This is a genomic window from Actinoplanes solisilvae, assembly GCF_003999975.1.
Taxonomy (GTDB): Bacteria; Actinomycetota; Actinomycetes; order Mycobacteriales; family Micromonosporaceae; genus Actinoplanes; species Actinoplanes solisilvae.
The window spans coordinates 1-351,403 of the sequence record NZ_RJAC01000007.1; the positions used below are offsets into that span (position 1 = coordinate 1).

Genomic DNA, 351,403 nt, shown 5'->3' on the forward strand with positions numbered 1-351,403 from the left:
GGGCCTCGACCGCCAACCGGGTCGCACGCTCACGCAGCTCATCGGGGTACTTCTTCGGTGCCGGCATAGCTAAATCTTCTCCCAGGTTTCGATGTCTCCATCAAACCCGGGGCGAAACATTGAACCCGCGGAAGCGGGGCCGTTGGGGCAGGGTGTTGCGAGCGTCAGAGCGGGGTGGCGCTGAGCATTCGGGTCAGCCAGTTGGTGCGGGTGTGGCGGGCTGCGGCGGAGAGCGGGGCCTGGGGGTGCAGGGCGTCGAAGCCGTGGAAGCCGCCGGACCAGATGTGCAGTTCGGCCCGGCCGCCCGCGGCCCAGATCTGGGTGGCGTAGGCGACTACTTCGTCGCGGAAGACCTCTGCGGAGCCGGCGTCCAGATAGGCCGGGGGCAGGTCGCTCAGGTCGTTCGCCAGCGCGGGGGAGACGTACGCGGGAATCTCGGTCAGGCCGTTCAGCAGTGAGGACCAGCCGAAGGCGTTCATCTCTTGGGTCCAGACGCCGGGCTCGCCGGAGAACTGGTGGCTTGATGTGGTGTCGTTTCGGTGGTCGAGCATGGGGCCGATGAGGATCTGGGCGGCGATCGGCGGGCCCTGGCGGTCGCGGGACATCAGGGTCACGCCGGCGGCCAGGCCGCCGCCCGCGCTGGCGCCGGCCACGACGATGCGGGCCGGGTCGATGCCGAGTTCGTCGGCGTGGTCGGCTACCCACCGCAGGCCCTGGTAGCAATCGTCGACGAGTGTCGTGCCGGTGGCTTCCGGGGCCAGGCGATAGTCGATCGAGACGACTACCGCGCCCAGCTCGTCGAGCCATTCGAGGGGGATGTCGATCTGGGAGTAGCGGTTGCCCATGATCATTCCGCCGCCGTGGATCCAGTAGACGCAGGGAGCGTCCGAGGTGACGTTCAACGGGCGGATGATCGACAGGGGGAGCGGGGTGCCGTCCGGGGCCGGAATGGTGATCTCGCGCTGGTCGAGATCGTGGCGCGGTTCCATCGTGGCGGCGGCGTACGGGCGGATCAGGGCGAGCGTCTCGCGGTCGAGCGTGGGCACGAGCGGCAGGTCGGCGAGGAGCGTACGCAGGTCAGGGTCGAGCTCGGGGCGGGTGTGCACAGGGGTCTCCTGAAGGTCGGCGCGGAAGGCGGGTCAGAACGCGGCTTTGCCGCCGACGGGCACCTCGTCGGTGTACGCCGATTCGCCGGTCAGCAGCGGCTGCAGTGAAGCGACGAACGCCTGGGCCCGCTCGCCGGCGAAGAACGCGGCGTGCGCCTCCCGGCTGGTCCAGCCCTCGGTGACGTGCACGACGTCGGGGTCGGCGGCGGACCGCCCGACGAGAAAGACGACGCAGTTCTCGTCGGGCAGGGCCGGCGCCGCCAGCAGAAGCGACGTCAGCTCCTCGCCCCGGCCCGGAAATGCGGTCATCGAGGCGTGGAAGCCGTGCTGGACGTTCATGATGAACCTTCCCGATAGTGGAACCGGCGTGAACTCCGGTAACTTCAGGAAACCATCGTGAACAGGTCAAACACGAGAAAGATCTTCTCGGTTACTTGCCCAATCCTCTCAGCGCGGCTGACCCGCCTCGACCAGCGCGGCGGCGGCGTCGCGTGGGCTGGCGTTGGTCACGAGGCCCTCGCCCACGAGCACCGCGTCGGCTCCCGCCCCGGCATAACGCAGCAGGTCGTCGGGCCCGCGTACGCCGGACTCGGCCACCTTCAGCACCGAGCCGGGCAGCCTCGGCGCCAGCCGCTCGAACACGCCCCGGTCGACCTCGAGGGTGCGCAGGTTGCGGGCGTTCACGCCGATGATCCGGGCGCCCGCGTCGACCGCGCGGGAGACCTCGTCCTCGTCGTGCACCTCGACCAGCGCGGTCATGCCCAGCTCGTCCTCGACGAGTGTCCGAAGCCGGGTCAGGGTCGGCTGGTCGAGCGCGGCCACGATCAGCAGCGCCACGTCGGCCCCGAACGCGCGGGCCTCGTACACCTGATAGTCGCCGTACAGGAAGTCTTTGCGCAGCACCGGGATGCCGACGGCCTTGCGCACGGCCGTCAGGTCGGCCAGCGAACCCCCGAACCGCCGCTCCTCGGTCAGCACGCTGATCCACGTCGCGCCGCCCGCCTCGTAGTCGGCGGCCAGCCCGGCCGGATCGGCGATGGCCGCCAGATCACCCTTCGACGGCGACCGCCTCTTGACCTCGGCGATCACCGAAACCCCGGGCCGGGCCAGAGCCGCGTACGCGTCCAGGGCCGGCGGCGCCGCGGCCGCCCGCCGCACCATCTCGTCGTGGTTCGTCAGAGCCCGACGTTTCGCGACGTCCTCGCGGACCCCGGCCAAGATCCCATCCAGCACACTCATGCCCCGAACACTAGACACCGCCCGGCCGGGACAGCCCAGTGATGAAGATGACCGGTGCGCCGAGACACTCGACGGTGGACGGCACGGTATCGAGCAGCGCCGTGCGAATCGGACCCTTCGTCTGTTGGCAAGCGCACAGCCGAGCGGTACGAACGAAGGCGCGGGTGTCTATCGGAGAGGGGTGGGCCTTGACCGACGAACGGCCGCGCCCGCAGAGCTCCACCTCGGCGTCCGAGACCGGTTCGATCGACCTGACCGGCCTGCGCGGGGCGAACGTGGCGGTGTCCGGTGTCGTGCACGGCGCGATCACCGTGCTCAGCTTCGCCGGGCCGCCGATCACCCTGGCCGCGGTGCTCGGGCCGGCGATCATCGTCCCACTCCAATGGCAGGCCGTCGTCGCCGACCAGGTCGGGGCCGTGGCGCTGCTCGCCGGCTACTGGCTGGTGCTGGCCGCACTGCGGATGACCCTCGAGATCGCCTCGCGCCGGTTCGACTCGGTGAGCGCCGCCGCCGACGGGATCCTGGGCCGCTCGATCAGCCGATATCACCACCACTACCGGGCCTGGGTCGTGCGCCGCAACCGGTACCCGCAGTCGTCGCGACCCCTGCCCACGACCGGCGCGGTGAGTCCCGAGCTCGACGACATCTTCGTCGACGTCAGCGTCGTTCCGCGCCCGACCCACCTGGTGACCAGCGGCCTGCTCGACGACGCCCCGACCGGCGTGACCGACCGTCAGTCGATCTGGCAGTTCCTCAACCGGCGGCGCGCCGAGACGCTGATCCTGCTGGGCGCGCCCGGCAGCGGCAAGTCCACCCTGCTGCGTCACATCGCGCGCCGCATCGCGAACCGCCCGCCGCTGCCCGGCCGCCGCTGGGTGCCCGTGCTGCTCGAACTGCGTACACACGCCCACCTGATCCTCGCCGACCGCACCATCACGCTGCCCGACCTGGTCACGGCGGCCATGCGCGGGCTGCCGGTCGCCGAGCCGCCGGGCTGGTGGCGCGGCAAGCTGCGTCGCGGGCTCTGCGTCGTGCTGTTCGACGGGCTCGACGAGGTGCCCAGCATGCAGGACCGCGCGGCCATCGTGGACTGGCTTCGGCGCCAGGCCACCGATTACCCCGGCAATCACTTCCTGATCACGTCACGGCCGTACGGCTTCGATCGTCTGCGGGCCGACGAGTTCAAGACCCTGCAGGCCCGGCCGTTCACCGAGACCCAGGTGGGGGAGTTCATCGGCAAGTGGTACCTGGCCACCGAACGCGTGGAGGGCCCCGACAAGCGGAGCGCCGACGCGCGGGCCGCGACCGGCGCCACCGACCTGGTCGAGCGGCTCACCACCACCCCGGCGCTGCACGACCTGATGGTGAACCCGCTGCTGCTGACCATGATCGCCAACGTGCACCGCCACCGGAAGACGCTGCCCGAGAACCGGGTCCGCCTCTACACCGAGGTGTTCGAGGTGCTGCTCGGCCCGCGCGCGGAGGACGACCCCCAGGAGGCGAGCCGCCACGCCGAACAGGTCCAGGACGAGTTGTCGTACGTGGCTTTCGAATTCATGCGGGCCGGCGCGCTGCAGCTTCGCCGCGACGAGATGCCCGACCTGCCGCAGGCGATCGAGACGGGCAAGCGCAACGGCATCCTGGTCGAGCTCGACCACGACGTCTTCGCCTTCGCCCACCTGACGTTCCAGGAGTATCTGACCGCCTGCCACGTACGCCACCACAAGCGCGTCGATGTGCTCATCGCGGGCATCTCGACGACCTGGTGGCGCGAGACGATCCTGTTGTGGGCGGGCGCGCAGTCCGCGGACGAGGTCGTCGTCGCCTGTCTGGAGGCGGGCGGCGTGGGCGCGCTGTCGCTGGCCGTCGAATGCACCGACCTCGACGACGCGGTCCACCCCTCGCTCCGGCGCCGCCTCCAATTCAAGATCGACGAGGCGTACGCCGACGGCGCCGGCGACGAGCACCGGCGGGTCGTCGCCGGGGTGGAGGCCCTGCGCTACGTGCGGCGCAGCGTTCTGACCCCGGGCGGCAGCCGGCTCTGCGTCGGCCCGGTGCCGGCCCGGCTGCACTGGTTGTTCCGCCGGCTCGAACACGAGGATCCCGGCCCGGCCCCGGCGGCGGACGTGCCCGCGTACGGTCTCGGCGGCCGCGAGGTCCTCGCCTTCGTCGACTGGCTCAACCGGATGATCAGCGGCGGCGACCCGGACACCTCCTACCGGCTGGCGACCGCCGCCGAACTCGACACCCTCGCCGGGCGCGGCGACGACCTCGCGGCCGACCTGCGCCGCACGTCCCCGGCGGTCTGGGTGGCCGGCCGGCGGTCCGACCTGCCCCGCCTCTGGACCGCGCCCGGCACCCCGTCGCCCGCGGTGGTCAGTGGCTCGGAAATGGGCGGCTACCTGCGCGGCATCTTCGTCAGCCCGGCCCTGCTGCTCGACGTGCTGTCGGTCGGACTGCGGGCCCGTGCCGCGCTGACCCTCACCGCGATCGTCAACGTCGCCGACCTGGCCCGGCAGAACAGCGACTACATCGTTCTGCTGGCCTCACGGCCGTACGTGACCTTTCGGACCCCCGGGAACCGGGTCACCGGTCGGGCCGAGGTCGTCTACACCGAGCCGGTGAAGGGCAAGCACCCGTTCCGCGAGGACGCCGAGACCGCCCGGCAGAACCTCGAGGTCATCCTCCAGCTGCAGGATGCGATCTCCGTGCTGGCCGACGTGATCGGCGAGGAACGTGACATCGGGGGAGACGCGAGCATCGCCGGCATGGCCAACGCGATCCGCGCCGACCTCGTCCTGGCCGACCTTCACCGCCGCTGCGGCGAACTGGAGTCGATCGCCGACGTCTGGCGCAGGAGCACCCTGCAATCCCTGCGCGACATCAACCGCATCCGCGAACAGACCGATGTGGTGTCGAAGAGCTGCTCCTACCTGCTGCACAAGGCCGAGATGGCGACGAAGTCGTTCCGCCGGGTCCGCCTCGACACCGGCCGCCCGTGGAGATCCGCCGCCGACTACCTGGACGACGGCCTGTGGACGGTCTCCGGTCGTGACCCCGGCGCCCTGTTCCACTCGCTCCTGCAGCTCACCATCGGCCAGCACCTCGAATCCGCCCGCACCACGGCCCTCACGAACCGCAAACCCGAGGACGCCGACCGGGTGCTGACCGACTTCACGCACAACCTCGTCGCTCTGGCCGGCCTTCGCGAGAACCACACGATCGAGGCGTACGTCGACCAGGTGCGCGAAGGCCTGCCAGGTTTGATCCGGCGGTCCATGGACCTGCCCGGCGCCCTGCGTCCCCTGGTCGAGGGCCTGCGCGGCGCCGGGGAGCGGGCGTTCGCCCCGTCCGGCGGGTCCACCGACGATCACCGTGAGGCCCGGGTGATGGCGCTGGGCCTAGCGGCGTGCGCGTGGCCCAACGAGGACTACTTGTCGGTCGTGGCGGCTACGCTCATGCTGGAACGGCGGGCCCAGAACACCGCCCGCGAAGTCATCCACCTGGCATCCACCTAGGGCGTGTTTTGGAATGGTGCCGGGCCGCGGCCGCGGCCGAGGCCCAGCCGCCGCCTGGACGCACGCCGAAATCACCCAGATACAACACCGGTATCAGTGCAATTCCGGCGCACGCCCAGGCGACACCTGGACCGCGCCCGCGACTCGACCCCATTCCAAAACACGCCCTAGGAGACCCGATGACCCCCGGCCGCAAAATCCTCGCTGTCACCGGACTCGTGGTCGCCGCCCTGGCCGTGGTCTTCATGGTCGTCGGCTGGCGCACGGCGAGCGCCGTCGCTCCGGCGATCGCGGCGCTGGCCGCGGTCTCGGGCGTCGGCGTGACCGCGTGGGCCACGTTCGCCAGGGCCACCCAGTCCAAGCCGACCACCAAGCGCCTGACCGTCAGCGACACCGGCACCATCAAGACCGACGGGGCCGCCGAGGGAGTGACCGGTGCTGCCCTGGGCGACCGGCCGGCCCCCGACGAGGTCATCGTGCGCCGAACAGGCTCGATCGAGGGCGGCGGCGGAGTCACCGGCTACCGACAGGAATAGCCGGTTCATCTGCGACGGACCTCAACCCGAAGGCTCAGGCCATGTTGTCTGGTCAGCCCGTGGTGTTGCGGACGTCTTGGCCCTGCTCGGCGAAAGCCTTGAAGTCTTGCATGTGTTGCCGGGACTGTTTGCGGAAAGCGCCGGGCATCAACAGCCCGACCAACCGCATCAGTACGCCGCTGAAGCGGTACTCGTTTTCGCTCTGCCAAAGTGTCTTCTGCGGGCCGGCTTCAGTCAGACGCTCGCGGGCGGCGCTCCACATGCCCGCGCCGACGATCTCGCGCTCGAACTGAACGACGGCCTCACTCGGGATTTCGTGCAGGTCGCCCGGTTCCCGGCGGGTGATGGTCTCGGTGGCCTCCATTTTCTGCTTGCCCATCTGCAGCACGACTCGCGACACGGTGCCGACCTGCCCGTGGATGCCACTGATCGGCTCGTGCAGCACCAGGCCCCGCAGCCATTGCGGAAGAACCGCGGGGTCGGCCAGGAGCTGGGCCACCCTTTCTCTCGGCAGGGCGATCTCCATCTCGACGGTGTACTTCATCGCTCCCCGCTCACTTGCGGTTGTACTGATTTGCGCGGTGTCCTGACCTGCGCTGATCCGTGAATATAGCCGCTGACCAGCCTGAACGGCGTCACACGATGTCTCGGTAGGTCACGGCGTGTCCCGCTCTGGTGTGCCCAAAAAGTGCCCACCTACGTGCCCACGCAAGTCGACCCCCGGCGGTGTAGCGAGCACCGGTCCGGGGGCCTTGATCGCCCCAGGAGGCGACCAATGACCAGCATGCCCGAATCCATCACCAACGGCGACCAGATCAACGACAACACGGAGGTGATCGAGGTCGCCGACGGGCACGTCGTGCACATGTGCTGCGGCAAGCTCGACGACGCGGCGCACAAGAACTTCTGCCCGAACTGGCCCGGTGACGGCGGTTTCGCCGAGCGGTTCCTTGATGAGATGCGCGCCGCCCACGCTGCCCGCACGCCGGAGCAGGTGCAAGACGATCTCGCCGAGCGGGCCATGTCCACGCTCGTTGGCCTCGGCATGGTCGACCCCGAGGCTGGCGAGGCGCTGGTGAGCCTGTGGCGCCGTCGTGATCGGTTCTCGGCTGCCGAGCTGGAGGCGATCACTGTGGCGGCCAGCGCCCCCGTTCCCACGGTGAGGATGGCCGACGGAACCGCAAGGCGTGCCGGCTACGCGGATGGCCTCGTCGAGGGGTACGCGCGCGCTCGCGGCTTCACGGCCCGCATGCGCGACTGAAATCCGTCTCCGCGTGACGCATTTGCGGCCCGCTCCCTCACCGGGGGCGGGCCGCTTCGTATTGCGCAGGCGGCTGCGGAATCTGTCGCGCGTGGACCTGGGCCGACGGCTTACCTCGAGCACCACGCGACGTGTCGCGTCCCGCCACGGCGTGGCGGGAATTGCGCAGGCGCTTGCGCAATCGCGCAGAGGTCTGCGCGATCAGGATTCGGAACGCGGGTGCCGAATCCGTCGCATCCGGCCGCGCTCGACGCGTCGCCCACCGCGGTACGCGACGGATCGGCGGCCGCACTACGCGACGGATTCTCAAGAGCTCTTGCTGAAAGCGCCGATCAGGTCTACCGAGGCCGACGTCAAGCCCGCGCAGGTGGAGATGAGTGTCGCGTAGAAGATCGCCCGGTTCCGGCCGCTCTCCTCGACCGCCTCCTCGAGTGCAGGCGAAGCCGGTCCAGCATCGGCAGCCGACGGCTGGCCGGCGCGCACCGGTCGGGGCCTCGGCTTACGGCCGAGACCGATGAAGCCGAGCGGTCGCAGCCAGAGGTGATGCCGCGCTTGACCACACCCGAAGAAGAGGCCCTCTATGTCGTTCGGACAGTTGCCCGGCTTCGTCTTGAGCAGCACTCCGCAGTGACTCGGGATTTTCGTCATGACGAGCCACAGCACGACGGCGAGGATCACGCACACGGCCCCGAACCCGCTTCGCCAATGGGTTTGCCGGAGTTCGTTGATCGCGTACGCACTAGCGGCGAGCACCAGGCCAAGGACCCAGAGGCCGCGGTCGCGTGCCGTTGCTTTCCTCGATCTGCCCACCGTGACGCGTCCTTTCGGGCTCACGTCCGGGCGGTGAGCACCGATTCACGCTATGGAATCGCGTCGATGGGCACTGTCCATGATTCGACCGTCCAGCGAACTACGCGAGTGTTATTCGCTCCTCGGGTTCTCGGCGGGGGCTTGGGGGCCCGATCGGGGGCTTCACCATCCCTTGGCGCGAATCGAGCTCGCGCGTCCCCCGGGAGTACCGTCGGATTCGGCGGCCAGTTGTAGCGGCTGGCCGCCTCACCCTGACCGCTACCAGGGAGCACCGATGGCCGAGATCGGGCAACGTATCCGTGACCTGCGGACCGAGCGCATACCGCGCCTGACGCAGCACCAGCTCGCCGAGCGCGCCGGCGTGTCCGTCGACGTGATCCAAAAGCTTGAGCAGGGGCGCAAGGTCAACGCCCGGATCACCACGCTGTCCGCGATCGCCGAGGCTCTCGACGTCGACCTGGCGTCGCTGCTGAGCAAGCCGACCCACCTGGAGACGATCCCGCCCGACGGCGGCCTGCTCGCGCTCCGGCGCGCACTGACCCCGGTCACCGACGACGGAGGCGAGCCGGTCGACCCCGAGGACCTCCGAGGCCAGATGACCGAGGCATGGGCGGCCTACTGGAGCGGCGACTATGACCTGCTCAGCGGCTTCCTGCCGGGCGTCATCACCGGCTCTCGCGCGACCGCCTCCAAAGATCTGCTCGCCGAGGCGTGCCAGATCGCCGCGTGCACCCTGGTCCACCTCGGCCACTCCGACCTGTCGCTGGTCGCCGCCGACACCGCGCTGCGCACCGTGGAGAGCCCGCTGCTGCACGCTGCCCTGGTCGGCACGCAGTCCTGGGTACTGCTCAACCAGGCCCGGCCGGCCGACGCCGCGGTGACGGCCATCCGCGAGGCCGACGAGATGGAGCCGCGCCGCAAGGCCGAGCCCGCCGAGGTGTCGCTGTGGGGCAACCTGCTGGTGACCGCCGCGACGGCTGCGGCCCGGGCCGGGGACGACAGCGAGGCGGGCGACCTGCTCTCGGTAGCGCACGGCGCCGCAGTGCGGCTCGGCGGCCCGCGCAACGACTACGAGACAGCCTTCGGCGTCGAGCAGGTCGTGATGCAGCGCGTCGACGTCGCGGTCGTGGCCGGCGACTACGCCCGCGCCCTGGGGGCCGCCGCCGACATGCCGCCCGTGTCGACGCTGCCCCTCGCCGCGCAGGCTCGGCATCGTACGGACCTGGCGCACGCCCATGCCGCCCTCGGTCGGTTCGCGGACGCCGAGCGGCTGCTGCTGGAGATCGAGCGCATGGCGCCGCGCTGGATGCGCTACCAGGTGTTCCCCCGCTCGGTGGTCGGCGAGCTGCTCAACGCACGCCGACCGACGACGACGTTGCGCGCGCTGGCCCGGCGCCTCGGCGTCGAGTAGGACGGAACGTCCTATCTGGTCATGATCCGGCCGCACGAAAGTAGTGCGCTGCGTCCGTTCCTCTGAGTGATCGCCGAACCTACCTTCCGTATAGGAGGAGGCGCCTGCCTGCGAGGAGCCCGCGGTGGGCGCCGCCTCGACAATGGGGGCGGCGGGCGCCGAACACCATCTCGATCCGGGGCGGTAAAGGCAGGCGGCACCCGCCGCGCCCTTCAACGACGAGGGGGCCCCGATGCGCAGGTCACACGAGATACTCCGCCGGATCGTCTGGCGGCGCCGAGTCCAAGCCGCCCACGCCTGGCGTGACGCCGAACGCCACCAGGTCGCCCGGACCAACGCCATGGTCCGCTGGATCGTCGACCACCCGGTCATACCGCAGCCCGTTGTCGAGCTCGAGAGGGGAGACCGGCGGTGAGCAAGCTGTCCGACCGCAACCGCCGTCTCATGTCCGTGCGCGGCCGCCGCTGGCCGGACGGCGCCGTCGAGGCCTGCGAACGGCTTGAGCGCAGCGCTGGCGGCGACCTCGTCGTGTGGTGGCACCACGAGTGGACAGTGCCCGGCTTCGAGTGCAAGGAAGGCTTCTACGCGTGGCCGGCTTCCGCACCGGCCGGCACGATGGACTACAGATACGACCTGCCCGGCGGCCGGTGGATCAGGCGGCACGAGGTCTACGGCGCCACGATCGAAGAGCTGAAGCGCAGCCTGCGGTGAGCGCCCTCGGCGGCATGGCCTTGGCTGAGGTTGCCGAGTACCTCCGTGTCGACCGGCGTAAGGCGTACCGGATCACCAACCGCCCCGGCTTCCCGGAACCGTACGCGCGGCTCGCCCTCGGCCGGGTGTGGCTGGCCGCCGACGTCGAGGCGTGGGCGGCCGAGCACTGGCCGATGACCCCGCCCGCCACATCCTGAACGGGCGGGGCCCCCACGTCAGCTCGCCGCCAGGCCCAGGTGCTGCTTCATGGTCGCGGTCAGGCCTGCGCTGGTGCGCATCTCCTTGACGATCTGAGTGCCGAGGGTGCCGCGGCCTTCGAGCACGATGCGGTGCTCGTGGATGATCGTCTGCGTCGTCGACGCGGGTGCCCGCATCACCGTCGACTGCGAGACCGGGGTGGCCGTGCGCATAGGTCCGGAGCCGACGGCCTCTCGGCGGAGCCGCATCATCGCCGCGTGGCCGCCGACCGCGTCGACCTCCCGGGCCGTCCACACGTGCTCGCCCGGGGCCAGCATGCGGATCTCGGAGTCCTTGCCCTTCGGGCCGGGCCCAGTGACCGGGCCGCCGTAGGCGAGACCGCCGACTTGGCCGCGCGCGACACCGTCGGGGCTGTAGGGCTTGCCGAAGGTCAGGAAGTTCTGCTTGATCGTGACGGTCCACTTCGTCTTCATCGACGCGAGCTCGCCCTTGAGGTCGCGGATCTGCTTACGGGCGGTCGCCGCGCCGGGGGCGCTGACGTTGGCCTTGTAGTTCCCGGCGTAGCTGTCGGCCGCCTTCTTGGCCTCGCCGAACTGCTTCTCGACGTCGCCGATCTGCCGCTCGGTGAGGCCAGCGTTCAGCAAGGTCTGCCGCAGCGACGGGCTGAGCTTGCCGTCGAACGTTGAGCCCAGCGCGCCCACCTTGCCCTGCAGGTCGATCGCCGCGAGCGCGAGGTTGACGGTTGCCTCCTTGGCCTCAATGGAGTTTCGGCCGTGCTTCTTGACCGCCGTCGCCGCGGCAGTTTGCGCCTCGGTCAGGTCGCGTTGGCTGGCCAACAACCCGAAGACCGGATCGGCCTCGGCCTTCATCTGGTCGGCGAGCTGAACGAGGGCCTCGCGGTGGCCGTCAGCTGCGCCGGCCGCGGACTCGGCCGCGGTCTTGTACTCCTTCGTCTCCCTGGTCGCGTCGGCCATCGGGCCGGGGATGTTGGCGGTCGCGTCGGCCAGGCCGCCAGTGGCCCCGGCAGCCGTCTCCAGCGCGGCCGCGTACGACGGGAACTGCTTCTTGAACTCCTCCATCGTGACGCCGCCGGTCGCCAGTTCCTGCGCGAGCTTCTGGAAGACGTCGTTCGCCGCTTCGGCCTTGCCGCCCTGCACCAGCGAGGCGAGCGCCGCGTCCATCGCCTCCACGCGCTCGCGCGTCTTGGTCAGCGAGGTGGCCGTGCCGTCGAGGCCGGGGATCAGGCCCTCCAGGCCGTCCTGCATGTTCTTCACGGCCTGGCGGCGGTTGTTGTCCTCGTCGGCGAGGAACTCGAAGCCGACCTTCAGGTCCTCCAGGTTGTCGCCGAGCACGCGCGACGACTCCCCGGCGAGCTCGCCGGTCTCGGCGTATCGCTGGAGGCCGGTGGCCATCGCCTCGACCTGCGGGTTGAGGTCCTTCTGGAACTGGTTGATCACCGTGCCTGCGAGCTCCAGGGCCACGAAGGCGAGGCCGGCCTTGGTCGCCGCCGAGCCGACTCGCTGCAGGCCCCTGGCGGCGCGCTCGCCCGTCGGGCCCATGTTGGTCAGCTCCTCGCGCAGCTCGGCCGAGGTCCGGCGCGCCTTCAGCATGCCGGCGCCGACCAGTAGGCCCGCACCGGCCAGGCCGCCGAGTGCGACAACCGAGTTGCTGAGCCATGTCGGCATCTCGGCGAACTGGTCGACCAGCTCGTTCAGGGCCTTGGTGATCAGCCGCAGGCCACCGGCGCCGCCCTCGCCGGACTCGATCGCGAGGGTCTCGAGCGAGCCCTTGAGGCGCTCCAGATCACCGATCAGGTTGTCCGTCATCGTCTTCGCGGTCTCGGCCGCGTAGCCCGAGTCGTTGACCTTGTCGATCCAGCCCTGGATGCCCTGCTCGCCCTGCTCGTACAGGATCGACGCCGCTCGGATCGCGTCCGACCCGAAGATCGTGGCCAACGCACTGTTGCGCTGCTCCTGGGTGAGCGTCGACAACTGCGTCTTCAGCGACCCGGCCAGCTTGGTGATGCCGACGAACTTGCCCTGCGCGTCGTAGACCTGGATCCCCAGGTCCTCCATCAGGCCCTTCGCCTTGTCGGTCGGGTTGGCCAGCATCAGCATCGCGGTCTTCAGCGACGTGCCGGCGTCGGAACCGAGCAGGCCCGCGCTCGCGAAACTTCCCAGGGTGCCGACGGTGTCCTCGATCGTGAGGCCCATCTGGGCGGCGACGAGGCCGGTCTGGTTCAGGGCCATGCCCATGTCGTGGACGGAGCCCTGGGCTTTGCCGGCGGCCGCGGCGAGCAGGTCGGCGATGTGCGGGACGTCTTTGCCCTTGAGCTTGAACTGGGTCATGGCGCTGGCCGCGGTCTCGGCCGCCTCGGCGACGTCGAGCTGGCCGGCGGCGGCGAGGTTCAGCGCGCCGGACAGGCCACCGCCGAGGACGTCGGCTGTCGCCACACCGGCCTTGGACAGCTCGGTGATCGCCCCAGCCGCCTCGGTTGCCGAGTAGGAGGTGGACTTCCCGGCCTCCAGCGCCGCCTGCTTCAGCGCGTCGATCTCGCCCGCGCTGGCGTGGGTCGCGGCCTGAACGCCGGACATCGCCTTCTCGAAGTCGGCGTTCGCCTTGACGGCGTAGCCCGCGATGCCCGCGATGGCGAGGCCGGCCATGCCCGCACGGTCGGCGACCGCGTCGAGCTGGCCGGCCTGGGCCGCCTTGTCGAGCTCACCGACGAAGTCCTTCGTCGCCATGCCCGCGCGCTTGATCCCGGACACGTAGGCCGAGACGTCGGCGAGCAGCTTCACTCCGACGGTGCGCATATCAGCTTGCCCTCGTCTCTAGAGCTGTTTTGTCGTAGCAGGGCCGGCCATAGGCCTCAATGCATGTCCTGGACCCCGGACGGCTGCAGCCCTTCGTCGCGCACCACTCGTCCCGCGCGTCGTGCCACGCCGACCAGGCGCTCACCGGCACCCCGCCGCTCACGTCCACTTCCTCGTGTTCGACCCACAGGAGGAAGCCGCATAACCAGTCCGGCGGGGGGATCCGATCACCGCTCGGCGACAGTCCGCCGTCGGCAATCAGGGGCACGCTTCGCCTACGTGCCATCCGAGGCCACTTTCGGCCGGTGCCACGGGTCTGCTGCCCATCGGGCATGGGCGGCCTTCCGGGCACGCGCCTGCACGAGGCTGGGGATCGATGAGCCGTCCTCGTCTGGCAGCTCCAGTTGCGCCAGGAGGCGACCGAACAGCTGCCGGGTCGCTCGGCTCTGCGCGAGCGCCGGATGGACACGCATCTGCCCCGTTGAGCCGGTTACGCGCACGCCGTCGTCGGCGACCAGGCGGCGAAGCGCGTCGAGCTCGTCGAGGCAGCGGCATGCCTCGGCCAGCAGCTCGACCTCGGCGACCGTGAGCTCCCACGTGACGATCACGCGGTCCCAGAATTCGCGGCCCCGTTCGCCCAGATCGGGGGGCGCTGGCGGCCGATCGTCTTCACTCACGGTTACCTCCACCGGGGGGAAATTGGTGCCATGCAGTGCCGCACCACAGAGAGCCCTCCCCGGCGGTCCTCCGTTTGAGGCTTCGAGGGGGTCACCCCCCACCCCCTGTGACGCACCGTCACCGTTCCGAGTGACTCGGACAGGTAGTCCGTTGCCCATCGACGGCGAACCCGTTGACGATCATCAGTGGCGACCAGGGTGGTCTTGGTCGTGAAGGGGGGACGCGTGGTCATCCACGCTTTGCACGAGGTTGAGATCCGGTTGAGGGCCGAGCCAGAGGAGGTGCTGGGCACGGTGCGTCTGCCCAAGCGATTCACTGGATTCGAGATCGCGTTCGGCGAGCAGCGGTTTGCGGTGGTAGAGGATCGGGTGGGCGCGATGGGCAACGTCGTCTTCGTGGTGCCGGCGGTAGAGCGGTGAGCATGTGGCATGAGGCGGCCGACGCACTCGGCCAGGTGGATCCGGAGACCGAGGAGCTGACGGTCGACCAGCGACTCAAGTACGCCGAGGTGAAGGCGCTGCTGTCCATTGGGCAGGAGTTGTCGAGGATTCACGAAGAGGGGATCAACCCGAAGTTCACCAGCATCTGACTGCTGTTGTGGCGCCCGGCCCAGCTCCCGCCTAGCCGAGCGCGGGAGCTGGCACAGCCGTCGCTGACCGGTATGCACGCGGGTGATCGCCGCGCTTACGGCCATCGCTCCTCGGGCCAGCCCGGGGCGGCCAAGAGTGACATTGACGGCGGGGGTGCAGCTCATCGCTCGGCCGAGCCTCAGGCGAGGAGTTGGTCGACGGTGATCATCGGACGCAGGGGGACGCCCGGGCCGCGGTGCCTGTTGAACGCCTCGGCCTGGTTGTTGGCCGCCTGCACCAGGCTCGGCAGGGTGCGCACCTCTTCCGGAGGACGGATCAAAGTGAACATCTGCTGCTCGAACAGGGCCTCGACCTCGCCGGTGTAGCCACCGATCAGGCGGTTGAGCTTGCGCCACTCACGGGCCAGGGCGCCAGAAGTCGGGCTGTGTTCACTGGCCCAGCGATCGAAGGTCCTCCAGTCGCTCTCGTCGAGCGCTGCGGTCAACGTGGCGCGCAGGGTGGATTCGTCACCAAAGCGCTGGGCGTCGGCGAGCACGCGAGCCCGCTTCTCCGCTCCAGCTTGCCGCTCGAACGCCGCGGTGAAAGCGCTGAGCAGAACAACGCGGTCTGCGGGAGACGCGTCAGTGGGGATGCCTGGACCGAGAGGGAGGCCCGTGGAAGTGATCCAAGTCATCCGGCGCGCGCGCCGGGCGTCGAGGTCAACCCGAAGTTCGCCGAGCCGCTGCACGCACGTGTTGTACGCCTTGACGACGCCGACGGCGCGGTAGAGGTCCGTGAGGGAGTGATCCATGCGCGCCATCTGTGCGGCGCGGACGAAGGTGTCCTTCGCCTCTCCGGCCGCGATGAACGCCGGGTCTTCCCGTACTTCAGGCAACGATGGGGGCTCGCCGGGCGTCGGGGGCCTGCCGGCGTTCAGCGCGTTCAGGACCGGAAGGTCGGGCATGACTCTTAGCTCCTTCGGGCGACAAGGGCCTCCACGTCCTCGCGGGCCCAGGCGTTGCGGGTGACCGGCTCGATTCCCTCGGCCCTGGCCAGCCGGCGTGCGTGACGGGGAGACACGCCGAGCCGGTCGGCCAGGGCCGAGGTCGGCACCGGGCAGGTAAGGGCCGAGCGTGGATCAATGTCCGCGGATGTCCGCGATTCGTGTCCGTTCGCGTCCGTCAGGTGGCTGAAAGCCGCCGCCCGCAACACATCCAGCGCCTCGGCGATCTCGGGGCGGACCCGTCCGCCGTCGGCCCGGCGGCGCTCGACGGCTTCGCGCAGCGCACGCCAGACCGGATCGGCGATGGCCGGCGACAGCCACACTCCGCCGCCGATCGGCACGGCGGCCCTCCGGTCCGGCTGCACGGCTCAGCCCTCGGCGCGTACGAGCTCGCGGCCGACGTGACGCAGCGCGCCGAGCACGTTGGCCCGGTACGCACCGCGGAAGATCTCGGGGACCGTCCCGGCGAGCGCGTCGAGCATGCCGAGAAGGTTCGGGGGCAGTGGCGCCGTTCGCGCTTCGGGCAGCCAGCTCGCGCACGGAGGGCAGACCCAGCAGTCGCCGGCCGACAGCTGAGTTCCGGCAAAGTCGACGGGCGACGGCAGCCTCGCGGCGAGCCACTGCGTCAGATCGGGGTGATCGTCGCCGCTTGCGGGACACAGCACGCAGCGGCGTTCGGGCCTGGTCGTGGTGACGAAGTCGGTGACGGCCTGGCGGATGGCGTCCTCGTCGCCCGCGGCGACCCGGGAGCCGAAGTCCTGCATGGTGCTCTCCTTCAGGGAGTGGCGGGCTATCCGTTCGGTGGACGGTGATCTAGGGGGTGCGGGCCGTACCGTGCGGGCCATGGAGTCGAATGCGCGCTCGCGGTGGTCGCTGAGCTTCACCGGGAACCGGGTCATGCTCGGGGTCGTCCTCGGCCTGGTCGTCTTCGTGACGACGCGGAGCATCCTCGGCGGCGTGGTCGTCGGCGGGCTGGCGTTCGTCATCGCGACGGTTTTCACTCGCCTGCGCTCGTAGGCGTTCGGCTCGCGGCTTGGCCGACTTGACCCGGCCGCTCTCCGGTACGACGGTCTGAGGGCTGCGGTGGGCGCGGGGCCCGTGCTGGCGGTCGACGCGCGCCGCCTGCTGGTGCTGGGGGCACGGCGGTTCGTCGACCTCGGAGCAACACGGCGGTAGGCGCTTGGCCGCGCTGTCGTTCACGGCCGGTCCGTGCCGGCGACGAGGCCGAGCCGCAGGGCCAGGCGCGCGGCGGCCGTCAGGTGCGGGCGGCAGAGCGTCGAGGTGGGGACGGCCGCGACGGGGCACATCTGTCCCTCGTCGACGAGGTACCGGCAGCGGCCGTTCGGCTTCGGGATGACTGCGGCGGCGACGTCGCGGGCGAGCCTGGCGGCGTGGCGTCGCTCCAGGCCGGCGGCCCGGCGTGCGGCGAGCTCCTCGCGTTCCCGGCGCCGCTCACCCCGGGCCTCGAGCGTCTTCTCAACCGCAGTGCGGAGACGGTTCTCCCAATCGATCGGTTCGACAGCAGGCGAGGCTGAGTCGAGGTGTGGACGCGTCTCATCCGGATGTGGACATGTGGACGTGTCCACATCGGGTCCGGGCTCGCGCGCTACGCGAAAGAGAGTATTTGCCTCTTTTCTATACGGAGCGTCGAATTCGCTCTCACTCTGAGTCGATATTTTTCGATCCGTCATGTCTCGCGTCCGTCCACACGTTGTCCACATGTCCACATGTCCACGTCGCCTCAGAGGGCGGTCAGGAGGTTGTCGTCGAGCCAGACCCATCGCTGCTTGACCGCGTGCTCGACCGCCGCGTCGAACAGCGGGCGATCACGGCCCGCGAGCTTCCGGCGTGCCTCGCCGAGGGTGAGGGACTCGTCTTCGGCGAAGGCCTTGAGTCGCCCGGCGACCCGCTCGACAGCCGCGGAAGCCTGGAGCCCAGCGGCGGTGACAGCGCGGGCCTCGCGGGTCTTGCGTTCAAGCTGTCGCTCGGCCTCCTCGTCGGCTTGGCGCTGCTGGAAGCGCAGCAGCGAGTCGCGGATGGCGCAGGAGGTGGCCCAGATCAGCCCGGAAAGCCGCCAGTCCTCGCGATCGACGTGCATCCGGCCGTCGAGCAGGCAGAGCAGGGCGGCGAGCTTGCACCGCATCAGCGGCTCGTGGGAGTCGAGCGGGTCGACCTCGATCTCGCCGAGGTGCTTCTGCCGGGTCTGCGCGCGCAGTGCCTGGCGAATCTCCGGCGGGAAGGTCACGACGCCCTGCTTCGGCCAGCGCGGGAGATCGACCGGGCCCGGCCACTCGTGGTCTTCCTCGGGCATCTCGGTGTCCTGCGCGCCGATCCACAGGAACCTCTGCGGTGTGCCCGGCCCGACATCGGAGAGCAGGCCGGCGGCGACCTCGGGCTGGAAGCCGACAAGCAGCCCCATCGAGTAGTCGCCGTTCGGGACCATGCGCGTCGTCTCGTCGCGGGCGTTGGCCTGGCCGAGGGTGCCGCCGACCCACGCCGTGCGCAGCGTGGCGCCAAGGATGGCGCCCTGGCGGTCGCGCATCAGCTTCGTGAGGGTCTCGCCCTCGTCGACGTAGAAGTACGCGTTGTGCCGCACCTGCGCGCGGACCTTCTCCATGATCGGGTCGCCCTTGAGCGGGCCGCCCTTGTGAACGCGGCCGGTGTCCCGCTCCTTCGAACCCATGAAGACCTCGGCCAGGCCCTCGCCCGTGCCGACGCCCACGCCGTCGCGGAACACCTCGAAGTCGGCCTTGCCGTCCAGCGTGCCGAGGGGGTGCGGCACCTTCACCAGCTCGCTCGCGGCCCGCGAGGCCTCGCTCTTGCCGATTCCGGATCCGGCGAGCAGGCACGCGAACAGGTTCATCGATCCGGACGGGCCGCGGCCCGAGTCGAACTTCACCCCATGCGGGACCATGCCGGCGGACCGGGCCAGCACCGCAGCGAGCACGGCGTCCGGGTGCGTCATGGTTGCCCACGCGGCTTGCCGAATCTGCTTGAGTAGCGGTCGGGCCTCCCAGAACTCATCGGGCAGTCGGCGCGTAGCGACAACGATCGTCTCGGGACTGTCGGCGTGCTCAGGCTCGGGGGCGTAATGCACCGCGGGCGGCTGCTCGGGCCAGACGTCGAGCTGTTTGCTGGCGTCGTCACGGGAGCAGTGCCAGCACGTACCGTCCGGGTCGAGGGTGACGCGGCATCGGCCGCACTGCGGGAGCGAGCCCGTCACGATCGGCTCCGACTGACCCACTCGGGGCCGTAGGTGTGCGCGATGAAGCGGTCCATCGCGTGCGTGGCAGAGCGCTGTGCCCTGGCTCTGTAGGCAGCGATGCGCGCGAACCGTTCGGCACTCGCCCGCAGTCCTGTGCGTGGGAGGGCGTCGGTGCCAATCGGTACGATCACGGCGGTCGAGGTGTTGTCGGGGCGGTCCTGTCGGGGGCCGTCCTGCTCGTCATCGGGCGGCACGAGCGCCCCCGTTGCTGTCGCTCATGTCAGGCGACCGCCGACTCCCGATCCAGCCACTCCTCCACGTCGGACCACCGGTAGCGCACGAGGTGGTTTGCCAGCTTCCGGTACGCCGGTCCTGTCCCGAGGTAGCGCCACTGGCGCAGGCGTGACTCTGGGACGGCGAGGAAATCCGCCACCTCTTGCGGCGTGGCCAATGGCCGGGGGGCCTGCACTTTCTGCACAGCCATGCGTGCTCCTAAATCACAGAACGTGCCACAGGATGTCGTAAACGATCATGCCGCGTCACCTGGCGTTGTGTCCAGTGATGGCGTAACGTGCTTTTCGATGTCGCTCACAGGGGAGATTAAATGGAATCGACGGAGTTCTTCGCCCGACAGGTGAAGGCCTACCGGAAAGATCGTGACTGGACCCAGCCGCAGCTCGCCGACCGCTGCAAGGCCGCCGGGCTGGACTGGGACCGCTCGATCGTGGCCAACGTGGAAGGCAACCGTCGTTCGTCAATCGCGGTGCACGAGGTCTTCACGCTGGCGCGCGTCTTCGACGTACCCCCCGCGCTGCTGCTGTTTCCGCTCAAGTCCGGCGAGCCGATCGAACTAGTTAAGGGCGAGGCCCTCCAGCCTGGGCTCGCACTGAGGTGGTTCAACGGCGAGGACGACCTGGCCGCCGACACCAATTCGACGTATCGCCATTACGCGAGCACGGTGGAGGTCTACGGCAGGCTGAGTCGCGCGTTTGAGACCGTGCTCGGTGAGCGCGGCAACATCGATGCTCAAGTGGCAGTCCACGGTGAGGGCTCCCCAACGGCCGTCGCTGGCCGCGCACGCTATGCCGAGGGACTGGCCGGGCTCCGAAACCTCCTGCAGTACATGGCTGACCTTGGGGTCCAGCCGCCGCCGCTGCCCCGGTGGGTGTTCGACGATGCTGCCCGCTTCGGCAGTCCGCTGCCAAAGTTGGTCCCAGTGGAGCCGGAGGCCGACGATGGCGAGCGTTGAGAAGGATGTCAGCCGGGCGAAGACTCCGTGGGTCGTCCGGTGGCGCGACGAGGCGGGCAAGCAGCGCAAGCGCGGATTCGCACGCAAGGTCGACGCCGACCGCTTCCGCGCGGAGGTCGAGCACAGCCTGAACGCTGGCACGTACCGCGATCCGGCTGCTGGCCGCGTGGCCTTCGAGCCGTACGCCGAGCAATGGCGTCGGGCCCAGCCGCACCGGCCGAACACCGCGTCACGGACCGAGTCCGGCCTCCGTAAGCATGCGTACCCCGCCTTCGGTACCCGGCCGATCTCGTCGATCCGCGAGAGCCAGCTGCAGGCGTGGGTCACCGGATTGCCGCTGGCGCCGTCGTCGGTGCGGACGCAGTGGTCAAGCGTGCGGGCCGTCTTCGCCGCGGCGAAGCGGGACCGCATCATCACGATCGACCCGACCGAGGGCGTGAAGCTTCCCGAACTGGACATCGTCGAGATAGTGCCGCTGCTGGTCGAGCAGGTCGACGCGCTCGCCGAAGCCGTGCCCGGTCGCTACCGCGCCCTGGTCGAGGCGGACGCCGGCAGCGGCCTACGCCAGGGCGAGGCCTTCGGCCTCGAGGTGCCGCACGTCGACTTCCTCCGCGGCACGATCAAGGTGCAGCAGCAGATCCAGCCGGCCACCGGCCACCGGGTCGAGATCTGCAAGCCGAAGAACCGGCACAGCGTCCGCACAGTCCCGGTCGGCCGGGTCGTCACCGATGCGCTCGCTCGGCACCTCGCGGCGTACCCGGCCCGCGACCTTCAGGTGGTCGACACAACCGGCCGCCACCCGGTCACGCGGCCGGCCCGGCTGATCTTCACGACCGAGCGTGGCCTACCGCTGCATCGCGGCGAGTTCAACGAGCGAATCTGGGGCCCTGCAAGGGAATCGGCCGGACTGCCCGGTGCGGGCATGCACGACTTGAGGCACTTCTTCGCCTCGCTGCTGATCCGTGCCGGCCTCTCGCCGAAGGTGGTGGCGAAGTTGCTCGGGCACGCGAACGCGGCGATGACCCTGAACGTCTACAGCCACCTCTGGCCGGACGACGAGGACCGATCCCGTGAGGCCGTGGACGCGGTGCTGCTCCGCTCTGATGTGCCCATCCTGCGCCCAAAGCGGGAGGCGTGACCGATGAAACAGCAGGTCAACGCCCCCGCGAGAGGCCCACCGCTCACTTGCGGTTGTAGAGGCGCATGGTCAGGGTGCCGAAGACGAGGATCAGCAGGGCGCTGGCGATCAGCGTCCACATCATCTCGGTCATGTCCGGGGTGCCGGCCATGATGGAGCGGATCGCGGTGACCAGGTGGGAGATGGGGTTCACCTCGACGAAGGCCTGCAGCCAGCCGGGCATCGTGCGCGGGTCGACGAAGACGTTGCTCAGGAACGTCAGCGGGAACAGGACCAGCATGCTGACGCCCATGACGGATTTCTCGGAGCGCAGGAACAGACCGAACATCGTCCAGATCCACGAGAACGCGAACGAGAAGACGACCAGCAGGGCGATGCCGCCGACGACGCCCAGGAAGCCGCCCCCGGGACGGAAACCGAGGATCAGACCGACGATCATGATGGTGGTCGCGGCCAGGATGTAGCGCAGGACGTCGCCGAAGATCATGCCGACCAGGGCGGCGGGGCGCCACACGGGCAGGGTGCGGAAGCGGTCGAAGACGCCCTTCTCGATGTCGGTGTTGAGGCCGACGCCGGTATACATCGTGATCATGACGACGCTGGTGACCATGATGCCGGGCAGGAAGAACTGCAGATATTCGCGAGTGGAACCGGCCAGGGCGCCGCCGAACAGGTACGTGAACATCAGCGTCATGATGATCGGGAAGGCGGTCACGTCGAACAGCTGCTCGGGAACGTGCTTGATCTTCAGGATCGCGCGCCAGCCGAACGTCGTCGACGCGGACAAGGCGCTCGGGCGGCGGGGCCGCTCGCCGCGGGTCAGCACGGCGCTCAGCGTCTCGCGCGAGGGCGCATAGGCGGTGACGGCCTCGGGAGTCACGGTCGTGGTAGTCATGCGACGGCCTCCTCAGCAGGCTGCGTGGGACGGTCGGTCAGGGCCAGGAACACCTCGTCGAGACTGGGCTGCCCCAGCGAGAAGTCGTCGACGACGATGCCGGCCGACGCGAGCTGGGCCAGCGCGCGCGAGGCCAGCTCGGCCGCCCCGCGCTCGGAGCCGCCCGCTTCGGCCCGCGCGGTGAGCGCGACCGGGTCGGACCCCTGCTGCACCGTCGTGCGGAGTGCGGCGGCCAGCACCCGTTCGGCCTCGGGACGCTGGGCCGCGTCACGCAGGCGCACGTGGACCGTGCCCGCGCCGATCGACGACTTCAGCTCGCCCGGCGTGCCCTCGGCGATCACCCGCCCGTGGTCGATGACCGCGATGCGGCCCGCGAGCTGGTCGGCCTCGTCGAGGTATTGCGTGGTCAGCAGGACCGTCGTGCCGTTGGCGACGACGATGCGCACGATGTCCCACACCTGGTTGCGGCTGCGCGGGTCGAGGCCCGTCGTCGGCTCGTCGAGGAAGAGCAGGTCGGGCGTGTTGAGGATGCTGGCGCCGATGTCGATGCGCCGCCGCATGCCGCCGGAGTATTTCTTGACCTGCCGGTCGGCCGCGTCGGTGAGCCCGAACGCGGCCAGCAGCTGGGCCGCCCGCTCGCGGGCCTGCGGTTTCGAGTAGCCGAGCAAGCGCGCGAGGAGCACGAGGTTCTCGGAGCCGGTGAGGTCTTCGTCGACCGACGCGTATTGCCCGGTCAGGCTCACCCGGCTGCGCACGGCATCGGCTTCCCGCACGACGTCGTGGCCGAACACGCGGGCTGTGCCGCCGTCGGGGCGCAGCAGGGTGGCGAGCATGCGGACCACCGTGGTCTTGCCCGCGCCGTTCGGCCCGAGCAGGCCGTAGACCGTGCCGGGCGGGACGGTCAGATCGACCCCGTCGACCGCTCTGTTGTCTCCGAACGTCTTGATCAGACCGGCTGTTTCGATGGCCGGTGAGTTCATGGCTCGTCCCTCCGTTGGGCGTAGGCCACATCCTCGCGCGAGGGTATGACAATTCTTATGACTCCGCTTCACGCTCCAACTCATCGGCGGGCAGGTCGCGTTTTCGGCTCAAACACGCGTGTTCCTATCGGCCGGCCAGCCGCTCGGTTACTTCTTGCAGCAAGAAACCGTTGCCGTCCGGATCATGGAAAGAGGCGAAGGACCCGTACGATCGACGCCCGGGGTAGAGGCCCGGGACCCGCTTCTCGTCCCCCGCGTGGTGGAACACGCCCTCCGCGTCGTGGAAGATCTCGCTGACCTCGACGCCGCGCGAGACGAGGTCGGCGCGCGCCTGTTCGATGTCGCCCACCACGAGGTGCAGGTTCTCGGCCGAACCGGGCGCGGCGTGGCCGATGCCCGAGCCGACGACGATCGAGCAGTTCGAGCCGGGCGGGGTGAAGTGCACGACCCGGAAGCCGCCGCCGTCGCCGTAGTCGAGGTCCTCGCGGAAACCGATCCGCTGGTAGAACTCCTTGGCCCGCTCGACGTCGGAGACCGGCAGCACCACCAGTTCGAGCTTGTACTCGACCACCATCAACCCACTCCTCCACGCGCTGTCGCGGCCTTCACGATCGCGCGCCGGAGATCGTCATCGCCCCAGGGACCTCCCTGGGCCGACCACTGGGGTCACAGGCGAAGCTCGCGCCGGGACGCGATGCCGAGCTTGGCGAAGATCTTGCGCAGGTGCCATTCGACCGTACGGGGACTCAGGTACAGCTCCGCGGCGATCTCGGCGTTCGTGCGGCCCCGTTCGGCGAGCTGGGCGATCTGCGCCTCCTGCGCGGTCAGCTCCTCGGGGTTCGCCGTGGCCCGCTTACGCACGGTCTCGCCGGTCGCCAGCAGTTCCCGCCCGGCCCTCTCGGCGAACGCCTCGGCGCCCATCGCGCTCAGGGTGTCGTATGCGACCCGCAGTTCACCCCGGGCTTCGGCGCGCCGGTTCTCGCGCCGCAGCCACTCGCCGAAGCAGAGACGCGCCCGCGCCTGCAGCAGCCCCACGTGCCCCTCACCGAGGTGTTTGATCGCCGCCCGGTAGTTCTCCTCGGGCTGCAGCCCCACCAGCGCGTCGGCGAACGCCTGTGCCCCCAGTGCCCACGGCGTGCCGGCCGCCGACGTGCGTTCCCGCAGCCGCTCGCCCGCCTCGGCCGCGACCGCCGGCAGCCCCGACCGTGCCGCCGCCTCGACCGTCTCGCTCAGCGCCCAGCTGTAGACGCCCAGGTCACGATGCTTGGTGGCCTGCCGTGCCGCCGCCAGCGCCTCGTCATAGCGCCCGAGACCGTTGCCGAGAACAGCCCGGGTGTACGCGGCGATGCCCAGCAACCGGCCGATGCCGCGTGGCCGGGCCTCGCGCTCGGCGGCCTCGATGCGTTCCCGGGCCTCTTTCTCCCGGCCGCGGTGCGCCGCCAGGATCATGCCGGTGCTGAGGTGGGTGCCCGCCAGCCCGGCGACCTGCCCGCTCGCGACGGCCTCGTCGAGCAGCTCGTCGGCCTCGGTGAACCGGCCCTCGAAGACCAGCGCGCCGGCCCGGTAGCTCAGCGCGCCCGGCAACAGCGACAACGCACCCGCCTCCCGGGCGAAACGCACGGCCCAGCCGCTGATCCGGTGCCACGTACGGTCGTCGTAGACCTCGATCGCCGTCATCGTGACCGACCACGCCATGTCGAGGTCGTCGTCGGAGCTGATCGCGTTCAGCGCGCGGGCCAGGTGGGGGACGCTGGGCACGTAGCCGTCGAGCGCCCACGAGCTCAGCGCGGCCAGCATGCGCCCGGCCGGCTCGGAGCCGGACGGCAGCGCCCGCGCGGCCTCCGCGATGTGCCTCAGGTCGCCCGGGCCCGCGAGTCGCCCGGCGTGCAGGGCGGCGCCGAGCGTGGCCAGGTAGGTCTCGCGGGCCGCACGGCCGTCCAGACCGGCGAGCGCACCGGCCGCCGCGAGCAGCGGGGCCACGCAGTCCTGCCCGGGGTTGAGCACGAAGGCGGCCGTGGCCCGCAGCCGGGCCGCGTCGGCGCGCTGCAGCTCGTCGAGCGGGCCCAGCTCGGCCGCGGCCAGCAGGTCGGGCACGAGCGCGGGCGACCCGGCGCGCAACCGGGCTCCGGCCGCGGCCAGGGCGCGTCCGGCCCGTGCCCCGGGGTCGGGGGTGAGGGCGGCCGACCGTTCCAGGAAGGCGGCCGCCGCGGACCGGCCGCCCCGCGACAGGGCCCGTCCGGCGGACTGCTCCAGCTCGCTCGCCACGTCTTCGTCGGGGCCCAGGGTGGCGTGGGCGCGGTGCCAGGCGTGGCGGTCGGGGTCGACGGCCGGGTCGATCGCGTCGGCGAGGGCGGCGTGCACACGGCTCAGCTCGGCGGCATCGGCGCAGCGCCAGGTCGCGGAGCGTACGAGGGGATGGCGGAACCGCACCCGGGCGCCCATCTCGAGCAGGCCCTCCTGCTCGGCCGGGGCCGCCGCCTCGGGACCGACCCCGAGCGTGCCCAGCGCGCGCCACAGCAGCAGCACGTCGCCGACCGGTTCGACGGCCGCGGTCAGCAGGAGCGTACGGGTGGGGTCGGGCAGGGTCTCGATGCGGCGACGGAAGCCGTCCTCGACCCGGCCGGTCAGCGGCGCGGCGCCGTAGCCGCCGAACCCGAACGCGAGCTCGGCGGCGGACAGGCCACGCGGCAGCTCCAGGAGGGCGAGAGGGTTCCCCCGGGTCTCGGCGACGATGCGATCCCGTACGCGGGAATCCACCGGCCCGGTGAGCACCGAGTCGAGCAGGGCGCGTGCGTCGGCCTCGGGCAGACCGTCGAGCCGCAGCTCGGGCAGGCCGCCGAGAATCTGTTCGTCGCCGGGGCTGCGGGCGCTGAGCACCATCGCGACCGACTCGGCGCTCAGCCGGCGGGCCACGAACGTCAGGATCAGCGCGGACTGCCGGTCGAGCCACTGCACGTCGTCGACCACGCAGAGCAGCGGCCGGGCGGCGGCGGCCTCGGCGAACAGGCCCAGCACGGCCATGCCGAGCGGCAGCAGCTCGGGCGGGTTGCCCGCGCTCAGCCCGAAAGCGGTCGACAGGGCCGAGCGCTGGGCCGGCGGAAGGTCATCGAGGTGCGGCAGCAGGGGAACACAGAGGTGCTGAAGGGCGGAGTACGAGATCTCGGCCTCGGGCTCGACGCCGGCGACCCGCACGACGCGCAGACCCGCCGTGAGGCCGTGCCCGGTGAGGTGGTCGAGCAGGGCCGTCTTGCCGATGCCGGCCTCGCCGCGCAGCACCAGGACCCGGCTGTGACCCTCGCGCACGTCCCGCAGCAGACGCCCGAGAGTGTCCTTTTCCCGCTGTCGTCCCCGCATGTGTCTCCCTCCGCGGCGGCACCGTACCCCGCAGGTCACAGCGGCTATGCGGACCCGTAACGAGGCTCACGCCTCAACTTTGGTGAAGATCTTTCGAACTTTCGGGCGCTTCCGCGACGTACAGTGCGATCGGGAGCATGTGTGCCCGACCTTTGCCCGACTAGGAGGTCGATCGGGATGAGCACCGAGGACAAGCGCAGGGAGTTCGACGACATAGTCGCCCGCCTGACCACGGACTACCCCACGCTGACCCGACAGCCCTGGCCCCGGTGGCCACGCCCGGTGCTGATCGCCGTGCTGGCGGTCGCCGGTGTCGTCTGGGGGCTGCTCTCGGTGGCGATGGTCGCCTGGGGTCTGCGCGGCTTCGCGCTCACCTGCGCGGTCGTCACCGTCGCGGCGTTCGCCGCGGTCCTCGACGCGCGAAAGCGCTAGCGCCTAGTCGTCCCCGCCGCCGTGCTTCGGCTCGACGACGGGGACGCCGCCACGGCAGAAGAACTTGAGCTCGACGCGGCCGTCGGCGCCCTCGAAGCGCACCTCGACGTCGTCGTCCGGGCCCCGGTCGTAGTCGCGTGCCTGATAGCCGGGGTGGGGTGACCAGCTGTCCAGGAACGCCAGGTCGCCGGGCTCGCAGTGCACCGTGGCCGTGCCACCGGCGCTGGTGAACGACGTGCCGCTATTTGTCGGTTTTGCGCTGGTCGGCCCCTGAACCGGCGGCGGGGTCGATGCCTGGGCCGGGGCCTGCGAAGGCGTCGGCTGCGTGGTGGCCGGGGTCGCGGCGGCCAGTGCTCGCGCCACCTCCGCCTCACTGCGCACGCCGCCCGGCGTGCTGGTCAGGCTGTCGCCCACCAGCCGGATGCCGATCAGCCCCGCGAGGGTCGCGATCAGGGCCGCCGCCAGCCACCCGGCGCCGACGACCAGGGCCCGCGGAGGCTTCAGCGACTGCATGACCCGAAACTATGCCGCAGAGCCGGCTAAGACTGTCCCGCCCCCGCGCTAAGGGAAGGTAAAGAAGCAGGTACGCCGTCCCGCACGGATTACCCTCGGCGAATGGCCCGGCTGCTGTTGATCGAGGACGACGCGACGATCCGTACGCCCCTGATGCGCGCCCTCAAGGAGCGCGGTCACGCCGTAGCCTCGGTCGGCACCGCGATGGAGGGTGTGCAGTCCGCCCTCACCGACCGGCCTGACCTGGTCGTACTCGATCTGGGTCTGCCCGATCTCGACGGCCGCGAGGTGCTGCGCATGCTTCGGGCGGTCAGCCAGGTGCCGGTGATCGTGGCCACCGCCCGTGACGACGAGACCGAGATCGTCCGGGTCCTGGACGCGGGCGCCGACGACTACGTGGTCAAGCCGTTCACGGCCGCGCAGCTCGAGTCGCGCATCCGGGCCGTGCTGCGCCGCGGCGCCACCCCGAACGTCAACCCCAGCATCACGGTCGGCGAGCTGGTCATCGACCCGGCGAGCCGGCAGGTGCGGCTGGCGGGCGAGAGCGTCGAGCTGACCCCGCGCGAGTTCGACCTGCTGCACCACCTGGCGACCCGCGCCGGACAGGTGGTCACCAAACGCGAGCTGCTGACCGAGGTGTGGCAGATTCCCTACGGCGGCGCCGACAAGACCGTCGACGTGCACCTGTCGTGGCTGCGGCGCAAGCTCGGCGAGAACGCGACCACCCCGCGATACCTGCACACCGTACGGGGTGTCGGGGTTCGGTTGGGTGAGCCGCAGCAGTGAGGAGCCGCCTGACACTGCTGGTGCTGGCCACCACGAGCCTCATGATCATCGCGTTTCTGGTGCCGCTCGTGCTGCTGCTGCGCCAGGTGGCCGAGGACAGGGCGACCGTGCGCGCGACCGCCGACGTGCAAAGCCTGGTCGCCGCCGTCGGCACGGCCGACCCGGCCAGCCTGCAGCAGACCGTCGAGCAGTTCGCCGCCACCTCGCCCCGGCCGGTCACCGTCTTCCTGAGGAACGGCACGGTGCTCGGTATCCCGCAGACCCGTACGCCGGCCGTCGAGCTGGCCAGCCTCGGCCAGGAGAGTCTGACCGTCGAATCGGACGGCGGCGGGCGCGAGATCGTCGTCGCCGTGCAGGGCAGACCCGAGGGCACGGCGGTCATCCGTACGGTGGTCTCGCCCGCCGAGAGCGGCGCCGGCGTGGCTAGGTCGTGGGGGATCCTGTTCGGGCTGGGCGCGCTGCTGGTGGCCCTGGGCGTGTTCGTCGCCGACCGGGTCGCCCGCAACCTCGTACGCCCGATCACCGACCTCTCCGACGTCTCGCACCGCCTCGCCAACGCCGAGCTGACCGCCCGCGCCTCGCCCGAAGGACCCGCCGAGCTGCGCGAGGTCGCCGGGGCGCTGAACCAGCTGGCCGGACGCATCCAGGAGCTGCTGCGCGCCGAACGGGAGCAGGTGGCGGATCTGTCCCATCGGCTGCGGACCCCGTTGACCGCGCTGCGGCTGGAGGCCGAGGGTCTTCGCGACCCGGACGAGAGCGCTCGGCTGAGCGGCGCCGCAGATGCCCTGGAGCGGGCGGTGAGCGGCATCATCCAGCAGGCCCGCCGTCGTGGTGACGAGCCGCAGCAGTGCGACGCGTCGGTGGTGGTGGCCGAGCGGGCGGCGTTCTGGGCGGTGCTGGCCGAGGACACCGGCCGCGAGATGACGGTCGACCTCGTGCCGGGCCCGCAGCCGGTCGCCGTGTCGGCCGACGAACTGGCGGCGGCGGTCGACGCCCTGCTGGGCAACGTTTTCGCCCACACCCCCGAGGAGACCCCCTTCTCCGTACGGTTGTCAGCCTCGCCATCGGGCGGTGTGCTGCTGACCATCGCCGACCGCGGGCCCGGGATGCCGGCCGGGCTGGTCACCCGGGGAGCGAGCGGCGGCGACTCGACCGGGCTGGGGCTGGACATCGCCCGCCGCGCGGCCCAGGCGACCGGCGGTCGTCTCGACATCACCGGCGGCGCGGAGGGCTCGGTCGTGACGATGGTGCTCGGGCAGCCTTAACCCCGCTTTATCGATCATGCAGCGCGGCGCTATCCCGGACGGCGCGATGCTCCAGGCATCGGATCGCAACACCGACCTGGAGGATCCCATGAAGCGCTCGTACATGATCGCCGCCGCGATCGGGGCCGCCGCCGTCATCGCCGTCACCGGCACCGCCCTGGCCGCCGCCGACGACAGCTCGACCCCGACGGCCGGCCCGACGTCAACAGCCAGCCCGTCCGACGACAGCGCCACCCCCACCGACGACAGCGCGACCCCTACCGATGACAGCTCGAGTCCGCCTTCGTCCGATCCCACGGAATCGCCGTTGCCGTTCGAGACGGTCGAGCCCGGCTCGGTGACGCCGACGCCGCGCAGCAGCAGCTCGGCGACGTCCGGCCTGGGCAGCCCCGCCACCAGCTCGGTCAGCGCCGAGCAGGCCCGGGCGAAGGCGCTGTCGGTGGTCGGCGGCGGCCGGGTGACGAAGGTCGAGGCGGAGACCGAACACGGCCGTCCCGTGTGGGAGGTCGAGGTCATCCACAAGGGAATCGAGCACGACCTCGACATCGACCGCAGGACCGGCGCGGTCACCGACCACGACCGCGACCACGATGACGACGGCCGGGGCCGGGGCCACGGCGGCCACGACGACGACTGACCGCCAGAGGGGTGGCCGGGTCCACGGGACCCGGCCCACTGTGGCCTACCGTTGCCGTTCGGCGGTGTACCAGTACGCGCCGGCCGTCGTGCGGGTCCGCGCGAACCCCGATTTCTCCAGCACGCGGTGAGAAGCGACGTTGTCGCGGTCCGGGTCGGCGTCAAGCCTGTGTACGTCGTCCCGGGCGAACGCGAACGCGGCGATCGCCCGCAGCGCCTCGGTCGCGTACCCGGCGCCCCTCGCCGACGGTACCAACCCGTACCCGATCATCGCCGTGCCGGCCGTGTCGGGCGCCCCGAAGAAGCCGATCGTGCCCACCGCCAGTCCGGTGGAACGCTCCACGATCGCGTAGCAGCCGAACACCGGGTCGTAGTGGCGGAGCGCCATCCGTGCGGCATCCCGGTCGTCATCGCGCGGGAAGCCCGCACTCCACCGCTGCCCGTCGCGCTCGTCCTCGGCGACCGCCCGCAGCGCGGCCTCATCGAGCGGTCGCAGTTCGAGCCTGTCCGTCATGATCACGGCCTGGAGCCTAGAGCCTCCGGGGTCGAGGTCTGCCCTGGCGGAACCCCGGTGCCGGCGTCCGGTTCGCGTAGCCGTTCCCCGAGGCCCAGACCGCCTCACCCATGACGGCCGGTCGCGGTGACTGGTTGGTCGCGCAGGCCTTCCGGGCCGGCCGCCGTCGTGGGTACCGCGGCCGGTTGCGGTGATCGGCTGGTCGCGCAGGCTATCCAGGCCGGCCGCCGTTGTGGGTGTCGCACTGGTGCGGCCGGTCGCGGTGACCGGTTGGCTCGCCGCCGTGCCTGATACCAGGAAGCAGGGCTCTCCCCGGCTTGATCGTTGAGCTGATCCTTGATGCAGGGGCCTCGATCGCGTTCCAGGGGCCTGAAACCAGGATCTCGGATCGATCATGGGCGGGGAGGGGCCTGTATTCCTGGCCTTGGGAACTGTCATCCAGCTTGACCGCTTGTCAGCGCAACGGGCGGCGCCGCGCGGCACCACGACGCCGGCCTGCCTGGAAGCCTCAGTGACCACCCTGCCGACGCGACCGGCCACGGAAAGCGGATGACCGGCCCTGGCCGAATCCCCGGCCCTGGCCGAATCTCCGACCCGGGATAGCCGAGGGCTGACCTACGCGGCAATGCTGTCTGCCGCCGATCTCGACCCTGGCCCCGGGGCCGACCTCGGCTCAGCCGTGCCGGCGCCACCGTCTGAAAGACTGATCACGCTCGCTTGCCGGATCCGCGCAACGGCGGCGACCCGCGCGACCGGCTCGACAACCGGTGGCGTCTCTGGGTGCGTGATGTCCAGCGCGGATGTCGCGGGGGAGGGCTGGTTTGGAGGAGCAGGATTTCTGGGTGCGGCTGGAGTATCGGATCTCGGCCGAGTTCACCGGATTCGACGACAAACAGCTGAGGTGGTTCTGGTGTGACGGCCTGATCCCCGAGGAGTACGACCTGGCCGGCTCGGCGCCGAGCATCCGGGGCCGCGCATGGTGTGGTGCGGACGGGCAGGATCGCTGGCGCTTCACGTTGATTCTCGCGCCCGGAACCGGTACGCGTGAGCGCATCGACTGGCCGGCGCTGTTGCCCGGCGACCGGCTGACCGGATGGCTGTCACCCGACCCGGAGGCCCGAACCATGATCATTGACCCGTCGAGCGCGTATCCAGACTGAACATCGATACCGCCGCCGCACATACCACTGGCGTCCGACCAATAGGCTGAAGATCCTTTGACGTTAGAGGTGGGCGTGGAACGAACCGATCTGATCGTCCCGGCGGAGGTCGTTCCTCGCCTGGTGATTCCGCCGCTGGCCATCACCACCGGGGCGGAGGACCCGGAGTGGGTCGAGGTGCCGCTGGGGCGTTGGCGGTTTCAGCGCACGCCGTCGCTGCGCCTTCCGATGGATTCCGCCAGCGCCAAGGCCGTACGCCGCTGGATGCGGTATGCGCCCTGGTCACCGGTGCCGATCGTCGTCGCCCTCGGCGCCTGGGTCGTAGGGAGTCTCGTCGACCTGTCCGGTGCCGCGTTCCAGGTGCTACTCGTGGTCGTGGCCGCCACCGCGGTCTCGTCCCTGCTGCGCGGCCAAGGGTTGCCGGACCAGACGCCGGACCGTTCCCGCTCGGGCGACCTGCGCGTGCCGCGCGTTCCGTTGACGGTCGCGATGGATTGGGTCGCCGGTAACCCGGGCGTGAGCATCTCCGACGATCCCGCGCCCCGCCCGTACAGCCGGCGGTTCTCCACGACCTGGGCGGTGGCCCTTCTTGTGGCGGCGATCGGGCTTGGTTGGACGTTGACCGCCGACCATCGCGAGAACCCGGTTCTGCTGTGGCAGCTCGACATCGCCCTGTTCGTCGGCGGGCTCGTCATGGCCTACAAGATCCAGCCCCCGGCCGCCGGAACGGACTGAGGTCAGCCGGCTACGGGGCCGGCTCGATCGTCCGCTACTCGCCCCACCTGGCGCCAGTCCGGTGATCCCGATGCCGGCGGGCACCATCGACCCAGGAAGAGTGAGGAGCGGGTCGCGGCGTCAGCCGGCCAGGGCCCGGATCTCGCGGACCACTGTGGGCCAGACCTCGCGGGGCAGGTCGTGGCCGGTGCCGGGTAGTTCGACGTAGCGCGCGCCGGGCACCGTCGCGGCGATGCGGCGGCCGGCGGCCGGGCGGATCAGCGGGTCCTGCGCGCCGTGCATGACCAGCGTGGGGGCGCGGAGCTCGCGCAGGCGGGGACCATGCCAGGTGGCGCTGGTCTGCCGGGCCTGGGCGCGGCTGTCGCGGACGCCGCTGGGCAGCCCGGCGGCGAGTTCGCGTTCCACGCGTCGGCGGGCGTCCTGCTCGTCGAACGGGTAGCCGGCCGAGGCGACCATCCGCAGCAGATTCATCCCGGCTGCGATGTCGCCGTCGCGGCCGGCGGGGTGGCGCATGCGGGCCAGGCGGGCCAGGAACGGCAGGTGCACGTACCGGAGGACGGCCGCGCCTCGCACGTCGCTGGGCACCGCGGCGTACGTGGTCAAGCTGTGGACCCGTGCGGGGTGGCGCAGCGCGGTGCGCTGGGCGACCAGGCCGCCCTGGGAGATGCCGAAGAGGTGGGCGCGCTGCCAGCCGAGGGCGTCGAGCACGGCCACGGTGTCGTCGGCCATGTCCTCGGCGGTGTAGGCGGGCGGCCGCCGCCGGAACAGCCCGGTCACCGGGTTGCCGGCCGGGGCGTCGTCGAAGTGGGTGGAGCCGCCGGAGTCGCGCCCGTCGAACGAGGCGACGCTGAAGCCGGCGTCGATGAGCGCGGCGACCAGGCCGTCGGGCCAGTAGAAACGCGAGACGCCCAGCCCCATGATCAACAGCAGCGGATCGCCGCCGGCGCCGCCGAGGTCGTCGACCGCGAGGTGAACGGAGCCGTTCGTGGCCATCTTTACCTCTTTGATTCGGGAACAGCGTTCGCGAACACCGTATCCAGAACGGTAAGCTCGGCGCAACGAGAGGGGTGGCATGGAGGCGGTGCCGGTATGGCTACGGGAACGGCGTACGGGAGTGGGCCGCCCGGCCGAGCGGTCTCGGTCGGAGGTGACCACTGCGGCGATCGCGCTGGCCGACCGCGAGGGTCTGGCCGCCGTTTCGATGCGCCGCGTCGCCGCCGAGCTGGGCACCGGGGCGGCGTCGCTCTACCGGTACGTCGACCGCCGCGACGACCTGCTCGACCTGATGACCGACGAGGTGGTGGCCGGTTATCAACTGCCGGCGCCCGGCGGTCCCTGGCTGCCGGGCCTGCTGGAGGTCTGCCGGCAGGGGCGCGAGCTGATGCGGCGGCACGGCTGGCTGCCCGAGCTGGTGCTCACCCGCTCGGCGCTCGGCCCGCACGGCACCGACCTGCTGGAGCACGTGCTGGCGCTCCTCGCCGAGCACCCGGCAAGCGTGGGCCGCAAGCTGGAGGCGTTCGCCGTCATGAACGCGCTCACCGCCGCGCTCACGCTCAACGAGCTCAACAACGACTCCGGTGCCCTGCAGCGTCAGGGCGCCTACCTGGCCCACACGGTCGCCGCGGGCCGCCACCCCCACCTGACGGCCGCGCTGACCGGTGGTTCACTGGAACCGGCACCACAGTTCGAGGACACGATGTCGCGGGTTCTGACCGGGCTGCTGGGAGATTGATCAGTCGATGCCGTAGATGCTCAGCTCCAGCGCGTCCGCCTGGTGGGCGACCTGATAGCAGTGCGCGGCCAGGTGTTTCGCTGACGCGCCGTCGAGCGGCGTGAACGACTGCGTGACGATCTCGGCGTTCCCGTTGACCCCAGCGACCAGCGCGACTCGACCATAACTCGACGCTCCGGCCAGCAGCCGCTCCGGTGTGAGCAGCGCCGACATCGGACCGACGCGCGCTTGGAGGCCGCAGAGTTCGACCCCTTCGGCGTACGGGTCGGCGCTGTCGACGACAAAGACTTGGACCTTGTGCGTACGACCCTCAGGCAGCGGAACCGTGACCTCGTAGTGCCCGTCGCCCTTCGCCCACTCGGCGCCGAGGAGGTGCGCGAGGCCCCGTACGCGGTCCTTGAGGCCTTTGGTCCGGCCCTTGACCTGCGGCGGAACCGCGCGAGGGTCGGGGGCCGACGGGACGGGGGTGTCGGTGAGCAGCCAGCGCTCGATCAGGTTGTCGAGGCCGTTGTCCGCGTCGAGGAAGTCGACGGCGCGGTCGAGCGTCACCGGGCGGCCCCAGCCGGCCACGAGCGGACGACCGCCGAGGGCAGCACGCCAGGCCGCCGCGTGCGCGCCGACGTAGCAGGCGCCGAGGACGGCCAGCCGCAGGTCGGGGGAGGCCGTCGCCGGGTCGAGGTCGCCCGGCGAGACCAGGTCGCCGTCGCAGCACTGCAGGCTGCCGTCCTCGCCGCCGTGCGAACTCCAGTAGAAGCCCGCGGTGCCCTCGGCGGCCACGGCCTCGAGCAGGTCGCTGCGGATGGCCTGCTGGTCGACAACGACGGTGTAGCCGGCTTCGCGCAGGACGGCGATGTCGTCGTCGATGTGGGCGAGTTCAGCGGCCAGCATGGAACGGTCCTGCTCGCTGGCCGTCCGATAGCCGAACAGGAACAGGAACGTCTTGCCGTCACCCGGCCCGGCGCCGGTCGGGGCGTGCACGACGCGCTTGGCCGGGTCGTCGCCGCGGGCGTCGGGGGACCAGTGCTTGATGCCCGGCTTGGCGGCCGCCCAGTCGGCGGGGAGGCTGGTCATCAGTAGTCGTCCAGGGCGGTGTGGGCCTTCTCGAACTGGTCGGCGATCGCCGGGAGCACCTCGAGCGGAAGGGTGAACTCGTCCTGGTCGAGAGTGGCCAGTGGCGCCTGATAGGTCAGCATGTAGTCGCCGTCCTCGTCGAGCGCGAGCGCGCCGAGGGCCAGGTCGGCGTTGTGGCGCAGCGCCACCCGCGGGCTCATCTCCGACTCCTTGCAGACAAAGCTGCGATAGGCGACCCACTCCCGGTCGTACGCCTCGTAGCGGTTCACCAGGATCCGCTGCGAGCGGTCGTCCCCGGTCGGCAGAACCAGCGAGAACCAGTCATCGCCGTCGGTCGGCTCAAGCTCGTAGCGGGTCCGCGCGAACTCGCGCAACTCGTTCCAGGTCGGCATGCGCGCATTTATACAAGAGCCCCGGCCCGGGGTCGCGCGTGCCCCGAGAGTCGTTGCGTGCCAAGGCAACCATCCACCAGCCGCCGCCCGCACCGTGCGTGCGTCACGGCCTTTGCCCCCCAGCCCGCAGCCGCCGAAGCCGGAGCTCGATCACCCAGCGCATTCGAAAACCCGACGAGGCGTACGTCCACGGTTCGCTATTGAGCCGCCGGGAGATCCGAACCTACCTATCCTCCTAGGATGCTCTAGGCCGTGTGTGGTGCGGAACCGGGCAAGCGGATCATTGGCGCGTGGAGACTCCCTACGTGGCCGTCGATGTCGCGGTGCTGGATCGCAATGTGCGGTCGATGGCAGCCGCCGCCGGTCAGCGCGGCCTGGCCCTGCGGCCGCACGCCAAGACGCACAAGACCGTCGAGATCGCGCGGCGGCAGATCGAGCACGGCGCCGCCGGCCTGACCGTCGCGACCGTCGCCGAGGCTGAGGCGTTCGCCGACGGCGGCATCGAAGACCTTTTCATCGCCTACCCCGTCTGGCCCTCACCCGCCCGGGCCCGTCGCCTGCGCGCCCTCGCCGACCGGGTAGCCCTGCGTGTCGGCGTCGACTCCGCCGAGAGCGCCCAGGCCCTCGCCCGATCGGTAGGCCCGCTCGATGTCATGGTCGAGGTCGACAGCGGCCAGCACCGCAGCGGCGTGCGCCCGTCCGACGCGAAGGCCCTGGCCGCCGACGCCGAGCGAGCAGGCCATCGTGTCAGCGGCATCTTCACCTTCCCCGGCCACGGCTACGGCCCCGGCCTGCAGCACCAGGCCGCCCGGGACGAGGCCACCGCTCTTCTCGAGGCCGATCCCCAAGCCCCCGTACGCAGTGGCGGCTCCACGCCCACCGCCGCGTTCGCCGAGGCCGGCCCGCTGACCGAGATGCGCCCGGGGGTCTACGTGTTCGGCGACGCCCAGCAGGTCGAGCTCGGCACCTGCACCTGGGACGACGTGGCCCTCACGGTCGCCGCCACGGTGGTGAGCCGCCGCGGCGACCGGGCGATCGTCGACGCCGGCAGCAAGATCCTCGGCGCTGATCGGCTCGCGTGGGCCACCGGTTTCGGCCGCCTCCCCGATCATCCCGACGCGCGCATCGTCGCCCTCTCCGAGCACCACGCCACGATCGAGTTCCCCGGCGGTGCCGTGCCCGCCCGGGGCGACCGCCTACGGGTGGCGCCCAACCACGTCTGCGCCACCGTCAACCTCACCGACGAGCTCGTGGTCGTCGAGGCCGGCCGGGAGATTGATCGCTGGCGCGTCGCCGCCCGCGGCGCGAACACCTAAAGAAGCCAGCGCTGAGGCAGAGGGCGTACCCGGTTCGGCGTGATAGACCACCATCATCAGACGGTCAGCGCCGATCACCGCGAGTTTTTCGCGGCGCAGGCGCAGATCGCCGAGCCGGGGATGCCGGATCACACTGGTGTCGTTGCCACCGCGCTGAATGTCGTGCCGCGCCCACAGCTCGCGAAACAGCGGGCTGCGCCGGTTGAGCTCGTCGATCAGCGCGCGATACCGGGGGTCGTCCGTGTCGGTGCCGATCTCCGCGCGTAGCTGGGCCACGTAGCCGGCCGCGTTCTCGTCGAGATCCGGGTGGTAGTCGCGGGCCAGCGGGTCGGTGAACACGGCCAGCACCCGGTTGACCCCGGTCGCCATCAGCGGCGACAGCGCCACGGCGAGCGCGTTCGCGGCGACGACGTCGCGGTAACGGTTCACCACGAAGGCGGGCACGTTCAGCGTCGCCAGCAGCATCTCGATACCGGCGGGCACGGCCGACTCGACAAGCGGCGGCCTGCGGCGCGGTTGAGCCAGAGCCAGGGCGTACGAGGTGGCGTCGGCATCCAGCCGCAGCACGCGGGCTATCGCCTCGACGACCTGCGCGGACGGCGTACGGTCCCGGCCCTGTTCCAATCGCAGGTAGTACTCCGCGCTGATGCCCGCGAGCAGCGCCACCTCCTCGCGGCGCAACCCCGGCACGCGGCGTAGACCGTTGCCGGGCAGTCCCACGTCGGCGGGCCGGACGAGCCGGCGCCGGGCCCGCAGGAAGTCGCCGAGTTCGCTGCGCATCCCGCCACCGTAGGCCGCTGCCTGTCCCCGTCACTACCAGGAACGACTAGGACTGCCACCACAACGGCGGCCCGTGGACGGTGGATGGTGAACACACCAGGAGGAACGAACATGGCAACGTGGTTCATCACCGGCGTCAACAGCGGCCTCGGGCGCGAGATGACCGAGCAGCTGCTGCAGCGCGGCGACCGGGTGGCCGGCACCGTGCGTAAGCAGGGGTCGGTCGACGATCTCGCGGCGAAATACGGCGACCAGTTCTGGGTGGCCCACCTCGACGTCACCGACCTGCCCACCGTACGGGCTGAGGTGGATCGCGCCTTTGCCGAGCTCGGACGCATCGACGTCGTCGTGAACAACGCCGGCTACGGGCTGTTCGGGGCGGCCGAGGAGCTGACCGACGAGCAGATCGTCGCGCAGCTCAACACGAACCTGCTCGGCTCGATCGCGGTGGTTCGCGCGGCCCTGCCCCATTTGCGCGGGCAGGGCGGCGGCCGTCTGATCCAGATCTCGACGTACGGTGGTCAGGCGACCAACCCGGGGGCGTCGCTCTATCACGCGAGCAAGTGGGGCATCGAGGGCTTCATGGAGGGCACCGCGAAAGACGTGGCCCCCTTCGGCATCGGTGTGACGATCGTCGAGCCCGGTGGCGCCCGCACCGAGTTCCGTTTCGACAGCCTCCAGCTGGCAACCCCGCATTCCGCGTACGACTCCACGCCCGCGGCGATGGTGCGGGGCGCGAAGGACCGCAGCCGTCCGCCGCTCGGGGACCCGGCGAAGATGGCCTCGCGGATCATCGCCGGCGCGGCCGAGGAGCCGGCTCCGCCACGCTTGGTGCTGGGCAGCGACTCGTACCGTTTCGTGACCGCGGCTCTGCGTGAGCGGCTGGCCCAGGTCGAGCCGCAGGAGTCGGCGGCCGCCGCGACCGACTGGGTGGACGCGCAGTAACTTGGTCGGGTGCCGACCCCGTACCGCCTGGAATTTCGCACCCGCCTCGACGATCCCGCCGCGCAGCGTGAGGCGATCGACGCCGGTTTCCGCCGGGAGGGGATCGCCCGGGGGGCCGGCCCGAACCGGGAAGATCTGATCATGTGGGCGCGGCTGGCCGACGATCCCGAGGGTCCGTCGCCGCGGGCGCTGCCCGATCTGCCCGGCGGCGAGCTGACCGACGGCGTGATCCGGGTGCGTCCGCTGCACCCCGACGACCTCGACGGTTACTACGAGTTGCGTAGCCTGCCCGAGGTGGTGGCGAGTTCGGTGCCGCCGGTCGCCCCGCCCCGCGACGAGGTCGAACGCCATTTCGCGTACGCCGAAGGTCGTTGGCTGGCCGGCGAGGCGGCCGCGATGAGCGTCGTCGACGCGCGCAGCGGCTTGTTCGCCGGCCAGATCGCGCTGTACTACTTCCAGCCGCACCACCGCGAGGGAATGCTCGGGTTCGGGGTGCTGCCGGCGTTCCGCGGGCGGGGTTACGCGCGGCGGGCGGTCGAGCTGGTGACGCGCTGGGCGCTGCACGAGGCGCGGCTGGCCCGGGTGGTGGCGGGCGCGGCGGCCGACAACCTGGCCTCGCAGAAGACGCTGCAGGCCGCCGGGTTCGAGCTCGAATGCCGGCAGCTCGGCATGTTGCCCGCTCCCGGCGGGGGACGGATCGACGCCGTGCTCTATGTCAGACGTCGTCTCTAGGGTGGGGACATGATTGCGCACCCCGGTCTACGTTTCGCCGACCACACCGTCACCGTTCCGCTCGACCACGGCGACCCGGGCGGCGAGACGATCGAGGTGTTCGCGCGTGAGGTCGTCGCGGCCGACAAATCGGGCGAAGACCTGCCGTGGCTGGTGTTCCTGCAGGGCGGTCCGGGTGGCAAGTCGCCGCGGCCGCTGCGCGCCGAGGGGTGGATCGGGCGGGCCGTGCAGACCCACCGGGTGCTGCTGCTCGACCAGCGCGGCACGGGTCGCAGCACGCCGCTGAACGCGACCACCGTGGGTGACCGTCCGGCGGCGGAGCAGGCGGCCTACCTGAAGCTGTTCCGGGCCGACAGCATCGTGGCCGACGCCGAGATCCTGCGTTCCCGGGTCGCGGGCGGGGCGCCGTGGGACTCGCTGGGGCAGAGCTACGGCGGTTTCATCACGATGACCTACCTGTCGTTCGCGCCCGAGGGGCTGCGCACCTGTTACGTGACCGGCGGGCTGCCCGGGCTCACGGCGACCGCCGACGACGTCTATGCCCGCACCTATCCGCGGGTCGCCGCGAAGAACGCCGAGTTCTACCGCGACTTCCCCGGCGATGTCGCCGCCGTGCGCCGCGTCGCCGACCACCTGGCCGCGAACGACGTGCGGCTGCCCGACGGCGACCGGCTCACCGTCGAACGGTTCCGGGTGCTGGGCAACTCGTTCGGCATGAGCGACGGCTACGCCCAATTGCACTGGCTGCTCGACGAGGCCTGGCACGGCGACCGGTTGTCGGCCACGTTCCTGCACCAGGTGATGGAGTTGACCGGCTTCGTCGACAACCCGCTGTGGGCGCTGCAGGAATACTGCTACGCCCAGGGCAAGGGCCCGACCGGGTGGGCCGCGGCCCGCGCCATGGCCTCGCGCCCCGAGTTCGCCGCCGCCGCCGACCCGCTGCTGTTCACCGGTGAGATGATGTACCCCTGGATGTTCGAGCAGATCACCGCGCTGCGCCCGTTCGCCGGCGCCGCCGCCCTGCTCGCCGAGGCCGACGACTGGCCCACGCTCTACGATCCTCGCCGTCTGGCCGCCAACGACGTGCCGGTGCTGGCCGCCGTCTACGCCGACGACATGTACGTCGACGCGGGCCTCTCGCTGGAGACGGCGGCGAACGTCGGCAACGTCCGCACGTGGGTCACCAACGAGTACGAACACGACGGCCTGCGCACCGGCGGCGAAGCGGTTCTCGGCCATCTGATGGACATGGCCAACGGTTTGCGCTGACGCGGCTTAGAGGCGACGGCCCGGCCCCTGTGTCCGCCGGGCCACCGCGATTCAGTGGCTCAGGATGACTTTGCCGTGCACGTCGCCGGCGTGGTGGCGGCGGTGGATGTCGGCGGTCCGGGCGACCGGGTGGCGTTCCGTGATGCCGAGCGTGACTGCGCCCTCGTCGACCAGGCGGGCGATCTCGGCCAGGTCGGCGGGATTCGGCCGGACCGTCATCGTCGACACGCGGACACCGCCCGGGCGGTGGTGAGGGATCGATGCGATCGACAGGAACGCGCCACCCGGCCTGATCAGCGTGGCCAGCCGGTCCAGTTCGCTGGTGGGGGCCGCAGCGGTGTTGAAGACCGCGTCGAACCGCGGAATGGGTTCGGGGTCCGCCGGCCGGTCCCATCGGTGGTCGGCGTTCGAGGTCCGGTCGAGCACCTCGTTCGCGCCGGCTGTGCGGGCGTGCTCGATGCTGGAGGGGCCGGCCACGCCCACAACGGTCGCCCCGGCGCGTTTCGCGAACTGGACGGCGAACCGGCCGACCCCGCCCCCGGCGCCGTTGATGAGGACCTGTTGTCCGGCGGTTACCCGCAGATGCTGGTGGAATGCCTGCCACGCGGTCAGGGCGGCCACCGGCAGCGCCGCCGCGTCGGCGAGCGGGATCGTTGATGGCGCCCGCCCCAACCGGTCCACCGCGGCGACGGTGTATTCGGCCGCGGCGCCCTCGCGAGGTCCGCTCAGGTAGCCGATCACTTGGTCGCCGACGGCGAACCCGGTGACGCCGGGACCGAGCCGCACCACGGTCCCGGCGGCGTCGATGCCGGGCACGAACGGGAAAGTGCGCGGCAGGACGTGATGTGCGCCGCCGGCCCGCACGAACGTGTCGCCCGGATTGAACGACGTTGCCGCCACCCGCAGCAGCACCTCCCCGGGGCCGGGGGAGGGCACCGGGGCGTGCTCGTAGCGGAGTTCCTCGGGGCCGCCGTAGCGGTACAGCCGTAGGGCTCTCATCTGATTCTCAGTCATGGGTCTCGCCTCCGAGGCCCCACTGTGTCCCGCCGAAATTGGACCGGCAAGTCCAGCGGTGGGATCATGCGCGGGGGCGCCCAGTCCGCGGTGGGTCCGCGCCGCGGGGGGAGCGCCGAGCGCGGCGGTGGGAACGCGCCCTGGGCAGAGTGAGGGTGCGCGGCTGGACCGTGCCGGAGGGAGTGCCGAGCCCGGCGATCAGACCGTGCCGGGGAGAAGGCCGAGGCCGGAGCGGGCGACGATCTCCTGCAGGGCGGCGACGTGGGCGGCGAAAGCGTTTCGGCCGAGCGGGCTCAGGCGCACCGACGTGCGGGGGCGTTTGCCGACAAAGCTCTTGCGGATTTCGACGTAGCCGGCCTCTTCGAGCGTCGTGAGCTGTTTGGACAGCGCCGAGTCGGAGAGGCCGATCTGGTCGCGGACGAACTTGAACTCGGCCCACTCGGTGGCGGTCAGCAGGCTGACGATCGACAGCCGGGTCGGCGCGTGGATCAGTTCGTCGAAGCGGGGCTCCACGGTCACCGGGAACCGGCCAGCGGGCGGGCGAGCATGAGCTTGCGCAGGTGGCTCATCAGGACCGGCCCGCCGAACGCCAGCCCGGCCGCGACCGGCACGCAGGCGATCGTGGCGGGGGCGGGCACGCCGAGGGCCTCGAGTGCGAAGCCGAGCCCGATCCCGGCGGCGACCAGGGCCAGGGTGAAGGCCGCGATGGCAAGCCCGCCTCGTACGCCCAGAAGGTCGTTGCGGACCTGGATGCGGGCGTGGCGCACAATCGAGATGATCAGCGCCGACAGCCCGAGGGCGTAGGCGACGCTGCCGGTGGCGACGAGCCACGGACGGCCGCTCTCGACGGCTCCCACGAACAACAGCATGAGAACCCCGAGCGAGGGCCAGAACCAGCCGGGTACGAGATTCGCGTCGATCACCTGCTCGCGGCGGGCCCGCACCTCGGCCAGGGCCAGCTCGGCGTCGATCGGCCCGATGCGTGGAGCGTCCATCGTTTCCTCCTCGGCATCAACTTGCCTACCCGGAAAGTATGCGACTCACTTTCCTGATTGGCAAGTACTTACCTGCTTGGCTTTGGCGCCGGGTTTCGCCACCAGGAGGAAATCCGCGAGGAACGAAACGATCAACAGGATCGGCGGGCGGATGGGGGAGGGCTGTGGATCTGGCCGTCGAGAGGGGACAACGTAGGTCACAAGGACGGTCGGCGGAATGAGCTATGAGGACGGTGGGCCGCGAGGAGGGCGAGTGCCGTCGGCCCGAGGAGGGCGGGAGAGCCCGGGCCGAAGAGGGCGAGAGGCGCCGGCCCAGGGCGGTCAGCGGCCGGGGCCCGCGGCGGGGCGGCCGTCGCGGCGGGCCCGGCCGGGGCGGGGGCGGTCGTTGGCGTCGGGCGGGTCCATCGCGGAGCGCAGCGACTGCAACGCGTAGAAGGCCCTCGACTTCACCGTGCCCACCGGCACCCCCAGGCGCTGGGCCGTCTCGCGGGTGCTGTGGCCCTCCAGGTAGAGCTCGGCCAGGATGCGCTGGTGGGTGCGGCTCAGCGAGTGCAGCGCGACCCGCAGCGACTCCATCGCCACGACCGTCTCGGTGATGTCGTCGCCGCCGGGACCGGCCATCGACTCGATCAGTTCGACGCCCACGGGACGCACCCGGGTGCGGCGGACCGCGTCGATGCCGACGTTGCGGGCGACCGTGAACAGCCACCGCCGGGTTCCCTCGGTGTCGGGCGGCAGGTCCTCGACCTTGCGCCAAACCCGGATCATCGTCTCCTGGAGCAGGTCCTCGGCGCTCTGCCGGCTCGACGCCGTGAAGCCGGAGAGGTAGCTGAGCAGCGCGGTGCTGTATTCCTGGTGCACCTCGGTGAGGCGGGCCGAGGCGGTCGCGGTGGGTGCCACGTCAAGTCCTCCGAACTTCCTGGTTGCTGTGCCTCTCACGTTTCCCTCCAGGGCCCCCGGGCCGAACCCGTGCGGCACCCTGGTCGGCGCACGGGGGTTGCCCTGGGGTGTGTCCGAGGCCACCCGGCGCACCCAGCTTTGGACTTGCGGGTCCATTTTTCGGACGCCACAGTTGCCGCCGTAACCGGCCCACGGGGGGCCGGAGAGGAGCGCCACGATGAACCAGTACTACCTGCTCGGCCGGTCCGGTCTGCGCGTCAGCCGCCTCGCCCTGGGCACCATGAACTTCGGCGTCGACGGTTTCCACAAGGCATACGGAAAGACCGCGGAGGAGGCCGAGCCGATCTTCCGCGCGTACGTGGAGGCGGGCGGCAACTTCATCGACACGGCCGACTTCTACACCGCCGGCGAGAGCGAGCGGATCCTCGGCGGCCTGATCAAGAAGATGGGCAACCGGGAGCGCATGGTGCTGACCGGCAAGTTCACCAACAGCATCGACCCCAGCGACCCGAACGCCAGCGGCAACGGCCGCAAGCACATCGTGCGGGCCGTCGAGGCGTCGCTCAAGCGGCTCGGCACCGACTACCTCGACCTCTACCTGCTGCACACCTGGGACCGGATCACCCCCGTCGAGGAGGTCGTGCGGACCCTCGACGACCTCGTGCGGGCCGGCAAGATCCGCCACGGCGGCCTGTCGGACACCCCGGCCTGGTACGCCGCCCGCGCGCAGAGCTACGCCGAGGCGCACGCGATGAGCCCGCTGGTGACCGTGCAGCTGCCGTACTCGCTGGTGACCCGAGACATCGAGGCCGAGTTCGTGCCGATGGCCCAGAACCTGGGCATGGGCGTCATGGTGTGGAGCCCGATCGCCAGCGGCCTGCTCACCGGCAAGTACAAGCGCTCCGGCGACGGCCTCGACGGCAGCGGCCGCCTGACCAACCCCGAGGTCGGCGGGGCGCCCGTCTCGGAGCACAATTGGCAGGTCGTCGAGGCCTTGGAGAGCGTCGCGGCCGACCTCGGCCGGTCGATGGCCCAGGTCGCCATCAACTGGGTCGCCACCCAGCCCGGTGTCGCCTCGGTCGTGATGGGCGCCAGCAGCGCGGGTCAGGTGGAGAGCAACATGGCCGCGCTCGACTTCGAGATCCCGGCCGACGCCCGCCGCCGGCTGAACGAGGTCAGCGCCGTCCCGGCGGCGCTGCCGTACGCCATGTTCACCCCGGAGTACCAGAGCTGGATCGTCAGCCCCGGCCTGGGCATCGGCGACAAGCCGGCCGGATACCACGAGCCGGTCTACAACGGCGTCAAGGCCTGATGCGAGCCCGCCCGGAGCGCCGGACCGGGATGCCGTCCGGCCCCGGGGCGTGGCACCATCGAATCGGCCCACGAAACCGAGGTGCGACGATGCCGACCCTGTCCCGACCGCTGACCCGCAAGGGCGAGCAGACGCGCGAGCGCATCGTGCTCGGCGCCGCGGCCGAGGTGCTCGAGCGCGGCGTCGAAGAGGTGCGCCTCGAAGACGTGATGGCCCGCACAGCCACCAGCAAGAGCCAGCTCTTCCACTACTTCCCGGGCGGCCGGGAAGAGATCCTGCTGGCCGTCGTGCGCCACGAGACCTCCCGCGCCCTGGCCGATCAGACGCCGATGCTGCAACAGCTCGACTCGTGGGAGGGCTGGCAGCGCTGGCGCGACAACCTCATCGACTGGTATCTGAAGCGTGGCCTGCGCTGCCCGCTGCTGGGCCTGCTCGGCGCCGACGCGACCCGCCGCATGCCCGAGGCCCAGGCCGTCATGACCGCGTTCATGGTCGACTGGCAGGCCGCGCTGACCGACGGGCTGCGTCGCCTGCGGGCCGGCGGTGCGGTCCCGCCCGGCCTCGACGTCGAGCAGGCCGGGGCGGCGCTGCTGGCCGGCATCCAGGGCGGTGTCCTCATGATGATCACCACGAACCGCATCGACTTCCTCGAAGCCGCCCTCGACCAGGCCGCCGTGGGTCTGCGCGCCTGACGAGCTCAGCGCAGCCTGACGAGCTCAGCGCAGCCTGACGACCTCAGCGGGGCCTGACGAGCTGGCTCGCTGCACGCGCGAGCCGGACCTGTGAGCGTTTCGGAAGTGGGGGCGAGCCTGACCCCCGTACGGGATCAGTGGGGGCTGACCTTGACCCGGGCCTCGGCCCAGGCCGCCGCGCCGATCGTGTCGAGGATGCGCTGCTGACCGGCCGCGTCCTGGTGGTCGATGAACAGCACCCCGTCGAGATGGTCGGTCTCGTGCTGCAGGCAGCGGGCCAGCAAACCCGCGCCCACGACCTGAACCGGGTCGCCGTGCTTGGTCAGACCGCGCGCCACCACGTTCAGGCGCCGCTTGGTGTCCAGATAGATGCCCGGGATCGACAGGCAGCCCTCGGGCCCGTCCTGCTCCTCGTCGTCGGGGAACTCCAGGCCCGGGTTGACCAGGTGGTCGAGCTGCTTGTCGTTGCCCGGCAGGTCGGGGTTGATGGCGAAGACGCGCAGGCCGACCCCGATCTGGGGCGCGGCCAGACCGGCCCCGCGCGACTGGGCGAGCGTCTCACCGAGGTCGTCGACGAGCCTGTGCAGCTCGGCGTCGAAAACGGTCACCGGCTCGGCGACCTGACGCAGCACCGGGTCGCCGACCTTGCGAATGGAAATCACGGTCATGGAGCACCTCCGTGGATCGACGGTAGCGAAGTCAACCGATCCGACGTTTTCCGGTCCGCCCGGTTCAGCATGTGAGATCCGGCACCACGGCCGGGGCCCGTACCGGTGAACTGACCCCTCTTCCGGTCGTCGTAGGCGCTGGAACCCGAGGGAAGGCACGCTAGATCATGCGACTCCGCAACGCCCACGACTGGCCCGTCCGCGGCGCCCGCCGCCCCGCCGCCGCTCGCTGCCCCGTCACGTTCCGGCTGAGGCACGCCACCCTGCTGGCCGCCCGCCGGTCCCCACGCTGCCGTGACGCCGCCCGGCGGCTGTTCCTGTCATGAGCATCGCCTTCGTCGGGCGCGCCAACGTCGACCTCACCCTGCGCATCTCGCACCGGCCCGGCCCCGGCCGCGCGGTCTTCGCCCCGCCCCTGATTCCCACGCCCGGGGGCAAGAGCCTCAATCAGGCGTACGCGGCCGCGCGCCTCGGTGGCGACGCCGCGCTGATCGCCGGTGCGGGCGACGACGACTGGGGCCTGATGCTGCACCGAACCCTGACCCGGGCGGGCGTGAACCTGGACGGTTTCCGCATCGTGCCCGGCGTGGCCACCGGAGCCGCGGTCGTCGAGGTCACCCCCGACGGCGAGTCGTACGTCGTGCTCGCCCCGTCGGCCGACCTCACCGGCGACGACGTGAGCCGGGCCCTCACCGCCCGCCCGGCCCCGATCGTGGTCGCCCAGCTCGACCTGCCGTGGGCGCCGCTGCTGGCCCTGCTCGAGCTGCCCCGCCCGCGGATCCTGATCGGCAACCTCGTGCCGCACCCCGACTTCGACCTGTCCACGCTCGATGTCTTCGTCGTCAACGAGTACGAGGCCGCCGCCGCGCTCGGTGTCACGGCGATCGCGGCCGACCGGGCGGCGGCCGCGCTGCGCGACCGGGGCATCCCGTCGGTGGTCGTGACGGCCGGGCCGCGTGGGGCAGCGTACGCGGGGAAGGCGGAAACCGGCACCGTGGCCGCACCCCGGGTGGACGCCGTCGACACGACCGGCGCCGGCGACGCGTTCCTCGGCGCCCTGGCCGTGCACCTCGACCAGGGCGAGCCGCTGGCCGACGCCGTGATCGCGGCGGTGCGCGTCGGCAGCCGGGCCGTCACCCAGCCCGGCTCCCTGCTCGACTGACCTCGGCCGCCCCTTCTGGCCGCGCGGTCCCTGGTCAGCCGTTGACGCCGGCCGCCTCGGCCAGATACGCGCCGTACCGGGCCGGCCAGTCGGCGCCGCTCGGCTCGCCGTGCGTCTCGGCGGCCTCGCGCAGGGCCTGCTCGAGGTCGCCGACCGTGCGGTAGACGACCTGCGTTATCCGGCCCGGGTGCCGCTCGGTGACCTCCTGCAGCACGAACAGGTTCCCGTCCGGGTCGGTGAACGACGCGAACGAGCTGTACGACCGTCGCCCGGGCGCGAACCCGGGCACCCGGTCCGTGGTGCCCGCGTGGTGGAACACGCCTCCCGCGTCGTGGAAGACCTCGCTGACCTCGATCCCGCGGCCGACCAGCTCCTTGCGGGCGACGTCGAGGTCGTCGACGACCAGCAGCACGCTCTGCGACGTGCCCGGGGCCTCCTCGGTGATCCCGCTCCCGATGATGATCGACGTCGGTGACCCCGGCGGCGTGAAGTGCACGATCCGGAACCCGCCGGGTCCCTTGTGGTCGGCCTGCTCCTTGAACCCGGCCCGGTTGTAGAACTCCCGGGCCCGCTCCACATCCGACACCGGCAGAACCACGACCTCGATCCTGAAGTCCACCATCGCCCGCTCCTCGCTGTGCTCGTCCTGGCGTCCTGCCCCGGCTCTCGCGCGCCGCCGGCCTCGCGCGCCCCAGGATCGAACCCTGGCCCCGACCCGGGCCGACCAGCCCGGGGTGCTGCGCGTCACCCGGAGTGAACCACCGGGGCGGGCGCCGCGTCGGTTCGAATCCGTTTGCCCGGGCGGGCCCGCAATGGCATCATCGCGGCCATGATCAAGAGAATCGAGCCCTCCGCCCGCCGGTGAGCGAGACGCCCGAGCCTGGACTGCTCGGACCCCCGACCACCCTGTTCGACCACGCCTTGCGCCTTCGTCGAGAACACCCCGACGAGCCCCTGCCGCGCGACGGCTACCCGTTTCCGGACGAGGAGCGTCACCGCTCACGAACCCGTCCGACCGCGGACGATCCTCGCCGCGCGGGAGCCGACGTCGCCGCCGTCCTCGATCGGCATTTCGGCCGATCCGACTCGCAACCGAGCGAGCTGGCCGACGCGTTTCACGACCTGTACGTCCCCATTCACCGCAACGAGCACATCGCGGCCGCGGCTCTGCGCGCGAACCGCAAGCGGGTGCGGCGAACCGGCCGCTGGCTGGTGCGGCACAGCACCGACCGATGCGCCGCCACGGTGGGGCTCGCGCTGCTGGCCGCCGACTGGGATGAACGCGACATCTCCCTGATTCAGGTGATCGGCCTGCTGTCGAACCATTTCGGGCCGCTGGCCGCGGACGCGCTGCAACGTCGCCGCGGAGGCGAAGAGGCCCTGCAGTGGCTGGCCGAGCGCGTCGCCGGTTGGGGCCGGGTCTACGTCATCGAGGCGTTGTGCCGTCGTGGGGTCCACAGCTCTCGATCGTGGCTGCTCCGTCACGCCTGCGACGGTGACTACCTCAACGGCTACTTCGCCGGCCAGGTCGCCACCGCGGCCCACCTGCACGCGGCGATCACCGGCCCCGATGTCGACGACGAGCTGATCGATCACACCGGCCTGCTCCTGAGCACGATGGCCGACTGCGGCGGCATGGGCAGGACACTGCAGCACTACCCGCCGGCACCCACCGTGCTAGCAGCGCACGCCGCCTACCTTTTCCGGCAGACGCCCACCTGGAACCGGTACGTCGTAGCCGCGACCCTCGCCGACCACCTGGCCGCCAAGCCGGCGAACCGGTCCGGATGCACCGCAGAGGAGCGGGACGATGTCGTGCGGCAGTACCTCGCCGCGCTGGAGCAGCCCGACTGGGTGGCGGTAGCACGCGCGGGTCTCGACCCGGCCGGTGAATTCGGCGTCTGGTTCGCCGGCAACGTGGCAGCGCGACTGCGTCTGAGCGCATTCGTTGATCAAGCAGGAGGTGATGACCGATGAACGAGGCCGCGGATCACGACCTGATCGAAGCGGTGCGGGCCGGCGACAAGGCCGCCGTCGAGCGGGCGCTGGCGGACGGGGCGGACCCGGATGCCGCGGTGGATCGCCGCCGCGCGTCGGTGCTCATCGAGGCTGCGCGCGGCGGCCGGCTGGGAATCGTCAGAGCTCTCGTGGAGGCGGGCGCAAGCGTCGGACCGTTCGGCCAGTTCGGCGTGTCACCGCTGCGCGTGGCGATGCTGCAGGCACACGCCGACGTGGCGGAACACCTGATCGCTCACGGCGCCCTCCCACTGGAACCCACGAGAAGGACGAGCCTGCTGACGGAAGCCGTGACCTACACGAGGCACCGTCCCCGGCCCGCCGCCCTGGCCATGCTGCGGGTGCTGCTGGAAGCGGGTGCGACGCCCCTGCCCGGCGAGGAGACGCCGCTGATCACCGCGGTCATGCAACCGGTCGCCCCCGCGGTCCTGCGCCTCCTGTTCGCGCAGGGCGCCGACGCCGACCAACTGCGTTCCGACGGCACACCGGCGATCGTCGTGGCCGCCCGGCGCGGAGACCACGCCGCCGTGGACACGCTTCTGCTGGCCGGCGCGGATGTGAACGCGGGCGACCGGCAGGGGCGGACGGCGCTGATGCACGCGGTCGAACGCAACGAGCAACGGGTCATCGCCGTCCTGCGGGAGGCCGGTGCGGCCGTTGACACCGTCAGCGCCGACGGAATGACCGCGCTGCGACTGGCTCAGGGCTGGCACCGCCAGAACGTCCAGTTCATGCTCGGCGAAATGCGAGTCGGTATGGACGACGTGCCGATCGTGCGTACCGTCGTGCGGATCAGCCCGGTCGGCGTCCGGCTCGCCGGTGATCCGCCGATGTTCCGGCTGATGGCGAGCGTCATCGATGTCGTACTGGACGATCTGGGCGACGACGAGTGGGCGGTCCGCAGCGGTTCGAGCACCGAAACGGCGAGGGCCGTCGCCCAGCGGTTCCGCGACGACATCGCCCCGGGCCTTCATGCGTCGTGGTTCGAGCTGGAGGTCACCGCGCACGAGTTCGCCGCCGCCCGCTCGGCCCTTCTCGAACTCGCTTACGGCACTACGCCCGGCGGTGTGAGCAGGCTGGAGATCGTCGATCTGCTCGAGGAGATCGAGCGGCAACTCGGTCGCTAGCCGCCGCCGGTGATGGCGGCCACCTGGACCGGGCTCATCGCGTCGGACGGGCGGTCCTGCACCGTGCGGGTGTCGACCGTCTCGGCCGTGTCGGAGGGCAGGACCCGGGCGGGCAGGCGGCCGAAGCGCTCGCGCCGCTCCTGTTCCAGGTCGGATGTCGTCAGGTTGTCGTCCTTCCCCATCTCGTCATTGAACCGCACCGGTGCTCGCCGCGACAGCTGTCGCGGCAGCCCGGGATCGAAGGCCGCACCCTGGTGGCAGGTGACCAGTGACTCGACCGGGTGCCCAAGAAGGCGTCGGGGGTCAATCATTGAGGCATGCAGAGTTATGACGTGGTGGTGATCGGAGCCGGGCCCGGCGGAGAGGTCGCCGCCGGGCGCCTGGCCGAGGCCGGTCTGAGCGTGGCGATAGTCGAGGGTGATCTGGTCGGCGGGGAGTGCTCCTTCTATGCGTGCATCCCCTCCAAGGCGCTGCTGCGCCCCGGCGAGCTGGTCGAGGAGGCCAAGCACGTTCCCGGCGCGGCCCAGGCGGTCAGCGGCAAGCTCGACGTCGCCGCGGTGCTGGCCCGCCGTGACGAGCTGATCGGCCACCTCGACGACGCCGGTCAGGTTCCCTGGCTCACCGACCGCGGCATCACCCTGGTGCGCGGCTGGGGCCGGCTCGTGGGGGAGCGGCAGGTCGCGGTCGGCGACGAGGTCCTCGAGGCGCGTAAGGCGGTCATCCTCGCCGGTGGCACCCGGGCCGCGCTGCCCGACATCGAGGGCCTGGCCGAGGTCAACCCGTGGACCAACCGCGAGGCCACCACCGCGGGGCAGATCCCGGCGTCGCTCGTGGTGATCGGCGCGGGCGTCGTCGGCACCGAGATGACCCAGGCGTACGCCTCCCTGGGCGCGCGCGTCACCCTGGTGGCCGGGCGTGCCGTGCTGCCCCGCGAGGAAGACTTCGCCGGCGAGCAGGTCGCCGCGCACCTGCGCGAGCAGGGTGTCGACGTGCGCGTCGGGCACCGGCCCCGATCCGTACGCCGGGACGAGGCCGGGGTGACGGTGACCCTGACCGACGGCAGCAGCGTGACCGCCGACGAGATCCTGGTGGCCACCGGCCGCACGCCGCAGGCGGTCGACATGGGCCTCGAGGTAGTGGGCCTCAAGCCCGAGGGGTTCGTCGAGGTCGACGAGCACATGCGCGCGCCCGGTCTCGACTGGCTCTACGTGATCGGTGACCTCAACGGCCGCGCCCTCTACACCCACATGGCCAAATATCAGGCCGCGATCGCCTCGGGCGAGATCCTCGGCAAGCCGATGGTCGCCGACCACCTGGCCGACGGCCCCGGCTCGCCGCGCGTGATCTTCACGTCGCCGCAGGTCGCCGCCGTCGGCCACACCACCGCGACGGCCGCCGCGGCCGGGCTCGCCGTACGCGTGGTCGACATCGGCACCGAGGCCAACGCGGGCGGCTCGTACTCGGGCGGAACCGTCGGCACGGTCCGTTTCCTGGTCGACGAGAAGCGCGGCGTCCTGGTCGGCGTCACCTTCACGGGCACGGCGGTGGCCGAGTTCCTGCAGGCCGCCACGATCGCGATCGTCGGCGAGGTGCCGCTCACCCGCCTGCGTCACGCGATCCCGTCGTTCCCGACCCGCAGCGAGATCTGGCTCTACCTGTTCAACGCTCTCGGCATCTAGTTCGGCGGCTGGTCGTCGTACTGCCCGGACGGGCCGTGGTACAGGGTTCCGTCCGGGTAGGGCCACGGGTTGGTCGTGCAGCCGTGCATGCCGAGCGTCTGCTGCTGCATCACCGGCGCCGGTCGGCCCTTGGCCGGGCACTTCTCGTGGCCGTGCCCGAGCCGGTGCCCGACCTCGTGGTTGACCATGTATTCGCGGTAGCGCGCCAGGTCACCCTTGTAGAACGGCACCCCACCGGCCCAGCGGGCGACGTTGAGCACCACGCTGGCCCCGTTGCGGCACGACGTGTAGCCGTCCGCGACGTCGCCGCACAGCTTGTCGCGGGTGACCGGCGTGGCCAGGTAGAGCGTGAAGTCGTACGCCTGACCGGGCCCGACCCGGCGGAAGCGCCAGTTGTCGCCGGCGGTCCAGCCGTGCGGGTCGGCCAGCGTCGCGGCGGCCGCGGCGGCGAACCCCTCCGGCGTGACGCCCGTAATGTCCCGTTCGACGGCCACGCGGTAGCGCATCAGCCGCCCACTGTGCCCAGCCGTGGCCGTGCCCGCCGGGGCGACCCGCCAGCGACCGCCGCCCTTCTCCGGAAACGTGATCTTGACCGGCGGCTTGGTGGTCGCCCGCGCGGTGGTGACCGGCGCCGGGGCGTCAGCGCTCGGCGCGAGCCACTCCGGCGACGGCGGGTCCGGGGCGGCCGCGTCGGTGCCACAGCCGCCCGTCAGAACCGCCGTGACCAACACCGCCGCGCAAAGGTACCTGCGAATCGTCATGCATCCCTCCGACCGAGATGACGATCGCTGGTAGGGGTTCCGGTTGCGTCCTTACCGGAAAATCACTCCGCCGATCCTAAGGACGGGCCATCGCTCCAGGTCGGACAACATTCGCCGATCGTGCGTGGCGATGATCACTGTCGCCGCGGCGGAGGGCAGGGCCGCGGTCAGCTCATCCACGAGCGTCGCCGAGAGGTGGTTGGTCGGCTCGTCGAGAATCAGCACGTCGGGCCGCGCGGCGAGGATCTCCTCCAGATGACGGCGACGCTGCTGACCGGGCGACAGGCGGGCTGCCGCGCTCAGCTCCTCCTGCGCGAGGTAACCGACACGGGCGTCACCCAGACGCCGCACGGTTCCACTCGACGGAGTGAGCACGCCGGCCAGCACCGACAGCAACGTCGACTTGCCGGCGCCGTTCGGGCCGGTGACCAGCAAGCGATCGCCGCCCTCAAGACGTACGGAGACGGGTTCGGACAGACGGCCGGTGACCGTGACGTCCTGGGCGTCGAGCAGCGGCGCGCCCGCCCGGGTGTCGCTCGGCGGCCACCGCAGCGGACGAGGCGGGGGCGGCAGGGTCACCCGGTGCGCGGCCAGGGCCTCCTGCCGGCGTCGCAGCGCCTGCACGACACCCGGCGCGCGGGTCTGCCGCTTGTGCTTGCCGGTGCCCTTGTCGGGCCGCCATCCGGTGGTGAGCCGCCCGCGGGCCTCGTCGACCGCGCCGGCCAGCCGACGGTGCTCGGCCTGCTGGGCGTCGTACACCTGCTGCTTGCGCTCCCGGTCACGCGCCCGGCCCTCCTGCCAGCCCGCATAGCCGCCGGCGTACAGGCGAGGCTCGTCGTCGAGGTCGAGGAACTCCTCGGCCACGTCGTTCAGCAGCGCCCGGTCGTGGGTGACGACCAGCACCCCACCGTCGTGCTGCCGCAGCCGCTCGGTGAGGAACGCCAGCCCGGCCGCGTCCAGGTGGTTGGTCGGCTCGTCCAGCAGCAACAGGTCGTAGACCGCGCCGAGCACGCAGGCCAGGCGTACGCGATAGCGCTGACCGACCGACAGTGTCGCGAGCCGCCGGTTCCGGTCGGTGCACGCGCCCAGCGCCTCCAGGGCCACGTCGACGCGACGCTCGGCATCCCAGGCGTCGAGCCGGGTGGCCAGGTCCAAGGCCAGGGCGTACGTCTCCGGAGCGCTCTCGACCGTCTCGAGCGCGGCGTCCAGCATCTCGAGCGCGCGTTGCGCCGGCCGGATCGCGTCGGCGACCAGCGTGGCCACGGTCGCGTCGCCCCCCGGCTCGAGCTCCTGCTCGGCGACGCCGAGGGTGCCGGCGCGGTGCACGGTGCCCTGGTCGGGTTCGGTCAGGCCGGCCAGCACGCGCAGCAGGGTCGTCTTGCCGCTGCCGTTCTGCCCGACGACCGCCAGCCGGGACTTGGCGGACACGGTGACGGAGAGGTTGTCGAGGACGACGCGGTCACCGCGCACGACGCGCACGGCTTCCGCCCGTACATGGGCAGTGGTCTTCTCAAGGATGTTCACGGGATCTGCTCTCAGCTCGTCTGGGAGCCGGGGCAGCGCAAAGGGGCACCGCCCGGCGGGAACGCCAGGACGGCGGAGCATGCCGCCGTCAGCGGCTGGAGCGCGTCCTCATGAACATGAACATGCGCAGAACCGTATCGGCCGGTCGCTACGAGCGCATCCGAGATACCGCCCGGTTAGCTAAGACACAGCTCAGGGGCTGAACGAATGAATCGCGAGGCCGTCACGTTGGGGAGGGCAGAGTACAGAAGGAAGTTATTAAAATGAAGCTTCACGCCGCGCTCGCGCGCGCTCTGGCCGGCTACCGGGTCGGCACCATGTTCGGCCTGATCGGCGACGCGAACCTGTTCATGGTGCACAGCTTCGTGCACGATCACGACGGGCATTACGTCGGCGCCGCTCACGAGGCCGGGGCGACGTTCATGGCCTTCGGCTACGCGGAACGAACCGGCAAGCTGGGCGTGGTGACCGTCACCCACGGGCCGGCGCTGACCAACACGCTGACCGGGCTGGTCGAGGCCGTTCGCGCCCGCACGCCGATGCTGCTCATCGCCGGCGACACCGCCACCCGCAGCCGCACCAACATCCAGGACATCGCTCAGCGTGACGTCGTGCTGCCCACCGGGGCCGGGTTCGAGCAGGCCCGTACGCCCGACAGCGCACTCGACGATCTGGCCCTGGCCATCCGTCGCGCGCTCGTCGAACGGCGCCCGGTCGTGTTCAACGTGCCGTCCGACTTCATGGCCGCCGACGTCGAATACCGCGAGGTGCCGCTGCGGCTGCCGCGCGCGCAGAAGGCGTACCCGGACCCGGCCGCCGTGCGCCGCGCGGTCGACCGCATCACCGCGTCACGCCGCCCGGTCGTGCTGGCCGGGCGCGGAGCCATCGACTCGCGCGACGCCGTGCTGCGCCTGGCCGAGCGGATCGGCGCGCCCGTCGCGACCACGCTCAAGGCCCGCGACCTGTTCCGCGGCGAGCCCTACACGCTGGGCATCGCGGGCAGCGTCGGCGACCCGGCCGCCCAGGAGGTCATCGACTCCTCCGACCTGATCATCAGCTTCGGCGCCGGGCTCAACGCCTACACGACCCGCAACGGCGCGCTGCTCGCCGGCGGTCGCGTGCTGGCCGTCGACAACGACCTCGAAACGCTGCCCGAGCTGGTCGGCGACTCCGGGGCGGCGGCCAACGCGCTCGTCGACGCCCTCGACGACCGCGGGGTCGCCTCGCGCGGCTTCCGGGCCACGATCCCGCCGTTGGTTGTCGAGGCAGCCGACCGCCCGCAGACCGCGCCCGGCACGGTCGACGTCGGGGCCGCGCTGCGCCTGCTCGACGACCTCCTGCCCGCCGACCGCACCCTGGTCAGCGACGGCGGCCGTTTCATGATGGAGGGGTTCCGCCACCTCACGGTCACCGACCCGCGCCACTTCGTGCTGCCGGCCAACTTCGGCTCGATCGGTCTGGGCATGGGTGCCGCCATCGGGGCCGCGGCAGCCGACCCCTCCCGTACGACCGTGATGGTCAGCGGCGACGGCGGGTTCATGCACGGCGGCGTGGCCGAGTTCAGCACCGCCGTCCGCGAAGGTCTCGACCTGATCGTGGTCGTCTGCAACGACGGCGGCTACGGCGCCGAGCACATCCAGTTCGTGCGGCGCGGCCTCGACCCGGCGTTGTCGCTGTTCGCGTGGCCCGACCTGGCCGAGATCGCCGAGGCCCACGGCGGCGAGGGCTTCACCGTCCGTAACCAGGACGACCTCGACCACCTGGCCAAGGTGATCGCCAACCGCCGCCGCCCCCTGCTGATCGACCTGCGCCTGGACGTCGACCACATCGCGCCCATGCCGTCCAACAGCTGACCCCTCTCGGGATCGCGGTTCGGCCTGATCGTCACTATCGTCGCGGCATGGCCTCGCTGATTCTGCCGACGACACGGCTGCACGCGGCGTTCCTGGACTGCCGGGACGAGTGGGGCCCGGGGGTGCACGAGGACGGCTTCGGGATGACCCCCTCCGACGAGGTGGACTCGCCCGAGGGCTTCGCCGCCTGGGTGAGCGAGCGCACCCGCTACGTTCACCCGGCCGGCACGCCCTGCCCCGCCGAACCACACGGCTCGCCGCGATGGATCGTCGAGGACGAGCGCGTGCTCGGCGGCATCGCTCTACGGCACAAGTTCGACGACAGAACCGGCCACATCGGGTACGGGCTCCGGCCGTCCGCCCGCGGCCGGGGCCTGATGGCGTGGGCACTGGGGCAGATGCTCGACGAGGCCCGCGCGCTCGGCGTCGGCCGCCTGCTCATGCTCTGCCACGCGAACAACCTCGCCTCGGCCCGCACGATCGAACGCAACGGCGGCATCCTCGAGGACATCCGTCTCAGCAGCGCCGGCCCGATGCGCCGCTACTGGATCAACGCGGCCTGATGCTCTCCGCCGTAGTCTTCGACCTCGACGACACCCTGGTCGACCAGCGCACCGCGGCCCGGCGCGCGGTGGTTTCCTGGGCGAGGTCGCTCGGGCTGCCCGACGACGGAGTCGCCCAGCGCTGGAAGGACACTTCCGACCGCCAGTACGCCCGCTACCAGCGACGCGAGATCACCTTCAATGAGCAGCGGCGCTTCCGCGTACGGGAGCTTCTGGGCCTGACCCTCACCGACGCGGAAGCGGACGAGTTGTTCGCCGGCTATCTGACCCGTTACGAGGCCGGCTGGGCCGCCTTCGACGACGCTATCCCGGCGCTGCGGCAAACTCGGGCCGCCGGCCTGACCATCGCGATCCTCACCAACGGCGACGAAGCGCAGCAACTGCAGAAACTCGACCGCCTGGCCCTGCGCCCCGAGATCGACCTGATGATCGCCTCGTCCTCCCTGCCCGCCGGCAAACCCGACCCGCGAGCCTTCGAGCACACCATCGAGCGCCTGGGCGTCAACCCCGACGAAGCCCTGATGGTCGGCGACTCGTACGAGAAGGACTACCTGGGAGCGCGAGCCGCGGGCCTGCAGGCAGTGCTCCTGGACCGCGACGACGCCCACACCGTTCCCGAGGTGCCCCGAATCCGCTCCCTGCACGCCCTGGCCGACCTTCTCGTGGACGATGTCGTCACAACGCCGCGATGAGGAGAACAAAGATGAACAGAACTACGAAGAACGCCATTATCCAGTAGTGAATATTCGAGCTCCGGTCTCGAGGAGCTGCCGGATCGTTATCCGATGTGGAGGGTAGTGCTTCGGCCGTGACGGTGCTGGTCGCTGATTCGGTGGAAGCGGGCTCCGGATCCGGGGACAGCTTCTGTGCCGCCGCTCGGTCGCGTCCGGCATCGTCGGGTCTGTCCAGCAGGTCGTACACGTCCGCTCTGAGCAGCAGGAAATCAGGGACATCGGGGGCGAGCCGAACGGCGTGACCGTAGTCCTTGGAAGCGTTCTCGAGATCGTCCAGGTCTCGGTGGACATGCCCGCGCATCGCGTATGCCGTCTCATCCGGTAACACGGCAATCGCGGCGTTGACGTCGGTGAGTGCCTGATCCACGTCGCCGATCTGCCGGAGAATTCTCGCCCGGCCGAGCAGGGCTCTCTGGCGAATCTCCGGAGACGGGGATTGTGCAATGATTGTATATTCTTGAATGGATTTGCCTGGCTTATTGGCATCGTCGAAGATATCTGCGCGAAGCATGTGGACCATCGTTTCGTCCAGGCCCAACTGCTCGGCGCGCTCCACGGCGTCGAGCGCGCCGTCGAATCGTCCCGTTCGCTGCCGTGCATCGGCCAGGGCCGCGTGCCCGTCCGCAATGTTCGGGTAGCGATCGACGAAGCTGGTCGCCTGGGCCAGGAAATGTCCATCGTCGTCGGACTGCGAGGCTTCCTCCAAGGCCGCCACCGCTCGCATCAGGCTCCGATCACTGGAATTGCGGGCCGCGGTCCGAAGTCCGGAGATCGCTGATCCGACAAGCCATCCGGCTGCGGTCGCCGCCCCTCCGACAATTGCACCGGCCGCCTCGTTCTCCCAGGTCGTGCGGTCGCGGTAGTGGCTGCCGCCAGGCAGGCGATCGTCTCTGTACAGGGGCATGATCCCTCCCTTGTCGAGGTTCCCTCGTCCACTCTTCTCGGCGAAACGGACGACGGCAATCCATCATTGAGACGATAGGTGGAGCCCCACCGGAAAACGATCTCAAGCCATCCGAAAAGCGCGGCCACACCGCATTCGTGTCGATCGAATAGTGCCGACGGAGATCGTTTCCAGGCTGGGTCGACCGTGATCCCGATGAGGGAGATCATTCGGCGTAATTACAATTTGTACGACGCCGCCGAACGCGGCGGCGATCACGGCCACCGTTGTCCCCGGCCTATCGGGTACAGCCGACGACATCACCGATCAGATGCAGCGCTGAAGGCCGGCCGCCATCGCTGACCGGCTCAGCCCAGAAGCCGCTGCGCCCAACGGATCGACCGCCCAGGTCCACGCTGATCAGCGCGACCAGCAGGTCGTCCACCGTCACCGGCGCCGTGGGCACCCGCAGCTCGCCCGGTGTTCCGGGGCGGGCCACGTTGAACACGGTCTGGAACGTCACCGGTGACGCGCCGACCGACTCCACGAAGATCGCGTCGCCCGAGGACCGATACGACCCGTTGACCTTCTGCGTGCCCGCCCCTCGCAGCCACGGATAGCGTTCCTGGGCGGCGTCGAGGGACCCGACCGACCCGGTGCTGACCGGCGCCGGGCTCGGCCTAGGTCACCGCGATGAAGCCGGGCTTGAGGTGACTGCGCGTGTCCAGCGGGACGATCCGGAAGGTGTTCCCCTCTTGCGGGTCGGGCGGCCGGGACCAGGTGACCCGTCCCAGCGGCTCGCTACACACGAGGGCGTCGGCCACGGTCGGCAGCTTCCACCGGAGCCGTTACCTGTGATCCGCCAATTCCCGGTCGGCGTTGCTGTCTTCGGGGCTGTGGGCGGTCGCGTCGGGGATGAGCGCGGAGGCGGCCAGGCCCAGCGCGGCCGCCCCGGCGAGGACGGCGAAGGCGACAACCCAGCCGGTCTCGGTGGGGAAGCCACCCGGTGCGGTGTGGGCGGCCAGGACGGCGGAGACGGCGGCTGCGCCGAGCGCTCCTCCGATCGTACGGATGTTGGCGTTCATGCCGGTCGCGGCGCCCGTGTGAGCCGGCGGGACGGCGTGCACGATCAGGGCTGACAGGGCGGACAGGCCCAGGCCGAAGCCGATCCCGGCCAGCGCGGTGGCCAGGATGACCTGCCAGACGGCGTCGTGGGCCAAGGTCAGCAGGACGAAGCCCGCCACGATGGGGACGCCGCCCAGCAACAGGACCAGTTTCGCGGGGATGCGGTTCGACAATGGCCCGGCGGCGACGCCGAAGACGAACTGGGCGATGGTGACGGGCACGAAGATGAGGCCCGACACGGTGATCGACTCGCCCAGGCCGTACCCGGTGGTCTGGGGCAGTTGCAGGAAGGTGGGGAGAAAACCGAACGCGGAGTAGAGGGTGACGCCGAACAGCAGCGAGGCCAGGTTGGCTGTCCACACCGGACGCAGACGGAAGATCTGCATGTCGATCAGTGGAGACTTGGAACGCAGCTCGGTGCGCACCCACAGCGCGCCGGTCAGCACGGCCAGCGCGAACGAGCCCAGCGTCAGCGGCGACAGCCAGCCCCAGTCGCCGCCCAGGCTCAGCGGCAGCAGCAGCAACACCAGCGAGACGGCCAGGAACGCGCCGGCCACGAAGTCACCCGGGCCGGTGCCGCCGCGGCCGGTGTGCGGGACGAGCCGCAGCATGGCCAGCGCGACCACCCCGTTGGCGATGGCCGGCAGCCAGAACAGCCACGGTATGCCCAGGTGGTCAATGATCGGGCCGGTGACCAGCACGCCGACAGCGCCGCCGACCGAGCTGACCGCGGCGATCGTGCCGACAGCCGAGCCGATCCTCTGCCGGGGGAGCAGATCGCGCATGATGCCGAAGGCGAGCGGCAGGGTGGCCCCGCCGGCGCCCTGCAGCACCCGGCCGACCAGCAGCAGCGGCAGGTTGTGCGAGAGGGCGGCGACGACGCTGCCGATTGTCATCAGGGCCATCACGACCAGCAGCACCCGCCGCTTGCCGAAGTGGTCGCCCAGTCGGCCCAGCACCGGGGTGAGAACGGCGCTGGCCAGCAGGAACGACGTCAGCACCCAGCCCACACCCAGGTGGTCGGTGTGCACGTAGTCGCGCAGGGACTCCAGGGCCGGGTTGACCGTGGACTGCACCAGCGCATAGGACACCGCGGCGACCGAGAGGATCGTCAGGACGAACCCGGCGGCCCGCGCCCGGGTGGAAGGTTCCGCGACATCGACGCTCATTCAGCCCGCCCCCGGAAGGTACGGCGGGCGTCGGCGGCCCACTCGTCGGGGACCTCCCACGTGCCGAAGTGGCCGCCGCGCGGGTGCGCCGACAGGTTGACGTGGTTGAACCAGCGCGCTTTGGGGCTGTCGAGGAAGTCCTGCACGCGGGCTTCGGTGGTGACGCCGGGCGGGTTCTCGTAGCCGACGAACGTGATGCCGGTCGGGGCCTCGATGACGGGCGTACGGTCGTGCGAGGGCTGCCACGGGTAGCGGGCCGCGTTGGCGTACAGACGCATCGACGTGCTGATCGAGTTCGTGACCCAGAAGATCGTCGCGTTCGTCAGGATCTCGTCGCGGGTCCAGACGTTCTCGATGTCGCCGTCGTTGTCCGACCAGTTGGTCCAGCGCTCGAGCACCCACGCCAGCATGCCGGCGGGGGAGTCGGTGAGCCCGTGCCCGATGGTGGCCGAATCGAGCACGTGTACGGCTACATGCGCGACGAACCGTTTCTGCCAGGCGAGGATCTGCTGCCGCAATTCGTCCGGGACGCCCGCGGGAATGGAGGCGCCGCCGGTGAGGTCCCAGGGGCGGTCGCCGTTGAACATGGTCAGCGGGATCGACGAGCCGAGATGGATGGCGTAGACCTCGTCCGGGTATTTGTGGCCGAGTTGCTCGGTCACCATCGCACCCATGTCGCTGCCGGCGGCGAAGTACTTCTCGTAGCCGAGCACCTCGGTCATCAGCTTGTGCCAGAGGTCGGCGGTCTTCCAGAAATTCAGGTCGGGGCGGCTGACCGGGGTGGAGAATCCCGCGCCGGGAATGGTCGCGACAATGACGTCGTACGATTCCTCGCCCGGGGCGGCCAGCCGGTCGACCACGGGCAGCAGGTGGGTGACGACCCAGGGCCAGCCGCCCGTGAGGATCAGCGGCTTGGGGTCCGGGCCGGCGCCGGGCTTGCGCAGCAGGTGGATCTTGACGCCGTCGACCTCGACGAAATAGTTCTCGTACTCGTTGAGGCGCTTCTCGGCGGCCCGCCAGTCGTAGTCGTTCTGCCAGTGCTCGACGAGCTCCTGCAGATATTCGCGGGGCACGCCGTAGAACCAGTCCTCGTTGCCGAGATCGTCGGACCAGCGGGTGTTCGCGAGACGGTTCTTCAGGTCGGTCAAGACCTCATCGGGTACGTGGATGGGGGTCGGAGTGAGCGGGAAAGCGGACATGGGTGGGACTCCTCAGAGTTCGATTTCGAGGCGGAGACGAGTGAGGTCGAAGCCGGCGATACGCCATTCGCCGTCGATGCGGCGGTAACGCTCGTGGTAGTGGCCGTAGCCGTGCATGGACGAGAACGGCGCCTCGGGATGGGCCTGCCGGTCGTGGAAGATGCGGTCTTCCATCGCCCAGACGGCGGTCGCCTCGTCGCCGTCGACGGCGATCTCGGCGGAGAACACGTGGTGGATGGGCTGGCCGGCGGCGACGCGGCCGCCGATCGTGGTGGCGAAGGCGGCCGCCGTGACCTCGTTGGCGAGGGTTCCGTCGACGTCGAAGAAGCGGAAGACCGCGTCGTCGGTGAAGAGGGTGGTGGCCAGTTCGTCCCATTGCTTGGTGTCCGCGAGGCGGCAGTAGCGCGCCTTCAGATCGCGGATCTGCTCGAGGTCGAGCACATGAGTGGACTGCATGGTCCAATAATGGATCGAGACTTCTGGACCGTCCAGTCCAGCATGGGGTTCCGTGCGTCACTGCCGCATGTGAAGCGACGAGTGCGGGGGCCTACTCCGGCTTGCGAAGGGGCGTGAGGGCCAGGTCGAGGCCGGTTTCGAGGTAGGCGACGCGGCCGGTCGCGCGGAGCATGACGACGCCGCCCTGAATGGCGACCAGGATGCTGCGGGCCACTTCTAGCGGCCGCTCGATGCCCATCGCCTGGGTGCCCCGAGCCAGGGCGCTCTCCCACGTGTCGTACAGGGTGCTCACCACCTCGCGCGTCTCGGGTGACGTCTTGCCCAGCTCGGCCGTGAGCACCCCGAGCGGGCAGCGGTCGCCCAGCTCCACGTAGTGCCGCATGACCGCGCCGCGCCACTTCTCCCACGAGACGGCCGTGGTCAGGTCGTCGAGCCAGGGCTGCTGAGCTGCGAGAACCTGCGCGGCCTCGTGTTCGGCCACGGCGAGCAGCAGGTCGGCGCGGCCGTCGGGGAAGTAGTGGAAGAGCTGGCTCTTGCTGGTTGCCGTGGCGGCGCGCACGTCGTCGAGGCTGGTGTCGGCGGCGCCGTTGTCCTGGATGAGCCGGGCGGCGGCGTCGACGATGCGCTGGCGGGTCGCGAGCCCCTTGGCGGTCAGTGTCACCCGCCTATGGTCCCTCGTTGGACGGCCTGGTCCAAACGGCGGCGCGACGCGAATATGGGGCGGCCCCCGGCGGAAGGGTGCCGGGGGCCGCGGTATCGGGAAGGGTCAGCGAACGCAGCGGTAGTTGGCCGCGTCCGTCGTTGAGCCGTGACCCGTGTAGCGGGCGGTCGACGGGTACGAGCAGACCGGGTGGCTGACCGTCACGCCGGTGGACGACTTGCCCGCGGCCGGCAGCGTACGCGGAGCCTTGCCCTGCTCGACCCAGGTGGTCAGAGCGGCCAGCGCGGCGTCGTCGGAGATCGACGGCCCGGTGGCGCCGCAGTGGTCGACGCCCGGCACCAGGAACAGCCGGTAGAAGTCGTCCACGTTGCGGTTGCCGCCGAACACCCGGTTGACCCGCTCGCGGTACTCGACCGTGGCCTGCGTCGGGATGAGCTGGTCGGACTGGCCGTGCCAGGTCAGCAGCTTGCCGCCGTTCTTGGCGAACGCGCGCAGGTCGGCGTCGTTCGTGCCGATGACGTTGTTGTACTGCTTAACCGACGAGCCGAAGAGCTGGTAGAACGTCTTGTAGTTGATCTGCGTCAGGTCGAAGCCGGGGTTCTTGGTCACGAAGAACTTGACCCACGCGCTGGAGACGAAGAACGGCGCCCCGACCTTGGCGAGCTGGGTGAGGTCGGCGCCCTTGTTCGGGCCCGGGTAGCCCTTCGGCCCGGCCCAGATCTTGTTCATCGCGTCGGCCACGGCCTTCGTCACGGTGATGGTCTTGCCCTCACAGACGACCTTCTTGCCGACCAGCCCGCGGGCGTCGAAGTCGCACGCCTGCGGGTTGTCGATGATGCCGTCCTTGACCCCGTCGTTCGTGTCGCACTTCGCCACCGCGGCGGTGTTGAAGGCCTTCAGCTCACAGTCGCTCGGCGCGACCTTCAGCTCGTTGAAGACGGCCTGCGACCAGGCGGTGCCGACCGCGAACCGGGTCCAGTTGACCGCCGGGGCCTTGGCCAGGATGCCGTCGAAGTCCGCCGGGTGGACCTGCGCCTCCTCGTAGCCCTGGCGGCCGCCGGTCGAGCAGCCGTTCCAGTACGAGTAGTTCGCCGACTTGTCGTAGAAGCCCTTCGTCACCGACTGGCCGACGACCGCCAGGTCGTGCAGCGAGCGGGAGGCGAAGTTCGTCACGAGCTGGGCGTTGCCGGCCCACGAGCTCGGGTCGATCGGGTTGGTGCCGACGCCCGCGTCGGTGGCGGCGGTGGCATACCCGCCCTTGACCCCGACGACCAGCGGGTGCAGCAGCTCACCGGCGAGATAGGCGCTGCCGCCGGTGGCCTGGAACCGGCCGTTCCAGTCCTTCTTGTTCTGCGGCAGGGAGACCTTGATGGTGACCTTGTCGTTGGCGCCGGGATGCGACACCACAACGGAAATGTCGCACCAGGCCGGCACGGCCGGGATGGGCGGGTAGTCGGGCAGCGGCGGAGCGGACGGGAACGTGACTTCGCCGCCGGCGTTGGCGACGGCCGTCACCTTCTCCACCTTCGTGCCCTGAGGCGCGGAGACCGGAACGGCAGCACAGGTCGTGGCGGCCTGCTGGCCGCCGGTGGTGGTGCCGGCGTTGGCGGCCAGCGGCACCAGCAGCGCGACGGCCGGCAGAGCGGCAGCCGCCATCAGGACGATCAGGCGTCGTTTCATGACCGACACCGTCGCCCGGGGAGTCGCCCGGTCGCCCCAGGGAGCACCCCTGGGGCGACCACGGGTGGGACCCCGGCGTAGAGGCCCGGATATGCCTCCGGTCACAAGAGTGAATTATTCCGCGGCCCAGAGCGTCGTTTCCCGTGTGCTCAGTAGTGGTCTGATCGGATTCGCCGGTGGCGTGATAACCGGCCTGTCCCCGTGCATCCTCCCCGTCCTCCCCGTCATCTTCCTGTCCGGCCGCGGCCGCGTGGTCGCCGGACTGGTGACCAGCTTCAGCCTGCTCACCCTGGCCGGCGCGGCGCTGATCGCGGCCCTGCCCATCCCCGACGGCGCGATCCGCTGGGCCGGCCTGGCCGCCCTCGTGCTGCTCGGGCTGGGCCTGATCGTGCCGCGCATCGAGGCGATCCTGGAGGCCCCGTTCTCCCGGCTCCCGCAGCGCGCCCCGGGGCAGGACCGCGGCGGCTTCGTGCTCGGCCTGGTTCTGGGCACGGTGTACGTCCCCTGCGCCGGCCCGGTGCTGGCCGCGATCACGGTGGCCGGAGCGACGGGTCAGGTCGGCTGGGACACGCTCGCCCTGACCGGCGGTTTCGCCGCCGGCACCGCGCTGAGCCTGCTGGTCTTCGCGGTCGCCGGCAAGACCCTGACCAAGCGGGTCGCCGCGTTCCGCCGCCGTCAGCGCGGCATCCGGATCGCCTCCGGCGTCGCCGTGATCCTGCTGGCCGTGGGCCTGAGCTTCAACGTCATCGGCTCGGTCCAGCGGGCCGTTCCCGACTACACCACCGCGCTGAGCCACACCGTCGAGAAGCTGGTGTCGTCGAGCCCGCACACCACGTCGACCGCGAGCACGACCCTCGGGAGCTGCGTCGGCGAGGCCCTCTACAGCCTGCCGACCGGCGAGGCGCAGGACTGCGGGCCCGCCCCCGCCCTGGCCGGCATCAGCCGTTGGATCAACACCCCGGGTGACCAGCCGCTGACCGTCGCGAGCCAGAAGGGCAACGTCGTCCTGGTCGACTTCTGGACCTGGGACTGCATCAACTGCAAGCACGTCCAGCCGCACCTCAACGACTGGTACGCGAAGTACCACGACCAGGGTCTCGAGATCATCGGCGTCCACTCTCCCGAGTACAGCTTCGAACGCGACTACGACGGCGTCGTCAAGGCCGTCGCCCACGAGGACATCAAGTACCCGGTCGCCATCGACAATGACTACAAGACCTGGTCCGCGTACGGGTCCCAGGCGTGGCCCTCCCTCTATGTGATCGACGCCCAGGGCGTGGTCCGGTCGATCACGATCGGCGAGGGCGGCTACGACGAGACCGAGAAGCTGATCAACTCCCTGCTGCCCGAACGGATGTGAGCATCATGAGCCGACCACTCGTCTTGCTGCACGGCCTGACCTACGACAAGCGCCACTGGGACCCCGTGCTGGGCGAAATCGCCAAGATCGACCCCGGGCGTACGGCCCTCGCGCTCGACCTGCCCGGCCACGGTGACGCCCTGCGGCGAGACTCGTACGGCATCACCGACGTGGCCGGCGTGCTCCACGACCAGGTGGTCGCGGCCGGCATCGACGGGCCCGTCGTCCTGGCCGGGCACTCGATCGGCGCGGTCGTCGCCACCCGGTACGCGGCCCTCTACCCGGCCGCGGGGGTGCTCAACGTCGACCAGGTGCTGCTGCCCGGCCGGTTCTTCGCGACCCTGCGGGCGGCCGAGCCCACCCTGCGCAGCCCGCAGTGGCGCCAGGTGTGGAACCAGATGCTCGCCGGCATGGCCCTCGACACCCTGCCGCCCGACGCCCGATCGATCGTCGACACCGCCACTGACCCGCGCCCCGACCTGCTGCTCGGCTATTGGGACGAGGTGCTGCACGGCGACGACGCCGCCATCCGTGCGGAACGGACCGCAGACCTGCGCACCCTCGCCACGAACGGCACCGAGTACGAGTGGGTGACCGCGAAGGAACCCCCGGCGCCCTACGTGCAGTGGCTGACCGCCGCCCTGCCCCAGGTCAAGATCACCGTCATCCCCGGCAGCCACTTCCCCCACCTGGCCGGCCCGGCCCGCATCGCCCGAATCCTCACCGACGACCTGAGTTAGGACGGGCGCAGCGCAGAAGCGAGCTCGCGGCGCGACGTGATGCCGAGCTTGGTGAAGACCTTGCGCAGGTGCCGTTCGACAGTGCGCGGGCTCAGGAACATGGCGGCCGCGATGTCGGGATTGGTGCGCCCGGCGACGGCCAGCTTGGCGATCTGGCTCTCCTGCGGGGTCAGCGCGGCCACGGCGGCGGGCGCCCGGCTGCGGACCGTCTCACCGGTGGCGCCCAGCTCGCGACCGGCGCGGGCGGCGAAGCCCTCGGCCCCCATCGCGGTGAAGGCCTCGTGGGCCGCGCGAAGCCCGACCCGGGCCTCGGCACGCCGGTTCTCGCGGCGCAGCCACTCGCCGTGGAGCAGCCGTGCTGTCGTCGGCAGGGCCGCGATGCGCCGCTGGAAACCCTCCTCGACCCGCCCGGCCACCGGCTGGCCGCCGCCGCGCGCCCCGAACCCGAACGCCAGCTCGGCCGGGGTGAGCCCGCGCGGCAGCTCGATCAGCGCCAGGGGGTTGCCGCGGGTCTCGGCGACGATGCGGTCGCGCACACGGTCGTCGACCGGGCCGGGCAGGGCCTCGTCGAGCAGCGCGCGGGCGTCGGCGTCGCCCAGACCCTCGACGGGCAGCTCGGGCAGGCCGTCGAGCAGGTTCGCGGCCTCCGGCGTGCGCACGGCGAAAACCATGCCGACCGGTTCGGCGTCGAGGCGGCGGGCCACGAAAGTCAGGATCGTCATCGACATGCGGTCGAGCCAGTGCGCGTCGTCGACCACGCACAGCAGGGGCCGCTCGGCGAACAGGCCCAGCACGGCCAGGCCGACGAGCAGGGCCTCGGGCGGATGGCCCGCGCTGAGGCCGAACGCGGTGGCCAGCGCGTCGCGTTGCGGGCCGGGCAGGCGGTCGAGGTGGGGGAGCAGGGGTGCGCAGAGCTGCTGCAGGGTGGCGGGCCCCTAGGGTTTCGCGTGGGTCGTCCGCCGGGGTTCGTACCAGTCGGTTCCGACGGGCTCGCCGGCCAGGTTCCAGCTCCACGAGACGGTCGGTGTGATCCGCAGGAAGGTACCCGGCCCGATCATGCCGACCCGCTCGACGGGTCCGTCGGCGGTGCCGTAGACGCGGATCGAGCGGACGACGAACGGGTCGAAGGACACCAGATCGTCGACCACGAGAGCGACCCGCACATGGCCGGCCCGCACGTTGCGGAACTTGCGGGTGCCGAGGACGGTCCGTCCCGAGCCGCCCACCCAGAAGTAGCTTCCGTCGAACTCGAACGCGACCGGAACAACGTCCGGCTGTTCCTCGGCGCCGACGGTCGCGAGCCGGGCGATCGGCTGCGAGCGCAGGTACGCCACTTCTTCCGCGGTGAACGACATGACCGTTCCATCCCTTCCGTGCTGTCGAGTTCGGAACTTACCGGGTCAAGGCCGTGCGGAGCGCGTCGCGAGCCCTCTCCCGGAGCCAGGCGTGGCCGGTGTCGGTGTCTTCCCCGGCGGCTGTTCCCTCGCGGGGTGAGCCGGGCGACGGTGGCCGCGGCGATGGTGGAGGAGGCGGTCCGGCCGCGATTCCCCGGCGAGACCGTGACCGTGGTCCCGAGTTGAAGTGACCGCCGCGCCGGCGTGACCGTGGTCCCGAGTTGAAGTGACCGTGGTGCCGGGCTAGAGCGCCAGGCGTCGGTCGACGGCCGCCGGGCTGAAGACCTGCTCCCGCACCATCACCACGGCCCCGGCCACCCCCGCCCGGTCGCCCAGCGTGCTGGTCGTGACGACCAGCCGCCCGGTCGCCAAGGGCTGGGTGCGCTGCAGCAGCGACTCGTGCACGCCTCGCAGAAACTGTTCCCCGGTGTCGGCCAGGTCGCCCCCGACCACCAGCACGCGCGGGTTCAGCAGGCTGATCGCCGTGGCCAGCACCTCGCCGACCAGCAGCCCCGACCGGCGCACGACCGCGACCGCGGCCGGCTCGCCCTGGGCCACGAACGACACCACGTCGCGGCTCGTCAGCGCGGCGAAACCCTGGTCGCGCAGCTCGCGGGCCATCGCCGCCCCGCTGGCGATCGCGGCGAGGCACCCGACCGCGCCGCAGGCGCAGACCGCCGTCGAACCGCTTACCCGCACGTGCCCGATGTCGCCGGCCGCGCCGTCGGCGCCCCGGAACACCTCGCCGCCCGCGATGATGCCCGCGCCTAGGCCACTGCCGACCTTCAGGTAGAGCAGCGTCGACTCGTCCGGATAGTTGGCCTGGTGCTCGCCGAGGGCCATCAGGTTGGCGTCGTTCTCGAGGAACACCGGGGCGGCGAAGCGCTGGGCGAAGAAATCGCGTACGGGGTAGTCGCCCCAGCCCGGCATGACCGGTGGACGCACCACCCGGGCCTGGTCGAACTCGACCGGGCCGGGAACCCCGAGCCCGATGCCGCAGACTGAGCTGACCGTGCGGCCCGCCTTCTCGAGGAGCTTCCCGAAGCGCTCGGACACCTCACCCAGCACCGATTCGGGCCCGGCCGCGATGCGGCTCTCGAGCACCTGTTCGGCCAGGATCTCGCCGCGCGCGTTGGTCACCGCGACCCGCCCGTGGGTCACGCCCAGGTCGGCGGCGAGCACGGTCGGGGTCAGATCGTCGAACGTCAGCAGCGTCGGCGGGCGGCCGCCGGACGAGTTCGCCGTGCCGGCCTCACGCAGGTAGCCCGCGCCGATGAGCGCGTCAAGCCGGGCGGCCACCGTCGACCGGGACAGGTCGGTGATCTCGCCGAGCTCGCGGCGCGTGCCGACCCGCCCGTCCCTGATCAACTGGAGAAGATGACCGGCGCTGTTGGACGACACCTTGCTCAACCCTTCTCCGCTCCGGCGCTGAGCCCCTCGACGAGGAACCGCTCCGTGAGAAAGAACAACGCGATGATCGGAAGCGTCAGCACCACGGACCCCGCCATGAGAACCGTGGTCGGCACCTCGATGCTGCCGGACAACTGGGCGAGCCCGAGCGACACGGTCCACCGGTCACGGTCTTGCACGAGGAAGAGCAGCGCGAACAGGAACTCGTTCCAGGCGATCATACAGACGTACAGGGCGGTGGCCATGATGGACGGCATCGCCAGCGGCAGGCTCACCCGCCGGATGACACCGAAGCGGCTGCACCCGTCGAGCAGCGCCGCCTCCTCGAGACTGGTCGGGATCGTGTCGAAATAACCGCGCAGCATGTAGACCGCGACCGGGATGGTCTGAGCGACATAAACGATCGCGAGACCGACCAGGCTGCCACGCAGACCCACCCGGGCGAAGATGACGAACAGCGGGACGGCGACGACCACCGACGGGAACAGGTAGACGCCGAGGAACAGCGCCGAGATCTGCCGCCGGCCCTTGAAGACCAGACGACTGACCGCGTACGCCCCGGGAATGCTCACCGCCAGGGTGATGACGACGGTTCCCAGCGCGACCAGCAGGCTGTTACGGATGAGGGTCAGGAACCCCTGCCCGCCGTTGCTCGTCGAGCTCAATACCTGCTTGTAGGCGTCGACCGAGATGTCGACCGGGTTGATCGCCAGGTTGCCCGGGTCGAGCAGCAGGTCCTGAATGCTGCGTACGGACAGCAGCAGCATGTAGTAGAACGGCACGACCGACGCGAGTACGAGCAGCGCGATGACGATCCAGCGCACGTACGGAAGGACGGCGCGTTCGACGCGGTCCCGGGTGAGGCTGGGATCGCGGTCGGAGGAACGCGTCTTTTCAGGAGCGGGCCGGCTCTGGGTTGCCACCATTGCTACGAGTCTCCGTTCCAGCGGCGGGTCGCGCGGCGCTGGATGACCAGGAAGACCACCAGCACGAGGGCGAGGATGACGGCCTGCGCGCAGGCGGCGCTGACGTCCTTGCGGGAGGTAAGCAGCTCGAACACCCGCACGCTGACCACCTCGGTGCCGGAGCCGCCGCCGGTGAGCAGGTAGACGTCGTCGAACTTGCTGAACGTGAAGACGAACCGCAACGTGAACAGCACGACCATCGTCGGCAGCAGCTGCGGCAGCAGGATGTGCCGGAACTGCTGCAGCGGCGTCGCGCCGTCGACGTGGGCGGCCTCCTCGGTGTCCTTCGAGACCGCCTGCAGGCGCGCCATCAGGAACAGGAAGGCGAACGGGTAGTACCGCCAGGTCTCGAAGACGATGACGGTGAGCATCGCGGTCGAGTGCTGCGACAGGAACGGGATCGCCTCGCTCCAGCCCAGGAAACGCGTGCCCCAGTTGTTCACCACGCCGAACTGCGGGTTGAGCATCGTCGTCCACACGAAGGCCACAGCGACGACCGGGGCCACGTACGGAAGAAGGATGAGCCCGCGCACGATGGCGCGGCCCTTGAAGGGGCGGCGGACCGCGAGCGCGGCGATCAGACCGACCAGGATGGATCCGGTGGTCGCGCCGAAGGTGTAGAGCACGGTGTTCCACAGCGCCGACCAGAAGCCGGACGACTGGAAGACCTCGACGAAGTTGTCCAGCGTGTACTGGCCGAAGAACCCGGCGTACCGGATGTTGATCAGCTTGATGTCCTGGAACGCTATGGAGATCGCCCACAGCATCGGCACCAGGAGCACCAGGCAGACGATCAGCACGGTGGGCGTCACCAGGCTGACGCCGGCCCGGGCGTCACGCTGACGCAGGGTCAGTCTGCGGTTGGGCATGGATCCTCCCGCGGCCGGGCCCGCTCGTGGCGGGCCCGGCCGGCTGTCACTTTTCGATGGACTTGTCGATGTCGCGGACCGCTTCGGTGGCCTTCTTGGCCGCCTGCTCCGGGGTGCCGCCGTTGACCATGTCGTTGATGGCCTTCGGCACCGGCAGCTCACCCTGGGTGGCGCCGACCAGCGCGCCCTTGCCCTGGGCGAAGCCCCAGCGGTCGAACTTGTCCGCGCCGGCCTCGATGGTCTTGATGACGTCGGGGGAGTAGACGCTGCTCAGCGGGGCCTTCTTGTCGACGCCGGCGGAGAGCCCGCTCCACGCCTTCAGGTATTTCTGCGGGTCGTCGGTCGTACCCTTGCGGGTCGGGACCTTGCCCTCGGGGGCGAAGCCGAGCCAGTCGGTGTAGGCGTCGCTCATCATGTACTCGACGAACTGCTTGGCCGCCGACTTGTTGGCGTCACGGGTGATCGCCCACGAGACGACCTGGCCGAACTGGGCCGGCTGCCCGTCGGGGCCGCTGACCGGGCCGATGACGCCGGTGTTCTTGGCCAGGTAGGACGGGTCCTTCTTGCACTCGGGGCAGGTCGGCAGGGCGTCCTTGCGCAGCCCGGCCAGCTCGTCGAGCAGGAACGACGACCAGACGACCATGCCGGTCTTGCCGGCGAAGTAGTTGGCCCGGGTGGTGTCCACGTCCTGGTTGCCCTTGACCGAGTACTTGGTGGCCAGGTCGTTGTAGAAACGGAACGTGTTCACGCACTGCGGGCTGTCCAGCGTGACCTTGCCGGAGGCGTCGACGAGCTGGCAGCCGTTGCCCAGAGCGAAATACTCGAACGACTGGTGGGTGAACGAGTCGCCCGGCGTGGTGGAGAGCGCGATGCCGGTGTTGCCGCCGGTGGTGAGTTTCTGCGCGGCCGCGGTGATCTTGTCGAGCGTGTCCGGCGCCGGCAGGCCCGCCTTGGCGAACAGGTCCTTGCGGTAGAAGAGCAGCTGGGCCCAGGCGTCGCTGGGGACCGAGAGCTGCTTGCCCTCCGGGCTCTGGGTCAGCTTCAGGGCGGCGGGCGAGAACGTGCCGGCGCCCAGGTCGTTGACGATCTCGCCCGGCGTGGTGGTGTCGAGCAGCTCGTTGACGGCCAGCGACTGCACGCCCTCGGGCTGCAGCGCCGCGATCACGTCGGGCAGCTTGCCCTCGGCCGCGGCCGACGTCATGACCTGGTCGAACTGGTCCTCCGCGACGGCCACCACGTTGACCTTGATGCCCTTGGCCTCGCCGAACTTCGCGGCGATCTTCTTCATCGCCTCGACGCGGTCCTGGACGTCCTCGGTGGTCCACATGGTGATGGTCTTGCCATCGCCCTTGTCACCGCCGCCGTCCCCGTTGGCGTCCGGTCCGCTCGTGGTGCAGGCGGCGAGGGACGCAACGAGGGCGGTGGCTACGACTATGGATCTCGCGCGCATCTGCACCCTTTCTCCGAAACAACTTTCGCCACGGGCGGCGGGTTGTTCGGCTACATACGAGCGCAACTTTTGTGCGAGCGCAAGACGTAAGTCGAGAAAAGTTTCAGGCAGGTTTCGTGGCGGCCGGTGTCGAGGTGGCCGCCCCGGAGGCCGTCGCGACGGCGCTGGCCAGGGCGGTTTCGAGATTTTTGCGGGCCAGCAGGATGCCGTTCTGCACCGCTTCGACACTGCCGCTGTGGACCGGATCCTCGTGCTCGATCGACAGCACGCCGTCGAAGCCGCCGGCGACCAGTGTGCCCACGACGCCGGTCCAGTCGACGACTCCCAGACCCGGCAGCCGGTAGCGCCACCAGGCGTGATCCCACTCGTTCGACCGGTCCACGGCATTGCCGAGAAAACCGAAACGATCAACGCGACCGGCCAGAATCTCCACGTCCTTGGCCTGGGCGTGCCAGACCTTCCCCACGTACGGGGCTAGGGCCGCGACCGGGTCGATACCGATGCCGACCAGGTGCGACGGGTCGTAGTTGAGCCCCACGCCCAGCTCGAACATCCACTCCCAGAGTTCGGGCGAGTAGGCGAGGTTGGCCGGGTACCCGTCGGGGTGCCAGCCCGACATCAGGCAGTTCTCGATCACGATCTCGACCCCATTTTTCCGGGCCCGGTCGAGGAACTCAGGGAAGATTTGCTCCGCTTCACGCAGATTGTCGGCAACGGTCGCCGTGACGTCGCGGCCGATGAACGTGCCGACGGACGGAATCTCGAGCGCGGCTGCGGCGTCGATGCAGGCCCGCAAATGGTCGTGCCGGGCGGCCCGCTCGCGGCGGTTGTGGTGCAGGTGGTTCTCGTAGTAGGCGATCGACGAGATGCGTACGCCGGCCTCGCCGAGCTGCTCCTTCAAGCGCGCCACCGCGCGGTCGTCCAGGTTCTGAACGTCCAGGTGAGCGGGGTTGAGGCGACGAGGATCGTCGATCGGCCAGGCGGCCACCTCGATTGCCGGGAAGCCGGTCTCGCCGGCCCAGCGCACGATCTCGGGCAGCTCCAGGTCGCGGAGCGCGGCGGTCAGGAAACCGATCTGCACGGTGCCTCCTCGGATTTGCGGCTTGTGACGGCCGCAACTTGACTGATCGAAACGAGGGTTTAGTCTAACGGCCAGTCAAAAGTGGAGGCGTGATGCGACAGGTCGTGGAGTTCACCGGCCCGAACCAGGTGCGGCTGGTTCCCGAGGAGGCGCAGCCGCTGCGGCCCGGCATGATCCGGGTGCGGACCTGGTACTCCGGCATTTCCGCGGGCACCGAGCTGACCGCGTACCGCGGCACGAACCCGTACCTGACCAAGACCTGGGACCCGGTACGGCGGCTGTTCGTCGACGGCGAGCCCACGTTCGCCTACCCGGTCGCGGGCTGGGGTTACGAAGAGGTCGGCGAGGTCGTCGAGGTCGCTGACGACGTCACGACGTACGCGGTGGGTCAGCTTGTCGCCGGCATCTGGGGGCACCGCTCCGAGGCCGTGATCGACGCGGCCGCCCCGATCCACCGGCCGCTGCCCGCCGGGGTCGACCCGAAGCACGGCATCTTCGCCCGGCCCGGCGCCATCGCACTCAACGCCGTGCTCGCCGCCGACGTCCGTCTGGGTGAGACCGTCGCCGTCTTCGGCCAGGGCGTCATCGGCCTGCTCGCGACCCAGCTCGCCGCGCTCTCCGGCGGCACGGTCATCGCCGTCGACGCCATCGAGGGCCGGCTCGAGCTCGCTCTTCGCTTGGGGGCCACCGACACGGTGAACGCCCTGCACCCGGCCGGCGCCGGTGACGAGATCCGCAAGCGCACCGACGGCGGCACCGACTCGGCCATCGAGCTGTCCGGCAGCTACCGCGCCCTGCACGAAGCGGTCCGCAGCGTGCAGGTCGAAGGAAAGGTCGCCGCGGCCGGGTTCTACCAGGGCGACGGCGTCGGGCTGCGGCTCGGCGAGGAGTTCCACCACAACCGGGTGCAGCTCGTGGCCAGCCAGATCTCCGGCACGCCCATCCCGCTCGGCCGCCGCTGGGACCAGCCGCGCCTGGTCCGCACGTTCCTCGACCAGGTCGCCACCGGCCGGCTCGACGTCGCCCCCCTGATCAGCCACGTCGTCGACGCCACCGAGGTGGCCGACGCTTTCGCCCTGCTCGACGAACGCCCCGCGGAAGCGCTCCAAGTGGTCCTGCGCTTCCCCGCCGCTCGTCAACTCGAAGGAGAAACCCGATGACCTCGCTGGCCGACCGCATTTCCTGCCAGGAGCAGCTGCTGCCCGGCGACACCCTGCAGCAGAAGTGGGACTTCGCTCAGCAGGCCGGGTTCGCCGCCATCGAGCTGCGCGGCAAGGGCGACCTCGCGTTCGAGGCGCGGCTGCCCGAACTGCGCCAGGCGGTCGCCGACGGCGTGGTCATGCCGACCGTGTGCGTCGAGATGCTGCACTTCATCGGCGACTTCGACGCCGATCGCCGCAAGGACGCCATCAAGCAGATGCGCTCGCAGCTCTCGGTCATCGGCGAGGTCGGCGGCATCCTGGCGATGACCCCCGCCTCGTACGGTCAATTCTCCCGCCGGCTGCCCCCGTTCGAGCCCCCGCGTACGCCCGAGGAGGACCGCGCGGTGCTGCTCGAGGCGCTCACCGAACTGGGCGAGCACGCCGCCCGCGAAGGTGTGACGATCGGGCTCGAGCCGCTCAACCGATACGAGAACCACATGGTGAACACCCTGGCCGACGCGGTCTCGCTGTGCGCCGAGGTCGGGCTCGCGTCGGTGAAGGTCGCCGCGGACACCTACCACATGAACATCGAGGAGGCCGACCCCGCGGCGTCGTTCGTGGCCGCCGCGCCGTGGATCGGGCACGTGCAGGTCTCCGACTCCAACCGCCTCGAGCCCGGCGCCGGCCACATCGACTGGGCGCTCACCCTCGGCACCCTCGACGCCATCTCGTACGCGGGAACGCTCGCCTTCGAATGCCGCCTGTCCGGCCCGAACGACGAGGTGCTGCCCCGCGCCGTCGCCAAGCTCCGAGGCTCGGCCCTGTGACCACGGTGGAGGCTGTCTCGACGGACTCGTTGCGCCGGGACGCCGTACGCACCCTGATCGGAAACTGGCGTGGCGGGTCAACCGTGCCCACCGCGTCGCTCTACCCCCACCAGTGGAGTTGGGACTCGGCCTTCAACGCGATCGGCTGGGCCCACATCGCGCCCCGCCGCGCCTGGGCCGAGCTCTCCGGCCTGCTCGGCGCGCAATGGGCCGACGGCCGCGTACCACAAATTGTCTTTGATCCAGCCGTACCGGAGGACGCCTACTTCCCGGGCCCCTGGTACTGGCGGCCGATGCCGCCGTCCGGCCCACCGCCAGGGGTTCGGACGAGCGGCATCGTGCAACCACCCATGCACGCGGGCGCCGCGCTGGCCGTCGCCGGGCACGACCCGTCGGCGCTGGGGCGGCTCTATCCCCGCCTGGTGCGCTGGCACGACTACCTGTGGGAGCGCCGCCTGGTGTCCCGCTACGGGCTGATCGCGATCGTGCACCCGTGGGAGTCCGGCCTCGACAACAGCCCCGCCTGGGACGCGCCCTTGCGGGCCGTCCCCGCCGTGGACGTCGACGTGATCGCCGGGCACCGCCGCGACCTGCTCCACTCCCGGTCGGCGCACCGCCCCAGCAACGAGGACTACGCTCGGTATTCGCTGCTGGTGCGCGAATACCGGGACGGCGGCTACCTGGACAACTTCACCGACCTGCGCTTCTGCGTCCTCGATCCGCTGATGAACGCGGTCTTCGCGTGGTCGTCCCTGGCGCTCGCCTCGATCGCCACCCGCCTGGGTTTCGACCCTTCACCCCACCACGCGCGGGCGGCGCAACTCACCGAAAGCATCGAGGAGCACCTCTGGTCGCCGTCGCTGCGCTCGTTCGCCGCTCTGGACGTGCACACCGGTGCGCTGCAACCCGTGCGTACGGTCGGGGGTCTGACGCCGTTGCTGCTGCCCGGTCTCTCGGCCGGCCACGCGGACGCACTGGTGTCGACCCTGACCGGCCCGGCTTTCGCCCTCGGCGCGGGTGCGACCGGCGTCCCGAGCTACGACCTGACGGCCCCCGATCTGGACCTGTCGCGCTATTGGCGGGGCCCGACGTGGGCCAGCACGAACTGGCTCGTGTGGAAGGGCTTGCAGACGTCGGGCCGCGAAGACCTGGCCCGGGTGCTGGCCTCGAACATGGTCGACCTGGTGGCCGGTGCGGGCCTGCGCGAGTACTTCGACCCCACAACGGGCGAGGGCCTCGGCGGCGCCGACTTCACGTGGACGGCCGCCCTGCTGCTCGACGTGCTGTCCTCCTTGAAGGACGACAGGTAGGGCGCTCCTAGGTGCGGCCGGGTGGTCGCGGGCTTGCCGTGCCCCGCGACCACCCGGCCGCAGCAATCGCAGGCAACGATGTCCGCCCGCCTGGGAAGTCGCGCAACCACCGCCCCGCAGCAGCCCTCGAAAGCTAAGCCCCCGCCAACCGGGCGAAGTGCTCAGCGACCCCCCGCCGAGAATTGACGCCCCACTTGGCATAGATGTGTCGAACATAGGTGACCACCGTGTGAGGCGACACGAGCAGTTCGTCGGCGATCTGCTGGGTGGTGAGCCCGGCCGAGATGCGCTGTGCCACCTGGAGTTCGCGCTGGGACAGCCCCGACGGATCGTCCTCGGGCGGCTTCGGGCGTTTGTGGACTCCGCGGCCTCGCAAGGTATGCAGGACCCGGTTCGCGTCGCGGGTCGCCCCGTGTTCCTCGAAAAGTCGCAGGGCTTCGGAGAGAGCAAGAACATCGTCGTCGGCCAGCATGCCGGCTGCCTCCAGCAGGCGCGCCGTCACCAGCGGCCGCCCCACCGGCCGCACCTCCTCAGCCGCGGTCAGCAGCAAGGCGGCCGAGCCGTCCCGGATACCCCGGGTGGCGGTGGCGACAGCGGAAACCAGTGCGTTGCCCGGGTTGAGAGAGGCCCGTTCGCCCGCCACCGAGGCCACCAGTGAAAGCGACGCACGATCGTCCACGAGCCGGCAGATGTAGGCCAGCGTGATGTCGTCCGCGAAGTCGGACGGGGTAGTCATCGACGGCACGGGCTCCCGCAGCGAGGCCAGCGCCGACGCGGCCTGAGCATGGGCGTCCGACGGCCGTCCCCGTTCCAGCGCCTCAAGGGCCAAACTCCACCGCCCCGTACGCGTGAGCCCGACCCCCGAAGCCAGTTGCTGAATGAGCGGCCGTACGGTGTCCCGCAGCGAGATGTCCCCGGTCCGCAGCGCGATCCGGTGCAGCACAACCCCCGCCGTGGCGTTCGCGAAATCTCCCAGCCCGAGCTGCGCCCCCAGATCGAGCACAGTCTCGGACTGGGTGCGCGCGTCGTCGAGCCGCCCGAGGTCATACAACGTGCGGGCACGAACCATCATCCAGTACGCCTCCGCGATCACGTTGTGCGCCGCGCGCGCCGCGGTGACCCCCTCGTCGGTGAGCCGGAGCGCTTCCGAGCACTGTCCCGTGACCGTACGCATGAACGCCGTCCACAAACCCTCAGGCAGCCACAGCCCCGCCACCGTTCCCGCGCGGGCCACGCGTTCCAGCGCTTGCCGCTGCAGGCGGTCGGCCGCGTCGAAGTGTCCTTGGTTGAAGGCAAGTACCGACGAAGTGGCGTCGATCGTGGCCAGGGCCAGCCCGTCGCGGTCCTCGTCGGCGACCGCCCGGGCGGCTTCCAGGCTGCTCAGCAGGCCGGCCGGGTCGGCCTTGTTGGCGAAGTTCAGGGCCCGTACGGCCAGCAACTGCACCCGGGTCTCGTCGGAGATCCCGGGAATGGCCAGGGCGGCCCCGGTTTCGGTGATGGCCGCGTCGAAATCCGATTCGGTGAGCTGACGGGCCACGGCCAGCCCGGCGCGGGCCCGCGCGTCGGCGCTCAGCAGCGGCCGCAGCGTACGGCTGATCTCCATGGCCTCTTCGACCTGACCACCGGCCAGCACGAGCGGGAGCAGCGCGGCGACCCGGTCGGCGTGCTTGGGGTGGCCCGCTGTGAGCCGGGCGCCGAGAACGGCCAGGTCGGCCGCGCCCCGCATGTCGGTGCTGGCGAGCTGGTTCGCGGCCAGGAAGAGCAGTTCGAGGGAGTCGTCGTCGCCGGCCTCGGCGACCGAGGCGATCGTCGCGGCCAGGGTGGCGACCCCTTCGCCCGCGTGCAGGCGCCGCCGCAGCACTTCGCGGGCCATGGCCCGGCGCAGCGTGGGGGTGAGGCTGTGGGTCGCCGCCGTGTGAACGGTGTCGTGCCGGAAGGCCAGCGACGTCCCGGTGTCCACGAGGAACCCGTGATCGAGCAACTCCTGGATCGCTGGGGCCGCTTCGGTGGCCGTCCGGCCGATGATGTCGAGCACGCCGCCGAGCGGGAAGTCGCGACCGTAGAGGCTCCCGACCTGGCAGATCCGCAACGCGTCCTGACTTACCTGCCGCAGGCGGTCGCGGGCCGACATGCCGAAGCGGGCGGGCAGCGTGTCGTCCACGATGTCGATCAGACCGCGGGCCGGCCGCAGCAGGCCTTCCTCTTCGAGCCCGCGCAGCAGTTCGAGGACGAGCAGCGGGGAACCGGCGGCCCGCTTGATCGCGTTCTCGACGCCCGGGCCCGGCATTCCGCCCAGGGCGTCCAGCGCTATCGCGTCGACGGCGGCCTGGTCGAGGGGCGGCAGCTCGACGACAGGGGAGATCCGTGAAAGGAAGCGCTGATGGGCGGGGCTGTAGACCCCGGTTCGGGTGGCCAGGAGCCAAGAGACCGGGACGCCCTGCAGATCGTGGATGAGCGCGGTAACAGCGGAGAGGGAACCGGCGTCCAGCCACTGCAGGTCGTCGACGACGACGAGTATTCCCGTACGCCCCGCGGCGACCTCGAGGCGGTCGGCGAGCAGGCGGGTCAGCCAGTACTGCGGGGCGGCCCCGCGCATGACCGTCTGCAGATCGTCGGGGGTGAGCAACCGCGACGCCGCGTCGACGAGAGCGCCGAGTGGTGTCAGCGCCGAGTCGGCGTCGGGCGTGACGACCATCGTCGCCCACCCGCGCCCTTCGGCGGCCTGCAACCCGTACTGGAGCAGTCTGGTCTTCCCGATGCCCGGCTCGCCGGCGAAGACCGTCACCGCGCGTTCGCCCGTGAAGCCCTGATCGATCTCGCGGGTCTCGTCGGCCCGGCCGCGAAGGGGCACGTGGTAGCGGTCGAACACCGGATAAAAGTAGCCTGCCCGCCTCGAAAAGACCACGTGACCAGGGCGTACGCAAGATCGGAGGTGGACTGCATGCGAGGTGCGTGCTGTGTCCGGGGGATGTGGCGCGCGGCGTGAGCGGCGAACGTTGCCGTTGTGGGTGACACGGGGTCACCCCGCACGATGGAAGGACTTTTCCGATGGCTGCAATGGTTCGCGACGACCTGGTGCTCTCGCACGCGGTGGTGACCGCCGACGTGACCGCACCGTTCGAGTACGTCGACATCGAGCAGTGGCTGAAGACGTTGCCCACGCACGAATACCAGCGCTGCGCGCCCGGCGATCACAAGGCGGCCGGCTACACCGTGGACGACGACGGCACACCGATGTCCATCAACGTCGAGATGATCGGCACCGGGCTGGTCATCCAGCAGTACCGGTTCGAGGTGGCCAGCCCGCACTACTGCAAGATGGTGTCGATCTCCGACGTGCTCTCACCGGCCGGCTGGACCACCACGCAGGTCATCTGGGAACTCGGCATCGAGCAGCTCCAGGGCGACCAGCTCCGGTATGTGAACACTGTCACGTCGCACCCGACCGAGGACTTCCTGAAGTTCATCACCGCGAGCGGTCAGACCTTCGAGGACGCGGCGGCCGCTCGTCAGCACGCGTCCGGTGAGCACTGCGAGGTCGAGACCCCGCATTACGCGCAGAGCATCGCGAACTTCGCGAAAGCCCGCGCCGAAGCCGCCTGATGATCTCGGCGATCCGGTTCAACCACCCCGGCGGCCCGGCCGTGCTGCGTCTGGTGCGGGTCGAGCGGCCCGAGCCGGGGCCGGACGAGGTACGCATCGGGGTCGCGGCAGCCGGCGTGAACAACGCCGACCTGCTCGAACGCCGCGGCCAGTACCCCGTACCGCCCGGTGTGCCGCCCGGGCTGGGCCTGGAGGTCGCGGGAACGATCACCGCCGTCGGCCCCGACGTGACCACCTGGCGCCCGGGGGATCAGGTGTGCGCGCTGGTGGCCGGGGGCGGCTACGCCGAGGAGGCGATCGCGCCCGCCGCGCAGGTGATGCCGGTCCCGGAGGGCCTGAGCATGGTCGAGGCGGCGGCCCTGCCCGAGGTCGCCTGCACGGTCTACTCCAACCTCGCGATGATCGCCGGTCTCACCGGCGGACAGACGGTGCTGATCCACGGGGCCGGCGGCGGAATCGGGTCGTTCGCGATCCAGTGGGCGACGGCGATCGGCGCCCGCGTCATCACCACCGCGGGCAGCGAGGCCAAGACGAAGGCGGCGCTCGCGCTGGGCGCGGTCGCCGCCGTCAACTACCGGACCGACGATTTCGTCGCGGCGGCCCTCGACGAGACCGGGGGCCGCGGCGTCGACGCGATCCTCGACATCGTCGGAGCCACCTATCTGCGCCGCAACCTGGAGTGCCTCGCACCGGACGGGCACCTGGTCGTGATCGGCGGTTCGGTCGGCCCGGTCAGCTTCGACCTGTGGGAGCTGCTGTCGCGGCGGGCCAGCATCTCGGCCACCCTGCTGCGCGGCCGCCCGGCCGGACAGAAGGCGGCCATCGTCGCCGGAGTCACCCGCGATGTGCTTCCGCTGGTCGCCGCGGGCAAGATCCGGGCGGTCGTCGACACCGTCTTCCCGCTGGCCGAGGCCGACCGGGCCCACGAGCTGCTCGAGTCGGGGCAGACGGTCGGCAAGGTCGTGCTCAGCCTGCCCGGAAGGCGTTGAGGACGAGGCCGGCGTAGCGCCGCCAGCTCGCCGGGTCACGCTCGTCGAGCGTGATGAGCTGGCGGACCGCGCCGCAGAGGATCACCCGGACGTCGGTGCGGCCGGCGTCCGGGCGGATCGGGCCGAACGCCTTGGCCCGCTCCAGCAGCTCGCCGATCAGGTCGAGCAGCTCGGCCGCCTGGGGCAGCTCACCGGCGAAGAACGCGTCGGCGAGCACCCGGTCGGCCGCCAGCACCTCGAACAGGTGGGGAAGATAGGAGACCAGTTCGGCGTACGGGTCGTCGCCCTCGAGAGCCTGCCGGGTGGCCGCGTCGAGGGTTCCGAACTGCGCACCCACCACCGCGATCACCAGGTCTTGCTTGGAGGGGTAGCTGCGATAGACGGTGGCCTTGCCGACCCCGGCCCGCTCGGCGACCTGCGGCACGGTCACGCCCAGCCCGTGCTCGGTGAAGAGTTCCCGCGCGGCGGCGATCACCCGGGCGTGGTTGCGCCGGGCGTCGCTGCGCCGCGCGGCCGGTGAAGTGGTCACGCTCTCAGTGTGGCCGACGCGCGCGGGATCAGGGTGGCCGCCACCATCGCGATCACCGTCGCGGCCGCGCTGAACAGGAACGCGATCGTGAAGTTGCGCTCGTGGGTCACAGCGCCGGCCGCGAGGATGCCGGCCAGGATCTGGGTGCCGACCGACGAGCCGACCGAACGGACCAGGGCGTTGACCCCGGCCGCCTCGGCCGCCCGTTCCGCCGGCACCTCCCCGACGATCATCGTGGGAATGATCGCCAGCGCCAGGCCGACGCCGACCAGCGCGACGAACGACCAGGCCAGCACGAGAACCTGATTGCCGTGCCACACGCCGAGCAGGGCCATGCCCAGCGCCGTGATCCCGGCCGCCGCGGCCAGCGTGGGCCGGCCGCCGTACCGCTTGTGCAGGATCGCGGCGATCGGGCCGCCCGCCATCATCGCCAGGCTGCCCGGCGCGAGCAGCAGACCGGCCCGGGTGGCGTCCACGCCGAAGCCGTAGCCGGTGCTCACCGGGGCCTGGGCGAGCTGGGGGACCAGCACGAAGGCGCCGAACATGCCGATCCCGACCAGGAACGTCGTGATGTTGGTGACCAGCACGGCCGGGCGGGTCAGCAGGCGCAGATCAGCCAGCGGGGACGCCGTACGCCGCTCGACCAGGCCGAACAGGACCAGCACGGCCAGCCCCGCGAAGAGCAGCACGAGAGTGCGTCCCGACGTCCAGCCCCACTCGTTGCCGCGGCTGACCGCGAGCAGCGGAAGCGTCACGCCGAGGCCGAGCAGCAGGGCGCCGGCCAGGTCGAGGCGCCCACCGGCGGGCCTGGCTTCATCCGAGGGCAGCGCGAGCGCGACCGCGAGCCCGGAGCCGGCGGCCAGAACCGCGGTGATCCAGAAGATCCAGGTGTACGAGGTGTGGTCGACGATCAGTCCGCCGAGGACCAGCCCGAGGCCAGTGCCGACCCCGAAGATCGCCGAGATGATCCCGATCGCGTGGGCGCGCCGCTCGGCCGGGAAGGCGGACCGGGCCACGGCCACGCCCAGCGGGATGATGCCGCCGCCGGCGCCCTGCAGCACCCGTCCGGCGAGCACGAGCCCGAGGTTGTCCGAGACCGCGCTGAGCACCGAGCCGGCCGCGAAGACGATCAGGATCGCGATCAGCAGCCGGCGCCGGCCGAACAGGTCGCCGAGCCGGCCGATCACGGGGGTGAACACGGCCGACGCGATCAGATAGGCGGTCAGTGTCCAGGTGACGCTCTGGCGGTCGGTGTGCAGCGCGGAGGCCAGGGCGGGCAGCGCGGGCAGCACGGTGGTCTGGGCGAGCGCGGTGGCCAGGGTACCCAGCCCGATCGCGGCGAGCGCGGGGGTCGCGTTCTTCATGGTTCTCCCGAGGAGCAAGTGGACTCGCAAGTCCGTTTCTGTCAGAGTAAACGGACTCATGGGTTCGTTTAATCCTCGGGGAGGTTTGCCGTGACCGAGGTCTACGGACAGGCGGCTGTAATCTGGGCCACCGCGCTGAACTCTCGCGCCCACCGCACGTCGGACTCTGGTGACAGAGGCGGAGCGGCGCCGACGTCCCCAGAGCCGCCGGAGCCGGGTGGCGAAAACCTCGCACGTCACCCGGCTCTGGCATCCAACCTCTACGGACGGGTCAACAGGCCCGCGTGATTACCCTTGATGATCTTCACGCCGGCCTTGCGGAACACCGCCTTGCGCACGAAGCCGGGCAGGTTGCGGGCCTTGTCGCGGCGGTGGTTCTGCTCGAGCACGAAGGCCACCCGCTCGGAGCGACGCGCCCGGTAACGGTCGAGCGCCTCGGGCACCGGGCCGTCGGCCAGTTCGTCGGCCAGCACGAGCGCGTCCTCCAGGGCCATCGCGCCGCCCTGGGCCATGCTCGGCGAGCAGGCGTGCGCCGCGTCGCCGATCAGCACGACCCGCCCCGAGACCCAGTCGGCGCCCTCGATCTCGTGCAGCGGCGCGAAGTAGGCGTCGGCCGCGTGTTCGAGCAGGTCCGCGACGTTGAAGTCGGCGAACAGCTCGCGCCAGTCGCCGGCCGGAGCCGCCGGGGAGGCGCTGTTGATCGCCGCGAAGCAGTAGACCTGGCCGTCGCCCACCGGCACGGTCAGGAACGTGCGGCCACGATTGCCCAGCCGCGCCACCCACGTCTCACTCGCGTCGCCGGTCGGGGCCAGGAAACGCCAGCAGATCTGGTCGAGGAACTTCCTGCCCGTACGGGGGAAGATCGCGCGCCGTACGGCGGAGTCGATGCCGTCGGCGCCGATGACCACGTCGTAGCGGTCCTCGGAACCGTCGGAGAACTCGACCGTGCCGTCCGCGCGGGCCTCGGTGACGGCTGCGCCGAGGCGTACGCCCGAACTGCCGGCCGCCGCACCCAGCAGAGCGTGCAGGTCGGAGCGGCGGATGGCCCGGCTCTCGCCGACCTCGCTCCAGATCTCGCTCAGGTCGAAGCCGGTCAGCAGCGCGCCGGTGCGGTCGCGGATCTCCTGCCGCCGCACCGGCGCCGAACGACGGTCGAGCTCGTCGCCGAGACCGAGGTCACGCAGAGCCCGTACGGCGTTGGCGGGCAGGTAGAGGCCGGTGCCGCCGTCGCGCGGGGTGGTGTCACGTTCGGCCAGGTCGGCGTCGACACCGCGCGAGGCGAGGGCGAGCTTGGTGGCCAGGCCGGCGAGGCCGCCGCCGGCGATGAGGATGCGCAAGGTGGTCACCGGGTGGATTCTCCTCCGAAGGCCGCGGGACCCCACTCCCACTCCACAATCCAGCGAAATGCGGCACGTACCGACTCGTCGTCGTCGAGGTCCACCGTGAACGGCCGTTCCGGCAGCGGCTCGGCCATCGGGTAGAACGGGCCGTGGTCGTCCTCCGCGAGGGAGGCGAGGGCCTGCAGCAGGTATTGCGTCCAGCGCCTCATCAGGAGGCCTCCTCGAGCCGGCTCAGATTCGCCTCGGACCAGTTCTCGATCGCCCGCAGCACCGGGCCGACCGAACGGCCGAGGTCGGTCAGCGAATACTCGACTCGCGGCGGATGCCGCATGTAGAGCTCGTGCGAGACCAGCCCCGCCGCCTCCAGCTCGCGCAGCCGCTGGGCGAGCATGGCCGTGCCCAGCGGGCGCAGGCGGCGCAGCAGGTCGGCGAAGCGCAGCGGGCCACTCTGTTCGAGCAGCCAGAGGATGTGCGGCGTCCATCGCGGGAACAGCAGCTCCAGCGCCGGGGACAGCGGGGTTCCGCTGGTCAGGACTGATCTGGTCACACCCGGATCTACGCTTTTCGGCCTCGCATGTTCACCGGCGCAACCGTGAGACCGCCCACGTCAGGCGGCCCGCAGCATCGTCCAGTCGGAACGGGTCTTGAAGCCGAGCCGTTCGAAGAAGGGCACGGTGTCGTCGCCGGAGTGCAGATAGGCCGTGTGAGCCCCGGCCGACGCGCCGCGGCGCAGGATGGCCTCGGTCAGCACGCGGCCGTAGCCCTGCCCGCGATAGTCCGGGAGTACGCCGATGTTGGCCAGCCCCCAGTGCGACTGGGTGAGCAGACCGGCACCGGCCGCGACGGCCAGGCCACTGGTGGTCTCGGCCACATAGGCCCCGATCTGCGGATTGGCCAGCACCTCGGCGGTGTAGACGCGGGCGACAGCCTCGGCCGGGCAGCCGAACGAACGGCCCACTACCTCGGCGAACGTCTCGTACTCGTCGCTGGCGAGCCGGCGGATCAGGGCGAGATCGGACGGCACCGAGCCGGACGAGGTGCGACCCTCCAGCTCGGTCACCATGAACATCTGTCCCTCGCCGCTGGTCAGGCCGAGCCGGGTGGCGGCGGACCGCTGCCGGGGCCGGCTGCGCAGGTGAGCGCGGTGGCGGGAGGTGGCCAACATCTCGACGGCGGCGCGGAAAGCGCGAGCGGCCGATTCGGTCGAATTATGGCGTTGCATGGGACCCTCGGGTGATGCGAAACCGGCGGTGTCAACGGTGACGCCTCTTTCTTTACGCCGGGAACAGTAGCTCGCAAATGACCCCGCGTGGTCGTGACTGGAATTTCGTCACAGCGCCTCGAGGCCGCCGCCGGTCTGCACCATCTCGCGCAGCAGGTCCTTTCTGACCTTGCCGGCGTTGTTGCGGGGCAGCCGTCGCATCACCTCGAGACGGCTCGGCTGGTACCACTCGGTCATGCCGGCCTCGGTGAGAAAGGCGCGCAACTGCTTCAGCGTGGGAACCGGCCGGTGGGCGGCGATGACCGCGCAAGCCCGCTCGGCGCCCGCCTCGTCGAGGTAGCCGACCACCGCGACGTCGTCGATCGCGGGGTGCTCGCGCAGCAGGTTCTCGACGTCGCTGACCGGGATCATGAAGCTGTCGCCGATGCGGTCGGCGACCCGGCCCATGATGCGGATGCCGCCCCGGCCGTCGTCGACCGCGAGGTCGCCGGTGTCGTACCAGCCGTCGTCATGATCGTCGAGCACACTCAGGTGGCCGGTGTCGCGGCCCATCGTGGCCAGGGTGACCCCGGCCCCGCGAACGAACAGCCGGGCGGGCCCGTCGTCGGGCGTACGCAGATCGATCTCCAGGCCGGACCCCGGCGAGCCGTCGCTGCGGGCGCCCCACCCGGCGGGATCGGTGTCGCGGGTCCACGTGTGCGCCGCGACCTCGGTCATGCCCCACAGGGTGCGCAGCGGCAGACCGAGGGCCCGAGGGACGTCGCGGACCAGGTGCGTCGGCACTGTGGTGGCGCCGGTCACGGCGAGCCGCAACGGCGGGCGGGGGAGCGGGTCGCGGCTCAGCGCGCGCAGCAGATCGTGGAAGAACGCGGGCGCGGCGAACATCGCCGTGACGCCGGTTTCACGCACCGCGCGCAGGGCGGTCTCGCCCTTCCAGTCGTCCAGCAGCACCGAGCCGACACCGGTCAGCAGCGGGATGGCGATGCCGTAGAGGATGCCGCCGATGAAGGCGAGCGAGTGCGGGATGAACAGCGTGTCGCCCGGCCGGATGTCCTCGGCCGACGACATCGCCGACACCCCGGCATAGATCGTGTTGAAGCTGTGCAGCACGGCCTTCTGCTCGCCCGAGGTGCCGCTGGTGAACAGGATGAGGGCGAGCCGGTCCGGGTCCTCGTCGGCGTCGGCCAGCCCGGTCGGAAAACGCTCCTCCCAGGGGGTGCGCTCGAAGTACTCGCCGAAATCGATCTCATCTTCGGCGGCCTTCCCGACGACCACGCGGTGCCGCAGCGCGGGGAGTTTCGGGGCGACGGAGGCCAGCGCGGCGGCGTGCCCGTAGCCGGCCCACTCGTCCATCGTCACGCAGACGGTCGCGTCGAGCCGGGCGAGAATCCGGCCCAGTTCCCGCGCACGGATCGTCGGCAGGATCGGTGCGGTCACCGCGTCGATCCGCGCGCAGGCCACCATCAGCGCGCTGACCTGCCACAGGTTGGGCAGCCAGATCGCGACCACGTCACCGGCGCCGACCCCGAGCGAGCGCAGGGCGGCGGCGAAGCGCTCCACCAGGGCGGCATATTCCGCGTACGTCACTCGCCGCGACTCGGCGCCGTCGCGGTACTGCACGATCGCCGTCGCGTCCGGTCGCTCCTGGCTCCAGCGCAGCAGATCGGAGACGGGGCCGGTCTGGCGCCACAGTCCCGCGGCACGGTATCGCCGGACCAACCGGGCCGGCGCGCGGAAATCCCGCAAGTTCGGAAACACACGGGTACTACGGAGGTGACCTACAGAAGTTCATTTCTGTAGTGACCGGCACACCGCCCCGGCTGTTCTCGACCGGCGCCGGCAACCCCGAAAGCGGATCAACCGTCAACGGGACGTGACAAGCACTGAAGTAGAAGCCGACCTTACCCGGGGCCGGCAAGCTTTGAAGCGGCGACGACGACGCCGGCACAACGCCCTGGGCACGACGGCCACGGTGATCGCCCTGGTGGCTGCCTGGGTCGGCGGCTTCCACCTGGCCCAGCGGACACCCCCGGACCCGACCGTCGCACAGCCTCCGTTGTCGTCCGGAACCGAACTGACCTGGTACCGCGGCCCCCAACCCAAGGGCTTCACCCTCACCCGCATCCCGGCCGGCTGGCGCCCCCAACGCGACGACGCCTACGTGCTGCTGCTCGCGCCGCCCGTCCCGGTCGCGCCTTCCGGTTCCCTTCCGCCCTCCACCTCCGTTCCGCCGTCTGGTTCCCCTCCCGCCTCCGCATCTGTTCCGCAGCCCGGTTCCCTCACGCCTCCCGGTTCCCTCACGCCTCCCGGCGCCACCCCTCCGCCCTCGGCTCCGCGCGTGTCCTCCGCTCCGCGCACGCCCTCCGCCCACCTTTCGCCCGGGGCGGGCGGTCCGGAGGACTTCAGCGGCAAGATCGCGGTCATGTTGTCGTCGACCGATGTCGATGAGCCGGGGCGGGCGGGGCTGCGGGTCGGGGTCGGCGGGCAGGAGGGGGTGCTGGTGCGCAGCCTGCTCGGCGAGTCGGCCGACGGCGCGCCGTCGGTGAGCGCGGACGGCGAGACCGGATGGGAGCTGTGGGTACGGGAACCCGCCGGGCCCTACCTGGTGATCCAATTCGGTCAGGGCGTGGGGCTGAGCCGCAGCCAGATGATCTCGTTGGCGGCCGGTGTTCACCCGCTGCCCGGCGCGATGCAATCCTCTGGTTGAACTTCTGTAGAAACCTCCTACAACGGTCAACGGATGGAAAGGATCAAGGTTCAAATCGATGTTTTTCTTGACCTCTGACTACTGCGCACACGACAAGGGGCGCGGTGGCTACCGTTCCCCCCGTGACTGAGAAACCGGCCGGCCTTCTCGCCGCCCGATACCGCCTCGTCAAATCGCTCGGCGAGGGCGGCATGGGCGTCGTCTGGGAGGCGCGCGACGAGCTTCTCGATCGTGACGTGGCGGTGAAGGAACTGGCCCCCAACGGGCTGTCCGAGGCCGAGCTGGGCGATCTGCGCGAGCGCGCGATCCGCGAGGCCCGGGCCATCGCCCGCGTCGACCACCCCAACGTCGTGCGCATCTTCGACGTGGTGCACGACGACGATGACGCGCCGTGGATCGTCATGGAGCTCGTCCGCTCGCGCTCGCTGCACGACGTCGTCAACGAGGACGGCCCGGTCACCCCCGAGCGCGCGGCTGAGATCGGCCTGGCCGTCCTGTCCGCGCTGCGGTCCGCCCACGACGCCGGCATCCTGCACCGCGACGTGAAGCCGGCAAACGTCCTGCTGGCCACGAACGGTCGCATCGTCCTGACCGATTTCGGTCTCGCCGAGATGGCCGGCGACTCGGCCATGACCCGTACGGGCGTGGTGCTGGGCTCCCCGTCCTACCTGGCCCCCGAGCGCGCCCTGGACGAACAGCCCGGCCCCGCCGCCGACCTGTGGTCCCTGGGCGCGACGCTCTACGCGGCGGTCGAAGGCCGCCCGCCGTACGAGAAGTCGTCCCCCATGGCGACGCTGGCGGCCCTGATGGTCGAGCCCTCTCCGCCGCCGAAGCAGGCAGGCCCGCTGCGCCCGGTCCTCGACGCCCTGCTCCGCAAGAACCCGGCCGAACGAGCCACTCCCGACGAAACAAAACGCCTGCTCCAGGCCGTAACAAGCCCCGACGCCACCACCGCGGGTACGCCCGCATCAGTCCCGCAGACTTCGGCCGCCCCCGCGTCGGGTGCCCCTGCCTCGGCCGCGCCCGCGTCGGGTGCCCCTGCCTCGGCCGCGCCCGCGTCGGCCGCCTCCGCGTCGGGTGCCCCTGCCTCGGCCGCGCCCGCGTCGGCCGCCTCCGCGTCGGATGCCCCTGCCTTGGCCGCGCCTGCGTCGGGTGCGCCCGACTCGGCCGCGTCCGCGCTGACCGCGAATGCTCCCCAAACGGCCCCAAACCCCTCGGTCGCGCCATCGTCATCGTCCAGCGGATCACGTTCGGCAGTGCCATCGGCGTCGCTCGGTGCCTCGGGCTCGGCGGTCGGGTCGGCTGCGTCGGCCCCGGCGGTTTCACTCGTTGCCGCGGCCGGCCCTGCTCCCGCCTCCGCGCCGGCTGTGGACGGCGTTTCGCCCGGCTCGAGGGCTGTGGACGAGGGATGGACCGATCCCGAGGCTGTGGGCGACACGGCGGGAGCTTCGGTCAACGCTGTGGATGGCGTCCTCCCTGATCGGCCCGCTGTGGATGTGCCTGCTGCGAGCAAGCCCGCTGTGGACAAGGCTCCTGTGGACAAGCCCGCCGTCAGCAAGCCCGCTGTGGGCGGCGCCGCTGTGCATGGCGCGGCTGCAACCAAAGCGGCTGTGGACAGCGCGGCTGTGGATGGCGCGGCTGTGGATGGCGCGGCTGTGGATGGCGCGGCTGTGGACAATGGCGGCTCTGGTTCTGGAGCTGCGGATTCAGCCAAGACCGCGGTTGCGCCTATTCCGATGAGTGGGCAGTCCACCACCGCTGCGTTGGTGCCGGCCAAGCCTCGGCGGGATCGACGGCGGTACTGGGCGGCTGCGGCCGCGGTTGTTGTCATTGCGGGCGGTGCCGCCGCGCTGCCGTTGATGCAGTCCGACGGGGCTGTGGAGGCGGCCGGCGGGGCTTCGGGTGCTTCGGCGGAGTCGGTCTGGGCGTCGTCCGCGCCGGCCGGGGTGGTTCCGCCGGGAGCGGGTCCGACGGTGAACTCCACGCCGGTCAGCACTCGGGCGGTGCAAACGCCGGGAGCTCCGGCCTCGCCGGGAGCGCCACCGGCGAACGTTCCGCCCGCCAAGCCTGGCACCACCGTGGTTCCGGGGACGACGACTCGACCCGCCAGCGGCAATAATGCGACGACCGCCCCTCCCGCGGCCACCACCAAGCCGGCCACGAAGGCGCCCACGACCCAGGCGGCCGCGCCCGGCTTCCAGATCTGGAGCCACGAGACCGGCACCTGCCTGGACGCCCGCAACACCGGCGGCGACCTGCAGCTGTGGAGCTGCCAGTCGCGGGATAGTCAGCGGTTCACCTTCCCGTCGGATGGCACCATGCGCGTCCTCGGGATGTGCGTGCGTATCAAGGGCACCGGCAACGGCGCGCGCCTCGGCATGGGTTCCTGCACCGGTGCGACCTCGCAGCTCTTCGACCTCAACGCGAGGAACGACCTGGTGAGCACGAAGGTCGACAAGTGCGTCGACGTGACCGACAACAACTCCGGAAACGGTGTGCCGGCGCAGATCTGGGACTGCGCCGGCACCGACAATCAGAAGTGGAACTGACGACCGGAACCGACGGTCAGAAGGCGCTGAAGGACTTGAACTCGCCCGCGCCGAAGGTCCGCAGCGTGCCGAGGCCGGTGGCCTGGCCGGTGCAGTCGGCGGTGCGGTAGGCGAGGACCGTCGTCACGTTGCTCCAGCCGACGAGCGAGTCGGCCTTGGCCGGGAACGCGGTGCACGCCCCGTCCGGGTCGGCGACGTTCAGCACCGGCTTGGTGAAGGTGCCGGCGTAGAAGGTCAGGCCGCTCGGCGAATCGGGGGCCGCGGCGGCGGGGGAGGCCGCGAATCCGAGGGCAGCCACGGTCGCGGTCAGGCCGAGAACTGCACGGGTCACACTTTTGCGCATGCGGGTGTCCTCCTAGGACATCGGTTGGCGCGGATGGATTGCGAGGTGATCCATCGGCTCCAACCTATTTCCGTCGCGGAAGTTCCGCAGCGCAAGTAATCGATTTGTAACCATGTGTTCGCCTTGTCGCGCTACCGCCGGCGTGGCTCGGCGGCTGGCGAAGGAGGCAGGGCCGGCGCGGCGCGCCGGCCCCTCGGAACTCAGACGACCTCGTGATTGGGCCGCAGAACGCCGTTCGGGTCGACCTTCTCGCGGATCGACAGGAGGCGTTGCCAGGTGGCGCTGTCGAAGGCGCGGGACGTGGTGCCCTGTTCCTGGGCGAAGTTCAGGTAGACCCGGTCGCGCGACCACTCGCTCATCGCGTCGACGATGCCGTGGATCTCTGCGACGACGGCGGGCTTCTGCGCGGGGTCGAAGACGGCACCCGCCGACTGCACCATGTACTGCGCGTCCAAGTGGGTCAACGCCCCCGCTGACGACGCCGGCCGGCCGAGCGCCCCGCCGAAGTGGCGCACCTCGGTCGTGAACACCGTCGAGCCGGAGTCGGGACCGGAGACGGCCATCAGCCGGTCGACCGCCGCCGCCGGCAGCGCGTCCAGCAGCCGATCGGTGGTCTCGCCGTTCGTCGGCTCCTCCGGGTCCATGTGGAGGCGCGCGACCGCGGGCGACGGCACCCGCCCGAACGTGTCCATGACCGGCTTCAGCTCGCGCAGCGGGGCGAGGGTCCGCGCGGCCAGGGCATCGTCCCCCAGGACCGCACCGTCGATCATGACCAGGTTCCGGCCGCGGAAGGGCTCCGGCAACTGCGGGATCGGCGGGAAGCGCAGGTGCCGATAGGTCGTGGTGAGCGCGGTCGGAGCCGAAGCCGTCCACTCCAGCCACCGTGCGAAGACCTCCGGCGCCTGGCTGAGATCCCACGCGAGAAAGCCCGCGTACGCCGTGTCGTGCGGGACCAGTCCGAATTCGAGCGCCGTCACGATCCCGAAACTGCCGCCCCCGCCCCGCACCGCCCAGAAGAGGTCCGGTTCTTGGTTCGCGTCTACGCGCACCTGCGTGCCGTCCGCGAGCACCAGTTCGGCCGCCGTCACGTGGCTCGACGCCAGTCCGTACTCCCGGCTGTAGAAGCCGACGCCGCCCCCGACGGTGAACCCGGCGACGCTGACGTCCGGCGCCGAACCGTGCAGAGCCGACAGCCCGTGCCCCGCCGCGCCCTCGACGACAGGAAGCCACAGCGTGCCCGCCGACGTGCGAGCCGACCGCTTGTCCGCGTCGATCGAGAACCCGTTCATGCGCGACGTGCGCAACATCACCGTACGGTCGAGGTCGTTGAAGGGGTGGGCGTTGTGCCCGGTGCCCATCGCCGACACCCGCAGTCCTTCCGCGGCCGCGGTACGCACGACGGCGCTGATCTCGTCGGCCGACGTGGCGAACACGACCGCCGCCGGATGCAGGTCGGCCCCCAGCGACCAGGTCGAACGGGCCTGGTCGTAGCCTTCGTCGCCGGGTAGGTGGACCTCTCGGGCGGCCCCCCGTAGCGCCGACGCGCCGCTGTCCTTGCTCATCTCGGTTCTCCCTTTCCCCGGGCGGCGTTGAAGATCGCCACCGCGGACTTAGAACGCGGTGCGCGGAGCGAGGTTCAGGAAGGGGCGAAATTCAGTCCGCGCAACAGGGCGAGAACCGTGCGGCACACCGGAACCGCGACGCCGTGCTCGTCGGCCGCCCGCACCACCGCGCCGACGATCAGTTCGTGCTCGGTGGGCCGCCCGGCGAGGCGGTCGTAGAACATCGAGCTGCCGTCGCCCGGCGGCAGCCCGTCCGCGAAGTCGATCGTGTCCTGCACGGGCGACGAGGGCAGCGAGACACCGACCGCCCACGCCGTCGCCAGCACCTCGGTCAGCATCGTGCGCACCAGAGACCGTACGGAAGGGTCGCCCAGCACCGTCAGGCGTTGGTCGGTGAGCGTCGTCGTCGGGTTGAGCGCCACGTTCAGCAGCAGCTTGCGCCAGGCGGCGGCCGCGAAGTCGGTGGTCGGCACGACCCGCAGCGGCGTGCCGGCGGCCAGCGCGGCGAACCGGTCGGCGTCGGGTCCGGCAGGGACGGTCACCAGGTCGCCGAAGCTCCAGTCGATGTGGCCGGGCGCTGCGACTTCGACGGCCAGATACATGAGCGCCGGCAGGATGCGGGCACTGGACGGCAGCCAGGGCCGCAACCGCGCCCCATGGTCGACGCCGTTCTGCAGAACGACCACCGTCGTCCCCGGTCCGACGAGTGCCCTGAGCCAGTCCGCCGCGCCCGGGACGTCGTACGCCTTGGTCGCCAGCAACACCCAGTCGACCGGCCCGGTCACCTCGGCCGGGTCGTCGAGCACGGGCAGGGTGACCTCGCGGACGTCGCCCCGCCGATCGACCCGCCGATGCCCCGAAGCGGTCGCGCGCCGGACGCAGAGCACGACGTGGTGCTCGCTCTCGTGCAGGACAGTGCCGAAGACCGAGCCGATCGCGCCGCTGCCGATCACCGCCACCGTGGACGTACGGAGTTCCGCCATGCCCGGCCTGACGAACTGCGGGTCCCTCAGGTTCACTCCGTGTGACGACGGCCGCAGACGAGTTCGGCCGCTCGTTCGGCGATCGCGCAGACGGTCGCGGCGATGTCGGCCGACGGCAGCGAGGGCATCACCGACGCGTCAGCCACTCGCAGGCCCTCGACGCCGTGCGGGCGCAGGTCGTCGTCGACCACCGGGCCCAACGCCAGCGTGCCGGCCGCATCGCCCGCCGGGCGGACGGTCCTGAGGGCGTACGCGCGCAACTGGGTTTCATCGTCGATCGCGGGGCCGGGGACCGATTCGGAGCCGAGAGAGTCGAAGGCGGTTCGGGCGAGGCGCAGCCCGGCGACCACCGTGTCAAGATCACGGTCGTCGGCATAAAAACCAGGGTCAACAGCGTCCAGCCGTACGATCCCCCGGCTCCACGGTTGAGCCGGAGTGATCTCGACCGTCCACCCGTGGCCGTCCGGGGTCACCGACCAGACCAGCCGCAGGTCGGGCCCGGGCAGGTCGTCACGGGAGCGGAGCAGCGCGAAAAATGGTGACGAAACCGCCAAGGGTCGCGCCGACTCGAAGAGCATCGTGGCGACAGGACGATCCTGCAGATTGGCCCCCACTCCCGGCAGGTCCACGGCCACGTCGATGCCGTACGCCCGCAGATCGTCGGCCGGCCCGACCCCCGAAGCCAGCAGCAACCGCGCCGACCCCACGGCCCCCGCCGCCAGCACGACCTCGCCCGCCGACGCGGTTTCCAGGCGTCCCTCCGCCGAGCGGTAGGAGACCCCGATGACCCGGCCGCCAGAGATCACGAGCCGGTCCACGTCAGCGATCACCGAGGTGACCGAGCCCGCCATCCCGCCGCCCTCCGCCATCTCGCCGCCAGGGCCGGCGAGGGCGGCGTGATCGACCACCCCGGCGGCCTTCTCCGGCCCGTCGCTAAACCCGGCTAGGACGGCGTGATCCACCATCCCGGCGCCCTCTTCTAACCCGCCGCCAAGATCGGAAGCCCGCGGAAAGAAGACCGGAATAGAAAGCGGGGCAAAAGGCGCGAAGGAGAGCGGGGAGGGCGGGTTTTCGGAGGAGGGCTGCGCCGAGGGCGGGGAGGAATGCGGGGCCGAGGATGCGGGGGAGGGCCGGGCCGAGGGCGGGAGGTTCGGGTTCGCAGACCGGTGCGGGACTGCGGAAGAGAAGGAAGGCGAGGCTGCGGGCGGGAAGGGCACGGCGAAGGGTGGCCAGGAGGGCGGGGCGTGAGCCGGGGCGAACGGCGGGACAGGGCCGGCCGTGGACTCGGACGGCGGCGACACCGACACCGGGCCGCCCCGGCCGCGGGTCACCAGATCGCGTCCCGGCGCGTCCTCGCTGCGTTTGAAGTAGGGCAGCAGATCGAAGAACCCCCACCCCGAGGGCCACCCCGAGTAGCTCGTGCGGTGGCCGCGCGCGAAGAACGGCAGGGTGTCGCCGGCGTCGTGCGAACGGGCCAAAAGCAGCACACGCAGCCCCGGCTCCCCGGCCAGCCGTGTGGCCAGCAGGCGCCCGGCTGTTCCCGCGCCGACGATGACCACGTCGTAGTTGCCCCGCATGGCGGCAATCTAGGTCGCGGGGCCCCGTCGATCCCGGACCGGAATCCGACACCCACTGTTTTCCCAGCTCAGAGTGCATGCAGCGTCCCCGAAAAGGGGTTACCGAGTAGGGAGGGCCGGCTGACCCGGGTGGGGACCCGGGGGTATGGCCCGTGTCCTGACCCGGGTCTCGCACGGGTTCGTGATCCCGGTCGCGTTGCGAGGGTGTTCACAGCGACGTTCGAGGGCTGGGGGAGAAATGGGGAAGCAGGTCAGGTTGGTGAGGACGGTGGAGCACCGGCCACTGCGGCGGGGCACGCACTCGGTGGACGTCTGCGGGCTCGTCCAGCGCTACCACGTGCGCGGTGGGGCGGGCCCGGTCTGCGTCGTGCTGCCCGGCGGGCCCGGCTTGTCGTGGGAGTACATGCGAATGCCGGCCCTGGAGCAAAGCATGACGGTCGTCTACGTCGAACCGATCGGCACCGGCGAGTCGGGCCGGCTGCCCACTCATCCGTACGGCTATGACCGTGCCTTCTATGCCCGCGCGCTCGACCGCCTGCTCGAGCACCTCGGCCAGGAGCGCGTCTATCTGCTGGGGCACGGCCACGGGGGCCGGGTCGCCCAGTTCTTCGCGCTGCGCAATCCGGACCGGCTGTCGGGGCTGATTCTGCACGGCAGTTCCCCGGTCGGCGGGGCCGAGCTCGAGGAGGAGACGCGGCACCAGTTCGAGCGGTTCATCCGGCGCAACCAGTCGAACCCGGGTCTGCCGGCGGTCATCGAGGCGGCCCGCACGATGCCCACGATCGCCGACGACCGCCTGCTCACCGCGGCCGTCCGCCGGGTCTTCCCCGCCCTGGTCGCGCACTACTGGAACCGCCGCGAGGAGCTGTCGCCGCTGCGGTCCCGGTTGCGCCTGTCCTATCTGTCGGTGCGGCGGGCCGACGGTACGGCCGACCCGGTCGACGACCGTCAGTCGCTGCGCAGCCTCGAGGTGCCGACGCTGGTGATCGCGGGCAGCTACGACGTCGTCGGCGGCATGCGATGGGGCCGCGAGCTGCAGTCGCTGATCCCGAACGCGCGGCTGCTCGTGCTGGCCTGGAGCGGGCACCTCGGGCATGTCGAGGAGCCGGAACGGTTCGCCGAGGGGGTGTCCGGCTTCGTCACGGCTACCCGGCCGATGGCTCTGCTGCACGGCGGGATGCTGGCTGCCTGACCGACAGGCGGTTCCGTACCCGGACCGCCGCCGGCAACCGCAGGCCGTCCAGTATCGCCAGGGCGGCCCGCCAGTGGTCCGGCGCCTCGGGGGAGTCGGCCGCGCTGAGCACGTCGCCGAGCGTGACCAGCGCGGCCGCCTCCTCGCTGCGGTTGCCCACCACCCGGTTGAGCTCGATCGAGCGGCGCACGTATTCGGCGGCGAGCACGAGGTTGCCCGCTCGCCGCCAGAGATTGCCCAGTCCCAGCATGCAGCTGGCCACGCTGCTCTGGTCGGAGAGTTCGAGATAGATGGCCAGCGCCCGCTCGAACAGGTGCGCCGCCGGCTGGTACTGCCCGAGCGCGGCCTGACATTCGGCGATGCCCTCGTACGCGCTGGCGATGCCCTTGCGATAACCGGCGCGCAGATAGAGGCGCCGCGCGGTCGCGAACTCCGCTTTCGCCGCGCGGTAGGCGTCCCCGCCGATCGGGTCGGCGCTGAGGCTGTAGCCGAGCGCCACGCCCATGTTGATGTGCGCGTGGGCCTGCTCGACCAGCATGCCCAGCTCGCCGAACGTCTGCTGGGCCCAGCGCAGGTGCGTGCGGGCCGCGCTTTTGTCGCCGAGGTGATAGAGCGCCCCGGCCAGGCAGCGGCGCACGTGGGCCTGCCCGGCGAGGTCGCCGTCGCGCTCGACGACCGCCAGCGCGCCGGTCACCAGGTGCAGCCAGGCACGGATCAGGCCGCTGCGCTGGAAGTAGGTCATCATCGTGGTCACGAGCTGCCACACCACTGGCCCGCGGCCCAGGTCGGCCGACCATTCGATCAGCTCGTGCACCACGTCCTGCTCGGCCTGGAACCAGGCCATCGCCCCCTCGAAATCGGCGATCTCCCCGACGACCACGCCGGCCGGCACCTCACCCGGTGGAATGGGTTCGAGCAGCGGCAGCAAGAAGCCGTTGGCCACGTACGCGGTGTGGCGGTAGTGAAGGAGCAGCCGGAGCCGGGCGGCCCGCTGCTCGTCCGGGCCGTCCACCTCGTCGCTCAGCTCGCGCAGCCGCATCCGCACCAGCGGGTGCAGCCGGATCCGCTGGGCCGGGAGCACGTCGAGAAGCTGCGCCCGTCCGAGCCGGGCCAGGGCGGTCCGCAACCGGGGGAGCGGCATCGCGGTGAGACTGGCCGCCGCGTCCGGTGCGAGGTCGTGCCCGGCGTGCATCGTCAACAGCCGGAGCAGGCGTACGTCCTCCGGCGGCAGGTCACGCAGCGAGATGTCGAACGCGGCCCGCAGCGTGGCCGCGACGCCGTCACCGAACGCGTCCAGCCCGGGGGCCGGGCGGCGCAGACCGGCGGCGAGCTGCTCGACGTCGCGTACGGGGAGTTCGGTCGCGATCGCCGCCAGCGCCAGCGGCAACCGCCCGGCCGCCTCGACGATCGTCTCCAGAACCTCGACCGGAGGGGCGGCCGCGCGCGGGTCGCCACCGGCCGCAGCCATCCGCCGGGCCAGAATCGCGCGGGCCTCGGCGGCCGGGGGCAGCCCCAGGGTGATCAGCTCGGCGCCGTCCGAGGCGGTCAGCCCGCTCATCCGCGTGCGGCCGGAGATCACCACGAGGCACTCGGCCGCGCCCGGCAGCAGCGCGCGGATCTGCTCGACGCCGTCCGCGTTGTCGAGCACGACCAGCATGCGCCGACCCGCGATGTGACTGCGGAACAGCGCCGCGCGGGCCACGACCGTCGACGGCACCGCATGCGGCGGCACGCCCAGCGCGGACAGCATGACCACCAGCGCCTCGGCCGCGCTCACCGCCTGTCTGTCGCAGGTGCGCAGGTCGAGATAGAGCTGTCCGTCGGGGAATCGGGCGGCCACCCGGTGCGCCCAGTGCAGCGCGAAGGTCGACTTGCCCACCCCGGGCAGGCCGTCGATCGCGACGATCGGCATCGCCCCGGCCCGTTCCGCCGCCCGCAGCAGCGCGTCGGCCCGGTCGAGGTCCGCTTCACGCCCGACGAACTGCGGCAGGTCGCGGGGGAGCTGCGCGGGGGTGATCGACGGGCGCGTGTCCGTCCGTTGCCGGGGCTGGAGCACCTCGTCGTAGGCCGCCCGCAGCCCCGGCCCCGGGTCGACGCCGAGCAGGCGGGCGAGATCGTCGCGCACGTTCTGGAAGACCTGGAACGCGTCCGCCTGCCGGCCGTCCGCCGCGAGCAGCAGCATCAGGCCCGCGTGCAGCGCCTCGTCGAGCGGGTTCAGCTCGGCCGCCCGCCGCACGGCCTGCAGCAGCGTTCCCACCCGTTCGAAGCCGACCGCCGTGCGGGCCGCGTCGCGCGCCACCGCCGCGTACTCCTCGTCGACCGTGTCGAAAGCGGCGTAGCGGCGGCCCTCCGGCGACCCGTCGTCGGCGCAGCGTCCGTGCGCCTGCGTCAGCGCCTCGGTGTAGAGCCGTACGGCCGTCTCGGGCAGGCCGAGGCGTTCGGCGTCGCGCGCCTCGTCGGCCAGCCGGCGGAAGTCGAGCAGGTCGAGCCGGGCCTGCTGAGGCGCGAAGCGGTAGGAGCCGGCCCGTCGCAGCAACCAGCGGCCCTCGGCGCGGGCGGGCAGCCCCGGTTCGAGGATGCGGCGCAGGGTTCCGACGAAGCGGTGCAGGCTGTTGGCCGCGCTGGCCGGCGCCGCGTGACCCCACAGCATGTCGGTCAGGTGATGCACCGGCACGTCGCGGCCGGCCCGCACCAGGAGCAGCCCGAGAACCTGGCGCTGCTGCCGCGGTCCCAGGTTCAGTTCGGTGCGCCCGTTCCACGCCCGCACCGGGCCGAGCACGCTGAACCGGAAGCCCGGCTCGGAACGCGAGTCACTCACAATCAGAAGAAGCTACTGGTCGGCGCGGTGCCACGGCCTCCGGGTGAGATATTGCCGTCTTCGTGTGAACCTCGGCGGCCCGCGAATCGTCGTATATTCCACCACTGGAAAGGCCGCCGGGCGCCCGGCTTCCCCGGTCAGTTCAGCGGGACGACCGCGTCCCGCAGGGTCTGCAGGGCGTAGTGCGCGCGCGACTTCACGGTCCCCACCGGGACGCCGAGCAGGGTCGCGGTCTCGCGGGTCGAATGGCCCTCGAAGTAGAGCTCCGACAGGATCCGGCGGTGGGCCTGGCTGAGGCTGCCCACCGCCCGCCGCAGCGCGTCGATGGCCAGCACCGTGTCGGGGGTGTCGTCGGCCGCCGGGATTCGGCTGAGGTCGAGCACGCTCGTCTCGGCCGGGCGCGCCTTGCGCATGCGGACCGCGTCGATGGCTACCCGGCGCGCCACGGTGAACAGCCACCGGCGGGCGTTCTCGGACTCCTCCGGCACGCTGTCCAGGTGCCGCCAGGCGCGGATCATCGTTTCCTGCAGAAGGTCCTCGGCGGCGTGCCGTTCGCCGCCGGTGAGGCCGATCAGAAAGTTGAGCAGAGGCCGGGAGTGCTCGGCGTGCAGCCGGCTCATGCGTACCTCAGACGTCACCGCGGTCGGGGACGGGGCGAGCAGTTCGGTGTTCACGGCGACGGCCTTTCCCTGTATCCGCAATCGCCGCCCGGTGAGCCCGGACCGGTTCCTCGCGGATCGGTGAACAGTTCCCTCGGCGCCACCGCTCGTCCGATTCCTCGAATGCGCGGTGGTCCTGTCAGCACAGTAGGGATCCGTCTATGGATTCCGAATTGATTGCCAATGGTTTCCGGCCGGTAACACACTGGTCTAGTAACTCGGCGCCGGCGAGAATTGCCTGATCAGGGTCTTGTTTGGTGTCAGTGGAGCGCGTTGCGTCACTTGTCTACGACTTTGCGCAACGTTCTGACCTGCGGTACCGGCACACTCTTCAGGACTGTCGGATGTTGTGCAATAGCCCCGGGGAAATGTGGCGCGTGGCACGTCGGAATTGACGTTTGGCCGACAGATCATCGGTGTTTTGGCAGGACCGGGCCGGGTGATAGCTTCATCCGCGGCGCAGTGGCGCTGCTCTCACTTGTGGTCAGTCCGGCGAGGTCCCACTTGTTTGCCACTTGATTTTCACTAATGGGCCATAGCGTCGGCTCCCGAAGATCCAACAACGGGAGGCAACACCGATGCGCAGCATCAAGCTCAAGACCCTGGCCACCACCGGCGTGGCCGTGCTCGCGGCCACCGGCGTCAGCGTGATCACCGCGTCCGCCGCCGACGCGAACGACAGGAAGCCCACCGTCGTGCTCGTGCACGGCGCGTTCGCCGACGGCAGCGGCTACAACGCGGTGACCCAGCGGCTGCTCAAGGACGGCTACCCGGTGGTCGCCGCGGCCAACCCTCTGCGCGGCGTGGCTTCCGACGCCGCCTCGGTGAAGGCGCTGCTCGACAGTATCGACGGCCCGATCGTGCTGGTCGGTCACTCGTACGGTGGCAGTGTGATCTCGAAGGCGGCGGCCGGCGACAAGGACGTCAAGGCGCTGGTCTACATCGCGGCGTTCCTGCCCGCGGCCGGCGAGAGCGCGGTCGACCTGTCCGGCAAGTTCCCCGGCAGCACCCTGGGCGCGGCGTTCAAGGAGGTCAAGCTGCCCGGCGGCGGCACCGACCTCTACATCGACCAGAAGAAGTTCCACCAGCAGTTCGCGGCCGACGTGCCCGCCAAGGAGGCCAGGCTGTCGGCCGTCGCGCAGCGCCCGATCACCCAGGCCGCGCTGGCCGAGGACGCCACCGGACCGCAGGCGTGGCAGACGATCCCGAGCTACGACCTGATCAGCGGGGCCGACCGGAACATCCCGGCCAAGGCGCAGGAGTTCATGGCCAAGCGGGCGAAAGCCAAGGTCAAGGTCGTCCAGGGCGCCTCGCACTCGGTGTTCGTCTCGCACCCCGGCACCACCGCGGCCTTCATCGAGCGGGCCGCCCACGAGAACGTCAAGTAGTCGGGGGCCGGAGGGGGCAGGCCGTGCTGGATCGACCGGCCGCTGTGAACAAGGACGCCGCGCCGGTGCTCCCGGCGCGGCGCCTCAGCGGGTGGCCACGTAGCCGAGCTCGATCGCGCGCCGGGTCAGCTCGGCCTTGTTGCCGGTGTTGAGCTTGGCCCGCAGCCGCTTGACGTACGTGTTCACGGTCGATTCGGTCAGCCCCATGCGCCGCCCGATCTGACCGTGGGTCAGCCCCTGCGCCACCCACCGCAGGGTCTCGATCTCGCGTTCGGTCAGCCGCAGCTCACGCGTCGACGGCACCGCGGTCGCCTGCTGCAGCAGCGACGGCGTGAGGTCGGCGGACAGGTAGAGAGCGCCGCGGCGCGCCGCGTCGACGGCGGGGTGCAGCTCGGTGGCCGCCGAGCGCCGGGTGAGCAGGCTGGTCGCGCCGCTCTGCACGGCGGCGAGCAGGTCCGGCGGGTCGTCCGGACGGCACAGCGCCACCGTGCGGTGCCCGTCGGGCATCTGCGCCCAGAACGCCGCGCCGGTCCGGCTTGCCGGACGGTCGTGCAGGTCCAGGACGATCAGGATCGGCTGGCGCTGACCGCGCAGCACCGCGACGTCGGCCAGCTCGTGGCGCACCGCGATGCCCGGCACCTGAGCGAGCATGCGGGTGATTCCGGCCCGGACCAGGCTGTCGGCCGCCACGACGGCGACCGGGTCGATGCTGTTCACCTATTTCACTGTCTCTCTTCCGCCCCGAAAGGGTGTCCCCCACCTGTAACGGAGGATCCGGCCGGTCGTTCAGATCAAGTTCGGTCAGAAAGCGTCATCCGGCGTGAAGGCGGTCACGGACCGTGCGGGCGGCGGGCAGCCGCAGGCTCTCCAGGATGTCGAGCGCGGCCCGCCACGCGGCGTACGCACCCTCGCCGGGGTCCTTGGCGGCCAGCGTGTCACCCAGGACGAGCAGCGCGGTCGCCTCGTCGGCCCGATTGCCGTCCTCGCGGTAGAGCTGCGCCGCGCGGCACAGATACTCGGCGGCCAGCTCGGAGTCGCCGGCCTCGTGCCACAGGCGGCCGAGGTCGAGAAGGCAGCCGCTCACCCCGTCGGTGTCCTCGATGCTCAGATACATCGCGATCGCCCGCTCGAACAGGTGGCACGCGGCCTCGTACCGCCCGGTCGCGGCCCGGCACGAGGCGAGGCCCTGCACGGCCGACGCGATCCCCTTGGGCTGGCCGATCTCGCGGAAGAGTTCCTCCGCGGTGGTGAACTCGCGTTCGGCGTCGGCGGTGCTGCCCCCGGCCGCGAGCACGAGACCGAGATTGTTGTGCACGTAGGCCTGCTCGGCGGTGCGGCCCTGCCCGGCGAACAGCTTCAGCGCCATCCGCAGCTGGTCGCGCGCGTGCCCGTTGTCGCCGAGGAAGTAGTGCGCTCCGGCCAGGCCGCGGCGCAGGTGGGCCTGCCCGTCGACGTCGCCTGTCCGCTCGGCCGAGGCGAGCGCGGAACGCATCGTGCTCAGCCACTCGTGGGCCAGCCCGCAGCGTTGGAAGAACGGCACCAACGTGGTCGCGAGCTGCCACATGACCGGGCCGGAGTCGAACTCGACGTCGTGCTCGATCAGCGCGCGCAGGGCGGCCAGCTCGGCCCGGAACCAGGCGAGCGCGGCACGGCCGTCGGCGAGGACCTCGACCGTGATGCCCTCGGGCGCCTCGCCGGCCGAGACGGCGGTCAGGTGCGGATGCAGCAGGCGATGGGCCGCGTCGGCCGTGTGCCGGTAGTAGCCGAGCAGCCGCGCGCGGGCCGGCCGCTGCTCGGCCGGTCCGTCGATCTCGTCGCACAGCTCCTGGGCGTACGCCCGCAGCAGCACGTGCGGCGCGAACCGGTCGGGGCCGCTCGGGGTGAGCAGATGCGCGCGGACGAGCTCGAGGAACGCCGCGCGGGTGGCCGCCGGTGCCGCCCCGGTCAGGCTGGCCGCCGCGGCAGTCGCCAGGTCGGGGCCGGGATGCAGGGACAGCAGCCGGAACAACCGGGCCGCGGCCGGGCTCAGGGTGCGGTAGGAACGGCCGAACAGCGTACGGATCTGGTCGGCGCTCTCGGGCCCCAGCGCGTCGAGGGTCGGCCCGGCCCGGCGCATCGCCGAAGCGATCTCGTGCAGGTTGGGCGCGGGGTAGTTCGCGGCCTCGGTGGCCACGACCGTGAGCGCCGCCGGCAGCCGCCCGCACGAGGCCGCGATGCTGTCGAGCGCGTCGCGCAGCGTCACCGGGTTCTGCTCGCCGATGATCGCCTCGAGGCGGCGGCTGAGCAGGGCCCGCGCCTCGTCCGGGCCGGGTGGCTCGAGCGTGATCAGGTCGGCGCCGTGCGAGGCGGTCAGCGCCGTCAGCCGGCTGCGGCTGGTGATCACCACCAGGCAGTCGGCCGAGCCGGGCAGCAGGGGCCGCACCTGGTCGACGCCGTGGGCGTTGTCGAGCAGCACGATGAGCCGGCGCCCGGCCACGTGGCTGCGATAGAGGGCCGCCTTCGCGCTCACCCCGGACGGGACGGCCTCGTTGGGCACGCCGAGCCCGGACAGCATCGAGCGCAACGCCTCGTCGGGGCTGATCGGGCCGTCGTCCGGGTCGTCGCAGCGCAGGTCGAAGTAGATCTGGCCGTCCGGGAAGCGGCCCGCCACGTCATAGGCCCAGTGCACGGCGAAGGTCGACTTACCCACGCCGGGCATGCCGTCGATCGCGACGATCGGCATGCCGGCGTCCTCGCCCCGGTCGAGCAGACGACCGGCCCGCTCCAGGTCGGAGCGGCGGCCGGTGAACAGCGGCAGGTCGCGGGGGAGCTGCGCCGGGTTGACCCGCACGCTCGGCGCTGGGCCGTCGACCACCATCTGCCGGGGTTGCAGCACCTCGTCGTAGGCGGCGCGCAGTTCGGGGCCGGGATCGACGCCCAGTTCACGGGCGAGGGCGTCGCGCACGGTCTGGAAGAGGCTGAACGCGTCGGCCTGCCGGCCACCGGCCGCGAGCATCAGCATCAGCCTTGCCTGCAACGCCTCGTCGAGCGGGTTCGACTCGGCCGCCCGGCGCACCGCGGGCAGCAGGGGATCGAGGCGGTCGAAGGCGACAGCGGCCCGGGCCGCGTCGCGGGCGACAGTGGCGTACTCGGTGTCGATGGACCGGAAGGCGGTGAAGCGCGGCCCGCCGGAGCCGTCGTCGACGCACCGGCCGCGCGACTGTCGCAGCGCCTCCACGTAACGGGCGATGGCCACGTCGCGGAAGCCCAGCCCTTCGGCCTCGCGCGCCTCGTCGGCGAGCCGGCGGAACACCATCAGGTCGGTGCTGCCCTCGGGCACGACGATCCGGTACGCGGCGTCGCGCCGGCGCAGCCAGCGGCCCTCCTCGCGGGCGGCCAGACCCGGCTCGAGGATGCGGCGCAGCGAACCGATGAACCGGTGCAGGCTGTTGACCGCGCTGGCCGGAGCGGAGTGCCCCCACAGCATCTCGACGAACTGGGGGACCGGCACGTCGCGACCAGCACGGATCAACAGCAGACCCAGAACCTGGCGTTGCTGTCGGGGACCGAGGTTGAGTTCCCGGTCGCCGTCCCACGCGCGGACCGGTCCGAGAACGTCGAATCGAAGTTGGTTCACAGCGTCGCTAAAGATAGTGCGGAATTCGCCGCGGTGAACCGGGGTGAGATCTTCGCAGCGCTGGTGAACTCAGGGCCGTCCCATTTCGTTGTCAACGTCAAGCATGGCCTCTGGCCTGCGGCGCAGTGTTCCATATCGCAATGTGGGGGCCGTTTCGAATACCCCGGCCGGGCCCGCCGTTGTCCCGGTCAGCATCCCCTAGCAGTCATGGAGTTCACACATGCGATCCGTTCGTTATGCCCCGCTCGCGGTGATCGCCTCGTTCGGGCTGGCCTTCACCAACGCCTGTGGCGACGAGAAGACGACCGCCGACGGCGGACTCGCCTCGGCCAACTACGAGGGCGGGCACGGCAGCGTGCAGGAGGGCTCCACCGGCATCACGGTCTACCTGAAGAAGCCGGAAGCCGCCTGATTGCCGGTCCCCGGGCCGCTGCCCGGGGCCTGCCACCCGGCCCGGCTCAAGCGACGCGCATGTGGCGGGTCAGCATCGCCCGGTCGGGTTCGGGCAGCGCGGCCAGCCGCCGCGCCGCCGCCGTGAGCACCCGTACGCTGGCCGGGTCGAGCATGCAGAGCGCGTGACGGCGGACACTCTGCGCGTACGACTGCTCGCTGCGCTCGAGCCACTCGCGGCCCTGCGCGGTGAGCACCGCGTACCACCCGCGCCGGTCGTTCTCGACCTGCGCCCGGTCGACCAGGCCCTGCTTCTCGAGCTTCTCGACGATCCGGCTCATGCGGCTCAGCGAGAGGAAGCCGGCCGTGGCCAGCTCGTTGATCCGCATGCGGTGGTCCGGCGCGCCGGCCAGGTGCCGCAGCGCGTTGTGCTCGCTCAGCGTGCTGTTCTGCTCCTGCAGCAGGTCCGCGGTGACGTTTCGCTGCACGGTCATCGCGGCGCCCAGGAAAGCGTCGAAGAACGCCTCCTCCTCGACCGACAGAACCTCGTCCGTCGCCGCCGTGCCCGTGCGGCTCTGAAGCCGACTCTCCATGTCCTTCAACCCTTCGCTGTGCTTGCCAGAGACGACGTGCCGAACCAGGCACTAGTTCATGAGCCGAACGTCTCGGAGATTCGGTGAACCTTTGTCAACCCACCAGAAAGAGGGCATCCCGCAGCGTCCGGATCGCGTAGTGCGCCCGGGATTTCACCGTTCCGATCGGCACGCCCAGACGATTCGCGGTCTCTTCCGTGGTGTGCCCCTGCACGTACAGCTCGGAGAGGATCGCCCGGTGGGCGTCGCTGAGCTCGTGCACCGCCCGCCGCAGCGACTCGGCGGCGATCACCGACTCGGGGGAGTCCTCGGTCGTCGGCATCCAGGTGACGTCGAGCATGGTCGTCTCGGCCGGACGGGCCTGGCGCATCCGCACCGCGTCGATGGTGACCCGCCGCGCCACGGTGAACAGCCACCGCCGGGCGCCCTCGCTCTCGTCCGGCACGGCGTCGAGATAGCGCCAGGCCCGCAGCATGGTCTCCTGCAGCAGGTCCTCGGCCGAGTGCCGCTCGCCGTTGGTCAGCCCGAGCAGGAAATGGAACAGCGGCCGTGAGTGCTCGGCGTGCAGGGCGGCCATCCGCTCTTCCGCGTCGGTGCCCGTGGTCGGTGACGCGATCGCGGTCTGGGTAGTCACGACGACTCTCTTCTCTGTGCCGGCGATGGAGCGCGACGCCCGGAGCTGCGAAAGCCACAGTTCCGGACGCGCCGGACAGGAGAGTAGGGAGACGTTTGTGGATTCCCACTGGATTCCGACTGGTTGCTTGCGAGTAACACCAGTTGCCAGAACCCGAATCGAGCCGCAAACCCACAGGTCAGCGACGCGTGGACCGTCAATGGATCGCCGATGGTGACCTGACGATCACGGCCACCGGCGTCTGAACGTCAGGTGAACGCCGGGAAAAGACCCAGGCCCGCGCCTCAGTCGCCCACCTCGTCCAGGGCGCCGGCCGGCTGCACGAAGTGGATCGGCGTGTTGGCGGTCAGCCCGAGGCGCTCGTAGACGGGCCGGCCCTCGGCGGTCGCGTGCAGCACCACACGACCCCTGCCGGTGGCCCGCGCGCCCTCGAAGATCGCCTTGCGGCTGACCGCCTCGCCGAAGCCGTTGTCCCGATGGCCGGGCAGGGTGGCGACCAGGGCGAGGAAGAGAGAGCCGGTGCTCGCGATCGAGGCGGCACAGGTCACCGGTTCGCCGTCGCGATAACCGATGAAGGCGTACGCCTCGTCGAGCCACAACTTCGAGCCGGCCAGCGCGTCACGCCCGACCCGCGTGGGCATGTCATAGGCGAGGGCGTTGATCTCCCCGTACGTCTCCAGGTCGTCCTCGGTCTCGACCCGGCGGAACACCAGGCCCGGGTGCTGCGGCTCGCTCAGCGACAGCTCGCCCGCCATGCCGGCGCCGCTGAACGCGATCTCCAGACCGGCCTCCTCGAGACGCCGCTCCAGTTCCTCCTTCGCGCGTGGGCTCAGCAGATCTTCGAACAGCCACAGGTAGCCGCCCTGGTCGCGGCCCCGCATGAACGACGCGGCCCGCACGAGCTGCTCGCTGAGATCCTCGGCCGGGATGTCCTCGCCGGTGAGTGTCAGCGTGTTCCAGAACGGGAACGTGCTGCCGGCCCACAGATAGCTGACCCCCTCGCCGGCCGCCGGCACCCCACCGCGGTCCTCGATCAGCCTCGTCCACACCGCGATGAGCTCGTTCTTCGACTCGACGGCTTCCACGTGTCACTTCCCCATTCGGCAGCGGTCACTTCACCCTGATCAACGCCGATACCCCGCGCCGGTTCCGAGAAATGCGATCTGTGTCCCCCGACACGGTCGGCTCGGCCAGGGCGTCGATGTGCCTAACTCTTTCGGGTAGGCGACAGAACACCGCGTAGCCGCGAGTGTGGAGGGTGCCCGGCCCCCACGAGGAGCGAGGTGTCTGTGAGCGTCACCGAGGAGACCGTCCTGCCCGAACTACGCAATGCCTGGTGGGAGCACGGAGTACGCCGTCGAGCCGAGACCGGGCTCCTCGGGGTGTTCGCCGAGCTTCCCCAGTTCGTACGCCAAGCGGTTGCCGTCGCCTGGCGAGCCGACAAAGCCCGTACGCTCGTGGTCGGTCTGGCCACCCTCGCGGCCGGGGCGATGGCCACGTTCGGCCTGCTGTCGACGCAACGCCTGCTCGTCGAACTGTTCGGCGGCGGGCCGACCCCCGACCGGGTGCGCGCCGCCCTGCCCGCCCTGATCGCGCTGGCCGCCGCCACGGCGTTGCGGGGCGCGCTCGGCATCGCCACCGGCTACGCCCAGAACGGCCTGACCCCGCGCGTCGACCAGGAGGCCGAGCGCCGCCTGTTCGAGGCCACCACCGCCGTACGTCTGGACGCCTTCGACGCCGATGCTTTCGCCGACGACATGGAACGGGCCACCCGGGGCAGCGACGCGGCCAACGGACTGGTCCACGACACGGCCAACATGCTCGCCGGTCTGATCGGCGTGATCGCGGTGGCCGTCGCCGTCATCCTGATCAACCCGCTGCTCCTGCTCGCGCTGCTGGTGGCCACCCTGCCCAACGGGTACGCCGCCCTGCGCGCGGGCCACCTGCGATATTCGAGCTATCTCGCCGGTTCCGTACGCCGCCGGCGCCTTTTGGTGCTGCAACGTCAGATGGCCGATCGGGAGTCGGCGCCGGAGCTGCGGTCGTACGGGCTGCGCCGTTTCCTGCTCGGGCAGTACGACATGGTGATGGGCGCGCAGACCGCCGAGGACCTGCGTCTGGCCCGCCGGGTCACGACGACGACCAGCGTCGGCGCGGTGATCAGCGGGATCGGCCTGGGCGGCGTGTGGCTGCTGCTCGGCTTCCTGCTGGCCGGCGGGCACATTCCGCTGTCGGCCGCCGTGACCTGCGTGGTCGCGGTGCAGGCGGCGCAGCGGTCGCTGTCGACGGTCACCTTCCAGCTCGACCACATGTTCACCGACGGGCAGTACTTCAAGGAGTATCTGGGCTTCCTCGACCGCGCGAAGACCTATCTGCCCGGCCGCGAGCGCACCGACCGGCCCGCGCCACCCCCGCTGCGCCGGCTCGAGATCCGCGGCGTGAGCCTGTGCTACCCCGACCGCGACACCCCGGCCGTCGACGACGTCACGTTGACCATCGAGGCCGGTCAGACGGTCGCGTTCGTGGGCGAGAACGGTTCGGGCAAGTCGACGCTGGCCGCGATGATCGCCGCGCTGCGCATGCCCAGCTCGGGCTCGATCGCGTGGAACGGCCGCGGGCTGGCCGAATGGGACCGCGACGCTCTGATCGCGCGGATCGCGGTCGTGCTGCAGGAACACCACAAGTGGCCGTACACGGCGGCCACGAACATCGCGATGGGCGACCTGAGCGCGGACGCCGACCAGGACCGCATCGAGGCCGCCGCCCGCCGGGCCGCCGCGCACGAGACCGTCCTGGCGCTGCCGCACGGCTATCGGACCCTGCTGGACCGCACCTTCAAGGAGGGTCACGATCTCTCCGGCGGCCAATGGCAGCGCATCACGGCCGCCCGCGGCTTCTATCGCGACGCCGACCTGCTCATCATGGACGAACCGTCGTCCGCGCTCGACCCGCGCGCCGAGGACGCGCTGTTCCAAGCGATCCGCAGCCGCCAGGGCCACCGCACCACGATCCTGATCACCCACCGGCTCGCCAACGTCATCCACGCCGACCAGATCTTCGTGCTGCACGAGGGCGTGCTCGTCGAGCGGGGCAGCCACGCCGACCTGCTGGCCGCCGGCGGCCGCTACGCGGGCCTGTTCACGTTGCAAGCCGCCGGATACCAGCCTTCTTGACGTGTTTACGGCACGCTCGAGTTCTGGCTGGGGGTGTGGCGCGAGAACCGCGACCTGATCCTGCACGGCCGCCTCACCCCGGAACGCCCCGACCTGCTTTATCCGGTCGCCCGGGTCGAGGCGGACGGCCGGCACCTGATCGCCCGGTACGCCCCGCAGCCGATCGTCGTGCCCACCGGGGACTGGACCGAGGTGCTGATCGCGAACGCCGACGACAGTCCTACAGTTCTCCTGGCCGAAGCCGCCCGGGAGGTCGAGCTGGAGGTCCGCGACGCTCGCGGCCGCCTGCTCGTCGACACGACCGTGTGGCTCCCGGCCGGCCCCCAACTGGTCAGCATCCCCGCCGGTGGCCTCGCCCGGCTGAAGGAGAACACCCGATGATCGTCCTCGTCCCGCACACCCACTGGGACCGCGAATGGTACGAGCCGTTCCAGGTCTTCCGGCACCGGCTGGTCGACGCGCTCGACCAGGTCCTCGAGCTGGCCGAGGCCGAGCCCGGGTTCCGGTTCACCCTGGACGGTCAGACCGCCGCGATCGAGGACTACCTGGAGATCCGGCCCGAGAACACCGAACGCGTACGGGCCGCCGTGCGCCGCGGGCAGCTCGCGCTCGGCCCGTGGCTGATCCTGCTCGACGAGTTCCTCTGCTCCGGCGAGACGATCGTCCGCAACCTGCAGCTCGGCTGGGCCGGCGCGCAGAAGCTGGGCGGGGCCATGCCGATCGGCTACCTGCCCGACATGTTCGGCCATGTCGCCCAGATGCCGCAGATCCTGGCCCGCGCCGGTCTCGGGCACGCGGCTCTCTGGCGGGGCGTGCCGGCCGAGATCGACGGGCACGCGTTCCGCTGGACCGCGCCCGACGGTTCGTCGGTGCGTACGGAATATCTCTTCGACGGCTACGGCAACGCCCTCGACGTGCTGCTGGTGCCCGACCAGATCCCACGGGCGCTGGGCGACTACCACGAGCTGACCCGGAAGCGCTGGGGCGCCGACCCGATCCTCGGCATGGTCGGCACCGACCACATGGCTCCCCGCGCCGACCTGATGGACCTGGTACGCCGTTTCTCCACGCCCGAGCGGCCGATCACGGTGGCGACGCTGGACGAGTACGTCTCTGCATTGGCAGGCGTGGCCGAGCTTCCCGAGGTGCGCGGTGAGCTGCGCAGCCACGCTCGGGCCAACATCCTGCCGGGGGTGTTGTCGGTGCGCCGCGGCCTCAAGGACGCCATGGCCGCCGCCGAGCGCGTCCTCGACGAGGCCGAGCGCCTCACCGTCGACGTGCCGCTCGACCGCACCCTGCCGTTCCTGGAGAAGGCCTGGCGCAAGGTCGTCGAGTCGTCCGCGCACGACTCGGTAGTCGGCTCGGGCACGGACGAGACGGTCACCCAGGTCGCCGCCCGCCTGGCCGAGGCCGCCCAACTGGGCCGGGCCGTGCGCGACGCCGCCCTGGCCGGCCTGGCCCGCGACGTGCCGGCCGATGCGGTGCTGGCGGTCAACCCGCGCACGACCGCCGCCACGGTTTTCGTCGAGACCGAGGTGGCCGCACTCGACGGCGACGCCGTGCTGGCCGACGGACGCCGCCTGCCGGTTCAGGAGCTCGGGCGTACGCCGGCCGAGCTGGGCGACGAGACCTGGGCGGCGGCCGACGTCGAGCGGGTGCTGCGGCGCATCCACCGGCGCGAGCTGTTCGGGCAGGAGATCGACCGTTACGAGATCACTCCCGGGTCGCTCACCTTCCACGTCGCGCGCGTGCCCACCATGCCCGAGTTCGACCTGCTCGCCCTGCGCGGGGAGCTGCGCCGGGCGGTGGCCGCTCATCCGGGGCCGTGGCGGGTGCGCACGATCGCCGAGCCGCGACGGCGGGTGCTCGTGGCCGTCCCGGTCGGGCCGTCCGGGCGTACGGCTGTCCGCCTCGTTCCCGGCGAGAGCGCGCCGGCGCCGGGCATCTTGCACGCCACCGAGTCGGAGCTGAGCAACGGCCTGATCTCGGCGAAGCTGCTGCCGGACGGCACGCTGGAAGTTCACGGTTCTGACGGCACGGTGCTGTCCGGGGTCGGGCGGCTCGTCGACGGCGGCGACCGCGGGGACAGCTACAACTACGGTCCTCCGGCCGCCGACACGCTGGTCGACGTGCCCGAAGCGGTCGAGGTGCGGGTGCTGGAGACCGGGCCGTTGCGCGCCGCCGTCGAGATCACGCGCGTCTATCGGCTGCCCGCCGGGCTCGCGGACGACCCCGACCACCGTCGCGCCGAGACCCTCGACATGCCGGTGCGTACGCGCGTCGAGGTGCGGGCGGGGGAGCCGTTCGTGCGGCTGTCGGTGTCGTTCGTCAACGTCGTGGCCGACCACCGGCTGCGGCTGCACGTCCCGCTGTCCGGGCCGGTGGGCGGCTCGGCGGCCGAGGGCCAGTTCGCGGTCACCGAGCGTGGCGTGGCCGCCGAGGGCGGGTGGGGCGAGTTCCCGCTGCCCACCTACCCGGCGTACGGCTTCGTCGCGGCCGGCGACGCGACCGTGCTGCTCACCGGAGCGACCGAGTACGAGCTGGTCGCCGACGGCGGCGAGCTGGCGCTGACGCTGCTGCGCGCGGTCGGGGCGATGAGCGTGAACCTGCACCCGCTGCGGGACGAGCCGGCCGCCTCCGAGATCCCGATCCCCGGCGGTCAGGAGCTCGGCGGCGAGTTCACCGTGGACCTCGCGGTGCTGCCCGCGACGGGCGGATGGGCGGCCGCCGACGCGGTGCGACGCTCCGAGGAGTTCCGCTCGCCGGGGCTGTGGCAGGCCGGTCTCGGGCCGATCGGCGGCCCGCTGCCCGCCGACGTCTGCGGGCTCGCGGTCGACGGTGAGGGCGTGTCGGTCACCGCGGTGCGCCGCACCGATTCCGGCGTCGAGCTGCGACTGGTCGCGATGACCCCGGCCCCCACCACCGCCAAGATCACCGGCCCGTACGCTTCGGCGAGCGAGGCCGACCTGCTCGGCCGGACCACCGGATCCTCCGTGGACGCGGCGCACGTGGCGCTGGGACCGTGGGAGATCCGCACGTTGCACCTGCGCTAGGAGAGTCGATGTTCCTCTGGTCGCCGGCTCCCGCCCAGGAGTGGCTCGAGGCGTACCCGCTCGGCAACGGGCGGTTGGGCGCGATGGTGCACGGCACCCCCGGGCACGAGCACCTGCAGCTCAACGACGGCACCGCCTGGTCGGGCAGTCCCGGCAGCGAGGGCTCGAACAGCCGGATCGACCCGGATCGCGCGGCGGCCGCCCTGGCCGCCGCACGCGCCGCCCTCGACGCGGGCGACCCGGCCTCGGCCGACCGGCGCCTTCGCGAGGTGCAGGGCGGCTGGTCGCAGGCCTACCTGCCGTTCGCCGACCTGCGCGTGGCCGTCGCGACCGGTGGCGAGCAGGTCGAGGAGTACCGCCGCGAGCTCGACCTGGCCACGGCCACGCACCGGGTCACCTACCGCCTCGGCGGGGCCGGGCTGCGGTGGACGACGTTCGTCTCGCACGCGGACGGCGTCCTGGTTCTCGCCCTCGACGCGGACGAGCCGGTCGACGTCACGTGGTCGCTGTCGTCGCCGCTGCACGTGACCGGCCGCACGGACGACGGGCTGGCCGTGCGGCTGCCGAGCGACATGCCCCCGCCGCACGAGCCCGACCTGGAACCGGTGTGGGACGAGCCCGCGCTGCTCGGCGCGGTGGTCGTGCGGACCAATGTCGTCGAGGGTGGACGGCGGTTCGAGCTGGTGCTCGCGACCGCGACCACGTTCGCCGGGATCGGCTGCGCGCCGCGAGGCGACGCTTTCCGTGCGGCGTCCGAGCGAGCCGACCGCGCCCTCGGCCTCGGTCTCCCGGCGTTGACCGAGCGGCACGAGAAGGCCTTCGCCGAGAAGTTCTCCCGCACGACCCTGACGCTCGGCGGTGCCGCCCCGGATCGGCCGACCGCGGACCGCATCGGCACCGACCCGCAGCTCGCGGCCCTGCTGTTCGGCTACGGCCGCTACCTCGCGATCAGCTCGTCCGCGCCCGGCGGCCTGCCGTCGACGCTGCAGGGCCTGTGGAACGACAACATGCGGCCGCCGTGGAGCTCGAACTACACGATCAACGTCAACACGCAGATGAACTACTGGGCCGCCGAGACCGCCGACCTCGGCGAGACCCTCGAACCGCTGATCGACCTGCTCGAAGCTCTGGCCGACAAGGGCAGGGCCACCGCCCGTACGCTCTACGGCGCGCGCGGCTGGGTGGCCCACCACAACACCGACGCCTGGGCCTTCACCGCGCCGGTCGGCCGGGGCCACGCCGACCCGTCGTGGTCGTTCTGGCCGATGGGCGGCGTCTGGCTGACCTGGCTCCTGCACGAGCGGCTGCGCTTCGGCGGCGCCGGCCTCGACCGCATCGTGCCGATCCTGCGGGGCGCCGCCGCGTTCTGCCTCGACTGGCTGCGCGACGACGGCAGCACCTCGCCGTCGACCTCTCCCGAGAACCACTACCTCGCGAACGGCGTCCCGGTCGCCGCAGGCCGCTCGTCCACGATGGACCTGACGCTGATCGCCCGGCTGTTCGACGCGTACGCCGGGATCGCCCCGCCCGGCGACCCGATCGCCGCCGAGATCCGCGCTGTCCCCGCTCCCGAGCCCAGCGCCGACGGCCTGATCCCGGAGTGGCGGGACAACCCGCCCCAGGCCGAGCCCGGCCACCGCCACCTGAGCCACCTGACCTTCGCCTACCCCGGCGACACCCCCGACGACCCCGCGCTGCGAGCCGCGGTCTCCCGCAGCCTCGACGACCGCGCCGACGAGTCCACCGGCTGGTCCCTCGCCTGGAAGCTCGCGCTGCGGGCCCGGCTGCGCGAGCCCGAGGCCGTGTCACGCCTTCTCGACCTGGTGCTCCGCCCGGCCCCGGCCGGCCGGGAGGGCCAGCGCGGCGGCCTCTACCCCAACCTGTTCGCCGCCCACCCGCCGTTCCAGATCGACGGCAACCTCGGCTACGTCGCCGCGGTCGCCGAGATGCTGGTGCAGAGCCATTCCGGCATGATCGACCTGTTGCCCGCGGTGCCGGGGCAGTGGCCCAGCGGCCGCGCGACCGGCCTGGTCGCCCGCCCCGGGGTCGCGGTCGACGTGGCCTGGGAGACCGTCGACGGCCGTGTGACAGCCACCGAGATCGCCTTGCGGGCGCGCCGGCCCGCCGGGCGCACGACGGTCACGGTCCGGCTGGACGGCCGCCGGGCCGAGGTCGACCTGTCCGACGGCCGGCGCGTAGTGCTCGATCCGAGAAGTCTGGAGATCCGATGACCGCACCGTACGAGATCATCGCGCCGCCGACCGGGGCTGAGCCGCCCCGGGCGCGGCTGCGCACGACCGCCGGGGTGCTGCCGCTGGACGGGTCGTGGCGCTTCGCCTGGTCGCCCACCGCCGACACCGACCAGGACCCGGCCGACGCGGGGGAGTCGTGGGACTCGCTGCCGGTGCCGGGCAACTGGCAGATGCACGGCTACGGCTCGCCGGCGTACACGAACGTGCGCTATCCGTTCCCGATCGACCCGCCGTACGTCCCCTCGGAGAACCCGACCGGAGAGTACCGCCGCACCGTACGCCGCCCCGACGACTGGGACGGCGGCCGAGTGCTCCTGCGGTTCGACGGGGTCGACTCGTGGTTCGAGGTCTGGATCAACGGTGAATCCGTGGGCCGGTCGTCGGGCAGCCGCCTCACGGTCGAGTTCGACGTCACCGAGCGGCTCACCGGCGGCGACGACCTGCTCGCCGTGCGCGTGCACCAGTGGAGCTTCGCCAGCTACGTCGAGGACCAGGACCAGTGGTGGATGTCGGGCATCTTCCGCTCGGTCGACCTGCTGCACCGCCCGGACGGCGGCATCGACGACCTGCGCGTGATCGCCGGCTACGACCACGAGACCGGCGAAGGCCTGCTCACGGTCGAGGCGCCGGTCGACGTACGGTGGGAACTGCCGTCTCTGGGGTTGAAGGACGCCACCCGGGTGCCGTCGGTGGAGCCGTGGTCGGCCGAGAATCCGCGGCTCTATCGCCTGCTCGTGAGCACCGCCAGCGAGACCGTGACGCTGGACATCGGCTTCCGCACCGTGCGCGTCGAGGGCGACCGGCTGTTGCTCAACGGCGCCCCGCTGATCTTCCGCGGCGTCAACCGGCACGACATCGACGCCCGCACCGGCCGGGCCGTTCCGCGCGAGCAGATGGAACGCGACGTCGCGTTGATGAAGGAACACAACATCAACGCCGTACGGACGAGCCACTACCCGCCCGACCCCTACTTCCTCGATCTCTGTGACCGCCACGGGCTCTACGTCGTCGACGAGTGCGACATCGAGACGCACGGATTCTCTCAGGTCGACTGGCGCGGCAACCCGTCCGACAACCCGGCGTGGGCCGACGTCTATCTCGACCGGATGCGCCGCACGGTCGAGCGCGACAAGAACGCGACAAGCGTGGTGATGTGGTCGCTCGGCAACGAGGCGGGCTGGGGCCGTAACCTCGCCGCCAACGCCGCCTGGACCCGCTCGCGCGACCCGGGCCGGCCGATCCACTACGAGGGCGACACGTCCTGCGTGAGTGTCGACGTCTACAGCCGCATGTACCCGCCCTACGACGAACTCGCCGCGATCGGCCGCCACGAGGAATCCGCGCTGCCCGATCCGGCGCAGGACGCCAAGCGCCGCGGGATGCCGATGATGATGTGCGAGTACGGGCACGCGATGGGCAACGGGCCGGGCGGGCTGGCCGACTACGAGGCGATCATCGACGCGCACCCGCGGCTGGCGGGCGGGTTCATCTGGGAGTGGGTCGACCACGGCTTGCTGCGCGACGGCTCCTACCGCTACGGCGGCGACTTCGGCGAGGCCGTCCACGACGGCTCGTTCGTCATCGACGGCCTGGTCTTCCCCGACCGCACGCCGTCGCCGGGGCTGACCGAGCTCGCGGCGATCATCACCCCGGTGCGGCTGTCGTTGCGCGGCGGCGACCTGGTGATCGAGAACCGGTGGAGCTTCACCGACACGTCTGCCGTGACCTTCACGTCGCCCGACGGCGTGCTCGACGTGCCGGTGGTCGGGCCGCTCTCGACGCTCCGGCTGCCGTTTGCCGGTGCGTCCGTCACCGCGACTTCGGACGGTCGCGTGCTGTCGCGGGTTCATCGCGCCTCGACCCCCGCACCGGTCGCTTTCGCCGGCCGGCCTGTCCAGCGCCCCGAGCATCTCGGCCCGTTCCCGGTCGCCGCGCTCACCCTCGACGCGTGGCGCGCGCCGACCGAGAACGACCGCTTCCCCGGCCTGCGCAACAAGGTGTCGATGGAACAGCAGTGGCGCAAGGCGGGACTCGACCGCCTCCTCGAGCGCGTCGTCGACGAGAACCGGGTCCGCTACTTCCCGGCCGGTCTCGACAGCGGCTTCGAGGTCACGTACGCCTGGTCGTCCGACGGTTCGGCGACCCGCCTGGAGGTCGACATCGAGCGACTGGGGGAGTGGCGCCTGACGCTGCCCCGCCTCGGCATCGCCCTCGGCCTGCGAATGCCCGACCCCGCCGCCGCGCTGGTCGAGTGGCACGGCCTCGGCCCGGGGGAGGCCTACCCCGACTCGCGCGCCGCGGTCTGGCCCGGTAAGCATCGCCTCTCGGTGCGAGAGATGCAGACCCCGTACGTCGTCCCGCAGGAGAACGGCAACCGGTCCGAGGTGTCCTGGCTGTCCGTCTCCACGCCCGACGGTGCTGTGAAGGTGACCGGTGACCAGCCGTTCGAAGCAGCCGTACGACCGTGGTCGACCGCCGCGCTCGAAAAGGCGCGGCACTCCGACGAGCTCGCCGCGGGCGACCTGCTCTGGCTGCACCTGGCGGCCGGCGTGACCGGGCTGGGCTCGGCCAGCTGCGGCCCGCCCGTGCGTACCCAGGCGCAGTACCGCACTTCGCGGGCCCGTCTCGCCTTCACGTTCACGGCCGGCTGACCCGTGCGGCTCGAAGTCACCTCCGGCGACGATCTGCGGGCGGCCCTGCGCGCGGCGGCCGACGCCCACGGCCCGGTGGAGATCCACTTTCCGCCGGGCGAGTACCACCTGTGGCCCCACGACGATCATCGGCGTGAGCTCTACGTCTCCAACACGGTCGGCGCCGACCCGCGCTATCGCAGCAAGTCGATCGCGCTGCTCGTCGAGGGGATCGACGACCTGCTGATCACCGGTCCGGGCGCCCGTCTCGTGCTGCACGGCCTGCAGACCACCTTCGCCGTCCTCGGCAGTTCCCGGGTACGGATCGAGGGCCTCGAATTCGACTACGCGGTGCCCACGGTCGTCGACGCGACGGTGGCCTCGGCGGGGGTCGAGAACGGGCGCGCCTACCGCGTGCTGCGCGTTCCCTCCGTCACCCCGTACACCGTGGTGGGCCGTTCGGTGCTCTGGCACGGCGAGCCGACACCGGCCGGCGGGTTCACGTGGTGGGGGTCAGACGCGCTCGACTACACGCAGGTCTTCACCCCGGCCCGCCGCGTACCCAACCCGCTCTTCACAGATGTGCACTCGATCCGCCGTACGACCGAAGGCCTGCGAATCGAGTACGACCATGCGCGCGCGCCCGGCGACGTGGGGCTCGTCTACGCGATGCGGAAGACGACGCGGGACCATCCAGGCGCCCTGATCTCGGGCAGCGCCGACGTCACCCTGTCCGGTCTGCACTTCCGCTACCTGCACGGGTTCGGGGTGGTCGCGCAGCACAGCCGGGACGTGACTGTCGAGAACTGTTCCTTCCAGCCGCCCTCGGGCAGCGGCCGCCACACCGCCGGTTTCGCTGACTTCCTGCAGGTCTCGGGCTGCTGGGGGCACCTGGCCGTCCGCGACTGCGAGTTCGACGGCTCCCACGACGACCCGATCAACGTGCACGGCACCTATCTGCGGGTCGGCGCCCAGCCTCGTCCCGACACGCTGCTGCTGCACTACATGCACCCCGAGACGGCCGGGTTGCCGCAGTTCGGGCCGGGGGACGAGATCGAGGTCGTCGACCGCGGCACCCTGCAGCCGGTGGCGGCCGCCCGGGTGCGTTCCGTCCGCCAGCCCACCGGGCACAGCCACGACGAGCCGCTCACGAGCATCCTGCTTGTGGTTGACGCGTCACTTCCGCCCGGGTTGTCCGGCGGCCACGCGGTCGAGAACGTCACCAGGACACCCAGCGTCGAGATCACCGGCAACGTCTTCCGCAACACCCCGACCCGCGGCGTGCTGGTCACGACTCGGCAGCCCGTGCTGATCGAGCGCAACCGCTTCGAGCGTACGGGGATGGCGTCGATCTACGTATCGGGCGACGCGAACGACTGGTGGGAGTCCGGCCCGGTCCGCGACCTGACGATTCGCGACAACGACTTCATCTCGCCGGGCGGCCCGGCCGTCCTGTTCGACCCGCGCGCCTCGGAACCGGTCCACAGTGGCGTCGTCGTCGAAAACAACCGCTTCGAAGGCTCATTCGGTGGGCCACAGGTCGTGGTCGGCCCAGGCGCCGGTGATGGCGACGTCGGCGTTCTGGCCGCGCTGGCGGGCGAACCGCAGCGCCAGCCGTTGCAGGAGAACGGTCATCGGGATCTGGTCGAGTAGAGCCGATCCGCTGGAGGTCGGGGCGGTCAGCGTCGCCACCTGCATCCGTTCGAGGACGGCGGCGTGCCGCAGCGCCGTCGTCAGCTCGTCCGGGTCGGCCGTGGGCTGCAGCACCAGCAGGGTGTCGGCCGCTGTGTAGGGGACAGCGCCGCCGTGCAACAACCGATCAGGATCGAAGCCCTCACACAGGATGCGCGCGCCTTCCCGGATCTTCAGCGCCCCTTCACGAGCGGTGACCGACCACAGCCCGGGCCCGACGATCGCCATCGCCCGTGCGGGTAGCGGAACGTCACCCGGCTCGTCGCCGAGCGCCCGCGCGGTCTCCCGTACCGCCTGCGGCCCGCCGCCGCGAGCGCCCAGGTGATAGGCGAGCTGAGCGAGCACGGTCAGCGCCGTCGTGTAACTGACCGTGTAGGTCTCGGACGCCTCGACCACCGGAGTGCGAACCGCCTCGGGCCACTCGGCGTCAGGCCCGGTCACGCCGACCAGCGGCACCTTCTCGTCGAGCAGAATCTGACGGCTGCGCCGGGCGTACGCGGTCGTGCCCGTGTGACTGATGACGACAGCGGCGTCCCCGTCGCGCAGAACACCCGCCGTGAACGCGTTCGCCGCGAAGGTCCGCGCGTCGAGGCCCGCCGCGGTGAACTCGGCCGCTCCCAGTTCGGCCGCGTGCAGGCTCGTTCCCGTGCCGATCAGCCAGACCCGTCGCGCCCCCGCCAGCCGACTCGCGGCCTCGGCGGTCAGTCCGGGATCGGCGAGGCTCTCGATGGCCTCGGGCTGTGCGGCGATCATCCGCTCGAGCTGTGCTGTCATCTCTCAGGCACCTTCCGAATCGACCAGAACGGTGAGCAGCCGAGCGAGCTGCCCGCGTTGAGTCGCGTCGAGCGGGCCGAAGACGTCATCCTGAACCGCGGCCACCACCCTGTCGAGCTTGCGCAGCCGCCGCTTTCCGGCCGCGGTCAGGCTGACAACATTGCGGCGCCGATCGGCCGGGTCGGGTCCGCGCTCGACGAAGCCGCCGTCGGCCAGCTCGTTGAGCACCGAGACGAGGTCGCTGCTGTAGATGCGGGTGCGGTCGCTGAGCTGAGCCTGACTGGCCGCGCCGAACTGTTCCAGCGTGGCCAGAACCGCGTAGTGCCACTTCCGGGCGTCAACGCGCGCCAACGCCTCGGTTACCAGTCGATCGGACCGCAGGGCAGCCAACGACAACAGCCGCGTGGGCAGTCGTTGCAACCGCTCCGCGGTGCCCTCGCGAGCGGTCCTCGGTCTGGCCGGCGCGGTGCCGGCATCTTGGATCGTCGCTCCGGCCTCCTCGTTCATCAGGCGACCCTATCACTTGCGTTAGTGGCACTAACGACTTACGGTCGGCGTTAGTCAGACTAACGATTCTGGAGGCGTCATGCCCGAGATCCCCTTCGGTGCCCAGCTCATCGGGCGCACCGAGAAGGCGCTCAATGCCCTGCTCGAACGCGAGCTGTCCGGCACCGGCCTCACCGAGCCGCAGTGGGTCGCCCTCACCCTGACCGTCGGCCCTGTCGGCCCCGCCAGCTCTGTCAGCCCCGCCAGCCCCGTCAGCTCTGTCGGCCCCGCCAGCCCCGTCAGCTCTGTCGGCCCCGCCAGCTCTGTCGGCTCTGTCGGCCCTGTCAGTCCTGTCGGCCCCGTCGGCCCTGGTGCCGTGCCGGTCGGCCGGCTTGCCGCGCGGATCTCCGAGGCCCTCCGGACCGATGGGGCCACCGCGGGCCGTCTGCTGTCCGAGTTGGCCGCTAAGGGCCTGTTGCGCGAGACCGCCGCCCACGCTTTCGAGCCCACCGAGAGCGGCCGTTCCCTGTGGCTGCGGGTCCGCTCCGCCACCGCGACCCTCACCGCGGACCTCTGGGGCGACCTCCGCGCCGAAGACCGCGACGCCGCGGCCCGAGTCCTGAACGTCGTCCTCACCCGAGCCGGAGCCGCCCTGTCCGCTCGCTAGTCATGTTAAAAATCATTGACATCGTGTCAGCTCTGTTTTACGTTCGACGTGTCAAGTTTCTTGCACAGGGGGAGCGCGACATGTCCTCGGAAGAGAAGCGCGCCTGGACCTACGCCGTCGTCGGCGTCGTGATCCCGGTCGTCTACCTGGTCATCGTCCTGTCCAAGATCCAAGAAACCGACGTCGCGAACATCGCCTACGTCGGGCCCATGCTGACCGCGATCGGCGTCGGCATCGCCGCGGGCATCATCCTGGGCATCGCCGCCGCCATGGCCTCGCCCCGAGACGCCGGCCGCACCGACGAACGCGACCGCGAGATCAACCGCCGAGGCGAGCACGTCGGCTTCTACGTCATGAGCATCGCCGCGATCGTGCCCCTGGTCCTCACCATGGCGAAAGCCGAGCATTTCTGGATCGCTCACACGCTCTACCTGGCGTTCGTCCTGGCCGCGCTGGCCTCGGCGGGCGTGAAGATCGTGGCGTACCGGCGGGGTTGGTAAAACGTGGGCAAACCGACCAGGGTCACCAACTCGATCCGGGCGCTGCGCTTCACGCACGGCGAGATGACCCAGGCCGAGCTGGCCGATCGCATCGGAGTGACCCGCCAGACCATCATCGCCATCGAGCAGAGCCGCTACTCGCCGTCCCTCGAGGTGGCGTTCCAGATCGCGCGGGTGTTCCGGGTGCCCCTCGACGACGTCTTCGCCTACCCGGACCCCGAGCCGTAGCCCCACCCTCCGAGAGAGAGCCGCGACGCAGCCGTCCCGCGCCCGGGGCCGGCTCCTCGTCGCCGTTCGTCTGCCCGGGGCGCCGCCGTCGCCTCAGCCCTGGCCCGATCGTGCTTCCCTGACCAGGGCGAGGCAGTGCGCTCGCAGCGGGGCCGCGCGCTCCCACCGGGCCGCGCGCTCGCAGTGGGGCCGCGCGCTCCCACCGGGCCGCGCGCTCCCACCGGGCCGCGCGCTCGCAGTGGGGCCGCGCGCTCGCAGCGGGCCGCGCCAGCCGTCGATCCGAGTTGATCTCGCCTGACTATGATGTGGCGGTGACCACGGTGGCGGCCCGCAGAAAAGTTCCGGCTCACGAGCGCTCTGCTGTGCGGTTGGTGGTTTTTCTGGAGTGGGTCTTCGCTCTGGTCTATGTCGGTTGTGTGCTGCTGGCGCTCTTCCGCGCCGCCGATATCGCCGGCCACTGGTACATCCCAGCCCAGGGCGATGCCTTCACCGAGGACGCCGACATCGCCGCCGGCCGGTGGTGGTTCCTCCTGGTAGGCATGTTCGTCTCGTCCGCCCCGATGTCGGCCGGCTTGGGCCTGTTCAGCTCGGCCATGCTGTTCCTGCTCGGCTACGGCCGCGGCGATCGCCGACTGACCAGGGCCCTGATCCTCTCAACCCTGGCCACCACGGCCGTCCTGGCAGTCTCGCTCACCCCCGCCGCCCAATCCCTCTCAGGCTGGTTGCTCGACTGACGTCCAAAACGTCTGGGCTGGACAGCTTCGGCGCGGAGGTCTGTCGTGGGCGGTCCCGAGTCGAGCTTCCGCTTCGTGCGGCAGGTTGCGGTGGCGGGGTGCCCCAGTCGGGCCGGCGTAGTGGTGCAGCATGGTGCTTGTCGCCGGCTTCCCAGCCGGGCCCGCCCCGTGGTGCCGCCTGTCGCGCTGACAAGTTCTCATGCCGAGTGACGGTTCCAGGTCGACCCGCCCCCATTCGCCGTCGTGAGGGCCGGGCGACAGGTCTCATCCCAGGAGCACAGGGGCCTCCATCCCATGATCACTCCGAGTCCGGTCGCCGCAACCGGCCGCGCCGCAGCGGCACCACAGCGGTGGGCGGCCCGGGTGAACTGCGCCGGACCGTCAAGGGCCTGGACCCCGCGGATCCGGGCCGCACGAACCGGATGCCCGCACCGAGAATCCGCGGGCAGGCCTCGACCGCGCTCAGACTTTCCGGGTCTGGTCCGAGAAGTGAGGTCGGCCCTCACCGCTAACGGCTGGAAGCCGTCCCGCGACCGGCGCCACAAGCGTTGACCAGCGCTCGGGGCCGGTTCGGCCGTAAGCGCATCTTCATGATCGGCGATTCACGCGGATGCGTGTGAACGCTCACAAAGACTGCGCATAGTACGACCCTGTCCACCCCCTTTCAAGAGCCCCAACCCAAATTGGGAGCGCTCCCATAATTCCGTACGCATCGATTGACGTCTCTTGAAACTGCCCGCTAACGTGCGCTTTCCCCAAGAGCCTCATGCGGATAGAGGATCGTCATGTCCCGCAGACCGAGACGCGCGGCCCTGGCCGCCCTCACAGCCCTGCTGACCCTGCTCGGCCTTTGGACGGCCATCGCCGCCGCCAATGCCGCCGCGGCCGGATGCAAGGTCGTCTACACGATCAGCGCCCAGTGGAACGGCGGCTTCACCGCGAACGTAGCCGTCACCAACCTCGGCGACACCGTCACAAGCTGGCGTCTCAACTGGACCTTCCCGGCCGGGCAGCGCGTAACTCAGCCCTGGAACGCCGCCGTAACCACCTCCGGAACGGCCGTCACCGCCACGAACCTCAGCTACAACGGCACGATCACCACCGGCGCCACGACAAGCTTCGGCTTCAACGGAAGTTGGACCGGCACCAACCCCGCACCCACTGATTTCGCGTTGAACGGTGTGATGTGTACCGGAAACGCAATCCCGACCACGGCGCCCCCGACCGGCGAACCTGGCAACGCCGCCGCGATCGTGGCAGCCATGCAACCCGGCTGGAACCTGGGCAACTCGCTCGACGCGACCGGCGCCGACGAGACCTCCTGGGGCAATCCCCGCATCACCGAGGCCCTGCTCGAAGGCATCAAAGCCCAGGGTTTCAAGAGCATCCGCATCCCCGTCACCTGGGGTCAGCACCAGGCCTCTGACTACACGATCGAGTCCGCCTACCTGGCCCGGGTCAAAGAGGTGGTCGACTGGGCCCTCGCCGACGGCTTCTACGTGATGATCAACGTCCATCACGACTCCTGGCAGTGGCTCAACGCGATGCCCGGCGCCAAGAGCCGCTTCGACGCGACCTGGACCCAGATCGCCACCACGTTCCGCAATCACGACGCCAAGCTGGTCTTCGAGAGCATCAACGAGCCCCAGTTCAGCGACGAGTCCCAGAGCGCCACCTACCTGAACCAGCTCAACACGAGTTTCCACAGCATCGTCCGCGGCAGTGGCGGCGGTAATGCGACCCGCCTTCTGGTCCTCCCGACCCTGCACACCTCGGCCGATCAGGTTCATCTCGACAATCTCGCCACCACGATCACCGCCCTGAACGACCGCAACCTCGCCGCCACCGTTCACTACTACGGCTACTGGCCGTTCAGCGTGAACATCGCCGGCACCACCACGTTCGACGCGACCACACAGGCCGACCTGATCGGATACTTCGACCGCGCGGCAGCCACGTTCACGGCCCGCGGCATCCCCGTGATCCTCGGCGAGTGGGGCCTGCTCGGCTTCGACCGTTCCCTCGACGCCGTCGAGCAGGGCGAGAAGCTCAAGTTCTTCGAATACCTGGCCTACTACGCGCGCCAGAAGAACATCACCACGATGCTCTGGGACAACGGCCAGCACTTCGACCGTACGGCGTTGACCTGGCGCGACACCGAGCTCGCCTCCTACATCAGGGCGACGACCCGTTCCGGCACCGCGTCGACCGACCAGGTGTTCCTCGCGAAGTCCGGCACGATCACGGCCAGGACCGTCACGCTGAACCTGAACGGCCGCACGTTCACGGGTCTGCGGCACAACACCACCGATCTCGTACGGGGCACCGACTACACGATCAGCGGCGACCAGCTCACGTTCACGGCCGCCCTGCTGACCCGCCTGGCCGGCGCGCGCGACTACGGCGTCAACGCGCGTCTCACGGTCGTGTTCGACGCGGGCGTGCCGTGGCGGATCAACCTCATCTCGTACGATCCCCCGACTGCGAGTGCCGCCGGCGGAACCACCGCCTCGTACGCGTTCCCGGTGACCTTCCGCGGCGACCGGCTCGCCACGATGGAGGCGAAGTACGCCGACGGCAGCAACGCCGGCCCGCAGAACTGGACGTCGTTCAAGGAGTTCGCGTACACGTTCCTGCCGAACTACTCGGCGGGCACGGTCACGCTCACGCCCGAGTTCTTCGCCGACGTGAACGACGGCGCGCGGACCACGCTGACACTGCACTTCTGGAGCGGCGCGAAGCTCACCTACTACGTCACGAAGTCGGGAAGCACTGTCACCGGTGCGGCGACGTGACGCGTTCCGGGGCCGGCTTTCGTGGCCGGCTCCGGGACACCGCCACCCCGGCCAGGCACAGCGCCCCGCCGGCGATGGCCAGCGCACGCGGCACCTCGTCGAGCAGCACCCAGCTCAGCAGGATGACGACCACCGGGACGGCGTACGTGGTGGAGCCCATCTTGCCCGCGGTCGAGCGCGCCAGGGCGTACGCCCAGGTTGTGAACGCGATGGCCGTGGGGAAGACCCCGAGGTAGATCACGTTGAGGGTGGCGCTCATGGGAGCGCTTGCGATGTCGTCGACCAGGCGGCCGGCGAACGGCAGGCACGCGACCGCGCCGATCAGGCAGCCGAACGTGGTGGCCTGCAACGCCGACGCGTGCTTGAGGGCGGGCTTCTGCGCGACGACCCCGGCGGCGTACGTGATCGCGGCGACCAGGCACAGCAGCACGCCGAGCACGGAGGACTGCCCGCCGCCCGACATCGACAGGCCGACGACGACCGCCCCGGCGAACGACACCGCGATGCCGGCCAGCAGCCGCGGCGGGAACCCCTCGTTCAGCAGCCACCCGGCCAGCAACGCCATCAGCGCGGGACCGACGTTCACGACCATCGCGGCGGTCCCGGCGTCGACGAGTTCCTCGCCCCAGTTCAGCGCGACCATGTAGAGCCCGAACCAGAGCACGCCCGAGATGATGATGCCCGGCCAGGCGGCTCGCGGCGGCAGACCCTGGCGGCGGATCGCGAGGAACGCCACCAGCACGACCGAACCGGCCAGCAACCGGCCGAGGGCGAGCGAGCCGGGGGAGAAGTGCGGTGCCGCGGCCCGGATCCCGACGAACGCCGAGGCCCAGAGAACGACCGTGACTGAGGCGGCAACGACGGCGGCCCCGGGCACGCGTGGAGAGTTCATGCTCTGATCCCACCGTCTCGGCGCCCGCACCGCTAGCGAGATTCGGACGTCGCGCTTCAGCCCGTCCAGCCGAGCCAGGCCTCACCGGCCGACAGTGCGAGGAACCAGATCAGCCACGAGACCACGGGCAGAGGGAGCACCCACAGCGGCCGCCGCTGCCGCAGCAGTCGAATCGCGACGACCAGCAGCAGGAGCCAGACGACGAGCAGCAGCGCCACGGCCCAGCCCGGGGCGAGCAGCCCGCTGGCGACATAGAAGACCAGCGTGGCCACGAACGCCACGAACCCGAGCCAGCCGAGCAGCCAGTGCCACCACGAGCGCGTCATCGACAAACACCGTACGACCCCGGTCCGGGCTTTTCCAGCATCCAGGATGGAACCAGCTCGTCGCGGCCGGAGGGCGATGCGAATCGCGACGGCCGCTGAACCCGTCATTGATCGTCGAGGAAGATCTCTTCGATCGTCAGGCTGAACAGCTTGGCCAGGCGGAACGCCAGGGGCAGGCTCGGGTCGAACTTGCCCTTCTCGATGGCGTTGATCGTCTGGCGGGAGACGCCCGCGTGCAGGGCCAGGTCGCCCTGCGTCCAGCCGCGGTCGGCCCGCAGGTCCGTGAGCCGGTTCTTCATCGATATTGGATCTTGCCGACGGCGAAGGCGAGCACGAAGACGCCGCCCATCAGCGCGGGCAGGACGGCGATGTTCACGTCGCGGGCGATCCCGGCCGCGTCGGCGACGAAGTAGGCGAAGGCGACCACCCACCCGACCCCGAGCGTGACGGCCAGCGCGTTCTGCATGATCTTTCGCTGCAGCTCGTCGAGCCCGCGGAGGAGGCGCGTGAAGGCCACGATCCAGCCGATGCCGACGGCGAAGTTGACCGCGACGGCGGCCCAGCTCACCGCCCGCTGATCCGGGTCCCATAGGCCCTGCGGACCGAACTTGGCCAGCGCGACCGTCGCCGCCCACGCGACGGTCCAGAGCGCGAACCGAGCCGTCATCTTGAGCTCGTTGACCGCTTGCACGGCACCCCTCCTTCGCCTGCGGTGTAAAGGACGCTTTACACCGTACGAGGTGGGTCGTCGAGGTGTCAAGCTTCCTTTACAGCTCAGTCGTACCGCTCGTAGATCGCGGCGCGGGCGCGGTCGGGGTCGAGGCGGTGCAGGATCGCGTCCGCGATATCGGTGAGCTGGGCGACCTGCTCGGGGGAGAGTGCGTCGATGACGTTCTCGCGCACGGTCGCGACGTGGCCGGGAGCCGACTCGGCCACCTTCTGCCAGCCGGCCCCGGTCAGCCGTGCGTTGGTGGCGCGCTTGTCCTCGGGGCACGGGAAGCGTTCGAGCAGGCCCCGCGTCTCGAGACGCTGCACGACGTGGGAGAGCCGGGCCAGCGTCGCGGTGGTGAGCTCGGCCAGCGCGGTCATGCGCAGCGTACGGTTCGGCGCCTCGGAGAGCATGGCCAGCACGAAGTAGTCGAAGTGGGTGAGCTGGGCGTCGCGCCGCAACTGGGAGTCGAGGGCGGCCGGCAGCAGTTCGAGCACGGCCGCCAGGCGTACCCAGGCGGCCTTCTGTTTTTCGTCGAGCCAGGTGTCCACGGTCACAATTCTCCCACGCGATTAGTTGTTGCTACAACCTAGCTCGCCATGCCATGGTTGTACCAACAACCAAATGGCCTGGAGGTCACCATGGCGAACATCAGCATCCTCGGCACCGGCAACATGGGTCAGGCGATCGGCGGCCTGGTCGCCAAGGGCGGCAACACCGTCCAGCAGCTCAACACCGCCAGCACCGGCGAAGCCGTCACAGGCGACATCGTGATCCTCGCCGTCCCGCACGCCGCGCTCGCCGACATCGTCGCCACCCGCGGCGCCGAGCTGGCCGGCAAGATCGTGGTCGACCTCACCAACCCCGTCGACTTCGCCACCTTCGACGGCCTGACCGTCCCGGCCGACGGCTCCGCCGCTGCCGAGCTGGCTTCCGCGCTCCCGCAGTCCAAGGTCGTCAAGGCCTTCAACACCAACTTCGCCGGCACGCTGGCGACCGGCTCGGTCGGCACCGAGACCACCGCCGTCCTGATCGCCGGCGACGACGCCGACGCCAAGACCGCCGTGGCCGACTTCGTCCGCGCGGCCGGCCTGCGCGCCGTCGACGCCGGTTCGCTCAAGCGGGCGCGCGAGCTCGAGGCGCTGGCCTTCCTGCAGATCAGCCTGGCCGCCGGCGAGAAGCTCTCCTGGAACGGCGGCTTCGCCGCTGTCGCCTGAGCCGACAGTTCAGCCCCCGACCTCGGACCTCGGCTCTGGCACTCACCCCGCGCTTGATCTTGGCCTGAAGCCGCGCGCGAAGTCTGAAGCCCGCTCCGGGCTTCAGACTTCGGCCGGGGTGATCGCGGCGATGTGCCCGGTCTTTCCCTCGGTCGTGAAGCCGAGCCGGTCGTAGAGCCGGATCGCGTCGGTGTTGTGCGTGGCGACGTGCAGAAATGCCTCGTCGCCACGCCCGCGCACCACCCCGGTGAGCGCCCGTACGAGGTGGCCCGCCAGCCCCTGTCCGCGATAGTCCGGATCGGTGGCGACGGTGCCGATCTCGGTCCAGCCCGGGATCCGGATCCGCTCCCCGGCCATCGACACGAGCCGCCCGTCCCGCCGGGTGCCGAGGAACGTCCCGAGTTCAACCGCCCGGGGCGTGAGCGGCCCGACCCCCGTGCGCCCGGCCAGGTCGAGCATCTCCGGCACGTCGGCCGGGCCGAGCACGACCGCTTCGCCGACTTCCGTCGAGTCGACGTTCGACGCGGCCAGCACGAGTCCCTGCCCCTGGTTGACCACTCGCCACGACGACGGCACCCGGACGCCCCCGCCGGCCAGCACCACGACCTGCCCCGGCCCGGCCAGCTCGGCGAGATCGCGCCAGGCCTGCTCGTCATGCCAGTCCCGCACCGCGGACAGCGGCGCGACCCCGGCCACGTACCGGCCGGCCCCTTCGTGAAGTTCGGCGAACTCGCGCTGCACCCCGGTCAACGCGTCCCACACCAGATTCTCGTTCACAACTTCTCCCGTCACAGAAAACGGACCCTTGGGTTCGTTTAACTGCAACGGGGCCGGCGGCAATCCGTTCAAGCGGTGTGGCGCTCGTCGCACGAGGCAAGTGACATCGTGTCCCGGTCCTGGCCCGCACTTCGTAGGGTGGGGCCGTGGTTTCGAGCGGACGGCCCGACACGGCCGAGCAGTGGCGGGGCTACCTCGCCGAGTACAGCGCGGATTTCCTCCGTGCCGCCGACGCTGATCGGCTTGCCGGGCTGGGAAGCGAACGGCGCGCCTCCGGATGGCTCGGATTCGCCGGCGCGGGTCCGGACGCTCTCGCCGCCGTCGAAGAGCGGCTCGGGACGCCGCTTCCCCCGGGATACCGTGCCTTCCTGCAAGCCTCCGACGGGTGGCTCGAGATGGGTCCGTTCGTCTGGACGATGCGGACCACGGCCGACGTCGGCTGGGTGCGCGACCTCGAGCCCGACCTGTGCGACGAGGACGACGAGGACTACGAGCTGATGGCCCGGGCGCTGCTGGTGTCCGCCGACGCGGACGCGTGCTACTGGCTGCTCGACCCCGCCGACGTCAACGGGAACGGGGAGTGGGCGGCGTACGTCTGGGCGTCGTGGTACCCGGGTCTGGGCGACCGTTTCGTTTCGTTCGCCGATCTGGTCGCCGCCGAGCGGGAAGAGTTCGAGGAGCTCAATGCCCGGGACGGGCGCGCGATCGAACCGGCCGGGGCGGCTGAGCTGGTTGCCGAGGGGCGACTGATGGCACTGCGAGGCGATGCAGCGGGGGCGGCCGAGCGGTTCGAGTCGGCCGCTCGTAAAGGGTCCGGAGCGGGCCAGTACCTCTCCGTCGTTCTCGCGGCGTTCCGGCAGCCTGACGTGCATCACAGAATCCGCAACGACGTCCTCGGTCATCCGCACGTGATCGAAGCAGTGGGGGCCGGGCGGGTTCGCGCCGAGCTCGTGCCACTGTTCCTGAAGCGGGAATCCGGCGCCTGGGCGAGGCGGCTCGTGGAACAGGCCCTCGGCGATTCCGGCGACGCGCCGGTCTCGCCCGAGCCGTCCGACTTCACCGCGTCTCTCGACCGCGCCCGTGAGCTCGCACGTTCAGGCGACACCGATACAGCCTGGTCGGTCGTGGCCGCGGCAGTTCCGCATTGGCGCAGTGACGACCCGCTGGGCATCGCCCCGTTGACGCTGCTCACCGACCCGGAGCTGAGCTCGCTCGTCACGCCCCAGCGGGCCGCCTGGATCGTCACCACTTCGAGAAGCGCCACTCACTGAGCTTGCTCAAATCATCTTAGTCATTAAGATAACCGCATGGGCATATCGACCGACTTCTCGGTAGCGATCGCCGGCGCCGGCCTCTCCGGCCTCTGTCTCGCCCAATACCTGACCCGCGCCGGCATCGACGTGCACGTCTACGAGCGGGACCCCGGCCCCTTCGTACGGCGGCAGGGCTACCGGATCATCCTCGACCGGTACGGGCTGGAGGCGCTGCAGGAGAGCCTGCCCCGCCCGCTGTACCGCCTGGCGCTGGCCACCGGCGACGAGCCCGGCGGCCACCTGCGCTTCACCGACGCCCGACTGCGGAACGCGTTCACCATCAACTTCAAGGACGAGCCGCACGCGACCCGACAGGTCGACCGGCTCACCCTGCGTACGATCCTGCAGTCCGGGCTGGACGGACGCATCCACTACGGCAAGTCCGCGGTCGCGGTGGACAACGGCGGCCCGGCCGGGCTGCGACTACGGTTCTCCGACGGCAGCGCCACCGCGGCCTCCGTCGTCGTCGGCGCGGACGGCGTCGGCTCGGCCCTGCGCGCGCAGCTCACGCCGGACGCCGAACCCGCGAACACCCCGATGGCCGGCGTCTACGGCCGATCGCCCCTGCGCTACGACGGCGGCAGCATCATCCCGGACGCTCTGCGTACGAGCGGGGTGCTGGCCATCGCTGACCAGCCTGGCCGCGCATTCTTCTTCACGTCCATGCGGTTCGGCGAAGACCCGCGCGTGGCGTTCGCGCGTGTGGCCCCGGGCAGTTACGCACCCACCGGCGACGACTACGTCATGTGGGGATTGCTGCTCCAGCAGAACGAGGTACCCATGGGCGTACGCGGCGACGTGCTGGCGCTGCGAAAACTGGCCGTCCGGATGAGCGCCGACTTCCACCCCCTCATCCGCCGGCTGGTAGGCACGGCCGAATGGGACGCCACGGTGCTCAACCTCTTCACCACCGGCCGCCGCCCCACCCGGTGGGCCGTGCCCCGGGCAACGATGATGGGCGACGCCGTGCACGCCATGCCACCGTTCGGCGCTCACGGCGGCAACACCGCCCTCCGCGACGCCGCCCTGCTCGGCCACCGACTCGTCCAGGCCCGGACGAGCGGCATCCCGGTCGAGGAGGCGATCGCCGCCTATCAGGAAGAGATGATCCCGTACGCCTTCCGCGCCGTAGACACGGCCGCCACCCTGATGCGCCGCCTCACCGGGGCCGCGGCCGCACCACACTGGGTGCTGACCCGCGTGCTACCTAGGCTGCACCGCGTCACCGTGCCGGAGGCATGATTGCGACCATGCCCCACGAGCCGGCCCGGACGTCCGCGATCGCCGACCTCATGCGCGCCGGCCGCGAGACGTCGCGCCTGTCCATGGTGTTCCGGTACGCCATCGCCGACCGGCTGGGCCTCACCGTAAGCGACCTGGAGTGCCTGGACTACCTGGCCGACGTCGAATCGGCCACCGCGGGCCAGATCGCCGAACGAACCAACCTGACCACCGGCGCGGTAACCAGCATGCTCCGCCGCCTGCAGCAGGCAGGCTGGGTGACCGCCGAACGCGACCCGGCCGACCGGCGGCGCGTGATCGTCACCCTGCGACCAGAGCGGGCACCCGAGCTGGAACAACCGTACGAGCGCTTCGCTGACCAGGCGCAACGGCTCATCGAGGGCTACAGCGTCGACGAGCTGACGCTGCTGGTCCACCACTTCGACCGCATGCAGTCGATGTACCTCACCGAGCTGGACCGTCTGAGGAGCGGAGGCACATTCCCGCGGACCGCCTGAGGCGCAGTCGCGGGGCTCACCGCGCTCCCATTACCGTCATTTCCTGAGTCCGGCATCGCGGCGACGTCACCCACCCTGCGGACGTCGTGCGACAGGGACCCGTTCTGCGCATCGGGGACGTTTGATGGGCAGGCAAGGACGGCTCATGACCTTACGAGAACCTGGCGTCGCGCCTTCTCTGCGGCAGATCAGTGCGCCTGATCTTGCATTTGTGGTGCCCGGGTATCCATCGCCCTGGCACTGACGAGCGATGAACGCGAGCGTCTCCCGGGGTCAAACGCCCACGCGCGGACGAGGCCCGCCAGTCCCCACCGGGGGCCGCGCCGCGTCGAGTCAGTCCTCGTCGGCCAGCTGCCAGAGGTGGAGGGTGGTCTGGTCCTTGGAGACCGTGTACCAGACGCCCTGTCCCGCCGATCGGGGAGATCCCGAGACAGGAATGGGGTAGGTGATCCGGCCGCGTAGGGCCATCGTGCGTGGATCGACGAGCCAGTGGCGGGGGACCTGCGCGTGGTAGTCGGTGCCGACCACGGCGTTGTCGTCGTACGGGAACGCCGCCTCGTAGTCCCAGCAAACGCGGTCGCCGTCCTCGCTTGAGGGAGGCGGCACGGCTTCCTCGGCGTTCAGACGCCGCAGCTCCGTACCGTCCTCGGCCCGGTGCAGGTAGAGGGACCACTGCCCGGGATCCGTGGTCAGGAAGAGCTCCCCGGACGGGTTCACGGCGAGGAGGACCTCCTCGTCGAACCGCTGGAAGGTGAGCTTCGCGCCATCGAAGTGTCCCCACAGCACGGGCGAGTCCTCTTCGCCCGCGAGGACAGTCAGCCCCATGTACGCCGGGTTCGGATGGGGGAAATGGATGGAGCCCGAGCCCACGGTCATCGTCTCGGCCCGGGTCAGCACCGTGCCGTCGGTGGGGTCGAGGATGAGCCATTCCTCCTCGACGTCGCGTCCCGTCCGATTACGGATGTGGGCCCACAGGAGCTTGCCGTCCGAGGAGAAGGCCGCCGAGCCGCTGTCCGCGTGGCCGTGGTGGTAGTCGTCGGCATACTCGGAGAACGAGGCGTGGGCCTCGGTGCACACCGCGGCGGACCAGCAACCGTGCCGGATTTCCCACCGTACGGCGCCGGTCGAATCCACGGCTCGTAACGCGTGGACGCCGGCGAACACGGCGAGATCACCCGTAGGCGAGACCGCCACCGTGCCGTATCGGTGTGGCCAGGGCGCGGGGAAGCGGACCCCTGTCCCCTCCCCGTCCAGGTCGCGGACGGCCAGCTCGGTGTCCCCACGCTGCACCAGCAGCCTGCGTCCGGGCCAGTGCAACACCTGCGGGGCGTCCGCCGAGGCAAGGTCGAGCGGAGCGGCCGCGGTAGCGACAAGACGAGCAAAGGTCACGGAATCCTCCGGCGATGACGACGAGATCCCCGGGCGCCAGGGCGCGGGGGCGCAGCAGCTCGATGATCAGCCGGTCACGGTGAGGCTGGTCTTGGCCAGCTCGTAGGCGGGCAGCATCTCGGCGTGCTCCTCGCTGTCGAGGCTGTCCAGCGACACCACCGCCACCCCCTTGCCCGTCTCCACGATGAACGCCTTCTCGAGCTCGGCCGGGTCCTCGGGGGTGGCCTTCTCGCGGTAGCTGACCTCCACGGCCGCGTGGTCGGCGATCTTCACCTCGGTGAAGACCGGCTCCTCGGCCTTCTTTCCGATGAAGGCGGTCAGACTCGTACGCAGGTCCGCCTTCGCGCCCGTCCACACGCGCAGGAATCCCAGGTTGCCGGCCGGCTTCGCGTCGATCTCGCAGGCCATCGTCAGCGGGCCGCGGCGGGCCAGTTCGGCCAGCAGGTCGGCGTCCTCGACCTGCACCGCCTTCGGCTTCCACGATTCCGCGATGCCGAACTCGACCGGCAGCGGGCAGCCGCTGCTGACCTTGGCCGCTTCTGTCGCGGCGCCCGGGCCTTTCGACGGGCCGGGCTGGGTGTCCGGCTCGGCGGTCGAGCAGGCGCCGAGGGTGAGCGACGCGGCGACGAGCGCGGCGACAAAAACGTGACGTGGTCTCACAGGGACGAGAGTGTACGGAACCTTCTCACCTGCGTGGGGGCACGCCCATCTAATTTGATCTAGATCTACGAGCCGGTTACTGTCTCGCGCCGTGATCCGTTCGCGAGTTGCCTCCGCCGTCCTCGTCGGTGCGTCCCTCATGTTCGTCGCCGCGTGTGGTGGCGAGGACACCCCGAGCGCCGCTGCCACCACCCCGACAGCGGCCATGGTCACCAGCGTCGCCGCCACCACCGCGGCCGCGGATCCGGCCGCCGGGGCTCCGGCCGACAAGGAGATCTGCGAGGCCGCGAAGAAGGCCGGCGCGGACCTCACCGCCGCCTGCAAGAAGACCGGCGTCAGCGCCAACTTCTGATCCGGCCCGAGGCCCCGGCGTCCGATCCACGCCGGGGCCTCGGCGCTGTTAGCCTCGGCGCGCATGAGGTTCGAGCAAGATTTGGTACGGGCACTCCTGCGCGACCAGCATCCCGACCTCGCCGACCTCGAGCTGCGCGACGTCGACGGCGGCTGGGGAGCCCAGATGTGGCGTCTCGGCGACGACCTGGCCGTGCGATTACCCCGCACCGAAGATGCCCCGGACCTCATCCGTACGGAACAGAAGTGGTTGCCGGTTCTGGCCGAACGCCTGCCGTTGCCGACGCCGGTCCCGCTGCGTGTAGGCGAGCCGTCGAGCCTGTTCGGGCACGTGTGGACGATCGCCCGCTGGGTCGAGGGCGACCCGGCCGACCAAAGCCCGATCACCGACGTCGGAGCGGCCGAGGTCCTCGCCGAGTTCCTCCGCGCGCTGCACCAGGAGGCACCGGCCGACGCGCCGCTGAATCCGATGCGGGGAGTCCCGCTGGCCGAGTTCCGCAGGAGCGGCGAATGGTTCGCGCTGCTCGACGGCCATCCGCATGAGGACGCCGTCCACGAGATCTGGGAGAAGGCGCTCGCCGCCCCGGTCTGGGACGGCCCGCCGCTCTGGCTGCACGCCGACCTGCATCCGGCCAATGTGGTCGTCCGGGACGGCACACTCGCCGGCGTCGTCGACTTCGGCGACATGTGCGCCGGGGACCCCGCCACCGACCTCTCGGCCGCCTGGATCCTGCTGCCCATCGGCGGGGCGAGCCGATTCTTCGACACCTATGAGCGAGCCGACGACGCCACCGTCACCCGGGCCCGGGGCTGGGCCGTCCTGCGCGCCCTCGGCCTGATCGGAATCGGACGCAACGGCCGCCTGGGCCTGCCCGGTGGCAAGCCGACCTGGGAGCCGGCCGGGTATGCGACCCTCGACCGCCTCGTGAGCCACGTCACAGCATCGCACCGATGATCTTCCTGCCTCGGCCCGGTCTGACGACACGTCAAGGCGATCCACCAACGGACGGTAGGACCATGAGCTTTCAGGCATACCTCGACAACGTCGAAGCCAAGACCGGCCTGACCCCTCGCCAGTTCATGGCGCTGGCCCACGAGCGCGGCCTCGACGGGCCGTCGACCAAGGCGGGCCAGATCGTCGAGTGGCTGAAGGACGACTACGGCCTCGGCCGGGGCCATGCCATGGCACTGGTCCATGTGATCAAGAACGGCGACAAGATCAGCGACAAGCACGTCGGGACGTCCGGCTCCCATCGCGACGATTCCGACACGCTGTGGCTCGACGGCGTGGCCAACCGTCCGTGACGAATCAGCGCGGCAGCACGCCGAGCAGGGTTGCGGTCAGGGACAGCTTCAAGGAGTCGTACAGGTTGAAGTGGAAGCGGGCCAGCTCGGGCTCGGCCTCGTAGGCGGCCAGCAGGCTGGGCGGGGGCGTGCTGTAGGCCGACAGCGCTCCCGCCACGACCATCGCCTGCAGGCTGAACAGGGTCGAGTTCTCGCCCAGCTCCGGCAGGTACTTCTGGATCAGCGCGCTCATCGTGTTCAGGCGTTCCAGGGCGCCGCGCTTGTAGCGGGCGACGACTTCGATGGAGACGTTGTGCTCCAGCACGCTGCCCTGGGCGCCGAACAGGTCGCACAGCACCACCCGTCCGGAGAGTGAGCGGCTGACGATCTCGGCCACCGCCGTCGCCCGCTCGGCCATGGGCAGATTCTCGTCGACGCCGGCGGCCAGCTCCCCGGCCAGCTCGGTCAGGAACTCCTGCACGAAGCGGTCGAGCAGCTCGAGCAGGACCGCCTCACGCGACTCGAAGTAGCGCAGCACGTTCGGCTTGGCCAGGCCCACCCGGCGGCTGAGCTCGTTGAGGGTGACCGCGGCCACCGGCATCTCATCGAGCATCGCCGACGCCTCGTCGAGGATCGCCCGCCGACGGACCTCCCGCTGCTCCTCGGTCCGCGCCCGCTGAAAAGCCCGCTGAGAACTCACGATCACCACCCTAACTTACGTACCGTCGGTACGTTGACAACGTACCGGGAGTACTTTAACGTCGATCGGGACAAGATACCTCCGGTACGTTAATGAGGAGCCTGGCATGAGCGAGAAGTGGACGACGGCGAACATCCCTGACCAGCACGGGCGAGTGGCCGTGGTGACCGGCGCCAACACCGGCCTCGGGTACGAGACCGCCAAGGCCCTGGCCGAGCGCGGTGCGTCCGTGATCCTGGCCGTGCGCAACGTCGAAAAGGGCGAGCAGGCCGCGGCCCGCATGACCGGCGACGTGACAGTGCAGGCGCTCGACCTGACCTCGCTCGACTCCGTCCGGAGCGCAGCGGCGGCGTTGAGGTCCCGGCTCGACCGGCTCGATCTGCTGATCAACAACGCGGGCGTCATGTACACCCCGAAGCAGAACACCCGTGACGGCTTCGAGCTGCAGTTCGGCACCAACCACCTCGGCCACTTCGCGCTCACCGGCCTGCTGCTCGACCTGATGCTGCCCGTGCCCGGCTCACGTGTCGTGACGGTCAGCAGCACCGGCCACCGCATCCGGGCCGACATCCACTTCGACGACCTGCAGTGGGAGAAGTCGTACAGCCGGGTCGGCGCCTACGGTCAGTCCAAGCTGGCCAACCTGATGTTCACGTACGAGCTGCAGCGCCGGCTCGCCACGCACGGCACCACCGTCGCCCTGGCCGCGCACCCCGGCGTGTCCAGCACCGAGCTCGCCCGCAACGCCCCCGCGGCCCTGCGGCTCCCGCTCACGTGGCTCGCACCGGTGATCGCCCAGGATGCGGCGATGGGCGCACTGCCGACCCTGCGCGCCGCCACCGACCCGGCCGCGCTCGGCGGCCAGTACTACGGTCCCGGCGGACGCTACGAGGTCAAGGGCCACCCCCGGCTGGTCATCTCGAGCCCCGAGTCCCTCGAGGTAGCCGTTCAGCAGCGTCTGTGGGCCGCTTCAGAAGACCTTACGGGCGTACGATTCCCGGCCTCGCCCGAGCAAGGTCATCTTCGAACGATGTCGACGACGACGCCGGGCGCCAGCCGGTAAGGATTGGTGTTCACGAGCGTGCTGACCCGTCGCTGCGCCGACCCGCCCGGCCGACGGCGGCCGCTCGGTCCTCGCCATGACCGAGCGGCCTGAGTCCCCGCTTGTGCGAGTGTCACGGAGGGGCGACGGGTTACAGGTTGTTGATCCGGGCCAGCAGCTCGGCCTCGGTCAGGTTCTCCAGGACCGCGTCCTGTTTGCGGCCCAGAACCGAGAGCAGCTTCTCCTTTTCCAGCTTCTTGGCCGCCGCCGCCTTCGCCGCCTGGTCCTCGGCGAGGCGGATGGCGATGACGTGCTTGACGACCTCCAGCTTGGTCGCCAAGGTCGCCTTGGCCGGATTGGTCTCGGTGGCCACGAACGACTCGGTGTCGACGGCCTTGAGTTCGGCGTTGACGGCCTTGGCCACGTCGTCGAGGCTGAAGCCGGACTTGGCGGTCAGCGGAAGCTCCCACAGCTGTTCCGTGGTCAGCAGGCCCTTGGTCGACGGGTAGCGGAACTTCTCCCGCGTGGCCTTTTCGAAGATGGTCACGGTGGCCTTTCTCGGGGTTCAGAACTGAATGCTGATGAGGTGGCGGCGGCCGCCGGTCATGGTCACCTTGGCGACCACGGAGCTGCGGATCGTGGAGCTGAAGCCGAGGCCGGAAAGCTGGTCCGGGGACGGCTCGCATTTGGTGCGGTCGCCGAGAACCTCGAGCACCTTGCGGTGCGGTTGCAGGTCGCGGCGGAGGAACTCGTTGTAGATCCCGCGGGTCGGCTGGTCGTTCACGCACCCTTTCAGCATGAAGAAGTAGTGGCGGTTGCCGACCTCGCTGTCGTCGAAGTAGTTCGGCGAATACATGACGGTCGACACCGGCACGAACTGTTCGGTGGTGATGCCCCACAGGTCCCTGGCGAGGCTGCCCGGCTGCATGTCCTTACCCGGCCGGAAAGCGGTGATCCTCTCGCCGGCGACCGTCATGCGGCCCACCTCGACGGTCTCCTTGTGGCCGACCGCCCGTTCGTGGCTGTAGTGCTCGATCTTCCCGTCGCTCTCGGTCTCGATCACGAAGCCGACCCCGGTGCTTTCCCGCCTGTCGTACTGGTTCACCTCGATCCGGTACTCGCCGTCGGGGACGCGGCCGGTCCATGTGACGTTCTCCACCGGCTCGCGGGTGGAGCCCTCGCCCGCGTTCATGTCGACGTCCAGTTTGCTGCGCTTGTCCCCGTACCAGATGTGGTCGCCGTTGGGTTCGAACACGTGCAGGTCGAGGTCGTCGTGGTTGAACCAGGACAGGCTCACCCGCAGCTTGCCGGTGACGTTGCCGCCGGCCCGCTTGACCTTCTCCTTGATCGAGTCGGCGACGTTGCCGCCGTAGGACCAGCCGAAATCGTTGTCCCAGGCGAACAGCCGTGGGGCAGCCGGGTGCCGGCCGGTGGTGAGACTGACGAGGTGCGGTTCGTGGCGGTTGGCGACCCACAGGTCGATGGTCGCGGCGCCGGGCAGGATGTCCTTCATGAAGGTGACCACGGGGATCTCCTCCGGCTTGGCGTCACGAAGGCGCGCACCGGCCGACCTGGTCGTGGCCGCCTGCATGAGCAGCCCTTCGATACCGTCCTTCATCCGCGACTGGGTGTCGTTGTCGACCCACAACACGTTGGTCACCGACACGTCGGACAGCCGGGCGAACCGGCGCTGCAACGACTCCTCGATGCCCAGCTCGTCGATGGTCTTCATGGCGGCCTTGACCATGGCCGGCGTGATCAACGCCGTGGGGCGCTGGTAGTTCTGCGGCGCGACCTTCGTCTCGAACGACCGGACGGCCTGCTCCAGGTCGACGCCCGCGGAGAGATCCTGGACGAGGGTGCCGATCACGGTGTTACGGAGCCGGGCCGCCGGGTTCAGGGCGTTGGCGAACACGAAGGCCCGTCCGTCCGTCGCCTGCGTCCACCGGTTCTGCAGCGACCGGAACTCGGTCACCGCCCGGCGATGCTCCGCGCCGCGGTAAAGGGCGTTGTCGTCGATGAGGCCGGCGACCGTGTCCAGAGCGTGCTGGTCGAGTTCGGTCAGGCCACGCTGGAACACCTGCACCGCGGCGTCGAAGGCGCCCCGGGCGGCGCCGACGTCCCTGGTGCGATGCCGGTTCTCGACCCGGCCGTGCAGGTGTTGCCACACCTCGACCTGGCCGTCGCGCAGCGTCCGGGTCGTCGCCGTCCCGTACTGCGCCTCGGCGGACCGGAAAACGCTGGACAACGGCAGCGTACGAACGAATTCGTCCAATGCGGCGGCGACGACGGAGAAGACCGGGTCGGAGGCCGACACCCCGGACCAGACGGTGCGGACCTGCCCGTTGTGGATCTCGACGACGTTGCCGAAGTTCTTGACGAACCCGTGGCAGGTCGAGCAGTCGTACTCGGAACGCTCGCGGAACCGAAGATTGGTGCCGGCCGGGAAGGACTCGAGAAAGGTGAGCCAGAGCGAGTCCCGGTCGAGACCGTCGCCGACCACGAACAACTCGCCCTTGGACATCGCGGACAGACGCGAAGTTACATCGGCCACGAACTGCTGGAAACCACCCACCGTGTCATCCCCCTTGATCACCGGAGATCCTATGGAGCGCAACACAAACGGAGAAATGCATTTTCGCCCGCCGGTCCTGGAGGACCAGCAGTCTCGCGAGGGGGAGGCGAAGGTCGTCACGCTCTGCGGCTCGACCAGGTTCGAGGCCGAGTTCGGGGAGGTCAACCAGCGGCTCACGATGGAAGGTTGCGTCGTGATCAGCCTCGGAATGTTCAGCCTCCCCGACCTTCCCGGCTACGACTGGACAGCCGATAGCGCCAACCTGAGGGGACGGCTGGGCGGCGTGCATTTTCAAAAGATTCGCATGGCTGATGAGGTGTACATCGTGGACCCGGGCGGCTATCTGGGGGAGTCGACCCGACGGGAGATTGCCTACGCGGAGTCGCTCGGCAAGCCGGTGCGATATCTGAGCCGCGATCGGAGGGCGGCCACGCGGTCGGCGGCCAGTGGGGTGCCGGCGTGCATCTCGGCCTGTAGGGCGTCGAGGTGTCCCTGGGCGGTCAGCGCCTCTATCAGGTGGCGGGCCGCGCCGGGGCGGCCGGCGTCGGCGCGGTTGCGTAGTTCGTCCAGGTCGCCGCGGCTGGCCAGCAGGGCGTTCAGGCGTTCGTTGGCGTACTCGTCGCGATCCTGGGGCTCGTTGCCGACGGCCGTCACCAGTTTGCGGTGGCATTCGCCGTCGAGGAAGTTGCGGAGCAGTTCGACGCGGGGGATCCGGGCGCGGAACTGCTGGGCGTGGGCGGGGCGGCCGCGGCGGGTGGCGCTTTCGGCCAGGTCGAGGGTGTCGTCGGGGTGGTGGTCGACCAAGGCCTGCCAGACCGCGTTGGTCAGGGGCTCCGCGCGGCGTCGGCGGCGGGCGTGCTGGTGCAGGTAGTCGGCTACCAGGTATCCCGTGGGGGTGCCCATGCCGGTGCCTACCGGGGTCAGGCAGGCGGCGGCCCCGTGCAGACGGGTAGTTGCGTAGGCGATGGCCTGGCACAGCCAGTCCGATGGGGCGACGGCTCGCTGGGTGGCGGTCAAGTAGGCGGGGATCGCCGCGGTCAGGAAAGCCGGAGTGAGGGGCGCGCGGGCGCCGACGCGGCGGGCGTCCAGGGCCGCGGTGATCGCGGCCCGGCCCAGGCATTGCCGCGGGTCGGTGGTGTCGGCGGCGGACCACCAGCGGATCAGTTCGGGTCCGGCGGCCAGGGTCTGGGTGACGCCGGCGTCGGTGCTGTCCAGTGCGATCCGCAGGCGCTTGTCGGAGGCCAAGCTTTCCGCCTGCCGCCGCTCGGCCGGTGTGAAGGCTTCCGGTACGTCGATCACGTGGGCGAGGCGCAGCACCTGGCGGTCGTCGTCGTAGGGGTCGGGGCGGCCGGGGGTCCGGGCGGCGATCCGGCAGTTGTACTCGTCCGGCCACAGCGTGCCGACCATCACCACACCGGCCCCGACCATGGCGCGTACGCACCCCGGTGACATCGGATAGCGCTGGAACTCGTCGAGCCACAGCACCGTACGCGGTGCGGGCGACTCGGCGAAGGAACGCACCGCGGCGTCGTCGCCGGGGTGCACCAGCCACCAGTCGGGCAGCATGGCCTGCACGGCCTCGACCAGGGCGCGCGTCTTGCCGGTGGACGAGCCGCCGCGCAGCAGCACGAACGAGCCGGGCGTCAGCGCGCCACGCAACGCGACGTCAAAATCCCGGGGCACGTACGTCGGCAGGCCGTCCACGGTCGAGTCGACCCGGATCGACGGATGCACGCCGAGCCGGTGCGGCGAGACGTCCCGCACCCGTGACGCCCCGGACGGCCGGCGCAGCTCTGCGGCCCGCGCACGGGCAGCCAGCCACGGCTGCACGGCCGGCTTCTCCAACCCGCACGCGTTCAGGAAGGCGAGCAGCGTCTCCAGGCCCGGCACGGAACGGCCCGAGAGCAGGTCGCCGATGGTGCTGCGGCGCAGCGCGGGATTCGCGCGGACCAGACCCGCGTACGAGCGGTCGCCGCGGAGCGCGTTGAGCGCCGCCGCGAGCTGTGCCGGGGTGTGCACCTCTCCGGGGTCGGACACCGGACCACCGTAGGGCGGGCCGGCGACGGGACGGAATCCCCTGGTGGACGGATTCACCGGTCCGGGCGTGTCCGGATCGGTGGCCGGACCCCGCCGAGGGCTGTCAACGTCATCGCACCGATCAACCCGCCCGGAAAGGACCACCCGATGGTCAACTGGATCGCTCTTGCCGGCGACCTGCTCTCCTTAGTCGCGAGCCTGTTGTCGCTGACGGCCGTCAGTCGCGCGAGAAAACGCGGCCCCAAGCGGTGAGACGGGCGGGCCGCCTGTCCGTGGCTCGACGGCATTGGACATCATCGACGTATGGGCGACCTTCTGATCAATTTGCTGGCGAGCGTCATCGCCGGTACGGCCGTCTGGCTGGCGGGGTTCCTGCTGCGCCGGCGGAAATTGAACCGGGAACGCGCCTTTTTCGGCCTCAGCGCCGGGGCGAGCTGCTTGCTGGTGGTGTCCCGGCACGCGTCGTCGCCGCGCGAGTTCAGTGTGCACCGCCGCGACGTCGCCGCGCTGGTGGAGCTGGCGACCATCGCCCGGGAGTGCGGCGCGCACGCCGACCGGGTCGGCGAGAACCAGCCGACCGGGGAGATCGGCCGCCTGACCGAGTTCTGCGTCGGCGGCCCCGGCGACGCCAGCCCACGCAGCGCCACGCATGTGCGCACGATCCTGCGTGGAGTGACGTACGCGGTCTTCGACGTGGAGAAGCGCCGGACGTCATTCACGGTCGGCGGCACCGAGTACGCCCTCAGCCCGGAGATCAGCTACGTCCTGCTCGCCCGGTTCTGGGGCCCGGCCGGCGGGCACCCGGTGTTCTTCATCGGCGGCCTGACCGCGGGCAGCAACCTCGCCGCCGCCCGCTACCTGGCCGCGCACCACCCCGAACTCGCCCGCACGTTCGGCGCCGACCGGCCGTTCGCGCTCGTGCTGCGCATCGTCGAGCCGGCCGCCTACGGCACCGACTTCACCGAACTGGCCGCCGACGTGAGCGACGTCGCGTTCCAGCCGGTCCCGGCCGAAGTGCCCTTCATCGCGGGGGAGGAGTAGACACAGCGCACGGCGCGGCCGTCGAGCCAGGCGGTGGTGCCGGCATTGCCGTTGTGGTCGAAGAGCGAGGCGCGGTGGGGACCCAGCCAGAAGTCGCGGGCCTTCCAGCCCATCGTGGTCGGATCGAGCAGTTCTCGTTGGGCCGCACCGCCACCTTGACGTCGATCAGCGGCACCGACTCGCGCAGGTCCCGCGGCGTTCACGGTCGGTCACATGGCGCACCGGGTGATGATGTCACGCCTGAAGGAGTTGCAATGCGTACTGCGGGTTGCCGTAGTCGCGCCAGGCGGCGATCTTGCCGTCCTTGATCTCGTAGACGGCCAGGTTCATGATCGGGGCGAGTTTGCCGCCGGGCAGGGCCAGGCCGTGCACCTGCTCGGCCAGCACGACGTCGCCGTTCACGGCCTGGTTCACGGTTGAGAACTCGACCTGGGCGAAGGTCTTGAACACGCCGGTCCAGACCTGGACGACCGCGTCCCGGCCGTGCACCTCGGCGTCGCCGTAGTTCTGGAACACCACGTCGGGGTGCAGGAAAGCGCCCAGCTTGGCGGCGTCCTTGGTGTTGAACGCGGACGTGAACTCGCGGACCAGGGTGTCGTTGTCAGTAGTCATGGCCCCACTCTGGCCCCAAGAAAATGGACCGGCAAGTCCAAACCGATGTGACGGCTACGACGCCAGTGGCTTGACCTCCACCGGAATGCCGTTCAGCACGCTGTTGCCCGACAGCGGGTCGATCACCGTCTCGTCGGTGAGCACGTTCGAGTTGACGCCCGGGTGGGCGGAGGCGACCGACTGGCGCGTGCCGGCCACGTCGTGCCCCCAGCCGTGCGGCAGGCTCACCACGCCCGGCATCACCTGGTCGGTGATCTCGACGGTGGCCGAGATCCCGCCCGCGCGTGAGGTGACCTGCACGGTGTCGCCGTCGACCAGGTCGAAGCGCGCCGCGTCGGCCGGATGGATCTGCAGCGTGCACCGGTCGCGCCCCTTCACCAGCGCGGGCACGTTGTGCATCCAGCTGTTGTTGGACCGCAGGTGCCGCCGCCCGATCAGGACGAGGGCTTCGTGGGGGCGGTCGAGCGCCGCCCGCAACCGCGGCACGTCAGCGGCGACCGCCGGATCGCACAGCTCGACCTTGCCGCTCGGCGTGCGCAGCACCTCGGGCAGGCGCGGCTCCAGGGGCCCGAGGTCGACGCCGTGCGGGTTCTCGATCAGCCGGTCCAACGACAGTCCCTCCGGAACAAGACCGAACCAATCCCCGTACGCCCCGGTGCGCAGGGCGACGTCCAGCAGGCGCTCGGCCGGGCCGTCCCCGGAAACCGGCAGGTCAGCCGCCGACCGTCCGAACAGCGGCGATCCCGGCGTGCTCACCACCCGATCGAGAGCTCGGCTCAACAGTTGATCGTGAAGAGAGTCGTGACCGGAAACGATCGTCGTCAGGCGGGCCAGGATGTCGCACTCGTCCATCGCCTCGGCATCGATGGGCGACACCGGCGGGGAGTACGCCGCGAAGTTGCGTACGGCCAGGGCCAGGAAGGAGAAGTCGTAGTGGCCTTTGCGGGTCGGGTCGGGCGGTGGCAGCACCACGTCGGCGTGGCGGGTCGTCTCGTTCAGGTAGGGGTCGACGCTCACCATGAACGACAGTCCGGCCAGGGCGCGGTCGAGCCGCCCGCTGTTCGGCGTGGACAGCGCCGGGTTGCCCGCCACCGTCACCAGCGCCCGGACCTGTTCGTCGCCGGGCGTCTCGATCTCGTCGGCCAGCGTCGCTACCGGCAGTTCGCCCTTGACCTCGGGCAGTCCCCGAACCCGGCTGTGCCACCGCCCGACCCTGAACCCCTTGCCCTTGCCCGAGCCGGGACGCTGGTGGGCCGCGAGCGGGAACATCACGCCGCCGGGCCGGTCGAGGTTGCCGGTCAGGATGTTGATGACGTCGATCAGCCAGCTCGTGAGCGTGCCGAACTCGACAGTGCACGTTCCGATCCGCCCGTAGACCGCCGCCCGGGGCGAGGATGCCAGCTCGTGGGCCAGCGAGCGGATCCGCGCGGCCGGCACGCCGCAGGTCTCGCTGACCACGGAAGGCGCGAAATCCTCGGCCAGCGCGGCAACGGACGAGAGCCCGTTCACGAGCGAGTCCAGACGGCCCAGCGAGACCAGCCCATCGGCGAATAGCGTGTGGACGATTCCGAACAGCAGGAAGGCGTCCGTCCCCGGCCGGATGAACACATGCTCGTCGGCCTGAGCAGCGGTCCGCGTACGCCTGGGGTCGACCACGACGAACCGCCCGCCCCGCGCCTGGATCGCCTTGAGCCGCCCCGGAAAATCGGCCGCCGTGGCGAGGCTGCCGTTCGACTCCCACGGGTTGGCCCCGAGCATCAGCAGGAAGTCGGTGCGGTCCAGATCGGGCACGGGGATGGCGAGCGGGCTGCCGTAGAGGTAGCCGCACGACACGTGCTTGGGCATCTGATCGACCGTGCTGGCCGAGAAGACGTTGCGCGTGCCGAGCGCCTTCACCAGCGGCGACAAGTAGAGCCCGCCCGCCATCGTGTGCACGTTCGGGTTGCCGAGATAGACCGCGACCGCGTGCGGCCCGTACGTCTCGATCACCGGTCGAAGGCCGTCCGCGACAGCGTCGAAAGCCTCGTCCCAGCCGACCTCGACGTGCCGGCCGTCGCGGCGTACGAGGGGCCGTCGCAGCCGGTCGGGGTCGTCGGCGAGCTGCCCGAAGGTGGCGCCCTTCGGGCAGACGAACCCGTGGCTGAACACGTGCTCCCGGTCGCCTCGCGCGGAGACCACCCGATCGCCTGCGACCGTCAGCTCCAGGCCGCAGGCGGCCTCACAGAGCGGACAGGTCCGATACGCCGTACGCGACACGATGCCACCAACCTCTCCAGGCGGTTACTGGCGAGTATCGTGCCACGACCCGGCGTCACTTGCGAAGGCGCAAGCCCTGCATTCCTCCGTCCACGGCCAGCGCGACCCCGGTCGTCGCGGACGCGTCCGGCCCGGCCAGATATCCGATCGCGTCGGCGATCTCGTCCGCCGTGACCAGGCGTCCCGAGGGCTGACGGGCCTCGAGCGCGGCCCGCTCGGCGCCCGGATCGTCGGCCTTGTCGAGCAGCCGGCCGATCCACGGCGTGTCCGCCGTGCCCGGGTTCACGCAGTTGACCCGAATTCCCTCGCGCAGGTGGTCGGCCGCCATCGCCAGGGTCAGCGAGAGCACCGCCCCCTTCGTCGCGCTGTAGAGAGCACGCTGCGGCAGCCCCGCGGTCGCGGCGATCGAGCACGTGTTCACGATCGACGCGTGCGAAGATTCGCGCAGGTACGGCAGGGCCGCGCGGCTCACCCGTACGATGCCCTGGACGTTGACGTTGAAGACCCGCTGCCATTCGTCGTCGTCGTTGTCCTCGACGGTGCCCTGCGCGCCGATGCCCGCGTTGTTGACCACGATGTCGAGCCCGCCGAACGCGCCGGCCGCCTCGGCGACCGCGGCCCGCACGGACGCGTCGTCGGTGACGTCGCAGCGAATCCCGAGCAGGGGCGACGGCACGTCGGGGTTGAGATCGAGAGCCGCCACCTGGTAGCCGCGCCGGGCCAGCAGGGACGCGGCGGCCAGGCCGATGCCCGACGCGCCGCCGGTGACGATCGCGCGCAGCCCGGTCATCGGGGCGCCACCACGGTCTGACGGGCGGTGCCGAGGCCCTGGATGCCGAGCGTCATCACGTCGCCCGGCTGCAGGTAGACCGGCGGCTTCATGCCGAGTCCGACCCCGGGCGGCGTACCGGTGTTGATGAGGTCGCCGGGTTCGAGCACCATGAACTGGCTGAGGTGGTGCACCACGACGTACGGGTCGAAGATCATGGTCTTGGTGTTGCCGGTCTGGCGGCGCACGCCGTTGACGTCGAGCCACATGTCGAGGTCACGCACGTCGGCGATCTCGTCGGTGGTGGCCAGCCACGGCCCCGCCGGGTTGAACGTCTCGGCCGACTTGCCCTTGACCCACTGACCGCCGCGCTCGATCTGGAACTCGCGCTCGCTGACGTCGTTGACCAGCACCCAGCCGGCGATGTGGTCACGCGCCTGCTCGGGGGAGTCCAGGTAGGACGTGCGCTTGCCGATGACGATGCCCAGCTCCACCTCCCAGTCGGTCTTGACCGAGCCGCGGGGGATGCGGACGTCGTCGTTCGGGCCGACCAGCGTGTTCGGTGACTTGTTGAAGAGGATCGGCTCCTTCGGAACCTCGGCGCCCGTCTCGGCGGCGTGGTCGCTGTAGTTCAGGCCGATGCAGAGCAGCTGGTGCGGACGGGCGATTGGCGCACCGATGCGCTGGTCGTCGAAGGGACGCACGTCGCCGGCGGCGATCCGGTCGGCGACCGGTCCCGCGATCCGCTCGAGCCCGCCGCCGCCGAAGAACGCCTCGTCGAAGTCGGTGACCAGGTCGGACACGTCGACGTAGTCCGAGTCCGAGGCGCGGACGGCGGGCTTTTCGGCGCCGGGCGCGCCGATTCGCATCAATAGCACGGGTGGAGCTCCGATCTCATTGTTTCCAGTGCGGCGTACGTAGTCCCGTAGCGCCGACGTCTGCGGTGAAGAGCCGGCCCGAGGCGGGGTGCCGCGTCAGGTCGGTGGGGGAGAGGTCCTGGGTGGCCGTCGTGATGACGAGAACGTCCAGCTCGGGGCCGGCGAAGGCGCAACTGGTGGTGTGCGGCGCGTCGACGTCGACGACGGCCAGCAGGTCACCGCCGGAGGTGCGGCACTCGATTCGGCCGCGGCCCCAGATCGCGATCCACAGGTTGCCGAGGCTGTCGACGGTGAGGCCGTCGGGCAGGCCGTCGTCGATGCGAAAGAGCTCACGCCGTACGCCGTCAGGATAGTCGCGCGCGTAGATGACGCCGGGGATCGAGTCGACGCTGTAGAGCGTGCGGCCGTCGGGGCTCCAGGCCAGGCCGTTGGAGAGCGTGAGGTCGTCGTCGAGCACGGTGATCGCGTCGCCGTCGAGGCGCACCAGCGTCTGCGTGCCGCGGGAGGAGTCGAGGGCCATGCCGCCGACCACGAACCGGCCCTGGGGGTCGACCGCGCCGTCGTTGAGCCGGCTCCCGGCTCGCGTCAGGTCGGCCACGATCGTACGGGAGCCGTCGCTCTTGACCCTCTCGACGACGCCGCGTTGAGCCACCAGCAGGTCGCCCTCGGCGTCGACGGCGACCACGCACGCGAGATCGTCGAAATCCCACGATGCGGTCACGGTGATCTTTTCTTGGGAAAGCTGACCGGCCTGGACCGTGCCGCCGAGGATGTCGACCCAGAGCAGCCGATCCCTCTCGGCGTCCCAGACAGGGCCTTCACCCAGGGCGTACGCCTCCGCGCCGGCGACACGGGCGGAGAAGCGGGCAGTCATGTTCCGTAGGTTATGCGGAACTTCCGAACATATGAAGGATCTTCCGAGTCGGGCGGCGCGGCGTTACAGTCCGGACATGTCTGATCGGCGCAGCGCACAGTGGTACGGCGGCGACGACCGGAACAGCTACATCCATCGAGCCTGGATGCGGCGCGGACTGCCCGCCGACGCCTTCGACGGCCGTCCGCACATCGCGATCGCCAACACCGCCTCCGACCTGACGCCCTGCAACTCGCACCTCAACGAGGTCGGCCGCAGCGTCGCCGACGGCATCAACCGGGCGGGCGGCATCGCGCTGAACCTGCCGGTCGTGTCGCTCGGCGAGACACAGGTGCGGCCGACGGCGATGCTGTGGCGCAACATGGCCGCGATGGCGATCGAGGAGATGCTGCGGGCCAACCCGATCGACGGCGTCGTGCTGCTCGGCGGCTGCGACAAGACGATCCCCGCCCTGCTCATGGCGGCGGCGTCGGTCGACCTGCCGGCGGTCGTGGTGCCGGGCGGGCCGATGCTGACGGGCACGTTCCGGGGCGTACCGCTGGGGTGCGGCACTGACGTCTGGAAACTGTCGGAGGAGGTCAGGGCGGGCACGCTGAGCGCGGACGAGTTCCAGCGCTCGGAATCGTCGATGATCCGCAGCCGGGGCCACTGCAACACCATGGGTACGGCTTCCACGATGGGGCTGCTCGCCGAGGTGCTGGGCATGACGCTGCCAGGCATCGCGGGCACCCCGGCCCCGGACAGCCGCCTGCTCGAGGCGTCGTTCGCCACCGGAGAGCTCGCGGTCGACCTGGTCTCGCGTTCGTTGCGCCCGAGTCAGGTGATGACGGCCGCCTCGTTCCACAACGCGATCGTGGCGCTGGCGGCGATGGGTGGCTCGACGAACGCGGTCGTGCATCTGCTGGCGATCGCGGGGCGGCTGGGGGTGACGCTCTCCCAGGACGACTTCGACCGGATCGGCGCGGACGTACCGCTGCTCGTGGACCTGCAACCGGCGGGGCGCTTCCTGATGGAGGACCTCTATCGGGCCGGTGGGCTGCACGCGGTCTTGGCCGAGGTACGCGATCTGCTCGACCCGTCGGCGGTCACGGTCATCGGGGAGCCGCTGGTCAGCGCGTTAGGCGCGGCCATGGTGTACGACCGGGAGGTCATCCGGGCCCGTTCGGCGCCGTTGCAGGATTCCGCCGGCATCGCAGTGCTCTACGGCAATCTCGCGCCGGACGGGGCACTGGTCAAACCGGCCGCGGCCACCCCGGCGCTGCTGCAGCATCGAGGGCCGGCGGTCGTGTTCGACTCGGTGGAAGACCTGAACGCGCGGCTCGACGACCCGGCGCTCGAGGTCACGGCCGACTCGGTGCTGGTGCTGCGCGGCTGCGGGCCGAAGGGCTACCCGGGCATGCCCGAGGTGTCGAACATGCCGCTGCCGGCGAAGCTGCTGGCCGAGGGCGTCCGCGACATGGTGCGGGTCTGCGACGGGCGGATGAGCGGCACGGCGTACGGGACTGTGGTGTTGCACGTGGCTCCGGAAGCGGCCGCGGGCGGGCCGTTGGCCAAGGTGCGTACGGGCGACATGATCGTGCTCGACCTGCAGAACCGGCGGCTCGACGTGGACGTGCCCGCCGACGAGTGGGAGGCCCGGGTGCCCTCGGCCGAGGCCGCCCGGGCCTACGCGGCGCCGCGGCGGGGCTGGGAGAAGCTCTACGTCGACACGGTCGGGCAGGCCAACACCGGGGCCGACCTTTCCTTCCTGGTCGGGTCGAGCGGTGACCAGGTGTCGCGCGAGTCGCACTAGATCAGCGTCGGCCTGCCCTCCGAACAGCTCACGGTCATCGTGGTGACCTCGTTGCCGCGTTTGAACGTGACCGACGGCGAGGAGGACGGACCCTCGTCGGCCTCGGCGACCTTGAACGGACGTCGCGCCTCGTAGGACAGGATCTGTGCGGTGCCGGCCGACGGGCAGGTGGCTTCGAGCGTGCCGGCGGTCGAGGAGAGGGTGCGCACGGCCGGGGCGGTCGTGGCGGTCTCGGTGGCCGTCGGTGTTGTCGTCGCGGTGGGCCGGGTGGTCGCGGACGGCGCGGGCGGCGTCGCCGACGGCGGCTCGCCGATCGCGTTCGCGGAGGTCGTGGGCGCGGCCGGGGCCAGGGTCGGCTCGCCGGGTGGTTGCTCGCCCCGATTATGCCTCCGGTCGGGTGAGGCCGGTGGCCGTCCGTTCCGTGACGGGGCGACCGAGGCCGACGGGCCGTCGGCGACAGCGGGGACGGACGGATCCTGATCGTCCGGGATCAGCAGCCAACCGGCGGCGCCGGCGGCGACCAGGAGCGCGGCCGCGGCGGCCCACCGGCTGGTCCGGCGGGGAGCGGGTTCGCGGGGCTCGGCGCCCGCCGTGCCGGGTTCGGTGATCGTTTCGTGAGACTCGGCGGCGGCCGCTTCGCGGGGCTCGGCGCTCAGCAGGGCTGCGACCTCGCGGGCGCTCGGGCGCTGGGCGGGATCCTTGAGCAGGCACCGTTCGCACAGGTCGGCGATGTGGGCGGGCACGCCGGTGACCGGGGGCAGCGGCGCCGGGTCGAGGTAGATGTGCGCGGTCAGCATCTGGGTGGTGTCCTCGGTCGTCCACGGGGAATGACCGGAGAGCAGGTAGTAGAGGACCACGCCCAGCGCGTAGACGTCCGACGCCGGCTCCACCGCGTCGTCGATCAGCCGCTCGGGAGCCAGGTAGGCCGGGGTGCCGAGCACCTCCGGGTCGAGCTCGCCGGTGCTGCTCGGAGCGGTGGCGGCGGCGATGCCGAAGTCGACGACCTTGGCGCCGGTCGGGCCGAGCATGACGTTGGCCGGCTTGATGTCACGGTGCACCAGCCCGGCGGCGTGCGCGGCGGCCAGGGCGTACGCGATCTCGGCGCACACCCGCATCGCGAAGCGGGGCGTCACCGGGCCCGCGGCCAGGCGCTGTGAGAGCGTGCCGCCCTCGACGAGCTCCATCACGACGTACGGGAAGGTCTGGCTCTCGGTGGTCATCTCGCCGTAGTCGTGAACCTGGGCGATGTTGGGGTGCGACAGGGCCGCGGCCGCCCGGGCCTCCTGCTGGACGCACCGATCGCCGGGCCGGTTCGACACGATCTTGACCGCGACCGTGCGCGCCAGCACGTGGTCGTGGGCTCGCCAGACGACCGCCGCACCGCCCGCCCCGATCGCGGTCAGCAACTCGTAGCGGCCGCCGAGCACCAGTCCGGCCACATCGTCCCCCGTGATTGCTCCGTTCACCCGAGGCAGTCTGCCTCCATCGACGGTCGTGCGCATCCCCGAGTCGGCCCGTGTTGCAATCCGTGCACCGGCCCTTGTCAATCGCGCCCGCGCGGAGTGACGCTGGAGGTCGTGCCGCCGTGCTCAACGGCGACCGCCTGGTCAAGGAGGCGGACATGATGAAGTCGCGGATCGTGGTCGGCGTCGACGGCTCGGCGCACGACACCCCGGCGGTCACCTGGGCGGCGACCGAGGCGGTGCGGCGCGGAGCCGAGCTGAGGATCCTGTCGGCGTACTATCGCCGGCGCTCGACCCCGGGCTCGACGGGCAGCCACTCGGCCGAGCTGTACGCGGCGTCCGCGGTGCAGCGGGCGGTGGCGCAGGCCCGCGAGGTAGCCCCGGGGGTCGAGGTGCGCTGCCAGGCCCTCCCGGGGTACGCGGTGCCGGTGCTGGTGCACGCGTCGGACGAAGCAGCGATGATCGTCGTGGGCAATCGCCGCGACGGTGGTTTCCCGGGCCTGCCGATCGGGTCGGTGGGCAGCCAGGTCGCCACGCAGGGGCGGTGCTGCGTGGTCGTGGTGCGGGGCCGGTTCGGGGCCGGGGCCGGGCCGGTGATCGCCGGGCTGGACGACGGACCGGCCGCCTCAGCGGTGATCGCGCGCGCCTTCGAGGAGGCGTCGCTGCACAACACCGGGGTCGAGGCCGTCACGGTCGGGTCGTGGGGCGCCTCCGCTGAAGATCCGCTGGGCAGCGATTCGGATCCGCAGCTCGACCCGTGGCGCGAGAAGTACCCCGAGGTCGCGGCCAGCCACGAGTTCGTCCCGGGGAGGCCCGACAAGGTGCTGGCCCAGAAGTCGCGCTCGGCCAGCCTCGTCGTGGTCGGGCCTCGTACGCACGGGTTCCAGGGGTTGATGCTCGGCTCGATCGGCAACCGCCTGCTCGAGCGGGCGGGCTGCCCGGTTCTGATCGCTCGCTGATCCGGGCAGCCCTGGTCCGCTCGTCAGCGGACTCGCAGAGTGGCTAGGGCGGGGCGGTCGAGGGAGCTCGGGCCGGCCGTGGCGTCCGGGCTCAGACTGCTGATGTGGTGGGCGCAGAGCTCGTCGGAGTGGAACGCGAACATGTGGGTCTCGAAGGTGAACGAGGTGAAGAACCCGAAGTAGCCGATCACGGGCGAGCCGTCCGCGTCGCACCGCAGGCCGGCGTCGACCTTGCCGACGAAGACCTCCTTACGGTTCCAGCCGAACCTCAGCGTCCCCACCCGTACCTCGAACTGGTCGGGATGCAGTTCGAGGACGGCGGCGCTCTTCGCCGGGCTGACCGCGGCCAGCAGGTGACCGATGCGCCGGGCCAGGTTCCGTCGCTCGGGCGAGTCGTCCGGCGGCAGCTTCTCGTAGTCGAGCACGAGCAGGTCGAGGCGGGTCTCGCTGAACGTCCGCAGGTCGGGCAGCCCGAACTCGATCAGTTCCGCGTTTGCGTTGACCAGGCCGTTCGCGATCGGCCGGGAGTCGGGTATCCGCGTGTGCTCGTTCTGGAACGTCGCCTTGTGGGTGAACGGCCCGACGGCCGACGCGCCCGAGAAACGATCGCCGAGATGCACTTCGAACAGGCCGAACGGTTCGCGGGCGTCGTCGTAGAACTCCTCCGGCGTGGGCTCGGCCGGGTTCATGTCGCGGTTTCCGGCGAAGTAGGTGTTCGGTCCCAGGTCGGCCGGTTCGCCGATCATCGGATCGCCGGCGGTGAACTCCTCGATCCCCGCGTGCGTCAGACCGCTGATCCGGTCGACCGTCGTCACCACCGGGGCGGCATGCGACCGCAGGCTCAGCGGGTCGTTGAAGCGGATCTGCCGGCCGACCGGGGTCTCGACCCGCTCCGGTACGAAGTCCGGCGGCTCGACGAACGGCGGTTCGCCCTCCAACGCCCACGTCCAGCCCGGCCCCACGTCCTCGGTGGTGGGCGTATACATCGGGTTCGAGTTGTAGAAGGCGGGCTGGGTCGCGAACCGCGCCTGGAAACGGCCCCGGAAATGCACGGTCGGGTTGGCGATGCACGTGACCGGCATGCTCCAGAGCACGGCGTCGCCCTCGACCACTTCAATGATCGTGTCCGCCCGGGTGACGCTCTTCGCGGTCGCGTGCACCCGTACCGCCGTCGGCGCGGTGGTGACCTCGACGGACGACTCGGAGAACACCAGCCCCGCGGCATCGGGCGCGGCTCGCAGCGTGACGGAGACCGGGTCCGCGTCACTGTGCAGTGAGAGGGTGGCGTGGAAAACCTGGGCGCCCAGCGGCGCGATCAGGAAACCCTCGCCGGTAGTGGCGCCTTGCAACGACACGACGATCGTCATGTCATCCTCCTATGGGCTAGTCGGGGAAGTTCTCGTCCACCCACGACTTGATCAGCAGAAACTCCTCACCGGTGGTCGGCAGCTTCGGTCGCGACTGCGGCATCCGGGTGCGCAACATCTCGATCAACAGGGCCTCGGCCTCCGGGTCGGCCGGCGCCATCACGTTCGCCTCGTCGATGGAGACCTGGAGCAGCTCGTTCCTCCGCAAATTCCAGAAGCGGCCCTGACCGTCGTGCCCCGGGTTACCGGCACCGGCCGCCCAATCCAGAACATCCCGTACGGAATCCGTGCGTGAGCGCTGCGTGGAGCCATCGGTGGCCCTCGCCGTCGCCTCGGCCAGCTTGCGTTCGTCCGACGCGAGCAGGTGGGTGAGGAGGAGATGCTGGACCGACCCGGCCACGGCCCCGTCGTGGAGCTCGGCGGCGATCGTCAGGCTCTCGGCGAAGGCGGCCCGCAGGTCGGACCAGCGGGAACCGGTCGCCAGCCACGGCGGCAGCGTGAACGGCAGCGCGGCGACCTGGGCGGTGGTGGGCGTGGCGGTCCTCGGCATCTGGCGCAGCAGTTCGGCGAGCTTGCGGAGGGAGTACATCTCGGCGAAGCACCAACCGCGAAGGAAGGCCAGATCGTTGCCGGGGAAGCGGAGGCTGTGCTCCAGCGAGCCGAGCAGGATGGCGTACCGGAGATCGGCGAGGCGTGCCCACCGCACCGTCGTGGGATGGGAGATGACGTTGTCGCCGGCCTGCTGCTCTTCCCCGGTCTCCCGCCCGTCGAGGAGGATCTGGCTTCCGGTGGGCACGGGCTGAACCCCGGGCGGCGGGTTGGTGCCGAGGCCGTCGGCGCCGAAGAACGTGACGAAGAGGTTGTAGAAGCGGCGGAAGTGCGCGGTCTCGGTGGCGATCGGGGACGGGCCCTCGCCCTGCAGACCGATGTCGCGGAGGGCTTCCAGAGCTTCACGGCGGCTCGCGACGACGAAGACGCGGAACTCGTCGATGGACTTCACCTTCGACCGGTCCCATTGGCTGTCGGAGGCCTGTTCGGGGGCGGAGGCCGGGCGGAAGGCGTCGTCGGGGAGGTGGAGCTTGTCGCGGCCGCCGTAGAAGACCGCCGCCTCGGCTGCGAGGTCGCTGACGGCCATGAACCAGGGATCCACGCTCTCGCCCAGCGACTCCTCGTTGCCGAAGACCGCGGCGAGAAGGGCGTACAACGTGCCTACCCGGTTCACGGGCTCGTGCGCCGGGCCCAGCGCGAGCTCCGCGATGTGGGCGAGGACGGCCGGGTCGACCCCGGGTGGCGCCTCGGCGGGCGACTCGGCCACGACGTACTTCGCGAGGGAAACGTGCGTCACCGGCTCCAGGCGGAAGTCGAACGGGAACAGGCGGTCGTCCGCGCTCGCCGGAGGGCCGAAATCCTGGCGGTACAGGTAGGGCTGCGCCCCCACGAACCTCAGCAGGTTCTGGACCGTCATCAGGTGGCTCATCTCCTCGACGGCCACGTCGGCGATCTCTTGCATCGTCGGCCCGAACGAGTAGCCGGCGTAGAGGTACTGCACCATGAGGGCGTGCTCGACCTGGGCGGCCACCCGCAGCAGGGTCAGCGCCTTGTCGACAGGGGACTCCGGGAGTTCGGGGAACTCGATCTGCGGCTCTGACTCGCGGTGGGCCGCTGTCGCCTGCAGCAGCGGCAGCCGGGTGAGACCGTGGACGTCGCGCTTCGGGTCCTGAAGCTCGTGACGCCGCCAGGTGAGTGTGATTCCCGCCGTCATGATTCCCTCCTGACTCCCACACCCGGAATTTCGCGAATCTGTCTCGCCAATCGCGATCTTTTCTTCGCATCGGGGCCGGCGTGGTTCAAACCTGTTCCTGGTGGGCAGTGATGTCAAGGATGAGGGAATGGGAATCCTGGTCGGATCGGCGATTGTCCGAAAGCCGACTGAGATGCTTGGCGAAATCTTTCTCCATGCACATCCTGGTAATTTCCACGGATGCGATGAATCGTTTTCGTCCGTATTGAACAATGCGTCGGGTATTTGTCGTCCGTGCCGTCCGCGGCTCTCGCCGGGCTACGGCAGTGTTCGCGCGAACCGTTCCGCGCGCATGAGCTGATCGCTGTCGAGGTGGCGGGCATCCCAGGCCAGAGCCGCGATCTTCGCGCTCTCGGGGTGGACCGGGCCGTCGATCACGTACGGGCCGTCGCCGACCAAGCGCAGAAGTTCAGCATTGCGCGGGCGAATATTGCGATTTCTGGCCAAACGAAGCAGTAAAGATCCGGCCCCGGCCGGATAATTGTCCGTCGGGGCGGGCTCGCCCCGGGGCTCCGAGGGCATCGATCGCACAAATTCGACCAGCCGGTCGAACTGGGCGGAATTGAGTGACACGGCACAGCCGAGTAACCGGCCCACGTCCCGCGACGGCGTCGGCCAGGCCGACGCCAGGTCGTGCGGCACCTCAAGCTAAGCGATGACGAATAGATCAGCGGCGTGAATACGGAGAGCCGGAGCCAGCCTTCTGACCAATTCCGGTGCAGGCGTCGCTCCGCCGATCACCGCATCCAGCTCGGACGGCGGCACGGTGGCCTGGTGCGCCAGGTCTTCGATGTGCCTCTTCCGCGACGGCCTGCGGTGGGTCAGCAGCCGCCACAGCCGAACCCCGAAGGGGGACCGTTCGTGCACGGCCCCAAGGTAACGGCCCCCGCCAACGCGGTCGCCATCCGCGACCCGGGCGGGGGTGCCGGTCGATCCGGCACCCCCGGTCCGGTCAGAGCGCGGTGCGGTGGATGTGGCCGTCGACGCCCCGGAGGACGATGACGGCGGAACCGTTCGGGCCGGGCTCGGTGCCCAGCGGTCCCTGGATCTCGTCGGTGGCGAACTCGGAACGCTGGAACCAGCCGCCCCAGGCGCCGTCGACAAAGTTGCGCTGCCAGAGGCGGTTGTCGGCGGCTACGGCGAACAGGTAGACGCGTCCCTCGGTGGCCAGCAGGGTCGGGCTGCCGTTCAGGGTGCCGCCGAGGTTCTGCCAGTCCGACCAGACGCCGTTCGTGGAGACGCGTTCCCAGATCTCGTCGGTGCGGTGCCGGACGGTCACGTGGACAGCCCCGGACGCGTCGACAGCCGCGCTCGGGCGACCCCGCACGCCTCGGCCGTTCGGACCGCCGATGCTCGTCCAAGCGCCGGTGCGGGACTTGGCGCGGACCAGTCCATCGGTGCCGCGGGCAAAGACAGTCCACTCGGTCGGGCTCGTGAACGCCACTGACGGCGAGTCGGCGACCGGGCCGCCCAGGTCGGACCAGGCACCCCAGCGCGAGTCGGTCAGGGCGCGATGCCAGACCTTGCCCTCGATGCCGCGAACGAACAGGTCGACGCGGCCACCCGCGGAGGCGTACGCGGCAGGCTGCCCCGTGATGGGCCGACCTAGGCTCGACCACGTGCCGTTGACGTTCTCGCGGACGACGCCGTCGGTGCCGCGGGCGAAGACGCGTCCGCCGGCGGCCGCCGGGCTGTCGGAGGCCGGACCCAGGTCAGTGCCGATCACGTCGTCGGTGCCGGTGAGGCCGAGCATCTCGACGCCGTGGGCGGGCACGGTGGTCGTGTAGGAGCCGGTGAACGTGCCGGCGTCCGAGTTCGTCCACAGGTTGCGCACTCGTGCAGTGCCGCCGAGCGCGACGTCCGCGAAGTTCACGGTGATCTGCTGGGCGGTGTCACCACGGTTGAGCAGAGCCACGGCCCGGCGTCCCTGACCGGCGAGGGTCTTGCTCCACACCTGCGTGGTGGACGACGGGTCGGCGACCTTCACGCCCTGGCGAACGAGCGGGTCCTGGTCGACCGCGACGATCTCCGGGTTGCGCAGCGCGGCGATCATCTCGGCGGGCAGCGTACGAGGGTCTGAACCGATGACGAGCGGCGCGGACATCAACGCCCACATCCCCAGCTGTGTCTTCGACTCGTCGAACGTCAGCTCGGTGCCGCCGCCGGGCTTCGGCCGCATCGGCACCAGATAGTCGGGGTCGTTGAAGTGCCCCGGCTTGGTCGCGGACGGGTGATACGCGTTGACGTCCATGTTGCGCAGCACCCACTGGTACTGCCACTGCGGCTGCGCGTCCACCAGCCCGACATCGGTGTAGGTCCGCCAGGAACGAGCGATCTCAGGCGCGTACGTGTAACTCCATGTGGACAACTGCTCCGGCGGATAGGGCCCGCCACCCCAATCGCTGCTCACCGGGTTGCAGATGTTGAGGAACATCTTGCGCGGAGACCGGTCGACCTCGGCGGCCAGCTGCCGGAACGTGGTCTCGGGGTCGAGCCCCGCCGCGCGCCCGCACAGCCAGTCGGCCTTGAGGGCGTCGAACCCCCACCGAGCGAACTGACGTACGTCGTCCCGGAAGTAGCCGTGACTCCCGAGGCCGCACTGCCCAGGGATGTAAGGCCCCGCGTCGGTGTAGATACCCGCCTGGAACCCGCGATCGTGCAGATAACGCGTGAGCGCCCCCATGCCGGAGGGGAATCGATCGGGGTCGGCGACGAGTTCGCCGGCGGTGTTGCGCGGGGTGGGCGCAGCCCAGTTGCCGTCGATCCAGATCACTTTGTAGCCCGCTTCGCGCAGGCCGTTGGTCGCCATGAAGTCGGCGATCGACTTCACCTCGTTCTCGGTGGGGTCACCACCGAGGCCGAAGTAGGTGTTCCACCCCATGTAGGGCGTCAGCCCCTGCGTCGAGCTGGTGGGCTTCGCGCCGGTGGGCTTCGCGCTGTTCCCGGCGATCGGCGGTGCAGCCGAGGCCGAGGTCGCGATCTGCGTGGGGACGGCGATCAGTGGAAGGAACAGGGCAGAGAGAGCAGCGGTACGGAGGAATCGCACGGTCACTCCTCAATCGAGGATAGAAGGGGATGAGGATTGGACATCGGTGTTCACGGCTTCTGGAAGCGTGCTTCTGAGGGCGTGCTTCTGAGCGTGTGCTTGTGAAGGCGTGCTTCTGAGGGCGTGCTTGTGGAGGCGCGCGAGCTGTTGACATCGGCCTGTGGAGGGGTGTCGGGCCGCAATGCGGCTGTGGATGGAGAGCGTCGAAAATCGCGGGGGTGGGGGATCGCTCCCCGACAGAGCGGTCAAACAGGGATTTTCTATGGCGAATCGCTGTGAGCGAGACGCGCAGATGCGAGCGATGCGAACTGCGCATTCGCTCAGGGCGGCCCGTTGAGGGCGGGTGTGGGTTGGGGACGGTGTGCTGGGGCGGGTGTACGCGCAGCGTGGTGCGGCGGGGGGGGGGGGACGCTGGGTTATGGGTTGAGAAGACCGGCGATCTGGTCGCGTTGGGATGGGTCGGCCAGGGCAGCGCCCAGAGCGACCACGCGGGCGCCGGCGTTGAGGAAGTCAGGCGCGGAGGAGACGGTCAGGCCGCCGGTCGCTACGAAGTTGACATCGGGGAACGGGCCTAGCAGGGCCGAGATCCAGGCCGGGCCGAGAGCTGCCGCCGGGAAGGCTTTGAGCCAGCGGCAGCCGGCCAGCCACGCCTGCTGAACATCGGTTGCTGAGCCGACACCGGGCAGGTGCGGCATTCCGGCGGACTGGCTGGCGGCCAGAACGGCTCGATCGAAGCCCGGAGCGACCGTGTATTGCGCGTTGGCCTCGACGGCGGCCCGCACCTGATCGGGAGTGATCACCGTGCCGGCGCCTACACGAAGGCCACGTTCGCCGGCCGCGTCGGCGGCGGCACGCAGGGAGGCGACCGCGTCCGGCGTGCCGATCGGGATCTCGAGGACGGTGACGCCGGCGTCCCACAGCGAACTCGCGACGGTGACAGTTTCCCGCGGGGACATGCCGCGCAGGATGGCCATGACCTTGCGGTCGCCGAAGATGTCGTCGAAGGTCATCGGGTTTCCTCCAGGTAGGTCAAGCCACCGGTGACGCCCACGGATGTGTCGTCGCCGGGGGTGCGCTCGGAAGTGTCGTCGCCGGTGGTTGCCAGGGTCGCGACGTCGCCGGTGGTGGCCAGGGCGGCGGCGGCCGTGCGGTGGCCCAGGCGCAGGCGTTCGGGTTCGGGAAGGTCTCGCAGGAGGCCGGCGAGGTAGCCGGCCGCGTAGGCGTCGCCGGCGCCGATCGGCTCGACCACGTCGACGCGGGGTGCGGGTTCGAAAGTCGTGCCGGTCGGGTGGAACGACGTTGCGCCGACGGAGCCGTCCTTGACTACCAGCACCTCGGGGTCGGGAAGAAGCGCGCGCACGTCGGCCGGGGTTTTCGTGCCCCACAGGATTTGTGCCTCGTCGAGGCCCACGAAGACAATCGATGCTCGATTGGCCAGGCTGTGGAGAACGGGAGCAGCTTCGGCAGTCGTCCACAGCCGCGAGCGGTAGTTGACGTCGAAACTGCAACGCCTTGTGGTCAACAGCCGGTCGACGAGTTCGGCACAGCTTGTGGACAGCGCGGGGGTGATGCCGCTCAAATGCGCAATACGTGCGGGGGGAACGCGCGTTGAGGGGCCGAGCGCTGAAGCAGCCGAGCCTGCGCGGTAGTAGAAGACCCGAGTCGTCTCACCGGGATCCTTGAAGAAGACGCCGGTCGGCGCAGCGCGGTCGAGCTCGACGAAGGTGGTGTCGACGCCGTAGTCATCGATTCGCGTCTTGACGAGCTGGCCGAGTGGATCGTCGCCGAGCCGGCTCACCCAGGTGGCCCGCACGCCGAGCTGAGCCAGATAGCAGGCGACAGTCGACTCCGCCCCGGCAACGTCGATCCGCGCCGGACCCCCGAACCGCAGCGGAGAAGCCGGCTCGGGCGTAACAAGAACCATGGTCTCGCCGACGCAGGCGACCTCGAGGTCGTCGCTGTTCATGTGCGGGGTGGATGGGCTGCTGCTCGAGGTGGATCGCCTGTCGCTCGGAGCGGGCGGGTTGCTGCTGGGGGAAGGGGTCATGATGCGGTCACCGTCAAGGTCCAGTCGCAGGTGCCGGTGGCGGGAACTCTTGCCGCGTCGTCCGGGCCTGCTTCGGCCAGGTCGAAGACTCGGCCGAGCATGGGTTCTACGCCGATGCTGCGGTAGGGGACGTCTGTGGGCCAGCCGCGCAGGTTGCGCCAAAGGGCTGTGGATATCGGCTGGCCGGGTGCGTCCAGGAGGAACGTCAAGCGTTCGCCGTCGATGACCGTGGTGGTGGGGCAATCGATCAGGATCGCGCCGATGGCCGTGCCGTCGTCGGGGCCGAGTCGTTCCAGCGGGGTGGGCCAGGTCGCGATCTCGCCGCCGTCGATGCGGGTCTCGGTGCCGGCCGGTGCCTGCAGGACAGCCGTCGGTGAGACGTCGAGCAGGGCATGCGCTGCCCACAGGAAGCGATACCCGGGAGCGGCATCCAATCGATAGTGCACGACCAGAGAGCCGTCCGACTGGCTGAATTCGCGACGCAGGGTGAAGTCGGGGCACTGAACGGACGCCGCGGTTGTGGATAACGGCGTCCACGCGCGTGACCACGCATCGCCGTGATCGGGCACGCCGCGGATGGTGGGGACGCACTCCTCGAGGCCACCGGCATCGACGAACGCGCCGCCGGGGCGCACCGCTGCTCGCGCCGGATCCGGGCGGTGCCAGAGCCAGCTGCGGCCCCCAGCGGCGGGTTGGGTGGTGAGGGTGGTCCAGCGGCCGCCGAGGGCTGGGTCCGTTGTGGCGGTCACCATTCGGCGAAGGAGCCGTCGGTGTGGCGCCAGACCGGGTTGCGCCAGGCGTGGCCGTTGGCGTCGGCACGGCGTACGGCGGCCTCGTCGATTTTGATCCCCAGGCCGGGGGCGTCCCAGCGGGCTATGTGGCCGTCGACGATCTGCAGGGGTTCGGGGTCGGCCACGTAGGAGAGCAGGTCAGCGCTGCCGTTGTGGTAATGGATGCCCATGCTCTGTTCCTGGATCAGGAAGTTGGGGGTTGCGAACGCGACGTGCAGGCTCGCGGCCAGCGCGATGGGCCCGAGCGGGCAGTGCGGCGCCAGCAGCGCACCGTACGTCTCGGCGAGCGCGGCGATGCGGCGGACCTCGGAGATGCCGCCCGCGTGGGACAGGTCGGGCTGCACGACGCTGACCCCGGCCTGCAGCGCCGGCAGGAAACCGGCCCGGTCGTAGAGCCGCTCGCCGGTCGCGACCGGGATCGGTGCGCAGCGCACCAGGTCACCGAGCAGGTGCGTCTGTTCGGGGACCAGCGGCTCCTCGACCAGCAGCGGGCGCAGGGGCGCGACCGCAGGCAGGATCATGCGCGCGGCGGGCAGGGACGCGCGGCCGTGCAGGTCGATCGCGACGTCGCGCGTGTCGCCCAGGGCTTCACGGGCTGCCGCGACCCGCTCGACGATGCCGTTGACCTCGGCGACCGTCGGTACGGGGGAGAGGCGGCCGCTGGCGTTCATCTTCACCGCGGTCATACCGGCGGCCACGTGGGCCTCGATGGCGTCGGTGAGCTCGGCCGGTTCGTCGCCGCCGACCCAGGCGTACACCCGGGCCTTGTCTCTCAGCGGACCGCCGAGCAGGGCGTGGACCGGGGCGCCGTAGGCCTGGCCGGCGATATCCCAGAGGGCTTGGTCGATGCCCGCGACGGCGCTGGAGAGGATGGGCCCGCCGCGGTAGAAGCCGCCCTTGGTGAGGGTCTGCCAGTGGCGTTCGATGTGCAGCGGGTCCTCGCCGATCAGGTACTCCGCCAGGACCTCGATCGCGGCGCGCACCACCTCGGCGCGGCCCTCGACTACCGGTTCGCCCCAGCCGACGATGCCCTCGTCGGTGGAGACGCGGCAGAACAGCCACCGCGGCGGTACGAGGAAGGTCTCAATCCTGTCGATCTTCATGCTGGGTCCTCTCCAACCGGGCCACGTCCTCGACGGCCTGGTCGAGCAGCTTGCCCATGGCGCGTGCGGCCTGGGTGGGGTTGTGGCGCCGGATCGCGTCCACCACGGCTTTGTGGCTGGGCACCGGGTCGTCCGCGCCGGCCGCGCCGTGGACCATGCGGTCACGTTCGGCCAGGCCGGTCTCGATCACCACCTCCATGCGTTGAATGAGCTCGTTGTGGGTGGCGGCGAGCAGCGCCCGGTGGAAAGCGAGGTCGGCGGCGACCGCGGCCACCGGGTCGTCGCCCGCGGCGGCCATGTCGGCCAGCGCGGCTTCGAGGGCTTCCACGTCGGCCGGGGTGGCGCGGGCGGCGGCGAGGCTGGCCGCGCCGGGTTCGACGATGCCGCGCAGTTCGTGCAGGTCGTCGAAGAGTCCGGGCCGGTGCGGCGCGCGGGCGAACTGCCAGCGCAGCACGTCGGCGTCGAGCAGACTCCAGTGCGCGCGGGGGCGTACGAAGGTGCCTCTCTTGGGCCGGGCGTCGACCATGCCCTTGGCCGCGAGCACGCGAAGCGCTTCACGTAGCACGGTGAGGCTGACGTCGAACTCGGCTTGCAGCGCGATCAGATCGAGCGTGGACCCCTCGGGCATCCGGCCGTCGAGAATGCGCTGCGCGAGGATTTCCACAGTCTGTCCGTGCACGCCACGCGCCGAGTACTGCTGCATCAGTGGGATCCCATTCTGTGGATATTCACGAGGATGACTTGGTCGCGGTCCAGCCGCCGTCGACCACCAGGCTCGTGCCGGTCACGAAGGCGGCGTCGGGCGAGGCCAGGAAGGCGACCGCCGCGGCGACCTCCTCCGGCGTGCCGAAGCGGCCTGCCACAGTCTCGGCCACGCTGAGCGCCCTGTCCTCTTCGGACACCCAATCCCACGCGGACGTCATGATGGGGCCCGGGAGCACGGCATTCACCCGAAGGGCGGGACCGTACTCGACGGCGAGCTGCCGCGCGAGGGCGACCAGCCCACCTTTCGCGGCGGCGTAGGCGGGCCGGCCCGGCAGCCCGACGAGCGCGTGCACCGACGAAACCACGACCACAGCTCCCTCGTACGCCCTCAGGTCGTCGAGAAGTGCGCGGAAACCGAGGAACGTGCCCGTCAGGTTGACCGCCATCTGCCTCTCCCAGGAGGCGAGCGAGGTCTGGCCGGCGGGCGAGACGTCGACGGTGAAGGCGTTGCTCACGAGCACGCCGACCGGCCCGTACGTGTCACGCGCTGTAGTCGCGACCGTGGCCCAGTCGTCCTCGCTGGAGACGTCGGCGACCACCGCTCGCGCCCGGCCCCCGGCGGCCTCGATCTGCTTGACCACAGCGTCGGCCGGGCGGAGGTCGGCGAGCACCACCGAGGCGCCCTCGGAGGCCAAGCGAACCGCGCAGGCGGCGCCTATGCCGGACGCAGCCCCGGTCACCACCGCCGTCCGACCTGCGAAGCGACCTGTCATGCACGCACCTCCGGCAACGACTCTTCATTAATTACGAAGATATATTGACAGCCTCGCCACGGTGATGCAACCTCTTGGAAACACAAACCAGGAGGCTCAGCATGATCTCTGCTCCCCTCAGTCGCCGCGGGTTCCTGGCCGGGCTCGGCGGTGTCGGCGTGGCCGGTCTTCTCGGCGCATGCGCTACCGGCAGTGACGAAGGCTCGGCGGCCGCCTCCACGACGCTGACCCTGCAGTCCTCGCTCTCCGACCCCGACCCCAAGGCCGCGCTGACCAAGGTCGTCGAGGGATATACCAAGAACAAGACGACGCTCAACACGATCGCGATCGAGACGTTCCGGGCACAGCTGCCCACCTACCTGAACTCGGGCAACCCGCCGGACGTGCTGACCTGGTACGCGGGTTCGGTCGCGCGCGACTACTCGAGCAAGGGCTTCCTGCTCGACGTCTCCGACCTGTGGACGGGCGACGGGCCCTGTGCGAAGTTCTCGCCCGCGCTCAAGGAGTTGTCCACAGCCGAGGGCAAGCAGATCTTCGTGCCGACGAACTACTACTGGTGGGGCGTCTTCTATCGCAAGAGCGCGTTCCAGGAGTGGGGCGTGCAGGTCCCGAAGACCTGGGACGAGTTCATCGCCGTCTGCAAGACCCTCAAGGGCAAGGGCGTGGCCCCGATCAGCATGGGCACCGGCTCCACCCCGTGGGTCGCGGCCGCCTGGTTCGACTACCTCAACCTGCGGATCAACGGCGCCGAGTTCCACCGCGAGCTGCTCGCCGGCCAGCACTCGTTCGACGGTGCCGAGGTCAAGACCGTCATGGACCACTACCGCCAGCTCGTCGAGTACATCGACCCCAAGGGCCGCTCCTACTCCTTCCAGGACGCCATCACCCCGCTGGTGTCGAAGAAGGCCGGCATGTACCTGATCGGTGCCTTCGCCACCTCGGCGGTGCCGGCGGACGCGCTGGACGACCTCGACTTCTTCCGCGTGCCGATCATCGACCCGAACGTGCCGGTCGCGGAGGAGGCACCGACCGACGGCTACTTCGCCAGCGCCAAGACCCGCAATCCACAGGGCGCGAAAGACCTGCTCGCCTACCTGGCCTCGGCGCCGGCACAGCAGCAGTTCATCGAGCTCTCGAAGTCGGGCAACCTGCCCACCTCGGCCGAGGTCGACACCACTAAGTTCTCGCCGCTGGTGCAGAAGGGCATCACGATGCTGAACGAGAGCAAGGCCATCACCCAGTTCTTCAACCGGGACTCCAGCGACGAGTTGCAGACCACCGCCGACACCGCGCTGACCAAGTTCCTCGACAAGCCCGGCGACGTCAACAAGATCCTCGCCGAGTGGCAGGCGTCCGCGAAGAAGGTCCTCGGATCGTGACCGCCGTAGCGACCCGGCCCGCATCCCCGGGCCGGGTTCGACGCCGCCGGAACATACCCAAGGTGGTCTGGGTGTTCCTGGCCGTTCCGGCCGTGGTCGAGCTGGCCATGGTCTTCTGGCCCGCTCTCAACAGCTTCTACCTCTCGTTCACCGAGTGGAACGGGCTGGGCGCCGCGAAGCCGGTCGGGCTCGACAACTTCAAGGAGCTCGCCTCCGACGAGGTGTTCCGCGGCGCGTTGCAGAACAACGTGATCTGGGCGATCGGGTTCGGCGGCCTGTCCGTGCTCGGCGGCCTCGCCCTGGCGCTGGCCCTCAACCGGCCGCGCCGGGGTGTGGGCCTCTACCGCAGTGCGATCTACCTGCCGATGGTGTTCTCGCTCGCGGTGACCGGCCTGTTCTGGAGGGTGCAGTACCAGCCCGACGGCACGATCAATACGCTGCTGGGCGCGGTCGGCCTGGAGAGCCTGGAGAAACAGTGGCTCGCCGACCCCGACACGGCGCTCTATGCCGTGCTGGTCGCCGCCGTCTGGCGCCAGGTGGGGTACGTGATGGTGCTGTATCTCGCCGGGCTCAAGGGCACCGATCCACTGCTCGACGACGCTTCGGCGGTGGACGGCGCGACCGCCTGGCAGCGATTCAGGTTTGTTACGTGGCCGCAACTGCGTGGCGTGAACACCGTGGTCTTCGCGGTGACCGTGATCGACTCGCTGCGCACCTTCGACATCGTGTGGGCGATGACCCACGGCGGGCCCTACCACTCGTCCGAGCTGCTCAGCACCTACATGTTCCAGCAGGGCTTCACGTTCCTCAACCTCGGCTACGCGTCGGCCATCGCTGTGGTGATCTTCGCGCTCGCCCTGATCTTCATCATCACCTACCTGGTCCGGGCAACGAAGGAGGAGGCCGTCTGATGAGTACGGCAACCCTCGCGCCACCAGCTGTGGAAAACGTCTCCCCGCCGCCGGCGAAGCGCCGCAAGAAAGGCTGGGGATATCACGCGGTGATGGCGCCGCTCGCCCTGCTGTGGATAGCGCCGATGGTCTTCGTGCTGGTGCTGGCGTTCCGGTCGTTCGACGACATCGCCGCTCGCGGGACGGCCGCGTGGCCTGCCTCGTTCAGCCTTGACGGGTTCAGCGAGGCGTTCGGGCGCGGGGCCATGGGGCGGTCCCTGTGGACGAGCATCCAGGTGACGGTGCCGGCGGTGCTGTTCAGCCTGCTGCTGGCGTCGTGGGCGGCGTACGCGCTGAGCCGGTTCGACATCCCCGGGCGGCGCGCGATCCTGCTGACGATGCTCGCCGGGAACCTGCTGCCGCCGCAGATCCTGCTCATCCCCGTGTCGCGGGTGATGGAGTCGCTCGGCATCTACGACACGCTGGTCGCGCTGGTGACCATTCATGTCGGCTTCGGTCTCGGCTTCTACACCTTCGTGCTTCACGGATTCATGCGGTCGATACCTTCCGAGCTCACCGAGGCGGCCCGCATCGACGGGGCCGGGCCCGTGCAGATCTATGCGCGGATCATCATGCCGCTGTGCCGGCCGTCGCTGGCGGCCCTCGGGGCGCTCGCCACGACCTGGATCTTCAACGACCTGATCTGGGCGATCACCGTGCTGCGCACCGAGGCGAAACTGCCGGTCACGGCGGCGCTGCTCAACCTGCAGGGCGGCTATGTGAGCAACTGGAACGTGGTGGCGGCCGCCTCGGTGATCGCCGCTATCCCGACCGCGATCGTCTTCTTCGCCTTCCAGCGCCACTTCGTCTCCGGCCTGCTGATGGGCTCGTCCAAGTAGTTCCCGGTCCCCGGCGGCGATTCGTCGTTCGCGTGGGGAACGGCGTGTCGGGTGGTTTTGGGTTCGGTCCGCTGTCCGAGCGGTGCGGGGCTCGTCCAAGCGGTTCTGGGCGCCGCCAGGCGCACTGTCTTGCTTCTGTTGAGGGGAACGTCCGAATGACCCCGATGACCATCTCTCTGTGGGACTTCACCTGGTACACCCGCACCGGCGACGGGCAGCCTTTCCACCGCCTGGACGACGCGTTCGGGCAGGCGGTGGATCGTGGGTACGACACCGTGCGGGTGTGTGCGATGCCGCTTCTGCTGTTCCGGTCGGGGCTGGACACGTCGGCGCTGCGGTTCAAGGGGCTCGGGGGCTCGTTCGGGCAGCGGACCCGGTGGTACGACGTGCCGCCGTCGCCGGCTGTGGACGGGCGCGCTCATCTGCTGTCGTTGTTCCGGGCGGCCCGGCGGCACGGGTGCCGGATCATCGTGTCGAGCTGGGAGTATCAGCAGTCGCCGTCGTTCGGCGCGGACAACTCCTGGCACGAGGCGCTGCAGGCGGTTCCTGTGGACAAGCGGGCCGAAACACTCGCCGACGCGCACGCCGATCTGGTCGATTTCGTGCGGGCGGCGGGGCTCGACGATGTCGTGGCCTACGTCGAGTTGCACAACGAGGTGCAGTACAGCGGGGTGCCCGACGACCGGGACCTGCTCGAAGCGGGGGTGAAGCGCTTCAAGGAGCGTCAGCCCGCGGTGCCGGTGACCGTGAACTATGCGCGCGTGCCGGTCGCGTCAATGAGCAAGCTGCCGCGCAATCTCGACGTGGCGGTGTTCCATCCGTACGTCTACGGCGTGCTGGGGCAGCTCTACGAGGAGTTCGCCCTGCGCGACACGTCGCGGCCCTATCCACAGGAACGCGCGTTTGCCGAGTTGTTGCGCGACGACGCGCCGAAGCTGGAGGACTGGCGGGCGCCGGCGTCGTGGAAGACCGAAGCCACCGTCGTGCCGCACCGGGAGATCTACACCCACGACTGGTGCGACCCGGCGAAGTGGGACCGCTGGCTGTACGAACGGTACGGCGAGCACCGGCGCGCGATGCGCGAGACGCTGGACACCTGGCTCGAGGTCGCGGCCGACTTCGCCGCCGGGCGAGGCATCCCGCTGGTCTTCGGCGAGGGGTGGGTCGGCTACACGCCGCTGCACGCGAATTTCGAGGAAGGACCGGTCGGGGCGGAGATCTGTGCACACGCCGTCCACAAGGCGCGCGAACTGGGCGCTTGGGGAACGGTCGTCTGCTCGAACGCGGCCCCGCACCACCCGATGTGGGGCGATGTGGCGCTCCAACGCAGGCTGAACGACGATTTCCGGGAGAACCGCTGACCATGTGGACCATCACCGGCGCCACGACCGAATACACGATCGACGACCAGCTCGAACTGGTCGCCTGGGGCCCGCACGGCGTGAGCCACGGCCCTTCGCCGTATGCCTTCCACGGCAAAGTGCAATACATGCTGCGGGGTGACGTGGCCGCGGTCGAATACGCCCCGGACGGCGTGCGGCCCTTCCTCGGCGCCGACCTCGGCATCGCGGCCCAGGTGCTCAATTGGCGTCTCGTCTCGGTGACCGAACAGGACGGGTTGCGGGCCGAGCTCGTGGATGACGTCACCGGGCTGCGGGTTGAGCTTCGGTGGCGGTTCGCGCCGGGGACCGATGTGGTCGAGCGGTGGGCCGTTGTGCACAACGACGGGGCTGCGGCGGTCAGCGTCACGCGGCTGGGGTCGGCCGGGTTCAACATTCCGAGCCCGGCGGGCGTGGACATCTCGTATCTGTGCGGGCAGTGGTCTCAGGAGTTCACACCGGCCTCTACGACCCTCACTCGGGGGCGGTTCGCGATCGGGAGCGAGCAGGGGGTCACCGGACACCAGTTCGCGTCGACCATTGCGGTGGCGAACGGGCAGGCCACGTACGGGATCGGGCTTGCCTGGACCGGGTCGTGGCAGATCAGCGTGGATGTGGACGCGGCTGGGCTGGCGAGGGTGCGGGCCGGGCGGTCGCTTGAGGGCGCGCCGATCACGCTGGCGCCGGGCGAGTCGGTCACCACACCCGTCGCCGCCGGGGTCTACAGCGCCGACGGGCACGACGGGGTCGCGCGACAATGGCACGCCTATGAGCGACGCCTCGCGCGCCCGGCCACGCGGAAAGTCATCTACAACTCGTGGGAGGCGACCACCTTCGACGTGACCGCCGAGGCCCAGCTCGCCCTCGCCGACGTCGCGGCCGAGCTGGGCGTCGAGACGTTCGTCGTGGACGACGGCTGGTTCGTCGGGCGCCACGACGACCACGGCGGACTCGGGGACTGGACCCCCGACCCGGCCAAGTTCCCCGACGGATTCGGCGCGTTCGTGCACGCCGTACGGGAAAAGGGTCTCGAATTCGGCCTGTGGGTCGAGCCGGAGATGGTGAACCCGAAGTCGGCGCTCTACGCGGCCCATCCCGACTGGGTCTACGAGACCGCGGGACGCGAACGCAGCACGATCCGTCAGCAATACCTGCTGAACCTGGGCCGTGAGGACGTCTTCGAGTTCGTTCGCGACACCCTCGACGGGCTGCTGCGCGACTACCCCATCACGTACCTCAAGTGGGATTTCAACCGGCCGCGCACCGAAGCGGACAGAAACGCGCAGGATGTGGACGGCGCCCATGTCCACAACCTCTACCGCGTCCTTGACTTCCTGCGCGCGAACCACCCCGGCGTGACGATCGAGGGCTGCGCGGCCGGCGGTGCCCGGGTCGACCTGGCGATGGCCGCCCGCACCGACATGCTCTGGCCCAGCGACAACACCGCCCCGCTCGACCGGCTGCTGATCCAGTGGGGCTTCCTCGGCGCCCACGCGCCCCACCTGATGAGCTCGTGGGTCACCGACGCGGCCGGGATGTTCGACGACCGTCCGCGCTCGCTGGCGTTCCGGTTCGTGCTGGCCTGCGCGGGCGTGCTCGGCATCGGTGCGGACATAACCCGCTGGGGCGACGCCGAGAAAGCCGAGGCCACCGAGTGGGTCGCGACGTACAAGCGGGTCCGCGACGTGATCACGCGGGGTGAGGTGCACCGGATCGGAAGTCCGCACGAGGAGCGGTGCGCGATTCAATACACGCTCGGTGACCGTGTCGTCGTTTGCGCGTGGAACGCCGGCGGGCTCGACGGACGCGACGGGGTGCCGGCCCGCGACGTCCGCCTGCCCCTGCGCGGGCTCGATCCGGCGGCTCGTTACGGTGACTTCTCCGGCGCTCACCTGATGGCGGTGGGCCTGCCGGTCCGTTGGACCCCCGGCTACGACGCCGGCCTCTTCGAACTGGAGCGCCAGTGATCATCGGTAGCTACACCGCCGAGATGGACGGCAAGGGCACCGGCCTCGTCGTCCCCGGCGGCGTCACGACCCCCGCCCGTTCGCCCTCCTACCTGATCAAGGACGACCGTTTCCTGTACGCCGTGAACGAGACCGACGACGGCGCGGTGTCCTCGTTCGCGCTGGACACGCTCGAACTCGTCTCGACCACGCCGACCGGGGGCGTGTGGCCGTGTCACCTGGCGCTGCACCCGTCCGGCTATGTGCTGGCCGCGAACTACGGCTCGGGCAGCGTCTCGGTGCACCCGGTGAACGAGGGCGTGCTGGGGGCGTACACGGATCTGGTCTTCCATGAGGGAAGCGGGCCGAACGCCGACCGGCAGGAGGGGCCGCACGCCCACCAGGTGGTCGTCCACGCCGACGGCACGCTGACGGTCGTCGATCTGGGCATCGACCGGCTCCTGCACTACACGCTGGCCGACGGCAGGCTGACCCGCACCGGCGAGACCGCCGTGCCGCCGGGCACAGGGCCTCGGCACTTCGTGGTCCACCCGTCCGGCCGCTGGTATGTCGTCGGTGAGCTCTCGTCGACGGTTCTCGCGCTGGACGCGGGTGTCGTGGTCGAGCAGGAGAGCACCACGTCGTCGTCGGAGCACAGTCAGCCGAGCGCGATCGTCCTCGACGGCGACCTGCTCTACGTGGCCAACCGGGGTGTCGACACGATCGCCGTCTTCGAGCTCAGCCCGACCTTGCGCCGCGTCGCCGAGGTTCCGTGCGGCGGCACCTGGCCTCGCGACCTGGCCGTCTCGGGCGGCCAGATCTACGTGGCCAACCAGCAGTCCGACGAGGTGGTCACGTTCACGGCCGGCCGAAATCCCGAACCGACCGGAGAGGTGTTCGCGACGGGCTCCCCGACCTGCGTCCTGCCGTGACCCGTGCTCGGTGGGTAGGATAAAAGTATGACCGTCAAGCTCAGCATCAGCGTGCCCGACGACGTCGCGGCCTACCTGCAGAGCCGGGGCAATGTGTCAGCGGCAGTCACCGAGGCCGTGCGGCAGGTGCAGCCCGAGGCGCGACGAGAGCGTCAACGCGCGGCGGCTCAGGCGTATGGAGCGTTTCTGCGGCGACGATCGCCCGAGGACGTCGAGGCTGACCGTGCCCTGATCGAGAGCAGCAATGACATCGCGCTCCGCGACTCCGCATGGTGAGACGCGGCCAGATCTGGACGCTGCTGCGCGGTGGCAGTCAGCACCGCGTCCTGGTGATCAGCAATGACGAGTACAACAGCGTCGAAGAACTCGCCATCTGGGGCTTGGCAGTTGTGCGGGATGTTCCCCATCCCAACCAACTCGCCGTAAGGCTTGCGGCCGGAGACCCGCTGACCGGCGCCTTCGTCAGGATCCACGGCGTCGTCCAGATTCTGGATCGCAGTGCGTTGCGGGAGAGCCACGGCTTCGTCTCGCACGACACGGTGGCCGCCGTCGAGTCGGCGCTTCGCGAATTTCTCGAGTTGCCCTGATCACGTCGACAGAGATCGGAGTTTCTCGGCGGTGGGGGAGCCCGGGTCGGCGGAGTAGATGATGACGGTCTGACCCGGATCGCCGGGGAGGGCCATCGTCTCGTAGTTGACGCGCAGTTCGCCGACGAGCTCGTGGAAGAAGCGCTTCACCCCGTGGGTGTGCTCGTGGAGCTGGTAGTCGGCCCAGTGGCGGGCGAAGTCGGGCTCCTCGCCCAGGTCGTCGACCAGCAAGCGCAGCGCCTTGGCGTGAGGGCCGTTCTCGGCGGCGCGCAGGATCGCCACCATCTGGGCCGCGTGCTTCTCCCACTCCAAGTAGACCGTGCGGGCCCGCGGGTTGCGGAACATCCAGCGGACCAGGTGGCCGTCGTCGAAATCCCCGAACAGCGCTCGCGCGGGGCCGTTCGTGGCCAGAACCTCGAGCAGCGGGCCGTGCACGATTGCCGGCACCGGCAGCGCGTCGATCATCGACCTTACGGCCAGCCGTACGTTGAAGCGGGGCGCGGAGGAGACGGGACGCGGCGGTCGCAGGAGCGAGCGCAGGTGCCGTCGCTCCTGGTCGTCGAGGCGCAGGGCCCGTTCGACGGCCGACAGCACCTGGTCGGAGACGTTCGCGGCCCGGCCCTGCTCGAGTTTGACGTAGTAGTCGACGCTGACGCCGGCCAGGATCGCCACCTCTTCGCGGCGCAGGCCGGGAACCCGGCGTGACTCGGGCGATGCGGGCAGGCCGACCTCTTCGGGCGAGAGCGCCGCACGTCGGGACGTCAGGAACTCGCGCAGCCCTCCACCGGTCATCCCGCGAGTATGACCGCGGCGGCGAGGCCCTGGGTAGTACCGCTGGAGCCATGATCGGCCTTCCCGGCGGCGCCCGCGGGCTGGTCGGATGAAGGCATGCCACTGCCTTCCACCCCACCCGCCGACACCGCCTCGCCGTTCGCTTCGATGCGAGGCCACCACGCGGCCATCCGTTATCCCGACTTCGAGGCGGCCCGTGCCTTCTGGGTCGGCACCCTCGACTGGCGGGTGCTGCAGACCTGGCCCTACGGCAAACTGACCCTGGCGTACGTCCTCCCGCCGAACCAGGACGACTTCCACCTCGAGATTCTGGCCGGGCCCGGGGCGACGCCGCAGACCGTCTACGGCGACGTCGACGCGAGCCTGGAAGCGCCCGGGTTCAACCACGTGTGCCTCACCGTCGACAGCGTCGACGACACCCTGGCCGAGCTGCGCCGGCGCGGCGTCGAGATCGTCAATCCGCCGTTCGAGATCGACGACATCAGCGCCCGTCTCGCGTTCTTCCGTGACCCGTGGGGCAACATGTTCGAGTTGTCGGAGCGGCTTCCGGCGTGAGGGGGGCAGCGACTGGCGGAGAGGCATGATGCATCCGTTATAGGGTGACCGGGTAGACCGAAAAGCACCTTTTCGCCTGTTGGGAACCGGGCCGCGCGCGGCGGGTCGGCAGGGCGGGGTGCTTCTCGCGCTGGCCGGGCTGCTGGCGCTCCTCGGGATCGCCAACGACCCGGGGCACGCGGATCGGCTGCTGTTCGTGGCGGCCTGCGACTTCGGGCTCGCCCTCCCGGCGTTCCTGACCCCGTGGGAGCGCGCGAAACCGAACACGCCCGCCTGGCTGGGCCTGCCCTCCTTCGCCGTCCTCGGCCTCTCGACCTGGTCCTTCGGCGGGTCCGCCACCGGCACGGGGCCGTTCCTGGTGCTGATCTACGCGTGGGCGGCGCTGCACTTCCCGCGCTGGATCCTGCTCGCCTACGCGGTGCCGGCCTCCTTGGCGTACGTCGTGCCGTTGATCCTGACCCGCCAGCCGGAACTCGTGATCGGGAGCGCGTTCGTGCTCATGCCGGTCGCGATCACCGTCGCGCTCCTGATCGAGGCCCAGGCGCGGCACCTGCGGTCCGACCGGGCACGGCTCGCCCGCATCGAGCACTGGCGCGCGGCGATGATGGGCACCCTCGCCCACGACGTCCGCACACCCCTGAGCACCGTACGCATGGTGCTCGAGGAACTGCGTACCCAGGCGCCCCCGGCACCGGCCGGCCGCATGCTCGACGCCGCGCTGCGCCAGACGGCCCGCATCACGCGGCTCGCCGAGGGGCTGCTCGACGTGCAGCGCATCGACAACGAGGGCGAGCTGCGACTGGACCGGCAACCGCACAACGCCTCGGCGCTCGTGAACGAGGTGCTGTCGTACGTTCGCCTCGATCACGACGTGAAAGTCGATGTTGGTGAACGTCTGACCATCCACGTCGACAAACAGCGGTTCGAGCAGATCCTGGTCAACCTGATCACCAACGCGGGCCGCTACGGACGGCCGCCGATCGTCGTCCGCGTCTACTCCGAGGGCCAGTTCGACCTCCTCGAGGTCCGCGATCACGGCCCCGGCATCCCCGACTCGCTACGTTCACGGTTGTTCAGCCAGTTCGCGGTGGGCAGGCCGAGGCGCGCGACCCCGGAGTCGCCATGGTCATCACGTTCCCGCGCCCCGTGGTGATCGACGGCGACGACTAGGCTGACGGCGGTGACCATCGAGATTCGTGAGTACGATCCCGCGTGGCCGAACTTGGCCGCCGAAGCGCTCGACGAGGTGTTCGCCGCGCTCGGCGACGCCATCACGGCGGCCGAGCATGTCGGCAGCACGGCCGTCCCGGGCCTGCCGGCCAAGCCGATCGTCGATCTGATGGCCGCGGCGCCGTCCCTCGAAGCCGTCCGCGAGCGCGAGGCCGGGCTGCTGAAAGCCGGCTACGAGTACGTCGACGCGCGCATGCCGGGCAGGCTGCTCTACCACCGTCCGGGCTACCACCTGCACGTCGTCACGGCGGGTTCGTGGGACACGCGCAATCAGCGGATCCTGCGCGACCATCTTCGCTCGAACGTGGACGACCGGGAGGCGTACGCGGCCTTGAAGCGTTCCTTGGCGGCCGAGGTGGACGACCGGGACGCGTACACCCAGGGTAAGACCGCCCTGATTCAGCGGATGGTCGACGACGCTCGCGCCCGGCTCGGTCTGCCCTCGGTGGACGTCTGGGAGTAGATCCGCCGTCCGGGGGTTGACCGAGGTGGACCCCGCTTTGCGCAAGTGGGGAGCGGGTCGCTATGGTTCCTCGATTTATTTCGAGCTATCCATTCACACGGGAGACATAGTCGTTATGACTGCCACTCAGACCGCCGTTGCCACGGGCACGAAGTCCTGGATCGCCGCGCTGCTCCTCTGCCTGTTCGTCGGCACCCTCGGCATCCACCGCTTCTACGTCGGCAAGATCGGCACCGGCATCCTCATGATCGTCACGTTCGGCGGCTTCGGCGTCTGGACGCTTATCGACCTCATCATGATCGCGGTCGGCAACTTCAAGGACAAGCAGGGCCTGGCCCTCGCGCGCTGACCAGCGCCTCAGCATCGTTCGGGCGCCTCAGGGGCAACCCTGGGGCGCCCGTTCGCCTATACGGGATGCCTCAGCGGAACCGTGCGACGCTTGCTCAGCGGAACCGTGCGACGCTTGCTCAGCGGAACCGTGCGACGCCTGCTCAGCGGAACCGTGCGACGCTGCCTCAGAAACCGTGCGACGCTGCCTCAGCGGTTCCGTGCGAGGATGCCTCGGCGGAACTATGTGGAGATGCCTCAGCGGAGGTGTGCGATGCCGATCGGCCGGTTGCATCATCTGATCGTGGACTGCCCGGAACCGGCGGCGAGCGCGCGGTTCTGGAGTGCGGTGCTGGGTGATCCGATCACCTACCGGTCGGACGACTTCGTGGTCGTGTCGGCGAGCGGTGAGGCGTCCGGGCTGGCGTTTCAGCGGGCGGCCGACGTGGTCGCGTCCACCTGGCCCGATCCGGCGGTGCCGCAACAGATGCATCTCGACGTCATGGTGGACGACCAGGAAGCCGCGAGCGCCGAAGTGCTGGCGCTGGGCGCGCGGCGGCTCGACGGCGAGCACGTCTATGCCGACCCGGCCGGCCACCCGTTCTGTCTGATCAGGCGGCCGGCCTGGGCGTCACCGGTGAATCAGTCCGAGCAAGCCCTTCCGGCCGCCGAGCAAGCTCGTGAGGCGACCGGGCACGTTCGTCATGCGGCCGAGCAGTAGGTGCTCTGCTTGCCGATCACCTTGTAGGGACAGTCCGCCACCTCGGCCAGCAGCAGGGCCGCCTCGCGGTTGCGCGTCGTCTCGCGCGTGATCACGCTGGCCGGGGGATAGAAGCCGCCCCCGGAGGCGCTCCTCGGGTACATCTCGAAGACGTACGCGAAGATCTTGTGGGTGCCCCAGAGCCAGTCGAGCGAGTCGCCGTCGGTGATGTAAAGGTCGGACGACTGCTCAGGCGTGTAGCCGTTGGTCGCCGCCATCTGCCGGCCGAACGTCGAGAACGTGTTGTAGTCGTCGGCCGTCATGCCCGTCGTCGTGTTCGCCGTCGTGTGCCCGAAGGGCCAGAGGACCAGTTCCGAGTACGTGTGGAAGTCCATCGCGGCCCGGATCTGCTGGCGGCCGCCGACCACGCGGCCGTTGACGAAGTCGCGCACCGCTCGCGTCTCGGGCGCCGAGAAGGCCGACGGCCCGCGATAGGTCGCGCTCGACGTGCTGCCCGACGAGCCTCCGCAGCAACCCCAGCGGTAGCCGTAGTTACGGTTCAGGTCGGTGCCCACGTTCGACGATCCGCTGTTGGGCTGGCGGTTCTTGCGCCACGAGCGGTAGCTGCCGGTCGCCACGTCGTACTCGGAGCCGTCCGGGTTGACCGACGGGATGATCCAGATCTCGCGGCTGTTGACGATGTTGCGGATCCGGGTGTCGCTCGCGTAGTTGTCGGTGAACAGGTGCAGCAGGTAGACGGCCATCTCGACGGTCAGATGCTCGCGCGCGTGGTGGTTCGCGTCGTAGAGGACCTCGGGCTCGTTCTCGTCGGTGCCCACGTTGTCGCTGATCTTCACGGCGACGATCGCGCGGCCCTCGTACGTCGTGCCGATCGTGCGCCGGCTCGCGATCGACGCGTTGGCCGCGACGATCTGGTTCACCTCGGTGATGAGCTCGCTGTAGTTGTGGTACGGCGCGTCCGAGGGCGGGAAGTCGAGGGTGGTCATCACCGGCTGGACGGTGAACCCTTGTCGTTGCAGCGCCCGCACCTCGCCCGGCGTCGCGGTGACGGTGACGATGGCGTGCTCGAATCCGTCGATGGCCACTCCCGTACGGGCTATGGCGTTGCGCTGGGCTGCGGTGCGAACGTCGAGGACCTCGTACTGGCCGGGTTCGGGTGACACGAACGGCTCGGCGGCGGCGGGCCCGGCCACCGCGGCGGTCAGGCCCAGCACCGCCACGGCGAACGCGGCCACAGTGGTACGTCGTCTCATGAACGACCTCCAGGAGGGGGAACTTTGCCCTCACCCTTGCATAGATGGAGGTCAATCAAGCCATGTCAATGACTACCTAACGCCGAAAGGATGGCTAGCGAACTTTCTCGTACGGCTTCCAGCCCGAACGCCTCCAGGCATCGCTCGACCCCTCCTACCGTGACGGCGGGATGCCGGTTTTGTGCCCATCGCTCCCGCGTCAGCCGCAGCCGGTCGGAGACGAGAGCCTCACCGTCGCGGGCATCGACCGAGATGCCGTCCGCGACATAACCCAGCTTGCGCGACACCCCCTGGGACGCGTGGTTGTCCTGGAACACCTCGGTCCGCGCGGCGGTGGCCCCCAGGTGGTCGAAGGCGAGGGTCAGCAGAGCCGCGCGGGCCTCGGTGCCGTAGCCCTGCCCCTGGAACTCGAGCCCGAGCCACGACGACGTCGTGACCTGCCGGGTGACCGCGAAGTCCCGCGCGCGCAGGCTGACCGTGCCGATCGGCGTGCCGTCGCGGAAGACACCGAGACCGAGGCACCAGTCGTCCGGCTCCCACGACGAGAGATCTTCCCAGTGCCCGCGCAACACCGACCGGGCGCGATCGAGCGGCGTCCCTTCGGTCCAGGGTGTCAGAAACGGGCGTTCATCGGGCGCGTGCACACCCCGCCCGGCGACCTGGGCCAGCGCCGCAAGCTCGTCCTCCCTCGGCAGCCGCAGCTTAAGGCGAGGCGTGGCCAGAACGAGCCCGAACTGCGGCCAAAGCTCCTCGATCATGCGCGGCATCCTCGTGCACCTGTGGACAACCGCGCCACCGATATTCATTGCCGGATCAGAATGTCGAGGACCCGGCCCTTGGTGTGGGAGCAGTCGAATCCGTCCTGGAAGGCGTAGAGCGCCACCAGCCAATCCCGCACTCGTGCGTCGTCCGGCCGGTAGTGCTCGTCCAGGACCAGGACGGATTCGAATACCAGGTCTTCGATCTCATGCATCGACACGGCGCTGATCCTGAAGCGCGGCCGAAAACCTCAGTCCAGGCAGAACTCGTTGCCTTCGGGGTCGTTCATCACGATGAAGCCCATGCTCATCGGGGGAGCGGGCTCCGACCGGCTGACCCGCTTGGCCCCGAGCGCCACCAGCCGGTCGCACTCGGCCTCGATCGCCGCCATGCGCTCGTCGCCCTGCAGCCCGGGCGCCGCCCGCACGTCCAGATGCACTCTGTTCTTCGCGATCTTGTCCTCGGGCACCTGCTGGAAGAAAACGCGCGGCCCGTCCCCGTCCGGGTCCTCGATCGCCGACGCCCGGTTGCGTTCCGACGGCGGAACCCCCTGCTTCTCGAGGAACGCGTCCCACGCCGCGAGCGGATCCTCCCCATTCGCGAGCGTCACTCCGGGTGGCCCCGGGTGCACATAGCCCAGGGTCTCTTTCCAGAACGACGACAGCGCTCCAGGATCGCGCGCGTCGAAGGTGACCTGAAAATGACGGCTCATCGCTCGGCTCCTCTCGCGTAGAGGTCGCGTAGCAGGCAGACCTCCGACAGATGGTGAATCAGTTCCCGGTTGATGTGCAGCACCAACGCCGCCATCGGCAGGTCGGGATACGGTTCCTGGTCCCCGACCGGCGCGCTCAGATCCAGCCCGCGCACCCCCGCCAGCCACACGTCGAGTTCGTGTTCGAGCTGCGTCATGGCCTCGGCCGCGCTGCCCGCATAGACCCATTTCTCGTACGATGCCTCAGGCGCGCCGAAATGCGAGGCGTTCCGCGCGGCCAGCACTCCGACGATGACGTGCCCGAGTCGCCACGCGATGGTCGTGAACGGCGCCGGCGACGGTTCCGGAAACGCGAAATCGATGGTGTAGTCGCCGCTGCCGGCCTGAATCGGCGCCGTCGATTTCCCGCGCGGCCGCACACTCCACGAGCCGGGGACCGGCGACCAGAAGTACTCGTCGTCCGTCAGCCCTTCAAGCCGCTTCCGCAGTTGCTGGTTCCAGTGAAACTCCCACTGCTCGCTCAGCACTTCGTTCCAGTCGACTTCCATGACCCCACCTTGACAGAGAAGGCGGACAGGATCGGTCCGCTATCTCTGGAAGACTGGAATCATGGACGACCGGGGTACGACCGAGCGTGTGCTGGCCCTGCTCGGCCTGTTGCAGCGCCGCCGCGTCTGGACCGGCCCCGAGATCGCCGATCGCCTCGGCGTCACCACCCGCACCGTGCGCCGCGACGTCGAGCGGCTGCGCGCCCTCGGCTACCCCGTGCACGCGGGCCAGGGCGTCGGCGGCGGCTACCAGCTCGGCCCCGGCCAGGAGCTGCCGCCGCTGCTGCTCGACGACGAGGAGGCCATCGCCACCGCGGTCGCCCTGCTGGCCGGAGCGAACAGCGGCGACGCCGCCCTGCGCGCGCTCACCAAGCTCGACCAGGTGCTGCCCGTCCGGTTGCGGCACGAGGTGCGCGCGCTGACCGGCTCGGTCGAGTCGTTCGGCAGCGACCGCGCCCCGATCGACGCCGACGTGCTGACCGTGCTGGCCCGCGCCTGCCGCGACGGCGTCGAGGCCGAGTTCACCTACCGCGACGAGCGGCGCCGCGTCGAGCCGTACCGTCTGGTCGCCTCCGACCGCCGGTGGTACCTGCTCGCGTACGATCTGGGCCGCGACGACTGGCGCACGTTCCGCCTCGACCGCATGACTGAAATCGCCGCGCGCACCTGGCGTTTCCGTCCCCGCGAGGCCCCTGATGCCGCCGCCTATGTGCAAGAGGGCGTGGCCAGCCGGGCCTACCAGCATCAGGCCCGGTTTCTCGTGCACGCCCCCGCCGAGACCGTGCGCGCGCAGATTCCCGCCTCCGCCGCCGTGGTGACCACGGCCGGCGACGATCGCTGCGAGGTGGTCAGCGGCGCCGGCAGCCTCGACTTCGTGCTGCTGCACATGGCCCTGCTCGGCCACCCGTTCACCGTGATCGACCCGCCCGAGCTGCGCGACCGCTGCCACGCCCTGGCCGACCGGCTGCGGGCGGCCGCCGTCACCAGCTCATGACGACCGCGTACGCCGCGTCGCGTACATCGGGGTGGGGGTGCCGCCGCAGCGACAGCAACTGGGCCCGCCACGGCGCCGGCCACTCGTGCCGGTACCCGCGCTGGACGAGCTCCACCGCGAACAGCCCGTACGTCAGGTCGCCGTGGTTTCCGAACTCCACGGCCAGGGCGAGTTGCCGGTCCGCGTCGATCGTGGACGTCTGCCCGGTCAGGTAGGACCCCAGCGCCTTCGCGGCGTGCAGGGCGGCGATCGGCCGGCCGTCGCAACGGTCGGCCACCTCCCGCAGGACAGCCAGTCCGCCCGCGCCCACCATCATGCCCAGCGCCGGCCTGAAGTACGCCGGCTGGTCGGCGAGCTCGCGGGCCGCGACCAGCGCGGGCCCCCGATCGTGGTCCGGTCCGGCGTAGACGGCCCAGTTCTGCACGGCCTTGGCCATGTCGTCGAGCCGCTCCCGCGCGGGATGGTCCCGCTCGGCGGTGCCGTCGTCCTCGGCCGCGTCCATCTCGGCCAGCCGCCGCCACAGTTCACGCAGGCCGTCCGCGTCCAGCGCCGAGATCAGCTCCTTGAGCTCGTAGCGGTCCACGTACTGGTCCGGGTCGGCCAGACGGTCGACGACGATCCCGGTCACGCCGGGGATCCACGGCGCCCAGTCGGCCAGCCGGTCGAACCCGTCGTGGCGGGTGGCCGAGTCCTCGCTGCGGCAGGCGTCGGCGATCAGCCCGCCATAGCGTCCACGGTGTCGTTCGGACACCCAAGCCGGGCTCGTCGTCAGCACGGCCCGGCGCTCCTCGCGGCTGCCCCGCAGGGCGGCCTCGAGAATGTCCCAGCTCAGTCGCCCCCGAGCCGCTGCCACGATCGCCGCCCGCACGTCGCGGTGCTGACCCTCTTTCCCGTACGCGGCCCGCAGCGCGATCATCGACTCGGGCCGACCCAGCCGTCCGAGCAGCCGCGCCGCCTCCTTACGGCTGGTGACCTTCGCCGTCCCCAGCAGCACCGGCTCGAGCAGCTCACCGAGGCGCGACGGCCGCACGAACCGGGCGGCCCGGCCCAGGGCATACATCGCCACGCGTGCGTGGTCGTCATCCGCGTGCGCGAGCAGGGCCGGCACCGCCTCCTCGGGCCGGTCGGTCCAGACCAGGGCAGCCAGCGCGGCCTCGGTGCGAACCGCCTCGGTGCGAGCGGTCGGGAACGGCCCGGAAGTTTCCTGGAGCGCGGCCAACGCCGCGCGCTGCCGGGGCAGCCACCGCTCGGCGTGCCGGGACCGCGGCGGCACCCACCGCACCCCGCCCTGCACGAAACGCCCGGCCGGAACCTGGGCGAGAACGCGGTCCAGCAGGTCGGTGCGCTGGGCGGCGACGGTCTCCCAGACGAGCGCGAGGGCCACGGCGGACGAGTCGACGTCGAGCACCTCCTCGACCCGCCGGCCACGGTCGCGCGGGTCGGCCAGCCACAGGCCGATCGCCGTCTCGGCCACCGCCGGCAGCACCCGCGGGGCGAACGCGCCACGCAGCAGCGCCTGCAGCCCGGCCAGGTCGCGGGCTCGGGCACCGAAGGCGCGCACGAGCGCGAACAGCGGCTCGTACACGCCGCGGGCCATGCCGTCCTCGACCCAGCCGCGCAGCCGCTCGAACACCACGACCTCCTGGCCGCGCGGCAGCGTACGGTCGAACTGCCCGAGCCCCGGGACGGCCGCGCCGATCGTGAGCAGCGCCCACTCCCGCAGCTCCGGCTGGTCGGTGTGATGCCGCAGCACCCGTGCGGCGAGCTCGCTCAGGGCGGCAGCCGACTCGGGCGAGAGGTCGCGGGCCTGGACAGCGTCGGTCGACAGCCGTTCGAGGGCGCCGGCGAGAGCGGGAGTCAGCAGCGGCACCACCCCGGCCAGGGCGGTCAACGCGGCCGACCGCACCGGGTCCTGCTCGTTGCGCAGCCGGTCCAGCCGGCCGAACATCTCGGCGACGACCTCCGGGTCGCGCGAGCGCCGTGCGGCGTCGATCAGAAGCCGGTAGGCGCGGCCACGCCCCTCGGCGTCGCCGCCGCGGGTCGCCTCCACGATCGCGTCGCGCGCCTCGGGCCCGGGCAGATAGGCGTGCTGGGCGAGCTTGCTGACCTCGTGGCTCTGGATCCAGCGGCGCGCCGCCGCCCAGCGGGCCTCGCGGACGCGCACCGCGTGCGGCAGCACCTCCATGACGCTGTCGTTCGGGATGCGGTTGCCCAGCGCCACGGTCTCCTGCACCCGGTCGTGCACCGCGCCACGCCGGCTCGGCGGTAGCGCCTTCAACAGGTTCGCGTAGTCGCCGTTCTCCCGCAGCCGGCGGGCGAGCGGCGCCAGCTCGTCGTCGGAGAGCACGGCCAGGCGGCGCAGCACCGCGCGCGGCATCGGCCCGACATGCCGGCCCGGCGCGGTCAGCAGGGCCAGAACGCGACGCGGGTCGTGCGCGGCCAGCACTCCGTAGCCGGCCGGCGAACCGGGCAGCCTCCCTGCGGGCCCGAACCGTTCCAGCAGGCCGAGCACCCGCTCCGGGTCGCCGAGCAGCACGGCGCGGCCGAAGCGGTCCCAGATCCGCTCGCGCAGCACCGGCCCGGCCGCCTCCAGACGCACGGTCACATGGTCGAGCAGCACGCCGGGGTGGCGGCGCGCGACCGCGGTGAGGTTGACCGCGTGATCCAGGTCGGGCAGATTCCGCCGTACGGTGTCAGCGCCGCAGGCAGGCAGCAAAGCGGCCGCCTCGTCGTCGCCGAAGAGCTCACGAACCCGGGGCAGCAGCGCGTCGGCGACCGCCGGGGTCCTCGTCGAGCGCAGCGCCCGATAGATCACGCGACGTTCCACGACCGGCCGGTCGAGCTCCGGCTCGGTCAGCAGCCCGCCGCGCACCGCCGCGAACAGCGCCCGGGCCCGGATCGAGGGCTGCGGGTCGTCCACGGCCGCGAGCACCTCGTCGCCCGCCCCGGCGGCCAGCGCGGCGGTCAGAGCCAGCGACCTCTCGTACGGCCCACCGGCGCGCAACTGCGCGCAGACCTCGGCCCGGTCGTCGGCCGAGCGCGCCCATGCTGCGACGCGAGCGATCCTGGTGTCGTACGGGAGAAGATCGAGCGAAGCGAGCACGTCGCCATTGTGCCGAGTCGATCAAGTGGTTTTCTGGGCATGATGGGCTCATGACCGATGACGTTCAGTGGAAGCCTGTCGACGAGGACTGGCAGCGCGCGATCGCGATCGTGGCGCACCCCGACGACATGGAGTGGGGTGCCGCCGCGGCCGTCGCGCGTTGGACCGGGCAGGGCAAAGACATCGTCTACGTGATGCTGACCAGCGGCGAGGCCGGCATCGACGGCATGGATCCCGACGAGGCCGGCCCGGTGCGCGAGGTCGAGCAGCGCGCGTCGGCCGCGATCGTCGGCGTGCCGCAGGTCGAGTTCCTGGGGCTGCCCGACGGCGTCCTCGAATACGGCGTCGCGCTGCGGGCGATCCTGGCGCGGGTGATCCGTGTGCACCGGCCCGAGATCGTGCTCACCAACAACTTCCGGGAGAGCTGGGACCCGGCCGGCGAGGTGCTCAACATGGCCGACCACATCGCGACCGGCCGGGCCGTGGTCGACGCCGTGCGCGACGCCGGCAACCGCTGGGTCTTCCGCGACCAGATCGAGGAGGGCCTCGAGAAGTGGGGCGGCGTCCGCCAGGTGTGGGCGATCGGCTCGCCCCGCGCCACCCACGGCGTCGACATCACCGCGACCTTCGACGCCGGTGTGCGCTCGCTCGAGGCGCACGGCGTCTACATCCGCGGCCTCGGCGAGGGCACGTTCGACGCCGAGGAGTTCCTCGACAGCTTCAACCGGCAAGCCGGCACGCGCCTGGGCGTCAAGTACGCGACCGGTTTCGAGGTCTTCCAGTTCTAGGGGGCTGAGTTAGACGGTCAGATAGGTCAGCTCGACCACGAACCATTCGCCCGGGCTGATCTTCAAAGGCCCGCCCGGGTGAAACGACACCTCGCCGTCGAGGGACGCGACGACGTGGGGAACGGCGGCGAGGTCGAGCTCGCCCTCCGAGGAGATCCAGACTTTCACGTCACGATGCAGGATCACCGGGAGGCGGCCGTCGCCGGTGGCCGGGCCGGGCCGCTGCCCCTGGACGCTGCGGTCGCCCGGCCCGATGTCGGCCGGGGACGGCAGGTTCTCGCCGAGATCCTTCAGCTCGACGAGGCGGTTGCGGTAGAACCGGTCGCCGATGTTGGTCAGCCGGTGCACGGGCGAGAGCGGCCGATAGACCGACCCGCCGCGATATTCGTTCAGGAAGCGGGGCTCGCTGCCGTCCAGCCAGTCCATGCGCGCCTCGGAACCGTCAAGGCTCAGCACGACGTACGGGTTGTGGTGCAGATGCCACGGGTGGGTCTCGCCGGGCTGCAGCGCGACGTCCCAGACCCGTACCACCGGGTTGTCCAGCAGAACCGACTGGCCGACGTCGTCGAGAACGATCCGCTCACCGGCGGGGGAGTGCACGATCTGACCCTTCACGCGCACCACCTCATCATCAGCCTTTGATCTCTGTCAAAAGCCGACCCGAGCCAGCGTACGTCGTCCCGTGCGGGCCATCGCCGGGTTGGTGTCCTCGTAGTACCAGACCAGCCCCATCGCCTGCACGAACGCCCACGCGCGCCCACGTTCCCATTCGAGGTCGTCGACTTTGAGCGTCGACCGGAGCACCTGCCGGGGACCGTCGTCGAGCATGTCCCAGCCGCTGACCAGATCGAGCGCCGGGTCGGCCGGGCCGAGCCCACCCACGTCGAGCACCCCTTCGAGGCGGCCGTTGCGCACCAGGACGTTGCCGGGCATCAGGTCGCCGTGATTCATGACGTCGGGCGCGGTGCGTGGCAGTTCCCGCAGTCGCGCCCACAGGCTTTCCAGACGGCGTACGTCGAGAAGCCCTTCGCTGCGCCGCAGGCAGAGCTCGACCCACTCGTCGTGGGTCCGCAGATCACCGCCGCGGTGCGTGCCCTCGAAGGTGCGTCCGCGGGTGTCGATCGCGCGTACCCCCGCGATGAACTCGGCCAGATCGCGGGCGAAGTCGTCACCCAGCGTCTGATCGGTGAGGATCTCGCCGGGTAGCCACGTCTGCACCGACCACGGCAGCGGGTAATCGGGGCCGGGCTCACCGAGCGCGACGGGTTCCGGGGTGGCGAAGCGGGTGCGGCCGAGCAGTTCGTTCGCGGCGGCGGCCTCGGCGGCGAGCCATTGCCGGGCGTCTTCACGCGGCTGCAGCGGCAACCGGGCGGTCAGGCGATCGCCGATCCGGAAGATCGCGTTGACCGTGCCATCACTGGCCACGCGCCGGATCGGCAGGTCGCGCCACGCGGGGAACTGCTCGTCGATGAGCGCGCGAACGGTCTTTTCGTCGATGTCGAGCTGATCGGCGTGCATCACTGGCAGCTGGCTCCGTCGGGTGGGGAGAGCGGGCGGCTGCATTGTGTCTCGTCCCGGGTCCGGCTCGCATCGTGGTTTCAGCGGGCGGCCTGCCGCACCGCGTCGAACGCGTCGGTCAGCAGGTTGCCCAGCGGGACAGCGCCCTTCTCGCGGGTCCAGATCTCGCCGGCCGCGTCGAGGCAGGCGATCGCGCTGGTGATGACCGCGGCCGCCTGCAGGTCGCCCGACGCGGTGCCCAGCCGGCGCTTCACCTCGGGCAGCAGATCGGACTGCCACCGCAGGTGCTTCTCGAGGCTGCGGGCGCGCAGGGACGGCACCCCGTACATCATCTCGGAGATCTTGAGGAGCCGCGCGCGGTCGCCGCCACCGTCGTCGATCAGCAGCAGCACGTTGAGCAGGGCCGTCCAGACCGGCTCGTCGTCGGGGCGGGCGGCCAGGGCGTCGCGGATCAGGGCACCGTCGCCGGCCAGGTGGGACAGGACGATGTCCTCCTTGGTGCCGAAGTAGCGGAACAGGGACCGTCGCGAGATGCCCGCCGCCGCGGCGATGTCGTCGAACGTCGTCTCCTCGAATCCCTTCTGCAGGAACAGATCCATCGCGACCGTGCCGACCTCGGCGATCGCCGCCTGCCGGGTGCGGCTCCACAGCCCCTCGTTGCTCACGCTGCCAGTATAGGCCTATTGACACTCAGTGCCAGACAGGCCTACGGTGCCAGCATGAAGCCAGTCGACTATCGCCAGCAGACCGTCCTTGTCACCGGCGCCAGCGCGGGCATCGGCGCCGAATTCGCCCGCGGCCTGGCCGCCCGAGGCGCGTCCCTCGTCCTGGTCGCCCGCCGCCGCGATCGCCTCGACGCCCTCTCGGCCCAGATCGGCGGCCGAGTCATCGCGCTTGACCTCAGCGAACCCGGGGCCGGCCCGGCCCTCGCGGGCGAACTGGCCGCGCGCGGCATCGAGGTCACCAGCGTCGTGAACAACGCCGGCTTCGCCAACCACGGCGGGTTCCACACGCACGACCTGGCCGACCTGCGCCGCGAGATAGCGGTCGACGTGACCAGCGTCGTCGAGATCAGCCGTACGTTCATCGAGCCTCTACGCCGCCGCGGCGACGGCTTCCTCGTGAACGTGGCGAGCATGGCCGGCTATCAGGCCAGCCCGACGATGGCCGTCTACGGCGCGGCCAAGGCCTTCGTGCTGAGCTTCACCGAGGCCCTCTGGTACGAGTCCCGCGGCACCGGCCTGCGCGTGCTGGCCGTCTCACCCGGCGCGACGGACACCGAGTTCTTCGATGTGGCCGGCGAGAACTCCGCGGCCGGCGCCCGCCGCGTGGCCCCGGCCGACGTGGTCGCCACGACGTTCGCCGCCCTGGCCCGCCGCAACCCGCCACCCAGCGTCGCCGTCGGACGCGCGAACCGCTTCGCCGCCGCGGCCGGGCGGGTCCTGCTCACCCGCCGCGGGTCGACCGTCCTGATCGGTTCGATGATGCGCCGGGCCACCGCCTGAACCCGGCCGCCGTTGGCTCGGTCGTCATGCCAGGCGCCGATTCAGAGGTCGTCGCAGGTGTTGCGCACGTCGACGACAAGCTGGGCGATCCGCCCGACCTGGAACGTGACCACGGCCTGCTGCACCTGCTGCGCCTGGGTGGCCAGGGTGACGTACTGCTGGTCGGCCTTGCCCGCCGCCTGAGCGAGAGCGATGCCCGCGCCGAGCCGATAGGTGTTCGCCTCGGTGACCGTCTCGGGCTTCCAGTCGCTCGGCACCCGCTCGAAGACCCCGCAGGCGGCGGCCGCGTCTTCGGCCGCGCCGTCCTGGCTCTGCCCCACGAACGAACTGGCCGCCCACAGAATCCCGACGACGAGCGCCCCCACCACCGCGCCGGCCGCCCCGGCGAAGAGCAGTTTCCGGGTCCGGTTGTCACTCGGCGGGGAATCCGGCTGTGCTTCCCAACCGGCCGCCGGAACGCCCGCCGCGGGCCCGGGTGCTCCCCACTGGGCGCTGTCCGGCTGAGCGCCCTCGGGCGACCCCGGCGCTGACGGGAACGGCTCAGGAGACTGCGGCGTAGTCATAGCCGGAAGAATCCCACATCACCCAGATCCTGATCACCTCGGCGTCAAAATCCCAATCCGGCCAGTCGGCGACATGAGCCGTGTTGTCGAGCCAGTGCCGGGCCAGGCTCACATCGCCCTCGACGCGGAGCTCGCTGAGCGGCATACGGCGAGGACCGAGCCAGCGCGAACACGACGCTGTGGCCTGACCTGACCCGCGGCTACCTCGGCGCGCCGAGGAGCCTTGCCACCGGGTACACCGACGTTGGCGCCCGCAAGTACGACCCCGCCTTGGGCAGCTTCATCAGCGCGGACCCGCTGCTGGTCACGAGCGACCCGGCCCAGCTCGGCGGCTACACCTACGCCGGCGACAATCCGGTCACCAACTCCGACCCGTCCGGCCTCCGTGTCGACCCCGAGGAGAGCGGCTGCGAAGAAGGCAACGGCGGTAGCTGCAACGGACACGTGACCCCCGACCTCGACGACGACGAGGACGGCGGCGACGAAGAGTTAGATCCGATCCCGACCAAAGACAATGGTGACGGCACGGGCAGCGTCGGCGGTGTGAAAGTGACCGTCGACCAGCTCAGGGTCGCCATCCACGTCTACGGCTTCCTCGTCAACGACAACTATCACCGGCTCCGGAACTCCCTCGGCTCGGAGTTCGATGCACTGAGCGACGAGCGAAAGCTGCTCTGGGCCATGGATCTGGCCTGCGGGACCATGAAGATCTGCGAGGCCGTGTATGCCAACGAGGTCCACAACCAGCAGGCGGTCACGGCGGTTAAGGCAGGCGGCTTCGACACGCAGGCGGCGTCAGACGCCAAGGAAGCCGGTTCCGATGTAAACGGGGCTGGCGGCGGCCCCAGCTCAATTGCCAAAATGGCCAAGCCGACCAAGAACACGATTGAGACCTACAACGCGCTCAAGGAACTGGCGCAAGGAGTCAAGAAGGCCTGTATCCGACACAACAGCTTCTCGCCCGAGACCCTCGTGCTCCTGGCTGACGGCACGACAAAGCCGATCGCCGAGATTGAAGTTGGCGACGAAGTGCTCGCCACCGACCCGGAAACGGGCGAGACCGACGGAGAACGGGTCGAGGCCCTCCATGTAAACGTCGATTCCGCGCTAGTCGACCTTGTCGTCGGGTCCGCCGATGGCCGCGCCGCGACGATCCACACCACAGCGGAGCACCCGTTCTGGATTCCCGAGCGCCAGCAGTGGATCGACGCCGGCACCGTCCGGCCAGGTGACTACCTCGGCGCCCAAGCATCCCAAGATCCCGTGAAGGTCGGCACAGTAAGCACGTTCATTGGCCGCCGAACGATGTACAACCTCACGGTCGCCGACCTGCACACGTACTATGTACTCGCCGGGACCACGCCGGTACTCGTTCACAAAGCTGTCCTGTCCCAATTTCGAAGGGTCGCTGGGATCACATATGGGATCGGCATGTTGTTCGTGGCGGCGAGTTCCCCAACAAGAGCAAGTTCTTGACGACGAGCAAAGCGAAGATCCAGAAAATGATCAATCGCGCACTCGATGGCCAGACCGGCGACGGGGCATACTACTACAAGTTTCCGAATGCGATCGGCCGGGACGGCGCTGGGAATGACCAGTACTACATTCGAGTCGTGGTTCGTGATCGAAAACTCATCACGGCCTTCCCGTCTGACGGGCCCGAGTGATGCACGGTCGTGACACCGAACTCTCGCTCAAGGAGGCGTCGTGGGCGTAGATGTTGCCCTCATGCGCGTGGAGCAACGGGGCAGCAGTCCGAGGCGGCGGGGTGCGGGTCAAGTGGACGTTGTTCTCGATCTTCACGACAGATTCGCTCGTCTTTGTGAATCGAGTACGCTCCCCATGCTGAGTCGAGTGGATCCCTATGGGACTCTGATCTTGAGTTCGAGCGAGATGGATCAGTTCATCTCGGAAATCGAGGTCGAATTCTTGCGGGTCGCAGATCCTGCAGTGCAGGAGTTCCTGAAAAGCGTGCTCAGGCTGGCTCGTGAATGTCGGGATCAAGAGGCAATGCAACTTCGTCTTGACGGAGATTGAGATCTCATGCGGAATCCGTTGTCGGCCGTCGTGAGGTCAATACGCTCGTCTTTTACCGGGTAATGAATATCGGTCTTTGACGGCAACGCAGCCGGACGCCGACGGCCAGGCCCGAGGCCCGCGGGCGTCCCAGGACGTCCGTCGGCCTCGCGCGGCCGGCCGGGTCCGGGGTCACGGGACGCCTTTCGGAAAAGAACTCCCCGACGACCCGATTCAAGGCAACACAGAGCGGCGCCGGGGAGTAGGAAGAACTGAGACGTGCGGCACTGTGCCCGCTCGGGGCTGCGGCCAGGGGTAATGCCCGGGTGTCACGCGGGCGCGAGTGGCCCGTGCGCGGCGACATGCTGGAGCGGACAGGACGACCGAAGAAGGGGGAACAGCCATGACCCGTACGACTCCTCTGGGAGCCGTGACCCGTGGTCTCATCGCCGGTGCGATCGGGACGATGGCGATGGACGCGCTGCTCTACTGGCGGTACCGGCGCGGGGGCGGCAAGGACGACTTTCTGTCCTGGGAGTTCTCCAAGACCGTGCTGACCTGGGACGACGCCCCGGCCCCGGCACAGGTCGGCCGCCGGCTCTTCGAGGGGCTCTTCCAGCGCACGCTGCCCGACAGCCAGGCCAAGCTCGTCAACAACATCATGCACTGGGGCTACGGCATCGTGAACGGCGGCGCGTACGGGCTGCTCGCCGGTTCGCTGCCGAAGGCGCGCATCGCCTACGGCCCGTTCTTCGGCGCCGGCGTCTGGCTCGCCGGTTACGCCGTCCTGCCGCCCGCGGGCCTCTACAAGCCCATCTGGGAGTACGACGCCAAGGTCCTCGCCAACGACCTCAGCGCGCACCTGCTCTTCGGCACCGTCACCGCCGCCACCTTCCGAGGGCTGCAAGAGATCTAGACCCGGCGATACTCGACCTCCGGCCGCCCGGGCCCTCCGTAGCGGGGACTGCGGGCCACCTGCCCGGTCTCGGCGAGATGTTCGAGGTAGCGCCGCGCGGTGACCCGGGAGGCGCCCATCCGCGCGGCCACCTCGGCCGCCGACAGACCCGCCGGTCCGGTAGCGCCGCGCAGCACGCCCAGGATCAGGTCGAGGGTGCCCTGGTCGAGCCCTTTGGGCAGCGAGTCGGGCGACGAGCCGCGCAGCGCGGCCAGGGCGCGGTCGATCTCGTGCTGGGCCGCGAGCTGGGAATCCCCGAGCAGTTGGTGACGGTAACGGGCGTATCCGAGAAGTTTCTCCCGGAAGGTCGCGAACGTGAACGGCTTGAGCAGGTAGTGCGTCACGCCCAGCGACACCGCCGAGCGCACCATGGCCAGGTCGCGGGCCGACGTCACGACCAGCACGTCGGTGCCGATGCCGGCGGCGCGCAGGGCCCGGGTCAGCTCGAGGCCGTTCATGTCGGGCAGGTTCAGGTCGAGCAGCACCAGGTCGACGGCGGTCGAGCGCAGCGTCGCCATCGCCCGCTGCGCCGTGTGCGCGACCCCCGCCACCTCGAAGCCCGAGACCCTTCCCACGTACGCCGCGTGGGCCTCGGCGATCAGCGGCTCATCCTCGACCACGAGGACCCGGATGGCGGTCACGGGCGCACCGGAAGCCGTACGGTGATCAACGCTCCTCCGCCCGGAGCCGCGCCCACGTCGATGCTCCCGCCGTGCCGGTCGGCCACCTGCTTGACGAGGGCCAGCCCCAGCCCACGACCGGCGGCCTTGGTCGACCACCCGCGCTGGAACGCCCGGACGGCCGACAGCCCGGGCCCGGTGTCGCCGACGCGCACCACGACCTCGCCGTCCGACTCGACCACCAGCACGGTCACCTCCCTCGGCGGCTCGGTTCCGGCCACCGCCTCCAGCGCGTTGTCGACGAGGTTGCCGACCACGGTGAGCAGATCGCGGCCGGGCAGCGGGGTGCCGCCGAGCCGTGAGGCATCGTCCACCACGAGCTGCACGCCCCGCTCGGCGGCCTGCGCCGATTTCCCGAGCAACAACGCGGCCAGGGCCGGCTCGCTGACCGCGCCCACGACCTGGTCGGTGAGCTGCTGAGCCACCTCGAGCTCGGCGGTCGCCAGGCGTACGGCCTCCTCGGTGCGGCCCAGCTCGACCATCGTCAGCACCGTGTGCAGCCGATTCGCGGCCTCGTGGGCCTGCGAGCGCAGCGCCTCGGTGAGCCCGCGTACGGAGTCGAGCTCGCCGGTCAGCGCGCGCAGCTCGGTGTGGTCACGCAGGGTCAGCACGGTGCCGACGGTCTGGCCCTCGGAGCGGATCACCCGCTGGTTGGCGATCAGGATGCGGTCGCCGGCCAGCACCGGCTCGTCGGCCACCGGGGCCTTCGACGCGAGCAACTCCTTGATCTCGGGCGGCAGGTCGTCGCCGAGCAGCCGGCGACCCTCGTCGTTGACCAGCGTGACCTGACCGGCGCGGTCGGCCACGACCAGGCCTTCGCGCACCGAATGGAGAACCGCGTCGTGGTACTCGTACATTCTGGTCATCTCGGCCGGGCCGAGGCCGTGGGTCTGCCGACGCAGCCTGCGGCTGAGCAGCCACGAACCACACGCCGCGAGCAGCAGGGCCAGGGCGGTCGGAACGGCTACGGCCGGCGTACGGCGCAGAAGGTTCTCATTGATCGCCTCGGTCGTGATGCCGACGGACACGAGCGCGATCACCCGGCCGCCGTCACGCACCGGCACGACCGTACGGACTGACTCACCCAGCGTGCCCACGCTCGTTTCGACAACCGTGCCGCCGTCGAGCGCCTTCTGGATCGACCCGATGAAGGGATGGCCGATCAGTTCGGGTTTGGTGTGCGTGAAGCGGGTGCGGTCGGGCGCCATGACCACGATGAAGTCGGTCTCGGTGGCCAGGCGAACACTTTCGGTGTACGGCTGCAGCACCGTGGACGGATTCGGCCCACGCACCGCCTCGAGGACCGTGGGGGAGTGCGCGACCGCCTGCGCGATGCCGATGACCTGGTCGACCGCGGCCTGCTCGGCGTCGTCGCGGGCCAGCAGCACCGCTCCAGCCGTCCCGATCGCCACCAAGGCCGTGACGACCAGCACCTGGAGGATGAAGAGCTGCCGAGCGATGCTCCCCTTTGCTATCGGCATGTTTCGGTCTCGGATCTCCGCAGTAAACAGAATGAACGCAATGTCGCCCTCTATATGAGACGCAGGACACAGTCTGCGGCATGGAGACCCAGAGCCCCACCCCGCGGGTCCGGCGGGACAGAACGCACTACCTCTATCTGGCGGTGATCGTCGCAGTCGTGGCCGGCATCGCCGTCGGCTTTGCGGCTCCTGACGTCGCCAAGGAACTCAAGCCCATCGGTACGGGCTTCGTGAACCTGATCAAGATGATGATCGCCCCGGTCATCTTCTGCACGATCGTGCTCGGCGTCGGCTCGATCCGGCAGGCGGCCAAGGTCGGTCGCGTCGGCGGTCTCGCGCTCGGCTACTTCCTCGTCATGTCGACCGCGGCGCTGGCCATCGGTCTCGTCGTCGGCAACATCGTGCACCCCGGCTCCGGCCTGCACCTGAGCGAGACCGCCGCGGCGGCCGGCCAGAAGGCGGCGGGCGGCGCGGCCGACGAGAGCCTGGCCGACTTCATCCTCGGCATCATCCCGAACAGCCTGGTGTCGGCGCTGACCGACGGCGAGGTGCTCGAGACCCTGCTGGTGGCGCTGCTGGTCGGCTTCGCCGTGCAGGCGCTCGGCCGCCGCGGCGAGCCCGTGCTCAACGCCATCTCGATCGCCCAGCGGGTCGTCTTCCGGATCCTCGCCATGATCATGTGGCTGGCCCCGATCGGCGCGTTCGGCGCGATCGCCGCCGTGGTCGGCGAGACCGGTGTGGACGCACTCAAGAGCCTGGCCCAGATCATGCTCGGTTTCTACGTGACCTGCGCGATCTTCGTCTTCGTGATCCTGGCCGCGATCCTCTGGTTCTTCGCCCGCATGAGCATCTTCTCGCTGCTCAAGTACCTCGGCCGCGAGTTCCTGCTGATCCTGTCGACCTCGTCGTCCGAGTCGGCGCTGCCGCGGCTCATCGCCAAGATGGAGCACCTGGGCGTCAGCAAGCCGGTCGTCGGCATCACCGTCCCGACCGGATACTCGTTCAACCTCGACGGTACGGCGATCTACCTCACGATGGCGTCGCTGTTCATCGCCGAGGCCCTGGACAAGCCGCTGAACATCGGCGAGCAGATCTCCCTGCTGGTCTTCATGATCATCGCGTCCAAGGGTGCGGCCGGCATCACCGGCGCGGGCCTGGCCACGCTGGCCGGCGGCCTGCAGAGCCACCGCCCCGAACTGGTCGACGGCGTCGGCCTGATCGTCGGCATCGACCGGTTCATGTCCGAGGCCCGCGCGCTGACCAACTTCGCCGGCAACGCCGTGGCCACCGTCCTGATCGGCACCTGGGTCGGCGAGATCGACCGGGAGAAGACCCGCGCCGTGCTGGCCGGAGAGGACCCGTTCGACGAGAAGACCATGCTCGACGATCCGCACGCGACCGATGACGCTCCGGAACTCGTGACGGTCACCAAAGCCTGACTCTCCGCGGCCCGGCCTTCCTCGTCCCCCCGAGAAGGCCGGGCCGCTCCCTTTTTCGCGTTTTCGGGGTGAGTAGCATGTCCGGGTGCTGTCCCCCGGAGCCTTCCTGAACGATCGATACCACCTGACCCAGCGCATCGCCGCCGGTGGCATGGGTGAGGTCTGGCGTGGTGAGGACACGCTGCTGCACCGCCCCGTCGCGGTCAAGGTGGTGCTGCCGGGCCTCATGGCCGACCAGGAGTTCATGGCCCGCTTCCGCACCGAGGCCCGCATGATGGCCGCGCTGCGCCACCCCGGCATCGTCCAGGTCTACGACTACGGCGAGAGTGCCGCGGCCGGCGGCGGGCGCCTCGACTACCTGGTCATGGAGTTCATCGAGGGCGTCTCGCTGGCCAAGCGCATCGAGCAGGCCGGCCGCCTGAGCCCCGACGAGACGATGACCGTCGTCGCGCAGGTCGCCGACGCGCTGCAGGTGGCCCACGAGGCCGGCATCGTGCACCGCGACGTCAAACCGGCCAACCTGCTCGTACGCCCCAACGGCTCGATCGTGCTGGTCGACTTCGGTGTCGCCCGGTCGGCCGCGGGCAACGGTCTGACCGGCACGAACGTGGTGCTCGGCTCGGTCAACTACATGGCCCCCGAACAGGCCGAAGGGAAAAAGGTCACACCGGCCACCGACGTGTACGCCCTCGGCGCCGTCGCCTACTGCTGCCTGACCGGCCGCCCGCCCTACGTCGGTGACAACCCGCTGCAGGTGATGTCACAGCTCGTGTACGGGGATCTGCCCGCTCTGCCGGGCGACGTGCCCCCGCCGGTGGCCGCCCTGGTGCTGCGGACGCTCGCCAAGGACCCGGCGCAGCGGTTCGCGAGCGCGGCCGAGCTGGCCGCCGCGGCCCGCAACCCGGGGCGCGGGGCGGCGATGCGGCCGCCTACGCAGGCGACCCGGCCCTTCCCGGGGGCGCCCTCGCAGACGTCGGGGCGGATGCCGATTCCCGGGGGCGGCTATCCCACGGGCCGGCAGGGTTACCCGTCCGGTTCCCAGCAGGGTTACCCGTCCGGTCCCCAGCAGAATTACCCGTCCGGGCCTCAGCAGGGCTTCCCGTCCGGGCCTCATCCGATGCAGGGCACCCGGCCGATGAACGCCGCGCCGGGCGGTTACCAGCAGGGCCGGGTGCAGACCGGGGGCCCGTCGGGTGGGCGTGCGTCGGTCGGCGCGGCGGCGGCCGTCCCGCCCGCGATGGCCGAGTCCGACTACTTCGATTCCGGTCCCGAGCCCCGGTCCGGTTCCGGCGGCAACCGTCGCAGCCTCGTGATCGCGGCCGCCGTGGTGGCGGTCGTGCTCGGCATCGGCGGCATCGGCATCGCCCTGCTCAACAACGGTGACCCGGATCAGGGCCCGTCGACCGGTGGCAACCTGGCCGCCGGGGCCGGCCCGAGCGAGCAGACCGACGACGACGCGCAACCCGCCTCCACCGGCAAGCCCACCACCACCAAGAAGCCGAAGCCCACCACCAAGACGCCCAAGGGTGAAAATAGCCCCAGCGTCGATCCCAGCCCCTCCGAGGCCGTCAATCCGCACACGGCCGAAGAGGTCTGCGGCGCCGGCTACGAGGTGGTCGAGAAGGCCGCCCTGCGCGACGGCGGCAAGGTCGTCGGCCGTGCCTACCTGCTCCGCTCCGAGGACGACGGTCAGGTCTGCGCGGTCACCATCAAGGCGGTCGGCGTCGGCAAGAAGACGGACATGTCGGCGTACGTCGAGGTCGACGGCAAGGACCGCCAGGAAGACTTCGGCGAGGTCGAGTTCTACGCCGGGCCGATGAAGACCGCGGCCCCCGAGGACACCTGCATCAAGTGGGGCGGCTCCATCGGCAACGCCACCTACGACAGCCCGGGCGTCGACTGCGACTGACCCGCTCGAAGGCGGCAACCGGCTCGGTTGCCGCCTTCTGCTCGTGCTCAGAAGAGGCGGACCGCGGACATCTTGTTGTTGAAGTTCTGCGGCAGGGAACTCATCGTGCGGTTCCAGAAGAACTTCGCGCCGTCGGTGCAGTTCTTGTTGACGCAGAAGAACCCGGCCTGCTGACCCGCCTGGCCGCCCTGGATGTGGAACGACGACACCCGGTTGTCCCAGGTGCCACCGCTGACCCGGGGCAGCTTCTTCAGGTCGGAGATGAAGTCGCCCGGGGCGAGCATGAACGATTCGCCGGTGCGGTTGCTGCGGTCGAAGAACGTTCCGGCCACGGCCTCGCGGGCCAGCGCGAACCGCATCCCGCCGTCGCCTTCGTCGTCGCCCTCGCCTTCGTCGTCGCCCTCGTCCGATCCGTCGTCGGAGCCGTCGTCGCCGTTGTTCGAGTCGTCGTCAGGGCACATGCGGATGCACTCGTCGGTGGGCTCGTCCGGCTCTTGCGGCTCCTCGGTCTGGTCGGTCGCGTCGTTGCCGCCGTCCACGCTGAGCAGATCGCTCTCGCTGCTGAAGCTCAATCCGTACGTGGAACTCTGGTAGTCGGCGAAGGCGCTGAAGTCGTCGAAGCCCCGCGCCGCCCCGTTCGGCGTCTGGACGATGTAGATGTCGTCATTGACGTCGATGTTCTCCAGTGGCACGCACCTTCCGTCCATCTGCACGCAGGGGAGGCCGGACGGCGCGGCGAACGCGGGAGCGGCGACGCCGAGGCTGAGTAGGGTCGCCGAGGCGAGAACTGCCATGCTTCTTTTCATTGTGTGACCTTCCAGAGGACAGCACTGTCCCCACCGGGGCGTCCGGTGCTGAGGTTTGACGAGAGGCCGTCGAGGCTTGCCGGTCAATTAAGGCACATGCCAAGACCAGGCAGGATGCCTTTGCCTAACCAGTTCACCCGGCTTTAAACATCAGACTCGAAAATGTTTTAGCCGGTTTTTCCGTTCCCGGGCCGGTGCCGCCGACCGGTGGAATGATTGCTTGCTGTGCTGCAAAGTTTACGTTTCGTCGCGGCCGGGGCGGCCGATCTCAAGATGGGCCATCTCCTCAACATCGAGGAGACCTACAACGCCACGTGCGGACAGCACACGTTCCGCTGGGTCTACCCCATCCAGCACACGACGCACGACCTGACGGCCACCCCGGCGTACGAAGCCGGCGAGCTGACCGGCTTCCGGGTTGCCAGGGGGCTCACGGCGGCGTCGTCGCGGCGAATGCCCCCGATGCTCGGTGACGACTGCTCGCGGGAGGCGGGACAACCGGCCGGCTCAAAGGTCGACGCCATCTGCTTCGAGTCGTCGACCACGTCCTGGGGTCTGCGTATGCGTTCCGGTAACGCGTCTCATTACGTCGAGCTGCGCCGAGAGCCGTCACCGCCGCGGCCCGAGCCCCCGTCCAAATATTCGCCGCCCGACTGCCCGGTCCCGGCCTGAGCGGTGCGCCCGGGGTTCGGGTCGTTCCGGCCTTTCACGTCGGCTTGCCTGGGGGCTCGGGTCTTCCGGCCTTCCGGGTCAGCTTGCCGGGTCTTGGGTCCTTCCGGCTGCTCGTGCTGGCGTGATCCGAGGCCCGGGTCGCTTGCTACGGCCGGGAACCTGCCGCTTGTTCTCGCGGCCCGCGGCGGCTCGTCACGGCCACGGCCCCGGCGGTAACGGCGAGCAGCGTCCCGCCGGAAAAGAAGCCCACCCCTGCGCCCCACGCCTCGGCGACGATCCCGGCGATAGCGGCGCCGGCTGCGCTGCCCGCGTTGGTCGCAACGTTCACCCAGGTACCGGCCTCGGTGGCGAAGCACTCACCGGCCAGGTCGTCGGCAGCCAGATAGGCGACGACGTAGACCGGGGCCAGCGCCGTCCCGGTCACGCACAGCACCAGACCGAGCACCACCAGACCCGAAGTCACCGACGCGGCACTCAGCCCCACCGCGAGCGCGCCGACCAGCATTCCGAGCTGCCGACGGCGATTCGGGCCGAAGTCGCGCCGGGACCAGAACAGTCCACCTGCGACACTGCCCAGGGCGAGGGCCGCCTCCAGCAGTCCGGCCGCTCCGGGCTTGCCGTGGTCCTGAGCCGTGACGGCCAAGCAGGTGTACGCCACACTCGTCCCCGCCCCGACGGCCAGTATGACGGCAAGCAGCCCCCGCAGCCCGCCGGATCGCAACGCCCCCGCACCGAACAGCCCCGCCATTGGGCCTCCGCGCGCGGGCTCGCCCGGGATAGCTGGTTCGGCCGGGATGGCGCGCTCGGCCGGGATGGTGGGCTCGGCCGGTATGGCGGGGACGCCCCCGTTTGCCTGTTCGCCTCTCACCGGCCGCCCTCCCATTCGCTCGCGTTGGAGGGCGACGGGTGTGGTCACCATGCCGAGCGTGCCGACCAGCAGCAGAGCCGCGGTGAGCACGAGCGCCCAGCGCGCCGGCCCGGCGGCGACCAATAGTCCGGCGATGAGCGGACCGACCAGATACAGCGTCTCCTCCACGACCGAGTCCAGGCCGTATGCCCGGGGCTTGAGAGACGTGCCAGCCGTGAGCCGGCGCCAGTTGGCCCGCATCGCCGGCCCCAGCGGCGGCGCAGCGAGCCCGGCCACCGTGATCAGCCCGACCAGCACGACCGGCTCGACGGCCATCGCCGCAGCGACAAGGGCTGAAGCGCACACCAATGCTTGTGGAGGCAACACCACCCGCTGGCTGTATCGCTCGGCGAGACGGGCCTTGGCGGGCATGGTGATCGCGGTGACACCAAACCCGGCCGCCGCGAGACCGGCAGTCGCGAACGAACCAGAGGCTTGCTGAACAGTGAACAGAGAGGCAAGCGGAAAGAGACCGTAGGCAAGACGGCCACCGATGGCTGGCACAAATGTGCGCAGCGCGAACGGCAACTCGAAGACAGCACGGTAACTTCCCACGCCGACAGCACGGGGCATGAAAGAACTCCTCGACACGAAGCAACCGGGAACGGGGGAAGAGCCCGTTCGCTACGGCGGTGTCGAAGTCATGCCGGGACCCTACCCAATGCCCGACGCGGGCGCGCCCCTGCTCGAGGCGGCCCAGCAGTCCGGGGAGGTCCGCCGCGACTTCACCATCGACGACCTGCTGCGCCTGGCCTTCGCCATAGCCTCCGGCGACTTCCCCCGAGCCACCCAACGAGACCACGTGCTGGGCGTAGCCCTGGACGGCCTGACAGTCACCCGCTGAACATCACGAGCGACGCCCCAACGCGTGCGGCGCCGTCATACCGATGCCGTGGCCCCGCGAGCATCACCCTTGATGACGCGGGAGCATCAGCGGCTGTGTGCTGGGGTTCGCAGGATCGTGTCTACCGCGTTGCGGACGGCATCGATTTCGGGATGTAGTGCCGCCAAGGCCTCGACCGCCGCGTCCATATCGCCTGTGCGGCCTTGGTCTTCCAGCAGGCCGCAGGCGTCGGCGGCGGTGGCGGCTCCGATGTTGGCCATGATGCCTTTGAGCTGGTGGGCCTCGTTGCGCAGCGCGGAAGCGTCGTCCAGGGCCAGCGCCTGGCTGATCGTCTCCAGGTGCCCGGGAATGCGATCGATCATCGATCGCAGCAAGCGTTCGATCACCGGGGCGCTCTCGGCCGGGTCGGGTCCGCGCAACTGGTTCAGCCGGGCCTCGATCTGCCCGACGATCGGGCATTCCGCAGCGGGCGGCGCCGCCCAGCGGGCCAGCGCCCCGGCCACGTCCGACGTGACCAGCGGCTTGGCGATGTGCTCGTCCATGCCCGCCTGCAGGCAGCGGGCCCGGTCCTCGGCCAGCGCGCTCGCCGTCAACGCGATGATCGGCACGTGCCGGTCGGCACCCTCCAGCCGGCGGATCTCGGCCGTCGCCGCGTAGCCGTCCATCTCGGGCATCAGGCAGTCCATGAAGACGAGCTGATAGTCCCGGTCGGTAGCCATCCGCACCGCCTCGCGCCCGTTGGTCGCGATGTCCGCGCTGTAGCCCAGGTTTGCCAGGATGCCCAGGGCCACTGTCCGGTTGATGTCGTTGTCCTCGACCAGCAGCACGTGACCACGCCCGGGTGCCGCCGTCGCGGGCGCCGAGGCCGGCTCGTCGACCGAGGTCAGCACCCCGACCAGCGCGTCGTAGAGCTGCGACTGCCGCAACGGTTTGGTGAACGCCGCCGACACCACGTCCGGGTCCGGTTCCGACGGCAGAGCCTGCGGGTTGTCAGTCAGCAGAATCGTCTTCGGCACCGGCGTACCATCCGGCGCGGGGGTCCGTACGCCCGCTGTGTGCACGTCTTGAATCACCAGGTCGATCGGCCGGCCGGTCGCGGCGGCGTCGCGCAGCATCTCGTACGCCGCCTCGCCGCTGTCGACCCCGGTCGCCTGCATCGACCAGGCCCCGAGCTGGTCGACGAGCACCGCCCGGTCGCGCTCGTCCTGGTCGACGATGATGACTCGCAGGCCGTCGAGCGCATGGCTGTCGGACAGGTCCACACCGGCCCGCGCCGCCCGCAGCGTCACCGCGAACCAGAACGTGCTGCCCTGCCCTGGTTCGCTGTGAACGCCGATCTCCCCGCCCATCAGCTCGACCAGATCGCGTGAGATGGCCAGCCCCAGCCCGGTGCCGCCGAAACGCCGGGTCGTGCCCGCGTCGGCCTGCGTGAACGGTTCGAACAGCTTCTCCTGCTGATGCCGGTCGATCCCGATGCCGGTGTCGCGCACCTCGAACCGTACGGGAACGGCGTCGGGACCGGCGGGAATCGAGGCGTCCGGCTTGACCGTGATCGAGACGGAGCCGTACGCGGTGAATTTGATCGCGTTGCCGGCCAGGTTGAGCAGCACCTGGCGCAGCTTGGCCGCGTCCCCGCTGACGGTCGCGGGCAAAGTGGCGTCGCACCCGCCGCTGACCGAGACCGAGCTGGCCGTTCCGGGCGGCGCGACCAGGGCGACCACGTCGTCGACGAGGCGGGGGAGCTGGAAGTTGGTGTCCTCGAGCAGCACCTTGCCGGCTTCGAGTTTCGAGAAGTCGAGCACGTCGTTGATGACCGACAGCAGCGCCGACCCGGCCGTGCTGATGCCCTCGGCGTACCGGCGCTGTTGATCGTCGAGTGTGGAGCCGAGAAGCAGGCCGGTGAGACCGATGACGCCGTTCATCGGTGTGCGGATCTCGTGACTCATCGACGCCAGGAACTGCGACTTGAGCCGGGCCGTCTCGATCGCCTGGTCGCGGGCCTGACCCAGGGCCTGCTCGGTCTCGAGGCGGGCGCTGATGTCGCGGGCGAACGCGTGCAGGTGTGCCGCGCTGTCGTGCCGGATGCGCCACATGGTCAGCTCGACCGGCAGCTCGTGCCCGTCGTGGTGCAGCGCGACGAGTTCGGTCGGGCGGTCGAGCAGCCACTCCCACTCGCGCTGCAGGAAGCGGCGCAGCGCGGAACGGTAGCGGCGCGGCAGCACGGTGTCGGCCACGTTGCGTCCGACGATCTGGTCGTGGGGCCAGCCGAAGACCTGTTCGGCCTGGTGATTCCACTCGAGGATCACGCCGTGCGGGTCCATCGTGAAGAACGGGTCGGCGGCCGCCGCCATGATCATCTCTAGCTGTTCGCGCTCGACCCGCAGCCGGTTCTCGGCCTCGACGCGCGCGGTGATGTCGTGCGCGACCGTCGACGCCCCGATGATGCGCCCGTCGTCGTCGCGCATCGGCGCCATGCTCAGCGACACCTCGATGATGCGGCCGTCCTTGCGCATGCGCTGCGTCTCGTGCTGGGGCAGGGTCAGCCCACGGTTGACCCGTCCGAGCAGGTGCTTCTCCTCGTCGAGCCGGTCGGGCGGCAGCAGCCGGGTGACGTCGTGGCCGATCATCTCCTCGGCGGTGTAGCCGTAGAGGCGCTCGGCGCCCGAGTTCCACGTCTGGATCGTGCCGTCGAGCGCCTTGCTGACGATCGCGTCGTTGGAGGCCTCGACGATCGCGGCCAGCCGGGCGTTCGTGTGGGCCTGCAGCCGGCGCGCGGTCACGTCCTGGATCGCGGCCAGCACCATCGTCTTGCCCTCGGCCTGCACGGGGGAGAGGCTGACGTCGACCGGGAACTCGCTGCCGTCCTTGCGTTGCGCGGTCAGCAGCATGCCCTCGCCCATCGGCCGGGCCGACGGGGTGGAGAAGTAACGGTTGCGGTGCTGCACGTGGACCTTGCGGCTGGCCCCGGGCACCAGCGTCTCGATCGCGGCGCCCACCATCTCGTCGCGGCGATAGCGGAACAGTTCGACCGCACGGTTGTTGGCGTGCACGATCCGCCCGTCGCTGCTCACGCAGACCATCGCCTCGGGCGAGGCGTCGAGCAGGCTGCGGAATTTGCCCTCGGCGAGGCGCATCTGGGTGACGTCGACCCCCGAACCGAAGATCGCGTACGGGCGGCCGCGCCCGTCACGCAGGGCATGCAAGGTCGTCACGAACCAGCGTCCGTCGAGCTCCTCCTCGAAGGCGACCGGGCCGCGGCCGGTCAGCACGTCCCGCTCATGCCGATGGATCTCGGTGATCCGCTCGGGCGCGTGCAACTCGTGGTCGTAGCGCCCGATCGCGCCGCTGATGCCGTGCAGCCGCTCATAGGCAGGGCTGACTATCCGGTAGCGCCCGTCGAGCGTCTTGACGAAAGCCGGCGCTTGCGCCTCCTCATGAAGAGCGGCGAGATGGGCGTACGACTCCAGGCGGTGACGGTTGTTGCGTCGGGCGAGCCGCCATCCGGCCCAGATCAGACCGCCCGCGGCGGCTGCGGCGGCGGCGACGTGTCGGCTGCTCACGGTCAATAACCGTACAAGGGATGAATCCTGCTTTAGTCTTATAACGGACATGAGCAGATGAGGAGAGCCGCCTGTGGCGACGGTGATGGTCGTCGACGATGTGGCCGCCAACCGCGACATCGTCCGGATGCTGCTGGGCTATCGCGGGCACGACGTGATCGAGGCCCACGACGGCGCCGAGGCGCTGCGGCTGGCCCATCTGCACCACCCCGACGTCGTCGTCTCCGACGTGCTGATGCCCGGCATCGACGGGCTCGAGCTCGTGCACCGGTTGCGCACCGACGACGACGAGCTGGCCGCCCAGGCGCCGGTGATCTTCTACACGGCCAACTACCTGGAGCCCGAGACCCGGCCGATCGCCGAGGCGTGCGGGGTCAGCCAGGTCGTACTGCGCTCGCAGGACCCGCACGAACTGCTCGACGCGGTCGACGCGGCCCTGGCCGGCGGGCCCGTCTCGATCGACGCGGTGCCCTCCGGCGACTTCGCCCAGGCCCACGTGCAGGCGGTCAACGCCAAGCTGATCGAGAAGGTGCGCGCCCTGCACCACACCGAGCGGCGCTTCGAGGCGATGGCCGTGGCCTCGCCGGTCGGCATCGCCCTGCTCGACGCGGACGGCGAGGCCGACTACATCAACCCCCGTCTGGCCGAGATCATGCGTACGCCGATGGCCGACCTTCTCGGCCGGGGCTGGCTGGCCTGTCTCGACGCCGCCGCGCGCCGCGACGCCCTCGACCTGCTGCGCGGCAACGCGACCGAGCGCCGGTTCACCCACCGCATCGACCTGCCCGACGGCACCGCCCGCTACCTGCGCCTGCAACTGCGCCACATCCAGGACGACGACGCCGAACTGGCCGGCGGCGTGCTCATGGTCGACGACGTCTCCGACGTGGTGGCGGCCGAGGAGCGCCTGCGCGACGAGTCGCAGCGCCGCCAGGACGAGACCCGCCGCCGCGACGCCGAGCGCCTCGACAGCCTGCGGCGCATGGCCGGCGGCGCCGCGCACGACTTCAACAACATTTTGGGCGCGATCCTCGGATACACCGCGCTCGCGCTGGAATCGATCGAGGAGGCCGACGGGCAGATCCCGGCCCCGGTCTCGGCCAGCCTGCTCGCCGACCTCGACCAGGTCGTCAAGGGCGGCGAACGGGCCAAGGCGCTCACCCAGCAGCTCCTGGCGTTCGGCCGGCGCGAGATCACCCAGCCGACCACGTTCGCCCTCAACGACCTGGTCCGCGACCTTACGGCGACGCTGCGTGAGACCGCCGGGACGGCCGAGGTCACGCTGCAACTCTCGGCCGGACCGATCGACGTGCGGGCCGATCCGCGCCAGATCAGCCAGGTGCTGGTCAACCTGGTCACCAACAGCTGCGACGCGATGCCCGACGGCGGGGCGATCACCGTCGCGACCGCCGTCTCGGACGCCGGGGACGCGGTCGTGACGATCAGTGACACCGGCAGCGGCATGGACGCGGACGTGCTGGACCGCGCGTTCGAGCCGTTCTACACGACAAAACGGTCAACCGGCACGGCCGGCCTCGGTCTCTCCACGGCCCACGGCATCGTCAGTCAGGCCGGCGGCCAGCTCTCCCTGTCCTCGGTCCCCGGCCAGGGCACCACGGCAACCATCAAACTTCCCGCCGTACGGGACCAGGCCGCCCCCGTCACCCCGGCGCCCACGGTCGCGCCCGCTCAGGGTGGCGGCGAGACGCTGCTGCTGGTCGACGACGAGCCCGACCTGCGCGAGGTGACCGCCCGCTTCCTGGGCGGCGCCGGTTACCGCGTGCTGTCGGCGGCGGACGCGGCCGAGGCCCTGCGCCTGCTCGACCGCCACGACCACAAGATCGCCGCGATGATCACCGACGTGGTGATGCCCGGCATGAACGGCCGCCAGCTCGCCCGCGTGGCCAAGCAGCGCCGCCCCGAGCTGCGCGTGGTCTTCGTGTCCGGCTTCGCCGAGGCCCTGATCGACGAGTCCGGCAACAACCTCGAACCGGACTCGCTGATCGTCGCCAAGCCCTACACCCGCGACCAGCTCCTGGCCGGAGTGCAGTCGGTGCTGCGCCAGACGTGAGGCCCCGGCGCTACCGCGCCTGGTTCGCCGGGGCGGCCCTGGTGCTGCTGACGCTGGCCGCGGTGCCCGAGCCGGTGCCGCCTCGTGCCGCCGGCCCGCCCGAGCCGGGCTGCGGCTACCTGGTCGTCGTTGCGGACAACATCCCCACCACGGTGACCTGCTCGACGGAACACCATCGCCAACCCGGAGTCCTTCGTCTACGGCGCCCCCATCGAGAATCTGCGAGCGTGGGTGGAGATCGAGCCGGCCGATCTGGAACCGGGTGAGACCTACCGCCGGCACGTCCGCGGCACCGACGACCAGACCGCCTCCTGGTCCGGCTGGTGCGAGTTCACCGTCGGCACCCCGGAATGAGCCCCGTTCCCCGTGGGCGCGGCAACACCCACGGGGACGATTTGTCTCAGCGGCGGAAACGGGCGGGCACCCACCGGTTGCGGGCCGCCTTGGCCTTCGCCGCCCGGCGGCGCAGCAGCAGCGCGGCGATCACGCCACCGGCCACGGCCAGCACGCCGGTCGCCGGCTTCGGGTTACGCCGCACCGCACCACCAGCCCGGCGGGCCTGAGCAGGAGCAACCTCGCGAACTTTCGTAGCGCTCGCCCGCAGCGCCTCGCTGAAGCGTGGCCGGGGAGTGTCGGCCGGGTTCGGGGCGGTGAAGTCGGTGCTGCTGCCGGTCGTCTCGATGCTCATGGCGCTCCTCGGTGTAGAGCCGGCCGCGGCGGGGAGGAGCCGCGACCGTGCTGTACCCCCTGCGTGCCCGGCCGTCGCGATCGCCTAACCAGGAATGGAATTCATTCACCCCGCCGAACGGGGGATGCTTGCTGTCGCGCGGCCTTTGCAGGCGCGCGGCCAGTCGTTGTGGTGCTGCTGTATGCCGTCTGTCGTGGTGATTCGGTGGTTGCTTTCGCTCCGCGTGCTCACCCGAGGGCCGCGTCGGGGTCGCTCGTGTCGGAACCGCCCTAGACTGCGTTGCTTGTGAACAAGCGCCTTTCCCTCGCGGTGACCGCCGGGCTTCTGCTCCTGATCGCGGCCGGGCCCGAGCCCGCGCCTCCGCAGGGCGATGCGAAGGCCTGCCGGGACTTCATCGAGCAGCACGGCGGCGAGGCGAGCTGTGCCGTGGAGAGCACACCGCGATGAACGACCCCGTACGCGACGCGCGCGACCTCGTACTCGAGCGGTTCCCCGACGCCACGTGGGCGATGCTTACCGGCAGCGTCGTCGGCCCCGATCGTACGGCTGGGTCTGACCTTGACATTGTGGTGTTGCGGGACGAGGAGCCGGGCTTTCGGGAGAGCCTGCGGTTCCGGGGGTGGCCGGTCGAGTTGTTCGTGCACACCCCGGACCGGCTTGCGACGTTTCTCGCCAGTGAGCGCGCCAAGCGCAAGCCGAGCACGCACCGCATGCTCGCCCGTGGGGTCGTGCTGTTCGGCGACCCAGGTGACCTGGTCGCGCGTTGTGCGCGGGTGCTGGCCGATGGCCCGCCGCCCCTGACAGAGGCCGAGCGCGAGCGGCTGCGCTACGGCCTCACCGACCTCCTCGACGATCATCGGCACGCCACCGACCCCGGCGAGCGCACGGTGCTGACAGCGACCCTGTGGACGGAGGCCGCCCGAGCTGAGCTGCTGTTCTCCGGGCGGTGGGTGAGCAGTGGCAAATGGCTGCTACGCGAACAGGACCCCGGATTCGCCGAACGGTGGCTAGCGGCCCGCGACGATCCGGCCGAGCTCGCCGCCGAGGTGCTCGAGCGCGGCGGCGGCCCGCTCTTCGACGGCTATCGGATCTGAGGGCGTCGACTTTAGGCGAGACGTCGTCGACTTCCTGCCGCAGCGCGCGACGACCGTACGGGCTCAGACTCGGCTCTATGCAGACAGTGCAGAGCCGGCCGCCCCTTGTCGTCCGCGTCGCGATCGTTCTTGGCGGGGCGACTCTCGTCTGGCTGGCCGTGCGGTGGTTCGGGGATGCTCTCTTCGGGAGCGACTACCACCGTGGCCGGCACGTGCTGTCGGCGGTTCTGATCACCGCGCTGGTCGTGCCGCTGGTGATGGTCGCCTACCGACGGCTGGATCGGTTGCCCTGGGATGCTCTGCGCCGGGCCACTCCGCGCGGTGCGATGAAGCTGATCCTGGTCGGGGCCGCCGCCTATCTGATCCCGGCCACGCTCGCCGTCACCGGGTTCCTGTTGCTGGGGCGGCTGAGCGTCGGGCTTGACGTCTCACCGGTACGAGCGCTGGGATCCGTTCTGGCTCTGGTCGTGTTGGTCTTCTTCTACGAGGCGCTGCCCGAGGAGCTCATCTTCCGCGGTTACCTCTTCCGCAACCTGGCGACCGCCCTGCCGACCTGGGCCGTCGTCCTCGTCCAGGCGCTGCTGTTCACGCTGTTCGGCGTGGCCGTCGGCGCCGCGGGAAGCATCGAGCGGGTTCTCATCTTCTTCGGCTTCGCCATCGTGCAGGGCATCCTGCGAGCGGTCACCGGATCACTTTTCGTAGCCGTCGGGTTCCATCTCGCCTTTCAGGTCTGCGAGCAGATCGTCGGGCCGCACTGGAACCTGATCTTCATCGACGACCTTTCCCTGTTGCAGAATCTCGTGCTCGGGCTGATCCCGCTGACGCTGGGGGTGGCCACCGCGCAGATCCTGATGAGGCGGCGACCCGCTATGTGAACCGGGCGCACGTTAGGTTAGCCTCACCTCATGATTGGGGATGTGGCGCTCGCCGGTGGCGACCTGACGCTGGCCTACGACGGCCGCACCGTCGTGCACGACGCCGGCATCGAGCTGTGCGCCGGGCAGGTCGTGGCGCTCGTGGGGCCCAACGGGTCGGGCAAGTCGACGCTGCTGCGCGCGATCGCCCGCCTGCACGCCCCGCAGTCCGGCTCGGTCACCCTGGGGGCCGAGAAGAGCGACGCCTTCGCGCTCAAGCCGAAGGACTTCGCCCGCCGGGTCACCCTGCTCACCCAGTCAAGGCCAACCCCAGGGGGCGTACGGGTCCGCGACGTCGTCGCCTACGGCCGGCACCCCTACCGTGGCCGTTTCGGCGCGGGTGACCCGGACGGGGCCGCGCACGTCGACAAGGCGATGCGGCTGACCGGTGTGGATGGCATGGCCGAGCGGGCCGTCGACGAGCTGTCCGGCGGCGAGCTTCAGCGCGTCTGGCTCGCCACCTGCCTGGCGCAGGACACCGGCGTCGTGCTGCTCGACGAGCCGACCACCTTCCTCGACCTGCGCTACCAGATCGAGATCCTCGACATCATGCGCGAGCTGGCCGACGACCACCAGGTCGCGGTGGGTGTGGTGCTGCACGACCTCGACCAGGCCGCGGCCGTCGCCGACCGGGTGGTGCTCATGCACTCCGGCGTCGTACGGGCCACCGGGCGCCCGGCCGAGGTACTCACCGCGGAACTCCTCAGCGAGATCTACGGCCTGCGCATCGACGTGGTCGTCGGCGACGACGGCCACCTGCACACACGACCTGTCGGCCGGCACACCAGCCGCGTCGTCACCGCCTGAATCCGTACCCCCGAAAGGTTTTCATCGATGGCGCTCACCCGCCGAGCTTTCGCCGCCACCGCGGCCGCCGCCCTGACCGCGCTGGTCCTCACCGCCTGCGGCACCACCGAGGACCCGGCCGACGAGACCAGCCCCGCCTCCGCGCCCGCCGCCGGACCGGTCGACCTCACCGACGAGCGCGGCCCGCTGCACCTCGACGCGCCGGCCAAGGCGGTCGTGTCGCTCGAGTGGGGCCTCACCGAGAACCTGGTGGCGCTGGGCGTGAAGCCGGTCGGCCAGGCCGACGTCAAGGGCTACAACATCTGGGACAAGGCCGCGCCGATCGACGCCTCCACCCCGGACGTCGGCACGCGCGGTGAGCCCAGCCTCGACGCGATCGCGGCGCTCAAGCCCGACCTGGTCGTCACCACCAAGGACCTGCCCGAGAACGTCATCGGCCAGATCTCCAAGACCACCAAGGTGCTGACGCTGCGCGGCTCGGACGGCACCGACCCGATCGGCTACATGCGCAAGACGGTGACGACGCTGGCCCAGGCCACCGGCACCACGGCGCAGGGCGAGAAGCTGCTCGCCGACTTCGACGCGAAGATCACCGCCGGCAAGGACGCGCTGGCCAAGGCGGGCAAGACCGGCGCCGCGTTCACCCTGTCGGACGGCTGGATCGAGAGCGGCAACGTCTCGCTGCGCATGTACACGCCGAACTCCTACTTCGGCGGCATCGCCAAGGAGCTGGGCCTGCAGAACCAGTGGACCACCGGCGGCGACAAGGACTACGGCCTCGCCCAGACCGACGTCGAAGGCCTGACCAAGATCACGAACGCGCAGAACACGTTCCTCTACATCGGCAACGACGCGGACGGCGGCGACTTCACCGACGCGCTCAAGAACAACGCCGTCTGGAAGCAGCTCACGTTCGTCAAGGACGCCAAGGTCAAGCGCCTGCCCGACGGCATCTGGATGTTCGGCGGCCCGGCCTCCGCGTCCATGTTCGTCGACGCGCTCACCACCGCGCTGACCGCCTGATCCGCCGATGACCAGCACGACCGCTCCGGCGCCCCCGGCCGCTCCGTCCTTCAAGACCAACGGCCCCAAGACGTACGGGATCATCGCTGTCTTCGCCGTGGCGGTCGTGCTGCTGCTCGTCCTGGCCGCGGTGCACCTCACCCAGGGCACCGCGGCGCTGAGCGCCGGCGAACTGCTGCGCGCCATCCTGCCCGGCTCCTCGTCGGACGACGCGCGCGAGCAGGCCGTCGCCGTGCTCGTGGCCAGCCGCCTGCCCCGCCTGTTCGCCGCCCTGCTCGTCGGGCTCGCGGTGGGCATCGCGGGCGCGGTGCTGCAATCGGTGGCCCGCAACCCGCTCGCCTCGCCGGACACCCTGGCGGTCAATGCCGGGGCGTACGTCTCGGTGGTCGCCGTCGCCGCGTTCGGCGTGGCCGTGCCCTTCTTCGTGGGCGGGGCCGTCGCGTTCGTGGGCGGTCTGCTCGCCTCCGGTCTCGTGCTGCTCGTGTCACGCGGCGGAGCGGCCGGACCGACCCGCCTCGTGCTCGCCGGCTCGGCCGTGGCGCTCGCCCTGAACGCGCTCACCTCCGTACTCCTGATGCTCTTCCAGGAGAACACCGTCGGACTGTTCGCGTGGGGGAGCGGCACCACCGTCCAGTCCGGAAGCCAGAACGTGACGATGGCAGCGCCTGTCATCGCCGTGGGTGTGCTCGCCACCCTGCTGCTCGCGCACCGGCTCGACGTGCTCGGCCTCGGGGACGACTCGGCCCGGGTGCTCGGGGTCGACGTACGCAAGACCCGGGTCCTCTCGGTCGGCGTCGCCGTGCTGCTGTCGGCGATCGCCGTCACTGTGGCGGGGCCGATCGGGTTCGTCGGGCTGAGCGCGCCGGTGATCGCCCGGCTCGTTGCTCGCCGTGTGCCCGGGCTCGGCGCCCACGTGCTGCTTCTGCCGTTCGCGGGCATCGCGGGCGCGCTGACCGTCGTCGCCGCCGACGTGCTGCTGCGGCTGGCGATTCCGTCGGACCTGGCCATCTCGGTGCCGACGGGTGTGGTCACCACGCTGGCCGGCGCGACGCTGCTGGTGTGGCTGGCCCGGCGCCTGCGTGACGGCGGGCCGGCAGCGGTGCCCACTCGTGGGGCGCACGGCTCGGTCCGGTCGCGGGCCTGGGTCACCGGCGTCGGCGTTGTGCTGGTTGTGGCCGTGTGTGCGGCTTTTGTCGGCGCGCTGCTGCTCGGCGACCGGCTGATTCTGCTCGGCGACGTCATGAACTGGCTCGCCGGCAACGCGGGACGGCAGGTCAGCTTCGTGCTCGACCAGCGGTGGCCGCGGGTGCTGGCGGCGCTTCTGGGCGGGGCGGCGCTCGCCCTGGCCGGGGCGATCGTGCAGTCGGTGGCCCGCAACCCCCTGGCCGAGCCGAGCCTGCTGGGTGTGACCCCGGGCGCGTCGGTGGGCGCGGTGGCGCTGGTGCTGCTCGTGCCGGGCGTCGGGGGCTGGCCCATCATGGGCGTGGCGACCGTGGCCGCGCTGGGCACGTTCGCGCTGGTCTACTGGCTGGCCGCGGGGCGCGGGCTCTCGTCCGACCGCATCGTGCTCGTCGGTGTGGGCGTCAGCGCGGCGGCTTCGGCGATCACGACGCTGATCGTGGTCGTGGTGTCCCCGTGGAATGTGGGCGTCGCGCTGACCTGGCTCGCGGGTTCGACGTACGGGCGGACGTTGAGCCAGGTGATCCCGGTGCTCGTCGTGCTGGTCCTGGCGTTGCCGCTGACCCTGGCCGCCTCGCGCACGTTGGACCTGGTCGCTCTCGACGAGGACGTGCCGCGGCTGCTGGGGGTGCCGCTCAACCGGGCGCGGCTCGGGTTCCTGGCGCTGGCCGCCGTGCTGACCGCGTCGGCGGCCACGGCGGTGGGGGCGCTGGGCTTCGTCGGGCTGGTGGCTCCGCACGCGGCCCGGGCCCTGGTCGGTGCGCGCAATTCACGGGCGGTGCCGGTCGCGGTCGGTCTCGGCGCGCTACTGGTCTGCGTGGCCGACACCATTGGGCGTACGGTCATCGCGCCCTCGCAGTTGGCGGCGGGGCTGGTCACCGCTTTGATCGGCGCGCCCTACTTCATCTGGCTCCTCTGGCGCAGCCGCGCGAGCTGAGTTCCCAGCCGTTAACCTCGCTCCGCGGGCCTGAACGACTTCGACGGGCGCTGCGCCGGCTGAACAACCTCGCTCTAGGCCCGGATGCGGACAATCCTGACATCCCGTACGGCGTGTCGCGGCGACGTGGGTGACAAGGCGGCGTGCGGGTGGGACGCTCTTGCGGCTTCTCCTATCGAAATGGTAGGCACGATAGGCGCAGCCAACATTCGTCCCCCTGCACCGCCTGGACTGGAGCGACCATGAGGAAATTGATCCTCCTAGCCCTCGTCGGCCTCGGAGCGCAGCTTGTCGACGGCAGCCTCGGCATGGCGTACGGCGTCACGTCGACCACCCTGCTGCTCGCCATCGGCACCAGCCCGGCCGCGGCCTCGGCCACCGTTCACCTGGCCGAGATCGGGACCACGCTCGTCTCCGGCATCTCCCACTGGAAGTTCGGCAACGTCGACTGGAAGGTCGTCCTCAAGATCGGTGTCCCGGGCGCGGTCGGGGCCTTCGCGGGTGCCACGTTCCTCTCCGGGCTCTCGACCGAGACCGCGGCGCCCCTGATGGCGCTCATCCTGCTGGCACTCGGCCTCTACGTGTTCATCCGCTTCACGACGATGGGCCTGCCCAAGGGTCGTCTCGGCCTGCCGCTCCGCAAGCGTTTCCTCGCGCCGCTGGGCGTGGTCGCCGGCTTCGTCGACTCGACCGGTGGCGGCGGCTGGGGCCCGGTGGGCACGCCCGCGATCCTCGCCTCGGGCCGGCTCGAACCCCGCAAGACGATCGGCTCGATCGACACCAGCGAGTTCCTCGTGGCCGTCGCGGCCAGTCTCGGCTTCCTGTTCGGCCTGGGCTCCGAGAACATCAACTTCGCCTGGGTCGTCGCCCTGCTCATCGGCGGCGTGATCGCCGCGCCGATCGCCGCCTGGCTGGTCCGGCACATCCCGCCCCGGGTCCTGGGCGCCGCGGTCGGCGGCGTCATCATCCTGACGAACTCCCGCACCCTGCTCCGCTCCGACTGGATCGACGCCCCGGACGCCACCCGCTACACGGTGTACGCCTTCATCTACGTCATCTGGGCGGCCGCCCTGGCCTACTCGATCCGCGAGTACCGCCGTAACGCCGAGGAAGACCGCCGCATCATCGCCGAGGCCGAAGCGCGCGCCACCGCGGAATCCCACACCGACCGCGAGCTCGACCCCGCCTGACCCAGCCCTCTCCGGTGGCCGCGCAGACCTCGTCAGCGCGGCCACCTAGGGTTGGGCCTCATGGTGAACGAACTTGCCGAGAAGATCGCCGACGCTTTGAACGAGGCGCTCGATCAGCGCGTGGCCACCGACCATCACCTGCGGCACGTCGAGCGAGGGCTGGCGGCCGGCGGGCCCGAGGAGCCGATCATCGCGATGACCATCGACGAAGTCGCGCGCATCGCCGCCCGAGCCGCCCGCGATGCGTCCGCCGACACGGCCCGTGAAGCCCCTTCGGGTGGCGCTTCCGGCGCCTCCGCTTGATCATTTGTGGCGCGGCTCTCAAAACTGAACCGACGCCTCGCGTGTCCGTCATTCCGGGCATGGAGTTGAGAGCCGCGGCCGAGGCGCGCGCCGATCTGGCCGACCGGGCGGTCCACGACGGCAGTCTGCTGTTCAACCACGGCGAGCGCACCGCCCGGGCCGTCCTCCTGCTGCACGGCTACACCCACGCGCCCAGCCAGCTCGAACCGCTCGCCCGCGAGTTCTTCGCCCGCGGCTACAACGTGTGGGTGCCGCGCGCGCCCCACCACGGCACGTCCGTCCCGGATCGCCCCAAGATTGAAGACCTCACGGCGTACGCGGAAAGGGCCTGGACCCTCAGCGAGGAGCTGGGAGAGGAGGTCGGGGTCGTCGGCGTCTCGGCCGGGGGTGTGCTCGCGGCCTGGCTCGCCACGCAACGGCCCGTACGCCGTCTGCTCCTGCTCGCTCCTTTCTTCGCGCCCGGCCGCCTGCCGTCGATCGCGATCGGCCCCCTCGTCTTCCTCTATTCGCGGGGCCTGCTGCCCGATCGCACCACGTCGCGGGGCTATTCGCTGCGCGACGTCGCCCAATATCTGCGCCTCGCCGCCCGGCTGCGCCCCAAGGCCCGCCTGGAGAGCGGCGCCGTGGTGTTCAGCGAGCGCGACGACGTCGTCGACCCGGCCGCCGCAGCACGCCGACTGGCCGGAATTTCGCTGGTCAGCCACGTGTTACCCGCCTCGCTCGGGCTCGGCCACAACATCGTCGACGCGGTGCCGCCCGAAACGCTGCGCCTCTACGCCGACCTCTACGAAGGCGCTGTAACGTCCGTCCGGGAGGGATGACGTGCCGACTGACACCACGACTTCGTCGCTGCGGGGCCGCCAGCGGGAGCAGGGCGAGCTCGACCGCCTGCTGCGCGACGTGCGGGGCGGGCAGAGCCGAGTGCTCGTGCTGCGCGGGGAAGCGGGCGCCGGCAAGACCGCGCTGCTCGACTACCTGACCGGGTCCACGACCGGCCGGGTCGCCCGCACGGCCGGGGTCGAGCCCGAGACCGAGATCGCCTATTCGGCGTTGCAGCAGCTCTGCGCCCCGCTCATGAAACATCTCGACAAGCTTCCCGAGCCGCAGCGCGACGCGCTCGCCACCGGGTTCGGCCTCAGCTCGGGCAACCCGCCCGACGCGCTGCTGGTCGGCCTGGCCGTGCTGGGCCTGTTCGCCGAGGCCGCGGCCGAGGAGCCGCTGGTCGCGATCGTCGACGACGTGCAATGGCTCGACCGCATGTCCGAGGTCATCCTGACGTTCGTGGCCCGCCGGCTCGACGCCGAGTCGGTCGCGCTGGTCTTCGCGACCCGCAGCCCCGGCGACGACCAGGTGCTCTCCGGCCTGCCCGAGATGCGCGTCGAGGGCCTGTCCGACGCCGACGCCCGCGCCCTGCTCGACTCGGTGCTGCAGGGGCCGGTCGACCAGCGCGTGCGGGACCGCATCGTCGCCGAGACGCAGGGCAACCCGCTCGCGCTGCTCGAGCTGCCGCGTGGTCTGAGCCCGGCCGAGCTGGCGTTCGGCTTCGGCGGGCACGGTGCCACCCCGCTGGCCGGCCGCCTCGAGCAGGGGTTCCAGCGCCGCATCGCCGAGTTGCCGGCCGAGACCCGTACGCTCCTGGTCGCCGCCGCGGTCGAACCGATCGGCGACGTGCCACTGCTGTGGCGCGCGCTCGACCGCCTCGGCGTGCAGCCCGGCGCCGGTGCTCCGGCCGAGGCCGCGGGCCTGATCGAGCTGGGTGCCCGGGTGCGGTTCCGCCACCCTCTCGTACGCTCCGCGAGCTGGCGTGCCGCCGACGCGCCCGCGCTGCGCGCCGTCCACCAGGCCCTCGCCGACGTGACCGACCCCGCGCAAGACCCCGACCGCCGCGCTTGGCACCGCGCCCACGCCGCCGCCGGCCCCGACGAGGAGGTCGCCGACGAGCTGGAACACTCCGCCGACCGCGCCCTGCGCCGGGGCGGGCGGGCCGCGGCGGCCGCGTTCCTCGAGCGCGCCGCCGAGCTCAGCCCCGAACCCAAGCCCCGCGCCACCCGCGCGCTGGCCGCCGCCCGGGCCCACTTCCTGGCCGGCGCCCCCGCCCGCGTGCCCGAACTGCTGGCCGCGGCCGAGATCGGCCCGCTCGACCCGCTCGGCCTGGCCGGCGTCGAGCGGCTGCGCGCCCAGGTGGCGTTCTCGCTCAACCACGGTCGCGAGGCCGCCCGCGCGCTGCTGGCCGCGGCTCACCGCCTCGAAGGCCTCGACATCGTCGCCGCCCGCGACACCTATCTGACCGCGCTCGGCGCCACCCTGCACACCGGCCGTTTGGGCGCCGACGACGCGCGCCGCGTGGCCGAGGCGGCCCGCGCCGTGGCCCCCGGCACCGACCCGGCCGGCCTGCTGCTGACCGGCCTGACCACGTGGATCCTCGACGGGCCGGCCGCCGCGGCCGGACCGCTGACCACGGCGCTGGCCGCGCTCGACGGCCGCGAACACGTGGGCCTGCTGTGGCTGTCGGTCCCGGTCGCGCACGAGGTCTACGACGACGAGGCTTGGCACCGGCTCACCGCGCAGGCCGTGGCCACGGCCCGCGAGACCGGCGCGCTGTCGGTGCTGCCGTCGGCGCTGACGTTCCGGGCCGGCGCGCTGGTGATGGCGGGCCGCTTCGCCGACGCCGCCGACCTGGTCGACGAGGCCGACGCGCTCGGTCAGGCCACGGGTCTGGTCGGCCAGCCGTCCGGACCGCTCAACCTGCTCGCCTACCGCGGCGCCGAACGCCCCGCCGCCGACACGATCGACGAGGCCGCCCGCGACGCCCGCTCCCGCGAGGAAGGCCGGCTGCTCTCGCTGGCCGCCCACACGAAAGCGGTTCTCTACAACGGACTCGGCCGCTATCCCGAGGCGCTGGCCTCGGCCCGCGAGGCCGTCGCCTATCAGGACCTGGGCTTCTGGCATCACGGCCTGAACGAGCTCATCGAAGCGGCCGCTCGCTCCGGCGCGGCGTCGGAGGCGGCCGAGGCAGCCGAGAAACTGCGCGGACGAACCAGCGCGGCCGGCACCGAGTGGGCGCAGGCCGAGCAGGCGCTGGCCGACGCGCTGGCCGGTCCGCCCGCCCAGACCGAGGCGAAGTTCCGCGAAGCCATCGAACGGATGCCCGCCTCCCGGCTCGGTCTGCCGCTGGCCCGCGCCCGCCTGCTGTTCGGCGAGTGGCTGCGCCGCGAGAACCGCCGCGCCGAGGCCCGGGTCGAACTGCGCACGGCGCACGAGGCGTTCAGCACGATGGGCGCGGAAGGCTACACCGAACGGGCCGGCCGCGAGCTGACCGCTACGGGCGAGACGGTGCGCAAGCGAGGCACGACGATCCGCGAAGACCTGACGCCGCAGGAGTCGCAGATCGCCCGCCTGGCCGTCGCCGGCCGCACCAACCCGGAGATCGGCGCGGTGCTGTTCCTGAGCCCCCGCACGGTCGAATGGCACCTGCGCAAGGTCTTCACCAAACTCGGGGTGACGTCCCGCCGTGAACTGGCCGGCGCCCTCGGCGAACACTGAACCGCAGCCGTACGCCACGTCGGCTCCTGCAAACCGCAATCGCTGCGGGGCGGTGACCCAGGCGATCGCCGCTGTGGACACTGGAGATCAAGGACGGGCGTATGCTCGTGCCGTCGCGGCCCGGCCTGGGGGTAACGCTGACCCCACAGGCCCGCGCGTGGAGCGTCCGGCACGCCGAGATTCGGGGTTAGTCATGACTGACGTGGTGAGCATCGACCCGCGCACGGGTTCGTCCACAGCCGTGGGAGTGCGCGAGAACACCCCCGGCGATGTGGACAACCTCTGCCGTACGGCGCTGGAGGCCTTTCCGGCTTTCGAGGCGCTCGGCCGAGCGGGTCGTGCATCCGTGCTGCTGGCCTGCGCCGACGCCCTCGAGGAGGAACGCGACCGCATCGTCGCGCTGGCCGATCGTGAGACCGCGCTCGGTCCCACCCGTCTCAACGGCGAACTGACCCGTACGTGTTATCAACTGCGCTTCTTCGCCTCGGTGCTGGACGAGGGCTCCTACCTGGAAGCCGTCATCGATCACGCCGGCGACACCCCGATGGGCCCGCGGCCCGACCTGCGGCGCATGCTCGTCCCGCTCGGCCCGGTCGCCGTCTTCGGCGCCTCGAACTTCCCCCTCGCGTTCTCGGTTCCCGGCGGCGACACGGCCTCGGCGCTCGCGGCCGGATGCCCCGTCGTCATCAAGGCGCATCCGTCTCACCCGGCGACGGCCCAGCTATGCCACACGGTGTTGGCCGAGGCGGGCGCACCGGTCTTCCTCGTGCACGGCGTCGATGCCGGAAAGGTATTGGTCGCCCACCCCACGATGCAGGCAGTGGGGTTCACCGGGTCCCAGGCGGGCGGCCGGGCCCTGCTCGACATCATCAACGAGCGCGAGGTGCCGATTCCGTTCTTCGGCGAGCTGGGCAGCCTCAACCCCGTGGTCGTCACCCCGGCGGCGGCCACCGAGCGCGCCGCCACCCTCGGCGCCGAACTGGCCGCCTCCGCGCTGATGGGCGCCGGCCAGTTCTGCACCAAACCGGGCCTGGTGCTGGTCCCCTCCGGCTCCGCGGGCGACGAGGTCGTCGCCGCGATGGCCGCCGCCTTCTCCACCGCCGGCCCGCAGACGCTGCTCAACTCCGGCATCGCCTCGGCCTTCACTGCGCGCGCCTCGACCCTTTCCGCGCTGCCGGGGACGACGTTCACCTCGGCCGACTCCGGCCCGGCTCACACCGTCGTGCCCGGCCTGCTCGTCACGGTTGCCGCCGGGCTGGCGTCCGAGGCCACCGAGGAATGCTTCGGACCGCTGACCGTCGTGGCCCGCTACGAGGACCGCGCCGACCTGTTCGCCGCCCTCGACCGCCTGCCGTCCTCCCTGACCGCGACGATCCTGCGCGCCGCCGGCGAGTCCGACCTGCCCGCCGAGCTGACCCGCCGCCTGCGCCCGCGCGCCGGACGCTTGATCTACGACGGCTACCCGACCGGCGTAGCGGTCGCCTGGGCTCAGCATCACGGCGGCCCGTGGCCCGCCACCAACTCCCAGCACACCTCGGTCGGGGCGACCGCCATCCGCCGTTTCCTGCGCCCGGTCACCTGGCAGAACGCCCCGAGCGACGTCCTCCCCGACGAACTCACCGACACCTACTCCGGCATCCCGCGCCGCATCGACGGCGAACTGCACCTCAGCTGACCCGTACGGTTGATCACCAATCGACGCGCGGGGGCTTCGTGCGGATCACCATTGGCAGCCGGCCGGCACTGTTCGAGGTCGTTCGAGAGACGGCAACCCGGCTAGGCGGGCCGGAACCGAACCGAACCGACGATGCTCATAAAGCATGAACTTCACGCCCTGGCCGCCGCGACCTCCACGAGCTCACAGCCAAGGCAACAACCGCCCCCATCGCGTACGGGAGATTCCGCGCTCTCCTCTAATCCTTCGCTCGCGCACAGCGGGCGCACCGCGCCGGGCAGGGCGTCAACGCCGCGCTGCCGGCCAGACCGCTCCCGTGCAGAATCCCGTCGACGGCTTCCTCGAATCCGACGCCCTCACCGAGCACCCGCTCGCCAGGAACGTCGAGCAGATCGCGCGGCACATACCATTCCCGCATTTCCGCCGCCGTCACGCCGATCGGCTCGGCCCGCCCCTGATGCCGCCGCACCGTCTCGTCGAACGACACGTCGAGATAGAAGACCCGGCTCGGCCCGGCATGCTCGTCCATCAGCCGCCGCAGCACCTCGCCATAGCGCGACGAGTGCAAAATGCCTTCCAGTACGACGTGGTAGCCCACGGCCAGCGCGGCGCGCGCCGTCGCCGCGATGAACTCCGGCGCGACTACCCCCGTTGAGCTGCTGTCATGCTCTCGGAGCATCGTGCGCCGCAGGTAGTCCTGTTCCAGGAGCGCGCACCCCCGCCCGTAACGGCGGCGAACCTCCCGCGCCGTCGTCGTCTTCCCACTTCCGCTGTTGCCCCGAATGATCACCAGGGTCGGCTCGCCAGTCACGACTCCGGACGCTAACGGCGTCCGCCGCACGGCCATAGCCCGCCGACCGGCGAGTCGTCCGCAGCCCTCTGATCGCCCGTTCGTCCGCAGCTCCGTGATCGCCCGTTCGTCCGCAGCTCCGTGATCGCTAGTTCGTTGCACAGCCCGGTGATCGCTCGTTCGTGCACAGCCCGTGATTGGCGGTTCGCGCGCAGCCCGCTGATCGGCGCTTGGCGCTCGAAGCCGGCGGCAGGTCCAGCGGCGATGCTGAAAAGGAATCGAACCCCGCTACGCTTGTGCCGCGCCGGCAAGAGGGGCGTAGGGCAGCCGGGTATCAATGCCGGGGCGACGCGAGCGGGGAAGATATGCACGACGAGTTGTTCAGCCCTACGATTCGTGACCGGCCCCCGCCCGGTAGGCCGCCCTGGCGCCCCGAGTCGATCGTCTATCCGGCGTTCTTCGGTGGTCCGCTCGCCGGCGCCCTGCTCGGGGTGCTCAACGGCCGTCGCCTCGCTCTGCCCACGGGACAGTTGCTCGTCATCGCGGCCGCCGGCCTGGCCGGTTTCGCGGCTCGGCTCGCGGTGGGTGTCTTCGCCGATGGCAATTCCGGCGTACGCCTGTCCGGCACGATCTGTGGCCTGCTCGTGTGGCTCGCCGTCCTGGCCATCCAGCGTCGCCCGTTCCGCCTCGCCGTGCTGCGTGGCGTCGATCCGGCTAATCTGATCGGTCCCGGCATCGCCGCCGCCGTCGGGTGCGGCTTGCTGGAAGCGGCTCTCATCCTGGTTCTCGTCCGATGACCGATACCTTTTCGGTATTACAGCGCGCTCAAGCCCTGCTCGCGACCGGCCGCGCCGAGCAAGCGCTCACCGAATTGTCGACGCTGACGGCCAACGAGGTCACCAGCCCCTACGCGATGCAGCTGCGCTGTGCCGCACTCAGCCGGCTCGACCGCTGGGCCGAGGTCGGCGACGCCGCTCGCGCCGGGCTGGCGGCCAGCGGTCCCGACCCTGACCTGCTGCTCTGGCTGGGCCGCGCCGAGCACGAGGCGGGCCGCGACGAGGCCGCCGAGCGCGTCCTGCTCGACGGTCTGGCGCTCGCTCCGCACGACGTCGACCTGCTCTGTGCGTACGCGGATCTCTGTCTCGCCCATGGCCAGCTCGACAAGGCCGCCAAGCTGGTCGAGCTGGCCGCCGCCCGAGCGCCGCAGGCCCCGGTCGTCTATGCGACCCGCATCCAGATCGCGCACGCCCGCGGCGATCATCGCGAAGCACAGCGGATCAGCCGCGAATTCGTCGGCGTGCACCCCGAGAATCCGGCCGCTCACGCCCTGCTCGGCGGCACCAGCGCAGCCCGCGGCCAGGTCGACGCCGCCTACGAGGGTTTCCGCCAGGCCGCCGCGGCGCGCCCCACCGAGCGGGCCTTCGCCGAATCCGCGATGGAGCTGCGGGTGGCCCGCCACCCGTTGATGCTCCCGCTGCGCCCCATCCTGAGGTTCGGTGCGATCAAGACGTGGCTGGTCGCGGTCGCTCTGATCCTTCTGCTGCGCACGGCCGGCCTGCCGGTGCTGGCCGGTCTGCTCGGCTTCGCCTGGCTGGCGTACTGCGTCTACTCCTGGGTCGTCCCGCCTTTGGTGCGCCGTTGGGTGCTGCGCATGTGGCGATAGTGGTCTGGAACGCCCGTGCCGAGCCACGTGGTGATCCGGGCGTGGAAAAGTTCGCCGACCGGGCGTGTGAAAGAACGCGCCGGGATCCGGACATAGCTGAAGGTGGACCCTGTGAACTCCGACGACCGCCGGGGGCGGTTCGAGGCGGTGGCGCCCGCGGTGATCGACGCCGTGCGGCGTTACCTGGCCCGGCGCACCGATCCGGCGACCGCCGACGACGTGCTTCAAGAGACGTTGCTGGTCTGCTGGCGCCGGCTCGACGATCTTCCCGAGGAAGAGCCACTGCCCTGGGCGTACGGGGTGGCGCGTAACTGCCTGGCCAACGCGGAACGATCCCGGCGCCGCCAGGGCCGCCTGCTCGCGCGGATCTCCCGCCTCGACCCGCCGCGCGAGGCCACTACCATGCCCGAACCGGCCGACGACGACTTGTCCACAGCCCTGGCCGGGATGCGCGCCGAGGACGCCGAACTGCTGCGCCTGTGGGCCTGGGAAGAGTTGTCCACAGCCCAGATCGCCGTCGTGCTCGGCATCAGCGCGAACGCGGTGAGCATTCGCCTGCATCGGACCAGGCAGAAATTGCGCGACGAACTGCGAAAGCTCGGCGCGTCCGCCGGACATGAGGAGCTGAAAGAAGGGAGACGGCCATGACGGACGACGACGACCTGCGTTCGCGCCTGCGCCGCGCCGACCCGGCCGCCGAGATGGCGCCGCTCGCTCCCGACCGAATCGCGCACCTTGTGGAGAACACGATGACCACCACCCCGACGGCCACCCCCAGCCGCCCGGCCACCACCCGCCGCAACACCCCGCTCCTCACGCTGGCCGCAGCCGCGCTCGTGCTGATCGCCGCGGTCGGCGGCTGGCTGCTGCTGCGCCCGCAGGACAACCAGCCCACGACCCCGGTCGCCGGCCCGGCCACGTCGGCGGCGACCGCTTCCACGGTCACCGACATCACCGCCCCGGGCATCGCGGCCAAGTGCGTCGAACCCAGCGCCGACCAGCTCAAGTCGTCCGCCGACTTCGCCTTCGCCGGCACGGTCACCGCCATTGACGCGGGCACCGTCACCCTCAAGGTCACGAAGGTCTACCACGGCGCCGCGAGCGACCAGGTGCGCGTGGCCCAGACCGGCGACGCCTCCGAGACCATGCTGGGCAGCGGCAAGTTCGAGACCGGCAAGGACTACCTGGTCTCGTCGTCGAAGGGCCGCATGCTGATCTGCGGCTACAGCGGCGAGGCCGCATCCCCGGGCCTGGCCCAGATGTACGACGCGGCCTTCTGACGCGACGCCGGCACATCGCCTTCGGTCGCGGCGCACGCGGATGCCGTGACCGGAGGCGACGCCGAAACGTGTTCTTCGGTCATCGCATACGCGGAAGGAGTTGACGGGAGGCGACGGTGACACATCGTCTTCCGTCACGGCGCACGCTTGAGCCGTGACCGGGATCAGAGGTCGAACACCCACCGGGTGGGTGCCACCTCGTCGCGGGTCGGGAAGCCGTACGCGCGCACGGGGGTCAGCTCGTAGACCTGATACGGCGGCCCGCCCGAGGTCGGCGCCCCGTAATCGGCGTCGAGTTCGTCGCCTGCCACCCGCGTCGGCCAGAGGAACACGTGCTGCATGGTGTCGGAGGCGAGCTGCAGGCGGTCGGCGGCCGTCACCCGCGCGACACGGCCCTCGACGACGAGGTGCAGATAGTCAAGATCGACGGTCACGGTGGCGTACGTGTGGCTCTGAAGGTGGTGGGTCTTGACGGCCGACCCCTTCGAGGCGAAGAAGAACGACGATTCGGCCCACGCGGCGAAGACCGGTCGCACATGCGGGCTGCCGTCATCACGCCCGACGCTGAGCCAATAAGGCCCCGCCTCCCCGCGATGCAAGATTTGGCGTACGTCGTCCCAGTCGGCCGGGTCGGTGGAGCCCTGGCCTTCGGGTGGTCGGGTGCCGCGCCCGCGACGGGGAATGGTCTGGGCCACGGGAGTTCCGGTCATCGCTAGTGCGCCTCTCACTCGTACGAGTTGGATGTATTCGCAGCTCAGATGCCCTTCGAGGCGCCGCGGTAACCACCCGCCGCGCTGTGATCGGAGGTACCGGGGGAATAGTCCGTTCGCGGTGAGCGGTTGTGCCGACGTGACTTCAGCTATCGAACTGCACGGCCCGCCGCACGTCGCCCGCTATCTCGAGACCGATGGCGAGGACGGATTCCACTGGCGCAACGGGACCGAGATCCTGATCCTCTTCACCACGGGCCGCAAGTCGGGCGAGGAGCGTTCGCACGCTCTGATCTTCCGTGAGCACGACGGCGACTATCTGGTAGTGGCGTCGAAGGGCGGCACCGAGGCGCCTCCGGCCTGGTTCGTGAACCTGCTGGCCGACCCCGACGTCGAGGTGCAGATCAAGGGCGACCGTTTCGCGGCGACCGCGCGCGTGGCCACCTCGGACGAGAAGCCGGCCCTGTGGACGAAGATGGCCGAGGTCTGGCCCGACTACGACGAGTACCAGAAGAACACCAGCCGTGAGATCCCGGTGGTCGTGCTGGAGCGGAAGGCCTGAGCCGGCCGCACGCCCGCAGCAGTCGACTGCACGAGTGAAATCTGGCGCGATCGCGCCCAAGACGAGCCCAGCGGGGCCATCCTCCCCTTGATGGCCCCGACCGGGTCCTCTCTTCCGATGTCAGCGCCACAGGCCTAGGAATACCCGTAGTGAGACCTGTTAACGCTAACAGACAACGGCGGGGTAGGACCAGGTAAATGTAGAAATTGGTTGCTGACCGTGTCGAAGTGAGCGCGCGGTTGAGATGAGCGCGCGGTGAACGCGGGGCCGAGGCTGAGCGCGGAGGCCGAGGTTGAGCGCGGGGCGGCCGGCCCGCCGGCCCTATCGAGCCGGGGGAGGAGCGACGCTGTCCCGGCTGATCAGAGTCGGGGCGATCGTGCGTCGCGCGGCCAGATCGGGTGCTCCCGACTCGATCTGGGCGAGCAGAAGCTCCACGCCGGCCGTGGCGACCGCGTCGAAATCGGGCCGGACCGTGGTCAGCGGCGGCGAGTAGTAGGCCGCCTGGGGCACGTCGTCGAAGCCGACGATGCTGATCTCCTCGGGCACGCGGCGGCCGTGCTCACTCAGCGCGCGCAGCAGGCCCAGCGCGATGTGATCGTTCGCGGTGAAAACGGCGGTGACCTCGGGCAGGCGGGCCAGCAGTTTGCCGTTGCGGTAGCCCGATTCGGCACTCCAATCGCCCGTCAGCAGCGGCGGTTGTTCGGCTCCGGCCGCCCGAAGAGCCTCTTCCCATCCCCGTACGCGACCCGCGGCGTCGAACCAGTCGGCCGGACCCGAGATGTGCCAGACCGTCGAGTGGCCCGCCGCGAGCAGGTGTTCCGTCGCGGCGCGGGCGCCGGCCACCTGGTCGACCGTGACCAAGGTGCTCGCCCGTTCGGGGTCGCCGTCGATCGTGACCAGTGGGATGCCCTCGGGGAGGCGGGCGAGGGCGGGACCGGCGCTCACCACGGGCGCGATCACCACCAGGCCGGCCACGCGCTGGTCGAGGTGCCGTTCCACGGCGTCGGCGATCGAGCGCTCGTTGAGCGAACGGACACTGCCGACGTTGACGGCGAATCCGCTTTCCTGCGCTGCCTGCTCGAACGCCGTGAGCATCGACGTCGGCCCGTACAGCGCGGTGTTGGGCGCGACGACGCCGATCACCTTGGACGTGCCGGTGACGAGGGCCCGCGCCGTGCGGTTGGGGCGGTAGCCGAGCTCGGCGATCGCCGCCCGCACCTTGAGACGCGTCTGCTCGCTGACGTTCTTGTGCTCGTTGAGAACCCGGGACACGGTCTGGTGCGACACCCCCGCCAGCCGGGCGACGTCCATCATGCCCGGCGGCCGTCCGCGTTTCACGCTCACCCGTACCCCGCATTCACTGACTGCGGGCAGGATATCTCTTTACCTCCACCGCTCGTGCCATGCGGGTACACCTCGCTGCCGAAATCACATCTGTTCCTGTTATCGCTCGCCGCCCGACCGCCGCGGGAGCGTTCCCGGCCGGGGCGGACGATCGTGGAATGGTCGCGTCTGGCAGGGTGGCGCGGTGACCCAAGACATTCGCGCATCCCGATATAGGGCGGTGTCGGGAAGGCTGGCCGAGCTGTCCGACGACGACGTCAGGGCGCTGCTGGAAAGCGATTCCGCGCCCACGGTCGGCTTCGGCGGAATCACGTCGACGGCGGTCGTCGACGGCGTGCCGGTCTTCGTCAAACGGGTGCCGCTGACCGATCTCGAGCGACGCCCGGAAAACGTCGGCTCGACCGCGAACCTTTTCGGGCTGCCCACCTTCTATCAGTACGGGATCGGCTCGGCGGGCTTCGGTGTCTGGCGCGAACTCGCGGTCCACGCCATGACGACGCAATGGGTGCTCGACGGCAGTTTCGCAGGGTTCCCCGTCCTGTACCACTGGCGAGTGCTGCCGCAGGAACCACGGCCGATGGATCCAGCCGAACTGGAGAGGTGGGTCGCGCACTGGGATGGCGCCGAGGCGGTCCGGGCCAGGCTCGAGGCGATCGGCCACGCGTCGGCGGCCGTCGTCCTCTTCATGGAACACATCCCGAAAACGCTGGACGAATGGCTGGCCTCAGCAGACGAGTCCGCGTACGAGTTCACGCAGAACGCCTTGCGGGAAGGCGCGCGCTTCATGCGGGAGAAGGGCCTCGTGCACTTCGACGCGCATTTCCGTAACCTGCTCACCGACGGGCATCGCGTCTACTTCGCCGATTTCGGTCTCGCGAACCATACCGATTTCGACCTCGACGCCGACGAGTCAGCCTTCCTCCATCGCCATCGCGGCTACGACCACTTCTATACGATCGGGCATCTCTGCGTCTGGCTGGTGAGCAAACTGCTGAACCTGTCCTGGCCGGAAAGCCACGCCTACCTTCGCGACCGCGGGCCCGACGTGGCGCTGCCGGGCGTCGCGGGCCGCATCGTCGCTCGTCACGCGTCGGTCACGGCCGTCCTGGACGACTTCTTCGTCCGGCTGACCGAGGCCAGCAAACGTACGCCCTACCCCGTAGACAAACTGTCTTGGTGATCCTCGCCCGGAAGTGGCTCGCGCAAACCCTTGAGCTCCGCAACCCGACGACGAGGGTTCACGAAGCGGCGCCGGGGCCGTTGTTTGTGGATCGAGCGGCGGCACTGAGTTACAGCGCCGGGCTGGGACCGCTGCTTGTGCGGATCACGAGCTGGGGAGTCACCAGCACTCGATCGGGGGGCTGGGGGTCGGCGGTGGGGGAGCTGGTCATGTGTTCCAGCAGCAGGGCGAGGCTGCGCCGACCGAGTTCGCCGAAGTCCTGGTGCACTGTGGTCAGCGGGGGCACGAAGAAACCCGAGTCGGGCATGTCGTCGAAGCCGACCACGCTCACGTCCTCCGGGACCCGTTTGCCCGCCTCGTGCAATGCGCGCAGCACCCCCAGCGCGATCCGGTCGTTCGCGCAGAAGATCGCCGTCACCGCCGGGTCCGCGGCCATCTTGCGACCCTGGGCGTAACCCGACTCCGCGTCCCACCAGCCGTGCTCGACCGGCGGCACCACCGCCCCGGCCGCATAGAGGGTCCGACGCCACCCCTCGATCCGCTCGACCGACTCGGGCCAGTCCGCCGGCCCGGCCGCGTGATGCACGGTCGCGTGACCGAGGTCGAGCAGGTGCTGGGTCGCCAGCCGCGCCCCGGCCGCGTTGTCGATCGACACTGTCGGCGCCGCGTCTGATTCGCCCGACCCGCCGACCGCCACGCACTGCAGTGACGGCGGGGCCTGGGCCAGCGCGTGGGTCACCGACTGCTTCGGCGCGATGGCGATCACGCCGTCCACCGAGTGTTGTGTCAGCCGGTCGACCGCCTCCAGGACCTGTTTGCGGTCGAGGTCGCGCACCGACGCGATGCTCACCATGTACCCCGCGTCCCGTGCCGCGCTCTCTATTCCGTACAGCATGGACGCCGGCCCGAACAGGGTCGTCTCGAAACCGATGATCCCGAGCGTGTCCGACTGCCGGGTGACCAGGGTGCGGGCGGCCAGGTTGCGGCGGTAGTTCAGCGAACGCATCGCCTCGAGCACCCGCTCGCGCGTTTCCTGCCGCACGTTCGGATGGTTGTTCAGCACGCGTGAGACCGTCTGGTGCGAGACGCCCGCGAGCTTCGCGACGTCGCGCATGACGGTCAGGCGCGGCCGAGCCACCGCGGCCGGGGCGGCGTCGGCGGGTTTCCTGGACGGCAAAGGTACCCCCAAAGAGCCCGATGTGAGCGCGCACAGTGTACGGCGACGGCGAGCCATGTCCATCGATCCGGAAGCGGTCTTCCTGCGCGGAGCGGGAATCCGCAATCTGTCGGTAACAAACCGGTGCCGAAGCCTTGACGGGGGGATTGAGAACGGTAACACTCTCAAACGCGAGTCCTGAGGGTGAACACCCAGCGACACGCAGCAACGAAGCCGGAACGAAGCCGCAACCCAAGCCGGCAGCCCGAGAAGTCGTCGTCGCGCCGGAACCAGTTCTGTGAACGTTAACACGCGCACCCTCACCAGCAGGAGGATCCAGTGCTCAGAAGACTTTCGATCGCGGTAGCCGGCGGGCTCCTGCTCGTGTCCGCCGTCGCCGGTTGTGGTGGCGACGACGGTGCGGCCGGAGGGGGCAGCAGCGGCGGTGGCGACGACAAGATCACGCTCGGCTTCGCCCAGGTCGGCGCCGAGAGTGGCTGGCGTACGGCGAACACCAAGTCCATCGAGGAATCGGCGGCCACGGCCGGCTTCGAGCTGAAGTTCGTCGACGGGCAGGGCAAGCAGGAGAACCAGATCAAGGCGATCCGCAACTTCATCACCCAGCGGGTCGACGTGATCGCGTTCTCGCCGGTGGTCGAGTCCGGGTGGGACACCGTACTCAAGGAGGCCAAGGATGCCGGCATCCCGGTGATCCTGACCGACCGCGCGATCGACTCGCCGGACACCTCGCTCTACAAGACCTTCATCGGCTCGGACTTCGTCGAGGAGGGCAAGAAGGCCGGCGAATGGCTGGTCAAGGAGTACCAGGGCAAGACCGACACCGTGAACATCGTCGAGCTGCAGGGTTCGCCCGGCGCCGCGCCGGCCAACGACCGCAAGGCCGGCTTCGCCGACGTCATCAAGGCCGACCCGAAGTTCAAGGTCGTCGCCTCGCAGACCGGCCAGTTCACGCGCACCGACGGCAAGGCCGTGATGGAGACCTTCCTCAAGTCGCAGCCCGACATCGATGTGCTCTACGCGCACAACGACGACATGGGCCTGGGTGCCATCGAGGCGATCGAGGCGGCCGGCAAGAAGCCCGGCACCGACATCAAGATCATCACTGTGGACGCCGTCAAGGACGGTATGACGGCCCTGGCCGATGGCAAGATCAACTTCATCGTCGAGTGCAGCCCGCTCCTCGGCCCTCAGCTCATGGACCTGGTCAAGAAGGTCAAGGCCGGCGAGACCATCCCGCAGCGGGTGCTCACCGAGGAGACCACCTTCACCCCGGAGCAGGCGAAGGAAGCCCTGCCGAACCGTAAGTACTGATTCCCGCCCGGCGGGCCGTCGCTGAGAGCCGGCGGCGGCCCGCCGGAGGAACGGAGCGCACATGGCCGAGCAAGCAGTACTACGGATGACCGGCATCAAGAAGATCTTCCCCGGCGTCGTCGCTCTCGACGGCGTCGACTTCCGGCTGTTACCGGGCGAGATCCACGCCCTGATGGGCGAGAACGGCGCCGGCAAGTCCACGCTGATCAAGGTTCTCACCGGCGTGTACGGCATCGACGGCGGCGAGATCCACCTGGGCGACGCGCCGGTGCTGTTCACCGGGCCGCTGCAGGCCCAGCAGGCCGGCATCAGCACCGTCTACCAGGAGGTGAATCTCTGCCCCAACCTCTCGGTGGCCGAGAACATCTTCATCGGGCGCGAGCCCCGCAGGTTCGGACGCATCCAGTGGTCCGAGATGCGGCGCCGCGCCCACGGTCTGCTCGCCCGGCTCGACCTCGACATCGACGTCTCGGCCCAGCTCGACAGCTTCAGCCTGGCGATCCAGCAGATGGTCGCCATCGCGCGCGCGATCGACATCCAGGCGCGGGTCCTCATTCTCGACGAGCCCACCTCCAGCCTCGACGCGTCCGAGGTCGACCAACTTTTCGCGGTCATGCGGCGCCTGCGGGACGACGGCGTCGCCATCCTGTTCGTGAGCCACTTCCTCGACCAGGTCTACGAGATCGCCGACCGGATGACCGTGCTGCGCAACGGCGGTCTGATCGGCGAGTTCAGGACGGCCGAGCTCCCGCAGATGCAGCTCGTCGCGAAGATGATCGGCAAGGAGCTCGAAGCCCTCGAGAAGATCGAGGAGCAGACCAAGGACGTGACGGTCGCCGAGCGGAGGACGCCGATCCTCGAGGCCCGCGAGCTCGGGCGTACGGGAGCAATCGCCCCGTTCAACCTCACGATCCACCAAGGCGAGGTCGTCGGACTGGCCGGGTTGCTGGGCTCAGGGCGTACGGAGCTCGCGAGGTTGCTTTTCGGCGCTGACCGCCCCGACCACGGCGAGCTGCTGGTCGACGGGAAAGCCGCAGCGATAAAAGCCCCACGCGACGCCATGGCCAACGGCATCGCCTTCTCGTCGGAGAACCGGCGCACCGAGGGCATCATCGGCGAGCTCACCGTCCGCGAGAACATCATTCTCGCGCTGCAGGCGGCCCGCGGCTGGACCCGTCCGATCCCGCGCCGCCGCCAGGACGAGCTCGTCGACAAATACATCAAGGCGCTGCAGATCCGCCCGGCCGATCCCGAGCGCCAGGTACGGGACCTGTCCGGCGGAAATCAGCAGAAGGTGCTGCTCGCCCGGTGGCTGATCGTCGAACCCCGCCTGCTGATCATCGACGAGCCGACCCGCGGGATCGACGTCGGCGCCAAGGCGGAGATCCAACGGCTCGTCGCGCAACTCGCCGACGGCGGCATGGCCGTGCTGTTCGTCAGCGCCGAGCTCGAGGAGGTCCTCCGGCTCAGCCACAAGATCGAGGTGCTGCGCGACCGGCGGCTCGTCGAGGAGCTCGAGAACGGCGACGACGTCGACGCCGACCGCATCATGCAGACCATCGCCAGCGGAGCAACCTCATGACCATCCTGAGACACCGGCTGTTCTGGCCCATCGCCGTCCTGGTGGTGCTGCTGCTCAGCAACCTCATCTTCTCGAACAACTTCTTCAAGGTCACCCTGCTCGACGGCCACCTCTACGGCTCGCTGATCGACATCCTGCGCCGCAGCGCGCCGTTGGTGCTGGTCGCGCTGGGCATGACCCTGGTCATCGCGACCGGCGGCATCGACCTGTCGGTCGGCTCGGTCATGGCCATCTCGGGCGCGCTGGCGTGTCTGCTGATCGGCGACCTGAGCAACCCCGACGCGGTCGGCCCGGTGCTGCTGGTGGTGGTCGCGGCGATCGCCCTGTGCGTGGTCGCCGGGCTGTGGAACGGATTCCTGGTCGCCGTCCTCGGTATTCAACCGATCATCGCGACCCTCATCCTCATGGTGGCCGGCCGCGGCGTCGCCCAGCTCATCACCGACGGGCAGATCCTCAACGTCCACTCGTCGCCCTACCGCGTCATCGGCGCCGGCTATTTCCTGGCCGTGCCCGTGTCGTTCCTCATCGCTGCGGTCGCTGTCGCTCTGACCGTGGCCTTGACCAGGCGTACGGCATTGGGCCTGCTCCTGGAATCGGTCGGTGGCAGCCCGACCGCGAGTCGTCTGGCCGGCATCCGCTCCCGTCGGATCACGGTCATGGTGTACGTGTGTGCGGCCGCCTTCGCCGGTGTCGCGGGCCTGATCTACAGCTCCGACATCTCCAGCGCGGACAGCAACGCGGCCGGCAACCTGATCGAGCTCAACGCGATCCTGGCCGTCGTGCTCGGCGGCACGGCGCTGACCGGCGGCCGGTTCTCGATCGCGGGCAGCGTGCTCGGCGCGGTCATCATCACGACGCTCGACATCACCGCGGTCAGCGTCGGCGTGCCGGTCGAGACGACGCTGCTGTTCAAGGCCATCGTCGTGATCATCCTCTGCCTGGCCCAGTCGGCGACGTTCCGCGCCAAGGTCTTCGGGCGATTCGGTACCAGGAGAGCGGAGGTTCCGGCGTGATCGACGTGACGACACCGCCCGCGCCCCAGAAGAACAGGCCGTTCCTGGGCGGGCGACGGGTCTACCGGCCCAACGCCAAGCACGTACCGGTGCTCGCGACCCTGGCCCTGCTGATCGTCATGTATTCGATCGGCGTCTACAACTACGACGGCTTCAGCGACACCCAGGTGCTGCTGAACGTGTTTGTGGACAACGCGTTCCTGCTGGTCGTGGCGGTCGGCATGACGTTCGTCATCCTGACCGGCGGCATCGATCTGTCCGTCGGCGCGGTGATCGCCCTGACCACGACGGTGGCCGCCACGCTCCTCGCCGCCGGCTGGCCCGCCGGGGTCGTACTGCCGCTGGTGCTCTTGATCGGGACGGTGCTCGGCCTCGGGATGGGTGCGGTCATCCACTTCTTCAAGGTGGAGCCGTTCATCGCCACGCTCGCCGGCATGTTCCTCGCCCGCGGCCTGTCGCTGCTGATCGACCGCAACTCGATCCCGATCACGAACGACTTCTGGACCCAGATGGCGCAGAAGCGGTTCCGGTTCGGCGAGGGCATCTTCATCTCGCTGAACGTGGTGATCGCGCTGATCGTCGTGCTGATCGCGGCGCTGGTGCTGGCCTGGAACCGGTTCGGCCGCAACGTCTACGCGATCGGTGGCAACGCCGACTCCGCGCTGCTCATGGGTCTTCCGGTCGGGCGTACGCGGATCGCCGTCTACACGCTCAGCGGCTTCTGCGCGTCGCTCGGTGGCGTGCTCTACAGCTTCTACACGTCCTCGGGCTACAGCCTGCACGGGCAGGGGCTCGAACTCGACGCGATCGCCGCGGTCGTCATCGGCGGCGTGCTGCTGACCGGCGGCTCCGGCTACGTGCTGGGCACCGTGCTGGGCGTCCTCGTGCTCGGTCTCATCCAGACGATCATCGCCTTCCAGGGTGACCTGAACTCGTGGTGGACCCGCATCGTCGTCGGCGTCCTGCTCTTCGCCTTCATCGTTCTGCAACGGCTCGTCACCAGAAAGGCCAAGTAAGCATGCCCTCGTACACCATCGGGGTCGACTACGGCACGCTCTCGGGGCGCGCCGTCGTCGTCCGGGTCAGTGACGGTCTCGAGGTCGGCAGCGCCGTCCACGAGTACCGGCACGGCGTGATCGACCGGACGCTGCCGACCGGCGGGCAGACCCTGCGGCCCGACTGGGCTCTGCAGGATCCTTCGGACTACCGCGACGTGTTGCGCACCGCGGTGCCGCAGGCGGTCGCGGCGGCCGGCATCGACCCGGCCGACGTGATCGGCATCAGTACCGACTTCACCGCCTGCACGGTGCTGCCGACGCTGGCCGACGGCACCCCGCTGTGCGAACTGCCGGAGTTTTCCACAAGGCCGCACGCTTACGTGAAGCTGTGGAAACACCATGCCGCGCAGCCACAGGCCGACCGGATCAACGCGCTCGCTCATGAGCGGGGTGAGCCGTGGATCGACCGGTACGGCGGCAAGATCTCGTCGGAGTGGCAGTTCGCGAAGGCGTTGCAGGTGCTGGAGGAGGACGCGGAGGTCTATGCGCGCACCGAGCGCTGGATCGAGGCGGCCGACTGGATCGTCTGGCAGCTCTGTGGACAGGAGACGCGCAACGCGTGCGCCGCGGGCTACAAGGGCATCCACCAGGACGGTGCCTATCCGAGCAAGGAGTATCTGGGCGCGCTCAACCCCGGGTTCGCCGACTTCGCCGAGACGCGGCTCGCGCACCCGATCTCGCCGCTCGGCGCCCGGGCCGGTGGGCTGACGGCCGAGGCTGCGGCCTGGACCGGGCTGCCCGCGGGAATTGCTGTCGCGATCGGCAACGTCGACGCGCATGTCACGTCGCCGGCCGCCCGCGCGGTCGCCCCGGGGCAGATGCTGCTCGTGATGGGCACGTCGACCTGTCACGTGATGAACGGTTCGACGCTTGCGGCCGTGCCCGGCATCTGCGGGGTTGTGGACGGCGGCATCCTGGCCGGGTTGTACGGCTATGAGGCCGGGCAGAGCGGCGTCGGGGACATCTTCGGCTGGTATGTGGACAACGGCGCGCCGCCGGCTGTGCACGACGCCGCGCGGGCCGCGGGGATCAGCGTGCACGATCTGCTCTCCCAGCAGGCCGCCGCGCAGCCGGTCGGGGGGCACGGGCTGGTCGCGCTCGACTGGCACAGCGGCAACCGGTCGGTGCTGGTCGATCACCACCTGAGCGGGGTGATCGCCGGGCTCACGCTGGCCACGCAGCCGCACGAGATCTACAAGGCGCTGATCGAGGCGACCGCCTTCGGCACACGGAAGATCGTTGAAACGTTCGAGGCGGCCGGGGTGCCGGTCACCGAGCTGATCGCGGCGGGCGGGCTCAAGCGGAACCCGCTGGTCATGCAGATCTACGCCGACGTGCTGCGCCGGCCGTTCGCGGTGGCCACCTCGGAGCAGGCACCGGCACTCGGGTCGGCGATTCACGCGGCGGTCGCGGCGGGGGCCTACCCGGACGTGGCGACCGCCGCCGACGCGATGGGCAAGGTCGAGAGGGACGTCTGGAAGCCGATCGCGGCGAACGCCGACGTCTACGACCGGCTCTACGCCGAGTACACGCTTCTCCACGACTACTTCGGCACGGGTGAGGACAAGGCGCTGCACCGGCTGCGCGCGATCAGGAACGAGGCGTTGGAGAAGTGACCGTGATGAGCGTTTCCCAGTCGATCGCTCAGATTCGTGCAGAAGTTTGTGACCTGCATGCGCATTTGACGCGGTGGGGGCTGGTCACCTGGACATCGGGCAACGTGTCGGCCCGCGTACCCGGCGCCGACCTGCTGGTCATCAAGCCCTCCGGGGTGGAGTACGACTCCCTCACGCCGGACGCCATGGTCGTGTGCGACCTGGACGGCACGCTCGTCGAGGGTGAGCACAGCCCGTCCAGCGACACCGACTCGCACGCGTACGTCTATCGCCACATGCCGGAAGTGAACGGGGTTGTGCACACCCACAGTCCGTACGCGACCGCCTGGGCCGCCGTGGGCGAGCCGATCCCGTGCGCGATCACGGCGATGGCCGACGAGTTCGGTGGCGACATCCCGATCGGCCCGTTCGCGCTCATCGGCAGCGACGACATCGGCCGCGGCATCGTCGAGACCCTGCGCGGGCACCGCTCACCGGCCGTGCTGATGCGCCAGCACGGACCGTTCACCATCGGCCCCACGGCCAAGGCCGCTGTGAAGGCCGCGGTCATGGTCGAGGACGTCGCCCGCACCATGCACCTGGCTCGCCAGCTCGGTCCGATCGACCGGCTGCCCGCGACCGCCGTGGACCGTTTGTACGACCGCTACCAGAACGTCTACGGACAGCACCTGACGGAGGACAGCAATGAGTGAGCACGAGGTCTGGTTCCTGACCGGCAGTCAGGGACTCTACGGGCCGGAAACCCTCGACCAGGTGGCCGAGCAGTCCCAGCGGATCGCGTCGGCGCTGGGCGACGGCCTCGACGTCAAGGTTGTCTGGAAGCCGGTGCTCACCAACGCGAGCGACATCCTGACCACGGCGCGGCGGGCGAACGACGACGATCGCGTCATCGGCGTGATCGCCTGGATGCACACGTTCTCGCCGGCCAAGATGTGGATCGCCGGGCTCGACGCGCTGCGCACCCCCCTGCTGCACCTGCACACCCAGGCCAACGTCGAGCTGCCCTGGGCGTCGATCGACATGGACTTCATGAACCTGAACCAGGCCGCGCACGGCGACCGCGAGTTCGGCTACATCGAGTCCCGGCTGGGCGTACCGCGCAAGACGGTAGCCGGGCACGTCAGCAATCCGCGCGTTCGTGAGCGAATCGCCACCTGGGTGCGCGCGGCGCGCGGTTTCGCGGCCATGCGATCGCTCAAACTCGCGCGTTTCGGCGACAACATGCGCGATGTCGCGGTGACCGAGGGCGACAAGGTCGAGGCGCAGCTCCGCTTCGGCGTCTCGGTCAACACGTACGGGGTGAACGACCTCGTCGCCGTCGTCGACCAGGTGCTCGACGCCGACATCGACAAGCTGCTCGCCGAGTACAACGACCTCTACGACCTCGCGCCCGAACTGCGCGAGGGCGGCGACCGGCACGACTCGCTGCGCTACGCGGCCCGCATCGAGCTGGGGCTGCGCGGCTTCCTGGAGGCCGGCGGCTTCAAGGCGTTCACCACGAACTTCGAGGACCTCGGCGGCCTGCGGCAGCTGCCCGGGCTCGCGGTTCAGCGGCTCATGGGCGACGGCTACGGCTTCGGCGGCGAGGGCGACTGGAAGACGTCGGTGCTGCTGCACAGCCTCAAGGCGATGGCCCCGGGCGGCACGTCGTTCATGGAGGACTACACCTATGACCTGACGCCCGGCCAGGAACGCATCCTCGGTGCTCACATGCTCGAGGTGTGCCCGTCGATCGCGGCCGGCACCCCACGCCTGGAGATCCACCCGCTGGGCATCGGCGGTCGCGAGGACCCCGTACGCATGGTGTTCGACGCCGCGCCCGGCCCGGCCGTGGTGGTCGGCCTGACCGACATGGGGGAGCGGTTCCGCCTGGTGGCCAACGAGATCGAGGTCGTGGCCCCGAGCGAGCCGCTGCCGAAGCTGCCGGTCGCCCGCGCGGTGTGGAAGCCGGCTCCCGACTTCTCCACATCGACCGAGGCCTGGCTGACCGCCGGCGGGCCGCACCACACCGTGCTCTCGTCGGCGATCGGCGCCGAAGAGCTCACCGACCTGGCCGAGATGCTGTCGACCGAGCTGCTGATCATCGACGCCGACACGCGGATCCGCCAGTTCGCCAAGGAGGTGCGCTGGAACCAGGCGTACTACCGCCTGGCCCGCGGCTTCTGAGCGTCGCGCGCAATCGGGGCCCGAGCTGTGCACAACGGTCGGGCCCTGACGCGCAGAACGCGCACCGACTCAGGCGCGTTCTGCGCACCCTATCCACAGGTTGCGCGAGTGGCGGCCCGCCTCGGTGATGGTCAGGCTGCTCCGGTGACCGTTCCGCGGGTCATCAGGACCGGGTCGAGGCGGACCGATTCGGGGTGCGGGGTGCCGGCGTCGAGCTGGTCGAGCAGTAGGCGTAGCGCCTCGCGGCCCACCTCGGCGAACTCTTGGCGGACGGTCGTCAGCGCGGGGTGGGTGTAGCCGGCCTCGGGGACGTCGTCGAAACCGACCACGCTGACGTCCTCGGGGATGCGGCGGCCGCACTCGGTCATGGCGCGCATGACGCCCAGGGCGATGTCGTCGTTGGCGGCGAAGACCGCGGTGCACGACGGGTTGTCGGCGAGCATGCGGCCGCAGCGGTAGCCCGCGGCGGCCGACCAGTCGGCGCGTACGGTCGGCGGGGCGGGCACCCCGGCCTCGGCCAGCGCCGCCCGCCAACCCGCCTCGCGGGCGCGACTGCCGTGCCACTGCTCGGGGCCGGCGACGTGCCACACCGTACGGTGGCCGTTGGCCAGCAGGTGGCGGGTGGCCAGCACCCCGCCCGCGTGCTGGTCGACCGACACGTCGGGGGTCGCGCTGCCGGGTGGGCCGTCCACTGTCACCACCGGCAGGCCCGCGGGCACCGCCTCGAGCATCTCGGCGGCCGCGTCGACGGGCGCGATGACGATCAGGCCGGCGACGCCCTGGCCGGTGAGCCGGCGCACCAGGCGGCCGTCGGCGCCCGAGACGTGCCCGATCGTGACGGGCAGATCGGCGTCGAGACAGGCGTCGCCGATGGCCTGCACCATGCTGGCCGGACCGTACAGAGTCGTGTTCAGCGCGACCACGCCGATCACTGGGGTGCGCCCGCGGGAACTGAGCGGCGCAGGACGTGTCCTCATGCCCTTCGTCCTTTGCTTCGGGGTCCCACGAGTCTTGGTGAACGCAAACATGTCTGCTGTGGTCCGTGCCGGTCAAGCCTCCGTTACGTCCTTGTTACATCCTGGTGCGCGGATCGTTCCACCCCGCGAATTTCGCCCCGGAGACTTGCCAAAGTCGGAATCGGAGACTCGCCGGACTCATAAGGGCCGCGGACCGAACCGAGAGGGTGTGCGGGCCGACCTGAGAGGGGCCCGCGGACCGAATTCAGGGGTGCGCGGACCGAACTCAGAAGGAGTGCGGACCGAACCGGCCCCAGATCACGACCGCCGCGAGGACCAGCAGCACCGCGTTGACGACGATCGACTGGGTCTCCTTGCGGCGGGCGTGCGTGATGATCGCGCCGATCATCAGCACGACCAGACCGGTGGCGGCCAGCGGCACCAGCACCGGTACGACGTCGAGCGCGGCCGGAAGCACGAGGCCGGCCGCGGCGAGCACCTCGGCGGCGCCGATCAGCTTGACGGTGCCCTCCCTGACGTCCTGCACCCAGCCCTGGCCGGAGGCGGCGAGCTTCTCCTTGGGCTGCAGCAGCTTCATGAGGCCGGCCGCGAGGAAGGCGACCGCGAGCAGGCTCGCGATCACCCAGAGAACGATATTCATGAGGTTTCCTATGGTGAGAAGGGGGAGATGACTTAAAGCGTTGAGTAAAGATAGGTCGGCATGACTTAATGATGCAAGTGATCTGCGTCGGCTAACCTGGTGCCGTGGACGACGAGACGCGCTGGTTGGACGACGAGGAGCGGCAGGCCTGGCTCGGCACGCTCGCGATGCTGATGCGTCTGCTGCCGGCCCTCGACGCTCAGCTTCAGCGCGACTCCGGCCTCGGCAACTTCGAATATCAGGTACTGGCGGGTCTCTCCGAGTCGCCCGGGCGCATGATGCGGATCAGCGAGCTCGCCAAGCTGTCCGAGGGCTCTCTCGCCCGGGTCTCCCAGGTGCTGAGCCGGCTGGAGAGGCGCGGCTGGATCGATCGCACCCCCGATCCCGAGGACGGGCGCTACACGCTGGCGATCCTGACCGACCGGGGATTCGAGACGGTGGTCGCCGCCGCGCCGGGGCACGTCGAGGCCGTCCGGCGCTATGTGATCGATCCGTTGACCCGGGCCCAGCTCAAGCAACTCGCGACGATCAGCTCACGGGTCCTGCACGCCATCGATCCGGACAGCGACTGGCTCGCGCGGCCCTGAGCGCGGCGCAGCGTGGCGCAGCGCGGCGCAGCGTGGCGCAGCGCGGCGTGGCGTGGCGCAGCGCGGCCGGTCTGCCGGTACGGCCGGGCCGCCGGCTCCGGGCCAGGCCCAGCGCTGGCCCGGGCCTTCTCGGGCGCCCGAAATGTCCAGTGACTGCGGGTAACGGCGGTTGTTGAGGTTCGCCGTTTTCGGCGGTCACGGTGACAGAAGGTATGTGGATCGCCCGGAGGGGCAAGGATTCGCCCATGGGCAACGCGTCCTACGCACGAAGGCCTAAGCATCGTGACCTGCGCATGCACACCCGGGCCGCGCTGACAATACTCCGTGCGAGCGACAGGAACACGCATCTGTCGAGTAGGCAATACATCGCAACTGCTGACGTAATAGCGGTGCGAAACTGCGTTGTCGATGTATTCGTCCACGTAAGAGCTTCCGGGAAACCGCGCCCCCCGATCGTCAGCGCCCAGCCGCCGGCGGCCCCTGACCGGGCTGTCGCGGGCGCACAAGGAACAGAGAGTGATGATGACCGATCTACCAACCATCGTGTCGATCGCCGCGCTCCTCGCCGTCGCGATCTCGCTCGTCGTGCAGCAGCAGCAGGCCCGCACCGCCCAGATGGTCGACGTCCGTGAGCGCCACTTCGAGCTGATCAAGCTGATGCTCGACCACCCCGAGCTGGACTACAACGCGACCGACCGGCCGCCCTCGGACGACCGCAAGACCGCGATCGGGATGAGCCTGTGGCTGGCCCACTGGAACACCCTCTGGCACATCGGCAAGCTGGACGAGAAGGCCCTGCGTTTCAACCTCGAGGACCTGTTCGCCAGCTCCGAGGCCCGCCAGTGGTGGCACCGGGTGTCCAGTGCCTGGTCGTCGAAGGGCACCCGCAAGGAGCGCCGTTTCCTCGCGATCGTCAGCCAGGAGTGCGAGGCGGCCCGCACCAAGCCCTCGGTGCCGCTGCGCGAGACGGTGAAGTCGGGAGCGCGCGACTGAGAAACCTCAACCGGGTGGGTGCACCTGCCGATCAGGCGGGTCCCCCTTTCAGCACCCACCCCCCGCTGAGGTGCATCTTGAGCCCGTTCCGCTATGCGCTCCGAACCGCCGGGTTCGCCGCGCTCTACCTGCTCGCGACGTTCGCCGGGCTCGCCACGACCGAGTCCGCGGGCGGCGTACGCCTGCTGTGGCCCGCCGCCGTCGCCGGCGCGCTGTGGATGGTGGCCCAGGCGCGCTGCGGCCGTCGCAATCTTGACGTCATCGCGCTCAGCGTGGTCGCCGTGCTTGCCCCCGGCAACGGCGACGGCCTGCTGCACGCGTTCGTGCAGGCGGTGCCCCAGGTCGTCCCGGCTGTCCTGTTCGCGTGGTTGTTCGACCGATGGCTGCCCGGCTACTGGCTCGGTCACGGCGACCGTTTCCGTACGGTGGGCCGCTCGCTGGCCCGGCTGGCCGGTGCCGCGTCGCTGGCCGCTCTTGCCGCCGCGGCGCTTCTCAAGGTCGTCGACACCGAGCTGAGTGTCGCCGAGGCGGGCTACGTGATCGCGCGCGACACCACCGCGCTGCTGCTCGCCGTCCTGGCGTTCCGGTTCGTACGCCGCCTGGCTCCTGGAACGAGAACGGGAACGGGAACGGGAACGGGAACGGGCGACGGTGGGGCCGGAAAAGCGGGCGAAAGCGGGCGCGGCAACGGACCGGGCCTGACGCTGGTCAAGTGAGCGCGCCCCCGCCGCGCAGGTAGGTCAGCACCGCCAGCACCCGCCGGTGACCCAGGTTCCCCGAGCGTTGCAGCCCCAGCTTCGTGAAGATGCCGGTCACGTGCCGTTCGACGGCCGGCACCGTGACGAAGAGCTGGGCGGCGATCCCCGCGTTCGAGCGCCCCTGCGACATCAGCGCCAGCACCTCCCGCTCCTTGCCGGTCAGCCGGTCGAGCGGCCCCTCCGGGCGCCCCCGCCGCACCAGGCGCGAGATCACGTCGGGGTCGAGCACGGTCCCGCCGGCCGCCACCCGCCGCACCGCGTCGACCAGCAGGTCCGGCGTCTCCACCTTCTCCTTCAACAGATAGCCGACCCCGCGCACCGACCCTTCGACCAGGTCGACCGCGAACTCGGGCAGGATCTCGGGGGAGAGCACCACCAGAGCGATCTCCGGGTTCGTGCGCCGCAGCTCCAGCGCCGCCTCGCGGCCGTCCTGCCCGAGGTCGGTCACCACCACGTCCGGCCGGTAGGCGCGTGCGAGTCCGAGCAGCCCGTCGGCCGTCGACGCGACCGCCTCCACCTCGATCCCGCCCCGCTCCAGGACGCGGGTCAGCCCCTCCCGCACCAGCGCGTGGTCGTCGGCGACCACGACCCGGACCGCCGCCGACGTCGCCGCCACGACAGTGGGCTCGATCACCGCACTCGTCATCCCGCACCTCCAAGGTGGTTTTGCCAGCGGTTTCATCCTCTCGGCGGTGATGACCCCCCTACACCGGTCATTTGACTTGGTTCCTGTTCGCCAGGTCACCCGGGCGGGGCGGGATCTCAGGAGGCGGGGAAGAACAGGTACCGGCTCTCGAGGTGCTTGAAGCACATGGACTCGTAGCGTGGGTGGCCGTCGGGGTGGCCTCCTGTCCAGGAGCGTCTACTCCGGGTCGGGGCCGCCCGCGAGCCGCACCTCCTCACGGTCGAGGCGCGACTGCATCTCCCGCACCACCAGGTCGTCGATGCGGTTCTGGTCGCGCAGCGCGATCACCGCGGCCCGTTTGCCCGCGATGGTCGCCAGCCGCAAGGCCGTGTATTCGTCCTCGATGTGCCCGGCCGCCTCGTCGTCGCCCGCGCGCAGGCCGTCGATCTCGGCCCGCAGCTCGTTGCGCACCTCCTCGACCACGGCCGGTTCGGCCCGCACCTGGTCGGCGAGAGCCGGCAGCGAGTCCATCGCCTGCAGGGCGGCGACCCGTTCGGCCAGGCGCAGCTCCTCGAGGAACTCGGTGTCGGGGGGCAACTGAGCCCACCGCACCACGGGACCGAAGATGAAGGCCTGCGTGACCAGCGTCACCACGATGACGCCGCTGACGATGAAGACGACCAGGTGCCGATCGGGGAACGAGGCGGGGACGGCCAGGGCGGCGGCGAGCGAGACCGCGCCGCGGAACCCGGCCACGCCGCTGACCACCCGGGTGCGGGCATCCACGCGGCGTTGCCGCTGGGCGGGGCGGCGGTCGAGGAAGCGGATCACGTACGGCGTGGTGAACAGCCAGGCGAAGCGGGTCGCCACCAGGACGGCCGAGATCATGACGACCAGCAGGATGCCGCGCAGCAGCGGTTCCGTGTCGAGCCCGCGCACGGCCTCGTGCACCTGGATCCCGATCAGCACGAACAGCCCCCCGTTGAGCAGGAACGTGGCCAGCGACCAGAACCCGATCGTCTGCACGCGGGTCGAGGCGTGACCGACCCGGGGTCCGTACCGGCTCATCAGCAGACCGGTCACCACCGCGGCGATCACCCCGGACGCCCCGGCCAGCTCGGCCAGCAGGAAGGCCGTGAACGGGGTCAGCAGGATGGTCACGTTCTCGAGCATCGGGTCGGCGACCCGGCGGCGGATGGCGACGGCGATCCGGCCCACCACGAACCCGACGAGCAGCCCACCGCCGTACGACAGAATCAGCAGCCACGTGACGCGCAGCGCGCCGGGGCGATGCCCGGCCATCGTCGTGCTGATCGCCAGCCCGTAGATGACCAGGGCCGCGCCGTCGTTGATCAGACTCTCCGCCTTGAGCACGGTGACCGTGCGCCGGGGCAGCGACCGGCCGAACGCCCCGACCACCGTCGCGTCGGTCGGGGCGAGCGCGCCGCCCAGCACCCAGGCGCACCCCCAGGGCAGGCCGAGCGCGTGGGCGACGGTGGCGACCACCGCGGCCGTGGCGAACACCAGCAGCGTGCTCATCAGCGTGATCGTCCGCAGGTTGCGGCGGATCAGGCGCAGCGACGTGTTGAGGCTCTCCCAGTAGAGCAGCGCCGGCAGGATGAGCAGCAACATGACCTCGGGCGGCAGATGCACGCCGCGCAGCTGCGGGATCAGCCCGAGTACGACGCCCAGGAAGACGAGCACGACGGGGGTGGAGATCCGCAGCCGTGCGGCGAGCAGATTGCCGGCCAGCAACGCCGCGCCCATCGCTATGACGAGTTCGAGCGCTATCACGATTCAGAGTAGGTCGGGAATGGTGATCGGAAGCTTGCGGATGCGGCGTCCCGTGGCGTGAAACACGGCGTTGGCGACCGCCCCGGCGACCCCGACCATCGACACCTCGCCCAGCCCTTTGACGCCGACGGCGTTGAGCTGCAGGTCGGGCCGGTTCACGAAGTCGACGTCGATGCGGCCGATGTCGGCGTTGACGCTGACCGGGTATGCCTCGAGGGTCGGGTTGAGGAAGCCGCCGTACCGTGGGTCGATCTCGAGGTGCTCGCGCAGCGCCGCGCCCAGGCCCCACACGACGCCGCCGCGCAACTGGGAGGCGGCGGTGACCGGGCTTGCCACGGTGCCGCAGTCGGCGACGCTGACGACTCGGGGCACCCGGATGCGGCGGGTGCCGCGCTCGACGCGCACCTCGACGAAGTGGGCCGCATAGCTGAACGTGACGAACGAGTCGAAGACCGGGCCGGCCACCGTGACCAGTCCGGTGGCGCCGCGGTCCATCATCGCCTGGGGCAGGCCGTTGGAGGCGCTGACCGTCGCCGGACCGTCGTGCTGTTTGAGCAGTTCGGTCGCGGCCCTCACGGCCGGTAGCGCCGATCCCGAACCCCAGGACCCGGCCGTCAGGTGCTGCGCGGCGAACCGGGTGTCGCCCACCTCGACGGTGATGAGGTCAGGGGAGATGCCCAGCTCCTCGGCCGTGACCGCGGAGACCGCCGAACGGATGCCCTGGCCCATCTCGTGCCCGTCGACCGCGACGGTGACCCGGCCGTCGGCCGTGCGGGTCAGGTGCGCGACGGCCGGCGTCACCGTGGTCGGGTAGGCCCCCATCGCCACGCCCCAGCCGATCTGGGCGCCGTCGTCGTCGAGCCACTCACCGGGCGTGGCCGGCCGCCCCGACCAGCCGAACATCTCCGCCCCGCGGCGCAGGCACTCGGCGACGTGCCGCGACGACCAGGGCTTACCGGTGATCGGGTCCTGGGCGGCGTCGTTGGCCAGCCGCAGCTCGAGCGGGTCCATTCCCACCGCGTAGGCGACCTCGTCGACCGCCGACTCGATGGCCCAGGCCGCGGCGTGCTCGTGGGGCGCTCGCATGTAGCCCGGCGTCTGCACGTCGGTACGTACGAGATATTGCCGGCCCTGGTAGGCCGGGACGCCGTAGAAGCGCGAGGTCACGTCGGTATACATGGCCAGGAAGAGGTCGTGGCGTGACGTCTGCTGGTGCACCTCGTGCACGATCGCCCTCAGTTTGCCCGACCGGTCGGCGCCGACGCGCAGGTGGTGGCTCTCGTCGGGCCTACCGCTTCATCGTCGAACCGTCCGCGGCCGGCCGTCTGTCGTGCCCTCCCCAGAGGCGTTGTGGGGTTTACCCGCACCGGCGCTCCGGTCTGCTCCATAGCCATCGCCCGGGGCCGCGCCGACGATCGATGGCGGGAGCACATGACAGGAGGCACCGATGACAACGGTGGAGCTGCACCCGCTGATCGCCGAGCTGTCGTCGGCCAGTGGCCGGCACGCGGTCGGGGACGCGGTGCTGCGTACGGCGGTGCGGGCCGCGACGCCGGTCGACGGGGCGTGGCTGGCGACGGCGGGTACCGGGGGCGCTGGACGGTCGAGGAGGCGTGGGGGACGCCCGGCGCTCCGCCGTTCGTCGCCGAGCTGGCCGGCGAGGTCGCGGCCCGGCACGGACTGGTCTGCGCCGACCCGCACGCCGACGGCTGGACCACCGTCGCCGCGGTCCCGCTCGAGGTGACCGGGCGCACCGCCGCGGTGCTGGTGCTCGGCCGCCGGCACGGACCCGGGTTCGGCGCCGACGTGCTGGCCGAGGTCGGCGGCGTGGCCGCGGTGGCCGCCGCCCGCCTCGACGGCGAACTGGCCCGCGAGCGGCTGGCCGAGCTCGACCGGCGGGCCGATCTCGACCGCCGCACCGCCGAGCTCGGCGGCGTCCTGCTCGACGAGGCGCTCGACGCGCTGGCCGCCGACGAACCGTCCGCGGCCCGGCTGACCGAGGCGATCGGCCGCCACTTCGGTGCGCCCTGCCGCCTGCTCGACGCGCGGCTGCGCCTGGTCGCCGGGCGCCTGCCGGCTGACCCGGGCGAGTTCCGCCGCCGGGTGCGGGCCGCCCTCGACGGGATCGTGGAACCCGACCTGACCGTGGTGGCGGTGCGCGGCGGCGTACTGGTGCTCGGCACGACCGTGGACGCCCGCCGCCGCCCCGACCTGGTGCGCGTGGCCCGGCTCTGCTCGCTCGCGGTGCGGCGGGCGGGCGAGGTTTCGCGGGCGCACGCCCAGGTGCGCGGGGAACTGCTCGGCGAACTGCTGGCCGCGCGCGGGCCGCTGCCGGCCGGGGTGTGCGCGGTCGCCGCGATGCGCTCGTTCGACGTCGACGCCCCGCACGTCGTGGTCGCCCTCACCGAGGCCGACCCGGTGGCCGTGGCCGACACGGCGGCGCTGTTCGGCGGGCTCGGCGGCCGGCACGGCGAGCACGTGCTGGCCGTGCTGCCCGGCGACGACCCCTCGGTGGCCGGGTTGAAGGTGACCCGGCAGCTCGCGGCGCGCGGCGCCGACCCGGGCGCGGTCTGCGTGTCGGCGCCGGTCGTGCCGCGTACGGGCGGGCTGGCCGAGGCCGGCGAGGAGGCGGTGCACGGCGCCGGTCTGCTCGCGGCACTCGGAGTGACCGGCCAGGCGATGACCGCCGACGACCTCGTGCTCTACCGCACCCTGTTCGACCAGTCCAACACGGGTGAGCTGCGCCGGTTCGTGAACCGCACGCTCGAACCGCTGACCCGCTACGACCGCGCGCACCGGGGCGACCTGCTGCGGACGGTCCAATACCTGGTCACCAACAACGGCAACGCCACCCGGGCCGCCAAGCAGCTGTTCATCCACCCCAACACGATGGGCAAGCGCCTCGACCGGATCGGGCGGCTGCTCGGCTCCGACTGGCAGAGCGGGCCGTTCAACGTCCACCTGCGGCTGGCCCTGCACCTGGAATCGCTCGGCGTCGACGTGAGCGCCGCATGAGGCAGCCCGTCGCCGGGCTGGCCGGGCTGGCCGTGGTGCTGCCGGTCTTCGTGCTGATCGCGTTCGCCGCCGACGGGCCCGAACGGCGCTGCGCGTGGGCGGCCCGATCGTCACGTTCGGGCTGCCCGTCGTCGCGATGATCGCGTTCTGGTGGGAGGACTGGCCCGGCTCGCTGCTGCCCGGCCAGTGGCCCGCCCTGACCGACACGCTGACGGCCGTGGTCGCCGCGTTCGTGTTCACGCTGGCCGGGCAGGCGGTCGTCACCGGGGTCGACCTCGCCGCGCTGTTCCAGGCCTTCCCCGGCGGCGGGCACCGAGCGACCTTCCCGGCCACGCTGCCGCTGGCGGCCGGCATCTTCACCGCGATGCTGCAGCTCACGCTGGTCAACGAGGGCCGGCTGGTGCGGTGGCTGCCGCGAATACCGGCCGGCATCACGGCGCTGGTGCTGTGCTGGGCGATCGGGGCCGGCCTCTACCTGTGGCTGGTTCGCGATCACGTGGTGCCCGGGGCGGCGTACGGGGCCTGGCTGACAGTGCTCGGCGTCTGGCAGGTGGTGCCGTTCGTGGCGCTGCGCGGCTGGCCGTTCTCGCTCGTGCGAACGACCTGGCTGCGCCACTTCATCTCGAACATCGCGCTGGTCGCCGGCACCGTGGTGACGTACGTGGCGGCTCGTCAGGTGTTCGAACCGGCCCGGATCTCGGCTCTGGGCGGGTGCTTGATCGCGGCCGTGCTGATCGTCGGCATGCTGCTGGAGTCGTGGCCGCTCGACCGTTTCCCACCCGTCGCGGGGCGTCTGGCCGTGCTCGCGCTGGTCGCCATGGTGACGCTGGTGACGTACGGGTTGCTGGCGGCCGCTGTCGGGAACCACGCTTGGCGACCAGGGGCGGAGGTCGACGACTGGATTACGTTCGCGTCGCTCAACGGCCTGGGTCTGGCCGTGATCCTGCACGTGGCGATCTGGCGCCGGTGGCCGGTCGCCGTCCTGAGAGAGGAACAACCGGATGGAAGAGCTGGACGAGCCCACGAAGCGCCTGGTCGACGCCGCTAACGCGGGGGACGTCGACGGGTTCCTGGCGGGCTTCACGGTCACCGGTGTCGTCGACGACTGGGGGCGCGAGTTCAAGGGCGCCGACAAGATCCGCGGCTGGAGCGACCGGGAGTTCATCGGCAAGCAGGTCAGCCTCGACGTCGACAGCGTGCGGCGCCGGGGGAACGAGACGACGATCACGGCCACGGTGGGCGGCAACGGCTACAACGGGCCCAGCCACTTCACGTTCAAGGTCGACGGCGACCGCGTCGCGCGGATGACGATCCGGCAATGATCGACAGCAACGTGCTCGCCGCGAACCGGGCCTACCTGCTCGGCTGGAACGACGGCCCCGCCGTGTCGGACATCTACCGAAGCGGGATTCCGCACGCCACCCTCAACGGCGTCGTACGCGTCACAGGGCGCCCGCTCGCCGAGGCGTACGAAGAAGCCCGTGACCGCCTCGACGGCGTGCCCCGCGTCTGGTGGGTGGGCGAGGACAGCGAACCCGGCACCGCCGAAGGGCTGCTCGAACTCGGCGCCCGCCCGCTGGGTGACGGGCTGCCCGTCATGGTGACCGAGGTGGCGTCGGCGTCCGTGGTGCCCGACCCGTCCGGCCTGGAGATCCAGTACGCCGCCGACGTGGACGAGTTCGTGGCGGCGTACGCCCGGGTCTCGGGAATCCCGGAGAGGGGCGTGCCGCTGACCGTCGAGCGCGACAAAGCGTTCGGGGGATCGGTGATGCGGCTGGTCGGGCGGCTGTCGTCGGGCCAGATCGCCGGTACGGTCGAGGCGTGGTTCAGCCACGGGATCGTGACGCTGTACTTCGTCGGCACGCAGCCGGAGTTCCGCCGGCGCGGCATCGGCGCGTCGATGACCCAGGCGGTGCTGCGGCACGCGGCCGTGCGCGGGGTCGGCATGGCGGCGCTGACATCGTCCGACATGGCCGTCCCCGTCTATCGGCGCCTCGGCTTCCGCGAGGTGGGCCGATATCGCCTGTTCACCTTTTAACGCTCGCTGTCCAGCGTTGCCATCTGGGGCGGCGAGTATCGCGCGCCGGCCGCCGACCCCGCCGGGATCGCCGCCTCGATCTCGTCGGGGTCGATCTCGGTGTCCAGCGCGCCCAGCGACTCCTCGAGCCGGTCGCGCCGCCGCGCACCGATCAACGGCACGATGTCGCGGCCCTGCCGCAGCACCCACGCGATCGCGACCTGCCCGGTGGTGGCGCCGATCCGCTCGGCCGCCGCCCGCAACGCCTCGACCAGACGCAGGTTCTCGTCGAGGTTCTCGCCCTGGAACCGGGGGCTGTGCGCGCGAAAATCGTTGCCGGTCCCTGACGCATCTCCTCCAAGGCGCCCACGGTGTCCTCGACCGGGATCTGCGGATTGAGCCGGGCCGACCGATAGATGTCGATGTAATCGGTGCCGAGCCGCCGCAGCGAATAGGCGAGCCGGTCCTTCACCGCCGCCGGCGACACGTCATAGGGCACAGGTTGAAAGCCACCATCAGGCGTACGCCGTGAGCCGAACTTGACGCTGACCACGACATCGCCGCGATCGCGTTCCCTCAGGACCCGCCCGACGAGCATCTCGTTGTGCCCCGAGCCGTAGAAGTCGCCGGTGTCGACGAGCGTGACGCCCGCGTCGAGGGCCGCGTGCAGGGTGGCGACACTCTCCTGTTCATCGGCCGGCCCGTACAGATCCGACATGCCCATCGCCCCGAGCCCGAGGGTCGAAACCTCGGGCCCATTGACACCCAGCTTCCGCGTACCGATCGTCATGCCTTTATTGCATCGCCCGCGCGCCCGATCGCCGATGGGGGATTACCCCACTCCTCCACCACCCGGCGGTTGCATCTCGTGCCGCGATGACGCCGGGTCACTTCGTGCCGTCACGCAGCAGTTACTCGGCCACGGCGATCATTCTCGCAGCGCGTACTCGTCGAGGCGAGGATCGTCGGCCGGTAGTTTGCGCAGCCCGGTGAGAACGGTCCGCATCTCGGCGAGGTCGCCCTGGCCCTCGACTTCGGCCAGTGCCCAGGTGCCGTCCTCGGTCTCGTACGCGATCCGGTCCGTTTCCGCACCGTGCGGCGGCCCGAATCCGCTCAGTTGCTCGGTGTGCCCGGCCACGGTCCTGACCTGGAAGCCGACGATCGCGGCCGAGGCGAGCGGCCGTCCCCGACCGCCCTCGATCATGATGTCGCGCTCCCGCCGGCCGTCATGCAGCCGGATGTACCAGGCGTCCGTGCGGGTGACCTTCGGGTAGGGCGGCCCGGATCGCCGATGCAGCAGCGTGAGACCGGGAGCGGCCCCGGGGTTCCACGTCGCCTCGTCGCCGTCGGTGCCGGTAGCGGCCAGCACGGCGCGGGCCTCCTTCAGCGGATAGCCCTCGACGGTGGCGTACCACTGCCGCTTTCGAGCGTCGGTCCAGAGCCACGAGTACGAGTCCGGGCCGCTGTTCACGAACCGCCGCGCTTTTTGTCCGTCGACGGTGTCGTCACGCCCGTCCGTCGCGGAGATGCCACGGGCGGGGCCGATCACCGAGACGCGCCCGGTCATTGTTCCGCCGGCGAACCTTCCAGCGACCAGAGAGGGCGTACGGCATGCCGCCGTCGCTGTCATGGAACGCGCGAAGACGGCCATCACCTTCCAGCCGCTGGGCAGCGTGGACGGCCAGAGCCGTACGGGCGATTGGTCGGGCCGGATCGGTGCCGCGTAACCGCTGTCGCCGCCGCAGTCCAGGGAGCCGTCGGCCGCAATCGCCGCGTCGATCAGGGGGGCGCTCTCGGCAGGCTGCCCGGTTGTCCGCGACCAGATCTCCGGCACCGCGACGGTCAGCGCGAGCGGGACAGCGACCGCGGCGACGGTGAACCCCGCGAGGAGGGCCGGCCATTGTGGTCCCCGGCGGCTCCGCTTGCTTGCCGGGGCAGCGGCGCTCCGGCGGCCGTCGACCACGGTTCGCAGCACGGTAAGTCGCGCCGGGTCACCGGGCGCGGGCTCCGGGACGGGATTGAGGTTTGCCAGGTCGGCGAGAGGGTCACCGCGGTTCATCGGACGCCTTCCTGCGCGCGGACAGTGGAGGGGAGGACTGGCTCTATCGCTGCTCGTGCGGCGCGTGCTCCGCCACATCGGCTCCTCCCCGTCATCGGTCCTCACCCAGGACTGTGTCCGGACACCCGAGGAGCATTACCTGCTCTACTGCCAGACATGCCGTTGCTCTTCGCCGACCTCGACAACACGCTGATCGACCGCGACGCCGCCTTCCGCACCGCCGTCACCGCCTTCCTGGCCGTCCACGACCAGCCCCGTACGGACCTGGCCTGGGTGATGGAGATCGACGGCAGCGGGCACGCACCCCGCGACGTGGTGGCCGCCGCCCTGACCAGCCGCTACCCACACTTGTCGCCGGCCATCGGCACTCTGCTCGACAACGGCGGCGCCGAACACGCGACCCTGTCCGTCGCCACCGAGAACGCCCTGCGAGAGGCCCGAGCCGCCGGCTGGACCTGCGTGATCGTGACCAACGGGCGCACCGTTCAGCAGGAGGCCAAAATTTACCGGACCGGCCTCGACCGCTTGGTTCACGGATGGGTCGTCTCAGAATCCGCGGGCCACCGAAAACCAGATCCCCAGATTTTTCACCTGGCCGCCGACCTGGCCCTCCGTGACGTCCACTCTGTCCGTCCCGTGACGTCGCGTTCGGAGTGGACCAGTGGCGACTGGCTCATCGGCGACTCGCCGCAGGCGGACATCGCCGCTGCCGTAACGCTCGGACTTCCCAGCGTCTGGATCGCGAACGGTCGCCGGTGGCCCGAGACCGCCTTTCACCCGACCCACATCACCCCCGACGTGGCAGCCGCCATTCACCACGTCATCCGCTCGAACTCAACCCACCGGTGACCGGGAAGTCCCGAGGGGGACGGCGGGTTGCCGTCCCCCTCGGGAGCCGACCCTCAGGCCGGGGATCGGGCCGGCTCAGCGGGGACGGTCACTGGGTGGTGAGGACCATCCGGAAGCGGGCGTCGCCCGACATCATGCGGTCGTACGCCTCGGCCGCGTCGGTGAGCGGGGCCAGTTCGGTCAGTGCGCGGATGCCCTGGGCCGCCGCGAAGCGCAGGTTCTGCTCGTTCTCGGCGGGGGTGCCGGTCAGGGAGCCGACGATTTCGACGTCCTGCATGATCAGGGTGACCGTGCTGACCTCGATGGGCTGCTCGGTTATGCCGACCGCGACGAGCTTGCCGCCGCGGGCCAGGCCGCCGATCAGGGGCGTCATGTTGCTGTTGGCCGCCGTCGCGATGACCGCCGCGGCGCCACCCAGCTGCTGGAGCTCGGCGGCGACGTCGGTCAGGGAGCTGTCGATGTAGTAGTCGGCGCCCAGTTCCTTGGCCAGCGTCGCCTTCGCCGAGCCGCGGGCGATCGCCGCGACGCGTAGGCCCATCGCCCGGGCGTACTGGAGTCCGAGGTGGCCGAGACCGCCGATGCCCTGGATCGCCACGAGGTCGCCGGGGCGGGCGCCGCTGCGCATCAGGGCGTTGTAGACGGTGAAGCCCGCGCACAGCAGGGGCGCGGCCTCCTCGGAGGTCAGCTCGTCGGGGATCGTGACCAGGCTCGAGGCCCGGGCGTAGAGGACCTCGGCGTACCCGCCGTCCTTGTGCACGCCCGTCCACTGCTGGTTGGTGCAGCCCACGAAGTCGCCGCGGCGGCAGTTCGCGCAGGTTCCGCAGTGGCCGGCGAGGAAGCCGACGCCGACGCGGGTGCCGATCGCCCAGCCGGTGACGCCTTCGCCGAGGGCGTCGATGACGCCGACCGCTTCGTGGCCGGGGGCCGGCGTGGGTTCGCCGTGACCGTACGGGTGCACGGCGAGCGAGTCGCTGTGACAGACACCGCACGCGAGCACCTGGATGCGGACGTCCCCGGCGCCCGGGGGTGTCAGTTCGCGCGCGGTCGGGCGCAGTGTGCCGTCGGAGTCGACGTGGATGGCGAGATAGGTGGGCATGAAAACCTCCAAGGAAGGTGACCGGTCGTCTTAAACAGGTCAGAAAGCGGGTATCAAGGCAGGAAACGGACGGGCAGAGAAGCTGAGGGTGCCGCGGCGAGCACCTCAGAAGTGGCCGAAGGGCGCGTGCCGGGGTGTCCTCTTAGGAGATTGCTTCGAGGATGATGTCTATGTGGGTCAGCGGCGTGGTCGAGTCGCCGGTTACTTTGGCTCGCAGGGCGCCGCCCTCGAAGGCGTCGATCAGCATGGTGGCCAGTTCCCGGGCGGGACGCTTCGAGGTGATCTCGCCGGACTGCTGGGCCGCCTCGACGGTCGCCGCGACCGCCGCGGTCCACACGTCCAGCCCGCCCGCGACCGCCTGCGTCACCTGTTCCCCGCTCGACGGGCTGTCCGCCGCGAACGTCCCGAACAGGCACCCGTACTCCGTGCCGGTCGAGACCACCCGCGCGACCTGGGCCGCGAAGTGGGCCCGCAGCCGTTCCACCGGATGCGGCCCGTCGAACCCCAGCGTCGACAGGTCAGTGGCTTGGGCATACCGGACGGCGATCTCGGCGGCCAGGGCCTGCTTGCTCTCGAAGTGGTTGTAGAACGACCCCTTCGGTACCCCGGCGGCGGTGGTGATGTCCTGCACGCTGGCCCCGTGGAACCCGCGCTGCCGGAACACGTCTTCGGCGTTCTCGACGAGCTGATTCCGTACGCTTCTCTGTGGCACCTGACGAATATGACCGATCGTCTTGGATCGCGTCAACGTTCGGTGGCCAGCCTCACCACGCGCGTGTCGCCGAGCACGAACCGCACCGAGGCACCGCGATCGGGCCAAGCCCCGGACCGGGACCAGGCCGTACGAGCGTCGGGTGACGTCATTTCGTCACGCGAGGCGCGGCCGGGTAGCACGGCCCTGACTTGGAGTCACACGTTCACGCGATGTGTCACGCCCTTGCGTCGGCAATGGTCGAGGAAGGCAAGGGCGAAGGAACGCGACGGGCCGGAGCGAGGGGGAGGCGACGGAGATGTCCACGAACACCGCAGAGGGCTGGCCGCTGGAGGTCACGGCCATGACGAGTCCGCCGGGGGCGCACATCGCCGGCGAGATCGACCTGGCCACGTTGCCGATCTTCGACCTGACGCTGGAGCTGCTGGTGGGCTGCGCCAGCGACGTGGTCATCGACCTCAACGAGGTGACATTTCTCGACATAGGCGGCGCGAGAGCCCTGGCCCAGGCCACCAGACGCGTGCACGACCTGGGCCGTCGGCTGTGGATCCGCGACCCGTCAGCGCAGGTGCGGCACCTGATCGCGTCGCTCGGCTGGGCCGGCCTCTACGACTGGGAACCGGGCATGAGCCTGGCCACGAGCTCGGCGATCGGGCCGGTCCGCGCCGAACGGAAGCCGGTTCCGGCCCAGAGGTTGATCGCGTCGGCGTCGGCCGCCTGAGCCGCGGCGGCCCGGATCGGCGCGGTCAGGTGGTGGATCGCCGGATAGCCGACCGGGGCGGCGGCCGAATAGGTGTCGGTGAACCGGTTGCGCAGCGCCCGCGCCGGCTGCCCGGTGAAAGCCCTGGTCACGACGGTCTCAACGGCCCGGCCGGTCAGCATGAAGTCGCGCTGGGCGGCGCGTGTGCCGGCCTCGTCGGCCAGCAGGAAAGCAGTGCCGGCCTGGACAGCGGCGGCGCCCTCGCGCAAAAGAGCCGCGACGTCGGCGGCCGTTTCGACGCCACCGGCCGCGACGACGGGCACCTCGAACCCGACCGCGGCCAGCACCTCGAGAGTGGTGCGGTCACCCGCGAACGAACCCGGCGAAGTGGTGGCCGAGTGCCCGCCGGCCGAACCACCCTGGGCGATCAGCGCGTCCGCCCCCACGGCGAGCGCCCGCCGTGCCTCGTCGGTCGACGTCACCGTGATCAGCACGCGGCTCCCGCCCCGCTGAAGCGCGGCGACGACGTCGCGGGAGGGCTTCCCGAAGGTGAAGCTGACGAGCGGAACCCCGTACGCCCGGGCCAGTTCGACCTTGTCAGCGAAGTGATCGTCGTCGTCGAGCCGCAGCGGAGGCAGTTCGACGCCGTAACGCTCGGCCTCGGGCCTGAGCAGCTCGCGGTAGCGGGCGACAGCCTCCACGTCGGGCGGGGGAGGACCCGGCACAAAGATGTTCAATCCGTACGGCCCGTCGACCGCGCGCAACTCGTCCTCGACGACCGACGGCTTCTTGTAACCGGCGGCGAGAAAGGCGGTGGCCCCGGCTTTCATGGCCGCCGTGACGAGCGCGGGCGTGGAGGGGCCACCCGCCATCGGAGCGACCACGAGCGGACGAATCAGGTCGAGCATGCGGGAAACTCTAGTCGTGGTGCTCGAGCCGGCTCAGGGTGTGATCGGCCACCGCCCGCCAGCCCGAGTCGATCGTCAGCGAGTGGCCGCGGTCGGCGAACTGCTTGAGCTCCGTCGTAGAGCTTCTACCTCGCCCGGACGGTCACGCCCGGTTTCCCAGGATGGCCGTGATCAGGTCGGTGACGGGGCTGAGCAGGTCTTCCTTGGTCGCCGAGCGCAGCGGCTCGAGCGTGGTCGTGGAGCGCAGCAGGGCGATGCCGAGCGCGGCGGCGATCGTCACCTGGGCGCGCAGCAGCAGGCGGTCGTCGCCCTCCTCCCAGCCGGCCAGGGCGGCCAGCCGCTCGGCGAACGTGCGCAGCATGCCGATGCGGATCTCGTCGGCCCGGGCGTCGCCCGACGAGCGCAGCAGCAGCACGAGGTAACGCGGGACGCCGTCGGAGTCGATGCCGGCGGCCTGCTCGGCGATGCGCTCGGGCACCTCGTTGAGCGTGGTGGCGCCGGTGCTGCGATGGAAGTCGTCGGCCGCGGTGGTCAGGCAGGCCTCGAACAGGCCCTCCTTGGAGCTGAAGTAGCGGCTGATCAGCGCGACGTTGACCCCGGCGTCGTCGGCGATGTCGCGCACGGTGGTGGCCGCGTAGCCGTCACTGGCGAACCGGGCGCGGGCCGCCTCGAGCAGGGCCTGCCGCGTGCGGGCGGCATCGCGGCGCTTCGTCGGCGTGGGACTGCTGGTCACCTGACCCAGCGTACCGGCCTCGCCTCGGAAGTAAACAACTGTTGACGTACGGGATTATCACTCGTGCGGTGGGTGGGAAATTTCCGAGTCCGGGGCCGGAATGGTCGATGATCGGGCGATGAGTGACGACACTGCCACAAAGATCCTGTTGTCCGAATCGGAGATGCCGACGAGCTGGTACAACATCGTGCCGGACCTGCCCAGCCCGCCACCGCCCGTGCTGCACCCGGGCACGCTGCAGCCGGTCGGGCCGGACGATCTGGCCCCGCTCTTCCCGATGGCCCTCATCGAGCAGGAGGCGACCACCGAGCGCTACGTGACGATCCCCGAGGAGGTGCAGTCGGTCTATCGGCTGTGGAGGCCGTCGCCGCTCTACCGCGCTCACCGGCTCGAGAAGGCCCTCGGCACGCCGGCGAAGATCTATTACAAGTATGAGGGGGTGTCGCCGGCCGGTTCGCACAAGCCGAACACGGCCGTGCCGCAGGCCTACTACAACGCCTCGGCCGGCATCCGGCGCCTCACGACCGAGACCGGGGCCGGGCAGTGGGGGACCGCCCTGGCGTTCGCGGCCGCACAATTCGGGCTCGAATGCGAGATCTGGCAGGTCAGAGCCTCGTACGACCAGAAGCCGTACCGGAAGCTCATGATCGAGACTTTCGGCGGGACGATCCACCCGTCGCCCTCGGACCTGACCGCCTCGGGGCGCAAGGTGCTCGCCGACGACCCGGACTCACCCGGCTCGCTCGGCATCGCGATCAGCGAGGCGGTCGAGGTCGCCGCGCAACACCCGGACACCAACTACGCCCTGGGCAGCGTGCTCAACCACGTCCTGCTGCACCAGACGGTGATCGGCGAGGAGGCGCTGCTGCAACTGGCCAAGGTGGGCGCCGTCCCGGACGTGATCGTTGGCTGCACGGGTGGCGGGTCCAACTTCGCCGGGCTGGCGTTCCCGTTCCTGCGCGAGAAGCTGGCCGGGAAGATGGCGCCCGTGATTCGCGCGGTCGAGCCCGCCTCGTGCCCGTCGCTCACCCAGGGCACGTACGCCTACGACTTCGGGGACACGGCCGGGATGACACCCCTGATGAAGATGCACACGCTGGGTCACGACTTCATCCCCGACCCGATCCACGCCGGCGGCCTGCGCTACCACGGCATGGCCCCGCTGATCTCGCACGTCTACGAGCTCGGGCTGATGGAGGCGGTCGCCAAGACGCAGCGCGAATGCTTCGAGGCGGGGGTGACCTTCGCGCGCGCCGAGGGCATCATCCCGGCACCCGAGCCGACGCACGCGCTGGCGGCCTGCATCGAGGAGGCGCTGCGCTGCAAGGAGACGGGCGAGGCGAAGACGATCCTGACGGCGCTCTGCGGGCACGGGCATCTCGACCTTCCCGCGTACGGGAAATTCCTGTCGGGCGAACTGGAGGACCACTCGCTGTCCGAGGACGCGGTCGCGGCGGCCCTCACGCGGCTGCCGACGGTGTACGGCTGACGTCACGGGGCGGGGGCCGACTGTCCCCGCCCTGTTCCGCCTGGGCTCACGTGTTTTCGCCCCCGTTTTGCCGCCCTCTTTGCGTGCTTTCTTTGCGTGCCTCTTCACGTGGTCGACGGAACACGCGGCTGACCTTGTTCTTCCGCACGCCGCGGCGGCGGATACAGTCATTCGCCGGGTCGTCATCAGGAGCTGTGACTAGTGGCTGTTTTTCTGCTCGGTGTTGCTCGTTTCTGTTTGTTGCGGGCAGGTTTTGCGTCGGGCTGGGTGGTCAGCGCGCCACGTGTCAAGGCCGTCTTGGGACCAGAGCAGAGTGCGGCCGATGCGCTGCGGTTCGGGGAAGCCGTTGGAGCGTTCGGCGAGGACGTAGAGGGTGCGCCGGGTGATCCCCAGGTGGGCGGCGGCCTCGTCGGAGGTCAGGTATCCGGGCAGCATGGGGGCCACTCTACAGGTTGCATGCACCCAGTCCGTGCTAAGGTGCTTCCTGCACGCACTCAGTACATGCCTGGAGGTGGGCCGGTGAAGGTCACCCGTGTTGTGTTCTCGCACCGGCTCAACCCCGGCAAGTACGCCCGGCTCGAAGAGCAGGCCCGCCGCCTCGGCCGGGTCCGCACGGAAGTATGGCAGCGCTACGGCTCGGTCACGGGGGCCGCCCTGTCGGACCGGCAGGTCCGCGACCGTTGGCTCGCCGACGGCACCCATCACCGGTTCGGGGTCCTCGCCAACGCGTGGAAGGAAACCCTGCGCGACGCGATGGCCGACATCGCCGCGCACCGCGAAGCCGCGAAGATCCCGGTCAAACGGGCCGTGCACGCCCGCGCCACCGACCCCGCCGAACGCAAGCGCATGTTCACCGCGCTGAAGGCGGGCACCTGGCCTGCGGATCCGTTCCTGGCCCGGCAGATGCGCCAGCACTGGCAGCGCGGCCACAACCGCACCCACAACCAGATCGTCGTCCGCGCCGACCAGCACAACACCCGCGCCGACGACCGCGGCCGGCTATGGCTGGCCGTGCCCGGCCTGAAACGCCGCCAGCTCGTGAAGATCCCGCTAAACACCACGGTCACCCCGACCGGCACGCTCCGGCTGATCCTGCGTAACAACCGGGTCGAGGTCCACTACCAGATCGACGCCGCCACCATGGCGTCCTCGCAGCGGCCCTGCGGTACCGCCACGGTCGGCGTGGACAAGGGCTACACCGAGGCGTTGACCGACTCCGACGGCCAGCACCACGGCACCGGCCTCGGCACGCTGCTGACGGCCGAGTCGGACCGGATCAAGGAACGCAACCGCCGCCGCGCCAAGCTTCGCTCCATCGCGAACAGCACCGCGGACAAGGCGAAAGCCGACCGGATCCGCAAGAACAACCTCGGCACCGTGAAGCGCGACCGGCAGGCCGCGAAGCACCAAGCCCGGGTCCGCACCGAGATCTTCACTGCCGTGCACGCCGCGGTCGACAAGGCCGCCGTCGTGGTCGCCGAGGATCTGACCAAGACGTTCGCCGGGCATAAACCGCTCGGCAGGAACATGAACCGCCGTCTCGCCGGGTGGACCAAAGGGGTCACCGCCGAGGCGCTCAAGAACGTGTCGGAGCGCAGAGGTTCTGCGCTCGTCCACGTCAACGCCGCGTACACCTCGCAAGCCTGTCACCGGTGCGGAACCCTCGGGCGACGCAACGGCGACAGGCTTCACTGCACATCGTGCAGGGTCGTGTGGCAGGCCGACGTGAACGCCGCGATCAACGTCCTGCAACGACATGGTGATCCCGACATCACCCTGCACACCCCGCACCGCGTGGTGAAGCAGATCGTGCAGCAACGGGCCGATCGTCACCGGAGCAGACTGCCGCTCCCGGACTCCAGCCCACCGTGCAAACGGCGGGCGGAGAGCGAACCATCCGAATGCCTCACTCTGCTCTGAGCAGATGTGAGCAACAAACAGGGAGCAGGGAACAGGCTGGTGTCTCAAGGTCCCCGGCGGCTGAGCGCGCACCGGATGGCCCTGGCGCTCGCCCTGGTGTCCGCGGGGCCACCACTGGTGGTCCACAACGGGTGGCGGGGGCTGGTCCTGGCCGTCATCGGCGCGGCCTACGCCGCCTACCTGCTGCTGGGCAAGCGCTGGCCCAGACTGCGCCGCCCGGCCGGTCGCCGCCCAGCTCAGTCGGGGGTGGCGGCGCCTGCGCGTCCAGCCTCGCGGCTCGTCTTCGAGCAGCCGGGGGCATCAGCCGAACCTGAACAGGCTGCTGCTGAGCACCCGGCCCTGCCCGTCGTGTTCGAACACCCGGCGGCGTCGGTCGAGTCCGGGCGCGCGGACCTGCCGGTCGCCTCCGGGCGTCCAGCTCCGCCGGTCGTCTTCGAGAACCCGGACGCCCCGGGGCACCCGGATTTGCCCCCGGTCTCCCGGCGTCCAGCTACGCCGGTCGTGTTCGAGCAGCCGGAAGCGTCGTCGCAACCCGATCCCTCCGTCCACTCGGAGCCCTCGCCGCAGCCGAATCCGGCGGCCCGCTCCGAGTCCTGGACGGCCCCGCAGCCCGCTCCCCGTTTCCGGCACGAGCAGCCCGGGGAACGCGACAACTGATCCGCCCGGCCGACCGGCGCCTGCCTCTCGGCCGGCCTCAGCCCTCCCGACGTCAGCCCTCCCGACCGGCGTCAGCCCTCCCGGCAGGCCTCAGCCTTTCCGCGGGCCCCAGCCCCTTCGCGGCCGCTCAGGCGGAGTGTCGCCAGACGACGGGGGAGTCGAGCAGGACGCTCAGCTCGACCGGTTCGACGCCGCCGATCTGCTGCAATACCGACTCGGCCGCCGTACGCCCTATCTCGCGCGCCGGCTGATGCACTGTCGACAGTTGTGGCTGCGCCCGCAGCGCCCACGAACTGTCGTCGAAGCCGACCAGCCCGACGTCCTCCGGAACCCGCCGCCCCGCCTCGCGCAGCGTCTCCAGCGCTCCGGCCGCGACAGCGTCGGAAGCGGCGAACACACCGTCGATTTCCGGTTCGCGGTCGAGCAGCGCGCGCATGCCCTTCACGCCGTACGCGTAGTCGTATAACGGCACGTCAGCGACCAGTTGCGGGTCGAACCGGTCGCCCAGCGCCTCTTTGAAGCCGGTCAGGCGGTCGGCCCCGGAGTCGCGGTCAAGGGCGGCCGCGATCATGCCGATCCGCTGCCGTCCGGTCTGCATGAGGCGCCCGGTGATCGCGCGGGCCGAGCCGACGTTGTCGATGCCGACGAACGGGATCGTGCGGGCCAGGTCGGGCGGGTGGCCCACGAACGTCGCGGGCAGTCCGATCTCGGCGATCAGGCGCGTGATCGGGTCGTGCGAGCGGGCCGACACGATGATCGCGCCGTCGACGAAGCCGCCGCTCAGGTAGCGCCCGACCCGCTGCGTGTCGCGGTCGGAATCGATGACCAGGCTGACCATCTGGTGGTCGGCCAGCGACAGCGCCGCGTTGGCGCCCAGCATGATCGCGCCGATGTTCGGGTCTTCGAGCAGCAGCGAGTGGGGCTCGAGCGCGAGGAAGCCGACCGCTTGGGATCGTTGCCGGGCCAGGTTGCTGGCCGCGCGGTTCGGAACGTAGCCGACCTGCGCGATCGCGGCCTCGATGGCGGCTCGCGCGTCGGTCGAGACGTAGCCGCCGTTGAGCACCCGGTTGACCGTGCCCCGGGAGACCCCGGCGGCCGCAGCTACGTCATGCACGGTGGCGCGAGTCTTTCTGGGCGCGGAGGCGCGAAGTGCTGGTTCGGGTGCGGCGGTGCGGCGTGCTGGTTCGGGCGCGGTGCGGCGCGGTGGCGCGGGCGCGGTGGCGCCGGATGTTCTTTTGGGCGCGGCCACGTCCTGCGCGGTGGTGCGGCGCGGTTTCTCAGGCCCGGTCACGGCCCACATCGTACGGCCCCTATTGACCTCGAAACGGGACCGACCCTAGTGTGTGCCCGTTCACACATTCGTCATCGCGGAGTTTTCGCGGCGAAATGTGTGCACGTGCACACACGAGAAGAGGCAGCCCGCTCTTGAAGGCGGCCGGCGGGGGAGGTTCGACGCAATGGGTTTCGTGCTCGGCTGCGACTACAACTACGAACAGTGGTCGCCCGACGTCTGGCGCGAGGACATGGCGCTGATGCGCGAGGCCGGGGTCGGCCTGGTCGCGGTCAACGTGTTCGGCTGGTCCGAGATCGAGCCCCGGCCAGGCGAGTACGACTTCAGCGCCCTCGACGAGATCGTCGGCCTGCTGCACGACAGCGGCATCCGGCTCAACCTCGGCACCGGCACCGCGTCACCGCCGCCGTGGCTGACCCGCCGCCACCCGGACGCGCTGCCGGTGACCGCCGACGGCACCACCCGCTTCCCCGGCGGCCGCCAAGCCTGGTGCCCCAGCTCGCCGGTCTTCCGGGAGCACGCCCTGCGCCTGGTCGAGCAGGTCGCGGTCCGCTACGGGCAGCATCCCGCGCTCGAACTCTGGCACGTCTCCAACGAGCTGGGCTGCCACAACGCCCTCTGCTACTGCGAGGCCAGCGCGGCCGCCTTCCGGGTCTGGCTGACCCGGCGGTACGGCACGGTCGAAGCGCTCAACAAGGCCTGGGGCACCGCGTTCTGGAGTCAGCGCTACGCCGACTTCGACGAGGTCCAGCCCCCGCGCCTGGCCCTCTCGGTACGCAACCCGGCCCAGCTCGTCGACTTCCAGCGTTTCTCCTCCGACGCGCTGCTCGACCACTACCGCGCCGAGGCGGCCGTGCTCCGCCGCCACTCGACCACGAAGATCACGACGAACTTCATGGTCACCGCCCACATCCGCAACCAGGACTACTGGTCGTGGGCCGCCGACATGGACGTCATCGCCAACGACCACTACCTCGACCACCGCCTGCCCGACCCGGTCGCCGAGCTGTCCTTCGCCGCCGACCTGACCCGCGGGCTGGCCGGCGGCCGTCCCTGGATGCTGATGGAGACCTCCACCGGCGCCGTCAACTGGCAGCCGTACAACCTGGCCAAGGAGCCCGGTCAGCTCGTTCGCAACTCGCTGACCCACGTGGCCCGCGGCGCCGACGCGATCTGCTTCTTCCAGTGGCGCGCCTCGGCCCAGGGCGCCGAGAAGTTCCACTCCGCGATCGTGCCCCACGCCGGGGTCGACTCCGCGGTCTGGCGCGAGGTGCTCGAGTTGTCCGAGACCCTCGACAAGATCGGGGAGGTCGCGGGCTCGACGGTCGAGGCCGACACGGCGCTCGTCTTCAGCTGGGAGTCGTGGTGGGCCACCGAGACCGAGGCCCGCCCGTCGCAGGATCTGCGCTATCTCGACCAGGTCCACGCCGCCTACCGCGCCCTGCGCGAACTGGGCGTCACGACCGACATCATCGCGCCGGGCAGCGACCTGAGCGGTTACCGCGCGGTTGTCGTCCCCTGTCTCCACATGGTGAGCGATCAGGAGGCGGCGGCGGTCACTGACTACGTCGAGTCCGGCGGCCGGGCCGTGATCACGTTCTACAGCGGCATCGTCGACCCCGACGACCGCGTGCGGCTCGGCGGCTATCCCGGTGCGTTCCGCGAGCTGCTGGGCGTGGTCAGCGAGGAGTTCGCGCCCCTGCTGCCCGGGCAGGAAGTGCCCCTCGCAACCGGCGGCCAAGCCACCCTGTGGACAGAGCGCCTGCGCCTCACAACGGCCAAGCCCGAACTCGCCTACGCGAACGGCACCCCCGCCGTGACAAGAAACGCCTTCGGAGCCGGCGAGGCCTGGTACGTATCCACCAATCTCGCCGCTCCGGACCTGCGCGCTTTGTTCGAACGCGCATTGACCGCCCAGGAAGCCGCCAGACCCGAGCACCAAGACCTGTGGAAACGCGCAACCGACGCGCAGACCAACGGCGAGCGCGCACCAGATGTGCAGAACGACGGCGATCGCGCAGCGCGTGGTCATTCGGACCTGTGGAAACGCGCGAGTGAGCTGCGCGACGGGCAGCTTGCCACCGAGGTTGTGCGACGGGGGGCCTACCTGTTCGTCGTCAACCACGGGGACGTGGATATCGAATACGCCGTGGCCGGCCATGAGCTGGTGACCGGGCAAGCGGCGATCGGGTCGGTTCTCGTGCCCGCGGGCGCGGTCCGAGTCGTACGGGAGGAATCGTGACTCAAATTCTGAGCACAGACATAGAAGCGAAGCCGGACGAGACGGCGGCGAAGCCGGGCCGGGCCGTGAAGTACGGGTGGGCGGTGCCGTTCTTCGTCGTGCCGTTCGGGCTGCTTTTTGTGCTGTTCTACCTGCTGCCGATCGGGTACGCGATCGTGCAGTCGCTCTACACCGTCGAGCGCACCGGCACGTTCGGGCCGGCCCGTGAAGTGTTCGGCGGGCTCGTGCAATACCAGCGGGTCTTCGAGAACGGGCCGTTCTGGGAGTCGATCGGCCGGGTGCTGCTCTTCGGGGTCGTGCAGGTGCCGGTCATGCTCGGCGTCGCGCTGATCCTGGCCCTGCTGCTCGACAGCGGCCTGGTCAAGGGGCGCCGCTTCTTCCGGCTGGCGTTCTTCGTGCCGTACGCGGTGCCGGGTGTCATCGCGGCGATCATGTGGGGCTTCCTCTACTCGCCCAACCTGTCGCCGCTCAAGTCGGTGACCAGCGTCGTCGATCTGCTGTCGGCCGACTTCGTGCTGTGGGCGATGGCCAACGTCGTGACCTGGGTCTACGTCGGCTACAACATGCTGATCATCTATTCGTCGCTGCTGGCGATCCCGACCGAGGTCTACGAGGCGGCCAAGCTCGACGGCGCCGGCGCGATCCGGGTCGCCTGGTCGATCAAGATCCCGCTGGTCATGCCGGCGATCGTGCTGACCACCGTGTTCTCGATCATCGGAACGCTCCAGCTCCTCGCCGAACCGCAGGTGTTCCGCAGCTTCAGCTCGGCTGTGACCAGCACCTACACGCCGAACCTGACCGTCTATTCGACGTCGTCGATCCCGAACTTCCCGCTCGCCGCGGCGTTCTCGGTCGTCCTGGCCCTCGCGACGTTCGTCCTCTCGTTCGCCTTCCTCAAGGCCACACAGCGGGGTGACCGATGACCACCGCAGTCAAAGCAGCAAAGCCCACCGCGGTCAAAGCAGCAAAAGCCACCGCGATCAAGCAGCGCACCCTGCCCATGCTCGTCATGGCCGTGTTCACGGTCTATTTCCTGACCCCGATCTGGTGGTTGTTCGTCGGGGCGAGCAAGAGCTCCGAGCAGTTCACCAGCACGAACCCGCTGTGGTTCGCCGACTTCGACCTGTTCACCAACATCAGCGACCTGGTGGCGTACAGGGAAGGGGTCTTTCTGCGCTGGCTGCTGAACAGCGTGCTCTACACCGGCGGCGCGGCCCTGCTCGGCACGCTCCTGGCCGCCATGTGCGGATACGCGCTGGCCAAATACCGGTTCCGCGGCCGCGAGCTGATCTTCAACGTCGTGCTGAGCGGCGTGCTTGTGCCGGCCACCGCGCTCGCCCTGCCGCTGTTCCTCATCTTCAGCAAGGTCGACGCGACCAACACGTTCTGGTCGGTGTTCCTGCCCAGCCTGGTCAACCCGTTCGGCGTCTACCTGGCCCGGATCTACGCCACCGCGAGTGTGCCCGACGAACTGCTCGAAGCGGCCCGCATCGACGGGTCGGGCGAGGTGCGTACGTTCTTCAAGGTCTCGACCCGGCTGATGTTCCCGGCCCTGGTCACGATCTTCCTGTTCCACTTCGTCGCCGTCTGGAACAACTTCCTGCTCCCGCTGATCATGCTCAGCGACGAGCGGCTGTTCCCGGTGACGCTCGGCCTCTACACCTGGAACACCCAGGTGAACCAGATCCCCGAGCTGCGCGGCCTGGTGATCGTCGGCGCCCTGCTCTCGATCACACCGCTGGTGGTCGCGTTCCTGCTGCTCCAGCGGTTCTGGCGCAACGGCCTCGGTGCCGGCGCCGTCAAGTAATCCCACCCCTGAAAAGGAATCGCCATGCGTAAACGCCTTAGCGTTTTACTGGTTTCGGTGCTGGCCCTGTCGGCCTGCGGCTCCGGCGGAGACACGGCCGACACCGACACCGCGGCCGCGTCGTGCGCCCCCTCGTCCGGCCCGGTCACGCTCACCTACACGACCTGGATCCCCGGGATCGAGAAGGTGGTCAAGGCCTGGAACGACAAGAACCCGAACATCCAGGTCAAGGTGCAGACCGGTCCCAACGGCAACGGCGGCACCTACGCCAACTTCTTCAATCAGCTGAAGGCGGGCAACACCCCGGACCTGGGCCACATCGAGTACGACGCCCTGCCGAGCTTCCGCGTACAGGATGGGCTCTTCGACGTTGCGCAGTGTGACATCGTCGCGAAGGCCAAGGACCAGTTCATCCCGTGGACGTGGAACCAGGTCAGCTTCGGCGACGCCAAGTCGGCCTGGGGCGTCCCGCAGGACTCCGGCCCGATGGCCCTGTTCTACCGGGCCGATCTCTTCGAGAAGAACGGCATCGCGATCCCCAAGACCTGGGACGAGTACGCCGCCGCGGCCGAGAAGGTGAAGGCGGCCGGCGGTTACATCACCAACTTCTCGCAGAGTGACATCAACCAGTTCGCGGGCTTCGCGTGGCAGGCCGGCGGGCGCTGGTTCGCCAACGACGGCCAGCAATGGACCGTGAACCTGACCGACGACAAGACCAAGAAGGTCGCCGACTACTGGCAGAACCTGATCAGCAAGAAGCTGGTCTCGACGGTCCCGCCGTGGACCACCGAGTGGGACAACGCCTACAACTCCAGCTCGGCCTGGACCTGGGTCTCCGCGGTGTGGGGCGCCAACTCGATCATGAGCGGCGCGCCGAAGACAGAAGGCAAGTGGCGGGTCGCCCCGATGCCGCAGTGGGACGCGGGTTCGACGGTCGCCGGAAACTGGGGCGGCTCGGCCACCGCTGTGTTCAAGAACTCAAAGCACCCGTACGAGGCCGCGCAGTTCGCGCTGTGGCTGAACACCTCGGAAGAGGCGTTGGCCCTGCTCAACCAGGAGGCGCAGCTCTACCCGGCGACCACCGCGGGCACCAAGCTTCCGTTCCTGGCCAACCCGGTCAAGTTCTATGGTGACCAGAAGATCTACGAGATCTTCGCGCAGGCTGCCACGCAGGTCACGCCGGACTTCACCTGGGGTCCGACGATGACTTCCACGTACGCCAACGCCTCGGACGGATTCAAGGCGGCGGTGTCCGGCAACGGCACTCTGAGCGACGCCCTCGCGGCGGCCCAGAAGCAGACGGTCGAGACCCTCAAGTCACAGGCCATCCCGGTCAAGGAGTAACAAGCGTTGTTGATCCACCTGCAGGCCGCGGGCACCAGTTTCGTCCTGGACGCCCGCGGCCCGCAGCCGCCTTCGGTCGTGCACTGGGGGGCCGCGCTCGGCGACCTCACCGACGACGACCTGGCTGCGCTCGCCGAGGCGGCCGTGCCCGCCGTCCCACCCAGCTCGCTCGACACGCCGCCGCGGCTGTCCCTGCTGCCCGCCCTCGGTGACGGCTGGAGCGGGCGGCCCGCTTTCGCCGGTACGGGCCGGCCGCGCTGGCGCTTGCGGGACGTGTCGCGGCCGTCTCCCGGATCAGTGCTGGTCACGCTGGTGGCTGCCGGGTTGGAGATCGCCACCGAGGTCGAGCTGAGCGCACAGGGAGTGCTGCGCCTTCGGCACCGGCTGTCGTTCGACGGCGACGGGGAGTTCTCCCTCGGCTCGCTCGCGGCTGTGCTGCCAGTGCCCGCACGCGCGACCGAGGTGGTGGATTTCGGCGGTCTGTGGGCGTACGAGCGCCGGCCGCAGCGCACTTCGCTGGCTTTCGGCGCCTGGACCCGTGAGACCCGTCATGGACGACCGGGGCATGACGACCCGTACCTGATGATGCTCGGAACTCCCGGGTTCGATTTCCGGGCGGGCGAGGTGTGGGCCGTGCACCTGGCGTGGAGCGGGGACAAGCAGTTGTGGGCGGAGCGCTCGACGCTCGGGCCGACGGTGCTCGGGTCCGGGGAGTTGCTCGCGCCGGGCGAGGTGCGGCTCACGGCCGGGGAGTCGTACACCACGCCTTGGACTGTCGCGGTGTGGTCGGCGACCGGGATCGACGGGATCTCGGAGCGGCTGCACGAGTGGATCCGGTCGCGGCGGGCGCCGCTCAAGCCGCGGCCCGTCGTGCTGAACACGTGGGAAGCGGTGTACTTCGACCAGAGCCTCGCGCGTCTCGAACCGCTCGTCTCGGCGGCGGCTTCGGTCGGGGTGGAGCGGTTCGTTCTCGACGACGGCTGGTTCCTCGGGCGCACGGACGATCGGCGGGCGCTGGGGGACTGGACGGTCGATCCACAGCGATGGCCGTCCGGGCTCGGGCCGCTGATTGAAGCGGTCCACTCGCGCGGGATGGACTTCGGGTTGTGGGTGGAGCCCGAGATGGTGTCGCCCGACTCTGTGCTGGCGCGGGAGCATCCCGACTGGATCCTCGGCGGGCCGGACGCGGCGACCTGGCGGCATCAGCTCGTGCTCAACCTGGCCCTGCCATCCGCGTACGCCTATGTGCTCGACAGTTTGAGCGCGCTGCTCACGACGTACGACATCGCGTTCCTGAAGTGGGACCACAACCGGGACCTGCTGCAGGAAGGGTCGGCGCACGCGCAGACGACGGCGCTGTATCGGCTGCTGGGGGAGCTGCGGCGGCGGTTCCCGGCGCTCGAGATCGAGAGCTGCGCGTCGGGCGGAGCGCGCATCGACCTGGGGATCGTCGACCTGGTCGACCGGTTCTGGACGTCGGACACGAACGACGCGCTCGAACGGCAGCAGATCCAGCGGTGGACGAGCGTTCTGATGCCGCCGGAACTGCTCGGCTCGCACGTCGGCGCCCCGACCACGCACATCACCGGGCGCACCGAGGCGCTCTCGTTCCGCCTGGCCACGTCGTTGTTCGGCCACGCCGGCATCGAATGGGACCTGACGACAGCCCCTGAGGCCGACCGTGCACAGATCGCCGCCTGGGTGCGCGAATACCAGCAGAGACGCGCACTCCTGCACGGCGGAACGCTCATTCGCTCAAACGGAGACGACCCCTCAGTTCTCGTCCACGGGGTGGTGTCGCCCGATCGGCGTTCGGCGCTCTACGCCCTCGTGACGCTGCGCGCGCCCGCCTCGGCTTTGCCCGAGCCCGTGCGTTTCCAAGGCCTTGATCCCGTACGCCGTTACACCGTGCGCCCGCTCCTGCTGGGCTCGCAGCCCCGGACGTTGCAGGACGCGCCGCCCCCGTGGCTGGTCGCCGACGGGGTGACGCTGCCGGGCCGGGTGCTCGCCGAGGTCGGCCTGCCACCGTCGCTGCTGACCCCCGAACAGGCCCAGCTGTTCACGGTGGACGCCGAACCCGCCTGATTCGGTCGCCACCCCCTCGGTCGCCGCCGACACCCGTCGCACGCTCTCGTCAGTCACGGCAGCAGGCTGTCCCCGACCAGCGACAAAACCTGGCCTGTGCTTCGCCGTCCGGGTGAGGGACAGTTGAACGAACGCGCACCGGTCGTCCACAGGCGGGTCGCGTTCCGGAAGGGCGTCCGGGGGTCCGATGAGCACACAAGACACGGTCGTCGCCATCGGCGGCGGCGATGATCTGATCGAGCGGGCGGGACGCTGGCTCCTGGCCAAGGTGTGGCTGGGCTGCCTGTTGTCCGGCGGATACGCGGCGGGAAATCACTTCGGCTGGCCACAGGGCGTGCGTGCGCTGACGGCGTTGCTCGCCGCGGTGGCCCTGGCCGCCGTTGCTGTCTGGCTCCCGTTGTGGACAAGACAGCGGCCGAGCGGCGTCGCCGTTGTGGATATCGGGGTGCGCGCGCTGGCGTGGGCAGGATTGACCATCTCCGTGGCCGGCCTGCTCGCCGGCTCCCCGGCGGTCGGAGCGGTCGCCGGCGCGCTGCTGCTCAGCACCGCGTGGCGCACCTTCGGAGACAAGCTCGTCCACCCCGCCCGATGCCCCGGCTGCGGCCACCGCCCGGCCGCTGGGTCCGAGACCCGCTGGCCGGCGACGGCGGCCGCCGAGTCCCGCCGGGTGGACGGCGGGATCTCGGCGGGTCCGTCGGTCAGGCGACCGTCGCGGGGAAGCGTTCCCAGACGCGGTGGCGGCTCAGCAAGCCCTGCACCTCGGTCAACGCCGCCTCGCCCGAGTCGGCGCTGACGACGCCGGGGGTTTCGGCGATCCCGGCCTGCGCGAGCACCTCGGCGCCGGCACCCCACGCGCCGATCGCCTTCGCGTGGCGCCATGCCTCCTCGACGAGAAGCAGGACCCGCGGGTCGACGGTCGCCGAGTCGGAGGCGCCGGCTTTCGAGTCCCGCGCGGGGATGGCGTCGGGTGCCGGGGCGGGTGCGCCGGCCAGCAGGATCGTGTCGAACTCGACCGAGCGCGCGGTCGCGAACGTGCGCTGAACGGGCACTCCGTCAACCGTTCCGCCGTGCGGGGCGATCACGAGCGGGACCATCTTGGCCGCGAACGCCGCACTGCGTACGGCGGCCAGGTCGCTCAGATCGCCGGCCGGGTCGACGACGATGCCGACGACGCGGCCGTCCGCGGGCCACTCGCCGCCCACCTGCGACAGCGTCGGGCTGGGGGTGACCTCGGGCAGGTCGACGGTCGGCGTGGGCGCGGGCAGGCCCAGCCCGGTGGCGACCTGTTCGCACAGCACCGGGTCGATGTTGGCCAGGCACTGGAGCTGACGTTCCTTGACGGCCTGCTCGTAGCACTTGGCCAGTTCGAACGTGTACGCGCGAATGATGTGCTCTTTTTCCACAGGCTGCATGCTCAGCCAGAAAAGGCGTACCTGGCTGTAGTGGTCGTCGAAGGACACCGGGTTCTCGCGGATCTTCGTCGCCTCGGCCACCCGTACGGGAATGTCGAGGAACCCATCTTCGGTGGTGAACGGGTTGCCGCCGTCGAGCGAGTTCGGGCGGTACGGGGCCACGCCGCCGTGGACGGCGTGCTGGTGGAAGCCGTCACGCAGCATGTCGTTGACCGGGCAGTGCGGGCGGTTGATCGGGATCTGGGAGTAGTTCGGGCCGCCCAGACGGGTGAGCTGCGTGTCGACGTACGAGAAGAGCCGGCCCTGCAGCAGCGGGTCGTTGGTCACGTCGATGCCGGGCGGCATGTGGCCGAGGTGGAAGGCGACCTGTTCGGTCTCGGCGAAGAAGTTCGTCGGGACGGCGGTGAGCACCAGCCGGCCCACAGGCTGCACGGCTGCGAGCTCCTCGGGCACGATTTTGGTCGGATCGAGCAGGTCGATGCCGCCGAAGGTCTCCTCGGGCGTGTCGGGGAAGACCTGGACGCCCAGCTCCCACTCGGGGAACGTGCCGGACTCGATGGCGTCGTAGAGGTCGCGCCTGTGGAAATCGGGATCCACACCCGCGGCGATCTGCGCCTCCTCCCAGTCGAGGGAGTGCACGCCGAGCTTGGGCTTCCAGTGGAACTTGGCCAGGACGGTCTCGCCGGCCTCGTTGATCAGACGGAAGGTGTGGACGCCGAAACCCTCCATCGTCCGGTACGAGCGGGGGATCCCGCGGTCGGACATGTTCCACATGGTGTGGTGCTGCGCCTCGGTGTGCAGCGACACGAAGTCCCAGAAGGTGTCGTGCGCGCTCTGCGCCTGCGGGATCTCGCGGTCGGGGTGGGGCTTGCCGGCGTGGATGATGTCCGGGAACTTGATCGCGTCCTGGATGAAGAACACCGGGATGTTGTTGCCGACGAGATCGAACGTCCCCTCATCGGTGTAGAACTTCGTCGCGAAACCGCGCGTGTCGCGCACGGTGTCGGCCGAACCGCGCGATCCGAGAACTGTGGAAAACCGTACGAAGACCTTGGTCTCTTTGTCCTTCGCCAGGAAGCCGGCCTTGGTGATCTCGGAGCCGGTGCCGTAGCCGGTGAAGACGCCGTGCGCTCCGGCGCCGCGCGCGTGCACGACCCGCTCCGGGATGCGCTCATGGTCGAAATGCGTGATCTTCTCGCGGAAGTGGTGGTCCTGGAGCAGGATCGGTCCGCGCGGCCCGGCCTTGAGCGAGTGGTCAGTGTCGCGCAACCGGGCGCCCTGAGCGGTGGTGAGATATTCGCCCTGCTGAGAATTCGCGATCTTGGGGGCGCGGCTGGGGACGCCGGTCGGCGTGACGGTCTCGGGGGCGTCCTGCTCGCTCTTGGGCGGCAGAGGCTCGCGGGGCGTGGTCGGCTCCTCGACCGTGGGCGTTCCGCTGCCGGGGGCACCGGGAATCCGGTCACCCAGCGCTTCGGACACCTTGGCGGCGGCCGCCTTCGCTGCCTTCTTGACCGCCTTGGCGGGCTTGCTGGCTACCATGTCGGCACTCCTCGAATAGTTGCTGTGGGGCAACGGCTACCCGAGCAATCGGAGGGCAAACTTGAACCAATCAGAAAAAAGCACCTCGCGTTCGCAGGATTGATGGCCGCGGCCACCTGTGTCTGGAGCGCTCGCGGCCGTGCGCACGGCCGGCTGGCCGCCTGTGGAGGAAACGCTCACTGCTGCCGTTAGGCTTTCGGGCTGTGAAGCGTGGTGAGGCGGTTGACCCACGCCCGGGGTCGAAACTGAGCCTGGGCCTTGAACTGCGCCGGGCGCGCAAGGCGTTCGGATTCCCGCCTGTCACACGGGCTCGCAAAGGCGGCGCACTCGGGGTGACCGCCGACCTCAGCCCCGAACGGCTGCTCGTGGCGTACGCGAATGGAATCTTCCCCTGGCCGACCTCGGGGGTGCCGATGATTCCGTGGTTCTGCACGAATCCTCGGACCGTGCTCGTGCCCGCGCAGATCACGGTCAGCCGCAGCCTGCGCAAAGACCTGCGCCGAGCGCCCTTCACCACCACCTTCGACCAGGCCTTTCCCGAGGTGATCGCGGCCTGCGCGAGCATGCCGAGGCGGGAGGGCAGCACGTGGATCACGCCCGCCATGATCGCCGCCTACACCCGGCTGCACGAACTTGGATTCGCCCACTCGGTCGAAGCCTGGAACGGGGATCGGCTCGTCGGCGGGCTCTATGGCGTGTCGCTGGGAGCGGCCTTCTTCGGCGAGTCGATGTTCCATCTCGAGTCGGACGCGTCGAAGGTCGCCCTCCACAGGCTGCTCGACACTGTCCGGGCCTGGGGTTTCCACCTGGTCGACTGTCAGATGATGACCTCCCACGTGCGCCGGATCGGTGCGCTCGAGTGGGAGCTCGACCACTTCCAGGAACGCCTCGAAGCGGCCCTGGCCGAGGAGACGCGGCGCGGCCCCTGGCCCGCCGACCCGGCGCCGGTCGACCGGGAGATCCTCGTTCAGACGTGATCCGGGGGCACCGGGCCGGTTGAGTCGCGGACGATCAGGGTGTGGCCTGTAGAGCGGCGGCGCGGGCGGGCGGCCAACGGGCGTAGCGCCAGGGCCAGGGCCATCTTGCCCATCTCGGTCATCGGCAGGCGGATCGTGGTCAGGCTGGGGGCCAGGTCGGCCGCTACCGAGACGTCGTCGAAGCCGACCACGGACATGCGCTCCGGAACGGGTACGCCGCGGGCGCGCAGTGTGGACAACACGCCGATCGCCATCGCGTCGTTGAGCGCGATGATGGCCGTTGTGGACGGGTGATCGCGCAGAATTCGCTCAGTCGCGGCCACTCCGCCGTCGCGGGTGAACTCGGTGTGGACAACCGGGAGTCCGTCCATCGACAGACCCGCCTCACGCAGGGCCGACGCCACGCCGGCCATTCTGTCCACAACCGTGTTCAGTTCGGCCGAACCCGAGGCCAGCGCTATGCGGCGGTGCCCGAGCGACAGCAGGTGCCGGCCGATCTCGCGCCCGCCGGCCTCGTTGTCGGGCAGCACCGCGTCGACCCCGAGCGTGTGGCGGCCGATCACCGCGACCCGCCCCCCACCGCGTACGAAAGTGGAAAGCTCGTCGCGGGCCGCGGCCTCGTGCCGTGCGTCGGCGAAACCCGAACCGGCGACGATGATGATGCGTACGCGCTGGTTGATGAGGTGGCGGATCTGGCGCAGCTCGTGCTCGGGGTCGCGGCCGGAGTGGCAGATCTGCACGAGCAGCCCCTGCTCGTCGGCGACCCGGATGACGCCCCCGGCGATCTCGGAGAAGTACGGGTCGTCGACCTGGTGCACGACCAGCCCCACTGTAGAGCTGGCCCCGCCGGCCAGAGTCCGGGCGTACGGGTTGGCGACGTATCCCATCTCCTCGGAGATCCGGCGGATGCGGGCCGCTACCTCTTCGCTCACTCCGTCGCGGCCGGCCAGCGCACGGGAGGCGGTGGCCAGCGAGACGCCGGCGCGTTCGGCGATGTCGACGAGGCGCAGCCTCACACCGGGCTTGGGCATGTGTTAACTCTCCCCAAGACATAGCCGTCAATGTTTCTAGGGTGTTGCAAGTGACGCATCGATCACTTTAGGCTACGTAAGCGCTTTCGCAAGCGCTTACGTCCCGGCGAGGTCCGGCAAAGGAGCTGCGAGCAATGCGTTCACCCGCTAGACGTACATCCTGGGCCCTGGCGCTCAGCGCGACCCTGTTCCTGACCGCCTGCGGAGGCGGAGACGAAGGCGGCGAGGGCAAGAGCAGCGACGATCCGATCGTCGTGGGCATCTCGCTGCCGCTGACCGGGGATTTCTCCGAGCCCGGCAAGGGCGTCCAGGAGGGGTACGAGGCCTGGGCCAAGATAACGAACGACAAGGGCGGTCTCCTCGGCGGCCGCAAGATCGAACTCAAGATCCTCGACGATCAGTCCAACGCGGACCGGGTCGTCGCCGACTATGAACAGCTCATCGGCAGCGACCAGGTCGACCTGGTCGTCGGTCCCTTCTCGACCCGTCTCGTGGTGCCCTCGGCCCGGGTCGCGCAGGAATACGGCATGCTCTTCGTCGAGCCGGCCGGCGCCGCCGCCGAGGTCTTCAACCAAGGTTTCAAGAACCTGTTCTACGCGGCCCCGGCCGTCGCCGACGACCACTACAACCACCTGGCCGAATACCTGCTCGCACTGCCTGCGGACAAGAAGCCGAAGACCGTGGCGTACGCGGCGATGGACGACCCGTTCGCACAGGGCACGGCGTACGGCTTGAAGAAGAAGCTGGAAGCGGGCGGCGTCAAGACCGTTGTGAACGAGGTCTACCCGCCCAACACGACCGACTTCGGCAGCATCGCGGCGAAAATCGCGGCGGCCAAGCCCGACATGGTGGTCGGCGGCTCGCAGTACCAGGATGGCGTCAACCTGATCGTCGCCCTGCAACAGCTGAACTATCAGCCGAAGCTGGCCGCTTTCTCCACCGCCCCGACCAGCCCCGAGTTCGCCAAGGCGATCGGCAACAAGACGGAGGGCATCCTCTCGCCCACCGGCTACAGCCAGGACGCGCCCTACCCGAGCAACAAGGAGTTCGTGGAGAAGTTCACGGCCCAGTTCGGCAAGGCGCCCGAGGAGGACCAGGCCAACGGCTACACCACCGGCCAGGTCGTCGCGGCGGCGGTCGAAGCGGCGGGCTGCGCCGAGCAGGGGGAATGCCAGCAGAAGCTGATCGACTGGCTGCACGGCAACAAGGTCGAGACGGTCGTCGGGCCGCTCTCGTGGGACGCGACCGGCAAGCCGCAGGGCGCCCACATGATCCAGCAGTGGGTCGGCAACGACATCAAGATCGTGCTCCCGGCCGACGCCAAGGAGGCCGAACTGATCTATCCGAAGCCGGCCTGGTGATCCGCTGATGCCGTCCGGTGCGCTGCTGTTCCAGAGCATCATCCTCGGTCTGCTCCTCGGCGGGCTGTACGCCCTGCTCGCCGCGGGGCTGACCCTCTACTTCGGCATCATGCGCGTGGTGATGATCGCCCACTCGGCGTTCCTCATCCTGGCCGCCTATCTGGCCTGGTGGACCCACTCCCGGCTGGGGATCGACCCGCTGCTGTCGATGGTGGTGACCGTGCCGTTGTTCTTCGGCGCGGGGGTGCTGCTGCAACGAGGCCTGCTGTCCCGGCTGCGCCCGGCGACGCTCACGATGATGTCGGTGCTGATCACCTTCGCGATCGCTCTGTGCATCGAAGGCCTTCTCGGGTACGCCTTCTCGGGCACCCAGCGGCGCATCCAGCTCGGTTACGGCACGGCCAGCTTCGACCTCTTCGGTGCGCGGGTGGCCGTCGTCAAACTGATCGCGTTCGGTTTGGCGACGGTCTCGCTCGCCGCGCTCTACCTGTTGATGAAACGCACACAGTTCGGCTGGGCGTTGCGCGCGACGATCCAGCACCGCGACGCGGCCCGTCTGGTCGGCATCGACACCGAACGCACAGCCGGTTTCGGTTTCGGACTGGGACTGGCCACGGCGGCGATCGGCGGCACGGCGCTGGCCCTGGACACCACCATCTACCCGTCCCTGCACTGGCACTGGATCGGCCCGCTCATGGCGATCATCGTCGTCGGCGGTCTGGGCAGCGTCGCCGGCGCCGCCGCGGCCGCGTTGCTGCTGGGCCTGGCGCAGAGCCTGCTCCAGATCCCGATGGGCGCGACGTGGGCCCAGACGGTGTTCTACGTGGCGTTGTTCGCCACCCTGGCCGTCCGGCCGCAGGGATTCTTCGGAGGCCGCCTTGCCCAACGCTTCTGACGCCGCCTCGACGCCCGCCGCCGAGCAGCCGTCGGGCGCCGCGCCGACGCCCGCCGCGCAGCCGTCGCACGCCGCTCTGCCGTCGGGCGCCGCGCCGACGCCCGCCGCCGCGCAACCGTCGGAGGCCGCCCCGGCCCCCGGCGCCGCTTCGAGCTTCAGAACTCCGAGCAACTGGCTGCCGTTGGGGGCTGCGGCCTTGCTGATCGTGGCAATCCTGGTTTTCCCCAGTCTGGCGCCTAACCCCTACATCCTGTCCACAGGTGTGATCGTTCTGAATTGGGCTGTGCTCGCGACGGCCTGGAACTTCGTCGGCGGGTTCACCGGGTATATCTCGCTCGGGCACGGGGCACTGGCCGGCCTGGGCGGATATGCGACGGGGTTGCTCGTCGCCAAGGCTGACATGCCCAGCTTCGTCGCCCTCGTGGTCGCCGCGCTGCTAGTGGCCGCGCTGGCGATACCGATCGGGTTTGCCGCTTTGCGCGTTCGCGGGGCTTCGTTCGTGATTGTTTCGATCGCTCTGGTGCTCATTCTGCTGCTCGTTTTCCAGAGCTGGTCGTCGGTGACGGGCGGTTCGCGCGGGCTCGTGGTGCCGCGTCCGTTCCCGGGGATGCTGCGGCCCGAGCATCACCGGGTCTTCTTCTTCCTCTACGGCGGGCTGCTGTTGCTCGCGTTGCTCACCTGGTGGCTTCTCGACAGGTCGCGGTTCGGCATGGGCCTCAAGGCGATCCGCGAGGACGAGGACAAGGCCGAGTCGCTCGGTACGCCGACGTTCGCCTACAAGTTGACCGTCTTCGTCATCTCGGCCGCGTTCACCGCGCTGGCCGGCGGGCTCTACGCCCTCTGGTTCGGCGATCTCGACCCGGTGTTCCAGTTCTCGGTGCTGACCGGTTCGTACATCGTGTTGATGGCGCTGCTCGGCGGTGTGCGCAACCTGTTCGGGCCGCTGCTCGGTGCGCTCGTCGTGGGGATCGCGCTCGAATACTTCAAGGTCGAGTTCGGCAACAGCCCGCTGCACCTGGTCACGACGGGCCTGCTGCTCGGGCTCGTCGTCATGTTCATGCCCGACGGCGTGATCCCGTCGCTGACCGCGCTTGTGCAACGGCTGCGCAATCGCGAGGCGAGCTCGATCCGCGAGGTCACGGCAGCAGATCTGGCCGAGCAACGTCGCCGCGAACAGGAGGGGGTCAATTCATGACGATGCCCGCGGTGGTGCGACATGCGCGTTCGGGCGACCTGCTCATGACTGCGCAGACGGTTGGGCGAGTTGTGCGTGAGAGGGCTTGCTCATGACGCTGCGGACTGAGGGGTTGCGGAAGGCGTTCGGCGGCGTGGTCGCGCTGGACGGGGCTGATGTCGAGTTTCTGCCGGGCAAGGTGAACGCGCTGATCGGGCCGAACGGCAGTGGCAAGACGACGTTCTTCAACTGCGTCACTGGGATGATCAAGCCGGACGAGGGGCGGATCTTCTTCGGGGAGCGGGACCTCACCGGTCGGGCGCCGCACGTCGTCGCTCGGGCCGGGGTCGGGCGGACGTTTCAGCTCTGCCGGGTGTTTCCGCGCATGACGGCGGTCGAGAATGTGCTCGCGGCTGTTCGGCCGGGCGGGTTGTTGCGCGGTTTGCGCAGTGCACATCGCCGCTCTGAGATCGAACGCGCACACAACTGGCTCACGCGGCTCGGCATCGAGCACCTCGCCGAGGCCGAGGCGCGCAATCTGTCGTGGGGCCAGCAGAAGCTGCTCGAGCTGGCCGGTGTGCTGATGGGTGAGCCGCAGACGATCCTGCTCGACGAGCCGGCCGGTGGCGTCAACCCGGCTCTGCTCGATCGCATCGGAACGCTGGTGCGCGAATTGAACAGTGAAGGCCGCACGTTTGTGATCGTCGAACACAACATGGACCTCGTCATGAGCATCAGCGACCACATCGTCGTGTTCGACCGCGGACGGCCGATCGCGGCCGGCCCGCCCGAGCGGATCCGCACCGACGAACGAGTGCTGGGGGCCTACCTTGGTGTCTGAGATCGAGCTGGTCGACGTCCAAGCCGGCTACGGGCGAGCGGCTCCGGTGTTGCGCGGCTTCAGCGTCGCGGTCCCCGCCGGTTCCGTGGTCTGCCTGGTCGGGCCGAACGGGGCGGGCAAGTCCACGGTTCTGAAGGTGGCCAGCGGTCTGCTCGGTCCGCGAGAGGGCCGGGTGCTCGTCGGTGGCCAGGATATGACCGGGCAGGGGCCGCAGAAGATGCTCGCGGCCGGGGTGGCGCTCGTCCTTCAGGGCCACAGCGTGTTCCGCGAGATGACCGTCGAGGAGAACGTCTTGCTCGGCGGCTACACGCTCACCGACAAGGCCAAACGCGCAAAACGTGCAGCTTTTGTGAAGGAACTGTTCCCCGTGGTGGGGGAGCGCTGGCATTCGCTCGCCGGGCTTCTTTCGGGTGGACAGCAGAAGCAGGTCGAGTTTGCGCGTTCGCTCATGGTCGATCCCAAGGTCGTGCTGCTCGACGAGCCGTCCATGGGTCTCGACCCCAAGGCCACGAGCACGATCTTCGAGCAGGTCGCCCGGATGCGCGATGCGGGCACGGCCGTCCTGCTGGTCGAGCAGAACGCGCGGCGTGCCCTGCAGACCGCAGACCTGGGCTGTGTGCTCGACCTTGGGCGCGTGCACATCTCCGGCCCGGCGGCCGACCTGCTGGCCGACCCCCAGCTCGGCGAGCTCTACCTGGGCGGCCGCCCCGCCGAGAAACCACCGGTGCGATAGCCGAACCGCACTGCGAACGCTCCGTCCACAAACCAGCAGTTGGCTGGTCGAACCTGACCGCGAACGCTCTGTCCATAACCGGCAGTTGGCTGGTCAAACCGCACCGCGAACGCACCGTCGAGAACAGCCAGGCCCCCCGCGAGACTCTCGGCGGCCGATGCCGTCGAGCGACCACCTGTCAGCCAGCAGATGAGAGGTGCTCCACATGCGAAGAACCGGACGCGTCGCCGTTGCTGTCGCCGCGGTCCTGGCGGCCGCCGCGGCATCGACGCCCGCGTCGGCCGGCGGTGATCCTGGGCCGCGCGACGTCCATCCGTCCCTGCGATCGAGTCTGGTCGCCTTCTACGACTTCGATCATCCGATGCGCGGCGACCCCGCGCTCGAACAGGACCAGGGCCGCTCCAGCACCGAGATCGAGCTGGTCAACGGCGGGGCGGCCATGCGGGTCGCCGACCGTGCCTATCCCGGGGGTGGGCGCGTTCTGCAGACCCGGCAGGTCAACCCGGGCGTTGCCGGCAACGACGACTGGAAGGCCGGCATCTATTCGGCCAGCGGAGTGCGCACATTGCGCGCTTTCAACGCCGTCGAGGGCACGACCGTGATGGGCTGGTTCAAGCGCAGCATGGACGGCCCGGCCGCCGGCTTCAACGCGATCGGACTGGCCGGCGTCCTCACGGGCGATTCCGACGGGCACGGCGTGCGGGCTCTGCTCGAACTCATCGACGTCAACGGTGAGCTGAAACTGGTTGCCCTCGGCCGGCGGATCGACGGCGGGAACTCGCAGACCTTCGCGGCCAACGAGGACTGGCGCACGCTTCTGCCCAAGGACAAGTGGGTGCACTTGAGCGCCACGTTCGACTTTTCCACAGGCACCATGGCGCTGTACCGAAACGGTATCGCCGTGCCCGGCTTCTATACCCGCAGCGACGACCCCTGGCTGGTCAACGGGCCCGGTCCGCACGTGACCACGGCCTCCGACCCGCGCGGCATCAAGATCGGCGGGAGTTTCCCGCAGAACACGCTCGAACGCAATCCGTGCGACTGCCGCATGGACGCGCTGATGTTCCTCGACCGCTCGCTCTCCCCCCGCGAGGTCGCGACCCAGTACCGCACGATGATCCGCTAGGAGTCCCCATGCGAAAACTCGTACTGGCCGCCGTAGGCGCGGTGCTTCTGTCCACATTGGTTGGTGTTCCGGCGTACGCCGCTGACCCGGCCGCGATCTCCGATCCGGTTCCCACCGAGCCGGTCACGTCGAAGCTCGGTCTCGTGCTGACCGAATACGCGCAGTTCCCCAAGAGCGAGACGAACCCGCCGCTGATCGACCAGCGGCTGAACCGGGTCGCCCGCATCAACACGATCATGGAGCTGCCCGACGGATCCGGCCGCCGTGCCGTGCCCGACCTCAACGGCAACCTCTACCTGGTGAAGAACGGTGTCCCGCACGTCTACCTCGACGTCGCCGCCACGTTCGCCCCGCAGTTCTTCTCGGGCCGCGGCCTCGGGCAGGGCTTCGGATACGTCGCGTTCCACCCCGACTTCCAGCGCAACGGCCAGTTCTACACGATCCACACCGAGCAGGCCTCGCTGACCACGGCGGTGCCTGACTACCGCCAGACGAATGTGCTCTTCCACGGCGTCATCAACGAGTGGAAGGCCACGAACCCGGCCGCCGACACGTTCGAGGGCACCCATCGCGAGGTGTTGCGGGTCGGCTTCGGCGGGCAGATCCACGGCATCCAAGAGATCAACTTCAACCCGACCGCGAAGCGCGGCAGTGCCGACTACGGCAAGCTCTACCTGGCTGTGGGCGACGGTGGACAGGGTGTGAACAACACCGATCCACAGAACCTGGCCCTGCCGCACGGCAAGCTCATCCGCATCGACCCCGCGGGCAACAACTCACCCAACGGCAAGTACGGCATCCCTGTGGACAACCCGTTCGTCGGGCGCGAGGGGGCCGCGGGCGAGATCTGGGCGTACGGCTTCCGCGACCCGCACCGGTTCAGCTGGGATCGCGGCACCGGCAAGCTCTACCTCGGGCACATCGGCGAGCACTCCATCGAAGCCATCTACGAGGTGCGCCCTGGGGACAACTTCGGCTGGAGCGAGCGCGAGGGACGGTTCGTCTTCGACAAGACGCCGACCACACCGTGCGACCGGCTCTACCCGCTGCCGGCCGACGACAGCGGCTACGTCTACCCGGTCGCCGAATATGACCACAACCCCGCGCCCGGCTGGAACTGCACCTCGGACGTCGGCGTCGCGGTCGCGGGTGGCTTCGTCTATCGCGGCAAGAACGTGCCCGCGCTGAAGGGCAAGTACGTCTTCGGCGACCTCGTGGACGGGCGTGTGCTCTACACCGAGGCGAGCGAGATGCGGCGCGGCCGGGCCCCGGCGACGATCCACCGGCTCAACCTCTTCACCCCGGCGGGCATCCCCGTACGCATGCAGGACCTCTCCGGCCCCGGCGCGCCCGGCGATCCCAACCGGGTCGACCTGCGCTTCGGCACCGACGCGCAGGGCGAGCTCTACATCCTGGCCAAGGCGAACGGCAAGATCTGGAAGGTCACGGGCACCAGGACGTACGCCTCGGCGTTCGCAGGGCCGGCACTGACGATCCCCGCGCCGCGCGCGTCGAACTGGGCGCCGGTCACCCCGTCGAAGTGGCAGTTCAGCGGCGGTCAGGTCATCCTCGCCGAGGCCGGCGTTCAGCGGCCCGGCCCGCGACGGCCTTTCGAGTACGCCGTGCTGACCGCGGGACCGGTGTGGAAGTCGGTCGACATCAGGGCCCAGGTGCGGCTCGACGAACCGGTGGCGGTGACGAACCGCGACGTGATCATCGTGTTCGGATACCAATCCGACACGGAGTTCTACTACGCGCATTTGTCGACGGACAACACGATCCTTCCGCACAATGGCATCTTCAAAGTGAACAACGCCGACCGGGAGCGAATCGATTATCAATGGAACGGACGTTCACGCGGAGCGAACCCGGCCGTTGTGGATGAGCAGTGGCACAACGTGCGGGTCAAGCACCTGCCGGCCACGGGGGAGATCGCGGTGTATGTCGACGGGTCGAGCGATCCACTGATGACCGCGCGGGACACCACGTTCACGTCGGGCCGGGTCGGCTTCGGATCGTTCGACAACATCGGACGCCTGCGCGGCCTGATCGTCAACGGCACACCGGCCACCTCGTAACGGTTCGAGCTGATCACACGGCGGGCCGACGTCCCTCGAGGGGCGTCGGCCCGTTCGTGTGCAAGACGGTTGAGCGGTCGCTCAGGGCCGGGATGTCAGTCCTGGACGAAGCTGTTGAGCGATTGCTCAGGGTGGGGTGCTCGGCGCTGCAACGGGTGCTCAGAGCGCGTCGGCCCCGCCTGCGGGCGGCAGCAGGCCGGAGTCGTCAGCGACGGGAGGCTCGGTGGCAGCGGGTTCGGTCACGGCGGGTTCGGTCGCGGCGGGTTCGGCAGGCGTCGTGTCGGTCGGGACGGGTGTGGGCTCCGGGTTCACCGTGTCGGTCGTGGGTGCCGGGCCGGTCGTGTCGGCCGCCGATCCTGGGCTGGGCTCGTCGATCGGAGCGGTCGTCGGCGTCGGGAGCGGCGCCGGCTCGGTCGCGGCGGGCGTGGGCTCAGTGGCGGGTCCGGGCTCGGTGGTGGCGGGCTGGTCTGCGGCCGGTTGGCCGCCCCCGGACTGCGGGCCGTCTGGCTGTGGTGCGCCGGGCTGGGGAGCTTGCTGCGGTGCGCCGGGCGGGGGCACGAGTTGCGGGCCACCGGGCTCGCCGGTTGTGCCTGCGGGCCAGCCGTGGGCGCCGGGGAGGCCGTGGACGTCGCCCATGACGATGACGACGATCCTCGGGTCGCCGCCGCCCGGCCCGCCGGGGTGGACTGCATAGGGGGCGTTGGCGGCGCCCGTCGGCGCGTTCGGGTCGGGGTCGGCGGCGAGTGCGGATGACGCCGGGGTCAGTCCGAGGACCGCGGCTGCGGCCAGGCAGGCGCCGGCCGACAATTTCTTGCGCATCTCAAATTCCCTCCGGGACTACGTCAGGTCTGGGACAGCTCAGCACACCGAATGCGCTCGGCAAGCTCGATTCCGGCCATTGCCCGCAACGCTTTCCGGGGACCGGAAACTGCCCCGGAAACCCGCGGATAACGCTGTTCGGCCCGGGTATACGGGGTATCACGGGAGGACTTTCCCCGCGAATTCGGATGTCCGTGTTTCTTGTGGGGAAGGCCTCGGTTTCCGGTTCGGCGACGCGGGTACGGGCGGACCGTCGGCCTGGCTCGATGGAGTGCGTCGTCCCGGCGTACGGGAAGAAGGTCTTGATGGCCTGGATGGATGAGGTGCGGGAGCGTGCCCGGGCCCGGATCGAGCAGGCCCGTCAAGGGGTCGGTGCGCCGCCGTTCGCCGAGGACCCGCGGGTCACCCCGGTGGTGATGGTCGATGCCGCGCCGCGCGACGAGGACAATCTGGTGCCGCGGCCGATCCGGGTGGCCGCCGCCTGGGCCTGGCGCATCGTGCTGTTCTTCGCGCTCGGCTGGGTGCTGATCCGGGGGCTTTCGCACCTCGACGTGGTGCTCATTCCCGTGCTGATCGCGATCCTGCTGGCGGCGCTGTTCCAGCCGGTCTCGGCCTGGCTCGGCCGCCACGGCATGAGTCGTTCGCTGGCTGCGGCGCTGGTCGAGATCGGCGCGCTGATCATCGTTCTCGGCGGGCTGAGCCTGATCGTGAACACGTTCGTCTCGCAGATCGACACGCTCAGCTCGCAGGTCGGCGACGGGGTGCGCGAGGTGCAGGACTGGTTGGTCAGCGGGCCGCTGCACCTGTCCCAGCAGCAGATCGACGATGCTGTCTCGTCGGTGCAGCGTACGGTCACCGAGAACCGGGGCGCGCTCACCTCGGGCGCCGTGACCACCGCGACGACGGTCGGCGAGGTCGGGGCCGGCTTCTTCCTCACCCTGTTCACGCTGTTCTTCTTCCTGCGCGACGGCGACGCGATCTGGCGCTTCCTGTGCCGCCTGCTGCCGGCCCCGGCCCGCGTGCCGACCGCTCGCGCCGGGCACTACTCGTGGCACACGCTCGTCGCCTACGTGCATGCGACGGTTCTGGTGGCTTTCGTCGACGCGATCGGCATCGGGATCGGGTTGTTCGTGCTGAAGGTTCCGCTTGCCCTGCCGCTGGCCGCGCTGGTCTTCCTGGGCGCGTTCATCCCGGTGGTGGGGGCCACGCTCAGCGGCGCCGTGGCCGTGCTGGTGGCCCTGGTGGCGGTGGGGCCGGTGCGGGCGCTGATCCTGCTCGGCGTGGTCATCGCGGTGCAGCAGCTTGAAGGGCACGTGCTGCAGCCGCTCATCATGGGGCGCGCGGTGAACCTGCATCCGCTCGCGATCGTGCTGTCGATCGCCAGCGGCATCATCCTGGCCGGAATCGTGGGCGGGCTCATCGCCGTACCCACGCTCGCGGTCCTCAACACCGCGGTGCGTTACCTGGCCCATCATCCGAGCGGCGAGCCGACGCCCGATCGTGAACCACCGGGAACCACCGAGCCCGGGGACGACACCACGCCCGACGCACCGCCGCCGGGGCCGGACAGCCCGCCACCGGCCGAGAGCAGCGTGGACAAGCCGGCGTAGCCCTCGGGCTGACTCTCGGGGATTCCGCCTCCTCCCCGCTGTGCGCCTGCCTAGCGTCTTCGTAGCGGGGAGCATGTGCATGCACCCCTGTCACTATTGAAGATCTGCGATGGAGCCCCTAGGTTCATCAGTCACGGGGATCAACGGCCTGACCAGGACCGTGTCCTCGCCGGACCACGAGCCGGACCGACCGAGGAGGAACCTTGGAGACGCACCCGCGCCCGTCAGCGGTCAGCCGCCGTCGCATGCTGGCCATCGCGATGGGCGGAGCCGCGACTGTCGCCCTTCCCGCGCCCGCCTGGGCCGCGACCGGGCCGCGTCCCGGCGCCGCGAACCCGCCCACGTTGACCGGGCACGACATCGACGTGGCCAAGCGCGTGTCGGCGCGGCGCGCGCTCGAGCATCTCAAGGTGCTGTCGATCGGCATCGGGCCGCGCATCGGTGGCACGAAGTCGGAGCGGGTCGCGGCCGGCTACATCGGGGGCGTGCTCGACAAGCTCGGGTACGACGTGAACCTGCAGCCGTTCGCCGTGGCCGACAAGTTCCTGGCCCAGCTCAGCTCGCCGCGAGGGCTGCCGACCGACCTGAACTGGCAGGTCGGGGCGTCGCCGCACGCGAAGCTGGACACCAAGGTGCGCGGGGACGTGCTGGACGCCAAGCTGGGCGGCGAGGCCGACTACCCGGCCGACGTGACCGGCAAGATCCTGCTGATCGACTACGTGGCGGCGACGCGCGAGCAGGTCGTCGCGCTGGCCGTCGCGCGCAAGGCGGCCGCGGTGATCTTCCTGCCGGCCGACCTGGTCGAGCCGCGGCGGGCGTCGGCGTTCAGCCCGCAGCTGCCCGGGTTCGCCGAGACGCCGGTGGCGATCCCGGTCGTCGGGGTGGCGCAGGCGCAGAAGCACCGGCTGCGCGCTCTGCTCGCTTCGCGCAGGTTGCCGCTGACGCTGTCGACGACGGCGCACCGCGGTCTGACGTCGCACAACGTGATCGCCGACGCGCCGCGCCGCCGGGGTGCCCCGGCGGACGGGCCGGTGGTGATGGTGAGCGCCCACTACGACACGGTGATCGGCGCGCCCGGCGCGAATGACGACGGCTCGGGCACCGTGCTGTGTCTGGAACTTGCGCGCGTGTTGCGCAAGCTGCCCACGAACGCGCACGTGCGGTTCGCCCTGTGGGGATCGGAGGAGCAGGGGCTGATCGGGTCGCGCTACTACGTGGCCCAGCTGCCGCAGGCCGAGCGGGACCGGATCCTGGCCGTCTACCAGAACGACATGGTCGCCACCAGCTGGGACCCGGCCACGCGGTACTGGCTGCTGTCGTTCGACGGCCTGGCCAACCGGGCGACCGACGAGGTGACGGCGGCCGCCACGCGGCTCGGCTACCAGCCCCGGATCTCGCCGGTGACGCTGCGCGGCTCGAGCGACCACCAGTCCTTCCAGGAGGTCGGGATCGCCTCGGCCAACTTCTCGTGGCGCGGGGAGGAGTCGCCGGCCCTGCTGGAGCCGCCGTACCACAGCCCCGAGGACACGATCGCCAAGAACATCAGCCTCGAACGTCTTCAGGTGTCCCTCGAGCTGATCGGCTCCGCCGCCTACGCGACAGCGGTCGCCTGACCGTTCCGAGTTGCTGCCCCGCCGCCGCTGCCCTCGTTCGTCGACGGGCGGCTTCGGCGGGGCTGTTCGCTGTTCGAACCGACCCGTTGCGGAGAACTCAGTTCTCCTCGGGGGCGCCGCTGTTGCGTTCGGCCAGTGCGCGCAGGAGCGGCGGCGCGTCGTACTTGTCGAGGATGACCTCGATCAGGGTGAAGGCGTCGCCGGTGGCGGAGAACGCGTGCCGCAGGTCGGCCGCGGTTTCCGCGCGGTGGTAGTCGACCTTGTCGCCGGCGAGGGCGGTGACCAGGTTGGCCCAGTCCCACTCCGCGACGTCGTTGTAGGCGGCGTCCGGGCTCTGCAAGGCCCGCTCGATCGTGTAGCCGTTGTTGTTGAGCAGCAGGACGACGGGCTTGAGCCCGGCGGCGGCGATGGTGCTGAGCTCCTGCACCGTCATCTGGGCGGCACCGTCACCGATGACCAGCACGGGGCGGCGCTCCGGATCGGCCAGGCCCTGCCCCAGCACGGCCGGAAGCGCATAGCCGATCGAGCTCCAGATGGGCTGCCCCGAGAAGACGGTGTCCTCCGGCAGCCGCAGCGACATGGCGCCCCAGAACGACGTTCCGGTGTCGGCGATCAGCGCGGTGCCGCTGGGCAGCCACTCCTGAACGGCAGTCCACAGCGCGGCCTGGGTGAGCGGCGCGTGGTCGTCCACAGCAGCGCTGCTCGCGGTGGTCGCGGTGTGGGTGTCGTCCACAGGGGAGAAACGAACGTTCGCGCAGAGGTCGGCCAGAGCTTGGACGGCGTCGGGGAAGTGGACGTCGACGGGGGTGTCGTGACCGATCGTGGCGGTGGTTGTCCACAGATGGACGACCTGGTCGTCGCTCGGGCGGTGGGTGAAGAAGCCGGACAGCACGTCGCTGTTGACGGTGCCCAGCTCGATGACGAGGTCGGACGTCCGGACGATTGAGGCGGTTCTCTTGTCCACCATCGTGCCGGCGTAGTCGCCCCGGTGAAGCGGCTCGCTCTCGTCGATGACGCCCTTCGCGGCGATCGACGTGACGATCGGGATGTTCGCGGCGCGGGCGGCGGCGAGAACGGTGTCGCCGAGGCCGAACCGCGCGACGAGGTGCCCGACGACCAGCACTGGCCTGGTCGCGCCGGCCAGCAGCTCGGCCAACCGCACACGAAAGGCCTCGGACGGGGCCGGGGAGACGGTCAGTGGCCTGGACAGGGGAGCCGCGTCCACCGAGAGGTCGGCCAGGTCTTGCGGGATGCTCAGGTAGGCCGGTCGGCGGTGCCTCATCGCGGCGGTCAGGACCGCGTCGATCTGGTCGGTGGCGTGGGCGGCGGTCACGGTTTCCTGGTGGACGGTCACCTCGGCGTACGCCTTGGTGAAACGGCCGAAGATGCCGTCGGCCAGGGTGTGGTGGACCAGGCGGCCGGTGGCGACGGCGGCGGTGGACGGGCTGCCGGCGATGTGGACGACCGGCACGTCCTCGGCGGCGCTGCCCGCGATGGCGTTGAGGGCGCTGAGCTCGCCCACTCCGTAGGTGGTCACGATCGCGGCGAGGCCCCGGCTGCGGGCGTACGCGTCGGCGGCGTAGCCGGCGCCCAGCTCGTTCGGCGACCCGACCCAGGCCAGGCCGTCGACGGTCGCCATGTGGTCGAGCAGGGTGAGGTTGAAGTCGCCGGGCACGCCGAAGACGTGCGCGACCCCGCACTGGAGCAGGCGGCGGCCGAGATATTCGGCAAGCGTGACGGTGGTAGCCATGCCGAAAACCCTCGTCGCGAGGGCCCAGAATGAGCAATGTGACGAAAAACTGTTGAGCATCCTGCTCAGTCGGAGATCACATTCGCGGCGTGGCGGGATCAGGCTGATCATGCGGGTTCAGGGCGCGATTGTGCGCATGAATGGATGTAACCGAGCAGAAACACGCACGTGACGAAGTGCGGGCGAGGAAAGGAGAGCCGGGTGGGGAGGAGGAAACGGGGGTCAGGGCTTGCGGGCCACCGCTGCGAACTCGTCGGTCTCGCGGAGGTCGGCGCCGGGGGCGGGGCGCCAGCGGGCGCACGGAACCAGGCCCGGGTCGATCACCTCGAGCCCCTCCAGGAATCGGGCCAGCTGGTCAGGGTGGCGCAGGTGGTAGGACAGGGGTGCGTTCGCGTTCCAGACGCCGATCGCTGCTTCGAAGGCCGGGCCGTCGAGCACGTTGGTGCCGTCGGCGGTTACCAGATAGCTGCCGGAGGGCAGCGGGGCCAGCAGGCCACGGACGATCGACACCGCCTCGTCCAGGTCGGGGATGTGGCCGAGGATGTTGGTCAGGATCAGGGCTACCGGGCGGTCGAGGTCGAGGCCCGAGGAGGCGATGATCGAGCCGGGCTCGCGCAGGTCGGCGTCGAGGTAGACGGCCTCGCCGGTCAGGACCGCGTGGGCGTGGGCCAGCACGAGCGGGTCGTTGTCGACGTAGACGACCTGGGCGTCGGGGGCCACGGCGCGGGCGATCTGATGGGTGTGCTCGGCCGAGGGGATGCCCGTGCCGACGTCGAGGAACTGGCGTACGCCCGCCTCGGCGGCCAGGAACGTGACGGCGCGTTTGAGGAAGGCGCGCGACCCGCGCGCGACGGTGACGATATCGGGATAGAACTTCGCGAAGTCGTCACCGGCCGCGCGGTCGGCGTCGAAGTGGTCGGTGCCGCCGAGCCAGTAGTTCCAGACTCGGGCGGAATGGGGGACACCGGTGTCGAGCTCGGTCATCCCGTGAGTCTAGTTAGGACATAGCCGAGCCTCAATGGAAACGATCAGGCGCGCATGACCGTCGCGATCGGGATGCCGGCGGCGCGCAGGGCAGGGATGAAGCCGCCCAGGATGCCGGCGATCAGGCCCGCGATGATGCCGGCCACGCCCGCCTCCCACGGGAACTGGACGTCGCGCAGCAGCGGCTGGGAGTTGCCGACCACCATCGTCACGACCTTGAGGGCCGCGATGCTGACCCCGATCGCCGCGGCCGCCGTGAACAGCCCGGTCAGCAACGTCTCGGCCAGCACGATGCCGGCCAGCAGCGAGCGTGGCGTGCCGACCGCCCGGCGCAGAGCGAACTCCTCGACCCGCTCGCCGACCGTGGCCAGGCCGACGTTGAGGATGCCGGCGACGCCGATCAGCAGCACGAGCCCGGCCATCGCGAAGAAGATCAGCCGCATCAGGGAGAGCTGCTTCTCCTGCTCCTTGCGCGATTCCACGGTGTTGACGTACACCTCGTTGCCCAGCGCCTTGAGCTTCGCGCTGAGCACCTGCTCGACCGGGGAGCCGGGCGACATCATCAGGCGCAGTTCGCCGCCGGTGTTCGGGTCGGCCAGTTTCGAGGTGGGCAGCCACGTCGTGAGCTCGTCGATGCGTACATAGGCGCGGGGTTGATAGTCGCCGTCGTCGACGACGCCGACGAACTGGGGCGTGACGTTGGCCGCGGCGCCGCCGACGCGCATCTCGGCCGGCACGCGGTAGCGGTCGAACGCCTTGGCCGCCTCCTGGTTGAGCACCAGTTTGGGCGCCATCGACGGCACGGTCGAGAAGTCGAGCCAGCGCCCCGATTCGAGCCGGAACGGCCGGAACTGGCGTACGTCACCGGTGAGCGCGGTCAAGCGGACCTCGACGGCCTGCCCCTTGGTGCCGGACGCCTCCTGGCAGCCGTTCTGGTCGCAGACGACCGCCGAGCCCCAGTCCTGGTCGATCGGGGCCGCGTTCGGGTTGACCGGCAGCACGCCGGGTTCGCCGACGATGCCGCTCACGCCGAGCATCGCCACCGCGTCGGAGCGGCCCTTCACCGTCGAGACCACCGCATCGGCCGCCGACTGCTGCGTCGGCACGTCCATCACGCGCGTGCCGTCGTACCCCGCCTGCAGTTCCAGGTCGGCCAGCAGCGCGCGTTCGGCGATGCTGGCGCCGGCCTGCACCACGACGACCGCGAGCACCCCCAGGAACAGGCTGATCATCGACAGCAGGGTGCGCAGCTTGCGGGCGCGGATGCCCTGGATGCCGATGATCATCGAGGACCGGAACCGCCCGGAGAGCCGTCTCATCGCACCATCACCCGCTCGCTCAGCACGCCGTCGACCAGGTCGTGGATGCGTCCCATCCGGGCCGCGTGGTCCCGGTCGTGCGTCACCAGGATCAACCCGCATCCCCGATGGGTCGCTGACAGCAGGGCGTCGATCACGAGCGTTCCCGTCTCGGTGTCCAGGGCCCCGGTCGGCTCGTCGGCGAGCAGAATCCGAGGATTCCGTACGAGGGCACGCGCGATCGCCACCCGCTGCTGCTCGCCACCCGACATGCGGGCCGGGCGGTTCTTGGCCAGATGGGCGATGCCGACCTGGTCGAGCGCCTCCATCACCCGGGCCTTGCGTTGCCGGCGCGGCTGCCAGCCCTGCCCGTTGACCAGCGCCATGGCCACGTTCTGCGCCGCGGTCAGGTGTTTGAGCAGGAAGAACCGCTGGAACACGAAGCCGAAGTGGGAGCTGCGCAGCTTGGCCGCGCGCCGCTCGGGGAGCCGCGCGATCTCCTGCCCGTCGAGCCGGTAGCTGCCCGAGTCGGGCCGGTCGAACAGGCCGATGACGCTGAGCAGCGTGCTCTTGCCGGAACCGGAGCGCCCGACGATCGCCACGCTCTGCCCGGCATCGACGGTCAGGCCGACGCCGTCGAGGATCGTACGCGGCTGTTCCTGTCCTTTGAGGACCTTGGTGATGCCCTCGAGCTCGATCAGCGTGGTCACCCGGCGCCGCCCTTGCCGTTCGGGCCGCCCTCGACGGGAGCGGCGGTGGGCAGATCGGGGCCAGGCACGGCGATCGTCTCGTCGCCCTTCAACCCCGATTTGATCTGTACGACCTTGCCGTCGCTGAGACCGAGCACCACGTCGACGGTCTTGCGCTGCTGGTCCTTCCCGACGATGTCGACCTTGCCCTTGCCCTGTACGCCCGCGACCGCCTCGACCGGCAGCACCATCGCCTTGGACGCCTTGGCCGTGACGACCTCGAGCGTCACCGACGCGCCGTTGATGAGCTTCACGCTCGACGTCGGGACGCACACCAGGCGCATGCCGGTGGCCTCGGAACCGCTGCTGCCCGTATTCGAGGTGTCGGAGACCGGCGGGGCGACGGGCGCGCCCGAGGAGCCTGTCCCCGGAGTCGGCGGAGTCGTCGGCGGCGGCTCCGGGATCGTGCCGGCCGGCAGGGCCGCGATCGTGCCCAACGCCGTACAGGAGAAAGGCCCTGGCCCGTTCTTGATCTGGGCGCGGACGTCGGTGACGGCGCCCGAGATGCGGTACGCCTGGGCGCTGTCGATCTCGGCGGTGATGCCGTAGCCCGCGTGCTTGGCCGAGACGATCGGCATGCCCTTCGTGACGTCCGACCGGTCGTCCATCAGCCGCCCGGCGAGGATCGAGTCCTTCGGGATCATGACCTTGCGCGGGTCGCCGTTGTCGTCGTACACCGTCGCCACCCATCGCGGCTTGGGCGCCGGCGCCGTCCCGGGCTTCTTGTCGAGGTAGCGCAGCTCGCCGTCGGCCGGCGCGACGATGCCGAACACCGGGTTGATCGTGACCGACCCGGAGAGGCTGATCTTGTTGCTGAGGTCCTGCCGCGTCGGCTTGACGGTCGTGAGGACCGTCCCGCGAGCCTCGAGCCCGGGCGTCGTGGGGGCCTCGCCCGACGAGTCGCACGCACAGAGCGCCGCGGCGATTATTACCGCCGTGCACAAGCCGGTCACCCTGCGTATATTCACGTGCTTCCCTTCGCCTGACCTCGCTCGGACGGCCGGGTGAGACCCGGCGCGGCAGAGGTTACAACGATCTCGCAAGCGTCGATGACCAGGATCGACTTCGGCAGCAGACCTTTTGGCGTTGTGCCAACGCCGCGTCGACCGGGCCAATACCGTGAGCTGATGGGGGCATGGTTGGGCGCGTTCGCGAATCTCGGGGTGCGGACGAAAATTCTCGGCGCGGTCGGGGTGGCGATCGCGGTGGCCGTGGTCGTCGGCACGGTCGGGCTGAGCGCGCTGAGCAAGTCGAGCGCCTCGGCCGAGACGATCTACTCCAGCAATGTCTCGGGGGTCAACGAGCTGGGTGACGTGCGGGCCAGTCTCGCTCAGGCGCGCCTCTCCGCGTCCAACTTCATGATCTCGCGCTCGGCCACGCTCAAGGCGAAGTACCGCGAGTCGTTCGACGGGCACTACCAGGAGCTGGTCAACTCGCTGGCTGCCTACCGCACCAGCCACCCGGCGGTGGAGGACGTGGCGATCGCCGAGCTGGGCGACGACTTCGTGATGTTCCGGCAGCTCATCGAGGACAAGCTCTTCCCGGCCGGCACCCGCAACGACCTCGCGGCCTGGCAGAAGATCCGGGATCAGGAGCTGGCCCCGCTCATGGAGGAGGTCGAGGGCGACCTCGTCGGCATGCGCGCGGCCGAGAACGCGGACGCCAAGGCCAATGCCGACATCGCCCGGTCCGGGTACGACTCGGGGCGGTGGATCTCTCTCGTGCTGCTGATCGCCGGCGCGGTGCTCGCGATCGCGCTCGGCGCGCTGGTCGCCCGGCAGATCGTGCGGTCGATGGCGAGGGTCCGCACGGTCTGCGAGGGCCTGGCCGACGGCGACCTCACCCGTACGGCCGGTCTGACCACCCGCGACGAGCCGGGGCGCATGGGGCAGGCGCTCGACACGGCGGTGACACGGCTGCGCGAGACGGTGATGACGATCGACAGTTCGGCGACCGCCCTGCGCGGCGCGTCGGACCGGATGTCGGGGGTCGCGAACGAGATCGCGGTGTCGGCCGACGCCTCGGCGTCGCAGGCCCAGCACGTGTCGCACGCGGCCGAGGAGATCTCCCGCAGCGTGGACGCGGTCGCGGCGGGCAGCGAGGAGATGGGCTCGGCGATCCGCGAGATCTCGCGCAACGCGGCCGAGGCGGCGCAGGTCGCCAGCGAGGCGGTCGGGCTCGCGTCGAGCACGTCGGCGACGATGACGAAGCTGGGGGAGTCGTCGGCCGAGATCGGCAACGTGGTCAAGGTGATCACCGCGATCGCCGAGCAGACGAACCTGCTGGCTTTGAACGCGACGATCGAGGCGGCGCGGGCGGGCGAGGCGGGCAAGGGCTTCGCCGTCGTCGCCAGCGAGGTCAAGGATCTGGCCCAGGAGACCGGGCGGGCCACGCTCGACATCTCGTCACGGGTCGAGACGATCCAGGCCGACACCGGCGGGGCGGTCACGGCGATCGAGGAGATCAGCCGGGTGATCGCGCGGATCAGCGACTTCCAGACCACGATCGCGTCAGCGGTGGAGGAACAGACCGCGACGACGGCCGAGATGAACCGCAGCGTCGGAGAGGCGGCCCACGGTACGGGTGACATCTCGTCGAGCATCGTCGGGGTGGCCGACGCGGCGCGGCGCACGAGTGCCGGGATCGCGCAGTCGCAACAGGCGACGAGTGAGCTGGCGACGATGTCGACGGATCTCAACGCCCTCGTCGCGAAGTTCCGTTACTGATCCCCGCCCTCCCACGTGCGGGCGAGGATCCGTACGCATCAGATCTTGCCGGTGCCGGCCCCGGCGGTGACGGTAGCCTTGACGCGGTCGTTGGCCTCGGGGGTGTAGGAGTAGGGGATCGCCGCGACCGAAGCGCCGTTGCGGACCTGCTCGGTGCCCGAGTTGACCTTGTAGTTGTTGAGGACCTTGAGGTTGCCCGGAACCGAGTCGCCGGTCTGGGTCACCGTCGGGTTCTTCACGTTCTCGAAGTAGTTGCGCTCGACGAAGACGCCCGCGTTCATGGTGGACGCCACACCGTACGACCCGATGTTGCTGTAGTAGTTGTTCAGCACGTGCACCGGGTTGGCGAAGCGCACGCGCGGATGACGCTGGCCGGTGCCCTCGAACCAGTTGTGCACATAGGTCACCCGCAGCTTCCCGATGTCCTGCGAGCCGTTGTCGTCACTGTGGCCGAGCAGCATCGACTTGTCGTGGTTGTGCAGCCGGTTCCACGAGACGGTGATGAAGTCGGAGCCGCGCTTGATGTCGATCAGGCCGTCATAGCCGCTGGCCAGGTCGTTGTGGTCGATCCACACGTTTGTCGTGTTGGTCTGCACGTTGATCGAGTCGTCGCCGGCGTTGCGGAACACCAGGTTACGCAGGATCACGTTGCGCACGCCGGACAGGTTGAGCCCGCCGCCGGTGATGCCCGAGCCGGAGCCGACACCGATCACGGTCTTGTTCGAGGCCACGTTGTACATGCCGGAGATCGAGATCAGACCCGAGACGCGTACGGTCTGTGACGTGCTCGAACTCAAGGCGGACTTGAGGGCCGACGCCGAGGTGACCGTCACGACGGTGCTCGACGAGCCGCCGGGCGTGCCGCCGTTGAGGCTGGCGTAACCGACCGGACTGCTCTCGGCGGCCGAGGCCTCGACCTGGCCGACGGTGAGCGTGCCGGCGATCATCACGACCGCGGCCGAGATCAGCGTGGTGCGCCGGCGGATTCTTGGTGCTTGCATGGACATTCCTCCGTACGTGGGTCCGCGGTCATCGCCGCGGCGGGGATCCGCGGCTCTGGCCGCGGCGGGGGATGCGGACGCTGCGTGGCGCCGCTCGGAACTATCCAGGTAAGCGCTTACCTCGGCCGACGATATGGCAGACATTTATGGGTGTCAATGCCATTGATTTACGCCAATGCGAATTGCCTGCAAACATTTGCAGGAAGATTCAACTAACCTTCTTTAACGGCGTGGTCAGCGCTTTGTGCCGGTGGCGTTCTCGGCTGTCGCGGCGGCGTTATCGGCTTTTACGCTCTTGGCTGCCGCGTTCCAGGCTGCCGCGTTCTAGGCTGCCGCGCTCTTAGTTGTCGCGTCCTTGGCCATCGCGTCCTTGGCTGTCGCGGGCAGGGTGAAGATCAGGCCGGCGCCTTCGGCGTAGCCGGTGTCCAAGTGGATCGCGCCGCCGTGGTATTCGACGATCTTCTTGCAGATGGCCAAGCCGATTCCGGTGCCGGCATAGACGTCGCGGGGATGCAGCCGCTGGAAGATGACGAAGATCTTCTCGGCGAACTCGGGGTCGATGCCGATGCCGTTGTCGCGTACCTCGAAGGTCCACATCTCGTCGCTCAGTTCGGCGGTGACGACCACCTTCGGCGCGACGTCCGGCCGGCGGAATTTGATCGCGTTGCCGATCAGGTTCTGCCACAGCTGGGTCAGCAGGGTCGCGTCGCCCGGCACGACCGGCATCGGCGGGCGGGTGATCGTCGCGCCGGTCTCCTCGATGCGCAACGCCAGCGAGTCGGTCACCCGGTCGAGTACGGCGTCGAGGTCGATGGGGGAGCGGTCGGCGTGCAGGCGCCCGATCCGCGAGAAGGCCAGCAGGTCGTTGATCAGCTGCTGCATGCGGGTCGCGCCGTCGACCGCGAACGAGATGTACTGCTGGGCGCGGTCGTCCAGCGACTCCGAGTAGCGGCGTTGCAGCATCTGGCAGAAGGACGCCACCTTGCGCAGCGGCTCCTGCAGGTCGTGCGAGGCGACGTACGCGAACTGCTCCAGGTCGGTGTTGGAACGGTGCAGCTCGGCCGCCTGCAGACGGCTCGCCTCGAGGCTGCCGACCAGCCGGCGGCGCATCGCCTCGACGTCCTCGCCGAGACGGGCCAGGTCGGCCGGGCCGCCCGGAGTGAGCCGATGATCGAAGTCGCCGTCCGCGACCCGGCGCACGGCCCCGCCCAGGTCGGTCAGCGGACGCAGCACGACGACCCGCAGCAGGACGGCGATCAGGGCGATGAGCAGCAGCAACGCGACCACGAGGAACAGGAAGGCGGTGTTGCGGGCCGAGCGGCTGTCCTCCAGGTCGGCCCGGCCCGCGTCGCGCAGAGCCTGAAGGCGGTCGTCGAGTGCGTCCAGGGGAGCGCGGACGGCGTCGAACGCGGCCTTGCTGCCGGCGACCAGCTCACCGGGTACACCGGCCTGTTCGCGGGAATCGATCAGCGGATTCGCGGTGCGGTCGCGCCACTCGCGCATCTGCCCCACGACCAGATCGAGCTCGGGGAGGGGCTCGTCCAGCAGCAGACGGCGGATCTCGGCGACCAGTTGCTCCTCGGTCGCGACCCCCGAGGCGTACGGCTCAAGGAACTGGTCATCGCCGCTCAGCAGATATCCCCGTACGCCCGTCTCTTGATCGACGACGGCGGCGGTGAGCTCGGCGGCGGCCGTGCGAGCGGGGGCGATGTGGTCGTTGAGGCGGTTCGACACCTCGGTCGTGCGGGCCAGCAGCTCGGCGCCGACGAAGGTGGCCACGGCGATCAGCAGAACCATCGCGACCAGCACCGACGCGAACCAATGCTGGCTGGTCCACCGCCGCCTGACGTTGTCGATCACACGGAGCACGGTACGCGAGCCTCTTTCGGCGTAGAAAGATCGTTTGGACCCGCCGAGGACGGGGGTAAGGGACTCCAGGTCAGATTGCACCGATTCGAGGAGATGTGATGAGTGCTGTGACTGATCCCGCGACCGTCGCCCAGTGTCTGCGGGCCGGCGCCGGTTTCTCGCAGGGCGACCTGAACTGGCTCGCCGAGCAGTTCGTCACGCTCGACTCGCGCCTGGCCGGGTTCCACGCCGACTCGACCGAGCTGGAGGTCTCGGTGAAGGACCGGGCCGCGCGCGGTCAGAAGGTCACGCTGGAGTGCTGGATCGCGGGCCGCGAGAAGATCGTCACGACCTCGACCGAGGAGGATCTGCACGCGGCGCTCAACGACGTGCGGGACGACCTGCGCCGCAAGCTGAACGACGCCAAGACCAAGCAGGAGCCGCGCCACAACCGGCACCTGCGTGAGCACGTGGAACCTTCGGAACTCGAGCCCGTGGAGCAGTAGCGGCTCAGCGTGGCCGGGCCAGGCCGAGGTCGTACGCGACGATCGTGGCCTGGACCCGGTCACGGGCGCCCAGTTTGGGCAGCAGCGAGTTGACGTGCGCCTTGACCGTGCCGGCGCCGATGCCCAGCACCTCGCCGATCTCGGCGTTCGACCGGCCGGTGGCGATCTGGGTGAGCACATCCCGTTCGCGCGCCGTCAACCGGGCCAGGCGCGGGTCGTCGTCGCGGGCCGCGGTCAGCGTGCCGGTGGCGAACGCGTCGATCAGGCGCTTGGTCACGGCCGGGCTGAGCATGGCCTCGCCCGCGGCGACCGTGCGGATCGCGTCGACCAGCGAGGCGGGGTCGGCGTCCTTGAGCAGGAACCCCGACGCACCGGCGCGCAGGGCCTGAAAGACGTACGCGTCCTGGTGGAACGTGGTCAGCACGATCACGCGGGGCGGATCGTCGCCGGCGGTCAGGTGGGCCGTGGCGGTCAAGCCGTCCATGCCGGGCATGCGCACGTCCATCAGCACGACGTCGGGGGCCGTGCGGCTGACCAGGTCGAGGGCCGCCGCGCCGTCGGGAGCCTCGCCCACGACTTCCAGGTCGGGCTGGGAACCGACGATGGCGCAGAGCCCGGCCCGGACCATCGCCTGGTCGTCCACGACGATCACACGGATTCCGATGACGGCACCTCCTGATCTGTGGATATCGCTCATGCTCTTGTGCGCGAGCATCGACAAGCGAGATCATCTTGCATGCTCGACCCCTCGCCGACAGTCTCCACGCCGGACTTCGTGGGCCGTGATCGGGAGCTGGCGGCGCTGCGGGGCGCCCTGGCCTGGCCGCCGGCGATCGTGCTGGTGGAGGGCGAGGCGGGAATCGGGAAGAGCCGGCTGCTGCGCGAGTGGCTGGCCGCGCCGGACGAGCGTACCGCCCTGGTCTCGGTGTGCCCGCCACTGCGCGAGTCGCTGACCCTGGGTCCGATCGTCGACGCGTTCGGCCGGATCGACCGCCCGGTGTCGGAACTGCCGCTCACCGCGCTGGCCGGTGCGTTGCGGCCACTGTTTCCTGAATGGTCGGCCGACCTGCCGCCCGCACTCGAGCCCTTGGACGATGCGAAGGCGGCACGGCATCGACTGTTCCGCGCCCTGGACGAGTTGCTGCGGGCGCTGCGTGTCGACGTTCTCGTGCTGGAGGACGCCCATTGGGCCGACGACATGACCCTGGAGTTCCTGCTGTTCGTCACCTCCCGGCAGCAGACCGACGGGCCGAGCCTGGTGATCTCCTATCGGCCGGAGGAGGTGGGTGACGGGTCGATGTTGCTGCGGCTGACGTCCCGGTTGCCCGCCGGCGTGACCCAGCTCAGGATCTCCCTGACACCGATGCGACCAGGCGACAGTGCGGCGCTGGTGTCCTCGATGCTGGACGGTAACCCGATCTCGCAGGAGTTCGCGACGTTCCTGCACGAGCGGACCGGCGGCGTTCCGCTGGCGCTGGAGGAGTCGGTCCGCCTCATGTGCGACCGCGCCGACCTGGTCTTCCGCGACGGGCAATGGGTCCGGCTGAAGCTACGCGAACTGCGGGTGCCGCCTACGGTGCGCGACTCGACCCGCGAGCGGGTGGGCCGTCTGTCGCCGCCGGCGCAGCAGGTGTTGCGAGCCGCGGCCACGTTGGCCGAGCGGTCATCGGTGGACACTCTCGCTGAGACCGCGGACCTGTCACCGGCCGCCTGCCGTGCCGCCATCGCGGAGGTGGCCGACGCCGGAGTCCTGGACGCGGACGACCGCGGCCAGTGGCGGTTCCGGCACGTGCTGGCCGCCTCGGCCGTCTACGAGGCGATCCCGTTGATCGATCGCCGGGACATCCACCTGCTGGCCGGCCAGGCCCTGGAGAAGATCCACCCACCGCCCGTCGCACGCTTGGCCCACCACTTCCGGGAGGCGGGCGAGAGGCAGTCCTGGGCGCGATACGCCGAGCAGGGCGCCGAGCTGGCCATGGCCTCGGGCGACCACACCAGGGCGGTCGACACGCTGGTCGATCTGTTGTCGTGGGCCGTGCTGCCGCCGGGCGATCGGGCCCGGGTCGCGCGCATCGCCGGGGTCGCCGCGCTGGGCCGTCGCGAACCGGTCGACGAGGTGTACCACCGCGTGATTCGTACGCTGCGCTCGGTTCTGGAGACCCCCGATCTGTCGGCCCGGGAGCAGGCCGAGATCCGCAACCCCCTGGGCCGGCTTCTGATCACCGGGGGTGAGGCACAGGCCGCCCTCACCGAGCTCGAGCAGGCGGTGGCCAACCTCGACCACGACCCGGTCGAGGCGGCCCGGGCGATGACCTATCTGGGATGGGCGTATGCGGGGCCGTGGCCGGCGTCGACCCACCGGCAATGGCTGGATCGCGCCGCCGAGCTCACCACCGCGGTCGACTCTCCCGCGGAACGGCTGAACCTGGCTGGCAATCGGGCCGCGGCGCTTCTCATGCTCGGCGAGGAGGAGGCCTGGGACGTCATCGCCGGCCTGCCCGTCGACGGAGCCACCTCGGCGGAGCGCCTCGACGTGGCCCGCATCCACGTGAACGTCGGAACCGGCGCACTGATCTGGGGCCGGTACGCCGACGCGGAGGAACACCTGGCCGTGGCCATGCGGCTCGCCGAGGCTGAGCAGGCGTCCCGGTTGCAGCACAACGTCCGGCTCGAACAGGCCAACCTGGCCTGGTTCACCGGCCGGTGGGAGGGGCTCGCGGAGCGAAGCGTGGCACTGGCCGACGCCGACCGGGACCGGCCGGCCCATTATCTCGGCAGCGTTCGCCTGGCGGCCCGGCTGGCCGCGGCAACCGGACGGCGGCGCGCCGCGGAGGAGCAGTTCCGGCTGGTTCTGGAGGAGTCGGCCCGTCTCGGAGCGGCCGACGACACGATGGAGGCGGCGGCCGCGCTGGCCCGGCTGTGGCTGGCCGACGGCAACAGCGCCCGGGCTTTGCAGGTCACGAACGAGCCGATGGACACCGTACGGAGAAAGGGCATCTGGATCTGGGCGACCGAGCTCGTCCCCGCCCGGATCGAGGCGCTCCTCGCCGCGGGCGACCTGGAGGCGGCGGGACGCCTGGGCGACCAGTTCGCCCGGGGACTGCGTGGCCGTACGGCGCCGGCACCTCGCGCGGCCCTCGCCCTGTGCCGGGCCCTGCTGGTCGCCGCGGCCGGGGACCACGCCCGCGCGGCGACGGCCTTCGAGAGGGCGGCGTGCGCGACGTCGCGTCCCTACGACGCCATGCTCGCCCGCGAGCGCCGGGCCGAGGCGCTCGTGACACAGGGCGAGCTCGACCAGGGCCGGGAACTGCTGGCCGCGCAGTACGAGCAACTGTTCAGGCTCGGAGCCCGGGGCGACGCCGACCGGGTCGCGCAGCGGCTTCGCGAGTACGGCGCCGAGGTCCCGCGGTTGTGGCGCGGCGGCCGTCGCGGTTATGGGGACCAGCTCTCCCCGCGCGAGCTCGACGTGGTGCAGCTGGTCATCGCCGGGAAGACGAACCGGCAGATCAGCCGAATTCTGGCCAAGTCACCGGCCACGGTGGATCAGCAGCTGCGCGCGGCGATGCGCAAGTTGAAAGTGACTTCCCGGACCGCGCTCGCGGTCAAGGCGGTGGAGGCCGGCGTGTTCGCCGAAGACGACCCCCACGACAACGCCTCGTGAATTTTGACGTATCCGCCGGATAGCTAAGGACCCTCGGTCCGCCCGAGCATGGCTCCATGATCCATAGCCGACGGGCGATGCATGACTGACCGATCCGCCGAGCGTGACGACTCCGCCACCGAGCACCCGCCGCCTCCCGAGCTGTCGCGGGAGCCGGACGACAGCGCCCGCGACGACGACGACGCCGGCCACCTGAGCCACGACCCCTACCAACCCCTGTAGGCGGAAGAGACCCCATGAGATATAAAGCCCTCGCGGCTTCGCTGGCCGTAGCGGTCGGCTTGAGCATGCTCCAGCAACTGCCGGCGTCCGCGGCCGAACCGGATCCCGGCCCGGCCGCCGGCAAGATCGCGCCGACCCTGAAGGACCGCTTCCGTACGCAGCCGTCCTCCGACTTCTGGATCACCTTCGAGAAGAAGGCCGACCTCGGCCCGGCGAAGAAGATCGCCGACTGGACCGCTCGCGGCCGGTTCGTCTATGACGCGCTGACCGCGGCGGCCAAGGACTCCGTGGCCGCCGTCGCCCCCGAACTCGACCGGGCCGGCGTGAAGTACACGTCCTACCCGATCGCCAACGCCGTGCTCGTCAAGGGTGGCACCGAGAAGCTCGCTCTCGACGTGGCGTCGCGGGTGCAGGTTGCCGAGATCCACTCGACGCCGCAGGTCGCGCTGGTCGACCCGGTGGACGAGAAGATCCCGGCCGACCAGGCCGCCCGGCCCGCCGCCCCGAAGAAGGCCGACGCCGTCACCTGGGGCCTGGAGTCCATCCACGCCCCGCAGGCGTGGGCCATGGGCGCCACCGGGGCCGGCATCACCGTGTCCAACCTCGACTCGGGCGTGCAGTTCGACCACCCGGCCCTGCTGCAGCAGTATCGCGGCACGAAGCCCGACGGCACGGTCGACCACAACTACAACTGGATGGCCACCCGGGGCTCGTGCACGGGTGCGCCGTGCGACGACAACGGCCACGGCACCCACACCATGGGCACGATGGTCGGCTACGACGGCGTCGAGCACGTCGGCGTCGCACCGGACGCGCGGTGGATCGCGACGAACGGATGCTGCGGGGACAGCGTCGAGTCGCTGCTGAACTCCGGCTGGTGGCTGCTCGCGCCGACCGACGTGCAGGGGAACAATCCCGATCCGTCCAAGCGCCCCCACGTCATCAACAACTCGTGGGGTCAGACCGTCGAGCACGACTTCAACGACTTCTTCCTGGCCATCGACGAGGCCTGGACCGCTGCGGGCATCTTCAGCACCTGGTCGTCGGGCAACACCACGCCGTACGCGGCCTGTGACACCGTCTCCTCCCCGGGCTCCGCGGCGAGCGCCTACTCGGTCGGCGCCTACTCGGAGGACGGCACGCTCGCGTCGTTCTCCCGCAAGGGCGAGGGCGAAGGCGACCGGATCAAGCCGGAGATCTCCGCCCCGGGTGTCAACGTCCGTTCGTCCTATCCGGGCAACGGCTACGCCGACATGGCCGGTACGTCGATGGCCTCGCCCCACGTCGCCGGCGCCGTCGCGGCGCTCTGGAGCTACGACCCGACCCTGATCGGGCAGGTCGACGAGACCCGTCGCCTGCTCGGTGCCTCGGCCGTCGACGTCGACGACACCGAGTGCGGCGGCACCGCCGAGATCAACAACAAGTACGGCGAGGGCCGGCTCGACCTCGTCCGCCTGCTGGAACTCGCGCCCCGCAAGGGCGGCACCCTCACCGGTGTCGTCACCGCCAACGGCGCCCCGGTCCCCGCAGCCGACGTGACGATCAGCGGGCCGTTCAGCCGGTCCATCGGGACCGACAAGGACGGCCGGTTCACGACCAACCTCCCGGTCGGCGACTACCAGCTCAGCACCAAGGTCTTCGGCTACCTGACCGCGACCGCCAAGGTCACGATCACGCTCGGCCAGGACACCTCCGTCACGTTGCCGCTCACGGCCGCCACCAGGCACGACATCAGTGGCCGGGTCGTCGACGACAAGAAGCGTCCCGTCCCGAACGCCGACGTCACCATCAAGGACACCCCGCTGAAGCCGGTACGCACGGACGCCAACGGTGCGTACAAGATCGCGGCTGTCCCCGAGGGCGCGTACAAGCTGGACGTCAAGCCCAACGCCTGCTTCTCGCCGAAGACACTCCCGCTGACCGTCGGTGCGCAGAACCCGTCGTCCGAGATCGCGGTCGGGCTCGTCGTCGACGGGGGCGGCTACAGCTGCGCCGTCACCGAGGGCGAGTACCTGCGCGGCACCCAGCCGGTCACCGTCGACAGCGGTGTGTGGGCCACGGTGAAGCTGCCGTTCCCGATCGCGCTCTACAACGGCAGCCACGACACCCTCGGCGTCGGCCTGCGCGGCGTGATCTCCCCGGACACCTCCACCGGGCCCGGCTCCGGCGGCGCGGGCATCTTCCCGTTCGCCGTCGACAGCCCGGTCGAGTTCGCCCCGGGCGGTGGCATCTTCACGGCGGCCACCAAGGTGAACGGTGAGGACGCGTTCGTCATCGAGTACCGCAACGCCAAGATCTGGGCCTGGCCGATCCGGGCGGAGAACACCGAGCCGGTCAACTTCTCGGCCACGCTCACCCGCTCGGGCACCGTGATCTTCGGGTACGGCGACGGCGTCGGCAGCGACGACCCGGTGACCGGCGGTGCGAACGCCGTCACGGGCATCCAGGGCTGGGCCGGCGTCGACGGCATCCGGTTCTCCGAGGACGCGCCGGTGCTGCACGACGGCATGATCGTCACCTACGACCTGCCGGACTTCGGCTACCTCGACGCGACCGTCGTCGACAAGAACGACGGGCTGCCGGTCGCCGGGGCGAAGGTCTCCTTCAGCACCAAGGACGGGCTCGTCGAGACCGTCACCACCAATGGTACGGGCATCGTGCACCGCCAGCTTCCGGTCGGCGCGTACACCATGACGGTCGAGGCGCCGAACTACACGACGGCGGCGTACCCCTTCTCGCTGAAGAACCTCTACGCGAAGGCCAAGATCGACGCTCGTCTGACCACGGGTGTCGCGGGCCTGAAGGCGGACGGCCTCGACGCGCTGTTGGGCACCGGCCAGAACGGCGTGGGCTCGCTCACGCTGACCAACACCGGGTCCGCCCCCATCACGTACGACCTGGGCGAAGTCGCGCGGCACCCCGAGCTCGACGCCACCGGCGCCACCACGCGCACCGGCACGGGTGCGGCCAGCAAGATCGACCTGGCCGCGTGGAAGGCCGGTGCGAGCGGCATGAAGCCGTCGAGCGCCGACGGCAAGGCAGCCACGTCGAGCGTCACGGAGGCACAGGCGGGAGCCAGGGTCGGCCAGACCTCCGGCGGCGACGTCATCACGCGGATCTCCATCCCCGGCACGATCGCCGAGAAGGAGCCCTCCGGCATCGGGTACGACGGCGACGTCTGGGTCCACGACTACAACGCGCGCACCAACACCGCGTACACGGTGAAGGGCAAGAAGACCGGGAAGGTCTTCGACGCGGCGTGGAGCCCCGACTACCGGGCGTTCGACATGGCCCTGGACACCAAGACCGGGGACATGTGCCAGATGGAGGACAGCCCGGCGAGCTTCATCCACTGCTTCAACCGGGAGACCGGCAAGGAGACGAGGCAGATCAAGGGTGACTGGTCGACGCTGCAGCTGACCGGTCTCGCCTACAACCCGGCCAAGGACGTCTTCTACGTCGGCGGCCGCCGGAACGGGATGATCGGAACCGTGGCCGGCACGTCACACGACAACCCGGGCGCGCTCCTGTCCTTCTGCGCCCCGCCGCTGCCCGAGATCATCGGGCTGGCCTACAACCAGGCGTCGGACACGATCTGGTACACCGACCTCGTCTCGAACCGGCCCACCCGCCTGCTGCAGGTCGACCCGGCCGACTGCTCGCTGGTGAACGCGTGGTGGTTCCCGGGCCAGAAGCCGGGCATGGGCGGTGGCCTCGAGACCGACGCCACCGGGGCGCTGTGGGCGGCCGACCAGCTCGCCGACGACGTCGTGCTCGTCGACGTCGAGGACGACCTGTTCACCGACCTGCCCTGGCTGTCGCTCTCCAAGACCGGCGGCACCCTCGCCCCCGGTCAGTCGACGACCGTCAAGGTCACGATCTCCTCGAAGGACGCCAAGCCCGGGGTCCAGGGCGCGAACATCGTGGTCCGGTCCGATTCCGGACGGCAGTCCAAGAGCTATGTCCCGGTGACGCTCACGACCACGAAGTACCAGGTCGGCGTGAACGCCGGCGGCGCGAAGCTCACCGACGGCACCGGCTACACCTGGTCGGCCGACCAGCCCGCCGGCAAGAAGGCGTGGGGCTACGAGGGCAAGACGAAGGTCGCCTTCACCAAGAACCCGATCGCCCGTACGACGGACGACGCCCTGTTCCAGTCGCAGCGCACCACGGCCGACAAGAAGCTGTTCTACCGCTTCCCGGACGCGCCCAAGGGCACGTACGCGGTCGACTTCGGGTTCGCTGAGATCGACAAGGCAGCCAAGGGCAAGCGGGTGTTCGACGTCCTCGTGGACGGCGAGCTGAAGGACTACGCGTACGACCCGGCCGCTGCCGTGGGGCCGAACACCGCCGACTGGCGCAAGGCTGTCGTGCAGCACGAAGGTGGTCCGCTGACCGTCGAGCTGCGGGGCTCGAAGGGCTTGAAGGCCCCGAGCATCGCCGCGCTGCGGGTGACGCTCGACCCGCGGGCTGACGTCACGGACGAGCCCGAGGAGCAGCCGGAGCAGCCCGACCCGGGCCCCGTGCCGGTGGCTCCCGCCGGTCGTTCGTACACGATGAAGGTGACCGAAGGCCTCTACCGTCAGGGCACGCAGGAGTCCGGCTGGCACGGCGACGAGATGTGCGGCCCGCTGTTCTTCGACGCCGGCTACCTCCAGCCGTTCTACGACACGGCCTGGGACGGCGTCTGCGTGACGATGAACGGGGCGCTCACCTTCGACCGGGTCGGCGGGTTCGGGGGCAACACGACGCTCCCGTCCCCGTACGCGATCGACGCGATCTACCCGTTCTGGGACGACCTGGTCGTCGACGACGAGGCGGGCATCTACTTCGGCACGACCGAGGTGGACGGGGTGGCGGCGCAGGTCATCGAATGGCGCAACGTCGCCTTCTACACCGACCAGACGGCACGCGTCAGCTTCTCGGCCACCCTGCTCGCCGACGGACGGATCCAGATCGGCTACGGCGACGGCGTCGGCGGTGACAACCCCCTCACCCAGGGGTCGTCGGCGACGGTCGGTGTGGAGAGCCTGGACCACAACCCGGCGATCCAGTACTCCTTCGAGCAGCCCGTCCTGAAGGCCGGCCTCGGCCTGGAGTTCAGCCTCCCGGCCGCGGGCACGATCGAGGGCACGGTCACCGACAAGAACGACGGCAAGCCGATCGAGGGCGCGATCGTCACCATCGGTGAGCGGGTCCTCACCACCGACGTGAAGGGCCGTTGGAAGGCTCAGGCGCTGGTCGGCGCGAACACCGTGCAGGTCGAGTCGCCGAACTACGTCACGGTCAGCCGCTCGGTGACCATCGCCAAGAAGGACCAGGCCGAGGTGATGGACACGGCGCTGACCACGGGCATCGCCACCGTCGCCGGCGGCGATCTCGACTGGTTCCTCGACAAGGGCCAGAAGGCGACGGGCAAGGTGACCGTCACCAACAGCGGTTCCGCCCCGCTCGACGTGCGGCTCAGCGAGCAGACCGAGCTGCCGTGGCTGACCCTTTCAGGCGCGGCTGCGGCCGGCACGGTCAAGCTCACAGCCGGCGCGTCCACCACGGTCACGGTGACGGCCGACAACGCCGGCATCAAGCCTGGCGTGCTCCTCGGCAACCTGGTCGTGGCGACGAACGCCGGCAAGGGCGAGACCCAGCTCAAGCCGGTCCGCATGGCGACGTCGGCCTACTGGAAGGGCGTCGACGCCGGCGGATCCGGATACGTCGACGCCGGCGGCTTCTTCTGGGCGGCGGACCAGGCGCTCGGATCGCGGCCGTGGGGCTATGCCGGTGGCAAGGTGCAGACCACCAAGGCCGGCATCGCGGGCACCGAGGACGACGCGCTGTTCCGCACCCAGCGGACCGGTGAGACGTTCAGCTACGTGTTCAAGAACGCCCCGGCCGGGACGTACCGGATCGGTCTCGGCTTCGCGGAGCTCGAGAAGGTCAAGGAGGGCAAGCGTGCCTTCGATGTGCTCGTCGACGGCAAGATCGCCCTCTACGACCACGACGTGCAGGCGAAGGTGGGTGCGCTGACCGCGGACCCGAACACGGTCACCGTCGAGCACACCGGTGGCGATCTGACGATCGTGTTCACCCGGGAGAAGGGCGAGGCCGACCCGATCCTCAACGCCCTGAAGGTGCAGGAGGACCCGCGCCTCTAGACAGTGACCGGGTCAGGGCCTCCTCGAAAGGCTTTCCGGGGAGGCCCTGACCTGGTTGTCCAGCAGGGTACGCATCGACGTGAGGGCGGCGCGGGCCGCGTCGAGAACGCCGTCGAGGTCGTCCCGCTCGGCGGCCCGGGTCACCTTCTGTGCATCGTCCAGCACCGACGCCCGCAGCCCGGCGGCCATACGGGCCCGTTCGTCACGGGCGCGCAGCTCGGCCTCGGCCGACACGAACGCCACCGCGCCCCGCTCCCGGTCGAGCCGCCGCTGCCGCCGCCGTCGGGTCGCGAAACCGGCCAGCCAGCTCGCGGTGATCGGCACAGCCAGCAGCAACCCGGCCACGACCGCGCCGAACGCCGCCATCACCACCGCTACCGCGGGCCCCTGACGCGCCTCGGGAGCGGAGACGGTCAGCAGGACGCCGAAGTCGAGAGCCGCCACGACCAGCGCGCCGACCAGGCCGATCCAGGTCAGCGTCGGCCGTGAACCGTAGGCGGCCACCGCGTAGACGGCGGCGAAATCGGCGCCGGAACTGAACAGGAACAGCCAGGCCTCGGCCGGCGGCGTCGTGCCGGTGGCGATCAGCACCGGCCCGAACCAGCCGGTCAGCGCCACGACGATCAGCACGGTCCACGGATGCTGACGCCGCCACAACAACGGCGTCGCGTGGGCCAGCACCGCGAGCAGGATCAGAGTGAGGGCCGCGGGTGACGCGCCGTGCTCCTCGATCAGCACGCTCACCCCGGCCAGCGGCAGCAGCAGAGCGAGCAGGGTCAACCCCGCATCGAGTACGACCTGACTGCGCAACCAGACGCGCAGGCGTGCGGGGGCGGCGGCGGTGGGCACCGTCGCGCGGACCTGCCAGCCGCCCTCCGCCCGGGGGCCGGCCTGCACCGTTCCGCCCAGAGCGGCGGCCCGCTCGCGCATCCCGGTCAGGCCGCGGCCGCTGCCGAGTCCCGCTCCGGAGTCCGACGGGGTCGTCGCTTCGTCGTTCTCGACGTGCAGTGACGCGCCCGTGGTGTCGTACGTCTGGGTCAATCGCACTGTCGCCCCAGGCGCGTAACGCAAAGTGTTGGTGAGGGCCTCGCGGGCGATGCCATGCAGTGCCTCGGCCATGGCCGGCGGTGGATCACCGGTCTGGGAGAGGTGGACGATCTGACCGAGCTGGCGGAAGTCGTCGGCCAGGTCGGCCAGGTCGGCGGCGGGCGTCGTGGTGGGCAGCACGGCGACCAGCTGATGCAGGGCGGTCAGCGTCTCGCGGCCGGTGCGGGCGGCGAAGGCGAGGGCTTCGGCGCGCAGCTCGGGCCGGCCGATGAACTGGGCCGCCGAAGCGTTCACGACGATCGACGTGAGATGGTGGGCGGTGACGTCGTGCAGCTCGCGGGCGAGACGGCGTTGCTCGGCGGCAGCCGCGTCGCGGCGGGCCTGCTCGGCCTCGGCGAGCCGGTGGGCGGCGGCGCAACGATCGTCGAGCCAGCGGCGCCGCACCCGGCCGACCGCGACGACCAACGCGTACAGGGCGATCGAGACGAGGATGTCGAGCGGCTCGTCGCCGAAGACCAGCACGGCCTGCAGGGCGAGCACGGCGGCGACGACCAGCAGAGTCGTGCGGCGGGAGCTGCGCAGGGCCACGTGGAACAGGGCGATCGACTCGGCGGCCGAGACGATGAGCAGCGCGTCGCCGGGGAAGAGCCAGACCTGTTGGGGGACGGCCCAGACGCCGAGTGCGAGTCCACCGGAGACGATCGCGATCGCGACGACCGGGCGGGAGCGGCGCAGCGTCAGGGCACCGCAGACCAGGGCGACGATCGCGAGGCCCGCGGCCGCCTCGGCGCGACCGAGATCGCGGCCGGGCCAGTACGCGAGCTGGGCGACGGCTAGCAGTGCGGGCAGCACCCAGATCTTCCAGCGAGCCATGATGCCCGACACCATATGCCCTGAGGCATAGGCGTCGGTCCGACCGTCGCCCGATTCGCCGCGGCGCCCGGAACGGGAGACTTTCCGCATGGAATATCACCGTCTCGCCCGTACGCCCGCCCATCGCTGGTGGCAGCCGGTTCTCGGCACCCTGTTCATCGTCGCCGCGGGGGCGTTCGTCGCCGTGTTCGGCTATCTGACCGTCACGGCAGCGGCCGCCCTCGCCGGTCGTCCCAACAATGTGGACGGTCTGCCGAGCTTCGGCGAGCGCGTGGATCTGGCGCTCATGTTCCTGAGCCTGGCCGTGCTGTTGCCGATCACGTTTCTGGCCGCGCGATGGATCCAGCGCCGGCCGGCCGGGACGCTGTCGTCGGTCACCGGGCGGCTGCGGTGGCGCTGGCTGTTCAAGCTGTTGCCGGTCGCGCTGGTGGCGGTCGTGGTGCTGCTGGGCGGCGGCATGCTGCTGGGGAGTCTGACCGGGCTCGAGGAGACGCAGCCCGACCTGGTCGGGTGGGGGCCGTTCGCGCTGTCGATGCTCGTCCTGCTGATCGTGGTGCCGCCGCAGGCCGCGGCCGAGGAGTACGTGACCCGCGGCTGGCTGCTGCAGGCGACCGGGGTGTGGTTCCGGCAGCCGTGGGTGCCGATCGCGTTCCAGGCGCTGGTGTTCGCGGCGGCGCACGGGTGGGGCACGCCGTGGGGCTTCGCCGACCTGTTCCTCTTCGGCGCGGTCGCGGGGTGGCTGACCGTGCGCACCGGAGGGCTGGAGGCGGCGATCGCCCTACACGTGATGAACAACCTGGTGAGCGCGGGCCTCGCCGCCGCGTTCGGTCTGCTGACGATCGACGAGACGGCCGCCGACATGCCGTGGCAGCTCGCCGCGGTCGACGTGGTGGTGCTGGCGGCGTACGCGTTCGTCGTCGTGAAGCTGTCTCCCTCTCCTGTTCCGCGGGTGGCGACCCCTCAGCCGCTCGTCTCGGTTCGCTGAGCTCGATGGGCGGCCATGCGCACCGGGTCGTTGGCAAAGCCGTAGCCGCGGTAGCCGCCCTCGCGCTGGACGATCTCGACGAAGACCCGACGGCCGACGACGGGCGTGAACAGCTGCAGGTAGGAGCCATGCTCGTCCTCGTCGTAGAGAGCGCCCAGCCCGCGTACGGTGTCTCGCCGCGGCCCGGGCAGGTCGCGCCGGGCATCGAGATCGTCGTAGTAGTTGGCCGGCACGGGCACGGCGTCGACGGCCTTCGCGACGCGGGCGAGGTCGTCGGTGATCAGGGTCAGATGCTGCGGATGCGGTACGGCGGGCGCCCAGTCGCCGCGGCGCAGCAGGGGGACGCTGAGGGCGAGGCGCACGCTGCGGTCGGCGTTGCGGATGGCGAGGGTGCGCACCAGCCCGAACGGCGCCGCGAACTCGCCGGCCTCGTCGTCGGTCAGGCCGAGCACGCTGCGGTAGAAGAGCGCGGCCTCGTCGTAGCGGTCGAACGGCTGGGCGAGCGAGAGATGGTCGATCGCGGTGATGCCGGCCCCGGCCGTGCGGGTCTCGCCCGTGGGCAGGAAATCGCCGAGCCAGCCGTGGTCGGCGTCGCTGCGGCAGAAGAACACCTCGGTCCCGTCGGGCGCGGCGACGGCGGTGAGGTCGGCCTCGGCCTGCCGGCGACGGCGGGGGAGGGGCTTGGCGAGCAGTTCTGCGGCCCGCTGTGCGGAGGCGGCGGGGTCGGTGCTCTCCAGCGCGAACGCCCGGATGGCCGCGGATCCCTCGGCCAGGCGCGGCGCGCCGGAGTTGAGCAGGATGCGGGCGGTGTCGTGCTCCCAGAGCTGGACGGCCTTGGACCGGTGCTGGCCGGTGTGGGCGAAGCCGAGGGCGCGCAGCAGGCTCTCGAGCTGTGCCCCGGAGTCGGGATCGACGGCGAGCTCTACGAAGGCGATACCGGTGAGCTCGGGAGCCGGGGTGAGCCTGGTCAGCTCAGCCTGCTCGGCTGGCCGGGCGGGCTCGGCTGACCGCGCGGCCTCGGCTGGCCGGGCGGGCCCGGCCGGTTGTGCGGGCCCGGCCGGTTGTGTGGGCTCGGCGTCGGCGAGCAAGCCGGCGAGGGCTATCAGCGAGCGGCGGGCGTCGACCGCGGTGCGGTGGGGGTCGGCCTGGCGGAACACGTCGTTGAAGACCTCGAGGGACAGCGGCCCGCGATAGCCGGCGTCGAGCACGGCCCGGGTGAAGCCGGCCAGGTCGAGGCGCCCCTGCAACGGGAACAGGCGGTGGTGGCGGCTCCACTGCAGCACGTCCATGTCGAGGCGCGGCGCGTCGGCCAGCTGGAGGAAGAAGATCCGTTCCCCGGGCAGGCCGGCGATCTTCCCGTAGTCGTCGGTGCGGGACAGGACATGGAAGCTGTCGAGACACAGGCCGAGCGCGGGATGGCCGGCGCGGCGCACGATCTCCCACGAGTGCTCCCACGTGGACACGTGCCGCCCCCAGGCCAAGGCCTCGTAGGCGATGCGCATGCCCCGCTCGCCGGCCCGCTCGGCCAGCCTTCGTAGCTGCGCGGCGGCGAGCGCGTCGTCGTCGATCGTGTCGGGTGCGACTGATGAACAGATCAGAATCGTGTCGGCCCCGAGCCGCGCCATGAGGTCGAGCTTCGCCTCGAAGCGGCGTTCCACCGCGGGGAAGCGTTCGGGGGGAGCGCCCTCGGCGTCACGGAACGGCTGGTAGAGCTCGATCGAGAGGCCGAGGTCGGCCACCCGTTGCCGAATTCGCTCCGGCGACGCGGCCGAGGCGATCAGGTCGTTCTCGAAGATCTCCACAGCATCGAACCCGGCGGCCGCGGCGGCATCGAGCCGGTCCTCCAACGTCCCGGAGAGGCAGACGGTCGCGATGCTCAAGCGCGCCATGCCGCGGATCCTTTCAATGTACGAACCAGTACGTTCACTCTAGGTGTGGTGTCATGGTGCGGCAAGCGTCAGGCCGGTCAGATCCACCCCCGGCTCTGGGCCGTGCGGACGGCCTCGTGGCGGTTGGTCGCGCCGAGCTTGATGGCGGCGGCGGAGAGGTAGTTGCGCACCGTGCCGGGGGAGAGCGCGGCCTGGCGGGCGATCTCTTCGACGGCGGCACCCGAGGCGGCCAGCTCGAGGACCTGGGACTCGCGTGTGGTCAAGGGACTGTCGCCGGCGCTGATGGCTTCGGCGGCCAGTTGCGGGTCGACGTAGCGGCCGCCCTTGGCGACGATGCGGACCACGGTGGCCAGGACCTCGGCGGCCGCCGTCTTGGGAAGGAAGCCGCGCACGCCCGACGCCAGGGCGCGCCGCAGGTGGCCGGGCAGGCCGTGGCTGGTGACGATCATCGTGCGACAGGAGGGGACGTCGCGGTGGATGGCCTCGGCGACGGCCACCCCGTCGAGGTCGGGCAGTTGCAGGTCGATGATCGCCACGTCGGGTTGGAGGGCGCGGGCCATTGCCAGGGTCTCGGCGCCCGTCGCGGCCTGGGCCGAGACAGTCAGGTCGTCCTCGAGCGCGAGCAAGGCGGCCATCGCGCCCCGGATCAGATGCTCGTCGTCGGCGAGCAGGACGCGGATCATGTGGCCTCCCCGTGAGCGTCGAGCGGAGCCCGTGCCCGCAACCGGAAGCCGTCCGGTTCGACGCGGACGGCGCTCACCGAACCACCCAGTGCGCCGACGCGCTCGGCCAGCCCGGTCAGCCCGATCCCTCGTACGACCTCCGCATCGAAGGCGCCGCCAGAGGTGGGGAGGGGTAGCCCGTCGTTCTCCATCGTCAGGGTGGCCTCGCCGGTGGTGACGGAAAGGGTGATGCGGCAGATGCGGGCCTCGCTGTGGCGGAGCACGTTGGTGGTGCCCTCGCGGACCACCCAGGCAAGGGCGGCCTGCACCGCGGCCGGGAGCGGGTGGTCGTCGCTCTGCACGTCGCAGCTGATGCCCGCGGATTCGAGCAGGGCGCGGGCGCCGGCCAACTCGCCGGACAGGTCGGCCGCCCGGTAACCGGCGATCACACCCCGAAGGTCGGACAGGGAGTTCTGCGCTATGCGGCGAACCTCGAGCATCTCGTCGGCCGCCTCGGGACGGCCTCGCTGGGCGAGCCGGGCGGAGAGCTCGGCTTTGAGGGCCACGACCGAGAGCGTGCGGCCGAGGACGTCGTGCAGGTCGCGGGAGAAGCGCAGTCGTTCCTCGGCGACCGCCAGGTTCGCCTGATCGCGGCGCGCCTTGTCGAGCTCGCGGACCAGGCTCAGCGTCCACAGCGTGACGCGGGCGCCGGGCACGAGGAAGAACAGGATGCCGGCCAGTGCCACCGCGGGGCCGGGACCGGCGTGAGTCTGGGCGTGGGAGAGAGCGGCGACGGCGACGCAGCCCGCGAAGCCCACCGTGCTGAGCACGATCGTCGAACGCACCACGGTGGTGAGGGCGATCGCATAGATCGTCACCGACAACATCAGAGCCGCGACCGCGACGCTTTCGCGGCCCGGGACCGCCTGCGGATAGGCGACGATCGCGATCGCGATGGTGACGACGCCCGACGCGCCGCCGGCCAGGGCGGGACGGATCGGGAACGGCGCGTCTTTCGGGGTCGCGGCGATGCCCGCCCGCATGAGCCGGCCGCAGAACAGAATGTGGGCGATCGCCGCGGCCGCGACCGGAACGGCCTTCCAGCCGAGCCGGTCAGTGGAGGTGATGGCGCCGAGTGCGATCAGCGGGGCCAGCAGAATGTTGCTGTAAAGCGTGGTCTTGATGTAGATCTCGAAACGGTCCGTATCGCTGCGCATGGCTCACCTCCGATCGAAGGGTGTCCCTAGGGAAGGAATCGCATCTCGGGATATCTCGGCGATGGGCCGGACAGCAGGCGGCCGTCGCCGTGGCGCAGATGCCGCTCGAAGAACGCCCGCACGTAGGAACGCTGCACCTCGATGGACCGTTCGCCGTCGATGCTACCGATGAGGGGCTCGTAGTCGGCGGGTGGCGTTCCGGCCTGAGGCGTCAGCACCTGAAGGTCGGTGAAGGACAGGTGTCTCGAGTCTTTCAGCTGCAGCCAATAGCGTGACCCGCGAAGCTTGCCCCACATCTGCGACCAGGTCTCGTCCTCGTCGGGGCCGTCGAAGTCGGCGCTCAGCATGAGGAAGGGCCGGTCGAGGCCGGTGGTGAGAACGCGGCCGAACCAGGTGCCGTCGAGGTTGAGTCCCGCTCGCACGCGCCGGTCGACCCGCATGACCTCGGCCGCCTCGGCGCCGCCCATGGAGGATCCGAACATGCCGACCTGATGGAGATCGAGGGCTTCACCCAGGCCGGGCGGCAACGGGCAGCGGGCGGCGTCGGGGTTGCGCCCGCGAGTGATCGCGGTGAGCTGGTCGAGGACGAATCTGGTGTCGGCGACGCGGACGGCGAGAGCCTTGGCCAGGGCAGCGTCCGCTTCTTCGGGGGTGGTCGGCGCCGGCACGGCGTGCTCGGCCACGCGGCCCCCAGGGAACTCGACGAACTGGGCGTCGTGGGTGTGGTCGACGGTGACGACGACGAAGCCCCGCGAGGCCAGGTCTTGGACGAGGGCCGTGCTGCCGGTGCGCTCGAGACCGAAGCCGGGCGAGTAGATGCGGCGGCGAGAGCGATGAGGGCCAGAAGCGCTTTCTTCATGCGGTCGAGTCTTCCGGCGGCCCTCGTGCCGATGTAGTGCCGGGGTTCATCGGTTCCCGTGCGCTCTGCACGGAAAACCGATGACGTTTGTCATGTGACCCGGTCCGCCGATGACCCGGTCCCGCCGGTCACGCTCGCCCTGCCGGTCGCCGGGGTGCTCACGCAGGTGTTGCGCGAGGGGCTCGACCGGGCGCTGGTGGCGGATCGGCTCGACACGCAATTCGTGGGCTCACCGCGGACCGCAGTGGAGCGCTTGAAGACGTTGCGCAGGGTGACCGGCGCCGACGAACTCCTGGTCACCACGATCACCCACAGCCACAACGACCGGGTGCGCTCGTTCGAGCTGCTGGCGAAGCACTGGCCCGGCTGACGACAGGGCTTCGCCGGGAACAAATAGGGCTTCGCCGGGAACAGACCGGAGAGCTGGTGCCGGGGGACAGTTGCACGGGGGACTGTCCTGCCGGGACACTGGCGCGGTGACCGATGATCTCGTGGCGAAGCTGAACGTCGACGTCCCGCACTCGGCCCGGGTCTGGAACTACTGGCTCGGGGGCAAGGACAACTTCGGCCCCGACCGCGCGGTCGGCGACCAGGTCAAGTCGGTCTTCCCCGAGATCGTCGACGCGGCCCGGCAGACCCGGGCGTTCCTGGGCCGCGCCGTCACCTTCCTCGCCGCCGAGCAGGGTGTGCGGCAGTTCCTCGACGTCGGCACCGGCCTGCCCACCGCCGGCAACACCCACGAGGTCGCGCAGCGCATCGCTCCCGATGCCAGAGTCGTCTACGTCGACAACGACCCGCTCGTCCTCGGCCACGCCCAAGCGCTGCTGACCAGCACCCCCGAGGGCGTCACGACGTACCTCGACAAGGACCTCAAGGACGCCCCGGGCGTGATCGCCGAGGCGAGGCGGACGCTCGACTTCGACCGGCCGATCGCGCTGATGCTGCTCGGGGTGCTCGGCCACGTCGAGAGCCCGGCCGAGGCGCGCGACATCGTGCGGGCACTGGTCGCCGAGCTTCCGTCCGGCAGCTACCTGGCGATGTCGGACGGCACCGCCACCAGCGAGCGCGTGATCGAGTCGCACCGTCAGTACAACGAGAGCGGCGCGGTGCCCTACCACCTGCGCTCGGTGCCCGACTTCGCGTCGTTCTTCGACGGCCTCGGTCTGATCGAACCCGGCGTCGTCCCGATCCCCGACTGGCGGGCCACCACCCCCGACAAGATCGTCGTCGACGGCTACGCGGCCGTGGCCCGCAAGCCCTGACGAACGCTTACGTGCCGGAGCGGGAAGCCGGCGACGCAGGCGAACCGCCAACGATGCCTCCAGCCCTGAGCGCGACCGGCTACATGGTCCATCCCCGTCGAAGCCGGTCGATCGCAGGTTCGGCCAGGGGGGCGAGGCAAGCAGGGCCGGCGGGAACGCTCAGGTGCCCGCCTTGCGTTCCCGGAAGGCGATCATGTTCATCCGGTTCCCGCAGCGCACGGTGCAGAAGCGCTTGGAGCCGTTGCGGGACAGGTCGAGCACCAGCCCGTCGCAGTTGTCGGCCTCGCAGACCCGCAGCCGGCCCATCTCGTTCATGCGGATCACGTCGGACAGCGCCAGCGCCATCTCGGCCCGGATTCGTTCGCCCAGCGGCGCGTCGGGCGCGGTCGCGTGCATGTGCCAGTCGAGTTCGTCGTGGCGGGCCAGGAACGGCAGCGCCTTCGCCTCGCGCAGCATCCGGTTGACGACCTCGACCGCCTCGTCGCGCGGCAGGCCCCACACCTCACGCAGCAGCGCGCGCGTAGCCCGTACGTCCTGAAGTTCGGTCTCGTCGTGATCGATGCGCCCGGTGTAGGAGAACCGGGTCAGCATCGCGGCGAGCTGATCAATAGTGGACAGCTCGTCGTCGCCGCTGCGCGAGCTGCGTGGCTCGGTGTTGCCGAGCGCCACCACGAACTCCAGCGACTCCACCGTGTCAGGGGCAAAAAGCAATTTGACTCCTCACTCAGAGCGGCCTAGCGTCAGGGGCATAAAGAATTTAGACCATGACAGCACGATGACAGCGTACGTCGGGGGGGTAGCGATGAGGTTTTCACCGAAACACGTCGGACTGGCCGCGATGATCCTCTCCGCGGTCTCGTTCGGCACCTCCGGCGCGTTCATCAAACCGCTGCTCGAGGCCGGCTGGTCCCCGGCCGCCGCCGTCACCGTGCGCGCCCTGACCGGCGGCGTCGTGCTGCTCCCGATCGTCCTGATCTCCCTGCGCGGCCGCTGGTCGGCCCTGTGGCGGGCCCGCTGGCGGGTGCTCGGCATGGGCCTGATCGCCGTCGCGTTCACCCAGCTCGCCTACTTCGCCGCCATCGCGCGCATCCCGGTCTCGACCGCCCTGCTGATCGAATATCTCGCCCCGCTGCTGCTGGTGCTGTGGGCGTGGGCGACCACCCGCCGCCTGCCCCGCCCGGCCGTGCTGCTCGGCTCGGCGCTGGCCATCGGCGGCCTCGTGCTGGTGATCGGCCCCGGCGCCCTGCAGACGACCGACCTGCTCGGGCTCGCGCTCGCCTTCGCCGCCGCGATCGGCTGCGCCGTCTACTTCGTGGTCGCGGCCCGCCCGGCCGACGGCCTCCCGCCGGTCGCGCTGGCCGGCTCGGGCCTGCTGCTCGGCGGCCTGGCCCTGGCGCTGGTCACCCTTACCGGGGTGCTCCCGTTCGACACGGTCGGCGGCGACGTCGCGCTGCTCGGCGGCACCGCCCCCTGGTGGGTTCCGCTCGGCGTGGTCGCCATCGCGGGCACGGCCATCGCGTACGCCACCGGCATCGCCGGATCGTCGCGCCTGGGTTCCCGCCTCGCGTCGTTCCTCGGGCTCCTCGAGGTCGTCTTCGCCTCGATCTTCGCCTGGCTGCTGCTGGACGAGTCGCTGACCCCGCTGCAGATGCTCGGCGGCGCGCTGATCCTGGCCGGCATCGCCTCGATCCCGTCCGAACAACAGGCCCCGGTCGTCGAGGAAGCCCCGGAAAAAGAGCCGGCCGTCATCTGAGCTGCCTGTCCCGGGAAGAGCGGAGGACTAGCCGGGGAAGACCTGGTCCTGACGCAGGAAGAGCAGCACGGCCAGGACCCGTCGCGACTCCCCGCCGGTAGCCGGCAGCCCCAGCTTGCCGAACACGCTCGACACGTACTTCTCGACCGCCCGCAGCGTAAGGAACAGCCGGTCGGCGATGCCCTGGTTGGAGTGCCCGCTCGCCATCAGCTCGAGCACCTCCCGCTCGCGCGGGGTGAGGGCGTCCAGGGGATCGTCCGGCCGCCGCCGCGCGACCAGCGACGACACGATGACCGGGTCGACCGCCGTGCCGCCCGCGGCCACCCGGCGTACGGCCGCCACGAACTCGGCGACGTCGCTGATCCTGTCCTTGAGCAAGTAGCCCGCACCGGCCGCGGAGTCGGCGAACAGCCGCATCGCGAGGGCCGGTTCCACGTGCTGCGAGAGCATCAGGACGGCCGTGGAAGGGTGCCGGTCGCGGATCGTGATCGCCGCCCGCAACCCCTCGTCGGTGTGCGTAGGCGGCATGCGGATGTCGACCACTGCTACCTGCGGGCCCAGCGACGACACCGCGCTCAGCAGCGCGGCGGCGTCGCCGCAGCGGGCCACCACGTCGAACCCGGCGTCGGTCAGCAGCGCGGCCAGCCCTTCGCGCAGCAGCACGCTGTCTTCGGCGATCGCTACCCGCACGGCAGGTCCGCCCGCACCCGGGTGCCACCGCCGCCGGGGCTCCACACCCGCAGCGTGCCGCCGAGCGCCTCGACCCGGTCGGCCAGCCCGCGCAGCCCGCTGCCGCTGGTCGTGTCAGCTCCGCCCACCCCGTCGTCGGCGATCTCGACCACCAGCACGTCTCCCGCCCGGTTCACCTCGACGCGGGCGGTCGACGCGCCCGCGTGGCGCCCCACGTTCGTCAGGCTCTCGCACACCACGTAGTACGCCGCGACCTCGACCGGCTCAGGCAGGCGGGAGTCAAGACCGACCTCAAGCCGTACGGGAACGGTCGCTTGCGCGGCCGCGGACTCCAGCGCCACCGCCAGCCCGTGCCCGCTCAGCACGGCCGGGTAGAGCCCGTGAGCCAGGTCGCGCAGCTCGGACAGTGACGTCGCGACCTCCTCGCGGGCCGCGGCCAGCGCCTGCCGGGCCGCGGGATCGTCGTTGAGCCGCGACTCGAGCAGGCCCAGCCGCAGCGACAGCCCGACCAGCCGCTGCTGGGCGCCGTCGTGCAGGTCGCGCTCGAGCCGGCGACGCTCGCGACGGCCCGCCTCGAGCACCCGCGCGCGCGAAGCCCGTACCTCCAGAAGACCCGCTCGCAGCTCGGCGCGCAGACGACCGTTGTCGATGACCATCTCGACCGCCGCCACGACCGCCTCGAGCAGCTCGCGATCGGCCGGACGATGGGTGATCGCGGCGACCGGCTCACCGTCACGTTCGATCAGCGTCGCCGAGGACGGCAGTGCCGCGGGAGCGCCGTCATGATCGACCCAGCTGCGGTATTGCGGCAGCCAGTAGAGCAGGGACGCGGTCGGGTCGCGCAGGGCCCGGGCCAGGCAGGGGGACAGGTCGTCGGGCTCCCGGCGCAGCGCCAGGACCAGCTCACCCACGGAGGCGCGAGCGAGCCGCGCGTCGAGCAGACCGGCCAGGAACGCCACCGGCGCCAGCCCCAGCACGGCCAGGGTCGCCTGCTGCACCTGCGCGAACCCGGGGATCACGAACAGGCCCAGCACCAGCAGGACGGCCAGCGAGAGCAGCCCGAGCGCGAACGAGCCGATCAGCCACCGCACCGCGCGAGGCTCGGCCCTGAGCCGTACGCCCAGAAGCCCGAGCCCGGCCAGCAGCAGCACGCTGAGGGTGACCAGCTCGACCCCGTGCACCACCTCGGCGACGCTGGGCGCGTCGAAGACCCGCAGCAGGTTGCCCGGCCCGAAACCGCCCAGCACCATCACCGTCAACTGCAGACCGATCGAGACCGCGTACGCCGTGACGACCAGCGGGCGGGCCGGGCCGCTCAGACGTCCGCTCGGGAAGGCCAGGAAGACGTGCAGGAACAGCGCGACGACGAGCAGGTCGAGGGCGAGCCCGACGGTGTGCAGCAGCGCGTTCGACGACCAGGCCAGGGTCGACAGCGAGGCGCCGAAGCCGACCAGCACCATGAGCCGGCCGAACGCGCTCTCGGGCCGGCGCGTCCAGGCGAGCAGACCACACGACACGTAGGCCAGCAGGATCCACACGAACAGGCCGGCCTGCAGGAGATGGCCGCCCGGGCGGGCCAGGGCGATCGACATCGCCGCTGCGGCGAGGCCGGCCACCGCCAGACCCGCCCGCAACGCCCGGCTCGGGACGCCTAGGCCGTCGATTTCTGCAGGATAGGCCGGTCCACACGCGAAGAACAGGCCAGAAAACCGCCCTGTGGACGACGTGCCGGCCCGGTGTTCCCTCCCGGCCCGCGCGACGAGGGTGAGGGCATGACATCCATCGCCGCGGCCGTCCGCCGCCACCCGCTCATCGCCTTCTTCGTCCTCGCGTTCGTGATCGGCTGGTCGCCGTGGCCGTTCTGGGCGGCCGGGCTCACCGGCAACACGAACTTCCTGCCCATCGCGCCGCTGATCGCCGCGCTCGTCGTCGCCGCGCTGACCGGGAGTCTGCGCGATCTCGGCAGCCGCCTCATCCGCTGGCGGGTCCCGTGGTGGTGCTACCTCGCCGCGGTGGCGCTACCGCTGATCGTCATCTTCGCCACGGCCGGCATCTACGGCGGTGCCTCCTGGAAGTTCGTCTGGGCCGACATCGCCATCCTCTTCGCGCTGCGCTGGATCAACCCGCTCGACGGCCCGCTCGGCGAGGAGCCCGGATGGCGTGGTTTCGCCCTTCCGCGCCTCGACGCGATCTGGTCCCCGTTGATGTCGGCGGCCGTCCTCGGCACCTTCGCCGCGATCTGGCACCTGCCGCTGGTCTTCTCGACCGAGGGCAACACGGTCGGCTGGATCGGCCTGGTCAGCACCTTCGTGATCACGTTCGTCTACTGCTGGCTGTTCCGCCGGGCCAACGGCAGCGTGCTGCTGGTCCTGCTCTTCCACATCGTCCAAGGCACCATCACCCCCGAGACCCTCGGGTACGAGGGTCAGGACGTCGACCGGATGCTGATGCTCGGCTTCGTCGCCTGGGTCGTCGTCGCCCTCGCCACGATCGTGTTCGACCGCGACGCCTGGCGAGCCACCCCGCGCGCCGTCGAGCCGGTCGAGCCGCGCCGTGTACTCACCACGCCCGTCGTCCAGCAGTCTCTTTGATCACGCGTGAGCCCCCACCTCCACCTTGCCGACCGTCAGGGTGGGGGTGGCCCCATGGATGCGGCCCAGCCGCGCGACCTCCTCGTCGAGGGCCGCGCGGTTCGCGGCTGACAGGGGCGTCAACGGTTCGACCGTGACGGCGACGCGGCGGCCAGTGAGGCGCTGGTGCCAGACTCCGGCGGCCAGACCGTCGATCAGCAGGACCGGAAAGTTGCCCGCCTGCCCGCCGGCGAGGGCGCGCTCGGAGGCCCGGCCGGGAAAGACGACGTGGCGGGGGTGCGAGCCCACGGCGTACGCGTCGAAATAGGGCAGCAGTCGCAAGCCGTGCGGGGCGTCGTCGAACACCGTGTCGCCCGCGAGAAGCCACAGCTGCTCGCCGTCGATCGTGACCTGGGTCAGCTCGCCGCTCAGCTCGGTGAACACGTCGGTCAGCAGGCGCGGGGGAGCGGCCAGCCAGCGCGCGACGTGAGCCGGGGTCGCCGGACCGTACGACCACAGATAGCGACGGACGAGCTCCGTCAGAGCTGCTTGCGGTTCCCAGGGCGTGAAACCCGGCGACCAGCGGGCGGGACTCGCGTACGTGACATTGCGGCCGCGCTGCGGGCCGAAGCAGAGGACGCCCTGCGTCGCCGCCGAGCCGACGATCTGACGCCAGCGCGGCCACAGCGTCTGGAAGGCGGGCATGACCTTCTCGCCCGCCCACGGCCCGGTGCGGGCGACGACCTCGGTGTGCAGCTCGTCGATCGTCAGGCTGTCGTCGGCGGTGGTCAGCGCGTCGTCGACGGCCTGAGCCACCTCGGCGATCTGGCCGGGGGTCAGGCGCACACCGGCGGCGAACGTGTTGGCCGGTGGCAGAGCCTTCAACGCGCCCGTCCACAGGCCGAGGTCGCGGGCGGGCAGCAGGTGCACGGTGCCGCGCGGTCCGTGGGTCTTGACCAGCGTGCGATCCGTCCAGAGAGCCTTCTGTACGTCGACACGCGTGGCCCCGTCGAGCCTCGTGGCCACCGATACCTCGGCCGCCGACATGATCTGGGCGTGCGCACCGCACATCGCGGCGGTCACGCCGGCCGGATCCGCTCCCGGGGACGTCAGATGATGCCTCGTCGTCCGCCGGGCAATGACCTCACGCCATGTCAATTGCATGCCTGGACGCTATCGGCCATAGCGGTCAGATTCTGTCCGCATCGCCCTGAGCCTTTTCAGGGGGATCTCGGGGTATGGCCCGATGGTCCGCCGCGGGCCGCATTGGCAGGCTGAAGCTGTGATCGCCGACCTGATGAACGCCGCCACCGTTTTCGTCGACTGGCTGTCCACTCTCGACCGGTGGACGGTCCTCGTCCTCACGTTCCTGTCCGCCGCCGTCGAGATGACCTTCCTGGCCGGTCTGCTCGTCCCCGGCGAGTCGGTGGTCATGCTGGCGGGATCGCTCCCTGACGGCCCGATGGGGTTCGTGGCCGTCCTCGCGGTGGGCACGGCCGGGGCGCTGGCCGGCCAGATGTGCGGGTACGCGGTGGGCCGCGCCTTCGGCCCCCGCCTGCGCAACACCCGCCTGGGCCGCCGCATCGGAGCCGAACGCTTCGACCGCGCCGAGACCTACCTGCGCGAGCGCGGCGCCCCGGCCCTGGTCGCGGTCCGCTTCGTGGCCGTCGTCCACGCGGTCGTCCCGATCGTCGCCGGCGTGGTCCGCATGCCGTTCGGCCGCTTCGTCCTGTGGTCGGGCCTCGGCACGGCCCTGTGGGTGGGCGCCTTCGCGGGCGTCGGCCTGCTCACCGCGGGCGCCGACGCCACCGGCGGCCTGGGCCTGCTGCTGACCGCGGTCGGCGCCACCTGCCTCGGCGTCATCCCGATCCTGGCCCGCCGCCTGCGCCGCCCGGCCCTCGCCGCCGCCTCCTGAGGCCCGGCCGCCCTACCCGCCGCCTGCGCCGCCCCGCCCTCACCAACCGCCTACTGCCCTCCGGTCCCGCGAGCATCACCTCACCAGGGCAGCCACGGGCAGCTTCAGCGGGTGCCGGTCCGGGTAGTGCGTTTTCGGCGCTCAGCCGGAATGCTGGGGGCTCGGGTGCACCGACGAGGGGGCAATGCCATGATCGCTCGGACCTGGCGGGGCTGGACGGCGGCGGCGAGCGCTGACGACTACCAGCGGCACTACGCGACGGTGGTGGCAACCCAACTGCGGACCATTCCCGGCTTCCGGGGCGCTCGCCTGCTGCGCCACCAGCACGAGGACGAGGTCCGCTTCACCTCGATCACGTTCTTCACCGACGTTGACGCGATCCGGTCGTTCGCCGGCGACACCTATGAGTTCGCCGTCGTGGCCGAGGAGGCCCGCAAGGTCTTGACCCGCTGGGACGAGCGCGTGACCCACGACGAGGTCGCCATCTTCGTGACCGGCTGACGCACCCCGGCTCAGTTCGCCGCCGTGCGGCGTTCGCCGGCCTGCAGCGTGTGGCGGCGAAAGGGAAGTTCTACGCTGTTCCGCGGCGCATCGTGGGGAGGCGGGACGCTCGGACCGTGGCGCGCCGCGGGCCGACTATGCGGCCCTGGTCGCTGATCTCCAAGCCCTCCACGTCGTACCAGAGGTCGCCGTCGTGGCTCACCGGCGCTCCGGCCAGGACCCGGTCGACGCGCAGTCGCAGTGGTCCTATTCCGTAGCGGTAGTCCTCCTCGGCGAACGTCAGAATCGTGCCCGCGGGTCTGTCGTCGATGGTCATCTCACCTCGCGGGGCCGGGCGGCCGGCGGCCGCGCTGGATGGTCGGAACGGGGAGGCTGGCAGGCTAGATCGAGAAACTGGAACGCTGGCGTCCATCCTGCGTGAGTCAGTGCAGCTGCACAAGAGCAGATGCACGTGCAAGTGCGCTTGCATGAGGGACTTATGTCCGTTTGTCTTATCGATCGTCCGACGAACGCCCAGGCGAATCGCCACCCGAAACCTCGGTGGGTATGCGCCTGCTCACGCGCTGCCACAACCAGCCGGCGGGAACGTCACGCCCGGAGAGCACGTATTCGGCGACAACCCGATTGGACATCGTGTCGAGCAGCGCCCGCCGCGACCACGTGCGACCCACGAGCAACAGCTGATCGCCGGCCTCGAGCATGACGTCGTCCGCCGGCCCGAGCACCGTCTCCCCGTCCCGTTTCAACATCAGCGGTACGGCGTCGAGCCGCCGGTCGCGTTCGTGGGGCGAGCGCATCAGATCGCCGAGCAGGATGCCCGCGTGCAGCCACGGCTGGAGCGACGGCGCCTCATGCTCAGAGAGCGTCACCTTCCACAGCGCCCCGAGGTGCGATCCGCAGTGCGCGCGCATCCGGTCGAGCGTCTCCGCGGCCCAGTCCTCGCCCAGCTCCGGCATCTGCTGCAGGAAGTGCCACAGCATCGGCGTACTCAATCGGGCGTAGATCTCCCGGGCGGCCATCTCAGCCGGCACCAGCAGCCAGTCGATCTCCATGGCCGCGAAGAGCGGGGCGTTCGCCGGCCGGTTCTGCCGTGCGCCGATGAACAGCGACGGATTGGTCTTGCGGGCGGCGGCCACCAGCGACAGGTTGGTCGCGTCGTTGTCGGTGCCGGCCACGAAACCCGACGCGGTCCGCAGGTCGGCCTCGGCCAGCACGGACGGCTCGACCGCGTCGCCCTCGATCAGCGTCAGCCCGTGCTCCGGGTCGGGATGCAGATCGATCACGGTGACCTCGTGACCGTCGGCCCGCAGATCCTCGGTGAGCTTGTGCCCGAACCGCCCGAAACCGCACACCACCCATCGCCCCGAGGCCGGCGGCCGCCCCGGCACCGGCATCTCCGCGCCTTCCTCGCGCACAAGCCACGACATCATCAGGTATGCCGAGGGCGCGTGCAGCGCCAAGCGCAGATGATCCCCGTACCGGTCGAAAGGGTTGACCACGGTCGGCGAGCCGAACGCGTGCATGCGGTGCTCGATCGCGGGGGAGACTGTGCGGGCGATCACCGGGAGCCCGGGCCGGATCAGCGCGGCCGTCATCGCCACGGTCAGGTTGACCTCGTCGTTGTCGGTCAGCGCGACCACGCCCTCGCAGGCCGGGTGCTCGAGACCGGCGACGCCGAGGGTGTGCGGGTTGGCGGCGTCGGCGACCAGCCCGGGGATGTCGGAGTAGTACAGATCGATGTCGAGGGTGTCGATGTGCTCGGGCATGTTGTCGATGACGACCATGCGGCGGCCCAGGGCGTCCAGGGCGTGCCCGAGCAGCTGACCGGTCTGGCCGTAGCCGACGACCAGCAGGAACGGCTCACGCAGACGCTTGACCGTGGCCGTGAAACGGCGCCGGGCCAGCGCCTCCCGGAAAGCGCGATCACGGATGAGGGTGAGCAACGACCCGATCGCGTACGCCCAGCCGATCACTGTCAGATAGATGGTCGCCGTCACCCAGAGCCGCTGCGCCCCGGTAAACGGATGCGGGATCTCGCCGTACCCGATGGTTGTGGCCGTGTAGCTCATGAAATAGAACGCGTCGAAGAACCCCATGCGCATTGGCTGGCCCGCAGCGTCGCGACCCGGGATCAGGGTCAGGCCGAACACGCTGATCGCGAAGATCAGGATCAGCACGATCAGGGGCGCCCGCATGCGCCGCAGAACCAGGAAGACCGTCGGCGAGCCCTCGGAGGGACGGGCCATTCTCGTACGCCGTTTCACGCTCGGCCATCCGGCGGGCTTGTGCGCGGGCCGGCGCGCGGTCATCGCCGATGAAACGTCGTCGTCTCGATCACGAGCAGCGCGACCGAGACGAGGTTGGCCAGGAGCGCCCCGCCGGAGAGCGACACGACGCTCGCGGTCGCCTCGGCGGTCATGCCGGCCTCGGAGATCTGGGTGGCGTAGACCCAGACCAGCGTGGCGGCGATCAACTGAAGGTCGGCGACCAGGCTCGTGGCGAGGTGGACCGCGCCGATCTGGGTGCGGTCACCGAACTTCAGCACGGTGGCGATCAGGTTGACCACCACGGCCGCGAACAACTCGTACTCGTTGTGCAGAGCCGGGTTGGAGATGTCGCCGATGAAGAAGCCCAGGTTGAGGGTCGCGGCCAGCAGCACGAAGAAGCCGAAGATCACTTTTTCCAGACTCATACGGTGCGCTCACCCCGGGAATCACGCTAATGCCTCGAACGTCCCCGCGCGCGCTGGATCGCCGCTATCGGCCGACTTTCCCGTCCGCGTCGGCGTTCCCGCCCGCGTCCGCGTTCGCGTTCCCGTTCGCGTTTCCGTTTCCGTTTCCGTTCTCGTCCTCGTACAGGGGCAGGCCGGGGTTCGGGCGCAGCGTGACTTTCACGGCCGAGGCGCGGGGGCCGGCCGTGGCGGCACCGAGGGCGGCGCGCCACTGCTTCAGCGGGAAGACGTGGGTGACCAAGCCGTCGACTCCGAAGGAGGGGTCGGCGAGCCATTCGACGGCCTGCGCCATGGTGTGGCGGCCGCCGAGGGCGGGTTCAGGGCCGAAGTTGACGCTGCCCTGGACGGTGAGCTGGCGGTTCCAGACCAGCGACCAGTCGACCGGCTGCTTCCCGGCCCCACCGACGAGGACGAGCATGCCGCTGGGGCGCAGCAGGTGCAGACCCAGATCCAGGGTGGAGGTCAGACCCACACAGTCGAAGACGACATCGACGCCCTGTTCAAGCAGCGGGATCTTGGTGAGGCGGGGACGGATGACGCGGCCGCCGTGCAGGTTGGCGAGCGTCTCGACGACCTGGGGACCGGGAGCCAGGGTGCGGTTGGCGCCGGCCCTGGTCGCGTACGGCGGGGTGAAGGTGCCCGGGCCGACGGCGGTGATGTCGAGGTCGGGATGCAGGCGGCGCAGCGCGGCGATGACGAGCAGGCCGATCGTGCCGGGGCCGACGACGACGGCGCGGTCGCCGCGGCGCTTCCAGTGCAGGGCGGCGTGCAAGGCGATCGAGGTGGGCTCGGCCAGGACCGCACGACGCGACGGCATGTCGTTGACGGGATGCAGCTGCGATTTGTGGGCGACGAGCTGTTCGCCCCAGCCGCCGCCGAGCGCGGCGTCGAAACCGAGCGCGGGGGCGTGGCAACCGGAGACGCCGGGCTGGTCGAAGCGCTCACAGACGTACGGGAAACCGTCGCGGCACGAGCGGCACGGCGCGAACCCGCGGTGGACGCACGACACGATCGGGTCGACCACGACACGCTCGCCCTCATCGGTCACGGCGACGATCTCGTGCCCGAGAATCTGGTGGCGAGCGGTGTAGAAGGCGCTGAGCACCAGGGAACTCTTGGCGTGCGCGACGCCGACGTCACTGCCGCAGATGCCGGTCAGCTCGGGCCGCAGTCGCACCCAGCCCGGCACGTTCGGGAGGGTCGGTGGGGCCAGGTCGTCACGCAGCGAGAGCATCCCGCCGGCGCTGAGGCCAAGACGGTGGGAGGCCGCGGTGGCCAGATAGCGGGGCACCGACAGATCGGTGAGAACGGCACGCATCGAGATCGCACTCTACGTCCTTTCGATCGGCAACGGTCACTGCGTCTCGCTCGGCACCCGGTGGCCGCCCCCGCTCCGGTCGCCGGTCGTGGCTCCGCTCTGATCGACGCTCGCGGCTTCCGAGTGTGTTCTGTGCTAGTCCCCGTGCACGTCGTCCTAACGGCGCGGGCTGCCACCCCTGCAGGATGTGGACCAAGGCGGAAACATTCCCGTTACTCGATGAAGGGGTCCGCGGCCGGCTGCGGGCTGTCCGGCTCGCTTCGAGGCTTTCCACCCCCCAATCAGGTCACGCGCCCGCAGCGCCGCCACTCCGGGCGGAGTGCTCGCGGTTTCCCGCGCAGGTGCCATGCACGCCGACCGTCGTCTATTCCGACGGTCCGGACGGCGTGCGGTTCACCCCGGGAGTCACCGCGTTTCCGGCCACGATCGCCACCGCCGCCACGTTCAACGAGCCCCTGGCGTACGCGAAAGGCGCGGCCCAGGCGGCGGAGGCGTTCGACAAAGGTAAGAACGTGCTGCTCGCGCCGGGTCTGGCCAGCGGGCGCACGCCGCTGTCGGGACGCACCCCGGAGTATCTCGGCGAGGACCCGCTGCTGACCGGGCTGATCGCGGCGGCCGGCACGCGCGGGATCCAGAGCAAGCCGGTGCTCGCCGCGCTCAAGCACTACGTCGCGAACGAACAGGAGCTCGACCGGCAGACCAGTTCGTCGAACGCGGACGAGCGCACGCTGCGCCGGCTCTACGACCTGCCCTTCGAGATCGCCGTCAAGCGCGGCGCACCGGAGAGCGTCATGTGTTCGTACAACCAGATCAATCATGTGTACGCCTGTGAGAATGAGCGTTTGAACAAGGTGCTCAAGGACGACATCGGGTTCGACGCTTCGAATACTCACAACTTCGGGTCGACGCGTCGCGTCACGAAGTGCGGATCATGTTCCGGCTGACCAACACGGGCCGGCGCGCCGGGACCGAGGTGGCTCAGGCGTACGCCACCCTGCCCGCCTCGACCGGCGAACCGTCGAAGAGCCTGGTCGGCTGGGAACGTGTGACGCTCGCGGCCGGGCAGAGCAGAACGGTCGACCTCACGCTCAGCCGCGACGACCTGGCCGACCTGCATCTGCTGCAGTACTGGGACGGGCTGTGGAAAACCGCCAAGGGCACGTACGGCATACGGGTCGGCGGCTCGTCGCAAACCACTCTGCGCGCATCGTTCCGTCGGTAGAACCACCGATTCAGTCGGTGCGGCATGGCGGAGAACCTCGCGGGGACCGTCTCCAGGGGCGGTCCCCGCGTCGCCGGTTCACTCGGGGAGCTTGACCTCTTCGTTGCCCTTCCAGTCCTGCGGCTCACCCTCGCCACCGGCGGACGGGTCGCGGTGGCCGAGCGCCGTTTCGCCCGGAAGCTCCTCCATGCGCTCGTCGGCGATTTCCTCGAGCTTGGCCTCGGTGTCCTTGCTCAGATCCGACATCTCGCACCTCCGTTGTTGTCCTCGCTACGCCCTCGCCACTACCCGCGTACCGTCCCACCTAAAGAACGGGGAGACCAGGCTCACGTCCCCAAGCTAGGGACAAACGGGCAGCCGATACCTTCGCGGTATCGCGCCAGCTCGCAGCGTCCACACCCCGCGATCCTCGCCGGCGGCCTGGCCCCGGCTGCCCCGTCTCGCCTCACGCAGGATGTTTGGTCGTCGCGGCGGCCTGTGAAAATTGGTGGCACGGTTCGGGCTTGCGGCTTTAGCGTGCTGCCGAACTCTGTCGTCCAGGCAAGGACGTGCCGTTGTACACCCTGTGAGACCTCCCAAGCGCTGATTTGCCGCGCGTCGCGTAATTCGCGTCGCGCTCCTTTGCTGCGGAAATTCTCACTGGAACCGGTGTATCTCTGTGCTCAAAATCTGGACGATCGTCCCTACATGCCTGCCGCTCATCGTCCGTCGTTGCCACCTGTGCGCGTCCGATCGATTCCGGGCGAGCGGCAAATTCCGCGTCAACGCCAACCACAAGCTTCTCGATGCCTGGCTTCTCGTGCTCTGCGCCGGCTGTGGGGATACCGCGAAGCTTTCGCTCCTGGAGCGGGTGAACGTCCGCTCGGTAGATCCCAGGTTGCTCGACCGGCTGCACGGCAACGACATCGTGCTGACGGCCGAACTGCTTCAGGATCCGCTCGTGCAGCACCGCAACCGCGTCGCCCTCGACTGGACCAACGCCTGGCGCCTCGACACCAGCGATCCGCTCGACGACGGCGGAGTCGACGCGGGAGATGGAAGCGACCCCGAGGTGCTCGACGTCTCGGTGCGCTTCGGAGCGCGGATCCCGGTGCGCCCGGTGCGGCTGATCGCTGACGGTTGCGGGTTGGCGCGTGCCGAAATCGAGAGGCTGATCGAGGCGGGCAAGCTCGTTGCCGCGGTCCGGCTCGGCGGAAAGATCTCGAGCGACTTCACTTTCACGCTCAAACGCTGAGTTCGACCGTTCGCTCAGCTCGACGACGGTCCAGAGCCTGCCCGGCGTGATCAGCCGGGCGGCCCTGGGCTGGGTCGACGCGTTTCCTCTGCCGCGGTCCCCGGCGTTGGAGCATTCGTCTACTTCGCATCTTCGGCTCGCGTTGGTCTCGTCCCGGTTGAGGAGGATCCCCTCCTGCGCGCAACGGTTGATCAAGGTGCTGGGTACGATCCGCGGCATGAAGCGCGTTGTTGTCAGGCCGCGGATCCAGACGCCGTTGCTGGTTGTCTGCCTTGGCCTGTTCGCGTTCATCGGCGTCGGGATCTTGTTCGATGGGGATCCGATCGCCCAGCGTGACTGGGGCAGCGTCGGGATCGGAGCTCTCGTCTTCGTGTTCGGGGTGATCGGCGTCTGGCGGGCGGTCCGCATGGGAGTGGTAATCGACGAACGTGGGGTCCGCATTCGGTCGTTCGACAGCCGTGACAAGTTGACGCCCTGGAGCATGGTCGAGTCGGTCGAGTGCGTTCAGTGGACGAGCGCATGGGCATGGCGGTCTACGCGCCGATTCTCGTGCTGGGCCGCGAAACCGGCGCGCTGCCGGTGACGGCGCTGGGTTCGTACTCGCCCGCGGGGGCTGAGCGCCAGACCGATCGGCTTCGCGCGCTGAAGGACGGCGCGTCGGCGACGGCCCAGACTGCGACGCCGCGGCTGAACGAGAGATCCGAGCAGAACACCAAGCTGGCGCTGAACGTGACGGCAGAGCGGAACCATGGGTCTGCCGAGCCGGCAGGGGATTAGTGCCCGTCGGAGCAGCTGACCGACGCGGGCTCCGGCAGCCGGGCGGTGGGGTGGGCTCAGCGGGCGCGGCGGAGATTCAAGGCGCGGCGGGTGGATGGCAGCAGGAGCATGACGGACGCCCACGCCGCGCCCAGAACCGTCAGTGCGATAGCCACGTCGCCCAACGACGAGGCGACCGAGGCGGGGGCGGTGGCGGTCGCTGTGAACTCCACCGTGCTGGTTCCGCGTCTGAGGTCCGTTTCGGCCAGGGTCTCGGACAGGGCCGACAGCCAGCCGGCGACCGGGATCAGCACGATCGCCAGAGCCAGCAAAGAAGTGAGGATCCACGCGGTGTAGTTGCCGCGCAGCATCGCCACGGTCAGCACGACCACTGCGCCCGCGAGGAACACGAACAACCAGCCACCCGACGTCACCACGGGCTCATCCTGATAGGGCCCGTTGAGCAACGTCGCGCCGTATCCGGCCAGCCCGAGCGCCAGCATTCCTAACGGCGTCAGCAGCAGTCCGGCTCTCAAGTGACCTCGTTCCCGTCACCGGTGGAGCGCACGACCACGTCGGCCCCGATTGGCTCACCCGTGGTCAGCAGGTCGAGAATCGCGTCCGCGCGGGCCACGAATCGGCGGCCGTCGTCTCGCAGGCGGCCCAGCACGATTCCCTCCTGTGAGCCGTCGCGGCCGTGTTTCACCGTGTACGTCTCGATGACGGCCGGACCGGAAGCGGAAAGCGCCTCGCCGGGCGCGGCCACTGCGTCCAGATCGGCCTGAATGCGCGCGCTGTCCGAGGGCCGGAAGGCGTGCGGGACCGTCGTGTAGACGCCCGTCGAGTGCTTACTCATGATGCCGCCGTTGGCCCCGACGAAGCCGTACGTGCCCGGCCGTGCTCGCAGCAGCGAAGTCATCGAGGCGATCGCGTGCATCGAGTAGTTGTTTCCCGGCCCGCCGAAGAACGGCAGCCCGCCGGTCACGGTCAATCCCCGCGGATCGTCCGTCGCCACCCCGAGCGCCTCGGCCACGATGAAGACCGGCGCCGCGAAACAGCTATACAGATCGATGGCTGTCAAATCCGAGGCCGCGATCCCCGCGAGCGACAGAGCATGCTGAGCCGCTCGGGCGGCAGCCGGCGACGACCCGTACGAAGCTCTCTCGATCATTGTGCGTTCCCGCAGATCGGCGTGCCCGGCCAGATAGACCCACTGCTCCGCCGGAACCCCGAGCCGTCGCGCCGATTCCACCGACATCAGCAGCAGAGCGGCCCCCTGATTGACCTTCTCCCGGGCCACCACATACCGCGTGTACGGATCGGCGAGTGGCCGGTTGGCCGCGCTGGGCGTCACGAGTGTCGCCGCGTCGCGGAAAACCGGTGCCGCGGCGTGGGGATTGGCCGCCGCCACTGTCGTGAACGGCGAGAACAGGTCCCCGATAGCCGCCGCGTATTCCGCTCGCGACATCTTCAGCCGCGCCCGCCGTGCGTTGTCGATGAGCGCGTACTGCGAAGGCGTGTCCGAAAGCCCGTGCGCGACGTGGTGCGGCGAAACGATGCCGTCGAGCCCGTGCCCGCGCGCCTCCAGCGACCCGCCCGGGCTCTCACCGAAATCCGGCCGCGATTCCGAGGAAAGCGCCTGAGTAATCGTCGAAATGGCCTCCGACCCGGCCAGCAGCACGACCGAGGCGTCCCCGGCTGCGATGGCCCCGGCGAACTCGTTCACGAGATGCTGCGGCGCCTGGCCGCCGCCCACCTCCAGCACGGCCCGCCGCGGCGACGCCCCGATCCGCGCGGCGATGGACCGCGGCGGATTGTCCGAGGCGCCCAGCAGCGGCACGGCCCACGGCAGGGAGATCTCGAACTGCGGCACGACCGCGATGGTGTCGATCTCCGACGCCGCAACACCCGCGTCGTCCAACGCGACGCGCGCCGCGTCTGCGGCCAGCGAGACCGGCGAGCGTCCCTGGTAGCCCGGCGAATCAAGCCGCTCCGACACTTGACCGACGCCGACCAGCACAGGCGTACGCGGGTCAAGAAGCGGGTCGACCAAAGGGCCGGGCACAGTGCCGGTCATGAAAGACGCCCGGCGAGGTCACGGATGCGGGCGGCGCACTCGGCGGCCATCGTGCGGGTGATCTCGCCGGCCGGCCGGATGTCGCGGAACGACCCGACCACCTGCCCCACGAAGAACGATTCCAGCTCCAGCGCGCCCGCGTGCCCGGCCTCGGCCGCGGCGTCGATGCGCTGCCAGGCCTCGTCGACGAGCATCGGCTGCAACGGCAGCGGCAACGGGGCGGGACTGCCCGGCGCCGCCCACTCGTCGTGCCAAGCCGTTCGCAGCTGCCGGGCCGGTTTTCCCGTACGGGTGGGCGAGCGCAACGTATCCGCGCTGCTCGCGGCCAGGAACTTGTTCTTGATCGCTTGCACCGCCACGTCCTCGGCGCTCGAGAGCCACACCGACCCGCACCACACGCCGGCCGCTCCCAGCGCGAGGGCCGCCGCCATCTGCCGCCCGTCCGCGATCCCGCCGGCGGCCAGCACCGGACGGTCCCCGGCGATGTCGACGATCTCGGGCGTGAGCACCATCGTGGCGATCGTCCCGGTGTGCCCACCCGCCTCGGTGCCCTGCGCGACCAGCACGTCGACGCCCGCCGCGATCTGCCGTTCGGCGTGTTTGGCCTGACCGATCAGCGCGGCGGTCACGATCCCGGCGGCCCGGGCACGCGACACCAGCTCCGGCGGCGGCGTGCCGAGCGCGCTCGCGATCAGCGAGATCGGGTGCTTGAACGCCGTGTCGAGCAGCGCCAGCGCGCCCGGCGTGGTCAGTGACGCCGCGACCTGCTGGTGGTCGGCCGTGGCGGCGGGTGGGATGTCGTACTTCTCGAGCAGGCGCTGCACGAAGTCGAGATGTTCCTGCGGGATCTGGGCGCGCATGCTGGCCACCAGGTCGGCCGGGTCGCCGGGCGCGAACTTCTCGGGAACGAGCAGGTCCACCCCGTACGGTTTGCCGCCGACCTGCTCCTCGATCCAGGTGAGCTGCGCGTCGAGCTCCTCAGGCCCGTACACCGAGGCCGCGAGCACGCCGAAGCCGCCCGCGTTGGTGACCGCCGCGACGACCGCGGGGGAGCGGTTGAAGCCGACGATCGGGTGCTCGACGCCGAGCAGTTCCGTCAGAGCCGTACGCATGGGTCTCGTCCTCCCGTGGTCGATCCACCGGGGAGGTTACCCGGCGGTCACATCGGCCAGGCGACGAATCTCGCTTCCCTGTTCCACGGCCATCTCGTTGGCGACCTCGTGCAGCTTCTGGTCGTCGCCGCCCTTGAGCACATCGCCGGCCATCCGCAGGGCGCCGCGATGGTGGTCGGTCATCATCGTGGCGAAACGGCTGTCGAACGCCGGGCCCTTCGCGCCGGTCAGCGCGGACATGGCGGCCGGCGTCTGCATGCCCGGCATCGTCCCGTGGTCGTGGTTCGGATCGTTCTCGGGCAGGCCGCGATCCTTGAGCCAGGCCCGCAAGAACGTGATCTCGTACGGCTGGGACGCGTTGATCCGTTCGGCCAGGGCGATCAGCTTCTTGTTCGCACCCCGCTCGGGGGCGAGGCGGGCCATCTCGATCGCCTGCTCGTGGTGGACGATCATCATCTGGACGAACGCCGTGTCGACGGCGTTGTAGGTCGAGCCGTTCGGGGCGCGAACCTGATCGGAATCGGTCACCACGGCGTCATCGCCCGGCGCACCCGGCAACACCACCCGCTGCGGCGGCGCGGCGCTCGCGCTCGGCTTGGGCGCCGCGGCCGACTCGCCCGAGCCCGACCGGGCCGCCGCCACCGCGACGCCGGCTCCGGCCAGCACGACCGCGACCGCGACCAGCGTCGATGTCCGAACCCGACCCACCGGACCTCCCCAATCGATACTTAAAGATGCTTGCGCAACCGCCCGCGGCCACTACTGTAACGACAAAGCTGAATACGCATCGTGCGTTTCATCGTGCGCGCGGCGCGTCAAGGGGGAGGGAGACCCATGAAGCACACTGCCCCACGAGGGCGGATGCTCAAGCGCCTGGCCGCCGCGAGCGCCATCGCACTGGCGGTCGGACTGCTGGCGGCTCCGGGGAGCAGCGCGGCCCAGGCGCCCGCCGGCCAGAACGTGATTCCGGGCGTCGACGAGATCGTCAGCAGCCCCAACCTGAAGCAGGTCGCACACCTGGACAAAGCCGGTCCGCTGCTGGGCACCAACTCGGACTGGGCGTTCCAGGGACGCTACGCATATGGCGGCAACTACGACGGGTTCTACGTCTACGACATCAGGAACCCGAAGGCACCGACGATCGCCGCACAGGTTCTCTGCCCGGGGTCGCAGAACGACATCTCGGTCAGCGGGAACCTGCTCTTCCTCGGCACCGACTCGCAGCGCACGAACGACACGTGCGTCAACGCGGCGTCGACCACGGCGGTGCCCGGCGACCGCTGGGAAGGCGTCAAGATCTTCGACATCAGCAACCCGCTGACGCCGCGCTACCTCAAGTCGATCAAGACGGACTGCGGCTCGCACACGCAGACGCTGGTGCCCGGCAAGCGGGGCGAGAAGAACGTCTACCTCTACATCTCGTCCTACAACCTGGCCGGCGCGGATCTGCCGAACTGCGCCCTGCCGCACGACAAGATCTCGATCATCAAGGTGCCGCTGCGCAACCCGACGGCCGCGGCCGTCGTCGCGACGCCGGTCGTGTTCCCGGACGGTGGCTACCCGGGCGGTCCCGCGAACCCCAACGGGTCTCCGACCACGGGCTGCCACGACATCACGGTCTACGCGGAGAAGGACATCGCGGCCGGCGCCTGCATGGGTGACGGCGTGCTGTTCGACATCTCCGACCGGGCCAAGCCGAAGGTGCTGACCACGGTCCGCGACGAGGTGAACTTCGCCTTCTGGCACTCGGCGACGTTCAACAACAGCGGCACCAAGATCGTCTTCACCGACGAGCTGGGTGGCGGCGGCGCGGCCACCTGTAACCCGACGGTCGGCCCGAACCGCGGCGCCGACGCCATCTACGACATCGTCGGCCACGGCAAGAAGTCCAAGCTGGTCTTCCGCAGCTACTTCAAGATCCCGCGGACGAACGCCGACACCGAGAACTGCGTCGCCCACAACGGCTCGCTGATCCCGGTGCCCGGTCGCGACATCATGGTGCAGGCCTGGTATCAGGGCGGCATCTCGGTGTGGGACTTCACCGACTCACGCCGGCCCAAGGAGATCGCCTATTGGGAGCGGGGTCCGATCTCGGCGACCCAGTTCGTGGGCGGCGGTTCCTGGTCCGCTTACTGGTACAACGGCTACATCTACTCGAACGACATCGTGAAGGGCGTCGACGTCCTCGAGCTCAAGGACCCGCGTACGTGGGTCGCCAAGTGGTTCCGCACCGACGAGTTCAACGCCCAGACGCAGGACAACTTCCTGCGCTGGTAGCTCACCGATCGGTCGCCCGTCCGTCGCCTTCCGTGCGGCGGGCGGGCTCCGGCAGGTCGAAAGCCCCGCGCAGTCGCGACTGGTCCGCCGGGTCGAACCTCGACAGGAGGTCGACGAATCCCGGGAGGAGTTCTCCGGGCGGCACGATGGCGATCATCAGATCGACAAGGCTCCGTACGACGGCCGGATCGGCGTTCAAGCTCGAGATGCCGGCCACGATGTTCTGAATCAGGGTGGCCGAAAGGACCGGCGCCTCCCGCTGCAGCTGTGTGATCGCTGCGTTCCGCATCTGGTCCTTCTCGTTGATCAGCAGGAGAAGATAGTCAGTCCAGCGGTCGGGATCGTTCGGCTCCACAAGGCCGCCGATGGCCAGTTCGGTCAACCGTCTCGCGTCGGAATACCATCGCTGGTCGGGGTCGGAGAAGCCGAGGTCACCGAACCGGGACCAGAAGGGCACCATCGTGTAGAAGAGCTCGCGGCTGTCGAGGGAGGTCTGCGCGAAGGCCGACTTGCGCAGCAGCCGGCCCGCATGGCTTTCGCTCGCCATCGCGATGTCGCCGTCGACAGGCTGTGACTCGACCCGCGCCGGCCGACGGTCGGCCGGCCACGGCAGCGACGAGAAGACGTAGACGTCAGACTCGTCGTCCAGCCGAATCCGGAGTCGGGGCGGATCCGCGGTCAGATCCCAGTCGACCCGCAGTGACTGCCAGAGCCGACGCGCGTCGTCGAAGCTCGACTGGCTCAGCCACAACAGCGCATGCCGCCGCCAGTTGGTCTCGACTGGTTCCCCGACGATCTCGACCGCGTCGACCGGCCCGTCGCTCAACAGCACGATCAGGCACATCAGGTTGGCCGAGAACATGGCCTGCCGCTCGGCGAGCGTGCGAGGCCGCGGCTCATAGCCCGCGACTGTCCACGAGGGATGCGGCCGCCCGGCCTCCGCGAACAGCTCGATCGCGAGCTCGCGACAAGCCCGTCGTCTCCCCGCGTCGAGGCGGGCCACCAGCCCCTGGCAGAATTCCCACAGCGGCACCCGCCGGGTCAGCGTCCCGAATGACGTGAGCGCCGCGAAGTAACCCGCGTCCAGGGTCGCGCCGGGCCGGCGGCGAAGAATCGCCCGGTCCTCGGCCAGCTCGACCAGCGCGGTCACGATCTGCCGGGCGGCCAGGAACTCGGCGAACGTGGCGTGCAGGAACTCGAAGCTCCGCTCGACCCCGGTGGTGTCGCGGTTGATGCGCGACTCGTGGAGGAAATAGAACCGGCCGACCAGCAACTGGCTCGCGCTCAGCGGCCGGTTCGACGCGTTCGGAGCCGCGGGCGTACGGTCAGCGTCGCTGAGCAGATGGCCGAGGTCCTCGTCGAGTTCGGCTTCGAGAATCACGTCCTGCCCTCGATTCAGCATCGAGATCGCGACCGCCGACAGCCGCCTCCACTCCAGCGCGATCTCGGCTGCCCGCTGCTCGTCGTCGCGCCCGGTGCCGAACTTGTCGACCTGCCGCTCGAAGAAGTCGGTGAAGAGCCTCTCGTAGAGCTCCGCCCGGCGCAGCTCGCCCTGCCCGGCCCGCAACTGGTTCACCCGGCTGTCGTAGAGCGCCAGCAGGAGCAGCAGCAGCGGCTGACTGGCGAGCTCGCGATGGACCAGCACCGCTTCGGTCGACAGCCCGCGCCGCGTGGCGTTCAACGAGTTCCACATCTCGAGCCATTCGCCGATCTGCCCGTCGGTGAAGGCGTTGAGCCGCAGCACCACCGTCCCGGCCGGGAACCGCGCCCGATCGGCGACCACCGTACGGCTGGTCACGATCACGGCCAGCGGACGTCCGAGGTCGTTCTCGCGCTGCTGGAACTCCTCGATCCGCTCCAGATAGTCGGCCCAGTTCTGCCCGGTCGCCTGCAGCAACTCGTCGAAGCCGTCCATGATCACGACCGGGAGCGCGGTGCCCGCCTCGTGGGCCACCTCGGGCCAGCTCACCGCCTTGCCGACCAGGCCGTACAGGGAGTCCTCGATCTGTTTCTGCACGGGCGCGTTGGCCTCGACGCTGCGCAGCTCGACGCGGATCGGCAGGAAGTCGGCCAGGGTCAGCCGGGCCGCGAGCACGCGGGTCAGCACCGACTTGCCGGATCCGGGCTGACCGAGCAGCACCAGCGGCCGGTCCGTGGCCTGGGGCGTGGTGAGGTGCGAGACCAGGAACGACTGGACGTCGGGCACGGGCTGGGCCTGCTCCCACCACATCTCGGTGGCCGGCAGGTCGCTGGGCCCGGCCGTCGAGGCCAGCCCGGTCGGGTCGACGTACCCCTGCCTCAGCGTGGGCAGGACGACGCCGCCGGGCACGTCGGAGGCGGTGAGGATCGGCCGTTCGAGCTGTTTCTCATACCGCCGGATCAGATCGGTGCGCACGCCCGAGGTGGCCTCGTGGCGCGCGCGCAGCTCGGCGACCGCCGTCCGGATCAGTTCGCGGGTCGCCTGTTCACCGACCGACGAGCTCCAGAGCCGGAATTCCGGGACCTCGAGGGTGAGCCGCCGGTAGGCCGCCGTGTAACGGATCCCGGACAGACGGGCCAGCTCCCTGATCTCGACGTCGGTCAGTCCCAGCACGCTCACCGTGGTCGACGACAAGCCCACGTAGTAGTACGTGAGCTCCAATTCGAAGCTTTCGAACGGTCGCTGCGGGGTGGGGTGCGGGGCCGGTTGCTCGATCAGCACGGTCACGATCTCGGTGAACGACTTCGGCGTCGGCCGCGAGCTGCTGATCGCCACCTGCTCGGCCGCCGCGAGCTGCGGCGACGAGGGTGCCATTTCCTCGAGAGCCTCGAAGAAGGCCACCAGGACGATGACGGAGTGCGCGGCGATCAGCCGGTCGGTGCGGTCGAAGCGGCTCAGCCCCTCCACTTTGTCGCGCCAGCTCAGAACGGCCGAGTTCCCCCACCGTACGACCTGGTCGCGCAGGGCGAAGAAGTCGACCGTCCCGGCGCTGGCGACGGTGACCGTCCCCGCCGCCACCCCGGCCACCTGGCCGAATCGTGTGACGGTGGGCGAGTCGCCGTCGAGGAGTCGGACCGCGTCGGCGAAGGACAGTCCCCGGGACCTCATGCGCGGACCGTACCCAAGCGGTCCCGTTCTGTCGACGAAGGTCGTTACGTGCTGCGCAGACGGAAATGGTTGCCGTCGGGGTCGGACAGTGTTTCGCCGTCGACGAGCGTCGCGCCGAGCCCGAGCAGCCGATCCGTTTCCGCCTGCCGGTCGTCGGCCGTAAGTTCCAGGTGTACGCGGTCCTGGGGCGGGCGGGGCTCGTTGGGCGGGCCGCCCCACGTGATCTTCGGACCGCCGTGCGGGGAGCGTACGGCGGTCTCCTCGTTCTCGTCCCAGACCAGCGGCCAGCCGAGCGCCGCGCTCCAGAAGTAGCCCTCGCGCTGCGAGCCGTCGCAGGACAGCGCGCCGATGAACCCGCAGTCGGCCAGGAAGTTGTTGCCGGGCTCGATGACGCAGAACTCGTTGCCCTCGGGGTCGGCCAGCACGACGTGGCCCTCGTCGCCCTTCTGGCCCACGTCGGCGTGGGTCGCGCCCAGGGACAGGGCGCGGGCCACGATGCGGTCCTGCTCCTCGAGGTTGCTCGTCAGGTCGAAGTGGGCGAGGTTCTGACGCGCCTTCGGCTCGGTGGTGCGGACGAACCGGAGGCGGAACCCGGTGTCGTCATCGGGCAGCAACTCGTCGCCGGCCGGCGCCCAACCGAGCAGGCCCGACCAGAACCGGGTGAGCCGCGGCGGGTCGAGGGCCTCGAAGCACACCGCGAACAGATGAAGGGACATGGCGGCCATGCTCGCAGGGGCGTCCCAGGCTGTCGCGGCAATTTCGGGTGTTCCATAGGTGAATCCCGCAAACCGGCGCCGATTTCTGCGTAGCCTCGGCGCGTGTGAACTGGAATTCGGTCGAGGCGATCGGCACATGTGTCGCCGCGGTGGGCACCGTCGCCGCCTTCGCCGCGCAGCGGCACGCCCTGAACGTCGAGCGACGGACGCGGCAGGAGGAGATCGCCCGGCTCGACCGGGAGAGCGGGGCCGCCGAACGTGCGCGGGCCGCCGCCGTGAGCCTGCACATCACCCACTACGACGAGGACCCGCGCTACGAGGACGATGACGAACTCGTGGTCCACGTCGGAAACTACGGGCCCTACCCGATCACCAATGTCGCCGGGCGGCTCACGTTCCATCCGGCCGTGGGCGAGCCGATGCGCATCGACGACGACTACGACGCCCGGGACAACCTGCCCTTCGTCGCGCCGAACACCGGCGCCGCGCTCGTCTGGTCCGTGCCGACCGAGATCGCCCGCCAGCTCGCCGGTCAGGCCAGCCCGTCGCAGACCGAGTCGTTCTCGGTCGAGATCACCTTCAGCGACGTCCACGGCGGCCGCTGGAAGATCAACGACCTGGACCGGGGCAAGGTGGTCCGCGTGGTCAACCCGGCGCCGGCGCCCCGCCCCGAGCCTCGGCGCCCGGGTCTGCGGGCAGTGGTGCGGCAGCTCGCGCGAGGCTTGGCCCCGGTGGGCCGGTAGGCGTGAGGCCGCTGCGCACCGCGTGCAGGGCGGCCTGAGTGCGGTCGGCCAGGCCCAGCTTCATCAGGATGCTGGACACGTGGGTCTTGACCGTCTTCTCGGCGACGACCAGGGCGCGCGCGATCTCGCGGTTCGAGCGGCCCTCGGCGATCAGGGCCAGCACGTCGCGCTCGCGAGCGGTCAGCCCCGGCGTCTCGGCCGGCGCGGCGACCAGCGAGGCCGCCACCTCGGGCTCGAGCAGCAGGTGGCCGGCGTGGACCGAGCGGACGGCCGCGACCAGCGCGTGCGGGTCGACGTCCTTGGACAGGTAGCCGCGTGCGCCGGCTCGCATAGCGGGCACGAGCCGGTCGGAGAAGCTGGTGACGACCAGGACCTTCGTCCGCAGGCCGCGTTCGCGCAGCTCGCGCAGGACGGCCACACCGTCGAGGCCGGGCAGCACCATGTCGAGCAGCACGACGTCGGGGCGGGTGCGCTCGATCGCCTCCAGTGCCGAGGGGCCGTCGGCGGCTTCCCCCGCGACATCGAGGTCGTCGGCCAGTTCAAGAAAAGTGCGCAACCCCCGGCGTACGGCGGGGTGGTCGTCGACGATCAGCACACGGATCTCAGGCACCGGGCACCTCGAGCCGCACGGTCGTGCCCGCGCCGGGCGACGAGCTGATGGTGGCGTCGCCGCGCACCGAGCAGGCCCGGTCGCGCATCGAGCGCAGTCCGAGGCTGCGGCCCGCGCGCACCGTGCCGTCGACATCGAAGCCCACGCCGTCGTCGCGCACGAGGAGGCGTACACCGTTGTTGCCGTTCTTGGTCAGGGAGACCGTGATCTGGTCGGCGGAGGCGTGCCGGACGGCGTTGTGCAGGGCTTCCTGGGCCACGCGCAGAACCACTGCCTGGTGGGCCAGCGGCAGGGGCGGCGGGGTGTCTTCGGCGTAGGTCAGGCGGGGACCGTCGGCGCCGGAGGCCCGGTCGAGGATCTGCACCTGTTTGCGTAGCACGGAGGGCAGACCGTCCTCGGCCAGGCGGGCGGGGCGCAGCTCGAGGACGGCGGCGTGCAGTTCCTCGGCGGCCTCACGGGCCAGGGCGGACACCTCGGACAGCCGGGCGCGGGCGGCCTTGGGATCGCGGTCGAGCAGCAGGTCGGCCGCCTGCACGGTCAGCCGCAGGCCGAAGAGCCGCTGGGCCACCGCGTCGTGCAGGTCGTGGGCGATGCGGGCGCGTTCCTCGGCGATGGTCAGCTCGCGGCTGCGGGCGTAGAGGCGGGCGTGGGTCAGGGCGATCGCGGCGTGCGCGGCCAGGACGCGGACCAGTTCCTCGTCGTTCGCGGTGAAGCCGCCGGGCTTGTTGGCCAGGAAGAGCGCGCCGAGGATCTCGTCACCGCTGGTCACGGGCACGCCCAGGAACGCGGTCAGGGCCGGATGGGCGGCGGGCCACCAGCCGAAGCGCGGATCGGCGCGGATGTCGTCGAGGCGCTGGGTGGCCGGCTCGCGCAGCATGACGGCGAGGAAACCGTGCTGACGGGGGAGCGGGCCGATCGCGGCCTGCTGCTCGGCGCTCATGCCGGAGACGAGGAACTGGGCGAAGGAGCCGCCGTCGTCGGGGACGCCGAGCGCGGCGTATTCGGCACCGGCCAGTTCTCGGGCCGTGTCAACGATCGTCTGCAGCACCTCGGGGACCGTGAGCTGGTCGCTGACGGCCAGCACCGCGGCCGACAACCGGCGCGCCGTGCCCAGTTCGTCCACGCGCCAACGATAGTCGTCCGGCCCCTCCAACGCCTGCGCCGAAGGTCCTAGGACCAAGGTCGGGGGTGCGAGGCGACCGTGGCCCGAGGCTTTCCACCGCGGCAGCGAGCAGGGTCGATGGCATGACACGAACAGCCGTAATCACCGGCGCTTCTCAGGGGCTCGGCGCCGCCCTGGCCCACGGACTGGCAACCGCCGGGTGGTCGCTGGTCATCAACGCCCGGACGGCCTCGGACCTGTCGGCCGTCGCCGACGCGCTGCCGACCACCGTGATCGCGATCCCCGGTGACGTGGTGGACGACGATCACCGCGCCTCGCTCGCTGAAGCGGCCTCGAAACTGGGCGGGGCGGACCTGCTCGTGAACAACGCGTCGACGCTCGGGGGGAGCCCGCCGCCCGCCCTGGGGGACTTCCCGCTGCCCGACCTGCTGGAGACGTTCGAGGTGAACGTGCTGGCGCCGATCGCGTTGACCCAGCTCGTGCTGCCGCAGCTGCGCCTCTCGGAGCACGGCGCGGTGCTCAACCTCAGCTCGGACGCGGCCGTGGAGGCGTACGCGGGCTGGGGTGGCTATGGGGCGGCCAAAGCGGCTCTGGATCATGCGAGCGCGGTGCTGGCCTTGGAGGAGCCGTCGTTGCGGGTGTGGTCGGTGGATCCGGGGGATCTGCGGACGCGGTTGCAGCAGCAGGCCTCTCCCGGCGCGGACATCTCGGACAAGCCGCTGCCGTCGTCGGTCGTGCCGTTCTTTCTTCAGCTTCTGGAGTCGCGGCCGGCGTCGGGGAGGTACGTCGCGTGATCTTCGACCTGCCCGCGGCGTTGGAGGCTCGGCATCCTGTCGAGCCGCGGGACAGCGTACGGCTGATGGTCTCGCACAGTGTTGACGTGAGCCACCACTGCTTTCCGGCGCTGCCATCGTTGCTCTCGCCGGGCGACCTGCTGGTTGTGAACAACTCGGCGACGCTGCCGGCGGCGCTCGACGCGGACGGGATCCGGGTGCACGTCTCGACGTCGCGGGCCGACGGCACGTGGCTGGTGGAACTGCGGGAGTTCGCGTCGCCGCGGGCGGGGATGCGACTGGTGATCCCGGACGGCTCGCTGACCCTGCTGCGGCCGTTCACCTCGCGGCTATGGGTGGCGACGGCCTCGGTTCCGCTCGGGCGGGTCGACTATCTGAGCAAGCACGGCAAGCCGATCCGGTACGCCTACACGGACCGGGACTGGCCGCTCGAGGTCTATCAGAACGTGTATGCGACCGAGCCGGGCAGCGCTGAGATGCCCAGCGCGGGGCGGCCGTTGACGGGGGACGTGCTGGCCGCCCTGGCCGGACGGGGAGTGCTGGTCACGCCGGTCACGCTGCACACGGGGGTGGCGTCGGCCGAGGTGGACGAGCCGCCCTATCCGGAGTGGTTCCGGGTGCCCGCGGCGACGGCCCGGCTGGTGGCGCACGTGCGCCACGGGGGCGGCCGGGTCGTCGCGGTGGGGACGACCGTCGTGCGAGCGCTCGAGTCGGCGGCGGCCACGGGGTCGGTGAAGGCGGCCGAGGGCTGGACGGACCTGGTGATCGAGCCGGATCACCGTCTGCGGGCGGTGGACGGGCTGCTGACCGGGTTGCACGAGCCGCGGGCGTCGCATCTGAAGATGCTGACCGCGGTGGCGGGGGAGGAGACGTTGCGGGTGGCATATGGCGAAGCTTTGCGCGAGCGCTACCACTGGCACGAGTTCGGCGACGTCCATCTGCTGCTGCCCTGAGATCCGTCACTGACGATATTGCACGCTCCGCGGGCCGCACGACCCTATAGCTACGCCTACGGCCGAACGGGCCGTTCCTTCGAGAGGCGGAGCTGTGATGGAGTCGAACCGTCCCCTGGTTCGTTATCTGATCATCGTCCACCGGGCCTACGACGAGCAGCTCGAACTGGCGTGCGAAGCCTTGAGTCTGACGACGCATCTCGCCTCGTTGGAGGGGCTCGACCGGGAGATTGAGCGGGTGCGCATCGAAGGTCTGCTGGAACGGAGCGGTCTCCGCGTCGTGCACGAGCAATGAATGCCGCCGGTCACATTTGGTGCGGGGGTCGACCCCCTCGCGGTATCAATGACGCCGCGAGGGGAGATCCATGACGAACGTGCTCGACAATCCGGTGTGGGCGGCCCTGACCCACGATCAGAAGCGCTTCGCTGACGTACGGGCCCGGGCCGCGCGCTTCCAGCCCGAGGTGTCCCCGTTCGCGGCCGTCGCCGACCCGGCCGACCGCGGCGCGTGGGCCGACCTCGCCGCCCTGACCGGCCCCGGCGAGATCGTGTTGGTGCCCACCGCGCCCGACGACACCCCGCCCGGCTGGGAACTCGTCGGCGGTGGTGTCGGCGTGCAGCTCACCGGTGAGCGCCTCGTCGCCGCGCCCGACCCCGAGGCCGTGCTGCTCACCGAGGCCGACATCCCCGAGATGCTCGACCTGGTCGCGCGCACCCAGCCGGGGCCGTTCGCCCCGCGCACCCGGGAGCTCGGCACCTACCTCGGCCTGCGCCGCGAGGGCAAGCTGGTCGCCATGGCCGGCGAGCGGGTGCGGCCGCCGGGCTGGACCGAGATCAGCGCCGTCTGCACCGATCCTTCGTACCGTGGCCAGGGGTTCGCGGCCCGGCTCGTGCGGGCCGTGGCCGCCGGCGTCCGCGAGCGTGGCGAGACGCCGTTCCTGCACGCGGCGGGCACCAACACCAGTGCGATCCGGCTTTACCTGGCGATGGGCTTCGAGCACCGGCGCGACATCAACTTCCACGCCTACCGGCCGCAGGCCGAGCAGGTCGCCCGGGGCCGCAGCCGGTCGTAGGCCTCCACGAGCTGCGGACCCGGCCCCAGCCCCAGCTCGTCCCCGAGCCGCCGTCGCACCTCACGGAACGTGTGCATCGCCTCGGCCTTCCGCCCGTCCTCGGCCAGGGCCAGCAGCAGCCGCGCCTGAAGACCCTCGTCGAGCGGGTTCAGCACCGCCGCCTGGCGCAGCGCCGGCAGCACGAGACGCACCGGGCCGCCACGCAGGGCAGCGTCGGCGGCCTCGCGGGTGACATGCCAGCGTTCGGCCTCGATCGCGAGGAAACTCGGGTGCGTACGATCGAGCTCGGCCGCGCATCGCCCGCGCCACAGGGACAGGGCCGCGGCGTAATGGCGTACGGCCTGGGCCGGCTCCTGGGTGTGGCGGGCCTGGTCGGCGAGCCGTCGGAACCGCAACAGGTCGAAGCTGTTCTCGTCGATCAGAAGGCGGTATCCGGAGGCGTGCCGGATCAGGTGGTGGCCCGGCGCGCGCACCGGCAGCTCGGGCTCGAGCACGCGGCGCAGCACCCCGATGTGCCGGTGCACCACGTTCACGGCGCTGACCGGCGGATCCTCGCCCCACAGCGTGTCCACCAGGTCGGACAAACTGACCGCCGCGCCCGCCTCGGCCAGCAGCAGCGCCAGGATCGTTCTCGGCTGCCGCCCGCCCAGTTCGAGGTCGGCCTGGCCGCGCCGCACGCGCACCGCGCCCAGCAGGCAGAACCGCAGGTCGTCTTGTCGATCCATCACCGTTCCACCCTGACCCGGCGCACGCGCCGGGATCATCAGTCGGGTGACTGAGTCACGCCGTCACCTGATGTGCCGCACGTCACCGCGGGCAGGCTGCGGGCTCGGTCATCGCCGAGGCGCCCAGGGCTTCCAGGACCAGAGAGCTCACGTACGGATCGGTCGGCAGCTCACCGTGCGTGGTGCGGGCCGCGGGGCACAGGCTCTGCAGCGACAGGTTGATGGCGCCGTCCAGCTCGGCCGAGTCGGGGGGCTGGACCGTCTCGTCGTTCTCGGTCCAGATCGACAGCCAGGGCAGGTTGTCCGGCAGCGGGCCGTCGATGCTGTCGAGCAGGTCGCTGCCCGGGGCGAGCTCCCGGCAGGCCTGCGGGCAGTTGGCCCCGCCGAACTGGGCGCCGAGCCCGGCGAGCCGGGTGCCGTGCAGGGGCGAGCCGAGCGACACGACGCGGCGGGCGATCTCGGCGCCGTCGTGGTTCTCGACCCAGAGCCGGGTGACCACGCCGCCGGCCGAGTAGCCGACCACGTCGACCGAGGGGGCGCCGCCGGCCACAGCGTCCCGTGCGGCCTGATCGAGCACCTCGGCCTGCGCTTCGAGCGCTCCGGTGCCGTCGCCGGGCAGGGTCAGCACTTCGGCCGTACGCCCCTCGGCGGTCAGGTGGTCGGCCAGCCGGGTCAGCGCCGCGTGGCTGCCGCCGTATCCGGGAACGAGCAGCACCGTGCCGGGCTGTGCCTGGTCGGGCCGGGGCCCGCCGTCGCCGCCGTCACCGGCCAGCCGGACGCCGACCAGGACGAGCAGCACCCCCACGACAACCGCCCCGACCAGCAGAACCACCCGTCGCCCGGCCACGGTCTGATCATGCCGCTTCCGGAGGGCCCGCAGATCAGGAACGCGGGGGAGCGGTCGAGCCTCGTACGACCAGTTGGGTCGGGACGGTGATGCCGGCCGGTGGCTCTTCGCCGGCCAGCAGGGACAGGAGCAGGCGGCCGGCCAGGACGCCCTGGGCGCGGACCGGCTGGGCGACCGTCGTCAGGTCGGCCAGCTCGGCGATCGGGTGGTCGTCGATGCCGACCACCGACATGTCCTCGGGGACGCGCAGGCCGGCCCGCCGCAGCGTGCGCAGCGCGCCGAACGCGACCTCGTCGGAGTGGGCGTAGACCGCTGTCGGCGGTTCGCGCAGGCTGAGCAGGCGGGCCATCGCGTCGGCGCCGTTGAGGCCGCCCCACGCGACCGTCACGGCCAGGCCGGGGTCGGCCGGCAGGCCCGCGTCGGCCAGCGCCGCGTGATAGGCCCGGGCGCGTCCCGGGTTCGCCGGCCAGCCGGGTTCGACCGGGTCGACGGTGCCGATCATGCCGATCCGGCGGTGCTTGAGGAAGAGCAGGTGGTCGACTGCCTGGCGGCCCGCGGTGGCGTCGTCGATCGAGACGTACGGGTAGTTCTCGACCTGGCCGCCGGCGGCGACGATGTGCACGCCCATCGACTCGAGGCGGCTGCGTTCGCCGTCCGCGATCGGCATGCCGAGAACGACGACCGCGTCGACCTTGCGGCGGGCGGGCAGGCGGCGGAAGAACTCGCGCCGGTCGGCGGCGTCGCCCACGTGGTAGAGCAGCACGTCGAGATCGGCCGGTCGCAGCACCGACTCGAGGCCGTCGAGCAGGGCCGCGAAGAACCAGCGGGACAGGTGCGGCACCACCACGGCGACCCGGTCGGTGGCCCCTCCGGCCAGGCGCGACGCCTCGGGAGAGATCACATAGGACAGTTGCTCGGCGGCGGCCAGCACCCGGGCGCGCGTGTCGGCGGCGACGTGGGGATGGTTGCTGAGGGCGCGGGACGCGGTCGCCATCGACACGCCGGCCCGGCGCGCCACATCGGCCATGTTCACCCTCGTGTGAGGACGCACAGCGAGAGCGTAGCAAGCGATTGGAAACGTTTCCGAAGGCGCACTGCGTGCATATAGCGACTATTGACATGAGACGCAGATCACATAAAGGCTTGGATCTGCAAGCGGTTCCAGCAGCACCTTCACTGACGAGGGGATGCAACCGTGCACATGAGAAGAAGCGCGGCGGCCCTATTGCTGGTCGCCTCCGGCCTCGCCGGTTGTGGCGGCGGGGACGGCGGGTCGAACTCGCTGACCTACTACATCGCCGACGCCGCCCAGGAAGACGTGGCGACCCGCTGCGCGACCGAGTCCGGCGGCGCCTACGCGTTCAACATCCAGCGCCTGCCCAACACCGCGGCCGGCGGGCGCGAGCAGCTCCTGCGCCGCCTCGCCGCCGAGGACCGCTCGATGGACATCGTCAGCGTGGACCCGCCGTTCATGGCCGAGTTCGCCAACGCCGGCTTCCTGCGCCCGTTCACCAACGCCGAACGCCAGGAGTTCTCCGACGGCATCCTGGCCGGCCCGCTCGAGCAGTCCACCTTCCGCGACACCCTCTATTCAGCCCCCCTGTACGGCAACACGCAGCTCCTCTGGTACCGCAAGTCCGTCCTGCAGAAGGCGGGCGTCGACCCCGCGGCCGGCCCCGTCACCTGGGACCAGCTCATCGAGGGCGCGACCAAGGCCGGCGTGACCGTGGCCGCCCAGGGCCGCCGCAACGAGAGCCTGATGGTCTGGGTCAACGCGCTGATCGCCTCAGCCGGCGGCTCGATCCTCGCCGAGGGCTCCGAGAACCTCCCCTCCGACCAGGTCAAGGGCGGCATCGACACCGAGGCCGGCGCCGAGGCGGCCCGCATCATGCACGACCTCGCCGTGTCCCCGGCCGCGCCCGCCGGGTTCAGCACCGCCGGTGAGGAGGACTCGCGGGCCGCGTTCCAGGAGGCCGACGGCGGCTTCATGGTCAACTGGCCGTACGTCTGGGCCGCGATGGACTCCGCCATCGAGGAGGGCTCGCTGCCGGCGAACTTCAAGGACGACGTCGGCTGGACCACCTATCCGCGCGTCGCCGCCGGAACCGAGGCCGCGTCCCCGTCCGGTGGGCTGGGTCTGTCGATCAGTTCGTTCAGCCGCAAGCAGGAGCTCGCGGTCGAGGCGACCCGCTGCCTCGCGTCGGCGCAGAGCCAGAAGGAGTTCATGCTCACCGCGGGCAACCCGGCCGCCCTGGGCGCGGTCTTCGACGACCCGGAGGTCCGCGAGAAGTTCCCGATGGCCGAGGAGATCCGCACCGGCCTCGACGCGGCCACGCCCCGCCCGGTCAGCCCGTACTACGGCGACGTCACCGGGGTCATCCAGACCGCCTTCCACCCGCCGGACGCGCTCTCGCCCGACACCACCCCGCGGGCGGCGAACTCGCTGCTCGAGGACGTGCTGCGCAACAAGCGACTGATCTAGGAGCGGCCATGAGCACGACGATTCCCGCCGCGCCCCCGCAGAAGGTTGCGGAAGCCGGCAAGACCACCCGGTTCCGGTTGACCGACCGCGCCCGGAAAGAACGCAACCTCGGCTGGATGCTGGCCGGGCCCGCCTTCTTCGTGATGGTCGCGGTCACCGGCTACCCCATCCTCAACGCCCTCTGGCTGTCGATGTTCGACTACCGGCTGACCGACCCGGCCGGGCGTGACTTCATCGGCCTCGGCAACTACCTGACGATCCTGACCGACGGACTGTTCTGGCGGCAGTTCGGCGTCACCTCGCTGATCACGGTGGTGACCGTCTCCGTCGAGCTGGTCCTCGGGTTCGGGCTGGCGATGGTCATGCACCGCGCCCTCTATCTGCGCACCGCTCTGCGAACGGCGATCCTGGTGCCGTACGGGATCATCACCGTCGTCTCCGCCTATGCGTGGGCCTATGCGTTCAGCAACACGTACGGCTTCGTGAACGGCATTTTCGGGCTCGGTGAGTTCGACTGGTTCGGCGGAACGTGGTCGGCGCTGGCCGCGGTGTGTGTCGCCGAGATCTGGAAGACGACGCCGTTCATGTCGTTGCTGCTGCTCGCCGGCCTGGCCCAGATCCCCGACGACTACCTCGAGGCGGCCAAGGTCGACGGGGCCACGGCCTGGCAGCGCGTCAAACGGGTGATCCTGCCGAACATGAAGGCGGCCATCATGGTCGCGCTGCTGTTCCGCACCCTCGACGCGTTCCGGGTCTTCGACACCGTGTTCATCATGACCGCCGGCTCGCAGAACACCGAGACGCTGTCGTTCCTGGCCTACCGGCAGACGATCAGCCGCGTCATGGTCGGCCTCGGCTCCGCGGTCAGCGTGATCCTGGCGATCCTCGTCGTCCTCATCGCGGTCATGTTCGTGAAGGTCTTCAAGACGGATCTGTCGCAGCAGAGGGGGGACCGCAAGTGAAGGTCAGCCGCAGGAACCAGATCTTCTGGATCGTCGGCGCGATCCTGATCATCGCGTACGCGGTCATCCCGGTGCTGTGGATCGTCTCGCTCTCGTTCAAGGAGGGCGACGACATCACCAACAAGTCGTTCCTGCCCACCGTCTGGAGCTGGGAGAACTACCGTACGGTCTTCGCCTCCGACCTGTTCACCACCGCGTTGCGCAACTCGGTGGGCATGGCGCTGATCGCCACCACCATCTCGGTCATCCTGGCCACCCTGGCCGCGTACGCCATCTCGCGGCTCGACTTCCCGGGCAAGCGCCTGGTCCTCGGCGTCGCGCTCGCGATCACGGTCTTCCCGGTCATCGCGATCGCGACCCCGTTGTTCAACCTGTGGCGCACGATCGGGCTCTACGACACGTGGCTTGGCCTGATCATCCCGTACCTGTCCTATTCGCTGCCGCTGGCGGTCTACGTACTCGCCGCGTTCTTCCGTGAGATCCCGTGGGAGATGGAGCAGGCCGCCCAGGTCGACGGGGCCACCGCGTGGCAGGCGTTCCGCCGCGTGATCGTCCCGCTGGCCACCCCCGGCGTGTTCACGGCCGCGATCCTCACCTTCTTCGCGGTGTGGAACGACTTCGTCTTCGGCATCACGCTCACCTCGAGCGAGGCGGCCCGCCCGGTGCCCGCCGCGCTCGCCTTCTTCCAGGGCGCCTCGCAGTTCTCCCAGCCGACCGCGCCGATCGCGGCGGCCGCCGTGGTGGTCACGATCCCCGTGGTCATCCTCGTGCTGCTCTTCCAACGAAAGATCGTCGCCGGACTCACCAACGGCGCCGTCAAAGGCTGAAAGACATCCCAGGAGTTTGAATGTCAAGCGGCAGCGTCGATGAGGTGAGCGGACCAGGCGGTCGCCTCGTTGTAGGGTGTGCCGGTTTTGAGGCATCCGTGCAGGATGCCGACGA

General features: G+C 70.3%; 336 protein-coding genes and 3 pseudogenes. 170 read left to right on the plus strand and 169 right to left on the minus strand.

Translation table 11 applies throughout. The features are described 5' to 3' along the window. Positions 1 to 164: 164 nt before the first annotated feature. The 3 genes from EER30_RS19520 to trpC all read right to left on the minus strand — a co-directional run bounded on the left by EER30_RS19520 (position 165) and on the right by trpC (position 2,345). Positions 165 to 1,106 carry an alpha/beta hydrolase gene (locus EER30_RS19520; protein WP_127501939.1) on the minus strand — a complete coding sequence of 314 codons (942 nt, stop codon included), beginning with the start codon at positions 1,104 to 1,106 and terminating at the stop codon, positions 165 to 167. Positions 1,107 to 1,139: 33 nt separating this feature from the next. Then, the gene (locus tag EER30_RS19525; protein WP_127501940.1) at positions 1,140 to 1,445 is read right to left on the minus strand and encodes a putative quinol monooxygenase; all 306 of its coding nucleotides are present in this window, start codon (positions 1,443 to 1,445) and stop codon (positions 1,140 to 1,142) included. A 108-nt stretch (positions 1,446 to 1,553) separates the two neighbouring features. Further along, positions 1,554 to 2,345: an indole-3-glycerol phosphate synthase TrpC gene (gene trpC, locus EER30_RS19530; protein WP_127501941.1), complete on the minus strand. Its 792-nt coding sequence runs from the start codon at positions 2,343 to 2,345 to the stop codon at positions 1,554 to 1,556. 188 nt (positions 2,346 to 2,533) lie between these two features. Between trpC and EER30_RS19535 the strand changes: the two genes are divergently transcribed. Beyond that, positions 2,534 to 5,863: an NACHT domain-containing protein gene (locus tag EER30_RS19535; RefSeq protein WP_164842388.1), complete on the plus strand. Its 3,330-nt coding sequence runs from the start codon at positions 2,534 to 2,536 to the stop codon at positions 5,861 to 5,863. Positions 5,864 to 6,042: 179 nt separating this feature from the next. Next, positions 6,043 to 6,399, plus strand: coding sequence for a hypothetical protein (locus tag EER30_RS19540; RefSeq protein WP_127501943.1), 357 nt, complete (start codon positions 6,043 to 6,045; stop codon positions 6,397 to 6,399). Between the two features lie 52 nt (positions 6,400 to 6,451). Here EER30_RS19540 and EER30_RS19545 read toward each other — a convergent pair whose 3' ends face one another. After that, entirely contained in the window at positions 6,452 to 6,943 is a 492-nt protein-coding gene (locus EER30_RS19545) for an SRPBCC family protein (protein WP_127501944.1), read from the minus strand. A gap of 231 nt (positions 6,944 to 7,174) precedes the next feature. Between EER30_RS19545 and EER30_RS19550 the strand changes: the two genes are divergently transcribed. Further along, entirely contained in the window at positions 7,175 to 7,660 is a 486-nt protein-coding gene (locus tag EER30_RS19550; protein ID WP_127501945.1) for a hypothetical protein, read from the plus strand. A gap of 306 nt (positions 7,661 to 7,966) precedes the next feature. On the opposite strand, the gene EER30_RS19555 is transcribed toward EER30_RS19550, so the two are convergent. Beyond that, positions 7,967 to 8,338, minus strand: coding sequence for a hypothetical protein (locus EER30_RS19555; RefSeq protein WP_127501946.1), 372 nt, complete (start codon positions 8,336 to 8,338; stop codon positions 7,967 to 7,969). A gap of 406 nt (positions 8,339 to 8,744) precedes the next feature. On the opposite strand from EER30_RS19555, the gene EER30_RS19560 reads away from it, so the two are divergent. From EER30_RS19560 to EER30_RS19575, 4 genes are all read left to right on the plus strand, one after another. Continuing rightward, the gene (locus EER30_RS19560) at positions 8,745 to 9,881 is read left to right on the plus strand and encodes a helix-turn-helix domain-containing protein (protein ID WP_164842389.1); all 1,137 of its coding nucleotides are present in this window, start codon (positions 8,745 to 8,747) and stop codon (positions 9,879 to 9,881) included. Positions 9,882 to 10,113: 232 nt separating this feature from the next. Then, positions 10,114 to 10,296, plus strand: a complete 183-nt coding sequence (locus EER30_RS19565; RefSeq protein ID WP_127501948.1) for a hypothetical protein — start codon at positions 10,114 to 10,116, stop codon at positions 10,294 to 10,296. Next, the gene (locus EER30_RS19570; RefSeq protein WP_127501949.1) at positions 10,293 to 10,592 is read left to right on the plus strand and encodes a hypothetical protein; all 300 of its coding nucleotides are present in this window, start codon (positions 10,293 to 10,295) and stop codon (positions 10,590 to 10,592) included. Before EER30_RS19565 ends, EER30_RS19570 begins: the two co-directional genes overlap by 4 nt. Beyond that, positions 10,589 to 10,789 (plus strand): helix-turn-helix transcriptional regulator, encoded by a 201-nt coding sequence (locus tag EER30_RS19575; protein WP_349290879.1) that lies wholly within the window; start codon positions 10,589 to 10,591, stop codon positions 10,787 to 10,789. Before EER30_RS19570 ends, EER30_RS19575 begins: the two co-directional genes overlap by 4 nt. A gap of 18 nt (positions 10,790 to 10,807) precedes the next feature. Here EER30_RS19575 and EER30_RS19580 read toward each other — a convergent pair whose 3' ends face one another. Then, on the minus strand, positions 10,808 to 13,603 hold the full coding sequence (locus EER30_RS19580; RefSeq protein ID WP_127501950.1) for a phage tail tape measure protein: 2,796 nt from the start codon (positions 13,601 to 13,603) through the stop codon (positions 10,808 to 10,810). A gap of 275 nt (positions 13,604 to 13,878) precedes the next feature. Further along, positions 13,879 to 14,280 carry a P27 family phage terminase small subunit gene (locus EER30_RS19585; protein WP_127501951.1) on the minus strand — a complete coding sequence of 134 codons (402 nt, stop codon included), beginning with the start codon at positions 14,278 to 14,280 and terminating at the stop codon, positions 13,879 to 13,881. Between the two features lie 225 nt (positions 14,281 to 14,505). Between EER30_RS19585 and EER30_RS19590 the strand changes: the two genes are divergently transcribed. Next, the gene (locus EER30_RS19590; protein ID WP_127501952.1) at positions 14,506 to 14,700 is read left to right on the plus strand and encodes a hypothetical protein; all 195 of its coding nucleotides are present in this window, start codon (positions 14,506 to 14,508) and stop codon (positions 14,698 to 14,700) included. Beyond that, the gene (locus tag EER30_RS47120; RefSeq protein WP_164842390.1) at positions 14,697 to 14,870 is read left to right on the plus strand and encodes a hypothetical protein; all 174 of its coding nucleotides are present in this window, start codon (positions 14,697 to 14,699) and stop codon (positions 14,868 to 14,870) included. The genes EER30_RS19590 and EER30_RS47120 overlap by 4 nt, the downstream gene beginning before the upstream one ends. A 179-nt stretch (positions 14,871 to 15,049) precedes the next feature. On the opposite strand, the gene EER30_RS19595 is transcribed toward EER30_RS47120, so the two are convergent. The 3 genes from EER30_RS19595 to EER30_RS19605 are packed head-to-tail and all read right to left on the minus strand — an operon-like array spanning position 15,050 to position 16,617. Then, positions 15,050 to 15,814, minus strand: a complete 765-nt coding sequence (locus EER30_RS19595) for a hypothetical protein (protein WP_127501953.1) — start codon at positions 15,812 to 15,814, stop codon at positions 15,050 to 15,052. 5 nt (positions 15,815 to 15,819) lie between these two features. After that, the gene (locus tag EER30_RS19600; RefSeq protein ID WP_127501954.1) at positions 15,820 to 16,194 is read right to left on the minus strand and encodes a hypothetical protein; all 375 of its coding nucleotides are present in this window, start codon (positions 16,192 to 16,194) and stop codon (positions 15,820 to 15,822) included. Positions 16,195 to 16,221: 27 nt separating this feature from the next. Next, positions 16,222 to 16,617, minus strand: coding sequence for a hypothetical protein (locus tag EER30_RS19605; protein ID WP_127501955.1), 396 nt, complete (start codon positions 16,615 to 16,617; stop codon positions 16,222 to 16,224). 79 nt (positions 16,618 to 16,696) lie between these two features. Here EER30_RS19605 and EER30_RS47125 point away from each other — a divergent pair, with 79 nt between their 5' ends. Further along, positions 16,697 to 16,870, plus strand: coding sequence for a hypothetical protein (locus tag EER30_RS47125; protein ID WP_164842391.1), 174 nt, complete (start codon positions 16,697 to 16,699; stop codon positions 16,868 to 16,870). Positions 16,871 to 17,049: 179 nt separating this feature from the next. On the opposite strand, the gene EER30_RS19610 is transcribed toward EER30_RS47125, so the two are convergent. From EER30_RS19610 to EER30_RS19620, 3 genes are all read right to left on the minus strand, one after another. Beyond that, positions 17,050 to 17,439: a hypothetical protein gene (locus EER30_RS19610; RefSeq protein WP_127501956.1), complete on the minus strand. Its 390-nt coding sequence runs from the start codon at positions 17,437 to 17,439 to the stop codon at positions 17,050 to 17,052. 155 nt (positions 17,440 to 17,594) lie between these two features. After that, on the minus strand, positions 17,595 to 19,076 hold the full coding sequence (locus EER30_RS19615; protein WP_127501957.1) for a hypothetical protein: 1,482 nt from the start codon (positions 19,074 to 19,076) through the stop codon (positions 17,595 to 17,597). Between the two features lie 262 nt (positions 19,077 to 19,338). After that, positions 19,339 to 19,542, minus strand: a complete 204-nt coding sequence (locus EER30_RS19620; RefSeq protein WP_127501958.1) for a helix-turn-helix transcriptional regulator — start codon at positions 19,540 to 19,542, stop codon at positions 19,339 to 19,341. Positions 19,543 to 19,662: 120 nt separating this feature from the next. Here EER30_RS19620 and EER30_RS47130 point away from each other — a divergent pair, with 120 nt between their 5' ends. Together EER30_RS47130 and EER30_RS19625 are read left to right on the plus strand one after the other, a co-directional pair. After that, on the plus strand, positions 19,663 to 20,307 hold the full coding sequence (locus EER30_RS47130) for a helix-turn-helix transcriptional regulator (protein WP_164842392.1): 645 nt from the start codon (positions 19,663 to 19,665) through the stop codon (positions 20,305 to 20,307). Further along, positions 20,294 to 21,445, plus strand: a complete 1,152-nt coding sequence (locus tag EER30_RS19625; protein WP_164842393.1) for a tyrosine-type recombinase/integrase — start codon at positions 20,294 to 20,296, stop codon at positions 21,443 to 21,445. The genes EER30_RS47130 and EER30_RS19625 overlap by 14 nt, the downstream gene beginning before the upstream one ends. A 43-nt stretch (positions 21,446 to 21,488) precedes the next feature. On the opposite strand, the gene EER30_RS19630 is transcribed toward EER30_RS19625, so the two are convergent. The 4 genes from EER30_RS19630 to EER30_RS19645 all read right to left on the minus strand — a co-directional run bounded on the left by EER30_RS19630 (position 21,489) and on the right by EER30_RS19645 (position 26,674). Then, positions 21,489 to 22,340, minus strand: coding sequence for an ABC transporter permease (locus tag EER30_RS19630; RefSeq protein WP_127501960.1), 852 nt, complete (start codon positions 22,338 to 22,340; stop codon positions 21,489 to 21,491). After that, positions 22,337 to 23,320: an ATP-binding cassette domain-containing protein gene (locus EER30_RS19635; RefSeq protein WP_127501961.1), complete on the minus strand. Its 984-nt coding sequence runs from the start codon at positions 23,318 to 23,320 to the stop codon at positions 22,337 to 22,339. The genes EER30_RS19630 and EER30_RS19635 overlap by 4 nt, the downstream gene beginning before the upstream one ends. A 124-nt stretch (positions 23,321 to 23,444) precedes the next feature. After that, on the minus strand, positions 23,445 to 23,894 hold the full coding sequence (locus EER30_RS19640) for a VOC family protein (RefSeq protein WP_127501962.1): 450 nt from the start codon (positions 23,892 to 23,894) through the stop codon (positions 23,445 to 23,447). Between the two features lie 92 nt (positions 23,895 to 23,986). Further along, complete coding sequence (locus EER30_RS19645) at positions 23,987 to 26,674, minus strand: ATP-binding protein (protein WP_127501963.1); 2,688 nt, start codon at positions 26,672 to 26,674, stop codon at positions 23,987 to 23,989. 177 nt (positions 26,675 to 26,851) lie between these two features. On the opposite strand from EER30_RS19645, the gene EER30_RS19650 reads away from it, so the two are divergent. After that, the gene (locus EER30_RS19650) at positions 26,852 to 27,106 is read left to right on the plus strand and encodes a hypothetical protein (RefSeq protein WP_127501964.1); all 255 of its coding nucleotides are present in this window, start codon (positions 26,852 to 26,854) and stop codon (positions 27,104 to 27,106) included. Between the two features lie 3 nt (positions 27,107 to 27,109). Here EER30_RS19650 and EER30_RS19655 read toward each other — a convergent pair whose 3' ends face one another. After that, positions 27,110 to 27,619, minus strand: a complete 510-nt coding sequence (locus EER30_RS19655; protein WP_127501965.1) for a septum formation initiator — start codon at positions 27,617 to 27,619, stop codon at positions 27,110 to 27,112. A gap of 102 nt (positions 27,620 to 27,721) precedes the next feature. Between EER30_RS19655 and EER30_RS19660 the strand changes: the two genes are divergently transcribed. From EER30_RS19660 to EER30_RS19670, 3 genes are read left to right on the plus strand one after another with little or no spacing between them, the layout of a single operon-like run. Beyond that, entirely contained in the window at positions 27,722 to 28,405 is a 684-nt protein-coding gene (locus EER30_RS19660; RefSeq protein WP_127501966.1) for a response regulator transcription factor, read from the plus strand. After that, the gene (locus tag EER30_RS19665) at positions 28,402 to 29,670 is read left to right on the plus strand and encodes a sensor histidine kinase (protein ID WP_127501967.1); all 1,269 of its coding nucleotides are present in this window, start codon (positions 28,402 to 28,404) and stop codon (positions 29,668 to 29,670) included. Before EER30_RS19660 ends, EER30_RS19665 begins: the two co-directional genes overlap by 4 nt. Positions 29,671 to 29,686: 16 nt before the next feature. Further along, positions 29,687 to 30,307: a PepSY domain-containing protein gene (locus EER30_RS19670; protein ID WP_127501968.1), complete on the plus strand. Its 621-nt coding sequence runs from the start codon at positions 29,687 to 29,689 to the stop codon at positions 30,305 to 30,307. A gap of 45 nt (positions 30,308 to 30,352) precedes the next feature. On the opposite strand, the gene EER30_RS19675 is transcribed toward EER30_RS19670, so the two are convergent. Further along, complete coding sequence (locus tag EER30_RS19675) at positions 30,353 to 30,820, minus strand: GNAT family N-acetyltransferase (RefSeq protein WP_127502221.1); 468 nt, start codon at positions 30,818 to 30,820, stop codon at positions 30,353 to 30,355. A gap of 821 nt (positions 30,821 to 31,641) precedes the next feature. On the opposite strand from EER30_RS19675, the gene EER30_RS19680 reads away from it, so the two are divergent. Continuing rightward, complete coding sequence (locus EER30_RS19680) at positions 31,642 to 31,980, plus strand: hypothetical protein (RefSeq protein ID WP_127501969.1); 339 nt, start codon at positions 31,642 to 31,644, stop codon at positions 31,978 to 31,980. 75 nt (positions 31,981 to 32,055) lie between these two features. Beyond that, complete coding sequence (locus EER30_RS19685) at positions 32,056 to 32,715, plus strand: hypothetical protein (RefSeq protein WP_127501970.1); 660 nt, start codon at positions 32,056 to 32,058, stop codon at positions 32,713 to 32,715. A gap of 120 nt (positions 32,716 to 32,835) precedes the next feature. Here EER30_RS19685 and EER30_RS19690 read toward each other — a convergent pair whose 3' ends face one another. After that, positions 32,836 to 33,708 (minus strand): alpha/beta fold hydrolase, encoded by an 873-nt coding sequence (locus EER30_RS19690; RefSeq protein ID WP_240670158.1) that lies wholly within the window; start codon positions 33,706 to 33,708, stop codon positions 32,836 to 32,838. A 79-nt stretch (positions 33,709 to 33,787) separates the two neighbouring features. Between EER30_RS19690 and EER30_RS19695 the strand changes: the two genes are divergently transcribed. After that, positions 33,788 to 34,447, plus strand: a complete 660-nt coding sequence (locus EER30_RS19695; RefSeq protein ID WP_127501972.1) for a TetR/AcrR family transcriptional regulator — start codon at positions 33,788 to 33,790, stop codon at positions 34,445 to 34,447. Here EER30_RS19695 and EER30_RS19700 read toward each other — a convergent pair whose 3' ends face one another. Together EER30_RS19700 and EER30_RS19705 are read right to left on the minus strand one after the other, a co-directional pair. Further along, entirely contained in the window at positions 34,448 to 35,518 is a 1,071-nt protein-coding gene (locus tag EER30_RS19700) for a hypothetical protein (protein ID WP_127501973.1), read from the minus strand. It lies immediately after the preceding gene. Next, entirely contained in the window at positions 35,518 to 35,910 is a 393-nt protein-coding gene (locus tag EER30_RS19705) for a YbjN domain-containing protein (RefSeq protein ID WP_127501974.1), read from the minus strand. The genes EER30_RS19700 and EER30_RS19705 overlap by 1 nt, the downstream gene beginning before the upstream one ends. Positions 35,911 to 36,200: 290 nt before the next feature. On the opposite strand from EER30_RS19705, the gene EER30_RS19710 reads away from it, so the two are divergent. Beyond that, the gene (locus EER30_RS19710; protein WP_240670159.1) at positions 36,201 to 37,226 is read left to right on the plus strand and encodes an alanine racemase; all 1,026 of its coding nucleotides are present in this window, start codon (positions 36,201 to 36,203) and stop codon (positions 37,224 to 37,226) included. Here the strand turns inward: EER30_RS19710 and EER30_RS19715 are convergent. After that, positions 37,107 to 38,006, minus strand: a complete 900-nt coding sequence (locus EER30_RS19715; RefSeq protein ID WP_127501975.1) for a helix-turn-helix domain-containing protein — start codon at positions 38,004 to 38,006, stop codon at positions 37,107 to 37,109. The two genes, EER30_RS19710 and EER30_RS19715, sit on opposite strands and share 120 nt — an antisense overlap. Before the next feature lie 111 nt (positions 38,007 to 38,117). Here EER30_RS19715 and EER30_RS19720 point away from each other — a divergent pair, with 111 nt between their 5' ends. From EER30_RS19720 to EER30_RS19730, 3 genes are read left to right on the plus strand one after another with little or no spacing between them, the layout of a single operon-like run. Next, positions 38,118 to 38,951 (plus strand): SDR family oxidoreductase, encoded by an 834-nt coding sequence (locus EER30_RS19720; RefSeq protein WP_127501976.1) that lies wholly within the window; start codon positions 38,118 to 38,120, stop codon positions 38,949 to 38,951. Positions 38,952 to 38,960: 9 nt separating this feature from the next. Then, positions 38,961 to 39,683, plus strand: coding sequence for a GNAT family N-acetyltransferase (locus EER30_RS19725; RefSeq protein ID WP_127501977.1), 723 nt, complete (start codon positions 38,961 to 38,963; stop codon positions 39,681 to 39,683). A gap of 9 nt (positions 39,684 to 39,692) precedes the next feature. Further along, positions 39,693 to 40,952 (plus strand): alpha/beta fold hydrolase, encoded by a 1,260-nt coding sequence (locus EER30_RS19730; protein WP_127501978.1) that lies wholly within the window; start codon positions 39,693 to 39,695, stop codon positions 40,950 to 40,952. Positions 40,953 to 41,003: 51 nt separating this feature from the next. On the opposite strand, the gene EER30_RS19735 is transcribed toward EER30_RS19730, so the two are convergent. The 4 genes from EER30_RS19735 to EER30_RS19750 all read right to left on the minus strand — a co-directional run bounded on the left by EER30_RS19735 (position 41,004) and on the right by EER30_RS19750 (position 43,861). Then, complete coding sequence (locus EER30_RS19735; RefSeq protein ID WP_127501979.1) at positions 41,004 to 41,966, minus strand: NADP-dependent oxidoreductase; 963 nt, start codon at positions 41,964 to 41,966, stop codon at positions 41,004 to 41,006. Between the two features lie 198 nt (positions 41,967 to 42,164). Continuing rightward, the gene (locus EER30_RS19740; protein WP_240670160.1) at positions 42,165 to 42,485 is read right to left on the minus strand and encodes a winged helix-turn-helix domain-containing protein; all 321 of its coding nucleotides are present in this window, start codon (positions 42,483 to 42,485) and stop codon (positions 42,165 to 42,167) included. Then, a complete protein-coding gene (locus EER30_RS19745; RefSeq protein ID WP_127501980.1) occupies positions 42,482 to 42,961 on the minus strand; it encodes a hypothetical protein in 480 nt (159 codons plus the stop codon). The genes EER30_RS19740 and EER30_RS19745 overlap by 4 nt, the downstream gene beginning before the upstream one ends. A gap of 321 nt (positions 42,962 to 43,282) precedes the next feature. Then, positions 43,283 to 43,861, minus strand: coding sequence for a sigma-70 family RNA polymerase sigma factor (locus EER30_RS19750; RefSeq protein ID WP_240670161.1), 579 nt, complete (start codon positions 43,859 to 43,861; stop codon positions 43,283 to 43,285). A 217-nt stretch (positions 43,862 to 44,078) separates the two neighbouring features. On the opposite strand from EER30_RS19750, the gene EER30_RS19755 reads away from it, so the two are divergent. Together EER30_RS19755 and EER30_RS19760 are read left to right on the plus strand one after the other, a co-directional pair. Further along, on the plus strand, positions 44,079 to 45,173 hold the full coding sequence (locus EER30_RS19755) for an aldo/keto reductase (RefSeq protein WP_127501982.1): 1,095 nt from the start codon (positions 44,079 to 44,081) through the stop codon (positions 45,171 to 45,173). An 89-nt stretch (positions 45,174 to 45,262) separates the two neighbouring features. Further along, a complete protein-coding gene (locus tag EER30_RS19760) occupies positions 45,263 to 45,865 on the plus strand; it encodes a TetR/AcrR family transcriptional regulator (RefSeq protein WP_164842394.1) in 603 nt (200 codons plus the stop codon). Positions 45,866 to 45,999: 134 nt separating this feature from the next. On the opposite strand, the gene def is transcribed toward EER30_RS19760, so the two are convergent. Continuing rightward, entirely contained in the window at positions 46,000 to 46,533 is a 534-nt protein-coding gene (gene def, locus EER30_RS19765; protein WP_127501983.1) for a peptide deformylase, read from the minus strand. A 167-nt stretch (positions 46,534 to 46,700) separates the two neighbouring features. Here def and EER30_RS47135 point away from each other — a divergent pair, with 167 nt between their 5' ends. Both EER30_RS47135 and EER30_RS19770 read left to right on the plus strand, forming a co-directional pair. Beyond that, positions 46,701 to 46,859, plus strand: a complete 159-nt coding sequence (locus EER30_RS47135) for a hypothetical protein (RefSeq protein ID WP_164842395.1) — start codon at positions 46,701 to 46,703, stop codon at positions 46,857 to 46,859. Beyond that, on the plus strand, positions 46,856 to 47,695 hold the full coding sequence (locus EER30_RS19770; RefSeq protein WP_127501984.1) for a PfkB family carbohydrate kinase: 840 nt from the start codon (positions 46,856 to 46,858) through the stop codon (positions 47,693 to 47,695). Before EER30_RS47135 ends, EER30_RS19770 begins: the two co-directional genes overlap by 4 nt. Positions 47,696 to 47,729: 34 nt before the next feature. Here the strand turns inward: EER30_RS19770 and EER30_RS19775 are convergent, their stop codons facing one another. Further along, the gene (locus EER30_RS19775; RefSeq protein ID WP_127501985.1) at positions 47,730 to 48,317 is read right to left on the minus strand and encodes a VOC family protein; all 588 of its coding nucleotides are present in this window, start codon (positions 48,315 to 48,317) and stop codon (positions 47,730 to 47,732) included. A gap of 239 nt (positions 48,318 to 48,556) precedes the next feature. Between EER30_RS19775 and EER30_RS19780 the strand changes: the two genes are divergently transcribed. Further along, positions 48,557 to 49,672: a hypothetical protein gene (locus EER30_RS19780; protein ID WP_127501986.1), complete on the plus strand. Its 1,116-nt coding sequence runs from the start codon at positions 48,557 to 48,559 to the stop codon at positions 49,670 to 49,672. Next, positions 49,669 to 50,838: an ankyrin repeat domain-containing protein gene (locus EER30_RS19785; RefSeq protein WP_127501987.1), complete on the plus strand. Its 1,170-nt coding sequence runs from the start codon at positions 49,669 to 49,671 to the stop codon at positions 50,836 to 50,838. The genes EER30_RS19780 and EER30_RS19785 overlap by 4 nt, the downstream gene beginning before the upstream one ends. Here the strand turns inward: EER30_RS19785 and EER30_RS19790 are convergent. Continuing rightward, positions 50,835 to 51,149, minus strand: a complete 315-nt coding sequence (locus EER30_RS19790) for a hypothetical protein (RefSeq protein WP_127501988.1) — start codon at positions 51,147 to 51,149, stop codon at positions 50,835 to 50,837. The genes EER30_RS19785 and EER30_RS19790 overlap by 4 nt on opposite strands. Positions 51,150 to 51,155: 6 nt before the next feature. On the opposite strand from EER30_RS19790, the gene EER30_RS19795 reads away from it, so the two are divergent. After that, positions 51,156 to 52,517: a dihydrolipoyl dehydrogenase family protein gene (locus tag EER30_RS19795; protein WP_127501989.1), complete on the plus strand. Its 1,362-nt coding sequence runs from the start codon at positions 51,156 to 51,158 to the stop codon at positions 52,515 to 52,517. On the opposite strand, the gene EER30_RS19800 is transcribed toward EER30_RS19795, so the two are convergent. Together EER30_RS19800 and EER30_RS19805 are read right to left on the minus strand one after the other, a co-directional pair. Further along, the gene (locus EER30_RS19800; protein ID WP_127501990.1) at positions 52,514 to 53,278 is read right to left on the minus strand and encodes a DUF3152 domain-containing protein; all 765 of its coding nucleotides are present in this window, start codon (positions 53,276 to 53,278) and stop codon (positions 52,514 to 52,516) included. The two genes, EER30_RS19795 and EER30_RS19800, sit on opposite strands and share 4 nt — an antisense overlap. Positions 53,279 to 53,329: 51 nt before the next feature. Further along, positions 53,330 to 54,802 (minus strand): ATP-binding cassette domain-containing protein, encoded by a 1,473-nt coding sequence (locus tag EER30_RS19805; protein ID WP_240670162.1) that lies wholly within the window; start codon positions 54,800 to 54,802, stop codon positions 53,330 to 53,332. Between the two features lie 263 nt (positions 54,803 to 55,065). Here EER30_RS19805 and EER30_RS19810 point away from each other — a divergent pair, with 263 nt between their 5' ends. The 3 genes from EER30_RS19810 to EER30_RS19820 are packed head-to-tail and all read left to right on the plus strand — an operon-like array spanning position 55,066 to position 57,910. Continuing rightward, complete coding sequence (locus EER30_RS19810) at positions 55,066 to 56,655, plus strand: thiamine pyrophosphate-binding protein (RefSeq protein ID WP_127501992.1); 1,590 nt, start codon at positions 55,066 to 55,068, stop codon at positions 56,653 to 56,655. 47 nt (positions 56,656 to 56,702) lie between these two features. After that, positions 56,703 to 57,218 carry a GNAT family N-acetyltransferase gene (locus tag EER30_RS19815; protein WP_127501993.1) on the plus strand — a complete coding sequence of 172 codons (516 nt, stop codon included), beginning with the start codon at positions 56,703 to 56,705 and terminating at the stop codon, positions 57,216 to 57,218. Then, the gene (locus tag EER30_RS19820) at positions 57,218 to 57,910 is read left to right on the plus strand and encodes an HAD family hydrolase (protein WP_127501994.1); all 693 of its coding nucleotides are present in this window, start codon (positions 57,218 to 57,220) and stop codon (positions 57,908 to 57,910) included. Before EER30_RS19815 ends, EER30_RS19820 begins: the two co-directional genes overlap by 1 nt. Here EER30_RS19820 and EER30_RS19825 read toward each other — a convergent pair. The 8 genes from EER30_RS19825 to EER30_RS19855 form a co-directional block, all read right to left on the minus strand. Beyond that, positions 57,894 to 58,856 (minus strand): tetratricopeptide repeat protein, encoded by a 963-nt coding sequence (locus tag EER30_RS19825; protein WP_127501995.1) that lies wholly within the window; start codon positions 58,854 to 58,856, stop codon positions 57,894 to 57,896. The genes EER30_RS19820 and EER30_RS19825 overlap by 17 nt on opposite strands. A 277-nt stretch (positions 58,857 to 59,133) precedes the next feature. Next, positions 59,134 to 59,343: a hypothetical protein gene (locus EER30_RS19830; protein ID WP_127501996.1), complete on the minus strand. Its 210-nt coding sequence runs from the start codon at positions 59,341 to 59,343 to the stop codon at positions 59,134 to 59,136. A 172-nt stretch (positions 59,344 to 59,515) separates the two neighbouring features. After that, positions 59,516 to 59,659 carry a hypothetical protein gene (locus EER30_RS47140; RefSeq protein WP_164842396.1) on the minus strand — a complete coding sequence of 48 codons (144 nt, stop codon included), beginning with the start codon at positions 59,657 to 59,659 and terminating at the stop codon, positions 59,516 to 59,518. A gap of 24 nt (positions 59,660 to 59,683) precedes the next feature. Further along, positions 59,684 to 61,129 carry an MFS transporter gene (locus tag EER30_RS19835; protein ID WP_205650311.1) on the minus strand — a complete coding sequence of 482 codons (1,446 nt, stop codon included), beginning with the start codon at positions 61,127 to 61,129 and terminating at the stop codon, positions 59,684 to 59,686. Then, positions 61,126 to 62,328, minus strand: a complete 1,203-nt coding sequence (locus EER30_RS19840; RefSeq protein ID WP_127501997.1) for an epoxide hydrolase family protein — start codon at positions 62,326 to 62,328, stop codon at positions 61,126 to 61,128. The genes EER30_RS19835 and EER30_RS19840 overlap by 4 nt, the downstream gene beginning before the upstream one ends. A 12-nt stretch (positions 62,329 to 62,340) precedes the next feature. Further along, positions 62,341 to 62,784, minus strand: coding sequence for a nuclear transport factor 2 family protein (locus tag EER30_RS19845; protein ID WP_205650312.1), 444 nt, complete (start codon positions 62,782 to 62,784; stop codon positions 62,341 to 62,343). A 91-nt stretch (positions 62,785 to 62,875) separates the two neighbouring features. Then, positions 62,876 to 63,445 carry a TetR/AcrR family transcriptional regulator gene (locus tag EER30_RS19850; RefSeq protein ID WP_240670163.1) on the minus strand — a complete coding sequence of 190 codons (570 nt, stop codon included), beginning with the start codon at positions 63,443 to 63,445 and terminating at the stop codon, positions 62,876 to 62,878. Between the two features lie 105 nt (positions 63,446 to 63,550). Beyond that, a complete protein-coding gene (locus tag EER30_RS19855) occupies positions 63,551 to 65,125 on the minus strand; it encodes a tannase/feruloyl esterase family alpha/beta hydrolase (protein WP_127501998.1) in 1,575 nt (524 codons plus the stop codon). A 109-nt stretch (positions 65,126 to 65,234) separates the two neighbouring features. Between EER30_RS19855 and EER30_RS19860 the strand changes: the two genes are divergently transcribed. After that, positions 65,235 to 66,485 carry a cytochrome c biogenesis protein/redoxin gene (locus EER30_RS19860; RefSeq protein ID WP_240670164.1) on the plus strand — a complete coding sequence of 417 codons (1,251 nt, stop codon included), beginning with the start codon at positions 65,235 to 65,237 and terminating at the stop codon, positions 66,483 to 66,485. A gap of 5 nt (positions 66,486 to 66,490) precedes the next feature. Beyond that, positions 66,491 to 67,225, plus strand: a complete 735-nt coding sequence (locus tag EER30_RS19865) for an alpha/beta fold hydrolase (RefSeq protein ID WP_127502000.1) — start codon at positions 66,491 to 66,493, stop codon at positions 67,223 to 67,225. Here EER30_RS19865 and EER30_RS19870 read toward each other — a convergent pair. The 7 genes from EER30_RS19870 to EER30_RS19900 form a co-directional block, all read right to left on the minus strand. Further along, on the minus strand, positions 67,222 to 68,019 hold the full coding sequence (locus EER30_RS19870; protein ID WP_240670165.1) for a helix-turn-helix transcriptional regulator: 798 nt from the start codon (positions 68,017 to 68,019) through the stop codon (positions 67,222 to 67,224). The two genes, EER30_RS19865 and EER30_RS19870, sit on opposite strands and share 4 nt — an antisense overlap. 141 nt (positions 68,020 to 68,160) lie before the next feature. Then, positions 68,161 to 68,580 (minus strand): PPOX class F420-dependent oxidoreductase, encoded by a 420-nt coding sequence (locus tag EER30_RS19875; protein ID WP_127502002.1) that lies wholly within the window; start codon positions 68,578 to 68,580, stop codon positions 68,161 to 68,163. Between the two features lie 282 nt (positions 68,581 to 68,862). Beyond that, entirely contained in the window at positions 68,863 to 70,020 is a 1,158-nt protein-coding gene (locus tag EER30_RS19880) for an ROK family transcriptional regulator (protein ID WP_240670198.1), read from the minus strand. 5 nt (positions 70,021 to 70,025) lie between these two features. Next, complete coding sequence (locus EER30_RS19885; protein WP_127502004.1) at positions 70,026 to 70,955, minus strand: carbohydrate ABC transporter permease; 930 nt, start codon at positions 70,953 to 70,955, stop codon at positions 70,026 to 70,028. Positions 70,956 to 70,957: 2 nt separating this feature from the next. After that, entirely contained in the window at positions 70,958 to 71,863 is a 906-nt protein-coding gene (locus EER30_RS19890) for a carbohydrate ABC transporter permease (RefSeq protein ID WP_127502005.1), read from the minus strand. Between the two features lie 46 nt (positions 71,864 to 71,909). Continuing rightward, entirely contained in the window at positions 71,910 to 73,313 is a 1,404-nt protein-coding gene (locus tag EER30_RS19895; protein WP_127502006.1) for an ABC transporter substrate-binding protein, read from the minus strand. A gap of 103 nt (positions 73,314 to 73,416) precedes the next feature. Continuing rightward, positions 73,417 to 74,394: a sugar phosphate isomerase/epimerase family protein gene (locus EER30_RS19900; RefSeq protein WP_127502007.1), complete on the minus strand. Its 978-nt coding sequence runs from the start codon at positions 74,392 to 74,394 to the stop codon at positions 73,417 to 73,419. Between the two features lie 92 nt (positions 74,395 to 74,486). On the opposite strand from EER30_RS19900, the gene EER30_RS19905 reads away from it, so the two are divergent. The 3 genes from EER30_RS19905 to EER30_RS19915 are packed head-to-tail and all read left to right on the plus strand — an operon-like array spanning position 74,487 to position 77,673. Further along, positions 74,487 to 75,554 (plus strand): zinc-dependent alcohol dehydrogenase, encoded by a 1,068-nt coding sequence (locus EER30_RS19905; RefSeq protein WP_127502008.1) that lies wholly within the window; start codon positions 74,487 to 74,489, stop codon positions 75,552 to 75,554. Further along, positions 75,551 to 76,363, plus strand: a complete 813-nt coding sequence (locus EER30_RS19910) for a sugar phosphate isomerase/epimerase family protein (RefSeq protein WP_127502009.1) — start codon at positions 75,551 to 75,553, stop codon at positions 76,361 to 76,363. Before EER30_RS19905 ends, EER30_RS19910 begins: the two co-directional genes overlap by 4 nt. Further along, positions 76,360 to 77,673, plus strand: coding sequence for an MGH1-like glycoside hydrolase domain-containing protein (locus EER30_RS19915; RefSeq protein WP_240670166.1), 1,314 nt, complete (start codon positions 76,360 to 76,362; stop codon positions 77,671 to 77,673). Before EER30_RS19910 ends, EER30_RS19915 begins: the two co-directional genes overlap by 4 nt. Positions 77,674 to 77,806: 133 nt before the next feature. On the opposite strand, the gene EER30_RS19920 is transcribed toward EER30_RS19915, so the two are convergent. After that, a complete protein-coding gene (locus EER30_RS19920; RefSeq protein WP_164842397.1) occupies positions 77,807 to 80,542 on the minus strand; it encodes a helix-turn-helix transcriptional regulator in 2,736 nt (911 codons plus the stop codon). A 179-nt stretch (positions 80,543 to 80,721) separates the two neighbouring features. Here EER30_RS19920 and EER30_RS19925 point away from each other — a divergent pair, with 179 nt between their 5' ends. Both EER30_RS19925 and EER30_RS19930 read left to right on the plus strand, forming a co-directional pair. Next, positions 80,722 to 81,276 carry a hypothetical protein gene (locus EER30_RS19925; protein WP_127502012.1) on the plus strand — a complete coding sequence of 185 codons (555 nt, stop codon included), beginning with the start codon at positions 80,722 to 80,724 and terminating at the stop codon, positions 81,274 to 81,276. 2 nt (positions 81,277 to 81,278) lie between these two features. Continuing rightward, positions 81,279 to 82,265: an NAD(P)H-quinone oxidoreductase gene (locus tag EER30_RS19930; protein ID WP_127502228.1), complete on the plus strand. Its 987-nt coding sequence runs from the start codon at positions 81,279 to 81,281 to the stop codon at positions 82,263 to 82,265. Here EER30_RS19930 and EER30_RS19935 read toward each other — a convergent pair. The 7 genes from EER30_RS19935 to EER30_RS19960 all read right to left on the minus strand — a co-directional run bounded on the left by EER30_RS19935 (position 82,243) and on the right by EER30_RS19960 (position 88,466). Continuing rightward, positions 82,243 to 82,794 carry a TetR/AcrR family transcriptional regulator gene (locus EER30_RS19935; RefSeq protein WP_205650313.1) on the minus strand — a complete coding sequence of 184 codons (552 nt, stop codon included), beginning with the start codon at positions 82,792 to 82,794 and terminating at the stop codon, positions 82,243 to 82,245. The genes EER30_RS19930 and EER30_RS19935 overlap by 23 nt on opposite strands. Beyond that, on the minus strand, positions 82,791 to 84,158 hold the full coding sequence (locus EER30_RS19940) for an MFS transporter (protein WP_164842398.1): 1,368 nt from the start codon (positions 84,156 to 84,158) through the stop codon (positions 82,791 to 82,793). The genes EER30_RS19935 and EER30_RS19940 overlap by 4 nt, the downstream gene beginning before the upstream one ends. A 260-nt stretch (positions 84,159 to 84,418) precedes the next feature. Beyond that, positions 84,419 to 85,504, minus strand: coding sequence for an FAD-dependent monooxygenase (locus EER30_RS19945; protein ID WP_164842399.1), 1,086 nt, complete (start codon positions 85,502 to 85,504; stop codon positions 84,419 to 84,421). After that, entirely contained in the window at positions 85,501 to 85,707 is a 207-nt protein-coding gene (locus EER30_RS47145) for a hypothetical protein (protein ID WP_164842400.1), read from the minus strand. Before EER30_RS47145 ends, EER30_RS19945 begins: the two co-directional genes overlap by 4 nt. After that, positions 85,707 to 86,045: a winged helix-turn-helix transcriptional regulator gene (locus EER30_RS19950; RefSeq protein WP_127502015.1), complete on the minus strand. Its 339-nt coding sequence runs from the start codon at positions 86,043 to 86,045 to the stop codon at positions 85,707 to 85,709. The genes EER30_RS47145 and EER30_RS19950 overlap by 1 nt, the downstream gene beginning before the upstream one ends. Positions 86,046 to 86,105: 60 nt before the next feature. Further along, on the minus strand, positions 86,106 to 86,720 hold the full coding sequence (locus EER30_RS19955) for a GNAT family N-acetyltransferase (protein ID WP_127502016.1): 615 nt from the start codon (positions 86,718 to 86,720) through the stop codon (positions 86,106 to 86,108). A gap of 108 nt (positions 86,721 to 86,828) precedes the next feature. After that, the gene (locus EER30_RS19960; RefSeq protein WP_164842401.1) at positions 86,829 to 88,466 is read right to left on the minus strand and encodes an AMP-binding protein; all 1,638 of its coding nucleotides are present in this window, start codon (positions 88,464 to 88,466) and stop codon (positions 86,829 to 86,831) included. 127 nt (positions 88,467 to 88,593) lie between these two features. On the opposite strand from EER30_RS19960, the gene EER30_RS19965 reads away from it, so the two are divergent. Continuing rightward, a complete protein-coding gene (locus tag EER30_RS19965) occupies positions 88,594 to 89,427 on the plus strand; it encodes a hypothetical protein (RefSeq protein WP_127502018.1) in 834 nt (277 codons plus the stop codon). Positions 89,428 to 89,549: 122 nt separating this feature from the next. Continuing rightward, positions 89,550 to 91,976 (plus strand): serine/threonine protein kinase, encoded by a 2,427-nt coding sequence (locus EER30_RS19970; protein ID WP_127502019.1) that lies wholly within the window; start codon positions 89,550 to 89,552, stop codon positions 91,974 to 91,976. A 16-nt stretch (positions 91,977 to 91,992) separates the two neighbouring features. Here the strand turns inward: EER30_RS19970 and EER30_RS19975 are convergent, their stop codons facing one another. The 4 genes from EER30_RS19975 to EER30_RS19990 form a co-directional block, all read right to left on the minus strand. Next, complete coding sequence (locus EER30_RS19975) at positions 91,993 to 92,319, minus strand: hypothetical protein (RefSeq protein ID WP_127502020.1); 327 nt, start codon at positions 92,317 to 92,319, stop codon at positions 91,993 to 91,995. Between the two features lie 200 nt (positions 92,320 to 92,519). Next, entirely contained in the window at positions 92,520 to 93,881 is a 1,362-nt protein-coding gene (locus tag EER30_RS19980) for an FAD-binding oxidoreductase (RefSeq protein ID WP_127502021.1), read from the minus strand. Between the two features lie 74 nt (positions 93,882 to 93,955). Beyond that, positions 93,956 to 94,900: a 2-dehydropantoate 2-reductase gene (locus tag EER30_RS19985; protein WP_127502022.1), complete on the minus strand. Its 945-nt coding sequence runs from the start codon at positions 94,898 to 94,900 to the stop codon at positions 93,956 to 93,958. Then, positions 94,897 to 96,441, minus strand: coding sequence for a GMC family oxidoreductase (locus EER30_RS19990; protein ID WP_127502023.1), 1,545 nt, complete (start codon positions 96,439 to 96,441; stop codon positions 94,897 to 94,899). Before EER30_RS19990 ends, EER30_RS19985 begins: the two co-directional genes overlap by 4 nt. A gap of 259 nt (positions 96,442 to 96,700) precedes the next feature. Between EER30_RS19990 and EER30_RS19995 the strand changes: the two genes are divergently transcribed. Further along, entirely contained in the window at positions 96,701 to 97,633 is a 933-nt protein-coding gene (locus EER30_RS19995; RefSeq protein WP_205650314.1) for an alpha/beta fold hydrolase, read from the plus strand. Here EER30_RS19995 and EER30_RS20000 read toward each other — a convergent pair. Both EER30_RS20000 and EER30_RS20005 read right to left on the minus strand, forming a co-directional pair. Continuing rightward, positions 97,587 to 100,451 carry an AfsR/SARP family transcriptional regulator gene (locus tag EER30_RS20000; protein ID WP_127502025.1) on the minus strand — a complete coding sequence of 955 codons (2,865 nt, stop codon included), beginning with the start codon at positions 100,449 to 100,451 and terminating at the stop codon, positions 97,587 to 97,589. The two genes, EER30_RS19995 and EER30_RS20000, sit on opposite strands and share 47 nt — an antisense overlap. 137 nt (positions 100,452 to 100,588) lie before the next feature. Beyond that, positions 100,589 to 101,125, minus strand: a complete 537-nt coding sequence (locus EER30_RS20005) for a sigma-70 family RNA polymerase sigma factor (RefSeq protein WP_240670168.1) — start codon at positions 101,123 to 101,125, stop codon at positions 100,589 to 100,591. 563 nt (positions 101,126 to 101,688) lie between these two features. Here EER30_RS20005 and EER30_RS20010 point away from each other — a divergent pair. Further along, on the plus strand, positions 101,689 to 102,498 hold the full coding sequence (locus EER30_RS20010) for an alpha/beta hydrolase (protein ID WP_127502026.1): 810 nt from the start codon (positions 101,689 to 101,691) through the stop codon (positions 102,496 to 102,498). A gap of 84 nt (positions 102,499 to 102,582) precedes the next feature. Here the strand turns inward: EER30_RS20010 and EER30_RS20015 are convergent, their stop codons facing one another. Together EER30_RS20015 and EER30_RS20020 are read right to left on the minus strand one after the other, a co-directional pair. Next, the gene (locus tag EER30_RS20015; RefSeq protein ID WP_127502027.1) at positions 102,583 to 103,215 is read right to left on the minus strand and encodes a response regulator transcription factor; all 633 of its coding nucleotides are present in this window, start codon (positions 103,213 to 103,215) and stop codon (positions 102,583 to 102,585) included. Between the two features lie 94 nt (positions 103,216 to 103,309). Next, positions 103,310 to 106,114 carry an AfsR/SARP family transcriptional regulator gene (locus tag EER30_RS20020; RefSeq protein WP_127502028.1) on the minus strand — a complete coding sequence of 935 codons (2,805 nt, stop codon included), beginning with the start codon at positions 106,112 to 106,114 and terminating at the stop codon, positions 103,310 to 103,312. A gap of 220 nt (positions 106,115 to 106,334) precedes the next feature. Here EER30_RS20020 and EER30_RS20025 point away from each other — a divergent pair, with 220 nt between their 5' ends. Then, a complete protein-coding gene (locus tag EER30_RS20025) occupies positions 106,335 to 106,526 on the plus strand; it encodes a hypothetical protein (protein WP_127502029.1) in 192 nt (63 codons plus the stop codon). Positions 106,527 to 106,572: 46 nt separating this feature from the next. Here EER30_RS20025 and EER30_RS20030 read toward each other — a convergent pair whose 3' ends face one another. The 3 genes from EER30_RS20030 to EER30_RS20040 form a co-directional block, all read right to left on the minus strand. Continuing rightward, a complete protein-coding gene (locus EER30_RS20030; protein WP_127502030.1) occupies positions 106,573 to 107,097 on the minus strand; it encodes a MarR family winged helix-turn-helix transcriptional regulator in 525 nt (174 codons plus the stop codon). Positions 107,098 to 107,191: 94 nt separating this feature from the next. Continuing rightward, positions 107,192 to 107,731 carry a sigma-70 family RNA polymerase sigma factor gene (locus EER30_RS20035; protein ID WP_240670169.1) on the minus strand — a complete coding sequence of 180 codons (540 nt, stop codon included), beginning with the start codon at positions 107,729 to 107,731 and terminating at the stop codon, positions 107,192 to 107,194. A gap of 284 nt (positions 107,732 to 108,015) precedes the next feature. Beyond that, positions 108,016 to 108,816 carry a GNAT family N-acetyltransferase gene (locus tag EER30_RS20040; protein ID WP_127502031.1) on the minus strand — a complete coding sequence of 267 codons (801 nt, stop codon included), beginning with the start codon at positions 108,814 to 108,816 and terminating at the stop codon, positions 108,016 to 108,018. A gap of 204 nt (positions 108,817 to 109,020) precedes the next feature. On the opposite strand from EER30_RS20040, the gene EER30_RS20045 reads away from it, so the two are divergent. From EER30_RS20045 to EER30_RS50250, 6 genes and pseudogenes are all read left to right on the plus strand, one after another. Continuing rightward, the gene (locus EER30_RS20045; protein ID WP_240670170.1) at positions 109,021 to 110,904 is read left to right on the plus strand and encodes an ATP-binding cassette domain-containing protein; all 1,884 of its coding nucleotides are present in this window, start codon (positions 109,021 to 109,023) and stop codon (positions 110,902 to 110,904) included. 33 nt (positions 110,905 to 110,937) lie between these two features. Further along, a complete protein-coding gene (locus tag EER30_RS20050) occupies positions 110,938 to 111,285 on the plus strand; it encodes a hypothetical protein (protein WP_127502033.1) in 348 nt (115 codons plus the stop codon). Continuing rightward, positions 111,282 to 113,957, plus strand: coding sequence for a glycoside hydrolase family 38 N-terminal domain-containing protein (locus EER30_RS20055; RefSeq protein WP_127502034.1), 2,676 nt, complete (start codon positions 111,282 to 111,284; stop codon positions 113,955 to 113,957). Before EER30_RS20050 ends, EER30_RS20055 begins: the two co-directional genes overlap by 4 nt. Positions 113,958 to 113,965: 8 nt before the next feature. Beyond that, positions 113,966 to 116,188, plus strand: coding sequence for a glycosyl hydrolase family 95 catalytic domain-containing protein (locus EER30_RS20060; protein WP_127502035.1), 2,223 nt, complete (start codon positions 113,966 to 113,968; stop codon positions 116,186 to 116,188). Further along, entirely contained in the window at positions 116,185 to 118,860 is a 2,676-nt protein-coding gene (locus EER30_RS20065) for a glycoside hydrolase family 2 TIM barrel-domain containing protein (protein WP_127502036.1), read from the plus strand. Before EER30_RS20060 ends, EER30_RS20065 begins: the two co-directional genes overlap by 4 nt. Before the next feature lie 648 nt (positions 118,861 to 119,508). Beyond that, positions 119,509 to 120,324, plus strand: a pseudogene (locus EER30_RS50250) (right-handed parallel beta-helix repeat-containing protein); the annotation flags it as partial. 36 nt (positions 120,325 to 120,360) lie between these two features. On the opposite strand, the gene EER30_RS49720 reads toward EER30_RS50250, so the two are convergent. Further along, positions 120,361 to 121,305 carry an SIS domain-containing protein gene (locus EER30_RS49720; RefSeq protein ID WP_349290880.1) on the minus strand — a complete coding sequence of 315 codons (945 nt, stop codon included), beginning with the start codon at positions 121,303 to 121,305 and terminating at the stop codon, positions 120,361 to 120,363. Positions 121,306 to 121,308: 3 nt separating this feature from the next. Beyond that, on the minus strand, positions 121,309 to 121,812 hold the full coding sequence (locus EER30_RS20075) for a MarR family winged helix-turn-helix transcriptional regulator (protein ID WP_127502038.1): 504 nt from the start codon (positions 121,810 to 121,812) through the stop codon (positions 121,309 to 121,311). Positions 121,813 to 121,891: 79 nt separating this feature from the next. On the opposite strand from EER30_RS20075, the gene EER30_RS47150 reads away from it, so the two are divergent. From EER30_RS47150 to EER30_RS20105, 5 genes are all read left to right on the plus strand, one after another. Next, positions 121,892 to 122,458: a helix-turn-helix domain-containing protein gene (locus EER30_RS47150; protein ID WP_164842402.1), complete on the plus strand. Its 567-nt coding sequence runs from the start codon at positions 121,892 to 121,894 to the stop codon at positions 122,456 to 122,458. 80 nt (positions 122,459 to 122,538) lie between these two features. Further along, positions 122,539 to 122,958, plus strand: a complete 420-nt coding sequence (locus tag EER30_RS20090) for a hypothetical protein (protein ID WP_127502041.1) — start codon at positions 122,539 to 122,541, stop codon at positions 122,956 to 122,958. A 3-nt stretch (positions 122,959 to 122,961) separates the two neighbouring features. Next, positions 122,962 to 123,186 carry a helix-turn-helix domain-containing protein gene (locus EER30_RS20095; RefSeq protein ID WP_127502042.1) on the plus strand — a complete coding sequence of 75 codons (225 nt, stop codon included), beginning with the start codon at positions 122,962 to 122,964 and terminating at the stop codon, positions 123,184 to 123,186. A 311-nt stretch (positions 123,187 to 123,497) separates the two neighbouring features. Next, complete coding sequence (locus EER30_RS20100; RefSeq protein WP_127502043.1) at positions 123,498 to 123,920, plus strand: hypothetical protein; 423 nt, start codon at positions 123,498 to 123,500, stop codon at positions 123,918 to 123,920. Between the two features lie 785 nt (positions 123,921 to 124,705). Continuing rightward, positions 124,706 to 126,715: a cellulase family glycosylhydrolase gene (locus EER30_RS20105; RefSeq protein ID WP_127502044.1), complete on the plus strand. Its 2,010-nt coding sequence runs from the start codon at positions 124,706 to 124,708 to the stop codon at positions 126,713 to 126,715. Here the strand turns inward: EER30_RS20105 and EER30_RS20110 are convergent. The 5 genes from EER30_RS20110 to EER30_RS20130 all read right to left on the minus strand — a co-directional run bounded on the left by EER30_RS20110 (position 126,696) and on the right by EER30_RS20130 (position 129,193). Beyond that, positions 126,696 to 127,607 (minus strand): DMT family transporter, encoded by a 912-nt coding sequence (locus EER30_RS20110; RefSeq protein ID WP_205650315.1) that lies wholly within the window; start codon positions 127,605 to 127,607, stop codon positions 126,696 to 126,698. The genes EER30_RS20105 and EER30_RS20110 overlap by 20 nt on opposite strands. Positions 127,608 to 127,663: 56 nt before the next feature. Continuing rightward, positions 127,664 to 127,933, minus strand: a complete 270-nt coding sequence (locus tag EER30_RS20115; protein ID WP_127502045.1) for a hypothetical protein — start codon at positions 127,931 to 127,933, stop codon at positions 127,664 to 127,666. Positions 127,934 to 128,037: 104 nt separating this feature from the next. Next, positions 128,038 to 128,232: a helix-turn-helix transcriptional regulator gene (locus tag EER30_RS20120; RefSeq protein WP_127502046.1), complete on the minus strand. Its 195-nt coding sequence runs from the start codon at positions 128,230 to 128,232 to the stop codon at positions 128,038 to 128,040. Further along, the gene (locus tag EER30_RS20125) at positions 128,229 to 128,624 is read right to left on the minus strand and encodes a hypothetical protein (protein WP_127502047.1); all 396 of its coding nucleotides are present in this window, start codon (positions 128,622 to 128,624) and stop codon (positions 128,229 to 128,231) included. Before EER30_RS20125 ends, EER30_RS20120 begins: the two co-directional genes overlap by 4 nt. Positions 128,625 to 128,707: 83 nt before the next feature. Beyond that, positions 128,708 to 129,193 (minus strand): MarR family winged helix-turn-helix transcriptional regulator, encoded by a 486-nt coding sequence (locus EER30_RS20130; protein ID WP_127502048.1) that lies wholly within the window; start codon positions 129,191 to 129,193, stop codon positions 128,708 to 128,710. Between the two features lie 90 nt (positions 129,194 to 129,283). Here EER30_RS20130 and EER30_RS20135 point away from each other — a divergent pair, with 90 nt between their 5' ends. Further along, entirely contained in the window at positions 129,284 to 129,859 is a 576-nt protein-coding gene (locus tag EER30_RS20135; protein ID WP_127502049.1) for an NADPH-dependent F420 reductase, read from the plus strand. Positions 129,860 to 129,961: 102 nt separating this feature from the next. Here EER30_RS20135 and EER30_RS20140 read toward each other — a convergent pair whose 3' ends face one another. Beyond that, positions 129,962 to 130,636: a GNAT family N-acetyltransferase gene (locus tag EER30_RS20140; RefSeq protein WP_205650317.1), complete on the minus strand. Its 675-nt coding sequence runs from the start codon at positions 130,634 to 130,636 to the stop codon at positions 129,962 to 129,964. A 146-nt stretch (positions 130,637 to 130,782) separates the two neighbouring features. On the opposite strand from EER30_RS20140, the gene EER30_RS20145 reads away from it, so the two are divergent. From EER30_RS20145 to EER30_RS20155, 3 genes are read left to right on the plus strand one after another with little or no spacing between them, the layout of a single operon-like run. Continuing rightward, on the plus strand, positions 130,783 to 131,907 hold the full coding sequence (locus EER30_RS20145) for an SMI1/KNR4 family protein (protein ID WP_127502051.1): 1,125 nt from the start codon (positions 130,783 to 130,785) through the stop codon (positions 131,905 to 131,907). Positions 131,908 to 131,943: 36 nt separating this feature from the next. Beyond that, positions 131,944 to 133,191, plus strand: a complete 1,248-nt coding sequence (locus EER30_RS20150; protein WP_127502052.1) for an FAD-dependent oxidoreductase — start codon at positions 131,944 to 131,946, stop codon at positions 133,189 to 133,191. 8 nt (positions 133,192 to 133,199) lie between these two features. Next, the gene (locus EER30_RS20155; RefSeq protein WP_240670171.1) at positions 133,200 to 133,688 is read left to right on the plus strand and encodes a MarR family winged helix-turn-helix transcriptional regulator; all 489 of its coding nucleotides are present in this window, start codon (positions 133,200 to 133,202) and stop codon (positions 133,686 to 133,688) included. A gap of 333 nt (positions 133,689 to 134,021) precedes the next feature. Here EER30_RS20155 and EER30_RS20160 read toward each other — a convergent pair whose 3' ends face one another. After that, entirely contained in the window at positions 134,022 to 135,077 is a 1,056-nt protein-coding gene (locus EER30_RS20160) for a hypothetical protein (protein ID WP_127502054.1), read from the minus strand. 66 nt (positions 135,078 to 135,143) lie between these two features. Next, complete coding sequence (locus EER30_RS20165) at positions 135,144 to 135,737, minus strand: lipoprotein (protein WP_127502055.1); 594 nt, start codon at positions 135,735 to 135,737, stop codon at positions 135,144 to 135,146. A 91-nt stretch (positions 135,738 to 135,828) separates the two neighbouring features. On the opposite strand from EER30_RS20165, the gene EER30_RS20170 reads away from it, so the two are divergent. From EER30_RS20170 to EER30_RS20180, 3 genes are all read left to right on the plus strand, one after another. Then, positions 135,829 to 136,089 (plus strand): hypothetical protein, encoded by a 261-nt coding sequence (locus EER30_RS20170; RefSeq protein WP_127502056.1) that lies wholly within the window; start codon positions 135,829 to 135,831, stop codon positions 136,087 to 136,089. A gap of 63 nt (positions 136,090 to 136,152) precedes the next feature. Next, entirely contained in the window at positions 136,153 to 137,043 is an 891-nt protein-coding gene (locus EER30_RS20175) for an aminoglycoside phosphotransferase family protein (protein WP_127502057.1), read from the plus strand. Between the two features lie 62 nt (positions 137,044 to 137,105). After that, positions 137,106 to 137,393: a DUF4287 domain-containing protein gene (locus EER30_RS20180; protein WP_127502058.1), complete on the plus strand. Its 288-nt coding sequence runs from the start codon at positions 137,106 to 137,108 to the stop codon at positions 137,391 to 137,393. A 4-nt stretch (positions 137,394 to 137,397) separates the two neighbouring features. On the opposite strand, the gene EER30_RS20185 is transcribed toward EER30_RS20180, so the two are convergent. Continuing rightward, positions 137,398 to 138,072, minus strand: coding sequence for a TetR/AcrR family transcriptional regulator (locus EER30_RS20185; protein WP_127502059.1), 675 nt, complete (start codon positions 138,070 to 138,072; stop codon positions 137,398 to 137,400). A 106-nt stretch (positions 138,073 to 138,178) separates the two neighbouring features. Between EER30_RS20185 and EER30_RS20190 the strand changes: the two genes are divergently transcribed. Next, on the plus strand, positions 138,179 to 139,135 hold the full coding sequence (locus EER30_RS20190; RefSeq protein ID WP_127502060.1) for an SDR family NAD(P)-dependent oxidoreductase: 957 nt from the start codon (positions 138,179 to 138,181) through the stop codon (positions 139,133 to 139,135). A gap of 130 nt (positions 139,136 to 139,265) precedes the next feature. Here the strand turns inward: EER30_RS20190 and EER30_RS20195 are convergent, their stop codons facing one another. The 3 genes from EER30_RS20195 to EER30_RS20210 form a co-directional block, all read right to left on the minus strand. Next, on the minus strand, positions 139,266 to 139,661 hold the full coding sequence (locus tag EER30_RS20195; protein WP_127502061.1) for a hypothetical protein: 396 nt from the start codon (positions 139,659 to 139,661) through the stop codon (positions 139,266 to 139,268). 18 nt (positions 139,662 to 139,679) lie between these two features. Next, complete coding sequence (locus EER30_RS20200; RefSeq protein WP_127502233.1) at positions 139,680 to 141,689, minus strand: YfaP family protein; 2,010 nt, start codon at positions 141,687 to 141,689, stop codon at positions 139,680 to 139,682. Between the two features lie 372 nt (positions 141,690 to 142,061). Then, positions 142,062 to 143,726, minus strand: a complete 1,665-nt coding sequence (locus EER30_RS20210) for a P-loop NTPase family protein (RefSeq protein ID WP_127502062.1) — start codon at positions 143,724 to 143,726, stop codon at positions 142,062 to 142,064. Positions 143,727 to 144,029: 303 nt separating this feature from the next. On the opposite strand from EER30_RS20210, the gene EER30_RS20215 reads away from it, so the two are divergent. After that, complete coding sequence (locus EER30_RS20215; protein ID WP_127502063.1) at positions 144,030 to 144,767, plus strand: hypothetical protein; 738 nt, start codon at positions 144,030 to 144,032, stop codon at positions 144,765 to 144,767. Positions 144,768 to 145,001: 234 nt separating this feature from the next. Here the strand turns inward: EER30_RS20215 and EER30_RS20225 are convergent, their stop codons facing one another. The 5 genes from EER30_RS20225 to EER30_RS20245 are packed head-to-tail and all read right to left on the minus strand — an operon-like array spanning position 145,002 to position 150,156. After that, positions 145,002 to 145,379 carry a nuclear transport factor 2 family protein gene (locus tag EER30_RS20225; RefSeq protein WP_127502064.1) on the minus strand — a complete coding sequence of 126 codons (378 nt, stop codon included), beginning with the start codon at positions 145,377 to 145,379 and terminating at the stop codon, positions 145,002 to 145,004. Between the two features lie 54 nt (positions 145,380 to 145,433). After that, positions 145,434 to 147,635 (minus strand): molybdopterin oxidoreductase family protein, encoded by a 2,202-nt coding sequence (locus EER30_RS20230; RefSeq protein WP_127502065.1) that lies wholly within the window; start codon positions 147,633 to 147,635, stop codon positions 145,434 to 145,436. Between the two features lie 55 nt (positions 147,636 to 147,690). Then, positions 147,691 to 148,425, minus strand: a complete 735-nt coding sequence (locus EER30_RS20235) for an SDR family NAD(P)-dependent oxidoreductase (protein WP_127502066.1) — start codon at positions 148,423 to 148,425, stop codon at positions 147,691 to 147,693. Further along, on the minus strand, positions 148,422 to 149,273 hold the full coding sequence (locus EER30_RS20240) for a fumarylacetoacetate hydrolase family protein (protein ID WP_432417558.1): 852 nt from the start codon (positions 149,271 to 149,273) through the stop codon (positions 148,422 to 148,424). Before EER30_RS20240 ends, EER30_RS20235 begins: the two co-directional genes overlap by 4 nt. A gap of 25 nt (positions 149,274 to 149,298) precedes the next feature. Further along, positions 149,299 to 150,156: an SMP-30/gluconolactonase/LRE family protein gene (locus EER30_RS20245; RefSeq protein WP_127502068.1), complete on the minus strand. Its 858-nt coding sequence runs from the start codon at positions 150,154 to 150,156 to the stop codon at positions 149,299 to 149,301. A 76-nt stretch (positions 150,157 to 150,232) separates the two neighbouring features. Between EER30_RS20245 and EER30_RS20250 the strand changes: the two genes are divergently transcribed. After that, a complete protein-coding gene (locus tag EER30_RS20250) occupies positions 150,233 to 151,948 on the plus strand; it encodes a dihydroxy-acid dehydratase (RefSeq protein WP_127502069.1) in 1,716 nt (571 codons plus the stop codon). Here the strand turns inward: EER30_RS20250 and EER30_RS48740 are convergent. Further along, positions 151,945 to 153,414, minus strand: a complete 1,470-nt coding sequence (locus tag EER30_RS48740) for a serine/threonine-protein kinase (RefSeq protein WP_240670172.1) — start codon at positions 153,412 to 153,414, stop codon at positions 151,945 to 151,947. The genes EER30_RS20250 and EER30_RS48740 overlap by 4 nt on opposite strands. 119 nt (positions 153,415 to 153,533) lie before the next feature. Here EER30_RS48740 and EER30_RS20260 point away from each other — a divergent pair, with 119 nt between their 5' ends. Further along, positions 153,534 to 154,370: a universal stress protein gene (locus tag EER30_RS20260; protein WP_127502070.1), complete on the plus strand. Its 837-nt coding sequence runs from the start codon at positions 153,534 to 153,536 to the stop codon at positions 154,368 to 154,370. Positions 154,371 to 154,393: 23 nt separating this feature from the next. On the opposite strand, the gene EER30_RS20265 is transcribed toward EER30_RS20260, so the two are convergent. The 10 genes from EER30_RS20265 to EER30_RS20310 form a co-directional block, all read right to left on the minus strand. Then, complete coding sequence (locus tag EER30_RS20265) at positions 154,394 to 155,737, minus strand: hypothetical protein (protein ID WP_127502071.1); 1,344 nt, start codon at positions 155,735 to 155,737, stop codon at positions 154,394 to 154,396. 16 nt (positions 155,738 to 155,753) lie between these two features. Further along, a complete protein-coding gene (locus tag EER30_RS20270; RefSeq protein WP_127502072.1) occupies positions 155,754 to 157,499 on the minus strand; it encodes a ferritin-like domain-containing protein in 1,746 nt (581 codons plus the stop codon). Positions 157,500 to 157,796: 297 nt separating this feature from the next. Beyond that, positions 157,797 to 158,180 (minus strand): hypothetical protein, encoded by a 384-nt coding sequence (locus EER30_RS20275; protein ID WP_127502073.1) that lies wholly within the window; start codon positions 158,178 to 158,180, stop codon positions 157,797 to 157,799. 310 nt (positions 158,181 to 158,490) lie between these two features. Beyond that, positions 158,491 to 160,584: a glycoside hydrolase family 27 protein gene (locus EER30_RS20280; RefSeq protein ID WP_240670173.1), complete on the minus strand. Its 2,094-nt coding sequence runs from the start codon at positions 160,582 to 160,584 to the stop codon at positions 158,491 to 158,493. A 416-nt stretch (positions 160,585 to 161,000) separates the two neighbouring features. Next, entirely contained in the window at positions 161,001 to 161,594 is a 594-nt protein-coding gene (locus EER30_RS20285) for a bifunctional 4-hydroxy-2-oxoglutarate aldolase/2-dehydro-3-deoxy-phosphogluconate aldolase (RefSeq protein ID WP_127502075.1), read from the minus strand. Continuing rightward, positions 161,591 to 162,631 carry a sugar kinase gene (locus EER30_RS20290; RefSeq protein WP_284699709.1) on the minus strand — a complete coding sequence of 347 codons (1,041 nt, stop codon included), beginning with the start codon at positions 162,629 to 162,631 and terminating at the stop codon, positions 161,591 to 161,593. Before EER30_RS20290 ends, EER30_RS20285 begins: the two co-directional genes overlap by 4 nt. Beyond that, a complete protein-coding gene (locus tag EER30_RS20295) occupies positions 162,628 to 163,383 on the minus strand; it encodes a hypothetical protein (RefSeq protein WP_127502076.1) in 756 nt (251 codons plus the stop codon). The genes EER30_RS20290 and EER30_RS20295 overlap by 4 nt, the downstream gene beginning before the upstream one ends. Further along, positions 163,377 to 164,525: a galactonate dehydratase gene (gene dgoD / locus EER30_RS20300; RefSeq protein ID WP_127502077.1), complete on the minus strand. Its 1,149-nt coding sequence runs from the start codon at positions 164,523 to 164,525 to the stop codon at positions 163,377 to 163,379. Before dgoD ends, EER30_RS20295 begins: the two co-directional genes overlap by 7 nt. Next, entirely contained in the window at positions 164,506 to 165,228 is a 723-nt protein-coding gene (locus tag EER30_RS20305; protein WP_127502078.1) for a FadR/GntR family transcriptional regulator, read from the minus strand. Before EER30_RS20305 ends, dgoD begins: the two co-directional genes overlap by 20 nt. Positions 165,229 to 165,253: 25 nt before the next feature. Continuing rightward, on the minus strand, positions 165,254 to 166,003 hold the full coding sequence (locus EER30_RS20310; RefSeq protein ID WP_127502079.1) for an SDR family NAD(P)-dependent oxidoreductase: 750 nt from the start codon (positions 166,001 to 166,003) through the stop codon (positions 165,254 to 165,256). A gap of 101 nt (positions 166,004 to 166,104) precedes the next feature. Between EER30_RS20310 and EER30_RS20315 the strand changes: the two genes are divergently transcribed. The 8 genes from EER30_RS20315 to EER30_RS20350 all read left to right on the plus strand — a co-directional run bounded on the left by EER30_RS20315 (position 166,105) and on the right by EER30_RS20350 (position 174,015). Then, on the plus strand, positions 166,105 to 167,382 hold the full coding sequence (locus EER30_RS20315; protein ID WP_164842403.1) for an ABC transporter substrate-binding protein: 1,278 nt from the start codon (positions 166,105 to 166,107) through the stop codon (positions 167,380 to 167,382). Between the two features lie 62 nt (positions 167,383 to 167,444). After that, a complete protein-coding gene (locus tag EER30_RS20320) occupies positions 167,445 to 168,293 on the plus strand; it encodes a carbohydrate ABC transporter permease (RefSeq protein WP_240670174.1) in 849 nt (282 codons plus the stop codon). Beyond that, positions 168,293 to 169,171, plus strand: a complete 879-nt coding sequence (locus EER30_RS20325) for a carbohydrate ABC transporter permease (RefSeq protein WP_127502080.1) — start codon at positions 168,293 to 168,295, stop codon at positions 169,169 to 169,171. Before EER30_RS20320 ends, EER30_RS20325 begins: the two co-directional genes overlap by 1 nt. Before the next feature lie 164 nt (positions 169,172 to 169,335). Next, positions 169,336 to 170,532: a cellulase-like family protein gene (locus tag EER30_RS20330; protein WP_240670175.1), complete on the plus strand. Its 1,197-nt coding sequence runs from the start codon at positions 169,336 to 169,338 to the stop codon at positions 170,530 to 170,532. A 2-nt stretch (positions 170,533 to 170,534) separates the two neighbouring features. Continuing rightward, positions 170,535 to 172,517 (plus strand): alpha-galactosidase, encoded by a 1,983-nt coding sequence (locus tag EER30_RS20335; RefSeq protein ID WP_127502082.1) that lies wholly within the window; start codon positions 170,535 to 170,537, stop codon positions 172,515 to 172,517. Beyond that, on the plus strand, positions 172,514 to 173,428 hold the full coding sequence (locus tag EER30_RS20340) for a lactonase family protein (RefSeq protein ID WP_127502083.1): 915 nt from the start codon (positions 172,514 to 172,516) through the stop codon (positions 173,426 to 173,428). The genes EER30_RS20335 and EER30_RS20340 overlap by 4 nt, the downstream gene beginning before the upstream one ends. Positions 173,429 to 173,455: 27 nt before the next feature. Then, on the plus strand, positions 173,456 to 173,704 hold the full coding sequence (locus EER30_RS20345; RefSeq protein WP_127502084.1) for a hypothetical protein: 249 nt from the start codon (positions 173,456 to 173,458) through the stop codon (positions 173,702 to 173,704). After that, complete coding sequence (locus tag EER30_RS20350; RefSeq protein ID WP_127502085.1) at positions 173,698 to 174,015, plus strand: type II toxin-antitoxin system PemK/MazF family toxin; 318 nt, start codon at positions 173,698 to 173,700, stop codon at positions 174,013 to 174,015. Before EER30_RS20345 ends, EER30_RS20350 begins: the two co-directional genes overlap by 7 nt. On the opposite strand, the gene EER30_RS20355 is transcribed toward EER30_RS20350, so the two are convergent. Continuing rightward, positions 174,016 to 174,807, minus strand: coding sequence for a helix-turn-helix transcriptional regulator (locus EER30_RS20355; RefSeq protein WP_127502086.1), 792 nt, complete (start codon positions 174,805 to 174,807; stop codon positions 174,016 to 174,018). 96 nt (positions 174,808 to 174,903) lie between these two features. Between EER30_RS20355 and EER30_RS20360 the strand changes: the two genes are divergently transcribed. The 5 genes from EER30_RS20360 (at position 174,904) to EER30_RS20380 (ending at position 178,103) form a co-directional block, all read left to right on the plus strand. After that, positions 174,904 to 175,362 (plus strand): VOC family protein, encoded by a 459-nt coding sequence (locus EER30_RS20360; RefSeq protein ID WP_127502087.1) that lies wholly within the window; start codon positions 174,904 to 174,906, stop codon positions 175,360 to 175,362. A 79-nt stretch (positions 175,363 to 175,441) separates the two neighbouring features. After that, a complete protein-coding gene (locus EER30_RS20365) occupies positions 175,442 to 176,515 on the plus strand; it encodes a sensor histidine kinase (protein WP_240670176.1) in 1,074 nt (357 codons plus the stop codon). A gap of 27 nt (positions 176,516 to 176,542) precedes the next feature. After that, positions 176,543 to 177,055: a GrpB family protein gene (locus EER30_RS20370; protein WP_205650318.1), complete on the plus strand. Its 513-nt coding sequence runs from the start codon at positions 176,543 to 176,545 to the stop codon at positions 177,053 to 177,055. A gap of 115 nt (positions 177,056 to 177,170) precedes the next feature. Further along, on the plus strand, positions 177,171 to 177,404 hold the full coding sequence (locus tag EER30_RS20375; protein WP_127502089.1) for a TM2 domain-containing protein: 234 nt from the start codon (positions 177,171 to 177,173) through the stop codon (positions 177,402 to 177,404). A 252-nt stretch (positions 177,405 to 177,656) separates the two neighbouring features. Beyond that, positions 177,657 to 178,103 carry a VOC family protein gene (locus EER30_RS20380; protein ID WP_164842404.1) on the plus strand — a complete coding sequence of 149 codons (447 nt, stop codon included), beginning with the start codon at positions 177,657 to 177,659 and terminating at the stop codon, positions 178,101 to 178,103. Here EER30_RS20380 and EER30_RS20385 read toward each other — a convergent pair. From EER30_RS20385 to EER30_RS20400, 5 genes and pseudogenes are all read right to left on the minus strand, one after another. After that, positions 178,097 to 179,356: pseudogene (locus EER30_RS20385) on the minus strand (M14 family metallopeptidase); the annotation flags it as partial. The gene EER30_RS20380 and the pseudogene EER30_RS20385 overlap by 7 nt on opposite strands. Before the next feature lie 65 nt (positions 179,357 to 179,421). Continuing rightward, complete coding sequence (locus tag EER30_RS20390; RefSeq protein WP_127502091.1) at positions 179,422 to 180,114, minus strand: GNAT family N-acetyltransferase; 693 nt, start codon at positions 180,112 to 180,114, stop codon at positions 179,422 to 179,424. A 44-nt stretch (positions 180,115 to 180,158) separates the two neighbouring features. Continuing rightward, a complete protein-coding gene (locus tag EER30_RS47155) occupies positions 180,159 to 180,335 on the minus strand; it encodes a hypothetical protein (RefSeq protein WP_164842405.1) in 177 nt (58 codons plus the stop codon). A gap of 30 nt (positions 180,336 to 180,365) precedes the next feature. Further along, a complete protein-coding gene (locus EER30_RS20395) occupies positions 180,366 to 180,827 on the minus strand; it encodes a VOC family protein (RefSeq protein ID WP_127502092.1) in 462 nt (153 codons plus the stop codon). Next, positions 180,824 to 181,375, minus strand: coding sequence for a DinB family protein (locus EER30_RS20400; protein WP_127502093.1), 552 nt, complete (start codon positions 181,373 to 181,375; stop codon positions 180,824 to 180,826). The genes EER30_RS20395 and EER30_RS20400 overlap by 4 nt, the downstream gene beginning before the upstream one ends. A 61-nt stretch (positions 181,376 to 181,436) precedes the next feature. On the opposite strand from EER30_RS20400, the gene EER30_RS20405 reads away from it, so the two are divergent. Continuing rightward, positions 181,437 to 182,369, plus strand: coding sequence for a helix-turn-helix transcriptional regulator (locus EER30_RS20405; protein WP_127502094.1), 933 nt, complete (start codon positions 181,437 to 181,439; stop codon positions 182,367 to 182,369). On the opposite strand, the gene EER30_RS20410 is transcribed toward EER30_RS20405, so the two are convergent. Continuing rightward, the gene (locus EER30_RS20410; protein WP_127502095.1) at positions 182,356 to 185,472 is read right to left on the minus strand and encodes a hypothetical protein; all 3,117 of its coding nucleotides are present in this window, start codon (positions 185,470 to 185,472) and stop codon (positions 182,356 to 182,358) included. The two genes, EER30_RS20405 and EER30_RS20410, sit on opposite strands and share 14 nt — an antisense overlap. Positions 185,473 to 185,522: 50 nt before the next feature. On the opposite strand from EER30_RS20410, the gene EER30_RS20415 reads away from it, so the two are divergent. After that, positions 185,523 to 186,260, plus strand: coding sequence for a PIG-L deacetylase family protein (locus EER30_RS20415; protein ID WP_127502096.1), 738 nt, complete (start codon positions 185,523 to 185,525; stop codon positions 186,258 to 186,260). 9 nt (positions 186,261 to 186,269) lie between these two features. Here the strand turns inward: EER30_RS20415 and EER30_RS20420 are convergent, their stop codons facing one another. The 3 genes from EER30_RS20420 to EER30_RS20430 form a co-directional block, all read right to left on the minus strand. Then, positions 186,270 to 186,875, minus strand: coding sequence for a cupin domain-containing protein (locus EER30_RS20420; RefSeq protein ID WP_127502097.1), 606 nt, complete (start codon positions 186,873 to 186,875; stop codon positions 186,270 to 186,272). A 33-nt stretch (positions 186,876 to 186,908) separates the two neighbouring features. Next, positions 186,909 to 187,778: an aminoglycoside phosphotransferase family protein gene (locus EER30_RS20425; RefSeq protein ID WP_127502098.1), complete on the minus strand. Its 870-nt coding sequence runs from the start codon at positions 187,776 to 187,778 to the stop codon at positions 186,909 to 186,911. Between the two features lie 80 nt (positions 187,779 to 187,858). After that, positions 187,859 to 188,443 (minus strand): TetR/AcrR family transcriptional regulator, encoded by a 585-nt coding sequence (locus EER30_RS20430; protein WP_240670177.1) that lies wholly within the window; start codon positions 188,441 to 188,443, stop codon positions 187,859 to 187,861. A 54-nt stretch (positions 188,444 to 188,497) separates the two neighbouring features. On the opposite strand from EER30_RS20430, the gene EER30_RS20435 reads away from it, so the two are divergent. Further along, positions 188,498 to 189,283 (plus strand): SDR family NAD(P)-dependent oxidoreductase, encoded by a 786-nt coding sequence (locus tag EER30_RS20435; RefSeq protein WP_127502099.1) that lies wholly within the window; start codon positions 188,498 to 188,500, stop codon positions 189,281 to 189,283. 41 nt (positions 189,284 to 189,324) lie between these two features. Here EER30_RS20435 and EER30_RS20440 read toward each other — a convergent pair whose 3' ends face one another. Further along, entirely contained in the window at positions 189,325 to 189,846 is a 522-nt protein-coding gene (locus EER30_RS20440; protein ID WP_127502100.1) for a hypothetical protein, read from the minus strand. Further along, complete coding sequence (locus EER30_RS47160; protein ID WP_164842406.1) at positions 189,824 to 189,991, minus strand: hypothetical protein; 168 nt, start codon at positions 189,989 to 189,991, stop codon at positions 189,824 to 189,826. Before EER30_RS47160 ends, EER30_RS20440 begins: the two co-directional genes overlap by 23 nt. A 44-nt stretch (positions 189,992 to 190,035) precedes the next feature. On the opposite strand from EER30_RS47160, the gene EER30_RS48750 reads away from it, so the two are divergent. From EER30_RS48750 to EER30_RS20455, 3 genes are all read left to right on the plus strand, one after another. Beyond that, complete coding sequence (locus EER30_RS48750) at positions 190,036 to 191,322, plus strand: polymorphic toxin-type HINT domain-containing protein (RefSeq protein WP_240670200.1); 1,287 nt, start codon at positions 190,036 to 190,038, stop codon at positions 191,320 to 191,322. Continuing rightward, positions 191,319 to 191,513, plus strand: a complete 195-nt coding sequence (locus EER30_RS20450) for a hypothetical protein (RefSeq protein ID WP_127502102.1) — start codon at positions 191,319 to 191,321, stop codon at positions 191,511 to 191,513. The genes EER30_RS48750 and EER30_RS20450 overlap by 4 nt, the downstream gene beginning before the upstream one ends. A 752-nt stretch (positions 191,514 to 192,265) precedes the next feature. Continuing rightward, entirely contained in the window at positions 192,266 to 192,778 is a 513-nt protein-coding gene (locus EER30_RS20455) for a DUF1440 domain-containing protein (protein WP_127502103.1), read from the plus strand. Here the strand turns inward: EER30_RS20455 and EER30_RS20460 are convergent. Together EER30_RS20460 and EER30_RS20465 are read right to left on the minus strand one after the other, a co-directional pair. After that, on the minus strand, positions 192,775 to 193,458 hold the full coding sequence (locus EER30_RS20460) for a response regulator (protein WP_127502104.1): 684 nt from the start codon (positions 193,456 to 193,458) through the stop codon (positions 192,775 to 192,777). The genes EER30_RS20455 and EER30_RS20460 overlap by 4 nt on opposite strands. Continuing rightward, entirely contained in the window at positions 193,455 to 194,978 is a 1,524-nt protein-coding gene (locus EER30_RS20465; RefSeq protein WP_127502105.1) for a sensor histidine kinase, read from the minus strand. The genes EER30_RS20460 and EER30_RS20465 overlap by 4 nt, the downstream gene beginning before the upstream one ends. A gap of 80 nt (positions 194,979 to 195,058) precedes the next feature. Here EER30_RS20465 and EER30_RS20470 point away from each other — a divergent pair, with 80 nt between their 5' ends. Next, positions 195,059 to 196,417: a cation:dicarboxylate symporter family transporter gene (locus EER30_RS20470; protein ID WP_127502106.1), complete on the plus strand. Its 1,359-nt coding sequence runs from the start codon at positions 195,059 to 195,061 to the stop codon at positions 196,415 to 196,417. A gap of 85 nt (positions 196,418 to 196,502) precedes the next feature. Next, positions 196,503 to 198,326 (plus strand): serine/threonine-protein kinase, encoded by a 1,824-nt coding sequence (locus EER30_RS20475; protein WP_240670178.1) that lies wholly within the window; start codon positions 196,503 to 196,505, stop codon positions 198,324 to 198,326. A gap of 47 nt (positions 198,327 to 198,373) precedes the next feature. On the opposite strand, the gene EER30_RS47165 is transcribed toward EER30_RS20475, so the two are convergent. Beyond that, positions 198,374 to 199,120 (minus strand): hypothetical protein, encoded by a 747-nt coding sequence (locus tag EER30_RS47165; RefSeq protein WP_164842407.1) that lies wholly within the window; start codon positions 199,118 to 199,120, stop codon positions 198,374 to 198,376. Positions 199,121 to 199,357: 237 nt separating this feature from the next. Between EER30_RS47165 and EER30_RS20490 the strand changes: the two genes are divergently transcribed. Next, positions 199,358 to 199,804 (plus strand): hypothetical protein, encoded by a 447-nt coding sequence (locus EER30_RS20490; protein ID WP_127502108.1) that lies wholly within the window; start codon positions 199,358 to 199,360, stop codon positions 199,802 to 199,804. Positions 199,805 to 199,949: 145 nt separating this feature from the next. On the opposite strand, the gene EER30_RS20495 is transcribed toward EER30_RS20490, so the two are convergent. Beyond that, a complete protein-coding gene (locus EER30_RS20495) occupies positions 199,950 to 201,284 on the minus strand; it encodes an MFS transporter (RefSeq protein WP_127502109.1) in 1,335 nt (444 codons plus the stop codon). 70 nt (positions 201,285 to 201,354) lie between these two features. On the opposite strand from EER30_RS20495, the gene EER30_RS20500 reads away from it, so the two are divergent. After that, a complete protein-coding gene (locus tag EER30_RS20500) occupies positions 201,355 to 201,555 on the plus strand; it encodes an SbtR family transcriptional regulator (protein ID WP_205650319.1) in 201 nt (66 codons plus the stop codon). Positions 201,556 to 201,641: 86 nt separating this feature from the next. On the opposite strand, the gene EER30_RS20505 is transcribed toward EER30_RS20500, so the two are convergent. Next, positions 201,642 to 205,115: a PAS domain-containing hybrid sensor histidine kinase/response regulator gene (locus EER30_RS20505; RefSeq protein WP_164842408.1), complete on the minus strand. Its 3,474-nt coding sequence runs from the start codon at positions 205,113 to 205,115 to the stop codon at positions 201,642 to 201,644. Positions 205,116 to 205,188: 73 nt separating this feature from the next. Here EER30_RS20505 and EER30_RS20510 point away from each other — a divergent pair, with 73 nt between their 5' ends. Both EER30_RS20510 and EER30_RS49415 read left to right on the plus strand, forming a co-directional pair. After that, a complete protein-coding gene (locus EER30_RS20510; RefSeq protein ID WP_240670179.1) occupies positions 205,189 to 207,186 on the plus strand; it encodes a hybrid sensor histidine kinase/response regulator in 1,998 nt (665 codons plus the stop codon). 231 nt (positions 207,187 to 207,417) lie between these two features. After that, positions 207,418 to 207,540 carry a hypothetical protein gene (locus EER30_RS49415; protein WP_255436741.1) on the plus strand — a complete coding sequence of 41 codons (123 nt, stop codon included), beginning with the start codon at positions 207,418 to 207,420 and terminating at the stop codon, positions 207,538 to 207,540. 46 nt (positions 207,541 to 207,586) lie between these two features. On the opposite strand, the gene EER30_RS20515 is transcribed toward EER30_RS49415, so the two are convergent. Then, a complete protein-coding gene (locus EER30_RS20515) occupies positions 207,587 to 207,874 on the minus strand; it encodes a hypothetical protein (RefSeq protein WP_127502111.1) in 288 nt (95 codons plus the stop codon). Positions 207,875 to 208,159: 285 nt separating this feature from the next. On the opposite strand from EER30_RS20515, the gene EER30_RS47170 reads away from it, so the two are divergent. The 11 genes from EER30_RS47170 to EER30_RS20565 all read left to right on the plus strand — a co-directional run bounded on the left by EER30_RS47170 (position 208,160) and on the right by EER30_RS20565 (position 220,539). After that, positions 208,160 to 208,321 carry a hypothetical protein gene (locus EER30_RS47170; RefSeq protein WP_164842409.1) on the plus strand — a complete coding sequence of 54 codons (162 nt, stop codon included), beginning with the start codon at positions 208,160 to 208,162 and terminating at the stop codon, positions 208,319 to 208,321. After that, positions 208,318 to 208,968 carry a nucleotidyltransferase domain-containing protein gene (locus tag EER30_RS20520; RefSeq protein ID WP_127502112.1) on the plus strand — a complete coding sequence of 217 codons (651 nt, stop codon included), beginning with the start codon at positions 208,318 to 208,320 and terminating at the stop codon, positions 208,966 to 208,968. The genes EER30_RS47170 and EER30_RS20520 overlap by 4 nt, the downstream gene beginning before the upstream one ends. Positions 208,969 to 209,045: 77 nt before the next feature. After that, complete coding sequence (locus EER30_RS20525; RefSeq protein ID WP_127502113.1) at positions 209,046 to 209,843, plus strand: CPBP family intramembrane glutamic endopeptidase; 798 nt, start codon at positions 209,046 to 209,048, stop codon at positions 209,841 to 209,843. 30 nt (positions 209,844 to 209,873) lie between these two features. Continuing rightward, a complete protein-coding gene (locus EER30_RS20530) occupies positions 209,874 to 210,689 on the plus strand; it encodes an ABC transporter ATP-binding protein (RefSeq protein WP_127502114.1) in 816 nt (271 codons plus the stop codon). A 27-nt stretch (positions 210,690 to 210,716) separates the two neighbouring features. Further along, the gene (locus EER30_RS20535; RefSeq protein ID WP_127502115.1) at positions 210,717 to 211,712 is read left to right on the plus strand and encodes an ABC transporter substrate-binding protein; all 996 of its coding nucleotides are present in this window, start codon (positions 210,717 to 210,719) and stop codon (positions 211,710 to 211,712) included. 7 nt (positions 211,713 to 211,719) lie between these two features. After that, positions 211,720 to 213,828 (plus strand): iron ABC transporter permease, encoded by a 2,109-nt coding sequence (locus EER30_RS20540; RefSeq protein ID WP_127502116.1) that lies wholly within the window; start codon positions 211,720 to 211,722, stop codon positions 213,826 to 213,828. 242 nt (positions 213,829 to 214,070) lie between these two features. Beyond that, positions 214,071 to 215,018: a sulfite exporter TauE/SafE family protein gene (locus EER30_RS20545; RefSeq protein ID WP_127502117.1), complete on the plus strand. Its 948-nt coding sequence runs from the start codon at positions 214,071 to 214,073 to the stop codon at positions 215,016 to 215,018. 60 nt (positions 215,019 to 215,078) lie between these two features. After that, positions 215,079 to 215,321, plus strand: coding sequence for a hypothetical protein (locus EER30_RS20550; protein WP_127502118.1), 243 nt, complete (start codon positions 215,079 to 215,081; stop codon positions 215,319 to 215,321). Between the two features lie 59 nt (positions 215,322 to 215,380). Continuing rightward, complete coding sequence (locus EER30_RS20555) at positions 215,381 to 216,142, plus strand: alpha/beta fold hydrolase (RefSeq protein WP_127502119.1); 762 nt, start codon at positions 215,381 to 215,383, stop codon at positions 216,140 to 216,142. A 1-nt stretch (position 216,143) separates the two neighbouring features. Further along, positions 216,144 to 218,864 (plus strand): helix-turn-helix transcriptional regulator, encoded by a 2,721-nt coding sequence (locus tag EER30_RS20560; RefSeq protein WP_127502120.1) that lies wholly within the window; start codon positions 216,144 to 216,146, stop codon positions 218,862 to 218,864. A gap of 193 nt (positions 218,865 to 219,057) precedes the next feature. Further along, a complete protein-coding gene (locus EER30_RS20565) occupies positions 219,058 to 220,539 on the plus strand; it encodes an aldehyde dehydrogenase (NADP(+)) (protein WP_127502121.1) in 1,482 nt (493 codons plus the stop codon). Positions 220,540 to 220,777: 238 nt separating this feature from the next. On the opposite strand, the gene EER30_RS20570 is transcribed toward EER30_RS20565, so the two are convergent. Further along, complete coding sequence (locus EER30_RS20570) at positions 220,778 to 221,386, minus strand: AAA family ATPase (RefSeq protein ID WP_127502122.1); 609 nt, start codon at positions 221,384 to 221,386, stop codon at positions 220,778 to 220,780. Positions 221,387 to 221,694: 308 nt separating this feature from the next. Here EER30_RS20570 and EER30_RS20575 point away from each other — a divergent pair, with 308 nt between their 5' ends. The 4 genes from EER30_RS20575 to EER30_RS20590 all read left to right on the plus strand — a co-directional run bounded on the left by EER30_RS20575 (position 221,695) and on the right by EER30_RS20590 (position 224,272). Next, positions 221,695 to 222,126: a hypothetical protein gene (locus EER30_RS20575; RefSeq protein WP_127502123.1), complete on the plus strand. Its 432-nt coding sequence runs from the start codon at positions 221,695 to 221,697 to the stop codon at positions 222,124 to 222,126. Further along, positions 222,123 to 222,992: a tetratricopeptide repeat protein gene (locus EER30_RS20580; protein ID WP_127502124.1), complete on the plus strand. Its 870-nt coding sequence runs from the start codon at positions 222,123 to 222,125 to the stop codon at positions 222,990 to 222,992. Before EER30_RS20575 ends, EER30_RS20580 begins: the two co-directional genes overlap by 4 nt. Before the next feature lie 111 nt (positions 222,993 to 223,103). Next, complete coding sequence (locus EER30_RS20585) at positions 223,104 to 223,640, plus strand: RNA polymerase sigma factor (RefSeq protein WP_127502125.1); 537 nt, start codon at positions 223,104 to 223,106, stop codon at positions 223,638 to 223,640. After that, positions 223,637 to 224,272: a hypothetical protein gene (locus EER30_RS20590; RefSeq protein ID WP_127502126.1), complete on the plus strand. Its 636-nt coding sequence runs from the start codon at positions 223,637 to 223,639 to the stop codon at positions 224,270 to 224,272. Before EER30_RS20585 ends, EER30_RS20590 begins: the two co-directional genes overlap by 4 nt. 164 nt (positions 224,273 to 224,436) lie before the next feature. Here the strand turns inward: EER30_RS20590 and EER30_RS20595 are convergent, their stop codons facing one another. Next, positions 224,437 to 224,982 carry a pyridoxamine 5'-phosphate oxidase family protein gene (locus EER30_RS20595; RefSeq protein ID WP_127502127.1) on the minus strand — a complete coding sequence of 182 codons (546 nt, stop codon included), beginning with the start codon at positions 224,980 to 224,982 and terminating at the stop codon, positions 224,437 to 224,439. 139 nt (positions 224,983 to 225,121) lie between these two features. Here EER30_RS20595 and EER30_RS20600 point away from each other — a divergent pair, with 139 nt between their 5' ends. Next, entirely contained in the window at positions 225,122 to 225,544 is a 423-nt protein-coding gene (locus EER30_RS20600) for a nitroreductase family deazaflavin-dependent oxidoreductase (protein WP_127502128.1), read from the plus strand. A 321-nt stretch (positions 225,545 to 225,865) separates the two neighbouring features. Here EER30_RS20600 and EER30_RS20605 read toward each other — a convergent pair whose 3' ends face one another. Further along, positions 225,866 to 226,858, minus strand: a complete 993-nt coding sequence (locus EER30_RS20605) for a LacI family DNA-binding transcriptional regulator (RefSeq protein ID WP_127502240.1) — start codon at positions 226,856 to 226,858, stop codon at positions 225,866 to 225,868. Between EER30_RS20605 and EER30_RS20610 the strand changes: the two genes are divergently transcribed. Continuing rightward, entirely contained in the window at positions 226,857 to 228,068 is a 1,212-nt protein-coding gene (locus EER30_RS20610) for a BUD32 family EKC/KEOPS complex subunit (protein ID WP_205650321.1), read from the plus strand. The two genes, EER30_RS20605 and EER30_RS20610, sit on opposite strands and share 2 nt — an antisense overlap. A 109-nt stretch (positions 228,069 to 228,177) precedes the next feature. Here the strand turns inward: EER30_RS20610 and EER30_RS20615 are convergent, their stop codons facing one another. After that, positions 228,178 to 229,182: a LacI family DNA-binding transcriptional regulator gene (locus EER30_RS20615; RefSeq protein WP_127502242.1), complete on the minus strand. Its 1,005-nt coding sequence runs from the start codon at positions 229,180 to 229,182 to the stop codon at positions 228,178 to 228,180. 381 nt (positions 229,183 to 229,563) lie between these two features. Between EER30_RS20615 and EER30_RS20620 the strand changes: the two genes are divergently transcribed. The 7 genes from EER30_RS20620 to araA all read left to right on the plus strand — a co-directional run bounded on the left by EER30_RS20620 (position 229,564) and on the right by araA (position 237,991). Continuing rightward, the gene (locus tag EER30_RS20620) at positions 229,564 to 230,556 is read left to right on the plus strand and encodes an ABC transporter substrate-binding protein (RefSeq protein ID WP_127502129.1); all 993 of its coding nucleotides are present in this window, start codon (positions 229,564 to 229,566) and stop codon (positions 230,554 to 230,556) included. Positions 230,557 to 230,617: 61 nt separating this feature from the next. Continuing rightward, entirely contained in the window at positions 230,618 to 232,138 is a 1,521-nt protein-coding gene (locus tag EER30_RS20625) for a sugar ABC transporter ATP-binding protein (RefSeq protein WP_127502130.1), read from the plus strand. Continuing rightward, positions 232,135 to 233,151 carry an ABC transporter permease gene (locus EER30_RS20630; RefSeq protein WP_127502131.1) on the plus strand — a complete coding sequence of 339 codons (1,017 nt, stop codon included), beginning with the start codon at positions 232,135 to 232,137 and terminating at the stop codon, positions 233,149 to 233,151. The genes EER30_RS20625 and EER30_RS20630 overlap by 4 nt, the downstream gene beginning before the upstream one ends. 5 nt (positions 233,152 to 233,156) lie before the next feature. Next, positions 233,157 to 234,167: a galactofuranose ABC transporter, permease protein YjfF gene (gene yjfF, locus EER30_RS20635; protein ID WP_205650330.1), complete on the plus strand. Its 1,011-nt coding sequence runs from the start codon at positions 233,157 to 233,159 to the stop codon at positions 234,165 to 234,167. A gap of 2 nt (positions 234,168 to 234,169) precedes the next feature. Beyond that, complete coding sequence (gene araB / locus EER30_RS20640; protein ID WP_127502132.1) at positions 234,170 to 235,825, plus strand: ribulokinase; 1,656 nt, start codon at positions 234,170 to 234,172, stop codon at positions 235,823 to 235,825. Positions 235,826 to 235,830: 5 nt separating this feature from the next. Next, entirely contained in the window at positions 235,831 to 236,517 is a 687-nt protein-coding gene (locus tag EER30_RS20645) for an L-ribulose-5-phosphate 4-epimerase (protein WP_127502133.1), read from the plus strand. After that, positions 236,510 to 237,991 carry an L-arabinose isomerase gene (araA, locus tag EER30_RS20650; protein WP_127502134.1) on the plus strand — a complete coding sequence of 494 codons (1,482 nt, stop codon included), beginning with the start codon at positions 236,510 to 236,512 and terminating at the stop codon, positions 237,989 to 237,991. The genes EER30_RS20645 and araA overlap by 8 nt, the downstream gene beginning before the upstream one ends. A 131-nt stretch (positions 237,992 to 238,122) precedes the next feature. On the opposite strand, the gene EER30_RS20655 is transcribed toward araA, so the two are convergent. Further along, complete coding sequence (locus EER30_RS20655) at positions 238,123 to 238,968, minus strand: substrate-binding domain-containing protein (protein WP_240670182.1); 846 nt, start codon at positions 238,966 to 238,968, stop codon at positions 238,123 to 238,125. A 265-nt stretch (positions 238,969 to 239,233) separates the two neighbouring features. Next, positions 239,234 to 239,608, minus strand: coding sequence for a DoxX family protein (locus EER30_RS20660; protein ID WP_127502136.1), 375 nt, complete (start codon positions 239,606 to 239,608; stop codon positions 239,234 to 239,236). A gap of 104 nt (positions 239,609 to 239,712) precedes the next feature. Here EER30_RS20660 and EER30_RS20665 point away from each other — a divergent pair, with 104 nt between their 5' ends. The 3 genes from EER30_RS20665 to EER30_RS20675 all read left to right on the plus strand — a co-directional run bounded on the left by EER30_RS20665 (position 239,713) and on the right by EER30_RS20675 (position 241,904). Continuing rightward, a complete protein-coding gene (locus tag EER30_RS20665; protein ID WP_240670183.1) occupies positions 239,713 to 240,195 on the plus strand; it encodes a MarR family winged helix-turn-helix transcriptional regulator in 483 nt (160 codons plus the stop codon). A 522-nt stretch (positions 240,196 to 240,717) separates the two neighbouring features. Continuing rightward, positions 240,718 to 241,188: a DUF6082 family protein gene (locus EER30_RS20670; protein WP_127502137.1), complete on the plus strand. Its 471-nt coding sequence runs from the start codon at positions 240,718 to 240,720 to the stop codon at positions 241,186 to 241,188. 77 nt (positions 241,189 to 241,265) lie between these two features. After that, the gene (locus EER30_RS20675) at positions 241,266 to 241,904 is read left to right on the plus strand and encodes a hypothetical protein (protein WP_127502138.1); all 639 of its coding nucleotides are present in this window, start codon (positions 241,266 to 241,268) and stop codon (positions 241,902 to 241,904) included. Here the strand turns inward: EER30_RS20675 and EER30_RS20680 are convergent. From EER30_RS20680 to EER30_RS49725, 4 genes and pseudogenes are all read right to left on the minus strand, one after another. Next, a complete protein-coding gene (locus tag EER30_RS20680) occupies positions 241,897 to 242,592 on the minus strand; it encodes a response regulator transcription factor (RefSeq protein WP_127502139.1) in 696 nt (231 codons plus the stop codon). The genes EER30_RS20675 and EER30_RS20680 overlap by 8 nt on opposite strands. Positions 242,593 to 242,808: 216 nt before the next feature. After that, a complete protein-coding gene (locus EER30_RS20685) occupies positions 242,809 to 244,365 on the minus strand; it encodes a Na+/H+ antiporter (RefSeq protein WP_127502140.1) in 1,557 nt (518 codons plus the stop codon). Positions 244,366 to 244,368: 3 nt separating this feature from the next. Next, positions 244,369 to 245,376 (minus strand): xanthine dehydrogenase family protein molybdopterin-binding subunit, encoded by a 1,008-nt coding sequence (locus EER30_RS20690; RefSeq protein WP_349290882.1) that lies wholly within the window; start codon positions 245,374 to 245,376, stop codon positions 244,369 to 244,371. Further along, positions 245,359 to 245,643, minus strand: a pseudogene (locus tag EER30_RS49725) (molybdopterin cofactor-binding domain-containing protein); the annotation flags it as partial. The gene EER30_RS20690 and the pseudogene EER30_RS49725, both read right to left, overlap by 18 nt. 288 nt (positions 245,644 to 245,931) lie before the next feature. Here EER30_RS49725 and EER30_RS20695 point away from each other — a divergent pair. The 5 genes from EER30_RS20695 to EER30_RS20710 are packed head-to-tail and all read left to right on the plus strand — an operon-like array spanning position 245,932 to position 249,418. Continuing rightward, complete coding sequence (locus EER30_RS20695; RefSeq protein ID WP_127502142.1) at positions 245,932 to 247,380, plus strand: PucR family transcriptional regulator; 1,449 nt, start codon at positions 245,932 to 245,934, stop codon at positions 247,378 to 247,380. Further along, positions 247,377 to 247,520, plus strand: coding sequence for a hypothetical protein (locus EER30_RS47175; protein WP_164842410.1), 144 nt, complete (start codon positions 247,377 to 247,379; stop codon positions 247,518 to 247,520). Before EER30_RS20695 ends, EER30_RS47175 begins: the two co-directional genes overlap by 4 nt. Beyond that, positions 247,475 to 248,428, plus strand: coding sequence for a hypothetical protein (locus tag EER30_RS20700; protein ID WP_127502143.1), 954 nt, complete (start codon positions 247,475 to 247,477; stop codon positions 248,426 to 248,428). Before EER30_RS47175 ends, EER30_RS20700 begins: the two co-directional genes overlap by 46 nt. Next, complete coding sequence (locus EER30_RS20705; protein WP_127502144.1) at positions 248,382 to 248,702, plus strand: nuclear transport factor 2 family protein; 321 nt, start codon at positions 248,382 to 248,384, stop codon at positions 248,700 to 248,702. Before EER30_RS20700 ends, EER30_RS20705 begins: the two co-directional genes overlap by 47 nt. Next, entirely contained in the window at positions 248,699 to 249,418 is a 720-nt protein-coding gene (locus tag EER30_RS20710) for a GNAT family N-acetyltransferase (protein ID WP_127502145.1), read from the plus strand. The genes EER30_RS20705 and EER30_RS20710 overlap by 4 nt, the downstream gene beginning before the upstream one ends. Here EER30_RS20710 and EER30_RS48755 read toward each other — a convergent pair. From EER30_RS48755 to EER30_RS47180, 3 genes are all read right to left on the minus strand, one after another. Then, positions 249,415 to 249,660: an aldo/keto reductase gene (locus EER30_RS48755; protein WP_240670184.1), complete on the minus strand. Its 246-nt coding sequence runs from the start codon at positions 249,658 to 249,660 to the stop codon at positions 249,415 to 249,417. The two genes, EER30_RS20710 and EER30_RS48755, sit on opposite strands and share 4 nt — an antisense overlap. Beyond that, positions 249,570 to 250,187 carry an aldo/keto reductase gene (locus EER30_RS20715; RefSeq protein ID WP_240670185.1) on the minus strand — a complete coding sequence of 206 codons (618 nt, stop codon included), beginning with the start codon at positions 250,185 to 250,187 and terminating at the stop codon, positions 249,570 to 249,572. The genes EER30_RS48755 and EER30_RS20715 overlap by 91 nt, the downstream gene beginning before the upstream one ends. A 138-nt stretch (positions 250,188 to 250,325) precedes the next feature. Beyond that, positions 250,326 to 251,456 (minus strand): hypothetical protein, encoded by a 1,131-nt coding sequence (locus tag EER30_RS47180; RefSeq protein ID WP_164842411.1) that lies wholly within the window; start codon positions 251,454 to 251,456, stop codon positions 250,326 to 250,328. Positions 251,457 to 251,612: 156 nt separating this feature from the next. Here EER30_RS47180 and EER30_RS20730 point away from each other — a divergent pair, with 156 nt between their 5' ends. Continuing rightward, a complete protein-coding gene (locus EER30_RS20730; RefSeq protein WP_127502147.1) occupies positions 251,613 to 252,305 on the plus strand; it encodes an HAD family hydrolase in 693 nt (230 codons plus the stop codon). Between the two features lie 88 nt (positions 252,306 to 252,393). Here the strand turns inward: EER30_RS20730 and EER30_RS20735 are convergent, their stop codons facing one another. Both EER30_RS20735 and EER30_RS20740 read right to left on the minus strand, forming a co-directional pair. Continuing rightward, positions 252,394 to 253,401: a zinc-binding dehydrogenase gene (locus EER30_RS20735; RefSeq protein ID WP_127502148.1), complete on the minus strand. Its 1,008-nt coding sequence runs from the start codon at positions 253,399 to 253,401 to the stop codon at positions 252,394 to 252,396. A 142-nt stretch (positions 253,402 to 253,543) separates the two neighbouring features. Beyond that, positions 253,544 to 254,113, minus strand: a complete 570-nt coding sequence (locus EER30_RS20740) for a TetR/AcrR family transcriptional regulator (protein ID WP_127502149.1) — start codon at positions 254,111 to 254,113, stop codon at positions 253,544 to 253,546. A gap of 298 nt (positions 254,114 to 254,411) precedes the next feature. On the opposite strand from EER30_RS20740, the gene EER30_RS20745 reads away from it, so the two are divergent. Then, positions 254,412 to 254,834, plus strand: coding sequence for an STAS domain-containing protein (locus EER30_RS20745; protein WP_127502150.1), 423 nt, complete (start codon positions 254,412 to 254,414; stop codon positions 254,832 to 254,834). On the opposite strand, the gene EER30_RS20750 is transcribed toward EER30_RS20745, so the two are convergent. Both EER30_RS20750 and EER30_RS20760 read right to left on the minus strand, forming a co-directional pair. Then, a complete protein-coding gene (locus EER30_RS20750; protein ID WP_127502151.1) occupies positions 254,720 to 255,721 on the minus strand; it encodes a nitronate monooxygenase in 1,002 nt (333 codons plus the stop codon). The genes EER30_RS20745 and EER30_RS20750 overlap by 115 nt on opposite strands. 142 nt (positions 255,722 to 255,863) lie before the next feature. Further along, positions 255,864 to 256,454, minus strand: coding sequence for a TetR/AcrR family transcriptional regulator (locus tag EER30_RS20760; RefSeq protein ID WP_240670186.1), 591 nt, complete (start codon positions 256,452 to 256,454; stop codon positions 255,864 to 255,866). A 118-nt stretch (positions 256,455 to 256,572) separates the two neighbouring features. On the opposite strand from EER30_RS20760, the gene EER30_RS20765 reads away from it, so the two are divergent. Beyond that, complete coding sequence (locus tag EER30_RS20765; protein WP_127502152.1) at positions 256,573 to 257,943, plus strand: TrpB-like pyridoxal phosphate-dependent enzyme; 1,371 nt, start codon at positions 256,573 to 256,575, stop codon at positions 257,941 to 257,943. 198 nt (positions 257,944 to 258,141) lie between these two features. Here EER30_RS20765 and EER30_RS20770 read toward each other — a convergent pair whose 3' ends face one another. Further along, complete coding sequence (locus EER30_RS20770; protein ID WP_205650323.1) at positions 258,142 to 258,378, minus strand: helix-turn-helix transcriptional regulator; 237 nt, start codon at positions 258,376 to 258,378, stop codon at positions 258,142 to 258,144. An 84-nt stretch (positions 258,379 to 258,462) separates the two neighbouring features. Here EER30_RS20770 and EER30_RS20775 point away from each other — a divergent pair, with 84 nt between their 5' ends. Both EER30_RS20775 and EER30_RS20780 read left to right on the plus strand, forming a co-directional pair. Then, positions 258,463 to 259,863, plus strand: a complete 1,401-nt coding sequence (locus EER30_RS20775; RefSeq protein WP_127502153.1) for an RNA-guided endonuclease TnpB family protein — start codon at positions 258,463 to 258,465, stop codon at positions 259,861 to 259,863. A 39-nt stretch (positions 259,864 to 259,902) separates the two neighbouring features. Then, entirely contained in the window at positions 259,903 to 260,520 is a 618-nt protein-coding gene (locus EER30_RS20780; protein ID WP_127502154.1) for a hypothetical protein, read from the plus strand. A gap of 127 nt (positions 260,521 to 260,647) precedes the next feature. Here EER30_RS20780 and EER30_RS20785 read toward each other — a convergent pair whose 3' ends face one another. Beyond that, positions 260,648 to 261,811, minus strand: coding sequence for a LacI family DNA-binding transcriptional regulator (locus EER30_RS20785; RefSeq protein WP_240670187.1), 1,164 nt, complete (start codon positions 261,809 to 261,811; stop codon positions 260,648 to 260,650). Between the two features lie 166 nt (positions 261,812 to 261,977). On the opposite strand from EER30_RS20785, the gene EER30_RS20790 reads away from it, so the two are divergent. The 6 genes from EER30_RS20790 to EER30_RS20815 all read left to right on the plus strand — a co-directional run bounded on the left by EER30_RS20790 (position 261,978) and on the right by EER30_RS20815 (position 270,082). After that, on the plus strand, positions 261,978 to 264,053 hold the full coding sequence (locus EER30_RS20790; RefSeq protein WP_164842412.1) for a beta-galactosidase: 2,076 nt from the start codon (positions 261,978 to 261,980) through the stop codon (positions 264,051 to 264,053). Continuing rightward, positions 264,050 to 264,976 carry a carbohydrate ABC transporter permease gene (locus EER30_RS20795; protein ID WP_240670188.1) on the plus strand — a complete coding sequence of 309 codons (927 nt, stop codon included), beginning with the start codon at positions 264,050 to 264,052 and terminating at the stop codon, positions 264,974 to 264,976. Before EER30_RS20790 ends, EER30_RS20795 begins: the two co-directional genes overlap by 4 nt. After that, on the plus strand, positions 264,973 to 265,860 hold the full coding sequence (locus tag EER30_RS20800) for a carbohydrate ABC transporter permease (protein ID WP_127502157.1): 888 nt from the start codon (positions 264,973 to 264,975) through the stop codon (positions 265,858 to 265,860). Before EER30_RS20795 ends, EER30_RS20800 begins: the two co-directional genes overlap by 4 nt. A 24-nt stretch (positions 265,861 to 265,884) precedes the next feature. Further along, positions 265,885 to 267,204: an ABC transporter substrate-binding protein gene (locus tag EER30_RS20805; protein WP_127502158.1), complete on the plus strand. Its 1,320-nt coding sequence runs from the start codon at positions 265,885 to 265,887 to the stop codon at positions 267,202 to 267,204. Positions 267,205 to 267,210: 6 nt separating this feature from the next. Continuing rightward, the gene (locus EER30_RS20810; RefSeq protein ID WP_127502159.1) at positions 267,211 to 269,289 is read left to right on the plus strand and encodes an alpha-galactosidase; all 2,079 of its coding nucleotides are present in this window, start codon (positions 267,211 to 267,213) and stop codon (positions 269,287 to 269,289) included. A gap of 187 nt (positions 269,290 to 269,476) precedes the next feature. Then, a complete protein-coding gene (locus tag EER30_RS20815) occupies positions 269,477 to 270,082 on the plus strand; it encodes a hypothetical protein (protein WP_127502160.1) in 606 nt (201 codons plus the stop codon). Here the strand turns inward: EER30_RS20815 and EER30_RS20820 are convergent. Continuing rightward, positions 269,988 to 272,240, minus strand: coding sequence for a catalase (locus EER30_RS20820; protein WP_127502161.1), 2,253 nt, complete (start codon positions 272,238 to 272,240; stop codon positions 269,988 to 269,990). The genes EER30_RS20815 and EER30_RS20820 overlap by 95 nt on opposite strands. A 332-nt stretch (positions 272,241 to 272,572) precedes the next feature. On the opposite strand from EER30_RS20820, the gene aat reads away from it, so the two are divergent. After that, positions 272,573 to 273,217, plus strand: a complete 645-nt coding sequence (gene aat, locus EER30_RS20825; RefSeq protein WP_240670189.1) for a leucyl/phenylalanyl-tRNA--protein transferase — start codon at positions 272,573 to 272,575, stop codon at positions 273,215 to 273,217. Here aat and EER30_RS20830 read toward each other — a convergent pair. Next, a complete protein-coding gene (locus EER30_RS20830; protein ID WP_127502162.1) occupies positions 273,208 to 274,248 on the minus strand; it encodes a LacI family DNA-binding transcriptional regulator in 1,041 nt (346 codons plus the stop codon). The two genes, aat and EER30_RS20830, sit on opposite strands and share 10 nt — an antisense overlap. A 134-nt stretch (positions 274,249 to 274,382) precedes the next feature. On the opposite strand from EER30_RS20830, the gene EER30_RS20835 reads away from it, so the two are divergent. The 7 genes from EER30_RS20835 to EER30_RS20865 all read left to right on the plus strand — a co-directional run bounded on the left by EER30_RS20835 (position 274,383) and on the right by EER30_RS20865 (position 282,456). Beyond that, complete coding sequence (locus EER30_RS20835) at positions 274,383 to 275,609, plus strand: amino acid ABC transporter substrate-binding protein (RefSeq protein ID WP_127502163.1); 1,227 nt, start codon at positions 274,383 to 274,385, stop codon at positions 275,607 to 275,609. A gap of 7 nt (positions 275,610 to 275,616) precedes the next feature. After that, positions 275,617 to 276,504, plus strand: coding sequence for a branched-chain amino acid ABC transporter permease (locus EER30_RS20840; protein ID WP_127502164.1), 888 nt, complete (start codon positions 275,617 to 275,619; stop codon positions 276,502 to 276,504). After that, on the plus strand, positions 276,488 to 277,699 hold the full coding sequence (locus EER30_RS20845) for a branched-chain amino acid ABC transporter permease (protein ID WP_240670190.1): 1,212 nt from the start codon (positions 276,488 to 276,490) through the stop codon (positions 277,697 to 277,699). Before EER30_RS20840 ends, EER30_RS20845 begins: the two co-directional genes overlap by 17 nt. Before the next feature lie 91 nt (positions 277,700 to 277,790). Continuing rightward, entirely contained in the window at positions 277,791 to 278,519 is a 729-nt protein-coding gene (locus EER30_RS20850; protein WP_127502250.1) for an ABC transporter ATP-binding protein, read from the plus strand. Beyond that, positions 278,512 to 279,252 (plus strand): ABC transporter ATP-binding protein, encoded by a 741-nt coding sequence (locus EER30_RS20855; RefSeq protein WP_240670191.1) that lies wholly within the window; start codon positions 278,512 to 278,514, stop codon positions 279,250 to 279,252. Before EER30_RS20850 ends, EER30_RS20855 begins: the two co-directional genes overlap by 8 nt. A gap of 205 nt (positions 279,253 to 279,457) precedes the next feature. Then, positions 279,458 to 280,378, plus strand: coding sequence for a LamG-like jellyroll fold domain-containing protein (locus tag EER30_RS20860; protein WP_127502166.1), 921 nt, complete (start codon positions 279,458 to 279,460; stop codon positions 280,376 to 280,378). A gap of 8 nt (positions 280,379 to 280,386) precedes the next feature. After that, entirely contained in the window at positions 280,387 to 282,456 is a 2,070-nt protein-coding gene (locus tag EER30_RS20865) for a PQQ-dependent sugar dehydrogenase (RefSeq protein ID WP_127502167.1), read from the plus strand. 159 nt (positions 282,457 to 282,615) lie between these two features. Here EER30_RS20865 and EER30_RS20870 read toward each other — a convergent pair whose 3' ends face one another. Beyond that, on the minus strand, positions 282,616 to 283,275 hold the full coding sequence (locus EER30_RS20870) for a hypothetical protein (RefSeq protein ID WP_127502168.1): 660 nt from the start codon (positions 283,273 to 283,275) through the stop codon (positions 282,616 to 282,618). Between the two features lie 305 nt (positions 283,276 to 283,580). On the opposite strand from EER30_RS20870, the gene EER30_RS20875 reads away from it, so the two are divergent. After that, complete coding sequence (locus EER30_RS20875; RefSeq protein WP_127502169.1) at positions 283,581 to 284,885, plus strand: AI-2E family transporter; 1,305 nt, start codon at positions 283,581 to 283,583, stop codon at positions 284,883 to 284,885. Positions 284,886 to 285,088: 203 nt separating this feature from the next. Continuing rightward, the gene (locus EER30_RS20880; protein WP_240670192.1) at positions 285,089 to 286,498 is read left to right on the plus strand and encodes a M28 family peptidase; all 1,410 of its coding nucleotides are present in this window, start codon (positions 285,089 to 285,091) and stop codon (positions 286,496 to 286,498) included. Between the two features lie 97 nt (positions 286,499 to 286,595). On the opposite strand, the gene EER30_RS20885 is transcribed toward EER30_RS20880, so the two are convergent. From EER30_RS20885 to EER30_RS20905, 5 genes are all read right to left on the minus strand, one after another. Further along, the gene (locus tag EER30_RS20885; protein WP_164842413.1) at positions 286,596 to 288,248 is read right to left on the minus strand and encodes an alpha-keto acid decarboxylase family protein; all 1,653 of its coding nucleotides are present in this window, start codon (positions 288,246 to 288,248) and stop codon (positions 286,596 to 286,598) included. 222 nt (positions 288,249 to 288,470) lie between these two features. After that, on the minus strand, positions 288,471 to 289,232 hold the full coding sequence (locus tag EER30_RS20890) for an SAM-dependent methyltransferase (protein WP_127502171.1): 762 nt from the start codon (positions 289,230 to 289,232) through the stop codon (positions 288,471 to 288,473). A gap of 44 nt (positions 289,233 to 289,276) precedes the next feature. Beyond that, a complete protein-coding gene (locus EER30_RS20895) occupies positions 289,277 to 290,551 on the minus strand; it encodes an ABC transporter permease (RefSeq protein ID WP_127502172.1) in 1,275 nt (424 codons plus the stop codon). After that, positions 290,548 to 291,240, minus strand: a complete 693-nt coding sequence (locus tag EER30_RS20900) for an ABC transporter ATP-binding protein (protein WP_127502173.1) — start codon at positions 291,238 to 291,240, stop codon at positions 290,548 to 290,550. Before EER30_RS20900 ends, EER30_RS20895 begins: the two co-directional genes overlap by 4 nt. Continuing rightward, positions 291,237 to 292,232 (minus strand): efflux RND transporter periplasmic adaptor subunit, encoded by a 996-nt coding sequence (locus EER30_RS20905; protein WP_240670193.1) that lies wholly within the window; start codon positions 292,230 to 292,232, stop codon positions 291,237 to 291,239. The genes EER30_RS20900 and EER30_RS20905 overlap by 4 nt, the downstream gene beginning before the upstream one ends. Positions 292,233 to 292,406: 174 nt before the next feature. On the opposite strand from EER30_RS20905, the gene EER30_RS20910 reads away from it, so the two are divergent. Further along, complete coding sequence (locus EER30_RS20910; RefSeq protein ID WP_127502175.1) at positions 292,407 to 294,005, plus strand: methyl-accepting chemotaxis protein; 1,599 nt, start codon at positions 292,407 to 292,409, stop codon at positions 294,003 to 294,005. 38 nt (positions 294,006 to 294,043) lie between these two features. On the opposite strand, the gene EER30_RS20915 is transcribed toward EER30_RS20910, so the two are convergent. Both EER30_RS20915 and EER30_RS20920 read right to left on the minus strand, forming a co-directional pair. After that, the gene (locus EER30_RS20915; protein WP_432417557.1) at positions 294,044 to 295,012 is read right to left on the minus strand and encodes a pectate lyase family protein; all 969 of its coding nucleotides are present in this window, start codon (positions 295,010 to 295,012) and stop codon (positions 294,044 to 294,046) included. 318 nt (positions 295,013 to 295,330) lie between these two features. Further along, positions 295,331 to 296,866 carry a sensor histidine kinase gene (locus EER30_RS20920; RefSeq protein ID WP_205650325.1) on the minus strand — a complete coding sequence of 512 codons (1,536 nt, stop codon included), beginning with the start codon at positions 296,864 to 296,866 and terminating at the stop codon, positions 295,331 to 295,333. Positions 296,867 to 296,973: 107 nt separating this feature from the next. On the opposite strand from EER30_RS20920, the gene EER30_RS20925 reads away from it, so the two are divergent. Next, positions 296,974 to 297,360, plus strand: coding sequence for an HPF/RaiA family ribosome-associated protein (locus tag EER30_RS20925; RefSeq protein WP_127502177.1), 387 nt, complete (start codon positions 296,974 to 296,976; stop codon positions 297,358 to 297,360). Between the two features lie 4 nt (positions 297,361 to 297,364). Here the strand turns inward: EER30_RS20925 and EER30_RS20930 are convergent, their stop codons facing one another. After that, positions 297,365 to 298,024 carry a response regulator gene (locus tag EER30_RS20930; protein ID WP_127502253.1) on the minus strand — a complete coding sequence of 220 codons (660 nt, stop codon included), beginning with the start codon at positions 298,022 to 298,024 and terminating at the stop codon, positions 297,365 to 297,367. Positions 298,025 to 298,096: 72 nt separating this feature from the next. Between EER30_RS20930 and EER30_RS20935 the strand changes: the two genes are divergently transcribed. The 3 genes from EER30_RS20935 to EER30_RS20940 all read left to right on the plus strand — a co-directional run bounded on the left by EER30_RS20935 (position 298,097) and on the right by EER30_RS20940 (position 307,395). After that, entirely contained in the window at positions 298,097 to 301,021 is a 2,925-nt protein-coding gene (locus EER30_RS20935; protein ID WP_127502178.1) for a helix-turn-helix transcriptional regulator, read from the plus strand. A gap of 81 nt (positions 301,022 to 301,102) precedes the next feature. Continuing rightward, positions 301,103 to 301,243, plus strand: a complete 141-nt coding sequence (locus EER30_RS47185) for a hypothetical protein (RefSeq protein WP_164842414.1) — start codon at positions 301,103 to 301,105, stop codon at positions 301,241 to 301,243. A gap of 14 nt (positions 301,244 to 301,257) precedes the next feature. Then, positions 301,258 to 307,395 (plus strand): S8 family serine peptidase, encoded by a 6,138-nt coding sequence (locus EER30_RS20940; protein ID WP_127502179.1) that lies wholly within the window; start codon positions 301,258 to 301,260, stop codon positions 307,393 to 307,395. A gap of 12 nt (positions 307,396 to 307,407) precedes the next feature. Here the strand turns inward: EER30_RS20940 and EER30_RS20945 are convergent, their stop codons facing one another. Then, a complete protein-coding gene (locus EER30_RS20945; protein ID WP_164842415.1) occupies positions 307,408 to 309,315 on the minus strand; it encodes a sensor histidine kinase in 1,908 nt (635 codons plus the stop codon). Positions 309,316 to 309,403: 88 nt separating this feature from the next. On the opposite strand from EER30_RS20945, the gene EER30_RS20950 reads away from it, so the two are divergent. Then, positions 309,404 to 310,300, plus strand: a complete 897-nt coding sequence (locus tag EER30_RS20950) for a CPBP family intramembrane glutamic endopeptidase (protein ID WP_127502181.1) — start codon at positions 309,404 to 309,406, stop codon at positions 310,298 to 310,300. On the opposite strand, the gene EER30_RS48760 is transcribed toward EER30_RS20950, so the two are convergent. The 4 genes from EER30_RS48760 to EER30_RS20970 all read right to left on the minus strand — a co-directional run bounded on the left by EER30_RS48760 (position 310,276) and on the right by EER30_RS20970 (position 314,886). After that, a complete protein-coding gene (locus EER30_RS48760) occupies positions 310,276 to 312,189 on the minus strand; it encodes a sugar phosphate isomerase/epimerase and 4-hydroxyphenylpyruvate domain-containing protein (protein WP_127502182.1) in 1,914 nt (637 codons plus the stop codon). The two genes, EER30_RS20950 and EER30_RS48760, sit on opposite strands and share 25 nt — an antisense overlap. A gap of 77 nt (positions 312,190 to 312,266) precedes the next feature. Next, on the minus strand, positions 312,267 to 312,872 hold the full coding sequence (locus EER30_RS20960) for a response regulator transcription factor (RefSeq protein WP_127502183.1): 606 nt from the start codon (positions 312,870 to 312,872) through the stop codon (positions 312,267 to 312,269). After that, positions 312,869 to 314,068, minus strand: a complete 1,200-nt coding sequence (locus EER30_RS20965; RefSeq protein WP_127502184.1) for a sensor histidine kinase — start codon at positions 314,066 to 314,068, stop codon at positions 312,869 to 312,871. Before EER30_RS20965 ends, EER30_RS20960 begins: the two co-directional genes overlap by 4 nt. Positions 314,069 to 314,094: 26 nt before the next feature. Continuing rightward, positions 314,095 to 314,886: an alpha/beta hydrolase family protein gene (locus EER30_RS20970; protein ID WP_127502185.1), complete on the minus strand. Its 792-nt coding sequence runs from the start codon at positions 314,884 to 314,886 to the stop codon at positions 314,095 to 314,097. A gap of 135 nt (positions 314,887 to 315,021) precedes the next feature. Here EER30_RS20970 and EER30_RS20975 point away from each other — a divergent pair, with 135 nt between their 5' ends. Together EER30_RS20975 and EER30_RS20980 are read left to right on the plus strand one after the other, a co-directional pair. Further along, on the plus strand, positions 315,022 to 315,297 hold the full coding sequence (locus tag EER30_RS20975) for a hypothetical protein (RefSeq protein WP_240670194.1): 276 nt from the start codon (positions 315,022 to 315,024) through the stop codon (positions 315,295 to 315,297). Between the two features lie 82 nt (positions 315,298 to 315,379). Further along, positions 315,380 to 316,189 carry an SAM-dependent methyltransferase gene (locus EER30_RS20980; RefSeq protein WP_240670204.1) on the plus strand — a complete coding sequence of 270 codons (810 nt, stop codon included), beginning with the start codon at positions 315,380 to 315,382 and terminating at the stop codon, positions 316,187 to 316,189. A 159-nt stretch (positions 316,190 to 316,348) separates the two neighbouring features. Here the strand turns inward: EER30_RS20980 and EER30_RS20985 are convergent, their stop codons facing one another. Continuing rightward, entirely contained in the window at positions 316,349 to 316,900 is a 552-nt protein-coding gene (locus tag EER30_RS20985; protein WP_127502187.1) for a CGNR zinc finger domain-containing protein, read from the minus strand. 91 nt (positions 316,901 to 316,991) lie between these two features. On the opposite strand from EER30_RS20985, the gene EER30_RS20990 reads away from it, so the two are divergent. After that, positions 316,992 to 317,942 (plus strand): EamA family transporter, encoded by a 951-nt coding sequence (locus tag EER30_RS20990; RefSeq protein ID WP_127502188.1) that lies wholly within the window; start codon positions 316,992 to 316,994, stop codon positions 317,940 to 317,942. Positions 317,943 to 317,969: 27 nt separating this feature from the next. Here the strand turns inward: EER30_RS20990 and EER30_RS20995 are convergent, their stop codons facing one another. Beyond that, complete coding sequence (locus EER30_RS20995; protein WP_127502189.1) at positions 317,970 to 318,632, minus strand: response regulator transcription factor; 663 nt, start codon at positions 318,630 to 318,632, stop codon at positions 317,970 to 317,972. Further along, on the minus strand, positions 318,623 to 320,248 hold the full coding sequence (locus EER30_RS21000) for a sensor histidine kinase (RefSeq protein ID WP_164842416.1): 1,626 nt from the start codon (positions 320,246 to 320,248) through the stop codon (positions 318,623 to 318,625). Before EER30_RS21000 ends, EER30_RS20995 begins: the two co-directional genes overlap by 10 nt. Positions 320,249 to 320,404: 156 nt before the next feature. Between EER30_RS21000 and EER30_RS21005 the strand changes: the two genes are divergently transcribed. Then, complete coding sequence (locus EER30_RS21005; RefSeq protein WP_127502191.1) at positions 320,405 to 321,223, plus strand: CPBP family intramembrane glutamic endopeptidase; 819 nt, start codon at positions 320,405 to 320,407, stop codon at positions 321,221 to 321,223. On the opposite strand, the gene EER30_RS21010 is transcribed toward EER30_RS21005, so the two are convergent. Next, complete coding sequence (locus EER30_RS21010) at positions 321,224 to 322,366, minus strand: winged helix DNA-binding domain-containing protein (RefSeq protein ID WP_127502192.1); 1,143 nt, start codon at positions 322,364 to 322,366, stop codon at positions 321,224 to 321,226. Positions 322,367 to 322,484: 118 nt separating this feature from the next. Here EER30_RS21010 and EER30_RS21015 point away from each other — a divergent pair, with 118 nt between their 5' ends. Continuing rightward, on the plus strand, positions 322,485 to 323,117 hold the full coding sequence (locus tag EER30_RS21015; RefSeq protein WP_164842417.1) for a DedA family protein: 633 nt from the start codon (positions 322,485 to 322,487) through the stop codon (positions 323,115 to 323,117). Between the two features lie 189 nt (positions 323,118 to 323,306). Next, positions 323,307 to 323,618, plus strand: coding sequence for an antibiotic biosynthesis monooxygenase (locus EER30_RS21020; RefSeq protein WP_127502194.1), 312 nt, complete (start codon positions 323,307 to 323,309; stop codon positions 323,616 to 323,618). A gap of 70 nt (positions 323,619 to 323,688) precedes the next feature. On the opposite strand, the gene EER30_RS21025 is transcribed toward EER30_RS21020, so the two are convergent. The 4 genes from EER30_RS21025 to EER30_RS21040 all read right to left on the minus strand — a co-directional run bounded on the left by EER30_RS21025 (position 323,689) and on the right by EER30_RS21040 (position 327,667). Next, complete coding sequence (locus EER30_RS21025; RefSeq protein WP_127502195.1) at positions 323,689 to 323,934, minus strand: hypothetical protein; 246 nt, start codon at positions 323,932 to 323,934, stop codon at positions 323,689 to 323,691. A 175-nt stretch (positions 323,935 to 324,109) separates the two neighbouring features. Further along, positions 324,110 to 325,864 carry a potassium channel family protein gene (locus EER30_RS21030; RefSeq protein ID WP_205650326.1) on the minus strand — a complete coding sequence of 585 codons (1,755 nt, stop codon included), beginning with the start codon at positions 325,862 to 325,864 and terminating at the stop codon, positions 324,110 to 324,112. Positions 325,865 to 325,923: 59 nt separating this feature from the next. Next, on the minus strand, positions 325,924 to 326,310 hold the full coding sequence (locus tag EER30_RS21035; RefSeq protein ID WP_127502197.1) for a DUF6394 family protein: 387 nt from the start codon (positions 326,308 to 326,310) through the stop codon (positions 325,924 to 325,926). A 64-nt stretch (positions 326,311 to 326,374) separates the two neighbouring features. Next, complete coding sequence (locus EER30_RS21040) at positions 326,375 to 327,667, minus strand: zinc-dependent alcohol dehydrogenase (RefSeq protein WP_127502198.1); 1,293 nt, start codon at positions 327,665 to 327,667, stop codon at positions 326,375 to 326,377. A 185-nt stretch (positions 327,668 to 327,852) separates the two neighbouring features. Between EER30_RS21040 and EER30_RS21045 the strand changes: the two genes are divergently transcribed. Continuing rightward, positions 327,853 to 328,611, plus strand: a complete 759-nt coding sequence (locus EER30_RS21045; protein ID WP_240670195.1) for a glycoside hydrolase family 3 N-terminal domain-containing protein — start codon at positions 327,853 to 327,855, stop codon at positions 328,609 to 328,611. Further along, complete coding sequence (locus EER30_RS21050) at positions 328,599 to 328,889, plus strand: fibronectin type III-like domain-contianing protein (protein ID WP_164842418.1); 291 nt, start codon at positions 328,599 to 328,601, stop codon at positions 328,887 to 328,889. Before EER30_RS21045 ends, EER30_RS21050 begins: the two co-directional genes overlap by 13 nt. 78 nt (positions 328,890 to 328,967) lie before the next feature. Here the strand turns inward: EER30_RS21050 and EER30_RS47190 are convergent, their stop codons facing one another. Then, a complete protein-coding gene (locus tag EER30_RS47190) occupies positions 328,968 to 329,135 on the minus strand; it encodes a hypothetical protein (protein WP_164842419.1) in 168 nt (55 codons plus the stop codon). A 412-nt stretch (positions 329,136 to 329,547) separates the two neighbouring features. On the opposite strand from EER30_RS47190, the gene EER30_RS21055 reads away from it, so the two are divergent. Both EER30_RS21055 and EER30_RS21060 read left to right on the plus strand, forming a co-directional pair. Then, a complete protein-coding gene (locus tag EER30_RS21055) occupies positions 329,548 to 330,123 on the plus strand; it encodes a DUF1062 domain-containing protein (protein WP_127502200.1) in 576 nt (191 codons plus the stop codon). Positions 330,124 to 330,630: 507 nt separating this feature from the next. Next, positions 330,631 to 330,900 carry a hypothetical protein gene (locus EER30_RS21060; protein ID WP_127502201.1) on the plus strand — a complete coding sequence of 90 codons (270 nt, stop codon included), beginning with the start codon at positions 330,631 to 330,633 and terminating at the stop codon, positions 330,898 to 330,900. Positions 330,901 to 330,956: 56 nt separating this feature from the next. On the opposite strand, the gene EER30_RS21065 is transcribed toward EER30_RS21060, so the two are convergent. Genes EER30_RS21065 through EER30_RS21080 form a run of 4 tightly spaced genes read right to left on the minus strand, consistent with a single transcriptional unit; the run spans position 330,957 to position 334,776 of the window. Further along, positions 330,957 to 331,415 (minus strand): hypothetical protein, encoded by a 459-nt coding sequence (locus EER30_RS21065; RefSeq protein WP_127502202.1) that lies wholly within the window; start codon positions 331,413 to 331,415, stop codon positions 330,957 to 330,959. Then, positions 331,412 to 332,956: an acetyl-CoA acetyltransferase gene (locus tag EER30_RS21070; protein WP_127502203.1), complete on the minus strand. Its 1,545-nt coding sequence runs from the start codon at positions 332,954 to 332,956 to the stop codon at positions 331,412 to 331,414. Before EER30_RS21070 ends, EER30_RS21065 begins: the two co-directional genes overlap by 4 nt. Further along, complete coding sequence (locus EER30_RS21075) at positions 332,953 to 334,068, minus strand: NAD(P)H-dependent flavin oxidoreductase (RefSeq protein WP_127502204.1); 1,116 nt, start codon at positions 334,066 to 334,068, stop codon at positions 332,953 to 332,955. The genes EER30_RS21070 and EER30_RS21075 overlap by 4 nt, the downstream gene beginning before the upstream one ends. Before the next feature lie 36 nt (positions 334,069 to 334,104). Continuing rightward, a complete protein-coding gene (locus EER30_RS21080; RefSeq protein WP_127502205.1) occupies positions 334,105 to 334,776 on the minus strand; it encodes a DUF305 domain-containing protein in 672 nt (223 codons plus the stop codon). Between the two features lie 153 nt (positions 334,777 to 334,929). On the opposite strand from EER30_RS21080, the gene EER30_RS21085 reads away from it, so the two are divergent. Then, on the plus strand, positions 334,930 to 336,345 hold the full coding sequence (locus EER30_RS21085; RefSeq protein WP_432417559.1) for an LVIVD repeat-containing protein: 1,416 nt from the start codon (positions 334,930 to 334,932) through the stop codon (positions 336,343 to 336,345). A gap of 1 nt (position 336,346) precedes the next feature. Here EER30_RS21085 and EER30_RS21090 read toward each other — a convergent pair whose 3' ends face one another. Next, on the minus strand, positions 336,347 to 339,433 hold the full coding sequence (locus tag EER30_RS21090) for an NACHT domain-containing protein (RefSeq protein WP_127502207.1): 3,087 nt from the start codon (positions 339,431 to 339,433) through the stop codon (positions 336,347 to 336,349). Positions 339,434 to 339,477: 44 nt separating this feature from the next. Continuing rightward, positions 339,478 to 340,149: a VOC family protein gene (locus tag EER30_RS21095; RefSeq protein WP_127502208.1), complete on the minus strand. Its 672-nt coding sequence runs from the start codon at positions 340,147 to 340,149 to the stop codon at positions 339,478 to 339,480. 104 nt (positions 340,150 to 340,253) lie between these two features. Here EER30_RS21095 and EER30_RS21100 point away from each other — a divergent pair, with 104 nt between their 5' ends. Then, a complete protein-coding gene (locus EER30_RS21100; RefSeq protein ID WP_127502209.1) occupies positions 340,254 to 340,892 on the plus strand; it encodes a hypothetical protein in 639 nt (212 codons plus the stop codon). Here EER30_RS21100 and EER30_RS21105 read toward each other — a convergent pair. Beyond that, positions 340,795 to 341,502 carry a response regulator gene (locus tag EER30_RS21105; protein WP_240670196.1) on the minus strand — a complete coding sequence of 236 codons (708 nt, stop codon included), beginning with the start codon at positions 341,500 to 341,502 and terminating at the stop codon, positions 340,795 to 340,797. The genes EER30_RS21100 and EER30_RS21105 overlap by 98 nt on opposite strands. Further along, on the minus strand, positions 341,495 to 342,625 hold the full coding sequence (locus tag EER30_RS21110; RefSeq protein WP_127502210.1) for a GAF domain-containing sensor histidine kinase: 1,131 nt from the start codon (positions 342,623 to 342,625) through the stop codon (positions 341,495 to 341,497). The genes EER30_RS21105 and EER30_RS21110 overlap by 8 nt, the downstream gene beginning before the upstream one ends. A gap of 122 nt (positions 342,626 to 342,747) precedes the next feature. On the opposite strand from EER30_RS21110, the gene EER30_RS21115 reads away from it, so the two are divergent. The 4 genes from EER30_RS21115 to EER30_RS21130 all read left to right on the plus strand — a co-directional run bounded on the left by EER30_RS21115 (position 342,748) and on the right by EER30_RS21130 (position 345,445). After that, a complete protein-coding gene (locus tag EER30_RS21115; protein ID WP_127502211.1) occupies positions 342,748 to 343,419 on the plus strand; it encodes an SDR family NAD(P)-dependent oxidoreductase in 672 nt (223 codons plus the stop codon). After that, the gene (locus EER30_RS21120; RefSeq protein WP_127502212.1) at positions 343,416 to 344,372 is read left to right on the plus strand and encodes an S-adenosylmethionine:tRNA ribosyltransferase-isomerase; all 957 of its coding nucleotides are present in this window, start codon (positions 343,416 to 343,418) and stop codon (positions 344,370 to 344,372) included. The genes EER30_RS21115 and EER30_RS21120 overlap by 4 nt, the downstream gene beginning before the upstream one ends. Positions 344,373 to 344,469: 97 nt before the next feature. After that, entirely contained in the window at positions 344,470 to 344,667 is a 198-nt protein-coding gene (locus EER30_RS21125; RefSeq protein WP_127502213.1) for a hypothetical protein, read from the plus strand. Positions 344,668 to 344,737: 70 nt separating this feature from the next. Beyond that, a complete protein-coding gene (locus EER30_RS21130; RefSeq protein WP_127502214.1) occupies positions 344,738 to 345,445 on the plus strand; it encodes a GNAT family N-acetyltransferase in 708 nt (235 codons plus the stop codon). Here the strand turns inward: EER30_RS21130 and EER30_RS21135 are convergent. From EER30_RS21135 to EER30_RS21145, 3 genes are all read right to left on the minus strand, one after another. Then, a complete protein-coding gene (locus EER30_RS21135) occupies positions 345,397 to 346,170 on the minus strand; it encodes an AfsR/SARP family transcriptional regulator (RefSeq protein WP_164842420.1) in 774 nt (257 codons plus the stop codon). The genes EER30_RS21130 and EER30_RS21135 overlap by 49 nt on opposite strands. 82 nt (positions 346,171 to 346,252) lie before the next feature. Next, positions 346,253 to 347,017 (minus strand): esterase/lipase family protein, encoded by a 765-nt coding sequence (locus EER30_RS21140; protein ID WP_240670197.1) that lies wholly within the window; start codon positions 347,015 to 347,017, stop codon positions 346,253 to 346,255. Between the two features lie 34 nt (positions 347,018 to 347,051). After that, positions 347,052 to 348,044 (minus strand): LacI family DNA-binding transcriptional regulator, encoded by a 993-nt coding sequence (locus tag EER30_RS21145; protein ID WP_127502216.1) that lies wholly within the window; start codon positions 348,042 to 348,044, stop codon positions 347,052 to 347,054. Between the two features lie 174 nt (positions 348,045 to 348,218). Between EER30_RS21145 and EER30_RS21150 the strand changes: the two genes are divergently transcribed. The 3 genes from EER30_RS21150 to EER30_RS21160 are packed head-to-tail and all read left to right on the plus strand — an operon-like array spanning position 348,219 to position 351,288. Then, complete coding sequence (locus EER30_RS21150; RefSeq protein WP_127502217.1) at positions 348,219 to 349,499, plus strand: extracellular solute-binding protein; 1,281 nt, start codon at positions 348,219 to 348,221, stop codon at positions 349,497 to 349,499. A gap of 8 nt (positions 349,500 to 349,507) precedes the next feature. Then, on the plus strand, positions 349,508 to 350,461 hold the full coding sequence (locus EER30_RS21155; RefSeq protein WP_127502218.1) for a carbohydrate ABC transporter permease: 954 nt from the start codon (positions 349,508 to 349,510) through the stop codon (positions 350,459 to 350,461). Then, positions 350,458 to 351,288 carry a carbohydrate ABC transporter permease gene (locus EER30_RS21160; RefSeq protein ID WP_127502219.1) on the plus strand — a complete coding sequence of 277 codons (831 nt, stop codon included), beginning with the start codon at positions 350,458 to 350,460 and terminating at the stop codon, positions 351,286 to 351,288. Before EER30_RS21155 ends, EER30_RS21160 begins: the two co-directional genes overlap by 4 nt. Positions 351,289 to 351,403: the final 115 nt, after the last annotated feature.

What these genes read in the sequence shown, in the direction of transcription:
- EER30_RS19525 (WP_127501940.1), bottom strand. Translation starts at nt 1,445, where the DNA reads ATGAACGTCCAGCACGGCTTCCACGCCTCGATGACCGCATTTCCGGGC.
- trpC (WP_127501941.1), bottom strand. Translation starts at nt 2,345, where the DNA reads ATGAGTGTGCTGGATGGGATCTTGGCCGGGGTCCGCGAGGACGTCGCG.
- EER30_RS19540 (WP_127501943.1), top strand. Translation starts at nt 6,043, where the DNA reads ATGACCCCCGGCCGCAAAATCCTCGCTGTCACCGGACTCGTGGTCGCC.
- EER30_RS19545 (WP_127501944.1), bottom strand. Translation starts at nt 6,943, where the DNA reads ATGAAGTACACCGTCGAGATGGAGATCGCCCTGCCGAGAGAAAGGGTG.
- EER30_RS19550 (WP_127501945.1), top strand. Translation starts at nt 7,175, where the DNA reads ATGACCAGCATGCCCGAATCCATCACCAACGGCGACCAGATCAACGAC.
- EER30_RS19560 (WP_164842389.1), top strand. Translation starts at nt 8,745, where the DNA reads ATGGCCGAGATCGGGCAACGTATCCGTGACCTGCGGACCGAGCGCATA.
- EER30_RS19565 (WP_127501948.1), top strand. Translation starts at nt 10,114, where the DNA reads ATGCGCAGGTCACACGAGATACTCCGCCGGATCGTCTGGCGGCGCCGA.
- EER30_RS19580 (WP_127501950.1), bottom strand. Translation starts at nt 13,603, where the DNA reads ATGCGCACCGTCGGAGTGAAGCTGCTCGCCGACGTCTCGGCCTACGTG.
- EER30_RS19595 (WP_127501953.1), bottom strand. Translation starts at nt 15,814, where the DNA reads ATGCCCGACCTTCCGGTCCTGAACGCGCTGAACGCCGGCAGGCCCCCG.
- EER30_RS19605 (WP_127501955.1), bottom strand. Translation starts at nt 16,617, where the DNA reads ATGCAGGACTTCGGCTCCCGGGTCGCCGCGGGCGACGAGGACGCCATC.
- EER30_RS47125 (WP_164842391.1), top strand. Translation starts at nt 16,697, where the DNA reads ATGGAGTCGAATGCGCGCTCGCGGTGGTCGCTGAGCTTCACCGGGAAC.
- EER30_RS19620 (WP_127501958.1), bottom strand. Translation starts at nt 19,542, where the DNA reads ATGGCTGTGCAGAAAGTGCAGGCCCCCCGGCCATTGGCCACGCCGCAA.
- EER30_RS47130 (WP_164842392.1), top strand. Translation starts at nt 19,663, where the DNA reads ATGGAATCGACGGAGTTCTTCGCCCGACAGGTGAAGGCCTACCGGAAA.
- EER30_RS19625 (WP_164842393.1), top strand. Translation starts at nt 20,294, where the DNA reads ATGGCGAGCGTTGAGAAGGATGTCAGCCGGGCGAAGACTCCGTGGGTC.
- EER30_RS19630 (WP_127501960.1), bottom strand. Translation starts at nt 22,340, where the DNA reads ATGACTACCACGACCGTGACTCCCGAGGCCGTCACCGCCTATGCGCCC.
- EER30_RS19635 (WP_127501961.1), bottom strand. Translation starts at nt 23,320, where the DNA reads ATGAACTCACCGGCCATCGAAACAGCCGGTCTGATCAAGACGTTCGGA.
- EER30_RS19640 (WP_127501962.1), bottom strand. Translation starts at nt 23,894, where the DNA reads ATGGTGGTCGAGTACAAGCTCGAACTGGTGGTGCTGCCGGTCTCCGAC.
- EER30_RS19645 (WP_127501963.1), bottom strand. Translation starts at nt 26,674, where the DNA reads ATGCGGGGACGACAGCGGGAAAAGGACACTCTCGGGCGTCTGCTGCGG.
- EER30_RS19650 (WP_127501964.1), top strand. Translation starts at nt 26,852, where the DNA reads ATGAGCACCGAGGACAAGCGCAGGGAGTTCGACGACATAGTCGCCCGC.
- EER30_RS19655 (WP_127501965.1), bottom strand. Translation starts at nt 27,619, where the DNA reads ATGCAGTCGCTGAAGCCTCCGCGGGCCCTGGTCGTCGGCGCCGGGTGG.
- EER30_RS19660 (WP_127501966.1), top strand. Translation starts at nt 27,722, where the DNA reads ATGGCCCGGCTGCTGTTGATCGAGGACGACGCGACGATCCGTACGCCC.
- EER30_RS19670 (WP_127501968.1), top strand. Translation starts at nt 29,687, where the DNA reads ATGCAGCGCGGCGCTATCCCGGACGGCGCGATGCTCCAGGCATCGGAT.
- EER30_RS19675 (WP_127502221.1), bottom strand. Translation starts at nt 30,820, where the DNA reads ATGACGGACAGGCTCGAACTGCGACCGCTCGATGAGGCCGCGCTGCGG.
- EER30_RS19690 (WP_240670158.1), bottom strand. Translation starts at nt 33,708, where the DNA reads ATGGCCACGAACGGCTCCGTTCACCTCGCGGTCGACGACCTCGGCGGC.
- EER30_RS19695 (WP_127501972.1), top strand. Translation starts at nt 33,788, where the DNA reads ATGGAGGCGGTGCCGGTATGGCTACGGGAACGGCGTACGGGAGTGGGC.
- EER30_RS19700 (WP_127501973.1), bottom strand. Translation starts at nt 35,518, where the DNA reads ATGACCAGCCTCCCCGCCGACTGGGCGGCCGCCAAGCCGGGCATCAAG.
- EER30_RS19705 (WP_127501974.1), bottom strand. Translation starts at nt 35,910, where the DNA reads ATGCCGACCTGGAACGAGTTGCGCGAGTTCGCGCGGACCCGCTACGAG.
- EER30_RS19715 (WP_127501975.1), bottom strand. Translation starts at nt 38,006, where the DNA reads ATGCGCAGCGAACTCGGCGACTTCCTGCGGGCCCGGCGCCGGCTCGTC.
- EER30_RS19720 (WP_127501976.1), top strand. Translation starts at nt 38,118, where the DNA reads ATGGCAACGTGGTTCATCACCGGCGTCAACAGCGGCCTCGGGCGCGAG.
- EER30_RS19730 (WP_127501978.1), top strand. Translation starts at nt 39,693, where the DNA reads ATGATTGCGCACCCCGGTCTACGTTTCGCCGACCACACCGTCACCGTT.
- EER30_RS19735 (WP_127501979.1), bottom strand. Translation starts at nt 41,966, where the DNA reads ATGACTGAGAATCAGATGAGAGCCCTACGGCTGTACCGCTACGGCGGC.
- EER30_RS19745 (WP_127501980.1), bottom strand. Translation starts at nt 42,961, where the DNA reads ATGGACGCTCCACGCATCGGGCCGATCGACGCCGAGCTGGCCCTGGCC.
- EER30_RS19755 (WP_127501982.1), top strand. Translation starts at nt 44,079, where the DNA reads ATGAACCAGTACTACCTGCTCGGCCGGTCCGGTCTGCGCGTCAGCCGC.
- EER30_RS19760 (WP_164842394.1), top strand. Translation starts at nt 45,263, where the DNA reads ATGCCGACCCTGTCCCGACCGCTGACCCGCAAGGGCGAGCAGACGCGC.
- def (WP_127501983.1), bottom strand. Translation starts at nt 46,533, where the DNA reads ATGACCGTGATTTCCATTCGCAAGGTCGGCGACCCGGTGCTGCGTCAG.
- EER30_RS47135 (WP_164842395.1), top strand. Translation starts at nt 46,701, where the DNA reads ATGCGACTCCGCAACGCCCACGACTGGCCCGTCCGCGGCGCCCGCCGC.
- EER30_RS19770 (WP_127501984.1), top strand. Translation starts at nt 46,856, where the DNA reads ATGAGCATCGCCTTCGTCGGGCGCGCCAACGTCGACCTCACCCTGCGC.
- EER30_RS19775 (WP_127501985.1), bottom strand. Translation starts at nt 48,317, where the DNA reads ATGGTGGACTTCAGGATCGAGGTCGTGGTTCTGCCGGTGTCGGATGTG.
- EER30_RS19785 (WP_127501987.1), top strand. Translation starts at nt 49,669, where the DNA reads ATGAACGAGGCCGCGGATCACGACCTGATCGAAGCGGTGCGGGCCGGC.
- EER30_RS19790 (WP_127501988.1), bottom strand. Translation starts at nt 51,149, where the DNA reads ATGATTGACCCCCGACGCCTTCTTGGGCACCCGGTCGAGTCACTGGTC.
- EER30_RS19795 (WP_127501989.1), top strand. Translation starts at nt 51,156, where the DNA reads ATGCAGAGTTATGACGTGGTGGTGATCGGAGCCGGGCCCGGCGGAGAG.
- EER30_RS19800 (WP_127501990.1), bottom strand. Translation starts at nt 53,278, where the DNA reads ATGACGATTCGCAGGTACCTTTGCGCGGCGGTGTTGGTCACGGCGGTT.
- EER30_RS19810 (WP_127501992.1), top strand. Translation starts at nt 55,066, where the DNA reads ATGAAGCTTCACGCCGCGCTCGCGCGCGCTCTGGCCGGCTACCGGGTC.
- EER30_RS19815 (WP_127501993.1), top strand. Translation starts at nt 56,703, where the DNA reads ATGGCCTCGCTGATTCTGCCGACGACACGGCTGCACGCGGCGTTCCTG.
- EER30_RS19820 (WP_127501994.1), top strand. Translation starts at nt 57,218, where the DNA reads ATGCTCTCCGCCGTAGTCTTCGACCTCGACGACACCCTGGTCGACCAG.
- EER30_RS19825 (WP_127501995.1), bottom strand. Translation starts at nt 58,856, where the DNA reads ATGCCCCTGTACAGAGACGATCGCCTGCCTGGCGGCAGCCACTACCGC.
- EER30_RS19835 (WP_205650311.1), bottom strand. Translation starts at nt 61,129, where the DNA reads ATGAGCGTCGATGTCGCGGAACCTTCCACCCGGGCGCGGGCCGCCGGG.
- EER30_RS19840 (WP_127501997.1), bottom strand. Translation starts at nt 62,328, where the DNA reads ATGTCCGCTTTCCCGCTCACTCCGACCCCCATCCACGTACCCGATGAG.
- EER30_RS19845 (WP_205650312.1), bottom strand. Translation starts at nt 62,784, where the DNA reads ATGCAGTCCACTCATGTGCTCGACCTCGAGCAGATCCGCGATCTGAAG.
- EER30_RS19855 (WP_127501998.1), bottom strand. Translation starts at nt 65,125, where the DNA reads ATGAAACGACGCCTGATCGTCCTGATGGCGGCTGCCGCTCTGCCGGCC.
- EER30_RS19865 (WP_127502000.1), top strand. Translation starts at nt 66,491, where the DNA reads ATGAGCCGACCACTCGTCTTGCTGCACGGCCTGACCTACGACAAGCGC.
- EER30_RS19875 (WP_127502002.1), bottom strand. Translation starts at nt 68,580, where the DNA reads ATGTCGTTCACCGCGGAAGAAGTGGCGTACCTGCGCTCGCAGCCGATC.
- EER30_RS19885 (WP_127502004.1), bottom strand. Translation starts at nt 70,955, where the DNA reads ATGGTGGCAACCCAGAGCCGGCCCGCTCCTGAAAAGACGCGTTCCTCC.
- EER30_RS19890 (WP_127502005.1), bottom strand. Translation starts at nt 71,863, where the DNA reads ATGCCCAACCGCAGACTGACCCTGCGTCAGCGTGACGCCCGGGCCGGC.
- EER30_RS19895 (WP_127502006.1), bottom strand. Translation starts at nt 73,313, where the DNA reads ATGCGCGCGAGATCCATAGTCGTAGCCACCGCCCTCGTTGCGTCCCTC.
- EER30_RS19905 (WP_127502008.1), top strand. Translation starts at nt 74,487, where the DNA reads ATGCGACAGGTCGTGGAGTTCACCGGCCCGAACCAGGTGCGGCTGGTT.
- EER30_RS19910 (WP_127502009.1), top strand. Translation starts at nt 75,551, where the DNA reads ATGACCTCGCTGGCCGACCGCATTTCCTGCCAGGAGCAGCTGCTGCCC.
- EER30_RS19925 (WP_127502012.1), top strand. Translation starts at nt 80,722, where the DNA reads ATGGCTGCAATGGTTCGCGACGACCTGGTGCTCTCGCACGCGGTGGTG.
- EER30_RS19940 (WP_164842398.1), bottom strand. Translation starts at nt 84,158, where the DNA reads ATGAAGAACGCGACCCCCGCGCTCGCCGCGATCGGGCTGGGTACCCTG.
- EER30_RS47145 (WP_164842400.1), bottom strand. Translation starts at nt 85,707, where the DNA reads ATGAGGCGCTGGACGCAATACCTGCTGCAGGCCCTCGCCTCCCTCGCG.
- EER30_RS19955 (WP_127502016.1), bottom strand. Translation starts at nt 86,720, where the DNA reads ATGCAACGCCATAATTCGACCGAATCGGCCGCTCGCGCTTTCCGCGCC.
- EER30_RS19975 (WP_127502020.1), bottom strand. Translation starts at nt 92,319, where the DNA reads ATGCGCAAAAGTGTGACCCGTGCAGTTCTCGGCCTGACCGCGACCGTG.
- EER30_RS19980 (WP_127502021.1), bottom strand. Translation starts at nt 93,881, where the DNA reads ATGAGCAAGGACAGCGGCGCGTCGGCGCTACGGGGGGCCGCCCGAGAG.
- EER30_RS19990 (WP_127502023.1), bottom strand. Translation starts at nt 96,441, where the DNA reads ATGCGGGGCAACTACGACGTGGTCATCGTCGGCGCGGGAACAGCCGGG.
- EER30_RS20010 (WP_127502026.1), top strand. Translation starts at nt 101,689, where the DNA reads ATGCGCAGCATCAAGCTCAAGACCCTGGCCACCACCGGCGTGGCCGTG.
- EER30_RS20025 (WP_127502029.1), top strand. Translation starts at nt 106,335, where the DNA reads ATGCGATCCGTTCGTTATGCCCCGCTCGCGGTGATCGCCTCGTTCGGG.
- EER30_RS20030 (WP_127502030.1), bottom strand. Translation starts at nt 107,097, where the DNA reads ATGGAGAGTCGGCTTCAGAGCCGCACGGGCACGGCGGCGACGGACGAG.
- EER30_RS20055 (WP_127502034.1), top strand. Translation starts at nt 111,282, where the DNA reads ATGATCGTCCTCGTCCCGCACACCCACTGGGACCGCGAATGGTACGAG.
- EER30_RS20060 (WP_127502035.1), top strand. Translation starts at nt 113,966, where the DNA reads ATGTTCCTCTGGTCGCCGGCTCCCGCCCAGGAGTGGCTCGAGGCGTAC.
- EER30_RS20065 (WP_127502036.1), top strand. Translation starts at nt 116,185, where the DNA reads ATGACCGCACCGTACGAGATCATCGCGCCGCCGACCGGGGCTGAGCCG.
- EER30_RS49720 (WP_349290880.1), bottom strand. Translation starts at nt 121,305, where the DNA reads ATGACAGCACAGCTCGAGCGGATGATCGCCGCACAGCCCGAGGCCATC.
- EER30_RS20075 (WP_127502038.1), bottom strand. Translation starts at nt 121,812, where the DNA reads ATGAACGAGGAGGCCGGAGCGACGATCCAAGATGCCGGCACCGCGCCG.
- EER30_RS47150 (WP_164842402.1), top strand. Translation starts at nt 121,892, where the DNA reads ATGCCCGAGATCCCCTTCGGTGCCCAGCTCATCGGGCGCACCGAGAAG.
- EER30_RS20090 (WP_127502041.1), top strand. Translation starts at nt 122,539, where the DNA reads ATGTCCTCGGAAGAGAAGCGCGCCTGGACCTACGCCGTCGTCGGCGTC.
- EER30_RS20105 (WP_127502044.1), top strand. Translation starts at nt 124,706, where the DNA reads ATGTCCCGCAGACCGAGACGCGCGGCCCTGGCCGCCCTCACAGCCCTG.
- EER30_RS20110 (WP_205650315.1), bottom strand. Translation starts at nt 127,607, where the DNA reads ATGAACTCTCCACGCGTGCCCGGGGCCGCCGTCGTTGCCGCCTCAGTC.
- EER30_RS20115 (WP_127502045.1), bottom strand. Translation starts at nt 127,933, where the DNA reads ATGACGCGCTCGTGGTGGCACTGGCTGCTCGGCTGGCTCGGGTTCGTG.
- EER30_RS20120 (WP_127502046.1), bottom strand. Translation starts at nt 128,232, where the DNA reads ATGAAGAACCGGCTCACGGACCTGCGGGCCGACCGCGGCTGGACGCAG.
- EER30_RS20135 (WP_127502049.1), top strand. Translation starts at nt 129,284, where the DNA reads ATGGCGAACATCAGCATCCTCGGCACCGGCAACATGGGTCAGGCGATC.
- EER30_RS20150 (WP_127502052.1), top strand. Translation starts at nt 131,944, where the DNA reads ATGGGCATATCGACCGACTTCTCGGTAGCGATCGCCGGCGCCGGCCTC.
- EER30_RS20155 (WP_240670171.1), top strand. Translation starts at nt 133,200, where the DNA reads ATGCCCCACGAGCCGGCCCGGACGTCCGCGATCGCCGACCTCATGCGC.
- EER30_RS20175 (WP_127502057.1), top strand. Translation starts at nt 136,153, where the DNA reads ATGAGGTTCGAGCAAGATTTGGTACGGGCACTCCTGCGCGACCAGCAT.
- EER30_RS20180 (WP_127502058.1), top strand. Translation starts at nt 137,106, where the DNA reads ATGAGCTTTCAGGCATACCTCGACAACGTCGAAGCCAAGACCGGCCTG.
- EER30_RS20190 (WP_127502060.1), top strand. Translation starts at nt 138,179, where the DNA reads ATGAGCGAGAAGTGGACGACGGCGAACATCCCTGACCAGCACGGGCGA.
- EER30_RS20215 (WP_127502063.1), top strand. Translation starts at nt 144,030, where the DNA reads ATGGGCGACCTTCTGATCAATTTGCTGGCGAGCGTCATCGCCGGTACG.
- EER30_RS20225 (WP_127502064.1), bottom strand. Translation starts at nt 145,379, where the DNA reads ATGACTACTGACAACGACACCCTGGTCCGCGAGTTCACGTCCGCGTTC.
- EER30_RS20235 (WP_127502066.1), bottom strand. Translation starts at nt 148,425, where the DNA reads ATGACCGGGCTGCGCGCGATCGTCACCGGCGGCGCGTCGGGCATCGGC.
- EER30_RS20240 (WP_432417558.1), bottom strand. Translation starts at nt 149,273, where the DNA reads ATGCGAATCGGCGCGCCCGGCGCCGAAAAGCCCGCCGTCCGCGCCTCG.
- EER30_RS20245 (WP_127502068.1), bottom strand. Translation starts at nt 150,156, where the DNA reads ATGACTGCCCGCTTCTCCGCCCGTGTCGCCGGCGCGGAGGCGTACGCC.
- EER30_RS20250 (WP_127502069.1), top strand. Translation starts at nt 150,233, where the DNA reads ATGTCTGATCGGCGCAGCGCACAGTGGTACGGCGGCGACGACCGGAAC.
- EER30_RS20265 (WP_127502071.1), bottom strand. Translation starts at nt 155,737, where the DNA reads ATGACGATCGTCGTGTCGTTGCAAGGCGCCACTACCGGCGAGGGTTTC.
- EER30_RS20270 (WP_127502072.1), bottom strand. Translation starts at nt 157,499, where the DNA reads ATGACGGCGGGAATCACACTCACCTGGCGGCGTCACGAGCTTCAGGAC.
- EER30_RS20285 (WP_127502075.1), bottom strand. Translation starts at nt 161,594, where the DNA reads ATGACCTTCGACGACATCTTCGGCGACCGCAAGGTCATGGCCATCCTG.
- EER30_RS20290 (WP_284699709.1), bottom strand. Translation starts at nt 162,631, where the DNA reads ATGACCCCTTCCCCCAGCAGCAACCCGCCCGCTCCGAGCGACAGGCGA.
- EER30_RS20295 (WP_127502076.1), bottom strand. Translation starts at nt 163,383, where the DNA reads ATGGTGACCGCCACAACGGACCCAGCCCTCGGCGGCCGCTGGACCACC.
- dgoD (WP_127502077.1), bottom strand. Translation starts at nt 164,525, where the DNA reads ATGAAGATCGACAGGATTGAGACCTTCCTCGTACCGCCGCGGTGGCTG.
- EER30_RS20305 (WP_127502078.1), bottom strand. Translation starts at nt 165,228, where the DNA reads ATGCAGCAGTACTCGGCGCGTGGCGTGCACGGACAGACTGTGGAAATC.
- EER30_RS20310 (WP_127502079.1), bottom strand. Translation starts at nt 166,003, where the DNA reads ATGACAGGTCGCTTCGCAGGTCGGACGGCGGTGGTGACCGGGGCTGCG.
- EER30_RS20315 (WP_164842403.1), top strand. Translation starts at nt 166,105, where the DNA reads ATGATCTCTGCTCCCCTCAGTCGCCGCGGGTTCCTGGCCGGGCTCGGC.
- EER30_RS20325 (WP_127502080.1), top strand. Translation starts at nt 168,293, where the DNA reads ATGAGTACGGCAACCCTCGCGCCACCAGCTGTGGAAAACGTCTCCCCG.
- EER30_RS20330 (WP_240670175.1), top strand. Translation starts at nt 169,336, where the DNA reads ATGACCATCTCTCTGTGGGACTTCACCTGGTACACCCGCACCGGCGAC.
- EER30_RS20335 (WP_127502082.1), top strand. Translation starts at nt 170,535, where the DNA reads ATGTGGACCATCACCGGCGCCACGACCGAATACACGATCGACGACCAG.
- EER30_RS20345 (WP_127502084.1), top strand. Translation starts at nt 173,456, where the DNA reads ATGACCGTCAAGCTCAGCATCAGCGTGCCCGACGACGTCGCGGCCTAC.
- EER30_RS20350 (WP_127502085.1), top strand. Translation starts at nt 173,698, where the DNA reads ATGGTGAGACGCGGCCAGATCTGGACGCTGCTGCGCGGTGGCAGTCAG.
- EER30_RS20355 (WP_127502086.1), bottom strand. Translation starts at nt 174,807, where the DNA reads ATGACCGGTGGAGGGCTGCGCGAGTTCCTGACGTCCCGACGTGCGGCG.
- EER30_RS20360 (WP_127502087.1), top strand. Translation starts at nt 174,904, where the DNA reads ATGCCACTGCCTTCCACCCCACCCGCCGACACCGCCTCGCCGTTCGCT.
- EER30_RS20375 (WP_127502089.1), top strand. Translation starts at nt 177,171, where the DNA reads ATGACTGCCACTCAGACCGCCGTTGCCACGGGCACGAAGTCCTGGATC.
- EER30_RS20380 (WP_164842404.1), top strand. Translation starts at nt 177,657, where the DNA reads ATGCCGATCGGCCGGTTGCATCATCTGATCGTGGACTGCCCGGAACCG.
- EER30_RS20390 (WP_127502091.1), bottom strand. Translation starts at nt 180,114, where the DNA reads ATGATCGAGGAGCTTTGGCCGCAGTTCGGGCTCGTTCTGGCCACGCCT.
- EER30_RS20395 (WP_127502092.1), bottom strand. Translation starts at nt 180,827, where the DNA reads ATGAGCCGTCATTTTCAGGTCACCTTCGACGCGCGCGATCCTGGAGCG.
- EER30_RS20400 (WP_127502093.1), bottom strand. Translation starts at nt 181,375, where the DNA reads ATGGAAGTCGACTGGAACGAAGTGCTGAGCGAGCAGTGGGAGTTTCAC.
- EER30_RS20405 (WP_127502094.1), top strand. Translation starts at nt 181,437, where the DNA reads ATGGACGACCGGGGTACGACCGAGCGTGTGCTGGCCCTGCTCGGCCTG.
- EER30_RS20415 (WP_127502096.1), top strand. Translation starts at nt 185,523, where the DNA reads ATGACCGATGACGTTCAGTGGAAGCCTGTCGACGAGGACTGGCAGCGC.
- EER30_RS20425 (WP_127502098.1), bottom strand. Translation starts at nt 187,778, where the DNA reads ATGCACGCCGATCAGCTCGACATCGACGAAAAGACCGTTCGCGCGCTC.
- EER30_RS20435 (WP_127502099.1), top strand. Translation starts at nt 188,498, where the DNA reads ATGAAGCCAGTCGACTATCGCCAGCAGACCGTCCTTGTCACCGGCGCC.
- EER30_RS20440 (WP_127502100.1), bottom strand. Translation starts at nt 189,846, where the DNA reads ATGACTACGCCGCAGTCTCCTGAGCCGTTCCCGTCAGCGCCGGGGTCG.
- EER30_RS47160 (WP_164842406.1), bottom strand. Translation starts at nt 189,991, where the DNA reads ATGCCGCTCAGCGAGCTCCGCGTCGAGGGCGATGTGAGCCTGGCCCGG.
- EER30_RS20455 (WP_127502103.1), top strand. Translation starts at nt 192,266, where the DNA reads ATGACCCGTACGACTCCTCTGGGAGCCGTGACCCGTGGTCTCATCGCC.
- EER30_RS20465 (WP_127502105.1), bottom strand. Translation starts at nt 194,978, where the DNA reads ATGCCGATAGCAAAGGGGAGCATCGCTCGGCAGCTCTTCATCCTCCAG.
- EER30_RS20470 (WP_127502106.1), top strand. Translation starts at nt 195,059, where the DNA reads ATGGAGACCCAGAGCCCCACCCCGCGGGTCCGGCGGGACAGAACGCAC.
- EER30_RS47165 (WP_164842407.1), bottom strand. Translation starts at nt 199,120, where the DNA reads ATGGCAGTTCTCGCCTCGGCGACCCTACTCAGCCTCGGCGTCGCCGCT.
- EER30_RS20495 (WP_127502109.1), bottom strand. Translation starts at nt 201,284, where the DNA reads ATGCCCCGTGCTGTCGGCGTGGGAAGTTACCGTGCTGTCTTCGAGTTG.
- EER30_RS20500 (WP_205650319.1), top strand. Translation starts at nt 201,355, where the DNA reads ATGCCGGGACCCTACCCAATGCCCGACGCGGGCGCGCCCCTGCTCGAG.
- EER30_RS20515 (WP_127502111.1), bottom strand. Translation starts at nt 207,874, where the DNA reads ATGAGCATCGAGACGACCGGCAGCAGCACCGACTTCACCGCCCCGAAC.
- EER30_RS20520 (WP_127502112.1), top strand. Translation starts at nt 208,318, where the DNA reads ATGAACGACCCCGTACGCGACGCGCGCGACCTCGTACTCGAGCGGTTC.
- EER30_RS20525 (WP_127502113.1), top strand. Translation starts at nt 209,046, where the DNA reads ATGCAGACAGTGCAGAGCCGGCCGCCCCTTGTCGTCCGCGTCGCGATC.
- EER30_RS20530 (WP_127502114.1), top strand. Translation starts at nt 209,874, where the DNA reads ATGATTGGGGATGTGGCGCTCGCCGGTGGCGACCTGACGCTGGCCTAC.
- EER30_RS20535 (WP_127502115.1), top strand. Translation starts at nt 210,717, where the DNA reads ATGGCGCTCACCCGCCGAGCTTTCGCCGCCACCGCGGCCGCCGCCCTG.
- EER30_RS20540 (WP_127502116.1), top strand. Translation starts at nt 211,720, where the DNA reads ATGACCAGCACGACCGCTCCGGCGCCCCCGGCCGCTCCGTCCTTCAAG.
- EER30_RS20545 (WP_127502117.1), top strand. Translation starts at nt 214,071, where the DNA reads ATGAGGAAATTGATCCTCCTAGCCCTCGTCGGCCTCGGAGCGCAGCTT.
- EER30_RS20550 (WP_127502118.1), top strand. Translation starts at nt 215,079, where the DNA reads ATGGTGAACGAACTTGCCGAGAAGATCGCCGACGCTTTGAACGAGGCG.
- EER30_RS20555 (WP_127502119.1), top strand. Translation starts at nt 215,381, where the DNA reads ATGGAGTTGAGAGCCGCGGCCGAGGCGCGCGCCGATCTGGCCGACCGG.
- EER30_RS20565 (WP_127502121.1), top strand. Translation starts at nt 219,058, where the DNA reads ATGACTGACGTGGTGAGCATCGACCCGCGCACGGGTTCGTCCACAGCC.
- EER30_RS20570 (WP_127502122.1), bottom strand. Translation starts at nt 221,386, where the DNA reads ATGGCCGTGCGGCGGACGCCGTTAGCGTCCGGAGTCGTGACTGGCGAG.
- EER30_RS20575 (WP_127502123.1), top strand. Translation starts at nt 221,695, where the DNA reads ATGCACGACGAGTTGTTCAGCCCTACGATTCGTGACCGGCCCCCGCCC.
- EER30_RS20580 (WP_127502124.1), top strand. Translation starts at nt 222,123, where the DNA reads ATGACCGATACCTTTTCGGTATTACAGCGCGCTCAAGCCCTGCTCGCG.
- EER30_RS20590 (WP_127502126.1), top strand. Translation starts at nt 223,637, where the DNA reads ATGACGGACGACGACGACCTGCGTTCGCGCCTGCGCCGCGCCGACCCG.
- EER30_RS20595 (WP_127502127.1), bottom strand. Translation starts at nt 224,982, where the DNA reads ATGACCGGAACTCCCGTGGCCCAGACCATTCCCCGTCGCGGGCGCGGC.
- EER30_RS20610 (WP_205650321.1), top strand. Translation starts at nt 226,857, where the DNA reads ATGCCCGGCGGCCGTCCGCGTTTCACGCTCACCCGTACCCCGCATTCA.
- EER30_RS20605 (WP_127502240.1), bottom strand. Translation starts at nt 226,858, where the DNA reads ATGATGGACGTCGCCCGGCTGGCGGGGGTGTCGCACCAGACCGTGTCC.
- EER30_RS20615 (WP_127502242.1), bottom strand. Translation starts at nt 229,182, where the DNA reads ATGCGCGACGTCGCGAAGCTCGCGGGCGTCTCGCACCAGACGGTCTCA.
- EER30_RS20625 (WP_127502130.1), top strand. Translation starts at nt 230,618, where the DNA reads ATGGCCGAGCAAGCAGTACTACGGATGACCGGCATCAAGAAGATCTTC.
- EER30_RS20630 (WP_127502131.1), top strand. Translation starts at nt 232,135, where the DNA reads ATGACCATCCTGAGACACCGGCTGTTCTGGCCCATCGCCGTCCTGGTG.
- araB (WP_127502132.1), top strand. Translation starts at nt 234,170, where the DNA reads ATGCCCTCGTACACCATCGGGGTCGACTACGGCACGCTCTCGGGGCGC.
- EER30_RS20645 (WP_127502133.1), top strand. Translation starts at nt 235,831, where the DNA reads ATGAGCGTTTCCCAGTCGATCGCTCAGATTCGTGCAGAAGTTTGTGAC.
- araA (WP_127502134.1), top strand. Translation starts at nt 236,510, where the DNA reads ATGAGTGAGCACGAGGTCTGGTTCCTGACCGGCAGTCAGGGACTCTAC.
- EER30_RS20655 (WP_240670182.1), bottom strand. Translation starts at nt 238,968, where the DNA reads ATGAGGACACGTCCTGCGCCGCTCAGTTCCCGCGGGCGCACCCCAGTG.
- EER30_RS20660 (WP_127502136.1), bottom strand. Translation starts at nt 239,608, where the DNA reads ATGAATATCGTTCTCTGGGTGATCGCGAGCCTGCTCGCGGTCGCCTTC.
- EER30_RS20670 (WP_127502137.1), top strand. Translation starts at nt 240,718, where the DNA reads ATGACCGATCTACCAACCATCGTGTCGATCGCCGCGCTCCTCGCCGTC.
- EER30_RS20680 (WP_127502139.1), bottom strand. Translation starts at nt 242,592, where the DNA reads ATGACGAGTGCGGTGATCGAGCCCACTGTCGTGGCGGCGACGTCGGCG.
- EER30_RS20690 (WP_349290882.1), bottom strand. Translation starts at nt 245,376, where the DNA reads ATGGACCCGCTCGAGCTGCGGCTGGCCAACGACGCCGCCCAGGACCCG.
- EER30_RS47175 (WP_164842410.1), top strand. Translation starts at nt 247,377, where the DNA reads ATGAGGCAGCCCGTCGCCGGGCTGGCCGGGCTGGCCGTGGTGCTGCCG.
- EER30_RS20705 (WP_127502144.1), top strand. Translation starts at nt 248,382, where the DNA reads ATGGAAGAGCTGGACGAGCCCACGAAGCGCCTGGTCGACGCCGCTAAC.
- EER30_RS20710 (WP_127502145.1), top strand. Translation starts at nt 248,699, where the DNA reads ATGATCGACAGCAACGTGCTCGCCGCGAACCGGGCCTACCTGCTCGGC.
- EER30_RS20715 (WP_240670185.1), bottom strand. Translation starts at nt 250,187, where the DNA reads ATGACGATCGGTACGCGGAAGCTGGGTGTCAATGGGCCCGAGGTTTCG.
- EER30_RS47180 (WP_164842411.1), bottom strand. Translation starts at nt 251,456, where the DNA reads ATGAACCGCGGTGACCCTCTCGCCGACCTGGCAAACCTCAATCCCGTC.
- EER30_RS20730 (WP_127502147.1), top strand. Translation starts at nt 251,613, where the DNA reads ATGCCGTTGCTCTTCGCCGACCTCGACAACACGCTGATCGACCGCGAC.
- EER30_RS20735 (WP_127502148.1), bottom strand. Translation starts at nt 253,401, where the DNA reads ATGCCCACCTATCTCGCCATCCACGTCGACTCCGACGGCACACTGCGC.
- EER30_RS20745 (WP_127502150.1), top strand. Translation starts at nt 254,412, where the DNA reads ATGTCCACGAACACCGCAGAGGGCTGGCCGCTGGAGGTCACGGCCATG.
- EER30_RS20750 (WP_127502151.1), bottom strand. Translation starts at nt 255,721, where the DNA reads ATGCTCGACCTGATTCGTCCGCTCGTGGTCGCTCCGATGGCGGGTGGC.
- EER30_RS20765 (WP_127502152.1), top strand. Translation starts at nt 256,573, where the DNA reads ATGAGTGACGACACTGCCACAAAGATCCTGTTGTCCGAATCGGAGATG.
- EER30_RS20770 (WP_205650323.1), bottom strand. Translation starts at nt 258,378, where the DNA reads ATGCTGCCCGGATACCTGACCTCCGACGAGGCCGCCGCCCACCTGGGG.
- EER30_RS20790 (WP_164842412.1), top strand. Translation starts at nt 261,978, where the DNA reads ATGGGTTTCGTGCTCGGCTGCGACTACAACTACGAACAGTGGTCGCCC.
- EER30_RS20800 (WP_127502157.1), top strand. Translation starts at nt 264,973, where the DNA reads ATGACCACCGCAGTCAAAGCAGCAAAGCCCACCGCGGTCAAAGCAGCA.
- EER30_RS20805 (WP_127502158.1), top strand. Translation starts at nt 265,885, where the DNA reads ATGCGTAAACGCCTTAGCGTTTTACTGGTTTCGGTGCTGGCCCTGTCG.
- EER30_RS20815 (WP_127502160.1), top strand. Translation starts at nt 269,477, where the DNA reads ATGAGCACACAAGACACGGTCGTCGCCATCGGCGGCGGCGATGATCTG.
- EER30_RS20820 (WP_127502161.1), bottom strand. Translation starts at nt 272,240, where the DNA reads ATGGTAGCCAGCAAGCCCGCCAAGGCGGTCAAGAAGGCAGCGAAGGCG.
- EER30_RS20830 (WP_127502162.1), bottom strand. Translation starts at nt 274,248, where the DNA reads ATGCCCAAGCCCGGTGTGAGGCTGCGCCTCGTCGACATCGCCGAACGC.
- EER30_RS20835 (WP_127502163.1), top strand. Translation starts at nt 274,383, where the DNA reads ATGCGTTCACCCGCTAGACGTACATCCTGGGCCCTGGCGCTCAGCGCG.
- EER30_RS20840 (WP_127502164.1), top strand. Translation starts at nt 275,617, where the DNA reads ATGCCGTCCGGTGCGCTGCTGTTCCAGAGCATCATCCTCGGTCTGCTC.
- EER30_RS20850 (WP_127502250.1), top strand. Translation starts at nt 277,791, where the DNA reads ATGACGCTGCGGACTGAGGGGTTGCGGAAGGCGTTCGGCGGCGTGGTC.
- EER30_RS20860 (WP_127502166.1), top strand. Translation starts at nt 279,458, where the DNA reads ATGCGAAGAACCGGACGCGTCGCCGTTGCTGTCGCCGCGGTCCTGGCG.
- EER30_RS20865 (WP_127502167.1), top strand. Translation starts at nt 280,387, where the DNA reads ATGCGAAAACTCGTACTGGCCGCCGTAGGCGCGGTGCTTCTGTCCACA.
- EER30_RS20870 (WP_127502168.1), bottom strand. Translation starts at nt 283,275, where the DNA reads ATGCGCAAGAAATTGTCGGCCGGCGCCTGCCTGGCCGCAGCCGCGGTC.
- EER30_RS20875 (WP_127502169.1), top strand. Translation starts at nt 283,581, where the DNA reads ATGGCCTGGATGGATGAGGTGCGGGAGCGTGCCCGGGCCCGGATCGAG.
- EER30_RS20885 (WP_164842413.1), bottom strand. Translation starts at nt 288,248, where the DNA reads ATGGCTACCACCGTCACGCTTGCCGAATATCTCGGCCGCCGCCTGCTC.
- EER30_RS20890 (WP_127502171.1), bottom strand. Translation starts at nt 289,232, where the DNA reads ATGACCGAGCTCGACACCGGTGTCCCCCATTCCGCCCGAGTCTGGAAC.
- EER30_RS20895 (WP_127502172.1), bottom strand. Translation starts at nt 290,551, where the DNA reads ATGAGACGGCTCTCCGGGCGGTTCCGGTCCTCGATGATCATCGGCATC.
- EER30_RS20910 (WP_127502175.1), top strand. Translation starts at nt 292,407, where the DNA reads ATGGGGGCATGGTTGGGCGCGTTCGCGAATCTCGGGGTGCGGACGAAA.
- EER30_RS20915 (WP_432417557.1), bottom strand. Translation starts at nt 295,012, where the DNA reads ATGTCCATGCAAGCACCAAGAATCCGCCGGCGCACCACGCTGATCTCG.
- EER30_RS20925 (WP_127502177.1), top strand. Translation starts at nt 296,974, where the DNA reads ATGAGTGCTGTGACTGATCCCGCGACCGTCGCCCAGTGTCTGCGGGCC.
- EER30_RS20935 (WP_127502178.1), top strand. Translation starts at nt 298,097, where the DNA reads ATGCTCGACCCCTCGCCGACAGTCTCCACGCCGGACTTCGTGGGCCGT.
- EER30_RS47185 (WP_164842414.1), top strand. Translation starts at nt 301,103, where the DNA reads ATGACTGACCGATCCGCCGAGCGTGACGACTCCGCCACCGAGCACCCG.
- EER30_RS20940 (WP_127502179.1), top strand. Translation starts at nt 301,258, where the DNA reads ATGAGATATAAAGCCCTCGCGGCTTCGCTGGCCGTAGCGGTCGGCTTG.
- EER30_RS20945 (WP_164842415.1), bottom strand. Translation starts at nt 309,315, where the DNA reads ATGGCTCGCTGGAAGATCTGGGTGCTGCCCGCACTGCTAGCCGTCGCC.
- EER30_RS20950 (WP_127502181.1), top strand. Translation starts at nt 309,404, where the DNA reads ATGGAATATCACCGTCTCGCCCGTACGCCCGCCCATCGCTGGTGGCAG.
- EER30_RS48760 (WP_127502182.1), bottom strand. Translation starts at nt 312,189, where the DNA reads ATGGCGCGCTTGAGCATCGCGACCGTCTGCCTCTCCGGGACGTTGGAG.
- EER30_RS20960 (WP_127502183.1), bottom strand. Translation starts at nt 312,872, where the DNA reads ATGATCCGCGTCCTGCTCGCCGACGACGAGCATCTGATCCGGGGCGCG.
- EER30_RS20965 (WP_127502184.1), bottom strand. Translation starts at nt 314,068, where the DNA reads ATGCGCAGCGATACGGACCGTTTCGAGATCTACATCAAGACCACGCTT.
- EER30_RS20990 (WP_127502188.1), top strand. Translation starts at nt 316,992, where the DNA reads ATGAGGTTTTCACCGAAACACGTCGGACTGGCCGCGATGATCCTCTCC.
- EER30_RS21005 (WP_127502191.1), top strand. Translation starts at nt 320,405, where the DNA reads ATGACATCCATCGCCGCGGCCGTCCGCCGCCACCCGCTCATCGCCTTC.
- EER30_RS21010 (WP_127502192.1), bottom strand. Translation starts at nt 322,366, where the DNA reads ATGCAATTGACATGGCGTGAGGTCATTGCCCGGCGGACGACGAGGCAT.
- EER30_RS21020 (WP_127502194.1), top strand. Translation starts at nt 323,307, where the DNA reads ATGATCGCTCGGACCTGGCGGGGCTGGACGGCGGCGGCGAGCGCTGAC.
- EER30_RS21025 (WP_127502195.1), bottom strand. Translation starts at nt 323,934, where the DNA reads ATGACCATCGACGACAGACCCGCGGGCACGATTCTGACGTTCGCCGAG.
- EER30_RS21030 (WP_205650326.1), bottom strand. Translation starts at nt 325,864, where the DNA reads ATGGCCCGTCCCTCCGAGGGCTCGCCGACGGTCTTCCTGGTTCTGCGG.
- EER30_RS21035 (WP_127502197.1), bottom strand. Translation starts at nt 326,310, where the DNA reads ATGAGTCTGGAAAAAGTGATCTTCGGCTTCTTCGTGCTGCTGGCCGCG.
- EER30_RS21040 (WP_127502198.1), bottom strand. Translation starts at nt 327,667, where the DNA reads ATGCGTGCCGTTCTCACCGATCTGTCGGTGCCCCGCTATCTGGCCACC.
- EER30_RS21045 (WP_240670195.1), top strand. Translation starts at nt 327,853, where the DNA reads ATGTGGACCAAGGCGGAAACATTCCCGTTACTCGATGAAGGGGTCCGC.
- EER30_RS21050 (WP_164842418.1), top strand. Translation starts at nt 328,599, where the DNA reads ATGTTCCGGCTGACCAACACGGGCCGGCGCGCCGGGACCGAGGTGGCT.
- EER30_RS47190 (WP_164842419.1), bottom strand. Translation starts at nt 329,135, where the DNA reads ATGTCGGATCTGAGCAAGGACACCGAGGCCAAGCTCGAGGAAATCGCC.
- EER30_RS21070 (WP_127502203.1), bottom strand. Translation starts at nt 332,956, where the DNA reads ATGACCGGCACTGTGCCCGGCCCTTTGGTCGACCCGCTTCTTGACCCG.
- EER30_RS21075 (WP_127502204.1), bottom strand. Translation starts at nt 334,068, where the DNA reads ATGCGTACGGCTCTGACGGAACTGCTCGGCGTCGAGCACCCGATCGTC.
- EER30_RS21085 (WP_432417559.1), top strand. Translation starts at nt 334,930, where the DNA reads ATGCTCAAGCGCCTGGCCGCCGCGAGCGCCATCGCACTGGCGGTCGGA.
- EER30_RS21090 (WP_127502207.1), bottom strand. Translation starts at nt 339,433, where the DNA reads ATGAGGTCCCGGGGACTGTCCTTCGCCGACGCGGTCCGACTCCTCGAC.
- EER30_RS21095 (WP_127502208.1), bottom strand. Translation starts at nt 340,149, where the DNA reads ATGTCCCTTCATCTGTTCGCGGTGTGCTTCGAGGCCCTCGACCCGCCG.
- EER30_RS21115 (WP_127502211.1), top strand. Translation starts at nt 342,748, where the DNA reads ATGACACGAACAGCCGTAATCACCGGCGCTTCTCAGGGGCTCGGCGCC.
- EER30_RS21125 (WP_127502213.1), top strand. Translation starts at nt 344,470, where the DNA reads ATGGAGTCGAACCGTCCCCTGGTTCGTTATCTGATCATCGTCCACCGG.
- EER30_RS21130 (WP_127502214.1), top strand. Translation starts at nt 344,738, where the DNA reads ATGACGAACGTGCTCGACAATCCGGTGTGGGCGGCCCTGACCCACGAT.
- EER30_RS21135 (WP_164842420.1), bottom strand. Translation starts at nt 346,170, where the DNA reads ATGGATCGACAAGACGACCTGCGGTTCTGCCTGCTGGGCGCGGTGCGC.
- EER30_RS21145 (WP_127502216.1), bottom strand. Translation starts at nt 348,044, where the DNA reads ATGGCCGATGTGGCGCGCCGGGCCGGCGTGTCGATGGCGACCGCGTCC.
- EER30_RS21150 (WP_127502217.1), top strand. Translation starts at nt 348,219, where the DNA reads ATGAGAAGAAGCGCGGCGGCCCTATTGCTGGTCGCCTCCGGCCTCGCC.
- EER30_RS21155 (WP_127502218.1), top strand. Translation starts at nt 349,508, where the DNA reads ATGAGCACGACGATTCCCGCCGCGCCCCCGCAGAAGGTTGCGGAAGCC.